This is a genomic window from Pedobacter frigiditerrae (assembly GCF_004331645.1).
Lineage (GTDB): Bacteria > Bacteroidota > Bacteroidia > Sphingobacteriales > Sphingobacteriaceae > Pedobacter > Pedobacter frigiditerrae.
In genome coordinates this window covers 461,373-819,745 of the sequence record NZ_SJSK01000003.1, presented here as the reverse complement: position 1 = coordinate 819,745, position 358,373 = coordinate 461,373, and the positions used below count along the sequence as shown (strand labels likewise).

Genomic DNA, 358,373 nt, shown 5'->3' with positions numbered 1-358,373 from the left:
AGTCTTTGTAATACTCAATTCTGCTTGTAAATAAGTCAAAACTTTCAATGTCACAGTTGTCCTTGAGTTTTGTTATTGTTTGGTCTATGTATGTCTGAGCTGCAAATCTTTTGTTTATTAATTCAATATCTTGATAAAGACCGTCAATGAGAGACCAATCGTTATTGTCAAACAGTTTCTTTTCAGACTCACGACCAACTCTTGCAAGTCCGTCAATGTCTCCACCATAACTATCAAATATTTTGATTTTATCTATTGTAATCATCGGTCGTGTTAAAATAGCACATAACGTTTTGCAGCTACCCAAAGGGCGGGACTTTTATCACAAAACTTGATTTGAAAATCTAATGTTTAATTAACCACAAAACTGTCTTTGGAACACGGAACCCCGCCTTTTGTGTAGGTGTTGTTATGGGCTGTCTTTCTTGTCATTTTATACTAATGTTATAAGGTGTTTGCAGTCCACCAAAGATCTTTTTGTCAAAGAGACTCTTAATTTTTTCAAGATTATTTGCTGTTACAGTGTCTTTATTTCTAACAATTTTTATTTGCTCAAACGGAATATCATTGTCAATTTCCGAAATTGCTGAACCAACTTGCATTTGTTCGCTCGGAGCCAATTTGTAAACGTCAAATCCGTCAGTTGTTGTTAGTGACTTTTGCTTTTCAGTTCTGAAATTTATAGTTTCCTTAACTAATATTTGAGCAGTGTCACTTGTCTTATTTGTAATGGTTATTGAATAATAAGGGTCACAACCTGTAAGCAATGCTGTCAAGAGTCCGAATGTCAAAATTACCACTATTTGTTTCGTCATTGTTTGTCGTCTAAGGTTGCCCATAACTTGTATATAGGTCTGACATTATCAGACCTATCCGCCCAATTTCCTGCAGATAGGTCTGATAAATTTCATCCTTTTTAAATATATTAAAAAAATAAATAAATCATCAAAAGGACTTTATTTTGTTACTGGTTCTTTGCAATTGTATTTTTATTAAATGAAGTAATACGTTATAAATAGGCAATATCTAGGTCAAGCATTGAAATATCGATGCCACCGAAAAAGTTAAATTTCCAAGGGTTAAATTTAGTCATATAAACACAATTAGTTTGCTAAGAGCTAGCGAAGTCTAAGGCAACCAATGCAGGCTCTTCATTGTTAACGATAACCCTTTTCAAACCAGTTACAAGTTTGTAGACTAGGCAAATAATTACTTAGCCCCACCAAATAACCCCTTACGGGCATCATCCTTATTTTGTCCGCTGCTCTTTCTTTTTTTCCTGTCCTTGAAGGTCATCTTTCGCCAACTTTTGTCCCTCTCTGTGGGTTCGCCTGGGCAGAACCCAGCCCTAAGGATGGCGGCCGGATGAAGGTCCTGGCTGTTGAGCACGGCCTTGCCCGCAAACGTCCTTTCGGCATAGAAGAGTCCCAGAGACACGATATAGAGTGCACCCGGGGCGCCCTTGAACCTGAGCTGCTGTGGGGGAAGGGTAATGGGATCTTTCTGAAGCTCAACCTCAAAGGACTGTACTTCCTGATTCAGGTATTCCTTGCTTTTTAAGTCGAAAAGCGTAACTTTAAAGGCTACGGTACAGTACTTGGCATTTGGTGCGAATGTCAGGTCTCTTGGGACAAGCAGCTCTGGAAGAGATATCAGAAGGTCTTCGGCTGTTGTCATGACCTCTGGCTGTGCAAAGAGGTATCTCTTAACGGGGGATGCCGTATTGAACTCAAAGCCATTGAGCCTACTGAAATAGTCCTGGTCAAAACTGAAGGTCTCTCCAGCGTTCACGGTTGCCTTTTGGAGGATGCCATTGCACTCGCCGGTAAGCCTGGAGACCATGCCGCCATCATAGTATGCAATCAGGTCTTCTGCGCCATACCTGATGTAACTGGACAATGTACTGGCGTAGCCGAAAACATAGGCAGCGTTAAAGGTGGCAGCCGTCATCTTGATCAGCTCACCCTTGTGCTTGGAAACAACAACCTGCTTGTTTCTAACCTTCTTGAAGATTACCGGGCCCACGATCCCGCTAATGAATTTTCCTGCAATTCTAGCCATGATATTATCTTTTAAGGAAGGATCTAACCGCAGCGTAACTCACCTTCGATCAACCTTCAATATAAATCTATGTAAAATCCATAGCAACTCCAAGTTTTATTATAAATATATGGACTTACTATGGACTATATATGGACTTACTATGGACTTACACAGGAAGTGAGTACCATTGCGACACCTCTTTTGTACTAATAAGGGAGCTAGGTAAATGGCAAAATCAGCTAATCGCAATTATTTTTTTGAGTAGCAAACCAAAGGTTCGTGTAAGCAGCTTATGTTTAAACTGCTTTAATTGTTGATGATAATCATTTAACAATAACTTTGCCACCTTTTGATACGTATTACCCCAAATACGGAATTGAGTACCTTTCTTAGAATTACTCGGTATCCTACTTACAAAATCTTGTCCAAATTGTAAATTTCAACTTTCTTTTTACGCTTCTTTTCCCTTATTGCTGAACTACCGAGAAAAACTCGGTAGTTGAAATTTCATCTAACTCTCCCTCTAATAAAATATTCTTGATGTGTAATGCAATGGTATCGGAATCTTTATCAAATACCGATGCTATTGAAGATGTAGCAAATCGCACTTAGAACTCTATACGGTATTGATTTAAAATCCTTTTTTATCATTTATTCGATATGCCCTTCGGAACATATCGAACAGCTGGATATTTAACTAAAACCACCCCCTAACCCCCGCCAGCGGGGGGACACAGGGTGCATAGCCCCTCATATTTGAATGCTAAATTGCAATGTATGCAACTTCATAGGTAGGCATTATACAGGTAGGCAATTTGCAGGTAGGCAACTATGCAGGTCGGCAACTATACAGGTGGGCAACTGTGCTGTCCCCCTCTTCGAGGAGGTAAGGGGGAGGAAATTGTCACGCACCTTTACCCGCAGGCAACTAGGCTGTCAATCTCTCTAAGAACCTATTCCGATTCATTGGAAAAACAATGACGAAAGAAAAAGACTAAGACAATGTGGTAAGCATAAATAGTAAAAACCTCTAATGAGCTGTTAAACAAGGTTTTTGTGGGGGTTGCAAATGGCCTTTTGCAACCCCTGCCACTACCAAATTTCAATTTTTATCCATTGGTTTGCCTAACCACTAATAATCCCATGGATACAGAAATACATGCTAGGCTTGCAGAGTTGAAGCTGATGCAACAAGAGGTGCTCAGGTTATTGGAGCATCTTGCAGGAAAAAAAATCATGAAAGACGACTGGCTAGACACGGTAGCCATTAAAGATCTATTGGGTGTAACAGACAGAACTATATTGCGTTGGCGCAGGCTAGGGGCGCTTAAGCCAGTAATAATGGGTGGGAAATGTTATTATTCAAAAAAGTATATCATGGACTTGGTTGAACAAGGAAAGAAATGAGAGGTTATTTCCCCTTTAAAATTTCCACTTTCTCTCGCTCACTAGCTAACAAACGTTCGTAAAGTTCTTTATTGGCATTTAGCGCCTGGATTAGCTGGAAGTACAATGGAAATGGTTTAGTTGGGCTCGTTATGTTATTAAAAATATAGCGGTAACTTTTTGTGTTAATTTAAATATATTCGCTGGTGCATTTTCGATGATTATACTATTTTATTAACTAATTGAGAAATATAGAAATCGTTACTTTGATGTATATCTGCCACAAGGGGTTTATTTGTAATAGCTTAGACGAAATAAAAATAGATGATAAAGAAGGGAAAAAAAATTAATAATGCAATAATAATAGCGTTAGATGTTTTCTATCCAATTTTTAAAAATGTGCTTACTTTTGAGGTGTATAGATATTTGGCTGTAGGAGGGATTTGTTTTTTTCTAAATTTTAGTATTTTTCATTTATCCTATTATTTTATTTACAGTAAATACTTATATCAAACGCCTCTATTTGAACCTTATTTTTTAGCATTACTAACATCACTAAGTTTTACATTACCAGCTGGTTTTTATCTTAATAAAAACTTTGTATTTAAAGGCTCCCATCTAAAACTACGAACACAGCTATTAAGGTATTCATTTACAACAATAGGAACTGTGATTCTTTCTAAAATACTAATGGATATTATGGTTGGCACTTTAAGTTTGAACCTTACCGCATCTTTTCTGTTAAATGTATTCATTGTTCAATTTGCAAATTTCATAGTCCAGAAGAACTTATCATTTTATCAGAAATAATAAGCAGAACTTTAATCAAGGAGATTTGGAACCTTAGACTATGCTGTATTATTAATAATCTTTTGCATACTTTTTTAATTGATTACGCAGGGTAACCAAAATTCCCCACACTGGTTTTTCCTTATTGAACAAGTGTGTAAGGATAAAAAATACAAACTAACCATATGTTGCAATTCTATAGAATCTTAACACAAACGTTTGCAATGTGTTTTTTTTATCAAGAAGGCTACAAGTTTTCCTAATTCTATTTTTTATAAACTTAAAGATAAGTTAACAGGAAAAAAAATGTAAACATACTGAACATTATGTCATTTAATCTAAAATGACCAATGCAAACGTTTGTGTTGCTATATTCCAAATAGCTATATTTTTAAATGTTATTTTTAGTTTTAGATAATAAAACCGAAACGCTATGCTAGAATAGTTAGCCATATGCTATTCTTACCTACTACCTTAGTTGTATAAATATATTAGTTCATATGCTGTATTGTAATTGCCAATATGGTGTGTAAAAATAAGGTGGTATTAAAATGGGCAAACTAGGCAAGCTATCTTAAAAGCTTATTTTATGAAATTGGGAACCAATATTAGAAAGATTAGGGAATTTAGGGATATTAAACAACAGGATATAGCGAGTCGGTTGAATTTATCATTAACGAGCTATGGAAAAATAGAAAGAGATGAGGTTGAAATTACCCTAAATCGCTTAAATGAGATAGCTTGTATTTTAGGTGTATCTTTAATTTCCCTTATTAATCTAAATGATAAGTCTTTTTTAGATATGATAAACAACTCTTCAAATGATTTATCAGCAAGTGTATTGATTGAGCACCTAAAAGAGAATAATAAAATGTTGATTGAAGAAAAAGCGAGGTTATTACAGATCTTAGAAAAGATGATAGGATTAAATTCTATTTTGACAGCATAACAAAATATGTTTTAGTTTGCTTTTTGATTTGTTCGGATTTCAAACCAAACCTTCTTTTTAGGCACAATTTATTATAATCATAAGAAATAATTATCAAATAAATGAAAATAGCCATTATTGTACCTTGTTTTAATGAGGAAGACAATATCCATCCATTCTATTCATTACTAAAGCCAATTGTTGATAAATACAACCATGAAATTATATTTATTAATGACGGTAGCAAAGATAATACCCTAAATAAATTAAAACAACTTGCAACCATTGACAAGAACGTTACCTATATAAGCCTTTCCAGAAATTTCGGGCATCAAAATGCTTTGAAAGCCGGCTATGACTATGTTGACGCAGATTGTACAATATGTATGGACGTCGATTTACAACATCCCCCAAAGATTATTATACAACTAATAGAAAGATGGCAAGAAGGTAATGAAGTTGTGTACACCATAAGAAATGATGGTGAAAATATACCTTTGATAAAAAAAATAACTGCCAAAATATTTTATCTTTTTTTGAATTATATTTCTAAAATTGAATTGAAACCAAACGCAGCTGACTTCAGGTTAGTTGACAGAAAGGTTTTAAATGCAATTAAATTATTTCAAGAAGAAAATCTTTTTTTACGAGGACTAATTGCATGGATGGGTTTTAAACAATGTGGTGTTGAATATGAAGTAGAGAAAAGAATTTATGGAAAGAGTAAATATCCCTTTCGAAAAATGTTATCTTTCTCTATGGCTGGACTAACTTCTTTTAGTGTGAGTCCCTTAAGAATATCTTCGTTTATTGGGTTTCTTTTTTCTGGTTTATCCTTTCTTTATGGGTTCTACGCAGTTTATTTGCACATTTTTACCCATCAAACTGTGCAAGGATGGACATCATTAATTGTAAGTTTTCTTTTTGTAACAGGGCTGCAGTTTATAATGATTGGAATAATTGGTGAATATATAGGTAAAGGATTTATGGAATCAAAGAAAAGACCTAGTTATTTAATCAGCGAAGATAATTTTCAAGGAACTCTGAGTAGACCTATAGATTTTGAAATAAAAAATTATGTGGTAAAAAGCTAAACTATTATAATTTAAACCCTGCTAGTTTTTTTTCCAAATATGATCAGACTAAAAACAGCAAACTCTTCTCTTCAAAACCTTTTTCACAGAAAATGATTTTAGATAATTAAGAGATTAAGGAGGTTGATATCCAGATTTGGTCATTAAAAAAATATGTATAAAAGACTATAGCAAGTTGAAATTTTAATCATGATAATCTGCATTGACTTTTCTTTCCAAAATTATTCCAATTATTTCTTCCCTTCTGTTGATTAGAAATTGAATTCCCTTATAGCTAAAAAGCATTTTAAAGATAGATTTTACACTTAATTTATTGTCGATTAGTATACCAAAGATAATCTGCCATTTTAAAGGAATCTTATTCTTGTTTGCAATTTCAAAATGGGCACCAACGATAAAATTATCTGTTCCGTATGCAGTACTAAACCAATGATATATGGACTCGCTTTGAACTTTAATGTGAGGAACGATGTTGTGTTTTTTATCTGTTTGGAGAATTCCTCTTTGAGCATCTAGATTCACTATGACCTTTAAGTCTACTATTTCAATATAAAAATTCGGCAAAAGTTTTGTGAATATCCAATAGTTACTCCTAAGTGTCTTGCAGTATGCCTTACTAGCTTCTTCAATATCTTCGTATTGATATTTGGTCTCACGGAAGAGTACTTTTAATTCGTTTTCTAATATTTCTGCTTTGTTTATGGCAATTAAGTCGTCTTTTTTACTATAAACTAGTGAGTCGCCAATTTTTACATCTAATATCCTGGTGTCGAGATCCAATAACTCGTCTGAGCGAAGCATCGAAGAGTTTTGATCGAAACTTTCTGGAGCTTTATAATAATGGTATGATGCAAAAGGGAATATATATTTCACATCAAAAAAAAGAAAATTGTTTTTAAAATTTTTTTTCAATTTTGTTTTGATCTCAGCATCATCCTTTTTTGGGTAAACGAGTAACTTTCCTGCATGATTGAAGTTTGTTAATATTATATCAACGGATTTAATTCGTTTACTTAATAGCTTTCTAGAGAGCGAAGGTAAATTACAATCGTTGTAATTTAGTATGTTGCCGTATACCGACTGAATTAGCAGCATATTATCAATACCTGTTGTTGGATACCTAATAATTTTTATATTTTTATTTAGATAGTATTCTTTTCGTTCTGCAAAAGGTATAATTTTTTTAAAGCCTAAGCTTTCCATTACATTATTTAATTGAAAATTATAGGAATAGTTTCCGATAACAACTATATCGGGGTTAATTTCTAAGATTTTTTTTAGAGTTAGAATATGAAAATGATCGGAATGGAAATGAGATATCCAAAGGTGAGTGGCATTACTGGCTATTTCAATAGCTTTATTGTTATCATAGCGGAGGCCCCAACCATTTTGAAAACATGTGCCAAAATACCATGGATCGGTAAGTAATTTGATGTTTTCAATTTCGATTAAAACGCTAGCATGGTTCAAATAATCAATTCTTATCATAATTTATTTTTTAATACTGGGTTCGTCGGTTTGTTTATTTGTTAAAAGGCAAGAAAATAAGAGCAGTTTACAAATGTTAGGAAACAACAATTATGCGTTTTTAAATAGGTATGCCTAATATTTCTGTATAGCGAACTAAATACGGTTTTCTAAATAATCTGATAAAAGCTGTTATCGACCTACATTGATTTCTTATGAAATGATTTGAAATCCAATAAATTTCAACTAGGCAATGCATTAGAAATATTATTCCATTCTATTTAGCGGACCTTTTGGGTTTTTAACATCTTTAATACTTTCCTTTCGAACAATTTCAGTAATCTGTTCTTGCTGTTTTCTTATTTTGGAAAATAATTTTATAACAATGAAGAACAATAACAAAAAGGAAAAATAGAAAAGCATATCTACTCCCCTCCCTGCACCTAATAGATTAGCAAGCCTTGTGGTAGTGTAGGGGAAAAATATAAGCGTACCGCAAATAGTAATAATTAAAACTCCAATAACAACAGCCAGTCGAGATGCGTTAAATTTCGAGTAGAAATAGGCGCCGATAGCTAATATACAAATGATTAAAAGTAACTGAATTGATGTTATCATCTGAAAATTTTGTTAAGTAGAATATCTTGCAATACCTTGAATCCATCAAATTCTGTCTGACCTTTATTTATAGAATAAGCTGTGTATAGCACCTGCATTGGGAATTCTGTATATTTTAACTGATTGTGTTTTACATCGAACAATATTTCTGTGGCGTGTGCCATTTTGTTCTCACGAAACCTAAGTAATTTTGCTGTCTCCTTGGTAAAAGTCCGTAATCCATTGTGTGCATCACTTAAAAGTATTTGTGTTATTGCAAAATTGAAGTAACGAGCACACATTAAAAGCATTTTTCTTAACTTAGGAACTGATTTTGAGCTATTGGTCAAAAATCGGGAACCAAAAATGATGTCATATTTATTGACTATCATATGGTTAAGCATATGCTTTATGTCTTCTGGGTTATGTTGGCCATCGCCATCAAAGGTTACGAAATATTCGTAACCTTTGTTTAACCCAAATTCAATCCCTGTTTTAATGGCCGCACCTTGTCCGAGGTTTGTTAAGTGGCTTAAATAAAAAATGGGCAAATCGTATAAAATCTCGTATGTATTATCGGAAGAGCCATCGTCTACAACGATGATTATGTAATTTCTATTAAGCAGTCCCATTATTGTCTCTTTAATAACAGTTGCCTCATTGTATGTAGGTACAATTACGCAAGTTGAATACGGACTCATAGTTTTTTTATTTTAAATACAATAAATTCTTCATTTTGATAAACATATTGGAGGTTATCCTTAAACCCTAGAGCATTGATTTTATTAGCAGGGAACTGAAAATAAGTTGCTAAATTTCGACGCAATACGAGATAGTCCCCAATTTTTAGGAGATCATTCCAGTTTCTATATATCATTGCCGATTGACGGCCGGTGTACAATGTCATTGCCCGTGGCCTAAAAAATATAATAACATCTTTTTCTTTTGTATTGGTTTTTATGAAGTGAAACATTTCTGTGCTTGATGCGTTTTCTGGCCCAATCTGCTTAGTCAATTTATTTTCATCAAGAATTGAATAGATTTTATAAAAATTTAATAAAATCAATATCACAAATACTAAATGAATTGGTTGCAGTTTGCTTTTGAAGACATCAAAATATGAAACTCCCAAAGCCAAAAAATAAATAAGAAATGGAAAGAACATCAATAGGTATCTGTATTCTAAGAAGGGCCAAAACAAGAAGGTTATTGTGATGAGTAATAGATAAATAGCTGTATGAATTTCTTTCATAAAATTAGTGACCAGGCCAATTAGGAACAAAATTGTTATTAGGATGTAGGTGAAATTATTCATACCTGGATAGATCATATCGCGTATTTTATCAATATAAAAGGTTATTGCTTTTAACGTATGGTTAACACTTACAAGATGTGAGTCATTAAAATGGGATAAAAAGCCACTTGGAAGTAGGGATGATATCAATAAGTAAAAGGAAATAAAAATTATATACGGCATAACTAGCCATTTTAAATAATCCATGCTTGGCTTTTTAAGAGATTTATACTGGAAGGACTCCCGAACCTGCCAAAAAAAGAGAGCCACGCCTAACATTGCACCTTCAGATCGTATGCAAAAAGAGAAGTAGATCGCTAGACCCAAGAATATGGATTTTATAAGATTGTATTTTTCATACTTATAATTATGTATGCTGTTTAGAGAGAGAGTTACAAAAAACAAAAAAGGTGTTTCTGTTAAGACTACATTAACATTGTCAATATATCTAAAACTAGTTCCTAGGTACAAGACTATCAAAGAGCTTGATGTTTTGTCTAACCTTCTGTTTATCAGTCTATAGAACTGATATAGGAACAAGACGAGAAATAAGCACTTTAAAAGTTTAAATACAAAAATATTCAAACCAAATAAGTAATAAAATGGACTTAAGATTATTGGCCATCCCCATGGAGCAAGAGTTGGACTAAAAGTATGAATTGTTGAATTGTCTATACTAAATTGATTGTTCTGTTTCACAATAGCAATTGTTCCATCTGTAATTGCTTTAGCTTGATTAATATAAAGAGCAAAGTCATCACCCCAATTATGCCCTGGTTTAATAAATATAATACATAGAGAAAGGATGAAAATTAAAATAATAAAAAGTGGTAGGTTTTTAAAAAAACCAGTCCCTTTCCTGAAAAAAGTATTCATTATATGTTTTTGGATGTTCATCTTTTTATGTATAATTTTTTACCTTAATCTCACGATTTGAAATTTTTAAACAGCTAGTTGATATTTATGATTTAACGATCATAAATACCTTTGTAAGTACTTCAAGTATTTTTCTGTTACTTCAGGTATTTCTTTTCGTGGTACAAAAATTTTCTCGATGGTGTAATTAGAGCTTAACAGGAATATAAATGGCAGATCTGTTTTTTCTATCACGGACCCAAAAGATTTTGATGTTTTAAAACCACGAATCTTGTTGTTACCTATCAAAGAATCTTTTTCCGATGGGCTATTCTTGAAATTTGTGATAATATAGACCTGGTCATTCATACCCAGTTTATCTATGATCTCCAATATACTTTTTGGATTTACTGTTTCTAAGCTTTTATTTGTGTACTTAAATATGATTTTTGGTTTTCCATGCGTTAATTTTTTAAAAGTTGTAACCCCAAGATTAGCATCCATCAATTTCATAGTTGAGTCGATTTTTTTACCTTCGCTTGTTAACACTACAAAAGGATAGTTATTCCAGAAATAATTCTTCGTTGAATCTCTGTCATATACTTTTTTCCTGTTTTTATAGAACAGCACCATATCAATTGCAGGAGATGCCTTGCCTTTTTTCATCAGTGCATACACAGATAACATGGTTGAAATAACTAGTAGGATTATTAATGATTTATTTGTTTTCATCGTCGCTCTAAAGTTGAATTTTTTGCCAATTATAGACCAAGTTATGGCTGTAGATCATTAACAATAGGATGTAAACAAGAAAGAATAGACTAACGATTTTCTTCACTTTTTCTGTTTTAATTTTTATGTAATAATCGTTCACGCTAATGGGAACGATAATAAGTAGCAGTGCAAATGAGGGGATGTACATATACCTGTCTGCCATAATTGCTGGCCTTGTCATAGGTATTATTTGTAAGACAAGTATTATCTCAATAAAAAAGAACAACATACAAAACAAATAGAATGATCTTATTTTGGATTTAAATAAAATTGGAAAGCAGGAGGTCAAAAAAGTAATAAAAAGTAGAGGGTATATATAATAGTTGATTGGAAAGGAATCATTTGGTTTTAATGGAAATGGGTAGTGATAATGTAGATAGGAAGGGATTAGCTGATTAAAAAGGTAAAAACTAAGACAATAAAAACTAAGAACCACTCTCTTATAAAGCGGATACTTTACCATCGGGATAAATTGGTCAGTTACCAAGTGATTCAAGCTTATGGTTAACATTCCAAAAAGGAATGATATAAGCAAAGTCGTGGCAATAAAGGCTAGAAGTTTTCTGTCCGTTCTTAGTTTCGTTTTTTTTAAAAAAAACAATAACGAAATAAAAATCATTGGTGTTATAAGTGATTGTTCCTTGCACATGCAAGAAATAATAAAGAAAAGTAGACTTAAGAAAAGGTCGATTGTTTTTTGGCTTTTAATTCCGGTGATAAAATAAAAAAGAGACAATAAAGAGAAAAAACTAAATAGTACAACTTTGGACGCAGATATCCATACTACGGACTCAACATTTAGTGGGTGTATACACCATAACAAACAAATAACATAGGATATTTTTTGAAAATTGGGAACGTTAAAAATGATAAGAATCTTTCTTGAGAGATTATAAACGAGGACTGCATTCAGTAAATGGATTACAAAAGAAAAAAGATGATAATAGTATGGGTCAAATCCATTTATCTGATAGATAAGGTAATAGTACAACGTATTAATTGGGGAGTATTGTATGTCGTCTATTCCAATGAATAGTCTATAAAAATAGCTTGAGTTCAGGTCTAAACGGTAGACAAACTCATTCTTCAACAACATCCATGTGTCATCTGGGTTTGCAAAACCTATTTCTGAAATACCAGAGTAAATAAAGCTGCAAGACAACAAGATAAATGCAAAGAACAACAGTTCCGTTGTATCTATCTTAATTTTTTTCATAACATACATCATTAATTACCTTGAGGCTGAACCTGATTTTTTCCAAAGTATCTAGGGAAATACGATAGTGTAACCATAAAATATTGTTGCAATATATTTCTGTTCCCCTGTAGAATTCCGTTCGGGGTAATTGAGGTAAACGTGTTTTGGTTTTGCCTTAAGAGGTCAAGCGCAGAAAACTTTGCTTCGGCCTGGTTTCCTTTAAAAAATCTAAAACCAACGTTGGCGTTCCAGATAGTGCTTTTTATGGGATCAAAATTACTTGTTTTGTTTATGCTTGTAGCAATGTCACTAATGAAAGTTATCTTTTTCGTAGCGTATACCTTAGTGCTTAAACCAAATCCATATCCTTTTGATATGTAACTTATATTCTTTCCGGAAAAATTCTGACTACTGTTTAATAAATTAAATGATGTTTTTATCCCGGCTTCAAAATAGGTGCTGTAACTATAGTTGATGTTTAGAATATTTATATTATTTATCCTTGAAGTCCTTATTTCCATCTCATTAACAAAATTTGGATGCACGCCATAGCTTAATTGGCCAGAAAATCTTAATTGTAGCTGGCTAATGGGATACTTGTAAATTTTTTGTAGCGACCCTGAAAATGTTAAGTCCTTAATGTTTGCATTTACTGTATATTGTGTAATACGGCCTAAAGTGTCATATGCATTGCTATCTGCAAAACCATCTTTAGTTAGGGTAGCTGTAATTCTTAGGCTATAGTTCAGCGTGTTTTTTATTTTTAATGTGTTATTATAAATAAACTCTAATTGATGGTGTTTGGATGGCTGTAATTTGGGGTTCCCGGCATCAACGAGCCAGATATTTGTACTGTCTATTAATGGTGCTAACTGTTCAATTGATGGGTAGGTAACGGAATTGCTATAAACTGCGGAATAGTCTTTCGAAAATTTATTCAGTTGTTGATTACTATATTTAATGCTGGCGCTGGGCATAAGGTAGGCATAGGACTTCTTTATATTCTGAAAAAACTTGATCGATTCATTATTTTGTTTGAAAACTTCCAGGGCAGAAGATATGTTGTAGCCCCATGTCTTATCATACCTATCAGTAAGGCGACTATGAAAAAAATCTGAATAAGTTAATGATGGTCTAATTTTGATTGACTTATAGTGTGTATTATTACTTAAAAAAGTATTTTTAACTACTTGATTGCTATTTGTAGGGCTTATATCTCCAACAAAAGAAATTTTGTTATTTAAGAAATATGTTACACTATTAACTAGATTAATCATTGGCACGTTATTATCAGGAAAAAACAATTTCAGCAAGTTGTTGTATGCAAGTTTTACCTGATGGCTGTGATTATTAGTTTCGTTTTCGTAACGCCTATTAAAGTATCGATTAGCAGCAGTTATACTACTTGTATAATTGATGAATCTACTGCTATTGTTAATATTTCGGTTATCGCCATAACTATAGTCTAGGGAATAATTATATTTTTTTTGTTTAAGTAAATTGCCATAATGATTATACGCAAAAGAGAAGGTTATTCGATTGTCGTTGCCTTTATTTGTCTCCTTAGCAAGGTTTTCGCTGGTTTGGTTATTCAATAAGTTCGTCGAATTTTCCAATTGCTCAGATGAAGAACCGTAGCTGCCGTAGGAGAGTCTGTTGGTTATGTTTAGGCTTTCTTGTGGGCTACTATAAACATAGTTTGCGCTTTCGTTAAAACTATGCTGATTTTTTTTAATTGTCGTAGTACTGGTTCTGCTAAAATTTTTCACACCGTTTAGTATGGTTAAATTTTGATCGTTACTATTTTGAGTAAACTCTGTGCTTCGGTTAATCGCCTCGGCGTTCAACTTGTTTGTGTCGTTAAAATCATAAGCGAATTTGCCGCCAAATGCCCTTGCCACATTATTGCCAGGATTACTAAAATCACTCTCATATGTGCTTCCTGCACCATCGCCCTTAAATGCATTGTACCGCATCAGGCTCGTAAAGTTATCAGTGTTTTTATTCGTATTGTTAAGCGCACCTACTAGACTAAATTGATATTTGTTAGTAAACCCGCTAATCATCGCATCTCCATTATATCGTTTACGTGTTCCATATCCTAAGCCCAGCTTTCCAAAATACCCTTTTTTATGACCATCTTTGAGCGTGATATTTATGGTTAAATCAGGGTCTATCAAATTTTGATCGGAACGATTGTTTTCCTTATAGATCTGTACCTTGTCAACAATGTTTTTTGGTAGGTTCTGCAATGCCACAGTTGGGTCTCCTCCCATGAACTCTTTTCCCTCGACAAGTAGAGTCTTTATTTTTTTGCCATTAACGGTGATTAGTCCATCACTCCAAACGGTTACACCAGGCAATTTTTTTAACAGGTCCTCAACAACGGCATTTGTGTCTAATTTGAAAGCGCTAGCATTGAATTCTATGGTGTCCCCCCTTACAACCATTGGGGCTGGAGCACTTATGTTTACCTCCTGCAAATCATTTGTAGCCAACTCGAGATTCAGTGGCCCCAAGTCAGTTTTACCACCCTTTTTTGGAATGCTAAATTGTAAGCTCAACAATTTATAGCCCACATAACTAATATTAGCCTTTAATTGGATGGCAACTGGGAGCTTGTCCAGTTCAAATTTCCCCATTCTATCTGAAAGTTGATAAGCTAACAAATTAGAATTTGTTGAGTTGTAGATAGCTATTGTAGCAGCAGACAGAGCATAATTATGTGTAGAATCTCTAACAATGCCGGTTACTGAGCCCAACAGCGCTGTACTGTCTTTTTTTTGAGCATATAAACCTACACTCATAATCACGAATGCAAATAATAGTACTCCAAATTTAAGGTACTTTTCTTTTTTAAAGTGCATCCCTCAGTTTAAGTTCTACTAGTACCGGATTGTCTGTCATTTTCCCTACTTTAAAATAGCTTATTAACTCGGGACTATAGATTGTTTTTTTATCTTTCCTATCCTTGTGGGTACTAAAAAGCAATTGAGATGAGATAGATGAATATAGAACATTTGTTTCCCCTACGTTCAAGTCTTGCGAACTTGCCTTTATGAAATCTTCATATGCCCTTTCTGAATCAAAGATTGGTAGATAATAGTTGCTTGCATCAGGCAAAATATGATTGAATGCGTAAAGAGTTCCGGATTTCGTATTATAAATTAGATTTTTTAGGTTTTCCAAATTATCCTTTTTGTTATTCCACCATTTAAAGACCAAATTATTCCCAATTAAATAAACGTTGCTTAGAAAGTTAATTTTTGATGGATTTTTAGAAGAAAAATAGTCGTCTGCCTTGTTATAGTACTCGTCGTTTGAAAGGAAATCGTCGGCCATACCTAATTTAGCTGGAAATATGATTCGACATAAAGTATCCAAATGGCCTAAGGAAACCTTATAAATGTTATAATCATAGCTATGGGTAAAAAGAAAGCCGTCAAATTTTTTCGAAAAATTTAGATTGACACGTCTATAATATCTATTATCAACTTTATCGAGATTTGTAATATTTTCCGCATTAAATGGAATCTGTTGATCTTTAATATTGCCTAAAGAATCTATGAAAAGGATCAAGTTTCTTTTCCCTGAATAATTTGAATTATAATCATTATAGGTTAGGGCAATATCGGAATTGATAAATTTTGATATTTGACCTAATGATACAGCTTCTTTGGAAGCAATGGGAACATTTTTTATGTTTTTGCCTTCAAAATTGAAATATTTCAATGTGCGCTCATTTCTTGATAAGTAAATGATCTCATTTCTCCACTTGTTCACAGTAAAGTATTGAATCCTGTTGCCTTGGTTTGAGGGGTTCCCTCCAGCTATCTTTTGATAAAACTTCCCGTTTTTCGTAAACAATAAAATACAGTTGGTATCATCATCTAAGATTATAAAATATTTTTCGGTTACCTCCAATTGCTTAATATGGCCAAAAACACTTCCTTTGGTGGTCTCTAAAGGAATATAATTAACCGAGCTAAAGACCTGTGATATATTTGCGCCGATAGCATCACTTGGGTCTATGCGAAAAGTCCTCTCGTCTTGATTTGCCCCTTTTTGCTGGGAGACTGAAACAAAAGTGTTTAAAAGAAGTATAAATGTACAAATTGTCTTTAAGCTAGTCATGTTTCTCCTTAATGAAAGTATTTATATAACTGAAGTACTCCCTAGTTTTGTCGGGATATTCCTTATATGGAAAGAAAATTTTAGAAATCCTATTATCTGGACCTAATATAAAGAAAAAAGGTAAATTTTTGCCTTCCAGTGGAAGGCCAAGGCCTTTTATAGGTTCTTTTACATCATAAATTGGCAAGAAAAAATTTAAGTATTTGGTTTTAACTATAAAATCTCTTGAGGAGTAAGAATCGGTAACAATTAAGATGTTGTCATTAATTAATTTATTATTTTCTTCCTTAATTATTTTAAATACAGAATTTACACACATTTCACAGTCACTTGCTGAATACCTAAAGACTAGGGTATGTTTTTTCTTTGCTAACTGACCTATTTTTCTCTCTACTAGATTGGTGTCAATTAGAATTGTTGACTGGTCAATCAGTTTCCCATCTGAAGGCACGATAAGCCGAACGTAATTGTTGAAAAAAACATCTTTCAAATTGGCAGAATTGATTGGTTTTCTATTATCACGATCACGAGAGCAACTTATATCAAAGAACAGCGATATAAAAGAGAATAAAAATAAGTATATAGTAATTCTTGGTTTCGGTTTCATTTATTTTTTTTAAAAAAAGCATAATTGAAATAACCCAAGGAACAGTTTTTTAAGAATTTTGTCCCTTGGGTATCCAATCAATATCAATTTAGTTTCCTTAAGTTAATGTATGTTTTTTCTTACATGTTGGGAATGCCCCCTGGAATTGAATCCGTAGGTGTTTCTGTCTGTGTCTCATCCATAACATCCCACTGTGGACAATCTCCTACGATACCGCCACTCATGGAGATTTCATTGCATTTTGCATTGACATTGTCCTTAAATTTACAATCACGTACAGTCGCGTTAACAGTTACTATTACTTTATAATAATGCACGCCAATTTTCTTTCCTTGCAAATCAAGAATGTCAGTGGAAGCCGTTGTTGTAGAACATTTGGCACACTGTTTTGTATACGAACCATCTTGGGTTGAATAATCGAAAAGATGTTCAGATACTTTACATTGAACACTTTGGGTTGTATCTGGTGGCCCTGTATCTTCTATGCCTTGGGCAATTGCTATGTTATTCTTAAATAACAAACTGGAAGCTAAAAGGCCAAAGAATAGCCCGAATAAGATGAATTTTTTCATTTTTTTTGAATTAATTAAATTGGTTTTAAATTTTTAAGAAAACATTGTATTGAGAGTATTTTTGCCACATACCCTTATTTAACATGTAGTTTAATGATGATAGGATTGGATTGATTAGTCGAGCTGGTTATGAAATTATTTAGAGTTTTGTTGTGCTTTATTGCCGAATTCACATCGTCTTGTAAAGCATGAGTAAATAGAGATTCGGCGGAAATGTCAGTATACAGGCATGAGTTATCTGAACCTAAAATTTCATTTGAGGTTACTGGAAGAAAATAAGCAGTTTTATCCATAAAGATATTTTCGAAATTAACTACTTCCTTAGTTCTCTTGTTGTAAAAAAAGGATCGTGGAGTCATCCCAAATGAATATGTACAAAAGGTTACACACTTATCATTTACAGTGAAAAGATTTGTTAAACTATAAATCTTTTTATCATTAGCCTTGTTGCTTACGTATGATATCCTTTTATTCATGTACTCGTCGTTTGTCATGAAATCCTCAGGAAGTTTATTTTCTTCGGGCAGCATAAATCTATAGATTGATTTTACGTTGCCGCTATCTAAGTTATATGCGTCATAAGTATACGGGAAAGCTAATATGCAGTTTTGATAATCGCTGGTGTAAAAATTCTTACGGACACTATAGAGATCTAAATCATTAATTTTTTTAGGATCGTATGGAAATAAGGCTTTCTTAATATCAGTAAGGTTTTTCGTGAAAAAGAGATTAGAGAATTTTGACTTTGGATCAGTTAATGCTTCGTTATCAGTATAATAATTGGATCTATAGTAAATGATATTTGAATTACCTGAACTATAAAATGTCCGGTAATAAAAGGGATTCATTATCTCTTTGATCTTGTTTCCTTTGAAGTCATAAAAGATCATTTTATTTTGATTGGAATCATTTATAATTATTTGCGAACTAGTTCTATCTATTGTAAATGATTTGATTTTCTTGTACGATTTTGTTGTTGTCAGTCCATAGTTTGATATTTTAGAAGAGAATTTTCCATTCTTAAAAAAAAATAGTATAGAATTAGAAGACTGATCGTATATGATAAAATAATCCTTGGTAGTTTCCATGGAAGTTATTTCTGCAAAGAAGCTATTCTTTGTGGTTTCTAGTGGAATAAATTCAACGGTATCAAATACAGTTGAAAGTGCAATAGGCTTCTTGATTGAGAAATCGACATCGATTGTTTCTATTGGTAAATCCCTGAAAATTTCTTTTACATTGTTGATATTGTTTCTACAAGATGATGATACAGTTAAGAATAATGAGGTAAGTAATAGGAATGTTAATTTATGTGGTAATAATTTTTTTAAGTGAGCCATGAAGTTGTATGTTTTGAATTAAGGGATTTTAGGTTCCTAATTATTTTATTTATTTGGTGAGACTCAAAACTATATATTATTCTTCTATGCCAATTTTTTTTACATTGAAACAATATTAACCATAGGTTGAGATTATATTTTTATTTTTAGAAAATTGCCGGTCCAGTTCAGTTTTTTTTTGGGAGTAGAGGAATACCTGGCTATGCAGAGGCGATGAATGAATACTTGGATCAGCCAGATGCAAGTGTTTACCAATACTTAAATTCGGTAAGGCAAGGTGTAAATATGCCTGCACTACCAATTTTAGCGGTTGATAATTCTAAAGTAGGTATGCGTAAGCGTATTCAAAATGAGCGTCGCGTAGAATTAAAAGCTGTTGATAATAGCCCTGTGAATGTAATGAATGCACGTCCATCAACAAAGGAGCTAACCGCTACAGGACTGAATGTAACTAGCGAGGCTGCGGGTATAGCTGTATTTTATAAACCAGTGGTTATTTAAACAAGAGTGTTTACGGATAAACATTATTTGGCACTAATCTTCACCTCCTTAAACATAAACAAATTATCGCTCACCCTTAGTGCTTTATTGCTTGCCGATGTAATGGTCTTAAGGGTAACTTCCTTAGTTTTAACATAAGGGAACTTTTCTTGGTAGGTAGTGTCTTTCATTTCGGGGTTGAAATTAGCGAAGATGGCAGGGCCTTGGTAATTATCAGGGTGCTCAGCGTCGTCTATCTTTAGATTTTCAATGGTAATCTTTTCTGGCATGTAACAGGTATAACCGAAATTATGCTGACCAGTATTAGCTCCACTGATGATGGAAGCACTAACAGGTTTGCCGGCTGCCGGTATAAATATGCAGTTTCTAATAATCAATTCGCCCTGCCAGGTGCTGCCATAGTCTGAGCGTAGGTTAACAAAGCTACGAGCACGAACGGTAGAATTCTCAATGATTAAGGTGCCAGAGCCAATGGCATTAATACCCATGTGGCCAAGGGTAGAATTTTTAATGGTGGCATTGGCAACGCCTTGGTGGGCATCAAACCTAGAGAGGATACAGCCATCATAAAGTAGGTTCTTGCAAAAGTTTGAACCTAAAATTCCCCAGTATTTGCTGTCGTCTATGCTGTTGGTCTGCGTACAATTAACAAAGGAGATGTTAACTGCACGGTTTACAGAAAGGTCGTAGGTGCCCATGGTAACAGGCTTGCCAGCTGCCCCAATGGTGCTGTAGGCAAAATGCCCAGTGAGGAGTGTATTCTTTACCGTTACATAAGCGCATTCGCCTATATTGATAAAGCCCCCATAAGGCGCACCATGGTCTCCTTCGTCTTTAATGTAGTGTTTCATACCTTCAAGTAGCACATGAGATCTCCTGATGGCTATATTGCGGTTATAATAGTTGTATTTTGATTCTTCTTTATTGGCTATTGTGGTGAAATTACCTCCTGTAATCTTCAGTTCTTTCTCATCAATGGGTAGGGCGGTCATGTCTGTAATTTGATCGAAATCCCAGATAATGGGTGCCTTCATGTCAACTTGCCCATTTTTGTCGACCAGAAAGATATCTGTTTGCGAAGAGCCATTGTTTTGGTTTAGCCCAAAGCGGATGTATTGTTTAACGTTTGCATTTATTGCCGTGATTAAACATGGACCGGGTAAAGGCACATCTATTTTCGTTTGATTTTTTTTAAGTGAGGTGATGGTTTTTAGTTTAAACGATTGAAGTGCCGAACTTACCGTGAAAATAGGGGCGTTGCGGTTTTTTACTTCGGTATCATCAATAATGAAGTTTGCCGTACCAAAATCGGTGTTAGTTTGAATGATTGCAGTACGCTCCTTGCCACTAATATAGTAAGTGGCGCCGTCATCTGCTTTAACCAAAAGGCCGTGCAAGTTGGCGAATGCATGTGTGGCGGCAATGGCGTCTATATCATCGGTTTTTCCATCGCCTTTGGCGCCGAAGTCGCTGTAGCGAACAGATTTAGCGGACTTAAACTTTAAGACATCCTTAGGGGATACATTTACCTGTAATTCATCCTGGGCGTTGGTATACGCTTTGGTTGGCTGATCGTTGTTAGTGATCACTACCTTATTTTCTAGTGGATTCTTTTGTTGGGCCTGCGTGCCAGTTATAGAGTTTAAAAAAAGGAGGAATATTAGGGTATATTTCATCATAGGGATTTATTTGGTCTTCAAATGGTGTAAACGTGTTTGGTGGATTAAGATATGTAAAATTTGGGAATAAAAGGAAAACGCTTGGGCTCCTCTAAAAGCTATTGCGTGAACAAGAACCTTAAACCTGACGTCATTCCAGTGCAAACGGAAACCCGCGAAGGGCTCAGCGTAGGTAATCTTAAAACGTAATATATATCTGTTCAGACTTTCATTAGCATTAGGATTGCCTTCCGATAGCTATCGGAACGAGCTGGCAATGACGACATAAACAAAGGTTCAGAAATGTTGATATATAAAAAAAAGCCTTTAGTTTTCACTAAAGGCTTTGATTACTGTGCGGAGAGTGGGGGATTCGAACCCGCGGACCCTTTGACAAGTCAACAGTTTTCAAGACTGCCGCAATCGACCACTCTGCCAACTCTCCGCGACAAAAGTACAAATCCTGTTTAAATCTGCAAACTGTGAATGAATGTTTTTTTAAAAAAGATGCTAAGCGCCTATAACAGAGCAATAAAAATTTACGATTTACTTAGTTTTTCATCAACAGGGGTTGATTTTTTGAACAAATTGAAGTTCGGCCTGATGATTTTTACGCTTCTTTTTGATAAATCTACACTTGCATTTAGCTCAAAACCTACCAATAAAATCAAAGAATTTAAATAAAGCCAGATCATTACAACAATTAAAGTACCAATAGAACCATAGATTTTATTGTAAGAACCGAAATTGTTAATGTAGAACGAAAATCCCCAAATGGTTAAGAAAGCAAGGATGGTGGCAAACCATGAACCTGCACTAAAGAATTTCCATTTTTTTGCATGGGCTGGCCCATAGCGATACAAAATGGAAACGGTAATGAAGTATAAAGTACCTAATAACAACCACCTCACAACATCAATTGCAAATAAGGTAATGCCACCTTTATAATGTAATTCCCTTTGTAGGTAGTTTAACACAATTTCGCCCATGGCCATTGCTACAATACAAACAATAACAGATAAGGCAATAACTACCGTTAAAACTACCGCTACCATTCGTTGTTTTACCCAAGTTCTGGTTTCTACCAATAGAGACGATTTGTTAAAGGCAACCATTAATTTATGAACGCCATTGGTTGCAAAAAACAACGATAACACAAAACCCACGGATAGTAAACTTCCATTTTGAATGTTTACAATTTCCTTTATGGTAGTTTCAAAAGCTAAATAGGCATTGTTTGGTAATACTAAAGCCAGTAAGTCCATCAAGGTATCTTGAAACTCAAAGCTTTTTGGGATATAAGGAATTAAGGTAAACAAGAAAATGATGGCAGGAAAAATAGCCAACATAAAGTTGTAAGATAATGAAGAAGCTTTATTTACCAATGCTTCTTTTCCAATCTCCTTAAAAAAGAAAGTAGCAACTGTATAAAGGGGTAAAGGGCTAAAACCGGGTAATACACAAACTTTTGTCCATTCGATAAATAACGAATAGATTTTAAGTTTTAGTAATTGTTTATGTACCCAATTCATTTTTTACACAAAATATTGCCTTACGTTCTCCATGAAATTTGCAGGCGGCTGGCAAGGTCTTCTGCTGGCTTTATTTACAAACACTAAAACCGTTTTACCAGTATTGATTAATTCATTTGCCTCATTGTAAATTTCGTAATCTACAGTTAATTTTATAGAAGGTTTTTCTTTCACAATAGATTTAATGGTTAATGTTTGATTATATAATGCTGGTTTTAAAAATTTAGATTGCATCTCTAAAATCGGCAACATTACACCTTCAGATTCCATCTTCTCATAAGTCATGCCAGAACAAGCTTCAAAACATTCTGTTCTTGCCAGCTCATAATATTGAGCATAATTGCTGTGATGTACAACACCCATTTGGTCGGTTTCTACATAGCGAACCTTAACCTTGCTTTCGTATACAAACATTATTTATAGATGTTGCGTTTGTTCATTGCTGCCCTATATTTATTTGCATTAATTTCATGCTGTTCTCTTGTCTCTGCAAAGGCATGGTAACCAGAAAAATCTTCCTTGGCACACATATAGATATAATTGTTGTTTTCTCTGTTAAGCACTGCATCAATTGCATTAATACTTGGCATCATGATTGGTCCTGGAGGCAAGCCAGCATATTTATAGGTATTGTATTTAGAATCTAAAGCCAAATGCGAATTAAGCACTCGTTTAATCGTAAAATCATCATTGGCAAAAATTACAGTTGGATCGGCTTGCAATAAAATGCCTTTGTTTAAACGATTTAAATATAAACCTGCAATTGTTGGCATTTCTTTATCATAAAGTGCTTCAGAATCTACAATAGAGGCTAAAATTGAAACTTGAATAGGGCTAAGGTTTAAAGCTTTGGCTTTATTTTTACGTTCTTCAGTCCAAAATTTGTTGTACTGTTTTACCATTTTCTCAAAAAACTCTGTGGGGCTCACATTCCAATACAACTCGTAAGTGTTTGGAATAAACATGGTGTAAACATTCTCGGTTGTGAAGCCATATTTTTCTACCAAAGCCGCAGAATCCAATACCTTAATGAAAGACAAAGAATCAGCCTCCATGTTTTTAGCTAGGTAAGCTGCAAAGTTTTCTTTTTTCCTGATGTTTTGAAATTTCAGTTTTACAGCATCTTGATTGCCAGCCTTTAACTTATTAATTAAGGTACGGTTGTTCATTCCTTCTTTTACAGCATAACGACCAGGTTTTAGGTTTTTAGGCAGATTCATCTTTTCAGCTGCTTCTTCAAAGGCATCTGGATTTTTTAATATGCCTTTTTCTAATAGGTTGTGTAAAAAGCCATTATAATCCATACCAGTTTTAACATAAATGTACTTTTGGCTTCCTGTAATGTTTCCTGCTAAATATGTTTTATAAATGTTTAAACCAAAATATCCGCCTATGGCTAGGGCAACTAAAATAATGGCCAATATAATTTTTGTACTTTTTTTTGCTTTTTTATCGTGTTCTAAAATCATTTTTAATACTAGTTTTTTGGTTTGTTTGATAGGGTAATGTTTACAGGTGTGCCTAATTTAACCTTTACTAAGGTGTCTGCTACTAAAGGGAACTGAGTAACCACAACAGCACTTGCAGAATCTGTTACCGGGCCTTCCCAGGTTACTGTTCCCAATGTTAATACAGAACCTCTTAAAGACATTTTAACCTCGTCAATGGTTAACCCTGTTAGGTTTGGCAATTCAACATCTTCAGGCCCACGACCATCACCAAGTGTTAAGTTAATTCTTGAACCTGTTGGTAAAGCTTCTCCACTTCTAATCAGTTGACCTCCAAAATAAGCTTCTAATACCACATCCTTTGCAACATCTGGTTTGTAAGTGGTATCGCCCAATTTTAATCTATAGCTTTCTAAAATGGCTTGTGCTTCTCTTAAGGATTTATTCTCAATATCTGGGAATTTTACATTTGGGGCTTGGGCGGTATTTATAGTCAGGTAAATTGTTCTGTTTCCTTTAACAAAAGTATTGGCATCTGGATCTTGGTCGGTTACAATGCCCGGAGGTTTGTCCATTACATAAACAGAATCTATTTCATAGCGTAAACCTAATTCTTCTAATTTACTTACAGCTTGTGCTAATGGCAAACCTTTAACTTCTGGTACATTTAATCCTTCGCCATGTTTGGTGTAATATCTTAAGCTAAAAAAGGCGATTAATAAGATGCCTACAACAGTACAGGTTGCCGCAATGAGATTGTTTCTAAAAGACTTTGTTTTAAGGTAGGCAATAAAGTTGCTCATTTATTTTTCTCGTAATAGATGTATAACGTTCAAATTTAGTTTAAAAAAATATTTTATCTCAATTAAAATCAAATCTGCATCAAACTAATTTATATTTTTGGATGTATATTTTTAAGAACATGAAGAAAACTATTGCATTATTAACTGGCGGAACTACTGGAGAATGGGTTGTATCTGTTAAAAGCGCAGCAACCATTGCTCAAAATCTAGATTCGGATAAGTTTGAGGTCTATAAAATAATGCTAAACGAAAGTGGCTGGTTTTACGAGCCTGCAGATTCTGTTAAAGTAGCCATTGATAAAAACGACTTTTCATTAACCATTGCTGGCCGTAAGATTAAGTTTGATGGTGTTTTTATTGCCATCCACGGTTCGCCTGGAGAAGATGGGAAATTGCAAGGTTATTTTGATATGATTGGCTTGCCTTACACAACATCTAATGCTTTAACATCTGCAATTACAATGAATAAAGGCTATACAAAGGCAATTGTAAACGGGATAAAAGACTTAAATGTTGCCAAATCTGTACAGATCTTTAGAAATACTGGTTTTGATATCACTACTATTAAAGCAGAGTTAAAACTGCCGTATTTTGTGAAACCAAATAGTGGCGGTAGCAGTATCGGAATGACAAAAGTTAAGCATGCCGATGATTTAGAACCTGCTTTAGAAAAGGCTTTTAAGGAAGACGACCAAATTTTAATTGAAGAATTTGTAGAGGGTAGAGAGTTTTCTGTGGGGGTCTTTAAAGCCAAAGGCGAAATAAAGATTTTGCCTGCTACTGAAGTTATTCCATCAAATGAATTTTTTGATTTTGAAGCAAAATATACACCTGGTGCATCTGAAGAAATTACCCCAGGAAGGATGACAGATGAAGAGAAGAATAGGGTAGAAGAGGTGGTAAAAGCTGTTTATGAAAAATTAAATTGCAATGGCGTAGTGCGTATAGATTATTTTTTAGAGCACGAAACTGGTAAATTCTACTTTATAGAAATCAATACCATTCCTGGTCAAACCATTACTAGTTTTATTCCTCAGCAAGTTGCTGCTTACGGTATGGAATTGAAAGACTTTTATACGCAAATTGTAGAAGAGTCTATTTAGATAAGAAAGTTAGAAAGTCGGAAAGTCCGAAAGTTTGTTAAGCTTCGGACTTCACCGACTTTCGGATTTCTAAACCACTTTATGCTTCCATTTACCTTTTTTAAATAAAATAAAGGCAGCCAACGTAATTCCAACTTCTGCAGTTGGTACGGCAATGAAAACGCCTGTAGGGCCTAAATTTAAATACTTAGCTAAAAAGTAAGCAAATGGGATTTGGAAAAGCCAAAAGGCAATTACGTTTATTCTCGTAGGTGTCCAAGTATCACCTGCCCCATTAAAAGCACTTATTAAAACCATTCCAACTCCATAAAGTACAAAACCATAACTTAATGTTCTTAAGGCTTCAACTGCAACCTTTTTAATCGCTTCATCATTAGTGAAAAATGACGCGAAAATTGGTCCGCAGGTTAAAAATAATACCGTAACCGTTGCCATAAAAATGGTGGTATATTTCATTGTGGTAAAAACAGATTGCTCTGCTCTATCCATATGACCAGCACCCATATTTTGCCCAACTAAAGTGGCTGCAGCATTACTTAAGCCCCAAGCAGGTAGCATGAAAAACATCATTAAGCGTAAAGCAGTCTGGTAACCAGCAGAAGCATTATCACCGCCAGTTGTAGCTACCAATTGCGCTAAAAATATCCAACTACATGAAGCAATAACGAATTGCAAAATGCCTGGAGCAGCAATTTTAATAATAGCTTTCATTTGCTCCCAATGAGGTTTAAAATAAGCGAACTTAATTTTAAGCGAACTATTTCCTCTTACTAAATGGAAAATCTGATAGCTTACCCCAATGCCCCGACCTAAAGCCGTAGCCATTGCAGCACCGGTTAAACCAAAAGCTGGTATTGGACCCAAACCCCTAATAAATAAAGGACAAAGGATACAATTGGCAATATTGGCAATTAATAAACTTTGCATGGCGATAGATGCATTGCCAGCACCCCTAAAAATACCATTGATTAAGAATAACAACATAATTACCGTGCTGCTTCCCATCATGATCTGAACAAACGTTGTTCCTTGCGTTGCTGTTTCTTCAGATGCGCCCATGATCAGTAGAATATTCTTTGCGAATATTACGCCTACAACACTGATGATTACATTGATAATCATGGCCAAAACAATGGTTTGCATACCAGCTTTTGCAGCAGCTTCTGGATTTTTTTCTCCAATCCTACGAGCAACAACCGCAGTTGCTGCCATGCTCATGCCAATTGCAAGAGAATAAATAATGGTAAGTACAGATTCTGTTAGGCCAACAGTTTGCATGGCGTGACCGCTGTTTGGCAGGTGACCAACAAAATATAAATCGACCAATGCGAAGATTGATTCGAAAATCATTTCTAGCATCATTGGAATGGCTAGCAGCACAATTGCTTTGCTGATACTAATAGCAGTATAATCAGTTTCTTTGCCAATAATTGCTTGCCATAAAACTGAAAAAAAATTAGAAAGACCACCCTTGGTCTTAGAAGATTGTAACATTTGAAAAAGATAAAGTATAAACCATAAGATGCTTATTGTTTTAAGCATCAATTATTTGATAAAAGAATGTGGATTTAGCTGTTAACAGCCAAATTTTTCCCTCGATACTATCATGGTTCAATAGAGTTTGATGTTGCAAAAATATAAAATAAATTTAAAGAGCAAAATTTAACTTGATTATCAGTTTGTTAAGTAATTGCTGTAACAAGAATTGTTAATTTTTATCAAAACAATAAAACTAAACCAATTGAATTTAACCTTAACTGATATATCAAAAAGGTATGGTAGCCATACTGTTTTAGCATTTGATGAATGGAAAATTGATTCTGGAATTTATTGGCTAAAAGGCGGTAATGGGACTGGGAAAACTACCTTGTTCAAGATAATCTCTGGTCAAACTCCTTTTGATGGAACTGTGTTATTAAATCAGATAAGCTTGAAAAAGCAAGCCAATGATTTTCGTTCAAGGATTAGTTATGCAGAAGCCGAGCCACAATACCCATTATTTATTACAGGGAAAGAATTGCTCAATTTTTATGCGGCTATAAGAAAAGCTAGTCAAAAGGACATCAATACATTAACTGATTTGTTTGAAATGACGGCTTTTTTAGATCAAAAAATTGGAGGTTATTCTAGCGGAATGTTAAAGAAACTCTCTTTAATATGTGCGTTTATTGGCGATGTATCGCTTTACATTTTCGATGAACCTTTAATTACCATTGATACCGCATCTACTGATAAATTGTACCGATTAATAATAGAAAAATCGGGGCAGGGGAAAAGTTTTTTAATCTCATCTCACCAAGAAATTGATGCAGCTAAATTAACCGTTGATGGTGTGTTTGTTATCGAAAACAGAAAAGTAGTGATATGCTAAAGCTATTAATTAGAACAATAGGCGCAACTTTTTACCAACAACATGTTGGTTTGTTTTTGGTTGTTTTCTATTTGTTATTTGGTATGATACAAGGTTATGATTTAATTCTATTTCATAAAGCTTTGTTGCTTTCCATTTGTTCTTCGCCATTAAACCTTTTAATTCTATTTGGTATTTGGATTTTGTATGCAGTGAAGTCCTTGCTTTTTGTAAGGCAAAAGCTTTCTCAAGAAGATTATGGTTTTGTAAAAGAACTAACAGTTGTTTCTAAAAAGGCACAAATTGTATTATGGATTAAGGTGTATTCATTCCTTCTCATTCCTGTTTTGTGTTACGCTACTTTGGTTTTAATTACTTCAGTTGTTCACCAATATTTGGTTAGCCTTTTTGCTACGACTGGGATGTTAGGTTTAATAATGATATCGTTAGCTATTTATACCTATCGCTTTAGTAATTTTAATTTTAATGTCTCAAAAGCTTGGTTAAATTTCCCTCAACTTAAAATCAATAAACCATTTTGGTCATGGCCAATTTGGTATTTGTTAAATGAACAACGAATAATGCTATTGATTTGTAAAATAGTTTCCTTCTTGTTTTTTAAGGCGATTTTATTGGTTTTTGCAGACATACCTAATGACATTAGGATTTATTTAACTGCTTTGTTAGCTGTGGTTTTAAGTCACGCGGTGCTGATTTTGAACCTCACAAAATTTGATGCTTTTTATAACTCCTTTGCTAAAAGCTTACCCATTAATGCAATTACAAGATTGATATATTGGGCTTTTGTGTTTGGTTTGTTGTTAATTCCAGAGTTGATATTGCTGGGAGCTTCTACTGGAATTACCCCATTGCAATTTGTTAATTGTGTGTTGTTTTGCTTGGGCTCGATGTTAGTTCTGCAAGCCCTAGTGTATTTATTAAAGGCAAATACAGATAGGTATTTACAATATCTTTTGTTCTTTTTCTTTGTAAGTATGTTTGCTATTGTTGGCGGGTATTATTTGCCGTTTAGTATTGCAATGATCATCTTTACTTCAGTTTTTTACTTATGGAATTATAATGGTTTAGATTTAAAAGAAATAGCTTAAATACTATAAGCCTTAATCATTTCTTCGGTTACCTTGCAAGAACGTTGCGTTTTTAAATCTATCATTACGTACTCAAAAATCCCATCTGAAGCTACTTTTCCAGTAGCTTTATTGATGATTTCGAACTGCACATTACTTCCTTTTTCGTTCATTTCTAAAATGCCAGTTCTAACCAGCATTTGGTCGCCTAGTTTTAAAGGGCGCTTAAAGTTGATGATCACTTTAGCTACCACCCAGCCAAAACCTTGTTCGGTAAAACTTTGCCAGCTCATTCCGTAAAACTTGTCCATTTGCTCATAACGGGCAGCTAATACATAGTCTAGGTATTTACTGTTGTGCACATGGTTAAACATATCTATATCGTCTGGACGAACATTTAACTCTGTTTCGAAGATGCTGAATTGATTTTTTTCCATCAGCAGCAAAAGTAAATGATTTATTATTTAGAATGTCAAAATAATGCATTTTCACCGTCGGCTCTCCGTCAATCCTGTGTCGGTTCACCGTCGAAAAGCGTCTTTCGACGGTGAACCGACGGTATACCGAGCCTATACGGACGGTCAATAGCTATGTAGAACTCTAAATAAATACTTTTAGCACTACGTTAAAGGACAAAATTTTATTATTCAAGGTAATTTTTGTATTTTTGATACAAATGGGTAGTTTAAAACTATATGATACAAATATTTCTAGAGCAAGTATAGTTGCAGAGCGAGAATATGCCTATTTAAGTCGTTCTTCTGAGCAAAAATTTCTAGCATTGCTAAACCTAAATCGTATTTCTGTTCAAATGAATGGCGGTAATCTTTTAAAAAAAACCACAAGGTTTGGGCCTTGTTATCAGAAAGCCTAATATTTAATTCGAAATCCTCAGCTATTTAAATCGAGATTGCAAATCTCGACTAACAGTTATAGCTCATTTTAGCTTGTTAACTGTGAGGGAAACAAGCTTCTCCAAAGAACTTATCGTTTGTTAAATAAACCTCTGACTACCGACAGGTAGGCGATTTAGCGAGATGCTGCCTTCTCGGCAGAAGTGAGCGATCCAAAGGAGTGCCTTTGGCACGGGAATGAAATGACCGAAGCTTTACTGCTTCTGATTCTCAAATATTTAGCTTAAAAATAGTCATCGGATGAATATTTGCAAAATGGATATATTCATCCGATGACAATACTTGTTTTTATACTGAACTTAGCTTATCTTTGCGCTCAATTAATTAATTTATAAACTTTAGTACCATTCAAGAATGTATTTAAGTCCAGAAAAGAAAGCCGAAATCTTTAAACAACACGGCGAAGTAGAAACCAACACTGGTTCTGCAGAAGGTCAAGTAGCGTTATTTACATACCGTATTGCGCACTTAACAGAACACTTAAAGAAAAATCGTAAAGATTTCTCTACTCAGTTGTCACTTCAAAAATTAGTAGGTAAACGTCGCGGTATTTTGGCGTACTTATTTAAAAAAGATATTAATCGTTATCGTGCTATCATCAAGGCTTTATCGCTAAGAGATATCATCAAATCGGTGTAATGTTATAAAAGCCATTCTTTTAGAGTGGCTTTTTTTAGTTTAATACTCGAAGAAAATATATATAAACTCGATCTGTTCGAAAGAGGAAAAGCAGATCACAACAATTAAATATGAATGTAATAAAAAAATCGTTTGATTTAGGCGATGGAAGAATTGTAGAAATTGAGACAGGTAAATTGGCTAAACAAGCTGATGGTGCTGTTGTAGTTAAAATGGGAGATACCATGTTGTTAGCAACAGTTGTATCTACTGTAGGTGCCAAACCAGGTACAGATTTTTTACCATTATCGGTAGATTATCAAGAAAAATATGCGGCTACCGGCCGTATTCCAGGAGGGTTTTTACGTCGTGAGGCAAGATTATCTGACTATGAAGTGTTAATTTCTCGTTTGGTTGATAGAGCTTTACGCCCTATGTTCCCTTCAGATTATCACTCTGATACACAAGTAATGATTTCATTGATCTCGGCTGATAAAGATATCATGCCAGATTGTTTAGCTGGTTTAGCAGCATCTGCAGCTTTATCAGTTTCTGATATTCCTTTTAACGGTCCAATATCTGAAGTACGTGTTGCTAAAATTGATGGCAAATTGGTAATTAATCCATTGGCTAGCGAATTAGAGCGTGCAACTTTAGAATTTATGGTTGCTGGTTCGGCTAACGATATAGGCATGGTTGAGGGTGAGTGTGATGAAATTCAAGAAGATGAAATGGTTGAAGCTTTAAAATTTGCACACGCTGCAATTAAAGTTCAATGTGCTATTCAAGTTGAATTAACTGAAGCTACTGGCAAAACTGTAAAACGTGAATATAACCACGAAGATCATGATGCTGATTTAAGAGCTAAAGTTTTTGCTGATACTTACGATAAAGTTTACGCAGTTGCGAAATCTGGTTCTAATAAAGATGAGCGTAAAGTTGGTTTCACTGCAATTATCAATGATTTCTTCGCAGCAATGCCAGAAGATACTGCAGATTTAACTAAAGCAATGGCTAAACATTATTACCATGATGTGCAGTACGATGCAATTAGAAATTTGTTGTTAGATGAAGGAATTCGTTTAGATGGTCGTAAAACAACTGAAATTCGTAAAATTTGGAGTGAAGTAGGTTATTTACCTGCAGCTCACGGTTCGGCAGTATTTACGCGTGGCGAAACTCAATCTTTAACATCTGTAACTTTAGGTAGTAAAGATGATGAACAAATGATTGATGGAGCTTTTGTTAACGGTTACAACAAATTCTTATTGCACTATAATTTCCCTGGTTTCTCAACTGGAGAGGTTAGACCTAATAGAGGTGCTGGACGTAGAGAAATTGGTCACGGTGCTTTAGCTCAACGTTCGTTGAAAAAAGTATTACCAGAAGGAGCAGAGAACCCATACACTATCCGTATTGTTTCTGATATTTTAGAATCCAATGGTTCATCATCAATGGCAACTGTTTGTGCTGGTACTTTAGCACTAATGGATGCTGGTATTAAAATCAAATCTCCAGTTTCTGGAATTGCAATGGGTTTAATTACTGATGAGAAAACTGGTAAATATGCAATCCTTTCAGATATTTTAGGTGATGAAGATCACTTAGGGGATATGGACTTTAAAGTAACAGGTACTGAAAACGGTATCGTTGCTTGTCAAATGGACTTAAAAATCAATGGTTTGTCTTACGAAGTTTTAACTAAAGCTTTGTTGCAAGCTAAAGACGGTCGTTTACACATCTTAAACGAGATGAAGAAAACAATCGCTGCGCCTAATGAAGATTTAAAACCACATGCTCCACGTATTGTTTCATTAAGTATTGATAAAGAATTTATTGGTGCGGTAATAGGCCCAGGCGGTAAAATCATTCAAGAGATGCAACGTGAAACTGGAGCATCTATCTCTATCGAAGAGGTTGGTAACAAAGGTATCGTTGAAATTTTTGCTGATAACAAAGCTGCAATTGATGCTGCTGTTGCACGTATCAATGCAATTGCTGCTAAACCAGAAATTGGTGCTACTTACCAAGGTAAAGTAAAATCTATCATGCCATTTGGTGCATTCGTAGAAATTATGCCAGGTAAAGATGGTTTATTACACATCTCTGAAATTTCATGGGAACGTTTAGAAACCATGGATGGCGTTTTAAAAGAAGGCGATAAAATAGAGGTTAAATTGTTAGATGTAGATAAACAAGGTAAAATGAAACTTTCTCGTAAAGTTTTGTTGCCAAGACCTGAAAAACCTGCAGCTCCACAAGCATAACCCCTAAATCCCCTAAAGGGGACTTTAATATACTAACCCTTTCAGTTTTACTGGAAGGGTTTTTTTGTTTGAAGTCCGAAAAGTTGGAAAGTGTGAAATGTATGAAAGATGTAAACGTATAAGACTATAACTTTCAGACTTTCCGACTATAAACTTTCGGACTAGTTTTGTAACTTGCATGTATTGATATGAAAAGTAAAACTAACATAGTTGAGGAACCATTAGCTGATTATAAAAAAGCTGAAGAGGACTTATTGCGTAAAGCTTTATCGAGTTCTTACACAGAGCGATTTCATACCATGACAAGACTGATGAAAATGAATATCATTTTGAAATCTGCTAAGGTTATCCATAAAAAAATGGATTAATATATGGATGTTTTTGATGATGAAATACTAAAATTATGGCGCTCACTTTTAAATAATAAGGTGAATTTTATAATGATAGGTGGAGTTGCCACAAATTTACATGGCTTTCATCGTACAACTGATGACATTGATATTTGGATAAAAGATAGTCTAGAAAATAGAAAGAACTTAAGAAAAGCTTTTAACGAGTATGGATTAGGAGATTATAAATTGTTAGAAACAATGGAATTTATTCCAGGCTGGACCGATTTTCATTTGGATAACAGTTTGAGAATGGACATTATGACATCAGTTAAGGGCTTAGAAGAATATGGTTTCGATAAAAGTTTTAAGTATGCTTCAATTGCTACAATTTATGATTTAGAAATACCTTTTTTACATATCAATCAATTAATTGAGGCGAAAAGAGCAGCAAATAGACCAAAAGACCAAATTGATATTATAGAACTTGAGAATATCAAAAAATTAAGAGAAGACACAAGCCAATAAAATGAAACACATCATAGCTCCATCTATACTTTCTGCTGATTTTGCTAATCTGCAACGCGATATCGAAATGATAAATAATAGCGACGCTGATTGGTTCCATGTTGATGTAATGGATGGTGTGTTTGTGCCAAATATTTCCTTTGGTTTTCCCGTTTTAAAAGCAGTTAAAAAGTACGCTAAAAAGCCTTTAGATGTTCATTTGATGATTGTTAATCCTGAAAAGTATATACAAGAGTTTGCAAATGAAGGTGCTGATATCATCACAGTTCATTACGAAGCTTGTCTGCATTTACACAGGACGATACAAATGATAAAGGCTGCTGGTTGTAAGGCTAGTGTAGCGCTCAATCCACATACTGCTGTTGGTTTATTAAAAGATATTTTGGCAGATTTAGATATGGTTTTAATCATGTCGGTAAATCCAGGTTTTGGTGGCCAACAATTCATTCCTCAATCTCTAAATAAAATAGCTGAACTAAGAAAAATGGCTAATGAAATCAATCCAAATTTAATTATTGAAGTTGATGGGGGAGTTAGCATTTCAAATACAGCTAGCTTAATAAAAGCTGGCGCAAATGCCTTTGTTGCAGGTAATGCCATTTTTTCGGCAAGCAATCAAACCCAAATGATTGCAGATATGAAAAATATCGATGTAAGCTTACAAGAAATTTAATTATTTTAAATGTTGAAGGCTTATCTGTTAATCTCGACTTTACTTGTGAGCTTTACTTTGGTAAATGCTCAGCCGTTGGTTAGGGTAACGGGTAAAATTCAAGACTTAAATTTCAATCCACTACAACAAGTTACGGTTGCTGTTTTAGGTCAGCAAGAAAGTACGCTAACGACAGAAGATGGCAGTTACACCATCTATTCTAAAACCACTTCATTTACATTAAAATACAGTTTGTTGGGTTATAAACCTATCAATATAAAAATCAACGAAAAAGTTGCTGGACGAATTGTTAGAGATGTCATTTTAGTGCCGAATATAAATGAATTAGAGCAAGTTACCGTAACCAATAAGCAAAATCAGTTAAGTAACACCAGCACCATTAATATTGCCGATTTATCTTCCTTACCTTCCGTCTCCGGTAATTTTGAAGCTATTCTAAAAACACTTCCGGGTGTCTCAACTAATAATGAGTTAAGCTCCCAATATAGTGTTAGAGGGGGTAATTTCGATGAAAACTTAATCTATGTAAATGACATTGAGATTAGCAGGCCAATATTAATTAGAAATGGACAGCAAGAGGGTTTAAGCTTTATAAATGGAGATTTAGTAACTCGGGCAAAGTTTTCAGCCGGTGGTTTCGAAGCTCGATATGGTGATAAACTATCATCTGTTTTAGATGTAAAATATGATAAGCCTGATAGTAGTCAATTAGTTTTAACCACAGGTTTGTTAGGTACGTCTTTAAGCTCTAAATATGTGGCTAATAAAAGTTTCCTTTTGTTAGGGTTAAGGTATAAAAACAACAGCAGTGTATTAAATAAGCAAGATAACAAGGGCAGTTATAATCCAAATTTTGGCGATGCCCAGCTTCTTTACCAGTACAATTTTTCTGATAAATTTAGTTTGAGCGGACTTGCAAATTTCAATCTCGGACAATTTAGGTTAGTGCCAGAAGATAGGGAAACGCAGTTTGGAACATTAGATACGCAACTTAGATTAAATATTGCATACAATGGGCAAGAGATTGATAGTTATAGAACTGCAGGTGGTGCGGTAACCGCTATTTTTAGTCCAAAACCTAATGTAGCTATCAAGTGGATAAATAGCTATTTTAATACAAAGGAGAGAGAAAGATTCGATATTGAAGGAAGGTATATTTTTGATGAATTAGAAACAGGTTTTGCTTCTGGTGGTTTTGCTACTGTTAGGGTAAATAGAGGGATTGGGACTTATTTAAATTATGCTCGAAATAGTTTAAGCTCTCAAACGTTTAGCTCAGAAATTAAGGCTGACCAAAGTTTTGAAAATCATACCTTTTCTTGGGGCGTGAGGTTTGAGCAGAATAAATTTAAGGACGACTTAAATGAATATCATTTAACAGATTCTGCTGGTTATATTTTACCATACGACTCAAAGAAGTTTTATTTAGAACAGTCAATCAAGATATCGAACAATGTTGATATAGATAATTACACCGCATATATTCAAGACAGTTATAACATTGCCAGAAATACAGATTTACAGCTAGGGGTAAGGGCAAGTTATAACTCATTATCAGAGCAGATTTTAATAAGCCCTAGGTTGTTATTGGCTTATAGACCAACCAGTAACAACAAAATTCTACGTTTTTCTGTCGGTGTTTATCAGCAGCCACCTACCTATAGAAGTATAAGAGCTTATGATGGAATTTTAAATTTAAACCAGAAAGCGCAACGCTCTTATAATACATCTGCAGGCTTCGATTATGCGTTTGATGGTTTGGGAACTCGCTTGAAATTTAGTTCTGAAGTTTATTTCAAATACATAGATAAATTAATTCCATACGTGATAGATAATGTAAGAATTAAGTACTTATCGTCAGAAACAGCGAAAGGAAGAACATTGGGGGCAGATTTTAGCATAGGGGGCGAGTTTGTAAAAGACTTGGTTTCTTATTTTAGGTTATCGTTTATGAAAGCTGAGCAAGATATTTTAGGCGATTCTTACTACAGCGGTCAAAATTTGATATTTCCAGGGTATTTAAAAAGACCTACAGACCAAAGGGTTAATTTTTCTGTTTTTTTTCAGGATAGATTGTTAAAAAGCCCTACTTATAAAGTGCACTTAAATATGCTTTATGGTTCTCGTTTACCAATTGGTTCGCCACAAAGTGACCATTACACTGATAATTTCCAAATTCCCGCTTACAAACGAGTAGATATTGGTTTTTCTAAAGATTTTTTAGATGATTATGCGCTAAGAAAGCCAAAATTATTAGATAAATATTTTAGTTCGTTCATCGCTTATTTTGAAGTCTTTAATTTGCTCAATATCAATAACACCGTATCTTATTTGTGGTTAAAAGATGTAGACAATGTTCAGTATGCCGTGCCTAACTATTTAACAGGTCGACAGTTCAATTTTAAATTAATTTTAAAGTTCAAAAACCATCAATAAGTCCTACTAATTTACTAGATTTACCCTCATAAACCGAGCTTGCGAGCTCATTAATGCCTTTAAAGAAAAATTGAACAACTATTAATAAAACTTAATATATAATGAGACATAATTTTGGTGCAGGCCCTTGTATTTTACCGCAAGAGGTATTTAAACAAGCTTCTAGAGCTGTTTTAGATTTTAAAGACGGTTTATCAATTTTAGAAATATCGCATCGCAGCCCTGAGTTTGAGGAAGTGATGGCGGAGGCTAATAAATTGGTAAAAGAACTTTTAAATGTACCATCTGGATACTCCGTTTTATTTTTACAAGGTGGGGCAAGTTTGCAATTTGCCATGGTTCCAATGAACTTATTGCCAGAAGGAAAAACAGCTGCTTATTTAGAAACTGGTGTTTGGGCAAATAAAGCGATAAAAGAAGTAAAGTATTTTGGTAAAGCAAACATTGTAGCTACCTCTAAAGATGCAAATTTCACTTTCATTCCGAAGGATTATGAAATTCCTGAAGATAGCGCCTATTTCCACTATACTTCAAATAACACCATTTACGGAACAGAATTATTCAATTTGCCGGAAACTAAGGTTCCTGTAGTTTGTGACATGTCATCTGATATCATGAGTCGTGTTATTGATGTTTCTAAATACGATCTAATCTACGCTGGTGCTCAAAAAAATATCGGCCCTGCCGGATTAACCATTGTTATTGTTAAAGATGAAATTTTAGGTAAAAGCGGAAGAGCAATTCCATCAATGTTAGATTACATATCTTACAAGGATAACGATTCAATGTACAACACACCTCCAGTATTTTCAATTTATACAGCAATGCTGAATTTAAATTGGTTAAAATCTAAAGGTGGCATTGCGGAAATAGAAAAAGAGAACAAAGCAAAAGCTGATGCTCTGTATAAGGAAATTGATAGAAATCCATTATTCAAAGGAACTTGTGCTGTTGAGGACCGCTCTAGAATGAATGTTTGTTTTGTAATGGAAAATCCTGAACTAGAAAAGTCATTCGCAAAATTTGCTGATGATAATGGTTTTGAAGGATTGAAAGGACACAGAAGCGTTGGTGGTTTTAGAGCATCAATGTACAATGCACTTCCAATTACAAGCGTTCATGCATTAATAGATTTAATGCAGGAATTTGAAGAGAAACAAAAATAAATGAGATTTTTTAGATTTGTCTATATTCTCGTGGTGTTGATTACTTTATTCAGTAGTTGCAATTCTGACAATTCTGGTAAGGAATCATTCAGTTCTGTAGATAGAAATAGCAAACTAGATATTAAATTAACAGAATTCGATTGGGATAAATTAGATACAATTGATAGTAAAATTAATTTGGCATTTAGAGGTAAAATTTCCTTAGTTGAATTTGGTGAACCAGGTAAAAACTATTCTAAATATGAAAAATTACCCAATAAGTCCTTTATTTTAACTGTTAACAAACCAAAGAGTTTTACTTACAGAAATGATACAGACTCACTGTCTTACATTTTATTCAACTCTTATAATCAATTTGTTCTTTCTTCAAATGATAGTTTAATTTATAATAAAATTGAAAGTTTAAAAAATAAAGAAGTTACTGTTTTTGGGTCCTTATTTCAAGGTTTAACAAAGCATTACAATAGAGATTTAGCAATTAATGTTATTAAAATAGAAATTAATAAAGGTTATGATTAAGATACTTGCCAACGACGGCATAGACCCAATAGGAAAACAATTATTAGAAGATGCAGGTTTTCAGGTTGATACGCAAACAATTCCACAAGACCAACTAGCAGAAGCATTATTAAATTATGATGCAATTACTGTTCGTAGTGCAACTAAAGTTAGAGCTGCTTTAATTGATGCTTGTCCGAATATCAAATTGATTGGTAGAGGTGGAGTTGGAATGGATAATATCGATGTTGACTACGCCCGTGGTAAGGGTGTAAATGTGGTGAACACACCAGCCGCTTCATCTTTATCTGTGGCAGAATTAGTGTTCTCTCATCTATTTACAGGTGTTCGTTTCTTACAAGATGCAAATCGCAAGATGCCAGTAGAGGGAGCAACCAAATTCAATGATTTGAAAAAAGCTTATGCAAAAGGTATTGAGCTGAGAGGCAAAACAATTGGTATTATTGGTTTTGGTAGAATCGGAAGAGAAACTGCAAGTGTAGCTTTAGGTTTAGGAATGAATGTTTTAGCTTATGATTTATTTCCTTTTAGCGGTAACATCACTTTAAACTTGCAAGGCGGAATTAAAGTAGATATTCCTGTACAAACAGTAAGCTTGGCTGAAGTGATTGCGCAGAGTGATTTTATATCGTTACATACACCATTTGCAGATAAACCGATTTTAGGTGCAGCAGAATTTGATGCCATGAAGCCAGGAGTAGGGATTGTAAATTGTTCTCGTGGTGGTACTATTGATGAAGAAGCGTTGATTAACGCTTTAGATTCAGGTAAAGTAGCTTTCGCTGGATTAGATGTGTTTGATAATGAGCCAACTCCTTTAGCAGCTTTATTAACGCATCCAAAAATTTCTTTAACTCCACATATTGGTGCATCAACTAATGAGGCTCAAGAAAGAATTGGAACTGAATTGGCTAATTTAATTATCGACCATTTTAAGAAATAAAATAGGTTCGTCATGCTGAATTTATTTCAGCATCTTTCCAGCCAGAAGTAGAAAAGGCTGACCACAAGGTCAGCCTTTTCTACTTTTAAAGAATTTGTCATTCTGAACGCAGTGAAGAATCTACTTATTAGATTCCTCGTTCCTCGGAATAACAAATTAATTTTATAAAGAATTTGTCAAAGCCCAATATCTAAAACCCAAAACCGCTTTTTGAAATGTGGTTAATTTCATCGGGTCTTTTTTGTAGTAACCCGGCAGTAAAATCTTATTTAATTTTACTAAAAGCTTAAATACTTGCTTTTTCATATTGCTTCAGTTTTTTATTCTTATTATATAAAACATAAGCTAAAATAGCACAGCAAATTAAAAAGACAAACATGAAAATATGCGCAATGCTACTTGCGCTTTCTGCTTTCTCAAGATAATTGCTAAGGCCTTCATTTTGGTCTTGCAATCCCTTAATTGTTTTTCTGTAATTTAAAATGCTTTCTGAATTTGAATTTACAGCAGTTTTAACCTGTTCCACTTGCAAGTCTTTATAGTCTAACAAGATTTTAAGTTCCTTAAAAATATCATTATCATTCAGTGCAATTTGTCTTAAAATCTCATTAGAGTTTTTGATATCTCTTTTGGTTTGGAAACCGAAAATACCTGTTCTTGCATTCAGACTTGCATCATATTGACCAAAATTTGCACTTCTTTGTGCTAATAAAGCATTTATTTTAGCACGCTGGATTTCATACGCAGAAGTGTCTTGAGCGTTTATCTTTAGGGTAGATAATATGAATAGCATTAAGAAGAATAGTTTTTTAATCATGACGACATTTTATTGTTCTAATAAACTCCAAGCTTCAGCTTTGCTACTGAAATTTGGTTTAACTTTTGCCCATGTTTCTATAAACAAATTAGACTTTCTATAGTTTTCTAAATCATCTGCACCTTGCCATTTACTAATCGTAAAAAAGATGGTTTCATCAGTTTCGTGTTGCAATAACTTAACATCTTTACAGCCCTCAAAATTTGATATCAATAATTTGATGTTGTTAAATAGAGTTTTAAATTCATCAACATAAGCAGGAGCGAAATGCATTTTTACAATACGAACTAGCATAGGAATATATTAAGTTAATGTCAGTCTGAGCGTAGTCGAAGATCTTTAATTAAACACTTCGACTACGCTCAGTGTGACAATATTTACAAAGTACTCTCTTCTTGGGAGAGTTGCCTGCCTGTCGGTATGCAGGGGTTTGGCTTTCTAAGGATGAAACTCAACCCTCACAATATCACTTAAATGTAGGCCCAATAAGCCACTAGCCTTACCCTTATTAATGGCAATTTCTAAGTGGTTACTAATGCCAAACAAACAAAGCTTTTCTCCCTCTGGAACTTCGTTATAATGCCAGCTTAATTGAGTTATGGTTTCGCTTTTTCTAAAGTACAAAGTGAAGTCTCTATTGCGTTGTATCTTGGTGAAAAGGTCTTTCGTTATATTGGTAATTACATTGCAAAAAGTATCAATATAAATTACACTTCCCCTAATTATATCTCGCTCTATAACAGGATGTAAAAGCATCCTTTGTTCAATATCTCCAGTAGGTACACCGATCTCTTTTAACTTACCACCTTTAGCTAAATGAATGGCTGCTTTTACAAAAATATCTACTAACGGAAAGTGTAAATATTTTAAATCTTGCATGATATTTAATTCTACTAATTCATCTGGTGCTTCATCTAATAATAAAGAAAATATCCCGTTATCGGCACCTACAAAATAATGGTCTTTATAACGCAGAGCGATATATTTGGTGTTCTCGCTAAAAACCGAATCAATCCCAATTAAGTGGACTGTATTTTTAGGGAAATATGGATAAGCATTCTTTAAAACAAAGGCTGCATAAGAAATATTGAATGATGGAACTTCATGGGTAATGTCAACAATATTAGCTGTAGGCAAGATATTCAGGATACTACCTTTCAAAGCAGCCTGATAAAAATCCTTGGAACCTAAATCTGTTGTTAATGTTATTATCGCCATTAAAAATTCAATATTTATTCTTATTCTTGTGTACAGGCAAATCGCCTACAAATATTCAATTTTTAAATCAAAATATACACTCCTAAATAAAAATACAATATTTTGAACGAACTAAAGCTAACATTAGAAACAACAGACCAAGTACAATTTTGGGGTGCCAACAATGAGCATTATGAGTTAATCAAATCTGCTTTCCCAAAATTAAAAATTGTAGCAAGAGGAAATGACGTAAAGGCATTGGGCGATGAAGCTGAGCTTAAGGCATTTGAGCAAAAGTTCGAACAATTGGTTGCTCATCTTGAAAAGTACAGGACACTTTCCCATAACGATGTAGAGGCTATTTTAGGTTCTAAAAAGACGACAACAAAAGCTGATGATGCGCCAACAGCAGCCATCAACACTGGTGAGGTTATCGTTTTTGGAAATCATGGCTTAATGATTAAAGCTCGTACGGCTAATCAGCGTAAAATGGTAGACAGTATTGGTAAAAACGATGTTCTGTTTGCCATTGGCCCTGCTGGAACTGGTAAAACCTATACGGCAGTAGCTTTAGCGGTAAGGGCTTTAAAGAATAAGGAAATCAAAAGAATTATTTTAACTAGACCAGCTGTTGAGGCAGGAGAGAGCCTTGGGTTTTTGCCGGGCGATTTAAAAGAAAAGGTAGATCCTTATTTACGTCCGCTTTATGATGCTTTGGATGACATGATTCCGCCTGAAAAACTAAAGTTATATCTAGAAAACAGAACTATTGAAGTTGCACCATTGGCATTTATGCGTGGTAGAACATTAGATAACTGTTTTGTGATTTTAGATGAAGCGCAAAACTCTACGGATTTACAGTTAAAGATGTTCTTGACCCGTATGGGTCCAACAGCTAAATTTATTGTAACTGGTGATATTACACAGATTGATTTACCTAAAAAAGCACAATCTGGCTTGCATAATGCACTTCGTATTTTAGAAGAAATAAAAGGTATTGATATCATTTACCTGAATGGCGATGATGTGGTAAGGCACAAATTGGTTAAGGCGATATTGAAAGCTTACGGAGATATTCAGTAAGGAAGTAATTAGTATAAAGTATTTAGTACTTAGACAAGTAATTAAGCTGATAGCTAATGTTTTTAATCATTAACTATCAGCTATTTGCTTTTTTAACTCATTTTTTGAAAGTCCCAATCTTCTTACTTTTTGTCTTCCAACCTCTTACTTTCCGACTTTTTTCATATTTTTATACCCAATGAAAGCAATCAAAGAAACCCACTTTAATTTCCCGCAACAAACCAATTTTTATAAAGGTAAAGTGCGCGATGTTTACACAATCGACGACCAATTGATGGCAATGGTTGTAACAGACAGGATATCAGCATTTGATGTTGTTTTACCAGAAGCCATTCCTTTTAAAGGACAGGTTTTAAACCAGATTGCTGCTAAATTTTTAGCTGCTACAAAAGATATCGTTCCTAACTGGGTTTCATCTACTCCTGATGAAATGGTTACCATTGGCAGGATATGTGAGCCTTACAAGGTTGAAATGGTGATTAGAGGATACTTGGCTGGTCACGCTTGGCGAGAATACAGTGCAGGTAGAAGAAGTGTTTGTGGTGTTGAATTGCCAGAAGGATTAAAGGAAAACGATAAATTACCTACTCCAATAATAACTCCAACCACAAAAGCTGCTGTTGGGCATGATGAGGATATCTCTAAACAAGATATTTTAGCCAAGGGCATTGTCTCTTTGATTGATTATGAAAATTTAGAAAGTTATACCCAAGCTTTATATAAAAGAGGCACTGAGATGGCTGCAGAGCGAGGATTGATTTTGGTTGATACCAAATATGAGTTCGGTAAGGTAGGCGACACCATTTATTTGATTGATGAAATTCATACACCAGATTCATCTCGTTATTTTTACGCAGATGGTTATGAAGAAAGACAAAATAATAATGAACCTCAAAAACAATTATCTAAAGAGTTTGTCCGTAAATGGTTAATTGAAAATAATTTTCAAGGTAAAGACGGGCAAGTTATTCCAGAAATGACACCAGCCATTGTGAATTCAATTTCAGAGCGTTACATAGAATTATATGAGCAAATTGTAGGTGAAAAGTTTGTTAAAAACCCATCATCAAGCATTGTAAATAGAATAGAACAAAATGTCATAAATGCGATTAAGGATTTATTATCAAATTAATAATCGTTACTTTCGTTTAAATAAAATACTATACCATGAAATTCTCTACAGATAAACACGAAAAATATGTTGTTCTAAAATTGGACGAACCAAGGTTCACTAATGACAACACGCCTGCATTAAAATCAGAATTTATTTTGTTAAATACTGAAGGCTATCGTAACATAGTTTTAGATTTATCTGAGGTTGAAGAATGTAATGATTCACAAGATTTAAGTTGCCTTTTGGTAGGAGACAGGCTTTGTAAAAGTGCAGGAGGTGTTTTTGTTGTTACAGGCGTTAATAATTCAATTGCAAAAATTGTTAAAATGTCAAACCTTCATAATTCAGTTACTTTTGTAAATAAATTAGATGAAGCCACAGATTTAATCTTTATGGAAGAAATAGAGAAAGAATTACGTGGAGGTGTAGATAAGGGATGATTTCTAATGAAATTTGAGGTAACCATTTTGGGTAGCAGCTCGGCTACCCCAGTTCACAATAGAAATCCTACAGCTCAATTATTAAATTGTAATGAAAAATTTTATTTGATTGATTGTGCTGAGGGAACTCAACAACAGCTAATTAAATTTAATCTTAAGGCATCTAAAATAGACTATATCTTTATTAGTCATTTACATGGCGACCATTATTTTGGTTTAATAGGGTTGCTCTCAAGTATGCACTTAAATGGTCGCATAAAGCCACTTTATATCTATGGACCTGCTGCTTTACAAGAAATATTGGAGCTTCAGTTTAAACATTCAGACACGCATTTAAAATATGAGCTAGTTTATTTTTATACTGATACGACCCAAAGTGCTATTATTTTTCAGAATAATGATGTTACGGTAGAAACGATTATCTTAAATCATCGTATTCCTTGTACGGGTTTTAAGTTTACAGAAAAAAAACGCCTAAGGAAACTGTTAATTGATAAATTGGAACAAGATAATGTTCCGATAGAATTATATCCTTTATTAAAAAGAGGGGTTGATTTAGATTTGCCAAACGGTGATGTAATTAGGAATTTAGATTACACTACAGACTCGGCAGAACCAAAATCTTATGCTTATTGTTCAGATACCTTATTTGATGAGCGTTATTTCGAAAGTATAAAAGACTGTGATACTTTATATCATGAAGCTACTTTTTTACACGAAATGTTAGAGAGAGCAAAAGAAACACATCATACAACGGCATTGCAGGCCGCAGAAATCGCTAAAATAGTTGGTGCCAAGAAATTGTTGATTGGGCACTTTTCATCAAGGTATAAGACTTTAAGCGAGTTGTTAGATGAAGCGAAAACAGTATTTCAAAAAACTGAATTGGCCATTGAAGGATTAACATTTGAGATTTAGCAAAAAAAAGATTTTCTTGATTTGTTAGTAGAATAATATTTTTGAAGGTCGTTATACCCAACTTCCCTAAGTGAATTTGAAACAAGCTGATTAGGTATCTTAATGTGCCGTGATTTAGGTTTAATGCTTTAAAATTCCCACCTACAAGGGACGAAAACCATAATTTTTCCATAAAAAAAGCCGCAGATGTACAGAAGGATAATCTGCGCATATGCGGCTTAAATAAATATCATTTAACCTTATTTATCTGTTTTGTTACCACCTCCGAATACAGAGAAGTGTACATAACGTTTAGGGTTTGCCTTTAAATCTATCATCAAATTATCTAGATTTTTAGCAGCGTTGGTTAGGTTTTTATACATCTCATCATCATTAAGTAATTTCCCTAATGAACCTTTTCCTCCCTTTAAATCAGAAACCATTCCCTGTAAATCAGCCACTGCTTTATTTGCATTATCAATGGTAGCTTTAAAATTTAAAGCAGCTGCCTTATCTGTAACTGTATTTAAGTTAGTTAATATGGCATCAATCTTAGCACCATTATTTTTAAAGTTTACAGTAATCGTTTCAACATTAGATAAAATAGCAGATAATTTTGAACTCTCAGAGCCAACCAATGCATCAACTTTTTTAGATGTACCTTCTAATGATGCTAGGGTAGAAGCGATGCTGGTAAAGCTTTTATCTACATTTTTCTGGAAGTTAGGATTTAAAATAGCATTTACACTAGTTAGTATAGAGTCCATTTTAGTAATGATCATTTCAGCTTTCTTTTGCACTGGCTGAACAGATTCCATTAAGCTTTTTTCTACATTGGCATTTAAAACATAACCATCTTTTGCATACTCTTTACTATTACCAAGTACCATTACCACCGCTTTTCCACCTAACAAATCAGTACTTTCTAATCTTGCAATTGTATTAATAGGAATTAAATACTCGTCTTTGATTTTTAAGGTAGCTTTAATTCTACCGTCTTCTTGTAATTCTAATTTATCAACTCTTCCGATTTGAAAACCATTAATTAATACGGGTTTAGAAACACCTAACCCATCTACTTGAGTATACATTGCAAATAACTCAGTTTCACTAGAGAATATAGAGTTTCCCTTTAAAAAGTTATAGCCAATAATTAATAAAGCTATTGCAAATGCTGCTAATACGCCTACCTTGGTTTCGTTTTTTATCTTCACGTAGTTTGGTGTTTGTTAGTTTTCAATTTCTTTTTTGTACTGTTTGATGGCATTCACTATTGCATTTACAATCTCTTCTTGTCCATCTGCAGAGTTGATGTAATCTTCTTCGGCAGGGTTAGATATAAATCCAATTTCGGTTAAAATCGAAGGCATTGCTGCTCTTTGGAGTATTAATAATCCTTGCTCCTTAACACCTCTATTAACCCTTTTGTTTACATCTGTATAGTTTTTTTGCACCATCTTAGCCAATGCTAAACTTTTAGCTCGGTAAAGAGATTTATACAAAGATAACATAATTAATTCTTCAGGGTCTGTTGGGTCGTAAGTACCTTTTTTCTTATAATTCTTATCGTTAATGATGTCCTCGTTTTCTTTAATGCCAGCATCCATTTCGTTAATACGACGATAAGCACCTACAAAAGTTTCAGTTCCTTTTGTGTAATGATTGCCCTTATCCATCGAATTGCAATGTATCGATATAAATAAATCAGCTTTGGCATTATTGGCTATTTCTGCCCGGCGATACCAATCAACATCAACATCAGTTTTACGAATTTGAATGATTTTAATGGTTGGAAGTTCTTCTTCTAATTTCTTACCTAATTTTAAGGCAACTTGTAATGCAACATTTTTTTCATAAGAATATTTTCCTTTTGCACCAGGTTTTACGCCACCATGACCAGCATCAATTACTATGGTTTTTATTTTATAACCTTGTGCGTTTGCAACAATTATGTTTATAAAAAATAGAATAAGAAGTGGTAAAAAGGCGTACTTTAATCTCATTTAATGATGTTTGAACTGCAAATTTATAATAAATATCGTCAACTAAATTTCTACACTTACTTTATAAGCTTGTATTGCTTTTAAAAGACAATTGGTAATTTCAATTTGGCCAGCTTCTGAATTCATATAGTCTTCTTCGTCCTGATTGCTAATAAAGCCTATTTCTGTTAATATTGCTGGCATTCCGGCTCTAGCTAAAACAGCTAGACTTTTTTCTTGAACACCTCTATTAATCCTGCCAACGCTTACATATTGGTCTTGCACCATTTTTGCTAATTTTAAACTCTGTGTTCTAAAAGTATTTTTCATTAATGATAAAATGATAGCACTTTCTGGGTCATCAGGATTAAAACCGTCGTAATTCTCTTTATAATTATCCTCTAAAAAGATAGATGCATTTTCTCGCTTAATGGCTGCATCTTGTTCATTTATTCTTCCGCTACCAGACACAAAAGTCTCTACACCTCTTGTAGAAGTACTTTTTGCATACCTAGTTTTGTAAACAGGAACTTTTTTGCCTTTTTTATTTCTGGTGTAACCACTTATGTAACGACTGCTAACAACCGGCATATCATTACAATGTATGGAGATGAATAAATCTGCTTTTGCATTATTTGCGATGGCGATACGCTCATAAAGAGGAACAAAAGTATCATCATTTCGTGTTAAGATTACCTTAACATCTTTCATGTTCTCTTCAATTAGCTTACCTAATCTGATGGCAGTTTTAAGCGCAACATCTTTTTCTGTATAATATGAGCCTCTCGTGCTTCCATCTTTACCTCCATGACCTGCATCAATTACAATTGTTTTAATTTTGTATTCTTGTGCAATTAGTTGATTATCAATACCTAAGATAGATATGATAGAAATAAGTACAATCAAAATTGCTTTTGACCTAACCAATGGTATATTTTTCATTAATTTTGAACGTTTTGGGATAAACATTATTGCAAAAATAACATTCACACACGAATTTGAAACTTTTAAGATACATCATTTTTATAACGTTTACTCTTTTATTAACATCTGTTGGTAATAAAGCACTCGCAACATCTACGATTTTTTTTCAGCAAGTACCCAAACAAATCGCTAAACCAATAGATACATCTAAAAAAGATACAACTAAGGTTAAGATGAAAAAAGGTGCTGGTGGACTTGATGATAAGATTGAGCACTTTGCAAATGATTCGACCCATATTGATAAAAAAAATGGAATAATGCATCTATACGGCAAGGCGAGGGTTATTTATGAAACCTTTGAATTAGATGCAGAATACATTAGATACGACTCAAAAAACAACATCATTTTTGCTAGAGGTATCACAAATGATAAGGGCAAATATTATGGCAGACCTATTTTTAAAATGGGAACTGATGGAACAGGGATTGCTGATTCTATAAGTTATAATACAAAGACTGGAAAAGGTAATGTAGATGGTATTTTTAAAGAACAAGAAGGTGGTTTTTTCACAGGGGGAAGAACAAAAGTTCAACCCGACAATGAATTTCACGTTTCTGGAACAACATATAGTACGTGTAATTTACCAGAGCCGCATTTCGGTTTGCATATTACTAAAGGTATTGCTACTGAGAATCACATTATTACTGGACCAGTATATTTTGAATTTGAACGAATTCCAATGCCATTGGGTTTACCTTTTGCATTTTTCCCCAAACCAAATAAAAAATCATCTGGTTTTATTTTACCAACCCCTGGAGAAGATGCCACAAAGGGTTTCTCTTTAACAAATGGCGGATATTATGTGATTTTAAGTGATTATTGGGATGCTAAAGTAACTGGTAATATCTTCACCAATGGTTCTTATGATTTAAACTTAGGAACAAATTATTTGAAACGCTACAAATATGGTGGCAATTTAAACTTAGCTTATTCTAGTACCAGAAATGGTTTAGAAGGAACCCCAGAATATAAACCTCAGAAAAATTTTCACATTGGATGGACTCACAGCCAGAACGCTAATGCAAGGCCAGGGACTACATTTAGTGCTTCGGTAAATGCTGGAACAAGTACATACTTTAGCACAACTGCGGCTAATGCTAGTTATGATATTAATCAGATTGCACAAAACACCTTAAGCTCTAGTATTGCCTATGGTAAAGTTTTTGGCGATGGATTGTTTAACCTAACAGCAGCACTTTCTCACAGTCAAGAAACACAAGCAAAAACAATTAGCTTAACCCTACCTCAAGTTAGTTTAAATATGTCTACACTTACTCCATTTTACGGAAAGAATAGTGTGGGAGAACAAAAGTGGTATCAGAAACTAACTGTAGGTTATAGTTTACAGGCCAGTAATACGGTTAATACCAGAGAAGATATGCTTTTTGATAAAGATGGGCTAAAAAGATTTAAAAATGGTTTTCAGCATAACATTCCAATCAGTTTACCATTCAATTTATTTCAATACCTAAACTTTAATACCAGTGTTAATTATAATGAACGTTGGTATTTTCAAACCATCAACAATCGTTACCTAGAAAATCCAACAGGTTCTCCAACAGTTGTTACAGATACAGTTAATGGTTTTAAAAGAGCAGGAGAATATACTTTGAGTACTGGAATGTCTACCAAGCTCTATTTTAGGAAAAAGTTTGCAAACTTGGGTAAAATTAAGGGTTTTAGCCACGTAATGACACCTAACTTTAGCTTCTCTTACAAACCAGATTTTTCATCAAGTAATTTTGGATATTATAAAGACCAAGAATTATATACAAATGATTTAAGGCCAGGTAAAAGTGTAAAGACTGGTAGGTATGTTGAAGATTATCAAGGTAAGAGATTAAAATACTCAATTTTTGAACAAGGAATTTATGGCGGACCCTCAGCTGGAAAACAAGCTTCAATTGGTTTTTCATTAGATAATAATGTGGAATTAAAAGTAGCCTCAGCAAAAGATACCACTGGAACAGGTGAAAAGAAAATTCCTATCATTCAAGGTTTAACGTTTTCTAGTTCTTATAATTTTGTAGCTGACAGTATGAAATTAGCACCTATTAGCTTTGGCGGACGTTCACAATTTACTGATAAGTTAGGTTTTAATTTTAGTGGTTCATTAAGTCCTTATGCCGTTAAAAATGTTGGTACAGTTGTTAATGCAGGCACTGCTAATCAATCAATCCTTCCTAGTTATCGTGAAGTTGACAGTTATCGTTTGCCTCGTATCACTAGCGTAACTTTCTCAACAGATTTCAGTTTTAATCCAGACGCTTTAAAAAGTCGTAATAAAAATGTGGAAGATGTTAAAAATCAAACTCCTGCAGCGGGAAGAACTCAAGAAGAAACAGACAGATTGCAAGCAATAAGTAGAGACCCAAATGCCTTTGTTGATTTTAACATTCCTTGGAACATTGCACTTTCTTATAGCTTTAACTACAGCAACCCCCTAGGAAGAAAAGAAACTAGAACAATTAGTAATACCTTAAATTTTAATGGTGATTTTAATTTAACTCCAAAATGGAAAATCCAATTTAACTCTGGCTATGATTTTAAGGCTAAAAACATTTCATATACTTCTTTTGCCATTTATAGAGATTTACATTGCTGGGATTTAAGTGCGAGTTGGATTCCTTTTGGTGCTTATCAAAGTTATTCTATTGACATTAAAGTGAAGGCATCTGTTCTTCAAGATTTGAAGTTGAGCAAGAGAAAAGGTTATTATACCAAATACTAAAAATATATGTTAGCGGAAATCATCACCATAGGCGACGAAATATTGATTGGTCAGATAGTAGATACAAACTCTGCTTGGATGGGTAAGGAGCTGAATAAGATTGGAATTAGTGTAAAACAAATTACTTCAGTTTCTGATGACGCAGCACATATTATACAAGCCTTGGATGAAGCTAAAAAAAGAGCAAACATCATTTTAATAACTGGCGGATTGGGGCCAACAAAGGATGATATTACCAAGCTTACCTTGTCTAAATATTTCAATATGCCTTTGAGAAGAGATGCTGAAACATTGGCTCACGTTGAAGGTCTTTTTGCTAAGCTGAATAGGCCAATGATTGATTTAAATAGGCGACAGGCTGATGTTCCAGATGGCTGTATCGTAATTCAAAATAAAAATGGAACTGCACCCTGTATGTGGTTTGATGTAGATGGAAAAATTATTGTCTCTATGCCAGGTGTTCCCTTTGAGATGATGTATTTAATGGAAGACGAAATTCTTCCTCGCTTACAAAAAGCATTCGAATTACCTTTTATCGTACATAAAACCATTTTAACAATCGGACAAGGAGAATCTTTTTTAGCTCAACAAATAGAAGATTTAGAAGATGCTTTACCGAGTCATATTAAATTAGCTTATTTACCGAAACTTGGTCAGGTGAGGTTGCGATTAAGCGCCATTGGTAATGCTGAAATTGCCTTAAAAACAGAGGTAAATTTATATGCTCAACAAATTATAGAAAGAATTAAAACCTTTGTTGCAGCAGAAGATGACGTGGCTTTAGAAAAAGCAATCTTAGATTTAATGAGGACTAACAGCTTGACACTCTCTACTGCAGAAAGTTGTACAGGTGGATATATTGCTCATTTATTGACACAGCACGCAGGTTCATCTGCGGTTTTTGCTGGTGGTGCAGTTGCTTATTCTTACGATTTAAAGGAATCTATTCTTGGAGTTAAACATCAAACCCTAACTGAATTTGGTGCAGTAAGCGAACAAACTGTAAAAGAAATGGCCGAGGGTGCAATTGACCATTTCAAAACCGATTATGCAATTGCGGTTAGTGGTATTGCTGGGCCAGACGGCGGTATGCCAGGAAAACCCGTTGGCACAGTGTGGATTGCTATCTCATCCAAAAATCAAACTATTGCTAAATTATTCACTTTTAGCAATAAACGAATTCAAAATATAGAACGTTCTGCAACAGCAGCTTTAACCATGCTTTTAAATCTCTTGAAACAAGATTTGAAATAAATAGGTAAAAAGGCGTACTTTTGCGCTCGATTACCAATTATAAACAATCAGACAATATGGCTCAATACGAATTATTGTTACCGAAAATGGGAGAGAGCGTTGCAGAGGCAACCATCATTAAATGGAATAAACAACCAGGGGATATGATTCAACTGGATGATACTATTTTAGAGATTGCAACCGATAAGGTAGATTCTGAAGTTCCATCTCCTGTGGCTGGTAAATTGGTGAAACAACTTTTTGCAACTGATGACGTTGTTCAAGTTGGTGCTGTGATTGCAATAATTGAAACAGATGGTAATGTAGAAAGTACGCCTGTTTTTGAAAAGCCAACAGTTGAAGAAACTACTTCGGTAAGTGCGCCAGTAGAAAGTATTCCTGGTGCCGAACAATTACCACAAGATAATCAAACAGCTGCTCAATCAATTGATTTCGCAGCCTCAGAGCGATTTTATTCGCCTTTGGTGAAAAGCATTGCTGCTCAAGAAAATATTTCGCTAGCCCAACTAGATCAAATTCAAGGAAGTGGTGCTGAAGGTCGTTTAACAAAGGACGATTTATTAAATTATATACAAAGTAAAAATAGTGGTGCTCCAGAGAAGGTAATTCAAGTTGCAACGCAAGCTCCACCACCAGTTCAAGCTACAAAAACAGAAGTTCCTAAATCTCAACCAGTAACTTCGGTTAGTGGTGGCGATGAGATTATTGAAATGGATAGAATGCGTAAACTGATTGCTGAGCATATGGTGATGAGTAAGCAAACTTCTCCACACGTTACTTCTTTTGTTGAAGCCGATGTGACTAATATGGTAAAGTGGAGAGATAAGGTAAAAAAAGCATTTGAGCAGCGTGAGAATGAAAAAATAACTTTTACCCCAATATTTATCGAAGCGGTTAGTAGAGCGATAAAAGATTTCCCGATGATTAATGTAACTGTAAATGGCACGCAAATCATTAAAAAAAGAGATATTAATATTGGTATGGCAGCAGCTTTGCCAAGTGGAAATCTAATTGTCCCTGTTATTAAAAATGCCGACCAGTTAAATTTAGTGGGTTTAACAAAAGCAGTTAACGATTTAGCTTCTCGTGCTCGTAATTCGAAATTAAAACCAGACGAAACTCAAAACGGTACTTTCACATTAACCAATGTTGGTTCTTTTGGAAACGTAATGGGAACCCCAATTATTAATCAACCTCAAGTTGCTATTTTAGCCGTTGGTGCTATTAAAAAGAAACCTGCAGTTCTAGAAACAGAATTTGGTGATGTGATAGCTATTCGTCACATGATGTTTCTTTCGCTTTCTTATGACCATAGAGTTGTTGATGGTGCTTTGGGAGGTTCTTTTGTTCGCCGAGTGGCAGATTATTTAGAAAACTGGGATATCAATAGAGAGATTAGTTAGTTTATTAGCCATTGGTTCATTAGTTCAATGGACTACTTTCAAGAAATAATCGTAAGGTCTGTAAATCACAGACCTTTTTATTTTTACATTCTGAACACAGTGAAAAATATCTTCTTCAAAACTACACAGAGATTCTTCGTTGCACTCAGAATGACAATAACCTAGATAGCAAAAGCCCCGATGGATGAAATCGAGGCAATTTGCAATCAAAACAAAACAAAATAATTTTTAGTTTACTAGCACGCCTTCTTCGGCGATGGCAGCAATATCTTGTTGACTGTAAGTTAACTTGCCAGTCTGTGCGATAAACACATCTTTATTTAAAAGTAGATCTCTATTTTCTATAAGGCTCTTTAAACTCACGCTTCCAATTACATATTTATAATCGTTGCGAGAGAATCGCTCTGAGATATTTTCAACTTGTAATTTCTCTACTGTGTACTCGTGAACGTAACGTAAATAAACTTCAATGCTAACTTTATCCGTATGAATTAGACCGTTTTGTTGATGGTATTTTTTATACTCGTAACGATACTCATAACGCAAAGCTGCAATATCTGAAAGTACGGCTGCACCAGTTGGATGACCGCCTGCACCTTTACCAAAGAAAAATTGTTTATCTGCAAAAGCAGCTTGAACAGTTACGCCATTGTATTCATTTTCAACATTGTAAAGGAAATCATCAGCCTTAACAAATTTTGGAAGCACAAAAGTTACAACCTGTTTAGTGCTAATTTTTCTTGCTGTTGGCACCAATTTTATCTTGAAGTTTTTCTCTCTAGCATATTGAATATCAGCATCAGAAATATTTTGAATACCAACATTTAATATCTTATCTGGATTAATAAATAAGCCATAAGCGTGAGCGGTAGCTATTGTTAATTTAAACTTAGGGTCATAACCTCCAACGTCTAAAATTGGGTCAGTTTCTGCAAAACCTAAATCTTGCGCTTGTTTTAAAGCAGTAGAGTAAGCCAAACCTTCATTAAATATTTTAGATAAAATATAATTTGATGAACCATTGAAAATTCCACTAATTCCATGTAAAAGTTCATTATCATAATACTCCTCTAGGTTTCTGATAATTGGAATACTTCCGCAAACAGCACCTTCATAAAGTAAAGATGTTCCATTATCTGCTTGTAGTTGAACTAACTCTGCTAAATGTAAGGCAATCATTTTTTTGTTGGCAGATACTACATTTTTGCCATTACTTAATGCCGTTTTAGCAATTCTAAAAGCTGCATCAGCATCATCAATTAATTCTACAATTGTATTTATTTCTGGGTCATTTAAAATCTCTTCGTGAGAAGTAGTAAAAAGATGTGCATCTAAACTGCGTTTCTTTTCAGGGTTTTTAATAGCTATTTTAACAATCTCTAAATTAAGGTTTTGCCCGCGAATAATGTCGTGTAATCCTTGTCCAACCACCCCAAATCCAAATAATCCTATTTTAAGTTTCTTGCTCATTTTTTTGTTCGTTATTCGTTATTCGTACTTCGTTATTGCTTGAAACGCACAACGATGGACGAGAAACGATCTAAGCTGTTCTGTTTAATTTTATAATTTTCTTGTTTGCACTCTCTTTTAAAAAGGTGCCTATAATGTTTGTCAGTTTATCAGTTTCAATCAAAAAACCATCATGGCCATAAGCGCAACTGATACTGCTAAATTGTGCGCCATTAATATTTTTAGCCAAATATTGTTGTTCAACTATAGGAAAAAGAACATCGTTTTCTATCCCAACAACTAAGGTGTTGGCTTTCACTTCATCTAACGCTGCTGCAATACTTTTTCTACCACGACCAACATTGTGACTATCCATCGCTTTGCTTAAATACCAGTAGCTGTATGCATTGAAGCGTTTACATAATTTCTCACCTTGATAATTTTGGTAAGATGCAGCTCTATAACCAGTAGTTTTATCGTTAACACTTTCTAATTGCGTATCTGCGTATGCCTGATAAGTGCGATAAGACAATAAAGCGATGCTACGGGCTACTTTTAAACCTTTTAATCCGCCAGTTGGCTGGTTTGCGTAAAATGTTCTATCTGCGCTAATTGCCAAACGTTGACTTTCGTTAAAAGCTATTCCCCATGGAGAATGTACAGCATTTGTAGCCACTAAAACCAAGTTTTCTATAGTTTGAGTTTTAGATAATGACCATTCTAAAGCCTGTTGTCCACCTAAGGAACCACCAATTAAAACTTTTACAGTATCTATTCCTAAATGATTAGCTAATAAATGATGTGCTGAAGCTAAATCTCTAATGGTAAATTCTGGAAAAGATAAATAATACGGTTGACCTGTTATTGGATTTTCACTTAACGGATTTGTTGTCCCATAGTTTGAACCTAAAATGTTAGCGCAAACTATAAAGTGCTCATTAGGATTAAATAATGCATTGTTTCCAAATAATCCTTCCCACCAATCTAACACATCAGCATTTGCTGTAAGTGCGTGGCAAGCCCAAACCACATTATCTTTATTAGCATTTAATTTGCCAAAAGTTTGATAAGCAATTTCTAGAGTGCGTAGTTTCTTTCCGCTTTCTAATTTGAAGATTTTTGGATATTTATATGTTGATTGTGTGCTCATTACTCAGTATTACGCTAATTCTTGTTCTTGTATGTTAATTTTTGCAAAAGCTTGTTCAAAATCTGCTTTGATATCGTCAATATGCTCGATGCCAACTGAAACTCTTAATTGATTTGGCGTTACTCCAGCTGCAATTTGTTCATCAATGCTTAATTGTTGATGTGTAGTTGCTGCAGGCTGGATAATTAAGGTTTTCGCATCGCCTACATTCGCCAAATGGCTAACTAATTTTAAGTTATCAACTAAAGCAATTGCATTTTCTTTGTCGCCTTTTAATTCAAATGAAAGTACCCCACCAAAACCATTACTTAAATATTTTTTTGCGTTGGCGTGGTAAGGACTGCTTTCTAATCCTGGGTAATTTACCTTAGCAACTGCTGGATGATTTTCTAACCATTTGGCCAATGCCAATGCATTATCTACATGGCGCTGAACGCGAAGAGATAAAGTTTCTAATCCTTGGATTAATAAAAATGAGTTAAATGGAGAAAGGGCAGGGCCGAAGTCTCTTAAACCTTCTACACGAGCACGGATAATAAATTGAATGTTTCCAAAAGGTCCACCTTCACCAAATACATCGCTGAAAACTAAACCGTGGTAACCTTCTGATGGTTCTGTAAATTGAGAAAATTTACCATTTGCCCAATTGTAATTACCACCATCAACAATTACCCCACCAATACTTGTACCGTGACCACCAATCCACTTTGTGGCAGATTGGACAACGATGTGTGCACCATGTTCTAATGGTCTAAATAAGTAGCCAGCAGCACCGAAAGTATTGTCTACTATTAAAGGTAAATCGTGTTTTTTTGCAATAGCAGCTATTTGTTCAAAATCTATAATACTAAATGCAGGATTACCAATGGTTTCTAGATAGATTGCTTTTGTTTGCTCATCAATTTTTGCTTCAAAATCTGAAGGGTCATCGCCATTGGCAAATTTTGTTTCTATGCCTAAACGTTTAAATGCAACTTTAAATTGGTTATAAGAACCACCATATAAATGGCTTGATGCAACAAAATTATCGCCTGCCTGCAAAATGTTGTTTAGGGCAATAAATTGAGCAGCTTGTCCAGAACCAACTGCTAATGCCGCCACGCCACCTTCTAAAGCTGCAATTCTTTTCTCGAATACATCAGTTGTAGGATTCATTAAACGAGTATATATGTTCCCAAATTCCTTTAAGGCAAATAAATTTGCGCCATGTTCAGAATTTTTAAAAGCATAGGATGTGGTTTGATAGATAGGAACAGCTCTTGAGCCAGTTGTTGGGTCTATTTCTTGGCCAGCGTGCAATTGTAGTGTTTCGAATTTATGAGTAGTTGACATGGTTTCTAAATTAATTGTAATTGAATTTGATTCTATAATTGGGCGTATCCCGTGTTTTCGGGACCTTCCGGATTGAAAGACAAAAAGGAAGATTTTAAATTAGTACATGCAACAGCACATACAATTCATCAGCTGTGAATTACAACGAATTTGATTTACAATAGTAGAAACTGAACCTTGAGGTTTTAAGTTAAGATTTTCGCTTTGCGAAATTGAATTTAATGTTTTCATCTTTCTTAATTTATATTTCCAAACAACACCATGTCGAATGGTCAGGAATTGGCACCTTCTCCGTTAGGGAGGGTTGCCAGTGGGTCAAAGAGCCTGTCTCTCGCCACTTCTTTATAAATCAAAACCTAAACGGTGTTGACTTTAATCTAGCTTTCGCCAAATCATATTCCAAAAGTAGAGTTTTTTTCAATTAAATACAAAATTTAATTCTGACTAATTTTTAATATATTGTTTTTCAGCTATTTACTTTGAGAATTTAAATTTGGATAAGTTATTAAGACTTTTAAGATATCAAAATATATTGAATACAAATAAAGTATACTAACTTTGTAGAGTAAATAAATTTATATCCATTGGAAGCCAAATTACTAGATAGTATCATTTTTCGTCAAAATCAACAGCAGGTAGTGCCCTCAAATCAAGCCATCGCCAGTTGGGCAAATAATTTGCTCAATCTGCTTTTTCCAGAGCGAGGATCGTCCAGTAATTATACGGTTGAGATATTAAAAGGAGTATTTTTTGAGCTTAAAGAAGAACTTCAACTGATATTGAAATCAACTAAAGCTTGCAACAAGAATCACTATAAAGAGATTGCAGATACTTTTTTTGAACGCCTGCCGGAAATTTATCGGAAGTTAAATACAGACCTTTCTGCACTTGTTGATGGCGACCCAGCTGCACAAAGTGAATTCGAAATCATTAGATGTTATCCTGGTTTTTTTGCTACTGCAATGTATCGCTTTGCCCATGAGTTATATTTATTGGAAGTGCCTTACATCCCGCGAATTATTACAGAATACGCACATACGATAACGGGCATAGATATTCATCCGGCAGCGAAAATTGGTGAATATCTGTACATTGACCATGGAACTGGCTTAGTAATTGGTGAAACTACAGAGATAGGTCATCATGTAAAACTTTATCAAGGGGTAACTTTGGGTGCATTAAGTGTTGATAAATCTAAAGGTAACACCAAAAGACATCCAACTATTGGTAACTATGTGATTATTTATTCTGGTGCTACCATTTTAGGAGGTTTAACTGTTATTGGTGATTATAGTTTAATTGGCGGAAACGTGTGGTTAACAGTAAGTGTTCCAGAAAATTCTACAGTTTATCATCAAGCTGAAATTAAAATTAAGTAAACATGAAAACAATTATAGATTGCATAGGCAATACACCATTAGCAGAAATATGCTATTTAAATCCCAATCCAAACGTAAAAATTTACGCAAAGCTAGAAGGAAATAACCCTGGTGGAAGTGTTAAAGATAGGGCAGCCTTAAATATGATTCGCAGTGCGATGGAACGTGGCGAAGTTAATAAAAACACTAAATTGATAGAAGCTACTAGTGGAAATACAGGTATCGCGTTAGCTATGATTGCCTCTATTTATGGTATTGAAATAGAACTGGTAATGCCAGCTAGTTCTACCAAAGAGCGAACTTTAACCATGGAGGCTTTTGGTGCTAAGGTTACTTTGCTCGAATCTATTGAAGTATGTAGGGATTATGCCGAAGAAAAAGGAAGCCAAAAAGGTTATTTTCTGCTAAATCAATTTGCCAACCCTGATAACTATTTGGCACATTACAAAACAACTGGTCCCGAGATTTGGAGCGATACTAATGGCGGAATCACGCATTTTGTTAGTAGTATGGGTACCACTGGCAGTATCATGGGTAATTCTAGGTACTTAAAAGAAAAAAATTCCGACATTCAAATTGTGGGTTGTCAGCCTACGGAAGATTCATCTATTCCTGGTATTCGCCGCTGGCCGATTGAATATTTGCCTAAAATTTATGAACCACAACGTGTTGATCGAATTATGGATGTTTCTCAGCAACATGCCGTCAAATCAGCTAGAGATTTAGCAAAAAAAGAAGGCATTTTTGCAGGTATGAGTAGTGGGGGCGCTTTGCATTGCGCATTGCAGTTAGCGCAAGAGATAGAAAGTGGTTTGATTGTATTTATAGCATGCGATAGAGGAGACCGCTATTTGAGCAGTGATTTGTTTGGATAACTATAAAATAGGTTCGGTAAATTGAATGATATTTCTACCGAACCTACGTTATTTCTTACACTTGCTACGCATTTAAAGCTTGCTCCAAATCTGCAATTAAATCATCTATATGCTCTAAGCCAACAGAAATTCGAATTAAATTTTGTGGAGTTTTGGAGTCCGGTCCTTCTACAGATGCTCTATGTTCTATCAAGCTTTCTACACCTCCTAAACTTGTAGCTTGTGCAAATATTTTCACGCTATTTACTACTTTCCGGGCAGCTGTTGCATCACCTTTAACCAAGATAGAAAGCATTCCGCCAAAATCTTTCATTTGTTTTTTGGCAATCTCATATTGAGCGTGAGATTTTAAACCTGGATAATAAACAGCCTCAACTTTAGGATGAGTTTCTAAGTATACTGCTAATTTTATGGCGTTTTCGCAATGACCTTTAATTCTATATGCTAAAGTTTTAATGCTTCTTAATAACAGGAAACAATCAAAGGGAGAAGGAACTGCGCCACCAGTTTGCTGAACATTTATAATCCTTTCCCAAAATTCATTCTTTTTGGCGGTTGTTAATGAACCTCCTAAAACATCGCTATGGCCGCCAATATACTTAGTGGTCGAGTGCATTACAATATCTGCTCCTAATTTTATCGGGTTTTGAAGAATAGGAGAGGCAAAAGTACTATCTACAGTAAGCATCAAATTATGTTTTTTACAGAGCTTGGCTAATGCTTTGATATCTGTAATTTTTAGTAGTGGATTTGAGGGTGTTTCTGCCCAAATCATTGCTGTATCTGATTTAACAAAACTTTCTATTTCAGCTAAATCTGTTAAATCAATAAAATCGAAAGTTAAGCTATCTTGAAAAATGGTTAGTAATTGCTTTTTTAACCCCCAATACATATCATCAGGACAAATGATGTGACTGCCAACTTTTAAAGCCTGAAAAACAGTCATTCCTGCAGTATTGCCAGATGAAAATGCACAAGTGTCTTCTCCAAATTCTAATTCGGTAATTACTTTCTCTAACGCAGAACGATTTGGATTACTAACCCTGCTATACATGTGTCCGCCCGGATAACCACCATCTTCACCTCTTAAAAAAGTGGTCGATAAACTAATAGGCATGGTTACATCGCCTGTGGCACTTTTAACTAAATTTAGAGCATGTATGGCAGTAGTTTCTGGTTTCATTTTGTACGGGATTAAGAAAATATGATAACAAAGCTAAATTTTTATATGCCTAAATTTTAATCTTGGCAAGATTTATGTAATTAGCTTAATCAAAAAACAAGTATATGAAAAGAATATTTTTAATAGCAGCCTTAATTTGTAGTTCTATAATAGTGTTACAAAGCTGCTCTCCGAAAACTACAGCCGCAGGTGCTGTTTCAGCGAAAAGAGGTGATGTAACGGGTAATTGGGTAGTAAACAATATTACTTTTGAAGGAATTCCTGATATAGCGATTAAATCTTTTTTAGGGGAAAGTTCTTATAAGTGTTTTATTGGCAGTACTTGGAGTTTAACCAATAGTGGTAATGGAAGTTACAGTTTGCCAGCAAGTTCTACTTGTGCTGCAAAAACACAAGCAATATTTTGGTCTGTAAGCCCAGCTGATGGAACTTTTCAGTATAAACAAATATTTGAAGGCGATAAAGCAAAAAATGTAACTTCAGGTTATCGTTTAGCCTTAGCATCTGCTGATGATAACATGATGGTGATTAAATCTCCAATTGAATACGGTGGTAGAACTGCTTATGTGGTTTTAAATTTTACAAAAGCAGCAAAGTAATTAATATAAATTTGTCTCGATAAGAAAGCCTCAATGAAAATTGGGGCTTTTATTGTTTCTAAATAAGCCATTTTTACAACAAAATGATGTTCAATTAGGGCAATGTTGTACTTTTGCCTAAACATAAAAAGAATTACTGTGCAGGCTTTAGACATTCTTATTCAAAACCCAAATCTTTCTACTCCCTTAAAGGATATTGCGCAAAAAGTTCAAGACCATCAACGAATTACTTTTGATGAAGGTGTTTATTTATATGAACATGCTGAGCTTGGCTATTTAGGAGTTTTAGCCAATTTTATTAGAGAAGAAAAGCATGGCGATAAAACTTATTTCAATAGGAATTTCCATTTAGAACCAACAAACCTTTGTGTTTACGACTGTAAATTCTGTTCTTATTCTCGTTTAATTAAGCAAAAGGAAGAAGGATGGGCGTTGACAATGGAAGAAATGCTTGATATCGTAAAAAAATACGATAATGAGCCCGTTACAGAAGTTCACATTGTTGGTGGTGTTTTGCCACAGTACGATGTTGCTTTTTATTCGGCTTTATTTACTGCAATTAAAAAACACAGACCAGATTTACATGTTAAAGCTTTAACACCAGTTGAGTATCATTATATCTTTAAAAAAGCTAAAATTGATTACTCAACTGGAATGAAATTAATGAAGGAAGCTGGCTTGGAATCAATTCCAGGTGGTGGGGCTGAAATTTTTCATCCAGAAATTAGAGAGCAGATTGCCAAGGATAAATGTACCGCAGAGCAATGGTTGGCGATACACGAAGAGTGGCATAAATTAGGAATGCGTTCTAATGCAACAATGTTGTACGGCCATATAGAAAAATTTGAGCACCGTGTAGACCACATGGAGCAATTACGCCAATTGCAAGACAGAACAAAGGGCTTCCAGACTTTTATTCCTTTAAAGTTCAGAAATCAGCATAACCAGATGAGTAATGTACCTGAGGTTTCTGTTATTGAAGACTTAAGGAATTATGCCATTGCGAGGATTTATATGGACAATTTTGACCACATAAAGGCTTACTGGGCTATGATTAGTAGAGAAACTGCTCAAATGTCCTTAAACTTTGGGGTTGATGATATTGATGGAACTTTAGATGATACCACTAAAATCTATTCAATGGCAGGTGCCGAGGAGCAAAACCCAGCAATGAGTACTAAAGAATTGGTTAATTTAATTAAGCAAGTTGGTCGCAAACCTATTGAAAGAGATACTTTGTACAATGTGGTTACTGATTTTACTAATGTTGTTTTTGAAGATGATGTTAAACCACAATACTATAAATTGCCAGTAATAAATTAGGTCGAAATGTTTTAAGGTTTGAATGTTGAAATGTTCAAATAGCTTAACTATCGCACAATGAACTAATGAACCAATGACTAAGGAAATATACATTATCCGCCACGGCGAAACAGAATTAAACAGGTTAGGAATAGTACAAGGAAGAGGAGTCGATAGCGACTTAAACGATACTGGAAGAGCTCAAGCTGAAGCTTTTTACAATCGTTATAAGGACATCCAATTTGATAAAATATATACTTCTGCCTTAAAAAGAACACATCAAACGGTTCAACAATTTATTGATTTAGGGTTACCTTGGGAGCAACACGAAGGCATAGACGAATTAGCTTGGGGATTATGGGAAGGGCAACCAAATACACCAGAAGCAAGACACGCATTTTTAGAGATTGTAGAGAAATGGCAAGGTGGTAATTATGAAGCCAAGTTTGAAGGTGGTGAAAGTCCGAATGATGTGATGTTGAGGATGCACGAAACCATTGAATTGATAAAAAGCAGAACGGAAGAAAAAAGAATTTTGGTTTGTATGCATGGCAGGGCAATGCGTTTATTGTTGTGTATGCTACTTAAAAAGCCTTTTTCAGAAATGGGTGATTTCCCACATCAAAATACCACACTTTATAAAATGGAATATGCCGATGGGCATTTTTCAGTAATCGATTTTAATAATACAGACCATTTAAAAGATTAACTACATACCATATTTCTTAGGTTTTCTAAGGTTTCTTTGGTGGTAAAAAGAATAAATCAACAAGTGAATAAAATAAAAATATCAGCCGTTTCCTATACCAACACCAAACCATTTATCTACGGAATAGAAAGAAATGAAATTATAAATCAAATAGATTTAAGTTTAGATATTCCTTCAGATTGTGCTGCTAAACTAATTAATAACCAAGTTGATATAGGTTTAATACCAGTTGCTGCAATTCCTTTTGTACCAAATGCAAACATAATTGGTTCTTATTGTATTGGTTCAGTGGGAGCAGTAAACTCTGTATTTATTTTTTCTAAAGTTCCAGTATCTGAAATAAAAACTTTAAAACTCGATTTGCAATCTAGAACATCGAACAATTTAGCCAAAGTTTTATTGAAATTTTATTTCAAGATTGATGTAGAATTTGTAACAGATGATGTTATTGATACTGATGCCATTGTTTTAATTGGAGATAGAACTTTTGGGCGCAAAGCTGATTTTGCCTATGCATACGATATGGGTGAGGAGTGGATGAAATTTACAGGATTACCATTTGTGTATGCGGCTTGGGTAGCCAATAAAGAAATTCCATTAAACTTTGTTAAAGAATTTGACAAAGCTTTAAAGTTTGGTTTAGCACACAGAAAGGAAGTTTTAAAGGAGTTAAAATCCATACCAAATTTCGATTTAGATGATTATTTGTTAAACAAATTAAACTTTGAATTGACTACTGATAAAAGAAAAGCACTAAATTTATTTCTGAATTATATAGAACAATTGTAAAAGGTATCTACTATACTTGTTACGTCATATAATATAAGTTAATTTGTTTATTGTTTTGATGTTATGCAAGAGGACTTTGAAAAAATAGTACGCATTTTTAGCATTTCTACGATTAGGTACATCCTTTTCGCAGGCATCCCATTTGTGTTGTATTATGTTATTTCGAGCTCAAAATCCCACAAAGCTAAAATTCAAGGTAAACTAGCAAATAAGCAAGATTATAAAAGAGAGCTAGCTTATTCGCTTCAAATGATATTTGTAACTACACTAATAGGTTATTTCATTTTATTTACACCATTTACTGCCTATACAAAAATATATCAGGATGTGAATGAATATCCTATTTGGTGGATATCCATAAGTGTGTTTATTTGTTTAATCATTCATGATACTTATTTCTATTGGATGCATCGACTGCTGCACCATCCAAAAATATTCATGTTAGTACATTTGGTTCATCATAAATCAACAAATCCATCACCGTTTACTTCCTATTCTTTTAGTTTATTGGAAACCATTGCTGAAAATGCGGTGATTATTTTAATTGTTTTGTTTTTGCCAATGCACAAGTTGGGGATTATTCTTTTTGTTTTGGTGGGTTTTATCATCAACGTGTATGGTCATTTAGGTTATGAAACTGCACCTAAATGGCTTAGGAACTCTTTTTTATTCGAGATTATTAATACATCTGTCTACCATAATTTACATCACAGTAAGTTTAAAGGAAATTATGGCTTGTATTTTAGAATTTGGGACAGGATATGTAAGACAGAAAATCCAGATTATATGAAGGAATATGATAGAATTCAAGCCAACAGATTTGGAAAGTAATAGCTATCCTGCTCACTTTTGTCAATATTTGAATCGAATAACTAAATAATATGAAGTCAGAAATATAATGAGATTATGGATGGTAGGTATTCAATTGCAATAATGCCACAAGAGGAAGGTGTAGTGTGTGTTGACGAATATAAGAATGCACTTTATACTAAGATTGGCTGGTATAATAGTAGAAATTCTAACGCTCATATTACAATAAGTGAGTTTGTTATAGATGAAGGTGAAATAGTTGATATTATTAATCATTTAAAAGAAATAGCCAGTTACGAAAATCCAATTCATTTAAATTTTGAAGGTATAAATAGTTATGCTAATGGCGCTGTATTTTTAAAACCAGATGAACCAACTAAATCAATTTTGACAGATTTAATGAAACGAATTCAAAAAAATCTTAACATCAAAAAATCATTTCACAGTAAAGACCCTCATATTTCTATAGGAAGAAAATTGACTAAAGAAAACGTTACAATTGCGTTGGAGATGTTTAAAGAAGCTAAATTGGAATTTGATTGTACAAGTATTGTTTTAAGGAAATTTAACCCAGTAAAAAAGCAGTACGATGTTCTTCCAAATGAATTTAAATTTATAGGTCTTCCTCCAAAACCATTGGCTCAGCAAAGTTTGTTTTAAGCACCTAACACTTCAATAGTATCACTAGCTTTTAAATTCTAAACCTGATGGTAATGGCAGCCCGAAGAATGAGGGCTAGAACGGACAGCAGTACTGACTTTAAAGAAAGAGACGAAAAATGCTTTTCAAATGATTTAATTAGCAATCAGCAATTATACATAAACTTCTCAACGGATTAATATTTTCTCCACAAAAACTTCAAGACTAAGCCTCAAGATGCTATATTTACACTTTAGTAAACGATGACAATTTTGGCTAAAGCAAAGGAAACAGTAACACCATTAATGCAGCAGTACAACACGATTAAGGCGAAATATCCTGGAGCGTTGTTATTGTTTAGAGTAGGAGATTTTTACGAAACTTTTGGTGAGGATGCCATTAAAACAGCCAATATTTTGGGCATCGTTTTAACCAAACGAGGCACGGGTCCAAATGGGGCTTTAGAGCTAGCTGGTTTTCCGCATCATTCTTTAGAAAATTATTTATCCAAATTAGTTAGGGCAGGACAAAGGGTAGCGATTTGCGACCAACTAGAAGACCCAAAAACCACTAAAACTATTGTGAAAAGAGGCGTTACAGAGTTAGTTACGCCTGGTGTTGCTTACAACGATAATATTTTAAGTCAGAAATCTAACAACTATCTGGCTGCTGTTTATTTTGATAAACAAAATCTAGGGGTTGCTTTCTGTGATATCTCTACGGGAGAATTTTTAGTTGCTCAAGGCAATGCTGAATACATAGATAAACTTTTGCAAGGTTTTAGACCAACAGAAGTTGTGTTTCAGAAAAGTAAACGCCAAGAGTTTTTAAATCTTTTTGGAGACAAATTTTATACCTACACGCTTGATGATTGGGCTTTTACCAACGATTATGCGAATGAAATATTAACCAAACATTTTGAAGTTAATTCGTTAAAAGGTTTTGGGGTTGATAAATTACAAACTGGAATTGTTGCTGCTGGTGTTGTTCTTTACTATTTGGGAGAAACCGAACATCGTAATTTACAACATATTTCTTCTATTTCTAGATTGGAAGAAGATCGCTACATGTGGCTGGATAGATTTACCATTCGCAATTTAGAATTGGTAAGTACTTCTAATGATAACGGCGTAACCTTATTTGATGTTTTAGACCAAACATCTACCCCGATGGGTGCAAGGATGTTGCATAAGTGGATTATCATGCCGCTTAAAGAATTAAAGCCAATCCAAGAACGTTTAGGGATGGTTGAATATTTGGTTAATCATGATGATTTATTGCACGAGTTTTTAAGTCATATAAAACCAATTGGAGATTTAGAAAGGTTAATTTCTAAAGTTGGTTTGCAAAAAGCTGGTCCGAGAGAATTGGTGCAATTGAAAAGAGCGCTTTCCCATATTGAGGAGGTTAAAAACCTTGCAGAAAAAACTCAAAATCCATTTTTAACTGTATTGGCTTCTCAATTAAATCCTTGTTTAAGCATTAAGGAAAAGTTAGAAAGGGAGTTAAATCAAGACCCTCCAGCTTTACTAATTAAAGGAAATGTTATTGCTGATGGCATAGATGAGGATTTAGACCGATTAAGGAAAATAGCCTTTGGTGGAAAAGAATATTTAGTTGAGATACAGAAAAGAGAAGCGGCAAGTACTGGGATTCCTTCTTTAAAAATATCCTTCAACAATGTTTTTGGCTACTATTTAGAAGTTACACATACACATAAAGATAAAGTCCCAGAAAGCTGGATTCGCAAACAAACTCTAGTTAATGCAGAGCGATACATTACACCAGAACTTAAAGAATATGAGGAACAAATTTTAGGAGCTGAAGAAAAGATTCAAGCAATAGAAGTTCGTTTGTATGCAGACCTGATGTATCAGGTTTCACATTACATTAAACCTATCCAACTCAATGCTTATTTAATTGCACAGCTAGACGTTTTGCTTTGTTTTGCACAATTGGCAGTTTCAAATCATTATGTAAAACCAAATTTAAACAATAAAAAGGAGTTAGACATAAAAGGTGGCCGCCATCCGGTAATAGAAAAACAATTGCCAATTGGTCAGGAATATATTACCAATGATGTTTTCTTGGATAATGATACACAACAAATCATCATCATTACTGGTCCGAACATGTCGGGTAAGTCGGCAATTTTAAGGCAGACTGCTTTGATTGTTTTGATGGCGCAAATGGGTTGTTTTGTTCCGGCAAAGGCTGTAAACATCGGTTTGATAGATAAGATTTTCACTCGTGTTGGTGCTTCAGATAATTTATCATCTGGAGAAAGTACGTTTATGGTGGAAATGAATGAAACGGCAAGTATATTAAATAACATTTCAGATAGAAGTTTGATTTTACTGGATGAGATTGGTCGCGGTACAAGTACTTACGATGGTATCTCTATTGCTTGGGCTATTGCAGAGTTTTTACACGAGCACCCAACTGCAAGACCTAAAACATTATTTGCAACGCACTACCACGAATTAAATGAACTGGAGAATACAATGGGGCGTATCAAAAACTTTAATGTAACGATTAAGGAAATGAGCAACAAAGTGATTTTCTTGCGTAAGTTAGTTCCTGGAGGAAGTGAGCATAGTTTTGGTATCCACGTTGCAAAAATGGCAGGAATGCCTTCAAAATTGATTAATCGTGCTAACGAAATATTAAAACGTTTAGAGATTGATAGAACTGAAGGACAAAGTATTAAAGACAGCATTAAAAAAGTTCAAAACCAAGCTTATCAATTACAAATGTTTGCCATTGATGACCCGGTTTTAGTTAAAATTAGAGATACCTTGAATAACCTAGATGTAAATCTTTTAACACCAGTTGAAGCTTTACTTAAATTGGATGAAATACAAAGATTGATAAAAACTTAAAAAGGTTGAGGGATGGAAGGTTGAAGGTTTAAGTCTTCAATGCGATATCCTCATAATAATACTGCATTAAAATGAAGAACTACTTAACCCTTAAGCCTTCTGCCTTCTACCTAATAGCCATCCTGCTATTCCTATCGTCTTGTGGTTCGAGGAAATATGTTGTAAAGCCAGAAAATAAAGCTTCAAAGGCTGCCGATGCTATGGCAGCTTTAAAAAGCAAAGATTTATATCGTTTCATTACAGATTGGACTGGCGTTAAATATCGTTTAGGTGGATTGGATAAAAAAGGAATTGATTGTTCTGGTTTTGCCTTATTACTAGAGAGAGATATTTATGGTCGTACATTACCAAGAAGGTCAAGGGACCAAGCAGAAGCGATAAAAAAGAAAAACCAAAGTAATTTAGAAGAAGGAGATTTGATATTTTTCTCTTTTGGCGGTACTGAAGTAGACCATGTTGGCGTTTACTTGAATAATAACTTTTTTGTACATGCATCAACCACAAGAGGTGTAGTAGTGGATGACCTGAATTTACCTGTTTATCAGAAAGCAATTGTTAAAACAGGAACTTTAAAATAAGAATATGCGAAAACTAATTTTCTCTCTTTGCCTGTTGCTTTCTTTAAGCTCGGTTGTAAATGCTCAAAAAGCTTTAAAGGTTGGTGAAACCTTACCTAACGTAGCTTTACTCAGTACTGCTGGAACTATTTATGATTTAAAGGCACAGAAAAATACTAAAGGTTTTATCTTAATTTTCATGACACCCACTTGCGACCATTGCATTGCTTATGAGCCAAGAGTTAGTGCCTTAGATAAAAAGTATAAAGTAAAAGGTTATCCTTTAGTGGCCATCGGTCCTTATGGCGATGACCCAATTAAATATCCATTTGATGCAATGCCAGCGATGAAAAAATTGGCAAAGGAAAAGGATTTTAAGTTCCCTTACTTGTCTGATGATAAGTTTAAATACACTTGGTTATTAGGCATTAAAGAAACTCCAACTGCTGTAGTGTTACAGAAAACAAAAGCTGGATATTTAATTAAATATATTGGTAGGATAGATGATGAACAAAATCAGAAACTAATACCTAAAAACAAATTTGTAGAAAAAGTAGTTGATAAATTGCTCTAGTTTTATTAAAATTCTCACGAGCTAATTTAGTTGAGTTATGAAATATGTATCTATATTATTACTGGTTTCTACATTTAGTTTTGCAAATGCTCAAGTTAAATTACTAACTTTAAGTGAGTTAGATAAAAGAGTTGCGAAAGGTAAAGATACAACTTACGTAATTAACTTTTGGGCAACTTGGTGTGCACCTTGTGTAGCTGAGCTTCCAAATTTTGAGAGATTAAAAAAAGAATACTATAAAACGCCAGTAAAAGTGATTTTAGTTAGTATGGATTTTAAATCTAAGCTTAAATCAGATGTTATTCCTTTTGTTAAAAAACATAGACTTAAATCAGAGGTCTATGTTGTTGACGAGAAAGACCAACAAGCGTTTATAGAAAAAGTAGACAAAAATTGGTCTGGTGCAATTCCAGCAACCTTAATTGCAGCAAGAACTCGGAGACTGTTTTTTGAGAAAGAATTTGCCAACAACGAATTAGAAGATTTAGTTAAAAGTATAGTTCACGGAGATTATAAACTTTAAATAAATGAGAAAAATTTTAATTACTTGCTTAATGATGCTAGGCATTATGGCAAAAGCGCAAACCGGTTATCAAGTTGGTGATATTGCTACGGATTTTAATTTAAATAATGTTGATGGCAAGAATGTTTCACTGGCAAACTATAAGGATGCTAAGGGATACATTGTTGTTTTTACTTGTAACACTTGTCCAGTTGCAAAGGCTTATCAAAGTAGGGTTGAGGCTTTACATAAAGAGTATGCACCTAAGGGATATCCAGTTATCGCGATTAATACCAATGACCCTGTAACTTCTCCTGGTGATAGTTATGAGAATATGCAAAAACTTGCTAAGGAAAAGAACTTCAGTTATGCTTATTTAGAAGATCCAAATCATATTTATACTAAAAAGTTTGGCGCAACAAAAACACCACATACTTTTGTGCTAACCAAAACTGCCAAAGGAAATGAAGTGGCTTATATTGGAGCAATTGACAATTCTCAAGATTTATTGAGTTCTAATATGAATGATTTTGTTAAAAATGCAGTGAACTCACTATTACAGGGTAAAAAACCAGAAATTACAAGTACAAAAGCCATTGGTTGTGGCATAAAATGGAAGAAAGAAGGAGCTACAGAATAAATAATTCATACTTTTATCCCGAACTAAAAACTCGGGATTTTTTATGCCTAAACCTAAGGAAGATTACTCATTTTGGTCTAAATACAAACGTTTTGCATCAACAGAAATATTGATGTATCTCGTTATGATAATCGGTATCGCGTTAGGTATTATTTTTTTAAGTTAAGCACCAATTTTAACTTATCTGACGAGCTTACCTCATTTATAAACTGGGTAAATCCAGTATAACTCTCTGCAGGAAAAGTCCCATCATGTAATGTGAATTTTCTTACATAAATTAACTTATTGCCTTCTATAAAAGTTTTTATCGTATAACTACCAAAATCGTTATTTATGCTTTTATCAATTGGCAAAAATATAGGTATAACATTGTCTGGTAAATTGTAAATAATGCTGTCTTCGTCTTTATAACCACGATTAATATAAACTGGCAATGTTCGTCCTTTGGTTTCAGTAACAGAAGCCTTAACATTAAAAGCATTAGGCAGCATAAATAATCTAATATTATTTATGGTAGCATAATTTCTAATATTAATATTTAGATTTTCTGTAATAACGGGTTCAATTTCTTTCTTTTGAGCATATTTAATTTGCTCAAAATTAATATTGTCTATATCGTAAACTTCCTTCAATAGTTTTTGCTGCTCTGATAGGGGTTTTCCAATAAATTCTTCATGGTTATCATATTGAGCTCCAGAGAACATAGTTTTAACTGTTCCCGATATATTACCATCCTTATCTAAAGTTAATTCTGCATTTCGAACTTGAAGATTGGTTTGTGCCACAAGTTTTGGTGTGTGTAATAATTTACCTCCTTCGGCTGTACAGGCTAAAACATTTCTGTCGTCCGTAAAATCACCTAAAAACCCAAAAGGTATTTTCTGACTGGTGCACTCTAACCAAGTTGTATCTCCTTTGAGTGGTAAACATAAAATGATGTGATTACCCTGATTCATACTTGCATAAGTAGGGTCTAAACTTATTTTCTCACTTCCGGCTTCCACCACACAATAATAAGATTCTACATTTGCTGCCCTTAACAGACTTTGCATATAGTTAACCAAACCTTTACAGTCTCCGTAACCTAAACGGTCAACTTCAGTAGCGGCAACTGGTTGAAAGCCACCAATACCAATTTGAACACTTATATACCTTGTTTTTTCTTGTAAGTATTGATAGATTTTTCGGGCTTTTTCTTTATCTGTTTTTTCGTTTTTAACCAACTCTTTCACCATTTGTATGGTTGGTTCTGGTAATTTATCTCTACCTTTTAATAAATTATCATATGCCCATTTTCCAAGCTCTTGCCAATTGGTATAACTTCCTTTATAGTTGAAATAGCTGAATTGTTCTGGAGCAATTTTTACGCTGGTTTGGTAAGTTTCCTTATTCGGACTAAACGGTTCTGATTTGACAGCTAGAAGATTGCTTACTTTCCAAGTTAAAATTTTCTGGTCTTTAGTGATATTTTCTTCAGCTTTGCTTTCTAAATTCTGTGTTTTTAGACGGAATTGGTCAGTTGGCTTACATATAAAGGTGTAGGTGCTTTTTTCTACAGATACATCATAAGAAGGTTTTGGAACCCAATCAGGGATGATTAAATTCTGTTTAAAACGTATCTCATAATTGTAAACAATGGTATAAGGATAAGTATTTACAGAGGGCAAGTAATGTTTAACTCTACTATCTTCAAAAAGAGAGAATCCTTGTACAGCGCTTTCATCTTTAAAATCACCCTGTGAAAATTTACCTACGCTTTTACCTATTTCGTTATAGATTTCGCCCTTAATGCTTTTGATGCTGGTATTTTTATCATAAAATAAAACTAATCTAGCATTTTCATCACCATTTTTATTTAATACAGTTATAGCCTGTTTTACAGTGTACATCACGTTATCTGGCGAACGCATGTCAACAACTGTTTCTTTATTTCTTATAGTTGCATTGGCACGATTTCGCAAGGCGGATGGAACTAACTCAACATCGTAATTATCTTGCGAAAAACCAGGTAAACCTAAAAATAATAGTAGAAATAGGATAGGTGCTCTCATTTAATTTGCCTTTTTTAACAAGACATCATTTTTTTGGTTTTGAATTATTTTACTGTAAAATTCTTTTAAGTAGAGGTAGTCATCTGCATTGTAAATAGCTTTATTAAATTGAAGTATTTGATTAACAGCTAATTTGTTGTCTTCAATGCTGCTTTGCAATAAATATCTTCCTCCACTTGTAGGCAAACTAATGGCCATATCTTTTGGTTTTTCTACTAATTCGTATTTTTCTGGTAAAGTTACATTTATAATAATTCGTTCATCAGATGCCGCTCCCAAATCTACCGGGTACATCCTGTCATTTAAATTAAATGGATTTTTTGTAATTCGGTTAATGAAAAATGGATTCAAAAATAGCTGATTTTTATCAGTAGCATCATGTGCAGAAAATTCAATTTCATACTTTTCAACCAATGGTTTATCAACGCTATCAATATTATTTATTTCTGGGTTTGAAAGGCTTATTTTAGTTAAGCGTTCATCAAGTTTTTCCACGAATTCTTCAGAAGAATTATATTTTTTTATGTCTTTCCTTTTGTTAAATGCGGCATATCCAATACTAGTCGTTGTAATTACGCCATTAATTTTTCCATCTCCGTTAAGCTTTCCAGTTAAAACATAGGTAGTTACACTTTTTTGTGACGCCTTTAAATCTATCCAATAGGATGGTTTTTTTAAATTAATTACCCTTCCTTGGTCATTTATGCATCTTATAGGTAGTAATCCAAAAGGTAATAAAGGTTCTGTTGCATCTAAAAGGTAACTTTTATCACCAATGTTTACCTTAGCAACTACATAATTGAAACTGCTTAATACAGGGAAAAGCTTGTTTGGCATTCCATTTTCACGAGTAGATAATATAACTGCTTCAACTTCTAAACCAGCAGCAGAAAGTGCCGAAATTAGAGCTAAATTAATGTCTGCTACATTCCCAGACCTATTTTCTAAAATGGTTTTAGTATTTTCCATACTATAGTTTCCATAGTAGTTATTCCATTTTATCTGTTTTTTTATGTAGTTATAAACTGCGTTTGCCTTGCCTAAATTGTCTGTTTCACCTTTTAATATGGCAGGCATTAAATCTTTAAATACCGATGCTTTTTTCATTTGGGAGCCAAAGTTTTTATCAGATGTAAGTTCATAATCTACATCATTCCATGTTTTGGTATAACTCTGTTTGCTTCCATTTGTTAATTGCACATCAGAAAGCTCAAAATACATTGCCGATTTAAAATTACTTGAAGCTGTCATGTAATCTTCCTCAATAAAAGCAGGAATATTTTTCATAATATAAGTCATTCTTGAGCAATCAATAGATACACCATTTAGCCTTAAACATTCTTTATATATTTCTGCTTTTGAATCACTCAGTTTTTGATATCCGCGAAGCGAAACATTGTAGTTATAGTTACCTGGTATATTGGCAACAAACTCACTTGAAACTTTAGGGATATCTCCCTGAAACTCCCAAGTTCTAAAGTTGAAAATTAATGGTGACTCTATTCTATAACTATATTCTATAACCGAGCCATCTTTAATATTGGGCAGCGTAAACTTAGTTAATTGAGTATATCTGTTTCTGTTTTCAGTAAATACTGCTTTTTTATCCATTAAGGTTTCAACAAACTCTCCGTTTACCATATTAAAAGTTGATGCTTTTAAATCATTTACAAACTCTTGTTTATTGTCATCTTTATAAGTTGGAATAACAATGTTGGCAAATCTGAAACCTTCTTTATTATATATTTTGATTTTTACATGATGTTCAAATTGAATGACTAACCTTCCTGTAGCATCATCAATTTGCATAGCGGCAGTGCCAAACTCTTTTAGCACAACAGCATTGGCATTACTGTCTATTTTATTTTTATCAAAATAGTATTCATCATTCTGTACGGCACCATAATTAAAGTTTTGAGCATAAATATTTGATGTGATGAAACAAAAAAGAGTTAAAAAGAAGAGTCTAATCATATAGATGATAATTTTCGGCAATTTAAATCTACGGTTTAACAAAATGAAATAATTTGCAACTAAAATTTTAGCTATTTTGTAGTACTAACCAATCCTTTTTAGCACATTTGAAAAAGTGAGTAAAAACTCAATTATATAGCTTAAAAAATGAAATTAAATTTAAAACGACCTCTAGCATTCTTTGATTTAGAAGCTACAGGTATAAATGTTGGTGCCGATAGAATTGTAGAAATAGGAATTTTAAAGGCAATGCCTAACGGTGATGAATTAGTGCTTACAAAACGTATCAATCCAGAAATTCCAATCCCATTAGTAACTTCCTTAATTCATGGCATTTATGATGAGGATATTAAAAATGAACCAACATTTAAAACTGCAGCAAAAGAAATAGCAGATTTTATTGGTGACGCAGATTTGGCAGGATATAATTCTAACAAGTTTGATATTCCGATGTTGTTAGAAGAATTTCTAAGAGTAGGAATTGATTTTGACATGAGCGATAGGAAATTTGTAGATGTACAAAACATATTTCACCAAATGGAACAACGCACACTAAAAGCTGCATATAAGTTTTATTGTGATAAAGACATTATCAATGCCCATTCTGCTGAGGCTGATATTAGAGCAACTTATGAGGTTTTATTGGCACAATTAGATAAATATAAAGACACCGAATTTGAAGATAAGAAAGGGGTGAAATCAACTCCAGTTCAAAATGATGTAGAAGCCTTACATACATTTACCAATATGAATAAGGTGGTAGATTTTGCTGGGCGAATGGTTTACAATGAAAATGGAGAAGAGGTAATCAATTTTGGAAAGCACAAAGGTAGAACAGTAGAATCTGTTTTGGATGTTGAACCAAGTTATTATGCTTGGATGAAACAAGGCGATTTCCCATTGTATACCAAAAAGAAATTGGATGAAATTTGGGTTCGTTGGAATAAAAAGAAAGAAGAAGCTAAGCTTGCAAAACAACAAAGTCAAGCTCCAAAAGTAGAGCAGAAGCCAATAAAACCTCAGGAACCAGCTAAACCTATAAATAATGATATGCTGGAGCAATTAAAAATGAAGTTTGGTAAATAATTTTGATGAATTGGTTAATCGATTAAATCGGTTAATTGATGTTCAAAACAGTTAACCAGTTTAACAATCTATACAATTAACCAAGATGAAATTTAAAATAATAGCTCTGTTTTTACTGATATCGGTTGCTACACAAGCTCAACTTCCTGTTGCACCTGTTTTTCAACAAGCTTTTCAAAAGGGAACTCGTGATGCAAGTGGTGCGCCTGGTGCAAAATATTGGCAAAATACTGCCGACTATGATTTGAAAATAAATTTCAATCCAATTACAAGAGAAATAAAAGGAACGGTAGAAATTAATTATGTGAATAATAGTCCTGATGTTTTAAATGAACTTTGGTTTAAGTTATACCCAAATCTTTATCAAAAAGGTGTGGTTAGAAAAGCAAGAATTAAAGATGCTGACTTAGGTGATGGGGTCCAAATTACAAATGTCCAGTTCAATAATCAGCCAAAAGACATTGCTAGTCTAATTATCGAAGGCACAAATATGCATACGGCTATTGCGCCATTGGCTCCTGGAAAAAGTTTGAAATTGAAATTCGAATATCACTATATTCTAAATAAAGGTTCGCACATGCGTACTGGGCAAGTTGATGAAGGTGCTCATTTTATTGCTTATTTTTTTCCAAGGGTTGCAGTTTATGATGATATAGATGGGTGGAATAAAATTCCTTACAGTGGTTCAGAAGAGTTTTATAATGATTTTTGTAATTTCAAAGCTGCAATTACAGTTCCTAAAAATTATGGGGTATGGGCAACCGGAGATTTATTAAACGGAAGCGAGGTGTTTTCTAAAGACGTATTTAGAAAATATCAGTTGGCAAACAAAAGCGATGAAACCATTGATGTAATTGATAGTATAACTTTAGTGCAAAATAAGGTAACTGCCCAAAGAGATTTTAATACTTTTAAGTTTGAGGCTAAAAACGTAGTAGATTTTGCCTTTGCAGCAAGTAATCACTATTTATGGAAATCTACAAGTTTAGTAGTAGACCCAATCTCAAAAAGAAGAACTAGGGTTGATGCAGTTTTTAATGCTAGTCATAAGGATTATTATGAAGTAATTGATTTTGCAAAAAAGACGGTTCATTACATGAGTTATGTTTTTCCAAAATGGCCTTTTCCTTATAGTCACGAAACAGTTTTTGATGGTTTAGACCAAATGGAATATCCAATGATGGTAAACGATAATCCAGTTGATAATAGGGTAGATGCTATCACTTTAACAGACCACGAAATTTTCCATACGATGTTTCCATTTTATATGGGTACTAATGAAACTAAATACGGTTGGATGGACGAAGGTTGGGCGACAATAGGAGAGTGGTTAATCTCGCCGATGATTGATTCTACAATTGTAGATGACTACGGCGTTGGACCAACTGGTAGCACTTCTGGTACAAAAGACGATGTGCCGATCATGACATTTACAACCGATTTAAAAGGTGCAGGCTCTTTTACCAATAACTATCCTAAACCTGGCTTCGGTTATCTTTTTATTAAAGACTATTTAGGCGACGAACTTTTTAATAAAGCCTTGCACAATTACATTACCCAATGGAATGGCAAACACCCGATGCCATATGATTTCTTTTATAGCATGAATACCGGTTCTGGTAAAAACTTAGATTGGTTTTGGAAACGTTGGTTTTTTGAAGAAGGAGTTACTGATTTGGCTATAAAGAATGTATCCCCGGTAAATAATGGAGATTATGCCATAGAAATTGAAAATAAAAGCCAAAAACCCTTGCCAATAGATTTAACTATTACATATAATGATGGTTCTGTAGAAAAGAAACATCACAATATTGGAGTTTGGGAAAAGGGTAATGCAACTTATCTATCCGTTATTCAAACCAAGAAAAAGATAGTCAAGGTAGTAATGGGAAGTAGCCATGTTCCTGATAAAAACAAAGCAGATAATACTTTTGAAGTAAAGAATTAGAAACAAATACAGAAGCCCAATTATTGTTCGGGCTTCCTGCCTACTGCAGGCAGGTTTGCTGTAATCTTTTACTCCTGAATCCCCTAAAGGAAACTTGGTAAAAGGATTTTCGCTTCTCCCGATAGGTATCGGGACCAGTTTATTGAACCTGAAAATGTGCAATTATCTAAGGTTGTAAAAGTCCAGCCCTAGTAAATTTTGTAAGTAGTTATAGGATAAAATGGTTTCTTAATTACACCTTCATCACTTAACATACTAGATAGGTATTTATCAGTTAACACTTTATTAATCTTGTTTTTTTTCAGATAAATGAAGACTTTATTTTGAATCAAACGGAGGCCATGGCTATAATCTACCCAAAGATTGGTGTGTTTATTATAAACTGGCTGTATAGCCCTACCATCCATTTTATGCCAGCCATAAATAACAACTTTGGGTGTTTTCTCAGTATAGATTTTATTGCTAATAATTAAATCTTTCTTGTGTCCAGCAGTTAGTTCACCATTATTATGTTTTTGCAAATCAGATTTTAACTGAGTTTTTACAGAGTCGTTGTGAGCTAAAAAAATTGCAACAGTCGTCATCGCCTTTGTGGGAGGAATAGGTTGTGGTAACAATTTTATAGTTGCATTGTGATAAATTGTATCAACCATTTTTTTAGTTGGCAAACTACATTTTGTTAAATCGGCAACTTTTTGTGCTAAGATTGGAGTCATAGGCACATAAAAAAAATCATCGTTACTACCTATACAAAAGTAATCTGGTAAAACATAAAAGGCTATTGAGATTTTTATCTCGCCAATTTCCCAACCAGAATTAATTTTTATTTCTTTCAATTTTCTTAGAAAGTCAGGAACATTTCCATTTTTGATTTCATTAAAGATGATTTCCTCCCTTTGTTCTAGCGTTAGGGCTGTATCAGAAATAGATTTTGCAAAAGCAGTACCTGTTAAGGCATCCGCTCTGCGAGATTTTAACCTTAAGCTTTGTGCATTAGCAAAGGAATAAGAAAATGAAATGCAAATCATAATAAACCAGCAACAGTCTTTAATCCTTACTCTTTGTTCTTTTATCATTTTTAATATTCTCGTAAAAAATCTATGTTTCTTTTTAAACCTGTAAATTTTGTTCTTTTAACCGCAGAGCCTTTAAAAACTTGTTTAAAAACTTCGTCCGTCATTTCAATTAACTCTGTTTTATTAAGGTTTAACAATTCTAGCGCTGGTGTAAAGGCGGGTTCATTGTGTGGGGTTGCAAATCTATTCCAAGGACAAACATCCTGACAAATGTCACAGCCAAACATCCAGTTTTCCATTTTTCCTTTAAACTCTATAGGAATTTCATTTTTCAACTCAATGGTTAAGTAAGAAATGCATTTACTGCCATCAACTACATAAGGAGCCATAATAGCATCTGTGGGACAAGCATCAATGCATCGAGTGCAAGAGCCGCAATGATCGGCAACAAAAGGCGTATCGTATGCTAAATCTAAATCAATAATCAGCTCTGCTAAAAAGAAAAAAGAACCTGCATCTTTACTTATTAAATTTGAATTTTTTCCTCGCCAACCTAAGCCAGATTTTTGAGCCCAAACTTTATCCATTACTGGTGCTGAATCTACAAAACATCGTCCTGCAACTTCTCCAATATTATCATTAATAAATGCCAATAACTCTTTTAGCTTCTCTTTTATTACAGAATGATAATCTGTGCCATAAGCATATTTAGAAATTTTCGGAGCACTAATGTCTGATTGTTGTTTTTCGGTAAAGTAGTTTAAGGTTAACGATACTACAGATTTTGCATCATCAACAAGTAGCCGAGGGTCAAGGCGTTTATCAAAATGGTTTGCCATGTAACCCATTTCGCCATGGTGATTATTGTTTAACCAATTTTCTAATCTCGGCGCTTCTTCTACTAAAAACTCTGCTTTAGAAATTCCACAAGCCATAAAACCAAGGCGTAATGCCTCATTTTTAATCATTTGACTATATTTTGCAGAATTATTAAACATTGATTTACAAAGATAGGCTTTTGAGCTAAAAACCTTTTAATGCTTTAACTGTTATTAGAATAGGAAACTAAATTATAACGTCATGGAAAATACAGAAGCTAATCATACAGAAGATCCAAATAAAACAGCTCCACCAGTTGAAACTAATTACGAGGCGCATAAAGCAAATCCAGGACCAGCACCAACGGTAAATGAACCAGATAATAAAGGCGCTGGACAAGCAATGAAATGGATAATTCCAGTTGTAGTTGTAGTTTTACTTATTATATATTTCTTTTTCTTCAGGAATAATGTATCAAATTAAGATTACATAAATATAAAGAAGTCATTCTAGTTATTCAATAGAATGACTTTTTTTATGCCTTAAGATTTTAACAATCTCACTTCGTATAAATCCTTTCGTCTGTCCTTAAGTATTTTAACAGTACCAAAATGATGTAACTCATCTAAAAGATGTAAATCAACATCAACAACTAGCATCATTTCTGTATTTGGTGTAGTTTCGGCCTTTACCGCATTAGTAGGGAAAGCAAAATCTGATGGCGTAAAAACGGCTGATTGAGCAAACTGAATATCCATGTTGTTTACCTTAGGCAAATTACCAACACATCCTGCAATAGCAACATAACACTCATTTTCTATAGCTCTTGCCTGTGCACATCTTCTAACGCGAGTATATCCATTTTGGGTATCGGTTAAGAACGGTACAAACAAAATTTGCATACCTTGGTCTGCATAAATTCTGCTCAGTTCAGGAAACTCAACATCGTAACAAATTAAAATTCCAATTTTACCACAATCCGTGTCAAATACTCCAATCTTATCTCCACCAGACATTCCATAATATTTTTGCTCGTTAGGTGTAATGTGTATTTTTCTATAATCTTCAGTTAAACCATTACGGTGGCATAGATAGGTAGCATTGTAAAGCTTACCATTTTCTATAATGGGCATACTGCCCGATATGATATTTACATTATAAGAAACAGCATATTCCTGAATTTTCTTAACTATTTCTTCAGTACTTTCTGCCAGTTTCCTCATTGCTTCCATTTCTGGTAAATGATTATAAGGCTCTAGCAATGGAGTATTAAAAAACTCTGGAAACATAATGAAATCTGATTTGTATCCACTTACTGCATCAACAAAGAATTTAACTTGTTCATAAAATGCATCTATATCTGGAAATAATCGCATTTGCCATTGTACTAGACCCAATCTTATTGTTTTGGCAGATCTTGCAGAAACGTTATCTTGATAATAAATATTATTCCATTCGATTAAAGTTGCATATTCTTTTGATTCTAAATCACCAGGTAAATAATTTTTTAAAACTTTACGAACGTGAAAATCATTTGAGATTTGAAAAGTAAGGGTAGGATCGTAAATTTCTTTGGATTTTACTTTATCTATATATTGTCTCGGCGATAGTGTATCTGCAAATTCATGGTATCCTGGTATTCTACCACCTGCAATGATACTTTCTAAATTTAAGGTTTCGCAAAGTTCCTTTCTTGCTTCATACAATCTTCTAGCTAAACGTAACCCACGATATTCTGGATGTACAAAAACTTCAATGCCGTATAAAACATTCCCACCAGCTGTGTGTGTAGAAAAGGTATATTTTCCAGTTATGTCTTCATAAGTATGATTGTCTCCAAAAATATCATAATCAACAATTATGGATAAAGAACAAGCTACAACCTTGTTATCAACGGCAACACAAAGCTGACCTCTTGGAAAGATGGTTAGTAAATTTAATATATTCGCTCTGCTCCAGATACCATTTCCGCTGGTATCATAAGCTTGAACCATTGATTCACGCAAATCTTTATAATCCTCTATAGTGAGTTTTCGTATTTCTATATTCATAAATTAATATTAAAAGCAATAACAGAAATTCTTATTGCTAAAAGATTAGTGTTTGATTTTATAACAACCAAATGGCTAAAAAAGTTTACCAGTTTGTCCCAATTTAATCCTATTAAGGTGTTTATAGGCTGCTTCAGTTACTTCACGTCCACGAGCTGTACGCATTAAATAGCCTTCTTGAATTAGAAAAGGCTCGTATACCTCTTCAATTGTACCATCATCTTCGCCAACTGCAGTTGCAATAGTTTTTAATCCTACTGGCCCTCCCTTAAATTTATCTATAATGGCCAGTAGGATTTTATTATCCATTTCATCTAGGCCATGTTCATCAACATTTAAGGCAGTTAAAGCATAACGAGCAATTTCCGTATCAATACTACCGTTCCCTTTTATTTGTGCGAAATCTCTGGTTCTACGCAAAAGGGCATTAGCTATACGAGGTGTTCCTCTACTACGACGGGCAATTTCGTATGCTCCCTCATCCGATATGGGGGTATTTAGAATGGCGGATGAACGTAATACTATGGTAGTTAGTATCTTAGCGTCATAATAGGCTAATCTTGAATTAATGCCAAACCTTGCTCTTAATGGTGCGGTTAATAAGCCAGAACGAGTAGTTGCACCAACCAATGTAAATGGATTTAAGCTGATTTGTACAGAGCGAGCATTAGGTCCACTTTCTAGCATGATATCAATCTTAAAATCTTCCATTGCAGAATATAAATATTCTTCAACCAAAGGTGATAAACGATGAATTTCATCAATAAAAAGAATATCTCCAGTTTCTAGATTAGTTAATAAACCAGCTAAATCACCAGGTTTGTCTAATACCGGACCAGATGTTACCTTAATGTTAACACCCATTTCATTAGCTATAATATAAGAAAGCGTAGTTTTTCCCAATCCTGGGGGGCCATGCAATAGAACATGGTCTAAAGATTCGCCACGAAGTTTTGCAGCTTTTACGAAAATCTTAAGGTTTTCTAAAATTTTATCCTGACCAGTAAAATCTTCAAATTCTTGTGGACGTAATACTTTTTCAATATCACGCTCAATAGGAGTAAGGTTGTCTGAAGAAGGATCTAGGTTTTCGTTCATAGCGTAAAGATAAGATATAACCCCTAAATCCCCTAAAGAGGACTTGCTTTTATATTGTAAATGTTATACGGTAAATTAAAAACCCTTTAGGGGTTTGGTGTAAACTTAGTTGCAACCTTAGCTTCTTTTACACCATTGCTATAGTCGTAAAATCCTTCGCCAGTTTTAATGCCTTTTTTACCAGCCATTACCATGTTAACCAATAATGGGCAAGGGGCATATTTTGGGTTTCCGAAACCTCGGTTTAATACATTCAAAATTGCCAAACATACATCAAGACCAATAAAATCTGCTAATTGCAAAGGCCCCATTGGGTGAGCCATTCCTAACTTCATTACCGTATCAATTTCATCAACTCCTGCAACACCCTCGTACAAAGTATAGATAGCTTCATTAATCATTGGCATTAATATTCTGTTGGCCACAAAACCAGGGTAATCATTCACTTCGACAGGAATTTTACTAATTACCTTAGAAAGCTCCATTATTTGAAAGGTGGTGTCATCACTGGTAGCATAACCTCTAATTACTTCTACCAATTTCATTACCGGAACGGGATTCATGAAATGCATACCAATTACTTTATCACCACGATTGGTAACTGAAGCAATTTGTGTGATGGAAATAGAAGAGGTATTACTTGCTAAAATGGCTTCTGGCTTAGCAAATTGATCTAGATCTTTAAAGATCTTTAATTTGAGCTCTATATTTTCTGTAGCCGCTTCAACAATCAAATCAGCATTTTCTACACCTGCTTGTAAATCTGTTACGGTTGTAATATTAGCTAATGTTGCTTCCTTTGCTTCTTCAGTTAATGTTCCTTTAGCTATTTGTCTTTCCAGGTTTTTAGTAATGGTTGCTATTGCTCTTCCTAAAGCATCAAGATTAATGTCTACTAGACTTACTTGATAACCAAATTGTGCAAAGGTATGTGCAATTCCATTACCCATTGTGCCGGAACCTATTACTGAGATGTTTTTCATACCATAAATTATCAAGAAGCAAATCTATATTAAAAGTAGTACTATGAAAGAATTTTATCTGGATTTTGTGAATTTTAGATTGCTATATAATTAAATACTGATGTTTTTGAATCTAAAAAATCGATTTATTATTGAATCAGATGGATGGTGATGACAATACTTAAATACCGTTATGTTTAAACATTTAAAAAAAGCCATTTTTTTGTAAAAAAAAATATTGCAACACAATATCGATAGCTGTATATTGCGCTCTATTTTTTTAAAAATTTAACATTAAATTAACTTAAATGAAACAAAAATTACTAAAATTATTTGTTTTGAGTTTGCTAACGATTAGTTCGGCATTTGCTCAAAGTAAAAAAATTACGGGTAAAGTTTTAGGAGCAGAAGATGGTCTTCCGATTCCTGGAGTTTCCGTAAAAATTAAAGGCACTAATAATGCCGTTCAAACAGAAACCAATGGTAGTTATAGTATTGCCGTACCAAGTGCAGAAACAGTATTGGTTTATTCTTACTTGTCTTATGTAACTATTGAGAAAACTGTGGGAAACCAAACAACCATTAACGTTTCTTTAGAATCAGATAGTAAGGTTCTAAATGAAGTATTAGTAGTTGGTTATGGTACATCTACCAAAGGGGCTTTTACTGGTTCAGCATCAAATGTAAAAGCAGCTGACCTAGCTAACAGGACAGTAACAAATTTAAATAATGCTTTGGCTGGAGCTGCTCCTGGTATTCAAGTTAATGCAGGGAGTGGTCAGCCTGGTTCTGGCCCAGCGATTCGTGTAAGAGGTTTTGGGTCTATTTCTGCTTCTAATGATCCATTATATATTGTAGATGGAGTTCAATACGCTGGAAGTATTTCAAACATAAATGTTGATGATATTGAAAATATATCATTGCTAAAAGATGCAGCATCCTCTGCTTTGTATGGATCTAGTGCTGCAAATGGAGTAATTATTGTTACAACGAAAAAAGGCAGGGCTAATCAAGATAAATTAGGCGTGAAAGTACTTCAAGGACTTACATCAAGGGGAATTCCAGAGTATGAAACGGTTGATGCGTATCAATATTATCCTTTAGCATGGCAAGCATATAGAAATAGTTTGGTTTATCCTGCTACCGGTGCAGCACAAACTCTTTCAGCAGCTAATACTGCAGCCACTAGTACAATTAAGTCGCTTTTAGGAAATAACCCATTTAATGTTGCAGATAATGCAATTGTTGGAACTGATGGTATGTTAAACCCTAATGCTTCTTTAAAATATAACGATTTAGATTGGGCTGATGATATTACAAGAGTAGGTAATAGAGGGGATTATGGCTTAAACTATAGTGGAGGAAACCAAAAATCTGATTATTATGTTTCATTAGGTTATGTTAATGAAAAAGGTTTTGTTGTTAGATCAGACTTTAATAGGTTTAGTGGACGTGTAAATGTAAACACTAATCCTATGAAATGGTTTAAGACAGGATTCAATATTGTTGCTAACATTACAAAATCAGATCAAGCAGATGCTGACGGTAGTGGTAGTATTGTAAATCCATTCAACTTTTCTAGATATATGGGGCCTATATATCCAGTTTATGCACATAATCCAACTACAGGTGATTTTATTTTAGATGCTGGTGGTAATAAAATTTATGATACTGGTAATCTATTGAGTCTTTATGGAATTCCAAATCGTCCATCAGGTGCTTATGCAGGAAGACATATTGTTCAAGAAACATTATTAAACAGTTCTCAAATTAAACGTAATGTTCTTGGCGGTAGAACTTACGGAGAAATTACTTTCTTAAAAGATTTTAAATTTACAACAAATGTTGGTGTAGATATTTCTAACTATTTCTTTAATGATTATCAAAACAAAATCGTTGGTGATGGGGCTCCAAGTGGAAGAGCAAGAAATACAAGTACTACAACAACTACATATACAATTGAGCAATTATTAAATTATAATAAAACAATTGACGAGCATAATTTTTCAGTATTAGTTGGGCATAATAATTATGATTATGGCTACAAATATTTAACTGGTGCAAGAAATACACAAATCTTAGATGGTAATTCTGAATTAATTAATTTTGCTACCACTACAGATTTAAGTTCTTATACTGATGATTATAGAAAAGAGGCATTGTTTGCTAGATTAAACTATGATTATCAAGGAAAATATTTTATTTCAGGATCTTTCCGTAGAGATGGTTCATCTAAATGGGCACCTGGAAAACAGTGGGGTAATTTTTATTCAGTAGGTGGTGCGTGGATAGTTAGTCAAGAGAAGTTCTTGAAAAATGTTTCTTGGTTAAATTATTTGAAATTAAGATCTTCTTATGGTCAATTAGGTAATGATGGTATTTCTGGTTTATACAAATATCAAGCATTTTATAACTTAGATAATAATAATGCAGGTGAACCAGGTATTGTATTAAGTTCATTACCAACTCCAGATTTAACTTGGGAAACTAATACTCAAACAGATGTTGCCTTAGAATTTGCTTTGTTTAAAAATAGATTAAATGGTAGTGTTGAAGTTTTTGATAGAAGATCAAAAGATTTGTTATTCAATGTACCATTACCATTATCAGTTGGTATTGGTACAATAGCAAAAAACATTGGTACAATGTGGAATAAAGGTATTGAAGTTCAATTAGGTGGTGATATTCTAAAATCTAAAGATTTTAAATGGGATGCTAATGTGAATTGGACAATTACTAGAAATAGAATTACAAAGATGCCTGTTGAAACGCCTACAATTATCAGTGGAACAAAACAATTAGCTGTTGGGCATTCAATTTATGATTTCTGGCTACGTCAATGGGCTGGTGTAGATCCTTCTGATGGTGCAGGCTTATATTTAATCAATCCTGCTAGCCCAGGTTTAGCTGCTGATACAAGAACAATAAATGGGCAGTCATTTACAGTGAATCCAAACAATGCTTTGTTTGATTATAGCGATTCGGCAATTCCTAAATTTTATGGAAGTATCACAAATACATTTACATATAAAAATATCTCACTATCTGTATTGTTAAACTATCAAGTTGGAGGTAAATTCTACGATGGCACTTACCAATCATTAATGAGTTACAGCTCGTATGGTGGTGCTTTACATGTTGATGCACTAAACAGTTGGAAAGCGATTGGTGATGCAGCCTCAATCCCTCGTCTAGATGTTGGGAGATCAACTAATTACAATGCAACTTCATCTCGTTTCTTAGTAGATGCTTCTTATATTAACATGAGGTCTGCAACTTTGGCTTATACCTTGCCAGCTTCTTTAGTAAGTAAAGTTGGTTTAAGTAATGTTAAAGTTTATGGATCAGGAGAAAACCTATTCTTAGTATCAAAACGCAAAGGTTTAGATCCAACTGAATCATTTACTGGAGTTAATTCAAATAACTATACCCCAACGCGTTTTATAAGTTTAGGTATTAATGCTACATTTTAAAAGTAATTATCATGAAAACAAAATATAAATTATTTATTCCAGTAGCTATGATAGTCTTAGCGCTGGGGTCATGTAAAGACGATTATTTAGACACTCAACCTACTGATAGGGTAGCTAATACAGCTGTTTTTACGACAACTACAAATGCTATGGCAGCTCTTAATGGTATACATAGATCATTATATGTTCAATATTCAAGGCAAGAAGAAGGTGGAGAAGGGGCTGTACACTTAAACATTGATTATATGGGAGAGGATATAGTTAATACGGTGAGCACAACTGCCTACGGTGTTCATAAGTGGGTAACACACAGAAGTGCAACTAATCTTAATAATTCCTTTATTTATTCTTTCTACTATAAAATCATTGCTAATGCAAATGCTATTATAGAAAATATTGATAATTGCAGTGGCCCTGTAGCAGATAGAAATGCAATCAAAGGTGAAGCATTAGCTTATAGAGCTTGGGCTCATTTTGTTTTGGTTCAAGTATTTGGAAAACGTTATGATGCAGCTGGTAATAACACACAACCAGGTGTACCATTGGCGATTAGTACTGTAATTGATGCAACTCCTGGTAAACCTAGATCATCAGTTGAAGATGTTTATACTCAAATTAATAAAGATATAGATGCATCTATCGCAGCGTTTGCAGCTGGCGCAACAGCTCGTCCAAATAAATCTCACTTTAACATTAATGTCGCTAAAGGCATCAAGGCTAGAGTTGCTTTGGCTCAGGGTAAATGGGCTATTGCAGCACAAAATGCATTAGAGGCAAGAACCGGGTTAACTTTAATGACTAATGCTGAATATTTAGCTGGATTTAATAACTATACCAATCAAGAATGGATGTGGGGAAGTAGACAACAAGAGGATCAAACTACTTACTTCTATTCTTACTTTGCTTATATGGGTACGTTTAACTCTACAGCAAATAGAACAGTTCCTAAACGTATGTTCTCAGTATTATATAATCAAATTGCTGCAACAGATGTTCGTAAGCAATTATGGGATCCAACTGGAAACAGTACGACATTTTTAGCTTATAATTTACCTGCTGGTGTAGTTTCTAACTCTACTGCTAGCTACAAACAAGGTAAATTTAGAAATGCTGGTTTAACAAGTATAGGCGATGTTGTAAATATGCGTGTTGCTGAAATGTTTTTAATTGAAGCAGAATCTAGGGCTCGTTTGGGATTGGCAGGTAATGCGGCAGAAACTATTGCTGCACAAGATGTTTTATTTACACTAGCAAAAAATCGTAACCCTAGTTATGTTTTAACAACAAATATTGGTAATGCGTTAATAAATGAGATTATGATTCAACGCCGTGTGGAGCTATGGGGTGAAGGATTTAGATTTTTTGATTTAAAACGTTTGGATCTTTCTGTTGATAGAACTGGTGGAAATCATACAGTTGCTTTATCTGGTGTATTATCAGTTCCTGCAGGTGGTCCAGAATGGCAATGGGCAATTCCACAAGATGAAATCAATTCTAATCCAGCAATTGGTCCTGGTGGTCAAAACCCTTAATATTTTAACTTTAACATATTTAACAAAAAACCCGCATTAAGCGGGTTTTTTGTTTTAAGGTGCTAATCTATTTGTTTGCCATTTTCCATTTATTAGATCGTATTTAATACGGTCATGTAAACGGCTAGTTCTACCTTGCCAAAATTCTATTGAGGTTGGTTTAACAATATATCCACCCCAGTGTGCAGGTTTAGGAATTGTTTTGCCTTCATATTGGTTGGTCAATTCTTCAACCTTATTTTCGAGTATTTTTCTGTCAGTTATAATTTGACTTTGAGGAGAAACTATTGCGCCGATTTGACTGCCCACTGGTCTCGAATGGAAATATTTTTCTGATGCTTCTTTAGATAATTTTTCAATTTTACCTTCAATTCGAACTTGTCTTTCTAGCTCTGCCCAAAAGAAAACTAAACAAGCTTGTGGGTTTTTCTTAATCTCTTTGCCTTTTGTGCTTAAGTAATTGGTGTAAAAACTGAAACCATTTTCATCAAATCCTTTTAACAAAACGATACGGGCATTAGGTTTGCCAGATTTATCGGCTGTTGCCAAAGTCATTACATTTGGCTCATATAATTGAGCATCAATCGCTGCAGAAAACCAATTTTCGAATTGTTTAATGGGATTCTTGTCTGCATCTTTTTCACTTAATTCTGCAGAGCGATAATCTTGTCGCAAACTTTGTATCATTTCTTTTGTTAGTTCCATGGCACAAAAATAGCCTTTAGTTTTTTCAATTTTTTGATTTAGAATATAATTTTGTTTGATTGTGATTATAGTACGATTGTTATATGCTACATTTTGGTATAATCATTCAGGTTTCTTAATTTTCACAAATGTTAAGTAAAGTGATACCTTCTACTGGAAAATTATTGATATCAGAACCATTTTTAAATGATCCGAACTTTAAACGTTCGGTTGTTCTAATGGCAGAACATAGTGATGAAGGTACTTTAGGCTTTATTTTAAATCATCCAAGTCAGTTTTTATTGAAGGATTTGGTGCCAGATTTTTGGCAAGCAGATTTTCCAGTTTTTATTGGCGGACCAGTGGAGGTTGATACGGTTCATTTTATTCATCGTTGTTATGATAAATTAAATAGTGGCGAAGAAATTGCAAAAGGAATTTACTGGGGCGGAAACTTTGAAACCCTTAAAATACTGGTAAACAATAATAGCATTGCAATAGATGAAGTGAAGTTTTTTCTAGGTTATTCTGGATGGGGAATAGACCAATTAAGTGAAGAAATTAATGAGAATACTTGGATAGTTTCCGACCAATTTCATCAAGATGTGGTATTTTCAAATAATGAAGAGGAACTTTGGCGAGAAGTTATCATCAATCTGGGTCCTAAATATGCTCACGTAAGTAATTTCCCGAGCGATCCAAGCTTAAATTAAATAGTCGGAAAGATAATGTTAATTAATCTTAAGGACATCCTAACTTTCGGACTACTTTTCTATGTCAGCTGCACTTTCTTCTACCTTTTTCTTCAAATCATCTTTATAAGCCTGCATTTTCTGAGCTAAGCTATCATCGGCAGTTGCCAAAATTTGAACAGCCAATAAACCAGCATTTTTAGCAGCATTTAAGGCTACCGTTGCAACCGGAATGCCATTTGGCATTTGAAGAATAGATAAGATAGAATCCCAACCGTCAATCGAATTAGATGATTTTACAGGTACACCAATAACAGGTAAAGTTGTAATAGAAGCAACCATTCCAGGCAAATGAGCAGCGCCACCAGCGCCAGCTATTATCACTTTTAAACCTTTTTGAGCAGCTTCTTTAGCATAAGTAAACATTCTTTCAGGGGTACGGTGAGCTGAAACCACGGTCATTTCAAATTCAACACCAAATTCCTTACAGATATCAGCAGCATCTTGCATTACATTTAAATCAGATTTGCTACCCATTATTATACCTACTCTTGCGCTCATATTGTTTGTTTTATGCTTTTGGTAATTCAGTAATTTTTTATTTATCGTTTGTTTTGCTTGCGATTGTCTCAATTCTCATATCGCACATCTCATATCTATTTAAGAAATCACTTTCAAAGTCTGCTGTATATATCTTGCTTTTTCAATAGCGTGGTCACGGTTTTGGTCTACGATGGTAATGTGACCCATTTTACGAAAAGGTTTGGTATATTTCTTTCCATATAAATGTACATAAACACCATCAATTGCCATTATCTTCTCTAATCCATCATATTTGGCTAAACCATCGTGACCTTTTTCTCCTAATAAATTAATCATTACCGCATTGCTTATAGAACGAGTATCGCCCAATGGTAAATTAAAAATTGAACGTAAATGCTGCTCAAATTGAGAAACATAATTACCCTCTATAGTTTGGTGACCGCTATTATGTGGACGAGGAGCTAATTCGTTAACTAGTATTTCTCCATTTTTAGTTACAAACATTTCTACTGCCAAAATTCCAGTAACATTTAAGGCCGATGCAATATCAGTAGCTATTTTTTCAGCTCTTTGCTGTATATCATCAGGGTAAGTTGAGGGAGAAATTAAAAATTCCACCAAGTTAGCTTCGGCATTAAATTCCATTTCTACCATCGGAAATGTTTTCATATCACCATTAGTGTTTCTGGCAACAATAACAGCGATTTCCTTATCAAAATCTACCAATTCTTCAATTAAAGATGGTGCTTCAAATGCATTATCTACATCTGCAAGGTTGCTGATTTTCATTACGCCTTTACCATCATAACCATCTTTACGTTGTTTTAAGATATATGGGAAAGGAAAATTTCCATTGGTTAAATCTGCTGCAGAACTTACCAATTGAAAAGGAGCGGTAGGAATGCCATTTTCCTTAAAAAACTGCTTTTGCACACCTTTATCTTGTATTAAACGAATAACACGGGATTGGGGGAACACCATTTTGCCCTCTTTTTCTAGTTGTTCTAAAGCTTCTATATTTACTTTTTCGATTTCTATGGTAATGATATCTGCCTTTTTCCCGAAGTTGTAAACCGTATCAAAATCTGTAATAGAACCACATTCGAACTTATTAGCAATACTTTTGCAAGGTGCATCTGGGTCTGGGTCTAAAACTAAAGTGGTTAAATTATAGTTGATGGCTTCTTGTATTAGCATTCTACCCAACTGTCCGCCACCTAATATGCCTAATTTTAACTCGCTTATCTGTTTTGCCATTATTTATAATAGATTTTTAAAGATGCAAAAATAACAAAAAATAAACGCCATTTGGGATTTTATGAAATCATTTAACCACACCTGCCTGCCGTGTAGGCAGGGATAAAAAGGATGGACACAGATGTTTTCTGTGTTATCTGTGTGCATCTATGGCTAAGAAATACAACGTAATGCTTAAAACTTATACCTTTGCCACAATGGATGCAGATGCAATAATTATTGGTGCCGGTGCTTGTGGATTAATGTGTGCTGTACAGGCGGGTTTTTTAGGAAAAAAAGTTATTGTACTTGAAAAGAATAGTAAACCCGGTGCTAAAATCTTAATTTCTGGCGGTGGGAGATGTAATTTTACCAATCAATGGACAACTACAGAACAGTTTATTTCTGCTAATCCTCACTTTTTAAAATCTTCTTTTAACCAATGGACAGTTGAAGATACCATCAGTTTTTTTGAAACTTATGGTATTGTGGGTAAAGAGAAAACTTTAGGTCAGTTGTTTCCAGAAGATAAAAATGCCAAAGACATTGTAGAAGTTTTTACATCGCTTTGCGAAGAAATGGACCAAGAGATTTGGTGCAATGCAGATGTTAAAGATATAGCGCAAAATTCAGAGGGTTTTACAGTAAACTATACCATTGGCGATAAAATCAAATCGATTATTGCACCTAAAGTAGTTATTGCCAGTGGCGGCTTGCCAATTCCGAAAATGGGGGCAACAGATTTTGCGTTAAGATTTGCTCGTAATAACGGATTAAAAATAATAGAAACTGCTCCGGCATTGGTTCCTTTAACCATTACAGGAAAAGATGAAGATTGGTATGCCCAACTTTCTGGAAACTCTATTTTCTGTGAAGTGAGTAATGATGAAATATCTTTTGAAGAAAATATTTTATTTACGCATTGGGGATTAAGCGGCCCTGCAATTCTGCAAATTTCTTCTTACTGGCGCAGAGGGGAAGTTTTCAATATCAACTTATTACCAAATCAAAACATTCTTGGATTAGTAGAAGAAGAACGCAAAACAAATGGAAAAATATTATTATCAACTTTGTTAAACCGTTTTTACGCTAAAAAATTTACAGATGCTTTAGGCAAGTTTTTACCTTTAACCAAAACGATAGCCGATTTAAGCAAAGCTGATATGGAGCTAATTCATCAAACTATTCACGAATTTAAAGTGAAACCAGCAGGTGATAAAGGTTATGATAAAGCAGAAGTGATGCGTGGTGGAATTGATACCAACGAAATTTCTTCTAAAACATTAGAATGCAAAAAGATACCAGGATTATATTTTGGTGGCGAATGTATGGATGTAACTGGTTGGCTTGGAGGCTATAACTTTCAATGGGCTTGGGCAAGTGGTTTTGTTATATCACAGAATTTGTAGTTTTTAAGAGTCATTGCGAGGCACGAAGCAATCCTAAAGAGATAGAAGGGGAACCAACCCAGTAAGGTTACTACTATAGGCCTATATAGAGCCTTAAAAGACGTAAGATGAACGAAGGATGAACGTAAGATGAACGAAGGATGGTTATTATACACTTAATCTACGCAGCTATTAATCCCTATCCTTAAATAATATTAAATTGTATTTTTGCACAAAACAAATCCTTTGAAAAGCGACCTTCTTTTAATTACACCACCATTTACACAACTGAATACGCCGTATCCAGCTACTGCGTATATTAGAGGATTTTTAAACACAAAAAATATTTCTTCAACTCAAGCCGATTTGGGTATAGAAGTAATTTTAGCACTGTTTTCTAAAAAAGGATTATCAGACTTGTTTTGTTATGCTGAGCGTAGTGGAAACGCATTGCCATTCTCTTTTAATGTTCAACGCATTCTAGCATTAAAAGAAGAATACCTAAAAACCATTGATGCTGTTATCGCTTTTTTACAGGGCAAAAACCCAACACTGGCTTTACAGATTTGTCAAGAAGATTTTTTGCCAGAAGCTTCTCGTTTTGCGCAGCTAGAAGAGCTAGATTGGGCTTTTGGCGCTATGGGAACACAAGATAAAGCCAAACATTTAGCCACACTTTATTTAGAAGATGTCTCGGATTTTATTGTAGAATCTGTAGACCCAAATTTTGGTTTTAGCCGGTATGCAGAGCGATTGGGCAGAAGTGCAAATTCATTCGATGAATTGTACGAAGCTTTAAAACAAGCACCTACTTATATAGATAAAATCCTAATTGATATTCTTGCAGCTAGGATTGAGGACGTTAAGCCTAAGTTATTCCTCATCTCTGTTCCATTTCCAGGGAACCTATATTCGGCCTTCCGTTGTGCGCAATTTGTAAAACAAAACTATCCTCACATTAAAATATCAATGGGCGGTGGTTTTCCAAACACAGAATTACGTTCGTTATCTGATAAAAGGGTATTTGAATTCTTTGATTATATCACACTAGATGATGGAGAATTACCTATAGAATTGCTTTGCAATGCGATTATAAAGGGTGGCGAATTTAATCTCTACAAAAGAACTTTTTTATTAGAGAACGGAGAAGTTATTTATAGAAACGATGCTTTGCGAAGTGACTATAAACAAGCTGATGTGGGTACGCCAGATTACACTGATTTGCAATTAGACAACTACATTTCTGTCATAGAAATTGTAAATCCGATGCATAGGATGTGGAGCGATGGGCGCTGGAACAAACTCACAATGGCACATGGTTGTTATTGGGGCAAATGTACTTTCTGCGATATTTCTTTAGATTACATCAAGGTTTATGAGCCTGTTGCCGCAAAGTTGATTGTAGATAGAATTGAAGATTTGGCTGAAAAAACTGGTCAGAATGGTTTTCACTTTGTAGATGAAGCGGCACCACCTGCCTTAATGCGTGAAGTTGCCTTAGAAATTTTAAGAAGAAAGATTTCTGTTACCTGGTGGACTAATATTCGTTTCGAGAAAAGCTTTACTGCTGATTTATGCTTGCTACTAAAAGCTTCTGGCTGCATTGCCGTTTCTGGCGGATTAGAAGTTGCATCTGATAGGTTATTGAAACTGATTGATAAAGGCGTAACCGTTGAGCAAGTTGCCAAAGTAACTAGGAACTTTACTGAAGCCGGAATCATGGTTCACGCTTATTTAATGTATGGTTATCCAACTCAAACGGTGCAAGAAACCGTTGATAGCTTAGAAATGGTTCGCCAGTTATTCGAAGCTGCAGTGTTGCAATCTGGTTTTTGGCATCAATTCGCAATGACGGCGCATAGTCCAGTAGGTTTATACCCTGAGAAATTTGGTGTAATTAAAGAAACTGAAGAGATAGGAACCTTTGCTAATAACGATATCAATTACACAGATAAAACTGGAATAGACCACAATCAATTTAGCTTCGGATTAAAGAAATCTCTTTTCAATTTTATGCATGGTATTTGTTTCGATTACAAATTGCAAGATTGGTTTGACTTTAAAATCCCTAGAACCACAATTCCATCTAATTTTATTTATAAAGCCTTGCAAGCTGATGAAAACTTGAATGTTAGGCCAACGGCCAAAATAGTTTGGTTAGGAGGGAAACCAACAACAGAAACCTTTACCAAATCTAAAAAAGGCAATACTTGGGAAATGATGACTTTGAATTTCCATAGTAAAAAAGAAACTTTTAGTATCCAAACCAATAAAAAAGAGGGAGAGTGGCTTGTTTCTATGTTGAATGAAGTTGCCGTTTCAAATGAGAAGACCTTGACTTTTCAAGAAATCAAAACTGATTTTGAAAACTCAATAGAACATTTTGAGTTATTCTGGTATTCAAAACCAATAAATACATTAAGGGAATTTGGACTTTTAGTTCTTTAAACTTAATTTAGTGTTACACTTCTATCTCAATATGGAACTTGTCTAAGTTTCAAGCTCATCTTAATTTTATTACTTCAAGTCCACCTAAGTGCGCCTTAACTCCACGTTATATCCACCCTTCCTTTGTTATTCCCGTTTCGTTCCTTCGATGTTCATACGTGATTCCTTCGTAGCAGTAAGTTGTAACATGCTTTAGTGTTTTAGTAAAGTGGTGGTTTTGTCGCACATACCTCGGACTTGCCTCGGAGCAAGTAGGATGGATGCCTGTTTTATTTTTGATTTATCCTGACAATAGGATCTTATAAAGAATAACTAAATTATCTGGGGGTTTTTCTCCGATACTTCTTTAATCACTTGATTTCTTGTTATCAATAAATTAGTCATATACTTTTTTAGTATAATTTTATTAAATAAGCTCCCAAATATGCCGTATGGAACACCGTAAGCAAATATATCTTTCATTATGGTTATTCCATCCTTTTCTTCAAAAAAGTGGTCGTGTTTAATGAAACTAAAGGCCCCTTTTATCATACAATCTTGAAAGTAATGAGGAGCTTTTAATTTGGTTATTTTTGAACTTAAAGTTTGGTAAATTCCGAAATGTTTAGCCTTCCAAGTTACTTCATCGCCTAATTCACATAAGCCACTTGTTCTGCCAGCAATTGCTTTTTCGTTGGTTTTGGCTGTAGATAATTGATGAATGTCTATACTTCTGGCACAATCAAATACAATTTGAATAGGGGCGTTAATGGAAATATGAAGAACTATTTCAGTTCCATCTTCCATTTTACCTTTTCCGTCTTCCATTTATTTAATCACAATTTGGTACTGTAAAAGTCCAAGTTTCAGATAATTTATAAGGAATAGAAAATGCAACACCTTTATCTAATTCAAACCATAATTTGGTACGAGCTTTTTCTCTAGTTCCGGTTTCATTCATCGTCATGCTATCGTACAATCTTCCGTTAACCATCACATATTTAATCCGCTCAGAGTTTCTAATGTCATCTAAAGGATTTGAATCAATTACAACTAAATCACCTAATTTCCCTACTTCTAATGAACCAATTTCTTTATCCATACCCAAATAGTGTGCGCCATTTAATGTGGCATTTCGGATTGCTTGTAATGGCGTAGCACCGCCTTGCACGAACATCCATAATTCCCAGTGCGCACCCAACCCTTGTATTTGTCCGTGAGCGCCTAGGTTTACTTTAGTTCCGCCATCGGCAATTTGTTTTACAGATCTTGAAACATCTATGTGGTTATAATCTCCATATTCAGATGTTGTTCTTCTTCTAGAACGAGAATCGATTATGGACCTTGGCGTAAAAGCCAACAATCTTTCATTTTCCCAGACATTCGTTCTGTCATACCAGTAATTTTCTCCCCATTGGCCGCCATAAGCTACAATCAAAGTTGGAGTATATCCCACAGTCGTATTATTCCAAAGGCTAGTCACATCTTTATAAACAGGAGCAACTGGAATGCTATGCTCAATTCCAGTATGTCCGTCGGCCACCATGTTCATATTTGTGAAAAATGTAGACCCGCCTTCTGGTACAACTTCCATTTTTAACTGTCTTGCAGCTTCTAATATTTGCTGGCGCTGATCTCTACGAGGTTGGTTATATGATTTTACTGAAAAAGCACCAACCGCTTTTAACCTTTTTAAATGAGACAAAGCATCATCTAAACTATTAATTACTACTTTAAAGTCGCCATCAGCGCCATATAAAATTGCACCAGTAGAGTATAAGCGTGGACCGATCATCCGGCCAGCCTTTAACATTTCACTTTGACTAAAAACCATCTCTGTATTGCTGCTTGGATCGTGAGCGGTGGTTACACCAAATGCTAAATTTGTTAAATAAGACCAATCTTGTTGTGGGCTTATTCCATCTGGGCTTGTACGTAAATGAGCGTGAACATCGATCATTCCTGGCATTATAGTTTTGCCATTAACATCTATAACTTTTGCATCTGCCGGAATGTTCACGTCAGCTATTTTACCAACAGCAATAATTTTATTGTTTTCTAGCAGGATGGTTCCTTCCTCAATAACTTCATCGCCTTTCATGGTAATAATTCTAGCACCTTTTAATGCTAATAAACCAGTAGGAACATCAGTTTTTAATTTTAAACCCAGTGCAATTCCGGCTGTATCTAGTTCTGGCAACACTTGAGGTGCACCTTCCACAAATGTGAAAGTATTTTTAACCTCTCTATTATAATATTGCTCCCCTAAGGTCCAAAGCAGTTTTTTACTATCGGCGCTCCAATGTAAATAAGTTCCGGCATCTTTTGTAACCCTTGCCAAAGGGATAGATTTATTGCTAGCAGATAAATCTAAAGCAATGCCAGTTGTAACCATAGGCGTGATGTAAGCATTGAAAAGTTCTGTAAAAGCCATCCATTTCCCATCTGGGCTAGGCACAAACTGATTTGCATATTGAGAGGTGTAATGTGTTCTTTCGTTTCCGCCATTCAAGTCCATGCTCTTAAATGCTTTTTTACCGGCCTCGTTTCCTTGGAAATAAATTCTGGTATCATCAATGTTAAACATCGGTTTGATACCATTTTCACTTATCAACGTTTTAACACCACCATTTGCTGGCATAATGAATATGCCCGTGTTTTTGCCGTATGTTAAGCCTAAAGTTTCGTTGCCGCTGCCTTTTCTGTAAATAATTTTATCACCTTTATTGGAGTAGGATGGCGAGTAATAATAACCTTTCTCGTCTGTTAATAAAGTGGTTTTGCCCGATTTTACTTCTGTTCTTTTGATAGCTCCCTTAAATTCATCACTCCATGTGGTATAAATTACGGCCTTTCCATCAGGACTAAACCTTGGTTCAAACTCAAAATCAATCCCATTGGTTAATCTTTCTGGTGTTCCATATGGTAATTCTTTTTTGTATAAATAACCAGCAGCATTAAATACTACAATTTTCCCATCGGGCGATGTAGTTAATTGCCTTACCATTTTAACCGTGAATTCTGGGCTAAAAACTTGCTGTTCGAAATGTAATGATTGTTGAACGGTTTGTTTGCTGTCTACTTCAAAAGGAATATCTGAAGCATAAGTTGAATTTAAATCAATCTGTTTGATTTTGCCTTTGGCATAAAATATAATACGTTTAGAATCTGGCGTCCATGCAAAGTTTGGATAAACACCAAAAACAGCCCAGGTTTCCTGCTGGTCGTGAGATAAGTCTTCGTATAAAGGAAATTCCTCCCCTGTTTTAATGTTCTCTAAGTATAAAGCAGATTTTAACCTAACTCTTTTTACATAAGCCATAAATTTGCCGTCTGGCGATATTTGTGGACGAGCAGAACCGCCTTGTTCGGCAATTAAGTTTGTTAATCTTCCCGTGGTTAAATCCAATTGCCTAATGGCATAAATTAATCCATTTGGGTCTTTGCTATATTCGAAATTCGGACCAGGGGAAACATCTTCACTAAAGTATAAAAATTTACCATCTGGCGATACATTTGGTTCTCCAGCATCTTGTTGGTCGTTTTTTCTTTTAGTTAATTGTACACCGTCGCCACCATATATACTGTACATCCACATTTCTCCAGCCCCTAAAGAACGTGACGCTGTAAAATGTTTACGAGCTACTAAATATTCACTATTGGGCATCCAAGTGGCATTATTTAACAAACGGAAAGTTTCTTTTGTAATTTGTTTTTTATTACCGCCTTCACGATCCATGATCCAAATGTTGTCTCCACCGCTTTTATCGCTGGTGTAAGAAATGTATTTCCCATTTGGACTATAACGAGGTTGTACATCAAAGGCAATTCCACCACTTATTAGTTTGGCTGATCCACCGGTAATGGGCATTGTATAGATATCGCCTAACAAATCAAAAACTATTTCGTTCCCATCCGGACTAACATCTAAATTCATCCAGGTTCCTTCGTCGGTTTTAATGTTGAAAGTTTTAGTCTGACCTTTATATTTTTCTACATCCCATTTTGGGGCTTCTTTTTGAGCTTGTGCTACAAATGAAAAGGTAAGAAATAAACTGCTCGTGAATAAGAAAAGTTTGTTCATATGGAGGGTTTAGATAAATTTTCCGCAATTTAATAATATCACATCGTTTTTATTAGTTTTGATGACACCTTTTTATGACAGCAGCGGACATATTAAAAAAATATTGGGGATTTGATAATTTTAGACCATTACAGGATGAGATTATTCAATCAGTTTTAAATGGAAAGGATACCCTTGCGTTGTTGCCAACTGGCGGAGGAAAATCTATATGCTTTCAAGTTCCAGCAATGGTTATGGAAGGAATATGCATTGTGGTTTCTCCACTAGTAGCTTTAATGAAGGACCAAGTTGAAAACTTAAAGGCAAAAGGAATTAATGCTATTGCTATTTATGCAGGTATGGGCAAAAGAGAGATAGATATCCTTTTGGACAATTGCATTTATGGTAATATTAAATTCCTTTATTTATCTCCAGAGAGATTGCTTTCAGAGATAGTTAGAGCTCGCATTTCTTACATGAATGTGAATTTGATAGCAATTGATGAAGCTCATTGTATCTCTCAATGGGGATATGATTTCCGTCCGCCATACTTAAAAGTTAAGGAGCTTCGAGAAATTCATCCTGATAAGCCAATATTAGCTTTAACAGCAACCGCCACAGCTTTTGTAAAGGAAGACGTTGTGCAGAAACTGGAGATGAAAGACGCTCAGGTTTTTGTTAAAAGTTTCTCTCGTAGAAATTTAAGTTACGTGGTTTACGACTTAGAAGACAAACACAAAAAGCTAATCGAAATAGCTAAAAACGTAAAGGGATGTGGGTTGGTCTATGTAAGAAATAGAAGGGAAACCGCAGAGGTTGCTCATTTTTTACAACGAAATGGAATTGCAGCAGATTTTTATCACGCTGGGATTGAAAAGGAATTACGTTTTCAAAAACAGGAAGATTGGAAAACAGATAAAATAAGGATTATGGTTGCCACAAATGCATTCGGGATGGGGATCGATAAACCTAATGTTCGTTTTGTGATACACTTAGATTTGCCAGATAGTTTAGAGGCATATTATCAGGAAGCAGGTAGGGCAGGAAGAGATGAAAATCGTGCCTTTGCGGTATTATTAGCTAATAAATCTGACCAGTTGATATTGAATGCAAAATATACGGATAGCTACCCGACAGTAGATGAAATTAAAAAGACCTATCATTATCTGGGAAGTTACTTTCAATTGGCATTTGGTGCTGGAGAAGCTTTAAGTTTTGAGTTTGACATAGCGGATTTTTGCAAGAAATTTGGTTTGGGCGTAATTAAAACCTTAGCAGCTTTGAAATTCTTGGAACACGATGGTTATATTGCATTGTCTGAGAATATCTTCTTGCAATCGAGGATGATGTTTACGGCAAGCCATGAAGATGTCTATCGTTTTCAGATTGAGAATTCTGCTTACGACCCAATCATAAAAACCATTCAGCGTAGCTATGGAGGTGCTTTTGACGGTTATGTGAAGATTAAAGAATCAGATTTGTCCAATCGATTAAAGCTTTCTTATAAAGATGTTATTGAGATTTTAAACCGTTTACAGCAATTCGATATATTGTCTTATTTACCACAAACCGACCAACCTCAATTGCAATTTATCTTGCCCCGGAGAGATCAAGCTCATTTAGATATAGATGTAAAATATATCAGACTTAGACAGCAGATTCAGAAAGACCAAGTTAGTGCAGTTTTAAGTTATGCATCAACACAACTTTGCAGAAGTAAACAATTGCTACATTATTTTGGAGAAACGAATGCCGAAAAATGTGGCTTTTGCGATATCTGTCTTGCTGAAAGAAAATTAGAAGAAGCAAGCCAGTTAAAAGATAAAATAGAATTTGAAATTGCTACACTTTTACAAAGCCAGCATTACAGCCTCGATGATTTAGTGGAAAGTTTAGAAACTGGAACCGCTAATGAAAAAATAGAAAGAATTAGGGAACTACTTGATGCCGGAAAAATTAAGACCGATGGGAAGAAGTATTATCTGTAAGGGAGTATTAAGTATCTAGTATAAAGTAGCAAGACAAGGTTCTAAGACAATTTAACAGTCCAGCAATTTCTAACATTTACATTGTTTATTAATTTTTTATCTACTTTTAATTAATCTAAAATTATGCAAGCAAAAAACGACAAAAAGACAATACGCTCTTGGGCTTATTTCGATTGGGCTAACTCAGCTTATAACTTAGTAATTACTTCAACCATATTTCCAGCCTATTATACAATTATCACATCAGATAAAAATCCTGAAACGATTGATTATGTGATTTTTTTTGGGAGAAAGTTTGTTAATTCTGCGCTTTATAGTTATGCTATGTCTTTCGCTTTTTTGGTGATTGCTTTTTTATCTCCTATACTTTCATCAGTTGCAGATACCAGGGGTAACAAAAAAGTATTTATGCAAATGTTTACCTATATAGGTTCTTTAGCTTGTTGTGGCTTGTTTTTCTTCAAGATAGAAACTTTAGAACTAGGAGTTGTTTTATGTGTGGTAGCTGCAATTGGTTTCTGGGGTAGTTTGGTTTTCTACAATTCTTATTTGCCAGAAATTGCTACTGTAGACCAGCAAGACAAAGTAAGTGCAAAAGGCTTTACTTATGGTTATATAGGTAGTATAATTTTGCAAATTATATGTTTTGTATTTGTATTTAAGCCAGATTGGTTTGGTATAACTGATAGTTCAATTCCGGCCAGATTATCATTTTTTATGGTTGGTATTTGGTGGTTGGTATTTGCACAAATACCTTTTAGAAATTTACCAAAAGGTAGTGCAAACTACAAAGCTGAAAAGAATGTTTTCACTAATGGTTTTAATGAACTTAATAAAGTATGGTTACAGGTTAAGAAAATGGCTTATCTAAAGCGTTTTTTATATGCTTTTTTCTTTTACTCTATGGGTGTGCAGACTGTAATGCTAGTGGCAACCATATTTGGGGAAAAGGAATTACATCTGCCAACAGAAAAATTAATAGCAACCATTTTAATTTTGCAATTAGTGGCTATTCCTGGTGCAATGCTGATGTCATATTTATCATCTAAGAAATATGGAAATGTTAATGTGCTAATTGGTGTTGTTATCATTTGGATTGGCTCATGTGTGGCAGCCTATTTTATTCATACAGAATATCAATTTTATGCTTTAGCAGCTGTAATTGGCTTAATAATGGGTGGCATTCAATCTTTATCTCGTTCTACTTATTCTAAATTTTTGCCACAAGAAAGTCCCGACCATACTTCCTTCTTCAGTTTTTACGATGTTGCTGAAAAAGTAGCCCTAGTTTTTGGGATGTTTATTTTCGGTTTTATTGACGAAAAATTAGGTATGCGAAATTCTGTTATCGCATTAACTGTATTTTTCATTTTAGGTTTAGTATTTTTGCTGTTCTTAAAAAAGGTAGAGCCGAAATCTGTTGTTGTTGAGTAGGGAGCCTGAAATTTAATATCCACTAATGAAGATAGAGTTATTTGTTCCCTGTTTTGTAGATCAATTATATCCAGAAACTGCATTTAATACAATTAAAGTCCTAGAAAAGGCAGGTTGCGAAGTAAGTTATAATTCAAAGCAAACTTGTTGCGGCCAGCCGGCTTATAATGCTGGTTATTGGGAGCAAGCCAAAGAAATAGGCAACAAGTTTTTAAATGATTTTTCTGATAACGAATATATAGTTGCCCCATCTGCATCATGTGTAGGTATGGTTAAAAATGGCTTTAATGATTTGTTTACCAATACCATAGTGCATAATAAATGCAGAAGTATGCAAACCAATATTTTCGAACTTTCTGATTTTTTAGTCAATATTGTTAAGAAAGATTATTTTGGAGCAGAGCTTGATGGAAAAGCCGTTTACCATGATTCTTGTAGCGGGTTAAGAGAATGTAAGATTAAAGAAGAACCTCGTCAGCTGCTTTCTAAAGTCCATGGGTTAGAAATGGTAGAGATGAAAGATACGGATATGTGTTGTGGTTTTGGCGGAACTTTCGCCGTTAAATTCGATGCAATTTCATCAGCTATGGCAGAACAGAAAGTGAATAATGCTTTAGAAATGGAAGCCGAATATATTATTTCTACAGATTTATCTTGCTTGATGCATTTAGATGGCTACATCAAAAAAAATAATGTACCTATAAAAACAATGCACATTGCCGATGTATTGGCAAATGGTTGGTTAGATTATTAACCCCCTAACCCCCTGAAGGGGGTATTGGGACTTTAAAGTCTACTTTAGGGGATTAGGGGTTTATGTAAAAGAAAAGTTATATTAAAACAAATTAACCTTTTTTAACATTTCAAGTCTAAAAACTACAATAAATTTGTGGTATCAAAAACATTTACAAAATGAACAAAATTCTGATAGCCTTTGTTGGCTTATTTTCTATAGCCTTAACAAGTCAGGCTCAAAAAAAATCTGGAGCAATCCAGTTTGAAACAGCAATAGATCCTGTGGCAATGGCTGCTGAAAGAGGTATAACTTTATCTGAGGAGATGAAAGCCCGTATGCCAAAAAACCAAAAAGCAAACTTCGAATTGTTATTTACTGCTACTAATGCAAGCTATATGCCTGTTGAAGATACTGAGGATAGTAATGGCGGTCAAGGTGGTGGCGGTATGATGCGTATGATGCGTTTTGCTGGTGGTGCTGGTGGCCAAAGAGAGTATTTCTATTCATTTGCTGACCAAAAATTAGTAGAAGTATTTGATTTAAGTGATACTACTTATGTAATGCAAAGCAAATTAACCGTTGCTTCACAACCTAATTTAAATATGGGTGGCAATAGGCAAGGTCAGGGTCAAGGTGGCGCTAGCGCTACTGCTCCAGCTGCAGCTACTAGTTCAATTGAATATTTACCAGGCGAACCAAGATTTGAAATTGTAAAATCTGATGAGACTAAAAAAATAATTGGCTTTAACTGTCATAAAGCTATTGTTAAAACTATCCGTAAAGCGAAAGTTTTAGGTGAAGTTGGTGAAATTGCCGATGAAACTGCGGTTTGGTATACTACTGAACTAGGTTTTAATTTCTCCCCAAGCCCAAATATGTGGACAGAAGGTACTGTTTTATCTATTGAGACTAAAGGTAGCGCAACAACTGCGAAAAGCATCGAATACAGAGGTGTAAGTGCTAAAGATGTAACTGCTCCTAAAAAAGCTACTCCAATTACTCAAGAAGAGTATGTAGTTAAGATGCAAAACATGATGAAAAGATTTAGCGGTGGTAATAGAGGTGGCCAAGGTGGTCAAGTTAGAAGTGTAATTATTAATTAATTTTTCCAACATAGTTATGAAAGTCCCGACCAAAAATCGGGACTTTTTTTGTGTTTAATTTTTTTAGATTTGGGAATTATAGCTTACTTACACACATAATGATTGCCAAAGAAAACTTATTAAAAACGAAACAACATTTTGAGATTTTAGATGGATTGAGAGGGATAGCTGCAATTGCAGTAGTTGTTTTTCATTTTATGGAAATTGCCATTACTGATTATAGTAAAAACTTCATAGGCCATGGCTATTTGGCGGTAGATTTCTTTTTCTGTTTATCGGGCTTCGTAATTGTATATGCTTATGATAGCAGGATAGGACAAATAGGTATTTGGCAGTTTGTTAAACTAAGACTTATTCGTTTACAACCTTTGGTAGTTATTGGTTCTATTTTAGGCTTACTTACTTTTCTTTTTGATCCTTTCAGTGATTTTTACGCTATCTATGGTTTTGGTAAAACTGCACTCATTTTCTTAAGTTCCATATGCTTAATTCCATACCCAGTAATGGAAGAGCGATACTTCAATCTCTTCAATTTAAATGCACCTGCTTGGTCACTTTTTTGGGAATATGTGATAAATATAATTTACGCTTTAGCACTTTTTAAAGCGCCTAAAAGAGTTTTGCAAGTATTAACCTTGATGGGAGCAATCTTTCTATGTTATGTAGCTATTAATTCAAAAAATATAAGCGGTGGTTGGGGTGGTCCAAATTTTTGGGATGGCGGTGTAAGAGTATTATTTTCTTTCTTTTTAGGGATGTTAATTTATCGTTCTAATTGGATTATTAAGAACAAAATAGGCTTTTTAGCATTAGGAATATTTTTATTAATTGGTTTTTTAATACCATATAATGATGAATACAACTGGGTTGTTGAGCCAATTCTGGTTATGTTTTATTTCCCATTAATCGTTTCATTAGGCGCAGGTAGTTCTTTAAAGCCATCGGTAAAAAAACTTGCAAAATTATCTGGAGAAATCTCTTATCCACTATACATGACACATTATCCCTTTGTCTGGATATTTTTAACGTATGTTGCTGTAGTTAAGCCTTCACTTTCTACATTGGCTTTAGTAATTCCTATTTCGGTTATATTATTAATTATATTAGCTTATCTAAGCTTGATATTTATTGATGCCCCGATCCGTAATTATTTAAAAAACAAGTTAACGAAAGCTTCTTGAAATTAACACTACTTATACTTTGAAATTTGTCGTAAAATGGGCATCTTTGCATTTCAAAAATCACTTGGTATGTGATTTTACTAAACAATTTTTTTAACCTTTAAATCATAGTTGTAGATGATTAACATTACTTTACCTGATGGTTCAAGCCGTCAGTATGAAAAGGGCACATCTGCCCATCAAATAGCCTTGTCAATATCTGAAGGCTTAGCAAGAAACGTTTTAGCAGCAGAAGTTAACGGAGAAATCTGGGATTCTTCTAGAGCAATTGAAGCTGATTCTACTGTTAAATTATTAACATGGAATGATACAGCTGGTAAGGCTACATTCTGGCATTCATCAGCTCACTTAATGGCTGAGGCTTTAGAAGCGCTTTATCCAGGTACAAAATTCGGTATCGGCCCTGCCATTGAAACTGGTTTTTATTATGATGTAGACTTCGGAGATAGAGAATTCTCTTCAGACGATTTTAAAGCCATCGAAACCAAAATGCTGGAATTAGCTAAACAAAAAGAAGGGTTTAGCAGAAAAAGTGTGAGCAAAGCTGATGCAATACAATATTTTACAGAAAAGGGTGATGAGTACAAATTAGACCTTCTACAAGGTTTAGATGATGGAAAAATCACATTTTATAGCCAAGGTGAGTTTACAGATTTATGCCGTGGACCACACATTCCAAATACTGGTTTTATTAAAGCCATAAAATTGATGAATGTTGCGGGTGCTTATTGGCGTGGAGACGAAACTAAAAAACAGTTAACTCGTATTTATGGCGTAACTTTTCCAAAAGCTAGTGAATTAACAGAATACCTGTTAATGATCGAAGAGGCAAAAAAACGTGATCACCGTAAATTGGGTAAAGAATTGGAGTTATTCATGTTCTCTGAAAAAGTTGGTGCTGGTTTACCAATGTGGTTGCCAAAAGGAACTGCTTTGCGTGAACGTTTAGCTCAATTTTTAACAAAAGCACAAGTTAAATCTGGTTACGAACAAGTTATCACTCCTCATATTGGTCACAAGAATTTATATGTTACTTCTGGTCACTATGAGAAATATGGTAAGGATAGTTTTCAGCCAATAAAAACACCACAAGAAGGAGAGGAGTTTTTCTTAAAACCAATGAACTGCCCGCACCACTGTGAAATGTATAAGTTTAAACCACGTTCTTATAAAGATTTACCAGTTCGTTTTGCAGAGTTTGGCACAGTTTATCGTTACGAGCAAAGTGGAGAATTACATGGTTTAACTCGTGTAAGGGGCTTTACTCAAGATGATGCTCACTTATTCTGCCGCCCAGATCAAGTTAAGGAAGAGTTTAAAAAAGTAATTGACTTGGTATTGTATGTTTTCAAATCTTTAGGATTCGATAATTACATTGCACAAATCTCATTACGTGATCCAGAAAATAAAGCAAAATACATTGGTTCTGATGAAAACTGGAAATTAGCCGAAACTGCAATTATTGAAGCTGCTGAAGAAATGGGTTTGCCAACTGTAGTAGAATTTGGCGAAGCTGCTTTTTATGGCCCAAAGCTAGATTTTATGGTTAAGGATGCGTTGGGTAGAAAGTGGCAATTAGGTACAATTCAAGTAGATTATAACTTACCAGAGCGCTTCGAATTAGAATACACAGGTAGCGATAATTTAAAACATCGTCCGGTTATGATTCACCGTGCACCATTTGGTTCTCTAGAACGTTTTGTGGCAGTTTTGATAGAACATTGCGCTGGTAATTTCCCATTATGGCTTTCTCCAGAACAATATATTATTCTACCTATCTCAGAGAAGTATGAAGAATATGCAAAAAAAGTTTCAGATGAACTAAATAATTCCGATATTCGCGGTCTGATAGACTTTCGAGATGAGAAGATTGGAAGAAAAATCAGAGATGCTGAGGTTAAAAAGTTACCTTATATGCTTATAATAGGCGAAAAGGAGATGGAAGAGCAAAAAGTTTCAGTTCGCAAACATGGACAAGGAGACTTAGGTTCAATGACTTTGGCAGAGTTTAGTGAAATAATTATTAAAGAAATAACAGTTTAACAAAAATTACATTTGGCATTAGGAAGACCAGGATTTAATAGGGGACCACGTCCTCCTTTTAAGAAAAAAGAAGCAGAACATAATATTAATCAGTATATCAGAGCTCAGGAAGTTAGGTTAGCTGGAGATAATGTTGAGCCGGGGATTTACCCATTGGCAAAAGCTTTGGCACTTGCTGATGAGTTGGAACTAGATTTAGTAGAAATCTCTCCAAATGCAGTTCCACCTGTTTGCCGTATTATCGATTATAGCAAGTTTGTTTACGAACAAAAGAAAAAGCAAAAAGAGATAAAAGCAAACGCTAAACAAACAGTTATTAAAGAAATTCGTTTTGGTCCTAATACTAACGATCACGATTTTCAATTTAAATTAAAACATGCTGTTAGCTTTTTAGAAAATGGCGAAAAAGTGAGAGCTTACGTACACTTTAAAGGTAGAGCTATTGTTTATAAAGAACAAGGTGAAATCTTATTGTTAAAGTTTGCACAAGCTTTAGAAGATATAGGTAAAGTAGAATTACTACCTAAATTAGAAGGAAAGCGTATGTTTTTAACATTAGCGCCTAAAGTAGCAAAGAAGTAATAAATATTATAAATTAAAACAAGGTTATGCCAAAAATGAAAACCAATTCCAGTGCTAAAAAGCGTTTTTCGCTTACTGGAACAGGTAAAATCAAAAGAAAGAACGCCTACAAAAGTCACATTTTAACAAAAATGAGCACTAAACGTAAGCGTAACTTAGGCCAGACTAGTCTGGTAAGTGATGCTGATATGGGCAACGTTAAACGTATGCTTGCAATCGGTAAATAACTAATTTTTTAACCAGGTACTCGGTAACTAAGATTGCTTAAGGCAACACCGCTTATCAAAAACAACACACTATGCCACGTTCGGTAAACGCAGTAGCTGCTAGACGCAGAAGAAAAAAAGTCCTAAATATGGCCAAAGGCTATTGGGGATCAAGAAGCAAGGTATTCACCATTGCTAAAAACACGGTAGAAAAAGGTTTGCAATATGCTTACCGTGACCGTAAAGTTAAGAAAAGAGAATTCCGCGGATTGTGGATCCAACGTATCAACGCTGGAGCACGTGAGCACGGTGTATCTTACTCTCAATTAATTGGTAAATTGGCAGCTAAAAACATCGGTTTAAACCGTAAAGTATTAGCTGACTTAGCAATGAACCATAAAGATGCTTTCAAAGCAATCATTGATGCAGTAAAATAAGAAATACATTACATAAAAAAAGGGGAGCAAGTTGTTCCCTTTTTTTATGACCATTTTTTGTCATTCAGAGCGAAGCGAAAAATCTCTCTAACTAGATTCCTCCAAAGTCGGAATGACATTTTTTTAGAAAAGTAACTTTATCACAATAATTAAAGTAAGTCTGGCTTTACGCTACCTGTCTACCGCAGGCAGGTAGCTTTATAATTTCCTTCGACAGGCTCAGCATCACAATTATAGGGTATGCCGCTTCTCCGATAGCTATAGGGACCGGTTTAGAAAACTTAAAGTAGTGCGACAAACTAAAAGCTAAGGTTCAAAGCAACTAAGCTAAAAACCAAACTTATGTAAAACCAAAGAATTGAAAATAGGGTGTGTATCCAAGTTTCTAATCTTTTGCCCTTCCATAAATCTTTTGAGTAAACGAAGAATTGAAAGAATAATCGCATTCCCCAAAAAAGTGCCAAGCCAAAAGCTATTTTTTGTCCAAATAGTGTTGTTGTTAAATCCTTAGCACACAACATACATAGAACTCCCATTAATAAAGTGGTAACAGCAATGAAAAATGTATGCACGTACATTAATTGTTTGTTAATTAATGTAAGCGATTTTAACTGTTCTTTCCAAGCAAAGTATCTAGGGAAAATAATATGAATAAATGCCAATACAATTAAGATAAAGCCGACTATTTCAAGGTGTAATTCCATTATTGTATTGTCATTCTGAGCTTGTCTAAGAACCGCGAAGGGTTCAGCGAAGCTAATCTTTAAGTTAAATAATAAACATTTATAAAAGGTGTAATTTTCTTTGTTTGTGTTAACTGTAACCCTGATTTTTTAAAAACATCTTTCCATCTCCTTGGATTAAAAAAATGAAAACAACCAAGGTTATAAACCAAAAAATTATAAATATCTCTATTGTGTTCTACGACAATAACTTTTCCATCATCCTTTAAAGATTTCTTGATTTGTTTAAAGAAGATAATTTGTTCTTGCTTATCCCTAATTTCATGTGCTGCTAAAATCACAAATGCGCAATCAATACTTTTTGTAGGTACTCCGATATTTGATGTTTCAATTGCCAAAGTTCCAGGATATGGCGGATATGCTTTTCTTGCCCTTTCGATGGAAACTTCTGTATGTTTTGCAGGATTATAAAAATCCATTACTGTTAAGTTAGAGCTAACATATTTGCGTTTTAACAAATAACTTGTTTCGTCAAACCCTGCGTTAATGTTTAATAAGTGATTTTCTTGTTTAATTTCTACATCATCAAGCCATTTTAAGCTGTATAAATTAGAAACATCATATATGTAATAAGAAGCAATTAATGATAATGTTGTGCCTAATATAATGCCAATGATAATTAAATAGCATATCCAGTTCAATTGACCTGAGCATAAAATTGTTATTGCGAATAAGCAAGTAATTAAAAAGAAAGCTAAAATATAAAAATGCCAGTTAAACCTGACGATATTTAAAACTCCTTGAAACGGTTTTCTTAAATGCCTTTCCATATTTCAGTTCTGCCCTTTTTCCAGTGATAAGGAATGTCTTCATTGATAAAAGCATTAGCTAGCATTGCTCCTTTAAAATTATCTTGTTTAATAAAACCAACTTCTGCTTTTAACACTTCAATTGGTTTGGGAATCCAGTTTTGACGAACACCTTCTATGATGGTTACTTCATTGTTTAACTCGTTATATGTAAAGGTAAATGGGAGTGGGCCCGCAAATCTCCTTGCGGTTTTCCAGTCTTCAAAGACACTGCCTTTTGGCAGCTCTGCATTTTCATTTTTCTTTAGTTCTATTGCTAAACCAGATTTATTTGAATTGATATATACATTTTCGGCAGTTTCTGCTAATTTAATATCTGTGGTGGTGTAATTGTAATGGGTAAATATATTGCCAAAAAAGATCATTTTCTTTTTATCGGTTTCAGATTTGAGAATGTATAAACCTCTTAGTCTTTTGCCTTCGTTAGTGGTGTAACGAACAAAAATTCTATAACCTGCCAAAAAGAAATCATTGCCCATAAAATTTGGAAATCCTTTTGGTCGTAGATTTTCTGTTTGAACCAAAGCAATTGCAATAAAAGCCCATTCATCGTTATGAGTGTCGAGTGTTAAACAGCTAGGAAGTAAACTTTCCAATTGCGTTTTTGGTAAAGCATAAGTAAGTACAATTGTACTTTTGAAATGAGCTTCTACTGCAAATGGATGGTTTTTAAGAAATGACATTCAGAAACTATTATTAGCTTTTATGTTATTAAATTGCTTCACCATATAAGGCATTTAAGTAAATATAAGTCAATAGTTAATTAGAATCTTAAACACTCTTATATTTCTTATATGGTAAAAACGATAAGCATAATAGGAGAATAACTAAAATTCCTATATAAGATCTATACTTTTTCCAGCTTCAATGATGCTTGTTTTGTCTAAATTTTTAAGGGTTGGAATATTTCCTAGATGATTGATTTGAGTATAATTCAAAATGTAACTTTCACTTTCAGAGTTAGCTTCCCCATTAAATATAATTCCTTTGATGCAAATGTTATGTTGCCTTAAGGTGTTGATGGTTAGTAGTGTATGGTTGATGCTTCCTAAATAGTTTTGCGAAATTAAAATCACTTCGAGGTTTAGGTATTTAATTAAATCTAAAATAAGTTCTTTGTTATTTAGTGGTACCATTAAACCTCCAGCACCTTCAACAATTAAGTTGTTATCGGTATCTGGCAATATAAATTGATTAAGCGCTATCTCAATCCCATCTAATTTAGCCGACAAATGCGGAGAAAGTGGATTGTTTAAACGATAAGTTTCTGGATGAATCTTTGTTTTCTCATTACTAATTAAACTTTCAATGGCTAAACTATCGCTTTGTGATAAGTCGCCAGATTGAATTGGTTTCCAATAATCTGCGTTTAGCTTTTCGATTAAAATAGCGCTAACAATCGTTTTGCCAATTCCAGTTCCAATTCCAGTTATAAAATATTTTTGCGCCATTATTGAAATGCTTTTAAATGATCAACTAACTCACTAATTTCTTTGTCGGCGTTATAGCTATGTAAACATATTCTTAACCTTTCTTTTCCTGCCGCTACAGTTGGACTGAGAATGGCTTTCACATCGAATCCTTTAGCTTGTAATGCCTTAGCAGCATTTTTAGTTGTTTCGCCGTTGTCAAATAAAATAGTTTGGATAACGCTATTGCTTTGAATTCTTGGTAGTTTTAACTCTTTGATTAAGCTATTGTAAAGGTCTATCTTTTGCCTTATTTCAGTTTGACAATTTCCTTTATCCAATAATTGATAAGCACAGTTTACTGCAACAATGTTGTGTAAGGGAGCTGCGGTTGTATAAATAAAGGAACGGGCAAAGTTAATGAGGTAATTGCGGAGGTTCTTACTCCCTAAAATAATTGCCCCATGAGTGCCTATTGCTTTTCCAAAAGTAATTACCCTGGCAAAAACATCACTTTCTTGGCCTAATTGATTAACTAGTCCTTTTCCTTTATCTCCAAAAATCCCAGTTGCATGAGCTTCATCTACAATTAAGTTAGCTTGATGCTTTTTGCATAACTCGCCAATTTCTTTAAGTTTTGCTAGGTCGCCATCCATAGAATAAACACTCTCTATTACTACATAGATTATGCCTTTGGCGGATTTTAGCTTTTGTTCTAGATCATTTAGGTCATTATGTTTGAATTTAAATCGCTCTGCGTAACTTAATCTTGCACCATCTATTAAACTTGCGTGAATAATTTCGTCGGTAATAATGGTATCTCCGCGTTGTGGGATGGAAGAAAGTAAACCAACATTAGCGTCATAACCAGAATTAAAAATTAGTCCAGCAGGTGCGCTATGGAAATTTGCAATGAATTTTTCAGTTTCTTCAACATAAGGATGGTTTCCACTTAAAAGCCTAGAGCCACCGGAACCATTTTTAAATGGCTTAATTTGTTGGCTTTGTTCTTCTATTAAAGATTTTAGTTCTGCTGATTGGGCAAGACCTAGATAGTCATTTGAGCAAAAATCGAATGGGAGAGAGGTGTTTGTCAGTTTCCTTAACAACCCATTCTCAGTTCTTTCATCTAGCTTTTGTTGAAGAAAAGATTCTGCTTTTTCCATTGGGTTCAAAAATAAGAAAGCCCCGATAATAATCGGGGCTTTTCAGTTTATATTTTTAAGATTGAATTATGATATGGCTAAGAATAACAATGCCGCTAAAGAAGAGCCAATAATTGGACCTAAGATAGGAATCCAAGCATAATCCCAACCACTGCTTCCTTTTCCTTTCATTGGTATAATTGCGTGAATAATTCTTGGGCCTAAATCACGAACTGGGTTAATGGCATAACCTGTTGTGCCGCCTAAAGCTAAGCCAATAACCCATACTAAAAAGGCTACAGGCAAAGCACCTAAGGAACCTAAACCAAATGGGGTAGGGCTTTCTTTTGTGCCCATGGTTGCGCTGGTAAGGTAAAAAATAACAAATATTAGTACAAAGGTTCCTACAATTTCTGATAGCAAATTAGATACATTATTGCGAATAGCTGGACCTGTTGCAAAAGGTGCTGCCTTTAATCCTTGATCTTCGGTTGCATCAAAATGATCTTTATAGATCAACCAAACTAAAAGGGACCCTGTCATTGCGCCTACAAGTTGAGCAGCTGCATAACCAGGTAATAAGGCCCAATCAAATTTATGTGCAATTGCTAGACCTAAACTTACAATTGGGTTTAAATGAGCGCCACTGTACGGACCCGCAACTACAACGCCAACAAAAACAGCTAATGCCCAGGCTGTAGTAATTACAATCCAGCCACTGTTATTTCCCTTGGTATCTTTTAGCACAACATTAGCCACCACACCATTACCAAGCAAGATCATTAAGCCTGTACCGATAAATTCTGCTAGATATACATTCATTTTATTATTGGTTAATCGTTTGAATTGATAAATTGGTTAATTGTAAACTGGACTAGTCTTCTGCATTAACTCTTGCAGCTTTTACAGCTCTATTCCAACCCTTAATCCGTTCTTTGTTATCTATTCCTTCTTCAGCTACGAAAGTTCTGTCGATCTTCCATTGCGACCTTATTTCATCAACACTATTCCAAAATCCAGTAGCTAATCCGGCAAGATAAGCTGCGCCAATAGCTGTAACCTCGGTAACTTCTGGTCTAATTACTTTACAATTTAATAAATCTGCTTGAAACTGCATTAACAGATTATTTGCTGTTGCCCCACCATCAACCCTCAATTCTGCAATTCCAACGCCAGCATCGGCTTCCATTGCTTTTAATACATCCATTGTTTGGTAAGCAATACTTTCTAATGCCGCTCTTGCAATGTGTGATTTATTTGTTCCTCTGGTTAATCCTGTTATTGTTCCACGAGCGTGTTGATCCCAGTGTGGTGCACCTAATCCAGCAAATGCTGGTACAATATAAATGCCCTCAGTATCTTTTACTTTAGCTGCTAAAGTTTCTACATCAGCAGATTTAGATATCATACCTAATTCGTCTCTGAGCCATTGTACAACAGCGCCACCAATAAAAATACTTCCCTCTAGTGCGTAATGAGTTTCGCCATTAATTTGCCAAGCGATGGTAGTTAATAAATTGTTTACAGAAATTTTAGGCGTTTTGCCAATATTCATAAGCATGAAACAACCAGTGCCATAGGTGTTTTTTACCATTCCTATTTCAGTACACATTTGTCCGAATAAGGCAGATTGTTGATCTCCGGCGATACCGGCAATTGGTAGTTTAGCTGCTAAGATATTACCAGCTGTTTCTCCATAGACTTCGCTTGATGATTTTACTTCTGGTAGCATTGATTTTGGAATACCAAAAAGTGCTAATAATTCTTCATCCCAAGCTAGATCATGAATGTTGTACATCATGGTACGCGAGGCATTGCTTACATCTGTAACGTGAGTTTTTCCTCCTGTCAATTTCCAGATTAACCAGGTGTCAATTGTTCCGAAAGCTAGTTTTCCAGCTTCAGCCTTCTCTTTAGCACCTTCAACATTTTCTAATATCCATTTAGCTTTTGTTGCAGAGAAATAAGAGTCGATAATTAATCCTGTTTTATCTTGAATCTTTTTAGCTAAACCTTGTTTTCTAATGCTATCGCAGTAATTAGACGTACGTCTGTCTTGCCAAACAATGGCATTGTGAATTGGTTGACCAGTTTCTCTATCCCAAACAACAGTTGTTTCCCTTTGATTAGTGATGCCAATAGAATTGATATCTGAAGCTGATAAGCCAGCTTTTACGATAACTTCTGCAGCTACAGATAATTGTGTAGACCAAATTTCTAATGGATCATGTTCTACCCAACCTGCTTTTGGATAAATTTGAGTGAATTCTTTTTGTGCAATGGCAACAATCTCACCATTGTGGTTAAAAACTATAGCCCTCGAACTAGTGGTCCCTTGGTCGAGAGATAAGATGTAATTGCTCATAAGTTTATATTTGGTTAGGCTTTTTAGCTAGCAAGAGCAGCTTGTTTTTCTTTCTTTTCTATATGATAAATATATCCTTTAGCTAATGTATTAAATATTTTTATTTGATTTTCTTCCCAAATTTTATCAGCCCCTAATTCTGATGCCAATATTGAAGCTACTTTTTCGCTCATCTCAATTGCTGCCTGCGCATCAATAAATAACATTCTTAGTCGTCTACTTAAAATATCTTCAACAGTTTCGGCCATTTCATTTCGTACGGACCAAACAACCTCTGCTACGGTATGAGGAAACTCTGGATGCAATTTCTCTCCAAACCCCGGATTTTCCTTAATTAACAACTCGATATGTTTTCTATCCGAACCATAAATATTTAAATAACTCTCATCATGTGAAGTTACGCAACCATGTATTTTTAAATCCTTAGTAATGCATGCAGCAGCATTTAATCCAGCTTCCTTGATTGCTAAATCCACAGTTTCTTCTGCCATTCTTCTGTATGTAGTCCACTTTCCGCCAGTAATGGTAATTAAGCCTTTTGCAGAGACTATTAACTTATGATCTCTGCTGATCTCTTTCGTGCTGCTTCCGTTAGAATCAGTAGGAGCTGCCAATGGTCTTAAGCCAGAAAAAACACTTAAAATATCATTTTCAGTAGGTTTTGTTTTAAAATAAGAAGCTGCTGTTTTTAAGATGAAATCAGTTTCTTCCTTTAATGCCCTAGGCTCTAGGCTATGTTCGTTAAGTGGTGTGTCTGTTGTACCCACTAATAAATGGTTATGCCAAGGCACAGCAAATAAGACACGGCCATCAGATGTTTTTGGAATCATTAAGGCAGAATTGCTATCTAAAAATTCTTTATGTAAAACGATATGAACACCTTGACTTGGACGAACCATTTTTTTAGCCTCAGGGTTATTCATTTTTAAGATTTCATCAACAAAAACACCAGTGGCATTAATAACTACCTTACCGTTAATCTTGAATTTATCTTTTGTAATTGCGTCTTCAATTTCAACGCCAGTTACTTCATCTTTGTTCTTTATCAAATTAGTAACCTTCATATAGTTAATTAATGTAGCTCCCTGTTCTATTGCTGTTTGTGCAATGTTTATGGCTAGTCTAGCATCATCAAATTTGCCATCAAAATACCTAATGCCGCCTTTTAAACCTTTATCTTTAATGCCAGGCATTAAGCTAAGGGTTTCTTTCTTTGATAAGAACTTTGACTTTCCGAAACTATATTTCCCGGCAAGCCAATCATAAAGGGTTAATCCTGTTAAGTATTTCATGACAGAAAACCAATCGTAACATGGGATGATGAATTCTTCTTTATTTACGAGATGTTTTGCATTTAATTCTAATAAACCTCTTTCTCTTAATGCATGTTTTACCAGGCCAATATCGCCTTGTGCCATGTAGCGCACACCGCCATGCACTAATTTGGTACTTCTGCTCGATGTTCCTTTAGCAAAGTCAGACTGTTCGACTAATAAAGTTTTTAAGCCTCTGCTTGCTGAGTCTAAAGCAGTCCCTAATCCAGTAGCACCCCCACCAATTATGATAACGTCCCAACCTGATTGATCGGTTAATTGATATTTATGTATTCTATGCATTAATGATAAAAATAATAAAACGAAACAATAAGCAAGTATAAGTAATACATTTCGAAATAATAAAATGAAATGAAAAAAAAATATTAATTTGACATAAATGAAATAAGTTTTTGTTTAATTTATTATTTTGCAGGACCAGACCATATAAACCATGATGATGAACTTAGCCGAAAGGCATCAATTTATACTTAATAGAATACAAAAGGACCAGTATATAAATGTTGTGGAGCTTTGTAAGGAGCTTAAAGTGTCTTCTGTAACCATTAGAAAAGATTTAAAGCTACTGGAAGAGAAGAACTTGTTGTTTAGGACGCACGGCGGAGCAACAGTTAATAATCCATATACGGTAGATAGGCCTGTAAATGAAAAGGAAAAAATACAATCTACCGAAAAGAACAAAATAGGTGCTTCTGCTGCTAAATTACTAAAGGAGAACGATTCTATTGTTGTGGCATCGGGTACAACGCTCTTATATTTTGCAAGAAATATACCGTCAGGATTAAATTTAACGGTAGTAACTTCTGCGCTTAATATTGCATTAGAATTAATGAGTGAGCCTGCTGTTGAGGTAATTCAATTAGGTGGTTTATTACGTAAAAGCTCGTCTTCTGTAATGGGTGCCTATGCAGAACAAGTGCTCCAGGATTTTTATTTCAATACGCTGTTCTTAGGTGTGGATGGGATTGATTTAGATTATGGATTGACTACTACAAATGCAATGGAGGCACATCTAAATAAGAAAATGATTAATGTTGCACAGAAAACAGTTGTTTTAGCAGATTCTACAAAATTTGGAAAACGAGGTTTTGGAAAAATATGTGGGCTGGAAGATATTGATCACATTATAACAGACAAAGGTGTTTCACAACAAATCATCAATCATTTGGAAGCTTTGGGCGTTACAGTTACCATTGTTTAAAGATTTAAAATTATATAATATTCTGACCCTCTTTTTGTAAATGAAATGTTACATCAAGAGGGTTTTCTTTTTGTTTGCAATTCAAATCAAGCTTAACCTTGCCTTTTTTAACTATAATTTACTCCTTAAAGTTGTGGTTATTGCGTTAAATTCATTGTTTATCTATTTAAAACAAGTAGTTTTCTTGGTAAAAGAAAAAATTATTATTAGTTTCAATTTGTTTTTATATTTTTATATCGAAATATTTAAAAACAAAAATTTAAATAATTCGTAATAGAATATAGTTTCATATTAACCTTGAGTTAATATTGTATTAACGTTAGTCCTATACTTTTGGGGCTTCCGGTAATGAAACTAAAAAGATTGAATAAACTAACCGGATATAATAATTATGAACAAAACATTTACTCAACATGTTGTAGTGCCTAGGCATACTTTGCGAAGTGAAAGTAAAGTCGCGGAGAAACATCACAAAAAACTTCTTTCTAATTTCATTTACGGCTCTGCCTTTTATGTTAAGATTTTTTTGTTTGGAATTTTAGCTCAAGGATTAATCTTGCAAGCTTCATTTGCACAAACTGCAAATCAAAACGTAGTAGTTAAGGGAGTGGTGTATGACGACTCTGATGGCCAAACGATTCCAGGGATTACTGTTACAGATAATACAAAAAAAGTATTAGGAGTAACGAATGAAAAAGGAGCTTATTCGGTTTCAGTTCCTAAAGGTGGTTCTATCAGTTTTTCGATGATTGGTTATACCACGATTACTAGGGTTATTTCTGATACTCAGAACAACTTGGTCATTAGAATGAAAGAAAATACTAGTCAATTGAATGAGGTTGTGGTTACTACTGCATTAGGTATTAAACGTCAACAAAAATCATTAGGTTTTGCTACTACTACAATTGATAGCACACAACTTACGAACGCTGTTGCTAACAACTGGACAGATGCATTATCTGGTAAAGTAGCGGGTTTAAATTTAGTTAGGTCTAATGGTGGTCCGGCAGGTTCAAGTAAAATCATACTGCGTGGAGAGAACAACTTGACAGGTGATAATGAAGCTTTAATAGTTTTAGATGGGGTTGTAATTAGTAATAGTGGAGGTAGACGTTCTGCGAATGCTTCTGACGCCGTATATGGAACCGGTAGCGATAACATGCCTGCAGATTACGGAAGTACAATTAATGATATCAATCCAGAAGATATTGAAAGTGTAACTGTTTTGAAAGGACCTGGTGCGGCAGCTCTATATGGCCAGAGGGGTGCCAACGGAGCAGTAATTATCACTACAAAATCTGGAAGTTCAAAAAGGACAAAAAACAGTGTTAATATTAAATTTACATCTAACGGCTCATTTGAAGAAGTTAATCGTTGGCCTGATTTACAATATGAATATGGTCAAGGATTAGATGGTGCTAATTACTATTCTTATGGTGCAAGCGCTGATGGCGCTAGTACGAGTGGCACTAGTTCGGCTTACGGACCTCGTTTTGATGGGCAATCCTTTTTTCAATATGATGGTGCAAGACAGGCAGTTGGATTAACAAGAACGCCTTGGGTTCCTTATACCAACCAAATCAGGGATTTTTTTGATACCGGTTATAACATCACCAATTCGTTAAGCTTAGATGGTAAATTAGGAAGGACAAATGGTCGTATCTCTTTAACCAACCAAGATAACACATGGATTATCCCTAAAACTGGCATGGAGCGTACTACGGTGTCATTGTCAACAACAACCAAGGCTACTAAAGATTTAACCTTTACTACTAAGTTAACTTATAACAACAGATTTAGTGATAACCTTCCAGGTAATGGATATGGTAACCAGTCTATTATGTATTGGTTTATTTTTTGGCAGCCTAATGCCAATTTAGATGCTATCAAAAATTATTGGGTAAATGGTCAAGAAAATAGAGCAATTAAGTATCCATACAGTTCATTTCCAGAAAATCCCTATGCTATCGTAAATGAATTTATCAATAGGACCAATAGAGATAACTTTACGGGTAACGTTTCTGCTACTTATAACTTCACTAAGAAGTTAAGTTTGAGAGTTAGTGGATCTATGGATATGGTGCAAGAACAACGTGCACAAGAGCGTCCTTATGATGCCGGCACAAGGTTACCACAAGGATCTTATCGTACCCAAGATATCTACACTCACGAGATAAGTGCAGATGCCCTATTGAGATATACTACAGACATTACAAAGGATCTCAAGGTAATAGCTACTATTGGTGGTAGCCAATTGAGAAATAAGTACAATAAAAAAGATTTAAGAGCTGATGGGTTGAGGATACCTAATATATATAGGTTAGATAACAATTTATATCCATTAATCTCAGTTCCTGACACTAGTCAGTATAGGTTAAATAGCTTACTAGCTATCGCCAACTTAGAATATAAAAACTATTTATACTTAGAATTATCTGCTCGTCAAGATTATAACAGTGTATTAGCTACACCTACTAGAACTGACAATGTTGGGTTCTTTTATCCAGCTGCAAGTCTAGCTTTTAGTGTTTCAGATTTTTGGAAGCTTCCAGCTCATATTAGTTCTGCAAAACTAAGATTTTCTGCTTCACAAGTTGGTAGTGGCGGTACTATACCTTACAGGACTGCTTATAATTATCAATTGGCAGCTAATGGCATTTATCCTGATAGTGCATTAACTAATCCTGGTTTATTGCCTAACGTAAATTTAAAACCATTGAAAACTACAACTTTTGAAGTAGGTGCTGAAATGAGTATGTTCAAAGGACGTTTGGGTTTTGATGTAGCTTATTATTTAGGTCACACCAACAATCAAATTTTAACTCGTATTGTAGATAGAGCTTCAGGTTTTAACAGCGCTATTGTTAATGCTGGTCAAATCAATAACTCTGGAGTTGAAGTTGCTCTAAATGGGACACCAATATCTGCCAAAAAGAGAGGTGGATTTAATTGGAATAGTAATATTACTTTTGCAACAAACAAAAATAAAATCATCAGTTTGCCAGATAGCTCTATTATTATTGGAACTGGACCAATAGCAGGTGGACAAATTGTTGCTAAAGTTGGTGGAAGTATGGGTGATTTATATGGTAGAGGTTATGTTCGTTCGCCAGATGGACAAGTGGTTTATGATGCTACAACTGGTTTTGCTAAAATTACAGACGAAGTAATTTATTTAGGTAACACCACAGCAAAATATAAATTTGGTTTTCAAAATACCTTTAGTTTAGGTAATGTAAGTTTGGGCTTGTTATTTGATGCTCAATTAGGCGGAGTAGCGCACTCACTTCTAAATTACAAAATGGTTGAACAAGGAAAATTACAAGTAACCGTTCCTGGCAGATACAATGGTATTGTGGGTAATGGTGTGATTAGAAATGCAGATGGCTCTTACCGTAAAAATGATGTAATTACATTTGATATTGATGAATATTACCGTTCACATATGGGTGCAGATAATGCTGAGGGTAGTACATTCAAAACGGATTTCATCAAATGGAGAGAAGCTACCTTAAACTGGAAAATCACTAACAGATGGATTAAAAACACTGGCCTATCATCTGTAACCATTGGTGTTTATGGACGTAACCTTTTCATTTGGTCTCCATGGCCAATGTTTGACCCAGAATTTGGAACATTGAATGGATCTGATATTTCTAAAGGTTTTGAGATCGGGCAATTCCCATCTACTAGAACATTTGGATTTAATTTATCAATAGGTATTTAATTTTTTAAGAATGAAAAAGATAATATATAAAGTAATGAGTGTAATGGTGGTTGGTATCACTTTACTTTCATCTTGTGACAAGGGATTTGAAGAAGTTAATACAGATCCTATTAATATAAAAGAAACAACGGCAAATAAACTCTTAGCTCCTGCACTTGTAAATTCACTTGCTGCTGGTATGATTCGTAATCGTAACTTTAATAATGAATTAATGCAGGTTACTGTATCTATAAGCGATGGGGATGCAACTGTGTTCAGATATGAGTATAGAAGGTCGATTGCAGACTATTTATGGAATTCTTGGTATGTTCAGCTGACAAATTTAAAAGATATGTATAAGCTGGCTGGTGAGCCAGATCAAGCTAATAAATCTTATCAAGGTATTTCCTTGATCTGCCAAGCTTGGTTATATTCTAACTTAACAGATACATATGGTGATATTCCATACTCTCAATCTGCACAAGGTAAAGAGGGTATTTTAGAGCCTGCTTTTGATAAACAAAAAGATATCTATAATGATATCTATAAAAAATTAGAAGAAGCTAATACACTCCTAACGGCAGGCACGGCTATTACTACTGCAAGTGATCCTGTGTTTGCAGGTAATGTTGCCAGATGGCGTAAATTAGGTAATTCGCTATATTTAAGATTGCTGTTAAGAACAGTGGGTAAATCTGAAGTTGCAGCAGTTAACATAGCAAAAATTAAGCAAATTGCTGAAAATCCTACAACCTATCCGATCATGACTAGCAACGCTGAGTCTGGCGTATTAAAATGGTCTGGGGAGATTGGTACTGGTGCTTATGTTTCTCCTTATGTAAATGGGGTTAGGGCTCAAGATTTTAGAGCACCTGCAATTGGAAGCTTTTTTATGGATCATTTAAGAGATTGGCAAGACCCAAGAATTGATATTTCTGCAGCTAGTGGGTATCCGGCGACAGGTCAAATCAATAGATTTGGCATTGCTCCAGGACAATCTGGCTTTGTTGGTGTGCCAAGTGGTTATGCCGTGGGTGCTGGCGTAACCATACAATCATATTTTTATGCAACTGATAATACAGTATCAGGTGTGGCAATGGGTGCAAGATCTTTGCAGCAATCTCCTTTAACTGGTATCATAATGAATTATGCAGAATTACAATTTATTTTAGCTGAGGCGGCATTAAAAGGATGGGTAACAACGGGAACCGCAGAATCTTATTATAATACAGGAATTGCCAGTTCAATTAATTATTGGGTGCCTTCATTCCCAGCATCTGGAACAGATGCAAAGGTTCAAAGTTATATATTGAATGCAGATATTGATTGGAACCCGGCTTTATCAGTTGATGGAAGAATGGAACAAATTCATATACAAAAATATTATGCATTGTTTTTGGTAGATATGCAACAATGGTTTGAATATCGTAGAACTGGTCATCCGGTTTTACCTAAGGGACCTGGTTTAAGGAATGGTGGTGTAATGCCAGCCAGAATGACCTATCCAATATATGTACAATCTGCTAATCCAACTAACTATAAAGCTGCAGTTGCAGCACAAGGTGTAGATGAGATATTTACTAATGTTTGGTGGCAAAAACCTTAATCATATTAGATTTATAAAATTATTACGATGAAAAAAATAATATTAAATAGCCTCATTTTACTTTCAATCGCCTTTGTGTGGTCAGGATGTAAAGATGATAATTATGGAAATTATCCAGGGGGAACAGTAAGTGCATTTATTCCGATGTTTGATTTAAGAAATCTTTATAAAGGATCAGATGTAAGCTTAACTAATCCAATTATGTTTGGTTCTGATAGCATAAGGGGGATAGTTGTTTCAGATCATACTTCTGGAAATTTACCTACAGGATTATTATTCGTTCAAGACAAACTTCGTTTAGGCCAATTAAGAGGGATTGCAATTCCTATTGGCACAGAAGCAGCGAAATATGTATCAGGAGATTCTGTTCATATTAAACTTTCTGGTGGTTTGTTAAAAAGAGTTGATGGAATTTTACAGGTGTTAAATATTTCTGCTGGAGACATTAAAAAGAAAGGTTCTAACAAGCCTATAGCTGCAAATCGTGTGCCTAGTAGTTTTATCTTGGCAGATCCAGGAAGGTATGAAAGTACATTAGTTTCTATAGTTAAGGGAACCTATAATCCGCCTTTAGCACCAACGGATGTTTTATCTGGGGATAAGATTTTAAATGATGGTTTTGAGAACATTACACTTCACACCGAAGCAACTGCAACATTTGCAAATTTAAAACCACCTTTCTCTGGTAATTATACAGGTATTGTAGTTACTAAATCTGCAGCTGATGGAAAGCTGACTCCGCAGATAAGATTAAGAAATGCTACTGATATCACTACTTTAAGCTCTACCGTTGATGTTCCAGAAATAATTATCAGCGGGTTCATTGCTGATGTAATTGGTGGTGATGGTAACAATGAATATATTCAATTTAGAGCGACTAAAAATATTGATTTTGCTGTCACTCCATTTTCAGTAGTTACTACTAACAATGCTGGTGCTTCAACTCCAGCAACTTATCCAGTTAATGGCTGGGCACTAGGTGGGTTAAGAACATTTAAATTTAACTTAACTTCTGGTACGGTTTCTAAAGGCGAATTCTTTTACGTTGGTGGAGCAAGTAAATTGATAAATGGCCCAAGCTCTACAAGCATAGCTTCTTCTAAGTGGATAAGGTCATTTAATTATACGACAACTGATGGAGATGGGTTCGGAACTAAAAATGGAGGCATACTCGCTAATAGTGGCAATGCATCTGGTATGGCTGTATTTAGAGGAACTTCAGTTGTAGAGACATCACAACCAATTGATGTGATCTGGATCGCTACGGGTGGACTTTTATATCAAGCTTCACCAGCACTAGGATTTAGAGTGGGTAATACGGATTTTTATGATGCAATTGATCCAATTACATTAAAACCTCAACCTTTTTACAGACAAGGTACCAATACAATTAGCTTAATTTACACTACACCTGCAGATGTAGGGTTCTTTAATCAATTAGGGGGGGTATTTGATACTGGCTTAGGTAAATGGGTTAAAGCGAGGTCTCAAAGGTATTATACCTTAACTAAAACATCTGCTTTAAGTGCAATTGAAAACGACGAATCGACACAAATAAAATAATAGTATAAATCATAATTCATAACCCAGAACACTCATTTTTAAATGAATTGTTCTGGGTTTTTTAAAATCATCCCATTAGATATGAAATTTTTCAAAATATTATTGGTGTTTTTATTATTTGCCTCAACTGCAGTATTTGGGCAAAAGAAAGAAATATATGCAAATTTTCCAGAGAATTTTGAATCGCCAGACACAGCTGTAAAAGCTCATTATAAAAAGCAAATCATAACGCTTAAAAGTGGAGAATGGAATTTGGATTATGCTCTATTAGGAGCATTACCTGGACATGATCGATTTAATCCGATAGGAAAACAAAGTATACGCATACAGCAAAATAGGAGTAAGTCGGCTTTTTTGGAAATGAATTTTGATTTAAATGAAGGTGCTTCAAAAGTAACTATTGCGTATGCAGTTTATTATAAGGATGCATCAAGCATCTGGAAATTAGAATATTCAACAGACCAAGGTTTAACTTGGGTGCAAGCTGGGAAAGACATTCTTACGGAATCCACAGATCTTAAAACTGCAGAATTTAATCTGGACATTAAAGGAAAAGTCCGTTTTAGAATAAATAAATTAGGATTAGGAGATGGAAAACAAGATTCTTCTATTAAAAACGGACGATTAAGTATTGATGATATAGCTATATATAAAAACTAATATGAATAGAAGATCATTTATAAAACAAGGTGGTTTATTGGCTACCACATTATTTGTTAGTTTAAAATCATATCCATTTTCATTATTTGATACTGATAATAAAATCTCTGGTCGTATAACTAGTAATGGAAAAGGAATTGCAAATGTTGTTGTTTCTGATGGTTTTAATGTAGTTAAAACAGACAAAGACGGAAATTATGTCATTGAGATTAACACCCTAGCTAAATTTGTATGGTTAAGTACACCAGCAGGTTACGAATTTAAAACAGATAGTTATTTAGCTAAACATTATCAAAATGCAAGTGCAAATGCTAAGTTAAATTTCGAGCTAAAAGCACTAAAACAAAATGATAATAAACATAATTTTATCATTTGGGCAGATCCACAAGTAAAGAATAAAAAAGATGTTCAGAAAATGATGAACGAATCTGTGCCTGATACCAAGAAAGTTATAAAATCTTTAGGTAACGCATTAGTTCATGGTATTTGTGTGGGTGATATAGTTTGGGATAATCACGAGTTATTTGTCGATTATAACAAAGCTGTAACTGAAATGGGTATTCCATTTTTTCAGGCACTAGGTAATCATGATATGGATTATCGCATGGGTGGTGATGAAACATCTGACAAAACTTTCCAAGAGCATTACGGACCAACTTATTATTCGTTTAACAGGGGTAAAGCTCATTATGTAGTTTTAGATGATGTTAGATATTTAGGAGTGGAACGTACCTATGATGGTTTCATTTCTCAAGCCCAGTTAGATTGGCTGGCTAAAGATTTGCAATTTGTTTCGAAAAATGCATTGGTTATTATATGTGCTCACATTCCAATTCATAATGCTGTTAAAAATAATGAAGATTTGTATAAAGTATTAAATAGCTTTACCAATGTTCATCTTATGTCTGGTCACACCCATTACAATAAAAACACTATAAAAAATAACATATACGAACATAATCACGGTACTGTCTGTGGCGCTTGGTGGACTGGCCCAATCTGTGAAGATGGTACACCTTCAGGTTATGGTGTATATGAAGTTAATGGAACAGAGTTAAAATGGTATTATCAGCCTACTGGATTAGACAGAACAAATCAAATTCGTATTTATGTTGATGAATTAACTAACCAGAAAAGATTAATTGCTAATGTTTGGAATTGGGACCCTCAATGGAAAGTAGAATATTTTCTTGATGGAAAATCGATGGGAGAGATGGAGATACAGAAAGGCTTTGACCCGATGTCGGTAACCTTATTTAAAGGCGATAAATTACCAATGGGAAGAACCTTTGCTGAACCCAAAATGACTGAGCATTTGTTCGTAGCACATTTTGAACCTTCCATTAAAAAAGTAAAAGTTGTTACAACCGATAGATTCGGTGAAAAATTTACCGCAGAAGCATAATATTATGAAATTAAGTATCTTATTCAGTTTTTTGACTGTAGCTTTAATAAGTGGTTGTAGCCAATCAACCCATCAAAAAAAAAGTATGCAAAATGTTAGTTTTCCTTCATTCAGCGCAGAAGCACATAGAGGTGGTAGGGGTTTAATGCCAGAAAACACCATTATCGCAATGCTAGACGCCATGAAGTATGAAAACATTACTACTTTAGAGATGGATACACATATTACCAAGGATAATCAAGTTGTGGTTACGCATGATGATTATCTAAGCCCTGGTTTTATGCTTACGCCAGAAGGAAAGGAAATTCCGAAAGAGGATGCTAAAAAGTACGCAATCTATCAAATGAATTACGATTTGTTAAAGACTTTTGATATTGGTACAAAAGTAAATACAGGTTTTCCTCAGCAAAAAAAGGTTAAAACATTTATCCCTTTATTGGCAGATTTAATTGATGCTGTTCAAAATGAAATCAAAGCAAAAGGTAAAAAGCAATTATTTTATAACATCGAAACTAAATGTGATGCAGCAGGAGATAATGTTGTAAATCCTGTGCCAGAAGTTTTTGTTAAATTATTAATGGATGTAATTGAAAGTAAAAAAATTACACCTTATGTAGTTATCCAATCATTTGATAAAAGAACCATTCAAATCATCAATCGAAAATACCCGGGCGTAAAGACATCTTTCTTGGTAAGTAATAAAAAAACATACGAAGAAAATATGGCTGATTTAGGTTATAAACCTTTTATTTTAAGTCCTATTTATAGTATGGTTAATGCAGCATTGGTTAATAAAGCTCACGCTGATGGTGTTAAAATTGTGCCTTGGACAGCTAATACTCCTGAAGAAATCAATCGTTTAAAATCTTTAAAGGTTGATGGCATTATATCAGACTATCCAAATTTATTATAATGAATAAATTGCTTTCCTTCTTTCTACTATTCTCGTCTTTAAATTCGTTAGCACAAGAAGTTATCACCATTAAAGTTTCTGGTAAAGACACGGAGTTGATATTTAAAGTAGGTAACAACAAAAGGATTTATCAGAGTTATTTTGGTGTTAAATTAACTGATGATAGTTATGCCGATAAAAGATTTGAAGCTTATCCTGCAGGAGGAATGGAATTTGAATTTGAACCAGCCATACGTGCTGTTCATACAGATGGAAATCCTTCTTTAGAGTTAAGGTATGTGAAGCATAATGTTCAAAATAATGCTGACGGATCAGTACAAACCGATATCTTTTTAAAAGACCAAATTTATAATACTGAAGTTGTTTTACATTACTTGGCTTATTCAGCACAAAATGTTTTTAAAAGTTGGGTAAGCATAAAAAATGCGGAGAAAAAAGAAATCATTTTAACCAATTATGCTTCTTCGATGTTGCATTTCAAAGCAAATAAATATTTTCTTACACAATTTCACGGAGATTGGGCAAAGGAAATGAAAATGCAAGAACAGCAATTAACAAGCGGAATAAAAGTTATTGATAGCAAATTAGGTACGAGAGCCAATAAATATCAAGCGCCACATTTTTTCTTAACGTTAGGGAATCAACCGTCGACAGAAGATACAGGAGAATTAATTGCAGGTACTTTGGCTTGGACTGGTAATTTCAAATTCTCTTTTGAGCTTGATAATGTAGATAATCTTCATATCGCTGCTGGAATTAATAATTATGCATCAGAATATCATTTAAAACCAGAAGAGACCTTTACTACTCCGGCTTTTATTTTTACTTACAGCAATAAGGGAAAAGGATTGGCAAGTAGAAATCTACACGCTTGGGCTCGCAAGTTCGCGGTTTTAGATGGTGAAAAAGGAAGATATACTTTATTAAATAATTGGGAAGCTACAGGATTTAAATTTGACCAGCAAAAACTAGTTAGCTTATTTGATGGAGCCAAAAGTTTAGGTGTTGATTTATTTTTACTAGACGACGGTTGGTTTGGAGAAAAATATCCTCGTGATAACGATAAAACAAGTTTAGGCGATTGGATGGCTGATAAAAAGAAATTACCGGATGGCGTCTCTTACTTAGTGAAATCAGCAACTGAAAAAGGAATTAAATTTGGAATTTGGATTGAACCAGAAATGGTAAGTCCGAAAAGTGATTTGTATGAAAAACATCCAGATTGGGTATTGAAATTACCAAATAGGGCAGAAAACTATCAGCGTAATCAATTGGTTTTAGATTTAACCAATCCAAAAGTTCAGGATTATGTGTTTAAAATAGTTGATGATTTATTTACAGAAAACCCAAACCTGGCTTACCTAAAATGGGACTGTAATAGGACCATCACTAATGGATATTCGAGCTATTTAGGTTATAATCAATCTCATTTATATATAGATTACACAAAGGCACTTTATTCGGTTTTAGAAAAGATTAGGAAAAAATATCCTCACGTGCCCATTATGCTTTGTTCTGGTGGTGGTGGTAGAGTAGATTATGGCGCAATGAAATATTTCACTGAGTTTTGGCCAAGTGACAATACGGATGGATTAGAAAGGGTGTTTATCCAATGGGGATTTTCTTATTTCTTTCCAGCAAATACAATCGCAAATCACGTTACCAGCTGGGGCAAGCAGTCTTTGAAATTTAGAACTGATGTGGCCATGATGGATAAATTAGGTTATGATATTGATGTTGCCGAATTTACAAAGGATGAATTATTGTTTAGTCAGCAAGCTATTGCTAATTACAAACGTTTTAGCCCTACAGTTTATCAAGGTAATTTATATCGTTTAATTTCTCCTTACGAAAATAATAGAGCAGTTTTAATGTATAGTGATGAAGTAAAAAATAATGCTGTTTTATTTGCTTACAATTTGAGTTCTAGATACAGGGAGGTTTTTAATCCGGTAAAACTTCAAGGTTTAGACCCATCAAAAAAATATAAGATTAAAGAGATAAATTTAATGCCTAATGTTAAATCTGCATTGGCAAGCAACGATAAAATTTACACAGGCGAATATTTAATGAATGTTGGCATTGATGTGAGCAAAACAAACTCAGAACCACTTACAAGTGTAGTTTTAGAAATAACTACAACTAACTAAATATAATATAAATGGGACTTTTTCCACCACCGGCAGCGCATCAACCTCGTTTGCCAGAAGATAAAATTAAATCGATCTATAGTAGTGAGCGTATTAAAGTATTTATTGGGATATTTTTCGGGTATGCTGCTTATTATTTCGTTCGCAAGAATTTTTCATTTGCAATTCCAGAACTTCAAAAACTGGGTTTTAGTAAAGGCGAATTAGGTATAGCTGCATCGGCACTTTCTATAGCTTATGGTTTTAGCAAATTTTTAATGGGGAATATATCCGATAGGAGTAACGCTAGGTATTTCCTTTCTATCGGTTTAGTTTTATCTGCCTTTACTATGATTTTTATGGGGGTTATCCCGTTTGCTACTTCGTCAATTGCAATTATGTTTGTTTTGATGTTTATAAATGGTTGGTTCCAAGGAATGGGCTGGCCAGCTAGTGGAAGAGTTGTAGCGCACTGGTACTCGATTAGAGAAAGGGGCAGGGCAATGTCATTTTGGAATTTGGCACATAATCTTGGTGGTTTTTTAGTGGGGCCTTTAACAGTTCTTGGTTTTGAACTTTTTGCAGGCTATCAAGGTATGTTATATTTTCCAGGATTAGTGGCGATTTTATTTGCAATATTAGCTTTAATATTAGTTAGAGATACTCCTCAATCAGTTGGTTTGCCTCCAATTGAAGAGTATAAAAATGATTATCCTAAAAGTTATAATGCCGCTACACAAGAAAAAGAGTTTTCAGCGAAAGAAATATTTTTAGAATATGTTTTAAACAATAAATTGCTTTGGTTTATAGCAGTTGCTAATGCATTTGTTTATTTAGTAAGAAACGGAATTATCAATTGGGCACCAACTTTTTTGCAAGAAGTTAAGCACTATACCAAAGGTGAAGCTGCTTGGGCTTCTGGCGGTTATGAATTAGCTGCTATTCCTGGAACTATTTTATGTGGTTTAATTAGCGATAAGGTATTTAATGGAAGAAGAGCACCAGTTACTATTATTTATATGGTGATGACGTTGGTTGCTGTATTGCTTTACTGGAAAAGTCCAGATTCAAATCATTTAGTTCAAAATGCTTCACTTTGGGCAATTGGATTTTTTATTTATGGTCCAGTAATGCTAATAGGCGTGCAGGCTATTGATTTGGTTCCGAAAAAGGCCGCAGGAACAGCAGCAGGATTAACAGGTTTATTTGGCTATTTTATTGGAGATTTATTAGCAAATGCTGCATTAGGGCGATTAGTTGATAAACAAGGGTGGGATGCTAGTTTTATGGTAATAGCTGCATCTTGCTTGGTTGCTATTTTCTTTACTGCTTTTACGTGGAATAGAGAGAAGAAAAATTTAGGTAACCTTACTCCTTTATCTCATTAATTAATAAATTGCATCAATATGAAAACATATCTTAATAGAATATTAATAGCCTTTAGTTTACTTTTAGTCCTTTCTTTTACTAATGTAATTGCTCAAACTGTAAAATGGGACAGTACTTATCGTCCGGGTAAATACAAAGAAATTGTAACCAAGTGGAAAGCTGAGGAAACCTCAAAAAAGGATTATGTCTTTTTAGGTAATAGCATTACTGCTGGTACAGATTGGGCTAAGCTGCTTAATCTTCCTCAAGCAAAAAATAGAGGCATTTCGGGTGATATTACTTACGGAGTTTTAGAACGTTTGCAAGATATAATTGATGGTAAGCCTAAAAAGATTTTTATCCTGATAGGGATAAATGATATTTCTAGAAATATTCCTGATAGTGCAATTTTATCGAACTATAAAAAGATAGTAGATAGAATAAGAAAAGGTTCTAAGAAAACCCATATTTATTTTAATACTTTATTGCCTGTTAATGCTTCTTTTGAGAAGTTTAAAAATCATTATGGCAAAGATGAGCACATTCTTTATTTAAATACCGAGATTAAGAAACTGGTAGCAAAAAATGTAATAGTTATAGATTTGTATTCACAATTTTTAGATAAGGATAATCATTTAAGAGCAGAGTTAACTAAGGATGGATTGCATCTTATCCCAGAGGGATATAGGGTATGGGCAGATTTCTTAAATTCTACTAGTTATTTGAAATAAATTAAGTATTTCTCTTGAATCAAAAAGCCTCCCGAAAACTTCGGGAGGCTTTTTGGTTTTTAGTTATTTGCTGGTGGAGGTGGAGGAGGAGTTCCATCTCCTGGTCTAGGACCTCTTGAACCTTTACCACCTTTTCTGTCTTTCATTTTATCTCTCATTTCTGCACGAGAGGCATCTAATGTTTTTTTCTGATCAGCAGTTAAGATAGCATCTATTTTATCTTGAGTAGCTTTATTGAAAGCTTTACGCTCTTCCAATTTACCTTTAATGGTTTTGTCATCAGCTTTGCGCCACTCTTCGTTTTTCTTGATGCGGTCTAATTCAATTGCTTGAACTTTTTGCTTTTGATCTGCAGTAAGTGAAAGCTTTTGTTGCATTGCTGTTGCTGCTCTTTCAGCTCTTTGCTCTGGTGTTTGATTGTCTCTTCCTGCTCTTTCAGGTTTCTGCGCGTAACTTGCTGTAATTCCCATTACAACTAAAGCTACTGTGTAAAGAATTTTTTTCATCTGTCTATTAATTGGTTATTTAGTAGGATAGATGAAAAAATAAGGAAAGAGTTTAATCAAGCTTTGTTAAAATATGTTAATTCTTATTTAACTGAGAAATAGATTTTTGCATTTGAGCCATCATACTTGATAAGGTTTCTATAGTTGGCTCTGGTGTTGGGTCTGGTAAAGTTGTAGAGATATAAGCTTTAGCTCTCCAAATCTCTAAAATATCATCCGCATCAACAGAATAGGGGTCATACACCTTATTGTCTGATATCAATTTCAGTTCCTTGTTTTCTTTGAAACGATTGCCAGCTCTTTTATAAACTACGCCTTCATTTTTGCTAATGATCACGTAAGTTTCTCCTGTTTTAACGTCATTCCAGTTATCCATGTACTCGCCAATAATTACACTACCTGGCTGAATAGGTAACATCGAATCGCCCATGATTTCAAATGCCCTAAATGTACCTTGTTTTAAGGCTGGCAACGGTAATTGAAATTTTGGTAAATCTTTAACGTATTGAGGATCTGAAAAACCATTTAAATATCCAGCACTAGCCTTAACAGGAACTAACTCTATATTTTCATTGTCATTTTGATCAACCGAAATACTTAAGACTCTTAAATTGGAACCTTGACTCTTTGGTTTTGGTTTCCAATTATCGTTTATATTTTCATTGATGAATTCATCAATGGTTAAGTCAAAGTATTCTGCTATTTTTTTTAGTAAATCATATTTTGGTTCTGCTCTATCTTCTTCATAGGCGCCAATCAACGAACGCTTAATTTCCATAGCATCAGCGAATTGTTGCTGTGTGTGACCTTTTTTCTTTCTTAAGTACTTAAGGTTGGATGAAATGTTTGACATAAAAATAATTTTAAAATAAATTTGTTTTTACTAAAATTGTTAGTATTATTGTGCCAATAAAGTTAGTAATATTTATTGAAAGTGCAAACATTAATCTAATTAATTTAGTTTTTAACCCATTAAGCCACGAAGTCATGAAAAAATTTGTTTACATCGTAACCGACAGAAACCGTACAAGTTTACACGTAGGAATGAGCGCAGATCTTATCAAAACCTTAGAATTCTACAAACAGATGCCAAATCTTTTTTTTGATAGTGGGCAGCAACTAACTCGTTTGGTTTATTTTGAAGAGTTTAGAACAGAAGCTCAGGCTTTAAATCGCTTTAAATTAGTAAGTCGTTTTACAAGAATGCAAAAAGAAAGAATTGTTCGCTCTTGTAATCCAGATTGGGTTGATTTAACTATAGGTTTAGATTTTGAAAATATTCTTTCTCATCAAAAGATCAATACACAAGTTTCTTTACCATTGAGTATCCTATCATAATATAAAATTTAGTTCATAAAAAAACCACGATTTTGCCGTGGTTTTTTATTTAAAACTAATATTATTTTACCATCCAGGTGCAAAGTTTAAGCCAAATACTCCTTTACCACCTAGGTCTCTACGCTGAAAAGGATATGCATAATATGGCTCTATTATAAAGTAGCCAAATACATTAATCCTTAGAGATACACCTACGCTCATCGCTGGTACTCTTTCATTAGTTACCTGTATTGTTCTTGGTTTGTTATTTTGATCTAAGACAGGGTTTCCTTGATCATCTAACACAGGAATGGTTTGATAGGTTGGCTGACCTTTAAAAGCAACTTTTGAACTTTCAGTCCAAGATAAACCAGCATCAAAAAATACGTTTAAATCAGAAAATAAATATCTCGATTGTATTTGTGCTAATTTTTTAGGACCTGTAAAAGGTAACCTAGCTTCAAAATTAAATACAGCTAGCTTGCTGCCAGATAATTGGTCAATGTCAAAAGTTCCAGAAGTTTGATATTTACTATTGTAAAATGAGTTTGCATCATATCCTCTAATTAGATAACCATAGCCAGCATATAAAGGATAAAGGTTTTCTCCATCTTTACCTAGCCTTAAATAGTTATAAGACCTTACGGCAAATGTAACAGGTTTAGCTCTAAAATACTTTCTTCCATCTACCGTTACCGCGGCAAAATTATAATCGCCAAAATATTTTTCAGCACCAACCCTATACCTAAATCCATCTAATGGAGCTGTTAGGCCGAATATGGAATTATCTCCTATAAAGGAAGCATTTGTTTGCATAATAGAGAAAGCCTTCAATGGTATTCCTAATTGTGCCGAGGCCTGTGAATTAGATATTTTATCTCTATCAGAGCCTAAATAGCCGTAAGGATAATTGCCTGCTACATGATAATTATTAAATCTATCTAATCTGTAACTGTAATAAGAAAATGCCCCTCCAGCTTCAAAACGATGAACCTTGCTAAAAGGGTAGGAGCCGAACAATTCTAATTTATCTTCAAAAGTTCTTAATATGTTAGTGCTTACCGTATCAATAGGGTCAGTAGTTGTAGAGCCTCGGTAAAGACCAACACTTGTAAAACCAGTAACATATGGAATGTGAGAGATACCAACACCCCAATTAATTCTATGCCTTTGGTTAATGTAACCTACTAAGCCACCAAAATCTGAAATTTCTCCATTAATTGATAAGTTCGCAATGATTTGATTTCTACCAAGGATATCACTGAACATTGCCATTATACCACCTTGAATTCCTGTTCCGAATCTGCTTGTAGAAACTCCCACGCCACTATTTGCTAAGTAATCTAGCTTAAACTTAGGGACATAAGCAACAGTTTTCATTGAATCTGTTGTCGTTTTCTCAAAACGTTCGAAATTGCCCAGGTTAGAATTTACAATATTAACTCCTACATTTTCCATTGGAGGTAATACAGCTGCATCAAAGTTTACTTCTTTAGCATCAACTGGTTTTGATTTGAAATTGCTTAACGCAGAATTGTAAAGTGTATATCTTTGGTATCTGTAATAACTGTAAACAATATCGTCATTTCTAGAAACCGTTATAGCTGGAGAAAACTCTGTAATACCACTAATACCGGTAAAATAATCAGTCAATTGTTTTACTGAACTGTTATCTAAATTATATTCGTACAAGTTCCTGAAACCATCACGATTAGATAAAAAGAAAATACGTTTGCTATCTCCAGAAAACTGTGCATTTAAGTTATTAGCTCCAGGGAAAACTGGAATATTACTTAAAGATTTTGTAGAAAAATCATAAACGGTTAAATTAATTGGATTAACGGCATTAATATTCCCTGCAGCGATAGCTGCTCTATCAGATGAGAAAACTATTTTTTTGCCATCTGGCGAAAAACTTGGCGCATAATCAGAATATTCATCATTAGTGATTTGTGTAAGTTCTTTGGTAGTTAAGTTATAAGAGAAAATATCACTTTGTCCTTCAACCATACCAGAGAATGCTACTTCCTTGCCATCTGGCGACCAGGTTAAGTTTCCAAACTGTTCAACTTTGCCCATAGCAGTTTGAGATATGGTATTGCCATTCTCTACATCAATGATTAGCATTTGATTTTTACCCTGACTAAAAATACTAAAGGCAAATTGTTTACTATCTGGCGACCAAGCGCCTGCAGACTCTATAAAGTTGAAATCATCAATATGCGAATTAGCAATCTGGCTACTTAACTTTCTAATGATTTTACCCGTTCGTGCATCGGCTAAAAACAAATCAATCCCGAATAAATCCTTTTCAGATAGAAAAGCTAAATAATTACCATTCGGACTAATAGCTGGTGCAACATTCATGTTTCCAGCATTTTTATTGTCGATAATCTTAGTGCCAGATATTTTAATTTGTGAACTATCAGCTTTTAATAAAGGCCTATAATGTTGTTCAATTGAATTTTTCCATAAGCCTGATAACGTTTTGTCATCATAGCCTAAAGTATATTTAATCCCATTTTCATAACCAAACTTTGCTGTATTCTTAAATAATGGAACAATGGTAGTATCGCCATATAAGGAGCCCACAAAAGTCCAAAATGCCTGACCGTAACGATAGGGGAAGTATTTATTAGAATTAGTTAAATCTTTTAATGATGGAATATCTCTATTCAATAAAGCGTCACGCATCCACATGGATGTGAAGGCATCTTTTTTACCGACGGATAGATATTCTGCCATACCTTCAACCATCCACAAGGGAGTGTTTCCAATATTCTCTAAACTAATAGAATCTTTTTCTAGTAAAATATGATATTGAAAAGCGTGAACCAACTCGTGGCCTAATACGTGCCTTGTTTGACTGCTAATATCTAAAACAGGCATAATAACCCTATTTTTTAATGCTTCAGTAACACCGCCTGTTCCAACTCCAATTTCACCATTTAAAGCTGTAGTCTGTTGAAAATCTGGGTGATTACTATAAAGTATAATTGGGTTTTTCTTCAAGAATGTATCACGAAACACCTCTTGATGCATTTTATACCAAGTTTCTGCATCTTGTGCAAATTTCTTTAATAGTTTTTCATTCTTAATATAATAGTAGATTTCAAAGTGTGGTGTTTGCAAAACTTTGAAATCTTCATTTTTATATCTCACTTTATTTTGCCCAAAATATTGAGCTTTTACAGAAAGAACAGATACTAGGATGAATGTTAAAATCAGTAAAGATTTTTTAAAAGTAGTGGTTCTATTCATAATGTTAGAATTTGCTAAACAATGTGTTTAATTTACGGTGTTGATAAACTAATAGTTTTAAATAAAATTAATTATCATTTCCGGTTTTCTTTTTTTCTTTTTCTTCTTGTCTTTGTTTTCTACGTAATTCTCTCTCTTCTTTTTTAGTAAGTGGCACTGTGGGTGTTACTGGATTTTGTTTTACGGGCTCTGTAGTTTTTTTATCATCCACTTTCTGAACTTCTGTTTCTGGTTTTACAACAGGAGGTTGCTCCTCTATAATGGGAACTTCCATATCTAATGAATCAATTTGAGTACTATCAACTTCTGTTGTGTCTACTTGTTGCCTAGGTGTAACACATTTAATGTTTCTTGTAATTTCTACATTAGCTTTAGGGAACCGTCCGTACGTGTAGCCACTATTGGGATCATGGTAAACTTTTTCCATGAACTTAGCAAAAATTGGCAATGCCGTACGAGAGCCTTCACCTTGTTCTCCATTTTGAAAATGCGCAGTACGCTCATCGCAACCTACCCAAACACCAGTTACCAAATCTTTGGTAATGCCCATATACCAAGCATCTACATAATCTGATGATGTACCTGTTTTACCACCAATTTGATTGTTCTTGTCAAATAAATCCCATTCCCAAAGAGCCTGTGAGGTTCCTCCCGGTTCTTCCATGCCACCTCTAAACATATATAACATTAACCAAGCTATTTCTTCGGTTAATACGCGTTTAGTTTTTGCAGTAAATTCTTCAATTATATTATCATTTTGGTCTGTAATTTTTTCAACTAATATGGGGTCAACCTTAACACCTTCATTTAAAAATGTACCATAAGCCCTAACCATTTCATAAACACTAACGTCATTTGGACCTAAACTTACTGATGGTACAGATTGTAAATCACTTTCTATTCCGCATTCGTGAGCCCATTTAACTACATTGTCCCATCCAACTTTTTCAGTAACTTGAGCGGTAACCGTATTAACAGATTTTGCCATTGCCCAACGTAAAGACATCTCTTGATAAGAGTTACTCCAATCGGCATTTTTTGGTTCCCAATATTCTGTTTTCCCTTTATTTTGATAAGCAATTTTTACAGGTTTGTCTACAAAAGTATCACAAGGACTCATTCCACTTTCTAAAGCTGCCAAATAGGCAAATGGTTTAAAAGTAGAGCCAGCTTGGCGTTTTGATTGATTAACATGGTCGTATTTAAAGAATTTATGGTCAATACCCCCAACCCATACTTTAATCTTACCAGACTTTGGTTCCATTGTCATCATTCCGGTATTTAAAATTTTACCGTAATAACGGATTGAATCCATGGTAGAGAACAAGGTATCTCTATCGCCTTTATAAGTAAAGATCCTCATCTTTTTCTTTTTGTTAAAGTAAGCGTCTACCGAATCTGTATTGTTGTTAAATTTCTTTTTCAACATTGCATAAATAGGTAAATTCTTTTTCGCCCTATCGGGATAATCTACCTTTTTACGTTCCGAATCTTCCCAAGGATCTTCATTGCCCCAAACACTATAAAAACGTCTTTGTAAAATTCTCATTTGGTCTTTTACTGCTTCTTCTGCATACCCCTGCAATTTCGAATCAATGGTGGTATAGATCTTAAAACCATCTTCATATAAATCAACATTGTTTTCTTCACACCATTTTTCTAAGTATTTATCAACCGCTGCTCTTAAATAAGAATCGCCATTGCTACTGTCTTGCATTTTACCTTCTTTTATTTGCATCGGCTGCTTAACAAGTAATTCCAAGCTATCCTTACTTAAATAATTATATTTGTTCATCTGACTTAAAACGATATTTCTACGTTCTAATGCTCCTTTTGGGTTTTTAGTTGGATTGTAAAGATTTGTACCTTTCAACATTCCAACTAATAAAGCAGCATCTGTTGTAGATAATTCTTTTGCATCCTTATCAAAATAAATTCTCGATGCTGTTTTTATTCCATATGCATTATTCCCAAATGAAACCGTGTTGAGGTACATCGTGATGATATCGTTTTTGCTATAATTAGATTCAAGTTTCAAAGCCGTCATCCATTCCTTTAATTTAGATACCAATGTTCTAAACAAAGGGATATGTTTAACAAAACCAGAAGATTTACTATAACGAGTACGATATAAGTTCTTTGCGAGTTGCTGTGTTATTGTACTTGCACCACCATCTTTACCCATTCCAACAACGGCTCTTCCAACAGCTTGCACATCAATTCCAGAGTGCTTGTAGAAGCGAATATCCTCTGTTGCTACCAATGCGTTAATTACACTTGGAGATATTTCGTTAAAATTAATTGGAGTTCTATTTTCCTTAAAATACCTACCAATTAATACGCCATCAGAAGTATATAATTCTGAACCCACACGTTGTGCTGGTTTTTTAATATCTGCGTAGCTAGGAGAGTAACCAAATAACCAAAGAAAGTTTAATTGTAGAGCGCAAAAGAAGATTATGATGAAAAATACAAAAAGTGCGAAATAACGAACGTACTTATTTTTGATTTCTTTAAACATGGTATAAAGATGGAAAAAACGTAAATGATTAACTGTTAAAATGTGTTAAAACTATAAGTACAAATTAACGTATTTAATTTACTTAAATTTTAGTCTATATTTAAAATAAAATCATTTTACCAATGAAGACTAACACAAAAAAATATTTAACCAAGGGTGGAGATAAATTTTTCCTTAAAGATTACAACACTACTTATGACGGCCATTTAGATAAAGAAGCTGGAAAAGAGGAACTTGAGCGTGTAAAAGAAGAGTTGAAAGATTATCAAGAGGCTTTGTATGCATCAGATTCACATTCGCTGTTGATCATCTTCCAAGCTATGGATGCAGCTGGAAAAGATAGCGCAATTGAGCATGTGATGTCTGGTTTAAACCCTCAAGGTTGCCAAGTTTATAGCTTTAAAACACCTAATAGCGAAGAATATAACCACGATTTTTTATGGAGACATTATAAGGCTTTGCCAGAGAGAGGGAAAATAGGAATTCATAATCGCTCACATTACGAAAATGTATTGGTTTGTAAAGTTCATCCAGAATATGTTCTAAGCGAAAATATCCCTGGATATGACGATGTGAAAAAAATAGATAAGAAGTTTTGGAAAGCACGTTACGAAAGTATCAGGAATTTTGAAAATCATTTAACAGCTAATGGCACAGTTGTTCTAAAATTCTTTTTACATGTTTCTAAAGATGAACAAAAGCAACGTTTTTTAGATAGGATAGAGGAGCCTAGTAAAAACTGGAAATTCTCTGCTGGAGACCTAAAGGAACGAGCACTATGGAAAGATTACATGGCGGCTTATGAAGATGCAATTAGAGAAACATCAACAGAAACCGCTCCTTGGTATGTAATTCCAGCAGATAAAAAATGGTATGCCAGGTTAGCTATCAGTCAAATTATTGAGGAAACATTGGAATCCCTTAATTTAAAATACCCAGTTTTACCAAAAGAAGAGGCCGACCAGTTAGAGACAATTAAACAGCAATTGTTAAGCGAAAAATAATAGATAAATACCCAATAGCAGGTATTAAAAATCACTTATTTATTTAAGATTATTGTATTGTAAAAATTAAATAAATAACATGACCTATTTAGAAGCTTTATATGGTAGTCAGTACGACGAAATAAAACGTAATGGTAAAGATGGCAACAAAGGAAGGTTAAATGGGAATATCTTTTTGACCGCATTCTTGATTATGTTTTTTACTACTGTAATCTTAGCATTATGCTATTTGGTGCCACAAATTAGTAATGGTTTAGGCAGATTGCTAAGTAACACATTTGGTAATAATGGAAAGGTTACTGGAAAATTGCTAGCCATCGTATTTGGAGGGATATTTTATTTCATCATTAATAAAACCATCGGCACCCAAGAAAATTTCATTCATTACGTAGATAATTTTTTAGCTTACCCAGAAGATACTAGAAATAAAGCCGCCAAAATGTTATTAGTGCCATTTTTCGTAGTGCTTATCTTAATGTTTCTACTTGCTTTTTTAAATTAAGTCAATCATTTTTTCTTAATAAATTAAAATATACCTTTGCGTCGCTTTTTGGTTTCCGATTAATATCGGAATTAAAAGGGAATACAGTGTAAATCTGTAACTGTCCCGCAGCTGTAAGCTCTAGTAAAGTTTTTCAAATCTAAGTCACTTTCCCGATAAATCGGGATGGGAAGACAGGAAAACCAGAGTAAGTCAGAAGACCTGCCTAAAAGTTTAATTATTTCATAGCTTTCGGGGATTGAAGCTAGGAGTGGGACTTTTTTTATACCTCATTTCTATTCTGATTCTGTTGCTGTGCGTGAAAAACTCACAACAAATGAACAAAAAAACTAAATTGATTGTCGCAGGTCTAGGACTTGTGCAATTAGCCCTTTTGGGAAATTCAGCTTTGGCTCAAGATGCCAAAACCTTAAATGAAGTGGTTATTTCTACCACAAAAAACGAACAAAAACAATTACAAACTGGTAAGGTAGTAACTATTATTACGAGCGAAGAGTTAGCTCGTAGTAGCGGAAGAAATTTAGCCGAATTGTTAAATCAACAGGCAGGAATTACTGTAGTAGGCGCAGGAAGCAATGCTGGAAAAGAAAAGAGCCTATTCTTTAGAGGTTCAGCAAGTGCTTATGCAGTTATTTTAATTGATGGTGTTTTGGTTACAGACCCATCTGGAACTGGAGGTGCTTTTGATTTACGCTTATTAGCTATTGATCAAATCGAAAGAATTGAAATTTTAAGAGGTGGTCAATCTACCATTTATGGTTCTGATGCTGTTGCGGGTGTGGTAAATATCATCACAAAAAAGAATGGCGAAAAAGGTAATAACGTTTATGGCGTGGCATCTGCCGGAAGTTACGGAACTTATAAAGGACAAATCGGATTAAGCAGTAAAGTTGATGCTTTTACTTATAATTTAAGCTATTCTCATTTTAAAACTGATGGTATTTCTGAGGCTGAAAATCCAGCAGGAAATACACAGATATTTGATAAAGATGGCGTAAAACAAGACGCTTTAAACGCAAACTTCTCTATACAAGTTGATAAGAGATTTAGCATTAATCCTTTTGCACGTTATTTTGAAGGTAAGTTTGATTATGATGACAATGCATTTACTGATGCAAAAAACACCTCAACCTCAAAACATTTTAATGGTGGTTTAAATGCTATCTATCAGTTAGACAAAGGAAAAATCACTTTAAATTATAGTCACGAAAATACTAACCGCGAATATGTAAGTATGTATGGTGGCAAATATCAAGGTAAAATGGATTTGCTGGATGTTTTCTATAACCAGAATTTAGGAGAGAAAGTAAATGTACTGGTTGGTTTAGATAATAGAGCAACTTCGGTATCTTATTTTAGTTCTTCGGCCGTAAAAGAACCCTCTGCAAATTTATTTAGTACTTATGCTTCTGTGTTTTTACACGACTTAAGTATTTTTAATTTAGAAGTTGGAGGTCGTTATAATAAGCATAATAAATATGGCGAAAATTATACTTACGCAGTAACACCAAGTATCAATATCATTAAAGAAGTTAAATTATTCGGTACAGTTTCTTCTGCTTTTAGGGCGCCAACGTTAGATATGTTGTTTGGTCAATATGGCGCTAACTTGAATTTGAAGCCTGAAAAAGCATTAACTTATGAGGCTGGAGCGGGTTTTAATTTCTTAAACGAGAAAATTAATCTTCGTGTTGTTGGTTTCAAAAGAGACATGGAAGATGCCATTATTTATGGCGCAACTGGATACATTAATCAAGATCAGCAAAAAGATAAAGGCTTTGAAATTGAGCCAGGTGTAAAGTTTGGTAAGTTCTCATTGAACGGGTATTATGCTTACGTCGAAGGAAAACAGATTACTGGAACTAAAGTTTCTGATATTCTTTTACGCAGACCTAAAAACACGTATGGTATTAATGCTGGTGTGCAAGCGACTGACAATCTATACGTAAGTGCTAACTATAAATTTACTGGAGAAAGAACTGATAGTGATTTCAGTACTTATCCATCGGTTAATAAAGTGTTGGATTCTTATCAGTTGTTTAATTTTTATGCTGAGTATGCTTTGGCTAAAAAACGTGTTAAAATCTTCGCCGATTTGAAAAATTTAACTGACGAGAAATATACAGAGATTATTGGTTACCGTACAATGGGTTTCAATATGAATGCTGGTGTAAGTTTTAATTTTAAATAATATTCATTCATAATGAATTTAAAAGCCTTCCCCAAATATTGGGAGGGCTTTTGATTTTATAGGAGTTTTCCTCTTGCTATGGTACTTAGATTTTATACTGTAAAATTATCGCAGATGTTAACAGATTTGAATCGCGTAAAAGGCGCAGACTTTAAAAAATCTTTCTTTTGTCAACAGTTTCTGAAAGCATTTTGGTTTCAACGTTTATCGCCGAAAGATTTATTGTAGTTGTCAAGCAGACCTAAATGATAAATATTAATTTAAAATTTAAACAACATTTTAAATGATTTTCATAACTTGAGTTTATCAATCCCTATTATATTTTATATACTAAAAGATATAATATGATAGAAAATGAAATTTCTTATATAATAAGAGGGTGTATATTTAAAGTACACAACAGTGTAGGACCAGGGCTGTTAGAATCTGCTTACGAATTAGCTTTGTGTTATGAGTTAGAAAAATCTGGTCTAACCGTTGAATGTCAATTAGGTTTGCCTTTTGTTTATGAAGGTGTAAAATTGGATTTAGGTTACAGAGTGGACATAATGATATCAAATAGGGTAATTATTGAAGTTAAATCAGTTGAAAACTTAAAGGATATACATTTTAAACAACTTTTGACCTATTTAAAGCTTTCTGATAAGAAATTAGGTATACTGGTTAATTTTAATACTTCAGATATTTCAACATCTATAAAAAGAGTTGTGAATAATTTATAGATGTTATTGTGTACTTCTCTCACACAAGATATTAAATATCTGCGCCTTTTCTGCGGTTTTTGAAAGTATATTGGTTCAGCGTTAATCAGCGAAAACCTATCGCAGATGTTTGCAGATTTAGTTCGCAGAAAAAGCACAGATTTTAGTAACAAACATTAAATATTAGCGACTTTTCAGCGGTTTATAAGGTATATTGGTGTGCGTTATCAGCGAAAACCTATCGCAGATGTTTGCAGATTTAGTTTGCAGAAAAAGCGCAGATTTTAGTAACAAACATTAAATATTAGCGACTTTTCAGCGGTTTAGAAGGTATATTGGTCTGCGTTCATCAGCGAAAACTTATCGCAGATATTTAAATTGCAAAGACTTGATTTTAAAATCACTTCTCATAATCCATTTTAAGCTTACTCAAATCTGGCAATTGCTTCTTATTCCTATTTAACTCAAATTCATAAATCGTTCTACCTAAATTTTTCATAAAAGGATAACATATCGTTTCATATTCGTATTTGTTGTCATTATAAATTCCATCCTCGTTGCTTTGCACAACTGCAGTTAAAAAATACTCAACCTTATTTTTAAAATCAACAAAGTAAGAGTTGTCTATAATGAACCCATAACTATCTCCGTACTTGTTAAATATTCTAATATTTGGGTCGATAACTGCTTCTTTTTCCCTTCCATAGTATAACATCTTAGCGTAAGTTGGCCAAAACTCTTTCGGGTCATATTTAGGAAAATCACTTTCTGTTGGGAGTTTACTCATATAAGTGTAAATGAGTTTGTAATCATCAGCCGTTAAGTTAAACCTTTCCTTAATAGGATAAGCCTCAGGCATTATTAAACGTTTCATTAAAGACTGTTGGTCGGCAATGGTAAAGACATTTTTATTGGCAAAACTATAGGGTTCATTAATCAATTTATCATTGCTATCCATATAACCTTTGCCCACAATTAAATTGGTCAGTTCTAATGGGTAATCCTTTGCGTCATATTGTTCAGCCTGATGATAAACCAATTTGTCACCATCATAAAAATCAATCGGATTAGTATGTCTAGCAGATTCACCACCATCACCTATAGCTAAGCGATTTAAGATTCTGCTTTCTGTCATTCCATGCTTTTTCAATTTTGCATTGATTTCAGCTCTGCCTATAAATTCAAATAACCTATTAAAAGCATCATTATCGCTGGTTAGCAATACTTTTTTAATGTAATGAGCTAATGAAGGTTTTCCGTTTGCTGCGCTTTCGTCTTTTAAAACTTTTGTCTGACCTATAAAGCTACTATCTGTAATCATGGTTGAGTTGGCGGTAAATCCCTTAAGCTTTAACTCGTTTACTTTTTCTAGGGCGAAGATTACGCCAGCCAGCTTTACCGTACTGGCAGGATAGAAATATCGCTTTGCATTAAGGTTATAACTAAAGCTCTTGAAACTCGGTTTGTTGTTTTTATCTCTTGTAACCTGTGTGTACATGATTTGTACCTCATTTTTATTAGGATGATTTAATATGCCAGAAAATAGTTCCGGTTTACTTTCCATTAGTTTTTTTAAAAATGTGGTATCTGTTTTTTGTGCCATCGCTTGGATGTTGATTAAGGTGAAGAGGCAAAACGATAATTTTCTCATGATTGTTATAGCTAATAAATAAAGGTAATATTCTATATTTTTTATTCAGCATTAAAAAAGCTAATTTTGTGACACTAAAAAAAAGAAATGAAAAACATTTTCACCCCTAGAACACTGGTTTTGTTATTGTTTATGCTTGTTATTATTGGCATTAGAGTAATTGCTCCACTTTCGCCTGATTTTAAAATATTCGCAAACCTTTCTGCAATAGGTGCAGTTGCCATATTTGGAGGTGCTTATTTCAAGAATAATTTAAATGCATTCTTATTGCCAGTAGCCGTGTTGTTATTGAGTGATTTAGGGCTTTTCTTAATAATGGGCAAAGATTATGGCTTTTATGATGGTTGGTACTACACCTATATTGCATTTATTTTAATGGTAATGGTTGGGAAACTGATGATTAAAAAAGTAAACGTTCAGAATGTTTTAGGTGCAAGCATTACTGCTGTATTTATTCATTGGATTGTTTCAGATTTTGGCTATTGGCTTGCTCAAACAATTCATCCACAAACATTAGCAGGTTTTTGGGCTTGTTTAGTAGATGCCATTCCTTTTGAATTGAATTTCTTATACGGAACTTTGGTTTATTCGGCAATTATGTTTGGTGCATTTGAAATGTTAAAAGCAAAATATCCTGCTTTAAGTTTAAATAGAAATACTGCTATACATTCGTAAGCATCAAAATATTAGAGTCAAACCCTTTCGTACAATGTTCGAAAGGGTTTTTTGTTTAATTTAGTACATGAAACAACGACTAGTAGTTTTAACAGGAGCAGGCATTAGTGCCGAAAGTGGTATAAAAACCTTTAGAGATACCGATGGACTTTGGGAAGGCTACAACGTAATGGATGTGGCAACTCCTGAAGCTTGGGACAGAAATCCGGCATTGGTTCAAGAGTTTTATAATGAACGAAGGAAGCAGGTTTTGAGTGCTAAGCCAAATGAAGCACATTTAATGTTAGCGGAGCTGGAAGAGCATTTTGATGTACAAATCATCACTCAAAATATAGATGACTTACATGAACGTGCAGGGTCGACTAACATTACACATTTACATGGCATCATTACATTTTCTCAATCAGATAAAAATGCTGCTTTATTATACCCCATCAAGGGCGAGGAAATTAAAATGGGAGAGTTGTGTGAGCTTGGTTCGCAGTTACGTCCTCATGTGGTTTGGTTTGGTGAGGCAGTGCCGATGATAGAAACTGCAGCTGCAATTTGCGAAGAAGCGAATTTGTTTATGCTAGTAGGCACTTCTTTGGCTGTTTATCCAGCTGCAGGACTCATAGATTTTGTGCCTAGAGAAGTTTCAAAATACATTGTCGATCTAAAAATCCCGTCAGTAAATCATTACCAAAATGTAATTAAGATTGAAAAATCTGCAACTGCAGGGGTAAAAGAAGTAGCTAAAATACTAATCAAAAATGCCTAAACAACCAGCGGTATTTAATTGGAGTGGGGGCAAGGACAGTACGCTAGCCCTGCACTATGTTTTGCAAAACGATGAATTCGATATTCTCTATTTATTAACTACAATTAATGATGGTTTCAATAGGGTAGCCATGCATGGCGTTAGAGCGCATTTATTGTTAGCGCAGGTTAGTGGCTTAAAAATTCCATTAATTCAAGTAAGGCTCCCTGAAATGCCTGATATGGGAATTTATGAACAAGAATTGGGAAAGACATTAACTGCGTTAAAATCTGAGGGAATTAATCATTCTATTTTCGGCGACATTTTTTTGGAAGACTTAAAAATCTATAGGGAAAACCAATTGAGTAAAATTGGGATGAAGGCAGTTTTCCCTTTATGGAAAAGAGATAGCTTGGAATTGGTCAAAGAATTTATCGCTTTAGGTTATCGAACAATTGTTGTTTGTGCCCAAGATGGTTTACAGGATTTTTGTGGAAGAATAATTGACCAATCTTTCTTAAATGATTTGCCTAAAGGTATTGACCCCGCAGGTGAAAATGGAGAGTTTCATACTTTCGTTTTCGATGGACCAATATTTTCAAAAGAAATTAAATTTTCTATTGGAGAGAGGTTACGTAAAACATTCCCAAGCCCAAATCAAGCTGATGAAGAAATTGGCTATTGGTATGTAGATTTAATACCCAGCTAATTATTTTTTCCTAAATAATTTACTCAAATTAGGTTTAATCCCAACACTAATAGGTACAACACTATAGTTTCTGTTTTGGATTTTGCTAAAGCCACGCATATAACTTGCTTCAACAAATAAAGCAGCACCACCAATATTGTATTCTGTTCCTGCACCGGCTTCAATGGTTCCCATGCCATTAGATATATTATCCATTTTTGCTTGTAAACCTGGAGTGTTTACAGTTACTCTTGGGGTTAAAATTATTCCACCACCACCACCAGCAAAACCATAGAACGCAAATTTCCCAGTTATTTTTCTATAACCCAGCATTACATTTAAAAGATAGGTTGTAACCCTTCCTTCTTTTAAAGCGTAATTATATCCAGCGTCCGGGGTAATCTCATTATAAGAATAAGCGTGTAAGCTCACTTTTGGATACAGGAACAATCCACCCTTTCCTAAACCTAAATTTAACCCCAACGAGGTTGAGAATTTTGGCTTTAAATAATCGCTGGTTTCTCCAACTGGAAGCGAGAAACCGATACCACTCATGGTATATAATTTATCAGGTCTTGTAGTTGATTCTTGTGCCTTGATATTATTGCTAATAAAAAGAATTGAAAGAAATAGGAGGGTGTAATATTTTTTCATAATTGATCAATATAACCCTATAACACCAAATGTTAACTAATGTTTGATTAGCTGATTTTACCAATTTTATTTATTATAATTACTAAACTTAGGTATTGTGAAAAAGAATGTAATTATACAAAACATCTATAATATTTGGCGTTTTATGTATTCCAAATATTGTATTGTTTGTAATTATATAATTTTAATTATCAATAAGTTATATATGTTAATATAAACTTATACTTGTTTTAAACATCATACTATGCGACTAAAATAAGCTAACAAATCAAAATATAATTCTGTTTAATAATTAAATATACTATTTCACAGTAAGTTATGTATTTTATATAAATGATTACTGCTGCCTTTGATAAGCTGAAGAAAAATCGCTTCGCATTGTTTTAAATCTTTCAATAACGGTAGCTATAAACTCTTCATCTAACATTTGAAAAATCTCATTCGCCCCTCCTCCAGTAAGTTCCAACTCTGATATTTTATAGCTTTGTTCAAGTGGTCCTTGTTCAAACTTTACGATGTATTTTTGGTTCATGTTAAACAAGGTAATCTTGCATGCTGGATGTGGTAACTCTGCTATTGTTCTCATAATTATTAGTTAAATTTCAAAGCTAACTAATTTGACAATAGCCATGGCACAATGTTGAATAGTTGGCGAATGTTAATTCTTATTGCTATTTTAGTAGAAAGAATTTTATGAACGTCGCCATCATCTTTATTTACATTTTAGTAGGCCTGTGGTTGATCTCCATCATTTGGACGGTTAAGGATATAGCAAAACATCCACATAGAAAGAAAGTTAAAAAACTGATTTGGACAAACATCGTTGTGATTTTCCCTTTCGGTGGACTAATCATTTATTATTTAATGGGAAGAAAGAATCTTGCTGAGGCATAATTCTATCACCAATTTGTAAATCTCTTCAGAACTAGCTTAGTTAATTTTAGTTATGGTTAACTTTGTTTCTCAAAATTATTCTAATGGCTGAAGATTTAACTATTGCCAAAACAGGCACCAAAGAAGAACAATACCAATCTCTTATTCCTCAAATTGAAGCTTTGCTTTATGGCGAATCTGATTTGATAGCAAACCTTGCGAATCTTTGTGCTGCCTTAAAAGAGCAATTTAACTGGTTCTGGGTAGGCTTTTATTTAATTAAAAACGATGAATTAGTATTAGGCCCGTTTCAAGGTCCTGTTGCTTGCACTAGAATTAAAATGGGGAAAGGTGTTTGTGGCACTTCTTGGCAAAAAGCAGAAACCATTATTGTTCCAAACGTAGATGAATTTCCTGGTCATATTGCTTGTGCATCTGCATCAAAATCTGAAATTGTATTGCCACTTTATAAAGGAGAAAACATTATTGGCGTTTTAGATGTTGATAGCGAATATCTTGCTCACTTTGATGAAGTTGATGACAGATACCTAAACCAGATCATCAATCTTTTAAATGCCTAAATTACCTTATTCTTTTTACCAACAGGACGATGTAACGAATTTAGCTGTACAGCTTTTGGGTAGGCAACTTTTCACATTAGTTGATGGTAAACTAACAGGGGGGACTATTGTAGAAACTGAAGCCTATAATGGAATCATCGATAAGGCTTCCCATGCTTATAACGGAAGGTTTACGCCCAGAACAGCAACGATGTATGAAGCTGGTGGCATTTCATATGTTTACCTATGTTACGGTATCCACCACCTATTTAATGTGGTTACAAACTCTAAAAACAATCCCCATGCTGTTTTAATACGCGGTATAGAGCCTACTGAAGGTTTGTCAACCATGTTAGCGCGTAGAAATATGCAAAGCATGGCACCAAGAATAACAGCAGGGCCAGGTGCACTCGCAAAAGCGTTAGGTATAGATAAAAACTTAAATGCCAAAGATTTATTGGGTGATGAAATTTGGATTGAAGACAACGGTATTCATTTTAAGCCAGACCAAATAATTGCTTCTCCCAGAGTTGGAGTAGATTATGCAGAAGACCATGCCTTGTTGCCTTGGCGATTTTATATCAAGGGCAATAAGTTTGTGAGTAAACCAAATTCTTAGCATCATAACATTGGTTGTTATTTCAGGCCTCTACACAGAGCCTATAAAAACACTATAAAGACGAAAGATGAACGAAAGATGAACGAAGGATGAACGAAGGATGGATGGTTTACAATTATTATAATCTTACATTAAGACTGGGTTGTTAAAAATAAGCCTTAATAAAATAAACTCTAAAACCTTTCAATTTTTCTTGTGTTTAATAATCAAATACACCTGTTATGAAAAACGAAAAAAATATAGCCATACTTCAAGAAATGGCAGAGAAGGTAAGAATTTGTATGCTTACTACTTTAAGCAATGAAAATGAATTCAGCAGTAGGCCAATGGGAACAGCCAAAATTGAAGATGATGGTAGCATTTGGTTCTTCACCAATGAATATTCTTTAAAAAGTAAGGAGATATCTAAAGAGAATGAAGTTAATTTGGCTTATAGCGATCCGTCTAGTAATACTTATATTTCTGTAAATGGGAAAGCTGAATTGGTAGATGACCAAGCTCGAAAAGAAGCATATTTCTCTCCACCCATCAAAGCTTGGTTCCCGGAAGGTGCAGATGACCCAAATTTAATACTGATCAAGGTAACTCCCTCTGCGGCCGAATATTGGGATTCGAATGCTAGTAAGATGGTAGTGGCGTTTAAAATGTTAAAGGCAATTGTAACAGGAGATACACCCGATTTGGGTAAACACGATACTATTAAATTTTAATCAATTTAATATGTTAATGAAAAGTCTAGCCTTACGGTTAGGCTTTTTTTGTAATATTGCGGTATGAATTTCGAGAATAATTTAGCCTTTGCTCAAGCTTTAGACCAACAAGATATTTTAAGAGAAATGCGTAATGAATTTTTGTTTCCGCAACAAAATGAAAAACCATTTATTTACTTGTGTGGTAATTCATTAGGGTTGCAACCTAAAGTTACAAGAGAGGTGTTAGAAGTGCAATTAAATAATTGGCAAAACCTAGCAGTTGAAGGTTGGTTTGACGGAGATTCACCCTGGATGTTTTACCACAAGGAACTAAAGAAATTGATGGCTCCAATTGTAGGTGCTAAACCTTCAGAAGTTTGCCCGATGAATACATTAACGGTTAACCTGCATTTGTTAATGGTTAGTTTTTATCAGCCAAAGGGGAAAAAGTATAAAATCATAATGGAAGCAGGTGCTTTTCCATCAGACCAGTACGCGATTGAAAGTCAAGTTCGTTTCCACGGTTTTAATCCATCAGATGCTATTATTGAAGTAAAACCTAAAGAAGGAGAATATACTTTAAGGACAGAAGATATTATCGGCGCAATTGAAGAGAATGCAGATGAATTAGCTTTAGTACTGTTTGGAGGGGTAAATTACTTCACGGGACAATGGTTTGATATGCCTGCAATTACTAAGGCCGGGCATAAAATTGGTGTAGTTGTAGGGTTCGATTTAGCCCATGCAGCTGGTAACGTGCCTTTGGCTTTACACGATTGGGATATAGATTTTGCTTGTTGGTGTTCGTATAAATATCAAAATGCCGGTCCTGGAGGAATAAGTGGGATATTTGTTCACGAAAAGCATTTTACCAATACTTCTTTAAATCGCTTTGCGGGATGGTGGGGTTACAAAGAAGAGCAACGTTTTAAAATGGAAAAAGGATTTATTCCTGAACTTGGTGCAGATGGTTGGCAAGTAAGTTGTACCCAGGTAATGCCAATGGCTTTATACCACGCGTCACTTCAATTATTCGAAAAATCAGGATTTATAAACGCATTAAGAACCAAAAGTAAAACTTTAACTTCATATTTGTTTTATGTTATAAATGAAGTAAATATGAAGTTAGGAGAAGAGCAATTTAAAATTATAACTCCTTTAACAGAAGAAGATAGAGGAGCTCAAGTTTCTATCATTGCAAAGGCAGATGGAAAGAAAATATTCGATCAGTTGGTTGCTAATAATGTATTGGGGGATTGGCGTGAACCAAATGTAATTCGCTTAAGTCCAGTGCCCATGTATAACAGTTTTGAAGATGTTTTTAAAACTGGTGAGCTGTTGTTAACCATTAGTCAAAATCTTAAATGATAAAAATCTTATATAGGTTTTTCTTTATCGTTCTTTTATCTACAGCAATTTCTTCTTGTTCAGAAAATTATGAGGATATTGATCCAAGTTCTTTTAATCAAAAGATTAGCTTAAGATATGACGTCAAAACTCCAGAAGAGCTACTAAAAAGCTATTACATAGATTCAAATGAAGTATCTCTGCAAATTACGGTGAGTAAAAAAATCATCGAGAAGAATAATTATCAAATAACCTTAATAAATGAGCGTGTTGATGATGATGCAGTTCGAAAAGAAAAAATAATGATGTTCGCTAAATTTGATGGAACACATTGGAAAGTTAATGAAATTAGAAGAAATTGGAAATGTGAAGGCGGAAGAGGTGGCTCAACGGAGTGGGGAATTAATGAGTGTCCATAGTTATTAGAATTTTATAATATGATCAATTACAATCCTAAAGAGTGGATGAGTTTCATCTTCCATGTTCACAAGTCTGATACCTTTAGAAAACTCTGGCCTTTAATGTTAGGTATTGCTGTGTTTTCAGCCATTATAGCCTTTCTGGAACTAAATTATCTAAAACTTGCAGAAACAACTTATATCAAAAACGTTGGAATGATGCACAGTTTATTAGGTTTTGTGTTGTCTATGCTATTGGTATTTAGAACCAATACTTCTTATGATAGGTGGTGGGATGGTAGAAAATTGTTAGGTGCGTTAACAAACGTCAGTCGTAATCTGGCGCTCAAAATAAAAGCATTAAACTTATCGGAAGAAGAAGTTGAGTTCTTCAAGTATGCCATTCCGAAATACGGATTCGCATTAAAGGAGCATTTAAGAGAGAAACAATACTTTGGTAAGGATAGCTTTTTAATCGAAATCGATGGCGGAAAACACATTCCGAATCAAGTTGCTGCAAGTATAATTGCTAGGTTATACGATTTGCAAACGGCTGGAAAGATTTCACAAGAACAATTGATTACCTTAAGTGCCGATGCCAACCAATTCACAGATATTTGTGGTGGTTGCGAAAGGATTAGAAACACACCGATTCCATATTCTTATAGTGCTTTTATCAAAAAGTTTATTTTCATTTATGTGCTTACGTTGCCTATTGGATGGGTATTTAGTTTAGGTTATTTTGTGGTTCCGATTGTACCCTTTATTCTCTATGTATTAGCGAGTTTGGAGCTCATAGCTGAAGAAATAGAGAACCCCTTTAATCAGGATGCAAATGACTTGCCAGTTGATCAGATTTGCAATAATATCGAAAAACACGTTCAAGAGATTTTAAGTTAAAATGAATGATGAACAAGGATAAAAGAGCAAAGAATATTTTCCTTATTTATCATTGTTCTTTGTTCCTTCATCCTTATTCTTACTAAATGCTAAAAATAGCTTATCATCCTCTTTATGCACATCCTTTGCCAGAGGGACATCGTTTTCCGATGCTTAAATATGAGTTGATACCTGAGCAATTATTGCACGAGGGAACGATTTTAAAGGATAGTTTATTTGCACCTGAACCTTTAGCCGAGGAAACTATCACCACAACTCATGAGGCAGCTTATTGGTTACAGCTTAAAAATTTAACCTTGCCAGCTAAGGAGCAAAGAAGGATTGGCTTTCCACTAAGCGCTCAATTGGTAGAAAGAGAAATTAGAATTGCCCAAGGAACAATAGATGGTGCTAGGTATGCTCAGCAGTTTGGTGTTGCCTTTAATGTTGCAGGAGGAACACATCATGCCGGTAGTAATTGGGGAGAAGGATTTTGTTTATTAAATGATCAAGCCATTGCAGCAAACTACCTGTTAAATAATAATTTAGCTAAGCGCATCTTAATCATAGATTTAGATGTTCATCAAGGTAATGGAACAGCAGAGATCTTTCAGAATGAACCAAGGGTTTTTACTTTTTCTATGCATTGCGCTCAAAATTTCCCTTTTCGAAAAGAGTTATCTGATTTAGATATTCCTTTGGAAGATGGTACAAGTGACGATATTTTCCTGAGCAGATTAAGCGAGGCATTAACGGTTATTTTTGCTAAACATCAACCAGATTTTATTTTCTATTTAGCAGGAGTTGATGTTTTAGAAAGTGATAAATTAGGTAAATTAGCTTTAACTAAAAATGCCTGTAAACAACGTGATCTTATGGTTTTTGAAGCTTGTTTGAAAAATCAAGTGCCAGTTCAGGTAAGTATGGGAGGCGGTTATTCGGCAGACATTAAAGTAATTGTAGATGCGCACTGCAATACGTTTAGATTAGCAGCAGATTTGTATATTTAATGATGAAAAATTACTTATTCTTCTTATTACTGCTATTAGTGGCTTGCCACAACAGTACTTCAATTAGCGAACCTAAAAAAACTGAAGAAGACACCTTAAGTGATAATAAGACAAATATCTCTCCAGTTGTTAAAGAACAAGATTGTAACTTGGATTCTGTTAGACAAAAAATTTTAAAGGATAATTTGAAGTCCAATCATTCAGACACAATTGTTTATGATTTCTCATTAGAAGGGGATTACAGTGCTGAAGGAAACGAAGGGAAAGCTTTTTACATAGATAATCAGATTAAAAAAATATCCATTACATTTTATGGTGAAAGTGGAAAGTCTATTTACACTTATATTTTTGAGAATGATAAAATTATGGTAGAAGAAAAAAGACATGAATACGATGTCCCGCTTTCAGGTAACATTAAATCAACTCAGGTTGTTTCTTATCAAATCGATTACAATGGAAAAATTATTAGTAATAGCGGAAAAGGAATAGATTTAGATACCTATTTTATTCTTAAAAAATCAATACCATTTACATTAAAATAATCTCAATACCTCATTTATTTTAGTTGGTATTGTAGTATATGCTTTGCGTGAGGGATAGTAGCGAAAATCCTTTTTATGGAAGGAAGTTGGTGTGGCATAAAAAGATTGTAGCGGATAGCCCGACCCTTGCGCAGCTTGGGGCACGCCCAATTTGGTTTAGTGATTTTAAAAAAGATTTCCTTCGACAAGCTCAGGATGACAATCTTTTTTATTCCTATCTTCGCCAAATGTTAGAAATCGTTTACCAAGACGAGCATTTAATTGCTATCAATAAACCTCACGGATTGCTTGTTCATCGTTCTAAGATGGCTAACGATGCCACAGAATTCGCATTGCAAATGTTAAGGGACCAAATTGGTCGCCATGTTAGTCCGGTACATCGCTTGGATAGAAAAACTAGTGGTATTTTGCTTTTCACTTTTGAAAAAGAGGTAGAGATTGCCATGCACAAACAGTTTCAAGAAAGCTTGGTAGAAAAGAAATACTTAGCCATTTTACGTGGGTATGCACCAGATGAACTAGATATCGATTACCCCTTGGCTAAAGAAAATGGTAACATGCAGGACGCCTTTACCTACTTCAAGACATTGCAAAGGGCAGAAATAGACGTGGCTTTTGGAAAACACCAAACTTCTAGGTATTCATTAGTAGAAGCAACACCAAAAACTGGTCGCATGCACCAATTGAGAAGACATTTTGCTCATATCTTCCATCCCATAATTGGAGATAGAAAACACGGTTGCAATAAACAAAATAGGTTTTTTATGGAGCAATTTGAAATGACAACCATGTTGCTTCATGCATCAGAATTATCATTTATTCATCCTGTAACAGCAAACAAAATTACTATTAACTCGACTATCCACGAAGAGTTTAAAAGAGTGATGGAGCTAATGAAATTCACTAACTAGATAATATTTTTCGGCAAAAGCTGTTATTATTTTATCTATGACTAATTACTTACGTTTTGCACCAATCTTTTTGGTGATATTTTTATCTAGCTGCTCTTCAATTTATATTCCAAGTGTACCTAATACGCCAATGCTAACCACACAGGGTGAAATTGCTGTTGGTGCACATATGTCTCTTAAAGGAAATTTCAATTTTAATTCGGCTTATGCCTTCAGTAATCATTTTGCCATTTTAGCTAACGGCGCATTCTTGCAAAATGAAAGAGATAAAAAAGACATCAAACATAAAATGATAGAGTTTGGTGGTGGTTACTTTAAAACATTCGGACCTAACAAGAACAGAATTCTTGAAATTTATGCAGGTTTGGGAAGTGGAAAAAGTGAAAGGACATTTCGGGAATTGGACGATAATAAGAATATCATCAATACAGATTTGCAAGAGGCTGGTTACGATAAAAAGTTTATTCAAGTAAATTATAGTTCCAAGAGGAAGAGAAACTTAAAGCTTTTTGGTGCAAAATTCGGTTTAAACTATGGTACCGCATTGCGGATGAGTTTTATCAATACCAATAATTTTTATAGAAATAATGTGTTGCAACCCAATGAGGATAATATTTTCTTAGAGCCAGTTTTTTATACAAGAATGATTTTGAGCGATGAGGTACAACTGCAATATACAAGTGGTAGTAATTTTGGCTTAAAAAGCAGGAAATTTTTAAATGCAGGCAATTCTGTTTTTAGCATAGGTGCTGTTGTAAATTTAGGCAGAACACCTAAAAAACAATAAGAGATTATTGTAAATTTGGGTATGAAATGGTCACTGCTTATCATTTGCTTACTCGTTCTAAAAATTGAAATAAAAGCTCAATCTAGCTTTGCCACAAAATTAAGTTCGTTAAAAAAGATTGAAATTGATAGTGGCGTAGTATTATCTATAGATGAGCCATCAGTTTTTACGCTTTCAGAACCCACTAAAATTATCGTATACGCTTTACCAAACGGAAATACAACCGAGCAAACTTTTGGTAAAAAACTAGCGCAAGGCGATGACTGGCATTTTGATATTCAGCATATTGGTGCACAAACCCAATTTATTAGAAATGCAGACCAAAAATCAAATTACATAGTTGTTTATGTAGAAAATAGTTTAAAGAGCTGGCCAGCTTGGAGAAGGAAATATGCAAATAGCGACGCACAAATAGGAGAGTTCGTTTCTAGCTTGATGCTTCGTTATAAAAACTTTAATCCTCAAGTTATATTAAGCGGACACAGTGGCGGTGGAAGTTTCATTTTTGGGTATATCAATTCTCAAGCTCAAATACCTACTTATGTTGAACGCATTGGTTTTTTAGACGCAACTTATGGGTACGAAACAGAAAAGCATCAGGCAAAGCTTAAAACTTGGTTAAAAGCTAAAAACAAGTCATTGCAGGTTATAGCTTACAACGATAGTGTAGTTGTTTACAACGGCAAGCCTTTGGTATCGCCAACTGGTGGAACTTGGTACAGGAGCAAATTAATAGCAAAAGATTTACAGTCTCATTTTAAATTAAAGTCGTTAGACATAGCTGATAGATTAGGGTGGTTTGATAAAAAACATCGAATTGATTTTAAGTTAATCAAAAATCCAGAAGGAAAGATTTATCATACCGTGTTAGTAGAAAAGAATGGTTTTATAGATTTGGTTTTTAATGGCACAGCTTTCCAAGATAAAGGCTATAAATTTTGGGATGATAGAGTGTATACTAAATTCATTTTGCAGTAAATGGAAAATGAAAGTAAAACCAGCATTCGTAAAATCATTCATATAGACATGGATGCATTTTATGCTTCGGTAGAGCAACGAGATTTCCCAGAATATAGAGGTAAACCATTAGTAGTTGGAGGTTCGCCAGAAGGTAGAGGAGGAGTTGTTGCTACAGCTAGTTACGAAGCTCGCAAATTTGGGATTAAATCAGCAATGACTTCCAAGAAAGCACAACAGCTTTGTCCGTATGCAATTTTTGTGCGACCACGATTTGATGCTTATAAAGACGTTTCTAGAAAGATTAGAGAGATATTTAGTCGTTATACTGATTTGATAGAGCCACTTTCTTTAGATGAGGCTTATTTAGATGTAAGTGAAGATAAGTTAGGCATTGGTTCGGCCATAACCATTGCCGAGCAGATTAAACAAGCCATAAAAGACGAACTAAACTTAACAGCATCAGCTGGAGTTTCTGTAAACAAATTTGCCGCTAAAATTGCATCAGATATGAACAAACCAGATGGCTTGACTTTTATTGGTCCTTCTAAAATGGAAAAGTTCATGGAGAAATTGCCAGTTGAAAAGTTTTTTGGTGTTGGGAAAGTAACTGCTGAAAAAATGAAAAGGCAAGGTTTGCATACAGGTTTAGACTTAAAGAAACAGACAGAGGCAAGACTAATTCAGCTTTTTGGCAAAACAGGTAAATTCTTTTATAACATAGTTAGAGGGATTGATAATCGCCAAGTTCAACCACATCAAGAAATTAAATCTATTAGTGCAGAAGATACCTTTTCTTATGATGTGGGCAGGGGAGAAGAGTTAGATGATTGGATAGAAGTTATCTCAAAATCAGCTTTTAGGCGCCTGCAACATTATCAAATCTATGGCAGAACAATAACACTGAAAGTTAAGTTTGGAGATTTTAAACAGATTACCAGAAGTTTATCTTTTCCAACGCCCATAAATGAATTAGAGCAAGTTATAGATACTGCAAAACTATTATTAAACAACATTGATTTAGGAGAAAAGAAAATAAGGCTTTTAGGTGTAGGTTTTTCAAATTTTGGAGAAGTGAAAATTAGGGAAAGATACGATGGACATCAGCAAACGCTTTTTCCTAATGATTAAGATTTAACATAGAATTAAAATTCAAGAAACATAATGACCTTATTTTTAGTTAATAGATTATAAATCTCAATAATATGAAAATCAATGTTGTAGTAATTGCAATTATAATCGTAGCGATTTTAGCATTTGTTTATTTCATTGTAAAAAGAAATAAAAAAGATCAGAAAGAACTGGAAAACGAATTAAACAGTAAAGAAATTAACCCAGAAAAACATACCGAGGATAAAACCTAGCTAAGCAATAAGAAATTTAAGTTTAGTATTTGTTTCATTGAAATATTGTCGTAAGGCTAATATTGATTGTCTGAGTTTTGTTTTTACTGTTCCCAGTGGGATATTTAGCTCTTTGGCAACTTCAGATTGAGTATAGCCTTCAAAGTAAAAAAGCTGAATAATTTCAAATTGATCTTGCTTTAACTTTTCGGTAAGTTGTTTTAAACCGATACGATCTGGGTTAATTGAAATGAGGTTTTCTTGATCTATTTTTGTTAATCTGTCCTCAATCTCATCAGTAACATTATATTTTAGATAATTTTTGCTTCTCACTTGGTCAATCGCTGTGTTTTTTGCCAGGTTAGCCATCCATGTAAATAACCTACCCTTAGAGGCATCATAATGTGCAATAGATTTCCATATTTTTAAGAAGGTATCTTGAAGTACGTCTTCAGCAACCTCATCAAACTTTACAATTCTAGAGATAATGCCCATTAACGAGCTAGCATACATTTTATATAGTTTTTCGATGGATTTTGTGTCTCCATTTTTTAAGCCTGTTACTAAAATTTCTTCTGCAGAAGGTGCTGTACTAATGTGTAGTTCCTTATGAATTAGTTTATTAAAAGGTCGTACAATAGCAATCATCATTGTGGTTTATTAGGCTATAAACAACAACGAATATCTATTGTTCGGTGTATTCCTGAATGCTATGTGAATTTTAATATCTTAAGAAGCAGTTTTCAACTGTTCACTTATAATTTCAACCAAGCCGTCTATATCAAATGGTTTTGGGACAACTTCATCAGCACATACTTCTTTAACTTTTTTGATATGTGGATGGGTAGAAAGTACTATAACTGGTATATGGCTTGTTCCTTCAGCTTCTTTTATTTGTCGACATAGTTCGGTTCCTTGTACAGTTGGCTGAACAATATCTAATAAGATTGCATCTGGCTGAAATTTTACAATATGCTCAAAGATATCATGCTCATTAGCAAATGAATTTACCTCATAACCTGCCTCTTCTAAAACCAATGATATCAATTCTAAAATATCAGGGTTATTCTCAACTACCAAAATGCGCTTTCTCATTTATCTAACAAACAATATGAACTGTAAAATTTGCAAGGTAAATATAATATTATTTTGGAAGTTCTTCAACTCTTAATAAAAATGGGGAAGATGATAATGAACCAAGGAAAGCAATTACAGCTTCTTTTTCTGAATTGCTTAGCCTTATGCCTCTTAAAAGCTTATCGTTTTTGGGTAACAATGGATCTTTTTCTTGCTCTGGTTTAACACGTTGAACTGGCATACCCATATTGTACATATTCATTACACCGTCCATGTCTCCAAATAAACCGTTGTGAAACCAAGGAGCGGTTCTCATGACGTTTCTTAAGCCAGGTGTTTTAAATTTACCAACATCTTCGGGGTTTTTGGTTACATTGTATAAACCCAAATCTTCATATTTACGACCGTAATAGGTTAAACCATCATTATGGAATTGATTGTCTGTAAAAAACGGACCATTGTGGCAGTTCATGCACCTAGCTTTAGTTCTAAATAAATGTAAACCTACCAATTGCTGATCCGTTAATGCATTTTTATCCTTTGCTAAAAAGCGATCAAAATCAGTGCGTCTGCTTACAATACTGCGCTGAAAAGTTGCTAAACTTGCAAAAATGCGATCATTGGTAATTTGTTTTGATCCAAATGCTGCTAAAAAATAAGGCTGATAACCTTTAATCTTACCTAATTTTTTAGATAGCAATTTCATATCCTGGTGCATTTCATTATGGGCTGTAACAGGCATTGCGGCCTGGTCTTCTAAGCTATTCGCCCTGCCATCCCAAAATAATTTTTTAGCCTGCCAAATGTTCTCTAAAGATGGTGCATTGCGGATGTTCTCTAGGTGATCATGCCCAACAGAAACCCTTCTTCCATCTTGCCAATTTAAATCTGGCACGTGGCAGCTCGAGCATGAAATCTGATTGGAACCAGATAGGCGAGGGTCGAAGAATAAAATCTTACCAAGTTCAATTAGCTTTTTAACTGAATCGCTTTTTAAGTTTAAAGGTGATGGAAGTAGTTCTCCCAATTCTTCAAATGTAACTCCATTATCTACATTGGCTTTTGGCCATTCTTTCTTAGGTTTCGAATATACTTTTCTAAGAGAATCTACGGTAAGATCATCTCCTGTACTTAAACCGATAGATTTAAAAGAAAGAAATACAAAATAAGCCAATAAAAGTACAAGGCCTGATAATACTTTATTCATTGGCATCAAAAATACAGATTTAGGCTGATATTACTAAAAAACCTATCCTTGCCAGGTACTTTAGTTAAAATTCTACCAAAGTCTTGCAAATCATTTCTTCTTAAATAGGTTGTACTCCATTTAATCCCAGCTTGAATTTGATTAAATAAAGGTATGCTATAATCAAAAGTAAGGTTGCCGCCAAATTTTGAAGTTGTATTGTATGCGTAGTCATGGTAAATTACATTTCGAGTAAACACGCCTTCATTTATTCTAAGAACCTCAAAGTCAGAGTCTAGATATTGATCATATATGCCTGTAATACTAAACCCCCAGCTTTGACTCTTTTCATTTACATGAGTTAAGCCATAATTAATGGTATAATTAAGTTGATTTAATCTGATATCATTTCCTGCAATACCATCTCTTTTGCGCTCTTCGTATTTCCTTAGTCCAATAACAAAATTGTGGCTAAACTGATTCTTTTTAAGCGTAAATGCTGACTTTAAATTAAGAATATTGTTGTTGTACAAATAACTGTTAGCTAGGTATTTGTTGATAAAGTTATCGCCATCATTTGTTTGATAACCTAACTCAACACTTAAGCTGTTTTTAGAGATATTCTTTAACCACAAGAGTTTATAATACTCATTAACAATATTGAATTTAATATATTCTGTTATGCCTTCACCCGTTCTATAATTATAATCTTGTATTTCTTTAATTGCTTGAAAGCTGAAATTAAAATTCCCAATCTTATTACTGTTATAACCAATATATGCATCTATGCCGTTTCTAGTCGAATTGTTTTGGAAAGTCCTGTCTGTGTTAAATATTTCTGGCTCTCCATATCCATTAATTAGATAATTATTAAATTCTGGTATTAGTTTGCCTTGAGACACGCTACTGTTTTTGTAAGCAACATTAACTTTTTCGAGTCCATAACCATATCTGTAACCAGCACCAACACGTAATGATTTTGTAAGATTGTAACCAATTGTGCCAATTAAATTAAGTTGGTAGTCACCTATATCACCACGTGGGTCATTTGTAGAATAATGATTGCCTATCCTATAATCAACTCCTAAGCCTATAGGCAAATTATTCTGAATGAAATTTCTGCTAGCTAGCGCTTTTAGGTTATAAATTGCTCTTTGATAGCTAACACTTTTAGGGGAACCAAAATAATATGGATTTGCTACATTATTTCTAGTTTGATGAGCAAAAGCTGTGCTATCTTCAACTATTTTGTGATATGAAAACTGGCCCCATATACTTATTGAATTTAACTGTGAAATTCCTTCTGTAATTAAATTAGCATTATTTAATGATGTAGCATTTTGAGCTAATGTTAAATTACCTTTTTCAAAATTATAGCCAGCACTTAACCTGTTATATTTTAAAGGCATTAATGATTTTAAATAAAATGGGCTTGATTTTGCAAAATTGTAAGCTGTAAAATTGGTTGAATCAGTTATAAATGATTTGCTTTTTGTGCCAAAGTTTAAAGTATCTTTTTCTTGAGCAAGAGCTGAAAAAATTGAACTAAAAACTAGAAGAATATAAATAAGGGTTTGCTTCATTTTGTGTTATACAGTATTTTACTTCTATTATTGTTTAAACCCTCTTGGTGTTGCAAGTGGCAGAAAATCAAAATCTTCTGCAGAGTTATTGGTGTCCTTTAAAATTCTTCTGCCATTTACTATACTTTCAGTTTTTCTAATTACAGATTGAGAAGAATAGGCACCATTAGGTGCATAAGTATAAAGTGCGTCCAATTTAGGTCCTAATTTTTTTGGCACTCTAGCAGATGCTGTATTAGGTTGAGTTTCTACGGCATCAATAATAAAAGTGTTAGGAATTTGGTAATATTTATCTGCAGTTGAAGAGGGGGGTGCAATAGATGGAAATGGGTATTGATTTAGCTTTTTAATATCTACACTACCTTTATTCTTAAATATTACATAACCCATTCTGCCAGGGTTATCAAGAATTAAATCAGTTCCGTTGTAAGATAGTACTTCAACATTTGGAACATTGGGGTTATCAATATCCGAAGCTAGTGGTCTTGGTAAAAAAGGAGCATAATAGGCTTCAAAATCTGCTCCGCTTAAATCTACCGTTAATGATGGATCTCTTACAGTAATGGTTTTTCCATCACTACCAACAAATGGAGCCTTATGATTTATAGCTGTCTGCGCCAAAATAATGCTTTCCCCTGGCTTTACAGGATATTGTTTTCCTGTTCCGGGAATCATTAATAAGGCTCTCGCATAAACATAATCATTGTTCGCATCAACATCTGATGGCATACCTTGCGATTTACTCCAATCATATTGACGGCTGATATTTTGCCTATACATATTTGTTGCAGTAAAATTTTGTAGACCAATTGTTTCAGCAATGTATAAGCTATCTGCATATAACAGTGAATCAGAATTGTTGTATATTTCTATAAATTGATCTCTAAACGTTGCACCAGTTGTAGTGTTAGAGCCAGCATAGTAAATCTGTTTAATTGCCCATGGACCAGTTGCACCAGAAATAAGCTTAAGGTCTATCTTTTGATTATCCTCGATTGTAATCGTCTTAGCCTTTTCAGATGCATTAAAGACCACTTCATTATCAACCAGTTCTCCTGTTAGGGCAGTATAATTAACAGCAGATATTTTAATTGATGCAGAAATATCATATTCTCCAGGAGAGATAGAATCCAATAAGACAACTCCATCAGCATTAGTTAAGTACTTTTGTTCTATATTGGTTTTGGTATTTTTAAACTTTACTTCTATCTGAGCTTTAGGTAAAACTTTACCTAAGTCAATTGATGAGTAAGATGTTAAAACCTGAAATTTTACAGGATGAATACCTGGGGTATCTCCCTCATACTTTTTACAGGTTATAAAAATAGTTCCTATTAATACTGTAGAGAGTAGCTTAAATATCTTATTTTTCATTTCCTAAAGTTTTATAGATAATTCTGCACCAAATGTTGGCGAACTGTTCGGGAACTTATAAGTGCCCGTTGTACTTAAATAGTATGGTTGGTAATTAAATACATTATATACATTGAAAGCGAATTTGAAACGCTTCTTTATTTCTTTAGCAATGCTAAAGTGATAGTTTGATATAATTTTTGGCAAATCATTTTCTTTCTGTTCTTCTGGAGTTACATATAAATGGCCGTAAGATGGATTTTTTTGATCAAAATTGGTGATTGCAGTATACTGGTTTACACTATTGTAATACCCTAATGGTATTCTTGAGCTTGCAGTATTAATGGTTTTATTTAATAAATCAAACTCTGCAACAAATTGAATCACGAGGCTCAATTTTGGTATGTGTGTTATACTTGTTATTCGGCCATTGCTAAAATAAGCTTTTGTATTTGATGGCTCATATACGCCTATATAAGCGTAATTTGGATCTGTTGGAATTGTACTAGGTATATTACTACTTAATCGATTAGATGTAGAATTGTAAGCAGTTCTGAATAAACCTCCACTCAAATTAAAAGATGTTTTTATTTCTTTTATCTCTGGTGTATTTAAGATGACTTCAAATCCTTGATTATTTGACGACAGATCATTTTTAAATGTGAAGTAATTGATTGCGTATGGTTTTAAACCAGTTTGAGTAATCGTGGGTTTTGCACCTACATTTGCTGTAGCGGTATAAGTTGGCAATACAATGCTTTGTAAATTTTGGACAGTAGAAATACCATTTCTTGATTTTTTATTAAAGGCAGTCAATGAAAGATTGAACTTATCAATCTTAATTTGTGCAGATAACTCTAAACTTTCACTTTTTGAAGGTTTTAAGCCAGAATTAGTTGGTTCATATCTTTCTACATAAACCAGATAAGTGCTTTCATTTACCTTTCCATTATAGGAGTTTAGTAACGGAATTTCGTAAAATGTTGGGCCAGGATAACGTTGTGCTAGTCCTGGAGATTTGTATGATAGACCATAAGCAACACCCAATCTAAAATTTTTATTTATTTCGTAATTAATATTTGTTCGCGGGGAAAGTGATGCATATCCATTTTGAATATCAGTTCTGATACCTGCTCTAACATTCAATGGTTTACCTAATAAATTTGCAGTAAATAAATCCTCAACATAAAAACCTAAGTCTTTTTGCGCAATTGCTAACTTAAAATCATAAAAACGTTCAGAACTTGTTGCACCTATTGAAGTTGTTGCTACTTTGGGGCCACTTCTTGGTTCATTAGGATCTATAGTTTGGCCTAGACCTCTATTTGCTCCATAATTAAAACTTGTTCCGAAAGATAGATAATGTGCAATATCCCCAGTTTTAAAACCACCAGTAAAGTCTAAGTTAGCACCAGCATTAATAGGTCTGCCATCAATTAGAGATTTAGCAGTGTAAACCCCAGTATCATAAGTGCCTTCATGTATACCGGTTGCAGTTGCTGTTGTATAAAGTACATAAGGATCATTCATTAATTCTTCTTTATAACTAACCTGATGCCCTTCTGAATATCTTACATTGAAACTGATATTTTTTAAAAAACCACTGTTAAAACGATAATTACTTCTGTTAGCTATACTAAAATTCCAACTATCAAATCTTGTTCTCGTTCCTTTTTCATCGTCTGGATCTCGCTTTATACCGTCTAAATTTCTACCATAATCAATACTAAAAGTGTTTTTTAACTGATCTGCCTTGCCAAATGAGTTTGTCCACATGGCATTTGTATTTACTCTTCTATATGCCTTTAATTTGTCACGATTATCTTCAAATGAATTCACGTAATTTACACCAAGATTTACAGCACCTAATTTTGGATTGAGTTCAAAACCTTTCGAAAAACCATAAGAAGTGGCATTATCTCTCAACTGCATTCTTACATAAGCAGGAGATTTACCTGCCTGGCGTTCAATAATAATAGCCCCATCAGTTAGGTCTCCATATTTGGCTGGTGCGATTCCCGCAATTACTTCAATGCTTTCAATATTATCAGCTGGAATTTGCCTTAAATCTGTACCACCAAATGTATAATCGCCAGAATACGATGTAGAGGGTATGCCATTAACTACGGGTGCAGGAGCTCCATTCAAACCATAATTTCCACTGGTAACAAAAGACTGACCTTGGCCACTTCTACCAGGATTAAAACTTTGCATATTCGCATTATTGCTAATCACATTACCATCCATAATAATGGCAATACCAAAAGCATTGTTAAGTTCAAAGTCTCCTCTTCCTGTACTTGTAGGTACATAGGCAGACCTTAGATTTAAATTTTGTACACGCTGAAGAGAGGGTGGTTGTATTTTTCTATTGGGAATTTGATTTAATAAATCGTTGACGCTTAGGGCAGGGGTCTGCTCAATTAATTCTCTATTTATAATTAGTGAAGAATTGGTAGAGCCCGAATAATTCCTTTTGGCATTGATATCAATACCCTCTAGGCTTAAATCAAGAACATTTAAAGAAAGATTTCCTAGGTTATTTTCACCGGGTTTAAATACAACTGGAACTTTAAGAGTTTGGAAACCAATAAAAGAAACCTGTAATGTTATATTTGAATTAGATTGAATGCCACTTATTTTAAATAAACCATTTTTATCAGTGGTAGCATACTGGTTTGTTTCTATTAACTTAACATTTGCAAGTTCTAAGGCTTCACCTTTGGTATTAACAACTTTGGCAATAATAGAGTTAGTTATTTGCGCACTTCCCCTGTGAGCAAATAGAATGATGATTAAAAAAATGTATAACTGTTTCAATTTAGATTAATTCTAATTTGGCGCAAAGGTGTAAAAAATACACGATGTACACAAGTTATTTAGAATAATTCTAATCAGCAGTTGCTGTTATAAGAGATCTTGTTTTAAACTGAAACCTAAGGAATAATAACACAGAGGCAGTTAATAGGCCAAAAGTTAATCCGTACCAAATTCCTTTTACGCCTAAATCTAGATAAAATCCTAAAAAGTAGCCAAAGGGAATGCCAATAATCCAATAAGAAAGAAAGGTAATAAATGTAGGAATATTTACATCTCCAATACCACGTAAAACACCTAAACCAACAACTTGAGTTCCATCAAATAATTGAAAAAAACCAGCAATAATTAAAAGTTGAGCAGCAATTGCAATAACTTCTAAATCTTTGGTATAGATGTAAGGTAAAAGGGTATTTGCCAAAATAAATAATATTGCAGTGCAAGACATGAAACCAATTACAACGTGATAACTCGCTATTGCTGAACGACGCAGGTCTGTAAAGTTTCTTTGCCCTAAGTAATTGCCTGTTTTAATGGTCGCCGAAGAAGCTACACCACTAGCTATCATATAAGTAAAGGCAGCCAAGTTAATTGCAATTTGATGTGCTGCTTGTGGGGCAGTACCAATGGTACCAATAATGATGGCCGCACCACTAAACGCACTGATCTCAAAAATGTACTGCATGGCAACAGGGGCACCAATTCTAAAAATTTGTGTACTTCTGATTTTATCGATGGCATAGATTTTAAATTCCTTTAAGAAAATCTTAAAATTCCTGGATCTTAACACATACATCGCCATTACTAGCGCCATTAAAGACCTATCTATTAATGTACTTATCCCAACACCTTTAACACCCATTGCTTCAAGGCCAAACATTCCCCTTACCAATACAATTCCAATAACAATGTTAATAATGTTTCCAAAAATGGAAATCAGCATGGCTTGTAAAGTAAATCCTAAACCTTCAGCAAATTGTTTAAAGGTTTGAAAAATCATTAAGGGAACGATAGAGAAAGATAAATAGCCCAAATAGGGTTTTGCATAAAAAACAACATCTGGAGATTGACCTATATGATCAATTAAAGCCAGGGTGCCAAAATGGATAAGAACATATAGAAATAACCCTGTAATTATATTTATAATCAAACTATTTGATAATAATCTACCGCATTCATTGTTATCTTTTCTGCCATTAGCTTGTGCAATTAAAGGAGTTAGTCCATACGAAATACCAAGGCCTAAAACTAGAACCAGCATAAACAAACTGTTAACCAAAGAAACTGCAGCCAGTTGTGTTGTTCCAGCAAATTGACCAACAATAATACTATCGGCCATGTGCACCGCCATGTGCCCAATTTGAGAGCCAACAATAGGTAAGGCAAGAATTAAATTTTCTTTATAGTAAGATTTATATTTGGTAAATAGTGCTTGTTGCATACGCTACAAAGGTGCTGTTTTAATCCCGCAAAGCGGATAATAAAAACCGATTATTTTACGTCTGCGGCAGTAAAATATTCTTCCTTTTCTGAGATATGAGGTAATAAAACTCCAGTTAAAATCAATCCTACAATAATCTTTTGAGCCTTTTTGTGGGCGCTCTTAATCAACTTGCTATAATCTTTCAGGGTGATTCTACCGTGTTCTTCGAGGTAGGTTAAAAGTTTCTTTTGATATTCCGTGTAAGATATGAGTTGCCCATTGTCATTATTGCTTTCCTTTAATACATCAACAATTATCTTACTAGCTAATACACTTTTATCTTTAACACGAAAGTAAACCCACCATTTTTTGTTTTCATCTAAGGCATAGTGTGGCTTTAAATCACTTTTAGGGATATCAACTACCAGAACTATTTTATCATCTACATAAACTTCTTCAAATTTTGGCTCGATAGCTGGCTTACAAAAAGAATGAGCAGCTCTTGTAATCATGAACTTTTCTTCATCCTCAGATTTTACACCTTTAATAACGCCATCATCTGCCACGCCAATTAAAAGTTTACCCCCACGATTATTAGCAAATGCCACCAAAGTTTTGGCAATTTTTTCTGTATTGCTAATGGTTTTCTTAAAATCTAAGCTTACGTTTTCCCCTTCTAAAATTAATCTCTTGATATTCATGGCTCAGCATTTTAAATAGCAACTTTCTGTTTCTCTCCGGGAAATTTTGTGCGTAAATAAATTTCATTCATTACTGTTGCACATAATTCGCCTTCTTTATTAAATAATTCCATTGGATAAGCCATAACGAATTTTCCTTTTTCGGTTAAAGCATATTCAGCCTCTACTATCATTTCATCTGTAATCTTAATAGAGAAATACAGATTTGTTAAGCCAGGTTTAAGGTATTGTATAGACGCACTCTTTAACCAAACACGTACTTTAAACCCTCTACGTTGCATTAATTGATCAAACAATATGGCATAAAATGGATCTGTAGCAGCATAAATAGAACCTCCAAATATTGAACCGTTGTAGTTTCTGTTTAAAAAGCTATTGCTAATTTTTACATCTACACCCAAAAAGCCAGGATGAAAACTTTTAACCCAAATGCGCTGAAATAATAGTGGTGGATAAAAACACATCGCCCACTTAAGGGTTCTTTCGGAAACTATCATGATGTTTAAATATCAGAATTACAATTGAAGTTTTAAAATATTTAACTCAACATTAACATCATGCAATTATCAATCAATTTTTATAAATTTTACATTTTGTAAATTAATCTTAGCAATTTATTTATGTTTTTAAAGTTTTCTTACTTTACTTTTGGCTTAACCATTTAGATTAAAATATTTTGATCAATATATTCGCCGTTAAAAGATTAGCTGTTCTAGTATTAATTTATTTTATTTCGTTATCATTTCTTTATGCTCAAAAAAATTACACGATAAACGGCGTAGTAAAAAATTCGGCAACTAGCGAAACCTTAATCGGTGCAAGCGTTAAAATAAGTGGAGTTTCTCAATTAGGTACATCAACAAATTCTTATGGTTTTTACAGCATAAGTTTACCAGAAGGACAGTATAAGTTCGAGGTTTCTTATGTAGGTTATGTTACCCTCATTAAAGAGATAAACATTAGCGCCAATGTAAAACAAGATTTTAGCTTAGAAGAATCAAATAACTTAAATGAGGTTGTAATCACTAATATCCGTAGAAACGATAATGTAATTAAAGCTCAAATGGGTGTTGAAAAGTTAAATATTAAGGATATTCAAAATATTCCGGTATTATTTGGCGAAAAAGATATTTTAAAGACATTACAGCTATTGCCGGGCATTAAATCGGCAGGAGAAGGTAATAGCGGTTTTTATGTTAGAGGCGGATCAACCGATCAGAATTTAATTTTATTAGATGAAGCCCCAGTTTATAATGCTTCACATTTGCTTGGCTTTTTCTCTACTTTTAATTCTGATGCAATTAAAGATGTTACAGTTTACAAAGGTGGAATGCCAGCTCAATATGGCGGTAGATTGTCGTCTGTTTTAGACATAAGAATGAATGATGGGAATAAAAAAGAAACCACATTTGAAGGCGGTATTGGACTTATCTCATCTAGGCTAAAAATTGAAGGCCCTTTTGTAAAAGATAAGAGCTCTTTTATGGTGAGCGGAAGAAGAACTTATGCTGATGCTTTTTTAGCTTTAGCCCCAGATACTTCGCTTAGAGGCAATACCCTATATTTTTACGATTTAAATGCCAAGGCAAATTATCAACTAGACGAAAAAAATACAGTTTACTTATCAGGATATTTTGGCAGGGATAAATTAGGTTTAAATGAAACATTTGGTTTCAATTGGGGTAATGCAACAGGAACTTTGAGGTGGAACCATCTGTTTAGTAACAAATTGTTTTCAAATACCTCTTTAATTGTAAGTAAATATGATTATACCATCGAAAACTTATTAAGCGGCAGTGAATTTAAGGTTAATTCTAGCATAAGCGATTTTAACTTAAAGCAAGATTTTAATATCGCTTTAAATAACAAGCATGAGCTTAAATTTGGTTTCGATGCACTTCATCACACCATTGCACCTGGTCAAATATCTTCTCCAAGCACATCTAGTGTAAACGAAATAAAAATTGAAACTAGAAAAGGAGTAGAGCTTGCTGCTTATTTTTCAGATCAATATAATTTAAGTGATAAAATTAAATTGGTATATGGTTTAAGGCTTTCTTCTTTCTCGCTTTTGGGCGGTGGCAACTTTAAAACTTTTGATGTTGATGGAAATCAAAGCAGTTCAACATTTTATAAATCAAGTGAAATTGTAAAAACCTACATTAATTTAGAACCAAGATTTTCAGCAAGTTTTCAACTAGATGATACTAAATCCTTAAAAGCTTCTTACACCAGAAATGTTCAAAATCTGCATTTGATGTCTAATTCTACAGCAACTTCTCCAACAGATCTTTATATCATGAACAGTTTAAATACCAAACCAGAGTTGGCAGATCAATTCTCTTTAGGCTATTTTAATAACTTTAATGATAACGATTATGAGTTTTCTGCAGAAACTTATTATAAACCAATGCAAAATCAAATCGAATATAGAAATGGAACTGATTTAAGAGGCAATCAGAATGTAGAGGCCGATTTAATTTACGGTAAAGGAAGAGCTTACGGAATTGAATTATTCTTTAAGAAAAAATATGGCAAATTTAATGGATGGATAGGCTATACACTTTCTAAAACTGAAAGACAATTTAGCCAAATAAATAATAATACCTGGTTTGCAGCAAGACAAGATAGGCCGCATGATATTTCGGTAGTTGGTATTTATAAGCCAGGCAAAAGATGGATATTTTCTTCAACTTTTGTTTACAGTAGCGGCAATGCGGTTACTTTTCCGATAGGTAAGTATAATTTAGATGGACAAACCGTTTTTTATTACGGAGAGAGAAATGCAAATAGAACACCAGATTTTCACCGTTTAGATGTTTCTGCAACATTAGAAGGTAAGCCAAACAAAAAATTCAAATCGAGCTGGAATTTTGGAATTTGCAACCTTTACAATAGAAAAAATCCTTTTTCCATTGATTTTAAGGATAATCCTGATAACACTTCTCAAACCCAGGCTGTACAAACTTCATTATTTGGTATTATACCATCAGTTACTTGGAATTTTAAATTTTAAATATGAATAATATTTTTAAAAAACAGCTTATTTTATCAGTATTGATTGTTACTGTTCTTTTTACATCATGTGAAAAGGTAATTGATTTAAAACTAAACAATACTGAGCCTAAATTAGTTATTGAAGCAATTTTAATTGATTTAGACGTGAAGCATATTGTTTCTATTACTAAAACAGTAAATTTTGATGCAAGTAATGATAAAGTTCCAGTTTCTAATGCTATTGTAGCAATAAAAGAAGAAAATGGACCAACAATAGTTTACACAGAGCAAACACCGGGCAATTACATATCTTCAAAGTACAAAGCCATACCAGGCAAAAAATATACAATGAGCGTTATTGTTAATGGACAAACTTATGTAGCCACATCAATTATGCCTCTGGCAGTACCTATTAAATCCTTAAGTCAAATAGAATTATCTGCTTTTGGTGAAACTAGAAAAATTGTTCAAGTAAATTACAATGACCCAGCTGGTATAGCTAATTTCTATTATAATAGGGTTTTTATAAATAACTTAAAAAAAGAACGTTATTACGTAGAATCAGATCGTTTTAATGATGGAAGAGAGGTTAAAAACAATATTTTTATCGATGAACCTAATTTAGTTACAGGAGATAAAGTTAAGGTACAATTGCTTACTATAGATGCTAATGTTTATAAATATCTATTTTCAATAACACAAATTACAGGCAACGGCGGCCCACCAACTACTCCTGCAAATCCCGAATCAAATTTTAACAATGGTGCTTTAGGCTTTTTTAGCGCTTCTAGTTTTACTGTAGATTCGTTAGTGATAAAATAATTTAAGACTCTTAAATTTCAGTGATAAAGTTTAAAAGTTTTAGAACCGAGTTTTATGCACAATAAAGTAAAATTAGTAAATTGCTTTATGCATATATATGACACACTAACTGCTGCGGTAGCCGATTTAGAGAAAAGAGGTTATGAATACGATTTTAATTTAGCTCAAGATTGTATTGAGTGTAAATCGCTAGATCTTCAACTCATGCCAGAAGAATTTGAGATAGATGAGTTTTATCGTTTTGAAGGAATGACTGATCCTGGAGATAGCTCAGTTATTTATGCTATTTCATCACCGGTTGGCAACTTAAAAGGTGTTATTATTGATGCTTATGGCGCTTATGCTGATAATATTTCTGCAGAACTATTAGATAAGTTAAAAATGCATCACGATAGTTAGCATATCAATTTATAACCCATTCCTCTAGCATTTAAGATTTCTACTTTATCGTCTTTTTTGAGGTGCTTCCGCAACCGCGTGATAAAAACATCCATGGTTCTCGTGTTGAAGAAACTATCATCACCCCAAAGCGTAATTAATGCTGTTTTTCTATCTGTTAAAACATTTTTGTTTTTATATAACAGTAATAATAATCCAGCTTCACGGTTTGATAGTTTAATGATTTCATCATTAATACTTAATTCTTGCTTATGGTAGCTAAAATTATATTTGCCAATAGTTATTTCAGAAAGGTTTATTGGGCTTTCTCTCTGGTTTCTTTTTAGTAGTTCATCAACACGAAGAAATAGCTCTTCAAGGCTAAACGGTTTTTTTAAGTAATCGTTACCGCCACTTTTATAGCCTTCAATTAAATCTTTAGTTTCTGCCTTGGCAGTTAGAAATAGAATAGGAGTGTACTCGTCATTTTTTCTAATCTGTTTAGCTAAGGTAAATCCGTCCGTAAACGGTAACATGACATCTAGAATTAAAAGATCAAATCTATTGTTCAGAAAAAGGCTATAACCTTTTTTGCCATCAGCTGCATAACGAACGTTATATCCTTTTTGTGTTAGGCTATCTTCAATTACTTTAGCTAAAAAAGGCTCATCTTCAATCAGAAGTAGTTTTTTATTATCCATTACCTAGGTAGATTAATTGAGAATATACTTCCGTTTGGATGGTTGTCACTTATCATAATCGAGCCTTTATGTTCAGAAATTACTTTTTTTACATAACTCAAGCCCAAGCCATAGCCTTTTATATCATGAATATTACCAGTAGGGATACGGTAAAATTGTTCAAATATTTTTTGTTTAAATTCATCGGCAATGCCAGGGCCGTTATCTATTATACTTAAGTTAATAGCTTTTTGACTTCTTGCTATTTTAAATTCAATTGTAGGATTGGTTGATGTATTGTATTTAATTGCATTTTCTAAAATATTAGCAATAGAACGTGTTAAATGGGTTTTGTTTCCCTTAATAACCATATTCTTTTCTGAAGGTGTATATTTTAGATTGATGTTTTCTGGTAATGATGTATGTTTGATTAGGCTTAGTGTTAGCTCATCTAAATCAATATTCTCATTCATTGTAAATTCTGCATTTTCTAGCTTAGCACTAGCCAAAATCTCTTCAGAAAGTAGATTTAATTTTTTGGTTTGATACAAGATAATGTCAATGTATTTCTCCTTTGTTTCATCATCAAGATTGAATCTCTGCAAAGCTTCAGTGGTAATTTGAATTGAGGATAAGGGTGTATGAATTTCGTGCGTCATGTTACTTATAAACTCATTTTTTATAGCGACCAATTTATGCTGATTTAGTAATATTTTAATGGTGTAGTAAAAACAGAAAAGTGTAATTGCAATAAGTAAGAGTGAGGAAATGATTAGCCATTTCATTTCCCGCAAATAATAGCTATTTGGATTTTCTAAACTTGCCCAAATTAAGGCATTAACATAAGGTCTTCTAAATGCAGTATTTGCTTTATGCGTAATGAACAGACCCTTTTGCTGAGCACTATTTGTATTAAGGTTAAATGAAGTTGATATTTGTCTTTTAGCTAGTTCCTCTTTATAAATTTTACTGAAATTGCTTTGATTAAATTTACTGCTCTTAAATGCATCTTCAATTCTATGTCCTAAGCCTTGAGTGTAATAATATACGGTAGATTGATTTAAGTCACCTTTTACAATTTCTCCGAAATGATTTATAAAAATAGTCTTCGCTTTTGGAGTGATTTTTCCAACCTTATCTTTAAAATCACTTATCCCTAAAGTAATTTTATCGGCTTTTTCATCTGCATAATAAGGAACAACATCTTCCATTGTAAAAGCCGTTCTGTGATCTTTGTTAAGAGTGTCACAAGTAATTGTTACAATGGTTGTATCAGCTAACCATTTTTTTACTATTAATACTAGCGTAGCTCTTCTTTGAGCCATTTCTCTGTCCACAGCTATATCAAGTGCATTGTTGGCATCTTTTTTAAAATTTGCAACAACAGTTTGATAATTTTTATAATTCCAATAGAGCTGTAGACCCGTTATGCCAGTTACGCAGCAGCTCATCAATACTAAAATAAAAACTATGTTTTTTTGCATTGACACAAACATAAGGCTCATTTCTTAAACATTTAAACGAGTTAACACTAATTAACTCAGCCTTAACTGTGGTTAACAATAATAAATGTTTCTTCAGCTCATTTTTGAAAAAAAACAAATTATGAAAAAGTGTATAGTTTTAAACTTACTGGTTTCAGTAATAATGGTTGTACCATCTTATGGGCAACAAAAAAAGGATGATTTGAAAATGACTTCCCTTTATGGTTCAGATAACAAAGAGTTACTTGATCTCTTTAGATTTGAGAACATTGATTGTTACAAGATAAATTTTAATGGCAAAGAACTAAAAAGTAAAACATACAATATTACTGTTAAAGAGATTTGGAATGGGAAAATCAAATCAGAAAGTTCTGTGTTTAATAGCAAGGAAATGGCTGGGATTGGGATGGATAAAGTAAATGACACAACTTTAAACATAAAAGTCTTATCGAAATTAACGCCAAAAAATAAGCTTAAGATAACATTTCAGTTTTCGAGGTTTTCTACGACAAAAGAGTATGAAGCTGTTGAAAGTAATGAATACAGTTTAAGGAATTTGGCAGAAGAAAGTAAACTTGAAATAGGTTATAACAAGTCATTTCATTTTTTAGCTTATATTTTGCCTTATAAAAGAGCAGATGGATCAAAGTCATGGTGTGAAGTAGGAAGTAGCGGAAAGGACATTGAAAACTGGGGTAAAAAATTTGGCATTAAACACTATTTGCTCTTTGAAATGAAATTTGAATAATCAACTATAAAATTGAGCTCCGCGATTTATTTTGATCTTAAGAAAACCTTTTTCTCCTTTATATCGTATATAGAGAAAACAAACAATTCAAACAAATTATGAAAAAGTTTTTTTTATGCCTAGCTTTAGGTGTAGTCTCTTCAGCTTTCATCTCATCTTGTAGTTTGTCTAAGGCAGATTCAGCATCAGAAAATTTAGTTATAGATTCAAATAAAGCGGTTAGTGATGTCGTAGTTGCAGAAACTAATGTTGAGGTTGGGGGAGCAATAATGGTCGCTTCAAAGAATATTTTTGATAATATTACTAATTCTAAAGATCACACTACGCTAATAGCAGCTGTTAAACAGGCTGGGTTAGTGGAGATTTTAAGTAGTGATGATTCGTTCACAGTCTTTGCCCCAACAAATCAAGCATTTTCAACTATACCTAAAGCCACATTGGATAGTTTAATGAAGCCAGAGGCTAAAGCAGACTTAACCAAAGTGCTAACCTATCATATTGTTTTGGGTGCATTAAGAGTTTCGGATTTGAAAGATGGTGAAGAAATAACGACGGTACAGGGTGGTAAATTGAAAGTTGGGGTTAAGAATGGTAAAGTGATGATAAATAATGCTAGTATAACCATTTCAGATATTGTTTCTAATAATGGCATTACTCATGTTATAGATGGTGTTTTAATGCCAAGATAAGATTTGTTTATAGGTTGATTAATTTGAAGCCAGTTCACATTGTGAGTTGGCTTTTTTGATTCAATGTATTTTTTTGTAGTTTAAAGCCTTCAAACTTTAACCTCATATGAACCCATCTAATAAGCGAAATGTAACCCTCATCATTATTGTAGCTGCACTAGGCTATTTTGTAGATATTTATGATCTAGTATTATTCTCTGTTGTTAGAATTGAAAGTCTTACAGAAATAGGAGTTTCAACAGCTAATCTTAAAAATGATGGCATTTTCATCATTAATTGTCAAATGTTTGGATTGTTATTAGGAGGATTACTTTGGGGCACTTTAGGAGATAAAATGGGAAGGGTTAAGGTTCTTTTTGGCTCTATACTATTATATTCTTTAGCTAATATTGCTAATGGTTTTGTAATGTCTGTTAATAGTTATGCATTAATTAGGTTTATTGCTGGTATAGGGTTGGCAGGAGAGCTAGGAGCTGGAATTACTCTGGTAGCAGAAACAATGGATAAGGAGAAACGTGGTTACGGTACAATGATTGTAGCTGGTGTTGGGTTATTAGGTGCGGCTGCTGCAACAACCGTTCATGAAGCATATAGTTGGAAAACCTCTTATTTTGTTGGAGGAGGTATGGGCTTGCTCTTATTGCTTTTAAGATTAGGCACATTTGAATCTGGAATGTTCAAGCAAATTGCTGGGCAAGAAAAAGTTTCTAAGGGTAATTTTTTTATGCTTTTTAAGAGCAAAGAGAGATTTTTAAAATATTTGTATTGTATTTTAATTGGAATACCACTATGGTTTGTAGTTGGAGTGTTGGTTACCTTATGTAAGGAATTTGGAGAAGAGCTAGGAGCTACGGAGACTTTAGATGCGGGAAGGGGTATTATGTTTACCTATTTCGGCATTGCAATTGGCGATGTATTTACCGGTTTTCTTTCTCAGATGTTAAAGTCTAGAAGAAAGACCGTTTTTATTTTTCATATACTTTCGGCCATTAGTGTAGTGCTCTATTTAACAAGTAAAGGATTGTCTAGTGATAGTTTTATTTGGTTATGCCTATTTATGGGATTCTCTGTTGGTTATTGGGCAACTTTTGTAACTATTGCCGCAGAACAGTTTGGCACCAATATAAGAGCGACAGTAACTACAACAGCACCTAATTTTGTTCGTGGAGCATTAATTCCTATTAACTTCTTATTTGTATACCTAGCTCAAAAATTTACAAACATTACTGCAGCTTTTATTGTAATGGGTATTTTGACAATCGTAGCCCTATTTGCACTTAGTCAACTCAAAGAAACTTTTAACAAAGATTTAGATTACGTAGAGGTATAATGGTTCATTGGTTCACCAGTTCATTTGTCTCAAATCTTCCCAAAGGGATGCCTCTGGCACATAGCTCAAACTCAAATCTTTCTTTATGTCAAAAAAACGTAATTCTAATTATTAGTTAACCATAAGCATTTCATTAGCCTTACCTTTGATTTATAATTTATAGATGATGTTTAGGGACGAAGTAGCGTTAGCATATCAGGAAATACAAGATAGCATTTGTGAGGGGTTAGTTCAGGCAGATGGAAAGGCAAAATTTCTAGAAGAGCTTTGGCAACGTGACGGTGGTGGTGGTGGACGAACTCGTGTCATGCAAAATGGGAATGTAATAGAGAAAGGTGGAGTTAATTTTTCTGCCGTTCATGGTAAACTTCCAGAAGCGGTAAAAAAAGCTTTTAAAGTAGAAATTGATGATTTTTTTGCAACTGGAGTTTCCATTGTAATGCACCCTGAAAATCCATTTGTGCCTATCATTCACATGAATATTCGCTATTTCGAAATGGATGATCAAACTCGTTGGTTTGGTGGTGGTATAGACTTAACTCCTCATTATGTAATTCCTACTGATGCTCGTTTTTTTCATCATCGTTTAAAGCAAACTTGCGATAATTTTGACACTTCTTTTTACCCGAAATTTAAGGCAGCTGCCGATGATTATTTTTTCATTAAACATCGCGAAGAAACAAGGGGGGTGGGTGGTATTTTTTACGACCGCTTAAAACCGGAAAACACTAATTTAGACTTTAATCAGATTTTAGAATTCTCAAAGGCTGTTGGTAATACATTTTTGCCAGTTTATACTGAGTTAATTGATCGTAATCGCGACCAAGGGTATACAGAAGAACATAAGGAATGGCAATATTTACGTCGTAGCCGTTATGCAGAGTTTAATTTAGTTTATGATGCTGGTACAAAATTCGGTTTGGAAACCAATGGCCGTATAGAAAGTATCCTAATGAGCTTACCACCAACCGCAAAATGGAATTACAATCCGCAGGTTGCTGCAGGAAGTGAAGAAGAGGAAACATTAAATTTCCTTAAAAAGGGAATTGATTGGGTTTAAAATTAATATTGGATAGACCATACTCTTTAGTACTTAAGATTGCTATACACAAGCTTAAGTTAAATAGTTTAGATTGGAATGAAAACTAATCAACTATTTGGCAGAGAAGTAAAGCAAAAGCTGGGATACAAATAAAAAAGCCTCAAGTGTTTAACACTTGAGGCTTTTGCTTTTATAATTTTAGATTATCTTGCTCCTGGAGGGCAGTTTTCTTTTAAGAATTTAGTGTAAGTTAAAGCTAAATGCTCACTTGTTCCGGCGCCTTCATAAATGCCGTGTGTACGATTTGGGTAACTCATCAATTGAAATACTTTTTTGTTTTTAACCAATTCGTTAATTAACATTTCAGCATTTTGATAATGAACATTATCATCGCCAGTACCGTGAATATACAATAGATTTCCAACTAGATTTTTTGCATAAGTGATAGGAGAACCTTTTACATAAACCTCAGTGCTAGGAAAAGGAGTACCCATGTAACGCTCTTGATAAATGTTATCATAAGTTAATTGGTTTGCCACAGCAGCTACGGCTATGCCGGTTTTATAGATTTCTGGATATTGGAACAATAAGTTTAAGGTAGACGAACCACCACCACTCCAACCGTGAACAGCAACACGGTCTTTGTCCATAAATGAATAAGTTGACAATAATTTTTTAGTGGCCATTGCTTGGTCTCGGATATTGATGATTCCAATGTTTTTGTAAATAGCTTTGCGCCACTCTTTACCTTTTGGTACTGGTGCACCACGATTATCCATAGAAATGTAGATATAACCATCTTTAGCCATATCACCAGCATATAAACGATTTGAGCCCGCTCCCCAAACATCTGCAGCAGTTTGCGAAGCAGGTTCGCCGTAAACATAAAATACAACAGGATATTTCTTGGTAGGATCGAAATTATCTGGTTTTTTCATCCATCCATCCATTTCAACACCATCTTCTGTGGTTACTTTAAAGAATTCTACTTTGTTTTTTGGTGGAGTTTGTTTAGCCAATTGAGTTGTAATACTGCCATCCATCGACAGTGGTTGGTTTGCTGTAAAATTCATCCACTCTGTTATTGGGGCAACAACAGAACTGTTGTAACTATGACGGGCATATAAACCATTAGGAGAAATAGAATAACTATGTGTTCCTGGTAGGATAGAAGGAGTAACCATTTCTAGTTTTCCTTTGCCATCTAACTTAGTTTTGTACAAATATTTTTGAGTAGCATTTGTTGGCGACGCCATAAAATAAACAGTGTTGTTTTTTTCATCAATTAAATTAACACCAATTACATCGTAGTTTCCTTTTGTAATTAAGGTTTCTTTTTTTCCATCTCTACTAATGCGATATAGATGTGTATAACCATCTTTCTCGGTTTGATAAATAAACTCTTTGTTACTGTTTAGCCAAACAAAATCATCTTGTGCATCTATCCAAGCTTTATCATTTTCCTTATAAATTTCGGTAACTGAACCTGTTGTAGCATTAGCAATGAATAACTTACTTTCATTTTGCTCGCGATTTAATTGTTGTAAGATAACTTCATTAGTGTTTGGAATCCAATCCATACGAGGAATGTAGTGTTGAATGTTGTCGCCAGGAATTGCCAGCCAATTGGTTTTAGCAGTGGCGATATCAACAACACCAACTTTACAGGCTGATGGATCTTGTCCAACTTTAGGATATTCTACAGGAACATTAAATGAATAAATAGAATCGGTATTATTAATCATTAAAAAGTTCTTGATTTTAGTTGCATCTATTTGCCAGTAGGCAATAAATTTTCCATCAGGACTCCACCTAAAACCGTCCAAACAGTTAAACTCTTCTTCATAAACCCAATCGAATGTTCCATTGATCATTCTTGAAGTTCCATCTGTTGTTAAGGCCTTAATATCGCCCGTTGTCAAATCTTCTACATAAACATTGTGCTCGCTTACGTAAGCTACTTTTGTTGCGTCTGGAGAAAACTTAGCAAACATTAGAGAAGAAGAAGGTTTGCCTTTTCCAATTTGTTTTAGGGTGTTATTTGCGATGTCTGCAACCCAATAATCTCCACGACTATCTTGACGCCAAACCCTTTTTGTATTGGTATAAATTAATGCTTTTGTACCGGCATCATTTAATTGGAAACTTCTTACGGCAATTGGACTTGAGCCATTTGCAGGAGTTAATAATTGTCTGCTTATAATGGTTTTGCGTTCATTTTTAGGAAGTGTGATGGTTACGATTTCTCCACCAAGATTTTGATAATAACCGCTACCGTCTTTAGTCCAGTTAATGCCACCTCTTTGTGCTTTTACAATCCCTGTGCTAATTAAAGCTACTGCAGTTATTGCGATAAATAATTTGGTTAGTTTCATTTGTATTATAGTTTTATAAATTGTTGATATACAGTTTGTAAGTAAGATTTACCTGAATTTAGATTTTTATTAGTTTGCAAGTTATCCTTTGCATTGCTATTGTACAAAATATTCTTGCCAATGTTATCGAATGTAACACATTGTTTATCATTTATAAAGCCAAGACCATTATCCCAACTAAAAAATGCAAATTGTTTGGTGTAGGGATTTAGCAGGTTTTTGCTCCATATAAAATCTTTGTGCGGAATGTTCAATTGAGCCAAAAGTGTAGCAGAAATATCCTGTTGGCTACCAATTTTATCAAGTTTTTTACCTTTAAATTCGTCTTTGATTACATCTCCATAAAATAATAATGGAATATGGTATCGTTGAGGTTGGAAAATGTCGGCAACATTTTTAGGATAGAGATGCCCATGGTCTGCCACAAAAATGAAAAGTGTGTTTTTATACCAAGCTTGTTTTTTAGCTTTTGATAAATAATCATTTATACAAGAATCTGTATAGTAAGCAGTGCTTTTAAATTTTTCAACAATGTCTTTACTTCCAAATTTATAGTTACCTGGAACCTCAAATGGTTCGTGATTAGTTAATGATAAAATGGTAGAAAAGAATGGCTGTTTTTCTTGATTGATATCTTGCAGTTGCTTGTTAAAAACTAATCCATCGTAAGCGCCCCATTTAGAATTCATGTCTTTTTTCTCAAAGCTGTTTTTATCAATCAATTTTTGATAATTATGGCTTAAAAGAAATGCTTTATAGTTATCAAACTCGGATTCACCACCATAATAAAAAGAGGTTTGGTAATTGTTTTGAGATAATTTTTGACTAATTGCAGGGATCTTTTGCATTTTCTCAGGCCACTTAACAATACTTCCTGTTCCTAAAGTTGGGAAACCAGTTAATGTACCAACCAAACCTTTATCTGTCCTACTGCCAGCAGCATAAATACTTGTAAATAAAACACCTTTATTTATCAAGCTATCAAAACCTGGTGTAATTCCATCCTCATTACCTAAGGTTTTGGTTAGATCTGCCGTAAAACTTTCTAAAATGAAAATAATAACATTAGGTTTTTGGTTTTTTAAAATTAAAATGGTTGTATCCTTCTCAACTTTGTATAGCTCGGCAACTTCTTTTTCTGCCGTTGCGTTATCGAAGTATAAATAAGGGTTTTTATTAGTTTTTTTTGATGCTAATATGCTCGATATTAAATTCCACTCCGTGTTAAGTGCAGCATGATTTAAAACCTCATATTTAGAATAATAAGCCATACTTTGGTTGTTCGGAGCTACATCTACACCTCCTCTAATAATTAAAAAATTAATTCCCAATAATAAAATAGCAACAATAGGTTTTATCCAAACTGGTGTTTTAACAAAGTTGATTTGTTTTTTGATTAAAATAAAATTGAGATAAAAACCTGACCCAACCAATATTGCCAAAATAAACATTGAAAACATAAATGGAGAGGACCCACTAGATGCCATAGCCTCTTTTGGTGTTTCTACGATAGGAGCTAAAGCACTGTAATTTATTTTAATGCCCCATTCGCGATAAGTGTTGAAATTAACAATTGAAAAAAACCCAAACAGTGCTATTAAAACTTTATTATAAATAGAGACCCATTTAAAGTTGATGGCTGTTTTTTTTGTAAAATAACAGTATGTAAAAACTAATAATGGAATAACCGCCAAATAAGCAGTCATTGATAAATCTAACCTTAAACCGTGATAAAAAGCTAGTGCTTTTTCTCCGAGAGGAATTCCCCTTAGTTTTTTATGAAAAATAAAAAGGAAAATAAATCTATCTAGCGCAAAAAATAACAGCCAAAACAGAAAAAAACGAACAAAAAAAATCAGGCTTTTAAACATTGGCGCAATTTAATAAAAATGCCAAAATAAAAGCCTGATTTGATATGAGGTAATTATTAGCGACTATTCACCACCACCTTGCATAGCCATAATTTCTTCCATGGTTTTTACTTCGTAACCGCTAGGCACATGTAATTTATATGGGCCATTTTTTTCTTCTTTAATTTCTTTTACAGTTAAAGTTTGTTTCATACCTTGTTGAAAGTGAGTGAATTTAACTAAAGAACCTTTAATGTCTTTAAAATCTTCGCCATTAAAGCCAGTTGGTAATTCTATGTCAGTTGTAGTCCATAATTCATAAGTACCACCTTTGTCATCTTTATAAGTATATTTTTCCGCATTGTACGAACCAATCATTTTTTTCTCACCAGTGGCTTTAAAATCACTAAATTTTGGTGCTGTAGCTTTTTCTTTATCATAGTCTGCCTTGGTACGTTTAACTGCAAATTGCATTTGAGCAACTGGAACATCAATTAAAACTAAGCCAGCATATGAAATTACATCAGATAAAATGACTATTGTAGCGGGACCTTGCTCCATTTCTATTTTTGTTATGCTTCCATTAAATTTTACTTTTAATTCTTTTGGCAACATTTTTACAGCAGGCTCTTGTTCAGGAGTTGGCGCATATTCTACAGCATAAGATATAGTGCCCTCGGTAATTTTCTTTTGTGCATGAGCATAAATTGCTGTGCTAATTAAAATTGCGGCTAAAACGCCAGTTTTCATAGATTTAAACATCGTGTTAGTTTTAAATTTGTTTACCATTTAGTTTTTTCTTTGTTGAGAAAGGAAGATATTCCTTTTTTAAAATCATCACTTTCTCTAACTCTTGCATTGATTTGAATAGCCATCTCCAAACTTTTTTCTAATAATGGATAAGTAGTTTGGTTGATTAACTGCTTTGTTACCATTAACGCATTTGCGGAGGCGTTGTTACACAAATCTAGTGCAAAATCATTAACCTTTTGAGCAATATCTTCTTTTTTTGTTACAAAAGTTATTAGATTATATTGCAATGCTTCTTCTGCTGTGAATAATTCGCCAGTCAATAACAATCGTTTTGCAATGGTTTCACTGGTTTTTCGCATTAAAAAACAAGATACAATAGCAGGTACAAATCCCAACTTAACTTCTGTATAGCCAAAATTGGCTTCGTGAACAGAAAATATGATGTCACAAACAGTTGCCAATCCGCACCCTCCAGCAATTGCGTGACCTTCTACTTGTGCAATTACAACTTTAGGTAGGTAACAAATGGTTGTAAAAAGTTTTTTTAGATTGTTCGAATCAGCTAAATTTTCTTCATAGGTATTTTGCTGTAATTGCTGTAAATAAGCTAAGTCTGCTCCAGCACTAAAAACACTTCCGTTTGCTTTTAAAATGACAACCTTAACGGCTTCATCTTCTGATGCTTTTATTAAATTAGTTGTTAACTGAGTTACTAAATCAGGATTTAATGCGTTGCGTTTTTCTACACGATTAAGTGTGATGCTAGCAATTCTGTCTTTTACTGTATATAGAACAAGCTCTTCACTCATATATTTACTTTAGATTAATCAAATATGCCTTATTTTTCTTTAAAGTATAATGTTGTAACTGAAATTTATTTGCTTCATCTTCATAAGCTTTAATTTTGTAGTCTTTATTGCTCGCATCAATTAACAAAGTTGAAAAGATGACTTCGGTTCTTAGCTTTGAGATGTTTTTCTTTGGATTTTGATGAAGCCATACTGCATCAAATTTTGGTAACCCAGCAATCTTTTTATAATTAAAGCTGCTATCTAACATTAATATGCTGTATTGATGAAATTTAACCTGTTTCTCGAATTTAATAAATGAATTAACAATCGTGTCTTGTTCCCATTTAACAAACAATATATCCTCAACCTGCATTTTAGCTAATGCTGGCTCTACAAAAAATTGATAGTTTTTATCTTCTAGAATTAAATCCGTTAATAAAATAGCTTTTTGAGTATCAATAAACGCAACAGCATAATTTTTTCTCAGACTAAAAAATAAGATTTTGCTTTGTTTGGTTGCTAACATTTTATTGTAGGTAGAATAAGATTGAAAAACTAAAAGCAAGCAAATTGAAGTAATTAGTAGCTTTTTATGATAGTTTGAAAATGCATAAATAAGTAATGATAAAGCTAAACTTAGTAAGAGCAATTGCCATTCATTTAGCCAAATAGAGGTAATTCTAGAAAATGGTAAATCAGCTATCCATTTTAAACTATTGTTTGTAAATGTAATTATCCATTCAAAAATTGGAGCTAAAAAGTAAACTCTTAAAACTAAAATTGCTATACCTAAATACATCATCGCAATTAATGGCAATAAGATAAATAGATTTCCTAAGATGAAATACATTGGGAACTGATGAAAATAATATACACTTAATGGAAATGTTACGAGTTGTGCAGCTAAACTCAGTGCAATTGCCGACCATAATTTATCTAACCATTTATTTTGTACATGAATCCATTTGTAGATTTTAGGTTGAAGATATATCAGCCCAAAAACTGAAATAAAGGACAGTTGAAAACCAACATCCCATATAAAAAATGGATTATAAACTAATAATGCAAATGCAGTAAAGGCAAGAATGTTGTAATTATTACTGTTCTTATTAAATGCCTTTGCTAGAATGAAAATCGTAATCATTATGGCAGAACGTAATATGGATGATGAAAAGCCAGTTAACAAAGAATAATACCAAATTAATGAACAGATAAAAAAAAGCTTAAAAAGCATTAAAAACTTTTTTCTGTCTAAAAACGATAACATTGAGTTTAAGAGAAAAAATATAATAGCTATATGCGAACCAGAAACTGATAAAGCATGAATTGTTCCTGTTTTACTGTAGGCAGCTAAAGTTTCTTTACTTAAATCTGCTCTATAACCCAAAACTAAGGTAGAAGCAACAGCGAAAGCTTCATCATTTTTAATAAACTGCCTGTAAATTGCAACTTGTTTTTTACGTTCTGCAATGGCGTGTCTTATAATCGGATTTCCCTTAATGGTATTAAGTTTAACTATATGGTCTTGATTAATAAATGTTTGCTGATAGATATTTTTAGATGCTAACCAAGCTTTAAAATCAAACTCTCCTGGATTATAGGATGGTTCTACAGGAAGATATTTACATGTAATGATTAACTCATCTCCATAATTTAATTGAATAGGATAGAGGCTATCAATTTTTAATGCAATTAATAATTTTCCTGTTGCAGATGTTGGTTTATTATTTTGGTACGCGCCGGCAACCTCAACCTCAAAATGTAAAATGTTATTGGTGAGCTGAGGTTCTGCGTTAACCCAAACTTTTAAATAGTTATAAGATTGATCGGCGTAATATTTTTTTTTAGAAGATTGTGTATTCAATAAGCAAATCAACCCACCAAGTGCGAAACAAAACACATTAAATAATACACCATTAATGCCTTTAAAATTATATGCTTTTATCTTTTTATAAAATAGATTAATACTCAAGAGGTAGGATAGAAGTAGAGTATTAGCTATTATGGAAGGAACGATAAAATTTCCATTACCAAATAAATAAGTACAAACAATTCCTGCTATAAATGGAAATAAAACTCTAACAAAAACAATTTCAGATTTAAACGTCACGGCTTAGAATTGATAACGGATTTGAAGTTTCAAATCAGTCTTTTTATTACCCTTTATTTCGTCTAATCCCGAACCAACAGTTTCAACATCTTTATATAGAAACATTGCGCATCGTGCCCAAACATCTAAATGTCTTATGATTTTGTATTTAAGATTGACATAGTTCCTAAAACCCCTTCCACTGTACATACCAAAACTAAAATTATAGAGTACATCATCTTCATAAGCGTAAATTCTACTGTTATATGATGGTGTGTTAAAATAAGCAACTCTAAGATTCCCAGAGATTTTGGATAAGGTTGGTGAATAATCTATATCTTGGTAAATAATGTAACCATATTCTGCTTTTACAAGTCCTTTCTTAAATTGAGAAACTTCCAATCGATTTTGGAGACTCCAAGATTTGTTCAGCTGCCAACTCACGTCAGCTCTATAAGATTCCTTTTTTACGTTATCTAAATAATTTATTGGGACTTCTAAATCCGTATTTTGTTGTTTTAATTCAGATTTGTATCTTACAAAAGCCTTAAAGGTTTTCGTTGGCGTATAGGTAACTTGCCCTAAAATTTCATAGCCGTCAGAAGGAGCATCAATCCTAAATTTTAACCAAGGGAATTTAAAATAATCTGCATAGAATGAAATATTCCAAGTTTTTACAGGAGTAATGTTTAACCCTACATAAAATCCCTTTTCATTAAAAGCTTCACTTGCTTCGGCAGTTGCCTGATTAAAAAAGTTATGGTAATCTTTTTGATAATTTCTGTGTAAGAGCACAGCTGATATTTTTGAGGAAAGGCTTACTAATGCGCCGTTTATATAGGCCAATCCGCCATTTAAGCTCTTACCGGCTTCCCCAAAAAAATAAATATTTTTAAAGGTGTAATTATAATGCAAGCCTAAGTTGCTAAGTTTCTTGCCAGTGAAGTTATAATATCTATAAGATTGTGTACCAGTAATAAACTCGTTGCTGTATATAGAATGATAAGCAATTGCACCAATGCTTAAATTATCTTTTTGATATTGAATTACGCCACCAAAAATTTGTTGGTAAATACTGTTTTTATTATTGATTTCATTAGCAGTTCTGTGCAAACCAGTTTCGTTAACTGTTGCTAACACTTCTTCATTGCTATTATCCAAGCTCAAACTCCCATCTAAATTTCTAAAGGAAACAAATGGAGTAAAATCAATATGCTTTTTAATATTTACTGTTGTAGCTAAACCCCTTAAAAAGGAAAATTCGTTTGTAGATGTATAGGCTTTTAAACCAACATCTTTTTTGGCAACACTTGCCACATCTGGCGCTTTACCAAAAGAAAACCCAGACCAAAGGGTTAGACCTTGTCCAAATTGTAAAGTATAATCCCCTACAATAATTTTTTTAAATCGCCCTGAGTTATAAATACCTATATGAGCAGATTGATAATCGAAAAGCAACTGTTTATCTCCTCGCATAAATTTCTCGCCAGCATCTTTTTCAAATATCAATGAAGCTGAAATTCGATTAGAGTAATTGTATTTATATCGAAGTAAAAATCGCTCTTGAGTACCTAAATATCTACTTCCAGGCAAATCTGTAAAGCCTTTTAGTTTTTCTATAACTCTTCCAAAACGAAGAACTAAATCATTATCCCCAAGCGTAGATATGTTTTTATAATTTATCTTGTCTACCAAATCTGATTGTCTTAGTGTTATAAAGGGCATTAACCGCTGAATAGTTATTAAATCAAAATCTGCAATACTTTGTAATTCTAATAAATCAATTAATTTGTCGTTTTCTTTAATATGAGAAAACAGATTACTGATTTGCAATGGCGATAAAAACACCAAGCTTTTCAGTTCTTCTGGCCTTGTATTATTAAGGTTTATCGGGTGCTTTTTAAAGAAAACCAATCTATCTTCCAATTCAGATAAATCATAATCTTCTGGTAGATTTTCAGCTAAACTTTCAATCAAATCTTTAATTAGATTATCCTCTCGAACTTGTGCTTTTACTGCAAATCCAGTAAAAATCAATATCATTAACATTTTAAAACGCATAAGCTAATGCCATTTGAGGTATGTAACCTAGATAAGTGTCGCTTTCAACCGCTATGTCTATTGCCAACTTTTTATAATTTAATCCGAATCCGACATATTGTTTAAAGGGCTTTGCGGTTAATCCTACTCTAAGGTTAACTAATTCGATTAGTTTATATTCCAATCCTAATCCAACATCTATTGGCTTATCTAGGTCTTTACAGATAGAAGTGGCAATCAATACTTTGGTTGAAGCTTTATAAGTTCCTCCTACTTGTATTACTGTCGGAATAGCAACCTCAACAGTTTTAGTATTAAATTTTTGTATTGACGGATTGTTTATGCTCACTCCAAAAGTTAAAATTTTATTATAATCATACATTGCCCCAACATCTATAGAAAACCCCGTTGTAGCACCGTAATTGCTGATTTTTATTTGATGGTAGTTTCCTTTTAATGCGATTGATAATTTATCTCCAAAACTCTTTGCTAAAGCTATACCGCCTTTAATCTCATTATACTCTGTTATTCCGTATCGTTGAAAACTCACACCTATGTAATTGTTCTTAAAGGGGGTAGCAAAAGCGATTGCTTGTTTGCTTAACTCATTATCAAATAAGAATTTTGAATAATTAATTGCAAGTGTTGATGATTTTATACCTGTAATTCCAGATGGATTTCCTTCTAAGCTCCATAAATCTTTTACCGCAGCACTATTCATTCCCATAGCAGTAAGTTTGGGACCCAAATTGTTTTGAGCGAAGCAAAAATTACTGCTTAGAATAAGCAGTAAAAATAGACTAAATAGTTTGTTCATAGGTTTAGGTAAACCAATCTATGACAAAATATTATAAAATAAAAATCAAATTATTAAGAATAATATTTCTATATATTGATATATTCAATCTTATATTCTTTATTGTTAATATTTTATTGTGGTGTTTAATTAACTTAATCAGAAGTAAATTTAATTAAGTTGGTCTTAATTTTTTCGTTGTAAATTGCCATGTAAATATTTTGATATTTTTTCGCAGTTGAATTTGAATTTTAAAAAATCAGATAACTAACTACATAATGGAATTTATTAAAGTCTGTTAATTTATATATTTTGGAATGAAAAGATAAACTGCTAGTTTTGCTTAAACAAGATGGTTGTTAAATATGCAACTGGCTTAATATTTGATGATATTTTTGTTTATTCACTAAACCTAAAAAACATGAAAACATTTTATAAAAAACCGGCAACTATACTCGCAATGATTTGCATGGTTGCTGTATTAATCTCATCTTGTAAAAACAATGATGATGATTTTGAGCCAGTGGTTTATGGTGATGCTAATATTAGATTAACGAACACAGTGTCAGGTTCAAATTCTCAAGACTTTTATCAAGCTGATACAAAGTTAACAACAACAGCAATTGCTTATGCAGAAACTAGTTCATTAATTAAATTAAAGGCAGGTAACTCAATCATTTCTTTCAAAAATACCGGTACTGCAACTACAACTGCTTCTTTAAATGTAGGTTTGGAGACTAATATCAACTATACTGCTTTTTATTATACAAATGCAGGTGGTAGTGGTCAAATTTTTGGTTTTTCTGATGATAATGTTGCCCCAGCTAGTGGTAAGGTAAAAATTAGGTTTGTTAACTTAGGCTCAGCACTAAACAACACATTAAATATCAATGTTGCTGGTGGTGCTGCAGTAATTACTGGTTTAGGTTTCGAAAAAGCAACTACTTATGCAACCCTAGATGCTGGTACAAATCTTGAATTTACTGTTTTAAATTCTGGAATAACTGTTCCCATATCAGGTACAAGCTTTGTTTCTGGTAAAATTTATACAATTTGGTTCGATGCAGCTATTAATACTACTGCAAAATTCCACATTATACAACAGAATTAAATCTTTATTTAAGGCTATAAAGCATCCTAAATATTAGGATGCTTTTTTTATGTCCAAAAATGCTAAATTTTGCTATTTTTGAGTCTAACAAATGGCAAACACTATTCATAATCTCAAACAACTTAGAACAGTTAATGTTACCAGATATGTAACACCTTTACGGGAAGGTGGTTCTATGCCCGCAATTGCAGAAGCAGATGATGGGTTTTTGTATGTATTAAAGTTTCGTGGAGCAGGGCAAGGTCATAAAGCATTAATTTCTGAAATAATAGGAGGAGAGATAGCTCGTGTTTTAGGTTTAAAAGTTCCAGAATTAGTTTTTGCTAACTTAGATGAAGCTTTTGGTAGAACTGAACCTGACGAGGAAATTCAAGACTTGTTAAAGGCGAGTGTAGGTTTAAATTTAGCCTTACATTATCTTTCTGGAGCAATAACTTACGACCCAACTGTTACTAAGATAGAACCATTATTAGCCTCTCAAATCATATGGTTAGATTGTCTATTAACTAATATGGACCGCACGCCACGCAACACAAATATGTTGTTTTGGCATAAAGAATTATGGTTAATTGATCATGGTGCATCTTTGTATTTTCATCATTCATGGCAAAATTGGGAAGAACAAGCCAAGCGACCGTTTATGTTAGTTAAAGACCATGTTTTATTACCACAAGCTGATTTGTTAAACGAGGTTAACGAAAGCTTTAAAACTATACTCACCCCAGGCTTGATTCAAGATATTTTAAATCTGATAACAGATGAATGGTTAAATGAAGATATATTTAAAAGCAGTCAGGCACAAAGAGAGGCTTATGCCTTATTTTTAAACACTAGGATTGCCAATTCAGCAGTCTTTGTAAAAGAAGCACAAAATGCAAAAGAAGCAATTATTTGAGTATGCTGTAATTCGCGTTGTGCCGAGGGTAGAGCGCGAAGAATTTCTCAATGTAGGGGTGATTTTATATTGTGCTGGTCAAAAATTTTTAAAATGTGCTTTTGAAGTAAATGAAAGTAGATTAAAAGCTTTTTCATGTGAAATTGAATCTGAAATCATTTTATCTAATCTGAGATCAATAGAAAAAATTTGTTGTGGCGAATTGGAAGGCGGACCAATCGGTCAACTTGATATGCCTTCGCGTTTTAGGTGGTTAACAGCAACTAGAAGCACAGTTGTACAAGCATCTAAAGTACATCCAGGTTTTTGTATAGATGCAACCGAAACTTTACAAAAACTATTTCGACAGTTAGTTTTATAAATAGTTATAATTATGTCTTTGCAGATTAAGAATTATAAGCAAATCATCTCATACGGTATTAGCTTTGCTTTTTTATTGGCGTTACTTAAATGGCTTGAAATACGCTATATAGTCTTTCAAAATTCTTTTGAAATTTATGCTGGTGCAATTGCATTAATTTTTACTGTTTTAGGAATATGGCTAGCACTTAAATTGGCTAAACCTACAATTCAAACTAAAATAATAGAAAAAGAAGTTTTTATAAACAGAGTTGATGAATTTAAATTCAATCGAGCAGCTGCAGATAATTTAGGGTTAAGCGACAGAGAAATAGAAGTGCTACAATTGATGGCAAATGGTTTAAGTAATCAAGAAATTGCTGATAAATTATTTATCTCGTTAAATACTATCAAAACGCACATTAGTAGGATTTTTGAAAAAATGAATGTGAAGCGCAGAACCCAGGCTATAGAGCTAGCTAAAAACCTATCCATAATCTCTTATTGATTTCATACTTTAGTATTAATCTAGGTTAATTTTCTTTAAATCATACTAAAGTATGAATGGAATTAAATTGGCTTAAAGTTACTTTGTGTTCATAACTAAATTATCAAAAGATGAAAAAGAACATTTTAATTTTTGGCTTGATATCAGGTCTTATCGTTAGTGGATTAATATCAATAACCGCAATTTGTTACAACAAGCAAGACTTTGAAGGCAATATGGTATTAGGGTTTACCGTAATGATATTGGCCTTTATTTTTGTTTTTGTTGGGATAAAAAATTACAGAGATAAGTTTAATGATGGAAATATCACCTTTGGAAAAGCTTTACAAATTGGATTATCAATCTCATTTATTGCATCTACAATGTATGTTATTACATGGTTAATAGCTTATTATAATTTTATGCCTGATTTTATGGAGGTAATGACTAGTCAAAACATCGAAAAAATAAGACTAAATAAAGAGTTAACTACTGCAGAAATGAATGAACAAATAGCTGGAATTAATAGTATGAAAGAACTTTATAATAGTCCTATTATGGTGTTTCTACTCACTTATATGGAAATTTTTCCTGTTGGAATCGTTATCACATTAGTTAGTGCGCTCATTCTTAAAAGAAAACAAAACAATAATGTGGATTTTGCTTAAATGGGTCATATTTAAACTTGATTACTTAAAACGCATCTGAAGGCTTAGGTTTAGTCAAAACTTTCAGATACGTTTTAAATGATGTAAATTGCACAAAATTCAAATAAATGAGCGAAACGAATACAATTCCAGAATTTAAAGATTTCAAAACATTTTATAAAAAGGCTGTTGAGCCTTTAAAAAAAGCTAACATTGGTTATATCAGACTCGATGGTAAAATGCAAGGTGGCACTAGAAACGTTTTTGCTTATTTTTGGTATAAGGATAAAAAATGGAAAGTTAACGCTGATACTTATATTGACAGGCTTAAAATTGCTTTTGATGAATTTGATAAATCTGAAGAACCTTTTGTAATTAAGCCATTGAGAGATTATAAAGGTGAAACTTTATCAATTAAAGGGCAACCTATTAGAAATGCAAAATTTAATGTGTTTTTAGTTGTTTAGAGTTCAATTATTTCACCTTTTTCTGGAATAGTTACTTGATAACCTTCTTCAATTAGTGCTGTTGCTAATAAGTCCATACTTTTTGTTTCGCCATGAACTAAGAACACTCTTTTCAGCTGTGCTAGATCTTGATTTTTGACTGTATTTACTAAATCTTGATGGTCTCCATGTCCACTTAATAGGTCAGTTTTCTTGATCGCTGCATAAACCATCAAATCTCTATTTCTTAAACGAATAATAGGGTCGCCACGTAAAAGCCGGTCTCCAAGGGTGCCTTTAGCGCAAAAACCGATAAATAAAATAGTGCAATAATAGTTCTGTATATTATGATATAAATGGTCTTGAATTCTGCCTCCTTCAAGCATGCCTGCTGATGAAATGATGATACAAGGCTCCAAGTAATTCATTACAGATTCACTTTCTTTTCTATCATGAACATAGATTAAATTGTCAAATTCAAATTCATCGCCTTTGGTTTGGTAAAATTCTTTAGCCTCATTGTTTACTAAAGAATGGTGCTTTCTGTAGACTTCTGTAGCATGATTTGCTAAGGGACTATCTACAAAAATTTGAACAGGGGGTAAGAGGCCCTTGCTAAATATTTGATTTAATGTAAACACCAAAGATTGCGTTCTTCCAATGCTAAAAGCAGGAATTAAAAGCCTACCAGGACTTTTAATACAAGTATCTTGAATGGTGTTTATTAAGGTTTCTTCTAAGGTAGTATTTGATGAGTGAAGCCTTCCTCCATAAGTAGATTCGCAAACTAGGTAATCCACTTGGGGTAATATTTCTGGATCAACTAAAACTGGGTAGTTTTTTCTGCCTATATCTCCAGTAAATCCAATTTTCTTTGTTATTTCGTTTTCTGTTATACTTAAAATAACAGCCGCCGCACCTAATAAATGACCAACAGGTATAAACGTTAATTCTATACTTCCATTTATCTTAAAAGGTTTGTTAAAACCAATGGTGATAAATCTGTCAACAGTTTCCATTACATGTTTTTGCAGGTATAATGGAGGCGGACCTGAATGATGGTGACCCCTTCGGCCTTTGTTTCTTTTATTTTGTTTGCTTAGGAAGATATTTACAGAGTCTAACAAGAGTAATTCTGCTAAATCTGCAGTGGGAGGTGTGCAAAGTATCTGACCTTCAAATCCCATACGCACTAGCGTAGGTAAATTGCCAGAATGGTCTATATGCGCATGGGTTAAGATAACTAGATCAATCTCTGCCGGATTGAAAGGGAAATGTTGATTCTCTTCTTGATAAGTACCTTTTTCGTAATCAAGGCCACAATCTATAAGTATTGAATAATTTTCTGTCTGCAATAAATGCATACTTCCAGTTACCTGTTGTGCTGCACCCCAAATGGTTAATCTCATGTATAAATACTTCCTTAGCTATTTGGCAAGATATAATTTTTCAATCCTAAATCATATATCAAATTGTAAGAATTAAATAATATTTTGATTAAAATCAAAACTCCCGCGAATAGGGCGGGAGTTGCATTAGATTATTTCTTTTCTGGTGGAGTAGAAACTATTTCTCCGAATTCGTTAACATAAGCCATCATGCTTTCCAAATCTCCACCTGTAGAGTTTTGTTGACGTTCTTGCTTACGCTCTAATTTTTCTTCCTTCTTTTTTTGTCTATTTTTTTCTAGTTGTTTTTTCATAAAGGTAGCCTGCGACTTTGCCATATAATATTGTATTAAGTAAAAACTGACTATTCTCTGGTTTACCTTTTTGTTGACTTTTTAACGTTGTTAAAATTGAACTAGTCAAGACGTATATTTTATCTGGCGAGGTTACGGTAGGCCTGCTAAAGATAGCAATGCTGAAACAATTGGCTTGTTGCAGTAGGTTTGTAAAGAGAAAAGTATATTGATATTCCGTTAAGCAAATATACGATTTTAAAAGCGTAAAACTAATTTCTATTATAGTTGTTATGTAAATAGTGTTTAATGTTTGTTTAAATGATTTGAAATTTTGTTATCCACATTGTCAATCTTGGCATCATTTTTACACTATAAATATTAATTACTAACTAAATTAATTAACAGAAATGAAAAAGATATTCGCAATAGTTGCATTGGCTATAGGATTAGCATCATGTGGCAATAGTGCTAAAGAAGAAGCACTAGCAAAAGAACAAGCAATGGCTGCAGTTAGAGATAGTTTAAAATTAGATAGTTTTAAAAGGGCAGAAGTTGCTAAACAAGAATTGTTAAAAGAGCAAAAACACCAAGCAGAATTAGCTGCTGCAAGACGTAGTGCTTCATCGAGCTATTCATCTAGCGGTAGTACAACAACATCTTCGGCAGGTACAACTACTGCAGCACAGAAAAAAGGATGGAGTAGTGCTGCAAAAGGTACTGCAATAGGAGCTGGAGTTGGTGCTTTAAGTGGTGTGTTAATTGATAAAAAAGATGGTAGAGGTGCAATAATTGGTGGGTTAGCAGGTGCTGGAGCTGGTTATGTAATCGGTAGGTCTAGAGATGTAAAAAGCGGAAGAGTACAACCGAAAAATTAAAATACACTTTATATACGAGCCTTCAACCTTAAATGGTTGAAGGCTTTTTTATTTACTTTAAATTAAGAATTGGCGCTATTACGTCAGCAAAATTGTACATATAATTGTAGAATAGTTTAATCCATAAAAATGTACATCTTCTTATCCATCGTTATACTACTGGCTCTTTTCACTTTTTTTGTAATTAACTTGCCTGTATTTGGTAAATTACCTGCCGGAAATAGATTAGAAAAGATTAAGGAACTTCCTAATTATCAAGATGGAGAAATTAAAAACCAAAGTTTTACACCTGTTAAACCAGAAGGTGTTTCTTATTGGGATATGCTTTCTAAAGTAATGGCAGGCAATAAGGATGGCACTCCAAAAAATATAATTCCTCATCAAAAACCAGATTTTAGTAATTCAGAACAATTGAAACTAACTTGGTTTGGCCACTCATCTTATTTAATTCAAGTAGATGGGATAAATATTTTAGTAGACCCTATTTTTAGCGAGAGAACATCTCCTTTTCAATTTCTTGGAACAAAAAGATTTGCGGGTACCGATTTTATAAACATTGAAGACTTTCCTCCTTTAAATATAATTTTAATTACCCATGACCATTATGACCATTTAGATTATAATGCCATTTTGAAATTGAAAAATTCAAGAGCAAGGTTTATCACATCTCTTGGAGTTGGCGCCCATTTAGAACATTGGGGAATAGAATCTGAAAGAATAACAGAGTTAGCTTGGCAAGATGAAATATCACCATTGGCAAATATTTCTTTTAAAGCTATTCCAGCTAGACATTTTTCTGGGAGATTATTTAAAAGGAACCAAACACTTTGGTCTTCTTTTATCCTTAAAACAAAATACAATAACCTTTATTTAGGCGGCGATTCGGGTTATGATACCCACTTTAAAGAAATTGGTGAAAGTCATGGGCCTTTTGATTTAGCCATTTTAGAATGTGGTCAGTACAATAAAATGTGGCCAAATATTCATATGTTTCCTAATGAAGTTGCTTTGGCAAGTAAAGATTTAAATGCTAAATATTTACTTCCAGTGCACTGGGGTAAATATAGATTAGCACTTCATAATTGGGATGAATCTGTAAATGGAGTTGTTAAAAGTTCATTTGATTTAAATGTTGATGTTTTAACACCACAGCTCGGCGAAACCTTTAACCTTGAAAATAATCTTCCCAAAAATAAATGGTGGATAAATTTATAAATTGTTTAAATGAACAATTGATGTTAATTTAGTGTTCTACTAAGCAAACTAAAGCCAAGCTTATGAAAACCGATTTTGTAGAAATTTTTCAAACCATTAGAGCAAACCTTCACCCTTATACTGCTAACGGATTTACTGCCAGGATAAATAGTGAAACTGTTTATGAGCTTTGGAGTGAGAAGTTATTTGACACGAATGGCGAAAAGATTGAAGTTGTTCCTTTTGCTAGTGTTGCTATTGAAAATGAGGCTGTAAAATTTTGCATATTTTCATTGGCCGAAGAGGCGAACAAAATTTTACATCCAGATTTACTAAGTTTTTCAATTGATAATGGTTCTTGTTTTTCCATTACAAAAATTGATGATAACTTACTCGCCCAAATAATAAATGCCCTTGGTTTAAACTTTACTAATTTTAAACAAAAGGGGTGGGTTTAAATCCGTTTTGGCAAGAAGATGTTTTTTTAACTGTTCAAGGTATTTATCACCAAGCTCAGATACGATGCGTTGAACCTTATTTTATAATTGGTTTTGGCCAAAAATTATTAATTCATTTAATACCAGTAAGTAATAACTTCAATCCTGAAGAATTAATTGAATTACAGAAAAGATATGAAGAGGAAAATCTATTACTTGTTCAGCTGTGGGAAGATGTTTGGTTAACTAAAAGAACTCAGGTATTAAGCAGAATAAATTCCTTTTTAGGTTTAAATAAAGGCTACCATGGTCGTAAGGCTAAAATTGTCACTTTAAATTTAAAACAAGCCTCTACTTTCTTAAACGATAACCACTTACAAGGTTACATAAAGGCCAAATATCATTATGGTTTAATGGATAATGATAAATTAATTGCTATAGCTAGTTTTAGTGAGGCAAGGCCGATGAAAAGCAAAGGAGAAAATTATCATTCTGCAGAATTAGTACGTTTTGCCTCAATTGATGGATTAACTATCGTAGGCGGATTAAGTAAATTAATTAAACACTTTTTAAAACAAGTTAAGGTTAACGATTTAATGAGTTATGCCGATAGAGATTGGTCTTTAGGAAAGGGCTATGATAAATTAGGTTTTCAACTTAATCAAATAACTGCCCCAGCTTTTATATATATAAACATAGAAAGTCTTACAAGATATTTTCCTCATCGACTACCAAAAGTAATTTTAGGTAAATTTGAAGCTCAAAATGTTTTAAATTTGGATGAATTCCTTGCATTAAATGGTTATTTCAAACTATTTAACACGGGTAACTTAAAGTATAATTTATACCTCTAAAATGTCTCATCCTTTACTCGTAATTTTAGGTCCAACTGCATCTGGTAAGACAAAATTGGCTGTTTCTTTGGCTAAAAAATTTAATGCTGAGATAATTAGTGCAGATAGTCGCCAAATATTTAAAGATATGGATATTGGCACTGGTAAAGATTTAAATGAATATGCGATTAATGGAAAATACATTCCATATCATTTAATTAATATCAAAGAAGCTGGCGAAAAATACCATGTAGATGCATTCAAAAATGATTTCTATAAAGCATATACTGATATTCTTGAGCGAAATGTGAAACCAATTCTTTGTGGTGGAACAGGAATGTATATCCATAGCCTATTACAAAATCAAGAATTTACCGCTGTCCCGAAAAATGAAAAGCTAAGATTAGAGCTTCAGGATTTAGAAAAAAATATATTGTTTCAACGATTAGAAACATATCCTAATGAACTAACAAAAAATGTAGATTATTCATCTTCCAAAAGATTGATAAGGGCAATTGAAATAGCCGAATTTTTAAGCCATCATCAATTAGAGAAAATTGAAAGGCCAGTAATTAGTCCATTTATTATTGGCCTACAAAGTGATGTAGAAAGTAGAAGAAAAAGAATTTTTGATAGATTAGAACTAAGGTTAAAATCTGGATTAATTGAAGAAGTTGAAGCTTTGTTGAATAAAGGGATTTCTAAAGAAATATTGATTTTTTATGGCCTTGAATATAAATTTATCACCTCTTATCTATCAAATGAGTTAGATTTTGAAACTTTAAAGGAAAGATTGGGCATTGCAATTTGCCAATTTGCTAAAAGGCAAATGACTTTTTTTAGAAAGATGGAAAAGGATGGAGTTAAAATTAATTGGTTTGATGTTAATGACGCGAATTTAAAAGAAAAGGTAATTAAATTAGTAGAAGCTAAATTTGATTCAAAATAATTGCATATTCGCTGCATGAATACAAAGTTAAGGCCATTACTTAAATGGACGGGAGGGAAGTTTGATGAATTTGGCTTATTTGCAACTCATATTCCCAAATTCGACAGGTATATAGAGCCTTTTTTTGGTGGTGGTGGTGTGTTTTTTGCCTTACAACCAAGTGTTCAATCTTTCATTAATGACAAAAGCTCAGACTTAATTAACTTTTATAACCAAATTGGTAATGAAGATTTTAAAACAGAACTTCTTAAATATGTAGATGCTTGGGAGAAATTAACCGAAATCTGTGCTCAACTTTGGAAAACTTGCTCGGTCGATTTTATTAAATATGTAAAGGGTAAATGTCTAATTCAGCAATTTGAGAAAACCTTACTAACAAAATTCTTATCAGTAATAAACGCCAATCTGCTATTTAATGAATCAGATTTTATAATCGACTTTCCCTTATTCCAAAAGACAATTTTAGCAAGCATTACAGGTAAAACTAAAAGGATACGAAACATCTCAGTAAGGGAGAACAGAAAGTTTACTATTGATGAACTAGAAACTCATTTTGAAACAGGCTTGCGAGGAGGTGTTTATTTGTTTTTTAGGGAAATACTAAATAAACAGTATAAAAAACAGATAATTTTGGCAGATTCAAAAGCAAGTGCCAATTGGTATTTTGTGAGAGAATTTTGTTATGGTTCAATGTTTAGATTTAATAAAAGAGGTGAATTTAACATCCCGTACGGCGGTATTGCTTATAATAGAAAGAATTTCAGGAAAAAAGTACACAAGATTTTTAATGAGAATATCATTAAATTATTTAAAAATTCATGGCTATATAATTTAGATTTTGAATTATTTTTAAAATCTATTGAATTACAACCAACTGATTTTATATTCCTTGACCCTCCTTATGATAGCGAGTTTTCTGAATACGACCAAAGCACATTTACCCAACACGACCAAAAAAGATTGGCAGATTATTTAATCAACATTACAGCAAAATGGATGATTATAATTAAAGAAACCTCTTTTATCCGTGAGATATACACTCACCCTACAGTAAAAATTAACACTTTCGATAAGAATTATAGGTATAACGTTAAAGGGAGAAATGATAGAAACGTACAACATCTAATTATCACAAATTATTAAAGCATTACAATCTTTTTATTGTATTGAATGTTAACATGTTATTAACTATTTGAATTTTTCGACAACCTTCTGGCTTCTTTTTTGTTTAAATTTATATTAACGAGCAATAATGCTTCCAAAAACAAAAAAACACTTAACCAAAGTATTTTTAAAATGAAAAATTCAACTAAATTTTTAGCTTCTGCAGCAGCTGCACTAGCTATGTTCTTCTCAGTTAATGCAAATGCACAATCTCCAAAGTTCGGAATTGGATTAAATGTAGGAGCAGGAACCTCAGCAGGTACTAACTTGGCAATAGGTGGCGATTTACGTTATCAGTTTGATATTGATAAGCAATTATCTGTGCCAATAACAGCAGGTTATACCAATATAGGAATTAAAAATTCTGATCTTACTTTAGCATTTATTCCCGTAAAAGCAGGTTTAAAATATTTCTTTAACGATACTGGTTCTGGTGCATATGGATTAGCAGAGGCAGGTGCTGGCTTTGCAGCTGGTGATAATACAGGAACGAGTTTTGTTTATTCACCTGCAATTGGTTACTCATGGAGTAATGGATTAGATCTAGCAGCTAAGTACGAAGGCTATTCTAATAACGGTAGCGTAGGCTACGCTGGTATACGTTTAGCTTATGGCTTTAAATTGTAATAAAATTAAATAGTAAACAAAAGTCCCCTTAATTAAATGTTAAGGGGACTTTTTTTTATATTTAATCTTTACCTCCTTCAATGAATAATAAAATTGTTATTTTCTTAATTTCCTTCCTATTTCTTACACATAACTTAAAAGCTCAAAGTTATGATGATTCCATAGGAGTGAAATTTGGCATTGGTGGCGGTTTCGGAATAACGACAAAAGCATCTCCCTTTGGATATGCAATCAATTTAAATCCTCAAATCCAATATTCACCGTCAGATGAGTTATCATTAAACTTAGTAACAGGATATACCCGTTTGCTTACTAAAGATACAAGCCCAGTTCCAGACTACGATTTTATTCCACTTAAGTTAGAAATAAAAATATTTCCGATAATAGAAAATATGTACACCGTTGGTATTGTAGGTGCGGGACTTGGCATTCCAAAAAACACCAAGATAGCTTTTGTTTATGGCGGTGGCTTTGGATATCGCTTTCTAAATGGTTATGATTTAGGGATAAAATATGAAGTTTATCAGCAACATAAAAATTCAGTGACCTATCAAGCTAAGGCAGATCAATTTCAATTGGCATTTACATACTTCTTTTAGCCTCCAAAATATTGGAGTTAAATATGAGGGTGTTTCTAATGTCAATAATAACTACTGGTTATCTAAACGTATTAAAAAATAATCTAGTTAAAATCCATATTGCTCAATTTTTAATGTTTCATAAACCTGGCAATAATAATATTAAATTGGTATAGCCACTTTCCCGAGATATAGGCTATTACTTCTTTGTTTCCTGTCGTCAGAAGTAAATGCCAAATACACATTAACTGATTTTCCAAAGAAAACATTCTCAAGCTTAAATGTTGCAGTGCCTGTTCTCCGTGTTGTAATTGCTGGGTGATGCTGAGTCCTTCCATCTTCAATATTGTAGATCAGTACCATGGCATAATCGTTATATTCGCAATCGCCATCTTTACTCCAAGTAAACACAATTTCCTTTTCTGGCGTACAGAAAGCACTTGCAGTTGAAGGAAGTGATTGAGTGCCATAACTTACCAGCACCAATGCCGGATCTATAAAAAAGTTGTTATTTCCATCAGATTTTAGCGCATTTTTATGATTATAGGATTTTGCTGCAACAAAACCCTCGTATGTTGGCTGGTAATCTTTAAAGCCAATTCTTAGAAAGTCAGTGAGCGGCGAAAGCCATTTTTGCGAAACTGCAAATTTTTGCCTGTTCATTAATTCTTTTGGAGTAGGGGGAGTGGTTCTTACACCTTGGGTCCTCATGATCGCTTGGCCTTTACTTTCATAGCCCACAACCTTGCCTATTTTACCACTAAATCCACCATGTATTCCATTTTTTATAATTGCCATAACCTTCCTTTTTACACAATATACTTATTATCTATATCAAACACAAATCAAAGAGGAATTTTAAAGGGACTTAACAGGGATAAATTCCCTGTTAAGTCCCTGTTAGATCCCTGTTAAGTCCCTGTTGGTTATCTCTAGTGATTAGTTTACGCTACCACCACGCAAAGGAACTAAAAAAGGAGAATTCCTGTATTTGCTCTTGATAGCCGCTTTTTTTCAAGTTATAGATCTGAAAAATAATTTATCATTTTAAAACCAATCTAAGTTTTAACACGTAAGTGAGTTTAACAAAAACAAAAATTCATCCGTATTAAAATTTAAACTATGAAAACAATTACTAAACTTTTTATGATTGCAACAATTGTAATGTCAACGTTAAACGTTTACAATGCTAAAGCACAAACTTCAATGTCAACTATGAATTCAGATTTGAAATTCAAAATAGGAGTTGGTGCCAGCGCAGGCATTACTAGAGATTCTTCTCCTTTTAGCTATGCTTTGGGAGCAGATGTTAGATTGCAATTGGATTTATCTCCTTATGTTGCCCTAACAGCATCCGGTGGTTACACTAGGTTATTTACTCGTGATAATTTCCCTGCAATAGCCGATTATGATTTTATCCCAGCCATTGGAGGTGTAAAAGTATTTCCAATTAAAAGAATGTTCCTTGCAGCTAATATTGGTGCTGGATTTGCCATTCAGGATGGATCAAAAACTTCATTAATTTTTGGTGCAGGAACTGGTTATGAATGGAATAATGGATTAGAAGTTGGCATTAGATACGAAGGTTATCAACAAGATAGTTCTTCTTCAACATACCAACCAGTAAACGGTCAATACGCATTAAGAATTGGATATAATTTCTAATTATAATTAAAATCTAATTTTATTTAAGAGCCTTCGATATTTCGGGGGCTTTTTTGTTATTTTAAAATTATAAATGCTATTTTGAGCCGGAAACAAAATCTATGAATACAACGATGCATTTTTTGAAATGATATCGTTATTAAACTAAATATAAATGAAAAATTATTTCGGATTGGGAGCCTTATTAATATTAATGGCTTGCAATAATGCAGAGAAAAAAACATCAGAAGGAAAAGACACTACTACTCATGAAACTGAAGTTGTAGCTACGGTTACTCCAGATTTTAAAGACATTAAACTTCAAAACATTTACACCTCTTACATCTCGTTAAAGGATGCATTGGTGTCTTCTAAACAAGATGAAGCTAAAATAGCTGCAAAGGCACTTGGCGCTGAGCTTAAAAATTATACAGGTTGTGAAAATACAGCCATTACTGCTAACAAGATTGAATCAGCAAAAGATATTATGGATCAGCGCAAAGAGTTTACTTCACTAAGCTCTGATGTGATTGCAATGTTTAAACATGCGGAACTCAAAAAGGGAGCAATTTTTGTACAGCATTGCCCAATGGCCAATAAAGGAGAGGGTGGAGATTGGCTTGCTTCTGAGAAAAAAATCCAAAATCCATACTATGGAAGTGAGATGATGGAATGTGGTGCGGTGATAGAAGAAATAAAAGCCAAATAAGTTTGTTAAAAAATGCAAATTAACGCTAACTTAACAGCTTTGTTAGGTTCAAACGCAATTTATTAAAATCAGATTAACTATTTTTGTTATTATAAATTATTAAGAATATATGTCAGCTATTGCAGAAATTAAGATAGACGGTAAAACATACGAGTTCCCGGTTATTACTGGAACAGAAGGTGAGAAGGCCATCGATATTTCGAAGTTAAGAGACCTAACCGGTCACATCACATTAGATTTTGGTTACAAAAACACAGGATCAACAAAAAGCGCAATTACCTTTTTAGATGGAGAATTAGGTATTTTAAAATATCGCGGTTACCCTATCGAGCAATTAGCAGAAAAATCTACCTTTTTAGAAGTTGCTTATTTATTGATTTATGGTAAACTACCTAAAAAAGATGAATTAGAGGGTTTCCAGAATGACATTAGCAAACACACGCTTATCCATGAGGACATGAAGAAGTTTTTAGATGGTTATCCGTCTAAATCCCATCCAATGGCTCAAGTAGCTTCATTAGTGTGTTCTCTATCTACTTTTTATCCAGAGTCTTTAAATGCAAATTCTTCAAAAGAAGAAATGAATTTAACAATGATAAAGTTGTTGGCTAAATTTCCAACAATCGTCTCATTCATATACAAAAAATCCTTAGGTCATCCACTTATCTATCCTAAAAACAAATATGATTATGTAACCAATTTCATGAACATGATTTTTGGTCAACGTACAGAAGAGATAGAAATTGATCCAGTTGTGGTAAGTGCCATGAATACCTTGTTAATCTTACACGCCGATCATGAGCAAAACTGTTCAGCATCAACAGTAAGAATGGTTGGTTCATCAGATTGTAATTTATACGCTTCAGTTTCTGCAGGTATTGCTGCACTTTGGGGCCCACTACACGGTGGTGCAAACCAAGCTGTTATAGAAATGCTTGAGTTAATTAAGGAAGATGGTGGTGATACTGAAAAATGGATTAACAAAGCAAAAGATAAAAACGACCCGTTCCGTATGATGGGATTTGGTCACCGTGTGTATAAAAACTTTGACCCAAGAGCTAAAATCATTAAAAAAGCCTGCGATGATATTTTAGAGAAATTAGGTATTAACGACCCTGTTCTAGAAATTGCGAAAAAATTAGAAGAGGCTGCATTAAGTGATCCTTATTTCATTGATCGTAAATTGTATCCAAACGTAGATTTTTATTCGGGTATTATCTACAGAGCATTAGGTTTCCCTACAGATATGTTTACCGTATTGTTTGCATTAGGCCGCTTACCAGGGTGGATTGCTCAATGGAAAGAAATGCATGAAAACAAAGAACCAATAGGTCGTCCTCGTCAAATTTATATTGGCGATGTTGACATGGATTTTGTTGATATCGATAAAAGATAAATTCAAAACATAAAAGAAAAACCGATGCTAATTTTAGTATCGGTTTTTTTATGTCTTTTGAAAATGAAAGTTCAGTAGTCCTATCAATAATTAGCAGTGCTGTCCACTTTACTCCAAACGTTCGTGCTCGTTTCCATCAGGTTTAAGAACAAAGTTAATTTACCTGGAACGCAAAATCACTCACCCTCAATAACTACCAAAATACTAAGTAGCAATATAAAAGATCAAATTAGCCATGATAGTTTCTGCAATGTTTATTGAAATACCATATAATATGATAATCCAAACCATTCGCCAAATTGTTGTAGAAGTTTTACGCTGATAAAAAATCTTTAAACTTTTAAATAAATACCAGCATATCCATGCTATAATGCAAATTCCTAGACAAGAAGCAATAAGAGATAAACTTTCAGGCAAGAGCCTCCTTAGTGGTTGAATAATTATCGAAACCATAAAAAATGCAGTCATACCATGAATTGTAAATATCAAATGGTCTAAATATTTAATATGATTCTTTCTGAAATTAAGCATGATAAACAACGCCATTAAAGGCATAAAAAGAAAATATTGTTTAGGTCTATTATGCTCCAATTGCTCTTTTATAAAAGCACCATTCTCTCCAAAACCAATTCTTCTTTTTTCTATATATCTTTCTATAAAATTATCTTTCTCATCTGCTGTTAAGGTTTTTTGTCTGGCTAAATAAGCCACATAAGTGCTATCATTTTTAATATTATGAATTTCATTTAGCTTTTTAATAACTTTTGATAACGAATCGGATTTATTAGTTTGATAGGTTGCTTTTAAATTCTTAAGAACGGTGTCTTGTTGCTTAAAAGTCAACTCTCTAAAAGTTTCCACATCTAAACTTTGCTTTATAGCTTGGTGAGCTGTTTCAGAAAAGCCTTTTCCAATTCCTGCTTTAGCTAAGGGTTCGCCAATGCTATCTAATACCGCTTTCTGCTTTTGCTCAGCTTTGGCAATATCTGTTTGCGTCTCTTTTTTTGTTTTTTCTAGAGATTTAGGCGGGGATACCACTAAAAAATAAACAATGGAAACGAAAATGTACATACTAATTGGATTGATGTATCTAGCTCTTTTTCCTGCCAAATAATCCAACGTAACTTTTCCTGGTTTAGTTAACAAAGGTACTAAAGTTTGAAAAAACTTATTGTCGAAATGAAAGTAATGCGCAATGCTATGGCTGATGAATTGCCAAAAGTTTTCTTTGAGCTCTAAATTAGGTTGACCACATCTACTGCAATAATGTTCTTCGACATAAAAACCGCAGTTTAAACAATTATGGTCTTTTCTGTATTTTCCGGCAGACATATTTTAGTGTGTTAAATCGTTACAAAGCTTACCGCTATAACAATTAAGAAACAAATGGTAAGTACAATGTTGTATGCAAAGCTTAAGAAAAACATTTTCAGTACAGTTATCCACCTTGTGCTACCATAAAAAGTTCTCAAAGATCGGTAGATATACCAAATAATATAAATGGCACATAAAATACCCAACCATGCATCAATATCATATATAAAACCAAATAACCATTGCAATAACATCGTAGCTAAAATGCTCAAGAAAATTGCCGAATGTAGATGGAATGAATAGATTAAATGTTCGTAGTAATACCTCTTTTTATTGATGTAGACTAATTTTAAAATTAAGGCAAACATCGGTAACAACAAGAACATCATCTTAGGGATGTTGTGTATAAAATCTTCTAAAAATTTCTCTTCCGGATTTTCATACTTGTCTAGTTCGATCGTTCTCTTAATAAAATAGTGTTTAATAAAACCATCTCTTTTATCTTTAGCCAAGGTTGCTTGGTTTTTTTCATATTGTACAACCGATGTATCTTTAGTAGCCCATTTGTTAGAAAAACCTTTCTTTTTTCCCTTTCCAAATCTAATACCACCATTGTCATCTTTGGCTTTGCCAGATTCTTCTTCAGCTATGGCTTTTTTAATAATACTGTCACGTAAACCATTACCATTAGGTACATATTTTAAACTTTCTTTAATCTCATTTATTTGTGCTGCAGTAAGTTGTTTCTTTACTACTGTATCTTTTGGCTTCGAAACAGTTTTTGTAGTATCAGCAGTCGTGTTTTTATCTTCCTTTCCTTCAGCACTATTCTCTCCAAATTTTTTACCGCCCAAAACCACCAAGAAAAATACAATACTTATAAAAATGTACAAGCGAATAGGGTGGATGGAGGACATTCTTTTGCCTGCAACATATTCTTTTGTTAGCCTACCTGGTTTTAAAAGTAATGGGCCAATAGTTCCAAAAAACTTATGCTCAAAATGAAAATAATCTGCAATGGCGTGAGTTACCATATGGAAGGCATCCTCTTTGGTTACTATATTTTCTTGACCACATTTAGGGCAAAAATTCTCTTCAACAATATGACCACAGTTTAGGCAGTCTTTTTCTTTTCTAAGTTTTACGGATGACATTGATATAAAAGGGAATCTGGATTAATTAATGGCTTATCTTTTCAATTGCTTCAACTTCTGCTCTAGTATGTTTGTGTTTAAAGAATATCATAAATAAAACGGTAATTACTAAGGCATAAATAGTAAATGAAAGCCAGATAGTATGCCAATCCTTTACGTCTAAAGCTCTACTTAAATTGCCATTTTCTAATACGTTAATTCCTTTATCACCTAAAAATTTAAGCAAGTGTTTGTCGTTTGAAGTAGAGCCAACGTGATCAGCTAATGATTGGATGTCTGTATATGCTTTGGTAAAATATTTCTGAATCATCCAACCAGAAACAATACTTCCTAATACCGCGCCAAAACCATTAGTCATCATCATGAATAATCCTTGTGCAGATGAACGAGTTTTAGCAGTTGTAGAAGTTTCTACAAACAAAGAACCCGAAATATTGAAAAAGTCAAACGCCATTCCATAAACCACACACGAAAATACAATCATCCAAAGATTTCCCGCAGGGTCTCCATAAGCGAATAATCCAAAACGAAATACCCAAGCAAGCATGGCAATTACCATTACCTTTTTAATTCCAAATCGTTTTAAGAAAAATGGTATTGCTAAAATGAATAAAGTCTCAGAAACCTGAGAAATAGACATGATAATGGTTGAGTACTTAATTACAAATGATTCAGCATAAACTGGAAATAACTTAAACTCATCTAGAAAAACGTCTCCATAAGCATTTGTTAATTGTAAAGCTCCTCCCAAAAACATGGAAAAGATAAAAAATAACGCCATTTTATAATCTGCAAATAACTTAAATGCATCTAATCCAAATTTTTGGAAAATTGTTGATTTTTCCTCCAATAGTTTAGATGGAGGACATTTTGGTAATGAAAATGAATACAAACCTAGGCCTAAAGCTGCAATACCTGCAATATAAAATTGATTTGCACTTGCTTTACTCCCTGTTAAATTTGTAATCCACATAGCTGCAATAAAGCCTACGGTTCCCCAAACTCTAATAGGAGGAAAGTCCTTTACCACATCTAAGTTGCTTGATTTTAATGTAGTGTAAGAAATAGAATTACTTAATGAAATAGTTGGCATGTAAAAGCACATGGCCAAAAATATGGTCCAGAAAAATTCATTGGGTGTTTCTACTTGAGGAATATAAATTAAAGTCGCCGCATAAAGAATATGAAGTATGCCATAAAGCTTCTCTGCATTAATCCACTTATCTGCAATTATACCAGTAATTGTAGGCATAAATAAAGATGCAAAACCCATAGTTGCAAAAATTAATCCGAATTGTGCACCATCCCATTGTTTAGTGCCAAACCAATAGTTTGCAATAGTAATTAGCCATGCGCCCCATACAAAAAATTGCATGAAACTCATGATGGTTAAGCGAAACTTGATATTCATATAAGCTAGTTTTGTTTAGTTCAAAAGTAGCTGTAAGTTATAATTATTTTGAAACAATAACTATATAGGTAGTGAAAATGTGGACAAAAACGTGATTGTTCGGGTGTTTGTTGAACAATTAGGTGAAAAAATAGAAAACTTATAAATAATTAGGCTGAATTTCTTTTATTCAATTCGTCTCTAATACGAGCTGCTTTTTCATAAGCCTCTTCAGCCAATGCTTCTTCCAGTTTTTGTTGTAATTCTTCATCAGTTAAACCTTGATAACCAGAAACTGGGATTGAAGTGGGCATATCTTCAGTACTTTGTTCCTTTGCAATTGATTCCATATTTTCCAAGAACAGAAAATCATTTCCCTCAATTACAATTCCAGCAGAGGACAAAATAAATTCATAAGTGTAAATGATGGCATTAAACCTTACGGCTAAAGCAATTGCATCAGAAGTTCTTGCATCAATTTCTTGTGTAGTTTCTCCGTCACTGCAAATTAGCTTGGCAAAGAAAACGCCATCAACTAAATTATAAATAATGATTTCTTGAATTTCGATATGGTAAGCTTGAGCAAATGTTTTGAAAAGATCATGCGTAAGCGGACGGGTAGGAGTCATCTTCTCAATTTCAATAGCAATTGCCTGAGCCTCAAACGCACCAATAATGATAGGCAATCGTCTGCGCCCATTTACTTCGCCCAAAACTAGGGCATAAGCACCAGACTGTGTTTGGCTGTAAGATAGACCAACTATATCGAGTTTTACTTTTTTCATAGCATTAGATTGTCATATTGAGCTTGTCGAAATATCTTCAACAATCCCTGCCTGTCCGGCAGGCAGGCTTCGGCAAGCTCCGGATGACAAATTTATATTATCCTTTATGTGCTTTTAAAGCAGCAATTATTTTTGGAACAACTTCAAATGCATCACCAACAATACCATAATCCGCTACCTTAAAGAATGGAGCTTCTGGGTCTTTATTGATAACCACGATAACTTTCGATGAACTTACTCCAGCTAAATGCTGAATAGCACCAGAAATACCTATTGCAATGTATAAATTAGGGCTAATTGCTATTCCTGTTTGTCCAACGTGTTCTGAATGTGGTCTCCAATCTGCATCGGAAACTGGTTTTGAACAAGCTGTTGCTGCACCTAATAGGTCAGCTAATTCTTCAATCATTCCCCAGTTTTCTGGACCTTTTAATCCTCTACCAGCAGATACTACTAATTCTGCATCTGGCAATGATACTTTGTTAGTTGCCCTAACAATTTCTTTAACAATTGCGGTTAAATCTGTAGCCTTAACCTCTGGACTAAAGTTTTCGATTACTGCATCTGCAGGATTTTCTTTTACACCAAAAGCATTTGGGTTTAAAGCAATCACTTTGTTTGCAGATGTTAATGATGTAACTGCAAAAGCTTTACCAGAAAAGGCAGTTTTTTTAACAGAAAAACCACCATCAAAATTTGGTAATTCAACAGCTCCATCTACTAAACCAGCTTTAAGCTTTACTGCAACTCGTGGAGATAAACCTTTACCAGAGAAAGAGTTAGATAAAACAACAATATTAGAACCTTCTTTTGTAGCTGCTTCCGCAATTACTGCAGCATACGCTTGATTTACAAAAGTTTTTAATTGGTCAGTTGCAACATTTAAAACTTTAGATGCACCGTATTTTCCCAATTCTTTTAAATCGCTTTCGGCCACATTCCCTATAGAGATTGCCGTTAAGCTTGTATTTTGATTATCTGCGATGGCTTTTGCATAAGAAACTGCTTCAAAAACAGATTTCTTAAATTTACCATCAACTTGTTCTACATATACTAATACTGACATATATTCTTTTTGTTTAGATGTTCTGTTGTTGAGTCGTTAAGCTGTTACTTAAATTGACCTACAAAGACACTTAATTAAATGATTATCTACGTTAAAGATGACAAACAACTTCTCATCTTTACAACTCTACCTTATATTACTTTTGCTTCGCTATGCAATAAACTTATTAAATCTTCTGCACTTTCAGCAGGAATTAATTTAACAGCGCCACGAGGGGCTGGTGTTTCGAATTTTGTTACTTTACCTAATTCTTCGATAGCAACTGCTTCTAAAACAGTTAAAGGTTTAGTTCTTGCAGACATAATTCCTCTCATATTTGGGATTTTCGCTTCTGCAGTTCCTTCAGCACAGCTCGCTACAAACTTTCCTGTTACAGAAACAACTTCTTTTCCCCCTTCAATTTCTCTTTCAATAGTTGCAGTAGTTCCATCAAAGTCTAATTTTTTAATAATTGAAATAGAAGGAATATCTAAAAATTCGCCAATCATGGCAGCAACTTGAGAGCCATTATAATCTATTGATTCCCTTCCACATAATATGGCGTCAAAATCATTTGCTTTGGCATATTCTGCAATTTGATAAGCAGTAAAATAAGCATCTCGAGGTGCCGCATTAACCCTAACTGCATCATCAGCTCCAATGGCAAGGGCTTTTCTAATGGTAGGTTCTGTTGCAACTTCTCCAACATTAATAACAGTTACTGTTCCTTTACCACCTTCACAAAGTTCAATAGCTCTTGATAATGCAATCTCGTCGTATGGGTTTACAATAAATTGTACACCTGCCGTGTTGAATTGTGTATTATCGTTAGTAAAAGTTATTTTTGTCGTTGTGTCTGGTACATTACTAATACAAACTAATATTTTCATAAGTATATATTTGATTAAAGTTGTGAAAACCAACATCAGCAATATTAATACGACGATGATTTTCTTAAATTGTCTTTGTGCAAATCTAATTAAAAAAGCAGGGATTTAAAATGCAAAATACACGATTGACTAAGTTATTAGAGTTTTTTGAGAACGAACCTAACGATAGCTTTATTTTATATGCTTTGGCTACAGAATACAATTCGTTAAATGACACAGATAATGCATTTGCCTATTATTTAAAACTGGTAAATTACCATCCAACTTATGTGGGTACTTATTATCACCTTGGTAAGTTGTATGAAAAAACTGGTGAAAAAGATAAAGCAATTGATATTTACCAAAAAGGAATGGCAAGTGCGAGAGCTAAAAGAGATACGCATGCGCTTTCAGAATTACAGGGAGCATATAATTCTGCAGCTGGTTTAGATTATGAAGATGACTAAGCCCCAAACCCCTAAAGGGGCTTAATGATATGGCGAAAAGACAACTCTTGTTTATTAGAAATGTAATATTTTTTACTTTCACTGCTTTTGGAGGAGCACAGGCACATATTTCTCTGTTGTTAAGATACTTTGTAAAAAGCAATCATTTTATTTCAGAAGAAGAATTACTGGAACTTAATGCATTAGCGCAAGTTTTACCTGGCCCGGCTTCTACACAAACATTGGTTGGTATTGGTTACAAGGTAGGCGGATTAAAATTGGCGATTATTACGTTTTTAATCTGGATTATTCCATCTGCAGCAATAATGACTTTGGCGGCAATTAGCTATGCAATGTTAGACCAAAAAGAAAAGTTTCAAGAGATTTTAAAGTATATACATCCAATTACCTTGGGAATTGTAGCTTATGGTGCTTTTAAGTTAGGTAGAAAAGTTCTAGTTAATGAAATCTCTATGTTTCTTGCTTTTGGTGCTGTTATAGCAACTTTAGTTTTAAAGAATGCCTATGTATTTCCAATTGCAATTTTAGTGGGGGGGATGGTTTCTTCCGCTATTGGTACACCATCAGATGAAGCTCAAATACGAGTTAGATTATTTGCAAACATTAATCCTCGAAAGCTATCTTATTTTATCGGCGTTTTATTAGTAATGGCAATGTTAGGAGCGATTATTAATAGAACCTCACCTTTCAGTTTGCCTATTAGGTTATTTGAAAATTTTTACCGTAACGGGATTTTTGTTTTTGGTGGAGGGCAAGTTTTAGTGCCACTTATGTTTACAGAATTTGTAGAGATGAAGCATTACCTCTTACAATCTGATTTTATTTCTGGTTTTGCTTTACAACAAATTTTGCCTGGCCCTACATTTTCATTTTCAAGTTATTTGGGGGCTCTGAGTATGAAACAGGGTGGTTATGGGGTTGTTGGGCAAATTTTTGGTGGAGGCTTAGCTGTTTTAGGTATCAATTTACCTGGTCTTATTTTGGTGCTATTTATTGTTCCTTTTTGGGATGACTTGAAGAAAATAACAAGAATAAAAAAATCGCTGTCTGGTATAAATGCGGTAAGTGTTGGCTTTATTATCGCCGCGTTTATTCTATTAGCAAAGCCGATTGGATTTGAATGGTTTCCAATAACATTGATTTTAGGAACCTTCTTAACGCTAAATTTCACTAAGGTTAGTCCGCCTTATATTATTTTAGCAGGGATAGTTTTAGGGTATTTTGTATAAACAGGCCTAGCCAAAAGATTAAACTTTGTTATATAAGGCTGATTGAAAAGAAGGACTGACTAAGTAACCTGTTCTAAGGTTATTTTTCTTAAAATCTTAAAAAGGAGCTCCATCATCATTAAAGTCATCCATTTTAGATGGTCTAATGATTACATTTCCAGATGGTTTATCAAAGTTTTGAGAAGGCATCATCTGACTTTCAGAAGAAAAACTATTCTGAGGCGCAAAATTATCTTCCAAATCAGCAAATTTAACGTACTTACCAATAAAGCGAAGTGGAACAATACCTGTTTCACCATTTCTGTGTTTAGCAATAATTACCTCACCAACACCAGCCATGGAACGACCATTCTCATCTTCAGTTAAGCCATAATATTCTGGTCTATATAAAAACAGAACCATATCCGCATCTTGCTCAATAGAGCCAGATTCACGTAAATCTGAAAGCATTGGTCGTTTACCATTAGGCCCTGGTCTACTTTCTACTGCACGACTTAACTGCGAAAGTGCCAATACAGGAACGTCTAATTCCTTTGCCACCGATTTTAATGCCCTAGAAATACTGCCAATTTCTTGCTCACGATTACCACCACCACTTTGTCCTTCTCCTTTACCATGCATTAATTGCAAATAATCGATAATGATTAATTGGATATCATATTGAGCTTTTAACCTACGGCATTTTGCTCTAAATTCGAAAATATTAAGTGCTGGTGTATCATCAATTAGGAGTGGGGCTTCTGTTAAAGTTCCAATTTTACTATGCAGTTGTTGCCATTCCCATTCTGCCAAATTACCTTTTCTAATTTTTTCTTGCTCAATCTCGGTTTCTCCTGAAATTAAACGATTAACCAACTGTACAGAAGACATCTCTAAAGAGAATACAACTACAGGCCTTTTAAAGTCAACTGCTGCATTCCTTGCGCAAGTAAGTACGAAAGCCGTTTTACCCATCGCTGGTCTCGCTGCAATGATAACCAAGTCTGATTTTTGCCAACCACCAGTAATTCTATCTAAATCGGTAAAACCAGATGGAACTCCAGTTAAACCATCAGTTTTTGTGCGTAATTCTTCAAGTGTAGCTAAAGATTGTTTAATAATCTCGTCCATTTTTTGAGTATCTCTACGCAAGTTATTTTGGGCGATATCAAATAAATTTTTCTCGGCGTGGTCTAATAAATCGAAAATATCGGTAGTATCTTCGTAAGCATTGGTAATTATTTCGGTAGAAATTCTTATCAACTCACGTTGAATATATTTTTGAGAAATAATACGAGCATGGTATTCTATGTTAGCCGCAGATGCAACACGGTTAGTTAAGTTTGTGATATAGTAAGCACCACCAACCATTTCTAAAACACCCTGTGTCCGCATCTCTGAAGTTACAGTTAAAATATCTACCGGTTTAGATTTCTGAAACAAGGTTTGAATAGCCTCAAATATCTTTTTGTGTGCTTCAGCATAGAAAACTTCAGGCTTTAAGATATCGATAACGGTAGAAAGTGCATCTTTTTCCAGCATTAGTGCACCCAATACAGCTTCTTCCAAGTCAATAGCTTGAGGTGGAATTTTACCCATGGTATTCATAGAAGTGGATAATCTACTTTTACGTGCTGAAGCTGAAAATTTTCCTTGTCCCTGTTGTTCGTTATCGGTAATCATTTAACAAAAGTAGTTAAAAGTTAAACGGTTTGTTTTAACAAGTTTTAAGTTGTTTGTTAACAAGTTGACACAGTTGGTGTTGATAAGAAATGTTTTTAAATTGTGATTTTTTTAAATTATATGTCTCATATCTCACATCTAGTATCTCATATCTATTTGTTACTTTTGTAACAGATTAAAAAGTATGGATAATTTTAGAAGACCACAACGCGTAAAAGAAAATAATGAATTTGTTTTTGGGATAAGAGCTGTAATTGAAGCAATAAAAGCAGGGCGAGATATAGAAACAATTTATTTACAACGTGGTTTAGCTGGTGATTTATTTACGGAACTAAAAACTTTACTCCACGGAACCTTAATTCCGTTAAGTTCTGTTCCAATTGAGAAATTGAATAGGATGACTCAGAAAAATCATCAAGGAGTTATTGCTGTAATTTCTCCCATCACCTATCAAAACATTGAAGACATTATTCCTACTGTGTTCGAAAAAGGGGAGACACCATTGATTTTAATTTTAGATAGCATTACAGATGTGCGTAACATGGGCGCAATTGCTAGAACAGCTGCTTGTGTAGGTGTTCACGCCATTGTTGTTCCTCTAAAAAATGCAGCTCAAATTAATGCTGACGCTATAAAAACTTCAGCTGGTGCTTTATTTAGCATTCCAATTTGTAGACATGATAATTTGCGCAAAATCTGCTTGTTTCTTCAAGATAGCGGCTTGCAAATTGTTGCCTGTACCGAAAAAACTAGCGATTTAATTTATGCTCCAGATTATACAATGCCAACAGCAATTGTAATGGGTTCTGAAGATGAAGGAATTTCTAACGATTTATTACGTGTTGCCAATCATTTAGCAAAAATACCAATGGCAGGTAAAATTGAATCTTTAAACGTTTCTGTTTCTGCGGGGGTAATTTTATACGAAGCAGTAAGGCAGCGTCAATAGTATTGAGAAGTTAGAAATGTCTCACATCTCATATCTAGCCTCTCACTTCTTTTAAATAAATTTGTTTCCAAATTTAGCCTTCACATCTGCAACCACGTTTTTAATGTTCTGTTCCTCTGAGCGTGGGCAAATTAGTAGGGTATTGTTAGATTCTACAACAATGTAATTGTGTAAATTTTGAAGTATAACCAATTTTTTGCTTGGCACATTAACCATACAATTTGACGAATCGAACATCATGACTTGGTCTGAAGGTATTACAGCGTTTCCTACGTAATCTTTTTCTGCCATTTCATAAATAGAAGCCCAAGTTCCTAAGTCAGACCATCCAAAATCTGCTGGTAAAACATAAACGTTATCAGCTTTTTCCATTATGCCAAAATCAATTGAAATGTTTGTGCATTGTAGGTATGCATTAGCTATAAATTTCAACTCGTTATTTGTGTTATAAAAAGAATTTCCCTGTTGAAAAATCTCATGCATATCTGGTAAATGTTTTTCAAAAGCTTTATTAATCGCTTTTGCAGACCAAATAAAAATACCTGCATTCCAAAGAAAATCACCACTCTGAATAAAAGATTGAGCTAATTCTAGATTTGGTTTCTCTGTAAATGTTTTAACCTTGTGGATTACCTCATCTGTTGGTAAAACTTCATCTGCATATTGAATGTAGCCATAACCTGTATCTGGTCTATTTGGCTTTATCCCTAATGTAACTAGACATTTGTTTTTAGCAGCGGCATCAATAGATTGATTAATGGCATCTACAAAACCTTCTGGGTTTGCAATAGTATGGTCTGATGGGGCAACGACTATAACTGCATTAGGATTTAGTTTTGCAATTTTCATTGAACCATAAGCAATACAAGGAGCAGTATTGCGCATTATTGGTTCTGCTAAAATTTGGTTGTCACTAATTGAAGGGATTTGCTTTTTAATTAAATCTACATACAAATCATTTGTAACGATAAAAATATTTTCTGCTGGGCAAATTTGTAAAAATCTATCGTAAGTGCTTTGAATTAAGGTTTTCCCGATGCCAAAAAAATCAATAAATTGCTTAGGGTGTTCTGTTCTGCTTACAGGCCAAAAACGGCTTCCAATACCGCCAGCCATAATTAATGCGTAATTATTTTTATTCATTTATCGCAAATATAAATTTATTTATATAATACCTTCCTGCAAAAGATCATGTAAGTGAATTATTCCAAAATATTCCTCGTTCTTGGTCACTAAAAGTTGCGTAATATTATTTTTCTTAATTATTTCTAAAGCCAATAAAGCTAATTCATCTTTGTCTATTCTTTTCGGATTAGTACTCATTAAATCTGATGCCTTAATATCTTCGATATTGGTGTAATTTTCAAGCATTCTTCTAATATCCCCATCTGTAATTATCCCCATTATCTTTTCATTGGCTATAACAACAACTGCACCTAAACGGTTTTTGCTAATTTCTATAATTACATCCTTAACAGATGCATCTGGACTGATACTTGGTTTTTCATTTTTTACAGCTAAATCACCAGTCTTTAGATACAATCTTTTACCTAAAGAACCACCAGGATGAAATCTTGCAAAGTCATTTGTATTAAATTCTCTAGCTTCCAATAGGCAAACGGCTAAAGCATCGCCCATGGCTAATTGAGCTGTTGTACTAGTTGTTGGTGCTAAATTATGCGGACAAGCCTCTTTTTCTACGCTAGTGTTTAAAATAAAATCTGCTTGTTTTGCTAGATCTGAGTCTGTCGAACCTAACATACCGATTAATAAATTACCTGATTGTTTTAATAAAGGGGCTAACAATTTTATTTCAGGTGTATTCCCGCTTTTGGAAAGACACATAACGATATCGTCCCTTTGTATCATACCTAAATCACCATGAACCGCATCTGCGGCATGCATAAAAATTGCTGGCGTACCGGTTGAATTAAACGTGGCAACAATTTTTTGTGCGATGATTGCACTTTTACCTATCCCTGTTACAATAACCCTTCCCTTACAGGCTAAAATTGCAGATACAATCTCAACAAAATCATCGTTAATGTATTGCAAAAGGTTTAAAATTGCTTCAGATTCTAACTTTAGCGTGGTTGTGGCGCTTTCGATAATAGATTTTTTACTTTTCAAAGAGAATTTATTAGTATATTGATGCTTTAATTACTGCAAAATTATGTTATTTTGAACAATAATAGCTCAGAATATTTGATACAAAAAATGGACGTGAAAAAGTCGTTGTTTGATAACTTACAAACTTTCTTTGGTTTTGATAACTTTAAGGGAGACCAAGAGCCTATCATAACCAATATACTTGAGGGAAAAAATACGTTTGTGATTATGCCCACTGGTGGTGGTAAATCTATCTGTTATCAACTTCCTGCTTTGATGAGCGAAGGAACAGCAATTGTTATTTCGCCTTTAATTGCATTAATGAAAAACCAAGTTGACCAACTTAGGGCATTTGGTGGAAGTGATAGTATTGCTCATTTTCTTAATTCATCATTAAACAAAACAGAAATTACCCAAGTTAAATCTGATTTGCTTAATGGACAAACTAAATTATTATATGTTGCACCAGAATCTTTAGCTAAACAGGAGAATATAGATTTTTTAAGATTGCTTAAAATTTCTTTTGTTGCGGTTGACGAGGCACATTGTATATCTGAATGGGGGCATGATTTTAGACCAGAATATAGAAAGATTAGACAAGTAATAACTGGTTTGGGAGAAGAAATCCCTATTATTGCTTTAACAGCAACCGCTACTCCAAAAGTACAGCAAGATATAGTTAAAAATCTTCAAATGACTGATGCAACTCTGTTTAAATCGTCATTTAATAGGCCAAACTTATTTTATGAAATCCGCCCTAAACGAGATGTAATTAAGGAAATCATAAGATACATTAAATATAATACAGGTAAATCAGGTATTATTTATTGTTTGAGCAGAAAAAAGGTAGAGGAGGTTGCAGAAAGTTTAAATTTAAACGGGATTAAAGCTTTGCCTTATCATGCAGGTCTAGAACCAAAAGTTAGGGCAGAAACTCAAGATAAATTTTTAATGGAGGATGCTGAGGTAATTGTGGCTACAATTGCTTTTGGCATGGGGATAGATAAACCAGATGTGAGATTTGTAATTCATCATGATATTCCAAAAAGTATGGAGGGCTATTACCAGGAAACTGGTAGAGCAGGTAGAGATGGTGGTGAGGGTGTTTGTTTAGCCTTTTATGCTCAGAAAGATGTAGATAAACTAGCTAAATTTATGAAAGATAAGCCAGTTTCTGAACGTGAAATTGGTACTCAAATTCTTAAAGAAGTAATTGATTATGCTGAATCAGGCGTTTGCCGAAGAAAACAAATCTTACATTATTTCGGTGAGAATTTTAATGAAACTGGCTGTAATTGTATGTGCGATAATTGCAAAAAACCAAAGCAATTATTTGAAGCGGAAAAACATTTAACGACTTTTTTAAAGCTAATTGAATCTACTGGCGAAAAGTTTGATGATAATCATTTACTTAACATTTTTATGGGAAGTGAAACAGCACAGACAATTGCCTATGAGCAAAATAAATTACCTGAGTTTGGAGTAGGAAAGGAAGATGGAGAAATTCTTTGGAAATCCTTAATAAGACAAGCCGTACTTAATAATTTTGTTGCAAAAGATATAGATAGTTATGGTTTGTTACACCTAACTAAAATTGGTAAAGACTTTATTGAAAATCCTTATAGCTTAAAATTCATTTTAAATGAGCTTATAGAAAGCGCAGCTGATGATGATGAAGATGATGTAAAACATGGAACTGGAGCCTTAGATACTCAACTATTAGGCTTATTAAAAGATTTACGCAAGAAAATTGCTAAGCAAAAAAACGTACCTCCTTTTGTAGTTTTCCAAGACCCATCTCTAGAGGAAATGTGTACTCATTATCCAATTAGCATGGATGAATTGAAACAAATTTCTGGCGTTGGACACGGTAAGGCTTTGAAATTTGGTAGTTCATTCCTTGAACTCATAAAAAAATATGTAGAGGACAATGACATTGAACGACCAATTGATTTAGTAATCAAAACTCAAGCAAATAAATCAGCATTAAAAGTCTCTATCATTCAAAATATTGATAGACAGATTGGTTTAGAAGACATTGCTCGTTCTAAAGGAATTACTTATTTTGATATTTTAAAAGAAGTAGAAGCAATTGTAAATTCTGGAACTAAACTTAATTTAGGTTATTTTGTTGATGAAGTAATTGATGAAGACAGGCAGGATGAAGTTTTTGACTATTTCAGGTCTGCTGATAATGATTCAATAGATGAAGCTTTAAATGATTTAGGAGAAAGCGACTATACTCGCGAAGAAATACAATTAATGCGGATTAAATTCATGTCCGAATTAGGAAACTAACAATAGATGTGAGATATGAGAAGCTAGATTTGAGAACAAACTCAATATCTCACATCTCACATCTCACATCTCACATCTCACATCTCAAAAAATGCTACAACTAGATAAATTAAAACACCAAAATTCTAATAATTTCTTTTTAATGGCTGGCCCTTGTGCCATAGAAGGCGAGGATATTGCACTTCGAATTGCTGAAAAAATTGTTGAACTTACTGATAAACTTAATATCCCATTTATTTTTAAAGGTTCTTATCGTAAAGCGAATAGGAGCAAAGGAAGTTCTTTTACAGGAATTGGTGATGAAAAGGCATTAAAAATTCTTGAGAAAATTGGAAAAACATTTGACGTACCCACCGTTACTGATATCCATGAAAGTGGAGAAGCAGCAATGGCAGCAGCTTATGTTGATGTTTTACAAATTCCTGCATTTTTATGCCGACAAACAGATCTATTAATTGCAGCTGCAGAAACTGGAAAAGTTGTTAATGTTAAAAAAGGACAATTTTTATCCGCAGGTTCGATGAAATTTGCTGTAGACAAAATCAAAGATTCAGGAAATAATAGAGTTATTCTTACTGATAGAGGAAATACATTTGGTTATCAGGATTTAATAGTTGATTACCGTGGTTTACCAGAAATGCAAAGTTTTGGCGTTCCAGTAGTAATGGATTGTACGCATTCGTTACAACAACCTAATCAAAGTAGTGGTGTAACTGGAGGAAAACCTGAATTAATTACTACGATTGCTAAAGCAGCCATTGCTGTAGGTGCTGATGGGTTATTTATTGAAACTCATCCTGACCCAGCAAATGCAAAATCTGACGGTGCAAATATGCTAAATTTAGCATTGCTTGAGGATTTATTGGTTAAATTGATAAGGGTTAGACAAGCAATCCTTTAATTGTGATTGGAAATAATATATTTTTAACTGCAGAATGGCGAAAATTAATTTTAATTAATTATGCAGTTGATAAAGAAATCTTGCTAAAATACTTACCTCCATTTACTGAGTTAGACGATTGGCAAGGTAAATTTTATGTTAGTGTTGTTGGGTTTATGTTTATGAATACTCGCTTAAAGGGTATTAGTATTCCATTTCATGGTAATTTTGAAGAAGTTAATCTAAGATTTTATGTGAAATACAAGGAAAATGGAGATTGGAAAAGAGGAGTGGTTTTTATAAGTGAAATAGTACCCAAACCAGCTATTACCTTAATTGCCAATACAGTTTATAAAGAAAATTATAGAACTCTGCCAATGAAGCATTCTTGGCAAAATAATGGAAATCAATTAGATATTGAATATTCTTGGAAATTAAAAAACTGGAATAAATTTTCAGTTTCTGCCTCAAATAAAAGTGAGCCTATACCATTAAATAGTGAAGCTGATTTTATAACAGAACATTATTGGGGCTATACCCAGATTAATGAAAAAACTACTTCAGAATATGGAGTTGGTCATCCAAGGTGGGAAACCTATCCTATAATTAGTTATAAAATTGATGTTGATTTTGAAAGAAATTATGGAAAGGACTTTGCTTTCTTAGGTAACATAAATCCAAATTCAGTAGTGCTAGCAGAGGGTTCAGAAATTTATGTTAAAAAAGGTCAAAAATTAAAATCATAAATTACATCCGGTAACGATCCTCTCTCCAATTTTTAATTGATGACTTAATTTCTCTTGCTGATAGTTCTTCAGTAACTGCTTTATCAACAAGCATTACAAACTCATCATCTGATGCAAAACGTAATGCAATTATTTGGCTTCCCCTAAGCTCTTTAGGCAATAATTTTCCAGAAAGGGTAAAATATCTTAAGTTCTCTTGAGCAAAAATAGCTCTGTCTTGAGCTTTAAGCGGAAACTGTCTCACATACCAAAATAGAATTATTGCTATCAGAAATAAGATTAAAAGTAGTGCAGAATTATAATGATTCGCATTACTCCAAGAATGATAAAAATTAAAGATTGCACCAATAGTTCCGGTAAGTATTAAAAAGGATAATAAAAAGTGATATCCTTTTACGTATCTGCTATGATTTTTGAAATTTTGTTCCATTATATTTTCGTTATGATAAATTCTGTTCTTCTATTTTGCTTTCTGCCTTCTTCTGTAGCATTACTAGACCGTGGTTTTGTCTTTCCATAACCTTTATAAGAAAGTCTTTTTTTATCAATTCCATTATTTACCAAGAAATCATAAACAGCTTTTGCCCTGTTTTCAGAAAGTACTTCGTTTAATTTTAAATCACCTACATCATCTGTATGACCTTGAATTTCAATAGACATAGTTGGGTTACCAGTAAGCAATTCTATTAAAATACTTAATTCAACTTTAGAAGTAGGAAGTAAGTCATACTTATTGGTGTCAAAGAAGATATTGTATAAGGTAACAGTATTTCCAACTTTTATTTTGTCTAATAATATCTCTAATATGTAGGGTTTGTTGGTATTTACCTTTGTAAGTTGAAAATTTTGAGAGTTAAATAAATAACCTTCTGCTTCAATATTAAAAGAATATTCACTTCCAATTGACATAACAGCTAAAAAATCCCCAGTTTCTTTTGATGTATAGTCATTAAATACTGCATTGTTAGTTTTTAAATCTATCACTAAAACGTTTGCTTCTAATAAAGCTTTAGTCTCTTTGTCTCTAACAATTCCCTTTACATAAGTTATAGGTAAAGGTTTTACTTTTTCGGGCAATATAAAATGATAAATATCTAAGTCGCCAAATCCACCATCTTTTATATTTGATGAAAATAATCCTTCTGTACCATCGGCAGTAACTATTAAACCAATTTCTTCATTAAAAGTATTAATAGGGTAACCTAAATTTATTGGAGTAGAAAATTGACCATCATCCGCAATGCGACTATAAAAAATGTCTTTATCTCCAAAGCCAGGCCATCCATTTGATGAAAAATAAAGCGTTTTTCCATCCGCATGGATAAATGGAGTATTCTCATCGTAAGGTGTATTTACTTTCGGGCCTAGGTTTACTGGATCAGTCCATTTACCCTCATCTGTAAGTGTACTCTTCCAAATATCATACCCACCAATTCCTCCAGGTCTGTTGCTCACAAAATAAAGCGTACTTCCATCAGGACTTATCGAAGGTTGAGATTCCCAGTGTTCTGAATTAATGACTTTCCCTAAATTAATCGCTTTTCCCCAGTCATTTCCTTCTTTTCTAGAAACATAAATATCACATCTGCCTAAGCCATCAGGGCGATTACAACCAGTAAAAAAAAGATATTTTCCATCTGGAGATATCGATTGAGCTCCTTCATTAAAGTTAGGAGTATTAATTTTATTACTTAATGGAATAGCTTTTTGCCATTCATTATCTTTTTTTGTACTGATGAAGAAATCTTCATTGCCTTTTACAACTCTCGTAAAAATAATAGTTTGTCCATCTGCTGTTAGCGCTGGAAAATAATCTCTATCGCTGCTATTAACATAAAAACCCATATTAATAGGCTCATATTTGGTTGGAGATTTAATTGCTATTATAGCAAAACTGCAATCTAAAATATACTTTTTAGTTCTGTTAATGTAATCTTTATCATTCCCTGCATATTTTTGCTGAAACAATAAGAAACTAATTTTGGCTTGACTATAATCGCCAGTTAAGAGTTCACTTTCCCCTAAAACATAATAAACCCTAGTCTCTATGTTCGGTGCAGCGTTAATTGCATTTCTATAGTTCTCTTTTGCTTTGGTATGGTTTTTTAACCTTCTATAAAGGTCACCTAGTTGAATATAAGCTAATTGGAATTTAGGGTCGGCTTTAATAGCTTCATTTAGATGTTTAATGCCGTCTTCATAAATATTCTGTCTCAAATATTGTTGAGCATCCTCAAAACTCTCTTGCGCCTTTTTGTTAAGTGAATTTTGGGCAATTACCGATAAAGTGTTTAAACAAAAGAAAAATATTAAATATTTTTTCATTTAGCCATGGGGATTTGGTTATGACTAATGTAAATAAAATATCGAATATTATGGAATGTTGAGGAATTTATGGGTTTGTAGTGATATTTCCCATTTCGGATTTGCCATTACATATTCAACTATTAATGGTGTCATTTCTTTAGATTTTGACCATTCTGGTTGTAAATATAGTTTACAAGTAGGTGAAACGCTTTCGGCATATTTCTCTGCCCATTCAAAATCACTTTTATTAAAAACAATCACTTTTAGTTCATTAGCAAAGGGAGTAATATCTGGTCTAGGAGCTTTAAATTTCTTCGGAGAAAGACAGATCCAATCCCAAGAACCTGAAAGAGGATAGGCACCAGAAGTTTCTATAAAAGTTAAAATCCCCTTGTCCTGAAGCTTTTTAGTTAGATAGTCTAAGTTATAGATTAAAGGTTCTCCGCCAGTTACAACTACAGCCTTACCCGGGAAGGTATCAGCTTTTTCAACAATATCATCAGAAAGTGTAAGCGGATGTAATTCAGCATCCCAGCTTTCTTTTACATCACACCAATGGCAACCAACGTCACATCCTCCTAAACGAATAAAATAAGCCGCTTTCCCTGTATTATATCCTTCTCCCTGTATCGTATAAAATTCTTCCATTAAAGGAAGTAATGTGCCATCTTCTGGTATATTGTGTGCCATTTCGTAAATTAGAGCGCAAATATACACATTCAAAAAAGTAGAAAAGATGATTTGGGTAAAGGTTTTGTCAAAACAGGAAACTGAAAGAGAAGATTTTGTAGAAATGGCAAAAGCCGATGGAAAGAAAATTTGTATAATAAAGCATAAGGGAAAGTTTTCAGCTGTGCAAAATACTTGCCCGCATGCCGGAGGGATTTTAAGTGGGGGTTGGTGCAAGGAAGGTAATATCGTTTGTCCGATACACAGGTATGAATATAACTTGATTACCGGGAGAGGAACATTCGGGCAAGGAGATTATATTGATATCTATCCAACAGAGTTGAGAGAAGACGGATTGTATGTTGGATTAAAGCAAAGTTGGATAAAGAAGTTGTTTTCTTAATCGTTTGTAATCCAGAACAAAGTGAACAATTCCAAATAATAAGATTTATATTTTGAAAATAAGGATTATGGTCTTTTATCCTAAGCGTATATTTCGCCCTTTGCTGATGCCAATGTATTCTTCAATAAACCAACAATGGTCATTAAACCTACTCCACCTGGAACAGGAGTAATCCAAGAAGATTTTGGAGCTACATTGTCAAAATCTACATCGCCATATAATTTAAAGCCAGATTTTGTCTCTGTTGAAGTTTCTCTGTTAATGCCTACATCAATGATAATTGCACCAGTTTTAACCATATCTGCAGTTACGAAATTCTTTCTGCCAATTGCAGCCACAACGATGTCACCCTGCAAAATGATTTCTTTTAAGTTATGGGTTTTACTATGCGTAAGTGTGACCGTACAATTTCCTGGGTTCGCATTACGAGCCATTAAAATACTCATCGGACTGCCTACAATGTTACTTCTACCAACTACAACACAGTGTTTTCCTGTTGTATCGATATTGTAAGCTTTTAACATTAATAAAATACCATAAGGAGTTGCAGGAATAAAACAAGGTAAGTTACGCATCATTCTGCCCAAGTTAACAGGGTGAAACCCATCTACATCTTTACGATAATCAATAGTTTCAGTAACTTTTTCTGGGTCAATGTGTTTTGGTAATGGCAACTGAACAATTAAACCATCAACATCAGCGTCTTTATTAATTTCTTCAATTTTAGCTAACAATTCAGCTTCAGTAACTGAGTTATCATATCTAAATAGTGAAGATTTAAAACCAACTTTCTCACAGTTTTTCATCTTACTAGCTACATAAGTCTCGCTACCACCATCATTACCAACCAATATGGCAACCAAGTGTGGCTTACGTCCACTTTGTGCTAAAAAATCTGCTGCTTCTGCTGCTATTTCTGTTTTAATCTTTTCTGATGCGAATTTGCCGTCTAGTAGTTGCATTGATATTTGGATGTGAGATGTGAGATGTGAGATGTGAGATTGGAAACTAGGTCTCAAATCTCATATCTAATGTCTCAAATCTTGTTTAATCTAATTTTAAAACTGCCATAAACGCACTCTGTGGAATTTCTACGTTTCCTACCTGGCGCATACGTTTTTTACCTTTTTTCTGTTTCTCCAGTAGCTTACGTTTACGAGAAATATCACCACCATAACATTTAGCAGTTACATCTTTACGTAAAGCACTCAAAGTTTCACGAGCAATAACTTTAGCACCAATTGAAGCTTGTATTTTAATCTCAAATTGCTGACGAGGAATTAATTCTCTTAACTTCTCGCAGATTTTTTTACCAAAATCGTAAGCATTACTGCGATGAATTAATGAAGATAAAGCATCAACTGGTTCATCGTTTATTAACATATCTAAACGTACCAAATCAGATTTGCGGTAACCAATTTGATGGTAATCGAATGAAGCATATCCTTTTGATATGGTTTTTAATTTATCATAAAAATCAAATACAATTTCTCCCATTGGAATTTCGAAAACCAATTCAACTCTATCTGATGTTAAATATGATTGATTTACAATTGTTCCTCTTTTTTGAATACAAAGTGACATTACCGGTCCAACGAAATCAGCTTTAGTAATGATATTTGCTTTGATAAATGGTTCTTCAACGGAGTCTAATTTACTTGGGTCAGGCAAATCAGATGGATTATTTACGAAAAATTCATCGCCTTTGGTTGTATGTGCAATGTAAGATACGTTGGGAACCGTAGTAATCACCGTCATATCAAATTCACGCTCCAAACGCTCTTGGATAATCTCCATATGAAGCATTCCTAAGAAACCGCAACGGAAACCGAAGCCTAAAGCTGCAGAACTTTCTGGTTCAAAAACGATTGAAGCATCGTTCAATTGCAATTTGTGCATTGCCTCTCTGAGCTCTTCAAACTCATCAGTATCAACAGGGTAAATACCTGCAAATACCATTGGTTTTACTTCCTCAAATCCTTGAATGGCTTCTAAAGATGGTCTAGCAACATTTGTAATCGTATCACCAACTTTTACTTCCCGAGCTTCTTTAATTCCAGAAATGATGTAACCAACATCGCCAGTTTTTACCGATGCTCTTGGCGACATATCCAGTTTCAAAATACCAACCTCATCAGCTAAATATTCTTTACCCGTATTAATGAATTTTACTTTATCACCTTTTTTGATTTCGCCGTTAACAACTTTATAATAAGCTATAATTCCTCTAAAAGAGTTAAATACGCTATCAAAAATCAAAGCTTGTAATGGAGCATCTGGGTCGCCAACTGGAGCTGGAACTCTATCTACAATTGCTTGCAAAATCTCTGGAATTCCCATTCCGGTTTTCCCAGATGCAGGAATAATTTCTTCTCTTTTACAGCCAATCAGATCAATAATTTGGTCTTTTACTTCTTCTGGCATTGCACCAGGTAAATCCATTTTATTTAAAATCGGAATGATTTCTAAATCGTGTTCCAATGCCAAATAAAGGTTAGAAATTGTTTGGGCTTGTATGCCTTGCGATGCATCTACAATCAGCAATGCGCCTTCGCAAGCAGCAATAGAACGAGATACTTCGTAACTAAAATCAACGTGTCCTGGAGTGTCAATTAAGTTAAAATTGTACTCCTGGCCATCAATTTTGAAATTCATTTGTATGGCATGACTTTTAATCGTGATACCACGTTCACGCTCCAAATCCATATTATCAAGCAATTGAGCTTGACTTTCGCGTTGAGAAATCGTCGCTGTATATTCTAGTAACCTATCGGCTAAAGTGCTTTTGCCGTGGTCTATATGTGCAATTATGCAAAAATTACGTATGTGCTTCATCTTTGTGCAAAGATAGGTTTTTATAGGTAAAATGGAAGAGGTAAAAAGGAAGATGTTTGGTCAGATAAAAGTGTCATTTGAAAAGCAATTTCAGTAAGTCTTTTTGACGGTACTGTCCAGCTTTACCCTCTATCTTTTTAGCTGTCCTTCGACAAGCTCAGGGTGACAGCTAAAAAGGATGCCGTTTCAATCTGGTTTAGATAATAAAGGTTTTTGCTACTATTGAAGGTTGCAAAGATCGTGACAGAAGTTCGTCATTGTAAAGGAGTGAAACGATGAAGCACAATCCGTCTAGCAGCAAAGATTGCGTCGCTAGGCTCGCAATGACGAGTTTAGTTATTTAACCGTTATTTCATCAAAAAACGTATGCGCTTTTCCACCTGCACCTTCGTGCCAAGCAGGCAATTCGCCATAATTTTTAGCTATAATTTTAATATATCTACAATCCGTATTTACTTTTATACCTAACTCCCTAATCTGTATGTTATAATCTTTTGCATCAACTGGAGTTTTTACAGTCCCAATTGATTTGAAATTCATATCATTTCCGGCAATCCAAAATTCTGTTTCTGGCGGAAAAACAATCCAAGCATTGGTATCTTGCAAAGCACCAATGCTAACAGAATTTACTTGTTGGGTTTTTCCTAAATCTAAAATAGCTTCAAAATCTTTACCCCAGAAACCTTGCCATCTGTTGCCAACTCTCCAATTAATAGCACCTCTAATGTCATCAATTAACGCATCATTTCCTCCACCAGTAAAGCTTTTATTAATTTCACTGTTAATTTTGATAGCGTAGTTATTGTTAATTTTTTTATAAGTCGCTGTACTTACATAACTTGTTTTAAAATCTTTTTTATATGCGATGGAATTTACAGTTGCGTCTTTATCAATGTTAAATGGAGCAACATATTTTGTCGAATTCTGGTTTGGAGTACTTCCATCTAGCGTATAATAAATTGCTGTATTGGCTAGGGCAGAGGTAATGCTAACTTCGGCTTTATCTTTAAAAGTTTCTTGCGGACCATCAATTATAGGATTAGGAACAATCAGATTTTCTGTGATTTTCATTACAGGTTTTTGTAAACCATTCAAGTATTTCATAGCTGGTGTAGCCGACAAAGCAAAATTTAAATTTGCTCCATTTGCTAAATCTGAAAAATTCAAGAACAACTTTTTATGTGGTTTTCCATTTAGAGTAATGCCTTTAATGTAATAATTCGAATTAGTTTTAGCAGGAGCGGAGATGATGATTTTTTTACCATTCTCTAAAGCAACCTTGATCTTTTTAAACCAAGGTGTACCAATATTGTAAATATTATTTCCAGGAGAAACTGGATAAATTCCCATTGCGCTCATTACTAACCAAGCACTCATTTGTCCGCAATCTTCGTTTCCAGACAAACCATCCGGCTGGTCGTGGTATTGCTCGTTCATTATTTTATTAATGTAATACTGCGTTTTTTCTGGATGTGAAGTGAAATTAAAAAGGTAAGCCATATGATGACTTGGTTCGTTTCCGTGAGCATATTGTCCAATCAAACCCGTAATATCACTTTGGTCGCGACCAGTTAAACCTTGTTTTGTAGTGAACAATTCATCCAGCTTTGCTTGGTAATTTTTTTCGCCACCCATCAAATTCATATGACCATTAATATCTTGCTGTGTACTAAAACTGTAATGCCAAGAATTACCTTCAGTATAATTGTTGTTTACTTCTGTCGGATTAAACGGTTTCCACCAACCACCGTTATTTCTTGCTCGAATATGTCCAGTTGATGGGTCGTATACATTTTTCCAATTCTGGGCTCTTGTTATGTATTTCTGATAATCAGCCTCTGCACCAATCATTTTCGCAAATTGTGCAATAGACCAATCATCATAAGCGTATTCTACTGTTTTAGAAGCACTTTCATGTTCTACATCAGCTAATACAGCACCATTTTTAGCGTAAATATCTATTCCAAATTGTTTACGATTTACGGCATGTTTCATTGCCTCCAAAGCCAATTTAGTATCAAAACCTCTAATTCCTTTTGCATAAGCATCAGTAATAACTGGAATAGCGTGATTGCCAATCATACAAAATGTTTCGTCATTAGCTAAGGGCCAAATAGGCAATTGTCCGCCTTGTTGGTGCATTGCTAAAAATGTTTTGATAAAATCCAAAGTCCTCTTTTTATCAATTAATGTCAGTAAAGGATTTTCTGTCCTGTAAGTATCCCACAAAGAGAAAACAGTAAAATATTCGAAGTCTTTTGCGGTATGAATTTTATTGTCTAAGCCACGATATTTACCATCAACATCCATATATAAATTAGGATTAAGTAAACTATGATAAAGTGCAGTATAAAAAGTAGCTAATTGTTTTTTGTTGTTACTTTCTGCATCAATTTTTGACAATTCTTTATTCCACGCCATTTTAGCTTTTGTTAGCACTTTTGCAAAATCAAATCCGTCAACTTCAGCATCTAAATTCTTTAAAGCGCCTTTGTCATCAACTGCAGAAATTGCAACTCTAGAAAGAATTGCTTCTTGATTGCTGGTTTCAAACTGAATGTATAATTTGAGGTTTGTTCCTTTGGCTTTTTTGATGCCTGGCTTTAATTCATCATCAATGGCAATTCCGTAAGCTTTAAAAGGTTTGTTGTAGCGAACGTGAAAATATAACTCTTGCCCCGTTGCCCAAGCTTTTGATTTTCTGTAACCTTTAATTTCTCTGTCATTTACAATCTCAATCCAGCTGTCTAAAACCTTATCTCTGTGTTTTAAATCGATAATGATGTTTGCTTCATTTGATTTTGGATAAGTGAATTTGTATAAACCAGAGCGTCTTGTAGCTGTTATTTCTGCTTTAATATTATATTTATCTAAGAAAGTACTGTAGTAACCAGTACTAGCTTTTTCATTCTTCTTTTGAAATGGAGAAGCATATTGGGTGTTTATGAACTGTGGTTTTCCAACTGTTGGCATAAACAAGAAATCACAATAATCTGGAATTCCTGTTCCGCTTAAGTGAGTTTGAGAAAAGCCATAGATTGTATTGTCTGTATAATGATAGCCAGAACAGCCATCCCAGCCTTCTAATCTTGTGTCTGGACCTGGTTGTATCATCCCAAAGGGAAGGGCAGGTCCGGGATAAGTATGACCGTGACCACCAGTTCCGATAAATGGATTTACATACTGATTATAATCTCTTTTGGTTTGGGCAATCGCAAAATTTACAAATAATAAGATTGCAATAAATATTTTAGAAAACTTCATTAAGCTAGTTTGTAGTAGGTTTTATTTCAACTCTTTTCATTCTAGAGAAAGGATAACCATTGCATCCTTTTTTAGGATTTTGTCTGTCAGCTGCCGCGGTTTGTTCAGCAATAACATCAGTTTCTGCATCATAGGCGGTCAGGCAAAATCCCCATAAGTATGGCGCCATTCCAGTAAACGTCATATAGTCAATACGCGTATATTTATTAGCATCGGTTTTGTTCCCAACATCATTTTTAGCTACCAAATACTGCTTTTCAGGATTCCATTTTATGATATGGTACTTTGTTTTGGGATTTTGAGTCCAAATTGTATCATTTATCACATAGCTTATTCCATAATCATCAGTAAAAGTCCCTAAAGCAAATTCTGGAGCCTTAGGTTTACTGGTTTGAGCATCGGCAATAAATGCAAAAGCGATTAATAATAAAACAATGTTTAGTTTTCTCATTTTAGTTTTTCTACCATTTGTTTAACCAATTCTGCTGAAGTTTGTTGGTATTGATATTCATCTTCAATACTTCCCATTTTGCTTGTTTGATTGCGATATTCCATTTTACTCTTAACAGCTTGTCTTGCTGATGAATGGAAGTTTTGAGTACCAGTTTGAGCTGCGATTTGTAAAATATTTTGAGGGTTTATTCCAGCTCCTGGCATAATTTCAATTCTACAATTAGCTTGTTTAACCAATTTAGTAATAATTTCAGCACCTGCAAAAGCATTACTTGAACCACCTGATGTTAAAACCCTTACAAAACCTAGTTCAATCAAATCTTCTAAAGCTTTTTCTAAATCATTGCTCATATCAAAAGCCCGGTGAAAAGAGATGGGCATCGGCTTAGCCAGTTTTATGAGTTCAGCACAGCGTATTTTGTCTATTTCGCCATTAGCCAATAAAATTCCAGTTACAACACCATCGCAGTTTAATGACTTACAGATTTTGATATCTTCTTTCATTAATTCGAATTCATCATAGCTATATAAAAAATCACCCCCACGTGGACGGATGATTGGCCAAACTTGAATGTTTAGTTTTTCTTTACACAATTTAATTTGTGCATAGCTAGGAGTGGTACCTCCTTCAGCCATATTTTCACAAAGCTCAATACGATTTGCACCACCTTTTTCTGCTTCAAGAGCTGAAGAAAATGAATTAGCACAGATTTCAAGTATATTAGATAAAGTCATTATTGCTTACAATTAGTAATAGCTCTTTCCTTTAATTACTAAATCTTGTTTTTGACTATCACATACTGCATAACTAAATCCTTTTTGAATAGCATAGGCTCCATATTCGCCTTTTTTATTCAATGCTAAAAAGCCAACTTGTATGTTTTTTGCAGTTTCAGGTTTCTTCTTAATGATGCGCATTACAGCTTCTTTACAGGCTTCTTCTGGAGAATAACCTTGGCGCATTAATTCTACAACTAAAAAAGAACCTACATTTCTTACTACTTCTTCTCCAACACCGGTTGATGTTGCTCCACCAATTTCATTATCAATATATAAACCAGCTCCAATTATCGGGCTATCGCCAATGCGGCCGTGTAATTTATAAGCCATTCCGCTCGTGGTACAAGCACCAGAAAGATTACCCTGTGCATCCATTGCAATCATCCCAATGGTATCGTGGTTATATTTATTTCCAGGTAATTTATTCGGAGCAGCTTTATCGTAAAGTTTATTTTCAATGTTTATTACTGGTTCGTATTTAGCCGTTTTTAACCATTCTTTCCAAGCTTTTTCTGATGCAGGTGTAAGTAAGTTGATTTTTTTAAAACCTTGTTCCAGAGCAAATTGTAAAGCGCCATCTCCAGCAAGCATAACGTGAGGGGTTTTCTCCATAACTTTACGGGCAACCGAAATTGGATGTAAAATATGTTCTAATGCTAAAACGGCTCCACAATTACCGAGCTCATCCATGATACAAGCATCGAGCGTAACTTTCCCATCTCTATCAGGCAAACCGCCATAACCTACAGACTGGTTGCTTTCATCAGCTTCTGGAACCCAAACGCCTTGCTCAACTGCATCTAAAGCTCTACCATTTTTGCTTAAAACTTTCCATGCATCAGCATTTGCTGCAACACCGAAATCCCAAGTAGAAATTACGATTGGTTTATTGATAACATTTGTTGAGGATGGTAGCGTATTAGCTATGCTCTTTTTGCCAATAGCCAATAAGGCTGTAGATAGAGCAGAAGCTTTTAAGAATTTTCTTCTATTGAACATTTGTAATTTAACTTATGGTATAATTATCAGCATCTTTTAAGAAAGGAAACTGTCTTCTCGTTTTTTCTAAATCTGGATAGTTGATGCTAAAAGTATACAAATCTTCATCTTCAGGTTTGTAATAAACCGTATTGCCATATGGGTCGATACACATTGAATGTCCGCTATGATAAACCTGATTACCGTCGTGACCAACACGATTTACAGCAATAACATAGCTTTGATTTTCGATAGAACGAGCGTGAATTAGCGTTCTCCAATGTGAAGAACGTTTATCTGGCCAACTGGCGATTAATAACAGGATATCATATTCAGCATTTTTATTTCTTAACCAAACGGGAAAACGCAAATCATAGCAAATTGCTAATCTAATTTTCCATCCTTTTAGCTCCACAATTAAAGGTGTTTGACCTGCGGTGAAATGTTTATCTTCATCGCCCATGCTAAATAAGTGATGTTTATCGTAAAACTGATAATCGCCTGATGGCAACATCCAAATCATTCTGTTATAGAAATTTCCTTTTTCTTTAATAATCAAACTTCCGGTGATGACGCAATCATAACTTTGTGCTGTTTTAGCAAGCCATTGCATTGTCTTTCCGTCCATTTCTTCGGCAAGTTCTTCGGCTTTCATTGTAAAACCTGTATTAAACATTTCTGGTAGTACAATCAAGTCTGTTTTTTCTCTAACACCTCCAGATAATCTTAAGGATATATTTTGAAGGTTTTTATCTATATTTTCCCAAAACAAATAAGCCTGAAATACAGTAATCTTCAGGTTTTGTATGTTTAAATATTGTGGACTTTCCATTTTATAATTTTTTATATGGATTAAAATTATATTTTCATTAGTCTTTCAACAGCCTGTTCTAAAGTGCTTTGTTCTTTAGCGAAACAAAACCTTAATATGCTATCATCTGTATTTTTAGTGTAAAAGGCAGAAACGGGGATACTTGCCACACCAAACTCAACCACTAATCTTTTTGCTATTTCACTATCTTTCTCGTCGCTAATTTCTTCGTAGCTTACGCACTGAAAATAAGAACCTTTACAAGGTAATAATTTAAATTTAGTCTCACTTAAAAGCGACCTGAAAAAATCTCTTTTCTGCTGAAAGAAATCAGGTATTTCTTTATAAATGTTTTCACTTTTCAAATAATTGGCAATGCCTAACTGCATAGGAGTATTAACGCTGAAAACATTAAATTGGTGTGTTTTTCTAAATTCTGCTGTAAGCTTGGCAGGAGCAAGGCAATAACCTAACTTCCACCCTGTGGTATGTAAAAGTTTTCCAAAAGAGGCAATTACAAAGCTCCTTTCTTGCAACTCTGGGTATAAGGAAACGCTTTGATGTTGCTCGCCATCATAGATAATATGTTCGTAAACTTCATCACTCAAAATTAATATATCAGTGTTTTTTGTGAGTTTAATTAACGCATTAATATCTTCCTTACTTAATATGCTCCCTGTAGGATTTTGCGGGCTATTTAAAATAATCATTTTGGTATTAGCCGAAAACAACTTTTTAACCATTTCCCAATCGATTTTATAATCTGGTGCGTGAAGTGCAAATGGCTTAACTAGACCTCCGAACAATTTAATGGTAGGTGAGTAGCTATCGTAGGCAGGCTCAAAAATAATTACCTCATCGCCTGCATTAATAACAGCTGCAATTGCGGTAAAAATAGCTTGAGTTCCGCCTGCTGTTATGGTAACTTCTGTATCTGGATTATATTTTGCTCCGTAAAATTCAGCAGCCTTTTCTGCTATAATTTCTCTTAGAACAGGTAATCCTGGCATTGGAGCATATTGGTTGTGCCCGTTGTACATTGCATCAGCAACAAATTTGATTAATTTCGGATCGGTAGCATAATCTGGAAAACCTTGGGATAGATTAATAGCATTATGCTCCTGGGCCAATTTAGACATCACCGAAAAAATAGTGGTGCCAACTGTAGGTAGTTTAGAATTTATAGGTATCATGTACTACGAAAATAGTAATAATACTATAAAATCTAATTATTGATTTATTGTGTTGGGCTTAATTTTTCTTCTGCCAATTAATAAAAATATTAATGCTAATAAAGCTGCGATAGTCATAACTGCTGGCATTGGCCACATTACATCTGCTGCAAACATACTTATCGCTGCAGATGCCAAAGCACCTAAACCCATTTGCAAAGCACCCATTAATGCAGAAGCACTACCAGCATTTTTTGTAAAAGGAGCTAAGGAAAGTGCAGAAGCATTTGGATTTATAAACCCTAAACAACCTAAAAATAAAGCAATAAAACCAATGGTTACGTAAAGACTTAAGAGATTGTTTAATGCTGCAACTAGAAACAATATACTAACCAAACATTGTAAGATAAGTGCCCAAAAGACTATTTTTTTGCTCGTAAACCATTTTAAAATCAAACTATTTACTTGACTAAAACCGATAAAGAATACTGATAAAATAGCAAAAATCCACCCGTAACCAGTTTCGCTAACCTTATACAAATCCATAAAAACCACAGGTGACGAAGATACATAAGCAAACAAACCGCTAAAAGTAATTGCACTTACCAATGCGTAGGTATAAAAACTAGGTTCTTTTAAAACAACAAAAAAGTTTGTTAAAATAGGTTTTGGTTTTAAGGAGTAAGTAGGGTCTGGTTCATAACTTTCTGGCAGTAACCAAATTGTAGTTAATAACATCAAAACAGCCATTAAACTTAAAAATACAAATACCGATTGCCAACCTAATGCAGCAATTAAATAACCACCCGCTGTTGGTGCTAACATTGGAGATAAGGCAATAACCAATAAAAGTGATGCAAAGACTTTCGGACTTTCTTCAACAGTGAATAAATCTCTAACCATGGCAATTGAAGCTACAGCAGCAGCACAACTACCAATTGCTTGAATAAATCTTAAAATAATTAATTGGTCAATTGATGTTACAAACAAACAGCAAAGCGATGATAGGATATAAAGTATTAATCCAAAATAGAGCGGTTTTTTTCTTCCAAATTTATCTAGTAATGGCCCGTACAATAATTGACCAGCAGAAATGCCGATAAAAAAACTAGACAGCGACAGAGAAACCTTTGGAACATCTGTATTTAAATCTTTAGCTATTGCCTTAAAACCTGGTAAATACATATCTATAGAAAAGGGCCCAAGTGCTGCTAAAGAGCCTAAAATTAGAATGATATAGAAAGATTTAGCTTTTGCCATGTGCATTTTTGAGAGCTGCAAAGATGAAGATTTGCTATTTCTTGCAAGTCTGAACTTTGTAAAAATAGAAAGATAACAAATGAATAGGTATTAGAATTTCGTTTACATTAAAATAGTTGTATTTTAGCTAACATGACTTTTAAAACCAAAGAAAGCCGATTGCTACTTGTTCTAGGTGCATTTTTTGTAGCCAATGCTATTTTATCAGAATTTATTGGAGTTAAAATTTTCTCAGTAGAGGAAACACTAGGATTTAAGAAATTTGATATTAATCTTTTTGGTGTTCCTAACCTTTCATTTAATATGTCAGCTGGAGTGCTAACTTGGCCAATCATTTTTATAATGACAGATATCATAAACGAATACTTTGGTGTAAAACAGGTTCGATTTCTATCTATTTTAACAAGTGTGTTAATTGGCTTTGCTTTTTTTGTAGTATGGTTAGCTATGAAATTGCAGCCATCTGATTTTTGGGTAATGCAAAAAGTAGATGGTCAAGACATTAATATGTTAGTAGCTTTTGATGCAATTTTTGGGCAAGGAATGTGGATTATAGTTGGCTCAATCACAGCTTTTTTAATTGGGCAAATGGTTGATGTTTTAATCTTCCATAGGATTAAAAAATTTACGGGAGAAAGAGCACTTTGGTTAAGGGCAACTGGGTCAACTATCTTTTCCCAGTTGATAGATAGTTTTGTGGTTATTTTTATAGCATTCTACTTAAATCCTGCTTATCATTGGAGCTGGCAAATGGTTGCTGCAATTGGTTTAGTTGGTTATACCTACAAATTTGTAGTTGCATTGCTAATGACACCTATATTATATCTTGTTCATGGTGTAATTGATGGTTATTTAGGTAAGGATTTGGCTCACAGAATGATAAAAATGGCAGGACGAGGATAAATGCAAGATAAAACCATTTTGGCTTTAACATTTATTAGGCAAGTTGTATTAACACTTCCTGATGTTTATGAGCAAATTTGTTTTGACACCCCAGCTTTCTATGTAAACAAAAATATTTTTGCCAGGTTAAAAGAAGATGGGGAAAACCTAGTCATCCATACTATAGAACGAGAAAAATGGATGGATAAAGACCCAAAAACGTTTTTTATTACAGACCATTATCTTAAATATAAATATATGCTGGTTAACCTAGATAGGGTAGAACCGGAAGATTTAAGACAGCTCTTATTAACGGCTTTTAAAACAAGGGCTAGTAAAACCACATTAAAGAAAAAACATTAAATTAAGATGTATTATTATCTATTATATTTTGGCATCGCCAGAAATCAATTTACCGCAGAGGATTTTAATTCTTTATTAGCAAAAGCTAGATCCAGAAATGAATCTTTAGATATAACAGGTAAACTTTTGCATTGTGAAGGTACCTTTATTCAACTACTGGAAGGGAAAAAAGAAAATGTTGAAGAGGTTTATCATTCTATAACAAAAGATGATAGACTAATAGCTTTAAAAATCATAACCGTCGGAGCTGCAAGTGAAAGATATTATAAAGATTGGAGCATGGCATTTAAAGACGTTACCATGGCAGAAATTAACGAAATAGAAAACTGTTCACATCATGATGTTGCAGCATATATTAAATCTGCTAGTGCCATAAGACTTCTTAAACTGCTAGTTATAGCATAAAATATTTTTTTTAAACACAAAAGGGTTTATAGCGTGTTATGCTATAAACCTTTTTTAATGCTTTTTATATTCCAAAATTTCATAAAAGATTTAGAGAAACTATTAATAGGAGATGAAGAATGGGGCTTTATCCCCGAAATAATGATTCGTACACTGGTTATGTACTTAATTGTTCTTTTTAGCCTAAGAGTTTTAGGGAAAAGAGGTGTTAAACAATTATCTGTATTTGAGCTGGTAGTAATTATCAGTTTAGGTTCTGCCGCCGGAGATCCAATGTTTTATAAGGAAGTCGGATTAATATCAGCCGTTGCTGTATTTTCAGTTGTAGTTTTTGCTTACAAAGTAACCTCCTATTTTGTAAATAAAAGCAAAAAGGTAGAGCAATTATTAGAGGGCAGTTGCACTTGCTTAATTAAGGATGGACGATTTTCAATTGATAATTTCAAAAAAGAAACATTGGCTCAGGATGAATTTTTCTCTGAGCTGCGTTTGCAAAGCATTTCACATCTCGGACAGGTAGAACTTGCAATAATTGAAACCTCTGGTAGTGTAAGTGTATTTTTTTATTCTACTGAAGAAGTTAAATATGGCTTACCTATTTTGCCAGCATTATTTTGTGAAAAACATATCGAAATAAAACAAAAAGGCCATTATTCATGTAGTTTTTGCGGGTATACTGAGCAACTTTCCCCAAATAAAAAAATTGCTTGTAAGGTTTGCGATAAAACTGAATGGGTCAAATCAACGAATAATAAGAGAATAACTTAATGTTATTTAATGAATATAATTGAAAAACAATAACTTATAAATTAAATTAACTGACACTTAGATAGCAAAATGACCATTATTTTTTGTATCTTTGTGCAAATTTTTAAACATTAATGAAGATATTTATTACAGGCCTTCCTTTAGAAGTAGGGGAAGATGAATTAACAGCCGTATTTGGTGATTTCGGTCAAGTAAAATCACTTAGAATTATTAAAGACCGCGAAACTAATCAAAGCCGTGGCTTTGGTTTTGTAGAGATGCCTAATGATGATGAAGCTAGAGAAGCTATCAAAAGAATGAACGGTGGCGACTACAACGGTAACAGAATTAAAGTTGCTGAAGCGCAAGAAAAACCAAACACGGGTGGCGGTAACGCTGGTGGTGGTTTTAAACGTAACAACAGTAGAGAACGTAGTTACTAGATTGTAGCTTTCCTCTTGACTTTATAAAGTCTATTTGGGCTAAAGGATTTTTACGGATTAATATTTCTTATTTTTAAAATCTTATTTGAAGGTTTTATCAATTATAAAAGGATTGCGAATCTAATGGGTTCGCATTTTTTTTTGTCCTCGATTTTTATATCCACATAATTACTATCTTTAATTAACCAAATAGTAAAATGAATGAAAGTTGATTATATAGCTCTATCTGTCCCTATATTTTTTATCCTTATAGGTATTGAGTTATTTTATGATTTTTATAAAAAACTAAAGTACTATCGTTTTAATGATAGTATTTCAAATTTAAGTCAAGGAATTGGTTCTCAAATCACTGGTCTTTTCATGAAAACAGCCTTGTTTTTTGGCTACAAATATATTTTCGAAAATTGGAAGTTATTTGAAATTCCAGATACCATTTGGACCTGGATTATTTTATTTATAGGGGTCGATTTTTTCTATTATTGGTTCCATAGAATGAGTCATCAAGTAAATGCGTTATGGGCAGCTCATATTGTACATCATCAATCTGAAGAGTACAATTTAACAGTCGCTTTACGCCAATCTTGGTTTCAAAGTTGGTTTGCGTGGGTTTTTTACCTACCTCTTGCCTTAATTGGTTTTGACCCATTAATGTTTGTAACCCTGAGTGCCTTTAATACCTTATACCAGTTCTGGATACATACCAGAACCATTAAAAGTCTGGGGTTGTTAGAATATATCTTAAATACACCATCACACCATAGAGTGCATCATGGATCAAATCCTAAATATATTGACAAAAATCACGCTGGGACCTTAATCATTTGGGATAGGTTGTTCGGCACTTTTCAGAAAGAAGAAGAGGAGGTATATTACGGAATTACAACACCATTGGCAAGTTGGAATCCTGTTTGGGCAAATCTTCATTACTGGGCAGAGTTATGGTCAACAGCAGAAAGGGCTGATAATTTTAAAGATAAAATTAAGGTTTTTATTAAACCGCCAGGCTGGTTTCCTGAAAAACTGGGAGGCTTTAAACCAGCACCCGAAATAGATGTAGAAAAATATCAAAAGTTTGACTCGAGTTTTAGTAAGCAAGTCTTTTTTTATGTGTTTTTTCAATTTATAGTTGCTTTGATATCTGCATCCCTCTTGTTATTTCTTTATTTTAAATTAGAAACCGCTACATTAGCCTTTGCTTCTGCACTCACTATTTTTGCGCTCTTAAGTTGTGGAGCTTTATTAGAAAAGAAACTATGGGTGAAGCATTTTGAATACTTAAGAATTGTATTAAGTATTTTAGGATTATACTTATTTAAAGATTTAGCCATATTTAACATTCTTGCCATAAGTGTAATAATTGTACAGATTATTACAGCAATTTGGTTTTATTACTTACAAAATTCAATTATCGATGCTCCAAAAATATCTTCAGTTTAGTATTGCCTTCGCCTTTATATTTATTATTCAAATTTTGATGGAGTCCGATAGCAAGACCGCTAAGCTAGTATTGGCAGATTTCTATTATATTGTAAAACCGTTAATTACAATTTCGTTAATGATATTTTATGCCTATCAAACGCAATTACGTGGTAGGTTTGCTAAAAGAATTTTTTCTGGATTATTCTTTGGATTAGTAGGTGATAGTTTTTTAATGTTCCTCCACGTTAATTCATCATTTTTTATGTTTGGTTTAATTGCCTTCCTCATTGGTCATTTATGCTACATCAGTGCCTTTTATTTGGATTATAAATGGAATCCTGCTATCGAAAAGAAATCAACTTGGCTGGCTTTGATCGTCTTTGGGGTTTTCTGCTTAAGCTTTTATTTATTTCTGAGACCGTATTTAGGAGCTATGAAAATTCCAGTTATGGTTTATGCTTTCGTTATTTCTTTGATGGGTATCATGGCAGTAAATAGAAAAGGTAGAGTAAATAGGGTCAGCTTTAATTTAATATTTTTTGGTGCTCTTGCCTTTCTCATTTCAGATTCTATTCTGGCCTATAACAAATTTGTAAATCCATTTAATGGTGCAGGTATTGCCATTATGACCACCTATATGTTGGCACAATATCTAATTACAGTGGGTTCTGTTGAGCGTAAGCTAAAGAAAGCAACCGCTATTGATGAAGTAAAGAGTTAATTGTTTTTAGATTTTTTATCCTTATCTAAAATTGTAAATACTTGAACAAGTCGCTCTCCATTTTCATCAACTAATGTTAAGGTGTGTTTTCCGGGAAGTGGGCTAATAGCTAATTGATGAAATGATTTTGTGCTGCCCACAAACTCAGCATCTATGTGCCAATAGATTTTAGTTTCCACATTCCGATGTGCAGCATTCAAAATAATTTTACCTCTGGTACCATCTAATTCAATTGGAATATAAATTACAGCATTATTTTTAGGATAAATCATGTCCATTACATTATTTCCTCCTGCTATATCACAACCTGGTTTAAAGGGGGGTAATACTTTATAATCACTGTTTTTAATTTTGTAATAATATTCCATTGATGGGGGCAAAACAAACCATTTTTCGTGCTGCATTAGCGATGTGCTTTCGCAATTGTCAGTAACCCTAAAAGTTCCAGTAGCACTTAAATGAACCAACTTATGGTAAGGACAAATTGTAGTTTTTTCTCCAGCAAATGGTACCAATTCAGTTATTTTATCGGCGCAAAATTCACCAGCTTTATATCCACTTTGCTTGCAAACTAAAACCTTTTTAAGTTTTGTTTTTGGTGCCTCAAACCATTTTGATGAAGGTAATTGTCTAAAAATATCAAACAAAACTGGTGCAGCTACCTCAATTCCCATTAAACCAGGTCTGCCTTCTCCATCGGCATTGCCAACCCAAACACAAACTACATAATCTGGTGTTAAACCTATTGCCCAAGCATCTCTAAAACCAAAACTTGTTCCTGTTTTCCAAGCCACTCTTTGCGATGAGGAGAATTGCTCCCACAAACCTTCATCTCCTGGACGCATTACTTCTTCCATCGCGTTAAAAGTAGCCCAAATAGAGCCGTGATCAAATATTGAATTTAATTCTGTTTCTTTTTTATCAAATGATAGTTTTACATCATTTGCATAAACTGGCGCATCATAATCGTGTGGATTGTACTTACCCTGATATTCATTAAAATGGTTTAAGGTTCTTGCCATTCCCATATAACTTCTCGCCAAATCCCACATTTTAACTTCACTTCCGCCTAAAATGAGCGATAAACCATAATGATCTGCAGGTTGATTTAAAGTGGTAAAGTTTAATTTTTTTAACTTATCATAAAAGCGTTCGTATTTATATTGCTGCAACATTTTTACTGCCGGAATATTTAACGACCTACTTAAGGCTTTATCTGCTGAGATAGCACCATCATAACCTAAATCATAATTCTGCGGCGTATAACCTGCAATTTGAGTAGGAACATCAGCAACCAAAGTATGCGGTAATAACATTCCATCGCTTAACATACTTGCATACAAAAGAGGTTTTAGCGTACTGCCCGGACTTCTAGGCGCTTTGATCATATCTACATAACTTTCATACGCAGCGTTTTGTGGCTGATAACAATTACCAATATAACTTTTTACAGTTCCTGTCTTTACATCCAGCACCAAAGCAGCAATGTTATTGATATCATTTGCTTTATAGCGATTGTTGTATCGCTTAAGCAACTCGTTTAATTTTAGTTGTAAATCATAATCTATTGTTGTTTTTAAACTTGTAGAGTTGATATTTAAGGATTTTTTTTCTTCTTTAAATCTACTTAACAAATGTGGTGCATTTTGAGGTAATGGAAGCGGGCTACCTGGAATTGGTTCTGACTTAGATAAATCTGCGGTGGCTTGATCGATGATGTTTAACCTAGCCAACTTGTCCAATAAATCATTTCTCTTTTTTATTAATCGTTTTGAATTTTTACCAGGATGAACCAACGATGGGCTATTTGGTAAAACAGCCAAAGTTGCTATTTCTCCCCAAGATAGATTTTCAGCTTTGCGACCATAATAACGCCAGCTCGCTGCTTCCAAACCTACCACATTGCTCCCAAAAGGAGCATTTGAAGCATATAACCCTAAAATTTCTTTTTTAGAATAAGTAAACTCCAACCTTGTTGCCAACCACATTTCAGTTAGCTTTTGCCAAATATTTCTATTTTGCTTTCGCGATAACCGAATAACTTGCATTGTTAATGTACTACCGCCACTCACTACATTTTTTGCACTGAAATTTTGTTTTATCGCCCTACTCATTGCAACTGGGTCTACTCCAAAATGCAGGAAGAAACGCTGATCCTCAAAAGCCGTAATGCACTTTACGAATTTATCAGGAACGTTGTCTGCTACAGGAAATCGCCATTGGCCATCGCTCGCAATAGAAGCACTTAATAATTCGCCATTACTAGCTTCTATTAAATAGGAGGTTGGAGACTTAAATAGTTCTTTTGGTAAAGAAAATAGGAAAAATAGAAACAACAAAAAACAAATGCTATCTGAAATTAGTAAGGCTTTTTGTTGTTTATTCATTATTAATATTTACATAGGTAACATTTCCTCTTAAGTTTTGATATCATATTAAATCAAATCATTATGGAAAAACTAATTACCTTTTTAAGATTGATATTGGGTTTTATACGCTTTTTATTGCTTAATATTTATCCGAGACTATGAGTGTTCGTCATTACAAGAAGCAAAGTACCGAAGCAATCTAACTTGTAAGAAAGAGATTGCTTCGCTTTGCTCGCAATGACGACTTGCCTCTTGTTTATCATTTAACAACCTGCACCCATTTACCAGCTTGTGTTGCACTAATGTTATTGTTATACATTGCTTCACATTGTACGGCAGATAAGTAATATTTTCCCAAATAAGACGCGTTTAACAATACTCTATAAGTTAAAGTTTCATTTTCGCGGATATTGAAATAAGTAAATACTCTATCATCTCTTACGTCCCTATAAGTATATGGAGCCGAAGCTAAAGCTCCTTCGTTATCATTTAACCTGGTATTAATGATTTCCCAACCCGATGGGAAAATCTGAGTTAAGGCCATCTGCTCATAATAGCCCATTTTACCCGGGTTTTTAACAGTTACTTCTGCATAAAAATCTGTTCCTTGTTTTAAGGTAGATGGATCTAAAACTAAACCCTTAAGAGTTTTATAACTCACATTCATTTCCAATATCTCAGGATTGTTAGGTAAGAAATTGTTTTGTCCTGCAACTGGTTGACCTTGCAAAATCAATCTTACAAACAATACATTTTTTCCGGTATTGGTAATGTTAGCAGTATTATTTTTGAACGTTATGGAAGTTGTATTTAAGTATTGTTCGCTATTTGTATTTCCTTTAGCGCCATTTAAAACATAATTGTATTGCAATCTATTCGATGAACTATTTTGCCCACAGAACTTAGCAATTGCCAATAAACTATAAGCCGTAGTTTGGGTACTGTACCAAATATCTTGTCCTAAACGTGAAGCAACTTTGGTTAGCAATTGTGCAGCTTGACCTTTCTGACCCATTAAAGTTAAGGTTTCCATAATCATTGCTTCATCTCTTAAATCGGAGCCGTAAGTGCCACTCAATTGATTATATGGTTTTACCGTTTTGTCTAATCGGCTAATCAAAGCATTGGCAGCAGCAGCTTGACCAGCTAATTGATACGCAGCTGCTAAACGCCATTTTGAGGCAACAGATAAATATTCAAAAGCTCTCAATCTATTCATTGCTGCCATTTCTGGTTTTTTAGCCAGTGCCAAAACATATAATCGATAAGCTTGACTTAGATCGCCGCCATAGAAATTCTCTGAATTTGGCACCCAATTATTCGCTTTGCTTTTTTGGTAACGGATCAACTCTTCAAACATCCCGGCAGGTAAAGTATAACCCGCATTTTGTGCCTCGATTAAGAAATGTCCAGCATAATTTGTTCCCCATTCATCAGAAGCACCTTCGCCAGGCCAGTAACTTAATCCTCCATCAGTAGTTTGGAAGCCTTTTAATCTGTTAATTCCAGATTTAATATTTCGTTCAACTTCAGTTTTTCTTTGTGTTGAAAGTGGAGTCAATTTATCCAACATCAATTGAGGGAAGATACTTGATGTGGTTTGTTCTACGCACCCATGAGGATATTGAATTAGATAACTCAAGCGTTTATTTAAATTGATAGGTGGGATTGATGAAACTTCAACGGATCCAGAATTTGTACCACTCATTCCGATTGGGGCAAACTTCGTCGACCAACTTTGGTTGGGCTGGATAGTAGCTGAAACTACATTCGTGATATAAGGATTTGGATTACGAATATCCATTTCTACATCATAAACGGTTTTCTCGTTTCCACTTTGTGCAATAATTTTAACTTTTGCCACACCAACATTATTTGGTGCAGTAACTTGAAAATAAGTCATTTGTTCACCTGCTTGTTTAAAGCTTAACTGCTGGGTTTTCAAACCATCAACAATTAAGTTAGTGCTTTGCAATTGAACAGAAACATTTTTTAAATTGTTATTAGTTGCAAAAATATTAACTGGCAAAGTAAAACTTTCTCCTGGACCAATTACCCTTGGTAAAGTTGCCAAAACCATTAAAGGCTTTTTAACTTCTACTGCTTTTTCTGCAAAACCGTAAGCGCCATCCATACCTGAAATAACCATTGCTCTAACTGAACCGATGTATTGTGGTAATTTAAATTTATGCGTTTTATTTTCGCCTTTGCCTAAATAGTATGGCCCCATAAATTTAACTACAGGTTTAAACCTATTTGCCTTAGCAGGATTTAAGTTTCTGTTGATAGAACCATCACCACCAATACTTAAAATTCGTTCTAAATTTCCACCCCAAGCGCCTAATACTTGATCAAATAAATCCCAAGTTTTAACTCCTAAACCTTCTCTAGCATAAAATATACTATGCGGATCAGGAGTTTTAAATCGTGTTAAGTCTAATAACCCTTCATCAACCAAAGCAATGGTATATGTCATCGCTTTACCATTGCTTTCCGAAATTGAAATTGCACTTTCTATTTCTGGCTTTAAAGTAGCAGCCATCTTAATCACAGGTTTTAATATAGTTTCTGGGTCTTCAATAGTTAACGGAATGGCTCCATACATCCTTATAGGCAAATCATTTAGTGTTTGGGCGTGAGGTTGGATCAGCGTAATGTTCGCAAAAACATTCGGTGCCATATTTTTCTCAGCCTTGAAATTAAATTGTGTTTGCCCTTTTTTAGTGTCAACCCAATAAGTTTTTAAAACTCTACTTCCATTTTCAATAGAAACTAAAGCTTTACCATTTTCTCCAGTAGGGATAGTTAAGGTGATATCTTCTCCAACAATAAATTTCTGTTTGTTAGCTGTAAAAGATAACATCGATGCCTCTGTTGGGTTGCTGCCTTGTTCACGTTGTGCCCAGCCTGGCCAATCTATATATACAGATTTTCCAGTGGTGTGTCCATTCCCATATTCATCACGAACTAAAATCAAATATCTACCCCAATTAGGCTCATTAATACGTAATGTGTAGTCTCCCTTTCCATTGGTAAGGTTTACATACTGTTTAGAAACCAACTTGTTATATTCATTTTGAGTGAAGTTGGCATAACTCTGTTGGTTATCTTGTTCCCACCACCAGCGCCATTGAACCTTGTATAGTTCAACAGAAACGGTTTTGCCTCCACCTAACAATTTACCATCTCTATTTACGTTTACAATTTCCACTTTGTGGTCTCTATCAGTTAACAACATTCCGCTTAAACGGTCGCCTGATGGGGTTTTAACGCCTAAATAATTGTTGTAAACGTGATATGGAATACTGAAATTATCGATGCTGAAATTACCTCCAGGTTCAAACACCTTTGTTGTGAAGTTGGCTCTTAAAATACCAGGAGCGGAACCAGTTTCGCTTAAATTAGTATTTACAACAGCTGTACCAGCAGCATTTAATGTGCCTTCAAAAACTGTTTTAATCTGCGACTCAAAATTCACCGTCGGATTATCAAATGAATAATCATCAAATCCTTTAAACTTGGTCTCCGTTGTGTTTAAGTTTACATCAACTTTTGCTTTTAAGTTTTGAGCTGGTGTGCCAAATAACCACTTTGCAGAAAGGATAGTAGCCGATGAAGCTCCATTGCCTAAATAAGTTTTTCCTCCTAAATCAAAATTGATTTTTAAACGGTTAGGCATTACCGTCTCAATTTTAAGGGTTTTTGAGAACGAAGCACCACCAACTTTTGCCTTCACCAGCCAATTTCCTGTTGGCGCGGTGCTTTCTGTAGCAGTTTTAAATGTGTAAAATCCATTTAGTGCTTGCGCAATTACTGTTCGTTTAGCTAACTGACCTTTAGGATTTGTTAGCTCGAAAGTAACTGGATAATTAGTCGGCAATTTTTTCAATTTATCTTCTAAAACAAACGACAAATAGATGCTATCTCCTGGTCGCCAAACACCACGTTCGCCATAAATAAACCCTTTAATTCCATTTTGTACTACATCGCCACCAACATCAAAACGACTTAATGGCAACGAGTTTCCATCGTCTAGTTTCAAATAACCACGCTCTCTTCCATTTTTGGCAACCAATAAAAACGGTTTTCTCTTTAAATCAAATATGGCTAAACCATCACCATCAGTTTTTACCGTGGTTAAAATTTGCCGCTGATAATCTTGCAATTCTAAACTTACGCCACTTAAAGGTTTTGCTGTCAATAAATCGGTAGCAACAATAAGCATGCTGTTGTCATTTCCTCTTTTGGCAACCAAGCCGATGTTAGAAGCCAATAAATTTCTACTTGCCCAACGTTCATTTGTATAGTACGATGGTGTACAAGGATTATCCCTGTCTGCCCATCTGTAATGAGATGGGTAATAATCTTGATAACTGTTCCAAAATTCATCATCCTCATCTAATGTTTCACCATAACTTTCATAGTCACCTTCATATTCACCACCATCTTCATCAGTACTACCCGAAGAAATCTCTTTACATTCATACACATTATATGCTTTTCTAAAACCTATCGTTACGCGATACATTGCTCCAGGCTCTGTGCGAATAAGTTTATCTAAATCTAAAGTAAAACGTGTTTTCTTGTGCAGGTTTACCGCTTTATCCTCATCTAAACGAATTGTTTTTTGAACAACTGGCTTAGCAACCCTTCTCAATTCATTTCCTTCCTTGTAATTATTTACTTGAAAAAACTGAGGAATATTGTTTTCATATATTTTAATTACAGTAACATCAACAGCTTTTAAGTTTACAGCTTCAAAAGGTAAAACCAATTTTCCAGAATTGGGTAGGATAGTACCAGTTCCTGCTATGGTAACCGAAGGCAATTTATCTTCAAAAATGATGTTCGCTGTTTTTGAACTCTCTAATTTTTTACCTTCAATATCTGTTATGGCAGCGTTTACGGTAACAGCGTAATTTCCTTGCAATTCATCTGGCGCATAAACCTTAATCTGACTGGCATCAATTGTAAAACGAAGGTCTTGTAAATCGCCCAAAGCAATTAACCCATTTAAATCCTGAGCTACATTTATGGGTTCAGAACATTGAATTAAGGCATAATCTTCAGCACCTTGTACAGCCTTAATATCTAATACCTTAAAAATAGTTTTAGCAGGAATAATTACTTTTTCTTCACCTTTATCATCATCAGCATTTATCGCATCACCGTTCCAATTTAGTGTTAAGGTAGCTTCCTTGTTAATTTTTTTAATGCTATCTATCACAAAGGTAGAGCGATGTTTTTCTGGATCGTGTGTCCACTTAACTTTTAATTTTTGAGTAAAATCTAAGCTTAATGACTTTTCAATGCTTTGCTGCTCTTCATAATCGGCTGTATTAATTTCTCCAATTAACTTCATGTAAGTTAAGGATGTATTGTTTTGAGAAACCAAACCATTCTGACTTAGGTTTAATCCTGGTTTGATTACCTTAAAATCGAAATCAAATTCCTCTAAGCCTTTTTCAGTAGTTGTTATTTTGCTTAAATTAATCGTTGCCTCATATTTTTGATCTGGTTCTAGCTGTTCGTCTGGTCTAAATTCAATGGTTTGTGGGTCTATCCAAAATGTTTTTCCTTTAATACTTGGAGAAAAGTCAAATATTTCTCTTTCATCAGGTTTACCTAAATCACTTAAGCTTTTTACAGTACTTGCTAGATGAACCCTGATGAAACTTTTCTTAGAAATTGTTCCTGACGTATAGGACTCTATATATTTTGCATAAGCCTGATTGTCTTGCTCATTTTTCTTTTTGAAAAAGAAAAAATAAATCGCAAAAACTGATATTAAAAATAATGCTCCAAAGAGCACTTTTTTTATCGTAGACGAAGAATATTTGGCAGTGTTTTCCATACAATATACATTGGTAAATGTTGTATGAAATTTAGCGAAAAAAGAAATGAGAATGAGAAATTATTTATCAACTCATTCAAATAATTGTTGGCAAATCAATTGTAGTGCTAATCGGTTCAGATAGTCCATCTTTACGCTATATCTTTTTTGGGCTTCGACTACGCTCAGCCTGACAAAAAAGGATACCACTTCAATACGGTTTAGATAGGGGGGCTTATGCTGAAATAATAAAAATTGCTAAAATACTTAATGACAGCAGTGCCAATAATATAAAATCAATCTTTAAATTAATTGATTTATTGATTTTATAAAAATGAATTATTACTAAAATTGGCAAACTTATAAATGTTGAGCAGAATGAAATGATAATGCTATACCATAAGATAATAGCAAAAGGACTATTGTAGTTTTCAACAGAAATAGGTCCATTAAAATACCTTAAAACTAGTGATGTCAACATTAATAGGTTTGACAGGATTAGACTATATCTAATTACAGCTAATATTGTTTTTTCAATCTTTAAAGCTATTTTAGATATAGTCATTGAGATTAAATTATTACAAATAAGTTAGGAGATTGCTTCGTTCCTCGCAATTACGCTAGGAAATTAAACTATACCTCAATACTACTTAATCATCACTCCAGGCTTGTTTAAAACCGGAACTCTAATTATATTATTCTCAACTATGCTTTCTGGAAGAAAAATGAATTTTTTGTCGTAAATCTCTTTACCAATGTAATAGCTTAACCAATATTCATTAGTTAAACCAAAAACAGCAGGGTCAATAGCTTCAACTCCTGCAAAAGAATTTGCGTCTAAATCTCCAATAAAATGTCTTAAAAGTGAAGTTTTTACTTTTTTGCCCTCTTTTTCACCATAACCTTTAGAAGTAATCATTACATTGGTTATTGGGCCATTTTTATAATTAACTACATAAACGGTCCAGCTTCCAACTTCTGGAGTTTCGCCAACTAAAGCCACCGCAATGGCAACGTCTTCAACTATATTTTCTGGTAAATCTGCTTTCATTTAGATTAAAGATAAAGGAACAAAGAACAAAGATTAGGGGATTAAAAGAATTTAAATCCAGTCTTCATCATTGCTCTTTATTCTTTGGTCTATTAACTATTTCTTTTTCGCTACGGCCTTCTTTTTAGCTGGTGCTTTTTTCTTAACGTCAAACGCTTTTGGTAATTGTTCAACAATTAGTTTCTTAACATCATCTAAAGGAATTTCTGCCAATTCTTCTGCTGTGTATTTTGCCTTGGTTTTAGGATTATTCCTCAATTTCAACATTTCTTTACCGAAACGGATGAAAGGTCCCCAACGACCATTTTCTATTGCAATCTTATCACTTTCCCACTGCTGTATATAACGATTGTTTTCTTTCTCAATCTTCTTCTCAATTAGCTCTTTAATATCATTTGCAGATAATGTATCGAAATTGTAAGCTTTAGGCACATTGATAAATAAGCTATTCCATTTAATGAAAGGACCAAAACGACCAGTTCCTTTAGTTACAGGTAACCCTTCATACGCTGCAACTGGTGCATCAGCAGTAACCTTTTCACCAATAATTTCAATCGCTCTCGCTTGGTCAACAGTTAATGGATCTTCATTTTTGGGAATTGAAATAAAAGCTTCGCCCCATTTTACATAAGGCCCGAAACGGCCAACACCAACTGAAACTTCTTTGCCTTCATAATCCTCTAATTGGAAAGGCAATTTGAATTGGTCTAATGCTTCTTCCAGTGAAACCGTTCCCACCGATTGAGATTTCCCTAAACTAGCATAGCGAGGTTTATCTTCTTCATCATCAGATAATTCGCCTATTTGAACTAAAGGACCATAACGGCCAACTTTAGCGTAAACATTTTTACCAGTTGTTGGGTCTATCCCTAATAAACGCTCACCATTTGCACGATCTGCGTTTTCTAGAGTATTTTCTACTTCACTATGAAAAGGTGTATAAAAAGAGTGGAGCATTTTTGTCCATTCCTGTAAACCTTGTGCAATCTCATCAAACTGCTTTTCTACTTTTGCAGTAAAGTTAAAATCTACAATGCCTTTAAAATGTTCTACCAAAAAGTCGTTTACCACTTCACCAATATCAGTAGGGAAGAGTTTCGATTTTTCAGCACCTGTAATTTCAGATTTGGTTACTTTACTAATGTTGCCATTAACCAAAACCATACTTACAAACTCTCTTTTTCTACCATCTTTATCTTCTTTAACCACGTATCCACGATTTTGAACCGTAGAAATGGTTGGTGCATAAGTAGATGGTCGGCCAATGCCAAGTTCTTCTAATTTCTTAACTAAACTTGCCTCTGTATATCTTGCTGGCGGACGAGAGAATCTTTCTGTCGCTGCTAATTCTTTTAATATTAAACTTTGTCCTTTTGTTAATGGTGGAAGGAGGTTGTTATCTTCATTTTCTTCATCTTCATCATCAGTAGATTCTAGATAAACTTTCAAGAAGCCATCAAATTTCAATACTTCACCTTCAGCTAGTAATTCTTCTTTTCTGGTAGAAATACTAATGTTAACGTTCGTTTTTTCGAAAATAGCTTCGCTCATTTGAGAAGCGATGGCACGTTTCCAAATCAAATCGTACAAACGTTTTTCTGAGTTATCCCCATCCACATTGTGCTGATTAAAATAAGTTGGACGAATAGCCTCGTGAGCTTCTTGCGCACCAGCAGATTTTGTTTTATAAACCCTAGGTTGATGATATTTTTCGCCCCAAGCAGATTTGATTTCAGCCGATGCGGCAGCAATAGCAGTTTCAGATAAGTTAACAGAATCTGTTCTCATGTAAGTGATTTTACCACTTTCATACAAACGTTGTGCAATTTGCATTGTTCTAGCAACCGAAAAACCTAATTTACGAGAAGCTTCTTGTTGTAGTGTTGAGGTTGTAAAAGGGGCAGCAGGATTTCTCTTTGCTGGTTTTACTTCTAAATTGCTAACTGCGAAACCTGCGTTAATGCAATCTTGCAAGAATTTTTCTGCATCAGCAGCTTGCTCAAAACGTTGTGGTAATTCTGCTTTTACAGTTTCCTTGCCTTTTCCCGTAGTAAATTGAGCAGTTATTTTAAAGGCAGCAGTACTGTTAAATTTATTTACTTCACGCTCACGGTCTACGATTAATCGTACCGCAACAGATTGTACACGACCAGCAGATAAAGATGGTTTAACTTTTTTCCATAAAACTGGAGATAGTTCAAAACCTACCAATCGATCTAAAACACGACGAGCTTGTTGGGCATAAACTAAATTATAATCGATAGTACGAGGAGTTTCAATGGCCTTTAATATTGCAGGCTTAGTAATCTCATGAAATACAATACGTTTTGTGTTGCTTTCTTTTAGCCCTAAAGTTTCATATAAATGCCACGAAATAGCTTCTCCCTCACGGTCTTCATCGGATGCTAGCCATACCATTTCGGCTTCCTTAGCTAGTTTTTTCAGTTCGGCAACTACTTGTTTCTTATCGGCAGGTACTTCATAGGTTTGGGAAAAATCATTCTCCGTATCTATTCCCATATCGCCTTTTACTAAATCCCGGATATGACCATAACTAGACTTAACCAAAAAATCCTTCCCTAAATAACCCTCTATGGTTTTAGCTTTTGCAGGTGACTCGACTATTAGTAAATTTTTTGCCATTCAGAACGTTTTTCTGCAAATAAAACTATAATTAAGTCTAAAATCAAAATTGATATAGCAATTATTTTAAAAAAAGCAGTTGAATTTGAAGTGCAACACACTGTTTTACATCCATTAAACCTAGTACAATACCCTTTTAATTTATTTTTTAAAATATCAATTTCTTTACGATATAATTATTTATTCAATCTGTTTTGTAAGTATCTTCGTTTATTGGTTGGGAGATTTGCGTAATGCGTAGAGCTTATTTAGAAATTCTGTATTGCATATTGAATAATCGTACAATTGAACCATTAACCAGTTTAAACACTTAACCTTAAAAAAAATGATCAATACCTTATTATTACTATTAAACTTATGGATTGCACCAAATCCGCCTAAATCCGTTTATGATTTTTCTTTTAAAACCCTTGATGGCAAAGAAGTAAAACTATCTAAATTTAAAGGAAAGAAAATCTTAATTGTAAATACAGCTTCTAAATGTGGTTATACACCTCAATATGAAGATTTAGAAAAACTACACAAACAATATGGTAAAAATGTAGTGCTAATCGGTTTCCCAGCAGGAAATTTTAAAGAACAAGAATTAGGCACTAGCAAAGAAATTCAAGAATTCTGTACACAGAAGTATGGTGTTACATTTTTAATGAGTGAGAAAGTAAGTGTTAAAGGAGCTGATATTAATCCGCTATTTGCTTATTTAACAAGTCAAGAAAATCCAGATTTTACTGGCGACATTAAATGGAACTTCGAGAAATTTTTAATTAATGAAAAAGGTCAATTGGTACACCGTTACCGTTCTCCGGTTAAACCCTTAGATGCTGCTATTGTTCAGAATTTATAATATTTTTTTAAAGTTTGTTAAATCCCAATGCTTAACTGTTTTGGGATTTTTTGTTTATAATTGAGCATGAACTATACGCCATATTTAATTCTTGTTGTTGCTTTTATTGTCGCATTATATTTTATTTTCCGCAAGAAGAAATTAGTTGTAGTTTCATTAAGCGAAGCTGATAAACAATTATTAGCTAGCAATGTAGATTTCTACATCCGCCTTGATGGCAATAAAAAAGAATTGTTTGAACAAAAGGTTGCAGATTTTTTAGTTACTACTAAAATTGAAGGAGTAGGTTTAGAAATTACACAATTAGACAGGTTGTTAGTGGCAGCGAGTGCTGTAATTCCCATCTTCAGCTTTACTGATTGGAAGTATAAAAACCTAAGTAATGTGGTTTTATACCCTGATACTTTTAATCAAGACTTTCAGTTTGAAGATGGTGAAAGAAATATCATGGGAATGGTTGGAACTGGTTTCATGAACGGACAGATGATTTTATCATTAGCTGCTTTAAGACACGGTTTTTCTAAAAGTGCAGGTATGGAAAATACAGGAATTCACGAGTTTGTACATTTGTTAGATAAATCTGATGGCGCCACAGATGGTGTGCCAGAAAACCTGATGGCACACGAATATACCTTGCCTTGGTTAAAAATGATGCACGAAGAAATCGAAAGGATAAAAGAAGATAAATCTGATATTAACCCTTATGCAATTACCAATCAAGCTGAGTTTTTTGCTGTTGTTTCTGAATACTTTTTCGAACAACCAGAGATATTAAAAGATAAACACCCAGAATTATATCTAATATTAAGTAAAACTTTTGGACAAAATTTAGCAGAAGAGTAAACCACAAAGGCACCAAGAACACAAAGTAAATCCTTAAATAACCTTTGTCAAACTACAAGGCTAATAGTTTAAAAGTTTGACAAAGTAGATATTAATTATCCGTGTCCATCCTTTTTATCTGTGGTTAATAATTCCCTATCTTAGCCTTATCAAAACAATCCTTCTATGACTGTAAAAAACAAGATTTACATTCTTGCTATTTCATTGGTACTTCTTGGCTCTTGCACCACAAAATATGCAGTTGTAAAATCTAATCGTGAAGAGCAAAATATTAATTCTTCATTACCTGTAGATAGCTCAATCATTAAAACTTATATGCCTTATAAAGTTAAGGTAGAAGCCGAAATGAATGAAGTAATTGGTTATACAGATGTTGTATTATCGAAAAGTTCTTCACTTCCTGAATCTGTTTTAGGGAACTTTTTCGCTGATGCTGTTTATAATCAGGCTAGAAAGATAGAACCTAATATCGGTTTTGTATTTCCAACAACTACTGGAGGGTTACGTAATGACATTGCAAAAGGTCCAATTACTGTTTCGAGCATATTTGAATTGATGCCTTTCGAGAATCAACTGATATTATTTAATTTAAAGGGAGCCGATGTGTTAAAAGTTATTACAAACATTGCAGCAAGGGGGGGGCAACCTGTAAGTGGCTTAAAATTTAACATTAAGAATAAGCTGCCAGAAAATATATTAATAAACGGAAAGCCTTTTGATGTAAATAAAAGTTATTGGGTAGCTACGTCTGATTATATCGCAGGTGGTGGCGATGAGAACGTTGGTTTTGCAACGCCAATCTCAAGCAAAAATATGAGTATACTTATTCGTGATGCCTTATTAAAAGAGGTAAAAGAAGTTCAAGCTGCTGGAAATAAAATAAACGCAAAATTAGATGGAAGAATTACAAAAAATTAATCGCCGAAATTTTATTAAAACTGGTGGCATTGCTAGTGCTGCTGTTGCTTTAAGCTTAAATTCTCTAGATGCTTTTGCCAACGGTCGATTACAGAAATTAACCATTCTACATACTAATGATGTGCACAGTAGGATAGAGCCTTTTCCGATGGATGGGTCTCGAAACCAAGGCTTAGGCGGTACTGCTAGACGCTCTGCATTGATTAAAAAGATTAGAGCAGAACAAGAAAATGTACTGCTGTTAGATGCTGGTGATATTTTTCAAGGCACACCTTATTTCAACAAATTTGGGGGCGAAGTGGAGATTAAATTGATGAGCCAAATGCAATATGATGCCACAACATTAGGAAATCACGATTTTGATAACGGTGTTGAAGGGTTTTATAAACAATTGCCTCACGCTAATTTCCCTGTCTTAATTGCCAACTACGATTTATCTAATACAGCGCTTTCAAAATCTACGCAGCCTTTTAAAGTCTTTAAAAAAGCAGGGTTGAAAATAGGTGTATTTGGTTTGGGTATCCAATTAAAAGGATTAGTCGACCCTAAAAACTATGGAGAAACACAATACTTCGACCCAATTGCGAAGGCTAATGAAACCGCTTTGCTATTAAAAAATGATTATAAATGTGATTTAGTGATTTGTCTTTCTCACCTAGGCTATTCCTACCGTAACAATTCAGTTTCTGATAAAGTTTTAGCAGCAAACACCAGAAACATAGATTTAATTATTGGTGGACACACGCACACTTTTTTAGATGTACCTGAAGATGTAAAAAATCTTGACGGTCAAATCACTACCGTCAATCAAGTTGGTTTTGCCGGCATTAACCTAGGTAGAATTGATTATTATTTTGAACCCTTCAAAAACAAAAAAATGAAAGTAGGCACCCCTTATTTAATTAATAATAAGTTAGATGCTTAGCTAGGACTCGTCATTGCGAGCCTCTGTTTTTCACAGAGCAATCTCCTTTCTAGGTTTGCTATTTGCAAGGTATAGTTTTGTTAGAATTTAATTAAGGCTTCTTAGCAGGAAAGATTGCTTCGTCACTTCGTTTCTCCCAATAACGACATACTAACCTATGTTTTCTATGTGTCTATGTGGTAAAAAAAAATCTGCTAATCTTTGGCTAACCATTAGAAAACATAATCATAAGCCTATATTTTCTATCTGCCTATGTGGTAAAAATGTTTAAACCAAGAAACCACCACCTAACAAATCATTGCCTTCATAAAAAACAGCAGATTGTCCTGGTGCAATTGCAGATACATTATGGTCAAAAACAACCCTCATTTGGTCTTTTTCTTGAACAATTGTACTCAGCATACCCGCATCTTTATAACGTATTTTAGTAATCACATTATCCATCGGTTCGTAAATATTCTCGTATTTAACCAAGTTGATATTCCTAACCATTGCTTCTTTTCGCTCCAATTCATCAGCTCTGCCTAAAACAACAGTATTGCTTTCTGGTAAAATTTGAGTAACAAACATTGGCTCGCCAAAGGCAACACCTAAACCTTTACGTTGTCCAATAGTGTAAAATGGATAACCTTTATGCTGGCCAATAATCATACCCTGACTATTCACAAAGTTTCCACCCGCAACTCTATCTTCCAAGTCTTCCACTTTGTGTTTTAAGAATGCTCTATAATCATTATCAGGAACAAAGCATATTTCGTAACTCTCAGATTTTTTAGCTAATTCTTCTTGCCCCATGTCTAATGCCATTTGGCGGATATCTGCCTTAGCAAAACTGCCTAATGGGAATTTGGTGCGAGATAAATTTTCTTGAGAAACGCCCCACAACACATAAGATTGATCTTTGTTCTCGTCTTTACCTTTAGAGATTACGTAACGTCCGCTGTCTTGCTTACGGATATTGGCATAGTGACCAGTTGCAATAAATTCGCAATCTAGTTTGTTGGCACGTTTTAATAAAGCTTCCCACTTGATATGGGTATTACATAAAACACAAGGGTTTGGTGTGCGCCCTGCCAAATACTCGTCTACAAAATTATCGATTACAAAATCTCCAAATTCATCACGGATATCTAAAATATAGTGAGGAAAACCATAGTTTACAGCTAAGGTACGAGCATCATTAATGCTATCTAAGCTGCAACAACCAGTTTCTTTGCTACTTCCACCAGAGGTGGCGTAGTCCCAGGTCTTCATGGTAAGGCCGATTACTTCGTAACCTTGCTCGTGCAACATCACTGCTGCAACCGAACTATCAACCCCGCCACTCATGGCAACCAAAATTCTACCGTGTTTACTCATTGCTTAAATTAAAGGATGCAAAAATACAGGTTTTTGTTTAATTAATTGGAGAGGGTAGTCTGAACAATGTAAAAAAGGCTATTTGCTTTTTTGGCTCGATGCTCTAACTTGTAATTCTGTGGGTAATAAGATAGTTTCAAAGTGCTCAGTCGCCCTTCTGTCAGAAATCAACGAGAGCAATTGCTTAGCAGCTAAACGTCCAATTTCTAAAGAAGGTTGGCGAATTGTGCTTAACGAGGGATTAAGTACTTCTGCAAGATCCGTATTGCTAAAACCAACCAGTGCAATATCTTCTGGAATGCGATGACCACATTTACGTAATATTTCTAAGCATTTAGTGCTAAGTAGGTCGGTTGCTGTAAATATTGCTCTAGGAACTTGTTTGAGCGCCATTAACTCACCAATCGCTGTTTCCAGCTCTTCGTCTAATGTAGCGGCATTTGAGGTGTCACAAAATTTTACCCAATCGTTATTAAATGGTATGCCTGCATCTTTTAAAGCCTTTTTATAACCTTCAAAACGTTCGGTAGCAGTACTTAATTGGGTGTTCCAATTGAGATGAGCAATGGCATGATAACCATTATTAATTAAATGTTGAGTAGCCTCATAAGCGCCTTTAAAATTATCCACTGCTACCTTATGGGTATCAATGTGGTTGCTCAAACGATCAAATAAAACAACTGGCAAACCAGATTCTTGTAAATTAATAAGGTAACTAAAATCAGTAGTTTGATAAGAAGGGCAAATCAATAAACCATCAATACCACCAGCATATAATAGGTTAACATTGGCCTTTTCTTGCTCGAATAGTTCCTTGCTTTGCATCATGATAAGCTGGTAGTCATGTTCCGAACAATATTGGTCAATACCATCCAGCATTTGTGCCATGAAATTGTTGTCAATAGAACAAACAACCACACCAATAGATCTGCTTTTGCCTTCTTTTAAACCCCTTGCCATTCTATTTGGCACATAGTGATGTTCTTTTGCATAGGCCAAAACTTCCTGCTTGGTCTTTTCTCCAATTTGATAGCTATCTGTTAGTGCCCTAGATACCGTAGAGATTGATAGATTTAGCGCTTTGGCAATATCACGAAGGGTAATATTTGTGTTCATTTAAGTGTCATGCTTGCAGGGCTAAATATAAGCATTTAGATGATTGCCTAGACTAGGATTTGTAACATTTGCAACCAACTACGTAAAAACATTAAATTTAATAAAACGATTTAGTAATAAATTAATACCTTAGACTTTCGATATTATCAAACTACTTTTTAAACATGAGACACATTCTTTTCTATTGCCTAATTTTCTTTTCTGTTGCAGTAAATGCACAGCAAAATTTGGTTAAATATGTTAAACCGTTAATCGGTACCGAAAAAATGGGACATACTTATCCGGGTGCTACTGTTCCTTTTGGGGCTGTTCAATTAAGTCCAGAAACTGATACCATTCCATATGAAATGAATGGAAAGTATAATGGTGATGTTTACAAATATTGTGCTGGTTATAAATATGAAGACAAAACCATTGTAGGTTTTAGTCATACACACTTTAGTGGGACCGGTCACTCAGATTTAGGCGATTTTTTAATCATGCCAACTCAAGGTAAACTACAAATGAATCCTGGTACGGCGAGCAATACCAAATCTGGTTATCGTTCTGCTTATTCTCACGCTAATGAAACGGCAGAAGCTGGATATTATAAAGTGAAATTAGATGATGACGACATCACTGCAGAAATGACGGCAACAAACAGAGTGGGCATGCATCAATATACTTTTCCAAAATCAGACCAAAGCCATATCATTTTAGATTTAATGGCTGGAATTTATAACTATGATGAGAAAACCGTTTGGACTTATGTTCGCGTAGTAAATGACACTTTAGTAACTGGTTATCGCCAGACTTATGGTTGGGCACGTACACGTACAGTTTATTTTGCAATGAGCTTCTCTAAACCTTTCAAAAACTACGGACAGAAAAACTATGATGCCCGTCAAGCGTATCGTGGTTTCTGGGGTAAGTTTGACCAAAGTAAAAATTTCCCAGAAGTAGCTGGTAGAAAAGTGAGAATGTTCTTTGATTTTGATACCAATGAAGGGGAAAAAATTAAAATCAAGTTCGCTTTATCTCCAGTTAGCCAAGAAAACGCATTAGAAAATATGCGTGCTGAAATTACTGGGTTTGACTTTGATAAAGTAAAAGCACAAGCGCAAGCAACCTGGAATAAAGAGTTAAATAAAATAAACATTGCAGCTGCAGAAGACGATAAAATTAACTTTTACACCGCAATGTACCATGCTTTTATTAATCCAACTACTTATACAGATGTAAACGGCCAATATAAAGGATTAGACCAAGGTGTTCATACCGCTAATGGTTTTACAAATTACACAACTTTCTCTTTATGGGATACTTATAGAGCATTACACCCATTTTTTAATATCATTCAGCCAGCGCGTAATAACGATATGGTTAAGTCTATGTTGGCGCATTACGACCAAAATTCTTTAAAAATGTTGCCGATTTGGTCGCATTATGCAAATGATAATTGGTGCATGAGTGGCTACCATAGTGTTTCTGTTGTGGCCGATGCGATAATTAAGGGTGTTTATAATGGCGATGCTGCCAAAGCTTTAGATGCCTGTATAGCAACTGCGAAAAAACGTAATTACGAAGGCATTGGTTATTATATGGATTTAGGTTACATCCCTGCCGAACGAAGTGGCGTATCTGTTTCTAATACCTTAGAATATGCCTATGACGATTGGGCAATTGCTCAAATAGCTAAGAAGTTAAATAGGATGGATGTTTACAATGAGTTCATTAAACGTTCTGGCAACTGGAAAAACAATTACGATTCTTCTATTGGCTTTATGCGTCCGAAATTGGCTGATGGAACATTTAAGCAAAAATTTGATAGCAAAGACACTGAAGGACAAGGTTTTATTGAAGGTAATAGTTGGAATTACAGTTTCTTTGTTCCACAAGACCCAGCTGGTTTAATTGAAGCAATGGGCGGTAAAAAGAAATTTGCAACCAGATTAGATACTTTATTTACCATGCACTTACCTGATGAGTTTTTTGCACATACCGAAGACATTACTCGTGAAGGTATAATTGGCGGTTACGTACATGGAAATGAGCCTGCGCATCACATTGCGTATTTGTATAACTGGACAGACCAAGCTTATAAAACACAAGCACAAGTTCGTCATATCTTAAAAATGCAATACAAACCAACACCAGATGGACTAGGGGGAAATGATGATTGTGGACAGATGAGTGCTTGGTTTATGTTTTCATCATTAGGTTTTTATCCAGTTTCGCCAGGTGGCGATGAATATGCATTAGGTTCTCCAGCAGTAAATAATGCCAGCTTAAATTTAGAAAATGGAAAAACATTCACTGTAGAAGCTATCAACCAAAGTAATAAAAATGTATATGTGCAAAGGGTTTTATTAAATGGAAAAGAGTTAACTAAGCCTTTTATAAAGCATAGTGATATCACATCTGGAGGGAAATTGACTTTTTATATGTCGGCGAAACCAAAAAAATCATAATATTTTATAAATACACTAAAAAGACATCATTTTTTGGTGTCTTTTTAATTAATATTTTAATTTATTAATTAAAATTTAGGCTTTATGTAATTATTTATCTATAAATTTTTGATTTTATGAACTAAATGTTTGTATTTTAATCAAAATTATGGAGAATATAGAATATTTTAAGCAATACAAAACCATAAATGGTGTTTTTGATGAGATGAAAACCGATGATAATGTTAGAAAACATTATGATTCTTTCATGTCTGCCTTTCAAAACATCAATTCATCTGAAATGGCACTAAAAGATGAGCTTGCAAAAAAGCTTTTCTTAACTCAAGGCATTACATTCACTGTTTATAGTAGTGGAGAAGGAATAGAAAAAATCTTCCCATTTGATATTTATCCTAGAATTATCCAAGCTGCAGAATGGGATTTAATTGAACGAGGCATTAAGCAACGTTTAAAAGCATTAAATATCTTTTTAAAAGATGTTTATCATCAACAGTTTATTATTAAGGATGGAATAATTCCTGCTGCGTTAATTTATTCTAGTCCATGTTATTTACGTGAAATGATGAATGTTGATGTCCCATTTGACATTTACACACACATTAGCGGTATCGATTTAATACGGGACCATGATGGTTCGTATTATGTGCTTGAAGATAACTTAAGAACACCTTCTGGTGTAAGTTACATGCTCGAGAACAGGAACATTAGTTATCGTTTATTCCCTAATTTAATTCCAGAAAACAAGGTTAGACCAGTTAGCGACTATCCAGATTTGTTAATGAAGAACTTATTGGGCTTGGGTAATAGACATACTAGTCGCCCTACAGTTGTGCTTTTAACACCAGGAATTTATAATTCTGCTTATTTTGAGCATACTACTTTAGCTCGTTTAATGGGCATTGAATTGGTTGAAGGAAGAGACTTGGTGGTAGACAACCATAAAGTTTACATGCGCACCACAAAGGGCCTAAAAAAGGTTGATGTAATTTATCGTAGGGTAGATGATGAGTTTCTAGATCCATTAATCTTCCGTCCAGATAGCATGTTGGGCGTTCCTGGTATTTATCATGCTTATCGTAAAGGCAATGTGGCTATAGTAAATGCAATGGGAAATGGCGTAGCAGATGATAAAGCGATTTATGCCTATGTTCCAGACATGATTAAGTATTATCTGAATGAAGAACCAATTCTTAAGAACGTACCAACCTACAGAATGGAAAATGTAGATGAACGTGAATACACTTTGGAAAACCTGAATAATATGGTGGTTAAACGCACCAACGAAAGTGGTGGTTACGGGATGTTGATTGGGAACATTGCAACAGAACAAGAGCTAAAAGAGTTTAGTGAAGAGATTGTGAAATCGCCAAGGCAATTCATTGCTCAGCCTATCATTAGCCTTTCTTCTGCACCGTGTTACATAGATGGTAAATTGCAACCAAGAAGGATAGATTTAAGACCCTTCGCCTTAAGTGGACCAGATGGAATTGAAATTGTTCCAGGTGGATTAACTCGGGTAGCTTTAAAAGAGGGTTCAATTGTAGTAAATTCTTCACAGGGTGGAGGAAGTAAAGATACTTGGGTAGTAGACTAACATTTCAACTTTACAACATTTCAACCTTTAAACTAAACTAGAATGCTGAGTAGAGTAGCAGATAACATATTTTGGATGAGCCGTTACATGGAGCGTACCAATGTGCAATTAAGGATTTTAAGAACTTATTATATTGCATCACAAGATGGGGTGCCTTTTGTAAAATGGGATGATGTATTTAGGTACTATAACCACGGGAAGGCCCCAGAAAAAACAATGAATGCCAATGAAGTATTACAATTTATCCTTTTTGATAAGGAAAACGATAGCTCAGTGGTTAATAATATTTTTAGGGCAAGGGAAAATGCCCGTAGTGCTCAGGACCATATCACAAAAGAACTTTGGCAATGCCTAAACGATTATTACCATCTAATTAGGGATGCTGGTTTGCAGAAACAAGTCTTTTCGGGAGACCCAGTAACTATACTTGATCAACTCATTAAACAATGTATGTTATATTATGGTGTGGTTGATGTTTCCATGTTTAGGAGTGAAGGATTTAACTACTTAAATATTGGAAAATTTATTGAGAGATTGCTACAAAGTATAACTGCATTAAAAATGCAAATAACTCGAATAGATGGCTTAGCTACGGATGGTTTATCTACTGTCAGTTGGAGATATTTTTTAGTATCCATATCTGGTTATGAATATTATTTGAAAGCAAATTCTGGCTCTGTGAAACCAGATCTAATTTTCAAGCAAGCATTATATGAAATGCATTTTCCACATTCAATAGCCTATGGTTTGAACCAATTAAACAGATACGCACAACGTTTAAAACAAGACAGCAAAGAAGAAAGCTTTGAGAAAATAGAGTTTGCAATTGGAAAGACAGCCGCTATACTAAAATACAACAGTTCAGATTTAAGTGTCGACACTCAACTGTCTTTATTAGAGCTTGTTGAAGAAAATGTAATAAATGTGGTACAATCATTTAATCGATATTATTTCGGTATTACAAGTTGAGTAATTATTTTCGAAACACACACAAAAACTTTGAAACAATGCCAATTTATCACGTTAAACATATCACTAGGTACAGTTATCCTTCATCGGTAATAGACAGTGCTAATCAGATTATATTAAGTCCTCCTTCAGATGACCATCAAGAAATCATCAACCATGAAATAAAAATAAAACCACTAGCTGTTATAGACAGTTACGAAGATTTTTTTGGAAACAAAGTTGGGATTTTCACCATTGTAGAACCCCATACAGATTTAGTAATTACTGTTGACGCAGAAGTGGAAACAAAACCAGTTCCAGTACCTTCAGATTTTTGGTCGCCTAAAAGCCAATGGGAAACAATTGACAAATTAAGTTTAGAGGTAGAGTTTCTTGATTTTGTAAAATCTGGGATCTATAAAGCCTTGCCCGTTATTCGTTGTGAAATATCAACCATTGCTAATAGAGAAAAAACAGTTTTACAATGCGTACAAGGTCTTTCTTCTTATGTTTACGATCAAATTACCTATCAACAAGGGGTAACGGATGTTGAGACAGATATAGATAGGATTTGGGAATTAAAAGCTGGTGTTTGTCAAGATTTTGCTCACTTATTGCTAGAGATGTTACGCATCTCTAGCATTCCGGCTAGGTATGTAAGTGGTTATATTTGTCCATTTGGTAATGAATTAAGAGGTATTGGCGCAACTCACGCATGGGTAGAGGCTTATATTCCAGATTATGGTTGGCTTGGCATTGACCCTACAAATAACTGCTTGGTTAGCGATAGACATATTCGCATTGCATTTGGCCGTAATTTTAATGATTGTACGCCTGTTAAAGGCACTTATAAAGGTTCATCAGCCCATACATTAACTGTTTCGGTTGTCATCACAAATGAAAAAATTAAGAATGAGGAAGAATCAACCAGCCTGCATGATGACGCAGCTTATGTACAACAGGTGGTAGAGCCCGTAGCAGTTATTAATTCTTATCAGAGATTTATAGAAATGCAACAACAGCAACAGCAGCAATAAAAAATTAGCCCTGTAACATCATTTGTCACAGGGCTTTATTTATTACTGTATCTTGTTAACCACTACATTATCAAAGTAGATATAACTTGTCTGGCTAGAACCCCAAACAGCAACATCCTTTCCGCCTCTAAAATTATGGAAAGATAATCTCTTAATTAACCTTTTGCTATCGTTGGTTGTCCATCTTATAGATTGATCTAACACGGTGTTATTGTCTATTTTAACTTGTACCCAGCCATTTTTTGTTGAGCCAGTATTGCTTTTTATATACATGTGCACCCTATATGTTTGTCCTTTGTTAATGCTTCCTGAGGTTGGATAGGTCTTTCCAAAAGTATCACCACAAGGGCCAGCCATATCTCTGTGATAAGCATAAGGCTGGAAATAAACACGACCTGCATCATTTTGATACCACATTAATCTTAAGCTACCTCCATTACCGTCAGTAGCAATGTCGCAACCTGTGTTTTCATCACCAATTAAAAAGCCAAAGCCAACTTTTCCTCCTCTGCTCCAATCAAACTGGCTGTGGAAACGGACGTCATAAGTTAGTTCATAAGCAGATCCATCAGAAATGTCAAATCCTGCAATTAAGCCGTTTGAAACTGAATTTGGCGCCAATGTGGCACGAGCCTGATTGCCAGAAATGTATGCTCTTGTATCATTCCATCCACTGATAGAAGCTCCGCCAAAATCGGCACTGGCCTCTTCATAAGAATAAGATCCATCTGCATGATTAAATCCAGTATTAATGTTACTTGGGTAGGCTAATGCAACAGCAGCTGCACTGATTGGTTCGATGTTAACCTTTTGACTTTCTGCTGCCGCAGATTGGGCTTCAATCTTTTCTTTGTTACAGCTAGAATTAATTACTAATAATGAAATTGAAGCTAACAGCATTAGCTTGTTTGAAAAGAAATTCTTTTTCATGAGATTTTTGGTTTTAGGTTTAATATTTGGTTGAATTTTAGACTATATGAATTGCTTTGATGTGGTATTAAAGCAAATGGACGGAGAGAAACGCCTATTATAGATAAGCCTAAGCCTTTACGAAAGAATGTTCTTTTTTCGAAGTTGTTGTTCATACTTAGGAAGTTTTGCCGGTTAAACAAAATATTTGGTTCTCAAATATAGAGGTATTGAATTGATAATTGCAAGTAAAAAATTATGTAAATAATTGATTTACAATATGTTGTACTAAATATTAAGACGCTTAAGGCACAAGCTGTAGATTCTTAAAGCATTGGTTTTCAGTGATGTATTTTTTAATGAGTAAAATACTTGATACGTTTAAATCGCAATGAAAAAAATATTTTTTTATGCTCAATCCTATCGATAGATTAAGTGAAATTGACTAATGTCGAAAACTTTTAAACCTTCGCTCCACAAAATTTTCAGATATTTAACCCTCCAAAATAGAAGAAGCGAAGAATGAAGATTGTAATTGCCGAGAAACCATCAGTAGGGCGTGAATTAGCCAAAGTATTTGGCGCAACAACCAGGAAAGATGGTTACATTGAAGGAAAAGGATATTCATTTACTTGGGCATTTGGCCATTTATTACAATTAGCTCCACCACAAGAATATGGTTTCATAGGTTGGAGAAGGCAACATTTACCTATGTTGCCGGCAAAATTTAAGCTTTCTATCCGTAAGGTTAAAACGAAAGATGGTTTTGTAGAAGATCCAGGTGTTCGTAAACAATTAGACATCATTAAGAAACTGTTTGATGAAGCAACAGAAATTATCGTAGCAACGGATGCTGGGCGCGAAGGTGAACTGATCTTCAGGTATATTTATTATTTCCTTAAATGTAAAAAGCCATTTAAACGCTTATGGATTTCTTCCCAAACTGATGAAGCCATTAAAGATGGGTTCAGAAACCTAAAACCTGGTACAGATTACGATACCCTATTTAATTCAGCCCATTGCCGCTCAGAATCTGATTGGCTGGTCGGAATGAATGCTACACAGGCATTAAGTATTTCTGCTGGCTCAAAAAGCGTATTGTCATTAGGTAGGGTACAAACGCCAACGCTAGCCATGATTTGTGCTCGATACATAGAAAGTAAGAATTTCGTTCCTCAAACTTTCTATCAAATAGCCATTCAATTAGATAAAGACGGCCAGCTATTTAAAGCCATTTCTATTGCTAATTTTAAAACACAACCAGAGGCGCAAGAAGTTTTTGACAAAGTTCAAGATGTAGCTACAGGTTTCCCAAATGGTGGAAATATTACTGCCGTTGAAGCAAAACCAAGAAAAGAACCACCTCCATTGTTGCACGATCTAAGTTCCTTGCAACAAGAGGCTAATAAGAAAAATGGCTTTACTGCAGATCAAACCCTTAATCTATTGCAGAATTTATACGAGAGTAAATTGGTTTCTTATCCTCGTACCGGTAGTAGATATATTGGAGACGATGTTTTTGCAAATGTGCCGAAACTCATTTCAACCTTAACTGATCATCCAACATTTGCCAATCAGGCTAACTTTTTACAAACAGCAACACTCAATAAAAGAAGTGTAAACGCCAAAAAAGTAACAGATCACCATGCTATTTTGCCAACTGGCGAAAAACCATACAACCTAAGCAAAGATCACCAAGCAATTTTTGACATGGTTGCCGGGCGAATGTTAGAGGCTTTTCATCAAGAATGTTTAAAGGAAATCACTAAAATTACCATAGAATCTGGTTCTGTATTTATTGCCAACGGAACAGTAATCCGATCTGCCGGATGGCGCTCTGTATTTAATGAAACAGAAGAGGAGAAAAAGGATGAGGAAAATCCGGCGTTACCAAAGGTAAAAGTAGGCGAGCTGTTGCCAATCGTTAACAAAGCCTTATTAGAGAAACAAACTAAGCCAAAACCTTTATATAACGAAGCATCCTTATTAAAAGCCCTAGAAACATCTGGTAAGGAAATTGAAGATGAAGAGTTGCGCTATGCAATGAAAGACAGTGGCCTGGGAACTCCAGCAACTAGAGCAGCAATTATAGAAACGTTACTGACCAGAGAATACATTACCCGTGATAAAAGAAATTTAATCCCAACATCTAAAGGATTGGCTGTTTATGAAGTGGTTAAGGATAAAAAAATTGCGCAAGCAGAATTAACCGGTCAATGGGAAAAACGCCTGGAAGAGATTCGTTCAGGTGCATCTGTAAGCGATTTTAAAGCAGAAATTGCAGATTATACTAAAACCATTACCCAAGAACTTTTATTGGCAGGAGCAGGGCTATCTGCTCAGTTGGCAAATGATGTAGCTGTTGTTTAAAATACAATTCCATAAAAGACTGCTTATTAATGTTTTATATTTTAAATATTTGATTATTTTTATAATAATTAACGTTTTGCATTATAAGTCATGAAGAAACAGTATTTATTTTATTTTATCATTCTCCTGTCTTTTTTTGGTTGTAAACGAGATAATAAAAACATTAGGGTTTGCAATGGAAGATCTATTGATGAACTAGCTTGGTTTCAAAAGATAAAGGATGGAACAGCCGACTGCAAATTTTATGAAGGAACAACTGTAAAATTGTACCAATATAAAGGGGAGATGGTTTTCTATGTTTGGAATGGTTTATCATCATTAAGCGTATGTAACCGATTGGTGTATAACTGTGCAGGAAACATAATTTCTAGCAGTTGGACAGATAGCGACTGGGTAGCATTTAATGCTTTTACTGATGCAAATGTTGGTCAACTACTTTATACTAAACCAAAATCGTAAAAATTTATTTTCTAAAACGAAGCAGTTTATGCTCTACTTTCTTTCCAACTTGTTTAAAGAATAAACTGCTAAGCATTTTTGTAATAAAATTTTCTTTTTTCAATATTGTACTATTTATTGTTTTGGACATTATCTTTCCTATTGGATTTGAAGTCAATATTTTATGATGGTAGTTTCTATTGAAAACACCATAAGATATGCGCTTTGGAATTCCTACAAGATATGCTTTGGCATCTAACTTTATATTTTCTTGTATTTGATTCATTTCACATTTCATTGATTTAAGCCCAGCCTTTAATTCATCATAATTAGTGAAAGTTTGGTTTTTTTTCATTGGTTCCGCTTATTTTATTTCTAACACAAACCGGCAAATAGGGTTTTCTATAATTAACAACTTGAAGTTGTTTTTATCAAATCAATAATTATTGTTTGCAATTGCCATTAGGAAATCCGATAATCATTATATTTAACCTAATGAATCGCAAATATTTCCTATCCCTTATTCCAGCTTCGCTTTTAATTAATCCATTAAAAAACGTTGCCTCAGAAACTTCATTGGTAGAGTCTCCTAAAAAAGTTAAAATTCCGCCTTATTTGTTACCTGGAGATACCATTGGGATAACTTGTCCAGCTGGATACATCACCCAAGCCGAAATAGATCCCTCGGTAATTCAAATGAAAAGTTGGGGTTTTAATGTTGTTATTGGAAAAACAGTAGGCGCAAAGGATTTTACATTTGGCGGAACCGATGAAGAACGTTTAACAGATTTGCAACAAATGTTAGATGACCCCACAATTAAAGCCATCATGTGTGCTCGAGGTGGTTATGGCGCAATTAGAATAATAGATCAATTAGATTTCAATAAATTTAAATCATCACCTAAATGGCTCATTGGCTTTAGCGATATAACCATACTTCATTGCCATATTAATACTAATGCGCATATAGCTAGTATACACTCTAAAATGTGCAATAGCTTTCCTTCAGACTGGGCTTTGGCAGAGCCGATACAAATAGAGACCATTAATTCAATTCAGCAAGCGTTGAAAGGAGAAAAAATGAAATATAATACAACTTACAATACAAACAATAGGATTGGTATTGCGGAGGGCGAATTAATTGGAGGTAACCTTCGTTGTATTGAAAACTTAGCAGGAAGTAAATCCGAAGTCCAAACAGATGGAAAAATACTTTTTGTAGAAGATACAGGAGAATACTTATACAGTATAGACAGAATGTTCTATAACCTAAAACGAAGTGGTAAATTAGATAACCTCAAAGGTTTGGTTATAGGCGGATTTAAAGTAAAACCTGATGATGCCGGCGCTGAATTTGGCAAAACATTAATAGACATCGTTTTAGAAAAGGTTAAAGGTTTTGAATATCCCGTTTGTTTTGATTTCCCTGTAGGCCACCAACGAGCAAACTTTGCGCTGAAATGTGGTGTTAAACACAAATTAGAAGTTTGGGAAAAGGGAACAAAACTGGAAGAGGTTTAAACTCGAGTTGTCACCTTAGTATTCGTCATCTCCGACGATAGGAGAAATCTCTGAGCTTCTTTGATACTGAACTGCATTTATCGAAAATGTAATGCTAAATGTAAATAAATATCTCGTCGCTGCCTGCCTGCCAGACAGGCGGGCGCTCACTCGATATGACGAACTTTATTAAGCGCTAATATGGTAAACCGCCGTTTCCTGCAATCTAGAAGCTACAATGATCTCAGTACCATTTGCGTGCGATTGAAAAAGGTTGTGCACCAAATCCGGGCAATTATTATCCTTACTTAAATGAGAAAGAAATAGATGGCTCATGTAAGCTGGTTTATGCGCTAAGAATAATTCTAATGCCTGTTTATTTGATAGGTGACCATTACCACCACGAATGCGGTTCTTGAGAAAATAAGGATAACGTCCTTTATCCAACATTTCCTCATCATAATTTGCTTCTAGAAATGCAGCATGGCAATTCTTAAAATTATTAATCACATGGTCACAATGTCCACCAATATCTGTAAATACACCCACTGTAACTCCATTACAGCAAATTGTAAAACTGTGGGGTTCTGCTGCATCATGTTTTTTGGGAAATGCAGTGATGCTTAAACTTCCAAATTTTACTGGTACATAAGCCAGAAACGATTGTATTAAGTGAGATTGGATTTGCTGTCTTCCACTAAGCAAGGTACTTTCAGTAATGTACACAGGTATTTGATATTTTTTAGCTAGTACAGGTAATCCACGGATATGGTCACTATGTTCATGAGAAATAAATATGGCCTTTACCTTACTCATGCAGAGCGATAACCTTTGCATCCTTATTTCAGTTTCCTTACAGCTTAAACCGGCATCAACCAATATTGCCTCATCGGCATTGCCAATATAAAAACAATTGCCGTTACTACCTGTGTTTAAGGAGCTAATAAATAATGCCATAGGAGGATACAAAGAAAAAGAATTTATCAATTCAAGTACAGCATATTTATAAACATTGTGTGGATTGAAACAACTTTAGTAAATTACTGTTTTTACAACATAAACGAATAGCCATGGAAGAGAAACACAATAATGCAACAAAGCAGCGCCCAGAAGGAGCGAGGCCATTAGATGCTGGAATAATTCCCATAAATATTCCTAAATATATTGATCAATTAAAAGGGGAGGATGCCTATCAGAAAAATGGCAAAAATGCCATTACTGTTTTTAAATCTGATACGGTAACCATTACCTTAATTGCCATGAAAATCGATGCAGAATTTCATCCTGGAAAAGAAGAAAATGAAGCAACAATGAGTTTACAAGTGATAAAAGGTGAGGTTTTGTTTGAAAGTTTTGGCAACAAGGTTGAGTTAAAAGATGGCGAATTGGTCACTTTACACCAACAATTGGCATTTAAAACAACGGCTATTTCTGATGTGATTTGCCTACTTACAATGGTTAAATAGCAATTAAAGGCACTTTACAGGAAAAAAAAGTAAAAAAAATGGTAGAGCTAACAAATTGCTTTTCAGGAGTTTTTATCTGAAAAGTGGCTTAGCATTATCATAAAGCAAGATAAATTATTCATCAGATACTTGTTTATTAGGTTTAAATGATATATTTGAAATCAAATTAAAACTAAAAAAATGGAAACCGTCAAAAGACAGCTTCCAAACCTTTAAAAAAACAAATATAAAAACATGGAAAAATTTTCAAAAGTGAAAGAAGTAATCGCTGCAATTGAAGCAGATGCAGAAAAATTTTATAACGGTGGTAACGCTGCAGCAGGTACAAGAGTACGTAAAGCTATGCAAGATCTTAAAGGTTTAGCTCAAGAAATTCGCACTGAAGTAACTGAGAAAAAAAACTCAGGTAAATAAGCTTAAAGCGTTATATTACTAAAAAAAGACTTTGCCAAGGCAAGGTCTTTTTTTATGTAAAAAACTCTTACCTGATATTTTAAATATGCTAAATATCAGTATATTAGCAGTAAAAGAGTTTAGATTTTATTTTCCCTAAAAAATGATATCAGTTAAAGTTAGCTACACTGTAAAACCAGAATTTGCTGCACAAAACAAGCAAAACATCAACACCTTTCTAACCGATTTTAAGCAGTTAAAGCAGCTCAAATTCCTCTACAATGTTTATCTTCAAGATGATGGATTAACTTTTTTACATATGTCTATGTATGAAAATGAAGAAGTACAGCAAACCATATTATCTACTCCTTCATTTTTAACCTTTCAGCAACAAAGAGATGAAAGCGGATTAACCATACAACCAAAAATAGAACTCATATCGCTAATCGGGTCTTCCTTAAGCCCGTTAGTTTAACTCTTGCTTTTACTCCCTTTTTTATCACAAGATGTTTTTCATTTTGGTATCTTGCTTCACTAAAATTTTGATTACTGTTCCCTATGAAAAGCCCATTAACGCTCCTTTTGATTATTTTATTAGTTCAAACTATATCCTTTGCTCAAGAAGCTGTACTAAAAGTTGCTAGCAAGTACAATGATAACCGAAGTGTTACCCTAAGTTATGAAAAAGAAGATCCAGGCACTTATACTTTGGTGATTGATTTTAAACAGTTAACTAATACGATGGGAGCTATGCAACAGTCTTTTACCTTAACAGGATCTAGTGGTAGTTTTTTAACGCTTACTCCAAGCAACAAAGAGCAGAATGTTGGATTTTCTTATAGTTATCGATACATTAGGGGTAAGTTAAAACCTAAAATTAGTACTGATTTTTTGTATCTTTTGCCCTACAAACAAGGTGTCGAATTAAAAGCGGCAGAAGTTGGGTTTGTAGGTGCCATGTATTTTGGAAGTACAACACCTGAAGATTGGAAAGTTTATCGATTTTATACAAAAGACGAAGATACCGTAACTGCAATTAGAAAAGGGACAGTAGTTAGTGTAAAGGATTTATATGATACTGATGCCACGCTTGGTGTATCATTTACCAGTAAAACAAACGAAGTAATTATTGAACATAGCGATGGTACCTTAGCTACTTATCGTGGATTTAAAAAAGGAAGTATCAATATAAAAATTGGGCAAACTGTTTTCCCGGCAACCATGTTAGGTTTAAATGCTAAATCTGGTTCAAATGATATGTTTAACATTTCCTTACTTCTCACTTACCTTAAATCGAATGATTTTGAAAGTTCAAAAAACCAAAACCTAAAAAACTCAAAAAGTTTATATGGTTTTGTAACGCCACATTTTTATACATTAGAGAATGGCAATCTAATTCTAGAAAACAACAAGTTTTACACATCTGCAATAAAACCAGAAATTGTTCAACTAGAAATGACTAAAAAAGAAATAAAAAATGTGGGAGTTAAGTAGAGAATAGACCATATTCGAGTCAAAGGTTTCTGTAAGCCATTGCTGTTTTTGGCTCACACATTCCAAGCATAAACCCGTTCAAGAAAAATTACCCATCTATGAAATTCCTCGAAACTAGGACCCGAGCTATTAGATAACAAAACTTTAAGTAATTTAAAATTAGGCTAGGTTTAAAACTTACCTTTCATGATTCTGTGTAAAACTTCGTCTTTTTTTTGTCTGGATATTGGAGCCTGACTACCGTCTTCCATGGCGATGTATCCACCATCGGTTTTTACATAAGCAACGATTTTTCGGAAGTTGATCAGGTGAGACTGATGCGTCCTAATGAAATTATGATTTTCAAGCAATTCCTGATATTCCTTTAATGTTTTACATACCAGGTATTGTTTTTTATTGTCTAAATAAATATGCGTGTAATTACCTTCGGCCTCGAGCCTTATGATTTTATTGATAGTTAAAAACTCTATTTTATCCGATAACGGGATAGCGATCCTCTGCTCATTATCTCCTCTGTCTATATTGGCAACCAGCTCTTTTAATCTTACGTTTTCTTTTTTTGGATTAATTTGGATTGTTGCTTTTTCAACTGCATTGCTCAATTCCAAAATATTAATTGGTTTAAGCAGGTAATCTATGGCACATGCCTTAACTGCCTGTATGCCGTACTTATCAAAGGCGGTAACAAAAATAACTTCAAAATTTTGCTGCCCATTTAATAATTTCAACAAGTCGAACCCAGAAATTTCTCCCATTTCTATATCTAGAAAAAGTAAATCGGGCGCTAGTTCCCTAATTAATTGGAGTGCTTCAATAGCAGTGCCTGCTTCGCCAATGATGGCTACATTTGGGCAATATTTCAACAACAATTGACGCAAGTTACCCCTGCTTTTCAATTCATCGTCAATTAATATCGCTTTTAAGATTTCCATCAATCTATCGGAATAGTTAACACAGCAATAACGCCGCTTTCATTTTCTCCTAAATTACTACTTAAATGTAAGCTTCCAACATTTCCATCGGCACTGAGCAAGATTAGTCGTTCTTTTAAAAGCTTCAATCCAAAGCTTTTATTGCCGTGGCCTATATTTTCTTTTAAACCTGTGCCATTGTCTTTGATTACAATTTTAAGGTATCTCTGATCGCAACTAATATGTATGGTAAGGCGTCCTTCATCTCCCTTTTGAGCCAAACCATGTAGAATTGAGTTTTCTACAAGCGGCTGAATGATCATACCCGGAATTTCCATTAATTGGGTATTTACTTCGGGAGAGACTTCAATATCAAATTTAAAGTTAAAGCGAAGCTGCTCCAGCTCACAATAAAGTTTAATTGCATCTAGTTCATCTGACAGCGTCACGAAGTTTTTTTCCGAATTATTCAGTACCCTTCGCATCAGCAATGCGAATTTCTCCAGATAAACATTCGCTTCTTTATACCGATCATTATTAATTAGCGACTGTATGGAATTTAAAGCATTGAACATAAAATGCGGATTCATTTGTGAGCGGATAGCCTTGATCTCCAGACCCTTTATTTTGTTCTTTATTAAAGTTTTCTGCCTTAAGCCGGCAATTCTTGCCCTATACACTAAAAAGCCGACCATTAAAGTAAGCAGGGCGGAGCCAATGCTCCACCCTATAGTATTAATTAATGACGACTTTTGCTCTTTGGTCATTACACTCGAATCTATTGCTTTTTTGATCAGCTCCTTTATTACCTGATGAGCTTCGGCCTTATCGGCTACTTGACCACCATATTCATCAATCAAGTAACCAGAGATGACCCGAAAGTCTGAATCAAACGTAAATACTTTGGTCTGCTGATAAAAAAGGTCAAAATTCTCAGGGCAATCATCACTTAATTCTACATAGGTAACATTGGTTAGGTCCTTTATTTGCTGATCAATGCTCCAATTCGGACGAGTCCATTGGGCGATAACAAAATGAACCTCACTACCTTTTTGTTTTTTTATAAGGTCGAGATAGCCTTTTAAAATATCAGGAGAATTATTGTTTACGATTAATACCAAGGGTTTTCCTTTAAATTTGGTAAGATCGAGAACGTTTCCGTCTTTTAACAGGAGTTTCTGTACAGGACTTGGGTTTCCTGGTAACCATAATCTTGCTTTTGCCCAAAGCTCTTTAATGCGATTTGTAAGTGTAGTATCGCCGCAATTAGCAATGAAATCTTCATAGTAATTTTTCAGTCTTTCTGTATTTTCAAGGTCACTTTTGTGAAGCTCTTTTTTAAATGATTCGGAAATGGAAGAGTATAAGGGATATCCATCGAAAGAAGCCATAGCGGTCGCAAAATCAGTATAGAAAGCATACTGATTGCTCTTTACCAGACCTAGTTTTGTTTGCTGATAGGAAGCTAACCACGTTAGGTACCACATGTAATAAAGACCGCCTTCTGAACCATTCATAGAAACGGCTAACGTATCAATACTTAGAAAGAATCCTTTTGGGAAATCATCAATAGATAGATTAGGTTTTAGCTTTCGGTGGTGAAAAAAGTACTCCAGTTTAGTTCCGGCCTGAACATACTTAAAATCTGTTCTGCAAGAATTTAAGATTTCTGGAGAAACACGGTTAGTGTACTTATTGATTACCGCATCAAGATCTTTTTGTCCCTGTTTTTGAAAAGCTATAAATTCTTTTAGTGATTTAGAACGGTAATTACTTTCATTAACCCATTGTTTGTCAAAAACAGCGACCAGATCTTTACTTAGCGAGGCTTTTGCTGCAGCATTTCCTCCGAAAGAAACGGTGTTGTAAAAATTCAGTGCATCTGCTTTAACGGTCAGCGTATCTAATGGTTCCAACAGCAGACTAAAAGTTTTAAATCCATCAAATTCATCATCCCCATCAAATTTACCAAAAACCCATCTACGCCTTGTATTTGGGCCTGCCAATATATTTGCACTAAAAGATCCATCTTTATTAAACCTAAAAATTTCATCATTACCGCTTAAAGATGATCTGGTAACTGAGTAAATGCTATCTGCCTTAGTTAAATTGGTAATGTTTCCTTTTATGACTGCATTTTTTTGCAATTTAAAAGAAGCTGATTTTACAACAGCATTAACAATATTTTTCTCACCAGCAGAGTTTGATAAGTCTACTGTTTTAATGAGTGGTTTGCCAACGATTAGTGAATTTAATATGGTTTCAGAAATTTGCTTTAAATGTTCTGTTTGAAAAAATTTACCAACCGATAATTCTGTTCTTGGTGTATAATATTGTGTTTTCCTATCAATTACTGAGAAGCTGACTTTTGTAGCAGTTGATAATAGTTTCAATTTTGATATTTTCCCCTCAGCATTTGCTGTTATTTCGTAAATCTGCTTTGTTAAATTGTTTTTTCTGTTTTCTACATAGGGAGGATAGTATGAATCATAACCTAACCAAGTGTTGTTTACATCAGCATATTTCAATCTCATCCGTTCAATAGAGACTTTAAAAGCTAAATCTCCATTTTGTGTTTTATTGGAGATTTCATACCTCACATCAAAGCGATAGTCGGAGGTATGCGTTAAATTACTGATTCGAATATCTGTTTCAAACCAGTCTGCTAACTTGAGCGAGGAGATGGTGCTCTGCTTTTGAGCAAATAGTTGCGAAAGCCCGAGTAACAAAGTCATTCCAAGGCTTAACAATTTTTTCTGTTTCATGTTTATAAGATTTAAACAAAAGAACTTAAAGCTATCCATTTCGTTTGGCCTCATTGAGCAGATGACGTGTATCACTTATTATTCTGCAATAATACCATTTCATCTTGTTGATTGCAGCGATTATGGTTAAAAGATGGTCTTGTTGGTAATCGGTTCAAGTGCTTAGGATGACAAACTAAGCAAAACAAAAAAGCCTCACATTTCTGTGAACCTCACTGACATTTTCTCGAACACCTTTGTGTCAGATTTAAAACGTATAAATTTTGCTTTACTAATGGTATCTTTAAAAGGACTTAACAGACATCACCTATTTTATGATAGAAGCACTATTTCGATGGACTTTTGAAATTTGGTATCAAGCATTTATCGCTTTTTTTGTCTTTTTTAATTTGATATATTGGTTGATTACCCTTACTGGGCTTGCCTTATTTAAAAAAATTGCAAAGACTAAGCAGCTTACTAAGATAGAGACTTCGTTGTACCAAGGACAAACCAAAAGAGAGATTTGGCAGTCTATATGCTCTATATTTGTTTTTAGTTTACAAGGTATTTTAATCCAACAAGGTTTGGTATATGACTGGTTTCAGATAAGTTACGCATTCAACTGGTGGTTTCTATTGCAAGTATTGGTGCTTTTTTTATGGAATGAAATCCATTTTTATTGTTGTCATTATCTGTTGCATACCAAATGGATGATGCGAAATATTCATCGAGTTCACCACCATTCAATAGAAACCACTGTTTTTTCTACCTTCAGTTTCCATTGGGCCGAAGCTTTTTTATTAGGCACTGTGATTTTGTTCCCTTTATTTGTTTATCCATTTCAGGCAGCTGCCATTCTCGCTTTACCGGTAATGAGTTTGATCATTAATTTGCTCGGTCATTGCAATTATGATTTGTTTGCTACGCATGATCCAAAGCATGTGCTGAAATTTTCTTACAGACATGGTATGCATCATAAAAAAGGCAGGGGTAATTTAGGATTTTTACTACCTTGGCTAGACACATTATGTAGAACCTCAATTTAAAATGAATAGAGTTTTTGTCACCTCTACTGGGTCTTTTTTTCCAAATGAGCCTGTTTCCAATCATGAGATCGAGAATTTCCTTGGTTTGTTTAATCATATACCTTCCCGTACAAAAGATATTTTCTTGCGAAAAAATGGTATAAAGACAAGGTATTATGCGCTCGATCAGCAACAGCACACTACACATAAAGCATATGAAATGGCTGCGCTTGCCATTAAAAACTGCATCGACCGTAGTACATTGAGCTACAATGAAATTGATATGTTGAGTACGGCAACAACACAAAGTGATTTACCTGTTCCTGGTTTTGCGAGTATGGTTCATGCCGAAAGTGGCATTGGTAGATGTAATATTGCTTCGCACCAAAGTGTATGTGCTGCAAGTATGATGGCCATTCAAAATGCTTATCTCCAAGTTAAGTCTGGTAATAGTAAAAATGCAATCTGCTGTGCTGCCGAATTACCTAGTAGGATGTTTAAATCCAAACGTTTTAATGGTCAGAATGCATTTGAGCTCAAGAATACAACGTTGCCGATAGAGATAGATTTTTTGCGTTGGATGCTTAGCGATGGTGCAGGGGCAATGTTGCTTCAGAATGAGGTTTCACAGCAAAGTCTTTCACTTGAAATTGATTGGGTAGACCTTAAGTCTTATGCACATGCTTATGAAGTATGTATGTATACGGGTGCAAACAAGTCCGAAAATGGCAATGTTGAAAAAACTTGGCTTGATTATGATACGATCGCGGAAGCGAATGCAGCTGGTGCGATTAATCTTAAGCAAGACATGTATTTGGTTGATAATATTGTGAAAATCGGGATTCAACGGTTCTTTGAGCTGGTCGACGAAGATCGATTTGTACCACAAGATATAGATTGGCTGGTTTGTCATTATTCTTCGCATCACTTTAAACCTCAAATTGTTGATTTATTGCAAAAAGGTGGGGTTGAAATTGCACCAGAGAAATGGTTTACCAATTTATACACTGTGGGTAACGTTGGGTCAGCATCTATTTTTGTAATGCTTGATGAGCTAATGAAAAGTGGTAAGCTAGCTTCGGGGCAAAAGATATTATGCATGGTTCCTGAAAGCGGCAGATTCATTACAGGATACATGATGTTAACTGTAAGGAGTTCTGTTGGAAGCCAAAAAGTTTCTTTTTCAGACAAGATTGAAGAAATTAAGGCTCCAGAAATCAGGGTTCAAGATAAACCAGTACAAGAATGGCTTGTACGGCAATTGACGGGTGTTTGGTTTGATTTTGAACGCGGATTACAGCAAGTGCCAATTGTTAAAAAAATATTTAAAGGCCAGCTTACTTTGGAAGAGTACAAACGTTTGCTAGTAAATCTTCGTCAGCAGGTAATTGATGGATCACAATGGATCGCCCGTGCGGCATCAAATGTAAGCATGGAATATTTCCCTGTGCGTTCGGCTTTTATTAAACATTCTTCTGATGAACATCGTGATTATCAGATTTTAGAAAAGAATTATATCAATTGTGGTGGAACGGAGACCGAAATCTTAACGGGCATTAAAAATATCGGTAGCGAAGCTTTAAGCGCCTATATGTTTCATCGCGCTAGTCAACCTAATCCCTTCGATTTGCTTGGGGGCATGTTTATCATAGAAGGCTTAGGCAATAGGGTTTCAGGTAAATGGGGTAGGGCTATCCAACAACAGCTGAACCTTGATAAAGATCAGGTTTCCTTTTTTATCTATCACGAATCAAGTGATGCGAATGATAATCATTTCGAGCGTTTTGAACAGGCTATCCAATCTGAACTACTTACAAAGGAAATTGCCGAAAAAATAGTTAAAACAGCCAAAGTGGTAGCTAAACTTTATACCTTACAATTAGAAGAAATAGATAATTTTTAAAATCCGGTATGTTACATAAAAAAGAATATTTCGAAGAAATGGTGAATGAGCCACGCAATCCGAGCCACTGGCATGCCTTGTACCTCGATAAAAGTGTTCCATTTAACGCCGATGCGAAAGCTGCTTTTTTGTACGATTCTTCTACTAAAAGCAGACAATTTCTTTATCCTGTAGTTAAGGTATTTGCAAGGCTTTCTATTATATTAATGCAGTTGTTTAAGATTTTAATTCCTAATTTAATCAACGCGCCTAAAATGCTACATAAATGCCTGTATATTGGTATGAAGTATTTTATTACACCTGAGGCGAATTTTGTTATCCTGCGACATTTTTATCTAGGCTCTGAAGTATTGAGGTTTATAAAGGACAATGTAGATGGAGCAGAAGAAATTCCAATGAATCCTTTAAAACCTTTATCGGTAAGTGATGTTAAAGATAATTTATTTCTCGAGCACGATTTAAACTTGTATAATTTCATCATCAACCTTAACAAGGCAATAGAGGAAAAAGGATTAAAAATTCAGAAGAAGACAAATCCTGATTATAGTGCCATAACTACAGGTGAGATTCCTTTTTCAGAATTCAGAGATGGATGGACCAATTTTATTGATCTTAGTACAGCAATTGAAGTATTTACTCCAGTTTATCAGTTTTACCTAACAGACAATGATTTTTGGCGTGCTACCAACTCATTGCAACTCGATGAAGTTATCGGCATTTATGCAGCTACTATCATGGATTGTCCAGAAAAACTTACTGCATTAAATAATAAGCATCCCATGATACCGTTACCTACAGCTGGTGCAGCTTTCAGGTTGTTACTTCATGGTTTCTCTACCGAAGTGCTACATGCAATGTTGGTGCAAAGTAAGAAAGCTAGCGGTAACAATTAATTAATTGTCAGGCAAAGGGCCAGGGAGAAGGATCTTCGGCCGTATGAATACTGGGGAGGACGTTTAGTGGTGCCCAAATTTAACGTTTAAAATATAATAATACAGAAAGGTTTTGTTACATTAGAGATTATCTTACTTCCCAATTTCCTTTTCAATTTTTAAAAGCATTTGTTTCCCGTTTTCATTCTCAGGATTTAGTTCAACCGATTTTTGATACATTTTTATTGCCTCTGCTTTTTTACCACATTGGTGCAAAGCTTCGCCGTAACTGTCAAAAACATTCCAACTCTTTGGAAAAATTAAAGTCGCAGAATTGAATACTTCCAAAGCATTATCACATTTTTGAAGTCGCAGAAATTGATAACCCAATCTGTTGAAATCTCTTTCAGAAGCCTCATAACTACTCGGATTTTTCAAATATTGCTCAACTAATTCACTTGCTTTTTCCTTATTTCCATTTTCAATTAAACTTCCATAGATTCTCGAAAGATTTTGAGTAGGAATTGTATAAGGTTCATCGTTTATCAAATTTAAAACAGCATTAGAAATAGGAAAAACCGGACTATTTCCCAAATTACAAAGCAAAATCACACTTTGATTTTTAGTGATATTATGCAACAAAATACTCGTCAATCCGGTAATGAAGCCATCGTGAAAAACAATTTTCCCCTCTCTTTCATCCGTGTAGATCTCCCAACCTAAACCATAACTTATTTCTTTTCCATCAATAGTATAAGAAACAGTTTTTCCATCATTGAGTTTTGTTGCCGTCAAAGCTTCTTCCAATTCTTTTTTACCCAAAATCAGATAATTGAATAATGCTTTTTGATATTTTTGTAAATCTAAAGCCGTACTTACAATCCCACCTGGCCCATAGAAATTACTTTTTTCAACAATTAGGAAAGTTTCTTTTAAAGTATTTTTATTAACAAGATTGGTTGAATAAAAATTAGGATAAGCGTATAATTCTACTTGATTTAGACTTTTAATTTTTCTGTCTAACGGTACAAATGAATCTTTCATTTTTGCAGGTCCGAAAATATTCTTCTCTATATAATCCCTGTAACTAATTCCAGAAAGCTTTTCAATAATCAAAGCTGCTAGGCAAAAATTGACATTGTTGTATTCCCATTTGCTTCCAGGCGAAAATGAAAGTGGTGTTTTGAAACGAATAAACGTTGGTATTATATCCTGATTCGATATGATTTTTTCAGGCTGTTCTTTAATAATTGTATCAAACAAAGTATATTCCTGCGCCAATCCAGAAGTATTATTGAGTAGTCGTTTGATGCTGATATTCGGATAAGGAAAATCGGTCAGATATTTTTGAACAGGTTCATTGATATTCAATTTTCCTTTCTGTTGAAGTTGAAGAATTGCTGTAGCAGTAAACGTTTTTGTGATGGAAGCAATAGGAAATTGAGATTGGTCATTCAGTTTTTCTTTCTTTTCAATATTAGAAAATCCATAGTTATTAGAAAATATGGTTTTCCCGGATTTTGAAATTAATACACTTCCGTTAACAAGGTTTTTATTTGAAAGTGTAGAAAAAAAATCATTTAAATCTTGTCCCGAAAGATTGTTTGTGAAGAAAATAGTTATTAATAGTAATACAAGTCGATTTTTCATTTTGATTTATAATTTAATGCAAAGATGCTTTACATCTCATTAATACACGACCGATTAAAAAAAGTCGAACGCATTTGTTATAAAAAAAACGAACTAAATTGGATTTTTTCTAAAATCCGTCGGTGTTTTTCCCGTGTGTTTTTTAAAAGAAGTGCTGAACGAAGATTTGGAATTAAAACCAACTTGGTACAAGATTTCCAAAACAGTCAGTTCTTTTTGAGAAGAATCTCTAAGGATTTGCATCGCTTTTTCAATTCTATATTCATTTACGAAATCGAAAAAGTGTTTATCCATATAAAAGTTAATCAAAGTAGATAAATCTTTAACTGGCATTTTTACTTGCTCGGATAAATCCTGAATGGTTAATGATGAATCCAAGTAGGGTTCTTTTTCCACCATAAAATCTTTTAAGAATTCGATTTGCTTATTTTTTTCTTCTGCTACCAGAAGATTAGGTTTTTGTTTTCGAACAACTTCTGTAATAGGTTTCAGATGGGAATTCACTCCTCTGAAAAATTCAGGATTGTTTAATGCAATAAATAGATACCAACAAGTACAAAATAAAAACGTAAACCCATCAAGGGTTACAATCCATTGTCTTACCTCTCCCAAACCGATGGTAAAAGTAACCAGCCATCTCAGCAGCACTAAGAAATGTAAGAGATAATATACAATTGTTATCTTGTGCAGCGCATTAATTAGAGAAATATTAGGATTCGTATAATTCTCAAGATAAACAGTTCTGGAATTTCTAATAATCAGAAATGAAGCAATAAAATAAACTTGAAATAGCAATTCGAAAAGAATTTGGAAAAAATGTGTAATAGGCATTTGATTCATACGCTGCATAAAATGCAATTTCATTGCGGTAGTCTCAAAATATATACCCGAAATTAAATTCAAATTGTAAGCAATAAATGGAATAGCGTGCAGTAAATGTTTCGTTTTTAATCGGAAGTCAGAAAAGCAAACCGACATTACATAGAAGTAAAACGATGCAGGAACCAAAAAGACAATACTCCAACGAAAAGCCTCAAGGTTGATGAAATTTTCAGGAATATGATGAATCAAATGTTTACAAGCATCTATGGCATTTCCGATAAGAAAAAAAGCAAAAAGTTGATTTCCTAATTTGTGTTTCGTTTTCACGGTCAGTAAAAACAAGGCAAGAAATAGAATGACGAAAATTCCAATGAAAGCAGTGATCTCAAGAAAATTATATTGATCCATATGGTAAATTAGCTCCCAAATTTAATCAAAAAAGGACGTCCTGATGAAATGTATTTTGTAAATCGATATGGTCAGAAAATCACCTGATGGGCCATGTGCTCTACCAGAAAAATGAATAATACTTGATGAAATACATAACGGCGAAGGTTTCAAACTCTTCTCGCTGTTCGAGATGTTCTGTCCCAAAGACATCGCTTTGGGTAAAGGCATCTCGTACTTCTTATCCTTGGGATTTGTAATCCCGTTTACTAAAAATAAGTGATCCTTCACTGGCTGCCAGCAGTGCAGGCTCAGGATAACAAACATAATAAAACAAAAAAGCCTCACATTTCTGTGAGGCCTTCTGTGATCCCGCTGGGATTATAAGGTATGTTCTCTCCACATTAATCTTGTCCAAAGCCTCATTCCTGCAATGCAGGAATATCTTTTTTCATTTGTCTGCCTCTTCAAAAACAAGTTTTGGAGGTTTCCAAACGAAAAAAGCCTCACTAGTGTGAGGCTTTGTGATCCCGCTGGGATTCGAACGTTCTTCAAATTTCAGCGTTTATTCAATATCTGAAAGGTTTTGGATTTCGTACTCACCGAATCACTCACCTTTTTTATATACGTTTTAGCTGCAAATGCCATAACATAAAGATAAAAATTTCGAACGAATATTCAAATGAGAAGGTATAAATGAATTTTTCTACCGAAGAGGATAATAAAGTTAGGCTATAAACCAATCACTTTTTTCAAACTTTCTCTATTTAAATACCCCATATGCGTAATGACTTTCGAATTTATCTTGCCATTTACATCCATCACCACATAAGCCGGAAATCCTGTGCCGGCGTTTAACATTTCTTTAAGCTGGGTTACGATCTTATCATTCACGAAAATATGTACGCCTGGCACTTGTAAATCGGCAACTTTTTGCTTCCACAATTCCATAGTAGATCCGCCACTTGTGCAGAGATAGATGTATTCTACGGGTAAATCTTTATTGGCTTCGTGTAACTTTTTACTATTGGGAAGATCTCCCAGACATGGTCCGCACCAAGTAGCCCAAAAATCGATAATCAATGCTTTATTCGGGAACTTTTGCTTTAAATTAAGCATAAAGTCATCCACACTTTTTAACTCCATTATTTGAAATAATTCTGCGCCGAATGCTAATTTTGAAAGTGGAGTACCTATGGTAATGGTTTCTATTTTTGTTGAGTTTGCAAGTAAGTTATCAATGCGTTTTTGATTATTGGTTGCCTTGATCAATTCGTTGTTTGCTATTTTTCTAGTCCACCGTGATTGCATGCTACTGATAATGGTTGAATACGATTTAGAAAAAACATCTTTTTCTGAGTCTAGCGACACAAGCTTCAAAATAGCTGATCTTTGTGGGGTGTACAAACTATCTAAGAGCGCTAAATTACTGGTCAGTGTTTTTGGTTCCTTACCTCTTTTCATATTTCGGGTATAGATATTCAAATAATTGTAGAACGCAGACCCATCATTACTTGTAAACATAGGTTGATGCGCACTAACTTCTTTAAATAATGCTGTTGGCATGACGTCACCCCAATAGGAAGCCGTTAATGTGCTATATATTTCAGACAAGCTCTCATTTTTAACCGCCCACCTATAATTTTTATTGGTAACGATAAATTCGTCTTCCAAAGCTATTATAGCTTTTCTAATCGAGTCAACTTTGATTATAAACAAGTCTGGAGTAAAGTTTCTCCTCGTTCTGCCTACCTCTGTAAGACGACTTGTAAGTGCGTTCCTCTCAGCTTTTTTAAATAGTACATTTTTGTTCATAACCGTATTCAGATTTCCATCCAAACCCGAATATACAATGCCGTCTCCAATCATATATGCCCCATCCTTTGGTAATTTGCTGGCATCTATCGAAACCGTTAACCCATCATTTAAGTAAACACCTGCGTACAAGTAATCTCCTACGCTTAACCAGGCTTGCTGATTTGGAAAATTCTGATCAAAAATAATTTTTGCCAAGCCCGTTTTATCCGTCTCTGCATAGCGTGTAGTTTGCATACCTACACCAAGTTGAACCAGCGTATAGGTTATGGGTACCTTTTTTACCGTGTCGGGCAAGTTTTTAATTTGAATGGTTAGGGTAGCCGGTTGATGTGCCGTCAAATAGGCATCCATTTTTTTATCCTCTAAAGAAAGAGAAACTTGTTGTGCATTTAACTGAATGCAGTAAAGCGACAGGAATAAAAATAATAAGTTCTTCATTTTGTGTTTATTTTTTTATGTTATTTAATGCATTAAGTACATTTTCTTTTTTGTTTCTTGAAATTGGAATACGCACATTATCCTCAATTAAAAGATAGCCCCCGTCTTCTTTTAGCAAACTTTTGATGAATTTTTTATTTACCAAATGAGATTGATGACATCGAATAAAGTCATAGTCTGCTAGCAATTCTTCGTATTCGAAAATTGGTCGGGATACCATGATGTTTTTCCCATCGACCAAAAAGAATTCGGTATAGGCATTAGACGATTCGCACCGGATAATATCGCTCGTATTTACAAATCTTATTTCCTTAGTCGATGCAAGCGCTAACTTATGCTCCTTCTTAGCATCTTTATCACGTATAAGCTCCATCAAATTTTCGAGTTGGAGGTTTTCTTTTTTTCTGCTTAGCTTAATTTCTACTTTACGAACGGCAGCTACTAATTCTTCGGGATTAACAGGTTTAAGCAGATAATCAATGGCCGAGAATTTAACGGCTTGGATACCATATTGATCGAATGCAGTCACAAAAACAACTTCAAACTGATAATGAGGTAGTGCTTTTAGCAACTCAAAGCCATTTTTATTAGGCATTTGAATATCTAGAAATAACAAATCAGGTTTAGTAGTAACAATGAGTTGAATAGCATCTTCAGCATTGGTGGCAGTACCCACAATGGTTATTACCAACTCGAGTTTTTGAAGTAAACCAACAATGTTATCGATGTTGTTTTTCTCATCATCTATAATTACAGCACTAATCATAATAACCAATTTTTAAAATAAACAGTTACGTGGGTTTTATCGTTTACTCGTGTTACCGAAAATTCGATATGTTGCTCATTTAGCGTTTGATTCAATAACTTAATCCGTTCTTTAGTAAGCGGTAAACCGAAACCTGTCGGCTCGCTATTTTCATTAAATCCTTTCCCATTATCTTTTACCATCACCACCATATCATACGCTACCTTTTCGAAAGTTAAATACAGCCAACCATTTTCTTGTAGTGATGATATGCCATGTTTTACAGCATTTTCTAGTAAAGGTTGTAAGAATAGACTTGGAATTTCTACCGCATTTAGGTCTATCAGCTCGGTGGTTTCGATTTGATAATTAAATCCGAAACGAAGTTTTTCTAGCTTTAAATAGTTTTCGAGTATTTTAATTTCACTCGCTATGCTTACAAATTCATTTGTACTTGCTTTTAAAGAATCACGCATCAGACTACTAAACTCCAGCAAATACTTCGATGCATTTTCTGAGTCATTCTTGGCAATTAGGCCTTGTATAGAGCTAAGTGCATTAAATACAAAATGCGGATTAAATTGCGAACGGATAGATTTAAGTTCCGTTTGCACCAACTGTTTTAGGGTGCTTTGCCTTCTCAATTTCTCCGCTTGTTTTCTCGAACGCCAAAGTAACACTACAAAACCTATAGCCAAAAGAACCAGCATGCTTAAACCTATTTTTGCCCAAAGTGTTTGATACCAAGCCGCCCGTATTGTAAATGGATAGCTCGAAGTATGTTCTCGCTGCATACTATACCGCATTTTTAACTCGTAATTGCCGGGAGGAAGGTTTTTGAGCCAAACCAAATTAAAATCAAAATCGTTCCACTTCCATCCCGTGCTATCCCTTCCATTTACTAAATTGTATTCGGTAACGTTTTTAGAGCCAATGATGTCGTCTAAATAAAATATTAAATTATTGTCTTCATGATTAAATTCATTCTTCAACTTTAGTAGTGTGGTATCGCTTTTCCAATTGGTATTATAGCTGTTTCGTAGCATCTGATTGCCCCATTGCCTATTAAAGACCCGTAAAAAATTTGGAAGTCCAGAAAAGGTGAATACGCCAACTACCTTAGGTTTCCATTTTACCCAATATGCCGATAGAGAAACGCTAATGCTATCGGGAAAAGCTTTTTTCCTTACCTCGAAAGTTAAGCCGGTATCATAACCCGCTTTAAAATGACCTAAATAAGCGGTTACCAAATCTTTCTTCGCTGGATCTGCTATTCTACTCATCCAATAAACTGGGACGAAAAATTTAGGCGTACGCCAATTCACAACAACTTTTTTCTTGTCTTTCAAAACTCGAAATTCATATTCATGTGCATTTTTAGCATTAATCCCGTTAACGGTTATAATTATTCCAGACGTATCGAATATGGGAATGGCATCTCTGCCACCAGTGCTGTTTAACGTTACTTCATAAATCCCTTTTTTATGATTTTCATAATTTTTTAATTGCGGAATTTTCTTGACAAGATCTTTGTAATCCACTTCAAGTTTATTACTATAAAAGGCGCAAATCAGTAAGTCATTCCTTCCTTTGTTATAAGTAGTGCTTGAAAAATACTTTCGAATAGAATCGCCATGGCTATCGTGTTTAACAACAGGATGAATTACATCGAGGTTGATATCCCGCTTTTGCGCTTTACAAAAGATGGCGAACAGAAAGAAAGACAGAAATAGAATAAGATTACGCATTTATTCACTATGATTTAGTATCAAAGTAAAGGCTTTCAATCTTATATTGTACATGCTGATTTGAATTAGGTAAGTACTATTTTGAATTAAGCAATTTTTATCTAAATATCTACAAAATACTAGAAATGTTATGCTTTTGCTTTTATACCTATCACCGTTGTATATTGAATTATTTTGAAGCTAATTGAATTTGATTTCAAAAGTAGGAAACGCAATTATTTTCATGAATTTTTGAGCATCGTGACATTTACATTGCACAGGATTTCTCAGACCTTAGATAGTAATCAAGCTCATTCAGGAAGGCAATGTCAATATTCCGCATGTCAAGGTCTTTAACGTTATATTTAAAAGGCAAAAATATCTCCAAGTACTTTTTAAGTACCTTGTACCTGTTGAGTGTTCCCTCCATATTAATCTTGTCCAAAGCCTCATTCCCGCTATACAGGAATATCTTTTTTTCATTTGTCCACCTCTTCAAAAACAAGTTTTGGAGATTTCCAAACAAAAAAGCCTTACATCTCTGTAAGGCTTTCTGTGAACTTGACTGACATTTTCTCGAACCACTTTGTGTCAGATTTAAAACGTTTAATTAATTTGGTTGAGGAATTGGATGAGGAATATCGAAAGGTCTCTAGTAGAGTTTTGTGTGATTTCACTACTAGGGTATATACAATGTTTGTAATCATCTAAACAGTATTTCCACTTAACAAACAAGATTTATTAATCATCTCTAATGGCTTTTCGAGGTACAGTGAACTATTTAAAATATGGAGTTTTTCTCCCAGAGAGTTTACCTAAAAAAGGAAAGATTTTTTATGTTCATTCCCGTACGTTAAACAATTGCCTATGTGAATGAATTATAATGATTTAGCTAAAAATTCTTTCAATTTTTCGGGAGTTATATCTTTAAAAATAATTTTTCCAGTGTTATCAATTAAAAAGTTTGTAGGAAAAGCATTAATCAAAAGTCTGTCACATACCTTTCCATCAAAATCCCACAATTGTTCCCAATTCATTTTTTCAGTTTTTATAATAGTTAACATTGCTTTTTCTTTACTTAGGTTATCGTTTGAAATCCCAATTATATTGAATCCAAGAACCCTATAGGTATTGAATATTTGTTTTAGTTTTGGGAACTGTTCAATACATGGACCACATGAGCTAAACCAAAAATCGATTAAGGTATACTTATTGGTCTCATACTGTAGTTTTGTTGGTTTTTTACTTAACGAAAAGGTGGTTACTGTTGGAAACATAGAGTTACTCGTTAAGGGGATTGATTTAGATTTTAAAAGGTTACGTGCAAATTCAATTCCAGTTAACGTACTTTTCAGATTTCCTGACAACACATTAAATGCATTTTCATATTTATAAGGGTCTGATTTTCTTGCCGCTAGAACGACATTCCATAAGGCAACATACGAATTAGGGTTGTTTTTGGCATAATCGTACACAATTCCCCTTTTTGTCTTTGCTAAAAGAATTCTCTCATTCTTAATACTATCTGCTTTAATTGTGGACAATGTGTTGTTGTCCATCCTATTTTTTTGCAAATCTGATGATAATTTTTTATCACGCTGATCTATTTCGGCAAACGACTTTCTGTACTTAATATATTCGTCATTAGCCTCCGAACCAGATACTGAAACATTATGCTCAGAAAAACCTCCTTTAATCTCCTGGTTGCCTGGACTAATAAAAAAAACTTCAGATATAAGGGTCTTAAAATACAAATATGCCGCATGGGGGTATAAAACCGTTCCGCTAAAGGTAAATTTCCCTTTATTGACGGATACCGTAATGGAATCTACCTTGATACTCCTGTCATTGTAAACAATTGAAACCTTGCCAGTATCTATATCCTTAAGGCAACCATTGACAATAAATCTAGTTTGAGTAAATCCCAATTTCGTGAAACAACATAAAAAAACACATACTACAAATTTTAACATAACAGGTTGATAAATTATTTTTTTAATTATAAACAGAAGCTAACCTAGCAAAATTCTAGACCTTTTTAAGCAAAATTAGTCTACAATAGAGACTTTAAATTATCCTATTTGATTTCTTTCTTAAGGAAAACTATAATTTCGCCAACATCAATCGTTTTGATAATTATCTCTCCTTTATCATCCAATAATATGTAAGAAGGGTATCCTGACGTCCTAAAAAGATTGATACGGGTTTCTTCATTCTCAAATCCGTTGACCCAAGTCATATTATTGTCGCTAATATATTTCCTTACATTAATGATGTCATTATCTTTTCCGTTCAAGCTGATCAGATTAATCTTTGAGCCGTAGTTATTAAATATCTCACTTATTAATGGCTGTTGTTGAATACAACCTGCACACCATGTGCCCCACCGTTCTATTAAAACATACTTTCCACGTTCCAGGTAATTATTGACGGCTAAGTTAGCACCATCAATTGAAATAAAATCGATTTTTGGAATGACATCTGGCAATACAGTTGGAATCAAACTCTGATTGTTAGTCACTCCTTTGTATGGTTTCATATAGATATGCTCACCATATTTGGATATCGAGTCTATCTCAAAACAAGACGAATCCAACTTGATGATATCAAGACTAGAATAACCAAAACCCAAAGGAGAGGATTCTTCAAAGTTAAGATCAACCCTCTTAGCGCTAGCAACAAAAAAACGATCTTTTTCGGGCTGGTCATAGATGCCATCAAAATTTGCGTCATATATACCTACAATGTACTTTTTTTCGAATATGCCATACCTGACATTGTTGAACCTGACGTTGAAATATTGATCAGTTGCCCTGAAATCCTTAATGGTTTCCTTGGGAAGTATCCTACTACTGTTGCTTACCAAGTTTTTCGGCTCATATAAATTCAAGTAAAAAGAGAAAACCTTTTCACCATCCCTAATTGATATCAGCTCGTTCGCATTACCTCTTGTAATAACCAAGGCATTGCTATCATCATCAAAATCAAGGTTACGGTTGTTATCAAAGGCAATTACCACATCATCCCCAATTTTTCTGAAAATTACCAACATGGATTTGTTTGGGTTGTCTGAATTCCCAATTTTTTTACCAGCTATAGGGAGAAAAACGAAAATATCATTTGTATCTATTTTCTTTTGAAAAGAATAGCCTGAGACCTTCTTATATACCCTTAGGTAATAGGAATTATGTTTGAAGAAGGGAAATGTCATTTCACCTTGGCTATCGGATTTAACATGAATGACATTTGATTTTTCTTGGGCAAAACACAGGTTGCCAAGAATGATAAGCAATAAAATAAAAGATCCCCTAGTATACATAATCGTTAGTTAATTTAAAATGTTAACGAACACCCCATAATTTGCAAAATTACAGAAGACATTAAATAATATTTATTGACATTTTAAAATCATTTCAAGATTGTATTACAAGTTCAATGATCATTTTCATAATTCTTTGAAGTTTTGGATAATGGCTTTCAATTAAACTTTATTGCCAAGCCTGGAAAAGCAGTCCTGAAATTGTCAGTGATGAAAAGCTCTGGTCTGATTTTGACAAATGAGTTCGGAAGCCCAAAATTACAATATACCTTGAAGGAGTTCCCTTTGAAATAGTTGCCTTCTCGATGAACTAAATAACCTATTCCTCCAGAGATTTCACTAAAAGATTTATAAATTAGTTTATTATTCATCCTATTGCCTATTGACGCTTCCAAAAAGATATTTTTTTGCGTCCTGTATCCTGATGGATTCTGGCTAAACGAAAAGAATGAATTGATCGCAACATTAATAAATGTATACATACCACCTTTTTTATAATAATAATCTTGTCGTTGAGGTGCAAAATCTAAAGATAGCCCAAGAAAGGGACTCAATTTATCACGAATTAATCCTATCCCAAAGAAGGGGTTTATTCTAAAAGGATTTTTGTTCTTGATCAATTCGGTATACTGTGCTTCTCGCATAACTTTATTCCTTGCTTTTTTATCTTCAGAAGTAAGTGAATCTTTTACGGAAAGCAATGCTTTTTTGATTATTTCTTCAATCATTAGCCCGTTGAATTTTTGAAGGGAATCTGAAACCAAAAGGATTTGTCCGTTCTTGGTGCCAATAATTAATGTGTCAGGTTTTTTTTGTGCAAAAGAATTGATGGATAATCCACAGATAAACACAACAAAAAGGTATCTCAATTTTGTCTTTGCTTTCATTTTAGTTGTTTTTTTTAAAGGTCAATCTAATTTTCATTGATTGTCTCTCTATGGCGTTTGCCAAATAGGAAGAATCCTTTCTAAGTCTAAATTTTTTTAAAACAATGGCTTCCTCCATTTTGGTTTCCAGGATAGCACCTCGTTTAAATTGTACCGTGAATTCACTTGGCTCAGGGGTTGGAATCTGGTTTTCAATGGTTTTAGCATTAAGGGCCAATATATGGTCAGGCATGGATTGGTAACCAGCAGTATTATTCTCTGCAATTATTGTTTTATCTATTCCCTTTGTGGTGTCCAGGCCTATTTTCGAATGATGTTCTAGGGAAGGGTCACTTTGCACCGTTAATTCTTTCACTATTTCATTACCTAAGCTGTTAATTGGTGCTAATGCCTTACTCATATTCTTATTTTGGCCAGGTCTTAAGGGCAATTTTGTTTTCGTATGTAGCGAGGCAAGGCTGGGTTTAGTTGAAACAGGTCTTGATTCTTGGTCGAGAATCAGGATAAGGGAAATGCCAACTATTAATATTCCTGCAATGGAATAAAACCAGCCCTTGTTCGATTTTTTCTGTGGTTTTATATTTGCCCATACACGTTCTCTACCTAAAGTCTTGTTTGTATGGTCAGAATGTCGCACAATGCGGCAGAGTTGTTCTCCGAAATTATCCTTTTCCATAATAATTTAATTTATACTCTAATAGTTTTTTCTTTAAGACCTCCTTAGCTTTTGCAAGCTGTGAGCGTGAGGTTGCTTCCTTAATGTTCAGCATGACGCTAATTTCTTGATGCGAATAACCTTCTATCACATTTAAGTTTAATACCGTCCTATATCCAATAGGTAACTCTGAGATGCTTTGTAAGACATAAGATGAATCAAGTTCTTCAAAATCAATTGTTGGTGAAGGAATATTTTCGGCTTCACTTAAGGGTACCAAGAAAAAATTATTTTTCTTCCGTAAGAATATAAGGCATTCATTGATCATAATTGTTTTGATCCATGCACGTAACCCATTTTCTTTTTCCAGCTTAAATTTTCCAATGCCGTTAAATACCTTGGTGAAACCTTGCGAAAGAATGTCTTCGGTTAGCATTTCATCTTTAAGATAGCGTAGGCAAACATTGAACATATAATCATAGTAAAAATCAAAAAGACTCCGCTGTGCGCTGCAAATACCTTTTTTACACCCTTCTATTAAATCAATTGGAAATAGTTGCATTTACTTACCAAATATGAGGGCAAAGGAAAGATAAAATCCTCGATTATGAACTATCTCTGTCCCTGTTTTAATATCTTGTAATCCTAGATTGTAACCAAGATAAGGCTCGAAACTTCCCATATACCTACTTAGCCCAAACCTTAAGCCATAATCCATCTTGTTGAAATCATTACTAAAATTGTGGTGCGTGGGGTCTCCATCTATCTTCGTTTTTGCCCAAAGTCTGGTAGCCGCATACGGACTTGCAAATAATCTGAAATATCCAAACCCTTTAAATTGGTAGCTATTGAGAAGTCCCAACTCCAAATAATGAGCAGTTAAACGGGCTTCAACATTATTTGTCTTAATATTTCCACCCTTAGAGGTAATTGAGAGCCCTGGTTGAAAGACATATCTTGCTTTATGCCAGAAACCCGGTCTTGTCTTTTCATTGTATTTAAAGCTGAGATCCATAAAAAAGCCTATTTCGTACCCAAGGACTGGTTCATTTTGTAACGCTTTACCTTGGTAACCCATAATATTTGTTCCAAATTTTAATGCGGGTTTCCAGTTGCTAAACATAGAGTTGTATAAGAACTTGGTAAATCCTGATGGTTTTTTTTGACTAATAACTAATTGTTCTTTTGCTAAACTATCAGCCAAAAGTGTGTAAATGGATTTTGTGTTTTTATCAATTAGAAAAAAGTCTTTAAGCTGGTCCAACTTCATCCCACCAACAGTTTTCCTAAGCACCTCTTCTTTTTCATTTAGAATGATAAAGGATGGAACTCCCATTGGTCCTTTGGGCTGATGAGATCTTATATAAAGTAGTTTACCGTCCTGCGTATCAACATCTATTTTTAAAGCAACATAATGCTGTTTCACATATTCTGTTAAAACGAGGTCTGGATAGATGTATGCTTCCATGTATTTGCAAGGACCACACCATTTGGCAGTAAAATACAGCAACAATAGTTTATTTTCTGTTTTTGCTTTTTGAAGTGCTTGAGGGTAATCCCCATTGTAAAACTCTAATGCATATATCTTTTTCCAAGACAATAAGGCAAGTAAAAATAAAAGTATCAATCTTTTCATTTAGTTTATGGTTGTTTACCATTATAATGCATTTTGAAAGTTAAACGTTGCCTAGGGATTTGCTTTTTTTTTATTGGTTGACATTTGAGCTTAAGATTAATCGAATCAAAAATAAAATTACACGTGAATTGACAATCTTTAGTGATAACATAGTTCCTACACCACAAGCCATTGAAGAAGCGATTAAAATACTTTTAAGCGGTTCAAAAATGGCTGTTTGGATAAAAAAAATGTGAATTGTCCTCATCATACAAAAGATAACTAACCTCTAATAAATTAAATATCTGAAAATTGCTCTTGATATAATATTGGTGCCTAATAGGCAACCATCTCTGGTGTAATCTTTTTATTATCCCATAGGGTTGACCTTACCGATATCGAACCCAAAATCATCGTTTAATTAGTTTTTAAGCAATATTGCAAATTACCTTAAAAACAGAAAACCATCTTTAAATTAAATAAAGATGGTTTTTGTATTTCTGTGATCCCGCTGGGATTATAAGATATGTTCCCTCCGAATTGACCTTGTCCAAAGCCTCATTTCTGCTATGCAGGAATGTCTTTTTTCATTTGTCTACCTCTTCAAAAACAAGTTTTGGAGGTTTCCAAACGAAAAAAGCCTCACTAGTGTGAGGCTTTGTGATCCCGCTGGGATTATAAGATATGTTCCCTCCACATTAATCTTGTCCAAAGCCTCATTCCTGCAATGCAGGAATATCTTTTTTCATTTGTCTACCTCTTCAAAAACAAGTTTTGGAGGTTTCCAAACGAAAAAAGCCTCACTAGTGTGAGGCTTTGTGATCCCGCTGGGATTCGAACCCAGGACCACTACATTAAAAGTGTAATGCTCTACCAGCTGAGCTACGGAATCATTTCCTTTTGTTTAAGGAGGTGCAAATATAGAGATTAAAATGAATTTGCCCAATTATTTTTTAAAAAAATATAAATGTCTTTTTTTGTACCTGTAAACCAACAAATTATAGGGTTCTTTATAGAGATAAATAATAATACAAGGGAAATTTGTTTCTTTGTTTGAGATGGAAATAAACCCATTAATCATTCTACATACAAAGTAACTATCACAACAATATGCTCATCAGGCAAGCAACACTTTTAGATATAGAACCGATCATGCAATTGGTTAAAGCGGTTGTTCCATTAATGATCCAAGCTGGTAATTTCCAATGGGATGATGCCTACCCAAATCCTGTTGTTTTTGAAAAAGACCTACAATTACAGCAATTATGGCTTGCAGAAATTGATGGAGCGATAGCAGGCATCGCCGCCATTACCACAGACCAAGAACCAGAATATGCAAAGGTTGGTTGGGATATCAATGAAACCGCAATTGTTATTCACCGCCTAGCCGTACATCCAGCCTATCAAGGTAAGGGTGTTGCGGTGGCGCTATTACAAGAGGCAGAACTTATTGCTGCCGATAGAAATATCCATATCCTACGTGTAGACACTAATAGCATGAACAAAGCTACCCAAACATTATTCCCGAAATTAGGCTATGTATTTGCTGGCGAAATTGACTTGAGTTTTAGACCAGGCTTATTGTTTTACTGTTACGAGAAACGTTTCTAGACCTAAGATGCAATTTTATTCTAAATATTAAATAATAAACAACTCAACGCCTCCACAACTCAACCCTAACCCCATTAGCATTTGTAACTTATTCGCCATAATTTGAAATGTTTATTTACCGTATTCACACTTATGATAACTTTACTTATCAAAACAAAATAAATTATGATACAATCTAAAGGATATGCAGCACAAACTCCAGAGACTGATTTAGTAGCTTGGAATTTTGAGCGTAGAGAAGTTGGCGCACATGATGTTCAGCTTGAGATATTATTCTGTGGTGTTTGCCATAGCGATTTACATCAAATTAAAAACGAATGGTTTCCCGGTATTTTCCCGATGGTTCCTGGTCACGAAATTGTAGGTAAAGTAATTAAGGTAGGCGATCATGTAAAAAACTTTAAACTGGGCGATTTAGCGGGAGTGGGGTGTTTGGTAGATTCTTGTCAGGTTTGCGAAAATTGCCAAGATGGCTTGGAGCAATATTGCTTGGATGGAAATACACAAACTTACAATAACAAAGGGCGTGATGGCGTGCCAACTTATGGTGGTTACTCAAATAACATTGTGGTACGTGAAGAATTTGTATTACACATTTCAGATAAATTACCTTTAGCGGCAACCGCTCCATTGTTATGTGCTGGTATTACCACTTATTCGCCACTAAAACATTGGAAAGTAGGAAAAGGACATAAGTTAGCCGTTTTAGGTTTAGGTGGCCTAGGGCACATGGCTGTTAAGTTTGGCGTTGCCTTCGGTGCAGAGGTTACCGTGTTAAGTACTTCTCCTTCAAAAGAACAAGCTGCTAAAGAATTAGGCGCACATCATTTTGTGGTTACTTCAGATGCAGCACAACTAAAGGCTGTAGTTGGAAGCTTTGATTTTATATTAGATACCGTATCTGCAGATCATGACATGAACATGTACCTTTCTTTATTGCGTACCAATGGCGTTCATATTGTGGTAGGTGTACCCGCACCTTATCCTATCCATCCTTTTTCTTTAATCGGTGGTCGTAAAAGCCTAGCTGGTTCTGGTATTGGAGGCTTACCTGAAACTCAGGAAATGTTAGATTTTTGCGCAGAACACAACATTGTTTCTGATATCGAATTGATAGATATTAAAGACATTACTGCTTCTTATGAAAGAATGGTTAAAGGTGACGTAAGGTATAGATTTGTAATTGATATGGCTACGTTGTAATTTATGGCCGTCATCTCGATTTCTATGATAAAACCAAATCATTTTTATAGGTGGTTTGGTTTTTTACTACAGCAAATATCCTGTGAATGATCTTGTTCCTAACGGCATTCAAAACACTCATCTTGTTCTTTCCATCGCCCACTTTTCTCTGATAGTATATTCTGAGCTCGTTATTCAGCCTTATGGCACTCATTGCAGCAAGATGGAGCAGGCTTTTCATCTTCCTGTCAGCAAATACGGAAACCCTTGGCCTAAATCTTATCGAGGTACCTGATTGGTGGTCGAATGGCACCACCCCACAGTGACAGGCCATCTTCCTTGGGTCGCTGATCGATGTAAACCAATCGGTCTTGGCGATCATCATCCATGACACCACCTTTCCAACCCCTGGCACAGATCGCATAAGTTCAGTTTTTTTCCTGAGTTCGCCATCCTCCATGATGCTCCTTTCAATATCGGATTCTATCTTCCTTATCTGCACGTCAATGGCTTCAATGAGCTTTTTGTTAAGCTTGAGCAGCTCCCTGTCCACCCCAAGGCTTTTCATCAGCTTGTAGTCGTGTTGCTGCCTGGCCAGCTGTCCCTTCATTTTTATCCTTGATTCACGCTCTGCAAGCAGTACCCTGAGTTTTTTTATGGATGCCGTGGATGGTTTCCATTGCTCGCAATCCTGCCCGTTCCTTTCGATAAAGCTGCAGATCCTCAATGCATCAACCTTGTCGTTCTTTCCCCTTGCAAGCCCAAGGCTCTTCTTCAGGTGGGCCGGGGCCATTACATATACGGACAGTTCCAGGCCCTCCAATGCCCTCAAGCAAGTGCCAGTTATAACGGCCGGTATTCTCCATGGCGACTATGGTTCCTGCCACCGTGTGCTTTTTAAGGAATGACCTAATGGCCTTAGGCTCATTCTGGATGTTGAAATGCTGGACCTTACCCTCAGTCTTTAAACAGATGTCCAATGTCTTGCTGCTGATGTCGATCCCAATAAAAATCTTTTTCATAAATTCATGTTAAGAATGTGAAATGAGAATCCATCAGTTCGGCTCAATTCCTTCATAATGGGTCACTAGCCCTAATTTCTATTTGAGTTCCTGATGAAAGGGAGGCAGAAGTCTAAATCGAGATATGAGTTTCTAACTCTGACAGAGCGATAGTTTACTCCTGCTTCCTTCTCATTCTAAAATTAATCAAAACAAATCTAAAGGATAGATTGCTTGCGAAGAGTAATAAATAAGCTGTGCAATTGCATTACGATGCCCTCCCGATAGCTATCGGGACAAGCTGAGTATGACGGATTCTTCTCTAGTTCACGTCATTCCCACGCAGGTGGGCATCGTAATGCGTTAGGAAGGGGAGTTGAATAGCTGTGCAATTGCATTACGATGCCCTCCCGATAGCTATCGGGACAAGCTGAGCTCTAATCTAAGAACTACCTACTTTAAATCTCATCATCCTCCCCCCAACCCCCTCCAAAGGGGGGCAGCATGGTTCAAAAAAGCAGGATGTATAAAAATTTAACGTCTGGTCTGGCAGGCAGGCAGCGACAGCCTGTCCCGATTCCTCGGGAAGAGGTCTTTAACCGAAGAACCACTGCCCCCTCAGGACCAAGCCCCTGACCCGTCATATCGAACGAGGAACGAGGAGATATCTCTATCCTAAGAACTACTGCCCAATTAGTTATTAATTTACAACTTAATAAAACCTAAAACTTTTATAGTAAATTATACTTTAGTGGATTGATGATAACACCAACCACACGGAATCTCATCATCTTCCCCCAACCCCCTCCAAAGGGGGACAGCATAGTTCAAGAAAGCAGGACGTATAAAAATTTAACGTCTTTTCTATGTCTCGTCGACCGAAACTAGCCGATAATCTTAAAAAAACAAATGTTTCTTCGATTTTCAATAGCTGATGTAGAGTTAATAGAGGGGGCTATTTAGGCTTATCAATTATAGATTCTTCGCTTCGCTCTGAATGACAAATCTACATTTAAAGCTATTTAAACAAAAGGTACGAAAAAATTCCTAAATAAATTTGTATGGTACGAAATAATTCCTACCTTTGATTTGAAGATGAATATGAAACAGCAAAACAAACCAATAGAACCTACCAAATCTGAACTAGAAATTTTACAGGTATTGTGGGAAATCGGACCAACAACCGTTCGTGCCGTTAACGATGAATTGCTTAAGCAGAAGGAAGTAAATTACACCACTACTTTAAAATTCATGCAAATCATGGTCGACAAGGGAATGCTAAAACGCGATGAAAGTAAAATGAAACATGTTTACGCCGTGGTAGAGGAGGAGCAAGAAACCAAGGCACACTTGCTTGATAAATTTGTAGACTCAATGTACAGGGGTTCGGCTAGTAAATTGATGATGCAATTACTGGGCAACAAAAAAACCTCTCCAGAAGAATTAGAAGAAATCAAGAAATTATTAAAATCAATCGAAGAACAATAATCCGCTAATTAAAACCACATGGACTTCTCATTTGCTAACATACCAGACGAAATCATCAAAGCTATAGGCAATACCTTGATACATTCTTTATGGCAAGGTTTATTGTTAGCTGCTTTTGCTGGCTTAGTGATCACTTTTACCCGTAAGTCGAGTTCTGTGTCTCGTTATAACCTATTGGTATCAGGCTTAGTTGTTTTTTGCTGTACAATTATTTTCACTTTTTCTAGTCAGCTGGAGAATGAAAAACTACTAAAATTAACAGCAAATGATGGAGAACGTACAGTAATAGTTACTAAAACACCCTTTTTACCAAGTGTTGATGTGAGCGTAAGTGAAAATCAAATTCTTGGATTTGTAAATACGCATTTAAATACAATCGTTTTGATATGGTTCGTATTCGTATTGATAAAAACGCTACAATTATTGGCCGGACTGCGTGGATTAAATGAACTACGAGATAAAGCTGTTTTAATAGTAGAAGTAAATTTGCAACATAAATTAAAGGCACTAACTACCAAAATGGGGATTAAACAAACCGTTCGTATTGCAGAATCGGCAATGGTAAAAGTTCCAATGGTTATTGGTCATTTAAAACCACTAATCCTTATCCCGGTAGGTATGCTTATTGCCTTGCCACCAGCTGCTATCGAAGCTATTTTGGTGCATGAATTGGCACATATTAGTCGCAAAGATTACTTGGTTAATTTAATGGTAAGTTTAATAGAAGTGATCTTTTTCTTTAATCCGGCAGTGCTTTGGCTGGCCAAATTAATAAGGACTGAGCGTGAGCATTGCTGTGATGAAATGGTGGTGGCCCAAACCAGTAGTAAATCTGATTATATAGAGGCTTTAATTGCTTGTCAAGAATATAACCTGTCTTCGCCGAACTATGCCATGGCTTTAAGTGGCAGTAAAAACCATCTTTTAGGTAGGGTAAAACGGATGCTTTATAAAAATAATCAATCCTTAAACATGATGGAAAAATCATTGCTTTCTATCTGTTTGGTTGCAGCTGGCTTTGCAACAGTTGCCTTTTCAAATGTCGATAAAATAACAAAAATCGTTCATCAGGTTGCTAAAAACGTCAATAAGACTAGTCATGAGTCAGTAACCAAAACCGAACAAGAAGAAAAGACAGCAATACTGAACTTACAGCAAAACATTACCGCACCCATTACTGCAAATATTAACGTGATTGATACCACCAAATACAAGATTTACAAGCCTAGTGAAATTGGTAACCAGACTTCTGTAATGATTGCCAATGGCGATGTGAAAACACGTTTATTGAAACAAGATGGTACGTTATACCAAGTTAACATGAAGAATAAACGTGTTTTTTCGGTTCAAGTTAATGGTTTACCTGTACCATTGGGTCAGCAACAGAAATACACCGCTTTGGTAGATTCCCTACAAAGTTTAAAAACAAGTTTACCAACCATGGATGCCATTCAACAACGGTTAGATTACCTTGGCGCAAAACTGGATTATCAAGCAGATTCCCTGAAAAAATATGGGTCAGTTAAAAATGAATATCAACCTTATAAAGAGGTTTATGATGCCCATGTATCAATCCCTATAAATGTAAACATTCCAGTAAATATGAAAATTGATAATCAACGAGACTTATCTGGACAAATTTTGGAAGCTATTTTAAAAGATGGATTGGTAAGTACCGTTAAATCATATAAATTAACCGCCACAGCGTTGATTGTAAATGGCAAAAAGATTCCTGATCAAGCTTTTAAGGCATTTAAGGATAAGAACATCCAAAACATACAACAAGGCACTACCGTTTATTATAATTTTAATACCAACACAACCACCAATTAACACACCTTAAACCAAACCAAGAAAATTAATATCATGAAACTATTTTTTGCGACTTTGATGGTCGCCTGGATATCCTTTACCTCAATTTTTACTTTAGCACAAACTAACTTAACCCTTACTGGCAAGGTAAATTCTGCTGATGGGAAACCTATAGATGGCGCAACACTATACTTGTTTAAAGCTACAGATTCAGCCTTGCTTAAAACTGCCATAGCTGATGCAAATGGACTTTATCAGTTTCAAAATATAGCAACGGGAAATTACAAGTTAACGGTAATGCTGATGGGCTTTGAGACCTATAAGGGAAGTGCTTTTGTATTAAATCAGGATAAAAATATCGGGTCCATTACACTACAAGCTGCACAAACCACATTAAACCAGGTTACCGTTACGGCACAGCGTCCGTTTGTACAGCAGAAGGTAGATCGCATGGTGGTAAATCCTGAAGCTTTGATTAGTAATGCAGGTAGCACGGCACTAGAGGTATTAGAGAAAGCACCAGGTGTAATTGTAGATCAAAATGGTGCAATAAGTTTAAAAGGCTTAGGTGTTACCATTTTTATAGATGATAAACCTACTTATTTGTCTGGTGCCGATTTAGAAAGTTACCTGCGTTCCCTATCCTCTGCTAGTATAGATCAAATAGAATTGATGACCAATCCGCCAGCCAAATACGATGCTGCAGGCAACGGCGGTGTAATCAACATCCGCACTAAACGAACTCAGGTAAAGGGGTTTAACGGCGCTGTAAATTTGAGCTATTCGCAAGGTAGTTATGGCAGAACGGTTAATAGTTTCAACTTTAATTACCGAAACAATAAACTTAACTTGTTTGGTAACCTCGGTTTTAACACCAATAATGGCTATAGTAATTTAACCATCAATCGTTATTTCGAAGATGCTTTTGGAAACGCTACGTCTAATTTCATTCAAAACTCCTTTAACCGAAATATAGGAGAAAATTACACCAGCAAGATAGGGGCAGATTATTACCTATCGGAGAACAGTACCATAGGGATTAATTTAACTGGCATTTATAACCCAAGCAAAAGAACAGCAAATGTGAAAAGCCAATTCTCTAATCCGCAGCATCAGTTAGATTCAACCATCGCAGCATTTAATGTTCAGGATCAATTGTTTAAGAACAGTGGTGTAAACCTAAACTTCCGTCAAAAATTAGATAAAAACGGGAGGGAACTTACCGCCGATGTAGATTATTTAAACTATTACACCAATAACAACCAAGCGTTTAACAACAGTAGTTATTTGCCAAGCGGCGCCTTAAAAAACAGCGATTTACTAACAGGAATGCTACCAGCAAATATTGATATATTCTCTGCTAAAACCGATTATGAACATCCTTTTAAAAACGGTGTTAAACTTTCTGCCGGATTAAAAACCAGTTATACAGAAACAGATAACATCGCCAATTATTTCTATTCGAACAATGGAATAACCGCTATAGATTACGATAAAACAAACCATTTTTTATATAAGGAAAACATTAACGCTGTTTACCTTAATGTCAACAAGGATTTTAAAAAATTAACAGTGCAACTTGGCCTTCGATTAGAGAATACGGTTTCTAACGGCCATCAGTTGGGTAATGTAAAAAAGCCAGATTCTACCTTTAAGCGTAGCTATACCAACTTATTTCCAACGGTATATTTACAGTACAAGCTAGATACAGCAGATGTTAATGTGTTTGGCATCAATTATGGTCGCCGTATCGATCGTCCTTATTACCAAGACCTAAATCCATTCTTATCTCCAATAGATAAATTTACTTACTATACCGGTAATCCATTTTTAAAACCATCATTTACAGATAATATCGAGTTGTCTCACACTTATAAAAGTAGGTTTACCACCACATTGAGTTACAGCAAAACACGAAACGATGTAAGTGAAACCATTGAAATAGTGGACGGTATCTATTACAGCAGGCCCGGTAACATTGGAGAAACCACGGTAAAAACATTATCCTTTAATGCCTCATTTGATTTTGCTAAATGGCTTAATTTTAACATCAGTGGGCGCGTTTCTAATGTTCATTCGGTAAGTGATTTTTATACGGGTTTGTTAGACACAAAAGGTACCTATTTCTTCTTTAGACCGGTATTTCAGTTTAAATTACCCAAAGATTGGAATGTACAATTAGATGGTGGCTATCAAAGCAGGGTAAAATCGGCACAATTTGATTTGGGTGCAAGGGGAAGGATAAATGCAGCAGCGTCTAAGAAGTTATCTGCTAGCACTACCATTAAGTTGGTAGCCAATGATGTTTTATATACCTTCAAAAACACGGGGATCATTAATAACCTGAGCCAAACAAAAGCCAATTGGACTAATTTAAATGACACTAGAACAGTAGTTTTATCATTAAGCTACAGATTTGGTAAATCTATTTCCGGACAGCGAAAACATGATGCCAATGGGGCAGAAGACGAGCAGAATAGGGTTAAGAATTAAGTTTAGAGGGATATGGTTTAGTGGTTTATAGGTTAGGGTTGAGGGGTTAGAGTTTAGGTATTAAGCATCATACCCCTGCCTGTCTGGTAGGCAGGCAATTCGATTGGATAGCATCTCGAAATCGGAAAGATATTTTTAGTGTTTCTTCATTCAATAGCAGTCTAGTCCCAGTCTTACCACGAGCTATACCAACAAGATACCAAGTAGGGATCAGATAGGGATCAAGTAGGGGATTGCTTCGGGAAAAGCCCTGAAAAACTGTACTGATGATGCTAATTTAGCCGATTATGGTGGTTTTTTCCCTAGCGGATCGCTTGAATCGAGGTTTTACAGCGGAAGGGATGGGATTAGGGGGCGGCAAATCTGTTTAAGAAAAACCAAAAAATAAGAATTTCTAATCTGCTAGCGCCTCGGCATTTCTCCGCCATTTGATCGAAACTGGGTCGTGTCTGCATCATAATTGGATGCTGAAGTAGTCGACTTCGCTTCGTCTTTTCTTCGGGTCGGTCCCGAACGTTTCCCGAACGTTTCCCGAAGCTTTCCCGAAGCCTTCCCGAAGCAGACTCGAACGCTTCCCGAACAGTTCCCGAAGAAACCTAAATGAATTCCCGAAGGAAACCCGAAAAAATTGCTTGAAAAATGTCCTCGAATTTCCGAAAATATTTAGCTAAATAGGTAGGTTGTTCGAGACTTCTCCCAGTGTTGTTCGAGAAACGTAGCTTTAAAGGCCAATTCTCCGAAGGAATCTGGGAGGAATGTGGGAGAAGGCAGGGCAGATTTTGAATGAATTTCGCTTTTTTAAACCCTTCTTTTGCTGAATCCAGTATTCCTTCTGTAACCGTCTAGCAAGCTTTACCGCGAACCATCATAACATGATGAACTGATTTGAACGCTTTTGACCTGATTTGAACGGTTTGAAAGGGCCTTTGTTCGAGGATTGTTCGAGGATCGTTCGAGGATCCTTCGTAAAAAGGGCCATTTCTACGAACAAACCTCGAAGGAACTTCGAAGCAAGGTCGAACAAAGGAACCCAAATAAAGCTAAATTTGCTAGGCAAATAAGCATAAAGTTGACAGGGTTTATCACATCCTTAGGCTTACTCCAATACCCATTCTATCCCTATTCTTTTCTCTCTTAGTTGTACTATAATCTCTAAGAACTATGGAGAAATAGGAGCATAGCTATGGGACAGTTGGGGGAAGACTAAGGGAAGGTTGGATATGACTTGGATATAACTTGGACTTGACTTGGATTTGACTTGGACTTGATGGATTGATATTAAGGGAAATGATTGCTTGGAACAAGCTGGATTGCTAGCATTGCAATGGTTAAACTAAGATAAAGAAATTTGGGTAAATGAGAAGAGAAAGTTTGATGTTTAAGTTGAATTATGGAGAGTAGTTCTTCGAGAAAATCGACAAAACTTTCTACAACTCACAACCCATTTCTTGTGAATGCTTTGCATTTACAACAAAAAGAGCTAGATGTAAACGAAGTTGGTATTGTTTGTAATATGAGAAGAAGTATTCCTTCAAGATATTAATGAACTGCTTTTTATGTTGACAACTTTATATTGTTGAAAAATTATTAAGTTCATTACTAGCGCAGTGAGAAAGTTAGCCAAAAATGACCTTGCAATAAGCTTTAAATACCAGATATTTGATATGTAAAAAATAAATAAGTTACTTATAACCGGAATTATTAGTATTTATTTCTATTAATTTTATTTTTTATGTATTAATTCTAATATTTTTAGTATTTTAGTCCCTTAACATTGGTCAGAAAATGAAACTAAAAGAGAAGATATCACTCGAGAAAGTTTTTGAAAAAGAATATAAAATACGACTTGTAGAAGCTGAAAGTAACAAGGAAGCAGTTATTACTCATTTTTTGCATAATAGCAAAAATGGTGTTTCTCAATTTTACAAAAAAGATGCAGTTAAGTTTACACAAGAGATTCTAGAGTATAAATATCCTGAGGATAATATTTCCAGTTTAGTTGCTGAAGAAGCTCTTCAATATGGCATATTTGATACTTTTAAAGTGCCATTCCCGCCAGTTGAAGCCCCTAAGTTTAAATTTATTGACCTTTTTGCAGGAATTGGAGGATTCAGGCTAGCGATGCAGAATTTAGGAGGGAAGTGTGTTTTCACAAGCGAGTGGGATAGGGAAGCCAAAAGGACATACAAAGCAAATTTTGGAGAAAGGCCATTTGGAGACATAACTAAAGAAGAAACAAAGGTTTTCATCCCTGATAGCTTTGATTTGTTATGTGCTGGTTTTCCATGTCAAGCATTTTCCATAGCCGGAAAACGCGGTGGATTCGAAGATACGAGAGGTACTTTGTTTTTTGATGTTGCTGAAATTATTAAGAGAAAAAGACCAAAAGCTATTTTTCTTGAAAATGTAAAGGGTCTACGCAATCATAATGGTGGGAAAACATTAGCTACGATCTTAAATGTGCTAAGAACAGATTTAGGTTATTTCGTGCCAGAACCTCAAATTGTAAATGCAAAAGATTTTGGCGTACCTCAGAATAGAGAAAGGATTTATATTGTTGGTTTCAGAGGAGATTTAGGAATTGAAAGTTTTGAATATCCAAAAGCTATGGATAAGAAAGTATCTTTTGCACAGGTTAAAGAGGAAGAAGTACCTGCCACCAAATACTTTTTATCTACTCAGTATGTTCAAACATTGGTAAATCACAAAGAAAGGCATGCTAATAAAGGAAATGGGTTTGGTTATGCCATTATTCCTGATGAAGGCATAAGTAATGCGATTGTAGTGGGGGGTATGGGAAGAGAAAGAAACCTTGTGCTAGATCATAGAATTACTGATTTTACACCTACAACGCATATAAGAGGAACTGTAAATCGTGAAGGAATACGTAAAATGACCCCAAGAGAATGGGCAAGGCTACAAGGTTTTCCTGATAATTATTTAATACCAGTAGCTGATGCCTCGGCTTACAAGCAGTTTGGCAACTCTGTTGCTGTACCGGCAATACAAGAAACAGCTAGGGCTATACTTGAGAAACTAGAAACCTTTTAAGGAACGTAAATTTAAACTTTAGAGTTTCTTTTACTGAGGCTAGTCCATTTTTATTTATCCCATATTGTGACTTAATCTTTCTTATTGTACTTTAACAATCCGTACTTAGAGAAATTAGTTGTAATTGCTAAGGCATATTTTTACTACACTTTAAGTATTAGATTTAGTCAGATAATTATTTAGATTTGTGAGGATGAAAACAGGTAACAAAGGAGAATGGAGTGAATTATATGTCTTTTTTAAAGTGCTCGCAGATCAAAAGCTATTACCTGGGGATGCTTTTTTAAACACTACAGCTAGTCATTTCTATCCAGTAGTAGAAATTATTAGAAATGAAAAGGGGAAAGTAAGCACCTTTACATTATCAGCACCTAACGTAATTGTAAATAAAAATTCTGCTAGCCCATTACAGGTTCCAATCAGCTCCTTTGACGCACAAGCAAAGGCTTTATTCAAAATAATTAAAACAGGCAAGAGTACATTTACTGCGCCAATGGCGGAGGATTTTTTAAACGCTTTGGGTGCTACGCAGATTAAAGCAGATTCTGCCACTAAGGCTGATATCGTTATTCAAATACACGATGCTAGAACAAACCTCCAACCAATCCTAGGTTTCAGTATTAAATCTAAGCTTGGAAGTGCATCCACTTTGTTAAACGCTACCCATCCTACGAATTTCATTTATAAGATTACAGGATATAAATTTACTTTATCTGATATCACAGCAATTAATGCTGTTGCAACCAAAAGCAAGGTTAGAGATAGAGTGAAATCCATACTGTCAAAAGGAGCGCAATTGTCTTTAAATGGGTTTGAAAATAACACGTTTAAAAATAATTTGATACTTATTGATTCATGTATGCCAGAGATTCTAGCGCATGCATTGTTGATATTTAATGAAAAAGGTATTTCTTCAATGGCATTAATATGTGCCGAACTCGTACGTTTAAACCCGCTGGGCTTCGATCAAAGCCTAAGCCACAAATTTTACGAAGTAAAATTGAAGCGTTTTCTGTCTGAAATTGCATTAGGAATGATGCCTGCAAAAGTGTGGACAGGCAAGTACAATGGAACAGAAGGATATATTATTGTAAAAGCAGATGGAGAATTGGCATGTTACCATATCATAGAGAAAAATCTGTTTGAAGATTATTTATTAGCTAATACAAAGCTAGAAACCGCGAGCACTGACAGACATGGCTTTGGAAGTATATATGAAGACGGTTCAGAGCAGTTTATAAAATTCAACTTACAAATCAGGTTTTTGTAGTTCCGATTTCGCTAAGTAAGCGTTTAAGTTGCTCTTTATCTAATAAGTAGAAATTTCCATTTTTATGCAACTCTGAGAAATCTACCTTTAATATAATTTCTTTAATGTTATTTTCATAATTATGTCGGCGCTCTTTTAACTTTTTAAAAGCAGCCCCCCTCTTAGTATTAATTAGAATTGAGACACCGTAGGTTACATCTTGTCTTGTAACAAGAATATCTAAGCCCTCATAATAATCTGCATGCATTGAGTATTTAACGTTTTCAAATTCTTTAGATTCTAATAAGAAATAATAAAAATGAATATCTCTAATAAGTGAGGGGTAGGCTCTAAGCGCTCTAGCTTTTAACCCCTCTATACTATACATATTTCCTTGATATGCGAATTGACCATTGGTTTTAGGATCAACATTTAGCCATTTGAGGTATTCTGAAAAATACAATTCTTCGTTGGGGATACTTTTGTGCTGATAAATTAAATAATAGAAAACCTGTAGAAAAGGGGGGAAGAGAGTGTTTTCAACTGCTTCATCTTTTTTTAGCCCACAACCATTATATGGTAGTTTAGCTATTTGTTGCTCTAATTGTACTAGGTTTGAAAAACTAGAACGTACTATAGTCCAATTCCCATTTTCTATATATATGTCTTTTATGTTTTTTTGAAATTCTATATTCAATGCTTGGTAAATTAGATTTGTCCTGGTATTTGATGGTTTATTATAAAGCATTTGCTAATGCGCTATTTTAATGCTAGGAAAAACGTTTGTTTGAATATATTTTCGCTTTCAACTCCATTACCGTTAATGCTAACCCTTTTTTTCGATGTATCATTCTATGGCAGTTGGCACATAATACTACCAAATCAACTTTTGGGTCTGTGAGTCTTTTTACTTTTTTATTATTACCCATAGGCGTTAAATGATGTACTTCAGCCCATTTCGCTCCCCAAATCCCATAAGTCTTTTCAAAATTGAAACCACATACTGCACAGTCATAACCATGTATTTTGAGAGCGTCATTTCTTAAAGAAGCATTTCGCTCAATTTTGTGTGATATATATACTTTTACACCGCCTTCTGTTCTTGCATTCGCAAAATCTTTCTCAGATTCTTCAATTGCCGTTACATTTGCTATTTCTTGTTTAAATGCTTTTATATCTAAACGACTATATTTTTTAACTCGTTCCCAAATTGCATTTTCATCTTCCCCTTTTAATGCATTAAAAACTTCAAGGTTCAATCCACTTAATTTAATCGGTTTTCCATTTTTATCTTTCCAACCTTCTCTATTATTTTCATGGAAGTGAGTGTCAAAGGAATCTCTCGCATTTTTTAAGCTATGCTCAAATGTTTCAATATTTCTGCCTTCATTAAGAGCCTCATAAAACATATAATAAGCTTCTTTCCAAGAATCTGTTAAAAGATTTGCAGGTGGCGTTGAAATACCAAAACGACTTAAAAAATAAGCTACTTCAATAAATGGTTTACTCCTTCGTGTCATAAATGGAAATTGATGATGCTAATTCTTTAATCCTGTTTTTTTATTGATAAAAGGATAAAATTTTTTTTATTGGATAATAAGATAAGTTGAGATATCAATTAATTTAGATTTAAAAAAATTAATTATAGGTTAGATAAATCTAAAAATAAAAACATAATTAATTGCATCTCTAAATGAATATTTAATTTTAAAGAAACTATCAAATAATTATTAAATATTTAGAATGAAAAAAGATAATAGCTTCTAATATTTTCTTCCTGGTTTAAGTATAGCTCATGCATATATGAAGTATAGTTAATGTATAGTTGGCAAAATATTGATTGAAGCTTTTATTAACTATTGGTTAAAGGAGGGGTTAGTGCATTTGATTAACAGCTATTTCAATTGCGAGTGCTTAAACCAGTAACTTGGGCTCATTAAAAGTTCCTATCTTGCTATATGCTACAATTATTTAGAATCTTCATTATCCCATCACTAATGAGCCTTTTCTTAACCGCTAGCGCTCAACAGAGCTATCAGGATATAGAGAATTTGTTAGAAATTGATCCAACGTGGGTTTATCCTCAAGATAACGTGACCAAGGCATTGAAACAAATAATAATGCTGAAAAATGGTGCCGATACAGTTACTATCAATCGTTTTGATGCACAATGGCGTAAAATTTATACCAAGAGTTTTAGTGGTAATAAGCCAGAATCGATTACTACCTATGTGAATAGCACTGATGGTAAAACTTGGAGTTGGCGTTCGCAACGTTTAAAAGATAAAACAGTATGGACTAGTAAAACCACCTATCGTTCTGTCGGAATTCCCTCGAAGCTTTATAACATGGATTATAATAGTAAAGGTGATACAATTGCAAGTGGAAGCGCCATATTTGATTATGATGCCAAAGGGAAATTGTTACAGCGACGGGACTATCGTGCCGGGAAGCTATCTCTGCAGCGAAATTATCGTTATCAAGGCTTGAATTTAGTAGAGATGACAAGCCAGCTTACTGGTTCAGTAGCTAAAAAAAGAATGGAGTATAACTACAATGCAAATGGTAGGTTAGTTGAAACGAGGGAATTTTTTGTAAATCCAAAAGAAAACACACTAATGAGAATCATCCAATACTCTTGGGAAAAGGGTAAGTTGGTAGAAAAACGCTATAAAAATGAGATGCCGCCTAAAAAGGAATACAATTTTCGATATGGTTACGATGATAAGGGAAGGATTTCTACCTATGAGGCTAAACTGGATACCAACTTCAAGCAAGCAAAGTTTATTTATGAAGGGGAAAGACTGAAAGAGATTGAGATGCAATTTAATTCGAAAACGTTTTTTCCAGATGCTTTGCCTGTCTGGAATGCGGATTTTTTTAAAGGTATAATGATTTACAGAAAAATTTATAGCTACAACGAAAAAGGTGACATGATAATGGCCGAGCAATTTTATGGAAATAGAATTGAGCAAAGATTTGAATATGTACTTACGTATTGAAAATTAAAAGTCCGTATAAAAGCCTTAAGCTCGTATCTCAACCCATACCTTATGCCTAGAAAACCAAACAAAACCAGCTTGCCAGATAACCTAAAAGCTGGTATTGAAAACCTTTCTGGTCATGATATGGATGATGTAAAAGTTCATTATAATTCTGCGCAACCTTCACAGTTAGATGCTCATGCTTATGCGCAAGGTGCTGAAATCCATATTGCTAAAGGACAAGAAAAACATTTACCTCACGAAGCTTGGCAGGTGGTACAACAAAAACAGGGAAGGGTTACGCCAACTATTCAGTTGAAAGATGTTGCGGTTAATGACGATAAGGGTTTAGAGAAAGAAGCTGATGTGATGGGAGCGAGCGCGTTGCAAGTGGTGCAAAGGAAAGAGAAGTAATTGAGGCAAATATTCTTATTCTTCCCCTTGCCTGCACGGCATGCAGGCTTACCTCTCCGAATGGTCGGAGCAGGCTCTCGGAGAGGGGGACAGCATAGTTCAAGAAGGAATAAAACAAAAAAGGACTAATAAAACGGTCTTTGATATTTAAGAATAATAGTTCGACAAATTAGATCCCTGCCTATCCGGCAGGCAGGCTTCGCAGGCTCAGGATGACAAACAATAAAAAAAGACCGAATAAATCGGTCTCTAATAGATCTCTCGTCGCTGCCTGCCTGCCGGACAGGCGGGCGCACTGTCGAGATGACGTGAGTTGTGATTAAACTTTCTCTTTCAATTTACTTACAATAGTTGTTAAAGCGTGTTTTAGTTTTTCTGTAGCACCTTTTAGGGCTAAATCATAAGTGTTTCCTAAATCGCTGGTAACAATGGGTGGTTTGCCTTCAAACCTTGCTTCAAGCAAACATTTTTTATCGTTGATACCACTTTTATTTCCGTTTTCGTCTGATAAGTGAACTTCTACTCTGGTAATATGCCCAGTAAATCTATCCAAGTCTTTGGTTAATTGTGCTGTAATTTGAGCTTCGTATTCGCTGTGTATGGTTAGACTTTTGTCTGCGTTTAGTTGAATGATCATGTGGTTCTAATTTTTTGTTATCAATACCTAAATAACAGCAAATTTTATTGGTTGTTTGTTATAGAATAGTAAAAGCTGTCTAATCGATGCTAATGACCTCATTTATAACGGAAAAAAAGCAGAAAGGAAAGGTTGTTTGAGGGAAAAAGTTGAAAGTTAAAAGTTTAAAGTTAAAGAGCTAAAGCGGAAAGTTCAGTGCGTTAGGGTTTTACCATCCCTGCCTGCGGTAGGCAGGTAAGAAACCTAAGGACACCTCAGATTTTCTGAGCTGTCTTAGCTGGGAAATTTTTTATTTGCTCCTTGCTCTTTAATCTTTGTTCTTACTAAACTTAGGTTTTCTAAGGTGTCTTAGGTGGTTAATTTTCAAGTTCCTCCCCCTTACCCCCTCAAAGAGGGGGACATAGATAGTTCAAGTAAAGAACTGTCTTAGATGGTAAACTTTTTTATTCACGAGATAGATCCTTCGCTGCGCTCTGGATGACAAATCTTCCTTATTCTTCTTGTCCTGTAACCCACAACCCGCAACTCACAACTGACTTGTCATCATTCCTAAAAATGCTTTTTCTTCTTCGTTTAAAAACGGACTTAACTTGGCATAAACATTAGCATGGTATTGGTTTAGCCAAGCAATGTGCGATTGCTCTAGCAATTCTTTTTTAACTAAAGTGGTATCGATAGGCGCCAGTGTTAAGGATTCGAAAGCATAAAACTCATTAAAGTCATTGGTCTGGTCGGCGATGGTTAATACCAAGTTTTCGATACGGATACCGTGTTTGCCTGGGCGATAAATGCCGGGTTCGATAGAAGTAATCATTCCTAGTTCTACTGGCACAGCAGTGGCTGTTGCGTTAAATACCTGCGGGCCTTCGTGAACGTTCAAGAAATAACCTACGCCATGTCCGGTTCCGTGACCATAGTTTAGGGCGTAATCCCACATTGGTCGGCGAGTAATGGCGTCTATTTGATAACCACAAGTGCCTTTAGGGAAACGAGTTTTACAGCCTTCAATCATCGCTTTTAGCACCAAGGTATAATCTGTTTTTTCTTCTTCGGTATTGTTGCCCATTGGGATTACGCGAGTAATGTCTGTTGTGCCATAACGATACTGACCACCAGAATCTACCAAGAACAAACCTTCGGCCTCGATGGCAACATTGCTTTTTTCAGTTGCACCATAATGAGGCAAAGCACCATGAGCCTTATATGCAGCAATGGTATTGAAACTTTCGCCTATAAAACCATCTTGTGCTGCTCTAAATTCTCTTAATTGTGCGGCGGCAGATATTTCAGTTATTTCTACCTGACCTATATTTTCTTTAACCCATTTGATGAATTGAGTGATGGCTACACCATCCTTAATCATCGCTTGGCGGGTATTGTTTACCTCGACATTGTTTTTAACGGCTTTTAAATGTGTAGATGGGTTGGTCTCTAAAATCTTTTGAACCGATGTAGGAATTAATTTATAAAGCGCAAAACAGTTACGTCTAGGGTCTATTAGAATAGAACTTTCTGCAGGTAAAAACTGTAAGTCTTTAGCGATGGTATCATATCCTAAAACCGATACACCACTTTTAGCCAAGTTGGCTTTGTCATCGGCAGTTAATTTATCACTTTGGATGTATAAGGTAGCTTCAGTTTCTGAAATTAGCGCGAAGCTTAAAACTACGGGGTTATAGCTCACATCTGCACCACGCATGTTGAACAACCAAGCCATGTCATCTAACGAAGAAACTAAATGGTATTTGGCATTGTGTTGTTTCATTGCGTTTCTAACTGCAGTTAGTTTGTCCGCTACCGACTGACCGATATGTTCATCTGCTATTAAAAAGGCAGGTTGAGCTGGTAGGGCAGGTCTGTTCTCCCAAATTGGGCTTAGATAGTCTTTGTGTTTGAACTGGGTGCGCTGATAGGCGAGTTGTTTATGCAACAACTCGCCTAAGGCAACTGAAACTAATTTTTCGTCGAACGCGATGGTGGCGCCAGGTGTTAGTGTTTCGCTTAACCATTGGATGTATTCTGGACTGTGCTGAACTTTAAGTTTAACTAACTCAAAGCCGCTTCCTTCTAATTGCTCTTCTGCTTGTTCGAAATACCTGGCATCTGCCCATAAACCCGCGAAGTCTTGGGTAATGACAACGGTACTCACAGAACCAGTAAAGCCGGTTACAAATGGAATACATTTATAGTGGCTTGGTAAATATTCGCTGATATGTGGATCTGCAGAAGGGATAATGTAGGCTGCAACACCATCGGCTTTCATTTGCTCACGAATGGCGTTTAGTTTTTCAGGATTAGTCATAGGGCAAAGGTGGGGAATTTTAAAGTTTTGGACAATAGGGAAGTTCAGTAGTTCAATAGTCGCAATGGGAAATAGAAAATGGGGAATAGGAAATGGGTTGAGAGTTTATTTGTTCAGTAGTTCATTAAGTTCATTGCCGTTTGGTTTAGCTGACGGAATTAGTTTATTTTTTAACCACCCCTGCCTGCGGCAGGCAGGTAAGAAACCGAATGACACCTTAGGTTTTCTTAGGTGTTAAATATTTCCTTTGCTCTTTGTTCATTTCAACCAGGTGTATCTGGTAATCAAAACGCTTTGCTATATGCTGCTGGCGTTAATACTTTACCGATTTTAACTTTAAGGGCAACTTTAAATTGACTAGTAATTAACAAATTTTAACCTTGCTTATGGTTTTCTAAAATATTTGAGTTAATATTGATGCGTTATGAAGGTGTTACAATTTACCATTCCGGTTGCTCATGATAGCGCAGTGATTGTGCAGGAAGATATAATGCCTCATTTTTATACGCACTTGCACAGGCATAACGAAGCGCAATTGATTTGGATAAAGGAAGGTGAAGGAACTTTGGTGGTTGATAATCATTTATATGCTTTTAAGGCAAATGATGTGTATTTATTGGGTGCTAATCAGCCTCATCTATTTAAAAGTAACCCAGAGTATTTTGTAGAGAACAGCGGTCTGCAAATACAGGCTTTGATGATATTTTTCGACCCAAATGGTAAGTTAACCCCTTTGTTAGATTTACCTGAAATGCAGGTGCTAAAATCGTTTTTGCATCAACAACAAGCTGGATTTAAGGTCCCGTCAAAACATAATGAATTGATCATTTCGCGAATGTTAGCAGTTCAACAAGCGAAAAACCAAGAATTAATGATTAGTTTTTTGCAGCTGTTAAATTCATTGTATCTAACTTCCAGTAAAGCAGAACCTTTGGCGGCTATCCGTTCATCGCAGTTTTCTGAAAATGAAGGGATAAGGATTGCAAATATCTTTAACTATATCATGCAGCACTATGAAAGACTCATTACATTGGAAGAGGTTGCAGAACAGGCGCACATGACACCACAAGCTTTTTGCAGGTATTTTAAGAAGCATACACGACAAACTTTTGTATCCTTTTTAAATGAAATGCGTATTAATGAAGCTTGTAAAAAGTTAACCAGTGGGAGGTATGAAAGCATCGCTACCGCTGCATATACTTGTGGTTTTAATAGCGTAACTAACTTTAACCGGGTTTTTAAAGCAGTAAAAGGTGAATCTCCGAAAGCTTACCTGGAGCATTATTTTAGTAATTTTGGGTAGTGGGTTTTTCGTTTGGGATTACATCGAAAGACGATAGACGATTGACGACAAACGAATCTTCTGACTCCCAAAGGTTAAAATCCGTTTACTTTTCATTAAATCCTGCGAAAGATATTGTATGTTGAGCCATTACTTTTGATTAAAATTATTAAATAATATGAAACACGTAGCGTGGCAAGGAATCTATCCGGCACTTTTAACACCTTTTACAGCAAACGATGAGATAGATTATCCATTATTTCAAAAAAACTTAGATGCGCAAATAGCCGCTGGCGTTGATGGAATTATCATTGGTGGTTCCTTGGGCGAGGCCAGTACATTAACCTCGCAAGAAAAAGCAGAATTTTTAAGTTACTGCGTACAATCAGTGAATGGAAAAATTCCTGTTATTATCAATGTGGCCGAACAAAGTACAAAAGTTGCAATTGCAATGGCGCAAGAGGCCGAGCAATTAGGCGCAGATGGTTTGATGTTGTTGCCGCCATTAAAATATAAAGCAGATGATGAGGAAGTGGTAACTTACTTTCAGGCAGTGGCTAGCGCTACAAAATTGCCGATCTTAATTTACAACAATCCGGTAGATTATGGCATTAAAGTAAGCATTGCCATGTTTGAGCAATTATTGCCTTATGCAAATATCCAGGCAGTAAAGGAAAGCACAAGGGATTTGGCTAACATTACCAATATGATTAACAAATTTGGTGATAGATTTAAAATTCTAGGTGGTGTAGATACCATTTCATTGGAGTGTTTAATGATGGGAGCTGATGGTTTGGTAGCGGGTTTGGTTGACGCATTTCCTGCTGAAACAGTAGCTATTTACAGATTGGTAAAAGCAAAAAGATATGATGAGGCTGTGTTAATTTATAGATGGTTCATGCCATTGTTAGAGTTGGATATTCATCCTAAATTAGTGCAGTATATTAAATTGGCTGCTACTGCTGTAGGATTGAGTTCTGAATATGTAAGAGCACCAAGATTGGTTATTAAGGGCGCAGAAAGAGAAAGAGTTTTAAAAATTATAAATGATGCCTTAGCTACTCGTCCGCAATTGCCAGATTATTTAAATTTGTAATTATTGCTCACTGATTATAGTGGGATTAAATATAATAAGCCCGCTGATTGAAGAGGATTTGCGTAGATAGTGTTAGAGATTAAAATCTGCGAACTGTGTGTAATCAGGGAAAATAATAAAATAAAAATCCGTAAGGAAAATAGAAAATATATGTACAAAGACACCAGCACAGCTGAAATAGATATCGCATTAGAAAAAGCTGTTAAAGCTTATCATCAATATAAAACCTACACCCTTAAACAGCGTGCCGATTTTATGCGGACAATTGCTTTGGAGATAGCTGAATTAGGCGAAGAATTAATTGATACCGCCATGGCAGAAACTAATTTGCCACAAGCACGTTTGCAGGGTGAAAGGGCAAGAACGATTTTTCAATTGAACAGTTATGCTGACGCTGCTGAATTAGGAAATTGGTTAGAAGCGAGCATTGATACAGCATTGTTAGAACGCACGCCACCAAAACCAGATCTGCGTAAAATGCTAATTCCGCTTGGTCCGGTTGTGGTTTTTGGTGCAAGTAATTTTCCATTTGCTTATTCAACTGCAGGTGGCGATACGGCTTGCGCTCTTGCGGCGGGCTGTCCGGTTATTGTGAAGGCACATCCGGCACATCCAAAAACATCTACTTTAATGGCTGATGCAATTTTAAAGGCCGCCAGAAAAACTGATATGCCAGATGGCATCTTTACCCATGTTTATGGCGCTGGTTTTGAAAGTGGCGTATATTTAGTGAAACATGAATCGGTTAAGGCTGTTGGTTTTACAGGTTCATTTAGTGGTGGAAAAGCATTATTCGATTTAGCAAATCAGCGTAAAACGCCAATTCCTGTTTTTGCAGAGATGGGAAGTGTTAATCCTGTTTTCTTGTTACCAGAAAAGCTAGCTACAGAAACTGAAACCTTAGCTAAGCAAATGGCTGGTTCCATTACTTTGGGGATGGGTCAGTTTTGTACCAACCCGGGTTTAATGGTAGCTATAGATGATAAGAGTTTAGATAAGTTTATTGTTAACCTAAAAAGAGAAATAGAAGCAATAACACCTGCCAAGATGTTACATCAAGGAATTGCTGCTAATTTTAACGAAAAATTAGAAAAAGCATTAGCTCAAAAAGGAGTTCAATTAATTGGACAAACTGATGATACGCAGACAGAAGGTAAAGTACTCATTAGCGTTGCTACAGCCTCTGGAAAAACATTTTTAGCTAATCCAGTTCTACATCAAGAGGTTTTTGGACCCTATTCACTGATCATCCAATGTGAAAATGAAAAGGAGCTGTTAGCGGTTGCAAAAGCAATGGAAGGGCAGTTAACGGCAACTTTAATGGCAACTACAAAAGACATTAAAAATCATCAACAACTGTTGGATGAAGTACAAGAGATTTGTGGTCGTTTTATTTTAAATAATGTTCCCACAGGTGTAGAGGTAGCTTTAGCGATGCACCACGGAGGTCCGTACCCTGCAAGTACTGATGGTAGATTTACCTCGGTAGGGGCAGATGGAATTAAGCGTTTTGCCAGACCAATGTCTTACCAAAACTGGGACGATGAGTTTTTGCCAAATGAATTGAAAAATGGAAATCCACTAGGTATTTGGCGGACTGTAAATAACGAATTGACTAAATTACCTCTGGATGAAAAAAACGTTTAGTTGCATCGACGCACATACTTGCGGTAATCCGGTTAGGGTAGTTGCGGGTGGTGGACCAATCTTAATTGGAAATTCTATGATGGAACGTCGTTTGCATTTCCTGAAAGAATATGATTGGATACGTAAGGGTTTGATGTTTGAGCCTCGTGGCCATGACATGATGAGTGGCAGTATTTTATATCCGCCAATAGACCCAAAAAATGATATCGGTGTTTTATATATCGAAACCAGCGGATGTTTGCCCATGTGTGGTCACGGTACAATTGGCACGGTTACCATTGCCATTGAAGAAGGTTTGGTTATCCCAAAAGTGCCCGGAAAGTTGCGTTTAGAAACACCAGCTGGATTGGTTTTGGTAGAATATGTACAGATTGACGGTAAGGTTAAATCGGTAAAACTGATTAACATTAAATCGTTTTTAGCTGCAGAAGGTTTAACAATAGATTGTCCGGATTTAGGAAAATTAACTGTTGATGTAGCCTATGGTGGTAATTTCTATGCCATTGTAGACCCACAAGAAAACTTTAAAGGCTTAGAAAATTATACTGCCGACCAATTAATCAGTTGGAGTAGAACTTGCCGTAAGTTGATGAATGAGCAATACACTTTTGTTCATCCAGAAGATTCAAATATTAATGGTTTAAGTCATTTTTTATGGGCTGGAGCAACCATCTCTCCAGAAGCAACTGCTAGAAATGCTGTTTTTTATGGAGATAAAGCGATTGACCGCTCGCCTTGCGGAACGGGAACATCTGCCCGGATGGCGCAATGGTTTGCAAAAGGAAAGCTCAAAAAAGGCGATAAATTTATTCACGAAAGTATTATCGGTTCTCAATTTATTGGCACTATAGAAGAAGAAACAACTATTAACGGTAAACCTGCAATTGTACCTGGCATTGAAGGTTGGGCAAAAGTAACAGGTTACAATACCATTTTTATAGATGATGATGATCCTTATGCGCATGGGTTTCAGGTAATATAAACCTCACCCCAACCCTCTCCTAAAGGAGAGGGAGCTGTAAAGTCTGATAAATAGAAATTTGTCATTTAGAGCGCAGCAAAGAATGTCTTAATTTTTTTTCCTATTTCCCATTATGACTAATCCATCTTCCATTTTACCTATTACCTCTTCCACTAATAAGGGCAACATCACCATCATAGGCGCAGGTATCATCGGGCTTTGCTCGGCTTATTATCTGTTAAAAGAAGGGTTTAAAGTTACTTTATTAGAGCAGGGCGATTTAATTAATAATTGTTCTTCTGGTAATGCCGGAATGATTGTACCTAGTCACTTTGTGCCATTAGCTGCACCGGGAATGATAAGTAAGGGCATTAAATGGATGTTCGATAGCAAAAGTCCCTTTTATGTGAAGCCATCTTTAAATCCTGCATTAATTTCTTGGGGTTTGAAGTTCTGGAAATATTCCAATCAAAGTCACGTAGATAAATCTGCAGAACCTTTAAGAGATTTACATTTACTAAGTAAACAACTGTATGATGATTTGGCCAAAGAACCTGAATTAGATTTTGGTCTGGAGAAAAAAGGGATTTTGATGTTGTACAAAAGTCAGGCTACTGGCGAGGAAGAAATCCATTTAGCTAAAAAGGCGCAAAGTTTAGGATTAGACGTAGAACCTTTAACAGCAGCACAAACCCAAGCCTTAGAGCCAGATACAGCATTGGATATTTTAGGTTCGGTGCATTACAGGTGCGATGCGCATTTATCGCCAAGCGATTTAGTACAGCAATTGGTTGCTTATTTGAAGAAATACGGCGTAGAGATGATCACCAATTGCCAAGTAACAGGTTTTGAAACAAACGCAGGGAAAATAACGGCCATTAAAACCACAAATGAAACATACACACCAGATTTAGTAATCATGACAGGTGGTTCTTGGTTGCCTGAATTGGCCAAAAAAGCCGATTTAAATATTCCGATTATGCCAGGAAAGGGTTATTCCTTTATGGTAGAGCCAAATGGGCATCAGATTCATCACCCGTCTTTATTATTAGAAGCGAGAGTTGCAGTAACGCCGATGAATGGTCAGATTCGTTTTGGAGGTACGATGGAAATTGCGCCAATGAATGATAAAACGAACATGAACAGGGTAGAAGGTATCGTTAATTCAATTCCAAATTATTATCCAGATTATCAGGTTCCAATTCCTCAAATTGATAAAATTTGGTATGGTTTTAGGCCTTGTTCGCCTGATGGCCTGCCTTATATCGGTTTTACTCAGAAACTGAAAAACTTAATTATTGCTGGCGGTCACGGAATGATGGGCGTTAGCTTAGCACCGGCAACGGGCAAGTTGGTTGCGGAATTAGCTGTTGGAAGTAAGTTGTCTGTTGGAGTTGGCATTTACAAGGCTGATAGGTTCGGTTAGTAGCTATAGCTTTCCTTTATCTCGATAAAAACCTTTGTATCTACCAATGATGGAAAGGTTTCAGCATTCTTTTTCATGCTTTTTATTAGTGGGCAATATACGGCTTAGGTGATTTCATTACCCATTGAATAACAAATTATTAGTAATTATAAATTATTTTAATAAAGTACTTTGAAATTCAAAGTGTTTTATCTTATCTTTGTGGTGTTAAATTAGAAAACATACTAAAACACAAAATATTTAAAACACCACTGTCATGACAAATCAAAACAACTTAACAAAATTTACCTTTACGCCTCAACTACTTACAAGAATGTTAATAGGAGGGGTAATAGGCTTAGCAGTGGTTTCTCTATTACTATATGCTACAAAAAATCCTGATCCAGCTTGGGGGAAATTCTGGATGATTAGACCTTTAATTGTTTTACCATTAGCTGGTGCAACAGGTGGTGCGGTTAATTACTATATTGATTCACTTACTAACCATGGAACTTGGAAAAAGATTTTTGGTATCTTGTTAAGCTTTGTCATATTTATCATCGGTTTATGGATGGGTACAGTATTAGGTTTTGCTGGCACCATATGGAACTAATCTTTATAATTTAGATTATCTTAATTCAATTTTAAAATCATGGAAAACGAAATACGCAATCACCTTAACAACCCTACCGAACTTGAAGCTTTGTACAGGAACAATAAGGTTCGTTTTAAAAGATCTTTTGATGTATTGTATACTGAGTTTAAAGGAAATGCTATTGCCGATTGTTGGAAAGAAAGATTGCATTATGAAAGCCCTGAATTAAACTGGGGTTCTCGCAGTGAGTTGTTATATGTGGTTGTGGCATCGCTTATTGCCGGACTTGTGGCAAAGCTTCCTGCTATTTTTAATATCAATGAGGATTATTTCTATCCAAGGAATATTGGTTTTATCGTTTTCCCAATGTTAACGATTTTCTTTGCTTGGAAAAATAAGCTATCGGTTGCTAAAATTGCTTTTATTGCTGTTACAACGTTAATAGGGCTAATTTTTATCAATAGCCTTCCCAATGTTAAACAAAGTGATACCTTAATTTTATCATGTATTCACTTAGGTTTATTTTTATGGTCAATATTAGGGATTGCTTTTGTTGGTGAGCAGACTAACGATAAACAACAACGACTTGCCTTTTTAAAATATAATGGCGATTTGGTTGTAATGACCACCCTCATTTTAATTGCCGGTGGTATCATGTCTGCTATTACAGTAAATCTTTTTGGACTGATTGGTCTTGAAATCGCAGATACTTATTTCCAATATGTAGGAGTTTTTGGGATTTCAGCAGCACCAATGGTAGGCACTTATCTTGTTCAAACTAATCCGCAATTGGTTGGTAAAGTTTCGCCAGTAATTGCCAAAATTTTCAGCCCCTTGGTATTGGTAATGTTGGTAGTGTATCTAATTGCCATAGTTTACGCTGGTAAAAACCCGTATAACGATAGAGAGTTTTTACTCATTTTTAATGCCTTGTTAATTGGCGTATTGGCAATCATCTTCTTTTCGATAGTAGAAACGGCTAAAGCAACAAAAAATACAACAGCTGTATGGATACTTTTATTACTGGCAACGGTAACTGTTATAGTTAATGGAGTTGCACTTTCTGCAATTGTGTTCCGCATTGCCGAAATGGGTATAACACCAAATAGGGCAGCTGTTTTAGGAAGTAATGTTTTGATATTGATTAACCTGTTATTAGTTACAACTAAGTTGTTTAAAGTGCTTGCTAAAAAAGTAGAGATTGATGATGTAGGTAAAACGATAGCTTCTTATTTGCCTATTTATTTTATATGGACCATTATTGTAACCTTTATATTCCCATTGATATTTGGGTTTAAATAGAGGAGAGTCGGAAAGTCGGTAAAGTCCGAAAGTAGGAAAGATAACATGCACAAAAAACCAGCTAAGATTTATTAGCTGGTTTTTGCATATAAGTAACCTTTGGTTTTCTTAGGTTTCTTTGGTGGTAAATCTTAGATTCTCTAACTTGCCTGCCGGCAGGCAGGAATGTTTTAGATGGTAAAAAAGTTAATTGCTAGATTTTACAGCAATCTTTTTATCAAAAGCTAATTGTAAATCTGCCAGTGCCTTATCGTATCCTTTTTTATCCATAAAAGCAGTTGGGTTATAGCTATCTGTAGGTTTATGCTTTTGATGTAAGTTAAATTGGCTTGCATGAGACGCTAACCAAATATCAAACGATAAAGCTTTCATTGCTTTCAAAGTGCGAGCATAATCTTTCTCAATGTTTGGATAAGCATCCACTTCATGAAACTTCTTATCTGTTACGATGGTTGGCATATTGGCAATCAACACTTTATATGTTTTAGTTTTATCTTTTACTTCTAATAGGTAACTGCAAGAACCTTTGGTATGTCCAGGATGGTCTAACATGACCAATTTAGTACTTCCTAACTTAATTACCGCTTTGTCATGCAATAGTGCATCTGGTTTTAAAGGAAGATAAGTTTTTACGCCATTTCCTAATGCATAATCAGAGCTTCCGCCATCTTTCATTACTTGCGCATCATTTGCATTGACTAATACTTTGGCTCTGGTTGCTTTTTTTAAGGCTGCCATAGCACCCATGTGGTCATAATGGGCTTGTGTAGTTAATAAAATTTTGGTGTCAGTAAGCTTAAATCCTAGCGCTTTAATATTGTTGCTTATGAGTTGCTCAGAATTTGCTAGGCCAGTATTGATTAAAATATTTCCTTTCTCAGTAACGATTAAATAACAAGCTAAATCATAAGTGCCTACATGGTACAAGTTGCCAACAATGCGAAAGGGTGCATAAGGTTTTGACCATTCAGCAGGTGTATCCTTTGGTTCTGCAATGGTTTGAGCAACAGTTTTGAAGGTAAAAATTGATATTAATAAACAAATAACGAGCGTAAAAATGGGATGCTTTAATGGAGTTGAAATCATTTTCAAATATAAATATTCGGAAATAATTTAAATGATTTGTTAGTCAATAATTAAATAAGGTTTTTGTGAAAATTAGCGGTAGCTGTTTCCATAGGTACTGCAGTCCTTCTTTCCACTTTAATCGGGTAACCGAAATGGTTCACCCTAAGTGTTCGTTCCAATAAGGTTTATTTAACAAAGTTGGTGGTTCTTGGCATCTGCAAGGAAAACCCCTCATAGTAGCACAAAGCTGCATTTAATAAACCCGATTGGAGCGATAGCACTTGAGCTGAAAGCAAAACCTGCCTGCGGTAGGCAGGGACTAAAGCAAAAAGCGGGACTGACGTAAAAATGGAAAATAGCTTTTGCTTTTCAAAAAACCTTTAAAAGCTTAAAATCCCATTGGTTGGTGAGCCACCAACCAAGGTACGCACATTGTTATTTTCCAAAAGTTAAATCTAAAGAGATTTGGATATCATCATCTATCATTTTGTTTTTGATGGCAGCTGTAAAATCCCAATCATTTGGTTTTTCTTTAAAATCTATGTTCCATTTTTTGCGGGCAATGTTAAAATTAGCTTTAGCAGTTATTAACTCTCCTTTTTTTACGATAGCTGCATTAAATTCGATACGATGGGTTATTCCCTTAATGGTTAGATCGCCGGTTACCCGAAAAACATTTGGAGTTGGTGTTTTAAGGATTTGTTTAACAATCATGGTGGCGGTTGGATAAACAGCAACATCAAAAAAGCCAGGTGAACGCAATTCTGTGTCAATTTCTGCTCTGCCTTTTTCTGTTGGACGGTCCAAGCTCGTCATTTTATTCATGTCCATGATGAAACTGGCTGCTGTAGGTTCGCCTTTGGGGGAATAATCTAATTTACCCCAACTGAATAGAATCTGTCCGTTGTGTTTTCCCACCGTTTCTATTTTCCATGAGATTTTACTTTTTTTAATGTCTAAAGAATAACTTTTTTGTGCTGTTGCCGAAAATGAAAGGCTGAACAATAGCAGAATAATTGTAATTTTATTAATCATGAGTTTATGGGTTTAAAACTGTAAACCTAGCTACCAATGATAAATTTGCAGGAATAGTTATTGTAAATTAAAATGTAAACTTTGTAAAAAATTAGGCAAACGGTATGATATTTCGACAAATACGTTCATATTCAAAAATGAAATATCTTTTTGGGTTTACTTTACTTTTAAGTGCAGCTATGGTTTGTGTTGCTTTTAACTTAAGCACTAACGAGGATTTTGAATTAGCTAAACAACAAATCTTGCTAAGGAAAATAGGACATGAGTTGCTTTTACGTGCTGGAGACAGCACATCGAGGGTAATGCCTGTGAAAAAAATAGCAACTAATGAATATCAGATTAGATTTGAAAATGAGCTTACCTTTGAGGCAGATTCATTGATAAAGATTGTGAAAAATACGCTCACTAAAGACCAGCTTTCTAATGGATATATTGTAAATGTACGCAACTGTACAGGCTTAGACATTGTTTTCGGTTATGCCATGGCTGGAAACATAAAAGACGATGTTATTGCATGTACAGGAAGAACACAGCCAAAGGGATGCTATTTAATTGAAATCAAATTTCAAAATACTGGTTTAACACCTATACAAAAAGGATATTTAATTGGCGGAATTCCATTTCTTGCTATTGTGGGGCTGTTGTTTACTAGTGCCAAAGGCAAAAAGAAAATACAAATTGAAAATAATGTTGTTAATGAACAATTGAAGATTGGACGTACATTTTTTGACTTTGAAAACCGTAAGTTGACTTTTGCCGAAACGATTACAAAACTTACTGTTAAAGAGACTAAGTTATTATGGATATTGGGGAATGAACAGAATGTAGTTGTTGATAGGAGTAGGCTCCAAAAAGAAATATGGGAAGATGAAGGTGTAATTGTTGGTAGAAGTTTAGATGTGTTTATTTCTAAATTGAGACGAAAATTAGAAGCCGATTTATCTATTCAATTGAAAAACATTCATAGTAGAGGATATAAACTAGAAATAAAGAATTAATACAAGCTATACTTTATTTCGGTTTCGTAATTAACTTATTTACAGGTTTCTATTTCTTGGTTTTTACTTTAATAAAATTCCCATTTCCCCAATAATTCATTCAGTTTTTATAACATTAATTGTCATTATTCTATCATTTGAAAATAAAGTCTATAATTTTAATAGACTTTATTTATCTTTGCCTCAAGACAAAAGTTCTTGACTAAAATTACTTATAAAGAAAGACTGAGGGATAGGCCCGATAACGTCTTAGCAACCTGATACAAATCTGAAGTAAAAAGGTGCTAATTCCTACTCTTTAAAAGAGAAAGATAAGTAGTATAAATGCCCATATGCTGGGAAGTATGCTATTATGCCTATCATTTGTTTTGAAGTAAAAGAAGAAATGATTTTATAGCAATTAATAATTTATAAAGATGAAAAAACTAAAAACCCTTATTACAATTCTGACCTTAAGTATTGGTATTGTTAGTGCACAAGAAAAGAAAGACATTGCGCTTACTGGCACTGTGAAAGGAGTAAGTTCTGGCAAAGTTTACTTGCAAAAATTTAATAACAAAATGTTCAATACCATAGATTCTGCAGAAATAAAAGATGGTACTTTTCAATTTAACGAGAAATTGATTTTACCCGAGTTATATGGGATAACATTAAATAAGAATAAATCGCCTTTGTATGTTTTTTTAGAAGCTGGAAAGATTACAGCGGAAATTGATACCGCGAAATATTTAAGTGCATCAGTTATTACTGGTTCAAAAAGCAACGACTTGTTTACCGCCTATAAAAAACAGAGAAATGTAGATATTAAAACATTCATTCAGCAAAACCCAGCGTCAATTGTGTCTGCTTATGTATTATACAGAGATTTTTCTTATCGTTTAAGTCCAGATCAAATTAAGGAGAATTTAGATTTGCTTGATCCTGCATTAGTACAAACACCTTATGTAGCTGTTTTGAAAGAATTGGTTGGTGTATTAAACACTGTTGCCATAGGTAAAAAGGCACCAGAATTTACATCCTTAGATCAGTCTGGAAAATCTTTTAGTCTTTCTCAACTTCGTGGTAAATATGTTTTGATAGATTTTTGGGCAGCCTGGTGCGGACCTTGCAGAAGAGAAAATCCAAATGTAGTGAGTGCTTACCAAAAATATCACTCAAAAGGATTTGATGTATTAGGCGTTTCATTGGATAAAAGCAAAGCAGATTGGATTAAGGCAATTAAAGATGATGGGCTTACTTGGACACATGTTTCTGATTTGAAATATTGGGATAGTGCACCAGCCAAATTATACGGTGTAAGAGCTATTCCATCCAATGTATTAATTGATCCAAATGGTGTAATTGTTGCACGAAACCTGAGGGGAGAGGAATTGCATAAACAACTAGATGAGCTATTAAAATTAGCTAAATAAAAAGATGATATAAATACAAAAGCCTTAGAGAAATCTAAGGCTTTTTTTGTTTTATAAACGTTAATGAAAACTATCTTTCTTTTATTCGGCTAAAATCTAAAAACCCTAAGATTAAAAAAGCTGCTGCATAAGCTGCAGAACTCCATAAGACATAAGGAACTTTAGCAGCATTACTTTTAATAACAATGAAACCAGAAAAGTTAAAAAAGTATTTATCGGCATCGACTACTGGAAAACCAATCATGTTAATCATACCCAATATTGACATTAGAACACCAACTCCAATAGGTACCAAGAAGCTTTTGAAACGCATTCCCATCCAAAATTGAAAGGTAGAAAGTGCTAAAATAGCTACATAAGTTTTACCCAGTTGCATTAGCATTTTGAGCCAATCTAAATGGTTTCCACTAAAATTAAATCTTGGATTAAGGATGCCTGAGAAATATCCTGATATGCCCACAAGTATGATATGTAGTGCTATAAAAGCCAAAATAAAGAACTGGAATAATAGAAACTTAGAAAAATAAAGTTTTCCCAGTGATTGAGGGGCTGCGAACACTTGTTTCCATGTATGGTTTCTGAATTCTATTTGGGGTAATAAAGTGCTCATTAAAACCACAAACATTGGTAAAAAGACCATACTAATGATTCCCCAACCCTGATAATGATAGAAATTCCAAGCGTCTTTACTAACCCTTGCAATATCATCTGAAAGGTGACCATCTTGTTCTTCTTGGAAAACCAATAACATGAATGCAGGAGCAAAGGCGGCCATGATTAATGTTAAAATCCAAGTTGGCGAACGTTTGGTTTTTAAGAATTCTGATTTTAAAGAAATGGCTAAGCTCATGCGTGTTGGGTAGTTAAGTCCATAAATAATTGTTCTAAGTTATTTTGTTGAGGATGAAGCAAATAAATATCTAATTGCTTCTCGTATAAGGCTCTGCTCATTTTGGCAATTTCTTGCTCATTATGGTAAGAGACAGAAATTACACCCTCCATTAATTCTGGCTCATGCGCTTTTAGAACTTGGAGAGCTGTTTGATCATCTGAAGTATGGATAAGCAGTTTAGATTGCTTTTTTTGTAGCTGTTTTAATTCATTCATCGAACCTTGGAAAATCATTTCACCTTTAGAAATAATCCCTATTCGGTTTACCATTTTCTCTATTTCAGCTAATTGGTGACTAGACATTAGGATGGTCATTCCTTCTTCCTTGTTTAGTTTTTTTACCAATTCTCTCAGCTCAATAATCCCAGTAGGGTCTAGTCCATTTGCAGGTTCATCTAAAATTAACAGTTCAGGGTTCGGCAATAAGGCAAGCGCAACAGAAAGGCGCTGTTTCATTCCCAATGAAAATGACTTTACCTTTTTCTTCCCTGTATGCTCTAGTCCAACTATTTTAAGTACTTCAGTAACTCTAGCCTTTGATGCGCCATATATTTCACGGTACACCTCTAAGTTTTCATATGCTCTTAAGTGTCCATATAATGATGGATTTTCAATTAACGACCCAACTTTTCTTAAGATAGCTAACCTATTTGAGCTAAATTCCTGACCAAATACTTCGATTTTACCAGTTTGTATTTTAGTTAAGCCCAGTAATAAGCGTAAAGTTGTAGTTTTACCAGCTCCATTTGGGCCAAGGAAGCCATAAATATCTCCTTTAGCCACATTCAGGTTAATGTTGGTTAACGTTTTTGTGCCTTTGGCATGGGAATGCTCCAGGCCTGTTGTTTTGATAATATAATTATCGTTCATCTTTTTTTTGTTTGATGGTGGGCGTTATAGGTTCGAACCTTCAGAAACGTCGTTGTTACTAATTCCTTTTTTGTTTTTCTTAATGGCATCCTTTAATTTACCAAAGCGATAATTAATGCTTGTAGTGAAATTACGTTGGTAGTTTTGGTTATAACTTTCTTGGGTAAAGTTTGGTCCAGTAGTGTAATTTATTGCTTTTCTGTATTTACTAAAGGCATTATTAGCAGCAAATGAAATTGTTAATTTATTATTGAAAAAATCTTTATTTACACTAAATGAACTTGCAACAAAAGAATTAGAAGTTCCCTGTAAAGAAAGGTTTGGTCCGTTGTAGTTAAAGCTACCAGTGGCTTGTAAAGTTTTACTAGCACGGTAAGTTAATGAAGTAAAAGCACGTCTCATTAAGCCTTTTTTATCAATTTTAACACCATTAACTTCGCCATTTACCATTCCGTAATTAGCCATTGCACCTAGCGTTGCTCTTAATTTAGCGGTGAAAGGGTAATTTACATTAACGTTTATGCCTAATAATTTTGCACCACCTGTATTTGCAAAACTGCTACGTGTAATGTTTGTTACTGGGTCTGTAGACACTTGAGGCATGATTAGGTTATCGATAATAATTGCCCTAAAGCCGATGTTTAATGAAGCCTTTTTGAATCTGCTATAGTTAACCTCAAGACTTTGACCAACCATTGGTTTAAGGTCTGGATTACCCGAAGATTCGAAGTTAGGGTTTGAACGGTCTACAAAAGGATTAAGCTGATTAATACCTGGTCTTTGGATTCTAGAAGTAAAGCCAAAATTGATACTGCTATTGTCTTTAAATTTGCGATTAACAGAAATAGAAGGAATAAAGTTTAATGAGCTATTATCTAACTGATTGCCTGCTCCGTAGAAATTAGCTTTAATTTGAGTCTGTTCTACTCTGATACCAGTTTTTACTCCCCATTTGTTGATGTTAAATTGGTAAGTATTATAGATTCCGTATACGTTCTGTTTGTTGTCAAAATTATTTGTTCTAAGGGGATCAATTACAAATTGGCCAGCAGGATTAACAGACAGAAATTCGAAGTTACTACTGTTATCTCTAAAAATAGCTTTTACACCTGCTTCAATTGTTACTTTTTTTAATGGATACACATAATCAATTTGTGCTGTTTGTTCAGAAGAACCTCCTGTGTTTTCTTGTTGGTAATCTTTTAAGGCTGTTACAGACGGATTGCTTGTATCGATAACCTGATTCAATACATCAACATTGTTGTATTGACTATTGGTGAAACGATAATAACGGTAAGAAAAAGTTAACAAGCGATTTTTGTCCTTTTTAAACCCTAATTGATAGTTTAGAGCTGCATCAATTCCATTTCCTGTTCCATCTAAATTGTTTTGTAATTGATAAGAGTGGATAAGTTGCTGAGTGTTGTTTAATGAAGAAAATTGGTTACTTAAACTCTCATTATCATTCGCGTTGTAGTTAAATTGTGCTGAAATTAAATTCAAACTATCAATTTCATAACTTAATTCTGTACCTGCGTAACCACTTTTTCCAGATTGATCTCTGTTACCATATTGCCATAAGTTGGTGGGGTAATTTAAGGTTATTCTAGAGTTGGTATTGTTAAGTAGTGGAGAACTATTTAAGCTACCACCAGCATTTGTTGCAATACCTAATTTGCCCAGTTTTGCAGTAAATGAACCACCAATTGATGGTCCGCCCACAGGAAAACGCTCACTTAGGTTAACTGTTCCATTAGTGCCATTGTCTGCTTTTTTGAAAGTAATTATGTTGATAATCCCTACTAAACCTTCTCCGTCATATTTGGCTGGTGGTGTGGTAATTACCTCAATTCTTTCGATGCTAGAAGCTGGCATGCTTTTTAAAATATCTTTCGGATTTCTCTCCATCATTCCAGAAGGGCGACCATTGATTAATATTTTATAATTGCTATTCCCCTGTAATTGGATGTTGTCGTCACCATCAACAGATAACATAGGTACTTTACGCATCATTTCTAATACGTTATTAACCTTGCTCTCTGGATCTGCTTTTACATCGTATGATATGCGGTCTATTTCTTGTTTGATTAGCGGTCTATCAGCAGTGATTGATACACTTTTTAATTGAGTAGGAGACGCGCTTAGAGAAATGATATCTAAAGTTTTAGAGCTTGAGGTTAATGAAACTGAAATTACTTTGGTTTGGTAACCTACAATAACTACGCTCAAAAAATAATTTCCTGTTGAAAGACCTGTTATAGTAAATGAGCCTTCTTTTGAAGTTGCTACAGATTTAAGCTGTACTTTTTTATCGTTTTTTATTAAAACTGTAGCAAAGCTGATGGGCTTTTGGCCTACCGTGTCTACTATTTTTCCACTTATTTGTAAAGATGGATTGTTTTGAGCCATTGCAGAAATACTGAAAAAAGCGCAAAGGAGTATAAAAATTGACGTTTTCATATTGTTGTTTGATTGTTTCTGTGTATATATCAGTTAGTGTACTAGGTAAATAGTACACAAGTATACGACGATTTTTTTTAATTGCAAATAAAATGTGATGAGTGGGCTAAAAAATGTGACGAAAGCATAAATTTTAATATTGATTTGAAGGGATATTTTGAAAAACACGATGCCTTGGTTTATTATAAGCCTTACTGAAATAATGAATAAACAAATATAAGAAAGTACTTTGAATTACAAAGTAAATAAATTTATCACAACGGAAACTTGTTTTGATCGATACTGAATAAATAATCTTTATATTAACTTTTATAATTAGATCAATCCTTAAACGGCAAAAATTTGAAAGAGCAAGAAGTCTATGTTGGGCTAAAGAATCAAATCTATAAATACGGTAATTTGATTGATGATTTAGTGTTATCTGCAAGGCAGACTAATGAATATTGTAAGCTTTCTATCGCTAATTCATCAATGGCAGCTGCAAATATTCAAGTTGCACTTAATGCTATTGTGAAACTTGCCAGTGATATTGGAAGTATCTTTAGTATTGTGAATGCAGCGGACCGCAACAGTAAGATGTACGAAAATGCAAAAGATTTAAGTAAACAAGTTAATGATGTGGCTTACAAAGCAGAGTTACTCTCCCAACTAGGGATGGAAACAGCAATGTGCACCTTTGAAGTTTCTGCTTCAAAAGTGTTGGATATGGCAATAGCGTTGGGTGTTAATTATAATAAGTTAAAGTCAGAAATAAATAATACAGAATTGAATGATTTGCAGTTGAAAATAAAGGATGTTCAAAAAGAAATAAATGATTTAAAAAATGAATTAGCTTCTGCACTAGAAGAAATAGCTATAGCCACTGATAATGCAAATAAATTAGAACTAGATACTAAAAATCTAGCCGATTACTTAACTAATATTTTTACAAGTGTCGATAGATTTTCAAATGATGTAATTAAGAAAAAAGCTATAAATCCACTTATTTTTGATGAGTTGATATCAATGGTTAGCTGTACAACAAAGGACGCTAATGCAGTACAGGCATTAATGATTAATGCATTAGAATCTAGTTCAATAACAGCCAGTTCAATTTTAGAAACAAAAAAAGCACTTAATTTGGTAGCTGAGCAAGTAAACGAGTTAAGCTCATTTCACTTGAACTGACTTTAATTAAGTGATTCGCTAATGCTACAAATCATTAAATATCCGAATATTCAGTAGGGGAGATAAACTTCGTATCGTTTTTAGAAACATTGTTTTTGTATTGTGCCAATGCCGATAAGGTTTTCCAAAAAGCATCTGCACCAAAAGCTTTCCAATGCGCATCTCTGTCTGCTTTGTTTTCGAACGTAGTTAAATACATTAAGTTGGGCATTCGACTTCCTGCCACAACTTCAGCATAAAAAACGGCGTTAAAGTTTAAGCGTTTAAATAAGCCAATTTCATCACCTTTGTTAAACATTTCAATTTTATTTTTGGCAATAGCTTCTGTATGGCTTTCGTAACTTCTCAATTCATAAACTCTATCCTTAAGTGGGGATGTTAATTGGGGCATTGTAAATTTGGGATGCCCATCAAACGCATTCATTAAAATGATTTCTAATCTTTCGTACGGTGGTTCTGTATAAACAGCTTCTAAATATGATTTTCCATCAATATGGTAAGTTTGGTCTTTTACTAATTGTTGTTCAAGTTTTGCTATTCCATCAAAAGAACGGAAAGGAACAAATACGTAAATCAATTTCTCCGTCGGTACAACATCTGTCGGATAAATAGGTTTGAACACCCCAACTTTAGTAATTCCGGCCCTGTGTAGTGCTGGAAGATAAGCTTGCTTTAAAAAAGCATCAACTTTTTCTTCTTGTTGAGCAGTTTTAATGTGATATATTTTTAACTGATAAAATTCTTTTTGTGTAGCTGTAGATTGGAAAGTCAAAAGGCTAAAGAAGGAAATTAAAGCTAAATAGATTTTAAACATTTCAGATAATTTGGTTGTTGGAATTGAGATGAGTTTTAAAGATAGTTATTTAGATTATAAAATTATAAATCTCAATTTTGACTTTTAAAACACAGACAAAATTGTCATCTACAGTAACACATCGTAACTTTATATAATTAAAGAAAAATAGATATGAATACAGAGAAAGCAGTTTTAGCTGGTGGTTGTTTTTGGGGAGTTGAAGAACTTTTTAGTCATTACCCAGGTGTAATTTCGACAGTTGCTGGTTATACTGGTGGCGATGTTCCAAATGCGACTTATAGCAATCATGGTACGCATGCTGAAGGTATTGAAATTACATTTGACCCAGCAAAATTAAGTTACCGTAAATTACTTGAATATTTTTTTCAAATTCACAACCCAACCACTAGAAATAGACAAGGCAACGATATTGGTAGTTCATATCGTTCGGCTATTTTTTATGTAAATGATGCTCAAAAAGAAACAGCAAACGCATTAATTGAAGAAATGGATGCTTCTGGCGTATGGCCCGGAGAAATTGTGACTGAGGTTGTTCCAGAAACTGATTTTTGGAGTGCAGAGGAAGAACATCAAAATTATTTGCAAAAACATCCTTATGGCTATACTTGCCATTTTGAAAGACCGGAATGGAAGTTGAGTTAAAGGTCGCCTGTCATCCTAAGTGAGCCTGCACTGAGCGATGTCGAAGTGAAGGATTTTGTAGGTCTTCGACTACGCTCAGACTGACATTCATTTTAAATGCTTTTAACGTACATTACCAATACTCAAAATTTGAGCTTTGTAGGTATTAGGAAGAAGGAGGTTCCTTAAAAAAATGTTCAAATTGAAAATTCGGCTTGTTTTGTAAATTGTTAAAATAGAAGATACACCTTTTCCTTTACCCAATTTCAGTAAGTGATTAACTTCTTTTGGCACCAAAACAGCTTGAATTTTTTTCATCAAGTTATATCTTACAAAACCCAAGTGTTTTAAGTATTGTTGGTAAAGGTCTTTTGAAAAATTGCCATAAGCTAGGTTTTCCATTAACTGGGAACTGTGCATAATTGTCCATTCAGCATAATTAGTCGGTAATCCACTTATTTTCATTCTTTTACCTACACGATTGAACGTATCAAATATCTCTTGTTTTTCTAAATCTGTAAGTTTTCTTTCTAACATTTCAAAAGAGCGGATTGAATAATCAATCAGCATAAATAATACGTCTCTATAAGCCCAGTCAGGTATTTTAGTATTCCTAGCCGCTTCTACATTTTGGTGTATAGCTGTAATTTGGTCTATTGCCGCGTTCGCTTTTTCGGTAGTTGCAAATACAATTTTTTGCGCATAGGCAACAGTAGAAAATAACCTGCCTAATGGGTCTTTCGGCAGTTTACCTGTAAAATATAACCAATCTACCGCTTTATTTAAGCTAAATTCAGCTGCTGCGCCAGCAAAAATAAACAGTATTGTATCTGTATTACCCCAGATTTTTTTTACTATAGAATTTTCTTTTACAAAATCACTCATCTTAATACATTTTTAATTCATTTTCGGTTTGATGTTGTCTCCTCAACAATTCAATAATAGCTACGAAACAAACTCCTAAGGTGTACATCAGCATATCTAACCAAGAAAAATAAGTTCCAATTAGTGTGTTGGCAAGTGGTATATGCTGTAAGCCAATCAGTTCTACAAAGCGAAAGTATTGTAGGGTTTCTATTAAATAACTAAACATTAAAACCCAAAATAGGGTAGGACTAACCTTAGTATTGGAAAAACTCTTTATCAAACAGTAAAGTAAAATAACGACTAGGAAATCGCCGAAATAGGCTCTGATCCAATTATCTCTTATAAAAAAGCCAATAATTATTTCTACTCCTAATAAGAGCGAAGACCAAATAAAATAGAACAGGTTAAACGTAAATTTCATATTCATTTAATGTTTCAAGTTTTTTAATATCTAAAAGGCATAAACCCAAAGGGATGATGGCTATTATGCCAAAAGAACAGTCGATCAACTGCCAAAAGAATGGTATCTGGCGAATGCTTCCCGCAATAAACGCCAAAGGGATTATAGAAATACAACAAATCATTCCAAATTGAATTACCCATTTATTTTTGATTGGGTTTTTTAATGGGCCTATAAAAAGAATCGCAAGCATAATGTGAGCAAAAGCAAGCCAATCTGTTCCGTAACTTAAATAAGGATAGTTATGGTTTGTGTCTTTTACAGCAGTATAAACAGTTTTTATCCATGTTTGCAATGCAATCGGTAAATTATTAGTGTGATTAACCAAATAAGAAAGTTCAGTTTCTATTGGGAATGCAGTTATTCCACTTACTGCTAAACCAATAATAATAACTATGATATTAACCCTTAAATGCAACCTTAAGCTTTTTTCTACTGTTCTCATTAATAACACCTTCTTATTATATTTAAAAGTACTTTGTAATACAAAGTAAATATAAATATTTCATCAATCCAAATATTAATTGAAAAGTATTAAAACAAGAAAGCCAGATTCTGAAAATCTGGCTTTCTTAAATATCTATTATTTAGAACAATTTTGTTGCATTACGATTCCCTTCCGATAGCTATCGGAACAAGTTGGGAATGACAACAATTTATAACATCCGTTGTGCAACTTTTTCCCAGTTCACGGTATCCCACCAAGCATTAATATAATCTACTCTTTTATTTTGGTATTTAAGGTAATAAGCGTGTTCCCAAACATCAATTGCAAGTAAGGGTGTACCTCTAAAAGCCACATTATCCATTAATGGATTATCTTGATTCGGAGTAGAACCTATCTTTAACTTTCCATCTTCAATAGTTAGCCAAGCCCATCCAGAACCAAATTGAGCTAATGCTGCTTTAGAAAATTCATCTTTCATGTTACTCAAAGAACCAAACGATTTGTCTATTGCTTCTTTCAATTTTACAGTTGGTTTAGTCGATGGAGCAGGATGCATTGATTCCCAAAAGAAGTTATGATTCCAAACTCCCCCAGCATTATTTCTAGCTTTTGCTGATAATTTTGATGCATTAGAAAAGAATTCCAACTCATTCTTATAAGTCAAGTTTTCCGCCTTGATGGCATCATTTACGTTTTTAACATAGGCAGCATGATGTTTGGTGTAATGAATTTCCATTGTCAAAGCATCTATTGCAGGTTCTAATGCATTGTAGGCATAAGGCAAAGGAATCTGGGCAAATGCAAACGCTGCAACGCTATCGGTTTCTAGAGCAAGAGCATTAAGGCTTGAGCCAGCCATACTTGCAAAAGTAAAAACACCTGCTGCTTTAACTGATAAGTCTATAAATTTTCTTCTTTTAATAGGTTCCATAGTTTTTAGGATTTACTAGATAGAAATTAACGGTAAAAAAAAACACCCTTAATTTGTTAAACAACAATAATAAGGGTGTTTTGGTTTAGTATTTATTAATTGATTATTTTAAGAAATCAATTGCTACTTTATTTTTAGAAAGATATTCGTTTTCCTTAGCTAAGTCAAAAGCTGTTTCTTTAAACTCTGTTACAGCATCTTTTTTTGCACCAATAGAAATCAAATATTTCATAACGCTATCATCTTTAGCGGTCATCGCAGCTTTATGAAGCGCTGTAATTCCCTCTTTGTTTTTTGAATTTACATCAACCTTAAAACTTTCAATACGTTTTAGTAAGGCAAAGTCTTCTTTTGCTAACGCAAGGTGATATAATGTATTGCCATTTTTTTGAGCTTTACTAAAATCAACACCATTTTCTTGCAGTAATTTAAGTTTAGCTTCAAATAGTTCAGTTCCTCTTTGTGGATTATAGCCTTGTATTAAGTAAGCTACTAAGTTATCGCCTGCTGCATCAACTACGTTTATATCTGCACCTTTAGAAATTAAAAGTGAAACTACATCCGCTGTATTACTACGAACGGCCATTGTAAGCGCACTTTCTCCTTTAACGTTAGCTTGGTTGATATTTTTAACTAATGTACTTAAGTAAGTAAGTAACTGTATATCTGTATTAGATGCAGCAGCATTAATAAATGGCGTATTACCATCTTTATCAGCCTTATTGATGTCTACACCTTTAGAAATGAAATATTTAATAATTTCTTCTTGTTTTGGCTTTCTAGCAATACTGTGCAATACGTTTTCGCCATTTGGTCCAATTACAGCAGGATTGATTTTTAAGCTTTCTAGATATTGGAATAATTCCAGTGTATTTGCTATTGCACCTCTACCACCTTGAGTAGCCATTAACATGGCATTATCATTATACTTAACACCTTTTGAAACTAGGGTTTTTAATAGTTCAATGTTTCCTGCTCTTGCCGCATAATTAAATGCAGTATTGCCTTTAGCATCAACACTGTTTAAGCTTAAACCCTTAGCAACAAAATAATCAACCAATTTAAAATCTTTTGCAGATGGGATAGTCAATAACAAGGCATTTGCACCTTGACTACTTAAGTCCTTCTTTAAGTCAGCTCCATTTGCTATTAATAGATCGTAAACTTTTGTGTTTTGTTGTCCGCCAGATGCAGCAAAATTAAGTGGTGTTGAACCATTGCTATCTTTAATGGTCAATTTAGCACCCTTACTTAATAAATATTCCATCAATTCTACATTTCCTCTGCTTGCACTCCAAAAGATATAAGTTCTACCATCGTGAGTTAGTTTGTTTACATCATTACCAGGTTGGGCAAGTAAAAATTTAATTGATTCAGTAGGCGCTCCTGCATTAATAGCCATTACAACAGGATCAAAACTATTTGAACTAAGTTCCGATGGACTATTACCTTTTGCTATTTCTGCCTTAACTTGGTCAACAGCTGGATTAGTTCTCCAAAATGCTTGGTCAAGAAATACATTTTTTTGTGCCATTGCAGTAATTGAAACAAAAGTTAAAATGACTACAAGAGTAGTTTTAATTTTTAAATAGGTCATAATTAATAAGAATCTAGGGGCTATGTGTTTAATTGTTCGGTAAAATTAACAAGAATCAGTCTAAATAAAAATTAATTTTAATCACTATTTTTGCGCTTGATGTAAACGGGAGGGCAGGATGAAAGGAAAATTCTCCATTTTTTAATAGCTCACGGCATTTATTTCTATAAATAAGTTAGAAGTTTTTCTGCAAAACAATCCTTATTTAGACTAATTCTTATTAGATTTGTAGCAGAAATTAAATAATTAAGCAATAGCTGAGAAATCAATACTAATGAAAACACGCTTACTTATATTCTTAATGTTTGGCTGCATCTCTGTATTTGGGCAGAAGAATGTTTTCCACGACCCTGCATTTTGGGAAGAAAAACCAAGTATTGAGCGTATCAAGGGTGAGATTTCTAAAGGTAACAGCGCAACTATCGCTGGTCCTTATGATGCTGATGCTGTGGTTTATGCTATAAACGCCCATTCGACAATGGAAACGATTCAATTTATGTTGAGCCAAAAAGGAAATGACATTAACAAAATTGTTTCTAATGGACGTACCTATTTATATTCTGCAGCAAGCAACGCTAATATTGAGCTAATGGAGTATTTGATTAGTAAGGGTGCAAAAACCAATTTAAGAGATAATTTTGGTTACACAGTACTATCTTATGCAGCTGCTATAGGGCAAACCAATACTAGGGTTTATGATATCTGTATTAGAGAAGGTGCCGACGTGGTGAATGAAAAAGTTGGTGGTGCTAACGCTTTATTGCTACTAGCACCTTATGATAAGGATTTTTCATTAATCAGTTATTTCATCAATAAAGGTGTTGATGTTAAAAGTACCGACTCAATAGGGAAAACAGCTTTTGATTATGCTGTAAAAGGTGGCCATATCGAAGTTTTAAAAGCATTAATTGCTAAAGGAGTAAAGTTTAATAAAGATGCAATTCTTGCAGCGAGCATAGGCACATATGGAAGTTCTGGAGCGAGGCTTGAGCTTTATAAATATTTAGTAAGCCTTAACTTAAATCCAAATGTAATATCTGTCTCAGGTGAAAATGTGCTGCATTATATAGTAAGGAAACCTACACAACTGGATGTTATCAACTACTTTATAGAAAAAGGAGTAGAGGTAAATAAGGCAAACAACGAAGGCATTACTCCTCTAATGTACGCAGCAAGTACCAATGATGATTTAGCGACTTTAACAAGGTTGATTAATTTATCTAAAAACCTTCATCAAGCTGATAAAAAAGGCATAACAGCATTAGCTTATGCTGTGCGTAGAAACACGCCAGAAATAGTGAAGTTATTGATAGATAAAGGTGCTGACATTAAAATAGTTGATTCGGATGGATATAATTTAGCTTATTACCTAATCCCAACTTTTGCGCAAAACCCAAAAGCTTTTGATGTTAAATTAAAATTATTAGAAGACAAAGGTTTTGATATCGCAGCGACTCAAAAAAACGGCAGTTCTCTTTACCATTTAATACTGGTTAAAAATGGATTGGCGCTATTAAAGCGAGTTGAAAGATACAACGTGGATGTAAATGCCAAAAATAAAGAGGGTCTAACCGCATTGCATAAAGCGGCAATGGTGGCAGAAGATGATACAGTGCTAAAATACCTTGTATCCATTGGCGCTAAAAAAGAATTAATCACCGCTTTTAATGAAACGGCATATAACCTTGCCAAAGAAAATGAATTTTTAACTAAACAACATATCTCCATAGATTTTTTAAAATAATATAATGAACAACTTTACTAGAACACTTTTGGCAATCGCCCTTATTTTCACATTTCCTTTTACTTCATTAGCTCAAAAACCTGGCGTTACTAAATATAAATGTATGGTACAGATGACAAATTATGTTGGTGAAGATGCTTATGTTGTTGTTTCATTGATTAATCCTAAAGGTTTGTATGAGAAAACTTTATATGTAATGGGGCCAGATAAAAAATGGTACACTCACATTAAAGAATGGCATAAGTTTAACTCTAAAAAGCCAGCAAACATTAGTGCAATAACTGGTGCTTCTGTGGCAGGTGGCGACCGTAGTGTTACTACTTTTGAAATAGAAGATTCTAAATTGAACGCTGGTTATAAATTACGTTTTGAAACAGCGGTTGAAGACAAACAATACTATGCAAAAGACATTGAAGTTCCTTTAACTACAGAAGGTGTTTCGAGCAAAACAGAAGGAACAAACTATATCCGTTACGTAAGATTTAGCCAAAACTAAGATACATCTATCTATATGACCATTTCAGTCTGGAGATATAGCCATTTAGTTTTGGCTATATCTTCTTTTCTACTCATAGCCCTCGCATCCATTACTGGTATTATACTAGCATTTGAACCTGTTTCGCTTAAAACGCTTCCTTATAAAGTCGATAATTTCAATCAAATTACGCTTGCAGAAACACTGCCTGTTCTTAAAAATAATTTTGAAGAAATTACAGATTTAACTGTAGACCATAATCAGTTTGTAATTGTAAAAGGTATTAATACAGCTGGTAACGATGTAACTGTTTATGTAGACCCTAGAAATGGAAAAACACTTGGTGTGCCAGAAAAGCAAAATGAATTTTTTCAATGGGTAACATCATTTCATCGTTCCTTATTTTTAAATGAACTGGGAAGGTTTTTTATAGGTTTAACAGCATTTTTATTACTGCTTATTACTGTATCAGGAATTGCATTAATTATTCAAAGGCAACGAGGAATTAAGCGCTTTTTTACCAAAATTATAAGAGAAAATTTCTTTCAATATTACCATGTTACGCTTGGGAGGATATTATTAATTCCCATTTTAATCATTACCATTAGCGGAACATATTTATCTCTAGTTCGATTTAAAATAATTCCAGAGCATAAGGTTTCTTCAAAGGTAGATTTTGATTCTATTAAATCAGATCCAGAAAAGAAATTGGCTGATTTTACTATTTTTAAGAACACGACTTTAGGTGAAGTAAATAATATTGAATTTCCTTTTTCTGAAGATGTAGAAGATTATTATACTTTAAAATTAAAAGATAGAGAATTAACTGTTAATCAGATAACCGGAGATATATTAACTGAGGCATTATATCCAACCACGGTTTTGTTAACAGAACTAAGCCTAGATTTACATACAGGTCGTACCAATATAATTTGGGCAATAGTATTGGCAATTGCCTCTTGTAATATTTTGTTTTTTATCTACTCTGGCTTTGCTATTACTTTAAAACGTAGGTCAGGAGTTACTAAAAACAAGTATAAAAAGGAAGATTGTAATTATATCATTCTAGTTGGTTCAGAAAATGGAAGTACTTTCCATTTTGCAAAATCAGTATACCAACAATTAATTAAAGTCGGACAAAAATGTTTTATAGCCGAACTTAATAATTATAGTGTTTACCCAAAAGCAGAATATTTAATTGTATTTACAGCAACTTACGGTTTGGGAGATGCACCAACAAATGCTAGTAAGTTTATGGAATTGTTAAAGAAGCATCCTCAACCTAACAAAGTTGATTTCTCGGTTGTAGGTTTTGGTTCAAAATCATATCCAGATTTCTGTAAATACGCCTATGAAGCAAATAATGTACTTTCACTTCAAGAATGGGCAGCTTCATTAATAGAAATTCATACCGTAAATGACAGGTCGCCAGAAGAATTTGGACAATGGGCAGAGCTTTGGTCGCAAAAAACTGAAATTCCACTAGCCATTTCTCCAAAGCTTTTTGCAGGTAAAGCTAAGCGACTGCACAAGTTAGTTGTAACAGAAAAAACTATAATCACTCACGAAGAGGGTTCATTTTTAATCCATCTTAAACCTAAAAGAACTCTTCGTTTTACTTCTGGAGATTTATTAGCAATTTATCCTGCAAACGACCATAGAGAAAGGTTATATTCAATTGGCAAGGTCAATAAAAACCTACAACTCAGTGTTAAATTGCATAAAAATGGTCTTGGCTCAAATTATCTTTACGATTTGCAACCAGGCCAAATCATTAAGGCAGCCGTAGATGTAAACGCACATTTCCACTTTCCTAAAAAGGCATCAACAGTAATTATGATTGCTAACGGTACCGGAATTGCACCATTTTTAGGAATGGTTGATGGGAATCACAAAAAAATAAATACTCACTTATACTGTGGTTTCCGTGATTCATCATCATTTGAACTTTACAAAGATGCTACCCATAAAAACTTAGAAAAAAAGAAACTAAGCTCATTGAACTTGTCTTATTCTAGAGAAGGAAACAAACAATATGTAAGCGATTTAGTGCTTAGGGATAAAGAACTTATTGCAAAAGCAATGCAGCAAGACGGTGTAATTATGATTTGTGGTTCATTAGCTATGCAGAAAGATATCATTGAAATATTAGAAGTAATATTTAAGGAGACAAATAATCAAGAAGTGAGCTATTACCAATCGCATAATAGAATTTTAATGGATTGTTATTGAGGTTTTTTCTCCCGCTGATTTCGGAGATTACGCAGATAAATTTCAATTTTTTATCTGCGTAATTAGTGTTTTTCTGGGGGCAAATATTTTAAACCTTTTAATGCCGATGAAGAATAGGAGGGTGCCGCTTCAATGTTAACGCAGGCAGTTCCTTTTACAATTAGACTTCGGACTTTCCGACCCCTGACTTTCTTTATTTAACCAAAAACTTAGTAATATCAAAATTCGGTGAACAGAAATAATTTCCATTGTCTGTTACCAAAATACAACTCATCTTTGGATAGCGTTTAATTAATTGTAGTCCAGCAGTTTTGCCCAAAACCATTATAGAAGTACTTAAACCATTAGCCAGTTCTGCGCTTGGCCCAAAAACAGTTACACTAGATAAGCCTGTAGCAGGGTAGCCCGTTTTCGGATTAATAATGTGTGCGTAACGTTTGCCATTAAACATTACAAATTTTTCATAACTACCAGAAGTTACAACCGCACCATGTTCCAAAGGCACTACTGCAAAAAGCTCATCTGGGCTTTTAGGATCGGTAATGCCAATATTCCAAGGAGAACCATCTGGTTGTTTACCCCAAGTATTCATATCACCAGAGCCATTTACAATCCCTGCTTTTATCCCTTTTTCTAACATTATTTTACGGCATCTATCTGCTGCATATCCTTCTCCTAACGCACCAAAACCAATCTTCATTCCTTTTAGCTTTAAGAAAATTGTATTGTTTTTTTTATCAAGGATGATGTTTTTATAACCAACTTTCTCTACTGATTTTTTAATAGCTTCTGTAGTAGGCATTTTTTTCATTGTGCCATCAAATTTCCAAATTCTGTCCATCGCGGCAAAGCTGATGTCAAATGCACCATTTGTAATTACTGATAATTGAATCGCTCGTTCTGTCAATTCAAAAACTTCTTTATCAACTTTGATGGGCTTTATTCCAGCGTTCTGATTTACTTGAGATACTTGAGTAAAGGGTCTCCAATCAGAAATCAAATTTTCAATTCTTGTTACTTCCTTAATAACCGTATCTACATGATTTTCAGCAGTTGCTGAATCTATAGCTACAAGTGTAATGTCAAAACGACTGCCCATTAATGTTACCGCTCGAGTTCGTAAAACTTGTGCACTAATTGCTGTACTGTAGAAAATGAGCGAGAGAAGGAGCAGTTTTTTCATTCGATTTATTAGAACAACAAAAATACCATTTATTTGAAATAAGCTGTGCCAATCATTGTTTATTGAATAGGATAAAATAAGTTTATAAATAAACGTATTATTAACGTTTAATTTATATTTTTGAATAAGCCAAATCATAAATCCCAAATGAAAATAAGAATACTGCAATTTCAATGCATTATAATCTTTGCAATGCTGACATTGTTCTTCGACAATTTAAGTGCTCAAAAGAAAAGTAAAGTTGTTACCGAAAAAGATATGGCTGCGTACTTAATGGTGTATTTTAAAGATGATACACACGGTTTGTATATAGCTTTAAGTAAAGATGGTTATAGTTTTACTGATGTAAATAATGCAAAACCGATAATAACTGGCGATACCATTGCAGAGCAAAAAGGAATTCGCGACCCCTATATTTATCGGGGACCAGATGGAATGTTTTATTTGGCATTAACAGACTTACATATCTATGGACAAAAGGCTGGCTATCGTAATACAGAGTGGGAACGAGATGGCAAACAATACGGCTGGGGAAATAATAGAGGTATAGTGTTAATGAAGTCAGCCGATCTAATAAATTGGTCGCACAAAGTTCTACGAGTAGATCAATCATTTCCTGAACTGGCCAATATTGGTTGTGCTTGGGCACCAGAAATGATTTATGATGAAGTTAAAAAGAAAACAATGATTTACTTTTCTATGCGTTTTGGCGTAGGTAAGGAAAAAGTTTACTACAGTTATCTCAACGATGATTTCACTAAGCTAGAAACAGTTCCTAAGCCTATTTTTGAATATCCAAATGGTGTAGCTTATATCGACGCAGACATCACCAAAGTGGGTAATAAATACCATATGCTATATGCTTCTCATGATGGCACATCTGGTGTAAAACAAGCTATTTCAGATTCTGTAAATACAGGCTATGCCTACGACCCTAAATGGTACGACCCAGAGAAAGTTGGCTGTGAAGCGCCTACGGTTTATAAACGCATAGGAGAAAATAAATGGGTAATGGTTTATGATATTTATCGCATTAACCCACATAATTTTGGTTTTAGTGAGACTACAGATTTCATCAATTTTACAAATCTTGGTCGCTTTAATGAAGGCGTAATGAAATCTACAAATTTCACAGTTCCAAAACATCCTACAGTTATTCAAGTTACCCGTAAAGAAGCACAAACGCTAGCCAAAAAATGGGGATTAAATATGAAATTTTAAAAGCTATTCATTATATGTTAAAAAAAGCATTATTCATTGTTGGTTTGTATTCACTTACTCTAACCACGCAAGCACAAACCAAATCATCATTCAAAGATTGGGCAAAAACTCCTCCAATGGGATGGAATAGTTGGGACTGTTATGGTTCTACAGTTACAGAAGCCGAAGTAAAAACTAATGCCGATTATATGGCTAACAATTTAAAAAAACTAGGATGGCAGTATGTTGTAGTTGATATTCGTTGGTTTGTAGAAAATGATAAAGCAGGAGGTTATAACCAAACTGACCCTAGATATGTAATGGATGAATACGGTAGATATCTTCCTTATGTTGGTCGTTTTCCATCTGCTGCTGGAGGTAAGGGTTTTAAAGCATTGGCTGATTATATCCATGGCAAAGGTTTAAAGTTTGGAATTCACATTATGCGTGGAATACCTGTAGAAGCAGTAAAAAGAAAATTGCCAATTAAAGGTGCAAATGGAATTACTGCAGACCAAGTTTATTCCACAGAATTGCAATGTCAATGGTTAAGAGATAATTACACTGTTGTGGCAGATAAACCTGGAGCACAAGAATATTATGATTCTATTTTAGAGTTATACGCCTCATGGGGAGTTGATTTTATTAAGGTAGATGATTTATCTCGTCCTTACCACCAAGGTGAGATAGAATTGATTCGCAAGGCGATTGACAAAACAGGACGACCAATTGTATTGAGCACTTCTCCTGGGGAAACACCTATCAAAAATGCTGCTCACGTTAAAGAACATGCTAACATGTGGCGTATGGTAGATGATGTTTGGGACATTTGGAAGGATTTAGTTCATTTAATGAATGTTTCTAAAGGATGGTATGCTTATTCGGCGCCAGGCACTTGGCCAGATTGTGATATGATTCCTTTGGGTAGAATAGCAATAAGGGGTGAACGTGGCAAAGATAGAATGACTCGTTTAACAAAAGATGAGCAGGTTTCTTTAATGACATTTTTTACTATTTTCCGTTCTCCGTTAATGTTTGGTGGAGATTTACCATCTAATGATGCTTTTACCTTGTCGCTGCTTAACAACAAGAATATTCTTAAAATGCATAAAGAGGGAACTGATGTTAAACAACTTTTTATGGAAAATGGAAAGGTTGCTGTAACATCTGTAAATAGCAAAAGCGGCGAACGTTATCTCGCAATATTTAACATTAGCGATAAAGAAACAACAACAGTTTCTGTAAATTTAAAAGAGCTTGGTTTTAATGGAAAATACAAGGTTAAGGAATTGTGGTCTGGAGAAAGTACAAAAGGCACCGAACCTATCTTTTCGCAGCAATTAGCACCCCATAGCAGTAAGGTTTTTAGTATTAGTAAATAAAATTACTCTTAAATTATTGAAAAGCTTTGAGCGCTTTGGTAGGTTTTCCATCATCTCCCCAAGCGCTCAAATTATATTTACTCCAGCTTGCAGCACCTTGTGGTTCCCAATAAAGTACGCCTAAACCCTTGGCATTAGGTACAGCCTTTACTTTTTCTTGGACAGCAATTAGCATGTTATAAGTGTTTTGCGGCTTGTTTGCTTCTCCACCAACTTCTACCACCATTACTTCTTTACCATATCTAGTAACCAAATCATTAAGATTGTTACCTAAATCATTAATGGATAAAGTATAATCTGGACTTCCCTTTAACCAATAAGGATAATAGGATAGGCCAATTACATCATATTTAGCATTATGTTTTTTGGCATTATCAAACCAATACCTAAATCTTCCATTGTCATTACCTTGGTCAATATGCAAAATTACTTTTGAGTTTGGGCTAACTGCTTTAATGGCATCGTAACCTTTATTAATTAAAGCAGCTAATTGTGGCCAGTTATCTGTACTTCCTTCTGGGTAAACCATCCCACTCGGAATTTCATTACCAACCTGTACCCATTCTGGATAAATTCCTTTACTTTTTAAAGCATTCATTAAATCAAAAGTGTAATTATATACATCACCTTGTAAGGTCTTAAAATCATGTCCTTCCCAAGCTTTGGGTTTGTGCTGTTTCCCAGGGTCAGCCCAAGTATCGCTATAATGGAAGTTAATCATGATACGCATTCCCCATTTTTTTGCTCTTATAGCCATTGCAATCGTTTCTTCCTTACTACAATGCCCACTAGTTTTACTGTTTGAGGGATTTACCCAAGTCCTTAATCTAATGGTGTTAAAACCGTGGTCTTTTAAAATCTTAAAACAATCTTGTGCAACACCGTTTGAATCATGAAATTTAAATCCAGAAGCTTCCATTTGGGGCAACCAACTAATATCGCCTCCTTTAGCAAAGGAAGGTTTAAGTTTTTGGCAACTTCCATTTAAAGCACAAGCAATAATTAGAAATGAAAAAGTTAGAATGATTAAAAAATGCTTTGTCTTCATTTTCGTTTAATGAAAAGGAAAATTAGCTATAAATCATCGTTTTTTTATCAAATATTAGAAAGATGAATTATCTTTATTCTAAACAAAAAACCTTCAATGAACAAATTCTTTTTTAAATACATTTTTCTTGTATCTGTATTTTTTTTAACAACCATAGCTTGTTGTGCACAAGTCTCAAAAACTGAGGTAGAAATACAAGAAGCTATGGAGAAATACAGCGCTTTAGGGCTTTCTGTTGCAGTTGTTAAAGAAGGTAAATTAATCTATACTCATTCATTTGGATTAAAAGATATTGAAAGTAATATGGCACTTAGGGATACCGATATTTTCAGAATAGCATCCATATCCAAGTCATTTTCTGCAACAGCTATTATGCAATTGGTAGAAAAGGGAAAATTAAAATTGACTGATGATTTTAGTGAGTTAATAGGCTTTAAAGTAAGAAACCCAAAATATCCAGAAACAATAATTACTTTAAAAATGGTGTTGTCACACGCATCAAGCATTAATGATAGCGAAGGTTATTTCAATTTGGATGTGATTAATCCTGCTAAAAATACTAATTGGGCAAAGTGTTATAACGATTATGAACCAGGAAAAGGATATCAGTATTGTAACCTAAATTTCAATATGGTAGGGTCAATCATTGAAAAAATGTCTAGTGAACGGTTTGATCAATACATTAAACATCATATTCTAGATCCATTAGGTTTGTACGGAGGTTATTGCGTTGATTCTTTAGACAAATCTCGCTTTACAACACTTTATGAATACAACGATAAGACTAAACGATTTCAATCATCGCCTTTGGCTTATAACCCCAGATCTGAAGAGGTTAAGAATTATATCATGGGTTACAGTACGCCAATTTTTTCGCCAACTGGCGGAATGAAAATATCAGCTACCGACTTGGCAAAATATATGACAATGCACATGAATTATGGCAAATATAATGGCGTTAAAATCATTTCAAAAAAGAGTTCAAAACTGATGCAAACTAAACTCTCAGATGAAGAAAATTATGGTTTAGCCCTTAGAACTTCAGATGATTTAATTGACGGAAAAACAATGACTGGTCACACTGGTTCTGCCTATGGTTTATTTAGTGCAATGTTTTTTAACCCGAAAGATAAATTTGGCATCGTTGTAATAACTAATGGCTGTAATCCTACCACTACAAAAACCTTTGTGGATATTATAAGGGTTAGTTTTAATAGCCTTTATAACAATTTAATTAGATAGAAATCTCTGTTATACTTTAAGTTAAACAATAGTTATCTTTAAAACTAAATTAAAATAACCCGAAAGTTGTTTTGTAATCTAGGTTTTTGCTTTTCTAAATGAAACTAAAGGTCTTATTTGTCATATATCTTTCTTGTTTTGCTTTGAATAATGTTGCAGCAAATCAACTCCCTATCGCAAAACAAGGGGTAATTGATTTAAGGGCAGTATCATTTGAAACCAAGTTGGCCCTTAATGGCGAATGGGTTTTCTATTGGAATCAATTAATCGATCCAAACGCAAAGCCAAACAATGAAGGTGTAATAGTTGATTTTCCCAAAAAATGGAATGATCTATCCATTAATGGAAAACAACTTCCTTCCTTTGGTTACGCAACCTATCAGTTAACCCTACTTCTTCCAAAAAACAAATCCCCATTTAAAATAGATATACCAGATGTTTATTGTGCTTACCGTTTATTTTTAAATGGGAAACTGGTAGCCGAAACGGGAAAAGTAAGTACCAGTGCTAAAGATTTCATTCCCCATTGGCAATATAACGCCTTTGATGTTCCCGCAGGTACAGATACAGCAGTATTGATTCTGCAGATAGCAAACTATGTACATAGCAAAGGTGGTATAAAAAAATCACTTTACATTGGAGAGAAGACAAATATGGAAATGGATAGGAGATATGCTGAAGCCATAGATTTAGTGCTTACCGGCTGTTTATTTATGGGCGGTATGTTTTTTATTGGTTTATATCTTTTAGGTAGCAAGGATAAAGCTATTTTGCTGTTCTCTCTTTATTCTATTGTTTATTGTTATAGAATCATAGGAGTTGATAATTATATACTCCATACATTATTACCAAACCTAGATTGGCAATTTACTGTTAGGATAGAATACATTAGCTTATATTTAAGCATTGGGTTATTTGGTTTATACACTCGATATTTATATCCACTTGATGTGAATAAAACCATAGTTAAGTTGTTATGTATCATTTGCTTTTTATTTGGATTAACCACCTTACTATTGCCACCATTCTATTTTACTCAACTGATTACACCTTTTTTATTTGTAACTATTTTTTGTATTGGCTATACACTTTACATTTACATCATAAGCTATTTAAACAGGAGAAGTGGTTCAGGTTATGCCATGTTGAGTTCCTTCGCAATGATGTTCGTGTTTGCTATTTCTCTTTTACATTACTGGAACATCATTCCGCAACTACAAGGCTTAACTTTTTGTGCCTATATTACTTTCTTCTTCCTACAATCCCTCATTTTATCATATAGAGTTTCATATCAGCTAAAAAAATCTAGAGAGCAAGCAGAACAAGGCTTAATTGCTAAAAGCGAATTTTTAAGTACAATGAGCCATGAAATTAGAACACCCCTAAATTCTGTGATTGGTATGAGCCATTTACTTTTAAAGAACAATCCAAGAAAAGACCAGGCAGATCAATTAGATATAATGCTTTTTTCCGCTAATAATTTATTGGCAATTGTTAACGACATACTAGATTTTAATAAAATTGAGGCTGGTAAAATACAATTAGATTATACAGAGATTGATGTTATAGCAATTATAAATAATATTGTTGCCGGACATCAGAATGATGCAGTTGAAAAAGATATTGATTTGAAATTTACGACTGAAGATCCGATAACTTCAAGGATATTAGGAGATCCAACAAGGATGTTTCAGGTTATTACAAACTTAGTACACAATGCCATTAAGTTCACCAATATGGGATATGTTCATTTAAGCTTAAGTAAGATCTCAGAAACTGATCAAGATATTTCTTTAAAAATTCAAGTTAAGGATACAGGCATTGGCATTTCCAGAGAGAAGCAGAAAATTATATTTGATCGATTTACACAAGCAGATTCTTCAACTTCCAGAAGTTTTGGAGGAACAGGTTTAGGTTTGGCTATTTCTAAGCGAATCTTAGAACTTCAAAACTCCACATTAAAAGTTGTAAGTGAAGAAGGTAAAGGAGCGACTTTTTATTTTGTGCAAACATTTAAAAAGATAGCTGCTAGTTCGATGTACAATGAAATGAAAAATGTTTTCACTAAGGAGAAAGAAACGCAATTATCTGGATTTTCCATTTTATTAGTCGAGGATAATGATCTAAATGTAATGGTTGCACAAAGCTTTTTAAAGAATTGGGGAGCAGAAGTTGATGTGGCAAAAGACGGTAAACAGGCCTTAGATATTTTAGATATTAATAAGCATCAATTAATCTTAATGGATTTGCATATGCCTATAATGGATGGTTTTGAAGCTTCAAAAAGCATAAGAGAAAAGGGGATTAATACTCCAATCATTGCACTAACTGCTAATAACAAAAAAGATGTTGAAAAACAAGTGAAGGAAGTAGGTATTAATGATATTATTGTAAAACCATTTCTACCAGACGAGCTCTATCAAAAGGTAGTTTCATTTATTACTCAATAATTAATAAAGTTGATATCATTGTAGATATAATTCCCCGTAAATGAGAATATATCCCCAATTTGGGGAATAAATTCAACAGTGGCAATTCTAAAATTTCGTAAAAGTTAAATTCTTTTTTTTTAAAGGTTCTATAAAACAATATTTTAAGTGTTTAAACATTTGTTTTAACTTCATGATTACTATTGCTGAAGAAATATTACCGTAATAGCTATTATTGGCGTTGCTTTTGTATAATAGTACTGGGTTTTATGACTTCCATTAACAAGCAATGATAAAAAGATCATTTATATTATTCATTTTAGTTAGCTTATCTTTCTTGTGTAATGCACAGCAAGATGCTCAGTATAGTCAATATATGTTTAATGGTATATATATTAATCCAGCTTATGCTGGCTACAAAGAGCAACTAAATATTCATAGTTTTTATCGTAACCAATGGACGGGTATAACAGGTTCTCCTAAAAGTATGTCTCTCGCTGTGGATGCCATTGCAAATGATGGAAATGTTGGTTTGGCATTTCAAGTTTCTTCAGACAGACTTGGGGCAGAAAGTAGTGTCTCAGCATATGGAAGTTATGCATATAGATTAAGGGTTGGAAATTCTGATAATTCTCGTTTAGCTTTTGGGCTAGGGTTGGGTGTTATGCAACAGTCGTTGGACGCAGGAAGACTTAATGCGAGAGATGCGGATGACAGTTATATTTTAGCAGTAGGAAATGAAAGTGTAATTGTACCAGATGCAAGGGCAGGTGTTTACTATTCTGACGACCGTTTTTATGCTGGTTTTTCTGCTGATAACTTGATTGCCCAATATGTAATTAATAAAAAGAATTTGAGTGTTTATTTTCAAACACCAAAAACCCACTTTTACCTTACTGCTGGAATGCTTTTACCAATAAATGAAGATATTCAAGTGAAACCTTCCTTTTTATTAAAGGATGATCGTGGTGGCCCAACTAGTTTAGACTTAAACGCTTTTGTGCTTTTTGCAAATCGATTTTGGGTGGGGGCGAGTTATCGCACTGCAGTAAAGTTATACGATAAGAGCTACTTACAAGTAGATTTGCAAAAAACAAATTCTGTAGTTGGTATGGTAGATTTTTTTGTAACCAATAATATAAGGGTGGGTTATGCTTATGACCAAACTTTAAGCCGATTATCTGGATATAGTGGTGGCTCTCATGAAATTTCTGTTGGTGTTACCATAAGGCCAACAGAAATAATAAGGATGCTAACACCAAGGTATTTTTAAGATGATTGAATTAAACAATAAAATAATGATTGTTGATGATAACATCATTGATCAAATGATTACGACAAGAGTATTGAAAAACTCATATTCGCAATCTGATGTTTTAGTGATGGATTGTCCAATACAAGCATTAAGTTATTTGGAAAATAATGAAGACAATATCAGTTCTTTACCAAGTTTAATTATACTTGACTTAGATATGCCAGAAATGAATGGTTTGGGTTTTTTGGAGCGATTTTCTGAATTTGCTGATAAATTAAAGAACGCTATAAAAATTGTGGTTTTAACTGCAACTGATGTAATAGAGGATATTGAGCTGGCAAGCGCTAACCCAGCTGTTGCAAAGTTGATCTCTAAACCACTGTTTAATAATTCTTTGGCAGAAATATTATAGATTATTCTTTCGGTAAATCTTTCTCCTCTTTTTTAGCAATTATAGTTTGTTTTTTTAAATCTATTCTAAGCAAATTATATAAACTCATATAAATGTTTGCAATCCAAACAATAGAAAATCCAGATAATATGTAACCCCTCCAATCATTATATATTAAATGAGTGGGTGCCATCAGTAATATTAAGACCGTAACATAGTGACTGAAACAATATTCGCAGGTAAATAAATAGAAGAATTTCCTTTTATAGAACTTTTTGCAATTGATAGATCTATCAATGCAATAATCCCTTATTTCTTTAAATACAGCTTCCTTAGTTACTGTCCATGCTATGCAGGCAACTGAAATAGCTAAAATGAAAATCATTTCCATAATAGCTAAACCTTATTTAGGTGTTATATGTTTTAACGTTAAAAGGTTTTTAAAACATTTTTCCTAAATAAGATATTGTAACATTATGGAGAATCAAAATCAGCATAAACCTAAGGCAAAAGATATTAGTCTGGTATCTCGAAAAACAAATGAAGAAATTGATGAAGATGAAAAGGGTAATTTAATTATCGGAGGTAAAATTTCAGGGAATCAGGCTGAACCTTCTGATGGTCTTTTTACTGAAGACTTTCCAATAGAAAAAAGCAGCTTAATTGATAACCAAAATCAAGCACAAGACTAATTTCTTCACAGTTCTGTCATCTATCATTATTTAATTGGTATATCGGGAAATACCGATATATATTTGTGCCATGGATCAGGTAGAAATATTTAAAGCACTTTCTAACAAAACCCGTTTGCAAATTTTAAACTGGTTAAAAGACCCCGAATTACATTTTCCAGACCATAAGGTATCTTGTGGGGAAACAAATGGAGGTGTTTGTGTTGGGCATATTCAAAGAAAGGCTGGATTAACACAATCGACCATTTCAGAATATTTAGTTGTTTTGCAGAGAGCTGGTTTAGTTACGGCTAGTAGGGTAGGTCAGTGGACTTATTACAAAAGAAATGAGAAAGCTTTTGAGGATTTAAGCAATCTAGTGGCATCCGAATTATAGACATTAAATTATGGGTACAAATCAATTATCAGCATTACCATTTTCAGTATTAGATTTAGCTGGAGTTATAGAAGGAAAAACAATTGCCGATACTTTTAGGAACAGTGTTGATTTAGCTCAACATACCGAAGAACTAGGTTATCAACGTTATTGGTTGGCAGAACATCATAACATGATCAGTGTGGCAAGTTCTGCAACATCAGTTTTAATTGGGCATATTGCTGGTCACACTAAAACAATTAGAGTTGGTTCTGGTGGAATCATGTTACCAAACCATTCGCCACTAATAGTTGCTGAGCAATTTGGAACTTTAGCTACTATTTAT

The 358,373-nt window shown here is 34.3% G+C and carries 316 protein-coding genes, 2 tRNA genes and 3 riboswitches (1 of these 321 only partly in view); of the genes, 175 read left to right on the top strand and 143 right to left on the bottom strand.

The genetic code is table 11. The features are described from left to right. The 3 genes from EZ428_RS15160 to EZ428_RS15150 all read right to left on the bottom strand — a co-directional run. Nucleotides 1–265, bottom strand: a 265-nt coding sequence (locus EZ428_RS15160) for a hypothetical protein (protein WP_131554005.1), incomplete at its 3' end; no start/stop codon positions are given. A gap of 163 nt (nucleotides 266–428) precedes the next feature. Next, nucleotides 429–815, bottom strand: coding sequence for a hypothetical protein (locus tag EZ428_RS15155; protein ID WP_131554004.1), 387 nt, complete (start codon nucleotides 813–815; stop codon nucleotides 429–431). A 394-nt stretch (nucleotides 816–1,209) separates the two neighbouring features. Then, on the bottom strand, nucleotides 1,210–2,061 hold the full coding sequence (locus EZ428_RS15150; RefSeq protein WP_131554003.1) for a hypothetical protein: 852 nt from the start codon (nucleotides 2,059–2,061) through the stop codon (nucleotides 1,210–1,212). 1,125 nt (nucleotides 2,062–3,186) lie between these two features. Here EZ428_RS15150 and EZ428_RS15145 point away from each other — a divergent pair. The 4 genes from EZ428_RS15145 to EZ428_RS15125 all read left to right on the top strand — a co-directional run bounded on the left by EZ428_RS15145 (nucleotide 3,187) and on the right by EZ428_RS15125 (nucleotide 6,240). Beyond that, the gene (locus EZ428_RS15145; protein ID WP_131554002.1) at nucleotides 3,187–3,450 is read left to right on the top strand and encodes a helix-turn-helix domain-containing protein; all 264 of its coding nucleotides are present in this window, start codon (nucleotides 3,187–3,189) and stop codon (nucleotides 3,448–3,450) included. A 303-nt stretch (nucleotides 3,451–3,753) separates the two neighbouring features. Further along, nucleotides 3,754–4,239, top strand: coding sequence for a GtrA family protein (locus tag EZ428_RS24375; protein ID WP_131554001.1), 486 nt, complete (start codon nucleotides 3,754–3,756; stop codon nucleotides 4,237–4,239). 568 nt (nucleotides 4,240–4,807) lie between these two features. Further along, nucleotides 4,808–5,167 (top strand): helix-turn-helix domain-containing protein, encoded by a 360-nt coding sequence (locus EZ428_RS15130; protein WP_131554000.1) that lies wholly within the window; start codon nucleotides 4,808–4,810, stop codon nucleotides 5,165–5,167. Between the two features lie 101 nt (nucleotides 5,168–5,268). Next, complete coding sequence (locus tag EZ428_RS15125) at nucleotides 5,269–6,240, top strand: glycosyltransferase family 2 protein (protein ID WP_131553999.1); 972 nt, start codon at nucleotides 5,269–5,271, stop codon at nucleotides 6,238–6,240. 183 nt (nucleotides 6,241–6,423) lie between these two features. Here EZ428_RS15125 and EZ428_RS15120 read toward each other — a convergent pair whose 3' ends face one another. The 10 genes from EZ428_RS15120 to EZ428_RS15075 all read right to left on the bottom strand — a co-directional run bounded on the left by EZ428_RS15120 (nucleotide 6,424) and on the right by EZ428_RS15075 (nucleotide 19,078). Continuing rightward, nucleotides 6,424–7,728, bottom strand: a complete 1,305-nt coding sequence (locus EZ428_RS15120) for an MBL fold metallo-hydrolase (protein WP_131553998.1) — start codon at nucleotides 7,726–7,728, stop codon at nucleotides 6,424–6,426. Between the two features lie 246 nt (nucleotides 7,729–7,974). Beyond that, a complete protein-coding gene (locus tag EZ428_RS15115) occupies nucleotides 7,975–8,325 on the bottom strand; it encodes a DUF2304 domain-containing protein (RefSeq protein WP_131553997.1) in 351 nt (116 codons plus the stop codon). Beyond that, nucleotides 8,322–9,005 carry a glycosyltransferase family 2 protein gene (locus EZ428_RS15110; RefSeq protein WP_131553996.1) on the bottom strand — a complete coding sequence of 228 codons (684 nt, stop codon included), beginning with the start codon at nucleotides 9,003–9,005 and terminating at the stop codon, nucleotides 8,322–8,324. The genes EZ428_RS15115 and EZ428_RS15110 overlap by 4 nt, the downstream gene beginning before the upstream one ends. Continuing rightward, nucleotides 9,002–10,474, bottom strand: a complete 1,473-nt coding sequence (locus EZ428_RS15105) for a glycosyltransferase family 39 protein (RefSeq protein WP_165501788.1) — start codon at nucleotides 10,472–10,474, stop codon at nucleotides 9,002–9,004. The genes EZ428_RS15110 and EZ428_RS15105 overlap by 4 nt, the downstream gene beginning before the upstream one ends. Nucleotides 10,475–10,573: 99 nt before the next feature. Continuing rightward, entirely contained in the window at nucleotides 10,574–11,185 is a 612-nt protein-coding gene (locus EZ428_RS15100) for a hypothetical protein (RefSeq protein WP_131553994.1), read from the bottom strand. Nucleotides 11,186–12,454: 1,269 nt separating this feature from the next. Beyond that, the gene (locus tag EZ428_RS15095; RefSeq protein ID WP_131553993.1) at nucleotides 12,455–15,292 is read right to left on the bottom strand and encodes a porin family protein; all 2,838 of its coding nucleotides are present in this window, start codon (nucleotides 15,290–15,292) and stop codon (nucleotides 12,455–12,457) included. After that, entirely contained in the window at nucleotides 15,282–16,559 is a 1,278-nt protein-coding gene (locus EZ428_RS15090; RefSeq protein WP_131553992.1) for a 6-bladed beta-propeller, read from the bottom strand. The genes EZ428_RS15095 and EZ428_RS15090 overlap by 11 nt, the downstream gene beginning before the upstream one ends. Then, the gene (locus EZ428_RS15085) at nucleotides 16,552–17,166 is read right to left on the bottom strand and encodes a hypothetical protein (protein WP_131553991.1); all 615 of its coding nucleotides are present in this window, start codon (nucleotides 17,164–17,166) and stop codon (nucleotides 16,552–16,554) included. Before EZ428_RS15085 ends, EZ428_RS15090 begins: the two co-directional genes overlap by 8 nt. Nucleotides 17,167–17,285: 119 nt before the next feature. Then, on the bottom strand, nucleotides 17,286–17,738 hold the full coding sequence (locus EZ428_RS15080; protein ID WP_131553990.1) for a hypothetical protein: 453 nt from the start codon (nucleotides 17,736–17,738) through the stop codon (nucleotides 17,286–17,288). Nucleotides 17,739–17,812: 74 nt separating this feature from the next. After that, nucleotides 17,813–19,078, bottom strand: a complete 1,266-nt coding sequence (locus EZ428_RS15075; protein ID WP_131553989.1) for a 6-bladed beta-propeller — start codon at nucleotides 19,076–19,078, stop codon at nucleotides 17,813–17,815. Nucleotides 19,079–19,291: 213 nt separating this feature from the next. Between EZ428_RS15075 and EZ428_RS15070 the strand changes: the two genes are divergently transcribed. Further along, complete coding sequence (locus EZ428_RS15070; RefSeq protein ID WP_131553988.1) at nucleotides 19,292–19,579, top strand: RagB/SusD family nutrient uptake outer membrane protein; 288 nt, start codon at nucleotides 19,292–19,294, stop codon at nucleotides 19,577–19,579. A gap of 23 nt (nucleotides 19,580–19,602) precedes the next feature. On the opposite strand, the gene EZ428_RS15065 is transcribed toward EZ428_RS15070, so the two are convergent. From EZ428_RS15065 to EZ428_RS15040, 6 genes are all read right to left on the bottom strand, one after another. Further along, the gene (locus EZ428_RS15065; RefSeq protein ID WP_225871073.1) at nucleotides 19,603–21,258 is read right to left on the bottom strand and encodes a hypothetical protein; all 1,656 of its coding nucleotides are present in this window, start codon (nucleotides 21,256–21,258) and stop codon (nucleotides 19,603–19,605) included. Nucleotides 21,259–21,595: 337 nt separating this feature from the next. Further along, nucleotides 21,596–21,682, bottom strand: a tRNA-Ser gene (locus EZ428_RS15060). 94 nt (nucleotides 21,683–21,776) lie between these two features. After that, a complete protein-coding gene (locus tag EZ428_RS15055) occupies nucleotides 21,777–22,769 on the bottom strand; it encodes a YihY/virulence factor BrkB family protein (RefSeq protein WP_131553987.1) in 993 nt (330 codons plus the stop codon). A gap of 3 nt (nucleotides 22,770–22,772) precedes the next feature. After that, nucleotides 22,773–23,183: an acyl-CoA thioesterase gene (locus EZ428_RS15050; protein ID WP_131553986.1), complete on the bottom strand. Its 411-nt coding sequence runs from the start codon at nucleotides 23,181–23,183 to the stop codon at nucleotides 22,773–22,775. Continuing rightward, nucleotides 23,183–24,238 carry an endolytic transglycosylase MltG gene (mltG, locus tag EZ428_RS15045; protein ID WP_131553985.1) on the bottom strand — a complete coding sequence of 352 codons (1,056 nt, stop codon included), beginning with the start codon at nucleotides 24,236–24,238 and terminating at the stop codon, nucleotides 23,183–23,185. Before mltG ends, EZ428_RS15050 begins: the two co-directional genes overlap by 1 nt. Before the next feature lie 8 nt (nucleotides 24,239–24,246). Beyond that, complete coding sequence (locus tag EZ428_RS15040) at nucleotides 24,247–25,020, bottom strand: PASTA domain-containing protein (protein ID WP_131553984.1); 774 nt, start codon at nucleotides 25,018–25,020, stop codon at nucleotides 24,247–24,249. A 119-nt stretch (nucleotides 25,021–25,139) separates the two neighbouring features. On the opposite strand from EZ428_RS15040, the gene EZ428_RS15035 reads away from it, so the two are divergent. Further along, nucleotides 25,140–26,123: a D-alanine--D-alanine ligase gene (locus tag EZ428_RS15035; RefSeq protein ID WP_131553983.1), complete on the top strand. Its 984-nt coding sequence runs from the start codon at nucleotides 25,140–25,142 to the stop codon at nucleotides 26,121–26,123. A gap of 69 nt (nucleotides 26,124–26,192) precedes the next feature. Here EZ428_RS15035 and EZ428_RS15030 read toward each other — a convergent pair whose 3' ends face one another. Then, nucleotides 26,193–27,617, bottom strand: coding sequence for an MATE family efflux transporter (locus EZ428_RS15030; RefSeq protein ID WP_131553982.1), 1,425 nt, complete (start codon nucleotides 27,615–27,617; stop codon nucleotides 26,193–26,195). Between the two features lie 247 nt (nucleotides 27,618–27,864). On the opposite strand from EZ428_RS15030, the gene EZ428_RS15025 reads away from it, so the two are divergent. Both EZ428_RS15025 and EZ428_RS15020 read left to right on the top strand, forming a co-directional pair. Next, complete coding sequence (locus EZ428_RS15025) at nucleotides 27,865–28,494, top strand: ABC transporter ATP-binding protein (RefSeq protein ID WP_165501787.1); 630 nt, start codon at nucleotides 27,865–27,867, stop codon at nucleotides 28,492–28,494. Beyond that, nucleotides 28,488–29,582: a hypothetical protein gene (locus EZ428_RS15020; RefSeq protein ID WP_131553980.1), complete on the top strand. Its 1,095-nt coding sequence runs from the start codon at nucleotides 28,488–28,490 to the stop codon at nucleotides 29,580–29,582. The genes EZ428_RS15025 and EZ428_RS15020 overlap by 7 nt, the downstream gene beginning before the upstream one ends. Here the strand turns inward: EZ428_RS15020 and EZ428_RS15015 are convergent. Then, nucleotides 29,579–29,998 (bottom strand): acyl-CoA thioesterase, encoded by a 420-nt coding sequence (locus tag EZ428_RS15015; RefSeq protein ID WP_131553979.1) that lies wholly within the window; start codon nucleotides 29,996–29,998, stop codon nucleotides 29,579–29,581. The genes EZ428_RS15020 and EZ428_RS15015 overlap by 4 nt on opposite strands. A 239-nt stretch (nucleotides 29,999–30,237) precedes the next feature. On the opposite strand from EZ428_RS15015, the gene EZ428_RS15010 reads away from it, so the two are divergent. The 10 genes from EZ428_RS15010 (at nucleotide 30,238) to EZ428_RS14965 (ending at nucleotide 39,954) form a co-directional block, all read left to right on the top strand. Next, nucleotides 30,238–30,435, top strand: coding sequence for a hypothetical protein (locus EZ428_RS15010; protein ID WP_131553978.1), 198 nt, complete (start codon nucleotides 30,238–30,240; stop codon nucleotides 30,433–30,435). Between the two features lie 394 nt (nucleotides 30,436–30,829). Beyond that, a complete protein-coding gene (rpsO, locus tag EZ428_RS15005) occupies nucleotides 30,830–31,114 on the top strand; it encodes a 30S ribosomal protein S15 (RefSeq protein WP_131553977.1) in 285 nt (94 codons plus the stop codon). Nucleotides 31,115–31,224: 110 nt separating this feature from the next. Then, the gene (gene pnp / locus EZ428_RS15000) at nucleotides 31,225–33,360 is read left to right on the top strand and encodes a polyribonucleotide nucleotidyltransferase (protein WP_131553976.1); all 2,136 of its coding nucleotides are present in this window, start codon (nucleotides 31,225–31,227) and stop codon (nucleotides 33,358–33,360) included. A 188-nt stretch (nucleotides 33,361–33,548) separates the two neighbouring features. After that, nucleotides 33,549–33,728, top strand: coding sequence for a hypothetical protein (locus tag EZ428_RS14995; protein WP_131553975.1), 180 nt, complete (start codon nucleotides 33,549–33,551; stop codon nucleotides 33,726–33,728). A 3-nt stretch (nucleotides 33,729–33,731) separates the two neighbouring features. Further along, nucleotides 33,732–34,217: a DUF6036 family nucleotidyltransferase gene (locus EZ428_RS14990; RefSeq protein ID WP_131553974.1), complete on the top strand. Its 486-nt coding sequence runs from the start codon at nucleotides 33,732–33,734 to the stop codon at nucleotides 34,215–34,217. 1 nt (nucleotide 34,218) lies between these two features. Next, nucleotides 34,219–34,890 carry a ribulose-phosphate 3-epimerase gene (gene rpe, locus EZ428_RS14985; RefSeq protein ID WP_131553973.1) on the top strand — a complete coding sequence of 224 codons (672 nt, stop codon included), beginning with the start codon at nucleotides 34,219–34,221 and terminating at the stop codon, nucleotides 34,888–34,890. A 9-nt stretch (nucleotides 34,891–34,899) separates the two neighbouring features. Further along, nucleotides 34,900–37,326, top strand: coding sequence for a TonB-dependent receptor (locus tag EZ428_RS14980; RefSeq protein WP_131553972.1), 2,427 nt, complete (start codon nucleotides 34,900–34,902; stop codon nucleotides 37,324–37,326). A 101-nt stretch (nucleotides 37,327–37,427) separates the two neighbouring features. Then, nucleotides 37,428–38,492, top strand: coding sequence for a 3-phosphoserine/phosphohydroxythreonine transaminase (serC, locus tag EZ428_RS14975; RefSeq protein ID WP_131553971.1), 1,065 nt, complete (start codon nucleotides 37,428–37,430; stop codon nucleotides 38,490–38,492). Then, nucleotides 38,493–39,011 (top strand): hypothetical protein, encoded by a 519-nt coding sequence (locus tag EZ428_RS14970; RefSeq protein WP_131553970.1) that lies wholly within the window; start codon nucleotides 38,493–38,495, stop codon nucleotides 39,009–39,011. It begins immediately after the preceding gene. Next, entirely contained in the window at nucleotides 39,004–39,954 is a 951-nt protein-coding gene (locus tag EZ428_RS14965) for a D-2-hydroxyacid dehydrogenase (RefSeq protein ID WP_205945714.1), read from the top strand. The genes EZ428_RS14970 and EZ428_RS14965 overlap by 8 nt, the downstream gene beginning before the upstream one ends. 286 nt (nucleotides 39,955–40,240) lie before the next feature. Here the strand turns inward: EZ428_RS14965 and EZ428_RS14960 are convergent, their stop codons facing one another. The 3 genes from EZ428_RS14960 to EZ428_RS14950 all read right to left on the bottom strand — a co-directional run bounded on the left by EZ428_RS14960 (nucleotide 40,241) and on the right by EZ428_RS14950 (nucleotide 41,989). Continuing rightward, nucleotides 40,241–40,771, bottom strand: coding sequence for a hypothetical protein (locus EZ428_RS14960; RefSeq protein ID WP_225871072.1), 531 nt, complete (start codon nucleotides 40,769–40,771; stop codon nucleotides 40,241–40,243). 9 nt (nucleotides 40,772–40,780) lie between these two features. Then, nucleotides 40,781–41,065 (bottom strand): putative quinol monooxygenase, encoded by a 285-nt coding sequence (locus EZ428_RS14955; protein WP_131553969.1) that lies wholly within the window; start codon nucleotides 41,063–41,065, stop codon nucleotides 40,781–40,783. A 144-nt stretch (nucleotides 41,066–41,209) separates the two neighbouring features. Further along, entirely contained in the window at nucleotides 41,210–41,989 is a 780-nt protein-coding gene (locus EZ428_RS14950) for an SAM hydrolase/SAM-dependent halogenase family protein (RefSeq protein WP_131553968.1), read from the bottom strand. Nucleotides 41,990–42,091: 102 nt separating this feature from the next. Between EZ428_RS14950 and EZ428_RS14945 the strand changes: the two genes are divergently transcribed. The 4 genes from EZ428_RS14945 (at nucleotide 42,092) to EZ428_RS14930 (ending at nucleotide 45,523) form a co-directional block, all read left to right on the top strand. Next, nucleotides 42,092–43,051 (top strand): PhoH family protein, encoded by a 960-nt coding sequence (locus EZ428_RS14945; RefSeq protein ID WP_131553967.1) that lies wholly within the window; start codon nucleotides 42,092–42,094, stop codon nucleotides 43,049–43,051. A gap of 178 nt (nucleotides 43,052–43,229) precedes the next feature. Then, the gene (locus tag EZ428_RS14940) at nucleotides 43,230–44,183 is read left to right on the top strand and encodes a phosphoribosylaminoimidazolesuccinocarboxamide synthase (RefSeq protein WP_131553966.1); all 954 of its coding nucleotides are present in this window, start codon (nucleotides 43,230–43,232) and stop codon (nucleotides 44,181–44,183) included. A gap of 35 nt (nucleotides 44,184–44,218) precedes the next feature. Then, the gene (locus EZ428_RS14935) at nucleotides 44,219–44,605 is read left to right on the top strand and encodes an STAS domain-containing protein (protein ID WP_131553965.1); all 387 of its coding nucleotides are present in this window, start codon (nucleotides 44,219–44,221) and stop codon (nucleotides 44,603–44,605) included. A 6-nt stretch (nucleotides 44,606–44,611) separates the two neighbouring features. Beyond that, the gene (locus EZ428_RS14930; RefSeq protein ID WP_131553964.1) at nucleotides 44,612–45,523 is read left to right on the top strand and encodes a ribonuclease Z; all 912 of its coding nucleotides are present in this window, start codon (nucleotides 44,612–44,614) and stop codon (nucleotides 45,521–45,523) included. A 239-nt stretch (nucleotides 45,524–45,762) separates the two neighbouring features. Here the strand turns inward: EZ428_RS14930 and EZ428_RS14925 are convergent, their stop codons facing one another. Genes EZ428_RS14925 through EZ428_RS14915 form a run of 3 tightly spaced genes read right to left on the bottom strand, consistent with a single transcriptional unit; the run spans nucleotide 45,763 to nucleotide 48,426 of the window. Continuing rightward, nucleotides 45,763–46,716: an MlaD family protein gene (locus EZ428_RS14925; RefSeq protein WP_131553963.1), complete on the bottom strand. Its 954-nt coding sequence runs from the start codon at nucleotides 46,714–46,716 to the stop codon at nucleotides 45,763–45,765. 15 nt (nucleotides 46,717–46,731) lie between these two features. Next, nucleotides 46,732–47,505, bottom strand: a complete 774-nt coding sequence (locus EZ428_RS14920) for an N-acetylmuramoyl-L-alanine amidase family protein (RefSeq protein ID WP_131553962.1) — start codon at nucleotides 47,503–47,505, stop codon at nucleotides 46,732–46,734. Nucleotides 47,506–47,547: 42 nt separating this feature from the next. Then, nucleotides 47,548–48,426: an N-acetylmuramoyl-L-alanine amidase family protein gene (locus tag EZ428_RS14915; protein WP_225871071.1), complete on the bottom strand. Its 879-nt coding sequence runs from the start codon at nucleotides 48,424–48,426 to the stop codon at nucleotides 47,548–47,550. 56 nt (nucleotides 48,427–48,482) lie between these two features. Here EZ428_RS14915 and EZ428_RS14910 point away from each other — a divergent pair, with 56 nt between their 5' ends. From EZ428_RS14910 to EZ428_RS14900, 3 genes are read left to right on the top strand one after another with little or no spacing between them, the layout of a single operon-like run. Next, on the top strand, nucleotides 48,483–51,200 hold the full coding sequence (locus tag EZ428_RS14910) for a putative LPS assembly protein LptD (RefSeq protein ID WP_131553960.1): 2,718 nt from the start codon (nucleotides 48,483–48,485) through the stop codon (nucleotides 51,198–51,200). Nucleotides 51,201–51,206: 6 nt separating this feature from the next. After that, a complete protein-coding gene (locus EZ428_RS14905; protein WP_131553959.1) occupies nucleotides 51,207–52,454 on the top strand; it encodes a competence/damage-inducible protein A in 1,248 nt (415 codons plus the stop codon). A 56-nt stretch (nucleotides 52,455–52,510) separates the two neighbouring features. Further along, the gene (locus tag EZ428_RS14900; RefSeq protein WP_131553958.1) at nucleotides 52,511–53,857 is read left to right on the top strand and encodes a dihydrolipoamide acetyltransferase family protein; all 1,347 of its coding nucleotides are present in this window, start codon (nucleotides 52,511–52,513) and stop codon (nucleotides 53,855–53,857) included. Between the two features lie 228 nt (nucleotides 53,858–54,085). Here EZ428_RS14900 and EZ428_RS14895 read toward each other — a convergent pair whose 3' ends face one another. The 3 genes from EZ428_RS14895 to EZ428_RS14885 form a co-directional block, all read right to left on the bottom strand. Next, complete coding sequence (locus EZ428_RS14895) at nucleotides 54,086–55,327, bottom strand: homoserine dehydrogenase (protein ID WP_131553957.1); 1,242 nt, start codon at nucleotides 55,325–55,327, stop codon at nucleotides 54,086–54,088. Between the two features lie 70 nt (nucleotides 55,328–55,397). Then, nucleotides 55,398–56,456: a homoserine O-acetyltransferase family protein gene (locus EZ428_RS14890; RefSeq protein WP_131553956.1), complete on the bottom strand. Its 1,059-nt coding sequence runs from the start codon at nucleotides 56,454–56,456 to the stop codon at nucleotides 55,398–55,400. Nucleotides 56,457–56,465: 9 nt separating this feature from the next. Further along, nucleotides 56,466–57,788 (bottom strand): O-acetylhomoserine aminocarboxypropyltransferase/cysteine synthase family protein, encoded by a 1,323-nt coding sequence (locus EZ428_RS14885; protein ID WP_131553955.1) that lies wholly within the window; start codon nucleotides 57,786–57,788, stop codon nucleotides 56,466–56,468. Between the two features lie 238 nt (nucleotides 57,789–58,026). Further along, a riboswitch (SAM riboswitch) is annotated at nucleotides 58,027–58,139 on the bottom strand. Nucleotides 58,140–58,372: 233 nt separating this feature from the next. Here EZ428_RS14885 and epsC point away from each other — a divergent pair. Both epsC and cysM read left to right on the top strand, forming a co-directional pair. Continuing rightward, nucleotides 58,373–59,167: a serine O-acetyltransferase EpsC gene (gene epsC / locus EZ428_RS14880; RefSeq protein WP_205945712.1), complete on the top strand. Its 795-nt coding sequence runs from the start codon at nucleotides 58,373–58,375 to the stop codon at nucleotides 59,165–59,167. Between the two features lie 2 nt (nucleotides 59,168–59,169). Then, nucleotides 59,170–60,042 carry a cysteine synthase CysM gene (gene cysM / locus EZ428_RS14875; protein WP_131553953.1) on the top strand — a complete coding sequence of 291 codons (873 nt, stop codon included), beginning with the start codon at nucleotides 59,170–59,172 and terminating at the stop codon, nucleotides 60,040–60,042. A 64-nt stretch (nucleotides 60,043–60,106) separates the two neighbouring features. Here cysM and EZ428_RS14870 read toward each other — a convergent pair whose 3' ends face one another. Next, nucleotides 60,107–61,225: a trans-sulfuration enzyme family protein gene (locus tag EZ428_RS14870; RefSeq protein ID WP_131553952.1), complete on the bottom strand. Its 1,119-nt coding sequence runs from the start codon at nucleotides 61,223–61,225 to the stop codon at nucleotides 60,107–60,109. Nucleotides 61,226–61,329: 104 nt separating this feature from the next. On the opposite strand from EZ428_RS14870, the gene EZ428_RS14865 reads away from it, so the two are divergent. The 11 genes from EZ428_RS14865 (at nucleotide 61,330) to EZ428_RS14815 (ending at nucleotide 71,228) form a co-directional block, all read left to right on the top strand. Beyond that, nucleotides 61,330–61,824 carry a hypothetical protein gene (locus EZ428_RS14865; RefSeq protein ID WP_131553951.1) on the top strand — a complete coding sequence of 165 codons (495 nt, stop codon included), beginning with the start codon at nucleotides 61,330–61,332 and terminating at the stop codon, nucleotides 61,822–61,824. 102 nt (nucleotides 61,825–61,926) lie between these two features. Beyond that, a complete protein-coding gene (gene mqnE / locus EZ428_RS14860) occupies nucleotides 61,927–63,147 on the top strand; it encodes an aminofutalosine synthase MqnE (protein WP_131553950.1) in 1,221 nt (406 codons plus the stop codon). Between the two features lie 73 nt (nucleotides 63,148–63,220). Next, a complete protein-coding gene (locus tag EZ428_RS14855) occupies nucleotides 63,221–63,835 on the top strand; it encodes a histidine phosphatase family protein (protein WP_131553949.1) in 615 nt (204 codons plus the stop codon). A gap of 63 nt (nucleotides 63,836–63,898) precedes the next feature. Further along, on the top strand, nucleotides 63,899–64,624 hold the full coding sequence (locus EZ428_RS14850) for a menaquinone biosynthetic enzyme MqnA/MqnD family protein (RefSeq protein ID WP_131553948.1): 726 nt from the start codon (nucleotides 63,899–63,901) through the stop codon (nucleotides 64,622–64,624). Nucleotides 64,625–64,687: 63 nt separating this feature from the next. Beyond that, complete coding sequence (locus tag EZ428_RS14845) at nucleotides 64,688–65,455, top strand: sterol desaturase family protein (RefSeq protein WP_131553947.1); 768 nt, start codon at nucleotides 64,688–64,690, stop codon at nucleotides 65,453–65,455. Between the two features lie 102 nt (nucleotides 65,456–65,557). Beyond that, nucleotides 65,558–66,094 carry a 2'-5' RNA ligase family protein gene (locus tag EZ428_RS14840; RefSeq protein ID WP_165501786.1) on the top strand — a complete coding sequence of 179 codons (537 nt, stop codon included), beginning with the start codon at nucleotides 65,558–65,560 and terminating at the stop codon, nucleotides 66,092–66,094. Between the two features lie 242 nt (nucleotides 66,095–66,336). Then, the gene (gene mutS, locus EZ428_RS14835; RefSeq protein WP_394343157.1) at nucleotides 66,337–68,955 is read left to right on the top strand and encodes a DNA mismatch repair protein MutS; all 2,619 of its coding nucleotides are present in this window, start codon (nucleotides 66,337–66,339) and stop codon (nucleotides 68,953–68,955) included. 71 nt (nucleotides 68,956–69,026) lie between these two features. Further along, a complete protein-coding gene (locus EZ428_RS14830; RefSeq protein WP_131553944.1) occupies nucleotides 69,027–69,533 on the top strand; it encodes an NlpC/P60 family protein in 507 nt (168 codons plus the stop codon). A 4-nt stretch (nucleotides 69,534–69,537) separates the two neighbouring features. Further along, the gene (locus EZ428_RS14825; protein WP_131553943.1) at nucleotides 69,538–70,086 is read left to right on the top strand and encodes a redoxin family protein; all 549 of its coding nucleotides are present in this window, start codon (nucleotides 69,538–69,540) and stop codon (nucleotides 70,084–70,086) included. A 37-nt stretch (nucleotides 70,087–70,123) separates the two neighbouring features. Further along, on the top strand, nucleotides 70,124–70,609 hold the full coding sequence (locus tag EZ428_RS14820) for a TlpA disulfide reductase family protein (protein WP_131553942.1): 486 nt from the start codon (nucleotides 70,124–70,126) through the stop codon (nucleotides 70,607–70,609). 4 nt (nucleotides 70,610–70,613) lie between these two features. Beyond that, nucleotides 70,614–71,228 carry a thioredoxin family protein gene (locus EZ428_RS14815; protein ID WP_131553941.1) on the top strand — a complete coding sequence of 205 codons (615 nt, stop codon included), beginning with the start codon at nucleotides 70,614–70,616 and terminating at the stop codon, nucleotides 71,226–71,228. A 149-nt stretch (nucleotides 71,229–71,377) separates the two neighbouring features. Here EZ428_RS14815 and EZ428_RS14810 read toward each other — a convergent pair whose 3' ends face one another. Together EZ428_RS14810 and EZ428_RS14805 are read right to left on the bottom strand one after the other, a co-directional pair. Beyond that, nucleotides 71,378–73,279, bottom strand: coding sequence for a DUF3857 domain-containing transglutaminase family protein (locus EZ428_RS14810; protein WP_131553940.1), 1,902 nt, complete (start codon nucleotides 73,277–73,279; stop codon nucleotides 71,378–71,380). Beyond that, nucleotides 73,280–75,253, bottom strand: a complete 1,974-nt coding sequence (locus EZ428_RS14805; RefSeq protein ID WP_131553939.1) for a DUF3857 domain-containing protein — start codon at nucleotides 75,251–75,253, stop codon at nucleotides 73,280–73,282. A 147-nt stretch (nucleotides 75,254–75,400) separates the two neighbouring features. On the opposite strand from EZ428_RS14805, the gene EZ428_RS14800 reads away from it, so the two are divergent. Both EZ428_RS14800 and EZ428_RS14795 read left to right on the top strand, forming a co-directional pair. Continuing rightward, complete coding sequence (locus EZ428_RS14800; protein WP_131553938.1) at nucleotides 75,401–76,339, top strand: 3'-5' exonuclease; 939 nt, start codon at nucleotides 75,401–75,403, stop codon at nucleotides 76,337–76,339. An 85-nt stretch (nucleotides 76,340–76,424) separates the two neighbouring features. Further along, the gene (locus EZ428_RS14795; protein ID WP_131553937.1) at nucleotides 76,425–78,287 is read left to right on the top strand and encodes a M1 family metallopeptidase; all 1,863 of its coding nucleotides are present in this window, start codon (nucleotides 76,425–76,427) and stop codon (nucleotides 78,285–78,287) included. Nucleotides 78,288–78,475: 188 nt separating this feature from the next. Here EZ428_RS14795 and EZ428_RS14790 read toward each other — a convergent pair whose 3' ends face one another. Continuing rightward, nucleotides 78,476–79,363, bottom strand: a complete 888-nt coding sequence (locus EZ428_RS14790; protein WP_131553936.1) for a hypothetical protein — start codon at nucleotides 79,361–79,363, stop codon at nucleotides 78,476–78,478. Between the two features lie 2 nt (nucleotides 79,364–79,365). Further along, on the bottom strand, nucleotides 79,366–80,301 hold the full coding sequence (queG, locus tag EZ428_RS14785) for a tRNA epoxyqueuosine(34) reductase QueG (RefSeq protein WP_131553935.1): 936 nt from the start codon (nucleotides 80,299–80,301) through the stop codon (nucleotides 79,366–79,368). A gap of 82 nt (nucleotides 80,302–80,383) precedes the next feature. Between queG and EZ428_RS14780 the strand changes: the two genes are divergently transcribed. Further along, nucleotides 80,384–80,605, top strand: a complete 222-nt coding sequence (locus tag EZ428_RS14780; RefSeq protein ID WP_131553934.1) for a hypothetical protein — start codon at nucleotides 80,384–80,386, stop codon at nucleotides 80,603–80,605. 59 nt (nucleotides 80,606–80,664) lie between these two features. On the opposite strand, the gene EZ428_RS14775 is transcribed toward EZ428_RS14780, so the two are convergent. The 3 genes from EZ428_RS14775 to EZ428_RS14765 all read right to left on the bottom strand — a co-directional run bounded on the left by EZ428_RS14775 (nucleotide 80,665) and on the right by EZ428_RS14765 (nucleotide 84,254). Further along, nucleotides 80,665–82,173, bottom strand: coding sequence for a bifunctional GNAT family N-acetyltransferase/carbon-nitrogen hydrolase family protein (locus EZ428_RS14775; RefSeq protein WP_131553933.1), 1,509 nt, complete (start codon nucleotides 82,171–82,173; stop codon nucleotides 80,665–80,667). 75 nt (nucleotides 82,174–82,248) lie between these two features. Continuing rightward, on the bottom strand, nucleotides 82,249–83,271 hold the full coding sequence (ruvB, locus tag EZ428_RS14770; protein ID WP_131553932.1) for a Holliday junction branch migration DNA helicase RuvB: 1,023 nt from the start codon (nucleotides 83,269–83,271) through the stop codon (nucleotides 82,249–82,251). Between the two features lie 86 nt (nucleotides 83,272–83,357). Then, nucleotides 83,358–84,254, bottom strand: a complete 897-nt coding sequence (locus tag EZ428_RS14765; protein WP_131553931.1) for a 3-hydroxybutyryl-CoA dehydrogenase — start codon at nucleotides 84,252–84,254, stop codon at nucleotides 83,358–83,360. Nucleotides 84,255–84,541: 287 nt separating this feature from the next. Here EZ428_RS14765 and EZ428_RS14760 point away from each other — a divergent pair, with 287 nt between their 5' ends. Further along, entirely contained in the window at nucleotides 84,542–87,706 is a 3,165-nt protein-coding gene (locus EZ428_RS14760; protein WP_131553930.1) for a SusC/RagA family TonB-linked outer membrane protein, read from the top strand. Between the two features lie 11 nt (nucleotides 87,707–87,717). Further along, the gene (locus tag EZ428_RS14755) at nucleotides 87,718–89,238 is read left to right on the top strand and encodes a RagB/SusD family nutrient uptake outer membrane protein (protein ID WP_131553929.1); all 1,521 of its coding nucleotides are present in this window, start codon (nucleotides 87,718–87,720) and stop codon (nucleotides 89,236–89,238) included. A 54-nt stretch (nucleotides 89,239–89,292) separates the two neighbouring features. Here EZ428_RS14755 and pdxH read toward each other — a convergent pair whose 3' ends face one another. Next, nucleotides 89,293–89,943 (bottom strand): pyridoxamine 5'-phosphate oxidase, encoded by a 651-nt coding sequence (gene pdxH / locus EZ428_RS14750; RefSeq protein ID WP_131553928.1) that lies wholly within the window; start codon nucleotides 89,941–89,943, stop codon nucleotides 89,293–89,295. 128 nt (nucleotides 89,944–90,071) lie between these two features. Here pdxH and EZ428_RS14745 point away from each other — a divergent pair, with 128 nt between their 5' ends. Continuing rightward, nucleotides 90,072–90,635, top strand: a complete 564-nt coding sequence (locus EZ428_RS14745) for a YqgE/AlgH family protein (RefSeq protein WP_131553927.1) — start codon at nucleotides 90,072–90,074, stop codon at nucleotides 90,633–90,635. A 51-nt stretch (nucleotides 90,636–90,686) separates the two neighbouring features. On the opposite strand, the gene purE is transcribed toward EZ428_RS14745, so the two are convergent. Both purE and EZ428_RS14735 read right to left on the bottom strand, forming a co-directional pair. Beyond that, on the bottom strand, nucleotides 90,687–91,175 hold the full coding sequence (gene purE, locus EZ428_RS14740; protein ID WP_131553926.1) for a 5-(carboxyamino)imidazole ribonucleotide mutase: 489 nt from the start codon (nucleotides 91,173–91,175) through the stop codon (nucleotides 90,687–90,689). A gap of 99 nt (nucleotides 91,176–91,274) precedes the next feature. Further along, nucleotides 91,275–92,414 (bottom strand): 5-(carboxyamino)imidazole ribonucleotide synthase, encoded by a 1,140-nt coding sequence (locus tag EZ428_RS14735; protein ID WP_131553925.1) that lies wholly within the window; start codon nucleotides 92,412–92,414, stop codon nucleotides 91,275–91,277. A gap of 197 nt (nucleotides 92,415–92,611) precedes the next feature. Between EZ428_RS14735 and EZ428_RS14730 the strand changes: the two genes are divergently transcribed. Then, the gene (locus EZ428_RS14730) at nucleotides 92,612–93,802 is read left to right on the top strand and encodes a BaiN/RdsA family NAD(P)/FAD-dependent oxidoreductase (RefSeq protein WP_131554038.1); all 1,191 of its coding nucleotides are present in this window, start codon (nucleotides 92,612–92,614) and stop codon (nucleotides 93,800–93,802) included. A gap of 225 nt (nucleotides 93,803–94,027) precedes the next feature. Beyond that, complete coding sequence (locus tag EZ428_RS14725) at nucleotides 94,028–96,229, top strand: B12-binding domain-containing radical SAM protein (protein WP_131553924.1); 2,202 nt, start codon at nucleotides 94,028–94,030, stop codon at nucleotides 96,227–96,229. 312 nt (nucleotides 96,230–96,541) lie between these two features. Here EZ428_RS14725 and EZ428_RS14720 read toward each other — a convergent pair whose 3' ends face one another. After that, nucleotides 96,542–97,036: an SRPBCC family protein gene (locus EZ428_RS14720; RefSeq protein ID WP_225871070.1), complete on the bottom strand. Its 495-nt coding sequence runs from the start codon at nucleotides 97,034–97,036 to the stop codon at nucleotides 96,542–96,544. A 4-nt stretch (nucleotides 97,037–97,040) separates the two neighbouring features. Next, nucleotides 97,041–100,292 carry an amidohydrolase family protein gene (locus EZ428_RS14715; RefSeq protein ID WP_165501785.1) on the bottom strand — a complete coding sequence of 1,084 codons (3,252 nt, stop codon included), beginning with the start codon at nucleotides 100,290–100,292 and terminating at the stop codon, nucleotides 97,041–97,043. Nucleotides 100,293–100,366: 74 nt separating this feature from the next. On the opposite strand from EZ428_RS14715, the gene EZ428_RS14710 reads away from it, so the two are divergent. From EZ428_RS14710 to rplT, 9 genes are all read left to right on the top strand, one after another. Next, nucleotides 100,367–102,259 (top strand): RecQ family ATP-dependent DNA helicase, encoded by a 1,893-nt coding sequence (locus EZ428_RS14710; protein ID WP_131553923.1) that lies wholly within the window; start codon nucleotides 100,367–100,369, stop codon nucleotides 102,257–102,259. 123 nt (nucleotides 102,260–102,382) lie between these two features. Continuing rightward, the gene (locus EZ428_RS14705; RefSeq protein WP_131553922.1) at nucleotides 102,383–103,693 is read left to right on the top strand and encodes an MFS transporter; all 1,311 of its coding nucleotides are present in this window, start codon (nucleotides 102,383–102,385) and stop codon (nucleotides 103,691–103,693) included. 25 nt (nucleotides 103,694–103,718) lie between these two features. Next, nucleotides 103,719–104,447: a (Fe-S)-binding protein gene (locus EZ428_RS14700; protein ID WP_131553921.1), complete on the top strand. Its 729-nt coding sequence runs from the start codon at nucleotides 103,719–103,721 to the stop codon at nucleotides 104,445–104,447. A gap of 158 nt (nucleotides 104,448–104,605) precedes the next feature. Next, entirely contained in the window at nucleotides 104,606–105,532 is a 927-nt protein-coding gene (locus EZ428_RS14695) for a hypothetical protein (protein ID WP_131553920.1), read from the top strand. 98 nt (nucleotides 105,533–105,630) lie between these two features. After that, complete coding sequence (locus EZ428_RS14690; protein ID WP_131553919.1) at nucleotides 105,631–106,713, top strand: acyltransferase family protein; 1,083 nt, start codon at nucleotides 105,631–105,633, stop codon at nucleotides 106,711–106,713. A gap of 117 nt (nucleotides 106,714–106,830) precedes the next feature. Beyond that, the gene (gene thrS, locus EZ428_RS14685) at nucleotides 106,831–108,756 is read left to right on the top strand and encodes a threonine--tRNA ligase (RefSeq protein WP_131553918.1); all 1,926 of its coding nucleotides are present in this window, start codon (nucleotides 106,831–106,833) and stop codon (nucleotides 108,754–108,756) included. A 12-nt stretch (nucleotides 108,757–108,768) separates the two neighbouring features. Further along, nucleotides 108,769–109,338, top strand: a complete 570-nt coding sequence (infC, locus tag EZ428_RS14680) for a translation initiation factor IF-3 (RefSeq protein WP_055131820.1) — start codon at nucleotides 108,769–108,771, stop codon at nucleotides 109,336–109,338. 26 nt (nucleotides 109,339–109,364) lie between these two features. Beyond that, nucleotides 109,365–109,565: a 50S ribosomal protein L35 gene (gene rpmI / locus EZ428_RS14675; protein ID WP_113652647.1), complete on the top strand. Its 201-nt coding sequence runs from the start codon at nucleotides 109,365–109,367 to the stop codon at nucleotides 109,563–109,565. Between the two features lie 71 nt (nucleotides 109,566–109,636). Continuing rightward, nucleotides 109,637–109,981 (top strand): 50S ribosomal protein L20, encoded by a 345-nt coding sequence (gene rplT / locus EZ428_RS14670; RefSeq protein ID WP_055131818.1) that lies wholly within the window; start codon nucleotides 109,637–109,639, stop codon nucleotides 109,979–109,981. 299 nt (nucleotides 109,982–110,280) lie between these two features. On the opposite strand, the gene EZ428_RS14665 is transcribed toward rplT, so the two are convergent. The 8 genes from EZ428_RS14665 to EZ428_RS14630 all read right to left on the bottom strand — a co-directional run bounded on the left by EZ428_RS14665 (nucleotide 110,281) and on the right by EZ428_RS14630 (nucleotide 118,068). Next, nucleotides 110,281–110,685 (bottom strand): hypothetical protein, encoded by a 405-nt coding sequence (locus EZ428_RS14665; protein WP_131553917.1) that lies wholly within the window; start codon nucleotides 110,683–110,685, stop codon nucleotides 110,281–110,283. 59 nt (nucleotides 110,686–110,744) lie between these two features. After that, nucleotides 110,745–111,365: a class I SAM-dependent methyltransferase gene (locus tag EZ428_RS14660; protein WP_205945710.1), complete on the bottom strand. Its 621-nt coding sequence runs from the start codon at nucleotides 111,363–111,365 to the stop codon at nucleotides 110,745–110,747. A gap of 113 nt (nucleotides 111,366–111,478) precedes the next feature. Beyond that, nucleotides 111,479–112,216 (bottom strand): DUF2071 domain-containing protein, encoded by a 738-nt coding sequence (locus EZ428_RS14655; protein ID WP_131553915.1) that lies wholly within the window; start codon nucleotides 112,214–112,216, stop codon nucleotides 111,479–111,481. A gap of 153 nt (nucleotides 112,217–112,369) precedes the next feature. Then, nucleotides 112,370–112,984 (bottom strand): dethiobiotin synthase, encoded by a 615-nt coding sequence (gene bioD / locus EZ428_RS14650; protein ID WP_131553914.1) that lies wholly within the window; start codon nucleotides 112,982–112,984, stop codon nucleotides 112,370–112,372. Then, nucleotides 112,984–114,108, bottom strand: a complete 1,125-nt coding sequence (locus EZ428_RS14645) for an aminotransferase class I/II-fold pyridoxal phosphate-dependent enzyme (protein WP_131553913.1) — start codon at nucleotides 114,106–114,108, stop codon at nucleotides 112,984–112,986. The genes bioD and EZ428_RS14645 overlap by 1 nt, the downstream gene beginning before the upstream one ends. A 66-nt stretch (nucleotides 114,109–114,174) precedes the next feature. Further along, nucleotides 114,175–114,909 (bottom strand): MIP/aquaporin family protein, encoded by a 735-nt coding sequence (locus EZ428_RS14640; protein WP_131553912.1) that lies wholly within the window; start codon nucleotides 114,907–114,909, stop codon nucleotides 114,175–114,177. A 52-nt stretch (nucleotides 114,910–114,961) separates the two neighbouring features. Beyond that, nucleotides 114,962–116,452 (bottom strand): glycerol kinase GlpK, encoded by a 1,491-nt coding sequence (gene glpK, locus EZ428_RS14635; RefSeq protein WP_131553911.1) that lies wholly within the window; start codon nucleotides 116,450–116,452, stop codon nucleotides 114,962–114,964. A 23-nt stretch (nucleotides 116,453–116,475) separates the two neighbouring features. Beyond that, a complete protein-coding gene (locus EZ428_RS14630; protein ID WP_131553910.1) occupies nucleotides 116,476–118,068 on the bottom strand; it encodes a glycerol-3-phosphate dehydrogenase/oxidase in 1,593 nt (530 codons plus the stop codon). 154 nt (nucleotides 118,069–118,222) lie between these two features. Between EZ428_RS14630 and EZ428_RS14625 the strand changes: the two genes are divergently transcribed. The 10 genes from EZ428_RS14625 to EZ428_RS14580 all read left to right on the top strand — a co-directional run bounded on the left by EZ428_RS14625 (nucleotide 118,223) and on the right by EZ428_RS14580 (nucleotide 133,068). Then, a complete protein-coding gene (locus EZ428_RS14625) occupies nucleotides 118,223–118,987 on the top strand; it encodes a DeoR/GlpR family DNA-binding transcription regulator (RefSeq protein ID WP_131554035.1) in 765 nt (254 codons plus the stop codon). A gap of 391 nt (nucleotides 118,988–119,378) precedes the next feature. Continuing rightward, nucleotides 119,379–122,714 carry a SusC/RagA family TonB-linked outer membrane protein gene (locus tag EZ428_RS14620; RefSeq protein WP_131553909.1) on the top strand — a complete coding sequence of 1,112 codons (3,336 nt, stop codon included), beginning with the start codon at nucleotides 119,379–119,381 and terminating at the stop codon, nucleotides 122,712–122,714. 10 nt (nucleotides 122,715–122,724) lie between these two features. After that, nucleotides 122,725–124,299, top strand: a complete 1,575-nt coding sequence (locus tag EZ428_RS14615; protein WP_131553908.1) for a SusD/RagB family nutrient-binding outer membrane lipoprotein — start codon at nucleotides 122,725–122,727, stop codon at nucleotides 124,297–124,299. 27 nt (nucleotides 124,300–124,326) lie between these two features. Continuing rightward, on the top strand, nucleotides 124,327–125,862 hold the full coding sequence (locus EZ428_RS14610) for a DUF5689 domain-containing protein (protein WP_131553907.1): 1,536 nt from the start codon (nucleotides 124,327–124,329) through the stop codon (nucleotides 125,860–125,862). 81 nt (nucleotides 125,863–125,943) lie between these two features. Further along, entirely contained in the window at nucleotides 125,944–126,522 is a 579-nt protein-coding gene (locus EZ428_RS14605; RefSeq protein WP_131553906.1) for a hypothetical protein, read from the top strand. Nucleotide 126,523: 1 nt separating this feature from the next. Beyond that, complete coding sequence (locus EZ428_RS14600; protein ID WP_131553905.1) at nucleotides 126,524–127,927, top strand: calcineurin-like phosphoesterase C-terminal domain-containing protein; 1,404 nt, start codon at nucleotides 126,524–126,526, stop codon at nucleotides 127,925–127,927. Between the two features lie 85 nt (nucleotides 127,928–128,012). Further along, nucleotides 128,013–128,840, top strand: a complete 828-nt coding sequence (locus EZ428_RS14595) for a glycerophosphodiester phosphodiesterase family protein (protein WP_225871069.1) — start codon at nucleotides 128,013–128,015, stop codon at nucleotides 128,838–128,840. Next, the gene (locus EZ428_RS14590) at nucleotides 128,840–130,990 is read left to right on the top strand and encodes an alpha-galactosidase (RefSeq protein WP_205945708.1); all 2,151 of its coding nucleotides are present in this window, start codon (nucleotides 128,840–128,842) and stop codon (nucleotides 130,988–130,990) included. The genes EZ428_RS14595 and EZ428_RS14590 overlap by 1 nt, the downstream gene beginning before the upstream one ends. Before the next feature lie 11 nt (nucleotides 130,991–131,001). Then, nucleotides 131,002–132,357, top strand: coding sequence for a glycerol-3-phosphate transporter (gene glpT / locus EZ428_RS14585; protein ID WP_131553902.1), 1,356 nt, complete (start codon nucleotides 131,002–131,004; stop codon nucleotides 132,355–132,357). An 18-nt stretch (nucleotides 132,358–132,375) separates the two neighbouring features. Next, nucleotides 132,376–133,068 (top strand): GDSL-type esterase/lipase family protein, encoded by a 693-nt coding sequence (locus EZ428_RS14580; protein ID WP_131553901.1) that lies wholly within the window; start codon nucleotides 132,376–132,378, stop codon nucleotides 133,066–133,068. A gap of 59 nt (nucleotides 133,069–133,127) precedes the next feature. On the opposite strand, the gene EZ428_RS14575 is transcribed toward EZ428_RS14580, so the two are convergent. Beyond that, complete coding sequence (locus EZ428_RS14575) at nucleotides 133,128–133,574, bottom strand: hypothetical protein (RefSeq protein WP_131553900.1); 447 nt, start codon at nucleotides 133,572–133,574, stop codon at nucleotides 133,128–133,130. Nucleotides 133,575–133,650: 76 nt separating this feature from the next. Beyond that, the gene (locus EZ428_RS14570) at nucleotides 133,651–134,427 is read right to left on the bottom strand and encodes an XRE family transcriptional regulator (protein WP_131553899.1); all 777 of its coding nucleotides are present in this window, start codon (nucleotides 134,425–134,427) and stop codon (nucleotides 133,651–133,653) included. A 134-nt stretch (nucleotides 134,428–134,561) separates the two neighbouring features. Here EZ428_RS14570 and EZ428_RS14565 point away from each other — a divergent pair, with 134 nt between their 5' ends. After that, nucleotides 134,562–134,912: a GIY-YIG nuclease family protein gene (locus EZ428_RS14565; protein ID WP_131553898.1), complete on the top strand. Its 351-nt coding sequence runs from the start codon at nucleotides 134,562–134,564 to the stop codon at nucleotides 134,910–134,912. A gap of 66 nt (nucleotides 134,913–134,978) precedes the next feature. Here the strand turns inward: EZ428_RS14565 and EZ428_RS14560 are convergent, their stop codons facing one another. Both EZ428_RS14560 and EZ428_RS14555 read right to left on the bottom strand, forming a co-directional pair. Then, complete coding sequence (locus EZ428_RS14560) at nucleotides 134,979–138,152, bottom strand: DPP IV N-terminal domain-containing protein (protein ID WP_131553897.1); 3,174 nt, start codon at nucleotides 138,150–138,152, stop codon at nucleotides 134,979–134,981. 67 nt (nucleotides 138,153–138,219) lie between these two features. Then, on the bottom strand, nucleotides 138,220–140,673 hold the full coding sequence (locus EZ428_RS14555; protein ID WP_131553896.1) for a transglycosylase domain-containing protein: 2,454 nt from the start codon (nucleotides 140,671–140,673) through the stop codon (nucleotides 138,220–138,222). 122 nt (nucleotides 140,674–140,795) lie between these two features. On the opposite strand from EZ428_RS14555, the gene EZ428_RS14550 reads away from it, so the two are divergent. From EZ428_RS14550 to EZ428_RS14535, 4 genes are all read left to right on the top strand, one after another. Then, a complete protein-coding gene (locus EZ428_RS14550) occupies nucleotides 140,796–141,677 on the top strand; it encodes a polyphosphate kinase 2 family protein (protein ID WP_131553895.1) in 882 nt (293 codons plus the stop codon). A 79-nt stretch (nucleotides 141,678–141,756) separates the two neighbouring features. After that, nucleotides 141,757–142,179 carry a hypothetical protein gene (locus tag EZ428_RS14545; RefSeq protein WP_131553894.1) on the top strand — a complete coding sequence of 141 codons (423 nt, stop codon included), beginning with the start codon at nucleotides 141,757–141,759 and terminating at the stop codon, nucleotides 142,177–142,179. A 32-nt stretch (nucleotides 142,180–142,211) separates the two neighbouring features. Further along, a riboswitch (cobalamin riboswitch) is annotated at nucleotides 142,212–142,402 on the top strand. 93 nt (nucleotides 142,403–142,495) lie between these two features. Continuing rightward, on the top strand, nucleotides 142,496–144,370 hold the full coding sequence (locus tag EZ428_RS14540; RefSeq protein WP_131553893.1) for a TonB-dependent receptor plug domain-containing protein: 1,875 nt from the start codon (nucleotides 142,496–142,498) through the stop codon (nucleotides 144,368–144,370). 344 nt (nucleotides 144,371–144,714) lie between these two features. Then, a complete protein-coding gene (locus tag EZ428_RS14535) occupies nucleotides 144,715–145,092 on the top strand; it encodes a GxxExxY protein (RefSeq protein WP_131553892.1) in 378 nt (125 codons plus the stop codon). Between the two features lie 379 nt (nucleotides 145,093–145,471). Here EZ428_RS14535 and EZ428_RS14530 read toward each other — a convergent pair whose 3' ends face one another. Then, nucleotides 145,472–146,674 carry a serine hydrolase gene (locus EZ428_RS14530; RefSeq protein WP_225871068.1) on the bottom strand — a complete coding sequence of 401 codons (1,203 nt, stop codon included), beginning with the start codon at nucleotides 146,672–146,674 and terminating at the stop codon, nucleotides 145,472–145,474. A gap of 135 nt (nucleotides 146,675–146,809) precedes the next feature. On the opposite strand from EZ428_RS14530, the gene EZ428_RS14525 reads away from it, so the two are divergent. The 3 genes from EZ428_RS14525 to EZ428_RS14515 all read left to right on the top strand — a co-directional run bounded on the left by EZ428_RS14525 (nucleotide 146,810) and on the right by EZ428_RS14515 (nucleotide 148,845). Further along, nucleotides 146,810–147,397: a DUF6580 family putative transport protein gene (locus EZ428_RS14525; protein ID WP_131553890.1), complete on the top strand. Its 588-nt coding sequence runs from the start codon at nucleotides 146,810–146,812 to the stop codon at nucleotides 147,395–147,397. A 67-nt stretch (nucleotides 147,398–147,464) separates the two neighbouring features. Next, nucleotides 147,465–148,157 carry an SIR2 family NAD-dependent protein deacylase gene (locus tag EZ428_RS14520; RefSeq protein ID WP_131553889.1) on the top strand — a complete coding sequence of 231 codons (693 nt, stop codon included), beginning with the start codon at nucleotides 147,465–147,467 and terminating at the stop codon, nucleotides 148,155–148,157. Continuing rightward, on the top strand, nucleotides 148,150–148,845 hold the full coding sequence (locus EZ428_RS14515) for a Dph6-related ATP pyrophosphatase (RefSeq protein ID WP_131553888.1): 696 nt from the start codon (nucleotides 148,150–148,152) through the stop codon (nucleotides 148,843–148,845). Before EZ428_RS14520 ends, EZ428_RS14515 begins: the two co-directional genes overlap by 8 nt. Here the strand turns inward: EZ428_RS14515 and EZ428_RS14510 are convergent, their stop codons facing one another. Both EZ428_RS14510 and EZ428_RS14505 read right to left on the bottom strand, forming a co-directional pair. Then, a complete protein-coding gene (locus tag EZ428_RS14510) occupies nucleotides 148,846–149,478 on the bottom strand; it encodes a hypothetical protein (protein ID WP_131553887.1) in 633 nt (210 codons plus the stop codon). Nucleotides 149,479–149,815: 337 nt separating this feature from the next. After that, complete coding sequence (locus EZ428_RS14505) at nucleotides 149,816–150,064, bottom strand: hypothetical protein (protein WP_131553886.1); 249 nt, start codon at nucleotides 150,062–150,064, stop codon at nucleotides 149,816–149,818. Between the two features lie 107 nt (nucleotides 150,065–150,171). On the opposite strand from EZ428_RS14505, the gene EZ428_RS14500 reads away from it, so the two are divergent. From EZ428_RS14500 to EZ428_RS23995, 14 genes are all read left to right on the top strand, one after another. Continuing rightward, nucleotides 150,172–150,372 carry a PLDc N-terminal domain-containing protein gene (locus tag EZ428_RS14500; RefSeq protein WP_131553885.1) on the top strand — a complete coding sequence of 67 codons (201 nt, stop codon included), beginning with the start codon at nucleotides 150,172–150,174 and terminating at the stop codon, nucleotides 150,370–150,372. A gap of 83 nt (nucleotides 150,373–150,455) precedes the next feature. Then, complete coding sequence (locus EZ428_RS14495; protein ID WP_131553884.1) at nucleotides 150,456–150,932, top strand: GAF domain-containing protein; 477 nt, start codon at nucleotides 150,456–150,458, stop codon at nucleotides 150,930–150,932. Further along, complete coding sequence (locus EZ428_RS14490; protein WP_131553883.1) at nucleotides 150,925–151,530, top strand: DNA-3-methyladenine glycosylase; 606 nt, start codon at nucleotides 150,925–150,927, stop codon at nucleotides 151,528–151,530. Before EZ428_RS14495 ends, EZ428_RS14490 begins: the two co-directional genes overlap by 8 nt. Before the next feature lie 221 nt (nucleotides 151,531–151,751). Beyond that, on the top strand, nucleotides 151,752–152,240 hold the full coding sequence (locus EZ428_RS14485; RefSeq protein WP_131553882.1) for a pyridoxamine 5'-phosphate oxidase family protein: 489 nt from the start codon (nucleotides 151,752–151,754) through the stop codon (nucleotides 152,238–152,240). 63 nt (nucleotides 152,241–152,303) lie between these two features. Next, nucleotides 152,304–153,590, top strand: coding sequence for a kynureninase (gene kynU / locus EZ428_RS14480; protein WP_131553881.1), 1,287 nt, complete (start codon nucleotides 152,304–152,306; stop codon nucleotides 153,588–153,590). Then, on the top strand, nucleotides 153,587–153,988 hold the full coding sequence (locus EZ428_RS14475; protein ID WP_131553880.1) for a hypothetical protein: 402 nt from the start codon (nucleotides 153,587–153,589) through the stop codon (nucleotides 153,986–153,988). Before kynU ends, EZ428_RS14475 begins: the two co-directional genes overlap by 4 nt. Before the next feature lie 18 nt (nucleotides 153,989–154,006). Next, on the top strand, nucleotides 154,007–154,867 hold the full coding sequence (locus tag EZ428_RS14470) for a bestrophin family protein (RefSeq protein WP_131553879.1): 861 nt from the start codon (nucleotides 154,007–154,009) through the stop codon (nucleotides 154,865–154,867). 86 nt (nucleotides 154,868–154,953) lie between these two features. Then, on the top strand, nucleotides 154,954–155,856 hold the full coding sequence (locus EZ428_RS14465; protein WP_131553878.1) for a histone deacetylase family protein: 903 nt from the start codon (nucleotides 154,954–154,956) through the stop codon (nucleotides 155,854–155,856). Beyond that, nucleotides 155,856–156,398 (top strand): hypothetical protein, encoded by a 543-nt coding sequence (locus tag EZ428_RS14460; RefSeq protein ID WP_131553877.1) that lies wholly within the window; start codon nucleotides 155,856–155,858, stop codon nucleotides 156,396–156,398. Before EZ428_RS14465 ends, EZ428_RS14460 begins: the two co-directional genes overlap by 1 nt. A 227-nt stretch (nucleotides 156,399–156,625) precedes the next feature. Next, nucleotides 156,626–157,309, top strand: coding sequence for a pseudouridine synthase (locus EZ428_RS14455; protein WP_131553876.1), 684 nt, complete (start codon nucleotides 156,626–156,628; stop codon nucleotides 157,307–157,309). Nucleotides 157,310–157,346: 37 nt separating this feature from the next. After that, entirely contained in the window at nucleotides 157,347–158,096 is a 750-nt protein-coding gene (locus EZ428_RS14450; protein WP_131553875.1) for a hypothetical protein, read from the top strand. 21 nt (nucleotides 158,097–158,117) lie between these two features. Continuing rightward, on the top strand, nucleotides 158,118–159,074 hold the full coding sequence (locus tag EZ428_RS14445) for a hypothetical protein (protein ID WP_131553874.1): 957 nt from the start codon (nucleotides 158,118–158,120) through the stop codon (nucleotides 159,072–159,074). Next, entirely contained in the window at nucleotides 159,075–160,184 is a 1,110-nt protein-coding gene (gene dinB / locus EZ428_RS14440; RefSeq protein WP_131553873.1) for a DNA polymerase IV, read from the top strand. It begins immediately after the preceding gene. 74 nt (nucleotides 160,185–160,258) lie between these two features. Further along, nucleotides 160,259–160,417, top strand: a complete 159-nt coding sequence (locus EZ428_RS23995; RefSeq protein WP_165501784.1) for a hypothetical protein — start codon at nucleotides 160,259–160,261, stop codon at nucleotides 160,415–160,417. Here the strand turns inward: EZ428_RS23995 and EZ428_RS14435 are convergent, their stop codons facing one another. The 9 genes from EZ428_RS14435 to EZ428_RS14395 all read right to left on the bottom strand — a co-directional run bounded on the left by EZ428_RS14435 (nucleotide 160,418) and on the right by EZ428_RS14395 (nucleotide 171,033). Continuing rightward, nucleotides 160,418–161,047, bottom strand: a complete 630-nt coding sequence (locus EZ428_RS14435) for an RNA polymerase sigma factor (protein WP_225871067.1) — start codon at nucleotides 161,045–161,047, stop codon at nucleotides 160,418–160,420. A 78-nt stretch (nucleotides 161,048–161,125) separates the two neighbouring features. After that, nucleotides 161,126–161,491 carry a response regulator gene (locus tag EZ428_RS14430; RefSeq protein ID WP_131553872.1) on the bottom strand — a complete coding sequence of 122 codons (366 nt, stop codon included), beginning with the start codon at nucleotides 161,489–161,491 and terminating at the stop codon, nucleotides 161,126–161,128. Nucleotides 161,492–161,540: 49 nt separating this feature from the next. Next, nucleotides 161,541–162,680 carry a cytochrome-c peroxidase gene (locus EZ428_RS14425; RefSeq protein ID WP_131553871.1) on the bottom strand — a complete coding sequence of 380 codons (1,140 nt, stop codon included), beginning with the start codon at nucleotides 162,678–162,680 and terminating at the stop codon, nucleotides 161,541–161,543. Nucleotides 162,681–162,685: 5 nt separating this feature from the next. Continuing rightward, nucleotides 162,686–164,242 carry a DUF6850 family outer membrane beta-barrel protein gene (locus EZ428_RS14420; RefSeq protein ID WP_131553870.1) on the bottom strand — a complete coding sequence of 519 codons (1,557 nt, stop codon included), beginning with the start codon at nucleotides 164,240–164,242 and terminating at the stop codon, nucleotides 162,686–162,688. Nucleotides 164,243–164,269: 27 nt separating this feature from the next. Beyond that, nucleotides 164,270–165,616, bottom strand: coding sequence for a DUF4876 domain-containing protein (locus tag EZ428_RS14415; RefSeq protein ID WP_131553869.1), 1,347 nt, complete (start codon nucleotides 165,614–165,616; stop codon nucleotides 164,270–164,272). Between the two features lie 3 nt (nucleotides 165,617–165,619). Beyond that, nucleotides 165,620–168,415, bottom strand: coding sequence for a TonB-dependent receptor domain-containing protein (locus EZ428_RS14410; protein ID WP_131553868.1), 2,796 nt, complete (start codon nucleotides 168,413–168,415; stop codon nucleotides 165,620–165,622). Between the two features lie 70 nt (nucleotides 168,416–168,485). Beyond that, the gene (locus EZ428_RS14405) at nucleotides 168,486–169,853 is read right to left on the bottom strand and encodes an MATE family efflux transporter (protein ID WP_131553867.1); all 1,368 of its coding nucleotides are present in this window, start codon (nucleotides 169,851–169,853) and stop codon (nucleotides 168,486–168,488) included. Between the two features lie 50 nt (nucleotides 169,854–169,903). Beyond that, nucleotides 169,904–170,536, bottom strand: coding sequence for an AlbA family DNA-binding domain-containing protein (locus EZ428_RS14400; RefSeq protein ID WP_131553866.1), 633 nt, complete (start codon nucleotides 170,534–170,536; stop codon nucleotides 169,904–169,906). Between the two features lie 11 nt (nucleotides 170,537–170,547). Further along, nucleotides 170,548–171,033 (bottom strand): DUF4442 domain-containing protein, encoded by a 486-nt coding sequence (locus EZ428_RS14395; protein ID WP_131553865.1) that lies wholly within the window; start codon nucleotides 171,031–171,033, stop codon nucleotides 170,548–170,550. 179 nt (nucleotides 171,034–171,212) lie between these two features. On the opposite strand from EZ428_RS14395, the gene EZ428_RS14390 reads away from it, so the two are divergent. The 3 genes from EZ428_RS14390 (at nucleotide 171,213) to EZ428_RS14380 (ending at nucleotide 174,754) form a co-directional block, all read left to right on the top strand. Beyond that, nucleotides 171,213–173,552 carry a TonB-dependent receptor gene (locus EZ428_RS14390; RefSeq protein WP_394343156.1) on the top strand — a complete coding sequence of 780 codons (2,340 nt, stop codon included), beginning with the start codon at nucleotides 171,213–171,215 and terminating at the stop codon, nucleotides 173,550–173,552. Between the two features lie 2 nt (nucleotides 173,553–173,554). Next, the gene (locus tag EZ428_RS14385) at nucleotides 173,555–174,355 is read left to right on the top strand and encodes a DUF4249 domain-containing protein (protein ID WP_131553864.1); all 801 of its coding nucleotides are present in this window, start codon (nucleotides 173,555–173,557) and stop codon (nucleotides 174,353–174,355) included. An 87-nt stretch (nucleotides 174,356–174,442) separates the two neighbouring features. After that, a complete protein-coding gene (locus EZ428_RS14380) occupies nucleotides 174,443–174,754 on the top strand; it encodes a phosphoribosylpyrophosphate synthetase (RefSeq protein WP_131553863.1) in 312 nt (103 codons plus the stop codon). On the opposite strand, the gene EZ428_RS14375 is transcribed toward EZ428_RS14380, so the two are convergent. Both EZ428_RS14375 and EZ428_RS14370 read right to left on the bottom strand, forming a co-directional pair. Continuing rightward, nucleotides 174,751–175,434 carry a response regulator transcription factor gene (locus EZ428_RS14375; protein ID WP_131553862.1) on the bottom strand — a complete coding sequence of 228 codons (684 nt, stop codon included), beginning with the start codon at nucleotides 175,432–175,434 and terminating at the stop codon, nucleotides 174,751–174,753. The two genes, EZ428_RS14380 and EZ428_RS14375, sit on opposite strands and share 4 nt — an antisense overlap. Next, nucleotides 175,434–176,897, bottom strand: coding sequence for a sensor histidine kinase (locus tag EZ428_RS14370; RefSeq protein ID WP_165501783.1), 1,464 nt, complete (start codon nucleotides 176,895–176,897; stop codon nucleotides 175,434–175,436). The genes EZ428_RS14375 and EZ428_RS14370 overlap by 1 nt, the downstream gene beginning before the upstream one ends. A gap of 121 nt (nucleotides 176,898–177,018) precedes the next feature. Between EZ428_RS14370 and EZ428_RS14365 the strand changes: the two genes are divergently transcribed. From EZ428_RS14365 to hemF, 4 genes are all read left to right on the top strand, one after another. After that, nucleotides 177,019–177,645, top strand: a complete 627-nt coding sequence (locus tag EZ428_RS14365) for a hypothetical protein (protein ID WP_131553860.1) — start codon at nucleotides 177,019–177,021, stop codon at nucleotides 177,643–177,645. 98 nt (nucleotides 177,646–177,743) lie between these two features. Beyond that, nucleotides 177,744–178,334: a fasciclin domain-containing protein gene (locus EZ428_RS14360; protein ID WP_131553859.1), complete on the top strand. Its 591-nt coding sequence runs from the start codon at nucleotides 177,744–177,746 to the stop codon at nucleotides 178,332–178,334. Between the two features lie 106 nt (nucleotides 178,335–178,440). Next, complete coding sequence (locus EZ428_RS14355; protein ID WP_131553858.1) at nucleotides 178,441–179,664, top strand: MFS transporter; 1,224 nt, start codon at nucleotides 178,441–178,443, stop codon at nucleotides 179,662–179,664. Between the two features lie 163 nt (nucleotides 179,665–179,827). Continuing rightward, on the top strand, nucleotides 179,828–180,724 hold the full coding sequence (gene hemF / locus EZ428_RS14350) for an oxygen-dependent coproporphyrinogen oxidase (protein WP_131553857.1): 897 nt from the start codon (nucleotides 179,828–179,830) through the stop codon (nucleotides 180,722–180,724). 185 nt (nucleotides 180,725–180,909) lie between these two features. Here hemF and EZ428_RS14345 read toward each other — a convergent pair whose 3' ends face one another. The 7 genes from EZ428_RS14345 to traF all read right to left on the bottom strand — a co-directional run bounded on the left by EZ428_RS14345 (nucleotide 180,910) and on the right by traF (nucleotide 191,421). After that, complete coding sequence (locus EZ428_RS14345; protein ID WP_131553856.1) at nucleotides 180,910–183,081, bottom strand: S9 family peptidase; 2,172 nt, start codon at nucleotides 183,079–183,081, stop codon at nucleotides 180,910–180,912. Between the two features lie 5 nt (nucleotides 183,082–183,086). Then, nucleotides 183,087–184,952, bottom strand: a complete 1,866-nt coding sequence (locus EZ428_RS14340; RefSeq protein ID WP_131553855.1) for an LTA synthase family protein — start codon at nucleotides 184,950–184,952, stop codon at nucleotides 183,087–183,089. A gap of 63 nt (nucleotides 184,953–185,015) precedes the next feature. Beyond that, nucleotides 185,016–185,693, bottom strand: a complete 678-nt coding sequence (locus EZ428_RS14335) for a hypothetical protein (protein ID WP_131553854.1) — start codon at nucleotides 185,691–185,693, stop codon at nucleotides 185,016–185,018. Nucleotides 185,694–185,713: 20 nt separating this feature from the next. After that, complete coding sequence (locus EZ428_RS14330) at nucleotides 185,714–186,493, bottom strand: enoyl-CoA hydratase/isomerase family protein (protein ID WP_131553853.1); 780 nt, start codon at nucleotides 186,491–186,493, stop codon at nucleotides 185,714–185,716. 4 nt (nucleotides 186,494–186,497) lie between these two features. Beyond that, complete coding sequence (locus EZ428_RS14325; RefSeq protein WP_131553852.1) at nucleotides 186,498–188,585, bottom strand: ComEC/Rec2 family competence protein; 2,088 nt, start codon at nucleotides 188,583–188,585, stop codon at nucleotides 186,498–186,500. A 3-nt stretch (nucleotides 188,586–188,588) separates the two neighbouring features. Beyond that, nucleotides 188,589–190,607, bottom strand: coding sequence for a helix-hairpin-helix domain-containing protein (locus EZ428_RS14320; RefSeq protein ID WP_225871066.1), 2,019 nt, complete (start codon nucleotides 190,605–190,607; stop codon nucleotides 188,589–188,591). A 7-nt stretch (nucleotides 190,608–190,614) separates the two neighbouring features. After that, a complete protein-coding gene (gene traF / locus EZ428_RS14315) occupies nucleotides 190,615–191,421 on the bottom strand; it encodes a conjugal transfer protein TraF (protein WP_131553850.1) in 807 nt (268 codons plus the stop codon). A 400-nt stretch (nucleotides 191,422–191,821) separates the two neighbouring features. Here traF and EZ428_RS14310 point away from each other — a divergent pair, with 400 nt between their 5' ends. The 6 genes from EZ428_RS14310 to EZ428_RS14285 all read left to right on the top strand — a co-directional run bounded on the left by EZ428_RS14310 (nucleotide 191,822) and on the right by EZ428_RS14285 (nucleotide 195,346). Then, nucleotides 191,822–192,511: a DUF4397 domain-containing protein gene (locus EZ428_RS14310; RefSeq protein WP_165501782.1), complete on the top strand. Its 690-nt coding sequence runs from the start codon at nucleotides 191,822–191,824 to the stop codon at nucleotides 192,509–192,511. Between the two features lie 91 nt (nucleotides 192,512–192,602). After that, a complete protein-coding gene (locus tag EZ428_RS14305; RefSeq protein WP_131553848.1) occupies nucleotides 192,603–193,406 on the top strand; it encodes a HipA family kinase in 804 nt (267 codons plus the stop codon). Continuing rightward, nucleotides 193,384–193,767 carry a DUF3037 domain-containing protein gene (locus EZ428_RS14300; RefSeq protein WP_131553847.1) on the top strand — a complete coding sequence of 128 codons (384 nt, stop codon included), beginning with the start codon at nucleotides 193,384–193,386 and terminating at the stop codon, nucleotides 193,765–193,767. Before EZ428_RS14305 ends, EZ428_RS14300 begins: the two co-directional genes overlap by 23 nt. A 12-nt stretch (nucleotides 193,768–193,779) precedes the next feature. Continuing rightward, nucleotides 193,780–194,253, top strand: coding sequence for a response regulator transcription factor (locus EZ428_RS24290; protein WP_131553846.1), 474 nt, complete (start codon nucleotides 193,780–193,782; stop codon nucleotides 194,251–194,253). Nucleotides 194,254–194,363: 110 nt separating this feature from the next. Then, nucleotides 194,364–194,900, top strand: coding sequence for a DUF4199 domain-containing protein (locus EZ428_RS14290; RefSeq protein ID WP_131553845.1), 537 nt, complete (start codon nucleotides 194,364–194,366; stop codon nucleotides 194,898–194,900). A gap of 107 nt (nucleotides 194,901–195,007) precedes the next feature. Then, nucleotides 195,008–195,346: a hypothetical protein gene (locus tag EZ428_RS14285; protein ID WP_131553844.1), complete on the top strand. Its 339-nt coding sequence runs from the start codon at nucleotides 195,008–195,010 to the stop codon at nucleotides 195,344–195,346. Here EZ428_RS14285 and EZ428_RS14280 read toward each other — a convergent pair. Continuing rightward, complete coding sequence (locus EZ428_RS14280; protein ID WP_131553843.1) at nucleotides 195,343–196,734, bottom strand: MBL fold metallo-hydrolase; 1,392 nt, start codon at nucleotides 196,732–196,734, stop codon at nucleotides 195,343–195,345. The two genes, EZ428_RS14285 and EZ428_RS14280, sit on opposite strands and share 4 nt — an antisense overlap. Before the next feature lie 131 nt (nucleotides 196,735–196,865). Continuing rightward, nucleotides 196,866–197,051, bottom strand: a complete 186-nt coding sequence (locus EZ428_RS14275) for a hypothetical protein (RefSeq protein WP_055133765.1) — start codon at nucleotides 197,049–197,051, stop codon at nucleotides 196,866–196,868. Between the two features lie 365 nt (nucleotides 197,052–197,416). Between EZ428_RS14275 and EZ428_RS14270 the strand changes: the two genes are divergently transcribed. The 8 genes from EZ428_RS14270 to EZ428_RS14235 all read left to right on the top strand — a co-directional run bounded on the left by EZ428_RS14270 (nucleotide 197,417) and on the right by EZ428_RS14235 (nucleotide 203,687). Next, nucleotides 197,417–197,884 carry a YMGG-like glycine zipper-containing protein gene (locus tag EZ428_RS14270; protein ID WP_131553842.1) on the top strand — a complete coding sequence of 156 codons (468 nt, stop codon included), beginning with the start codon at nucleotides 197,417–197,419 and terminating at the stop codon, nucleotides 197,882–197,884. A 129-nt stretch (nucleotides 197,885–198,013) separates the two neighbouring features. Then, the gene (locus EZ428_RS14265; RefSeq protein ID WP_165501781.1) at nucleotides 198,014–199,099 is read left to right on the top strand and encodes an MBL fold metallo-hydrolase; all 1,086 of its coding nucleotides are present in this window, start codon (nucleotides 198,014–198,016) and stop codon (nucleotides 199,097–199,099) included. Nucleotides 199,100–199,161: 62 nt separating this feature from the next. Beyond that, nucleotides 199,162–199,536 (top strand): hypothetical protein, encoded by a 375-nt coding sequence (locus EZ428_RS14260; RefSeq protein WP_131553840.1) that lies wholly within the window; start codon nucleotides 199,162–199,164, stop codon nucleotides 199,534–199,536. Continuing rightward, nucleotides 199,527–200,369 carry a hypothetical protein gene (locus EZ428_RS14255; protein ID WP_131553839.1) on the top strand — a complete coding sequence of 281 codons (843 nt, stop codon included), beginning with the start codon at nucleotides 199,527–199,529 and terminating at the stop codon, nucleotides 200,367–200,369. The genes EZ428_RS14260 and EZ428_RS14255 overlap by 10 nt, the downstream gene beginning before the upstream one ends. Nucleotide 200,370: 1 nt before the next feature. Then, entirely contained in the window at nucleotides 200,371–201,297 is a 927-nt protein-coding gene (gene miaA, locus EZ428_RS14250) for a tRNA (adenosine(37)-N6)-dimethylallyltransferase MiaA (RefSeq protein WP_131553838.1), read from the top strand. A 15-nt stretch (nucleotides 201,298–201,312) separates the two neighbouring features. Then, nucleotides 201,313–202,440 (top strand): DNA adenine methylase, encoded by a 1,128-nt coding sequence (locus EZ428_RS14245; protein WP_131553837.1) that lies wholly within the window; start codon nucleotides 201,313–201,315, stop codon nucleotides 202,438–202,440. Between the two features lie 153 nt (nucleotides 202,441–202,593). Further along, entirely contained in the window at nucleotides 202,594–203,088 is a 495-nt protein-coding gene (locus tag EZ428_RS14240) for a hypothetical protein (RefSeq protein WP_131553836.1), read from the top strand. 80 nt (nucleotides 203,089–203,168) lie between these two features. Beyond that, on the top strand, nucleotides 203,169–203,687 hold the full coding sequence (locus EZ428_RS14235) for a hypothetical protein (RefSeq protein ID WP_131553835.1): 519 nt from the start codon (nucleotides 203,169–203,171) through the stop codon (nucleotides 203,685–203,687). 141 nt (nucleotides 203,688–203,828) lie between these two features. Here the strand turns inward: EZ428_RS14235 and EZ428_RS14230 are convergent, their stop codons facing one another. Next, the gene (locus EZ428_RS14230) at nucleotides 203,829–204,464 is read right to left on the bottom strand and encodes a DUF6266 family protein (RefSeq protein ID WP_131553834.1); all 636 of its coding nucleotides are present in this window, start codon (nucleotides 204,462–204,464) and stop codon (nucleotides 203,829–203,831) included. Nucleotides 204,465–204,788: 324 nt separating this feature from the next. Between EZ428_RS14230 and EZ428_RS14225 the strand changes: the two genes are divergently transcribed. The 3 genes from EZ428_RS14225 to EZ428_RS14215 all read left to right on the top strand — a co-directional run bounded on the left by EZ428_RS14225 (nucleotide 204,789) and on the right by EZ428_RS14215 (nucleotide 207,415). Then, a complete protein-coding gene (locus tag EZ428_RS14225; RefSeq protein ID WP_131553833.1) occupies nucleotides 204,789–205,331 on the top strand; it encodes a hypothetical protein in 543 nt (180 codons plus the stop codon). 154 nt (nucleotides 205,332–205,485) lie between these two features. Beyond that, a complete protein-coding gene (locus EZ428_RS14220) occupies nucleotides 205,486–206,019 on the top strand; it encodes a DUF3347 domain-containing protein (RefSeq protein ID WP_131553832.1) in 534 nt (177 codons plus the stop codon). Between the two features lie 109 nt (nucleotides 206,020–206,128). After that, the gene (locus tag EZ428_RS14215) at nucleotides 206,129–207,415 is read left to right on the top strand and encodes a citrate synthase (protein WP_131553831.1); all 1,287 of its coding nucleotides are present in this window, start codon (nucleotides 206,129–206,131) and stop codon (nucleotides 207,413–207,415) included. Between the two features lie 204 nt (nucleotides 207,416–207,619). Here EZ428_RS14215 and EZ428_RS14210 read toward each other — a convergent pair whose 3' ends face one another. The 6 genes from EZ428_RS14210 to EZ428_RS14185 form a co-directional block, all read right to left on the bottom strand. Then, the gene (locus tag EZ428_RS14210; protein WP_131553830.1) at nucleotides 207,620–208,747 is read right to left on the bottom strand and encodes a DUF3667 domain-containing protein; all 1,128 of its coding nucleotides are present in this window, start codon (nucleotides 208,745–208,747) and stop codon (nucleotides 207,620–207,622) included. Nucleotides 208,748–208,758: 11 nt separating this feature from the next. Next, on the bottom strand, nucleotides 208,759–209,883 hold the full coding sequence (locus tag EZ428_RS14205; protein WP_131553829.1) for a DUF3667 domain-containing protein: 1,125 nt from the start codon (nucleotides 209,881–209,883) through the stop codon (nucleotides 208,759–208,761). A 25-nt stretch (nucleotides 209,884–209,908) separates the two neighbouring features. Then, entirely contained in the window at nucleotides 209,909–211,294 is a 1,386-nt protein-coding gene (locus tag EZ428_RS14200) for a nucleoside permease (RefSeq protein ID WP_131553828.1), read from the bottom strand. A 149-nt stretch (nucleotides 211,295–211,443) separates the two neighbouring features. After that, a complete protein-coding gene (locus EZ428_RS14195; RefSeq protein WP_131553827.1) occupies nucleotides 211,444–212,058 on the bottom strand; it encodes a bifunctional nuclease family protein in 615 nt (204 codons plus the stop codon). A 97-nt stretch (nucleotides 212,059–212,155) separates the two neighbouring features. Then, a complete protein-coding gene (locus EZ428_RS14190) occupies nucleotides 212,156–213,124 on the bottom strand; it encodes an electron transfer flavoprotein subunit alpha/FixB family protein (RefSeq protein ID WP_131553826.1) in 969 nt (322 codons plus the stop codon). A gap of 131 nt (nucleotides 213,125–213,255) precedes the next feature. Then, nucleotides 213,256–213,993: an electron transfer flavoprotein subunit beta/FixA family protein gene (locus EZ428_RS14185; RefSeq protein WP_131553825.1), complete on the bottom strand. Its 738-nt coding sequence runs from the start codon at nucleotides 213,991–213,993 to the stop codon at nucleotides 213,256–213,258. Nucleotides 213,994–214,103: 110 nt separating this feature from the next. Here EZ428_RS14185 and EZ428_RS14180 point away from each other — a divergent pair, with 110 nt between their 5' ends. Continuing rightward, nucleotides 214,104–214,439: a tetratricopeptide repeat protein gene (locus EZ428_RS14180; RefSeq protein ID WP_131553824.1), complete on the top strand. Its 336-nt coding sequence runs from the start codon at nucleotides 214,104–214,106 to the stop codon at nucleotides 214,437–214,439. A 29-nt stretch (nucleotides 214,440–214,468) separates the two neighbouring features. Next, nucleotides 214,469–215,668 carry a chromate efflux transporter gene (gene chrA, locus EZ428_RS14175; protein ID WP_131553823.1) on the top strand — a complete coding sequence of 400 codons (1,200 nt, stop codon included), beginning with the start codon at nucleotides 214,469–214,471 and terminating at the stop codon, nucleotides 215,666–215,668. Between the two features lie 96 nt (nucleotides 215,669–215,764). Here chrA and dnaB read toward each other — a convergent pair whose 3' ends face one another. Then, nucleotides 215,765–217,330: a replicative DNA helicase gene (dnaB, locus tag EZ428_RS14170; RefSeq protein ID WP_131553822.1), complete on the bottom strand. Its 1,566-nt coding sequence runs from the start codon at nucleotides 217,328–217,330 to the stop codon at nucleotides 215,765–215,767. A 184-nt stretch (nucleotides 217,331–217,514) separates the two neighbouring features. On the opposite strand from dnaB, the gene rlmB reads away from it, so the two are divergent. Continuing rightward, a complete protein-coding gene (rlmB, locus tag EZ428_RS14165) occupies nucleotides 217,515–218,279 on the top strand; it encodes a 23S rRNA (guanosine(2251)-2'-O)-methyltransferase RlmB (RefSeq protein ID WP_131553821.1) in 765 nt (254 codons plus the stop codon). Between the two features lie 51 nt (nucleotides 218,280–218,330). Here the strand turns inward: rlmB and EZ428_RS14160 are convergent, their stop codons facing one another. Both EZ428_RS14160 and EZ428_RS14155 read right to left on the bottom strand, forming a co-directional pair. Further along, nucleotides 218,331–219,422: a mannose-1-phosphate guanylyltransferase gene (locus EZ428_RS14160; protein WP_131553820.1), complete on the bottom strand. Its 1,092-nt coding sequence runs from the start codon at nucleotides 219,420–219,422 to the stop codon at nucleotides 218,331–218,333. A 21-nt stretch (nucleotides 219,423–219,443) separates the two neighbouring features. Next, the gene (locus tag EZ428_RS14155) at nucleotides 219,444–220,409 is read right to left on the bottom strand and encodes a KpsF/GutQ family sugar-phosphate isomerase (RefSeq protein ID WP_131553819.1); all 966 of its coding nucleotides are present in this window, start codon (nucleotides 220,407–220,409) and stop codon (nucleotides 219,444–219,446) included. 87 nt (nucleotides 220,410–220,496) lie between these two features. Here EZ428_RS14155 and recQ point away from each other — a divergent pair, with 87 nt between their 5' ends. The 3 genes from recQ to EZ428_RS14140 all read left to right on the top strand — a co-directional run bounded on the left by recQ (nucleotide 220,497) and on the right by EZ428_RS14140 (nucleotide 224,312). Beyond that, nucleotides 220,497–222,686 (top strand): DNA helicase RecQ, encoded by a 2,190-nt coding sequence (recQ, locus tag EZ428_RS14150; RefSeq protein ID WP_131553818.1) that lies wholly within the window; start codon nucleotides 220,497–220,499, stop codon nucleotides 222,684–222,686. A gap of 91 nt (nucleotides 222,687–222,777) precedes the next feature. Then, nucleotides 222,778–223,587, top strand: coding sequence for a 3-deoxy-8-phosphooctulonate synthase (kdsA, locus tag EZ428_RS14145; RefSeq protein WP_131553817.1), 810 nt, complete (start codon nucleotides 222,778–222,780; stop codon nucleotides 223,585–223,587). 2 nt (nucleotides 223,588–223,589) lie between these two features. Then, nucleotides 223,590–224,312 carry a YqjF family protein gene (locus EZ428_RS14140; RefSeq protein WP_131553816.1) on the top strand — a complete coding sequence of 241 codons (723 nt, stop codon included), beginning with the start codon at nucleotides 223,590–223,592 and terminating at the stop codon, nucleotides 224,310–224,312. A gap of 1 nt (nucleotide 224,313) precedes the next feature. Here the strand turns inward: EZ428_RS14140 and EZ428_RS14135 are convergent, their stop codons facing one another. From EZ428_RS14135 to EZ428_RS14125, 3 genes are read right to left on the bottom strand one after another with little or no spacing between them, the layout of a single operon-like run. Further along, nucleotides 224,314–224,742, bottom strand: coding sequence for a DUF6526 family protein (locus EZ428_RS14135; protein WP_225871065.1), 429 nt, complete (start codon nucleotides 224,740–224,742; stop codon nucleotides 224,314–224,316). Beyond that, complete coding sequence (locus EZ428_RS14130; protein ID WP_131553814.1) at nucleotides 224,742–226,637, bottom strand: OmpA family protein; 1,896 nt, start codon at nucleotides 226,635–226,637, stop codon at nucleotides 224,742–224,744. The genes EZ428_RS14135 and EZ428_RS14130 overlap by 1 nt, the downstream gene beginning before the upstream one ends. A 48-nt stretch (nucleotides 226,638–226,685) precedes the next feature. Next, nucleotides 226,686–227,309 carry a 7-carboxy-7-deazaguanine synthase QueE gene (locus EZ428_RS14125; RefSeq protein ID WP_131553813.1) on the bottom strand — a complete coding sequence of 208 codons (624 nt, stop codon included), beginning with the start codon at nucleotides 227,307–227,309 and terminating at the stop codon, nucleotides 226,686–226,688. 46 nt (nucleotides 227,310–227,355) lie between these two features. Here EZ428_RS14125 and EZ428_RS14120 point away from each other — a divergent pair, with 46 nt between their 5' ends. Continuing rightward, on the top strand, nucleotides 227,356–227,691 hold the full coding sequence (locus EZ428_RS14120; protein WP_131553812.1) for a Rieske (2Fe-2S) protein: 336 nt from the start codon (nucleotides 227,356–227,358) through the stop codon (nucleotides 227,689–227,691). Between the two features lie 80 nt (nucleotides 227,692–227,771). On the opposite strand, the gene EZ428_RS14115 is transcribed toward EZ428_RS14120, so the two are convergent. The 9 genes from EZ428_RS14115 to EZ428_RS14075 form a co-directional block, all read right to left on the bottom strand. Continuing rightward, a complete protein-coding gene (locus tag EZ428_RS14115; protein WP_131553811.1) occupies nucleotides 227,772–228,653 on the bottom strand; it encodes a bifunctional 5,10-methylenetetrahydrofolate dehydrogenase/5,10-methenyltetrahydrofolate cyclohydrolase in 882 nt (293 codons plus the stop codon). 85 nt (nucleotides 228,654–228,738) lie between these two features. Further along, complete coding sequence (gene lepA / locus EZ428_RS14110; RefSeq protein ID WP_131553810.1) at nucleotides 228,739–230,526, bottom strand: translation elongation factor 4; 1,788 nt, start codon at nucleotides 230,524–230,526, stop codon at nucleotides 228,739–228,741. A 336-nt stretch (nucleotides 230,527–230,862) separates the two neighbouring features. Next, nucleotides 230,863–233,790 (bottom strand): GH92 family glycosyl hydrolase, encoded by a 2,928-nt coding sequence (locus tag EZ428_RS14105; protein WP_131553809.1) that lies wholly within the window; start codon nucleotides 233,788–233,790, stop codon nucleotides 230,863–230,865. A 4-nt stretch (nucleotides 233,791–233,794) separates the two neighbouring features. Then, nucleotides 233,795–234,241, bottom strand: a complete 447-nt coding sequence (locus tag EZ428_RS14100; RefSeq protein WP_131553808.1) for a hypothetical protein — start codon at nucleotides 234,239–234,241, stop codon at nucleotides 233,795–233,797. Further along, the gene (locus EZ428_RS14095; RefSeq protein WP_131553807.1) at nucleotides 234,238–234,978 is read right to left on the bottom strand and encodes a copper homeostasis protein CutC; all 741 of its coding nucleotides are present in this window, start codon (nucleotides 234,976–234,978) and stop codon (nucleotides 234,238–234,240) included. Before EZ428_RS14095 ends, EZ428_RS14100 begins: the two co-directional genes overlap by 4 nt. Nucleotides 234,979–234,990: 12 nt before the next feature. Beyond that, nucleotides 234,991–236,022, bottom strand: a complete 1,032-nt coding sequence (locus EZ428_RS14090) for a N(4)-(beta-N-acetylglucosaminyl)-L-asparaginase (protein ID WP_131553806.1) — start codon at nucleotides 236,020–236,022, stop codon at nucleotides 234,991–234,993. Nucleotides 236,023–236,029: 7 nt separating this feature from the next. Then, nucleotides 236,030–236,833 carry a nitrilase family protein gene (locus EZ428_RS14085; protein ID WP_205945706.1) on the bottom strand — a complete coding sequence of 268 codons (804 nt, stop codon included), beginning with the start codon at nucleotides 236,831–236,833 and terminating at the stop codon, nucleotides 236,030–236,032. Between the two features lie 26 nt (nucleotides 236,834–236,859). Further along, nucleotides 236,860–238,005, bottom strand: a complete 1,146-nt coding sequence (locus EZ428_RS14080) for a methionine aminotransferase (RefSeq protein ID WP_131553805.1) — start codon at nucleotides 238,003–238,005, stop codon at nucleotides 236,860–236,862. 36 nt (nucleotides 238,006–238,041) lie between these two features. After that, nucleotides 238,042–239,244, bottom strand: a complete 1,203-nt coding sequence (locus tag EZ428_RS14075) for a multidrug effflux MFS transporter (protein WP_131553804.1) — start codon at nucleotides 239,242–239,244, stop codon at nucleotides 238,042–238,044. A 132-nt stretch (nucleotides 239,245–239,376) separates the two neighbouring features. Between EZ428_RS14075 and EZ428_RS14070 the strand changes: the two genes are divergently transcribed. The 7 genes from EZ428_RS14070 to EZ428_RS14040 all read left to right on the top strand — a co-directional run bounded on the left by EZ428_RS14070 (nucleotide 239,377) and on the right by EZ428_RS14040 (nucleotide 244,224). Further along, complete coding sequence (locus EZ428_RS14070; protein WP_131553803.1) at nucleotides 239,377–240,147, top strand: queuosine precursor transporter; 771 nt, start codon at nucleotides 239,377–239,379, stop codon at nucleotides 240,145–240,147. Beyond that, on the top strand, nucleotides 240,148–240,489 hold the full coding sequence (locus EZ428_RS14065; RefSeq protein ID WP_131553802.1) for an MmcQ/YjbR family DNA-binding protein: 342 nt from the start codon (nucleotides 240,148–240,150) through the stop codon (nucleotides 240,487–240,489). Between the two features lie 6 nt (nucleotides 240,490–240,495). Next, nucleotides 240,496–240,894 carry a BLUF domain-containing protein gene (locus tag EZ428_RS14060; RefSeq protein ID WP_131553801.1) on the top strand — a complete coding sequence of 133 codons (399 nt, stop codon included), beginning with the start codon at nucleotides 240,496–240,498 and terminating at the stop codon, nucleotides 240,892–240,894. Nucleotides 240,895–240,951: 57 nt separating this feature from the next. Then, nucleotides 240,952–241,662 (top strand): YetF domain-containing protein, encoded by a 711-nt coding sequence (locus EZ428_RS14055; RefSeq protein ID WP_205945705.1) that lies wholly within the window; start codon nucleotides 240,952–240,954, stop codon nucleotides 241,660–241,662. A 113-nt stretch (nucleotides 241,663–241,775) separates the two neighbouring features. Continuing rightward, complete coding sequence (locus EZ428_RS14050) at nucleotides 241,776–242,084, top strand: RNA recognition motif domain-containing protein (protein WP_131553800.1); 309 nt, start codon at nucleotides 241,776–241,778, stop codon at nucleotides 242,082–242,084. 201 nt (nucleotides 242,085–242,285) lie between these two features. Beyond that, entirely contained in the window at nucleotides 242,286–243,521 is a 1,236-nt protein-coding gene (locus EZ428_RS14045; protein WP_131553799.1) for a sterol desaturase family protein, read from the top strand. Then, complete coding sequence (locus EZ428_RS14040; RefSeq protein ID WP_131553798.1) at nucleotides 243,496–244,224, top strand: lysoplasmalogenase; 729 nt, start codon at nucleotides 243,496–243,498, stop codon at nucleotides 244,222–244,224. Before EZ428_RS14045 ends, EZ428_RS14040 begins: the two co-directional genes overlap by 26 nt. Here the strand turns inward: EZ428_RS14040 and pbpC are convergent. The 4 genes from pbpC to topA all read right to left on the bottom strand — a co-directional run bounded on the left by pbpC (nucleotide 244,221) and on the right by topA (nucleotide 256,120). Further along, the gene (gene pbpC, locus EZ428_RS14035) at nucleotides 244,221–246,611 is read right to left on the bottom strand and encodes a penicillin-binding protein 1C (protein WP_131553797.1); all 2,391 of its coding nucleotides are present in this window, start codon (nucleotides 246,609–246,611) and stop codon (nucleotides 244,221–244,223) included. The genes EZ428_RS14040 and pbpC overlap by 4 nt on opposite strands. 241 nt (nucleotides 246,612–246,852) lie before the next feature. Continuing rightward, on the bottom strand, nucleotides 246,853–252,447 hold the full coding sequence (locus EZ428_RS14030) for an alpha-2-macroglobulin family protein (protein WP_131553796.1): 5,595 nt from the start codon (nucleotides 252,445–252,447) through the stop codon (nucleotides 246,853–246,855). A 625-nt stretch (nucleotides 252,448–253,072) separates the two neighbouring features. Next, nucleotides 253,073–253,477, bottom strand: coding sequence for a hypothetical protein (locus tag EZ428_RS14025; protein WP_131553795.1), 405 nt, complete (start codon nucleotides 253,475–253,477; stop codon nucleotides 253,073–253,075). 96 nt (nucleotides 253,478–253,573) lie between these two features. Then, nucleotides 253,574–256,120: a type I DNA topoisomerase gene (gene topA / locus EZ428_RS14020; protein ID WP_131553794.1), complete on the bottom strand. Its 2,547-nt coding sequence runs from the start codon at nucleotides 256,118–256,120 to the stop codon at nucleotides 253,574–253,576. Between the two features lie 325 nt (nucleotides 256,121–256,445). On the opposite strand from topA, the gene EZ428_RS14015 reads away from it, so the two are divergent. From EZ428_RS14015 to EZ428_RS14000, 4 genes are all read left to right on the top strand, one after another. Further along, on the top strand, nucleotides 256,446–256,964 hold the full coding sequence (locus tag EZ428_RS14015) for a glutathione peroxidase (RefSeq protein WP_131553793.1): 519 nt from the start codon (nucleotides 256,446–256,448) through the stop codon (nucleotides 256,962–256,964). Between the two features lie 66 nt (nucleotides 256,965–257,030). After that, nucleotides 257,031–257,807 (top strand): M90 family metallopeptidase, encoded by a 777-nt coding sequence (locus EZ428_RS14010; RefSeq protein WP_131553792.1) that lies wholly within the window; start codon nucleotides 257,031–257,033, stop codon nucleotides 257,805–257,807. A 165-nt stretch (nucleotides 257,808–257,972) separates the two neighbouring features. Next, nucleotides 257,973–258,725: a 5'-nucleotidase C-terminal domain-containing protein gene (locus EZ428_RS14005; protein WP_131553791.1), complete on the top strand. Its 753-nt coding sequence runs from the start codon at nucleotides 257,973–257,975 to the stop codon at nucleotides 258,723–258,725. After that, nucleotides 258,703–259,650 (top strand): metallophosphoesterase, encoded by a 948-nt coding sequence (locus tag EZ428_RS14000; RefSeq protein ID WP_131553790.1) that lies wholly within the window; start codon nucleotides 258,703–258,705, stop codon nucleotides 259,648–259,650. The genes EZ428_RS14005 and EZ428_RS14000 overlap by 23 nt, the downstream gene beginning before the upstream one ends. Nucleotides 259,651–259,917: 267 nt before the next feature. On the opposite strand, the gene mnmA is transcribed toward EZ428_RS14000, so the two are convergent. Both mnmA and EZ428_RS13990 read right to left on the bottom strand, forming a co-directional pair. Further along, nucleotides 259,918–261,009, bottom strand: coding sequence for a tRNA 2-thiouridine(34) synthase MnmA (gene mnmA, locus EZ428_RS13995; protein WP_131553789.1), 1,092 nt, complete (start codon nucleotides 261,007–261,009; stop codon nucleotides 259,918–259,920). A 78-nt stretch (nucleotides 261,010–261,087) separates the two neighbouring features. Then, on the bottom strand, nucleotides 261,088–262,125 hold the full coding sequence (locus EZ428_RS13990) for a LacI family DNA-binding transcriptional regulator (protein ID WP_131553788.1): 1,038 nt from the start codon (nucleotides 262,123–262,125) through the stop codon (nucleotides 261,088–261,090). A 140-nt stretch (nucleotides 262,126–262,265) separates the two neighbouring features. Between EZ428_RS13990 and EZ428_RS13985 the strand changes: the two genes are divergently transcribed. From EZ428_RS13985 to EZ428_RS13970, 4 genes are all read left to right on the top strand, one after another. Beyond that, the gene (locus EZ428_RS13985; RefSeq protein WP_225871075.1) at nucleotides 262,266–264,575 is read left to right on the top strand and encodes a GH92 family glycosyl hydrolase; all 2,310 of its coding nucleotides are present in this window, start codon (nucleotides 262,266–262,268) and stop codon (nucleotides 264,573–264,575) included. Nucleotides 264,576–264,723: 148 nt separating this feature from the next. Beyond that, nucleotides 264,724–266,169, top strand: coding sequence for a circularly permuted type 2 ATP-grasp protein (locus EZ428_RS13980; RefSeq protein WP_131553786.1), 1,446 nt, complete (start codon nucleotides 264,724–264,726; stop codon nucleotides 266,167–266,169). A gap of 42 nt (nucleotides 266,170–266,211) precedes the next feature. After that, on the top strand, nucleotides 266,212–267,138 hold the full coding sequence (locus EZ428_RS13975; protein ID WP_131553785.1) for an alpha-E domain-containing protein: 927 nt from the start codon (nucleotides 266,212–266,214) through the stop codon (nucleotides 267,136–267,138). Between the two features lie 38 nt (nucleotides 267,139–267,176). Next, nucleotides 267,177–268,154: a transglutaminase family protein gene (locus EZ428_RS13970; protein WP_131553784.1), complete on the top strand. Its 978-nt coding sequence runs from the start codon at nucleotides 267,177–267,179 to the stop codon at nucleotides 268,152–268,154. 42 nt (nucleotides 268,155–268,196) lie between these two features. Here the strand turns inward: EZ428_RS13970 and EZ428_RS13965 are convergent, their stop codons facing one another. Beyond that, nucleotides 268,197–269,084 (bottom strand): polysaccharide lyase, encoded by an 888-nt coding sequence (locus EZ428_RS13965; RefSeq protein ID WP_131553783.1) that lies wholly within the window; start codon nucleotides 269,082–269,084, stop codon nucleotides 268,197–268,199. 501 nt (nucleotides 269,085–269,585) lie between these two features. On the opposite strand from EZ428_RS13965, the gene EZ428_RS13960 reads away from it, so the two are divergent. Both EZ428_RS13960 and EZ428_RS13955 read left to right on the top strand, forming a co-directional pair. Then, a complete protein-coding gene (locus EZ428_RS13960) occupies nucleotides 269,586–271,433 on the top strand; it encodes a DNA topoisomerase (protein ID WP_131553782.1) in 1,848 nt (615 codons plus the stop codon). A 90-nt stretch (nucleotides 271,434–271,523) separates the two neighbouring features. Further along, complete coding sequence (locus EZ428_RS13955; RefSeq protein WP_131553781.1) at nucleotides 271,524–271,892, top strand: hypothetical protein; 369 nt, start codon at nucleotides 271,524–271,526, stop codon at nucleotides 271,890–271,892. Between the two features lie 4 nt (nucleotides 271,893–271,896). Here EZ428_RS13955 and EZ428_RS13950 read toward each other — a convergent pair whose 3' ends face one another. Further along, on the bottom strand, nucleotides 271,897–272,226 hold the full coding sequence (locus EZ428_RS13950; protein WP_131553780.1) for a hypothetical protein: 330 nt from the start codon (nucleotides 272,224–272,226) through the stop codon (nucleotides 271,897–271,899). Between the two features lie 140 nt (nucleotides 272,227–272,366). Between EZ428_RS13950 and EZ428_RS13945 the strand changes: the two genes are divergently transcribed. Continuing rightward, nucleotides 272,367–273,392 carry a S66 peptidase family protein gene (locus EZ428_RS13945; RefSeq protein ID WP_131553779.1) on the top strand — a complete coding sequence of 342 codons (1,026 nt, stop codon included), beginning with the start codon at nucleotides 272,367–272,369 and terminating at the stop codon, nucleotides 273,390–273,392. Nucleotides 273,393–273,560: 168 nt separating this feature from the next. On the opposite strand, the gene EZ428_RS13940 is transcribed toward EZ428_RS13945, so the two are convergent. Then, a complete protein-coding gene (locus tag EZ428_RS13940; RefSeq protein ID WP_131553778.1) occupies nucleotides 273,561–274,328 on the bottom strand; it encodes an MBL fold metallo-hydrolase in 768 nt (255 codons plus the stop codon). 113 nt (nucleotides 274,329–274,441) lie between these two features. Here EZ428_RS13940 and EZ428_RS13935 point away from each other — a divergent pair, with 113 nt between their 5' ends. The 4 genes from EZ428_RS13935 to EZ428_RS13920 all read left to right on the top strand — a co-directional run bounded on the left by EZ428_RS13935 (nucleotide 274,442) and on the right by EZ428_RS13920 (nucleotide 276,724). Continuing rightward, nucleotides 274,442–274,837 carry a cupin domain-containing protein gene (locus EZ428_RS13935; RefSeq protein WP_131553777.1) on the top strand — a complete coding sequence of 132 codons (396 nt, stop codon included), beginning with the start codon at nucleotides 274,442–274,444 and terminating at the stop codon, nucleotides 274,835–274,837. 234 nt (nucleotides 274,838–275,071) lie between these two features. Next, nucleotides 275,072–275,251, top strand: coding sequence for a histone H1 (locus EZ428_RS13930; RefSeq protein ID WP_131553776.1), 180 nt, complete (start codon nucleotides 275,072–275,074; stop codon nucleotides 275,249–275,251). Between the two features lie 142 nt (nucleotides 275,252–275,393). Next, nucleotides 275,394–275,705 carry a hypothetical protein gene (locus EZ428_RS13925; RefSeq protein WP_131553775.1) on the top strand — a complete coding sequence of 104 codons (312 nt, stop codon included), beginning with the start codon at nucleotides 275,394–275,396 and terminating at the stop codon, nucleotides 275,703–275,705. An 83-nt stretch (nucleotides 275,706–275,788) separates the two neighbouring features. Continuing rightward, a complete protein-coding gene (locus EZ428_RS13920; protein WP_131553774.1) occupies nucleotides 275,789–276,724 on the top strand; it encodes a hypothetical protein in 936 nt (311 codons plus the stop codon). 170 nt (nucleotides 276,725–276,894) lie between these two features. Here EZ428_RS13920 and EZ428_RS13915 read toward each other — a convergent pair whose 3' ends face one another. After that, nucleotides 276,895–277,656, bottom strand: a complete 762-nt coding sequence (locus EZ428_RS13915; RefSeq protein WP_131553773.1) for a LytR/AlgR family response regulator transcription factor — start codon at nucleotides 277,654–277,656, stop codon at nucleotides 276,895–276,897. Then, on the bottom strand, nucleotides 277,656–280,400 hold the full coding sequence (locus EZ428_RS13910; protein WP_165501780.1) for a sensor histidine kinase: 2,745 nt from the start codon (nucleotides 280,398–280,400) through the stop codon (nucleotides 277,656–277,658). The genes EZ428_RS13915 and EZ428_RS13910 overlap by 1 nt, the downstream gene beginning before the upstream one ends. A 314-nt stretch (nucleotides 280,401–280,714) precedes the next feature. Between EZ428_RS13910 and EZ428_RS13905 the strand changes: the two genes are divergently transcribed. The 3 genes from EZ428_RS13905 to EZ428_RS13895 are packed head-to-tail and all read left to right on the top strand — an operon-like array spanning nucleotide 280,715 to nucleotide 284,203. Beyond that, nucleotides 280,715–281,428: a sterol desaturase family protein gene (locus tag EZ428_RS13905; RefSeq protein ID WP_131553771.1), complete on the top strand. Its 714-nt coding sequence runs from the start codon at nucleotides 280,715–280,717 to the stop codon at nucleotides 281,426–281,428. 1 nt (nucleotide 281,429) lies between these two features. After that, nucleotides 281,430–283,310: a beta-ketoacyl-ACP synthase III gene (locus EZ428_RS13900; RefSeq protein WP_131553770.1), complete on the top strand. Its 1,881-nt coding sequence runs from the start codon at nucleotides 281,430–281,432 to the stop codon at nucleotides 283,308–283,310. A gap of 8 nt (nucleotides 283,311–283,318) precedes the next feature. Further along, on the top strand, nucleotides 283,319–284,203 hold the full coding sequence (locus EZ428_RS13895) for a DUF6999 family protein (RefSeq protein WP_131553769.1): 885 nt from the start codon (nucleotides 283,319–283,321) through the stop codon (nucleotides 284,201–284,203). Nucleotides 284,204–284,335: 132 nt separating this feature from the next. Here EZ428_RS13895 and EZ428_RS13890 read toward each other — a convergent pair whose 3' ends face one another. The 13 genes from EZ428_RS13890 to EZ428_RS13830 all read right to left on the bottom strand — a co-directional run bounded on the left by EZ428_RS13890 (nucleotide 284,336) and on the right by EZ428_RS13830 (nucleotide 299,137). Next, on the bottom strand, nucleotides 284,336–285,832 hold the full coding sequence (locus EZ428_RS13890) for a serine hydrolase (RefSeq protein ID WP_131553768.1): 1,497 nt from the start codon (nucleotides 285,830–285,832) through the stop codon (nucleotides 284,336–284,338). A gap of 93 nt (nucleotides 285,833–285,925) precedes the next feature. Continuing rightward, the gene (locus EZ428_RS13885) at nucleotides 285,926–287,062 is read right to left on the bottom strand and encodes a helix-turn-helix domain-containing protein (RefSeq protein WP_131553767.1); all 1,137 of its coding nucleotides are present in this window, start codon (nucleotides 287,060–287,062) and stop codon (nucleotides 285,926–285,928) included. Between the two features lie 711 nt (nucleotides 287,063–287,773). Next, the gene (locus EZ428_RS13880) at nucleotides 287,774–289,297 is read right to left on the bottom strand and encodes a TlpA family protein disulfide reductase (protein WP_131553766.1); all 1,524 of its coding nucleotides are present in this window, start codon (nucleotides 289,295–289,297) and stop codon (nucleotides 287,774–287,776) included. A 7-nt stretch (nucleotides 289,298–289,304) separates the two neighbouring features. After that, nucleotides 289,305–290,063 (bottom strand): LytR/AlgR family response regulator transcription factor, encoded by a 759-nt coding sequence (locus EZ428_RS13875; RefSeq protein ID WP_131553765.1) that lies wholly within the window; start codon nucleotides 290,061–290,063, stop codon nucleotides 289,305–289,307. Beyond that, nucleotides 290,060–291,790, bottom strand: a complete 1,731-nt coding sequence (locus EZ428_RS13870) for a sensor histidine kinase (protein WP_131553764.1) — start codon at nucleotides 291,788–291,790, stop codon at nucleotides 290,060–290,062. Before EZ428_RS13870 ends, EZ428_RS13875 begins: the two co-directional genes overlap by 4 nt. A gap of 247 nt (nucleotides 291,791–292,037) precedes the next feature. Continuing rightward, the gene (locus EZ428_RS24370; RefSeq protein ID WP_225871074.1) at nucleotides 292,038–292,214 is read right to left on the bottom strand and encodes a phage integrase SAM-like domain-containing protein; all 177 of its coding nucleotides are present in this window, start codon (nucleotides 292,212–292,214) and stop codon (nucleotides 292,038–292,040) included. Between the two features lie 433 nt (nucleotides 292,215–292,647). Next, entirely contained in the window at nucleotides 292,648–293,742 is a 1,095-nt protein-coding gene (locus EZ428_RS13860) for a TlpA disulfide reductase family protein (protein ID WP_131553763.1), read from the bottom strand. Nucleotides 293,743–293,846: 104 nt separating this feature from the next. After that, nucleotides 293,847–295,088, bottom strand: coding sequence for a TlpA family protein disulfide reductase (locus tag EZ428_RS13855; RefSeq protein ID WP_131553762.1), 1,242 nt, complete (start codon nucleotides 295,086–295,088; stop codon nucleotides 293,847–293,849). Nucleotides 295,089–295,246: 158 nt separating this feature from the next. After that, a complete protein-coding gene (locus EZ428_RS13850; protein ID WP_131553761.1) occupies nucleotides 295,247–295,975 on the bottom strand; it encodes a hypothetical protein in 729 nt (242 codons plus the stop codon). Between the two features lies 1 nt (nucleotide 295,976). Further along, nucleotides 295,977–296,651 carry a hypothetical protein gene (locus EZ428_RS13845; protein WP_131553760.1) on the bottom strand — a complete coding sequence of 225 codons (675 nt, stop codon included), beginning with the start codon at nucleotides 296,649–296,651 and terminating at the stop codon, nucleotides 295,977–295,979. Further along, nucleotides 296,638–297,192, bottom strand: coding sequence for an RNA polymerase sigma factor (locus EZ428_RS13840; RefSeq protein ID WP_131553759.1), 555 nt, complete (start codon nucleotides 297,190–297,192; stop codon nucleotides 296,638–296,640). Before EZ428_RS13840 ends, EZ428_RS13845 begins: the two co-directional genes overlap by 14 nt. Further along, nucleotides 297,193–298,266: an outer membrane beta-barrel protein gene (locus EZ428_RS13835; RefSeq protein ID WP_131553758.1), complete on the bottom strand. Its 1,074-nt coding sequence runs from the start codon at nucleotides 298,264–298,266 to the stop codon at nucleotides 297,193–297,195. It abuts the gene before it with no gap. Between the two features lie 798 nt (nucleotides 298,267–299,064). Next, nucleotides 299,065–299,137: transfer RNA gene (locus EZ428_RS13830), tRNA-Lys, on the bottom strand. A 218-nt stretch (nucleotides 299,138–299,355) separates the two neighbouring features. Here EZ428_RS13830 and EZ428_RS13825 point away from each other — a divergent pair. Both EZ428_RS13825 and EZ428_RS13820 read left to right on the top strand, forming a co-directional pair. Further along, a complete protein-coding gene (locus tag EZ428_RS13825) occupies nucleotides 299,356–299,856 on the top strand; it encodes a GNAT family N-acetyltransferase (RefSeq protein WP_131553757.1) in 501 nt (166 codons plus the stop codon). A gap of 165 nt (nucleotides 299,857–300,021) precedes the next feature. Next, nucleotides 300,022–301,059, top strand: a complete 1,038-nt coding sequence (locus EZ428_RS13820) for an NAD(P)-dependent alcohol dehydrogenase (protein WP_131553756.1) — start codon at nucleotides 300,022–300,024, stop codon at nucleotides 301,057–301,059. 22 nt (nucleotides 301,060–301,081) lie between these two features. Here EZ428_RS13820 and EZ428_RS13815 read toward each other — a convergent pair whose 3' ends face one another. Next, entirely contained in the window at nucleotides 301,082–301,870 is a 789-nt protein-coding gene (locus EZ428_RS13815) for a transposase (protein WP_131553755.1), read from the bottom strand. Between the two features lie 1,270 nt (nucleotides 301,871–303,140). On the opposite strand from EZ428_RS13815, the gene EZ428_RS13810 reads away from it, so the two are divergent. The 5 genes from EZ428_RS13810 to EZ428_RS13790 all read left to right on the top strand — a co-directional run bounded on the left by EZ428_RS13810 (nucleotide 303,141) and on the right by EZ428_RS13790 (nucleotide 312,153). Then, on the top strand, nucleotides 303,141–303,527 hold the full coding sequence (locus EZ428_RS13810; protein WP_225871064.1) for a BlaI/MecI/CopY family transcriptional regulator: 387 nt from the start codon (nucleotides 303,141–303,143) through the stop codon (nucleotides 303,525–303,527). Between the two features lie 18 nt (nucleotides 303,528–303,545). Continuing rightward, nucleotides 303,546–305,360 (top strand): M56 family metallopeptidase, encoded by a 1,815-nt coding sequence (locus EZ428_RS13805; RefSeq protein ID WP_131553753.1) that lies wholly within the window; start codon nucleotides 303,546–303,548, stop codon nucleotides 305,358–305,360. Nucleotides 305,361–305,393: 33 nt separating this feature from the next. Next, nucleotides 305,394–307,832: an outer membrane beta-barrel protein gene (locus tag EZ428_RS13800; protein WP_131553752.1), complete on the top strand. Its 2,439-nt coding sequence runs from the start codon at nucleotides 305,394–305,396 to the stop codon at nucleotides 307,830–307,832. A gap of 1,785 nt (nucleotides 307,833–309,617) precedes the next feature. Continuing rightward, the gene (locus tag EZ428_RS13795; RefSeq protein ID WP_131553751.1) at nucleotides 309,618–310,883 is read left to right on the top strand and encodes a DNA cytosine methyltransferase; all 1,266 of its coding nucleotides are present in this window, start codon (nucleotides 309,618–309,620) and stop codon (nucleotides 310,881–310,883) included. Nucleotides 310,884–311,076: 193 nt separating this feature from the next. Then, nucleotides 311,077–312,153, top strand: a complete 1,077-nt coding sequence (locus tag EZ428_RS13790) for an HpaII family restriction endonuclease (RefSeq protein WP_131553750.1) — start codon at nucleotides 311,077–311,079, stop codon at nucleotides 312,151–312,153. Here EZ428_RS13790 and EZ428_RS13785 read toward each other — a convergent pair. Further along, the gene (locus EZ428_RS13785) at nucleotides 312,140–312,829 is read right to left on the bottom strand and encodes a hypothetical protein (RefSeq protein ID WP_131553749.1); all 690 of its coding nucleotides are present in this window, start codon (nucleotides 312,827–312,829) and stop codon (nucleotides 312,140–312,142) included. The genes EZ428_RS13790 and EZ428_RS13785 overlap by 14 nt on opposite strands. A gap of 73 nt (nucleotides 312,830–312,902) precedes the next feature. Next, complete coding sequence (locus EZ428_RS13780; protein ID WP_131553748.1) at nucleotides 312,903–313,652, bottom strand: HNH endonuclease; 750 nt, start codon at nucleotides 313,650–313,652, stop codon at nucleotides 312,903–312,905. 438 nt (nucleotides 313,653–314,090) lie between these two features. Between EZ428_RS13780 and EZ428_RS13775 the strand changes: the two genes are divergently transcribed. Beyond that, entirely contained in the window at nucleotides 314,091–315,134 is a 1,044-nt protein-coding gene (locus EZ428_RS13775) for a hypothetical protein (protein ID WP_131553747.1), read from the top strand. Between the two features lie 51 nt (nucleotides 315,135–315,185). Then, nucleotides 315,186–315,530, top strand: a complete 345-nt coding sequence (locus EZ428_RS13770) for an eCIS core domain-containing protein (protein WP_131553746.1) — start codon at nucleotides 315,186–315,188, stop codon at nucleotides 315,528–315,530. A 319-nt stretch (nucleotides 315,531–315,849) separates the two neighbouring features. Here EZ428_RS13770 and EZ428_RS13765 read toward each other — a convergent pair whose 3' ends face one another. Both EZ428_RS13765 and EZ428_RS13760 read right to left on the bottom strand, forming a co-directional pair. Next, entirely contained in the window at nucleotides 315,850–316,167 is a 318-nt protein-coding gene (locus tag EZ428_RS13765; RefSeq protein ID WP_131553745.1) for an HPF/RaiA family ribosome-associated protein, read from the bottom strand. Nucleotides 316,168–316,693: 526 nt separating this feature from the next. Continuing rightward, nucleotides 316,694–318,469, bottom strand: a complete 1,776-nt coding sequence (locus EZ428_RS13760; RefSeq protein ID WP_131553744.1) for an aminopeptidase P family protein — start codon at nucleotides 318,467–318,469, stop codon at nucleotides 316,694–316,696. Between the two features lie 424 nt (nucleotides 318,470–318,893). On the opposite strand from EZ428_RS13760, the gene EZ428_RS13755 reads away from it, so the two are divergent. From EZ428_RS13755 to EZ428_RS13725, 7 genes are all read left to right on the top strand, one after another. After that, nucleotides 318,894–319,772 carry an AraC family transcriptional regulator gene (locus EZ428_RS13755; RefSeq protein ID WP_131553743.1) on the top strand — a complete coding sequence of 293 codons (879 nt, stop codon included), beginning with the start codon at nucleotides 318,894–318,896 and terminating at the stop codon, nucleotides 319,770–319,772. A gap of 157 nt (nucleotides 319,773–319,929) precedes the next feature. Next, complete coding sequence (locus EZ428_RS13750; RefSeq protein WP_131553742.1) at nucleotides 319,930–320,847, top strand: dihydrodipicolinate synthase family protein; 918 nt, start codon at nucleotides 319,930–319,932, stop codon at nucleotides 320,845–320,847. Nucleotides 320,848–320,997: 150 nt separating this feature from the next. After that, a complete protein-coding gene (locus EZ428_RS13745; protein WP_131553741.1) occupies nucleotides 320,998–322,494 on the top strand; it encodes an aldehyde dehydrogenase (NADP(+)) in 1,497 nt (498 codons plus the stop codon). Continuing rightward, on the top strand, nucleotides 322,478–323,476 hold the full coding sequence (locus EZ428_RS13740; RefSeq protein ID WP_131553740.1) for a 4-hydroxyproline epimerase: 999 nt from the start codon (nucleotides 322,478–322,480) through the stop codon (nucleotides 323,474–323,476). Before EZ428_RS13745 ends, EZ428_RS13740 begins: the two co-directional genes overlap by 17 nt. Nucleotides 323,477–323,588: 112 nt before the next feature. Then, nucleotides 323,589–324,881: an NAD(P)/FAD-dependent oxidoreductase gene (locus EZ428_RS13735; RefSeq protein WP_131553739.1), complete on the top strand. Its 1,293-nt coding sequence runs from the start codon at nucleotides 323,589–323,591 to the stop codon at nucleotides 324,879–324,881. Between the two features lie 256 nt (nucleotides 324,882–325,137). Then, nucleotides 325,138–325,473, top strand: coding sequence for a potassium transporter KefB (locus tag EZ428_RS13730; RefSeq protein ID WP_131553738.1), 336 nt, complete (start codon nucleotides 325,138–325,140; stop codon nucleotides 325,471–325,473). Between the two features lie 39 nt (nucleotides 325,474–325,512). Further along, nucleotides 325,513–326,757, top strand: coding sequence for a hypothetical protein (locus EZ428_RS13725; protein WP_131553737.1), 1,245 nt, complete (start codon nucleotides 325,513–325,515; stop codon nucleotides 326,755–326,757). Nucleotides 326,758–326,943: 186 nt separating this feature from the next. On the opposite strand, the gene bla is transcribed toward EZ428_RS13725, so the two are convergent. Then, the gene (gene bla, locus EZ428_RS13720) at nucleotides 326,944–327,843 is read right to left on the bottom strand and encodes a subclass B3 metallo-beta-lactamase (protein WP_131553736.1); all 900 of its coding nucleotides are present in this window, start codon (nucleotides 327,841–327,843) and stop codon (nucleotides 326,944–326,946) included. A gap of 417 nt (nucleotides 327,844–328,260) precedes the next feature. Further along, the gene (locus EZ428_RS13715; protein WP_131553735.1) at nucleotides 328,261–328,860 is read right to left on the bottom strand and encodes a YceI family protein; all 600 of its coding nucleotides are present in this window, start codon (nucleotides 328,858–328,860) and stop codon (nucleotides 328,261–328,263) included. A gap of 137 nt (nucleotides 328,861–328,997) precedes the next feature. Between EZ428_RS13715 and EZ428_RS13710 the strand changes: the two genes are divergently transcribed. Beyond that, complete coding sequence (locus EZ428_RS13710; protein WP_225871063.1) at nucleotides 328,998–329,858, top strand: winged helix-turn-helix domain-containing protein; 861 nt, start codon at nucleotides 328,998–329,000, stop codon at nucleotides 329,856–329,858. A gap of 209 nt (nucleotides 329,859–330,067) precedes the next feature. Then, nucleotides 330,068–330,176, top strand: a riboswitch (SAM riboswitch). A 98-nt stretch (nucleotides 330,177–330,274) separates the two neighbouring features. Beyond that, nucleotides 330,275–331,270, top strand: coding sequence for a TlpA disulfide reductase family protein (locus EZ428_RS13705; RefSeq protein ID WP_131553733.1), 996 nt, complete (start codon nucleotides 330,275–330,277; stop codon nucleotides 331,268–331,270). Between the two features lie 70 nt (nucleotides 331,271–331,340). Here EZ428_RS13705 and EZ428_RS13700 read toward each other — a convergent pair whose 3' ends face one another. From EZ428_RS13700 to EZ428_RS13690, 3 genes are read right to left on the bottom strand one after another with little or no spacing between them, the layout of a single operon-like run. Then, complete coding sequence (locus EZ428_RS13700) at nucleotides 331,341–332,120, bottom strand: ABC transporter permease (protein ID WP_131553732.1); 780 nt, start codon at nucleotides 332,118–332,120, stop codon at nucleotides 331,341–331,343. Further along, nucleotides 332,117–333,031, bottom strand: a complete 915-nt coding sequence (locus EZ428_RS13695; RefSeq protein ID WP_131553731.1) for an ABC transporter ATP-binding protein — start codon at nucleotides 333,029–333,031, stop codon at nucleotides 332,117–332,119. Before EZ428_RS13695 ends, EZ428_RS13700 begins: the two co-directional genes overlap by 4 nt. A gap of 24 nt (nucleotides 333,032–333,055) precedes the next feature. Then, on the bottom strand, nucleotides 333,056–335,491 hold the full coding sequence (locus EZ428_RS13690) for a TonB-dependent receptor domain-containing protein (protein ID WP_131553730.1): 2,436 nt from the start codon (nucleotides 335,489–335,491) through the stop codon (nucleotides 333,056–333,058). Nucleotides 335,492–335,833: 342 nt separating this feature from the next. Between EZ428_RS13690 and EZ428_RS13685 the strand changes: the two genes are divergently transcribed. Then, the gene (locus EZ428_RS13685) at nucleotides 335,834–336,658 is read left to right on the top strand and encodes a hypothetical protein (protein WP_131553729.1); all 825 of its coding nucleotides are present in this window, start codon (nucleotides 335,834–335,836) and stop codon (nucleotides 336,656–336,658) included. 34 nt (nucleotides 336,659–336,692) lie between these two features. On the opposite strand, the gene EZ428_RS13680 is transcribed toward EZ428_RS13685, so the two are convergent. Then, nucleotides 336,693–337,472 (bottom strand): NIPSNAP family protein, encoded by a 780-nt coding sequence (locus EZ428_RS13680; protein WP_131553728.1) that lies wholly within the window; start codon nucleotides 337,470–337,472, stop codon nucleotides 336,693–336,695. 153 nt (nucleotides 337,473–337,625) lie between these two features. On the opposite strand from EZ428_RS13680, the gene msrA reads away from it, so the two are divergent. Further along, complete coding sequence (msrA, locus tag EZ428_RS13675; RefSeq protein ID WP_131553727.1) at nucleotides 337,626–338,117, top strand: peptide-methionine (S)-S-oxide reductase MsrA; 492 nt, start codon at nucleotides 337,626–337,628, stop codon at nucleotides 338,115–338,117. 102 nt (nucleotides 338,118–338,219) lie between these two features. On the opposite strand, the gene EZ428_RS13670 is transcribed toward msrA, so the two are convergent. The 5 genes from EZ428_RS13670 to EZ428_RS13650 all read right to left on the bottom strand — a co-directional run bounded on the left by EZ428_RS13670 (nucleotide 338,220) and on the right by EZ428_RS13650 (nucleotide 342,399). Further along, nucleotides 338,220–338,981 (bottom strand): oxygenase MpaB family protein, encoded by a 762-nt coding sequence (locus EZ428_RS13670; RefSeq protein ID WP_131553726.1) that lies wholly within the window; start codon nucleotides 338,979–338,981, stop codon nucleotides 338,220–338,222. Between the two features lies 1 nt (nucleotide 338,982). Beyond that, a complete protein-coding gene (locus tag EZ428_RS13665; protein WP_131553725.1) occupies nucleotides 338,983–339,384 on the bottom strand; it encodes a ribosomal maturation YjgA family protein in 402 nt (133 codons plus the stop codon). Beyond that, the gene (locus EZ428_RS13660) at nucleotides 339,368–339,868 is read right to left on the bottom strand and encodes a hypothetical protein (RefSeq protein WP_131553724.1); all 501 of its coding nucleotides are present in this window, start codon (nucleotides 339,866–339,868) and stop codon (nucleotides 339,368–339,370) included. Before EZ428_RS13660 ends, EZ428_RS13665 begins: the two co-directional genes overlap by 17 nt. A gap of 211 nt (nucleotides 339,869–340,079) precedes the next feature. Beyond that, a complete protein-coding gene (locus EZ428_RS13655) occupies nucleotides 340,080–340,802 on the bottom strand; it encodes a superoxide dismutase (RefSeq protein ID WP_131553723.1) in 723 nt (240 codons plus the stop codon). A 103-nt stretch (nucleotides 340,803–340,905) separates the two neighbouring features. Then, nucleotides 340,906–342,399: an ankyrin repeat domain-containing protein gene (locus EZ428_RS13650; protein ID WP_131553722.1), complete on the bottom strand. Its 1,494-nt coding sequence runs from the start codon at nucleotides 342,397–342,399 to the stop codon at nucleotides 340,906–340,908. 274 nt (nucleotides 342,400–342,673) lie between these two features. Between EZ428_RS13650 and EZ428_RS13645 the strand changes: the two genes are divergently transcribed. From EZ428_RS13645 to EZ428_RS13635, 3 genes are read left to right on the top strand one after another with little or no spacing between them, the layout of a single operon-like run. Then, nucleotides 342,674–344,143 (top strand): ankyrin repeat domain-containing protein, encoded by a 1,470-nt coding sequence (locus tag EZ428_RS13645; protein ID WP_131553721.1) that lies wholly within the window; start codon nucleotides 342,674–342,676, stop codon nucleotides 344,141–344,143. A gap of 4 nt (nucleotides 344,144–344,147) precedes the next feature. Then, nucleotides 344,148–344,639, top strand: a complete 492-nt coding sequence (locus EZ428_RS13640) for a DUF2271 domain-containing protein (RefSeq protein ID WP_131553720.1) — start codon at nucleotides 344,148–344,150, stop codon at nucleotides 344,637–344,639. Between the two features lie 15 nt (nucleotides 344,640–344,654). Next, nucleotides 344,655–346,850, top strand: coding sequence for a PepSY domain-containing protein (locus EZ428_RS13635; protein ID WP_131553719.1), 2,196 nt, complete (start codon nucleotides 344,655–344,657; stop codon nucleotides 346,848–346,850). A gap of 193 nt (nucleotides 346,851–347,043) precedes the next feature. Here the strand turns inward: EZ428_RS13635 and EZ428_RS13630 are convergent, their stop codons facing one another. Further along, nucleotides 347,044–348,033, bottom strand: coding sequence for an FAD:protein FMN transferase (locus EZ428_RS13630; RefSeq protein ID WP_131553718.1), 990 nt, complete (start codon nucleotides 348,031–348,033; stop codon nucleotides 347,044–347,046). Nucleotides 348,034–348,225: 192 nt separating this feature from the next. Here EZ428_RS13630 and EZ428_RS13625 point away from each other — a divergent pair, with 192 nt between their 5' ends. Both EZ428_RS13625 and EZ428_RS13620 read left to right on the top strand, forming a co-directional pair. Further along, nucleotides 348,226–349,254 carry a glycoside hydrolase family 43 protein gene (locus EZ428_RS13625; protein ID WP_165501778.1) on the top strand — a complete coding sequence of 343 codons (1,029 nt, stop codon included), beginning with the start codon at nucleotides 348,226–348,228 and terminating at the stop codon, nucleotides 349,252–349,254. After that, a complete protein-coding gene (locus EZ428_RS13620; protein ID WP_205945704.1) occupies nucleotides 349,230–350,615 on the top strand; it encodes a glycoside hydrolase family 27 protein in 1,386 nt (461 codons plus the stop codon). The genes EZ428_RS13625 and EZ428_RS13620 overlap by 25 nt, the downstream gene beginning before the upstream one ends. A gap of 13 nt (nucleotides 350,616–350,628) precedes the next feature. Here the strand turns inward: EZ428_RS13620 and EZ428_RS13615 are convergent, their stop codons facing one another. Next, entirely contained in the window at nucleotides 350,629–351,663 is a 1,035-nt protein-coding gene (locus tag EZ428_RS13615) for a glycoside hydrolase family 53 protein (protein WP_131553715.1), read from the bottom strand. Nucleotides 351,664–351,759: 96 nt separating this feature from the next. On the opposite strand from EZ428_RS13615, the gene EZ428_RS13610 reads away from it, so the two are divergent. The 4 genes from EZ428_RS13610 (at nucleotide 351,760) to EZ428_RS13595 (ending at nucleotide 357,001) form a co-directional block, all read left to right on the top strand. Further along, a complete protein-coding gene (locus tag EZ428_RS13610; protein ID WP_131553714.1) occupies nucleotides 351,760–352,905 on the top strand; it encodes a serine hydrolase domain-containing protein in 1,146 nt (381 codons plus the stop codon). A 98-nt stretch (nucleotides 352,906–353,003) separates the two neighbouring features. Continuing rightward, nucleotides 353,004–355,355, top strand: a complete 2,352-nt coding sequence (locus tag EZ428_RS13605) for a response regulator (RefSeq protein ID WP_131553713.1) — start codon at nucleotides 353,004–353,006, stop codon at nucleotides 355,353–355,355. 268 nt (nucleotides 355,356–355,623) lie between these two features. Further along, nucleotides 355,624–356,607: a PorP/SprF family type IX secretion system membrane protein gene (locus EZ428_RS13600; protein ID WP_165501777.1), complete on the top strand. Its 984-nt coding sequence runs from the start codon at nucleotides 355,624–355,626 to the stop codon at nucleotides 356,605–356,607. Nucleotide 356,608: 1 nt separating this feature from the next. Then, a complete protein-coding gene (locus tag EZ428_RS13595; protein ID WP_131553712.1) occupies nucleotides 356,609–357,001 on the top strand; it encodes a response regulator in 393 nt (130 codons plus the stop codon). Nucleotide 357,002: 1 nt separating this feature from the next. Here the strand turns inward: EZ428_RS13595 and EZ428_RS13590 are convergent, their stop codons facing one another. After that, nucleotides 357,003–357,371, bottom strand: coding sequence for a hypothetical protein (locus tag EZ428_RS13590; RefSeq protein WP_131553711.1), 369 nt, complete (start codon nucleotides 357,369–357,371; stop codon nucleotides 357,003–357,005). A gap of 85 nt (nucleotides 357,372–357,456) precedes the next feature. Between EZ428_RS13590 and EZ428_RS13585 the strand changes: the two genes are divergently transcribed. From EZ428_RS13585 to EZ428_RS13575, 3 genes are all read left to right on the top strand, one after another. Continuing rightward, the gene (locus EZ428_RS13585; protein WP_131553710.1) at nucleotides 357,457–357,672 is read left to right on the top strand and encodes a hypothetical protein; all 216 of its coding nucleotides are present in this window, start codon (nucleotides 357,457–357,459) and stop codon (nucleotides 357,670–357,672) included. A 70-nt stretch (nucleotides 357,673–357,742) separates the two neighbouring features. After that, nucleotides 357,743–358,048, top strand: a complete 306-nt coding sequence (locus EZ428_RS13580; RefSeq protein WP_131553709.1) for an ArsR/SmtB family transcription factor — start codon at nucleotides 357,743–357,745, stop codon at nucleotides 358,046–358,048. A gap of 10 nt (nucleotides 358,049–358,058) precedes the next feature. Continuing rightward, nucleotides 358,059–358,373, top strand: partial view of an LLM class flavin-dependent oxidoreductase gene (locus EZ428_RS13575; RefSeq protein WP_131553708.1) — the 5' end (the start) only. 717 nt of this gene lie beyond the right edge of the window; 315 of the gene's 1,032 nt are visible here — the first part of the coding sequence; it begins with the start codon at nucleotides 358,059–358,061; the stop codon falls past the right edge of the window.

Excerpts from the sequence above, each read along its gene's own strand:
- EZ428_RS13960 (WP_131553782.1), top strand. The coding sequence starts at position 269,586 with ATGAAGATTGTAATTGCCGAGAAACCATCAGTAGGGCGTGAATTAGCC.
- EZ428_RS13800 (WP_131553752.1), top strand. The coding sequence starts at position 305,394 with ATGAAACTATTTTTTGCGACTTTGATGGTCGCCTGGATATCCTTTACC.
- EZ428_RS13600 (WP_165501777.1), top strand. The coding sequence starts at position 355,624 with ATGATAAAAAGATCATTTATATTATTCATTTTAGTTAGCTTATCTTTC.
- EZ428_RS13880 (WP_131553766.1), bottom strand. The coding sequence starts at position 289,297 with ATGAAGAACTTATTATTTTTATTCCTGTCGCTTTACTGCATTCAGTTA.
- EZ428_RS13980 (WP_131553786.1), top strand. The coding sequence starts at position 264,724 with ATGGAGAATATAGAATATTTTAAGCAATACAAAACCATAAATGGTGTT.
- EZ428_RS13730 (WP_131553738.1), top strand. The coding sequence starts at position 325,138 with ATGACAAATCAAAACAACTTAACAAAATTTACCTTTACGCCTCAACTA.
- rlmB (WP_131553821.1), top strand. The coding sequence starts at position 217,515 with ATGGATAATTTTAGAAGACCACAACGCGTAAAAGAAAATAATGAATTT.
- EZ428_RS15150 (WP_131554003.1), bottom strand. The coding sequence starts at position 2,061 with ATGGCTAGAATTGCAGGAAAATTCATTAGCGGGATCGTGGGCCCGGTA.
- EZ428_RS13920 (WP_131553774.1), top strand. The coding sequence starts at position 275,789 with ATGAAAAGCCCATTAACGCTCCTTTTGATTATTTTATTAGTTCAAACT.
- EZ428_RS14990 (WP_131553974.1), top strand. The coding sequence starts at position 33,732 with ATGGATGTTTTTGATGATGAAATACTAAAATTATGGCGCTCACTTTTA.
- EZ428_RS15070 (WP_131553988.1), top strand. The coding sequence starts at position 19,292 with ATGAATGAATACTTGGATCAGCCAGATGCAAGTGTTTACCAATACTTA.
- EZ428_RS15040 (WP_131553984.1), bottom strand. The coding sequence starts at position 25,020 with ATGAGCAACTTTATTGCCTACCTTAAAACAAAGTCTTTTAGAAACAAT.
- EZ428_RS14105 (WP_131553809.1), bottom strand. The coding sequence starts at position 233,790 with ATGAAGTTTTCTAAAATATTTATTGCAATCTTATTATTTGTAAATTTT.
- EZ428_RS13655 (WP_131553723.1), bottom strand. The coding sequence starts at position 340,802 with ATGGAACCTATTAAAAGAAGAAAATTTATAGACTTATCAGTTAAAGCA.
- EZ428_RS14565 (WP_131553898.1), top strand. The coding sequence starts at position 134,562 with ATGAAAAAATTTGTTTACATCGTAACCGACAGAAACCGTACAAGTTTA.
- EZ428_RS15050 (WP_131553986.1), bottom strand. The coding sequence starts at position 23,183 with ATGTTTGTATACGAAAGCAAGGTTAAGGTTCGCTATGTAGAAACCGAC.
- EZ428_RS14420 (WP_131553870.1), bottom strand. The coding sequence starts at position 164,242 with ATGAAGCAAACCCTTATTTATATTCTTCTAGTTTTTAGTTCAATTTTT.
- EZ428_RS14645 (WP_131553913.1), bottom strand. The coding sequence starts at position 114,108 with ATGGAAAAAGCAGAATCTTTTCTTCAACAAAAGCTAGATGAAAGAACT.
- EZ428_RS14125 (WP_131553813.1), bottom strand. The coding sequence starts at position 227,309 with ATGGCACACAATATACCAGAAGATGGCACATTACTTCCTTTAATGGAA.
- EZ428_RS13780 (WP_131553748.1), bottom strand. The coding sequence starts at position 313,652 with ATGACACGAAGGAGTAAACCATTTATTGAAGTAGCTTATTTTTTAAGT.
- EZ428_RS15145 (WP_131554002.1), top strand. The coding sequence starts at position 3,187 with ATGGATACAGAAATACATGCTAGGCTTGCAGAGTTGAAGCTGATGCAA.
- EZ428_RS13630 (WP_131553718.1), bottom strand. The coding sequence starts at position 348,033 with ATGAAAAAACTGCTCCTTCTCTCGCTCATTTTCTACAGTACAGCAATT.
- EZ428_RS14320 (WP_225871066.1), bottom strand. The coding sequence starts at position 190,607 with ATGATATTGATTTTTACTGGATTTGCAGTAAAAGCACAAGTTCGAGAG.
- EZ428_RS14040 (WP_131553798.1), top strand. The coding sequence starts at position 243,496 with ATGCTCCAAAAATATCTTCAGTTTAGTATTGCCTTCGCCTTTATATTT.
- EZ428_RS14560 (WP_131553897.1), bottom strand. The coding sequence starts at position 138,152 with ATGAATAGAACCACTACTTTTAAAAAATCTTTACTGATTTTAACATTC.
- mqnE (WP_131553950.1), top strand. The coding sequence starts at position 61,927 with ATGTTGTACTTTTGCCTAAACATAAAAAGAATTACTGTGCAGGCTTTA.
- EZ428_RS13680 (WP_131553728.1), bottom strand. The coding sequence starts at position 337,472 with ATGTTTAAAATCTATTTAGCTTTAATTTCCTTCTTTAGCCTTTTGACT.
- EZ428_RS14940 (WP_131553966.1), top strand. The coding sequence starts at position 43,230 with ATGAAAGCAATCAAAGAAACCCACTTTAATTTCCCGCAACAAACCAAT.
- EZ428_RS14800 (WP_131553938.1), top strand. The coding sequence starts at position 75,401 with ATGAAATTAAATTTAAAACGACCTCTAGCATTCTTTGATTTAGAAGCT.
- EZ428_RS13965 (WP_131553783.1), bottom strand. The coding sequence starts at position 269,084 with ATGAAAAAGAATTTCTTTTCAAACAAGCTAATGCTGTTAGCTTCAATT.
- EZ428_RS15075 (WP_131553989.1), bottom strand. The coding sequence starts at position 19,078 with ATGGCTCACTTAAAAAAATTATTACCACATAAATTAACATTCCTATTA.
- recQ (WP_131553818.1), top strand. The coding sequence starts at position 220,497 with ATGGACGTGAAAAAGTCGTTGTTTGATAACTTACAAACTTTCTTTGGT.
- EZ428_RS13765 (WP_131553745.1), bottom strand. The coding sequence starts at position 316,167 with ATGATCATTCAACTAAACGCAGACAAAAGTCTAACCATACACAGCGAA.
- EZ428_RS13900 (WP_131553770.1), top strand. The coding sequence starts at position 281,430 with ATGAATAGAGTTTTTGTCACCTCTACTGGGTCTTTTTTTCCAAATGAG.
- EZ428_RS14065 (WP_131553802.1), top strand. The coding sequence starts at position 240,148 with ATGCAAGATAAAACCATTTTGGCTTTAACATTTATTAGGCAAGTTGTA.
- EZ428_RS13915 (WP_131553773.1), bottom strand. The coding sequence starts at position 277,656 with ATGGAAATCTTAAAAGCGATATTAATTGACGATGAATTGAAAAGCAGG.
- EZ428_RS13745 (WP_131553741.1), top strand. The coding sequence starts at position 320,998 with ATGTACAAAGACACCAGCACAGCTGAAATAGATATCGCATTAGAAAAA.
- EZ428_RS14080 (WP_131553805.1), bottom strand. The coding sequence starts at position 238,005 with ATGATACCTATAAATTCTAAACTACCTACAGTTGGCACCACTATTTTT.
- EZ428_RS14995 (WP_131553975.1), top strand. The coding sequence starts at position 33,549 with ATGAAAAGTAAAACTAACATAGTTGAGGAACCATTAGCTGATTATAAA.
- EZ428_RS14395 (WP_131553865.1), bottom strand. The coding sequence starts at position 171,033 with ATGATAGTTTCCGAAAGAACCCTTAAGTGGGCGATGTGTTTTTATCCA.
- EZ428_RS14335 (WP_131553854.1), bottom strand. The coding sequence starts at position 185,693 with ATGTTTAAATCTATGAAAACTGGCGTTTTAGCCGCAATTTTAATTAGC.
- EZ428_RS14330 (WP_131553853.1), bottom strand. The coding sequence starts at position 186,493 with ATGAGTGAAGAGCTTGTTCTATATACAGTAAAAGACAGAATTGCTAGC.
- EZ428_RS14055 (WP_205945705.1), top strand. The coding sequence starts at position 240,952 with ATGCTTTTTATATTCCAAAATTTCATAAAAGATTTAGAGAAACTATTA.
- EZ428_RS14455 (WP_131553876.1), top strand. The coding sequence starts at position 156,626 with ATGTTAGAAATCGTTTACCAAGACGAGCATTTAATTGCTATCAATAAA.
- EZ428_RS13825 (WP_131553757.1), top strand. The coding sequence starts at position 299,356 with ATGCTCATCAGGCAAGCAACACTTTTAGATATAGAACCGATCATGCAA.
- EZ428_RS14885 (WP_131553955.1), bottom strand. The coding sequence starts at position 57,788 with ATGTCAACTACTCATAAATTCGAAACACTACAATTGCACGCTGGCCAA.
- EZ428_RS13760 (WP_131553744.1), bottom strand. The coding sequence starts at position 318,469 with ATGACTAATCCTGAAAAACTAAACGCCATTCGTGAGCAAATGAAAGCC.
- EZ428_RS14980 (WP_131553972.1), top strand. The coding sequence starts at position 34,900 with ATGTTGAAGGCTTATCTGTTAATCTCGACTTTACTTGTGAGCTTTACT.
- EZ428_RS14765 (WP_131553931.1), bottom strand. The coding sequence starts at position 84,254 with ATGAAAAACATCTCAGTAATAGGTTCCGGCACAATGGGTAATGGAATT.
- EZ428_RS14595 (WP_225871069.1), top strand. The coding sequence starts at position 128,013 with ATGCAAAATGTTAGTTTTCCTTCATTCAGCGCAGAAGCACATAGAGGT.
- EZ428_RS14360 (WP_131553859.1), top strand. The coding sequence starts at position 177,744 with ATGAAAAAGTTTTTTTTATGCCTAGCTTTAGGTGTAGTCTCTTCAGCT.
- EZ428_RS13740 (WP_131553740.1), top strand. The coding sequence starts at position 322,478 with ATGAAAAAAACGTTTAGTTGCATCGACGCACATACTTGCGGTAATCCG.
- EZ428_RS14715 (WP_165501785.1), bottom strand. The coding sequence starts at position 100,292 with ATGAACAAACTTTTCTTATTCACGAGCAGTTTATTTCTTACCTTTTCA.
- EZ428_RS14385 (WP_131553864.1), top strand. The coding sequence starts at position 173,555 with ATGAATAATATTTTTAAAAAACAGCTTATTTTATCAGTATTGATTGTT.
- EZ428_RS15100 (WP_131553994.1), bottom strand. The coding sequence starts at position 11,185 with ATGAAAACAAATAAATCATTAATAATCCTACTAGTTATTTCAACCATG.
- EZ428_RS14025 (WP_131553795.1), bottom strand. The coding sequence starts at position 253,477 with ATGAAAGCAGATTTACCAGAAAATATAGTTGAAGACGTTGCCATTGCG.
- EZ428_RS14030 (WP_131553796.1), bottom strand. The coding sequence starts at position 252,447 with ATGGAAAACACTGCCAAATATTCTTCGTCTACGATAAAAAAAGTGCTC.
- EZ428_RS14935 (WP_131553965.1), top strand. The coding sequence starts at position 44,219 with ATGAAATTCTCTACAGATAAACACGAAAAATATGTTGTTCTAAAATTG.
- EZ428_RS14960 (WP_225871072.1), bottom strand. The coding sequence starts at position 40,771 with ATGATTAAAAAACTATTCTTCTTAATGCTATTCATATTATCTACCCTA.
- EZ428_RS13930 (WP_131553776.1), top strand. The coding sequence starts at position 275,072 with ATGGAAAAATTTTCAAAAGTGAAAGAAGTAATCGCTGCAATTGAAGCA.
- EZ428_RS24290 (WP_131553846.1), top strand. The coding sequence starts at position 193,780 with ATGTCTTTGCAGATTAAGAATTATAAGCAAATCATCTCATACGGTATT.
- EZ428_RS14200 (WP_131553828.1), bottom strand. The coding sequence starts at position 211,294 with ATGAATATCAAGTTTCGCTTAACCATCATGAGTTTCATGCAATTTTTT.
- mutS (WP_394343157.1), top strand. The coding sequence starts at position 66,337 with ATGACAATTTTGGCTAAAGCAAAGGAAACAGTAACACCATTAATGCAG.
- EZ428_RS14340 (WP_131553855.1), bottom strand. The coding sequence starts at position 184,952 with ATGTTTAAAAGCCTGATTTTTTTTGTTCGTTTTTTTCTGTTTTGGCTG.
- EZ428_RS14380 (WP_131553863.1), top strand. The coding sequence starts at position 174,443 with ATGCATATATATGACACACTAACTGCTGCGGTAGCCGATTTAGAGAAA.
- EZ428_RS13955 (WP_131553781.1), top strand. The coding sequence starts at position 271,524 with ATGAAGAAACAGTATTTATTTTATTTTATCATTCTCCTGTCTTTTTTT.
- EZ428_RS14060 (WP_131553801.1), top strand. The coding sequence starts at position 240,496 with ATGTATTATTATCTATTATATTTTGGCATCGCCAGAAATCAATTTACC.
- EZ428_RS13770 (WP_131553746.1), top strand. The coding sequence starts at position 315,186 with ATGCCTAGAAAACCAAACAAAACCAGCTTGCCAGATAACCTAAAAGCT.
- EZ428_RS15115 (WP_131553997.1), bottom strand. The coding sequence starts at position 8,325 with ATGATAACATCAATTCAGTTACTTTTAATCATTTGTATATTAGCTATC.
- EZ428_RS14500 (WP_131553885.1), top strand. The coding sequence starts at position 150,172 with ATGAACGTCGCCATCATCTTTATTTACATTTTAGTAGGCCTGTGGTTG.
- EZ428_RS14780 (WP_131553934.1), top strand. The coding sequence starts at position 80,384 with ATGGAAAATACAGAAGCTAATCATACAGAAGATCCAAATAAAACAGCT.
- EZ428_RS14345 (WP_131553856.1), bottom strand. The coding sequence starts at position 183,081 with ATGAAACTAACCAAATTATTTATCGCAATAACTGCAGTAGCTTTAATT.
- rpmI (WP_113652647.1), top strand. The coding sequence starts at position 109,365 with ATGCCAAAAATGAAAACCAATTCCAGTGCTAAAAAGCGTTTTTCGCTT.
- msrA (WP_131553727.1), top strand. The coding sequence starts at position 337,626 with ATGAATACAGAGAAAGCAGTTTTAGCTGGTGGTTGTTTTTGGGGAGTT.
- EZ428_RS14185 (WP_131553825.1), bottom strand. The coding sequence starts at position 213,993 with ATGAAAATATTAGTTTGTATTAGTAATGTACCAGACACAACGACAAAA.
- EZ428_RS14225 (WP_131553833.1), top strand. The coding sequence starts at position 204,789 with ATGAAAACAATTACTAAACTTTTTATGATTGCAACAATTGTAATGTCA.
- EZ428_RS14450 (WP_131553875.1), top strand. The coding sequence starts at position 157,347 with ATGACTAATTACTTACGTTTTGCACCAATCTTTTTGGTGATATTTTTA.
- EZ428_RS13690 (WP_131553730.1), bottom strand. The coding sequence starts at position 335,491 with ATGAAAACGTCAATTTTTATACTCCTTTGCGCTTTTTTCAGTATTTCT.
- EZ428_RS14435 (WP_225871067.1), bottom strand. The coding sequence starts at position 161,047 with ATGATGATTGCTATTGTACGACCTTTTAATAAACTAATTCATAAGGAA.
- EZ428_RS14405 (WP_131553867.1), bottom strand. The coding sequence starts at position 169,853 with ATGCAACAAGCACTATTTACCAAATATAAATCTTACTATAAAGAAAAT.
- traF (WP_131553850.1), bottom strand. The coding sequence starts at position 191,421 with ATGAACAAACTATTTAGTCTATTTTTACTGCTTATTCTAAGCAGTAAT.
- EZ428_RS14135 (WP_225871065.1), bottom strand. The coding sequence starts at position 224,742 with ATGGAACAAAATTTCAAAAATCATAGCAGATACGTAAAAGGATATCAC.
- dnaB (WP_131553822.1), bottom strand. The coding sequence starts at position 217,330 with ATGATTACCGATAACGAACAACAGGGACAAGGAAAATTTTCAGCTTCA.
- EZ428_RS14760 (WP_131553930.1), top strand. The coding sequence starts at position 84,542 with ATGAAACAAAAATTACTAAAATTATTTGTTTTGAGTTTGCTAACGATT.
- EZ428_RS13885 (WP_131553767.1), bottom strand. The coding sequence starts at position 287,062 with ATGGATCAATATAATTTTCTTGAGATCACTGCTTTCATTGGAATTTTC.
- EZ428_RS13665 (WP_131553725.1), bottom strand. The coding sequence starts at position 339,384 with ATGAAATTTACGTTTAACCTGTTCTATTTTATTTGGTCTTCGCTCTTA.
- EZ428_RS14285 (WP_131553844.1), top strand. The coding sequence starts at position 195,008 with ATGAGCGAAACGAATACAATTCCAGAATTTAAAGATTTCAAAACATTT.
- EZ428_RS13970 (WP_131553784.1), top strand. The coding sequence starts at position 267,177 with ATGCCAATTTATCACGTTAAACATATCACTAGGTACAGTTATCCTTCA.
- EZ428_RS14640 (WP_131553912.1), bottom strand. The coding sequence starts at position 114,909 with ATGAATGTATATCTAGCAGAATTTATCGGTACAGGCTTAATGATCTTG.
- EZ428_RS14085 (WP_205945706.1), bottom strand. The coding sequence starts at position 236,833 with ATGGAAAGTCCACAATATTTAAACATACAAAACCTGAAGATTACTGTA.
- EZ428_RS14275 (WP_055133765.1), bottom strand. The coding sequence starts at position 197,051 with ATGGCAAAGTCGCAGGCTACCTTTATGAAAAAACAACTAGAAAAAAAT.
- EZ428_RS14620 (WP_131553909.1), top strand. The coding sequence starts at position 119,379 with ATGAACAAAACATTTACTCAACATGTTGTAGTGCCTAGGCATACTTTG.
- EZ428_RS13895 (WP_131553769.1), top strand. The coding sequence starts at position 283,319 with ATGTTACATAAAAAAGAATATTTCGAAGAAATGGTGAATGAGCCACGC.
- queG (WP_131553935.1), bottom strand. The coding sequence starts at position 80,301 with ATGTTTAATAATTCTGCAAAATATAGTCAAATGATTAAAAATGAGGCA.
- EZ428_RS14855 (WP_131553949.1), top strand. The coding sequence starts at position 63,221 with ATGACTAAGGAAATATACATTATCCGCCACGGCGAAACAGAATTAAAC.
- EZ428_RS14695 (WP_131553920.1), top strand. The coding sequence starts at position 104,606 with ATGAACAAAATTCTGATAGCCTTTGTTGGCTTATTTTCTATAGCCTTA.
- EZ428_RS14720 (WP_225871070.1), bottom strand. The coding sequence starts at position 97,036 with ATGGAAGACGGAAAAGGTAAAATGGAAGATGGAACTGAAATAGTTCTT.
- EZ428_RS15105 (WP_165501788.1), bottom strand. The coding sequence starts at position 10,474 with ATGAATACTTTTTTCAGGAAAGGGACTGGTTTTTTTAAAAACCTACCA.
- EZ428_RS14120 (WP_131553812.1), top strand. The coding sequence starts at position 227,356 with ATGATTTGGGTAAAGGTTTTGTCAAAACAGGAAACTGAAAGAGAAGAT.
- EZ428_RS14530 (WP_225871068.1), bottom strand. The coding sequence starts at position 146,674 with ATGGCACAAAAAACAGATACCACATTTTTAAAAAAACTAATGGAAAGT.
- EZ428_RS14890 (WP_131553956.1), bottom strand. The coding sequence starts at position 56,456 with ATGAGCACACAATCAACATATAAATATCCAAAAATCTTCAAATTAGAA.
- EZ428_RS14690 (WP_131553919.1), top strand. The coding sequence starts at position 105,631 with ATGATTGCCAAAGAAAACTTATTAAAAACGAAACAACATTTTGAGATT.
- EZ428_RS14490 (WP_131553883.1), top strand. The coding sequence starts at position 150,925 with ATGCCTAAATTACCTTATTCTTTTTACCAACAGGACGATGTAACGAAT.
- EZ428_RS14895 (WP_131553957.1), bottom strand. The coding sequence starts at position 55,327 with ATGAGCAAGAAACTTAAAATAGGATTATTTGGATTTGGGGTGGTTGGA.
- EZ428_RS14280 (WP_131553843.1), bottom strand. The coding sequence starts at position 196,734 with ATGAGATTAACCATTTGGGGTGCAGCACAACAGGTAACTGGAAGTATG.
- EZ428_RS15010 (WP_131553978.1), top strand. The coding sequence starts at position 30,238 with ATGGGTAGTTTAAAACTATATGATACAAATATTTCTAGAGCAAGTATA.
- EZ428_RS15015 (WP_131553979.1), bottom strand. The coding sequence starts at position 29,998 with ATGGAAAAAAATCAATTCAGCATCTTCGAAACAGAGTTAAATGTTCGT.
- EZ428_RS15035 (WP_131553983.1), top strand. The coding sequence starts at position 25,140 with ATGAAGAAAACTATTGCATTATTAACTGGCGGAACTACTGGAGAATGG.
- EZ428_RS13835 (WP_131553758.1), bottom strand. The coding sequence starts at position 298,266 with ATGAAAAGATTGATACTTTTATTTTTACTTGCCTTATTGTCTTGGAAA.
- EZ428_RS14210 (WP_131553830.1), bottom strand. The coding sequence starts at position 208,747 with ATGTCTGCCGGAAAATACAGAAAAGACCATAATTGTTTAAACTGCGGT.
- EZ428_RS14630 (WP_131553910.1), bottom strand. The coding sequence starts at position 118,068 with ATGCATAGAATACATAAATATCAATTAACCGATCAATCAGGTTGGGAC.
- EZ428_RS14075 (WP_131553804.1), bottom strand. The coding sequence starts at position 239,244 with ATGGCAAAAGCTAAATCTTTCTATATCATTCTAATTTTAGGCTCTTTA.
- EZ428_RS14540 (WP_131553893.1), top strand. The coding sequence starts at position 142,496 with ATGAACAAAAAAACTAAATTGATTGTCGCAGGTCTAGGACTTGTGCAA.
- EZ428_RS13640 (WP_131553720.1), top strand. The coding sequence starts at position 344,148 with ATGAACAACTTTACTAGAACACTTTTGGCAATCGCCCTTATTTTCACA.
- EZ428_RS14090 (WP_131553806.1), bottom strand. The coding sequence starts at position 236,022 with ATGTTCAATAGAAGAAAATTCTTAAAAGCTTCTGCTCTATCTACAGCC.
- EZ428_RS14460 (WP_131553877.1), top strand. The coding sequence starts at position 155,856 with ATGATGAAAAATTACTTATTCTTCTTATTACTGCTATTAGTGGCTTGC.
- rplT (WP_055131818.1), top strand. The coding sequence starts at position 109,637 with ATGCCACGTTCGGTAAACGCAGTAGCTGCTAGACGCAGAAGAAAAAAA.
- pbpC (WP_131553797.1), bottom strand. The coding sequence starts at position 246,611 with ATGAATAAACAACAAAAAGCCTTACTAATTTCAGATAGCATTTGTTTT.
- EZ428_RS14195 (WP_131553827.1), bottom strand. The coding sequence starts at position 212,058 with ATGAAAAAAGTAAAACTCGATATAGTTGGTCTATCTTACAGCCAAACA.
- EZ428_RS14310 (WP_165501782.1), top strand. The coding sequence starts at position 191,822 with ATGAAAACATTTTATAAAAAACCGGCAACTATACTCGCAATGATTTGC.
- EZ428_RS14625 (WP_131554035.1), top strand. The coding sequence starts at position 118,223 with ATGATGAACTTAGCCGAAAGGCATCAATTTATACTTAATAGAATACAA.
- bla (WP_131553736.1), bottom strand. The coding sequence starts at position 327,843 with ATGATTTCAACTCCATTAAAGCATCCCATTTTTACGCTCGTTATTTGT.
- lepA (WP_131553810.1), bottom strand. The coding sequence starts at position 230,526 with ATGAAGCACATACGTAATTTTTGCATAATTGCACATATAGACCACGGC.
- EZ428_RS13580 (WP_131553709.1), top strand. The coding sequence starts at position 357,743 with ATGGATCAGGTAGAAATATTTAAAGCACTTTCTAACAAAACCCGTTTG.
- EZ428_RS23995 (WP_165501784.1), top strand. The coding sequence starts at position 160,259 with ATGAAAATCAATGTTGTAGTAATTGCAATTATAATCGTAGCGATTTTA.
- EZ428_RS14810 (WP_131553940.1), bottom strand. The coding sequence starts at position 73,279 with ATGAGAGCACCTATCCTATTTCTACTATTATTTTTAGGTTTACCTGGT.
- EZ428_RS13635 (WP_131553719.1), top strand. The coding sequence starts at position 344,655 with ATGACCATTTCAGTCTGGAGATATAGCCATTTAGTTTTGGCTATATCT.
- EZ428_RS14965 (WP_205945714.1), top strand. The coding sequence starts at position 39,004 with ATGATTAAGATACTTGCCAACGACGGCATAGACCCAATAGGAAAACAA.
- EZ428_RS13890 (WP_131553768.1), bottom strand. The coding sequence starts at position 285,832 with ATGAAAAATCGACTTGTATTACTATTAATAACTATTTTCTTCACAAAC.
- pdxH (WP_131553928.1), bottom strand. The coding sequence starts at position 89,943 with ATGGAACTAACAAAAGAAATGATACAAAGTTTGCGACAAGATTATCGC.
- EZ428_RS14545 (WP_131553894.1), top strand. The coding sequence starts at position 141,757 with ATGACCTATTTAGAAGCTTTATATGGTAGTCAGTACGACGAAATAAAA.
- ruvB (WP_131553932.1), bottom strand. The coding sequence starts at position 83,271 with ATGAACGAAAACCTAGATCCTTCTTCAGACAACCTTACTCCTATTGAG.
- EZ428_RS14160 (WP_131553820.1), bottom strand. The coding sequence starts at position 219,422 with ATGAATAAAAATAATTACGCATTAATTATGGCTGGCGGTATTGGAAGC.
- EZ428_RS13875 (WP_131553765.1), bottom strand. The coding sequence starts at position 290,063 with ATGATTAGTGCTGTAATTATAGATGATGAGAAAAACAACATCGATAAC.
- EZ428_RS14820 (WP_131553942.1), top strand. The coding sequence starts at position 70,124 with ATGAAATATGTATCTATATTATTACTGGTTTCTACATTTAGTTTTGCA.
- EZ428_RS13590 (WP_131553711.1), bottom strand. The coding sequence starts at position 357,371 with ATGGAAATGATTTTCATTTTAGCTATTTCAGTTGCCTGCATAGCATGG.
- dinB (WP_131553873.1), top strand. The coding sequence starts at position 159,075 with ATGGAAAATGAAAGTAAAACCAGCATTCGTAAAATCATTCATATAGAC.
- EZ428_RS14950 (WP_131553968.1), bottom strand. The coding sequence starts at position 41,989 with ATGGCGATAATAACATTAACAACAGATTTAGGTTCCAAGGATTTTTAT.
- EZ428_RS13945 (WP_131553779.1), top strand. The coding sequence starts at position 272,367 with ATGAATCGCAAATATTTCCTATCCCTTATTCCAGCTTCGCTTTTAATT.
- glpK (WP_131553911.1), bottom strand. The coding sequence starts at position 116,452 with ATGAGCAATTACATCTTATCTCTCGACCAAGGGACCACTAGTTCGAGG.
- EZ428_RS14905 (WP_131553959.1), top strand. The coding sequence starts at position 51,207 with ATGTTAGCGGAAATCATCACCATAGGCGACGAAATATTGATTGGTCAG.
- EZ428_RS14370 (WP_165501783.1), bottom strand. The coding sequence starts at position 176,897 with ATGCAAAAAAACATAGTTTTTATTTTAGTATTGATGAGCTGCTGCGTA.
- EZ428_RS13705 (WP_131553733.1), top strand. The coding sequence starts at position 330,275 with ATGAAAAAACTAAAAACCCTTATTACAATTCTGACCTTAAGTATTGGT.
- EZ428_RS14580 (WP_131553901.1), top strand. The coding sequence starts at position 132,376 with ATGAAAACATATCTTAATAGAATATTAATAGCCTTTAGTTTACTTTTA.
- EZ428_RS14665 (WP_131553917.1), bottom strand. The coding sequence starts at position 110,685 with ATGGAATTACACCTTGAAATAGTCGGCTTTATCTTAATTGTATTGGCA.
- EZ428_RS14235 (WP_131553835.1), top strand. The coding sequence starts at position 203,169 with ATGAATAATAAAATTGTTATTTTCTTAATTTCCTTCCTATTTCTTACA.
- EZ428_RS14300 (WP_131553847.1), top strand. The coding sequence starts at position 193,384 with ATGCAAAAGAAGCAATTATTTGAGTATGCTGTAATTCGCGTTGTGCCG.
- EZ428_RS13670 (WP_131553726.1), bottom strand. The coding sequence starts at position 338,981 with ATGAGTGATTTTGTAAAAGAAAATTCTATAGTAAAAAAAATCTGGGGT.
- kdsA (WP_131553817.1), top strand. The coding sequence starts at position 222,778 with ATGCTACAACTAGATAAATTAAAACACCAAAATTCTAATAATTTCTTT.
- EZ428_RS14590 (WP_205945708.1), top strand. The coding sequence starts at position 128,840 with ATGAATAAATTGCTTTCCTTCTTTCTACTATTCTCGTCTTTAAATTCG.
- EZ428_RS15080 (WP_131553990.1), bottom strand. The coding sequence starts at position 17,738 with ATGAAAAAATTCATCTTATTCGGGCTATTCTTTGGCCTTTTAGCTTCC.
- EZ428_RS14245 (WP_131553837.1), top strand. The coding sequence starts at position 201,313 with ATGAATACAAAGTTAAGGCCATTACTTAAATGGACGGGAGGGAAGTTT.
- chrA (WP_131553823.1), top strand. The coding sequence starts at position 214,469 with ATGGCGAAAAGACAACTCTTGTTTATTAGAAATGTAATATTTTTTACT.
- EZ428_RS14710 (WP_131553923.1), top strand. The coding sequence starts at position 100,367 with ATGACAGCAGCGGACATATTAAAAAAATATTGGGGATTTGATAATTTT.
- EZ428_RS13610 (WP_131553714.1), top strand. The coding sequence starts at position 351,760 with ATGAACAAATTCTTTTTTAAATACATTTTTCTTGTATCTGTATTTTTT.
- EZ428_RS13605 (WP_131553713.1), top strand. The coding sequence starts at position 353,004 with ATGAAACTAAAGGTCTTATTTGTCATATATCTTTCTTGTTTTGCTTTG.
- rpsO (WP_131553977.1), top strand. The coding sequence starts at position 30,830 with ATGTATTTAAGTCCAGAAAAGAAAGCCGAAATCTTTAAACAACACGGC.
- EZ428_RS14095 (WP_131553807.1), bottom strand. The coding sequence starts at position 234,978 with ATGACTTTATCTAATATACTTGAAATCTGTGCTAATTCATTTTCTTCA.
- EZ428_RS14970 (WP_131553970.1), top strand. The coding sequence starts at position 38,493 with ATGAGATTTTTTAGATTTGTCTATATTCTCGTGGTGTTGATTACTTTA.
- EZ428_RS14525 (WP_131553890.1), top strand. The coding sequence starts at position 146,810 with ATGAAAAACATTTTCACCCCTAGAACACTGGTTTTGTTATTGTTTATG.
- EZ428_RS13725 (WP_131553737.1), top strand. The coding sequence starts at position 325,513 with ATGGAAAACGAAATACGCAATCACCTTAACAACCCTACCGAACTTGAA.
- EZ428_RS14795 (WP_131553937.1), top strand. The coding sequence starts at position 76,425 with ATGAAATTTAAAATAATAGCTCTGTTTTTACTGATATCGGTTGCTACA.
- EZ428_RS14555 (WP_131553896.1), bottom strand. The coding sequence starts at position 140,673 with ATGTTTAAAGAAATCAAAAATAAGTACGTTCGTTATTTCGCACTTTTT.
- topA (WP_131553794.1), bottom strand. The coding sequence starts at position 256,120 with ATGGCAAAAAATTTACTAATAGTCGAGTCACCTGCAAAAGCTAAAACC.
- EZ428_RS14900 (WP_131553958.1), top strand. The coding sequence starts at position 52,511 with ATGGCTCAATACGAATTATTGTTACCGAAAATGGGAGAGAGCGTTGCA.
- EZ428_RS14465 (WP_131553878.1), top strand. The coding sequence starts at position 154,954 with ATGCTAAAAATAGCTTATCATCCTCTTTATGCACATCCTTTGCCAGAG.
- EZ428_RS24375 (WP_131554001.1), top strand. The coding sequence starts at position 3,754 with ATGATAAAGAAGGGAAAAAAAATTAATAATGCAATAATAATAGCGTTA.
- mnmA (WP_131553789.1), bottom strand. The coding sequence starts at position 261,009 with ATGAGTAAACACGGTAGAATTTTGGTTGCCATGAGTGGCGGGGTTGAT.
- EZ428_RS13660 (WP_131553724.1), bottom strand. The coding sequence starts at position 339,868 with ATGAGAACAGTAGAAAAAAGCTTAAGGTTGCATTTAAGGGTTAATATC.
- EZ428_RS14215 (WP_131553831.1), top strand. The coding sequence starts at position 206,129 with ATGTCAGCTATTGCAGAAATTAAGATAGACGGTAAAACATACGAGTTC.
- bioD (WP_131553914.1), bottom strand. The coding sequence starts at position 112,984 with ATGGCGCAAAAATATTTTATAACTGGAATTGGAACTGGAATTGGCAAA.
- EZ428_RS14655 (WP_131553915.1), bottom strand. The coding sequence starts at position 112,216 with ATGTCATTTCTTAAAAACCATCCATTTGCAGTAGAAGCTCATTTCAAA.
- EZ428_RS14470 (WP_131553879.1), top strand. The coding sequence starts at position 154,007 with ATGATCAATTACAATCCTAAAGAGTGGATGAGTTTCATCTTCCATGTT.
- EZ428_RS14915 (WP_225871071.1), bottom strand. The coding sequence starts at position 48,426 with ATGAAAAATATACCATTGGTTAGGTCAAAAGCAATTTTGATTGTACTT.
- EZ428_RS14845 (WP_131553947.1), top strand. The coding sequence starts at position 64,688 with ATGCAAGAGGACTTTGAAAAAATAGTACGCATTTTTAGCATTTCTACG.
- EZ428_RS14755 (WP_131553929.1), top strand. The coding sequence starts at position 87,718 with ATGAAAACAAAATATAAATTATTTATTCCAGTAGCTATGATAGTCTTA.
- EZ428_RS14735 (WP_131553925.1), bottom strand. The coding sequence starts at position 92,414 with ATGGCAAAACAGATAAGCGAGTTAAAATTAGGCATATTAGGTGGCGGA.
- rpe (WP_131553973.1), top strand. The coding sequence starts at position 34,219 with ATGAAACACATCATAGCTCCATCTATACTTTCTGCTGATTTTGCTAAT.
- EZ428_RS14825 (WP_131553943.1), top strand. The coding sequence starts at position 69,538 with ATGCGAAAACTAATTTTCTCTCTTTGCCTGTTGCTTTCTTTAAGCTCG.
- EZ428_RS13975 (WP_131553785.1), top strand. The coding sequence starts at position 266,212 with ATGCTGAGTAGAGTAGCAGATAACATATTTTGGATGAGCCGTTACATG.
- EZ428_RS13990 (WP_131553788.1), bottom strand. The coding sequence starts at position 262,125 with ATGAACACAAATATTACCCTTCGTGATATTGCCAAAGCGCTAAATCTA.
- EZ428_RS13870 (WP_131553764.1), bottom strand. The coding sequence starts at position 291,790 with ATGCGTAATCTTATTCTATTTCTGTCTTTCTTTCTGTTCGCCATCTTT.
- EZ428_RS14045 (WP_131553799.1), top strand. The coding sequence starts at position 242,286 with ATGAAAGTTGATTATATAGCTCTATCTGTCCCTATATTTTTTATCCTT.
- purE (WP_131553926.1), bottom strand. The coding sequence starts at position 91,175 with ATGAGCGCAAGAGTAGGTATAATAATGGGTAGCAAATCTGATTTAAAT.
- EZ428_RS13940 (WP_131553778.1), bottom strand. The coding sequence starts at position 274,328 with ATGGCATTATTTATTAGCTCCTTAAACACAGGTAGTAACGGCAATTGT.
- EZ428_RS14115 (WP_131553811.1), bottom strand. The coding sequence starts at position 228,653 with ATGCAACTACTAGACGGCAAATTCGCATCAGAAAAGATTAAAACAGAA.
- EZ428_RS14475 (WP_131553880.1), top strand. The coding sequence starts at position 153,587 with ATGATAAAAATCTTATATAGGTTTTTCTTTATCGTTCTTTTATCTACA.
- EZ428_RS14205 (WP_131553829.1), bottom strand. The coding sequence starts at position 209,883 with ATGTCATCCGTAAAACTTAGAAAAGAAAAAGACTGCCTAAACTGTGGT.
- EZ428_RS14100 (WP_131553808.1), bottom strand. The coding sequence starts at position 234,241 with ATGAGAAAACTAAACATTGTTTTATTATTAATCGCTTTTGCATTTATT.
- EZ428_RS13695 (WP_131553731.1), bottom strand. The coding sequence starts at position 333,031 with ATGAACGATAATTATATTATCAAAACAACAGGCCTGGAGCATTCCCAT.
- EZ428_RS13645 (WP_131553721.1), top strand. The coding sequence starts at position 342,674 with ATGAAAACACGCTTACTTATATTCTTAATGTTTGGCTGCATCTCTGTA.
- EZ428_RS15155 (WP_131554004.1), bottom strand. The coding sequence starts at position 815 with ATGACGAAACAAATAGTGGTAATTTTGACATTCGGACTCTTGACAGCA.
- EZ428_RS14745 (WP_131553927.1), top strand. The coding sequence starts at position 90,072 with ATGTTAAGTAAAGTGATACCTTCTACTGGAAAATTATTGATATCAGAA.
- EZ428_RS15130 (WP_131554000.1), top strand. The coding sequence starts at position 4,808 with ATGAAATTGGGAACCAATATTAGAAAGATTAGGGAATTTAGGGATATT.
- EZ428_RS14355 (WP_131553858.1), top strand. The coding sequence starts at position 178,441 with ATGAACCCATCTAATAAGCGAAATGTAACCCTCATCATTATTGTAGCT.
- EZ428_RS14400 (WP_131553866.1), bottom strand. The coding sequence starts at position 170,536 with ATGAATATCAAGAGATTAATTTTAGAAGGGGAAAACGTAAGCTTAGAT.
- EZ428_RS14510 (WP_131553887.1), bottom strand. The coding sequence starts at position 149,478 with ATGAAAAAATATTACACCCTCCTATTTCTTTCAATTCTTTTTATTAGC.
- EZ428_RS13620 (WP_205945704.1), top strand. The coding sequence starts at position 349,230 with ATGGGGATTAAATATGAAATTTTAAAAGCTATTCATTATATGTTAAAA.
- EZ428_RS14485 (WP_131553882.1), top strand. The coding sequence starts at position 151,752 with ATGAAAAACGAAAAAAATATAGCCATACTTCAAGAAATGGCAGAGAAG.
- EZ428_RS14515 (WP_131553888.1), top strand. The coding sequence starts at position 148,150 with ATGCCTAAACAACCAGCGGTATTTAATTGGAGTGGGGGCAAGGACAGT.
- EZ428_RS14535 (WP_131553892.1), top strand. The coding sequence starts at position 144,715 with ATGATAGAAAATGAAATTTCTTATATAATAAGAGGGTGTATATTTAAA.
- EZ428_RS13790 (WP_131553750.1), top strand. The coding sequence starts at position 311,077 with ATGAAAACAGGTAACAAAGGAGAATGGAGTGAATTATATGTCTTTTTT.
- EZ428_RS13735 (WP_131553739.1), top strand. The coding sequence starts at position 323,589 with ATGACTAATCCATCTTCCATTTTACCTATTACCTCTTCCACTAATAAG.
- EZ428_RS14180 (WP_131553824.1), top strand. The coding sequence starts at position 214,104 with ATGCAAAATACACGATTGACTAAGTTATTAGAGTTTTTTGAGAACGAA.
- mltG (WP_131553985.1), bottom strand. The coding sequence starts at position 24,238 with ATGATTTTAGAACACGATAAAAAAGCAAAAAAAAGTACAAAAATTATA.
- EZ428_RS13755 (WP_131553743.1), top strand. The coding sequence starts at position 318,894 with ATGAAGGTGTTACAATTTACCATTCCGGTTGCTCATGATAGCGCAGTG.
- EZ428_RS14865 (WP_131553951.1), top strand. The coding sequence starts at position 61,330 with ATGAAAAGAATATTTTTAATAGCAGCCTTAATTTGTAGTTCTATAATA.
- EZ428_RS15085 (WP_131553991.1), bottom strand. The coding sequence starts at position 17,166 with ATGAAACCGAAACCAAGAATTACTATATACTTATTTTTATTCTCTTTT.
- EZ428_RS15030 (WP_131553982.1), bottom strand. The coding sequence starts at position 27,617 with ATGTTACAATCTTCTAAGACCAAGGGTGGTCTTTCTAATTTTTTTTCA.
- EZ428_RS14375 (WP_131553862.1), bottom strand. The coding sequence starts at position 175,434 with ATGGATAATAAAAAACTACTTCTGATTGAAGATGAGCCTTTTTTAGCT.
- EZ428_RS14730 (WP_131554038.1), top strand. The coding sequence starts at position 92,612 with ATGGATGCAGATGCAATAATTATTGGTGCCGGTGCTTGTGGATTAATG.
- EZ428_RS14600 (WP_131553905.1), top strand. The coding sequence starts at position 126,524 with ATGAATAGAAGATCATTTATAAAACAAGGTGGTTTATTGGCTACCACA.
- EZ428_RS14425 (WP_131553871.1), bottom strand. The coding sequence starts at position 162,680 with ATGAATAAAGTATTATCAGGCCTTGTACTTTTATTGGCTTATTTTGTA.
- EZ428_RS14840 (WP_165501786.1), top strand. The coding sequence starts at position 65,558 with ATGCCACAAGAGGAAGGTGTAGTGTGTGTTGACGAATATAAGAATGCA.
- EZ428_RS13860 (WP_131553763.1), bottom strand. The coding sequence starts at position 293,742 with ATGTTAAAATTTGTAGTATGTGTTTTTTTATGTTGTTTCACGAAATTG.
- thrS (WP_131553918.1), top strand. The coding sequence starts at position 106,831 with ATGATTAACATTACTTTACCTGATGGTTCAAGCCGTCAGTATGAAAAG.
- EZ428_RS13615 (WP_131553715.1), bottom strand. The coding sequence starts at position 351,663 with ATGAAGACAAAGCATTTTTTAATCATTCTAACTTTTTCATTTCTAATT.
- EZ428_RS15125 (WP_131553999.1), top strand. The coding sequence starts at position 5,269 with ATGAAAATAGCCATTATTGTACCTTGTTTTAATGAGGAAGACAATATC.
- EZ428_RS14430 (WP_131553872.1), bottom strand. The coding sequence starts at position 161,491 with ATGAGAAAGCGCATTTTGGTAGTTGAGAATAACCCTGATATTTTAGAA.
- EZ428_RS14305 (WP_131553848.1), top strand. The coding sequence starts at position 192,603 with ATGGCAAACACTATTCATAATCTCAAACAACTTAGAACAGTTAATGTT.
- EZ428_RS13840 (WP_131553759.1), bottom strand. The coding sequence starts at position 297,192 with ATGCAACTATTTCCAATTGATTTAATAGAAGGGTGTAAAAAAGGTATT.
- EZ428_RS13585 (WP_131553710.1), top strand. The coding sequence starts at position 357,457 with ATGGAGAATCAAAATCAGCATAAACCTAAGGCAAAAGATATTAGTCTG.
- EZ428_RS14260 (WP_131553840.1), top strand. The coding sequence starts at position 199,162 with ATGAAAACCGATTTTGTAGAAATTTTTCAAACCATTAGAGCAAACCTT.
- EZ428_RS13625 (WP_165501778.1), top strand. The coding sequence starts at position 348,226 with ATGCTGACATTGTTCTTCGACAATTTAAGTGCTCAAAAGAAAAGTAAA.
- EZ428_RS14805 (WP_131553939.1), bottom strand. The coding sequence starts at position 75,253 with ATGATTAGACTCTTCTTTTTAACTCTTTTTTGTTTCATCACATCAAAT.
- EZ428_RS14955 (WP_131553969.1), bottom strand. The coding sequence starts at position 41,065 with ATGCTAGTTCGTATTGTAAAAATGCATTTCGCTCCTGCTTATGTTGAT.
- EZ428_RS15055 (WP_131553987.1), bottom strand. The coding sequence starts at position 22,769 with ATGAATTGGGTACATAAACAATTACTAAAACTTAAAATCTATTCGTTA.
- EZ428_RS14010 (WP_131553792.1), top strand. The coding sequence starts at position 257,031 with ATGAACTATACGCCATATTTAATTCTTGTTGTTGCTTTTATTGTCGCA.
- EZ428_RS14930 (WP_131553964.1), top strand. The coding sequence starts at position 44,612 with ATGAAATTTGAGGTAACCATTTTGGGTAGCAGCTCGGCTACCCCAGTT.
- EZ428_RS13650 (WP_131553722.1), bottom strand. The coding sequence starts at position 342,399 with ATGACCTATTTAAAAATTAAAACTACTCTTGTAGTCATTTTAACTTTT.
- hemF (WP_131553857.1), top strand. The coding sequence starts at position 179,828 with ATGATGTTTAGGGACGAAGTAGCGTTAGCATATCAGGAAATACAAGAT.
- EZ428_RS14550 (WP_131553895.1), top strand. The coding sequence starts at position 140,796 with ATGAAGACTAACACAAAAAAATATTTAACCAAGGGTGGAGATAAATTT.
- EZ428_RS14920 (WP_131553962.1), bottom strand. The coding sequence starts at position 47,505 with ATGAGATTAAAGTACGCCTTTTTACCACTTCTTATTCTATTTTTTATA.
- EZ428_RS13795 (WP_131553751.1), top strand. The coding sequence starts at position 309,618 with ATGAAACTAAAAGAGAAGATATCACTCGAGAAAGTTTTTGAAAAAGAA.
- cysM (WP_131553953.1), top strand. The coding sequence starts at position 59,170 with ATGAAAACAATTATAGATTGCATAGGCAATACACCATTAGCAGAAATA.
- EZ428_RS13905 (WP_131553771.1), top strand. The coding sequence starts at position 280,715 with ATGATAGAAGCACTATTTCGATGGACTTTTGAAATTTGGTATCAAGCA.
- EZ428_RS13950 (WP_131553780.1), bottom strand. The coding sequence starts at position 272,226 with ATGAAAAAAAACCAAACTTTCACTAATTATGATGAATTAAAGGCTGGG.
- EZ428_RS14270 (WP_131553842.1), top strand. The coding sequence starts at position 197,417 with ATGAAAAAGATATTCGCAATAGTTGCATTGGCTATAGGATTAGCATCA.
- miaA (WP_131553838.1), top strand. The coding sequence starts at position 200,371 with ATGTCTCATCCTTTACTCGTAATTTTAGGTCCAACTGCATCTGGTAAG.
- EZ428_RS14790 (WP_131553936.1), bottom strand. The coding sequence starts at position 79,363 with ATGATAAAAGAACAAAGAGTAAGGATTAAAGACTGTTGCTGGTTTATT.
- EZ428_RS14220 (WP_131553832.1), top strand. The coding sequence starts at position 205,486 with ATGAAAAATTATTTCGGATTGGGAGCCTTATTAATATTAATGGCTTGC.
- EZ428_RS13820 (WP_131553756.1), top strand. The coding sequence starts at position 300,022 with ATGATACAATCTAAAGGATATGCAGCACAAACTCCAGAGACTGATTTA.
- EZ428_RS13850 (WP_131553761.1), bottom strand. The coding sequence starts at position 295,975 with ATGAAAGCAAAGACAAAATTGAGATACCTTTTTGTTGTGTTTATCTGT.
- serC (WP_131553971.1), top strand. The coding sequence starts at position 37,428 with ATGAGACATAATTTTGGTGCAGGCCCTTGTATTTTACCGCAAGAGGTA.
- EZ428_RS14575 (WP_131553900.1), bottom strand. The coding sequence starts at position 133,574 with ATGAAAAAAATTCTTTACACAGTAGCTTTAGTTGTAATGGGAATTACA.
- EZ428_RS13925 (WP_131553775.1), top strand. The coding sequence starts at position 275,394 with ATGATATCAGTTAAAGTTAGCTACACTGTAAAACCAGAATTTGCTGCA.
- EZ428_RS14615 (WP_131553908.1), top strand. The coding sequence starts at position 122,725 with ATGAAAAAGATAATATATAAAGTAATGAGTGTAATGGTGGTTGGTATC.
- EZ428_RS14365 (WP_131553860.1), top strand. The coding sequence starts at position 177,019 with ATGAAAAAGTGTATAGTTTTAAACTTACTGGTTTCAGTAATAATGGTT.
- EZ428_RS15110 (WP_131553996.1), bottom strand. The coding sequence starts at position 9,005 with ATGAGTCCGTATTCAACTTGCGTAATTGTACCTACATACAATGAGGCA.
- EZ428_RS13845 (WP_131553760.1), bottom strand. The coding sequence starts at position 296,651 with ATGGAAAAGGATAATTTCGGAGAACAACTCTGCCGCATTGTGCGACAT.
- EZ428_RS14000 (WP_131553790.1), top strand. The coding sequence starts at position 258,703 with ATGGAAGAATTACAAAAAATTAATCGCCGAAATTTTATTAAAACTGGT.
- EZ428_RS14570 (WP_131553899.1), bottom strand. The coding sequence starts at position 134,427 with ATGTCAAACATTTCATCCAACCTTAAGTACTTAAGAAAGAAAAAAGGT.
- EZ428_RS14015 (WP_131553793.1), top strand. The coding sequence starts at position 256,446 with ATGATCAATACCTTATTATTACTATTAAACTTATGGATTGCACCAAAT.
- EZ428_RS14610 (WP_131553907.1), top strand. The coding sequence starts at position 124,327 with ATGAAAAAAATAATATTAAATAGCCTCATTTTACTTTCAATCGCCTTT.
- EZ428_RS14495 (WP_131553884.1), top strand. The coding sequence starts at position 150,456 with ATGGCTGAAGATTTAACTATTGCCAAAACAGGCACCAAAGAAGAACAA.
- EZ428_RS14070 (WP_131553803.1), top strand. The coding sequence starts at position 239,377 with ATGACTTTTAAAACCAAAGAAAGCCGATTGCTACTTGTTCTAGGTGCA.
- EZ428_RS15020 (WP_131553980.1), top strand. The coding sequence starts at position 28,488 with ATGCTAAAGCTATTAATTAGAACAATAGGCGCAACTTTTTACCAACAA.
- EZ428_RS14870 (WP_131553952.1), bottom strand. The coding sequence starts at position 61,225 with ATGAAACCAGAAACTACTGCCATACATGCTCTAAATTTAGTTAAAAGT.
- EZ428_RS13595 (WP_131553712.1), top strand. The coding sequence starts at position 356,609 with ATGATTGAATTAAACAATAAAATAATGATTGTTGATGATAACATCATT.
- EZ428_RS15065 (WP_225871073.1), bottom strand. The coding sequence starts at position 21,258 with ATGATGAAATATACCCTAATATTCCTCCTTTTTTTAAACTCTATAACT.
- EZ428_RS15120 (WP_131553998.1), bottom strand. The coding sequence starts at position 7,728 with ATGATAAGAATTGATTATTTGAACCATGCTAGCGTTTTAATCGAAATT.
- EZ428_RS14415 (WP_131553869.1), bottom strand. The coding sequence starts at position 165,616 with ATGAAAAATAAGATATTTAAGCTACTCTCTACAGTATTAATAGGAACT.
- EZ428_RS13750 (WP_131553742.1), top strand. The coding sequence starts at position 319,930 with ATGAAACACGTAGCGTGGCAAGGAATCTATCCGGCACTTTTAACACCT.
- EZ428_RS14130 (WP_131553814.1), bottom strand. The coding sequence starts at position 226,637 with ATGAAAAAATATTTAATATTTTTCTTTTGTTTAAACACTTTATCGGTA.
- EZ428_RS14815 (WP_131553941.1), top strand. The coding sequence starts at position 70,614 with ATGAGAAAAATTTTAATTACTTGCTTAATGATGCTAGGCATTATGGCA.
- EZ428_RS14445 (WP_131553874.1), top strand. The coding sequence starts at position 158,118 with ATGAAATGGTCACTGCTTATCATTTGCTTACTCGTTCTAAAAATTGAA.
- EZ428_RS14775 (WP_131553933.1), bottom strand. The coding sequence starts at position 82,173 with ATGAATATAGAAATACGAAAACTCACTATAGAGGATTATAAAGATTTG.
- EZ428_RS13855 (WP_131553762.1), bottom strand. The coding sequence starts at position 295,088 with ATGTATACTAGGGGATCTTTTATTTTATTGCTTATCATTCTTGGCAAC.
- EZ428_RS14290 (WP_131553845.1), top strand. The coding sequence starts at position 194,364 with ATGAAAAAGAACATTTTAATTTTTGGCTTGATATCAGGTCTTATCGTT.
- EZ428_RS14190 (WP_131553826.1), bottom strand. The coding sequence starts at position 213,124 with ATGTCAGTATTAGTATATGTAGAACAAGTTGATGGTAAATTTAAGAAA.
- EZ428_RS13715 (WP_131553735.1), bottom strand. The coding sequence starts at position 328,860 with ATGATTAATAAAATTACAATTATTCTGCTATTGTTCAGCCTTTCATTT.
- EZ428_RS13805 (WP_131553753.1), top strand. The coding sequence starts at position 303,546 with ATGGACTTCTCATTTGCTAACATACCAGACGAAATCATCAAAGCTATA.
- EZ428_RS13810 (WP_225871064.1), top strand. The coding sequence starts at position 303,141 with ATGAAACAGCAAAACAAACCAATAGAACCTACCAAATCTGAACTAGAA.
- EZ428_RS14830 (WP_131553944.1), top strand. The coding sequence starts at position 69,027 with ATGAAGAACTACTTAACCCTTAAGCCTTCTGCCTTCTACCTAATAGCC.
- EZ428_RS13935 (WP_131553777.1), top strand. The coding sequence starts at position 274,442 with ATGGAAGAGAAACACAATAATGCAACAAAGCAGCGCCCAGAAGGAGCG.
- EZ428_RS14240 (WP_131553836.1), top strand. The coding sequence starts at position 202,594 with ATGAAAAATTCAACTAAATTTTTAGCTTCTGCAGCAGCTGCACTAGCT.
- EZ428_RS13910 (WP_165501780.1), bottom strand. The coding sequence starts at position 280,400 with ATGAAACAGAAAAAATTGTTAAGCCTTGGAATGACTTTGTTACTCGGG.
- glpT (WP_131553902.1), top strand. The coding sequence starts at position 131,002 with ATGGGACTTTTTCCACCACCGGCAGCGCATCAACCTCGTTTGCCAGAA.
- EZ428_RS13775 (WP_131553747.1), top strand. The coding sequence starts at position 314,091 with ATGCTACAATTATTTAGAATCTTCATTATCCCATCACTAATGAGCCTT.
- EZ428_RS15090 (WP_131553992.1), bottom strand. The coding sequence starts at position 16,559 with ATGACTAGCTTAAAGACAATTTGTACATTTATACTTCTTTTAAACACT.
- EZ428_RS15095 (WP_131553993.1), bottom strand. The coding sequence starts at position 15,292 with ATGCACTTTAAAAAAGAAAAGTACCTTAAATTTGGAGTACTATTATTT.
- EZ428_RS14605 (WP_131553906.1), top strand. The coding sequence starts at position 125,944 with ATGAAATTTTTCAAAATATTATTGGTGTTTTTATTATTTGCCTCAACT.
- kynU (WP_131553881.1), top strand. The coding sequence starts at position 152,304 with ATGAATTTCGAGAATAATTTAGCCTTTGCTCAAGCTTTAGACCAACAA.
- EZ428_RS14505 (WP_131553886.1), bottom strand. The coding sequence starts at position 150,064 with ATGAGAACAATAGCAGAGTTACCACATCCAGCATGCAAGATTACCTTG.
- EZ428_RS14230 (WP_131553834.1), bottom strand. The coding sequence starts at position 204,464 with ATGGCAATTATAAAAAATGGAATACATGGTGGATTTAGTGGTAAAATA.
- EZ428_RS14265 (WP_165501781.1), top strand. The coding sequence starts at position 198,014 with ATGTACATCTTCTTATCCATCGTTATACTACTGGCTCTTTTCACTTTT.
- pnp (WP_131553976.1), top strand. The coding sequence starts at position 31,225 with ATGAATGTAATAAAAAAATCGTTTGATTTAGGCGATGGAAGAATTGTA.
- EZ428_RS14005 (WP_131553791.1), top strand. The coding sequence starts at position 257,973 with ATGACTGTAAAAAACAAGATTTACATTCTTGCTATTTCATTGGTACTT.
- EZ428_RS14050 (WP_131553800.1), top strand. The coding sequence starts at position 241,776 with ATGAAGATATTTATTACAGGCCTTCCTTTAGAAGTAGGGGAAGATGAA.
- EZ428_RS13710 (WP_225871063.1), top strand. The coding sequence starts at position 328,998 with ATGAAATATCTTTTTGGGTTTACTTTACTTTTAAGTGCAGCTATGGTT.
- EZ428_RS14700 (WP_131553921.1), top strand. The coding sequence starts at position 103,719 with ATGAAGATAGAGTTATTTGTTCCCTGTTTTGTAGATCAATTATATCCA.
- EZ428_RS14520 (WP_131553889.1), top strand. The coding sequence starts at position 147,465 with ATGAAACAACGACTAGTAGTTTTAACAGGAGCAGGCATTAGTGCCGAA.
- EZ428_RS14705 (WP_131553922.1), top strand. The coding sequence starts at position 102,383 with ATGCAAGCAAAAAACGACAAAAAGACAATACGCTCTTGGGCTTATTTC.
- EZ428_RS13700 (WP_131553732.1), bottom strand. The coding sequence starts at position 332,120 with ATGAGCTTAGCCATTTCTTTAAAATCAGAATTCTTAAAAACCAAACGT.